This is a genomic window from Prolixibacter sp. DSM 2831 (genome assembly GCF_056493735.1).
Map to the genome: position 1 here is coordinate 807,400 of NZ_CM151379.1, position 461,373 is coordinate 1,268,772.

The window sequence follows — 461,373 nt, forward strand, 5'->3', positions numbered from 1 at the left end:
AAAGTATCCGGAATTCTGGTTACTGTTTTGCTGATGTCTCTTTTGTCGATGTTAAATGTCGTTCCGCCGGCATCGAGTACGAGAGTACACGTACCTGTTTACGACCTGATCTTTACTTATTTTGTGCCGATTTCCATCCCGATGATGTTGATGGGATCGAACATCATGCGTACCATTCGCGAAGGCGGTAAGTTATTGATTGCTTACATTATTGGAGCCATTGGCGTGGTGTTGGGGAGCTTTTTAGCTTTCTCGTTAATCCATTTGGGGCCGGACTCCGGAAAAATGGCCGGTGTCATCGCCTCTACGCTGATTGGCGGAAGTATGAACTTCGTTGCTACCGGAGAAGCTCTGCAAATCACGACCCATCCGCTTTTCTCTGCGACCATTGCTGTTGACAACTTTGCAGCCAGCCTGTTTATTCTTCTGCTTTTCATGCTTCCCGGGATTAAGTTCCTGGCGCGCTTTTTTGCCAAGCCCAAAGCTGAAAACAAGATAGAGGCAGTAGTACAGGAGCACGAAAAATCCCAGCCTATTACCATGGAACGCATGGGACTGACGCTGGTCATTGCAGTAGCCATTGCGGCATCAGGTGCCTGGTTAGGTGATTGGTTGCAATCGGTTTTTCACACGCAAATGGATTTGAGTATTCTCATCATTACGCTCATTTCGGTGCTGGTAGCGAATCTCTTTCCCAAACGTCTCAAACCGCTCGAAGATACTGCCTTTTCGGTAGGACTGTGGATGATGTATATCTTTCTGGCTGCCATTGGTGCGGCAACCAACATGGCTGACATTTTGCACATCGGTCCGGCAATACTCGGATTTTACCTCATTATTCTGTTCTTTCACCTCATCTTTCTGGTGGCACTGGCAAAAATTTTCAAGCTCGATATCTATGAAGTCATGATATCATCAGCTGCTAACGTGATGGGGCCGTCTGTAGCCGCACCGATGGCTGCTTCGCTCGGGCAGAAGAAATTGATTACACCGGGTATTCTGGTGGGAATTCTGGGTTATGTGATCGGGACCTTTATCGGGGTTTCCATTGCATTAGCTTTGAGCTAAATCCGGGAGCTTAGTAAACCTCGGGAACGAAAGTCTGGTCGGTAATAGGAGGACGTACGTAGTTGTCCTTCTCGATCCGAGGCGGCAGTTCCATTGGTTCCGGCGTTAAATCCTTATACGGAACTTTGCTCAACAGGTGATGAATGCAATTGAGTCGGGCCCGTCGTTTGTTATCAGCCGGAACTACATACCACGGGGCTTGTTTGATGTCGGTGTACCGGAACATTTCGTCTTTGGCGCGGGAATATTCCACCCACTTTTCGCGTGAAGCCAAATCCATAGGGCTGAGTTTCCAGCGCTTGGTCGGATCATCGAGCCGGGCCTGAAAACGCAGCTCCTGTTCTTCGTCAGAAACCGAAAACCAGTATTTGATAAGGATAATGCCGGAGCGAACCAGCATGCGCTCGAATTCGGGACAACTCCGCATAAATTCGTCGTATTCCTCGTCAGTACAAAAACCCATTACGTGCTCTACGCCGGCACGGTTGTACCAGCTACGGTCGAAGAGAACCATCTCGCCGCCTGCTGGCAGTTGCGTAACATAGCGCTGAAAGTACCATTGCGTTCGTTGTCGTTCTGTTGGTGTGCCCAATGCAACGACCCGACAGATCCGGGGATTAAGCGGCTCCATAATTCGTTTGATAACGCCACCTTTTCCTGCAGCATCGCGGCCTTCGAAAATAACCACCACTTTCAGTTGTTCCTGTTTTACCCATTCCTGTAATTTCACCAGCTCGATTTGCAGTTTGCGCAGCTCCTTGTTGTAAATCTTTTTTCCTAAACGGCGCTTGTCCTTTTTTTCAGGTTCGATGTGATCCGGTGATTTGTGGTGCTTCTTTTTGGTTTTCTCTTTACTCATCGTAGCGGGTTTTTATGGTTACGACAGGAATGGAAGGCTTGAATCTCTTTAAAATTAAGGCTTTCCTTCTGCTTTCGCAAAAAAGTTCTTTCCTGAAACGATTCAATGAGGGCAGAAAAAGCCTGGCTGCCTTTAAGGTAGCAGCCAGGTGATATTTTACTATTGGTTGTCAATCATGTCGTCGAGTACCTTTTCCAGGTAACTGTAACTCGGACGATCGATGGTATTCTGACTAAGATATTTGAATTGTACCACGCCGTTTTTATCGATAATGAATACGCAGGGAATTGCTTGCGGAGCGTTGCCACCGTCAAATTTTGGGTCGTATAGTCCAAGCGAATCAGTGAGTTTATGGTCGGCATCGGCGATGATGGTGATAGGCGTTTTCACGTCCTCAGCCTTAATAGTGTGGTCTTTCGGAAACATTTTACGGGCTGTATGCATCCAGCGTTTACGGCCCTCCGAAAGCTTGGTCGTGTCGGCAGGGTATTTCCATTGTTCCACGACTCTCATCTGTTGAGGAATGGTGGCAACCCACTGAGCAACGGTGTCTTTACTGTAAGGAAGCACAAAAGCCACTTTCAGATTGTGCTTTTCTTCCAACTGATTGAGTTTATCGAAGTCGATCATCTCCATGTAGTTGTACTGGCAGATGTTGCACCAGTGGTTGGGAACAACCAGGCCGCGGTTGAATATCAGCATCACATTCTTGCCTTTGTAATCGTTGAGGTCGAACTCGCCGCCCTGGTAAACCTGAGCCTTGAATTCAGGCATTTCCTGTCCAACGATTACCGCTTTCATCTGTCCGAAACTAAGGAGCGAGGTGCCCAGCAACAGGGCAATCAGTAACAAAGAAGTTTTTGTTTTCATATCGAAATTAGATTTGATGTTTCTGTATGAGTCGCAGCTAATGATGCTGATTAAAGTTAAGAGGTTTTTTTTAATGAATAATTAGCTGATGGGCGATGAAAGATTATTCAGGCTGGAAGTTTTAATTCGGAAAACAAAAAATGCCCCATCGCTGAGGCATTCTTCATTTCATATATAAAGTCTTCTTTTTATTTCTTTTCCGGTGTTAGCCGCAACATCAACACGCCATGGGCGGGGATGTCGGCTGTGATGTTTTTGCCGGTGTTGCCGATATCTTTGTGCTGCCACAGGTCGCGCAGGTCATATTTCGTGTTGTGAAATGTAACGTGGTGGTCTTTGTGGCTGATCCCGATTTTACCCCAATCGTAATTGACTTTCCAGGGTTCATCGGCACGGTTGAGGAAACAAACAGCCAGCTCATCGTTTTCGAGGAATTTCACCCAGATTTCCTGGTCGCCATAATCCATGAACCGGAATCCCTGTTCACCCAGCGCATCCTGGTCGACCTGAATCACTTCTTCGTTGGTGAGTATTTTCTGTGTTTCGTCGTCCATACTGCGGAGATCGTTACCGGCCATCAACGGTGCGGCCAGCATACACCACATGCTGAAGTGGGTTTTGTATTCGGTGTCGGTCATGCCGCCATTGCCTACTTCCAGCATATCGGGGTCGTTCCAGTGGCCGGGACCGGCATACTTCCACAGGTCGGCATTGAGGTCGATAATGTCCAGTACTCCTTTGCCGCCCCAGTTGAGGGTTCCTTTGAACGAATCGAAAATGTCGCCGGTGGTGCGCCACAGATTGCCAATGCCTTTGCCCCATTCCCACGGCTTGTTGGAACCCCACTCGCAAATGCTGAATACGATGGGACGGCCGGTAGCTTTCAATGCATCACTCATGGTTTTGTAAGCAGCTTCGGCATTTTGTCCTTCGTTGTAACACCAGTCGTATTTCAGGTAATCGACTCCCCAGGCTGCATACTGACGGGCATCCTGGAATTGGTATCCGCGGCTTCCCGGTCGTTTCTGGCAGGTCATCGAACCGGCGCAGGAGTAAATCCCGAATTTCAATCCCCTGGAATGAATGTAATCGGCCAGGGCTTTCATCCCGTCGGGGAACCGTTTGGGATCGGGAATGATGTTTCCGGCACTATCACGACCTACCTGCCAGCAGTCGTCAATCACAATGTACTGGTAACCGGCATCGGCCATGCCGCTGTTCACCATGGCGTCGGCCATCTCTTTAATGAGTTTCTCGCTAACGTTACAGCCAAACTTGTTCCAGCTGTTCCATCCCATCGGAGGAGTGGCTGCCAATGTTTCCGTTTTTTGAGCAAACAGCTGCATGCTGAAGAAAACCAGTAGAAGGAGCGTTGTTAGTTTTTTCATCGTTTATATGTGTTAGTTGATATTGTGTGATGAACGTTTGAGTGTTGTCTTGCCGGAGATATGTCAGGGCAGTTTCGTGTGATTTGATTTAGCTCTCCGAAAATAATGATAATGTCGGTAAATCGTTTGACTTTAGTAGGAAATTGTACGATTGACATTAAGATATTTTGCGGTTTAGGGATACAGGACGGATACTTTTTGTCCCCTTCATCACTGAAAATAAACGTATCTTCGGGGTGTGCTTTTGTATCAAGGGGAATAATGAGCCGTAAAGTTACTTGCTTTTTCATCGTCTTTCTTTTCCTGAATTTCTTCGGCCGTTCGATGGCCAGCGAGCGTCAGTTCGAAATCCGTACACTGACGAACTCCAACGGATTGTCGAACAGTTCGGTGAATGACATTTTTCAGGATTCGAACCATGTATTGTGGATTGGTACATGGGACGGTTTGGATCGTTATGACGGACATGCCATCCAAATCTTTCGGCCCGAGCCGGATAATCCCAACAGTTTAAGTAACCAGGTGATTTTGAAGATTGAGGAGGGTAAGGATGGTTATCTCTGGGTCTTGACGATGCACGGCATTAACCGGTTGAATCCGAATACCCGGCAAATCAAGCGATACTTTTTCGGTCGTGAAGACAAAGCACCTCTCACCGAGTCGGAGTTCCATCTGGCGGTTGACCAACAACGAAACATTTTCTTTGAAGCGAAGGAGTGGGGATTGGGGTATTACGCCAACGACTCCATTCGGCGGCTTTCATCGGGCGATTTGCCGGTACAGGCAGTGCGGGAGATTCGTTTTTCTCCGGTAAACACGCTGCTGATTCAATATGCTAATGGCGATTTGCTGGAGGTTCGTCTGCATCGGGGTGGTGATGGTGCTGTGACTGTCGTGGGGCTGAAAAGAATTGCTCAACATGTTCGCGATTTTTTGAATGAATCGAAGGACAAAATTCTGCTGTTGACAACCGATGGGCAGTTGGCGACCTATTCTTTCACGGACGGCAAAATTGAAACAACCGGTTTCCGCGGTATACAGAAGCTCATCGGGAAAACCCGCAGCGGTGTTTTGATTGCTGATTCGAAAAAGCATTTCATCCTGAAACCGGATGGAACGGTGGAGCAAAATTCGTGGCTCAGTCACATCAACAGCCGGAAATTGTCAACGGTTTTTGAAGGAAATGAAGGTGTGGTCTGGATTGGCACCGATGGAGATGGTATTTATAAGTTGTTTCCCCGGCACAAGTTGTTTCATTCGGTTACCCAGACACAAATTCCGGCTTTACGGGGCGGTAACGTACGGGCATTCTGCCTGGCTCCCGACAGTGCTTTGTGGGTTGGGACCAAGGGGCAGGGGCTGTTCCGCTTTCCGGCACATTTTTACTTAAACGGCTCTGAGGAGAAAATTCCTGAAGAAAATTATTATTCTGCCAATTCACCGCTTGACAATTCAGTCTTTTCGCTTTTTTGTGGTAGAGACAGTTTGATGTTTATCGGGACGGACGGTGACGGACTTTCGGTTTATGATTTCCGGTATCACCGCCTGATTGATTGGGCAGATATTGAAGGCACTGAAAACTGTACCGCTTTTCGTTCGGTGTATGCCATTTATCAGGATCAAAAGGGAGTTATTTGGCTGGGAACAAATGGCTATGGAATGCTACGGCTACGGCTGAAAAGGGACGAACGTAAGTTACAGGTGACCGATTTTAAGCAGTACGTAGCCAATGAGAACCTGGCCGGAAAACTGAGCAGTAACATTATTTTTTCCATCATACCTGAAAATGAGCACGCGTTATGGATTGGCACGAGGTTGGGCGGATTGAATCTGTTTAATAAGAAAACGGAATCATTCCGGGTTTTCAGAAAGACGCCGGGTGATTCACTAAGCCTGAGCAACGACGATATTCTTTGCCTGTACAAGGATGCCCAGAAACGGTTGTGGATTGGCACCAGTCTGGGACTGAATTACCTTGAAACCAACAAAATTACAGGTCATCCCGCTTTTCACAGCTTTACGACAAACGATGGGTTGCCCAATAATACCATTCATGGTATGGTTTGCGATCATGCCGGAAACTTGTGGGTGAGTACCAATCTGGGACTTTCTCAGTTCAACGTCGAAAATCACCGCTTTCGTAATTTCACTGAAGAGGACGGTTTGCAGAACAACGAGTTTGCCGATGGTGCATTCTTTCGGGATGACCAAACCGGATATATTTTTATGGGTGGTAACAGCGGCTTTAACTATTTCCGCTCATCCGAAATCGGCGAATACACTTATATCCCGAATATCGCGATTAGTGATATCAAAGGACAGAATGACGATAAACCCTATTATCATTCGTTTGTGGTGACGCCTCAGTTGAGAAATCCTCCTCATGTTAACCTGAAATATGATCAAAACTTCTTCGATATTACACTGGCAGCGCTAAGTTTTATCAACAGTGAAAAGTGCCAGTATTCATACTATCTGGAGAATTTTGACAAGCAGTGGAACAACATTCAGAACCGGCGTGTGATTTCGTTCACGAACGTTCCGCCAGGAAATTATACGCTGTGGCTGAAGTGGTCGAACAGTGACGGCATCTGGAGTCCGCCGGTTCATGCGGTCGATTTTCGTATCAAACCGATTTTCTGGGAGTCGGCCTGGGCTATTGGCATTTATGTGTTGCTGACTTTGTTCTTCCTGCTGTTTGTTCAGAATTACTGGAAGAAGCAGCAATTGCTGAAACAGAATATCGAGCTCCGGAAGCGGGAAGAGGCGCTGCACCAGAACAAGCTGACCTTCTTTACGAATATTGCTCACGAGCTGCAAACACCGTTGACATTGATTGTTGGACCGTCGCAAAAGCTGGCGGACGACCCCGGCATCGATCATGAAGGAAAGAAGTTCGTACACATGATTCAGCGGAATACGAACAGGCTGTTGTTCCTTATCCAGCAGTTGCTGGAATTTCGCAAAGCGGAGAATGGGCATCTGGAAATGCAGACCATGTATTTCAACTTGGTGAATTTGGTGGAGCAGATAGCCGAACTGTTCGATGACTGGGCCATTCGGAACAAAATTGATTACAAGATTGAATCGCCACCGGAAATTCCCGGCTGGTATGATCAGGATAAGATTGAAAAGATCATCTTCAACCTGTTGTCGAATGCCTTTAAGTATACACCGCGGGGCGGAAATATCAAGCTGAAGATGCAGATTGCTGAGTCGGACAAACAGGTACGCATCGAGGTGATGAACTCCGGGAAAGGAATTCCCAAGGAAAAAATTCCCCGCCTGTTTGAGCGCTTTTTCATTACCGATGAAGGAGTCTCTTCCGATCCGGATAAATTCAGAACCGGAATTGGTTTGGCTTATACCCGTAGTCTGGTAACAGCGATGAAGGGTACTATCGACGTAGAAAGTGTGGAAAATGAGCTGACGACTTTTTCAGTGATGCTGCCCTGTTGTCAACCCAAAAGTTCTGATGAGCAGGAACCGGTTGATGAAGTAGTTCTGTCAAGGCAGCTGCAGCATATTCTCACAGAGTCCAAAGCTTCAACTGACGAAGGACAGGAAAAGGTACGTACCCTCGAGACGCTGGAGAAGAAGCAAAAAACGATCTTGATTGTGGAGGATGAACCGGATATTCATCAGCTATTGGATGGCATGTTGAAGGATAAGTACCGGTTGCTGACTGCCTATAACGGTGTCGAAGCGTTGAAAGTGATGGAAACAGAGATGCCGGACCTGATTATCAGCGATGTGATGATGCCGGAGATGGACGGAACAGAGCTCTGCAAACAGCTGAAAACGGATCTGAAGACCTGCCATATTCCCATTATTCTTCTGACAGCGAAAAGTTCAACTGCACATCGGATTGAGGGCCTGGAGAGCGGTGCCAATTCGTACATCCCAAAGCCATTTCATCCCCAACACCTGGAAGTACGAATTGAGAAGCTGTTGGAAGAGCGAGATCGAATTGCCCGTTATTTTCAGCAAGGTAACGGATTGGAAAATCATATTCAGTTGTCGGTTGCGGAAGAAGACCAGCAGTTCATCGATAAAGTAATGGAAATTATTCGGCAGCACATCAACGACGAAAAATTACAGGCTACTTTTCTTGAAAATGAGATGGGCATGAGCAGCTCGCAGTTTTACCGGAAGTTGAAACAGGTTTCCGGTATGTCACCCGGCGATATGATTCGGTCGATGCGTTTGAAACATGCTGCACAACTTTTAAAAACTTCTTCGCAAACGGTAACCGAGGTTTTCTACCAGTCGGGATTTAACAACCGCTCCTATTTCTACCGCGAATTTCAAAAAATGTTTGGTATTCCACCTAAGCAATACCAATTGAAATATCGGAAATAGAAATTTCGTCCCTATTGCAATTTATTGTAAATCTGAATGTTTTCCTGATTGTATACACTTTTGAAGACATAGTGTACAGCATTTGCTTCGTTCCTGCTCCAACTTTGAGGTACCAATAATCCACACCTCGAATCAACCTGAAACAACTGTAAAATTAAACCAATGTTCCAAACAAAATCCAGGTCCGGTGTGACCGTGCTTTTCTTGTTGTTCCTATTGATGATTACAGCGACTGTCTCGGGACAAAACCTGAAATTGAAGGTTGAAGGTTCTCCTGAATCTGGTTATGGCGTCGCGTTGTACGATGGAGCTAAAAAGTTGCTGGCTGATTCAGGAGCTTTTACACTGCATCTGTCCAATCTGGATTTAACTTCCGATACCACGCTCTATAACTGGCGAGGTACTTCCTGGACCGGAAATGACAGTGTTGTCGAGCTGCAGAAGGAAACTTACATGAAAGCGCTCGATTCGAAACTGACTGTTAAAGTCACCTACCAAATTGTTAATCCGCACATCGTAAAGAAGACAGTTGAGCTTTTCCAGCCCAGCATGCTTTCCATGTATTATACCCTCCGGGAAAACAACGTTCCTGCGCAACAGCCGAAAAAATACGTGACATTCGAGCAGGACAATTTTCCGGGAGGATTCATTCACGAACTTTTTCCATCGGCCGGATTTGTCACCGCTGATAACATGACCGTCGGCTTTCTGACCGATGCAGGATATAAAAATCAGTTTACACGTACAACACGACGCCGGTTCAGTGGACGTGGTGGCGGTTTTGTCGGGATGCGCCAGCTTCCCGATCCAAGACTGTTTTCTACGGCTACACCTGAAGAGCGGGCTCAGGGGAAAGACTATGTACGTTTGACTTTTGGTGAGATGTTCAATCTGAATGCCGGAACCGAAACCGTCTTACCGCTTCCGCAGAAATATGTTCGGGAGGGTAAGCTTTCGGTTTCCCGGAAGGATAGTTTGATTGTACTGAATTGTCAGGCCGGTGGTAAGGCTGGTATCCAAACGATGACGCCGATTGCCGGACAAAAAGTGTATACTATCTCCTTCAAGGTGAAAGGTAATTTGCCGGTGGCGCTCAAACTCTACCGGATGAAAAATGGTCAGCAAGGACCAGAGCTCGAACACGGAGTTAAGTACATCGATGCATTTCCGTCGAAGACGGACGAGTGGACAGAATTCAAGGGAAGCATTCTGGTTCCGTACATCGAAGGCGACAGTGTTTCGATGTTTATCGGAAATACTTCCGGAAAAGCCGGAACGATGCAAATCAAGGATCTGGCGATTGCCGAAGATCATCCGGCCATTCAGCCCTATAACATTTTGCCACTAGGAAAAAAGGCAACGAAAACCACTTACATTTTTGTGGAGCCGTGGAAATCTCACCGCGATTTCATGATTGATTCACAATCGAGGCTAGCGGAAGGAAAAGGCTTCAAAGGCTCGTTGATTGAAAAGATGTTGTATGCGAATGCCAACATGCTGACCTGGATTACTTCCGTGCATGATTTTACTCCGTTCAGTGTGCCGAATATGAATTATTCGCCCGACATGTACAACCGGGATTCGTTCTGGACGACTGTGGCGACTCATAATAAAAAACTGAACCTGGCTATCTGGAATCAGTGGGCTAAAACGCAAACTCCCGATGGTGCTATCGGAACTATCATTACGCCCTACATGGGCTCGGTGGAAGCCAAGGACAATGAAGCGACTATCGAGTGGTTGGTTTGGGCGCTGGTGAATCAACGTCGGTACGGAGTTCAGCTTCCAAAAGATAAAATTGACAAAGCCGTGTCGTTTGTGCTCAACTCGTTTGATAAGAACCGTGATGGTATTTGTGAATCGCATTTCTCGATGAGCCAGATTGACGTGTGTGACTATGTGCCGAAAACTGATCGTTTGGCGGTGAACCAGGGAATGTTCGCGGTAGCATTGCACACGATTAAGGCTATGGGATATGATATTTCAGATGAATACCTGAACAAGGCGGAATCGGAATACCGGAAATTCTACGACCCAAAACGGAAACATTTGCTATTCGACCGGGAATATCCCGATTTGATCTCGCTGACGGATTTGGTGCCTGAGTTTTTATCGCTCTGGCTGTTCGATCACCCCATGTTAACGGATGAGATGGTGAACAACCAGTTGAACGAGATGCCGTATCTGAATAAAGTTCCCAATTCTCCGCATCCGGAGATGGGCACGACTGCACCCATTTTGGTGCGCCTCACACATGATGCAAAAGGTTATTCCTATATGACTTCCGATTATCAGCCTTTCGGCGAATTTGGAAAAGCAAATTATGCAGACCACTCCCGCGATGGTTTTTATTACAACGGCGGAAGCTGGATGCGGGCAGAGTACTGCGCCTATGTGGTAGGCTTGAAACATGGCTGGCCCAAGGCAAAGGAAATGATGGAAAACCGGGCTTGGGCGGAAATCAATCTGAACCCAAAATGGCCTTTTAGCAAGGAATTTATTCCAACCCATTGGAAAAATACCGATGAATGGTGGCTTTCAACAAGGGGACTCAGTTGGAACGTGTTCATCCTGATGGCTGACGAAGTCGCGGGACTACGCACTCCTGATATGGATCCCGACTATAAATAATTGGATGTAATTAATGATGCTCAATCAATTAAATTTTTAAAGCTAACTTCTATGAAAATCTTTTTTATCACAAGATTTAGAAGGGAAATACTTGGGCTTGTATTTCTTTTTATGACAGGGGCCGTGTTCGGCCAGGTCAACGTGACCGGTACGGTTACAGATGAAAGCGGAACGACGCTTCCCGGAGTAACTGTAGTGGTTTCAGGAACGACCAATGGTAGCATTACCGATATGAATGGTAAGTATACCCTTCAGGTCGAAAATACCAACGTATCCCTCGATTTCTCTTTTGTGGGATACCAGAAACAGACTGTTCCGCTTGACGGAAAGACTGTTCTCAATGTCACGATGAAAGAGGAGAAGAAGCAAATCGACGAAGTGGTTGTTGTTGGTTATTCTGCACAGAAGAAAGCCACTCTTACCGGTGCGGTTTCTCCTGTTAATGTCTCCGATATTGACAAACGGAAAGTGGGAGATCTGTCACAGGCATTGCAGGGACAAATTGCCGGTGTGCAAGTGACTTCCAGTACGGGTGCTCCTGGTGACAAAGTGAATATCCGTATCCGTGGTGAAGGAACCATCGGAAACAATAATCCACTCTATGTCATTGACGGTGTTCCTTCACGGGATATCAGTTTCCTCAATCCTTCGGATATTAAATCGATGACGGTATTGAAAGATGCTTCGGCCGCTGCTATTTATGGTGCACGTGCAGCTGGTGGTGTTATCGTGATCACAACCAAAGAAGGTGTCAAAGGAAAAAGTACTCTGGATGTAAGTTATTACACAGGAATTCAGAAGGTGGCTCACCTTCCCCATATGCTGAATGCAACGCAGTACATGAATGTAGTGGAAGAGGCCTGGAATAACGCTGGATATTCAGGAACCAATCCTTACACTGCCGATAAAGGACGCAGCGATTTTGCCAATACCAACTGGCTCGATGCACTGTTCGAACTGGGACATTCGCAGAATGCACAGGTGACAGCTACCGGTGGTAACCAGAAAGTGCAGTACCTGTTGTCTGCTAACTACTATGGGCAGGATGGAATCGTGGTGTACAACAACGATAAGTATCAACGTATCAACTTCCGTTCGAATATCAACGTTAATCTGACTGAACGGTTGAAAATGGGTAGTAACCTGTTACTTTCGTACGTTACACAGGATGCTTTGTCATCGAAAGGTGATGAGCCGGGAATCATTCGTCACGCGATGATTCGTCCTCCGATTATCCCAATTTACAAGGACCCGAGCGATCCTACCTGGTCAGCTCAGGATCCATTTACTGACCTGCCGTTCTACAAGAACAAGGATTCGTTTGAAAGCAATAAGTACGAATGGTCACAGAACCCTATTGCGTTGGCTTACTTCACCGACGATGTGCGGAGTTACTACAAAACATTTGGTAACCTGTATGCAGAGTATGCTTTCCTCGGTGATAAGTCGCTGAAATTCAAAACAAATTTAGGTACTGATCTGACCTTCTCTCACAATAAGCAGTTTAACCAAAACTTTGGTGACGACGATGGTAGTGGTAGCGCTCTCGATCAGGGATTGGGACGTGAAAACCGCCCGAGCACACTGAATGAAGACCGAGGTGAAGAAATTACTTTCACCTGGGACAATACGTTGAACTACGTGAAAGACCTGGGTAAGAATTCTATCAACGCATTGGTCGGTAGCGAGTTCATTACCAATCACTCATCTTCCATCAGTGGTTCACGTGCACGTTACGATTATACCGGTAAAAACTTCCGCTATCTCGATTTCGGAGGTTCGCAGTATGACGTATGGAACGGAGGTTCTGCAGCTGAATGGGCACTGTTCTCATTATTTGGATCGGCAACGTATTCATATGATAGCAAGTATATGGTAACCGCCAACTTCCGTGCTGATGCTTCTTCGCGCTTTGCGGAAAACAACCGTTGGGGTTATTTCCCGTCAGTTTCAGCCGGATGGAAATTGTCGAATGAGAATTTCATGAAGGATTTAACCTGGTTGTCGGATTTGAAACTGAGAGCCAGTGTTGGACAGTTGGGTAACCAGGAAATTGATAACTATGCTTATCTGACGCTGTTGAGAAAAAGTGGTGACAGCTACCTGATTTCGCGTTACGGAAACCCGGACCTGAAGTGGGAAACTACTACGCAGTACAACTACGGTTTGGATTTGGGACTTCTGTCCAACAAAATCTATTTCACCGCGGACTACTTCATCAAGAATACAACTGATATTTTGTTGCCGATTACATTGCCGTCAATTGCAGGTGATGTATCTCCAACCTACGTGAATGCAGGTGCTGTTACCAACAAAGGTTTTGAGTTTGCTTTGACACTTCGCAACAGCGAACATCAGTTCAAATACAACATTAACCTGAATATGGCGACCCTCAAAAATGAGGTAACCAAACTGCACCCGAACCTGCCGATGATTATCAACGCAGCCAGTAAAGGAGTAGCACGTACTGTTGTTGGTCAACCGCTGAATTCCTATTACGGTTACGTGATGGAGGGAATCTATCAGAACACACAGGAAATTCAGGATCAACTTTACGGAACAGCTAATCCTACTGCGCAGCCGGGTGATATCAGGTTCAAGGATTTGAATGGCGATGGTGTTATCAACGATAAAGACCGGACATTCATCGGAAATTCCATTCCGAAACTGACTTACGGAATGAACCTGACCGGTGAATACAAAGGCTTCGACTTGTCTCTGTTGTTCCAGGGGGTACATGGCGTTGATCGTTACAACGATGGTAAGAAGATTGTCGACTACGATACCCGTCCGTTCAACTACACGACCCGCGTATTGAGTGCATGGCACGGCGAAGGTACCAGCAATACCATTCCGCGTGTAAGCTTCACAGATAACGGTAGTAGCAAAATTTCCAGTGTATTCGTTGAGGATGCTTCTTATTTCCGTCTGAAAAACGTGGAACTGGGTTACACATTCAAACAGTTGATGCAGCGTTCGAAAACCTTCAAAAACCTGCGTGCTTACGTCTCTGCTCAGAATGTATTCACCATTACCGATTACACCGGTCTCGATCCGGAATCGACCGATTTGATTGACATGGGAACTTACCCGCAATCAAGAGCTTTCATTCTTGGTGTTGATGTGAAATTTTAATGTCCCAGCTAATAAAATTCAGTAAAATGAGAAAAATATATATGATACTGGTTGCATCAACTTTACTGTTGTTCACCGGTTGCGACAAATATCTCTACAAGGAACCCATCGGGTTGATAACACCCGACCAGGTAGATACCTCACCAACCGAAAGTGCGGTTGAATATTCAGTCTTTACTTCGTACCAATTGCTTTCCAGTACCCTGAATATTATTGGGCAATGGGGCTGGGATGACGGAACTGTTCTTCGCAACGATTTTATCCTGAGCGATATCGCTTCGGATGACATGCAGAAGAAATGGAATCCGGATGGTGACCAGGCCTGGATGGATCAAATTGATCATTTCAATTTTACTTCAGACAATGGTGGTTTTAACGGGCAGTGGGCTTATGATTATGACGGCATTTCCCGTGCCAATCGGGCTATCAGTTACCTGACCAATGATGAGTTGATGAGTAAACTGACTATGGACAGTAACCTGAAAAACCGTTTGCTGGGTGAGGTTTACTTCCTGAGAGCTTTCTACTACTTCGATTTGGTTAATAATTTCGGAGACGTTCCGCTGTTGCTGAAGCCGCTGGAAAGTTTCTCTGAAGCGTATGATGTAGCCGTTCGTACACCGAAAGCTCAGGTGATGGACCAAATTCGTGCTGACCTGGCTCAGGCTGTTACATTGCTGCCTAACAGCAAATATTCTGATGATAGTCAGCCATGGCGTGCGTCAAAAGGTGCTGCTATTGCCATGCAGGCAAAAGTAGAGCTGTATACCGAAAATTGGCAGAAAGTGCTGGATTACGTCAATCAGTTGGATGGCCTTGGTTTCTATTCGCTCGATGCTAATTACTTCGATAATTTCCAGGTAGAGAAAGAATTTACTGACAACGAGGTGATCTTTGCTTACGACCATGAAAGTAATACAGTTCCGAGATCAGGTAACGGTTTGTGTGCATTACTGGGATGGGGCTTTGTAGCACCTGAACAGAACTTTATTGATGAATTTGAGCCGAACGATCCGCGTCTGCTTTATACGGTCGACGTAGACAATCAGGCCGTTTACAAATTGATGGGTGAAACCAATACGGATAACAAAGGAAACGACGATTCGCCCAGTAACAAGATTTACATCAGGTATGCTGATGTAATGCTTTGGAAAGCGGAAGCTGATATCAATCTGGGGAACTACTCCGAAGCTATTGGCATCATCAATCAAGTCAGGGCGCGGGCACGGAATTCGGTTGCTATCGACGGAACTACACCTCCGGCAGGTACCTTGCCTGATCGCGATGTGAATTCAACTGATAAGGCTCAGATTATGGGTTGGTTGCGTCATGAACGTCGTGTGGAGCTTGGCTTTGAATCACAGCGTTTTAATGACTTGAAACGTTGGGGAATTGCCAAAGATGTACTGGATGCACAGGGTCAAAACTTCCAGGATAATAACTATCTCTATCCAATTCCACAGCGTGAAATTGATAAATCAGGTGGTACTATTACCCAGAACCCGGGTTATTAATGCTTAACAGATAATAGATAAAGGAAACAGGATGCCCCATAGTTTATGTCGGATATTCGGGGCATCCTTGTTTTCAAATTCCGCTAAGAAAAAGACAAAAAGCTAGTTATGGATATGGCAAAGAGATTCGCCGGGAACCCGATCTTACGCCCCGGCGATCTGAAACCGAGCAGTGAGGGGTTGAAAATTGAATGTTTGCTCAATCCGGGAGTGTTCCGGTACGATGGAAAGATATGGATGTTGCTTCGGGTAGCCGAACGTCCCGAGCAGAAAGAAGGATTCACGACTTTTCCTGTTTACAGTGAAGATGGTGAGTTACAGATTATGGAGTTCAAGAATGATGATCCGGATCTCGATTTGTCCGATCCCCGGGTTATCAGCTATCAGGGACAAGATTATCTGACAACGATTTCGCACTTGCGCCTAGTTTGCAGCGATGATGGCGTTCATTTTCATGAACCGGAAGGATATCCGTTGCTCACGGGAAAGGGAATTCATGAATCTTACGGAATTGAAGACTGCCGGGTATCACAAATTGGGGATACCTATCATTTGACTTACACTGCCGTTTCACATTTGGGCGTAGGAGTAGGGCTCCGGACAACCAAAGACTGGAAAGAATTCGAATATCACGGGATGATATTTCCCGCGCACAATAAGGACAGTGCCATCTTTGAGGAGAAGATCAACGGTCGTTATTATGCGTTTCATCGTCCGAGCAGTCCGGAATTAGGAGGAAATTATATCTGGTTAGCCAGTTCACCGGATGGTGATCACTGGGGAAATCATCAGTGTATTGCACAAACACGGAAAGGAAAGTGGGACAGTGTGCGCATTGGTGCCGGTGCCGCTCCGATTCGAACGGATGAAGGCTGGCTGGAAATCTACCATGGAGCCAACGAGGACAACCAGTATTGCCTGGGTGCTTTGTTGCTGGATATTGACGATCCGTCGAAAGTGCTGGCCCGTTCCGAAGAGCCTATCATGATGCCGGCAGAAGAATATGAAAAGACCGGATTTTTCGGCAATGTCATTTTTACCAACGGCCATCTAGTGGATGGTGATGAAATTACCATGTATTACGGTGCGGCCGATGAAGTGATTTGCGGTGCAAAATTTTCTGTCAAAGAGATTTTGGAGTCACTGCATTAGAAAACGAATGATCTCAACTGAGGAATTATGCTGAATAAACTGGTTAACGAATACCGCGTGTTTAATACCTATCCCAAGGGCATGCGGATATTACTGATTACGAATTTAATTTATTCGCTGGTACTGCCGATTATCGAGATGTTTATCGGTGCTTATATCATGCGAAATTCGCACGAAGCCAAGCTGGTGGTTATCTTTCAGTTGGCACTTTATTCCGGTATTCCGTTAACTTTTGCTATCAACGGATTTCTTCTCCGGAAGATAAAAATCGCCTGGCTATACTCGTTCGGAATGCTGCTGAGTGGCGTTTCGATGTCGGCCATGATGATGCTCCATGAGTTGGATGCGACCGGCATTGGTGTTGCCGGATTGATCATGGGACTATCCTACGGTTTTTTCTGGGCCAACCGCGATTTTCTGGCGCTGGAGACAACCGACGATAATAACCGTAACTACTATTACGGACTGGAATCATTTTTCTACACGCTGACGGGGGTGATAGTACCCTATGTAGTGGGCGTATTCATCGGAGCAACCGATAAGTATCATTGGTTCGGAGGAAATACCAACATGGCGTACCGAATCGTTACCGCGTCGGTTTTCCTGTTAACCATTATCTCTTCGATTGTGGTTCACCGGGGTAATTTTGTTAACCCAAAACAAGAACGTTTTCTATATTTCCGTTTTCATGTTCTCTGGCGGAAAATGCTGGGATTGGCATCGCTGAAAGGACTGGCGCAGGGATATATTGTTACGGCTCCGGCCATGTTAATCATGAAGCTGGTTGGAAACGAAGACGTACTTGGAACCGTTCAGGCTATTGGAGCCATTTTTTCTGCTATTGTCCTCTATCTCATCGGACGAATGGCGAAACCGAAGCACCGCATTTACATCTTTTCGTTTGGGTTGCTGTTATTTGCTACCGGAAGTTTCATTAATGCAGGACTTTATTCCTCGCTGGGCGTGATACTTTTCATGTTGTGTCTGGTAATGGCCCGTCCATTGTTGGATGTGGCATATTTCCCGATTCAGTTAAAGGTGATTGACACGGTAGCAGCTATTGAAAAGCGAAACCAATTTACGTATATTCTGAATCACGAGTTGGGATTGTATTTGGGACGTTTGATTGGATGTGGACTTTTCATTCTGATGGCAACCTACATCGGCGAAGATTTTGCGTTGAAATATGCGCTGGTGATTATCGGTTTGTTGCAGTTATTGTCCATTTTCGTTGCACAGAATATCATCAAATCAAAATACTAAACCATGAAGAAAATATCATTGTTGGCAGCCATTATTCTGATGTTGGCATCATGTGCTCCTAAGCCTGAGTTGCGTCATCAGGATAAGGTGCAGCAAAAAATGCTGGAGCGGATCGGTCAAATGCCCGATTTGCCTTCGCCTTATAAAATGCTTGACTGGAAAGCGAAAGCCCGGAAATTCGATCAGCTGGTTTTCGACTCAACACAACGGGGCGATTACTGGCCGCTTATCTGGACAGACAATTCGCAAAAGAATTTTCCGCAGAAAACATTCGGCCTTTATACCGCCATTGGCGACGTTCGTCAGGGACCGGATCATCATGACGGAATGTTCCACGAGTCGCTCACGACGATGGGAGCAGTTCTCGGAGCGACCCTGATGGGCATTGACAAATCCAACCAGGATGGCAAAGATTACGTGAACATGCTTCGGAATTATTTCAACAAAGATACTGGTTGGGATATTATGATGAACAATACCTGTCCCGACGTGGCTTTATTGGGGGGTGGTTATGGCCGTGATTGGTGGTACGATGTTTTTCCGAATGTCATCTACTACGGAATCATGAATTTCTATCCGAATGAGGAAAATGCAACTCCGCTGCTTCGGTCCATCGCTGATAAATTTTTGGCTGCCGATTCGGTGTTGAACGGAAACTATCATCATTCGTTTTTTAACTACGGGAAACTGGAACCGGAAGACAGCCAGATATGTCCTCAGCAGGATGCAGCAGCTGGACACGCATACGTATTATATGCGGCGTATAAGAAGTTCGGTGATAAGCGTTACCTCGAAGGCGCTAAATCGGCTTTAGATGCATTGCTCAGTCAAAAGGACAACACGTTCTACGAGATTTTGATGCCTTTCGGAGCTTATGTGGCAGCCCGTTTGAATGCCGAAGAAGGCACTCATTATGATTTCACCAAAATCATGAAATGGACCTTTAACGGAGATGCCAAATGCCGCAGAGGTTGGGGTGTTTTAGCTGATAACTGGAACGGTTTCGACGTTTCGGGACTGGTTGGCAGTACCTACGACAATGGCGGTTATGCCTTCCTGATGAATACCTTCGATGTGGCCTGGGCATTGGTTCCCATGGTGCGCTACGATCCGAGCTGGTCGAAAGTAGTCGGCAAGTGGATGCTGAATGCAGCGAATGCAGCTCATCTCTTTTATCCATATGAAATTCCGGATGAGCACCAGACGATTCCTCAGTTGAAGTCGGTCACCAAAGGAGTGATTGCTTACGAAGGCCTGACTAAAAAATCAGCTTACGAACAGTTTGCCGATATCAAAGCTCCGGTAGCGCAGGGTGACGGCCCCAATTGGGTGAAAGGCAAGAATCCCTGGGTGAGCCAGTTTAGCGTTTACGGAAGTGCTCAGGCAGGTGTTTTCGGTAGCATTATCGATACTACTAACGTGAAAGGAGTTCTTCAGCTCAACCTGCTGGCCTGCGATTTCTATCGCGACAAAGCATATCCTACTTACCTGTACAACAATCCTTACAAGGAGGCAGAAGCCATCAAAATCGATTGTGGTTCGGCTCCCGTTGATTTGTACAATGCCCTAACACATAGCTTCATTCGGAAGAATGTGACCGGAAAAACGGAGTTTACACTGGAACCGAATGACGTAGCCATGCTGGTTTTGGTTCCGGCAAACGGAACGCCACAATACGATGGCAACAAATTATTGGTGAACAATGTGGTGGTAGATTACGCCATTGCACAATAAGAAACAGCTTTTTTACTATAGTTTGGGTCAAATTGAAAACGCGCCGCAGGTTCTGCCTGTTTGGCGCGTTTTTGTTTTTTATGGTCTTCCTTTAGTGTGTGGCATCCTACCCCTGAGGTGGAATCTTCTACCCTTAGGGCGACCAACTTCCTACCTATTGGGTAGACTTTTCTATGTTGAAACAAGAACTTTCCTGTTTTAGGGTACGACATCCTACCCCTGAGATAGAATTTCCTACCCTTAGGGGGCCGACTTTCTGCCCTTGGGGTAGACTTTTCCATGTTGGAACGAGAGCTTTACTGTTTTAGGGTATGACATCCTATCCCTGAGATAGAATCTTCTATCTCAAAGGTTCAATTACGATTTCATCGATCCAGCCAGTTGCGGAAGAAGCGGGCCCGTTCCCGGCTGACAATGATTTTCTCTTCCGACTCGGGTTTGGTCTTCACGACGAGTTTTCCGTTGAACCAGTTGTTCACCCGGCTCACCGCATCGATGTTGATGATGAATTGCCGGTTGGCCCGGAAAAATTGTTCGGGGTCGAGTTGCTTCTCCAGTTTATCCAGCGGATGGTCGACCACATGATTTACTTCCTGAAAAGTGGTGGCCGTGGTGGTTTTTTGTGAACTGTAGAAAAAAGCAATATCATTAATATTGATCTTCACGAATCCGTCGGCAGTGGGAACGGCCATCCGGGTACGGTATTTCTTCTGTCCGCTAAGTAGCGCTTCCGCCAGTTCTTTGTAATCGGATCCCAACAGTTCGGTCGCTTTCACCTGTTTTTGCATAGCGTCCAGCTTCTCGATGCTTTTCTCCAGCATGGCTGGTTCAATCGGCTTCAGCAGGTAATCGACGCTGTTGACACGGAATGCCTGAATGGCGTATTCGTCGTACGAGGTGACGAAGATGACGAAGGATTGTGGCTGGACGGCATCAAATATCTCGAAACAGATGCCATCGGAAAGTTGAATGTCGGAGAAAATAAGATCGGGATTGGGATGTGTGTTTAACCAATCCACCGAATCACGTACGCTGTCCAAACAGGCAACAATATGCCAGTCGGGCCGGATGCTGCTGATCAAATCAGTCATCATTCGCTGCGTGGGTAATTCATCTTCAATAATCAGCACATTCATACCGTACAATTTTAATCGAGAAGCGGGATCTGCACTGCAAATTCCGTTTCTGTTTCAACGATTTTTATGGTTTTACCGGACAATAAACGGTAGCGGTCCGACAAGTTATTCAGGCCGGTACCCGAGCTGAATGTCGTTGTTTTTTCCTGCCGGTTGTTACGGACTTCCAGCGTCATCTTTTCAGCATCTGTTTTCAGCCAAATGTGAAGGGGCTCTTTTTCGGTTGCCCGGTTATGTTTGATGGCGTTTTCCACCAGAATCTGCAATGTTAGAGGAGGAATCCGCGATTTCAGCAGTTCCGGCTCCACCTGGTTGTCCAGTGAAATGGCTTCTCCTAACCGTATTTTATGCAGAAAGATGAATTTCTCGGTAAACTGAAGTTCCTTTTCCAGCGAAACGGTTTCATCGTCGCGGCGCTGCAATACATAACGGTACACATCAGCCATTTTCCGCGCAAACTCCTGCGCTTTATCCGGGTTATATTGAATCTCTGAAATCAGTACACTCAGGCTGTTAAACAGGAAGTGCGGGTTCATCTGGTTTTGAAGGACCCGGTATTCCGATTTCAGTTTTTCCTGTTTCAGTTTTTCATTCTCGATCAATGAATTCCGCCAGTTGGAGAAGAAGCTTCGCAGGAACAAAATACTATTGAAAATGAGTACGAAGATGGCACCAAAGACATAGGTCAGGATGATTCCACGAAAGTGCACTCCCGGATCGCAGGTGTCTTTGGGAATGGCCTGAAACAGGGCAATACCGACAATGGCGGTCCACAATAAGCTTAGTGAAACCTGCTTGAATACCCGCGGCACAATACGGAAGAACCAGGGCGTTTTCTTGTCCAAATACCGGTTGATTTGGATATTTCCTTCACTCAATAAGTTGAAGCCGATGATAGCCAGTATATACGGATATGAATCGTTAAGCGGATTTTGTGTGGGAGTTAAAATGAAATTGACAAACTGAAGGGTCAGGAGGGCCAACAGGGACACGATGCCCAGACGGACTAGTGTGAAGCGAAATTTGTTCGACATGATGCCTTCCTTTTTATCTCCTATCCCGAAATATAGCATAATTCTTTACATCTCTAAAATGATTGGATACGATTCCCCCCAGCTTATCAATTTCTCATCTCAGGTTACAAAAATCTATTCTTTCTTTTTTGCTGTATCATTCCCCGGCGCCAGTTTGCCAATGGTTTTCAGGTACTGTGTAACGCTCAGCTTTACACTCGATTTTGCATCGATATTATCGCTTAATGCTTTTTCCCACTGCGCTTGTCCTTCCAGGTAATTGGCCAGTGTTTCCATGCCCACCTCGTAATTATCCTTGCTCTCCTTCAGATTCTCTTTGGCCTGTTCCAGTGCTTTTTCAGTGAGATTCAAGCGTGTCAATGCATCTTTCAGGTTAAACCGGGCTTTGGCAATTTGGAGGGTCATCTTCTCGGTGACGTCCTGCAGATCGGTTTTTTGCATCTCTTGCTCTGCCTCTGCTGCCTTGATTTTGTTGCGTCCTTCACCCCAGTTGAAAATAGGGATCTTGAGCGAAGCCATGGCCGTGAAAGCGGTACCGGAATAGGTTGAACCGTTTATTTTCGGACCTTCCAGGTAATTATAGCCTGCCGATGCGCCCAACTGCGGGAGGAAATCAGCACGCGTCAGTCCGACCTGTTTTTGCTTCAATTCCACCTGCTTCTTGACGATTTGCCAGTCGGGGCGGTTTTGTGGATTCTCATCTTCCGGGTTGGTCGAGGGAATAACCCCAATGGTCAGACTGTCGGCTGCTGTCACTGATGTATTCAGCGGTAACCCGATGATGCGACACAGATTCATGCGCGCCAGTTCTCGCCCGTTCTCCGCTTTCTGAACCATCAATACTGCTTCGTTTCGTTTCACTTCTGCTTTCAGCAAATCGTTGCGCGAACTCATGCCGGTATCGTAACTGTTTTGCAAAATATTGACCAGTTCGTCTAGCATCTTTTTGTACTCTTTGGCTGCCTTCACTTTATCTTTCAGCGTAAGGTAAGTCCAGTAAGCCTGGTCACTTTCGTAGATGACGTTTGATTGCTGCAACCGGATATTGGCGTTGGCTATCTCTTCTGCCACTCCGGCCATTTCGTTGGCCTTGCGGATTTTTCCGCCCATGTAAATGGGTTGTTCGAGTTTCACTCCGGCCAATGCCACACCTTTGAGCCCGATTTCCAGGTTGACGTCGGGCATGAAGGCATACATGTTAAATACCGGATTTCCATCGGAACCGATGACCGGTTGCCCTGTGGACGGATTGACCATTACGTTGGGCTGTAACTGCCCGCTGGCATCCGGCTTGTAGGTCGGCAGGTAGCCTCCATCGATCGTGTAATCGATGGTCCTCGGCGTATAGAGAAACGTTCCGGTAGCCGATAATTTCGGGAAATAATTGGCCCGGTAAGCCTTCTTGTCATACGTGGCTTTCTCTTTCTGTGTGTTGGCCTTGCTAATCTGTTTGCTATACTCCAGCGCCATCTCGCGGCATTTGTCCCGGTTGAGGGATAGCTGGGCATGAGCAACCGTTGCAGATGCAAGGAATATGAGAATGAATATATGAATTCGTTGTATCATGGTTGATTACTTTTTAGATGCTCCCCGTTTGGGATGATGGATGTGAAAGAAAAGTGAATAAAGCACCGGTATAAAAATCAGTGTGATGAGCGTTCCGACCAGCAAGCCGGCCATGATGGTGACCGCCAGCGAGCCGAACATATCATCAGGTAGCAGCGGAATCATACCCAGAATGGTGGTTAAGGAGGCCATCATTACCGGACGAAGCCTGGAAGCCGATGAATCGATGATCGCCTGGTAGCGGTCTTTCCCCGATTCGATTTGCAGGCCTATCTCCTCAATGAGCACCACTCCGTTTTTAATCATCATACCAATTAATCCCAGTGCACCGACGATGGCGACAAAGCCGAACTCTTTTCCCGAAAGGAGCATACCAGAAACAATCCCAATGGTAGCCAACGGCAAACTGAGCAGGATGATGGCTGGTTTTTTGAAATCCCTGAACAGGGCAATCAGGATACCAATCATCAGGATAATCGCCATGGGCAAATGCATGAACAGATACTTCTGCGATTCGCTGCTGGCTTCATATTCGCCCTGCCATTCCAGATGGTAACCTTCGGGCAGTTTGATAGCTTCGATTTTGTTTTTGATATTCTGGCGCACCTCTTCCGGCGAATGCCCGGGTACGTTGTTACACTGCGCTTTGATAGCCCGCTCGCCATTGTGTCGTCGAACGACCGGTTCTTCCCATTGGGGAGAAATGCCTTTGGTCGCCTGATTGAGCGGCTTGCTACCCAGTGCTTTCTCCAGCAGGTCGGCTTTCGTCGTCTGACCGGTCAACAAGCCTCGTAGCTCTTGCGGACTGATATTTCCGGTTGTAGGAGTCAGACTCCAAACCGGGATATTGTCCAGTTTCTGAACCGGTTTCCCTTCAGCATTGGTGCTTTTCAGGTAGATGGGAAGCGTGTGTGTTCCTTCGTGATACTTTCCAACCGGCAAACCATCGGTGGCGGCCAGTAGTGCCAGGCTGACATCGCTTCGGGACAAACCAGCCTGACGAGCCAGTGGCTGATAATAGTCGACCTTCAGGTACGGTGTTTCCGGCTCCCAGTTGTTGGTCACCAGCGTAGCTGTTGGTTCTGCTTTCATGATGTCTTCTGCCTTCTTGGCCAGTTTTTTCAAAACGGCCGGGTCCGGACCGGTGAACAGTGCTTCGATCGGAAATTCCTTGTACATCAGGTTGTAGCGTTTCATGCGGACGTAAGCCTGAGGATAATGTGCTGTCAGATATTTCTGCAACGTATCCATCTTCTCTTTCAGCACATCAGGGCTGGTGAAATCGACGATGAGCTCTCCGTAATTCTGTGATGGTTGAGCAATCGAGCGGACCAGGTTATAACGGGCAGGTGTTCCACCCAGACTGGTAGTTACATGCGTTACTTCCGGCTGTTTCATCAGGTATTCTTCCATGCTTTTCAGGTCACTGTTCACCTGCTCGATACGGGTTCCACCATGAGCGCGATACTCGATGTACAACTGGTTGTAGCTCAAATCGGGGAAGAATCCCTGTTTCACGTACCGATATGAAAATCCGGTGATGACCAGCAAAACAACAGTTGCTCCAATGGTCAGTGCACGGTGATACAGGAGGAAGTTCAACGTCTTCCTGAAAAAGTCATAGATCTTACCTTCATGTGCACCTTTGCCGTTGCTTTTGATTTTCGACTTCTTGAACCGCTTATCAGCGATGATCGGAATATGTGTAAGTGCGAGAACCCAACTCAGCAACAGCGATACAGCCAGTACGATGAACAGGTCACGAACATATTCACCGGAGGTATCGGGCGACAGGAAGATGGGCAGAAACGCAATGATGGCAATCAACGTGGCTCCCAGCAAGGGCAATGCTGTTTTCTTCGCCGTATTTCGCAAGGCCTTCGACTTCTTAACACCGTTTTGTAGGTCTACGAGGATTCCATCAACTATCACAATAGCGTTGTCAACCAGCATTCCCATGGCAACAATCAGTGATGCCAGCGACACACGCTGCAACGTTCCGTTGAAGAAATTCAGGAACAGGAACGAACCCAGAATGGTAATGATAAGACCGCTACCGATGAGGATGCCGCTTCGCAGACCCATGGTAATCATTAGGATTACGATTACAATCAATACCGATTCGAGCAGATTGACCATGAAACCTTTGATGGCATCTTCTACCTTATCAGGCTGGAAGAAAACTTTGTGAAAGCTGATACCGGCCGGAATGCGTGATTGCTGCAGTTCGGCCAGCTTGGCATCGATTTTTTTTCCAAGACTGATGATATTTCCACCTTTCTCCATCGAAAAGGCGATTCCCAGCGCTTTCTGTCCGTCGTAACGCATCAGTTGCCGGTACGGTTCCTGGTACCCACGGGTCACCGTAGCCACATCTTTCAACCGGATTTGATCGGATTCGTGGCCTTGGATCAGCAGATTTTTAATATCGTCAATACTCTTGTACGTATCATTAACGGCAACCCGGAGGCGTTTGCTTCCGGCATTGAACTCGCCGGCGTAAACAGTTTTATTCTGGCTGTTCAGCGTGTTCAGAATCTCGGCGGGATGAACGCCCAGGTTGGCCATCCGGTTCTCTTTGAACTCTACATTGATACAAGGATTCCGTTCTCCGTAAATTTGTACCCGGCTGACACCCGGAATATCCTGTACCTCGCGTTTTACGAGATCGGCATAGTCCGACATTTTCTCATAGCTGTAGCCATCGGCAGTCATGGCGTAGAACATGCCATACACGTCGCCGAAATCATCAACAACGATGGATTGCTGCGCTTCACTAGGTAGAGAAGCCTGGGCATCGTGGACCTTACGGCGAAGGATATCCCATTTTTCTTCCAGCTCATTTGCTTTTGTCGTGCTTTTCAGCTCGACTTTTATCTCTGAATAGTTGTCCAGCGACCGGGAGTCGATACTTTTGATGTCTCCCATCGAGCGAATGGCTTTCTCCAGTTTATCGGTAACCTGAAGTTCTACTTCATGGGCCGATGCTCCCGGGTAAACGGTTACCACCAGGGCCTGCTTTACTTTGATTTCGGGGTCTTCCAGCTTGCTCATCTTGAAAAATGAGTAAGCCCCTCCGGCAATCAGGACGAAAAGCAGAAAATAAACCAGTGGCTTATTTTTGAATGCGCTTTCAGTCAAATTCATTATAACAGCCCTCCTACATTTGTTTTGCTAACCGGTGCCAGTGGTTTTACTTTCTGTCCCTCTTTCAGCGAATGCACGCCCGCTGTGACAATTAATTCACCCGCTTTTAATCCGGAAGAGATCTCCATCGTTCCATTGCTGCGAACAGACTGTGTGGTTACCTCGCGGGGTTCGATCTGATTTGTTTTCGGCGAATAAATCCAGACCATCGATTTTCCATTCCGGTCGAACACGGCGGTTACCGGAACGAATACCAAATCCTGGTTTCCTGTCAGGTAATTGATGGTTATATTGACATTCATTCCTGCCGCAACGTGAAGGTCTTTGGGCGGTTCCAAACGGAAGCGGGCCTGGTACAACTGGTTCATATTCGATTTGGGGACAATCTCCAGCAATTTCAGCGGAATGGGCTGATTGGGATATACATCCACCGTACAGGAGAAGCCGGCAAATTGATTCTGCCGGATATAGTCGGTTGCCGGAATATCTGCATCTACTTCAAAATGTGAGGTGTTGAGGAAGGAAACAATCGGGTAGCCGGCATCGACTGTTTCGTGGTTATCGTAGAATTTCTTTTGTACATATCCGTCGAAAGGAGCAACGAGCCGCGTGTCGTTCAATGCATTGCGATCGGCATTTAGCTTTGCTGTGATTTGTTTTAAGCCGGAAATCGCTTTATCGTAGTCGTTCGGCGTTACACTGTTGCGTTTGTACAACTCCTTCACCCGGTCGGCCTGCGCTTTAACCTGGTCGTACTTGGCCTGGCTGGCCGCCAGCTGAATTTTGTAATCGCGCGGATCGATTTGGGCAATCAGCTGACCTCTCTTCACAAACTGACCTTCCTGAACCGGAAAACGAAGAATCGGTCCGGCAACGCGGAAAGCCAGATTAACTTCTGTGGCCGGTTTAATTTTTCCGGGATATTGAACGGATTGTACTTGCTGGCCTTGCATTACCGTATCAATTTTTACCGTTTGCATGGTTGCTTGCTCTTTCTTTTTTTCCTGGCATGCGCTGAAAAACAGGATTATTGCCATCAATAAACCTGTTGTCAGAAATCCTTTCGCTGAGGTTCTCATTGTTATTTCACATTTTGATTTGGTGCAAAATTACGGTGAAGGGAAGAGTGAACGGGAGAAAAGGGACTGAACCGTCAATTTGGAGGAATGAACTGAAATATATTTTGCTGAAGCGTCAGATGGCGAAAAAGCAAATAAAAAATCCCTTGCCATGTTGAATGACAAGGGACTATGCGCTTATTTAATTCAAAGTTTAACGTTTCTTCCAGAAGGAAACTTCCACATCTTTCACTTCGTATTTCCGTTTGGAATAAGGCAATACAGACTGAAGATATTCGTCATCACCTGTTGGCTCGAAGTTTTCAGAGAGCAGCTGCGTTAAAGCATCGCGGGTCCAAACCGGTTCGCCGTCTTCGCGGTAGCCACCCAGCCAGTTGTTTTTGTCAGTCCGCTCTTCGTCCCAGTTATAGGAGGATGCGATGACCAGCAGACCACCGGCATTCAGCCTATCGTGTACCTGGCTCAGGAACCTGGCCGGATTGTACATTTCGTCCAGAATGTCGTTTACTAAAATCAGATCGTAACCTGTGTACAGGTCTTTCAGATTAGAAGCATCAGCCTGGTAAAAGGCAACTTTCCCGTTTAATGCTTCCATATCCAAATCCTTCAGATTGATTTGATGGTAGGAAACCAGCTCGCCTTCTTCCGGGAAGATATACTGCATATTCCCGTTTTCCTGAAGTTCGATAGCCAGACGGATATTCCTTGCCGTGAAATCCAAACCGGTTACTTCGTCGAATGTACGGGCCAATTCCCAGGTCGAGCGCCCGGTTTTGCACCCCAAATCGAGTGCCCGTCCGGTGTTACCCTGCATTTTTTTAATGCATCTTTCGGCAATGGCCTTATGGTAGTTCGGAAATCCGTGCAAGCCCGGACCGTATTGGGCATGGCTGTAACGGACGACTTCCGGATCGGTTTCGTAGACATCACGTTGAATGACGACCGGATTTTCCGATTCCACATAACGGAAACCCGCATGTTGATAGAAGTGCCTGCGGAAGGCATATCGTGCATCGCGGGTGGCTTCGTTCCCGGTGGAAATCCAGGCGCCGCCTTTGATGAGATTGTGTTTTAGATCGAACGTTGGCGTTGAAAAATCATCATAGAAAGGATGGACTTTGAATCCGCCAAAACCGGTGATGGGCGTTTCGGTCCACTGCCAGACGTTGCCGATTACATCGTAGAAGTCGCCGAATCCAAACTCATTAACGGGACAGGGACTTTGGTAGCGTTCCATGTTGATGTTGCCGGGCGCTTTGTCCCAGTATGGCTGGTCGGGGATTTGTGCCAAATCGTGCAAACGGTACCACTCTTCTTCAGTGGCCAATCGGATGGAACGGCCGGTTACTTCCGATTTCCAGTTGCAAAAGGCTTTCGCTTCAAGGTAGTTGACCTCTATCGGCCAGGACCATGGCATGTCGATTTCATTGTATACCAGCCGGAGTTTCCAGTCATTGCCGTCTTTTCTCCAGAATAAAGGATGTTCGGCTTCTTTGTAACTCTTCCAGGCCCAACCTTCTTCGGTCCAGTATTTTTCTTCGCGGTAGCCGCCTGCTTCTATGAACTCGAGAAACTCGCCGTTTGAACAGAGAAACTTCGATGCTTTGAACGGTTTCAGTTCGACTTGGTGCTGACCGTATTCGTTATCCCAGCCGTACAAGGGATGCCGGCGATCTTTCCCCATTTTTACCGTTCCGCCTTCTACCGGAAGCAGTGAATTGGCCGGAGCGTCACCATTTTCGGTACACAGATGCCAGCCTTCGATTGGTTGAAGGTATTTCAGCGGAAGCTGACGGATAAGTACCGATGAGGTCTCCAGATGAATGCGTGCGTGCTCGATGCCCATCATGATGACCCAAAACGGACTTTTCCAGTCGATGGGCATCGTGAGTGGGAGTTCCTTGATCACTTGTTCGACGCGGTTGCAAACCTGCTTCCGGTAAGCGCGAACTTCGTCAACCGGAGGCCAGTTGTAATGGTTCATATCCAAATCATCCCACGACATTTCATCGACGCCAACAGCAAACATCGATTCGAATTTTGGGTTAATGCGCTCGTCGATAATTTTAGAAAGAATGAGCTTATTGATGAAAAATACAGCCGTGTGACCAAAATAGAAGATCAACGGATGACGCAGCGGATCAGCCCGCTCGTACATGGCCGATTCATCAGCAAATACCTCGAAAAGGTGTTCATCAATGTCGAATGTCTGGTGAAAATAGGTCAATATCCGTTGCCGCATTTCTTCGGCAGTTCCTGTGTTGAGGATAGGTGTCCGGGTATCGAAAAGTTCTTTTCGGTTGACCGTTACTGTTTTCATGATTTATGGTTCGGTGGTTTCTGTGTTGATAACACGATAGTAGGGGGAAATTGTTTAGATTATCCTCATAAAAAATGTGAAAAAATAACGATTGACCAGATTTTCTGCAGGTTATTTCTCATCTCTCATCAAAAGAACATACGAACTTCTTTCTTCAATTCTGCCAAAGCGATGGACACCGGCTGATCATCCTGCTCCATGTACATCTGGAAAATTTTATTACTGAGCGAGATGGCCGGCTCATCCTTTTTCACTTCATCAGCAGCCTTATTGATCAGCATGACCAAAGACTCTTTAGCACCTCTCAACGCTTCCCATGCCGTAACCGATACATAGATTTGTTGTGAAAGATTGTGCTCGTATTCCTGCCTGATTTGTTTGAGTAACTCGTAATGGAACTGAACGGCCGAAATATCAGCGGATAAGGTGCGATTGAGAAGTGATTGTGGCGAAATTCTTTCCAGGAAAAGGGTCAACCGTTCGTAGGCCTGAAGCCTGACCGGCGTGACTTGTCCCTGGTTTTCGACCCTGAATTCAAATTCCCTTTGCCGCTGACTATTTTCCAGCATATCGCGGAATAAAAAATAGGCAGTGAGGAATACAACCAGGGCCGGTAATGTAATTTTTAGAATTTCATAAAAACTGTTGATATTGCCGTCCATTTTGAGAAAATTTTAAATTTTTCGTGACAAAAACTGTTAATCTGTTAAAATATGATGAACTTTTTTGTCAATTGTCCATTTATAAGAGTCGAGGTCCAGTAAAATTTTCTATTTTGTCCTCGGAAACTATAACAATTATAAAGAAATTTACCGAAAATTCACCGGAACATAGTTTGGCCGGTAAATGAACAAATTTTCTGATTCAGACTATTATGGAAAAAGTTGCCGACAGGATTGCACGTCTATCCGTTTCACAAACCCTGGCCATGGCCCAAAAAAGCCGTGAATTGAAAGAGCAGGGAATTGACGTAATTAGTTTGGGAGTGGGTGAACCCGATTTCGACACGCCCGAATTCATCAAGGAAGCTGCCAAGAAAGCAGTGGATGATAATTTTTCACATTATTCTCCGGTTCCCGGATACCCGGTATTGCGGAATGCCATCGTCAATAAGTTGAAACGCGACAACGGTCTGGATTACACCCCTGACCAGATTGTGGTTTCCAATGGTGCCAAGCATTCACTTGCCAATGTGCTGCAAGTGGTGGTTGAAGAGGGCGATGAGGTAATTGTACCGGCTCCTTACTGGGTTACTTACGTTGAGCTGGTTAAGCTTTCGGGAGGTAAAAACGTGGTGATTGAAACTTCGGTTGACTCCGGTTTTAAAATTACCCCGGAACAGCTCGAGGCGGCCATTACCCCAAAAACCCGGGCATTTCTGTTTAGTAGCCCGAGTAATCCTACCGGGAAATTGTATACCCGTGACGAGTTGAAAGCTTTCGCCGATATTTTTGCCAAACACCCCAATATCATCGTTATTTCCGACGAAATTTATGAATACATCACTTACGGCGGAAAGCATGAGTCCATCGCTCAGTTTGATGAAATCAAGGAGCAGGTAATCGTTGTGAACGGAGTTTCGAAAGCCTACGCGATGACTGGTTACCGGATTGGCTACATTGCTGCTCCGACCTGGATTGCGAAAGGATGTAATAAATTACAAGGACAATATACATCTGGCCCGAACTCAGTGGCTCAGATGGCTTCGGCTGCTGCCATTAACTCCGATAATGCTGAGGTGTATAAAATGGTGGCCCAGTTTCAGAAACGCCGTGACATGGTGATGGAGCTGATGGCGGAAATTCCGGGACTGAAAACCAGCAAGCCGGAAGGAGCTTTCTACGTATTTCCCGATGTGACTTACTACTTTGGTAAGAAGGTGGGAGATACTGAAATTAAGGATGCGACCGATTTGAGCATGTATTTGTTGAACGAAGCTCATGTTGGCGTGGTGACAGGTGCCGCTTTTGGTGACCCGAATTGTCTTCGGGTTTCATACGCTGCTTCGGAAGCGGAGTTGCGTGAGGCGATTTCCCGCATCAAAAATGCATTGAGTAAACTTGCGTAGAGATTGAATTACTATCATATAAAAAGAGGAGGGCTTTTGGCCTTCCTCTTTTTTATTGTGGGTTGCTATTTTTCGAATTCATAATCGCGTTCCACTTTGGCAATCCGGGTTTTAAAACTCTTATACCAATCGCTTCTTCCTTTTTCTCTGACTGCTGCGTGTTCAGCATTTTCTTTCCATCTTTTGATAGATTCCAAATCGCGCCAATAAGATACCGTGATACCTAATTCCTCGCGCGCACTTTCAACGCCCAAAAATCCGTCTTGCTGTCTGGCCAGTTCGACCATCCTTTCAGCGGCGGCAGCATAGCCGTTGTCTCCTTCTGTTCTTACCGAAGTGAAAATCACAGCATAATAGGTCGGTTCAGGTGTTTGGGCAATCATGATGATTTACTTGGTAGAGTCTTTCATCGGTGCTTCCTGGGTTACCGCCGGTTTTTCCTTTCCGCTTCTGATGAAATAATTGTATTGGAAGAAGATGGCAACAGCATAGGCGACGGTCAAAATGGCAAGTATAGCGTATCTTTTGCTTTTTCGCTGCCGCAGAAGAATGGTAAACAGAGCCAGTACTCCTCCAATTCCGGCCTGCCAGCCAAGCGATATTACCTGGAAATCCATCGGCATACTCCCATCGGGTAACGGATGAGGATTTAAGTCGCCGAAGAGGTTCACACCGAGGGCGAAAAGTCCTGTCGCTACCATCGTGAACCATCCGGCTAAATTGAGTTTTCCTTTCTTTTCTACATAGCCAAAAATGACCAGCCCAATTCCCAGAAAAATTCCCCACTGCGGGATGATGGTGTATAAGTAAAACGGATTATTACTCATGAGGTTTTTGATTGATTGTATTGGCGAAAAATAGGGAATTTTCAGCAGTTAAGTCAGCCATTTTAAGTTTTCTTAAACTAATTGCCAGGTAATAGGCAGATAGCAAAGGATTCGTTATTTTTACGTCTATTTTTATTTCTTTATGAATAACAAGTTAGAAGTTGATCCGCGTGCTCGCGGACTTATTTTTGATATCGACGGGACGATTTGCGATACGATGCCGGTGCATTATATTGCATGGAGAGACACCGCGAAAGAGTATGGCATTGATTTCACGATTCCGTTGTTTGAATCGGTAACAGGAATGCCGGCGCTGGAAACCTGCCAGCTGTTAAAGGAAAAATTCAATAAGGATTTTGACCCGGAAGAGTTTACCCGAATCAAGGAGTTGCGTTATGAGGAGAACATTCATAAAGTAAAGCCAGTAGAGCCGGTTGTTGAACTTATTCACGAATACCACGGAAAACTGCCCATGGCCTGCGGAACTGGTGGTTATAAAAGATTAGCCTGGATGGCGCTGGAAAAGGCTGGTGTAAAAGATTGTTTCGAACACCTGGTGTCAGCAGAAGACGTAAAGAAACATAAACCCGATCCCGAAACTTTTTTGATAGCAGCCAGTTTAATACGTATTAAACCAACCGATTGTCAGGTTTTCGAAGATGGAAAGCTGGGCTTGCAGGCAGCGGAAGCTGCCGGTATGATTACAACTGATGTTACCAAATACTATGAAGTTACCATTGGCCGTGAAGTATAACCGTTTTTTTCTATCGATGGTGCTGGCAGGAAGCCTGCTGCTCATCAATTCGTGTAGTACGCCGAGAAAGAGTGAGCCGAAAGTGAAAGCTACCTCGGTTGTTTTTTACAATGTGGAAAACTTGTTCGATACCATTAACAATCAAGGCGAACGTGATTTTGAGTTCAGTCCTGAATCTCCTAAAAAATGGAACACCGAGCGATATACCAAAAAGTTGAATGATATCGCCCACGTATTGATGGATGTGGATACGGTTGGAAAGCCGGGATTGATCGGAATGGCCGAAATTGAGAATCAATCGGTGTTGAATGATTTGGTCCGTACGAAGCGTATGGCGCCTGTTCATTATCAGATTATACATGAAGAGAGCCCGGATTACCGCGGTATCGACGTGGCGCTGCTTTATCGCCCCGATATCTTCAAAGAGATAACGCATACGGTCATTGGCATTCATTTTAAAGACGATCCGGATTATCATACGCGTGATATTCTCTACGCTAAGTTGCTTTCCGGTAAAAATGATACCATTCACGTATTTGTTAATCACTGGCCTTCGCGTCTGGGTGGTCTTGAAAAATCGCAGCCCAAAAGGGTGTTTGTCGCTTCGGTGCTCCGTGCCCAGGTAGATTCGATTACCCGATTGAATCCCGATGCGAAGATCATTATCATGGGTGATATGAATGACGAACCGGAAAACAAGAGTCTTTTCAAGGTATTGCAGGCGATTCCGGGTACGGACGGCACTTTGCACAGTTTGCTTTACCAGGCTTCGATGAAGGGAAAAGGAACCTATTACTTCCGTGGTAATTGGAACATGTTGGATAACCTGGTTGTGTCACATGATTTGCTGACGGCAAAAAGTGGTTGGACGACAGTTCCTGCATCAGGGAAGGTATTTCATGAAAAATGGATGGAATACCACAATAAAAATGGGGTGATGGCACCGAACCGCACATATGGCGGGCCCAACTATTACGGGGGAATCAGCGATCATTTCCCGGTCTATTTTATTCTGCATCGTTAGTATAAATAATACGATATTCAGAGAGTTCTCCCTCCTGCCGGAAGGAGAACTTTTTTGTATCTTACCGGTTCGGTCTAAACGAATAACCGTTTGCTATGAAGTTTAAAATTGTCTCAGAATATCAACCTACCGGTGATCAACCGGAAGCGATTAATCAATTAGCCCAGGGGATCAACGAGGGAGCCAAACACCAGACCTTGTTAGGGGTGACCGGCTCGGGGAAAACCTTCACGATGGCGAATGTAATTGAGAAGGTGGAGCGGCCGACACTCATTCTGAGTCATAACAAAACACTGGCAGCGCAGTTGTATGGCGAGATGAAGCAATTCTTCCCGGATAATGCGGTGGAATATTTTGTTTCGTACTATGATTACTACCAGCCCGAAGCTTATCTTCCGGTAACGGATACATATATTGAAAAGGATTTGTCGATTAACGACGAGATTGAGAAGTTGCGGTTAAGTGCGACTTCAGCCTTGCTTTCGGGGCGTCGCGATGTGATTGTCGTTTCATCGGTTTCGTGCCTGTACGGTATCGGTAACCCGGAAGATTTTCATCAGAACGTGTCGATGTTGAAGGTGGGGGATACCGTTAGCCGGAATGCTTTCCTGCGTCAGCTCGTCGATGCGATGTACTCGCGCAACGAGGTGAGTTTTAACCGGGGCACTTTCCGGGTGAAAGGTGATACGGTGGATGTTTATCCGGCTTACGCCGATTATGCTTACCGGATTGTTTTCTGGGGCGATGAGATTGAAGAGCTGATTTCGTTCGATCCGGAAACCGGACAGGCGATAGATGATCACGATAATATTATCATTTATCCGGCTACCATTTTCGTTACCACGAAAGAGCGGACGCAGTCAGCCATCCGGCAAATCCAGGATGATTTGGTGAAGCAGATCGAATTTTTCGAAAACGAAGGAAAACGGGCGGAAGCCAAACGGATTGATGACCGGGTGAATTATGACCTGGAGATGATTCGGGAGCTGGGATACTGTCCGGGCATTGAGAACTATTCCCGTTATTTTGATGGTAGAAAGGCGGGAACCCGTCCGTTCTGTTTGCTTGACTATTTTCCGGATGATTTTCTGATGGTAATCGATGAGAGTCACGTGACGATTCCGCAAATACGGGCGATGTACGGAGGCGACCGGGCACGAAAGGTAAATTTGGTGGAATATGGTTTTCGCCTGCCGGCAGCGATCGACAACCGGCCGTTGAAGTTTGAGGAGTTTGAGGATATTATCAACCAAATTGTCTACGTAAGCGCAACGCCTGCAGAATATGAGCTGGAGAAAAGCGAAGGCGTCGTTGTCGAACAGATTATTCGTCCAACCGGTTTGCTTGACCCGAAGATTGAAGTGCGTCCCAGCACCAATCAGATCGACGATTTGATGGAAGAAATTCATCAGCGTGTGCAGCGGAACGAGCGGATACTGGTGACAACACTGACCAAGCGAATGGCGGAAGAGCTCACCAGCTATTTCACCCGGATGGATATTCAAACCCGGTACATTCACTCTGATGTGGACACGTTGGAGCGTGTTCAGATTATGGAAGATCTTCGGAAGGGAGAATTCGATGTGTTGGTCGGGATTAACCTGCTTAGGGAGGGACTGGATTTACCTGAAGTATCCCTGGTTGCCATTCTCGATGCCGACAAAGAAGGGTTCCTGCGTTCGGAGCGTTCGCTTACGCAGACGGCTGGTCGTGCAGCCCGAAACCTGAATGGCCTGGTGATTATGTATGCTGATACCATCACTCGGTCAATGCAGCGAACCATCGATTCAACGAACCGTCGCCGTGCGAAGCAGATGGCCTACAACGAAGAGCACAATATTACTCCTCAACAAATTATTAAAGCTACCCGCGAGATTATCGGGTACGAGTACCGGAAAGAGAAAGAACCGGATACCTCGCCGAAAGCTTACTCGGGGCCGCCACCTGCTGATGTGGCTGCCGATCCGGTTGTGCAGTACATGACGGTGGATGCTTTGGAAAAAGCGATTGCCAATACAAAAAAGGAGATGGAAAAAGCGGCCAAAGAGCTTGATTTCATCGAAGCTGCTCAATTGCGCGATGAGATGTATCGTCTTCAGGGGTTGCTGAACGAACGCTCAGGCGAGAAAAGCAAGCGATAGAATTTCAGATTTGATTTAAAAAATTCAGCACTTTAAAATACAAAAAAACCCCGCTCTTCCGGCGGGGCTAATCTTATCTGTATAAGATTGTTGTCTTGAATGTGTTTTGGATTACTTTATCCAAGGTAAGTTTTTAACAACTTGCTGCGAGAGGTGTGTCTCAGGCGGCGGATTGCTTTCTCCTTGATCTGGCGAACACGTTCGCGTGTCAAACCGAAGCGCTCTCCGATTTCTTCGAGGGTCATTTCCTGACAGCCAATTCCAAAGAACATACGGATGATGTCGGCTTCCCTTTCGGTGAGAGTAGCCAGAGAACGGTCAATCTCCCTTGCCAGCGATTCGTCGATGAGTGAGCGGTCGGCGTTGGGCGAATCGTTGTTCACCAAGACGTCGAGCAGACTATTGTCTTCACCGTCAACGAACGGAGCGTCAACCGATACATGGCGGCCGGAGACACGCAGGGTGTCGGCTACCTTGTCGGCCGGAAGATCGAGCTCTTTTGCCAACTCCTCCGGAGAGGGTTTGCGCTGATGTTCCTGTTCAAACTTCGAGAATGCCTTATTGATTTTATTCAAAGAACCTACCTGGTTCAACGGCAGACGGACAATTCTCGATTGTTCGGCCAGAGCCTGAAGAATAGATTGACGAATCCACCACACCGCATACGAGATGAACTTAAAGCCTCGTGTTTCGTCAAATTTTTCGGCGGCTTTTATCAATCCCAGGTTGCCTTCATTAATCAAGTCAGGCAAACTTAATCCTTGGTTTTGATACTGTTTTGCCACGGAAACAACGAAACGAAGGTTGGCTCGTGTCAGTTTCTCGAGTGCTGCCTGGTCGCCTTTTTTAATACGTTGCGCCAGTTCGACTTCTTCTTCAACGGTAATAAGTTCTTCTTTACCAATTTCCTGAAGATACTTGTCGAGAGAAGCACTCTCGCGGTTTGTAATAGATTTTGTAATCTTAAGTTGTCTCATGCTCTCCGATTAAAAGTCCGCAAATTTACGAAAAGTTGAATTGTCTTACAAATAATTAGTCACTAGAATGAAGCGGACTCCAACAATTTAACTTATTCTACTCTAAAAACATAGTAGGCCCATTGTCCATTCGGATAAACTCCTTCGATCAGGATTGGACGACCTTCTTCTGTTTGATTCAGGGCACGTTTCACATCATCAACCGAAGAAACAGGCTTTTTGTTTATCTCTGTGATGATAAATCCTTCTTTTACACCTAAATCTTTCAGTTTTCCTTTGGTCAACTCATCCACCTGAATACCACTGTTTAGTTGCAGGCGTTTCATGTCCTGATCGGATACCGCTCCAAATTTTGCTCCAAGAACTGAAAAGGATTCCTTCAAAATGCTTGTGTCTCCTCGTGTGTTACGAAGGGTTACCTCGTATTGTTTCAGTTTACCGTCCCTTTTGATGGTTAATGTTACCTGATCGCCAGGACGACGTTTACCAAGCTGTTCCATCAATTCCGGGTTGGTATTCACGGTAGTATTGTCAATCTTCAGAATAACGTCACCGGGTTTTATTCCAGCGTGTTTTGCGGCGCCATCGTCTGTAACGCTATTAACGTAAATACCTTCAATTTTTTTGATGTCATGCTCTTTGGCCACCTGTGATGTTACTTTCTGGATGGTTACCCCCAACATTGCACGCTGAACTTCACCATATTGCTTCAGGTCGCTGACTACTTTTTTAGCGATGGCTGCAGGAACAGCAAAAGAATAGCCAGAATAAGAACCGGTGCGCGATGCAATAGCGGTATTGATACCTACCAGTTCGCCACGGGTGTTAACCAGGGCGCCTCCACTATTACCCGGATTTACGGCTGCATCGGTCTGAATAAACGATTCCAGCGGCATTTTACCTGCATTAATACCAATAGCACGTCCTTTGGCACTGACGATACCCGCAGTAACGGTTGAAGTCAGGTTAAACGGGTTTCCTACAGCCAGAACCCATTCGCCTAATTTCAATGCGTCCGAATTGCCCCACGTGAGGTAGGGAAGATTTTTTGCGTCGATTTTTACCAAAGCAATATCTGTGTTCGGATCGCGTCCAATGACCTTGGCCGGATACTTTTGATCGTCATTGAGGATTACCTGTATGTTCTCTGCACCATCGATTACATGGTTGTTGGTGACAATATAACCATCGGGACTAATAATTACTCCCGAACCTGACGCGCGCGTATACTGTGGTTGTTGTTGCTGATACTGTCCTCCCCGGTCGCCGAAAAAGAAATCGAAAAGCGGATTTCCACTACCGCCACCGTACGTCTGGTTTTTAATCATTGTTTGAATGTGTACAACTGCATGTACCGATTTTTCAGCGGCGAACGTTAAATCGGGTACGCCTCCCTGAGGAGCGCTGGGAAGACTGGTCAGCTGAACCGGTTGTGATGGTTCCTGAACGGTTACGACTTTAGTTTTGCCAACAGTGGCGGAATAAACTGCTACCGCGATAACTGCTCCGGCAAAAGCAATGAGTAGATTTGTTGTTACTTTCTTAAACTTATTCATACTCCGTATTTTTAGAGATTAACTATATTATCTGCAAATTTTGCCAGCAATTTGTGTACCATTGCAGAACAAATTTATTGAAACAAACAATTTAGTTGGTCGTTGTATCGTCCTGATTAACATATTTTAACTAACTTTTGGAGATGTTAGAAGTCATGGAGACAAAGTTTTACAAATACCAGGGAGCCGGAAACGACTTTGTGATCGTCGACAACCGCGATGAACACTTTGATGGAGACAATGTGGAGTTGATTGCTTCTATTTGTGATCGACGATTTGGTGTCGGAGCAGACGGGTTGATGTTGCTTCAGTCGCATCCCGAACATGATTTCGTTATGCGGTATTTCAATGCGGATGGACGTGAAGCCAGTATGTGTGGAAACGGAGGTCGCTGTATCGTGGCTTTTGCCCGGAAACTGGGCGTTATAGGCAATAAAACAACCTTTCTGGCCGTTGATGGTGTACACGAAGCGGTTATAGACGCGAATGGTCTGGTTAACCTGAAAATGCAGAATGTTCCTGAGGTCGAAAATGGTGGAGACTTTTTCTTTTTGAATACCGGTTCACCTCATTACGTTCGGTTTGCTGATGACATCGATTCGATTGATGTAGTGAACGAAGGAAGACAGGTGAGAAACTCAGAACGCTTTGCCGCGGAAGGAACTAATGTCAACTTTGTTCAGCTTCGTGATAACGGAATTAAAGTGTATACCTACGAACGTGGCGTAGAGGACGAAACCCTGGCTTGTGGAACGGGTATTACAGCATCGGCTTTGTGCGCAGCCATCAGAACAGGGAAAGAGGAAGGATATTTTCCGGTAGAAGCGAAAGGCGGACAACTGGAAGTTTCTTTCAAACGTTCAGGAAATCAATTTACCGAGATTTGGTTAAAAGGTCCCGCCACTTTTGTTTTTGATGGAACAATAGCAATCGATTAATCCTTTTATCCTAAATTTTCGATGAAAGAAAAAACGCGGGAACGTCTGAAGTTTTTTAAATCGGTGTCGATGCCCGGGTTCTTTGGACGTGCCTTTTTTATTACTTTCCTGGTTACTTTCCTATTGGTTTTCATCGTTTACAATTTCTCAGAATGGCATAATTTCCGGGTAAACCGGGAGCATCGGATTAATCAGATTTTTAATCAGGAAGAATCCAATCTCGAATCGCGAGTTGACGGCGAGATAAAATATATCACCTACCGCCGAAAAGAATACATCAATAATCTGAAATCTTCTCTTTCCCGAAGTGTGGAATCAGCTTCCAGTATGGCCGAATCGATGTGGAGTAAGTATAAAAATGTATATCCTGAGCATCGGGTTCGGGAAATGATTCTCACTTCATTGTCAGCTTATATTGGACCCGGGATGAAAGGAAAACTCTTCGTCAACACGCTTGATGGAAGAAGTGTGATTTTTCCCGGAAGGGGAGTGAGTCAAGGGATTCGTTTGAACGGCTTTCAGGATTCGTTGGGAAATTACGTGGTACGAAAAGAGTTGAACCTGCTTCGGAAGAAAGACAGCGGCTTTTTGGAATATTACAGTCCGAACAATCAAGAGCTGGAGAAAATTGCCTATATAAAGCGGGTTGATGATTTGGGCTGGTATATCGGGCATCGTGTATATCCCGTCGATTTTAAGTCTGAGATTCAGCAAAGTATTGTCCATAAGCTGACAGAGCAGTGGAAGAATACGGGCGATGTCATCTTCATCAATAAATTTGACGGAGAACCCGTCATTATGGATGGCGTTCCTTATGACGGTAATATGAATTTGTTGACGAATGCTCCTCAAAGCAAAACCACGGTTTTTCAGCAAGAGCTGAATTTGGTGAAGCAAAATCAGCAGGGTGGTTTTTTCCGTTGTCACTGGTATAATCACATTAGCAAAAGTTCCGACAGTATTATGGTTTATGTGCGTTCGGTTCCTGAATGGAATTGGATTGTCGGAGGTGTTGCTTATTTATCGGATGCCCGGAAGAAGGCAGAAATTGAAGGGCAACAATTAAAACGGAGATATTACAAAGCCATCATAACTACGCTGGTTGTACTTGCCCTTTTCTCACTTATCTTTTTCGTTTTCCTGAATTATTACTTCCGGCGTTTTTATACCGATATCAACTGGTTTATTACCTATTTCAGACATCCTAAAGGGCATTTTATTCCAACGGAAGAAATTCATTTTAAGGAAATCCGCTCTCTGGGTGAATCAGCCAATCAAATGATGGCTACTCGTTTGCAAATCGAAGATGAGTTGATTTTCAACCAAAAGGCGCTCAAACATCTTTTTAATGTCGCTCCGGTTGCGATGGTCGTGGTTGTTGATGAGGACCAGGTGGAGATGGCTAATCATGCATTCGAAGAGCTTTTTGAATATTCGCAGGCAGAAGTGGTGGGGATGTCGTTGAGTTCTCTAATCTGTAAGGATAATTCCGAAAGGATTTCGGTGAAGGATATTGGAACAGATGGTACTCATACCAGCGTTGAACGTGAGCTTGAACGGTATACCAGAACAGGTAAGAAGTTACTGGTCTCGGCCATTGTTACCTTGCTGAGCAGTAACGAAGGCAAGAACCAAATGCTTCATATTTACCGTAATATCACTGATGAACGAAACCGTGAAAGACAGCTGAAAAGTGCGCTGCATAAAGCAAAAGAAGCTGATCAATTGAAATCGGCCTTTTTGGCGAATATGTCGCATGAGATACGAACTCCCATGAATGCTATCTTCGGCTTTTCTGAGTTACTTGGAGATTCGGATATCACGTCTGCCGAACAGGAATTGTATATCAAATACATACAAAAGAGTGGTGATACGCTGTTACACCTGATTGATGATATTATCGATTTCTCGAAGATTGAGGCCGGACAACTGGCGTTAGCCAAAGCACCGTTTTCAGTGAACGAATCACTCATCGATTTGATTAGGTTGTACCAGAAAATGGTTGCTGAAGAGAAAGACGGTAAAGTGGAGATGAGTTTTCAGTCCAACCTTCCGGATTCGCTAAAATTAAACTCAGACGTTGTCAGGGTAAGACAGATTTTGAGTAATCTCCTTTCAAATGCCTTCAAGTTTACTTCGGAAGGGCACATTGCGGTGAAATACCTGTTGGAAGGTAATTTCGTAATTTTTCGGGTGGAAGACACCGGTATTGGCATCGAGAAGAAAAATCAACAGCTTATCTTCGAGCGTTTCCGTCAGGCTGAACCCGCCTATAACCGGAGTTTTGGCGGAGCAGGACTAGGCTTATCCATCTGCAAAGGATTGGTCGAACTGCTGGGAGGTGAAATGGGGGTTGAGTCGGAATTTGGAAAAGGTTCTGTTTTCTATTTTACCATCCCGTTAGATTGATGCCCGCTAATCCCTATTTTTTACCGGGAACATCGAACCATTTGCTTTCCAGTTCTTCCGGCTGGTAATTTTCGACATACTTCATTGCATCAGTGGCATCTTTCGCCACGTAATACATTTTCTTGTATTCCTCGCGTGCAAATATTTCGTCGTACGAGCGCTGAAATTGCTGAAGCAGCGCATCATAAAATCCGTTGGTATTGATAAATACAATGGGTTTGTTATGGTAGTGAAGCTGCTTGAGCGTAATTACCTCGAGAATCTCTTCCAGTGTTCCAAATCCTCCTGGAAGGGCAATGAATGCATCCGAACGTTTCCGCATCAGGTATTTGCGTTCCCGCATGTTCGGTGTCACAATCAATTCATCGTCGTGCTCCGAAGCCAGGTTCCGGTCGTGGATGGACTGCGGAATAATGCCCAAAGAAACAGCTCCTGCCTGGCGGGCCGCATCGGCGCAGGCGTGCATCAATCCAACATTCGAACCACCGTAAACAATGTTGTGGCGGTTGTCACCGATTAAAGTTCCCAGCAATTTGGCTTCTTCAAAATAGACATCAGCAATGGCATTGCTCGAAGAGCAGAAAACACAGATATTCACGACTCAGAAATTTTATTATAACACATTAAAAAAGGCTGGCCCGGGGCCAGCCTTCAGGCTTTATACATCGATATTCGCGTATGTTGCGTTGTCCTCGATGAACTTCTTCCGGGGCGGCACATCATCACCCATGAGCATGGAGAAGATGTGGTCGGCTTCGGCGGCATTCTCAATGGTTACCTGCCTTAGCGTACGCTGTTCCGGGTTCATGGTCGTTTCCCAAAGCTGTTCGGCGTTCATCTCACCCAAACCTTTGTATCGCTGAATGTGCAGGTTGCTTTCGCTTCCGCCTCCCCATTCGTTGATAAGGGCGATACGTTGTTGTTCAGTCCAGCAGTAGGTTTCTTTCTTGCCTTTGCGCACCAAATAAAGCGGTGGTGTGGCAATGTAAACATATCCGTTACGAATCAAATCCTGCATGTAGCGGAAAAAGAAAGTCATGATGAGCGTCGCGATGTGAGAACCGTCGACGTCGGCATCGGTCATGATTACTATCTTGTGATACCGCAGCTTATCGATGTTCAGTGCTTTCTGGTCTTCTTCGGTTCCTACCGTGATACCTAAGGCAGTGTAGATGTTGCGAATTTCTTCACTTTCGAAAACCTTGTGCGACATGGCTTTTTCCACGTTCAGGATTTTTCCCCTTAACGGGAGAATGGCCTGAAAGCGACGATCGCGGCCTTGTTTTGCAGTTCCGCCTGCCGAATCACCCTCGACGAGGAAAACTTCGCATTGTTCCGGATCTTTTTCCGAGCAATCGGCCAGTTTTCCCGGTAGACCACCACCTGATAATACCGTTTTTCGCTGAACCAGTTCCCTTGCTTTGCGGGCTGCATGACGTGCCTGAGCAGCAAGAATAACTTTGTTTACAATGGTTTTCGCATCTTTCGGATGCTCTTCCAGGTAGTACGAAAGCATTTCACTAACCGCCTGGTCAACCGATGCGCTGATTTCGGAGTTACCGAGTTTGGTTTTGGTCTGTCCCTCAAACTGTGGCTCAGCTACTTTTACCGAAACAACGGCCGTCAATCCTTCACGGAAGTCATCCCCACTGATGTCGAATTTCAACTTGGCCAGCATGCCGCTGGTTTCCGCATAATTCTTCAGGGTACGGGTTAAACCACGCCGGAAACCGGTGAGGTGTGTACCTCCTTCAATGGTGTTAATGTTATTAACGTATGAGTGAATGTTCTCGGTAAACGAAGAGTTGTAAGTCATCGCGATTTCTACCGGAACACCATTTTTCTCTGTTGTGATGTGAATCGTTTCGTCAATCAGTCGCTCACGGGTGCCGTCCAGGTAATCGACAAATTCGGACAATCCGGCTTCTGAAAAGAATTCTTCTCTTTTGAATTCACCGTTTTCGTCCTGTTCCCGTTTGTCAATAATAACCAGTCGGATACCACTGTTCAGGAACGCCAGTTCCCGCAGACGAGCCGAGAGAATGTCGTATTTATACGTGGTTGTACTGAAGATGGAATCATCTGGGCGGAAGGTAACGATGGTACCGCTTTTGTCCGTTTCACCAATAATTTTGGTTTCACTGATAGGAACGCCTCGCTGGTACTCCTGCTCCCAGATTTTTCCATCGCGGTGAATTTCCGCACGAAGGTGAGATGAAAGTGCGTTAACACACGAAACACCAACACCGTGCAAACCACCGGAAACCTTATATGAGTCTTTGTTAAACTTACCACCGGCGTGGAGAACGGTCATTACCACTTCCAGAGCCGATTTATTTTCCTTGGAGTGGCGCTCCGTCGGGATACCACGTCCGTCGTCTTTTACTGAGATGGAGTTATCTTCGTTGATGATAACTTCGATGTTCTTACAGTAGCCTGCTAGCGCTTCGTCGATGGAGTTGTCAACTACCTCGTATACCAAATGGTGCAAACCTTTAACGTTTACATCACCGATGTACATCGCGGGACGCTTACGTACAGCCTCTAAACCTTCCAGTACCTGAATACTGTCGGCTGAATAATCGGAGTTGTTGTTCAATCCGTTATTTTCAAATTCACTCATTCTATGAATTATTTAAATTCTCAATCTCGCCGGAATCCTTCGCATTCCAACCCCGACCTGATAACCAAAGAGCAAAAGTGGTTGCGGACAATACTTTAGCAACTGCCGGTGAAAAGACAGTTTAAGTTCCGCATTTTCAGGTCTTTTTTCATGGTAGGCAAATATAGCAAAATAATCCCGGTTAACCTGATATTTTGGACCCTCAAAACCGGGTTTTTATCAACAAATCAATGTGTGTTAAGTGTCAGATTATCAGATAAAAATAAACCCCGAAAAAGCTTCGGGGTAAAATGAGACTAAAATATCTTAATTTGCTTAAAATGACCAGCTTGCACCGACCATAAATCGCATGCCTTGCGAGGTGTAACCCAACCACCTGTCATAGTGTTGGTTGAATACGTTATCGAGGCGGCTGAAAAGCTTCAAACGGTAGGGCAGCTCGTATTCCGCACCGATATTCATATTCACAATTGGATCGAGTGAAACGATGTCCCGGTAGGGAGAAGGCCTTGCTGAACTGAGTGGATCGTAATGATATAGAACAATAGCCTTCCGGTTTCCGGTAATATTCACATCGATAAAACCGGTTAGCCGCTGGGTAAACCTTACGCCCGACGAAACCGTTGCATCGAAATTGGGCTTGTACGAAGCGACATCCAGACTGTCAAGCGAGTAGCTGTAATAGTTTGCTTTGATTTGCAGGTAGTAGTCGCTTCCGCTGAAATAGGAAATTTCGGCATTCAGATTGAGGATGCCGGCGTTATCATATTCAACATCAAAGTCATTCTTGTACAACCACTCGTTCGTGGAAATTGGGTACATTGGACTGAGTACCCTGGGGGCTGCATTCGTGACAAAGAAATGCATGTTGTGCGCCTTGCTGTATTTCACACCGGCTTTGTAACTGATTTGCGGGCTGATTTTTCCTTTGAAACCGCCGAAGACAATGTATTTGTAATCGGTGTTCCGGATATCGTGCCGTGGGTTAGCCCAAGGATTTTCTTTAGCTATCGCGGAATAGTTGTTGTTCTGCAGGTAGCCATCGGCGCCGGCATACAGCGTCATGATATTTTCCACGGGGGTTAGTTCCAAATCGAGTTTGGGATACACCTTGAAAATGGCATTCCGGTCATCGTCTGATACCGACCAGGTATTCAGACCGGCACGAATTTTCCATGCATCGCCGCACAGCAGCACTGATGGATTCAGCTTGAACCAGATGCTGTTGCGTTTGTTTGAGTTCGGATTATCGAAATTGTCAATGCTGTCGGTCGAATAGTAATCGAGGGACGACTGAAGCAGGCCGTGCAGGTTGCCGAAATCGTTGTCAAACTCAGCAATCATTCCGGCGTTATTCTCGGTTTGCCCGGTTTTTGCGTTGAAATTGGAATAATGCAAACCTGCGTTGTATTGCAACTCACTGCGGGAGTTCTCACTGCTTTTCAAGCCTACATTGACCCGCCAGTTTTGCAAGCGTTGTTTGTCGTTGAAATAGCCATAGCCATTATTCTTCACGTAGGCCGGAATGGAATCCGGGTAACCGTAAAACTTCACTACGTTCCGGTCGTAATTCAGGTTGACCGAAAACACCGATTTCCTGAAAAAGTACTTCCCGAAAACCTCCAGGTTATTGTGGCTGTATGGAGCATCGACTTTTTTGCCGGTACTATTTAATTTCACACTTCCCGCGGACGAGAGATGCCGGTAGTGAACTCCGAAAATGGAGTTCTTGCCTTTGGGCTGGTTGAAAAAGAATTCCCCGTAAGGCGTATTGTAAGTTCCCATACCCAGTTTCAGATAACCATGACCGTTTTCCGTTGATTCGTGTAGGTTGATGGTCGCTGCTGATACAGGAACCGTTTTGAATCCTGTGGTAATGGGTTCGGCGTCGATATGGTAGTCAAACTGCGGCGTAAAACGGGTTGTGTCGTCGATTTCCGGCATCGGACTGATTTTGTAGGCATCCGATACGCTCGGGCGATAAGCTTTCACCACTTCCACCTGTTTGTTGATGGTCGTATCCTGCTTTTGGGCCAAGGCCGTAGCGGTACTTCCCAGTCCCATAGCCAGGGTAAATAATATGCTGAGTGAAATATTCTGATGTTTCATGATGCTTTCAGATTATTGGTTGGAGCTAATGGAATCAGTTGTGGAAGTTGTCACAGAATCCTGCTGACTTTGTGCAGCGGATTGTGCTTTCTGTTTTGCTTCCAAATCTTTCAGATACAGTTCCGACTCCTTAATGATTCCATCGTCGGGCTCTCCGTAATTATCGATGATACTCTGGAGCGTATGTGTTGCCTGGAACAGGTCACCCTCTTTTTCATAAACATGAGCCAGCAGAATGAAGCTTTTGGCCAGCCAATATTGGTGCGGGGTGTTCTTGTCGATGAAACTCATCACCTCATCCTCGGCTGCTTTCAACTGGTTATGGTCGTAATAGTACTTACACACCTGGTATTTCGCTTCGGCACCTTCGGCCGTTTTGGTATCCTTCGATAACTTGCGGAATAGCGTATACGCTTTTGTTGGCTCGTTGAGCGCGAGGTAAGCCTTGGCTGCTTTGTATTCCGCTTCACGCGAAATTTCTTCCGGTACTTTTTCCGTATTCCGGATTTGCCAGCCTGCTTCGGTTACCGCTTGATAATTTTTCAGTTCGTAATTGCTTCGCAGTATTCCCGTGAGGGCAGTCAGATTGTCTTTCGAATTGTTGGACTGTTTTTCAAGGCGCGTGTACAGTGCAAGCGCTTTGTTGTAGTCTTTTTCCCGGTAGGCGATTTCGGATGCTTTTAATAATGCCGGTTCAGAGAAAATGTTATCACCACGACTCAGCACATAATCATAATCGACAGCAGCCTGCTGAAGGTTTTGTTGATTGTAGTACAGCTCGCCGCGGTAGAAATGTGCATTGATGGCAAACGCTCCGTCCGGGAAGCGACTGAGATAACTGGTCAGCGCATCCATCGCTTTGGGACTTTGCTTCATGTAGAGATTTTCAGCCGAAGTGTACAGCAACGAATCCTGTTCCGATTGAGAGGGTGTCGCTGTTTTTCCCAAACTTTGGGCATACGTGAAGTAATCTTCCACTTGGTTCATCTCCACATAATTGTTCCGGATTCCTGTCAATGCTGCTTTGGCTTCCGGTGTATTCGCGTATTTCTCAACTACCTGTTTGTAGTACGAAAGCGAGTTGTTGTAGTCGTTTTCGTTGAAACTGATGAGTCCCAATTGCAACAGCGCTTTCGGCTGATATGGGCTGTTTGGGTAATTGACCAGCAAATTCTTGAAGCTCTTCTTCGCGTTGTCATCGTTATGGGCCCGCTCCCAGGCACGACCGGTTTCGAAAATGGCATCATCGCGATAGCGCGAATCGGGGAACTGAACTTGCAACTTGTTCAGGTCGTTAATTTTTTGCTGTTGCTTATGCAGCAGACCATAGCAGAAAGCCGTTTGAAACAGTGCATAGTCTGCATCGTAGGTGTTCATGTGGTACGCCTTCTGATACTGAGCAATCGCATCCTGGAAACTGCGCTGAACATACGCGCAATCGCCTAACCGGTTGTATGCATCGGCCACCTGCTTCGGATCTTTGTCGTGCGGGAAGGTGAGAAACTTCCGGAACCAACTGGCAGCCTGGCCAAATTTCTCCTGGTCGAAATAGGCGTAACCGATGTTGTAGTTGGAAAGTGCATATTCCTTCTTCATTCGGTATGAACCGGCCGTCGTCTGGAAGCGACGGTAATCGAGAATAGCGGCTTCCTTATCGTTGAGGCGGTATTCCGCTTCCCCTTTCCAGTAATAAGACAGCGCTTTCAATTCGTCGTTGTATTGGCTGTATTGTAATGACTTATTGAATAATTCAATGGCCTGCTTTAGTTTTGTATCGCGGAAAAATTCCAGCGCGCGATAGTAGGCTACCCGCTGATACGCTTTCTTGATAGCCGGACTTTTCACTTTGATTTTATCCAGCGATGCCAGTGCATCCTTGTAGTTACGGGTCGTCATGAAAACCTTCACAAGGTAATCGTAAGCGACATCGTTCCGTTCGGAGTTGGGATATAGCGTAATGTATTTGTCGAATGCCTTGATGGCTTCGTTGAAGGGGGAGTAATCCAGCTCGTAGGTGATTTTGGCATACTGGAACAAGGCATCTTCCTTGAGTTTAGGATCGAAACTCATTTCGGATGCATTGGAGAAAGCCATCATCGCTTTTTGCTTTTGGCCATCTTTCAGGTAGGCACCTGCCAGATGATAATAAGCGTTCTGCGCAACAGCATCTTTATTGCGTGTGGCCCGTTCCAAATCAGAGATCGATTGCTTATAGTCGCCGGTTTCATATTCACAAATCCCGATAACGTAATAATCGTCTGCTGTCGGTTTATCCGTATTTTTCATGTAATCATCCAGATACGGAAGGGCTTTGCTGTATTGTTCTGTTTGAAAATAGGAGTTCCCGATGATTTTAGAAATGTCAATTTTTCGCTCGGGCGATGCAGCTTTCAACAATGGCGGAGCCATTTTGATCACCTCATCATATTTTTTCTGCATGAAATAGATTTGTGCCGTATAGAACGGTACAATTCCTGAGTATTGCGGATCGTCCTTCAGTTTCTGGAATTCTAACAGCGCCGTTTCGTAGTTTCCTTCGAGGTAGTTGATATGCGCCCAGTAGTATGCCGCTGCACGGGAAAACTTGCCCCGTTTGTTTTTCAAATCGTAGAAATAGGTTTTGGCCTTTTCGTTCTCTCCGTTGTCCAGATAGCAATACCCCAATTTGAATTTATATTCGTCGCTTTCTGCTTTTGGAAGCAGGTAGGCGTCCACTTTTTCGTAATCGCGCATGGCTTGCCGGTAGCGTTTGTTGCCAAACTCCACATTCGCCAGACGAAAATGCGCCATGGAGATTTGTGGCGAGTTGGGATATTTGTCTATGAAATCTTCCAGCTCTTCTTTTCCATTCCGGTTTCCCATCTCCAAAGCACAGACTGCTTTGTAGTAGGTTGCTTCTGCGTACATCCCCGATGACGGTTCGCTCTGTTTCATGATTTTATTGAACTCGTGGTAAGCCGAGCTAAATTTTCGTGTCTGGAAAAGTTCCAGCGCTGTCCGGTAAGTTTCGTCAATGCCGGTTGGACTGGTTACCGGCTGCGCATAAACTGCCATGGTAACGAGTAGTACCAACCCAAGCGTAAAGAACGATTTAGATATGAATTTCATGTGATTTTTTTTCTAATCTGATTTTACAGGGTGTAATCAGGTTAAACACTGTTTGTTTTGGTTTAAAGAAGAGAATCCACACAATTGTTCCGCAAAAAAACTTAGTTTTGTCTGAAGCGGCCTCATACAAAAATATAATTTTCAACTAAACTTTCGATTACTGGTGGAAGCAATCATTGAACTGAAAGGTGCAGATGTTTATCAACGTGAGAATCTGATTCTGAAAGATGTTAATCTTCAGGTAGAAAAGGGAGAGTTCCTGTATATCATCGGGAAAGTGGGAAGTGGTAAATCCAGTCTTCTGAAAACCTTCTATGTTGAATTGCCTCTGATTGAGGGCGAAGGAGAAATTGTAGGATACAAACTGCAAGCCATCAAGCGGAAAAATATTCCGCTACTGCGAAGAAAATTAGGAATCGTTTTTCAGGATTTTCAATTATTAATCGATCGAAGTGTTTATAAGAATCTGGAATTCGTACTGAAAGCAACTGGCTGGAAACAGGATCGGGCCATCAAGGACCGTATCCGGGAAGTATTGGAAATTGTTGATATGCCGCATTCCGGCTCGAAAATGCCGCACCAGTTGTCAGGTGGAGAGCAGCAACGTATCGTCATTGCGAGGGCTTTGCTGAATAATCCGGAGATTATTCTGGCCGATGAGCCTACCGGAAACCTGGACCCGGAAACGTCGGAGTCTCTTCTCAATGTTTTGAAGGCGATTAATAAAGAGGGAAAAACCGTTGTTATCGCCACGCACGACTACCCGTTAATCCGGAAATTTCCGGCCCGAAAAGTGGCCTGTGAAGATGGAGGTGTTCGTGAAGTGGGTGAAGAAGAGGAAATTATTGATTTCGAATCGTTACTCGACGACGAGTTGTCCTGATTCCTCCAGAAAGGGCGCGTAAATGGCTGCCAGTTTCTTTTCTTCGTTTTCCCAACATAGTTCGCGGGCTGCCAGCGAAGCATTTTCCTCCCATATTTTCCGGTACTCTTTGGCTGAGAACAGTTTGTTGATTTGTTGGGCAACTGCTTCGGGGGTCCGCTCTTCCAGTATTTCACCGACTTTGTAATTCTCGACTAAGTTTCGCATTTCCGGTAAATCGGATACAAGTACTGGAATTCCTGCATGAATATAATCGAACAACTTGTTGGGTAACGCAAAGTGATAGCTTAATCCCAAATCTTCTTCTAAAGAAATGCCCAAATCTGCTTGCGGTGTCAGGAAGTGGAGTTCAGAAAGGGATAATCTTCCGAGAAAAACGACTTTCCCCCCCAGGTCTTCCCGAATGACCAGTTCCTGTAGTTCATCCTTTTTATCCCCGTCGCCAGCCAGCAGCAGAATACTTTTGGGAATGTATTTCATCGCCTGAATCATCATCTCCAGGCCGCGCCCCATATTCAACGCTCCCTGGTAAAGAATGATTTGTTGATCACCGAAATCCATCTGGCGGTCGCCCGGGATGAAGGTCACTGGCGAGAATCGCGGCATATTCCGGATAACGGTAAATTCTTTGCGGTAAACCGAAGAAAGACACTCTGAAATAGATTCACTAACGGTATAAGCCGAATGCACATGGGAGAGTGAAAGCTTTTCGAGCTTTTGCCACATCCGTTTTACGAACGGGCGTTTGATAACTTCCGGCACTTCAGTGAACAATTCGTGGCTGTCGTAAATAACCGGCAACTTACGTAAGCTCGCTGCTGCTGTTATTCCCGGAAGCGTATCCAGATCATTCGCAACTAAAACATCATATTTTCCGAAAAGAACATGGAAAAAGAGCCGTAAATTGAAAGAGGCATAAAATACCGGACCTTTGTTGAAAAGTAACCGAAACCTTCGTGTCTGGTAAGGTCTCGACAGGGAACCGCTTTTTTTGAAGCGCCGTCCCAAAAGTGTTACTTCGAAGCCCATCTTTTGCAGCGATGAGGCAACTTTATGTACGCGGTGATCGCTTACGAGATCATTGGTTGCTGCCAGGAGTATTTTTCGCACAGTTGTCAAATTCTAGTTGTAAAGATACGCAGTTAAAAAGGAAACGTAAATATCCCTGCTTCTATTATCTTTGCCATCAAAAATTTAAGGTATGTTCATCCTCTACCATGATTATTCCTTGCTGACCAGGAACACATTTGGCATCGATGTTAAAGCTAAATCTTTTCTCTCATTTTCTGATGGTCAAGGCCTGATCCAGTTTTACCAATCGAATCCGGAATACCGTGATATGGAATATTTGATCGTGGGTGGAGGAAGCAATATGTTGTTTCTGCACGATGTGGAGGAGCTGGTTTTATCATCCGATGTTTCCGGTATCGAGATTTTGAAAGAAGATAAGGAATCTGTTTGGGTAGAGGCTGGCGCCGGCATCGATTGGGATGAGTTCGTTGCCTTTTGTGTGGGCAACCGTTGGGGAGGAGTTGAAAATCTTTCCCTGATTCCCGGAAAGGTGGGAGCGGCTCCTGTTCAGAATATTGGAGCGTACGGTGTTGAAGTTGGCTCTGTGATTCGTGAGGTTCGCGGTGTCGATTTGCAAACTTTGCAACCAAAAAGCTTTACCCGTGAAATGTGTCAGTTTTCTTATCGGAATAGCATATTCAAGCAGGAATGGAAGAGCCGTTTCGCGGTTACTTCTGTAGTGTTTGAGCTGAACAAAAAGCCGGAATTTAAGCTTGATTATGGCGATGTGGCAGCCGAAGTGGAGCGTCTGGGAAGCGTGTCTCACTCAACTATTCGACGGGCGGTTATCGCTATTCGGGAACGGAAATTACCCGACCCGGAAATTATTGGGAATGCCGGTAGTTTTTTCAAGAACCCGGTGGTCGAGGAAGAAACAGCCAATGCATTAAAAGCAAAATATCCTGAAATTCCGCTCTATCCGGCTGGTGTCGGGAAAGTGAAAATAGCCGCCGCCTGGCTGATTGAAAAGGCCGGCTGGAAAGGGAAACGCGTTGGGCAGGCGGGTGTGCACGACCGTCAGGCGCTGGTGCTGGTCAATCATGGTGGTGCCACCGGACAGGAAATCTTCGACCTGTCGGAGCAAATTCGGATGGACGTTGAAAATAAATTTGCGATTCAACTCGAACGCGAGGTGAACGTCATCGGATAAACTACTTTCCCGGATTACTTAAAGATGCGATTTTTGTTCAGCGCTCGTTGGTAACGGGCCGCATTCCGGTTGTGTTCCCGCAAGGTTCTCGAGAAATTGTGGTAACCCGAAAAATCTTCCTTCGCACAGAAATACAGATATTTACTTTTCTCGTAGTTCAGTACCGCCTCAATGCTTTTCGGATTTGGAAAATTAATGGGGCCGGGTGGTAATCCTTTGTATTTGTATGTATTGTAAGGCGAATCAATTTCGAGGTGTTGATTGAGAATGCGTTTGATGCTAAAATCGCCAACAGCAAATTTTACAGTTGGGTCGGCCTGCAACCGCCAGCCGCGTTTCAGCCGGTTAATGTAAACACCGGCAATTTTATGCATCTCATCCGGTTTCACGGTTTCTTCCTGGACGATGGACGCCAGCGTGGTAGCCTGAACGGGAGTCAACCCTGCCGCTTCGGCTTTCCTTTTTCGCTCGTCAGTCCAAAAACGATCATATTCCTGGTGCATACGCTCCACAAATTCCGCGGGTGTTGTTGTCCAGTACAATTCGTAGGTATTGGGAATAAACATGGCCGGGAAAGCAGCGTAAGTAAAGCCGTATTTCTTCGCTTCGGCGGTGTCGGTCAGCATTTTTAAAAAAGCAGTCGAATCCGCTTCCATGTAATGGGCCAGCCGGCCCGCCAAATCTTTCCGGAAACGAATGTTGTTGAATGTTACTTTGATGGGCGTTTGAGCTCCGGAGCGTAACACATCAATCAGTTTGTTGTTGCTCCAGTTCTTTTCAAGCTTGTAGGCGCCGGGTTTGATTAAGTCCGGATACTTTTTTTTATTCGCCACCCAATTGATGGATTTATAGTTGTTCAGGAAATCACCCGCCTTCAGCGAATCGATCACCTGGTCATAAGTTGCACCATCGGGGATGTATACAAAACCCGAATGTTTCACATTCTTCTCGAAAATGTATCCATACAACTGGAAAGCACGAATGCCAACCACAATAAAACCGATGGCTACCAATATAATGACCCATTTTCCCACTTTGGGGAAAACCATTAGCCTGTTTCTGCGCTCAATTCCCATACTTAGTCTTTCTTGGTCGTAAAAATAGTAAATTCAGTTTAACTCACCAGATGAAGCATCTCGCTCATCTATTTATGTTTTATTGACAATTATTCAACGGTTTACACCTAAATATTTTATATTTTCGTGCCTGAATTACAAAACCGAAAAATCGTTAACTGTTTGGAGGACAATTTTATGCATCAGGTAAAACTTGCAGATGAAATTTTTTATGTAGGAGTAAACGACCGAAAAACACATCTTTTTGAAAATTACTGGCCGCTGCCACACGGAATGGCTTACAACTCGTATTTGATTGTTGATGAGAAAGTAGCCTTGATGGATACGGTGGAGCGTGCGTTTATCGACGAGTATCTTTCGAATATTAAAAACATACTGGGCGACCGGAAAGTTGATTATTTGGTAATCAATCACATGGAGCCCGATCATTCCGGAGCAATTCGTAGCATTGTGGCCGAATATCCGGACATTACCCTAGTCGGGAATAAGAAGACCTTCCCGATGCTGGAAAACTTTTACCAGATTAAGGAAAACACGCTGGAAGTTGGCGATGGTGATGAACTTCCGTTAGGAAAAAATACACTCGAGTTTTACACCATTCCGATGGTACACTGGCCCGAAACGATGGTTAGTTTCGAAAAGACAAACGGTGTTCTTTTCTCGGCTGATGCTTTTGGAACCTTTGGTACGCTGGACGGCGGTATTTTCGATGATGAACTGAATCTCAGTTTCTACGAAGAGGAAATGATGCGCTACTTCACCAACATTGTTGGAAAGTATAGTCCGCATACGCAACGTGCCATGAAGAAACTGAGCGGTTTGGACATCAAAATGATTGCCGCTTTACACGGTCCGATTTGGCGTTCACATACCGACTTTGTGCTTTCGCGATACGATAAGTGGAGCCGTTACGAGACAGAAGAGGGAGTTGTGATTGTGTACGGAAGTATGTACGGGAATACCGAAAAAATGGCGGATGTGATTGCCCGGCAACTGGCCGAGCGCGGCGTGAAAAACATTCGTGTTTACGATGCTTCCAAAACGCATCAGTCATACATCATTAGCGATATTTTCAAATACAAAGGATTCATCGTTGGTAGCGCTGCCTACAACAACGAGATGTTCCCATCTGTGGAGGCGTTGGTTTCCAAAATTGAGCACATGGGCATCAAAGAGCACCTGCTGGGGGTTTTTGGTTCATTTTCATGGAACGGTGGCGGCGTCAAAAACCTCATGAAGTTTGCCGAAAACATCAAGTGGGATTTGGTTTACGATCCGGTGGAAGAGAAAGGCGCGCTGAAAGCTGATAAATTCCAGATGTGCATCGACCTGGCCAATGCCATGGCTGACAAGCTGAAAGAATAATCTTTATTCAGATATAAATGAAAAGGCTGTCTTCGAATTGAGGACAGCCTTTCTTTTGCTCTTCAGATGCGGCGCGTTAAAGCGTCACGCCCGACTTGAAAATGGCCATTTCGCGGAAACCACTTTTTTCATGATTCAGCTTTTCGCCACTGGCCACGTTGATGATATATTGTACAAAATCTTCCAGGAGTTCGTCCATTGGTTTCCCATTCACCAGCTCACCTGCATTGAAGTCGATCCAATGCTTCTTTTTCTCGTAAATGGGCGTGTTGGTCGAGATTTTCATAGTCGGAATAAAGCTTCCGAATGGAGTTCCGCGACCAGTCGTGAACAACACCATTTGGCATCCACTAAAACCAAGTGCCGATGTCGCCACTAAATCGTTTCCCGGCGCGGCTAACAGGTTGAGACCTTTCTTACTCAACGGTTCGCCGTATTTCAGCACGTCTACAATGGTTGCATTCCCACCTTTTTGGGTACACCCCAGCGATTTTTCTTCCAACGTGGTAATCCCGCCGGCTTTATTACCGGGAGAAGGATTTTCGTAAACCGGCTGGTTGTGCGATGTGAAATAATCTTTGAAATCGTTGATTAGGCTAACGGTTTTACCGAAGATGGCTTCGCTTTCAGCCCGTTCCATGAGTTGCTTCTCGGCGCCAAACATTTCGGGTACTTCCGTGAGAATAGTAGTTCCGCCGGAAGCGGTGAGGAAATCGGAGAAAGCGCCCAACAAGGGATTGGCCGTGATACCGGAAAAGCCATCGGAGCCGCCGCATTTCAGGCCGATGTTTAGTTCAGAAACGGGAACTTCTTCTCGTTGATCATGACGCATGATTTCATAGAGCTCCTTCAGGATTTTTACTCCTTCTTCGATTTCATCCTCGACTGCCTGTGCTTTTAGGAAACGAACACGCTTTTCATCGAAATCGCCCAGCGACTCGCGGAAGTCTTCCATCTGCAAATTTTCGCAACCCAGGCTGAGAATCAGCACACCACCAGCATTCGGGTGTTTAGCCATATTCCCTAACACCTTCCGTGTATTGGCATGGTCGTCGCCCAACTGCGAACAACCGTAGTTGTGCTTGAAAACCTGAACCGCATCGATATCATCCGGCTGTACTTCCGATTTGAAGATGTCCAGAATCTGCTGAGCCTGTCCATTCACGCATCCAACTGTCGGGATGATCCAGAGTTCATTCCGGATACCGGCTTTGCCGTTTTTCCGCAGGTAGCCTTTAAACGTGAGGGACGAATCGCCTTCTGCAACTCTTCTGAAATTGGGGGTGTATTCGTATTCCAGGTTTCCTGCCAGGTTGGTTTTCAGGTTATGTGAGTGAATATGTTCGCCGGCTTCAATCGTAGTCGTGGCATGGCCAATGGGGGCGCCGTATTTCAGAATCCATTCGTTGGGTTCAATTTTCCGGGCAGCGATTTTGTGACCGGCCGGAATTTCCTGCAAAGCAGTTATCAGTTGACCGTCAACTTCCAGCTGCTCACCGGCAATCAACGAATTCAGGCAGACAACAACATTGTCTTTGGGCGATATGCGAATAAATTTTTCCATCTCTTTTTTGGCTAAAGCCGGAATTGCTCCCGGCCTTTCATTCATCACAATAAAAATTCAGATGTACGCTTAAGCAACTTTCTTTTCGGGATTTTTCTTTCCCAAAACCGATTTCACTGCCTGCTTCATGCCAACTACCTCAATCAGGTAGAGGTAACCAGCTACTGCTTCGGTGAGGCCGGAGATCCGGTTCAGATCCTGTTTCCAGAGTTGTTGCAGATTGAGCACTTTGCTCGTTAGTTGATGCATTCCTTCCGGCGTACCGTCATACGCGTCCCATACTTCGCGGTAGAAATCCAGAATCCATTGGTCGTCGTTCAGCGTATAGGCAACACCATCGACACTGCCTTTATAATAAGCGATGGAGGCTGCCAGCGAGAAAACCAATTTTTGCGGCAAACGGCCCTCTTTTTCGAAGTAGTCGAGCAATGAAGGCAGGTTGCGGGTTTCCCATTTCGACATAGCGTTGAGGGCAATGCTCTTCCATTCGTGGCGGATATACGGATTATAGAAACGCTCCAGAATTTTGGTGGCAAACGCTTCCAGTTCAGTTCGGTTTCCCGGAATACCGGTGAGAATCTCCTCGTAAACCATTTCTTTCATGAACCGGCCGATTTCGAAATTCTCGATGCTTTCGCGAACGGTTGGCAGTCCATACAGTAACGACGTTGCGAAACTTCCGGTGTGACAGCCGTTCAGCACTCGTACTTTTTGTTCACGATAGCGGGTCATGTCTTTCACGAATTTCACCTCAAGACCAGCTTCCTGTGCCGGAAATTCTTTTTGCACCCATTCCGGTCCTTCAATGACCCATAGGTGAAAATATTCGGCTTCGGTTACCAGATTATCTTCGTAGCCCAGCTCTTGCTGAATTTCTTTGATGTTTTCCTTCGGAAATCCGGGAACGATGCGGTCGACCAGTGAATTGCAGAAAGCACATGAAGTTTCCACCCAGTCGATGAATTCGACTTCGAGCTTCCAGTTTTCGGCGTGTCGTAACACATATTTTTTTAGGAAATCGGCATTGCGGTCGATGAGCTCGCAGGCGATGATGATTAAGCCTTTTGATGGATCGCCTTCGAATGTTTTGAAACGCTGGTAGAGCAGTGCCGTCATTTTTCCCGGGAAGGATTTCTGTGGCTGCATGTCCAGCTGGTCGTTTTCATCGAATACAATGCCCGCCTCGGTTGTGTTGGAAATAACGAAGCGGAGTTCGGGATTATCAATCACTTCCCGGTAGGAATCGAAATCTGTATATGGGTTGATGCCCCGGTTGATGCAGTCAATTAACTCGGCTTCTTTCACCGGCTGGCCGTTTTTTATTCCTTTCAGGCAGACATGATACAGGCCATCCTGGGCGTTCAGCATGTCAACCATGCCACGCTCGATGGGTTGAACAACTGTAATTCCGGAGTTGAAACCGACGGTTTTGTTCATCCGGTTCACCATCCAATCGGTGAAGGAGCGAAGGAAATTGCCTTCTCCAAATTGTAAGATCCTTTCGGGATAAGCTGGAAGATTGGTTACATTACTGCGGTTCAGTGTCTTCATTTTCTTCTTGATTTATTGGTTTCGTGTCCGCACACGGAATGTCTTTTTAAAAAATCCGTGTTCGTACACGGATTCGGCCGCTAAAGTATGAATTTATGTTATTGGTTCGTCATTAAAATTTTTCGCTTGATTGTATCTTGCTGTATATTAATGCTGTGTAGGTGACAATTAATAATAAGTTAATCTAGTTGTGCCCGATATAGGGCTAATTCGTTAAGCGGAAGCATATTATTTCTAAATTAGGAGTAGAAATCAGACGAAATGGTTTATGTTTTGACAGGTGGTCCCGGATTTGGAAAAACCTTGTTGGCAGAAAAGCTGGCAGAAAGAGGCTACCGGATTGGCCACGAAACAGCGCGGGCATTGATTGAAGAAGAGCAAAAGCGCAATGGAGAGATATTACCCTGGCGGAATTCACGGGAATTCGAACGCCGGGTGATGGAAGCACGCATTCAGTTCATGGAAGAGATTCCCGAAGAGGAGATTGCTTTTGCCGACAGGGGATTGCCGGATCAGGCAGCTTTTTCGTATTACAAAGGAAAGCCGGTTTCTGAGGCGTTAGCGTTCGCGATTAAAAACCATCGGTATGCTACAACTGTTTTTATTACGCCTCCCTGGAAGGAGATTTATCAAACAGATACAGTTCGGAAAGAGACCTTCGACAAGGCTTGCCGCATTCACGAATGTGTTGTAAAAGCCTACCGGGAAAACGGTTATCGCCTGGTTGAACTTCCGAAAGTGGCGGTTGAGGAGCGGCTTCAATTTGTATTGAACTTTATTGCCACACGTTCTGAATGATGAGTTCCAGTTACTATTCGATATAACTTAACGACAAAAATACAACGTATGAAACGAACTGATCGCCGGGAATTTTTGAAGAAAACAGCTTTGAGTGCCGGAGCACTGGCAGCCATTCCGGGAATTATCGGGGCAACCGTCAAATCTGCAGATGCGCAGGTCGAAACTGAAATTTTATCGGAAGTCTTTCTGAAGAAGAATGATGTGATCGTCTTTCAAGGCGATTCGATTACGGATTTCTGGAGGGACAAAAAAGATCAACGCCCGAATGATCCCTTGGGATTTGGCCCGGGATATGTTTTCCTGGCCGCATCCACCCTGCTCGACCATTTTGCCGAAAAACACCTGACTATTTACAACCGCGGAATCAGCGGTAACAAAGTGTTTCAACTGGCCGACCGATGGGAAAAAGATTGCCTGGAACTGAATCCGAAGTTACTCTCGATTCTCATCGGTGTGAACGATTACTGGCATATGCACGACGGGAAATACGACGGTACCATCGAAACTTACGAGAATGATTACCGTGCCTTACTGAAGCGAACCAAAGCTGCTTTACCGGATGTAAAGCTGGTGATTGGTGAGCCTTTTGCTGTTCTGGGCGGTAGTGCCGTTGACGATAGCTGGTTTCCGGCTTTCGATGCCTACCGGAAAGTAGCCCGCAAACTGGCCAAAGAGTTCGACGCGATTTTTATTCCGTATCAATCGGTTTTCGATGAAGCAGCGAAGCGGGCGGGGACGAAGTACTGGACGGCTGACGGCGTTCATCCGTCGGTCGCTGGCTGTCATTTGATGGCTGCCGCGTGGTTGAAATCGGTATTTGGAATGGAATAAGGATGATATAGTATTTCCTGAAATAAAAAATCCCCGGCAAAACGACCGGGGATTTTCATTGGTAACAAGTGCAAGTTATTTTCCAAGGAATGTTTTTACTTGTTTGTATACGTTTTCACCGTTGAAGCCCAACTCTTCGTCGAGTACGGTGTAAGGTGCTGAGAATCCAAACGAGTTGAGTCCCCAAACAGCGCCGTCGTCTCCAACCAGTCCTTTCAGGGTAACCGGTAAACCAGCTGTCATACCGAATTTCGGTACGTTAACCGGAAGTACTTCTTCCTGGTAAGCTTTCTCCTGATTGCGGAAAAGACCTTCGGAAGGTACGGAAACCACACGAACTTCCAAACCATCGCGCTCACGCAGCAACGCAGCACCGTCGACCAGTGTAGCTACTTCAGAACCTGAAGCCAGCAGGATGACATCCGGGTTGGCGTCGTTCTCAACAATGTATGCACCTTTTTCAGCCTGCAGCGCATCGGTGTAACGGTCGCTGTTGGCCGGCAGGTCTTTGATATTTTGGCGAGATAAAATCAATGCGGTCGGCGTATCCGTATTCTCCAGAGCCATTTTCCATGCTACCGTTGTTTCGGTACCATCGGCGGGACGGAGAACCAGCATGGAGTTTTCGCCGTGGTGATTTTTTAACTGCTCGAGCAGACGAATTTGTGCTTCCTGCTCTACCGGCTGGTGAGTAGGACCGTCTTCGCCTACGCGGAATGCGTCGTGTGTCCAGACATATTTTACCGGAAGTTCCATCAGCGCAGCCAAACGAACGGCGGGCTTCATGTAATCAGAGAACACGAAGAAGGTTCCGCACACCGGAATCACACCACCGTGCAGTGCCAGACCGTTCATTACACAAGCCATGGTCAACTCTGATACACCTGCCTGCAGGAACGCTCCGGTGAAATCGTTCTTGGTAAACGGATGGGTCTTTTTCAGGAAGCCATCGGTTTTGTCGGAGTTCGACAAGTCAGCAGAAGCCACAATCATGTTTTCAACCTGATCCGCGAAAGCTGCCAAAACAGTACCTGATGCAGCACGGGTTGCGGTATTGGCTTTTTGTTCCAGTGCGGCAAAATCAAATTCAGGAATGTCACCGGAAAGGAAGTTTTCCAGTTTTTCAGCTAATTCCGGATTGGCTTTTTCCCATTTTTCTTTTTCTGCTTCGAACTCTTTTACCCATTGGCGCAATTCTTCCTGGCGCTTTTTGTAAAGCTCTTCTACTTCGGGGAAGATTTGGAATGGCTCCTTCGGATCGCCCCCCAGATTTTCGATGGTTTTGTCGAGAGAAGCACCCGCCTTGGAGAGCGGCTGTCCGTGAGTAGAAACTTTGCGCTCGAAACTATCGCCGCCATCGGTTACAGCACCTTTACCCATAATGGTTTTACCAATGATGAGCGTGGGCTTTTCTTTTTCTTCGGTGGCAATTTTCAACGCACCGCGGATGGCTTCAGTATCATTTCCTTCGATGGTTAATACTTTCCATCCCCAGGCTTCGTATTTTTTTGCTGTATCTTCAGTTGTTACTTCATCGGTTTCGGAAGAGAGCTGAATATCGTTCGAATCGTAGAACATAATCAGGTTGCTCAATCCGAGGAAACCGGCCAGACGACCTGCTCCCTGCGATACTTCTTCCTGAATACCACCATCAGAGATGAAAGAAAAAGTTTTATGTGACATCCATTCGCCAAACCTTGCGGAGAGGAATCGCTCGGCAATAGCAGCTCCAACGGCCATGGTGTGTCCTTGTCCCAGCGGTCCGGAAGTGTTTTCCACACCCCGCTCAGTATCCAATTCCGGGTGACCCGGAGTAACTGAACCCCACTGACGGAAGTTCTTCAGATCTTCCATGGAGAATTTTCCCGAAAGGGCCAGAACGGAATAAAGCATGGGAGACATGTGACCGGGATCGAGGAAGAAACGATCACGGAACGGCCAGCTCATGTCGTCCGGATTGTATTTTAAGAATTCAGAATACAAAATATTTGCATAATCAGCTCCGCCCATAGCACCGCCAGGGTGACCTGAATTTGCTTTGTCGACCATGGCGGCCGATAAAATCCGAATGTTGTCTGCTGCTTTATTGGTTAAATTGTTCTTCATCTGGTTGTGATTAAAATATTTTCGACGTAAAAATAGAAATTTTTGATTAGTAAAATGGCAACAATAGGTGTAAAATATACACTTTCATTATTTGCCTTATACAAACTGATTTTCATCTGAGTTTGTATAAAAAGAAACACCCCAGAACCAGTAAGGTTTGGAGTGTTTTTTTATCTAAACATTAAAGATTGTTATTTCTGTCCGGGAAGAACGCGAACCAGGAAGATGCCTTCAATCTCGCGAAGTTTGTCACTCACTTCAGGATCCAGCTCATTCCGGTCGATATCGATGATGTTGTAGGCAATGCCGTTGCGGTTGCGGTTCATCATATCGGCAATGTTCACGCCGTAACCTGCCAGCAATGTTGAGATCTGGCTCACCATATTCGGAACGTTCTTGTTGGCGATGAGAATGCGGGCGCCTCCGTTGCGGTTCATGGCTACATCGGGGAAGTTCACTGAGTTGCGGATGTTCCCGTTTTCGAGGTAGTCGCGAACTTCACGTACGGCCATTACTGCACAGTTGGTTTCTGATTCCTGTGTAGAAGCACCCAGATGAGGAATGGCAATCACATTCTTCATATTCAAAACTTCGTCATCCGGGAAGTCGGTTACATACCAGCCAACTTTTCCGCTCTCGAGTGCCGGTTTCAAATCGGCGTTGGAAACCAATCCGCCGCGGGCAAAGTTCAGGATACGTACGCCGTCCTTCATCATCGCAATTTTTTCTGCATCGATGAAGTTTTTGGTTTTGTCCATCAACGGAATCTGCAGTGTCACGTAATCGGCTTGCGCCAACAGCGCTTCAATGCTTTCGGCACGGGCGATATTCTGGTTCAGTTCCCAGGCATGCTCGACAGAGATATACGGGTCAAAACCTATCACATTCATGTCCAGCGCTTCGGCAGCATTGGCTACCATAACACCAATCGCTCCCAATCCGATGATTGCCAGTGTTTTTCCTTTGATTTCGTTGCCGGCGAAGTTCGATTTTCCTTTTTCGACCATGGGAGCGACATTATCGCCTTCTCCCTTCAAGGTCTTGGCCCACTCAATTCCACCGGCAATGTTCCGGGACGAAAGCAACATACCGGCAATTACCAGTTCTTTTACCGCGTTGGCGTTGGCACCCGGGGTATTGAATACAACAATGCCTTTGTCGGTGCATTTATCAATCGGGATGTTATTTACTCCGGCTCCGGCACGGGCAATGGCTTTCAGGGATGATGGAAGCTCCATATCGTGCATTTTGAAACTGCGGAGCACGATGCCTTCCGGTTCGGTTACTTCGCCGCCTACTTCGTAAGCGTCAGCCGGAAAGAGTTTTAACCCTTTTTCGTCAATCTTGTTCAGTGTCTGAATTTTGTACATGTTGCGTGGTGTTTTGTGGGACGTATTTTACTGTGGAATGACAAAGGTCATAAAAAGAATGGAATCATTTAAGTGATTATTCGGATAAATATCCATCCTTAAGAATTTTTTTACCTACACGAAGAAACTCAATCCAAGGCTGAGAATTAATCCCGAAACCGAGATGATGGTTTCCATCACCGTCCATGAGCGGAGCGTCTGTTTTTCGTCGATGCCGAAGTATTTTCCGACCAGCCAGAAACCGCTGTCATTTACATGGGAAAGGATGGTGGCTCCTGCTGCAATGGACAGCACAATGAGTGCGCGATGTGGGGCCGAAAGGTCGAAGACCTCCAGTACCGGCGCCATAATGCCGGCAGCTGTGATCATGGCAACAGTAGAACTTCCTTGCGTCACGCGGACGACTGCTGCCAGCAACCAGGCCAACAGCAACGGAGGAAGTGCCGAGTTGGCGATGGAATGGGCCAGCATTTTTCCAATGCCGGAGTCGATGAGCACCTGTTTGAATACGCCACCGGCTCCGGTGATCAGGATGATGATGCCGGCAGGACCCAGCGCTTTGGTACTGATGTCGAGCAACTCTTTTCCGGATACGCCTCGTTTGGTTCCCAGAAAATAGAGTGACAGTAATGTTGCCAGGGTTAAAGCGGTAAAAGGATGTCCCAGGAAACTGATGATGTCGGTTGTTGTGCTGGCGGCGATGATTTTTTTGCTGACCAAAACACCGGAAATGGTATTGACCAGAATGAGTAACAATGGAACGCCGATCAGCGCAGCAATAATGCCAAAGTTGGGTAGTTGGCTGGTATCAGTATGCTTCTCATCTTCTTCCAGAAAAGCAGGAGGGGAAGCAGTGATTCGTTTACTGATGAACTTACCGAACACCGGCCCGGCAATGATAGCGGTAGGTAATCCAACAATGAAGCCGAGCAGGATGACCCAGCCCAGGTTGGCACCAACAATTTCGGCTACAGCCACCGGTCCCGGAGTAGGAGGAATAAAGCTGTGCGTAACAGCCAGACCTGCCAAAAGCGGAATGCCGTAATACAACACCGGCCGGCCAGTATCCCGCGAAAGCGCGTACACGATGGGGACCAGAATGATGAACCCGACATCGAAGAAAACCGGGATAGCTACGATGAAGCCGGTGAGCACCATAGCCCACGAGGCCCGTTCGTATCCGAACTTCCCGACCAGGTAATGGGCCAGTGAACGGGCTCCCCCGCTGTGCTCCAGCAATGCTCCGAAAATGGCGCCAAGGCCGACAACAGTTGCTACAAAACCAAGTGTTCCGCCCATCCCGTTCTGGATGCTTTCCAGCACCTTGTCGGGTTTCATGCCGGTGGCCAGACCGACATACATGCTCGTAACGATGAGCGCGATGAAGGCATTGATTTTGAATCGGAGGACAAGTAACAACAGCAAGGCAACCGCCGAAATGACAATCGCCAGAAGCATCAACTGGCTCATAAATATTGGTTTATCGGGTTGTGAATCGACTTCTGTTATCGGCGCCTGGAAAAGCGGCTGAACAGAAATACTCCTAAAAATAGGAAATATATCAACCCGCCCACAATGGCGAAGATGAATCCCAATTCATAAAGCGACGGGAGTGCTGCCATGCGTACGAGGCAAAACAGGGCGAAAAAGAACCAGGTAAGCGAATGGAACCAGCGCAGCACGAAGTTCATAAACCGGTCGACCCGTGTTTTGGGCGGCAACGGTCGCGGTGCGAAACGCAAATAAAGGATGGCAATCGCCATACATCCTACAAAGAGCCAGGTCCATTCCATAATTACAAGTTTTTCCCCGCTAAGATATAATGGTTTTGGGAATTTTGATGGGTGATTGGGGGGCGTAGTTGGAATACTTTCACGGAAGATTATCTTATGTTTGGCGGTTGTGTTCTTTCTGCTCCGTGTATGCTTTTCTTATTTCATTCTTTAGTTCGCTATATTTCTTGGGATCGGTTAGTCTTCTTAGTGAATTCAACGTGATTGAACTTTGGCTTCTCTTATAATTGTCAATCCGAAAGGTTGGTAAGATGTAGAAATCCCATTGCTCCATTTTCAATGGATCTATCGTACTTTGTTCTTTATGTTTTAAGTGGCAGAATACATAAAGGTCGGCATGTCTTTTAGGAGCTTTTTGTTGCTGATTTGTTTTTGAGTCCCAAAATCGTGCAGGTTTGATCGAAAACGAAATCGTTGAAAACTTCCTTTGATACCAACTCTGGATATATGCAGCGGATTTGACTTCTATTTTAATTCCTTCTTCAGTCTTTAGATCGTAAGCGTCCCATTCTTCCCTCAAATTCTCAGGATTCAGTCCAATTGCTGTACCTACAATAAATTCAGAGAATCTGCCCCGAGTTGCATTGCTCAGAATATCGGAAACACTCCAACGCCAAAAGTCTAATAGGTTGTATTCTGTTTCTTGGTCGTTTTCTGTTATATACTCATTACCGGTTTTTGGACTAGCCTTTATTTGCTTGAGTTCATTCATTTTAAATCACAGATAACGTTTATTGTGAATTTATGGATTTCTACAGAAACTTCATTAATTAGTTAGCCCGTGTGGATTTTTGTTTCCGTTTAAATTCTTTTGTTCTCTTTATTTGCTCTTCAAGATTCCATTCAAAGTCGAACCGTTTCTTTAAAAATTCAGCGATGGGACCGAGGCCTATTGCTGCCCTTCGTTTATCGATATTCACGGGGTCGTATACCGGCCATACATTGAAGGTTTTTGTTTCCGGATAATATTTCATCTGCCCTCCATAGATTTGTAGCTCGCCTAGTGCTGTCGCAATCCTGTCTTCTGCTCTGGCCAGGAATCGTGGTTCCAGTTTATTATCTTTTACTGCTTGTGTCATCAGAGGAAGATATTCCAGCAGGACAGCATTATCTGAATGTTGAAGGACATTACAAATAGTCCAGTTACCGTATTCTCCAATCATTTCTTTGGTTGGCCAACCGTATTTATCGAGAATGTTTTTTACTATTTGCTCATTAACCTGGTGATTCCGTTTATAGATTGCCTGATACTTTTGAAACTGTTTTGAATCTGCACCATAAATTTTCATTAATGAATCCCTTAAATGGATGGGTGTCTGTTCTGTTTGCCAGACTGTATCCAGCACAGCTTTGAGATTTTCGGTCGTTTGAGTATTTTGTGCATCACTAATATTTGAGCAAGCCATTGTTAATCCTAAAATGGTAATGAATATTAATGGCATAAATCTTTGTGTCTTTCGGTTGATAATGAATGTCGGCCAGTGTTTGTTAGTTTTGTACCAGATTATTCAACTTCCTTCGCACATAGGTTGTCCCTCGAATAAAAAGGGAGTTTCTATTTAAAACCTGTTGCAAATTCATAAAACATTTCCGGCCACGACATTGATGCGGGAGTGAAACCATATTCAAAGCCCAGTCTGATGATGGTGAGCTTCTTCTGTGGACAGATATAAACATATTCGCCCTTGTTTCCCATTCCAAAAAAGTCATTGGCATTTTCCTGTCTGTCACGAAATTTACCCCACCACAGATAGTTGTAATACGTATTATTTTCCATAAGGTAATCATAATATCCTTCAGGTCTTTCTTGTGGTTGTGTTGCTTTTTGCATCCAGCTTTCAGGTATTACTTGTCTACCATTGCACTTACCTTTATTCAAAAAAAGCAAAGCGAATCGTGCATAATCGTGAGCATGGCAGTTGATACCGCTTTCCATTTTCTCAAAACCATGTTCATCAAGGCTCCAGCTGGCATTGCTTCCTCCCATTTTTTTCCATAGTCTTTCTTCTGCATATTTAGAAACCGACTTACCAGTCGTTCGTTCCAGTATCATACCCAGTAAAAGCGGGTTATAGTTATTGTAAAGCCAGTGTTTACCGGGTTGGTCCGAGATTCTGACATGTTCTAAGACCGCACTTCGTAAATCCGGAGATTGATAAGTAAACTCATCATCGGAAGGAAATCCATCGTGAGAATAGGCAAGTCCTGAACTCATACTTAACAAATCCTTGATGGTAATTTTTGAAAAACAGGTATCTTTCTCCATCAACTCAGGCAGATACTTGGTTATTTTATCATCTTCGCTTTTAATCAACCCATCTGAAATAGCCAATCCTACGAGTGTGCTGACAAATGATTTGGCAACCGAAAATGAGGTAAATATGGAATCTTTGTTAAAGCCATTAAAATATTTTTCATATAGAATGGTGTCATTTCGCAATACAATAAATGCTGTGGTCTGCGATCTTTCCAACAGGGTTTCGAAATCGTCATTTGTTTTTAAGTTCTTGAAATACGAGGTATTTTCAAACATCCGCTCGACCCTTTCAGGTTGCAGTTGGTAATGAAGCATCCTGGGATGTTCAGCCCCGTTAATATCCCTCTTCTTAAACAGTAAATAATCCATTACAGAAGCATCTCCTCCCTGGCACCTGCCCAACAAGGTGGTAACATCAATTTTCGATTTTTTATAGGCTAATCTGTCTTCAATATTTACACCTGACAAATTTGGGGGGTGTGTTTGATTGATTCCATGCAGAACGATGGTTTGAAACTTACCTATATCCTTGGTGGCCGGCCATTGAACCATTCGGTTGTTTTGTTTATCATTCCTGATAATTTGTATGGCCATTGTCACACTGTCCTTGTTCCATCTTACGGGCAGGTTCTCCAATGGAATTTTCATTTCAACCGTGTATCCATCTGGATTTATTTTAACGGCAGAAGTCCATTTTGTAGAAAAAGAAAATGACAAATCCCTTGTAGGCGGGTTTAAAGAACCATCCAATTCATTGCCGGCAGCATCGGCAAGAAAGGTATAGGCATTGATTCCATCATGATACGTATCGACACAAAAGGCAACCCAATCATTGCTCAACATGAATTGGTTGTCCTTGTCCAGACGTTTTGTATTCAATTCAGAAGTGCTGTTTACCTTGCATCTAAAGCCGGCATAAAGATTATCTGCATCATAGGCAAACCAGGCCTCTGTGTTATTGTATGGGCCATTTTCATCGTACAATTGGTTGGTAAACGGTGCTTTTTGCCAGACGGATTCGTTTAGTATGCCGTCAATATTTATTGTACTGTTTGTTTTATGCGGCGTTATTTTTGTGTTTAAATTTTGCGCATGAGCGAATAGTGTAATACCTAGTAAAAACAGGGTGAAGTATATTTTTTTACTAAAGTGATGCTTTTGAGAGTCATTTGTTTGGAGTGCCATCTTCCTGTTTTTTTATTATTTGAAAGTATTCGCTAAACCGTAGCAAAGGGTACTACTCTGGTTTTGCTTCCTTTAATAATTCTGTTTTTCGTTGAAGCAAAAGTAACAGCAATGTTCTGCATAAAAGTTCGGGATTATAATTGCGAACCCAAAGGTCTGAGTTTATATTTTTGATGGAAGAAATGCAGAACGGAGAGTTTGAGAATAGTAGCCGGCTGTGTGGCACTTTTATGCATCGTTTTTACTACCGCGCTTTTGAATAACTAGTTAATTCATTTGTATAAACACCATAGCCATCATTATTGACATGCTTGATATATGTTTTCAAAGCGGGGGCATACCACCACGTATCAGACATTTTCCCTTTATAGCCTCTGGAATTTGTTACCATGCCTTTGTATTCTATTTTGTAAGCCATGAATCTCCCGGCTGCAACAGTTACTTCTTCATATGAAACTACTTCAGCGTCCTGACTGGTTTTTCCTTTGGTACCTTCGTTATTTTCCCATTCTGATTCATATTTCCATTTTTTTCCTACATATAAGGGCCAGTCGCGAAAGGGCGTGCTGCTCTGCTTTTGGTTTAAAGTTGTTGAAATTTGTACGGTGTCATTGCCATTCCAGAAGCCTAGTTCTCCGTGATAGTCGACTACTTCTTTAAAATCTTCACCTTGTGCACGAACTACGCCATCTACTGAGCGGCTCCATTTCCAGCTCCATTTTTCTCCGATTTTATAATCTTTTAATGTGGGTTTGTTCGTTGTTGAAGTGGTACAACCAGTGAATATTAAAATTGCTGTCAACAGGAATAATACTTTTCTCATCCTAGTGATATTTTAATCGTTTATTTTTTCGCTTTGAGTCTTTCGATTTTTTCTTTATAGGACTCATCTCCACTTAATTCAAAAGCCTTATTCTCATATTTAATTGCATGAGCAAAGTCGCCTTGTTTTTCATAGTATTCGGCCATAGAATCATAAGCATTTGCACTTTGAGGATAATACTCGATTTCAAGTTCAAAATACATTTTCGCTTTTTCAGGATGTTGCATATCCCTATTCATATAACCTAACATATTCAAAAGTTCTTCCGGATAAGGTGGTACAGAATATCCAAAATGTTTTTTGAGCTTCTGTTCTCTGTGCGTTGTTATGCTCAAAAGCTCTTCTTTTGGCGTGTCAAATGAATTTATTTTATCCGTATGCTCCATTTGATACCATTTAAAAAGTGAAATTAAACCGTCCTTAATAGATGGAAAAGGAATGGTACCATGTATATCTCCGGGGTAAAATTTCCAATCAAAAGTCAATTCGTCTTTAGCATTTTGTTTTACCAATCTTGAAAAGGCAATATTCGAACGGGCGAACAAAGTGAAATCTGTTGTATCCTTCATTACATTGTCTATCGTTATTTGTGAGTTCTGCATGTCCAGTTGCCCGCTTAATGACATAAACAGAGCTTTGTTTTTATAACGATGAGTTGCAAGTATTCCGCGTGCCTCTTTCAACAGCTTCTGGTTATCCCAGTCAAGGCTTGGGTCTATGGCTATGTAATTAGAAAATACATCCGGATGTTTAATCAGCATGTATATCGTAAACAAACCTCCATACGAATGGCCAATTAATGTTCTGTAGTTGGTAACAGGATATTTGTTTTCAACATAGGGTATGAGTTCGTTTTCTATAAACTTATAGAAATTAGCAGCCTCTCCATTTTTTTCTTTAAATGGCATACCGTATTTGGTTGTTATTTTGGATGTCGTTAAATCTCTTGTCCTGTTTTTATGATTGGAAATTCCTACAATTACCATTTCAGGGGTATAGCCTCCACTATAATAACTTTGTACATCACAAACTGTTGGAAGGAAAACTTCACCATCTAAAACATAAACCACTGGGTATTTTTTCTTCTTATCAGGACTGTAGTCGGCAGGTAGTTGCACATAAATCTTTCTTGTCTCGTTTAGTATTTTAGAATGGAGACTATCCAAAACACCTACTTTTTGTAAAAAATGTTGCTTTTGATTTGCCTGTGCGTTTACAAATTGTTGAAAGAAAACAATGAGACCAATTGTCAATACTATTTTTAATCCTTTAGTCATTTTATCGTTTTTAATTATTATTTACATTTTTAATTGAGGGTAATAGGTTGTTATTCTTCACTCCATATCGGAATGTTTATTTTGCTGTCGGAACTAATTTTTAATAATAAGGGCTCTTGGGCGTCTTCAATCGATTCAGTGCTGACATCCTTACCTGTTCCGTAATTAATTTGGGCATATGGGTTTTTATTCCCGTTGACAATCACAACCAACCGACTTCCTTTTGACATCTTTTTACTGACAATCCGCGTGTTGTCAAAAGTGATGGTTGTCTCTTTATTGGGAGTCAGGAGCTCCCTTACCTCCCTGCTTTTGGCATAACTAGCCCTACCGATATAATAGCTCAGGTGAAAATATTTCCCTTCAGGAGTTAACTCATACAGAGTTACCGAGTAGTCAAAATCTTTTTTATTGCTTTCTATGGTTAATACTCCCGTAAAAGAACCATTAATGATTTTTTCCTTTTGGAACGGTTTACTGATAAAAACAAGACCATCATTTAAATTGATACTATCTGCTACAATAGGCCAGGGATAATAGTCCGCATTGTTCTGTTTTGTTCTGTCAGCTAAATCGACCGCCAGTTTTAGATATTCTTTTTTAGGTCTCTTGCTTAGCAAGGTGTAATGACCGTTTGATTGATGATTTCCCAGGTAAAAAGTATCCGTGTCATTACTCATGGCTGCAACTGACGGCTTATGCATCCATTTGTTGGCACCCATCACTTCAAAGTTCACCTTGTCTTTTAAGATAGCCGGCTTTTTCTTTCCCTTTAAGATGTAATCGAACCAGTCGAAGATCAGTTGATTCTGAATATCTATCTGCGCTGCTTTATCCAGCTGATAGCCGCGCAGATAGGAACCGGGCGTTGTTTGTGCTCCCCAATGATCCCAGGGGCCAATCACCAGATAGTCCTCTGCATTGGGGTTGTATTTTAAATGCTGGTTATAGTAATACATGGCACCCCGTTGCCCGTCATCATAATAACCAGTGATAGTCAGTATTGGAATATGAATATGGGCAAATTCATCTTTATAGGGAATCATGCTTTGCCAGTAACTATCATAGCTGGGGTGGCTGATCCACTCGTGAAATAAATGGTTGGGCGTTCCATCAATGGAATCCATTTTGTTATAAGGTGCACCCAATTGAAACCATTTGTTTTGAAGGTTATTCCACCTTTGAAAATCGGTATGATACAAATATCTATTTTCTGTAACATAGGAGATCCACTTGTAGGAAAAGTTGTAGAAGATATTATTCTCCATGGGTACGTCAATTCCCGGAGCAGCCGAAACACAAGGCACAATTGTTTTTAAAGCCGGAGGTACGCTGTCTTTCATGGATGCCCACTGAGCAAAACCATTGTAACTACCTCCGAACATTCCCACTTTACCATTATTCCAGGGCTGCTTACTAATCCAGTCAATCACGGCATAAACATCATTGTGTTCATGCCTGTAAGGCTCAATAGAGTCATTGCTCAGGCCCTTCCCCCTGGAAGTAGCCAAAACCCCGACATAACCTTTCGATGCCGGTAATATGGCTTGATTAATATTTGTTGAATCAGCATAAATAGTAAAAGTCAGGATGGCGGGAAGGGGGCCGGTTCCTCTTTTGCGAACAACCGTAACGGAAATCTGAGCGCTGTCGATGGGGGAAACGATCAACTTTTGTTCGATATAATATCTTCTGTTTTGTTCTCTTTTTATTTCCCCGAATACAATAGCCTCTGTACTATGAAACACGTGATAAAGGAAATAGGACCGCAACAGCGTTAAAGCTTCCTCCGGAGTAATTTCTGGCCCTGAAGCTTTGGCGTAGTTCTCCTTAAACCGGTTCGTGAAATAAGCCACCTGATCACTCGTCGTCAATACGATATTGACAGAAGAAAGCTGCTCATCACTACAGTTTTGCAAATAATCAGACAATACCTTTCGGTAAGCGGTTTCAAAAGGGATTTGCTTCTCTGATTGCTCCATTTTTGCCTTGGCAAATAGCTCATATGGAATCTTATCGGGGTGACTGTTTTGAACGGAAACACCTTTTCTGGTAGATTGAATGGTTTTGATGGCGCGATCATACATCCCCGCGAGGATTTCTATCTGGTAAAGGTCGTTTGGTTCGATTTTCAGGCCTTTGAGCTGGCTTTGCTGCAAATAATCTTTTGCCAGATTTTGCATTTCCGTAGCCAAAGATGCCGTGTCGGACAATGCTGCCTTTTCAAATTTTATGGACTGGCCCTTCAGCGTTATGCTAACGGTTACTAAAATCAACAGTATCAGTAGATTTTTCATCTTTTATAAACTATTCCAGTTTTTGAATCGGGCAGATTGACGACTGGATACCTCCAGCGTTTCTCCGGTAGTCAACTCAATATTCAATTTTTGTTTGAAGCCGGGAGTTATTCTTTCTATATATTCCGTATTCACAATCTGGCTACGATTAATCCTAAAGAATACATTCGGGTCCAGCTTTTCCTCGATCAGGTTGAGCGAACGCTTAATCATGGCCGTATCATTCCCAAAAAAGAAGCGCGCATAGTTATCCATCGACTGGATAAGCCGAATGTCTTTTAAGGGAACGAAATAACACTGCTCACCATCTTTTATGAATATCTTATAGTGCATCGGCAAAGGATTTTTTCTGGCCTCCATTTTTGAGAACTCTGCCTGAATCTTTTCAATGGTGACAGCAAACCGCTCGTCTCTCAATGGCTTAACCAAATAATCCAACGCATTCACTTCAAATGCCTTCACAGCGTATTGATCGTATGCCGTTGTGAATACTACTTTTGGAACTACCGCAAGCTCTTCCAGCAAATCGAATCCTGATTTTTCAGGCATATGAATGTCCAGGAATATCAGGTCCGGATGTTCTTTTTCTATTAAAGTGACGGCGTCATAAACATTGGATGCTTCCCCAACGACAATGTATTCAGGGTAATTTGACAGGGCTCTTTTCACTTCTTCCCTTGCCAGTCGTTCATCATCTATTATGATTGTCCTGTAGGTATTCATTTTTTTCGGATTGGTATGATTAAAGTAGCCCTCACACGGTCATTATCTATATTTTTCAATTCGAAACTGGCGCCTCCATCGTAATGCAGTTGCAATCTTTTAGTCAGGTTTTTAATTCCGATGCCTGCTTCCGAATTGTTGCCGGCAATTTGACCGGAATTCTGAACGACGATTTCAATGGTTTCTGTTGTTTTCTTTATGGATAGCTTAATGTCACCTCCACTAATTCGTTTATCAATACCGTGCTTTATACTGTTCTCTACCAGAAGCTGAATACTTAATGGAAGAATCAGGTAGTTTTCCAGTCCACTATCCATTTCTATTGACACGTTTAAACGCTCCTCGAACCGAATCTTTTCAAGATCGACAAAATCTTTTACCAATTCGAGCTCTTCTTTAATCGTGATAAACGGAGCGTCTTTTTCATACAATGAGGTGCGCAAAATATCGGAAAGCAAATCCACTGCTCTTCTGGCAATCTTCGGATTTTCAATGATCAGTGATTTTATGGAATTGAGGGAATTAAATAAGAAATGAGGATTGAGTTGTGTTGCCAGGTTATCGAGTTGTGCCTGTTTGGCAATGACCAAAAGCTCCGTATTTTGTTCGGCTGTTTCCAGTTTATTTTGATGGTAGTGATATAGATGATACGCCAGAATCCAGATAGCCATTAAGCGTAGACCTGTTATAAAAACAGGATTCCAATAACTTAAAGAATACCACAGGGTGTAATCTTTGTTTTCTACAAAAACCCAGTAAAGGTGCCATTTGAGATCTGCAAGCTCCATGTAGGCAACGGAAAATAGAATTATCGAAGGAATAACCCTGGCGACTAAACTGCCAAGACTAAGTGCACTCCATTTATATTTTTTGGCGATGTATCTGTAGAGGTGGGTGAGTAAGACACCAATGGCAATATCAAGCACATAATTGAGGAATGTGAAGAATACTCCATAATTGTCCCTGGTATATACGGTATAAGCCCAATATAAGGAGACTGTTCCCCAGCCTAAAAGCTGTAATTTCCAGTAGAGGCTGATGCTCTTGTTGTCTGATATGTGTTTTGCCCCATTCATTGATGAAGTAAAGGAAACGTGATTTAATCAATTAAAAAAGACAAAGTACATGAGCGTGAATTATCGGGGGCGAATCCTCTCATAGGTTCAGGTTGTCGATTACTCATAGCGTTTAGGAGAATGCCCAACCGAATAAAGCGCAAAAAGCTCAAATAAATCGAGGTGTCAGGTTTATTCGGATGAGATGCCATACCAAATTATCATAATGCACAACTAGAGTGTATCAACATCGTTGTTTTACACGCAGATTGGGATGTGCTTCATTTCCAAGGTAATCATTTCGGCCCAAATTACATATCCGGCTTCTTTGAGAACCACGTTTTATCTCAAAAACAGACTCCAGTGAATCAACCGGTGACATCCGGATTAGTTCATTGGAGTCTATTTAATTGGTCGTCGTTTTCTTTGACAGATAGTCTATCAAGGTGTCTCGTTTTTCTTTTTCCCTACAATCTTCTGACCACCTTTGTATATAATGAATGAATCTATGCTGCCACTGTCATTTTCTATAAACTCTATTTGAGCATCAATTACTTTAGGAAAGAATTTGGTTTCTGATTCTGGGTAAATTTGAAATTTCTGTCGCCCTGTGGCTTGTGTCATTAATTTTCCATCCTCTAAAGTCACATTGATATTGAATCCAGGTTGTATTTCGTAAACACCAATGAATCGCTTCAATATTTCCGGACTCAGGTGTATTTCATTATGTAATGGAATAGGTTTATCCGTTTTTATTCCCTTCGTTTTATTTATTCGATTGGAGAAGCTTGCTTCAACCTGGTTTCCTCTTTCCTGAAATTGAATTTCAGACAAACTATTTTCGAAGAAAAAAGTATTTCCCTTAATTGGATATAGTCTTTTTCTACTACTTCCGGTTCTTTGACTGTACAAATTATTATTATGTAGCGTTATAATTCTGGTTGTGCTGTCTTCAAAATCATATACTCCAACCAGTTTTTTAAGATATTCATTGTCAACTGATATTACATCTTTCTGGGTGGGATATGGTTTATTAATGGCAAGTGCTGCCATCCTGGTTGAAACCTGCCCGGGATCATGACAATCACAATTTGAAAAGACTGCAACAAATACATCTTCATTTGGAAGATAGATTGAGTTGGTAACATAGCCGAAAATCCCACCGCTATGCTCAATAGTTGGACTTCCATTAATATCATTCAGGCCCCACCCGTAGCCGTAATTTATTTTCTCCCCGTTGTTTAATTGATAGTTTGTAAACGCTAAATCTATTGATTCCTTTTTTACCAGTTTGTTGGAGCGAATTGCCCGGTTCCAAATAAAGAGATCTTCGACAGTTGACATCAGGGCGCCAGCAGCATACGGTTGTGTAAAGCTCAGGTAGTCGGCATTCTTATAGTCTCCCCGTTTTTGGTACCCATAAGCTCTGTTTTTAATGATTTTGGAATGACTGCCGTAGAAAGTATGACGCATTCCAAGTGGTTCGAAAATATTTGATTTGACAAATTGTTCATAGGTTTGCCCTGATGCCTTTTCAATAATGTAACCAAGAATAAAATAGGCTGAGTTGTTATATCTCCATTCTTCCCCCGGAGCAAAATCCATGGGCTCATTCTTGAAAAAATTAATGAATTCTTTTGGTGTAAAGTCTTTTCGCCAAACTGAAAACCAGTTCTTCATAGATGTATAGCTTTTTATTCCGGAGGTGTGCGTCAATAAGTGATGAATACTAATGTGGTAACCATGAGTAGGGTAGTCCTTGATGAATTTGGTTATATCATCATCCAAATTTAGTTTTCCCTGTTCCATCAACATTAATATGGAAACAGCGGTAAACTGTTTTGTTATTGACCCGATTTCATACACCATGTCGGGCTCCGTTTTAACACCTAATTCCAGATTGGCCATCCCAAAGGACTTGAGATAGATGACTTTCCCATTGATTGCTACTAATGCCGTTGTTCCAGGCGCGGATGGTGGGAACTCCTTTTCAAGCATTTCATCAAACTGTTTTTCGAGTTTTTGAGCATGAACTGTAGTTGACAATCCAAAGAGAAGGATAAGTATGTATAGTGTTTTTTTTAGGTAGTTCATTGTTTTTTTATTGTTTGCGGATAAGCAGGTCATTTTAATTACACTCCAAATTACATATCTGGCTTCTTTGAGGGCACCAGGTTTTGTCACAAAAACAGGCTCCAATGAATCAGCCGGTAACATTTGGCGTAGTCCATTGGAGTCTGGTTAATTGGTCGTAGTTTTCTTCTGTCTACTCCTTTTCAGCAACCGGCCAATCGATATTAAACCGTGCCTTTAGGTAGGGTTTCAAAGGACCTAATCCAATTTCGGCTCTGCGCTTGTCCACATTTTCAGGTTCCTTAATGGGATAAGGTACCCGTACCATCTGGTCGAATCTGACTTGCGTTCCATATAACTGTTCCTTGCCTTCCTCTACCAGCAACCGGTCGCGCATTTTGGCATATCGAAGCGGTTGTGCTTCTCCATTTTTGAAGGCCTTTTCCAGCATCGGAAAGTATTTAGCCCTGAGTTCATGACTGGCATGATTGATGATCAATGCTGCTCCTGCCGCGGCATACTCTGTTACCTCCGACGTTGTTGGCCAGCCATATTGGCTCAGTAGTTCCGGTAGTCGCTCCTCGTTTTCCTTTTTGTTTTTTTCTTCCATCGCGAGAACAGGAAAGATGGCCGGCGTACTAAAATATCCTCCATTCTTGATGTATTTCCTTCTTTCAATATTTCCCGCATACATCATCCCCTGGTCTTTGATGATCATCCGGAACAATTCCCGGGCAAATGGTTTGTTTTTGATGGGGCCATGTTTTGCTTCATACTTTTCAAATTGAGCATCTTCCACTTTTTTCCACCTCGGATCATCGATGATGCTTAGAAAGTCGGGGTTGTATAATGGTTCCAGCGTGGAGTCGTTTTGAAGTGCGATGTTCAGGAAATAGAAAGTGGTGTCTCTCATTTGGGAAGTCCATAGAAGTGCAGTGGTGGAAGCAATTTTATACGACACTTCAGCAGAAGGATGCTGTACCATGGTTTCGCCGTATTTCATTAAAGCGGGCATTAAAAGCCCTTCTCTCTTCAAGCTGTCTGCTGTGCTTGTGTTGTTTTGTCCAAATGCTGCCTGTAAAAGGAACAGCGTTAACGAAAGTGTGATTAGTTTTTTCATTGTCAATTGTATTTACGTTTTGCGACAATGATAGAGTGTTTGGGTAGTTGAAAAATTAAAAATCGCCGAATTGCAGGTTTAGCTGTGGATTCGACAATTTTACGACATGGAGTATGTTTCAGCTGTTTAAATTTTGTTTTTTCCCGACTGCTTTGTGAGGTGCCGTTTTCATTACAGAAACAACACACAACGAATCACCCGGAGGCATTCAGCTTATTCCATTGGCATGTGAAGATGTGTCATCAGGTATTCATCCCATCCCGTTTGCGTCTGGCGAGGCACTTTTCCCCACTTAGATGACTTCACCGGCGTCTGACGAAGCACTTTCAGTAACTTAGATGGCTTCACCGGCATCTGACGGAGCACTCTGAATGATTAAGAGTCGTTCACCAGATCCTGTTGTGACACTTTGAATGACTGGGATTGACTCAACAGATGGTGACGAAGCACCCTCAGTGACCGGGAGCACTTCTTTACGCGCTGATGAAATACTTCTCAAAACTCAGGGACTTCATTTGAATCTGATTTGGTCCCTGTTGGAATTCCAGTGCATCATCCGGAGCTGGTGAAGTGCTTCCCGAAACTGAGGAAGTTCAACTGACGATGGTTGAAACTCTATGTGTGGGCTGTAAGAGGCTGTCCAAAAAGTAAAATTGGACAGCCTTTGTTTTTGTTGTCGCTTTAAGGTTTGTATCTTAAAGGTGCTAATGACAACACGATCAAACGTACGATTTAAAAGTGTTACTTCCCAACAGTCCGTACTGTTTCCGGGTAACCTAAGCGATAAAATAGCGGCTAATCACCCGGTTCGTCTGGTTAATCAGGTTGTTGACCAGTTAAACATAGACGATATTTTATCGACGTATAAAGGCGGCGGAACAAGTTCGTATCATCCTCGGGTAATGATTAAGATACTGTTTTACAGTTATCTGAACAATATCTATTCCTGCCGGAAAATAGAACGGCAACTTCAGGAAAATATCCATTACATGTGGCTTTCGGGTGAAGCAACGCCTAATTTTAGGACCATTAATAACTTCCGCAGTCAGAAATTAAAAAATAAAATCCATCAGTTGTTTGCCTCCATGGTTCGGTTAATGAACGAAATGGGGTACGTTAGCCTTGATGTACAATACATCGACGGGACCAAAATCGAAGCAACCTCGAATCGCTACACTTTTGTTTGGCGTGGCTCAGTTGAAAAATACAAGGAGAAGCTTGAAGCCAAAATCGAGAAAGTACTAAAAGAGATTGAGGAAAGCATTGAAGTGGACTCTGCTGCTCCTGATGAAGATTCTCTGCCACAGACGATTGATTCCGAACTGTTGCAACAGAAGATTCGCCAGATAAATGAGCAACTCTCAAAACTAAACAGGAAACAGCAAAAACAGTTGAAACAATTGGAATCGGATGCCTTACCGAAGCTGAAAAAATACAAACAGCAACTGGAAACCCTGGGCCAAAGAAACAGCTACTCAAAAACGGATACCGATGCCACCTTCATGCGCATGAAAGAGGATCATATGAAAAACGGGCAGTTAAAGCCTGCTTACAATACTCAGATCAGCACGGAGAACCAGTTTATTACCCATTTTTCACTTCATCAGCGCGCCGGCGATACCAGCACTCTGATACCACACCTTGACCATTTTGAATCACTTTACAACAGGCGATCGTCCACGGTGGTTGCCGACTCAGGCTATGGCAGCGAAGAGAACTACCAACATCTGGAAAATCAGGGCATAAAAGCCTTTGTCAAGTACAACTACTTTCATAAAGAACAAAAAAGAAGTCAAAGGAATAATGCTTTTTTGCCAGCAAACCTGTATTACAATCAGCAAAAGGATTTTTATGTCTGCCCCATGGGACAACGCATGAACAGGGTGAGTAACAACAAGCGCAAAACACAGTTGGGATATCAATACCAGGTGAGTATCTACCAGGCACAAAATTGCACGGGATGCCCGCTTCGGGGGCTGTGCTATAAAGCCAGGGGGAACCGAAAGCTCGAAATCAACCACAATCTAACCCGATTACGCCGGTTGGCAAGAGAAAGGTTAACCAGTGAAGAAGGCCTTTACCACCGCAGCATGCGCCCCATCGAACCGGAAGCGGTGTTTGGGCAGCTGAAATCAAACAACAAATTTAACCGGTTTACCCTCAAAGGATTATCCAAGGTGGAAGTAGAGTTTGGGTTAATGGCCATTGGACACAACTTGAGGAAGTTAGTGGCCCTAACTGTGTCCAAACATCCGAAAAATTCCGTTCCTTATACAATTATTTTCGTTTTTGAAGCAATATCCTGCACAAAAGCAGACTTACAACAATGCCTACCAAAAATCAGGAAAATGTTCGGAACAATCAGGTTAGCTGCTTAAAAAATGAGGCCGCCCTTTTTGGACAGCCTCTTTAATCAGTATTGGTAAAATCTTACAATTGTAGCGGATTAATCCTTTATAGGGTGACCCGGAGCCCGATATGAAAGCTTCTTCCCGGTTCGTAGTAAAGACTTCCGGTTTCGGCACCGCTATTTTTGTAGGCCCGGCTCAGGTGCTCCACATAGTTTACATTGAAAATATTGGTCACGGAAGCGTTGATGCTGACCGCTTTTAACGGACTGTACGAGAAATCCCAGTCGAAAACCGAAAATCCGGGCGTCGTACTTTCAGCGAAGGTATTGGAAACCCGGTTCTGGTCGGCAGCAAACCGGCCGTGGATACGTGTTTGCACTTTTTTGTTTTCGAAGGCAATGAAACTGTTCACCGTGAACGGAGGTATTTCCGGAAGCGGCTCATTAAGCGTACTGTTCTGAGCATACGTATAGGCAGCTGAAAGCGAATAGGTAAAATTGTTCAGAAATTTTACTTCGGCCCCGGCTTCGAAACCGGTCATAAAAGCCTTATCGATATTGGTAAACACTTTCGTCCCGTAAGGCGGGTTGCAGGCCATAAACTTCTTGTGAATGGACGTGTCAAGCTTAGCACTAATGTAATTGGTCAGGTACGAATAAAAAACATCTCCGTACACCTTCAGGTTATCTGTGTTGTATTCGAGACGCACATCGCTTTGGTGGTTGGTTTCCGCCTTCAGGTTCGGATTGCCAAGGTATTCGTAGGCATCGGTTCCAATGCTGAGGTGGTTGATGAACACTTCGCTCAAATCGGGTGCCCGCTGCGCAATGGCAATGGCCCACTGCAGGCTCCAGTCACGGTTGATGTACCAGTTAAGCCGGCTGCTGACCGAAGGAAGTATTTTGGCTTCGGGCTGAATGTCGTTGTTGTATTGCACTTTGAAATCGTCGGCCGGATCGTTGATTTGGTAGGAAGTCCTGTCGGCACGTAAGCCGGTCGTCCATGAAACTTTTTTGCTGACTTCAAAACGGTTTTCTGCAAACAGACCGATATTGTCCCTTTTGCTGTCTTGCCAGATTTTATCGATGACATTCATTGGGGATGGCAGTGTGACTCCGGTACACGGATTGATGATCACCTTGCGGTTCCGGTTGCCTTGCTTGGCAATTTCTTTGAAGTCGGCCCCGGCGTAGAGCGTATTCCTGCTTCCGGTCGCCAGCTTTAATTCGGTTCTTCCGCCGTACACCTGTGCCTTAAGCGGCGATACGGCTTCCACCATTTTCCAGGAAGGGCGCCTCCGGGTCGACATCTGGTGGTCAACCAACGACGTATACAGTTTTACTTTGATGTTTTTAACAACGTTCGACACATCGGACAGGGCATAATCCAGCGAGCCGATGGTGCTTTTGTCGAAATCGGCGTCCATGGGCAAACCGGCATACAGCACATCACTGGCTTTGCCTTGCCGGAAGGTTAGTTGCAGCCGTTGTTTGGCGCTGAAGTTCCAGCCTGCCTTCAAGGTATAGTCCCATCGGCTAAACGACGAAGGGATCACGGTTCCGTTGCCGCTTTTGTAGTTTCCGTAGTCTTTGTACCCGGCATTCAGCAGGAAGTCGAACTTTTTCCCTGCATAGAGCGAATTGATATTTCCGTAGTAATTGTTGCCGTTCGACTGGTACCCAAGGTCGATTTTTGTATCAACCGGCTTATTGGGACGGTATACCGGTCGCTTGCTGACAATGTTTATCAGTCCCCCGAATGACTGGTATCTCATGTCGTAAGGTCCTTTTACTATTTCTATTTTCTCGATATCCTCGGGAGAGATTTGCGAAATCGCCGGGTCCATACGGTTAGGGCAGGCGTTCGCCGACTTCACACCGCCATCGAATTGCACATTCAGCTGGCTGTATTTGAAGCCCCGGAGAACCGGGTCCATCCCGTAATTTCCTTTTTTGATTATTCCAAATCCACTTTGGTTTCTGAAAATCGCGCCAACGTCATGGGGACTTTCAATCTGGATGGATTTTAAGTCGATATCGGTTCCCTTCAGGTTTTGCTGGGAGACGACGAGGACTTCTTCAATGGCAATGGTGTCAGGTTGGGTTTGAGCCTGGGTAGTTGCAATACCGATAAGCAGAAGTACTGCAACCAGGTACATTTTTTTCATAAGAATGACTGATGAATAATATTAGTTGAAAAATCAGGGTAACTTTGATGCCCTTTTAATGTTATTGGGAGGTAAAAAGTTCAAGGGGGGCGGGAAATTTATGATATTTGAAACCAATCTACTTTCTCTCATCTAATATCTTTCAAAAAAAATCCCGGAAAGAAAGCTCTTCCCGGGATGGACTTATCTGAAAATTGTTCGTTACACGTTGTAAGTCGATGAGGCGGTATCTCCACCGTGGCCGGTCCAGTTGGTATGGAAAAACTCGCCACGCGGTTTGTCAACCCGTTCGTATGTATGCGCTCCGAAGTAGTCGCGCTGTGCCTGCAGCAGGTTGGCGGGCAAACGCTCGCTGCGGAAACCGTCGAAATAGTTCAGGGCAGTGGTCATTGCAGGAGCCGGTACGCCGTTCATCACAGCGGTAGCTACCACACGACGCCATCCTTCCTGGGCGGCTTCAATTTTTCCTTTAAAGAAATCGTCAAGTAGAAGGTTCTCCAAATCGCCGTTCTTGTCGTAGGCTTTCTTGATATCACCGAGGAACTTCGAACGGATGATACATCCGCCACGCCACATCAGGGCAATGCCTCCGTAGTTGAGGTTCCAGTTGTGTTCATTGGCGGCCTCGCGCATTAGGTCATAACCCTGTGCGTAGGAGATGATTTTGGCTCCGTACAGCGCATCTTTCAAATCTTTCAGGAACTGCTCGCGGTCGCCTTCAAAGCTGGCTTTCGGTCCGCTCAGCGCTTTCGATGCGGTGACACGCAAATCTTTTTGCGCCGAAAGACAGCGGGCAAATACCGCTTCGCCAATCAATGTCAATGGAATGCCCAAATCGAGCGCTGAAATACCGGTCCATTTTCCGGTACCTTTTTGACCAGCGGTGTCGAGGATTTTTTCTACCAACGGGTCACCTTCTTCATCGCGGTAGCCGAGAATATCGCGGGTAATTTCGATGAGGTAGCTATCCAGGTCACCCTTGTTCCACTCAGCAAATACGTCGTGCATTTCGTCGTAATTCATACCGAGCAGGTCTTTCATGATCTGGTAGGCTTCGGTGATGATCTGCATGTCACCGTACTCGATACCGTTGTGTACCATTTTCACAAAGTGACCGGCACCGTTTTCACCGACCCAGTCGCAGCAGGGAGTTCCGTCTTCTACTTTGGCAGCGATGGACTGGAAAATATCTTTGACAAACGGCCATGCCTCCGGAGTTCCACCCGGCATCATTGACGGGCCATGCAGGGCGCCTTCTTCACCACCCGAAACACCGGTTCCGATGTAGCGAAGTCCTTTGCTTTCGACGTATTCGGTGCGACGCATGGTATCGGGGAAGTGTGAGTTTCCACCATCGATGATGATGTCGCCTTCCTCGAGGTGAGGGATAATTTTTTCGATGAGATCATCCACCGGTTGTCCGGCTTTCACTAGCATCATCACTTTGCGTGGACGTTCCAGGTTGGCCGTCAATTCTTCGATGGTGTGGCAGCCAATGAAATTTTTCCCGGCGCCGCGGCCGTTGATGAATTTATCTACTTTTTCGGTTGTACGGTTATATACAGCAACAGTAAAACCTTTGCTTTCCATGTTGAGCACGAGGTTCTCGCCCATTACTGCGAGGCCGATGAGGCCAATGTCTGCTTTTTCTTTCATGTGTTTTTATATTTTGAATACGATTAAAGTGCTTTTATTTATGTCGTTTTAAAACCGAACGTATTAAGTTGTTTCATTGTTTCCGGCGAACTGTTAAGAAGCGTTATCTGGTACACCGGGAATTCGCGACGGACCGGATAGTCGCCCCGTTGTTTCTCGAAGCTTTCCGGCGAAAGCCGTAACCGTTCATCATCCTCGCGAATGTCGTAAGTTTCCAGAACTGCTTTCTTCAAAACTTCTTCAGTGTTTTTTTCTATTTCGTTTATGGTGATTTCGGTCGATGCCGGAAGTTCCACATTCTGGCAGGTCCAGTTGTCGATGCCCAGTCCGAAAAACCGACTGATGGCCTGTACACTCATGGCAGTTCCATTGGCTTTCCCGTCTTTGGAATAGCCGGCGATGTGCGGGGTCGCAATGTCGACCATTGCCAGCAATTCGCGATCGATATCGGGCTCGTTTTCCCAGCAATCAATCACGGCACCGGCAATCCGATTGGTTTTCAACGCGTTTTTCAGCGCGCCGGTTTCGACCACTTCGCCGCGGCACGAGTTGATGACGAATGGGTCTTTTCCCGCTTTCGCGAAAAAGGTGTCATCGGCCAGGTGAAAGGTTTTGTCCTCACCGGTCATGTTCAGCGGAACATGCAGCGTGATGATATCACTTTGCTCCAGAATTTCGTCCAGTGAAACAAAGTCGCCTTTTCCTTCAGCCCGTTCGCGGGGAGGATCGTTCAGCAGGACCTTCATGCCGTAAGCCTCGGCAATGCGGGCCACTTTCGAACCTACGTTTCCTACACCGACAATGCCGATGGTTTTTCCGCTAAGCGAAAAGTTGTGTTTTTGGCTAAGAACTGCCAATGTGGAAGCAATGTATTGTTCCACGGAACCCGAGTTGCAACCCGGAGCATTGGTCCATTCAATGCCAGCCTCGCGGCAGTATTCGGTATCGATGTGGTCGAAACCGATGGTTGCCGTGGCAATAAATTTTACATTGGAGCCTTCCAGCAAATCCCGGTTGCATTTGGTGCGTGTCCGGGTGATGAGGGCATCGGCACCTTTTACTACTTCCGGAGTTGTTTTGCTTCCCGGTAGGTAAACTACATCGGCAAACGGTTCCAGTGCCCCTTTGATGTAGGGTATTTTGTCGTCAATAATAATTCTCATCGTTGCCTCACTTTCGTGTGAATAACAGGTTAATCGGGTTACGGGTTCGCTGGTTATTTTCCGGAATAAAAGTTACTGACCATTTCGTCCATTACTCGGCTGGTGCGTGCAGCGCTTTGGCCGTTCGACGGTGATTTTCCGCTACCGCGAAGCTCGTCGACGATAGTTTGCAGCAAATTTTGCTGAACGTGATCAGGGGCGGGGAAGGGAAATTCCTGTTTTCCGGATGCCGTCTCGAGAATAACCGGTGTAAATTCAAAGGTTGACAGCCGGATGTTTCCGGTACTGCCGATAATTTCGATTTCATCGAGATTCTTTTGCTCCGAAGTCGTGAAACACCAGGTTCCGGTTCCGGCTACGCCCGTTTCATGCAACCAGTTTCCCAATACCATATCTTCAGCAGGGTATGCTCCGGCTTGGTTGAAGGCTTGTCCACGCACATCGCGGATGGGACCAAACCAGTCGTCGAGAATATCAAGCTGATGAGCTGCTAAATCGAAGAACAGTCCGCCTCCGGCTTTTTCGGGAATCACCCGCCAGGGTAACCCATTGCTGTATTCGTCCTTGTTAAACGTACGGTAAAAGCGGATATTAACCAACCGTACATCGCCGATAGCTTTGGCGGCCAGCAATTCTTTCACTTTCAGAAATCCGGGTAACCGTCGACGATAATACGCTACAAACAGTGGCATGCCAGTTTCCTTCGAAACACGGTTCATCTCATCACATTCCTGGTGATTGAGTGCCATCGGTTTTTCCACGTAAACCGGTTTGCCGGCTTTCATGGCCTGGATAGCATATTTAGCATGCGTTTCGGGCGGAGTTGCCACATAAACGGCATTCACTTCCGGGTCGTTAATGAGTTGGTCCGCATCGCTGTACCATTTGGGCACATTATGTCGCTTCGCATAATCTTCCGCTTTTTCAGCCGAACGGCGCATCACCGCTACCAAACTCGAGTGCTCAATCTTTTGTAATGCCGGGCCGCTTTTAACTTCAGTTACTTTTCCGCAGCCAATGATTCCCCACCTAACTTCTTCCATGAATATTTTTGATTGGCAATTTGTAATTAATCCTTGAACCGGTCTTTGTATGCCCACAGGCCCAGTGCCGGGTTCGAGATATAAAAAATTTCTTCGCCGCCGGGTAATTGGTTCCATCCGTCTTTTAACTGATGCGGATCGTATACCTGCAGCATTTCATCCAAATCTTTGTACTGGAATCCAACACTTTCAATCTCTTCGCGGCTCAGATTTTCCTTGTTGTTTCCCGGGCAGTAGGTAATGGTGAAACGACCTTCCGAACTACCGTGAATGAGGTGTGCTGCGGCACTGAGGTTCTTTCGTAGCTCAGAGTTTTTCTCCACCATTTCCAGGGTGTGTGGAGTGCCGTGATAACCGTATTTCCGGATCAGTTTATCAATTTCCGGGTCTTCGCCGAATTCCTTCAGGGCTGGAGCCAGAACGACTAACTCGGCATCGTCGGCCAGCGCCATCCGGGTACGGTAAACCGCTTTATTGCCGAGCCAGGTGGATTTGAACTCAGAAGGATCGAGGTAAACAACCGCTTTTTTAATGGGTTTGTCGAGCATCTCAAAATTAACCTTCACCGAAAGGGCCGCTGCTTTGTCGAATACTTCAAAATCGTCTCCGATGAACAGGCCGCGAACCTTCAGTTTCCCATCTTTCGCCGCTTCCACAACCGTGAGCACATAAACGATGGGTAATTCTGCCGCGACCTTTTCGCTGGCGTAGTTGAACATCCGGCGGACGGGTGTATCGGCGCGCCCCATCATTTTTTCCATGCCGTAAACAGCTCCGAGGAAATGGCTCTTGTTGATTCCTTCTGCTCCTCCGGTTCCCACAAAGATGTTTTTGTTGTAGTTGGCCATGCCAACCACTTCGTGCGGGACAACCTGCCCGATGGAGAGAATCAAATCGTGGCCTCCGTCGCGCAGCAGTTTGTTCACCTGGACGGGCCAGGAGTACTCGAGCGCTCCTTTGGATACTTCCTTGATGTACTCACCGGGAACTTCCCCTAACGTGACGACATCGTTCCGCCAGTCATGTTCACGAAATAAATCAATTGGAACCTGGCCAAACATGTGGTGAATCTGTTTTTCTGTCATGGGACTATGCGTTCCCAAAGCTGGTAATATATCGGTCAGTTTTTCGCCGTAGTATTGCCAGGCATATTCAGTTAACTCGCCTGCATGCGACGGATAACGCGTGTAATCCGGAGGGATGGCCAGTACTTTGCTGACGTCCCCCAGTTTATCGAGAGCCATGAACAGTCCCTCTTGCAGGTCGACTGCACTCAACTCTTGTTCCGGCGATCCTGTTTCGTAGTAGATCATGTTTCTTAAAATTAAGGCTCAGGAAAAGGCAAAGGCGCAGAAAGACAGCCTTTGTCTCGACCTGAGAAAATTATTTTTCAAGGGAGTAGATCAAAGCATTAATTTCTTCGATTGTTTCCTTGTAACGTTTTATCAAATCTTCTGACATTTCAGAATTCAGATATTGCTGAGATTCGGCTACCAGAATTTGACTCATCGATTCGTAGGCACTTCCTCTGGCAATTTTGTAAAAACGGGTTTTGTCTTTCGGTTCATAACGACCATAACCTTCGGCCAAATTGTGAACAACCGAATTCTCGGCCCGTCTTAAATCATCTGTCAAAGCAAATCGCTCATCTGCCGGAAAACGCTTGATTATTTGGTAAACTTGGACCAGCAAGGCAAAGGCTTTCTGCCACACGGGCATATCTCTGAAATCGTTGTATTTCCTGTCTCTATAGCTCATCTCATATTTCGTAAAATCGATTTGCCATAATTCTTTTCTTTAGCCTTTGCCTTCGCCTGTGCCTTTTTTTATCTTATCTCTTAACTCTTGCATTTCCTTCCCAGATGCTCCAAACCATCTCTTCGTCGGCAGGCTGAGCGTAGTCTGTCAGGAACGTAGTTGCCAGCGCGCCGGTTGCCCAGCCAAACTGCGGCCATTTTTCAGCTTCCCAACCTTTCAGGATACCATATAAAAGACCGCCAACAAAACCATCACCACCGCCGATGCGGTCGAGTACGTTGATTTTACGGGGCTCGATGACTTGCCATTCAGCACCGGCGAGCATGACAGCTCCCCACAGGTGCTCGTTGGTACTGACCACTTGCCGTAATGTTGTGGCAAATACCGACGCATTGGGGAATGATTTCTTCACGTTTGTGATGAGGCCTTTGAAACCTTCAATCTCGGCTTCGATGCCTTTCCCTCCGGCTTCCGGACCTTTAATACCAAAACACAGTTGAAAATCTTCTTCATTCCCGATAAGGATATCGGCAACTGATGCTATTTCGGTAAAGTTCTTACGCAACTCTTCGGCGCGGCCTTTCCAGAATGAAGCACGGTAGTTCAAATCGAAGGAGATGCGAGTGCCATGCTTTTTTGCGGCGCGAGCAATCTCGAGACAAAACGTACTGGTTTCAGGCGAAAGGGCTGCTATCAGTCCCGATAGGTGTACGATTTGGACGCCTTCTTTACCGAAAATACGTTCCAAATCAAAATCTTTTACGTTGAGGGTCCGGCCTACTTCACCGGCACGGTCGTTTTGAACGCGTGGTCCGCGAGAACCGAAACCGCTGTCGGCAATATTGAACTGGTGACGGTAACCCCATGGATCGCCTTGCGGAACTTCAGGGCCTTCGTAATCCATGTGGCGGCTCTTCAGATTGCTTTTGATGAATTTCGCCACCGGACTTCCCTTCACGAAAGTGGTCAGCACTTTGACCGGCATTCCGAGATAGGAGGCAATGCTCGCCACGTTGGTTTCGGCACTGGTTGCCTGCATTTCGAAGAGGTTGCTGCTATGTACCGGTTGTCCGTTCACCGGCGTAATGCGCACGCCCATGCTGGTGGGTACCAACAGTGAATATTGACAATTTTGTTTGAGTTGAAGATCCATTTTACTATTTCTTTTTTTACTGATTTTCCTGAATAGTGGGCAATTCTTTTTAAACTCCGCTGTAGGCGTTGAAACCTCCGTCAACCGGGATGACAACGCCTGTAACAAATGACGAGAGGTTAGAAAGAAGGAGTAGCACGGTTCCCTGCAAGTCTTCCGGTTCACCGAATTTCCCCATCGGAGTATTGTCTACGATTTTCTGTCCTCGCCTGGAGTAATTGCCGGTTTTTTCGTCCAACACCAGGAAGCGGTTTTGCTCAGTGATAAAAAAGCCTGGAGCGACAGCGTTTACGCGTATACCGACTTTGGCCATGTGCACCGCCAGCCATTCAGTGAAATTATTAATCGAAGCTTTAGCTGCAGAATAGGCCGGTATCTTCGTTAATGGATGGTAGGCATTCATGGAAGAAACGTTCAGCACCACACCTGTTTTCTTCTCCAGCATGTCGCGGGTGAAAACCATGGTCGGTAACACCGTTCCTTTGAAATTGAGGTCGAAAACATTGTCGAATCCTTCCATTTCCAATCCGTAGAAAGTCGACTGAAGGTCGTCCAAATCAGACTCCTGCATTTGTTCTACGCCGGTCGTTGCTTTCGGCGAGTTTCCTCCTGCATTGTTGACGAGAATATCGATCGGGCCGAGTTGCTCTTTAATCGATTGATGAGCTTGTTCCAACTGGGCTTTGTCCAGCACGTCGCCTTTGATCCAGATGACTGTTCCTCCGGTTTCCCGGGAAATCTCTTCAGCAACCTGTTTCCCTTTTTCTTCACCACGTGAAACAATTGCAACTTTTGCCCCGACGGTTGCCAGGGCTGATACAATAGCTTTTCCAATAACTCCGGCTCCACCGGTTACAACACATACTTTCCCGTTAAGGTCGTCGAACGTAAAGTCTTTCATGGATCTAATGTCTTGTAGATTCAGTTTTTCTGTTTCAGATTATTTGGCACTGTAGTAATCCAGATTTTCCCGGGTGATAATATCGATGGATGTGAAGTGTTCTTTTTCCACCGGCTGTTTCCTGAGAACGTGATCGAACAACGCATTTAGCGCGTTGTAGCCCTGTTCCTCCGGATTCTGACAGATGAGAAAATCGATGGCATCTTTCTTCAGCATTTTCACGTTGGGCGGAATGAGGTCGTAGCCTAAAATTCGCGGATGAAGCCCCAGTTTTGAAAAATACTCAGCCACAATGTGAACCCGTGAATTGGTTACATAAACGCAGTCGATTTTTTCCGGAGCCAATCCTTTGGCAGCTATCTGCTGTTTCAGTTCGGCTTCACTTTCCTGAATTTCCATCTTAATGACTTTCTGCTGAATGGATTTCTCTTTGAAATAGTCAAAGAATCCTTGTTCGCGCTGATGGAGGTGGTTTTGATTATCCAGTTCACGACCGATATGAATCAACAGAAAAACGCGTTCTTCCGGCAGACCGTAATTTAATAGTTTAGCCGCCAGGTATCCGCTCTGGAAAGAGTTCTGCCCGATGTAACTCACGGGATGCGTCTCTTTCAGATTGGAATCGATATAAACATAAGGAATGTCTAATGCATCCAATGTTGAAGTGAATAATTTTGCCTCCCGGCTGATCCACGGAGCCAGTAAAACCCCGGCCGGCGGATTCTCCAGAATATCAACCGTCTTTTCATTGAATGAAGCGGAACCATCGGTATCAAACAGGTAAAGATCCAATTTTACACCAAATTGGGCCAGCTCTTCTGCTGCCCGGTCAATTCCGGAGAGCGGACGGGTCCAATAGGATTCTTTGGTTGGCGCTTTGGGGAGCAGCACAGCGAATGAGGTTTCTTTTTTGGAAGCTAATGAACTGGCCAAAAAATTGGGGCGGTAGTCCAGATCATTAATGATGGACAGTATTTTTTCTTTGGTCGCGGCCGAAACTTCACCACGGTTGTGTAACACCCGGTCAACTGTACCGATCGATACACCTGCTTTTTCCGCGATGTCTTTTATACGGATTATTTTTCGTTCCTGTTTGATAAGGCAAAATTTTTAAGGTTCAATGTTCAGTTCAACAAACAAATCTATGAAAAAAAAGATTTGTCGTGTACGATAACGGCAAAAAACTATTTTAAAACATAAAAGAGCGATCTATTGGGTTTTTAAGTTTTGTGTTCAGGAAAAAGTTACTACTTTCGTGAACGAACACGGAAAACGTGTGTGAGTAAATTCTGTTGAAAATAAGCTGATTATGAAACTTGGAAAATATAGCTTTGGTATCGGTGATCGGTTCGCCAGAGAAGGTGAGGCACAGCTTCGGGCCATCATGAAAGCTCAAAAAGCAGGCATCGATATCAGTCCGGTTTGGAACAAGTCCAACCGCGAACATACCATCGTTAATTCGAAACCGGAAGATACCCGGAACGAAGCTGATGCAGCTGTGGCAGCTTTGGGGTATCAGGGAGCCTATTTTGTCGATGCCGACCATATTGGCTTGGGAAACGTTGAGGGATTTCTTGAATCGTCCAACTTTTTCACACTGGATGTGGCTGCTTTTATTGGCAAGGCCTCTTCCGCTGATGATGTGGATGATTTTCTGGATGCCTGCGAAAAGTATAAAGGTGAATGGCAAATTCCCGGCATTGATTCTCCGTTCAAAGTGGACGAAGAGTTTTTGAGGGAAATGGCCGATCGTTTCCTTGCAGCCATCGCTGAAGCAGGAAATATTTACCGGTTCATCAAGGCACGGAAAAAGGATCACGACTTCATTACCGAAGTTTCGATGGATGAGGTGGAAGCTCCGCAGACACCTATCGAGATGTTCTTCATCCTGAAAATGATTGCTGAGGAGGGTATGCCTGTGCAAACGATTGCCCCGAAGTTCACCGGGCGTTTTAATAAAGGTGTCGATTATGTCGGCGATGTGAAGCAGTTTGCCCGCGAATTCGAAGAGGATATCCTGGTGATCGATTTTGCTGTGAAAGAGTTTGGTCTTCCGGAAATGTTGAAATTGAGCGTGCATTCTGGATCGGATAAGTTTTCCATTTATCCGGTGATGGCCGAAATTATTCGTAAACATGATAAAGGCCTTCACGTAAAAACGGCTGGTACTACCTGGCTCGAGGAGGTGATTGGTCTGGCGCTGGCTGGCGGTGAAGCACTGGAACTGGCCAAGAATATTTATAAAAAGGCGCTGGAGCGGAAAGACGAACTGTGTGCGCCGTATGCCGATGTAATTGATATTGACGATCAACTGCTGCCATCGGTTTCCGATGTTGATAGCTGGACGAGCGAGCAGTATGCGAATGCGTTACGTCATATTCCCGGTCATCCGGAATACAATCCCGGTTTCCGTCAGTTAATTCATGTTGGGTACAAGATTGCCGCTGAATATGGCGAAACGTATACTTCGCTGATTGAAAGGAATAAAGAGCTGGTTGGAAGTTGTGTGGAGGAAAACCTGTTTGACCGCCACCTGAAGAGACTGTTTAATTTGTAAAAGGATAGATAGATGAAACCTTTTTTGGGAGAAGATTTTTTGTTGGAAACCGATACGGCGCGTCAATTATACCACGAACATGCGGCTAAAATGCCCATCTTCGACTATCACTGTCACATCTCTCCGAAAGAAATTGCCGAGAACAAATCATTCCGTAACCTGACGGAGATTTGGCTTTACGGCGATCACTACAAATGGAGAGCGATGCGCACCAATGGCGTGGACGAACGCTATTGTACCGGTGATGCCACGGATGAGGAAAAGTTCATGAAGTGGGCGGAAACCGTGCCCTATACATTGCGAAACCCGTTGTATCACTGGACTCATCTGGAACTGAAAAAGCCTTTTGGAATCAATAAAATTCTGAATGAAAAAACGGCGAAGGAAATTTGGGAAGAGGCGAATGAAAAACTGAATACCCCCGACTTCTCCTGTCACGGTATTATCAGGAAAGCCAATGTGCATACCATTTGTACAACGGACGATCCGGTTGATTCGCTGGAATATCACCGGCAAATTAAAGAAGATGGTTTCGAAGTGAATGTGTTGCCGGCATGGCGCCCCGATAAGGCTATGGCTATCGAAAATACGGAAGCTTTTAATGCTTACATCAATCAACTTTCGGCTGTTGCCGGAATGCATATTTCAACCTTCGACCAACTGATGGAAGCGCTGGATAAGCGGCATGCTTTCTTCCATGAAAATGGCTGTCGTTTGTCTGATCATGGACTGGAAACGCTCTACGCTGAACCGTATACTAATGCAGAAATTGCTGCGATTTTCGGCAAAGTGCGTGGAGGTGGAAAAGTCAATCAGGAAGAGTTGCTGAAGTTCCGATCGGCCATGTTATATGAGTTCTCCGTAATGGACCACAAACGTGGTTGGACGCAGCAGTATCATCTGGGAGCAATGCGAAATAATAATCGTCGGTTGTTTGAGAAGTTGGGACCAGATACCGGCTTCGATTCCATTGGCGATTATTCGCAGGCTACTGCTATGTCGCGTTTCTTCGACCGTCTCGATTATGAAGAAAAACTGACACAGACGATTCTGTATAACCTGAACCCGCGCGATAACGAGGTGATAGCTACCATGCTCGGAAACTTTCAGGACGGTTCCGTACCCGGAAAATTCCAGTTTGGTTCGGGCTGGTGGTTCCTTGACCAAAAAGACGGCATGACCAAACAAATGAATGCCCTGTCGAATCTCGGATTGCTAAGCCGTTTCGTTGGTATGCTAACCGATTCCAGAAGCTTTTTGTCGTATAGCCGTCACGAATATTTCCGTCGCATTTTGTGCAACCTGCTGGGGAATGACGTCGAAAACGGTGAAATGCCGGCTGACATGGAACTGCTGGGACAGATGGTTGAGAACATCAGTTTCAACAACGCGGAGAATTATTTCCGCTTTTAGAAAGAAGAAACAAACCAAAGAATATTAACCAATACAAGAAAAAAAGTTGCTTAACGATGGATAAAAAAGTGGTCACTTTTGGTGAGATCATGTTGAGATTGGCTACTCCCGGATATCAGCGGTTTAGTCAGGCGAAGGAGTTTACGGCCACCTTTGGAGGGGGCGAGGCAAACGTAGCTGTTTCGCTGGCAAACTACGGTGTACCGGTTGATTTTGTCAGCCGGTTGCCAAAGAATGATATCGGGAAATCGTGCCTGATGGATTTGCAGAAATATGGTGTCGGTGTCGATAAGATGATTTGGGGCGGAGAGCGTCTGGGAATTTACTTCCTGGAAACAGGTGCCGTCAGCCGTGCGTCGAAGGTGGTTTATGACCGGGCACATTCGGCCATTTCCGAAATTCAACCGGGAATGATCGACTGGAAGGAAGTACTGAAAGATGCGCAATGGTTTCACTGGACCGGAATTACACCGGCTATTTCGCAGGGAGCTGCCGATGTGTTGGCCGAAGGAATTGCGAAAGCCAACGAAATGGGTGTAACCGTTTCGTGCGATTTGAACTACCGGAAAAATCTCTGGAAATACCGAAAAACAGCTGGAGAAGTGATGCCGGACTTAGTGGCAGGTACCGATGTTGTTCTCGGAAATGAAGAGGATGCCGAAATGGTTTTGGGTATCAAACCAGAAGGAGTAGACGTAACCGGAGGCCATGTTTCCGGGGCTGCTTACGAATCGGTATCCAAGCAAATCATGGCACAATTCCCGCGCGTGAAGAAAGTGATTACAACGCTTCGGGGCTCTGTCAGTGCTAACCACAATAGTTGGTCGGGCGTACTGTGGAACGGAAAAGAGCTTTTTGAAGCGCCTACCTATCAGATTACGCACATTGTCGACCGTGTTGGCGGCGGTGATTCGTTCATGGGCGGATTGATTTATGGTCTGCTGACGTGGCCGGAAGACGAGCAAAAAGCATTGAACTTCGCAGTAGCTGCTTCTTGCCTGAAGCATACGATTTATGGCGATTACAACCAGGTGACCGTCGAGGAAGTGATGAAGCTGATGTCGGGTGATGCTTCAGGTCGTGTATCCCGGTAGGAATTCGAAATACAAGGAAACTAAAAAATAGAAATGGCTAGATTTTCAAGGATTGAAGTGGCACTGAAGATGAAGGAAACTGGAATTATTCCGGTTTTCTTCCATTCGGATGCAGGCGTGTGTAAACATGTATTGAAGGCTTGTTATGATGGTGGCGTACGGGTTTTTGAATTTACCAACCGCGGTGATTTTGCACACGAAGTATTTGCAGAACTGAATCACTGGGCTGCTGCCGAGATGCCCGATATGATGCTGGGAGTAGGCTCGGTTGTGGATGCCGGTACGGCTTCGTTATACATCCAACTGGGAGCTAACTTTATTGTTTCTCCGATTCTGAACCCGGATATGGCGAAGGTTTGTAACCGCCGGAAAATTCTTTGGTCGCCGGGTTGCGGTTCGTTAACCGAAATTAATCAGGCCGAAGAGTACGGAGCTGAAATCTGTAAGATCTTCCCGGGTGCACAGGTGGGTGGCCCCTCGTTTGTGAAGGCGATAAAAGGCCCGTGCCCGTGGACAAGCCTGATGCCGACAGGCGGAGTCGAGCCAACGGAAGAAAGCCTGAAAGCCTGGTTTGGTGCCGGTGTCACTTGCGTGGGAATGGGATCGCAACTGATAACAAAAGAAATTATTCATAAAGGAAATTATTCGGATTTAACGAATAAGGTAAAGCAGGTATTTGAAATACTGGAAGAAATCAGAGGGTGAGGAACCAGCTTTTTTCTTTTTGAAAACCAAAAAACATGATAAAATCCAAACCGATAATATCCTTTCTGCTGCTGATGGGATTTTTCATTTTTTCGTCCTGCCAGCAACATCAGAAAGTGACGGTACTGAAACTGGGCCACAGCCTGGCGCCGACGAATTCGGTGCATAAAGCCATGGTGTACATGGGCAAGCGGCTGGAGAAGTTATCCGGTGGTACCATGAAACTCGAAATTTATCCTTCCAGTCAGCTGGGCGGTGAGAGTCAATGCCTGGAGTTGCTCCAAATCGGTTCGCTGGCGATGACAAAAGTTTCGGCTGCTGCACTCGAAGGTTTCGCTCCGGAATTTCAGGTACTCAGTCTTCCTTATATTTTTAAAGATAAAGCACACGCCTTCAAAGTGCTTGACGGACCCATCGGACAGGGAATGTTGAAGCAGGCCCAGAAATTCTGGTTGCGCGGACTTTGCTACTACGATGCCGGAAGCCGCTCCTTCTACACAAAAGACACTCCAATTAATTCTCCCGATGATTTGAAAGGGTTAAAAATCAGGGTAATGAAGAGTAAAACAGCTGTAGAGATGGTGAAATTGCTAGGCGGTTCTCCCACCCCGATTTCATTTGGAGAGTTGTATACAGCGTTGCAAGGTGGAGTGGTCGATGGTGCGGAAAATAATCCGCCGAGCTTCTACCTTTCTCATCATTACGAAGTTTGTAAATACTACTCGTTGGATGAGCATACCATGGTTCCCGATGTGTTGCTCATCAGTACCATTGTGTGGAACAAATTGACCCCGCAGCAGCAGAAATGGCTTCAGGAAGCAGCTAACGAATCGGTTCCCGTTCAGCGCAAGCTATGGGCGGAATCGGAAAAAGAGAGCCTGGCAGCCGTGAAGAAAGCCGGAGTGAAAATTATCCATCCTGATAAGCAGCCTTTCAGAGATAAGGTAAAAGGAATGTATGAGCAGTATAAAAACGATTCGACCTTGTATTCGCTGATCAAACGAATTCAGGCGGTTGATACGCTGAATCTTTCAGGAGACAAGGGTGGAAATTGATTTTTCCGGGCAACCGATAATTCATGACTAAACGTGTTTTAAATGAAACTCCGAAACATTGTAGATAAAATATTGGAGCGGGCAGTGGTCATTCTGATGGGTGCGCTGGTCCTCGATGTCCTCTGGCAGGTAGCTAGCCGCTATATCTTCCAGGACCCAAGCTCTTTTACTGATGAGTTGGCCGGATTCCTCCTGATTTGGGTAGGATTGCTGGGAGCTGCCTGGGCAGCAGGAATGAAGCAGCACCTCGCTATCGATTTGCTATCGCAGAAATTGTCACCTGAGCGTCGGAAATACCTCGATATTCTGGTCAATATTTTAGTGATGTTGTTCGCTCTTGCGGTGATGGTCGTTGGTGGAATATGGCTGGTATATACCCGGTTCTACCTGGGACAGATATCTGCCGCCATGCAGATTCCTCTCGGCTATGTATACCTTGTTGTTCCGCTAAGCGGCTTTCTCATCATGTATTATAGTATCGACGAGATTGCCCGGTTGACTAAAAATCCAAACGCTGAAAAGATTTGATTCATGGAAACATTAGGAATATTTGTTCTGGTTATTTCGTTCATCATTTTTCTGGCCATTGGTGTGCCCATTGCCTTCAGCATTGGATTGGCAGCCTTGCTTACGCTTCTTTTAAGTGTAGGAATGTTGCCGGCGTTTACTACGCTGGCTCAGCAGATGGCTACCGGACTTGATAGTTTTGCGCTACTTGCCATACCCTTTTTCATATTAGCTGGGCAACTCATGAACCGCGGTGGAATCGCCATCCGGTTGATCTCGTTTGCAAAAGTATTGGTTGGGCGGCTTCCCGGCGGACTGGCTTTTGTGAATGTACTTGCCAACATGCTTTTTGGTGCGATTTCCGGCTCTGCAGCTGCTTCGGCTTCGGCTATTGGTAGTATCATGGGACCTGAAATGGAGAAATCGGGTTATAACCGAAATTTTAGTGCGGCCATTAACATTACCAGTGCAACGACCGGGCTGAGCATCCCGCCGAGTAACATTTTGATTGTTTATTCGCTGGCGTCGGGAGGGGCCTCTATTGCGGCGCTTTTCCTTGCGGGATATATCCCCGGAATTCTTACCGGCCTATCGCTGATGATTGTTGGTGCTGTTTTCGCTGTTCGAAAAAAATATCCGCTTTGCGAGAAATATACATTTCGCCAGAGTGTGAAAATATTTATCCAGGCTATTCCCAGTTTATTGCTGCTATTAGTAGTGATTGGCGGAATTATCGCCGGAATTTTTACCGCAACGGAAGCTTCGGCTGTAGCTGTTTTGTACTGTTTCATTCTGGCGATGGCTTACAAAGAAATAAAGCTGAGCGATTTGCCCGGAATTCTTCTGAAGTCCGTAGGAACGACAGCCATTGTGCTTTTGCTGGTGGCGACATCCATGGGACTTTCGTGGGTAATGTCGTATCAGAATATCCCTCAGGGAGTGAGTGATGCATTGTTGAGCGTATCCGGCAATCCTGTTGTTGTTTTGCTGATCATCAACTTCATTCTGCTGTTCGTGGGTGTGTTCATGGATATGACGCCGGCAGTGCTGATTTTCACACCGATTTTCCTTCCGGTAGTTACCTCGCAGTTGGGAATGGACCCGATTCATTTTGGTATCATCATGGTGATGAACCTTTCGGTAGGACTCTGTACGCCGCCTGTGGGCTCGGTTCTGTTTATCGGCTGTAGTGTGGCGAACACGAAAATACAACATGTGATCAAACCACTGTTACCTATGTTCGTGGTGATGATCGTCACGTTATTGCTTGTTACTTATGTTCCGGAACTGAGCTTGTGGTTACCTCACGTTTTTGGATACTAGCAAACAGATGATAGATTGATTCATAGAAGTAGTGAGAGGAGTTCAGCAATGGGCTTCTCTTTTTTCTTTTCAGGAAGATGAATGTTTTTTCAGAGTTTTTGGGCCAGTTCTTTTAACCAGTTTTTCAGGCTTTCACCGATATCTTCCTGTTCCATGCCGAACAAGATATTGGTTTTTATAAATTCCAGTTTATCGCCAATGTCGAACAGTTTTCCTTTCAGTTTTACACCGTATATTTTTTCGTTCTGCAGAAGGGCCTGCATTGCATCAGTGATTTGAATCTCGTTGTTTTTCCCGGGAGGCGTTTTTTCCAGGTAACTGAAAATTTCCGGTGTGAAGACGTAACGGCTGGCAATAGACAGATTCGACGGAGCTTCGTGGATAGTTGGCTTTTCAACCAGTTTTTTGGCTTGAAGAATGTTGTCGTGCAAAAGAGTGCCGTCGAAAATGCCATAGCGGTTCACCATGTCTTTAGGGACTTCTTCGAGCCCAACCACCGAGCTGTTGTATTTTTCAGCTACTTCAATAAGTTGTCGGGTAACCGGAATTTCACTTCTGAAAATGGTATCGCCCAACAATACGGCAAACGGTTCGTTGCCAACATGATCACGTGCATGTAGGATAGCATCGCCTAAGCCATTCATCTCTTTTTGCCAAACAAAATGAATGTTCGCCATATCGGTAATGCGGCGAATGGTATCCAGTTCCCTGAACTTTCTCTTTTCTTTCAGCAGGTATTCCAGCTCAAAAGAGCGATCGAAATATTCTTCCACAGCTCGTTTTCCGCGACCGATAATCATCAGGATATCGGTGATTCCGGAGGCAACGGCTTCTTCCACCACATATTGAATGACCGGCGTGTCGACTATCGGAATCATTTCTTTGGGCTGCGCTTTGGTGATTGGGAGAAAGCGGGTTCCAAATCCGGCGGCGGGTATAACGGCTTTTCGTATCATGATTCTAATCGCTGTTTCCGGTTCATTTTACAAAAAATATCCGGAATAGTTCAGATTGTCACTGATATATTCCGGATAAGGTATTCCTTTAGAGTGTTCCGTTCCATTTCGCAACAGCCGCCATATTCATCGGATTGACGATGTTACGGGCTTCGGCTGTATAGAGAAACTCCAGTTCTTTCGCGAAGTATTCGGTAATTTTTCCACGAACCATTTTCATGGTGCTATTCATCAGGTGGTTTTGTTCGGTAAAGGCTTCGGGAAGTACGACAATGGTAGTTGGCAGCCATCGTTCTGGGAACATGCCCTCGTATTTTCCGCCTTTGCGGTAAGCATCGACTTCCTGTTTGAGAATTTCCAGCGATTTTTGATTGCCTTCTTCGGTTCCCGGGTCGGTTCCCAGTTTTTGCAATTTCCGGTTAATAGCGCCAATGTTAGGCACCAGCATTCCGGAAGTATACGGATTCTGGTTGTTGTAGAGCATGGCTTGATCAATGAATTCGGATTGATCAACCAGTGCTTCTTCAATGCCCTCCGGGCTGAACTTTTCGCCATCGTTTCCAATCAACAGGCTCTTGAAGCGTCCAAGAACGTACAAGAATCCGTCGGGGCCCATGTAGCCCATATCGCCTGTGTGCAGCCAGCCATCTTTCAATGTTTCGGCAGTCGCTTTCGGGTTTTTCCAGTAACCGACCATCACGTTGTCGCCTTTGATGACGATTTCACCCTTTTCGCCAGCTGGTAAATCTTTTCCGTCTTCGTCGCAAATTCTTATGTCAAGGTCTTTTACCAAGCGTCCCGATGAACCGAATTTGATGGCGTGGAGTGCGTTGGAAGAAATGACGGGCGATGCTTCGGAAAGTCCGTAACCCTGGCAAACCGGTACGCCAATGGCTGCGAAAAAGCGCTGCAACTCGATGTCGAGCAGGGCGCCTCCGCCCACGAAGAATTTGAGTTCGCCACCAAACGCTTCCCTGATTTTGGAGAACAGAATTTTATCGTAGAAAGCAACGGCAGGTTTCATCAATGCACGCCAACCTTTGCCCTTGTTCCAGCCATTGCCGTTATAAGCGTAGCCAACTTTTAGTCCTTGTTTGAAAAGTCTCTCCGCGGTTTTTCCTTTAGCCTGAATATTTTTCTCGATGTTTTTACGGAAATTCTTCGAAAGAGCCGGTACGCTCATCAAAATGTTTGGCTTCAGCTCTTTAATGTTGTTAGGAACATTGCGCAATGTTTCCATGGGCGAACGACCTATTTGTACGGAACCAATACTGGCACCATTTACCATGAAGCTGTATAAGCAGGCAGTATGGGCAAATGAGTGATCCCAAGGTAGAATTGCCAGTGTCCGGAAGCTTTCGTCTATTTCCATCAATGAGTTGGACTGGGCCACGTTGGCCGCGTAATTCAGGTGCGAAAGCATGATTCCCTTCGGGTCGGCTGTGGTTCCTGATGTATAGGAAATATTGGCTAGGTCATCGGGTTGGATACCTTGCCAGATGGTATCGAACGTAGCTTTCTTTTCGGGATCTGCCAGGAAGTTCTTTCCTTGCTCAACCAGGTCCGAAAAATTGAGGTCGTTCGTTCCCGGATTTTCCTTTCCGTCAATATAAATCACTTTTTTGAGCTCAGGTAATTCCTTGCGGATACTTTCAATCTTTTCAGCCTGTTGTCCGGATACGATGAGCATTTTTGCCCCGGAGTGTTCCAACCTGAATTTAAGTTCGTACGGTTCCAGTTTTACCGACAGGGGAACATTGATAGCCTCGCAGTATAAAATCCCCAATTCGCTAATTAACCACGCGTTGCGGCCTTCGGATAGTAACCCAACACGGTCACCCTTTTCCAGTCCGGCCGACAATAAACCAGCGCCAAACTGATGAACCTGTTCGTGAATTTCACGATAAGTGGATGGCTCGTATTGGTCTTTTGTTTTTTCCCAAAGAAGAGGATTGTCAGGAAATTTAGCGACGCTTTGTTCAAAAAGCTCAATAAGTGTCTTCATAGATGTCTCTTTTTCCGTCGGCGAATACCGTAGTTTAGGATTTTTGTTAAGCAAGATTCAAAACTATGGAAATTTCCGTTAATCAGAAAAATGTTTTAAAGCCTGAAAAAGGCATAAAAATACCCGAACAGAATCTATTCAGGTATTTATTGATGAGTGTGTTATCTATTTTAATCCGAAGCGGTAAACGGTTTTTGAGTGGAACTGCTCTCCGGGTTGCAATCTCGTCGAAGGAAAATCGGGGTGATTGGGAGAGTCGGGATAGTGCTGCGTTTCGAGCGCGACACCGGCGTAACGCCCCAATTGTTTGCCGTTACTCCCTGTCATTTCCGGAATGTAGTACCCCGTGTACAACTGAATTCCCGGCTCGGTGGTCAGAACTTCAATTGTTCGGCCTGATGAATCTTCTGAAAGGACCGCTGCCTTTTTCAACTTGTCTATATCATCACCCAAAACAAAATTCAAATCGTATCCGTCTTTCAGTTCGTTGATTTTCGCTCCCAATTCATGCTCTTCGGTAAAGTCGAATGGTGTTCCTGCTACTTCGTTAATTTTCCCGGTAGGAATAAGCGTTGCATCAGTTTCGGTATACCGGTCCGCGTAAAGTTTCAGATTGTGCTGCAGAATGTTTTCCCTGTTTCCCGTTAGGTTGAAGTAGGTGTGGTTGGTGAGGTTCACGACCGTTGTGTGGTCGGTTTCAGCTTTGTACTCGATGCTGAGCTCGTTTTTGTGGTTGAGCGTATAGGTAACGGTCACATCCAGGTTGCCCGGATAACCTTCTTCCATGTGGATGCTTCGGTATTTCAATTCAACGCCGATGAGGTCCGGTTTTTCGATTTTGTGGGGAGCCCACACTACTTTGTCGAAGCCGGTCAATCCGCCATGCAGGTGATTCGGGCCGTTGTTGACCGCTAGTTTGTACTCCTGCCCGTCAAGGGTGAATTTTCCGTTGGCGATGCGGTTGGCGTAACGGCCGGCGATGCAACCAAAATACGGACATCCGGCCAGGTATTCCTTGCTGACGTAATCTTCCAACTCCGAAAAGCCCAGCGCTATGTTATCGGTTTTGCCGGTTTTGTCGGGCGTTTCAATTGAGGTAATAATGCCACCGTAATTGGTGATTTTAACGATGACGCCATTATCATTCCTTAACTTGTATAGAAAGACTTTTTCTCCTTTGGCTGTTGTTCCAAATACTTCTCTTTTTAATTCCATAGATATTCCGGATTTTTTGAAATTCTATATAAAAATAAACATACCAGTAGGGACTGGTAGTATTTTTGCTGATTTTTTTCAACTTTGTAATTTATAAATTTATCAGTTTACTCCATGAATCAAGTGAAATTGAACTACATATTTCAGATTGACGAAACGGCTGGAATTCCCAAATACAGACAAATCATCAGTTCGGTTTACAAAGCGATTGAGCAAGGGAACCTGAAAAAAGGCGACAAGATTCCATCACTGAATGAGATTTGTCAGTCATTCGACTTATCGCGTGATACCGTGATGGTGGCATTGAATGAGTTGAAAGCGAGGGGAGTGGTTTCTTCCGTGCCCGGAAAAGGGTACTACATCGATAGCACTGTGCTTGATTATGAGAAACGGATATTTGTTCTGTTCGATGAGTTGAATGTCTTTAAGGAAGATTTGTACAACGCGTTTACCGGCCAGTTGGATAACAAGACCAGTGTCGATATTTATTTTCATCACTTCAATTTCAATTTGTTTGAAAAGTTGGTTACCGAAGCCGTTGGAAAATACAGCGCCTATGTAATTATGCCTGCTACTTTCGACAATACCAGCCAGGTGATCCGTCATCTCCCGAACGATAAGGTTTATATTCTCGACCGTGAAAAAGCCGATTTAGAAGACTATCCGGTCATTTTCCAGGATTTTGAGCAGGATGTTATCGATGCGCTGACTGACGGAAGAGACTTGCTGGAGAAGTACGACAAGCTGGTGATGCATTTCCCGGGAGGAAAAGAGCCGGAAGGACGAGTCGAGGGCTTCAAACGTTTCTGTGAAGAAAATGGGATTGAGCACGAGGTCATTTACTCGCTCAGCAGCCGGAAAGTGAAAAAAGGTGAAGCTTACTTCGTCATGTCGGACCGGAACCTGGTAAGAATGGTGAAAAAAGCTGCAGAGGAAAATCTAACGCTGGGTAAAGATTTAGGACTGGTTTCATTTAACGATACGGTTTTGAAAGAAGTCGTAGCCGGAGGAATTACTACCATCTCCACTGATTTTAAACTGATGGGAGAAACGTTGGCTGAACTCGTTGAACGAAAGACATCAGGAAAATTACGCAATCCGTCGGCTCTCATTCGGCGGAATTCTTTGTAAAATATTTCAGAAGGGAATCTCAGGTGAAAACATTTTGCCAATTGAGGAATATTGGATATTTTTACCAACCAGTACCTACCAGTATGAATTAAAGAAATCGAACTCGAATGAATATTGAAGAATTAAAGCAGCAGTTTGTCAATAAATACGGTGAAGGTGAAGTATCTGTGTATTTCTCGCCGGGGCGTGTCAATCTGATTGGAGAGCATACCGATTACAACGGCGGATTTGTGTTTCCCTGTGCACTTACGTTTGGTACTTATTGCCTTATCAGGAAAAACGACAAAAAAAGTTTCCACTTTGCTTCACTGAACGTGGAGAATGAAGCCGATATCACTTTTGATCAATTAACTGAACCAGTTGGAAACGAGTGGTTCAATTATCCGTTGGGCGTGATTGCCCAGTTTGTGAAAAAGGGAAAAACTCCTGATATCGGAGCTGACCTTCTTTTTTGGGGAAATGTGCCTAATGGTGCCGGACTTTCGTCGTCTGCGGCCCTGGAAATGGTAACCGGAGTGGCGATTAATGATATATACGGATACGCTGAGGAGCGGGTTGAGCTGGTGAAAATGGGACAGATGGCCGAGCACGAGTTTGCCGGTGTTCATTGTGGAATTATGGATCAGTTTGCTTCCGGAATGGCTCATAAAGATCATGCTCTTTTTCTGAATTGCGATACGCTGGACTACGAGCAGGTTCCGGTTAAACTGGATGGAGTAAAGATTGTCATCGGCAACACCAATAGCCCGCACAAGCTCGATTCAGGTATGTACAACCAGCGCGTGGCAGAATGCAAGGCTGCCGTAGAAGCGATTCAACCTTTCAAATCCATTAAACAACTCGGAGAATTGTCCTGGGAAGATTTTCTCGGACTTCAGGATAAAATCGAAGACAAAACGGTTCGTAAACGTGCCCGCCACGTAGTTTCCGAAATCAAGCGTACCCGCGATGCAGTGGATGCACTTAAAGCCGGAGAGCTGGAAAAGTTCGGACAGTTGATGAACGGCTCGCATGATTCACTCCGGGATGACTATGAAGTAACCGGAAATGAGTTGGATACTATGGTGGAAGAAGCCCGGAAAATTGATGGTGTGATTGGTTCCCGTATGACTGGCGGCGGATTTGGTGGCAGCACCGTTTCGCTGGTGAAAGATGAAGCAGTTGATATGTTCATCGAACAGGTGGGCCGGAATTATGAAGCTCGCACCGGGCTGAAGCCGGAATTCTACGTAGCCGAAGTTGGAGAGGGAAGTCACAAGGTTTGCTAATCGTAAAAGACCAAATTATGTCTGATTTTAATTTGACCGATCACCCGCACCGGCGATATAATGCGCTGACCGGTGAGTGGGTTTTGGTTTCACCGCATCGAGCGAAAAGGCCATGGCAGGGACAGGTTGAGAAGATTCAGGAAGAGACCCGCCCGCCATATGATCCAACCTGTTATTTGTGTGCGGGTAACGAGCGTGCCGGCGGTGAAAAAAATCCGGATTATCAATCCACTTATGTATTCCGAAACGATTTCAGTGCACTGCTGGAAGATACGTCGGAAGGACTCGTGGAAGAGGGAGAACTCTTCCGGGCCGAAAGTGAGCGTGGAGTCTGCAAAGTAATCTGTTTCAGTCCGCGGCACGATTTGACGATTCCCGAGATGGAGGTAGAAGAAATTGCCAAAGTGGTCGATGTTTGGCAAAATGAATATAAAGAACTGGGGGCAAAGGATTTTGTCAACTATGTGCAGATTTTTGAGAACAAGGGAAGTGTGATGGGATGTTCCAATCCGCATCCGCATGGACAAATCTGGTCGTCAAGTTCCATTCCGAATGAACCCGCTAAAGAACAGATGGCGCAGCTTCAGTATTACAATAATCACCGGAGAACACTGCTGGGCGATTACCTGAAAAGTGAACTGGAGAAGAAAGAGCGCATTCTGGTTGAGAATGAACATTTCGTTGCGTTGGTACCCTATTGGGCCGTGTGGCCGTTCGAAAGTATGATTATCAGCAGACGGGCTATTCAACATCTGGGACAGTTTACCGGTGAAGAGAAACTGGCTCTGGCCGATATATACAAACGCTTGACGGTGATGTACGATAACCTGTTTGAGGTTTCGTTTCCTTATTCGGCCGGTATTCATCAAAGTCCAACCGATGATGAACCGCATCCGGAATGGCATTTCCATATGCATTTTTACCCGCCGTTGTTACGTTCTGCTACCGTGAAGAAGTTTATGGTAGGCTATGAGATGCTGGCTACTCCGCAGCGCGATATCACGGCAGAAACGAGTGCAGAGCGTTTACGGTCGCTTTCAACCGTTCACTATAAACAGAGATAAGAAATCATAAATCGATACTAAATCCAATTCATATGTTTACATTTTGGGATTATATGGCTTTCATACTCTATGCTGTCGTTATTTTAGGTGTAGGGTTGTGGGTTTCGAGAGAAAAGAAAGGCCATAAAAAGAATGCTGAGGACTACTTCCTGGCGAGTAAAGGATTACCCTGGTGGGCCATTGGTGCATCGGTGATTGCGGCCAATATTTCGGCTGAGCAATTCATCGGTATGTCCGGTTCCGGTTTTGCCATCGGGCTGGGAATTGCCTCCTACGAGTGGATGGGCGCCGCTACGCTGATCATCGTCGGTAAATACTTCCTGCCTATCTTCCTCGACAAGGGAATTTACACCATGCCGCAGTTCCTCGAAGTTCGTTACGACGGACGCGTGCGACTGGCGTTGGCCATTTTCTGGTTGCTGGTGTATGTGTTCGTTAACCTTACTTCCGTGATGTATCTTGGAGCGTTGGCTTTGGAAACCATTATGGGAGTGCCGTTGATTTACGGTATTATTGCGTTGGCGCTCTTTGCTGCTCTTTATTCAATATATGGTGGATTGAAAGCCGTTGCCTGGACCGATGTGATCCAGGTCGTTTTTCTGGTTGCTGGTGGTTTAATTACTACCTGGCTGGCGCTGGATGCTGTGGCTGATAAATTTGGCGTGAATGGACCGCTCAATGGCTTTGTTGAATTGATGAAGCAGGCGCCTGAGAAATTCAATATGATTATTCACAAGGGCGAATTGTTGGTTCCCAACGGAACGAACGGTGGTACGCGTGATGCATTTCAGGACCTTCCCGGAATATCGGTATTGGTCGGTGGATTATGGGTGGCTAACCTGGCTTACTTCGGTTTTAACCAATACATCATTCAGCGTGGTTTGGCAGCCAAGAGTGTCGATGAAGCTCAGAAAGGAATGATCTTCGCTGGTTTCCTGAAGATTTTAACACCACTTATCGTGGTTCTTCCGGGTATTGCCGCTTTTGTGCTCACACGTAATACTGATGTAGTTATCGATCCTTCCGATAAAGCGTATCCGTGGTTGTTACATACGTTTATTCCCACCGGGGTGAAGGGATTGACCTTCGCTGCACTGGCAGCTGCGATTGTTTCGAGTCTGGCTTCGATGCTGAATTCTACTTCAACAATTTTCACGATGGATATTTACAAAAAACATATCCGGCCCGAAGCTTCGCAAACGCACCTGGTAACCATTGGTCGTCTGACTTCGTTCACGGCGCTGGTGATTGCCGTTTTCGTCGCACGTCCGCTGTTGGGTGGGCTCGACCAGGCGTTTCAGTTTATTCAGGATTTTACCGGAATGATCACGCCTGGCGTGTTGGCCATTTTCGGACTGGGAATGTTCTGGAAGAAAGCGCATGCCAACGGTGCTTTGGTTACCGCCATTCTGACCATCCCGTTGGGATTTGCATTCAAAGCTTTAATGCCGAATCTGCCATTTATGAACCGGATGGGAATCGTCTTCCTGATTTTGGCTGGTATTCTGATTCTGGTGAGTTTGCTTGAATCAAAAGCTGACGATCCGAATGGCTTGATCATGAAGAAAGATTATTTCAGAACATCCAAAGGATTTAATATCGGGGCAATCATTATTAGTCTCATTCTGATAGTCTTCTACACCGTTTGGTGGTAGTAAATCAAATGACAGAATAAATGTGAGCAGCCTCGTATTTCGGGGCTGCTTTTTTATTTCTGATACCAATAATTTTTAAATTTACTGCCCATGAAGGAAACAACTCCATTCTACGATATTATTGGTGATGTACACGGCCACGCCGAGTTGCTGAAGAAATTGCTCAAAAAGCTCAATTACGAGCTGAAAGACGGAGTTTGGCAGCACAAGAAACGTATGGCTGTTTTTGTGGGTGACTTCATTAACCGGGGGCCTCAAATTAGGGAAACCCTGGAAATTGTGAGGGGAATGGTGGAAGCCGGAACCGCGTATGCTATTCTGGGAAACCATGAGTACGCTGCCATTTTATATCACATCAAAGATTCGGGAGGAACCTACCTCGGCAGACACATTTCAGGTAACCGGAACCAAATCAGCAAGACCTTGAGCCAGTTTAAAAACGAAAAAGAGCTTTGGAAAGATTATCTCCGGTGGTTACGAACGCTGCCGCTTTTTCTCGATTTGGGTGAAATACGAGTGGCTCACGCCTATTGGAACGATGCAGAGATCGATTATCTGAAGGAAATCCTTCCTGCTGATAAACTGAAGAAGCGTTTTCTTCGCGAAATACATGAGAACGGACATCCTGCTTCTGAAGTGGTATATCACCTGTTAAAAGGGCTGGAATACCGCACACCGGCCGATTTGATTGTGAAAGACACCAGGGGAATGACGCGGAGAACCTTCCGGATGAACTGGTGGGAATCACCTTCCGGGAAAACATTCCGAAGCCTTTCGTTCGGAAACAAGTTTGTGTTGCCCGATTATTCGGTTCCGCAGGAAATCGTTCCGCGATTCGAACCTTATTCTGAGGACCAACCACCTGTATTTTTCGGGCACTACTGCCTTTCCGGATGTTGCGCTATTCCGCAGTCGAACTTATGCTGCGTGGATAGTTGCGTGGCAACGACCGGAAAATTGATGGCCTATCGCTGGAAAGGGGAGAAGACATTAACCGAGGAACATCTGATTTCCGTAAAGGATTGATGCTTCGCGTAAGCTGCTTTCCGTTATTCCCCTCAAAAGATTTTTGATTTTATATATCGACCTGTTAAAACACAAAAGCCCCGGAATAACTCCGAGGCTTTCGCGGTCTGGACGGGACTCGAACCCGCGACCCCATGCGTGACAGGCATGTATTCTAACCAACTGAACTACCAGACCAAAATGGTTCTTCAATATTTTATTGGCGGTCCGGACGGGACTCGAACCCGCGACCCCATGCGTGACAGGCATGTATTCTAACCAACTGAACTACCGGACCAAAATCGTTTTCCTTAATATTTTATTGGCGGTCTGGACGGGACTCGAACCCGCGACCCCATGCGTGACAGGCATGTATTCTAACCAACTGAACTACCAGACCATGTGTTTTTCAGGAGAACGTTCACAAAATATGAAAGAACCGGGCCTTGCGCCCTGCCTTATTTTTAAAGGCGATGCAAATATATAGCTTGTTTCTTTAACTGCAAATCTATACTCCAATTTTTTTACCAATTTTTCAGTAAACGAAACCGGAAACGCTTTCGTGAATATACTTAATCTTTTTCTTGTGAGAAGATGGAAAAATGAACACTTCCGTATTTGCGCAATTCGCTAAAACGGGGGTGTGAGCTAAAATTGTTTGTTTTTCCGTGCTCGAGGATGAAAATGCCGCCCGGATTTAACAAGTTGTGTTGAAAGATAAGCTCTGGCAAGGTTTCCAGATTGGGGAGGTCATACGGCGGATCGGCGAATACCAAATCGTATTTCCCTGCACTTTTTTCGATAAATCGGAAAACATCACCTTTAATCAGGTGAACTGCTTTCTCAACTCCCAGCTTTTTTATCGTTTCCTGAATAAAGGAACAGTGGCGGTAGTTTTTTTCCACACAAGTGACCTTTTCACATCCGCGCGAAACAAATTCCAACGTAATGCTTCCGGTTCCCCCGAACAGGTCGAGCACGGATATTTCGTCCAAATCTATCCGGTGAATCAGAATATTGAAAAGATTTTCCCTGGCAAAGTCAGTAGTGGGTCTTGCTTTGAAGCTGTTGCCCGGACTGAAATGCCTTCCTTTGAATTCTCCGCCGATTATTCGCATCGATATAAACTTAACAGGGGTGCGTAGTAGTGTTCGGGTATTTCGTTAAAGGTGTAGCTGTATTGGTACGTTGTATCGAGTTTGGCAAACGAAACCTTCCGGATGTATTTTTTCAGTAAATAATAGTGTGGTGCCATCCGGGAAATAGAGCCTGAAATTATCACATTTACCTTTTCAGGATTGAGTTTTAATTGCTCGAAGATGTACATCACATAGTACAGCACATCATTTTCGTCCCGGTAGGTAAAGTTGTTGTATAATTTGAGTTTTGGGCCTTCGATGGCAATCAAATCAAAATCGTGCCGGAAGAAATTTAAATGTACCTCCACCCGTTCTGTTTGCGATTTGTTGCGTTTTAATGCACTTTCAACAATCGGGTATATATGGTGCCGCAGCGTTGCTTTTGGAAACTTGGCGAGAAGGAATTCGCGGAAGTTGACCGGAATTTCATAAAGCGACCAGGCTTCAGCTTTGTTGAGATGCGTTTTCTCAATCGTGAAATTCTTTTCCAACGGATGGTTGAAAGCGAAAAACTTTTCGGTTGTTCCTCTTGAGTACATGGCTTCCGGTACCAGCGTCGATTTCCGCGTGGAGTAGATAATGTCGACGCTTTTGTATTCGAGGTTGAAAAGCTCCTCTTCTTCAATTACATCTCTCAGCCGGTTGAGCAACAGGCGAGGCCTTTTCAGGAAAACGGGGTGGTTCCGCAGCAGGACGTATTTCCCCTTCGGAACATCGAGTATACAAAAAGAAAATCCATCCAGACTAATCTGGATGGATAAATGATATAGTAAAGATTGGGTACTATCAAATGTTTTGTCAATAAAACGAATATCTCGCATTAGCTAAACATTATTCCCAGTTTCCTGCATTGTTATTTGCTTCGGTAAGTGAACCAACTTTCAAGCCGGGATATTTTCCGTCAACCCTGCTTTTCTCATTCAGATTAATAATTTCCTGTCCGTACTCATCTTCCAACTGACTTAGAATGATATTGTTGTGTGCACGAGCTTCGAATACAGCAACGTCAACACCCGAACCAGTTTTCACGCGGGTAGCACCCAGGAAAAATTTCTTGCCACCGGAGTAAGGAATGATCGGCAATTTGTTGATCGGATAATTCTTGCCGAAAACCGAGTCCAATACAGCAACTTTAATCGTGTCACGGATGATCTTACCTTCTCTCAATGCTTTCTCTTCTGTCCAGCCGGCATCAATCATCGAGTCAGTCACAGAACCAATTTTACGTACCAACGGTAACGAGTCAGTCTTTACAAAGGTGAGCAGTGTATCCCAACTACCAGTGAATTTCCCATTCACATCTTTGTAAGCCAGCTCTGCCTTACGAATATCTTTCAGTTTATTCACGACCGCATCGTAGCGTACTTTTTTCTCTTTCTGAAAATCGATCGGCCTACGAACGGTGTCGTATATCTCATATGTCAGCACGACTGCTGCGATGATAAGAACAACTTGTAGTAATATTTTCTTCATTTTTTTTCTGAATGAATTTGTTGGTTTGCCTGCAAATTTAAAAAAAAAAATAAATCTTGGGCTGCGGAACTCGCTTAATTTCTGTGATATGTTAAAAAACCACGTTAAGAATTCAATATACGAAGTATTGGGTTTTGAACCAACTGAAAGTCAGAAAGAAATGATTGACTTACTTGCTGGTTACATCACCTCACCCCACGCCGATTTGGTTTTCCTGTTGAAGGGATACGCGGGTACCGGGAAGACTTCAGTAGTGAGTTCTTTGGTGAAGGTTTTAGCAGGAATGAAGATTCGGACAGTTTTGCTTGCCCCTACCGGAAGGGCTGCCAAAGTACTGTCGCATTACGCTCAAACAACAGCATTAACGATTCACAAGAAAATTTATCGGCAAAAATCCACAGCCGATGGTACCGGCCGGTTTTCACTGGATCGAAATCTGCACAAAGACACCGTTTTTATTGTCGACGAAGCATCCATGATTTCGAACCTGGGGCAGGAGAGTTCCATCTTTGGTTCCGGGCATTTACTCGACGATTTGATTGAGTACGTTTATAGCGGAAAAAACTGCCGGCTAATCCTGGTCGGTGACGTAGCTCAGTTGCCTCCTGTTGGACTGGATATCAGTCCGGCGCTCTATCCACAAGAGCTCGAATATTACAACCTCGAAGTGCTGATGAGCGAACTTTCCGATGTGGTGAGACAGGAGGCTAATTCCGGCATCCTGCACAACGCTACGCAAATCAGAACGATGTTGGAAGAGGAAGCTTCGTTTGGCTACTGGCCGATTGAAACAGAAGAGTTTGATGATATTATCCGCTTGAGCGGGGAAGAGTTGATCGAGGAGATTTCTTCCTGTTACAGTAAATACGGTATGGAAGAGACCATGATTGTTACGCGCTCCAATAAGCGGGCTAACAAGTTTAATGAAGGCATTCGCCGAACGGTTCTCTACCGCGAAGAAGAACTCTCGACCGGCGATTTGTTAATGGTGGTGAAGAATAATTATTACTGGCCAAAGGAAATTGAAGAACTGGATTTTATTGCCAACGGCGACATTTCCGAGGTAATCCGGATACGGAAATATGAAGAGTTGTACGGTTTCCGCTTTGCGAACGTGACCTTACGGTTTATCGATTACAAAGACGTGGAGATCGATTGTAAGATCTTTTTGGATACGCTAATGCACGATGGTGCGTCATTCACATCGGCCGAAAATAAGCGCTTGTTCGAAGCCGTTTCAGAAGATTATCTCGATATTCGGAATAAACGGCAACGGTGGGAAAAAATTCGCGAGAATGAGTATTTTAATGCACTGCAGGTAAAGTTTGCTTATGCAGTGACCTGTCATAAAGCGCAGGGTGGCCAGTGGAAGGCTGTTTTTGTCGATCATGGCTACCTGACCGAGGAGATGATTGACCGTGAATACCTGCGTTGGATGTATACCGCTTTTACACGCCCAACCGAACGACTTTACCTGGTCAACTTCCGGAAAGAGTTTTTTGGAGAATAAAACAGCGGATTTTCTTCCTTGCATTCGTGTTTAAGGATTATTCGTGGGGAATTAACCCTGAACGAATATGTTTTGGGGTTTTTCTTAATAGAAGATTGCTGAGCAAACCTGTTTCGGCTTCATTCTATTTAGGAGGATGGTGAGCAAACCCGTTTAGGGTTATTGGGAGTTAAATTGAACGCCAAGCAAATTTGTTTAGCCATAATCTGAATAAATCCGGGCCCTTACAGATTGGTTTGGGGATTTCCGGTAGCAAAGGAGGTTCCAGGCGGAGTTGTTTTCCAGGAAAAGAAAAACGGGAACTTAAAAAAGCTCCCGTTCCTTGTTTTATTTCTTTTCGTCGAATTTCTTCAGAATATCTTTTACCGCAGCACGGTTGATGGTGAAGCCCATCATTTTCAGCTTCACATAATCCTGGCTGAAGAAGTAGTAGCCAAATTCCGGTGCGTTCGGGTCGTTGTTACGCGAGCCCGAGCTGGAATCTTTAATCAGGTACCAGTCTTTGCCATTGCCATTGAAATTGGCGAGGTAGCCCACGAGGTGCATACCGTGATCGTCGGTTGTACTTTCGTTGGCAAAGCGGAATTCACGGGCATCATCGTTGATGTATGCCGACGGAATATCGAAATCGGGGACGATCGCGCATTGTGTGTCACGCGAGAATCCTGCCTCAGAAACATCACCGCCAATACTCATGGTATAACCTTCGCGAATCGCGTCGTGGATGATTTTCATGAAGACATCGAGCGGAACATTGTAGTAATCCTTGTTGTGCCACCAGTTGTCCGGTACTTCATATTCTACTTTCTGCCAGTAAGGCTTTTGCTTGTACGAAAGAATTTCCACGAAATCATTCGGATCGAATTTCAGGTAGTCCTTCATGTATGCCATTGGGGTCATATCTTTTCCATCGACCATGAAATGCGTTGGAGGAACGCCCATGTAGTGGTTCATGATATCTTTGATGGTTGCCAGTACCTGGTCTTCGTTCCAGGCGTTGTTCTTTTTCACCGATTCGAGGTAACTCTTCATTTCGGCAAACATTTTGGCATGCGAATGAAATTTGTGACCGTCAATCAGGCCGGTGTAAGCCGATTCAGGCATCAAACCGTACTGTTTGGCCAAACGGGCATCGGCGTTTCCTTCCGAACCTTCGTCGAACAGAGAGTTGCCCCGTTTCTCGACATAGCGGCGGGCTTTTGCAACATATTCCCAATAAACCATGTACATCTCCGACAACTTCACTTTTTTGCCGGTCATGCGGTAAATTTCCGATTCGTAAAACGAAAGGGTAGAGAAATCCCAGCAGGTACCGGTGTTCCCTTGCGAAATAGGCGGATTGGCCCAGTAGCGTTTGTAAAGGTCTACTTTGTTGGGAAGCTTCATTCCCGATTGGTCCATCTGGAAACGATAGTAAGACGGTTTCTTAGCGAGTGAGTCGTTTACCGCGTTTACATCTTTCATGATGGTTTGGTAGTAGTACCCTTTCCCTTGCGGGATTTCAACCATTTTGCCTTTGTCGCGATCCTGGGCGAACAAATTGGCCGAGGCCAGCAAAACAGCTGCCAAAAGAATAATTCTTTTCATGCAAGTTTGTATTTGATTATCATTTTTCTGCAACAGGTCAGAATAAGCCGCTAAAAAGCGAAACATTATGACTTGTTCGACAGATCGTTATTTTTAAAGGTTCTAAAAATAGAGATTTCTGACGAAAGAAAATGCTCAGAGTATTTCAAATGTTGCTCCGTCTTCGGCTGGATAGCTCTCAGGGAAAATGCTTCTTGCATCATCGACGAGTGGCTGAATGTCTTTGTAGCGTGCGGAAAAGTGTCCCAGAATCAGTTTACTGGCGTTGGCTTGTTGGGCCATCTTAGCTGCTTCGCCGGCCGTGGAATGATACGTTTTGTGAGCCCAATCTTCCAGATCGTTGGCAAAAGTGGCTTCGTGGTAAAGCAAATCGACTCCGCTGATGGATTTCAGGGCAGGTTCGTGATAAATGGTGTCGGTGCAAAAGGCGTAGGAACGCGGTTTTTCGGCCGGTATGGTCAGCTCGGCATTCGGAATCACCCGGTCATCAGGAAGCACAAAATCGCTGCCTTCTTTAATCTTTACGCGCTCTTTCAGCGGAATATCAAATTCCTCCAGCTTATCCTTCCGGAGATGCGGAAGTTTCGGTTGTTCACTAAAGCGGAAACCGCAACAGGGAACCCGGTGTTTTAGCGGGAACGATTCGACTTTTATTTTTTTGTTCTCGAAAATTACCTGCGGGCGTTTGAAATTGAGCGGATGAAAGACAACGCGAAAGTCCATTTCGCTGCGGAAGAAAGCGGTATGACAGTCAAGAATTTCCTGTAAAGGTGAATGCGCATAAATGTGCAGGTCGTTTTTTCGTCCGAGCAACGACATGGTGGAAAGTAAACCGGGTAACCCGAAAATGTGATCGCCATGAAGGTGTGAAATGAAAATGTGGTTAAGCTTTCCGATTCTGGCTTTGTATTTCCGGAGCTGAATTTGAGTGCCTTCGCCGCAGTCGATCAAATAGGGCTGGTTGTTGAGGGAAACAACCTGGGAGGTGGGGAAGCGTTGGGAGGTCGGCAGCGCCGAACTGCTTCCGAGAATGGTAACCGTAAATGGGAGCATACATTGGTTTTGACCAAATATAAAAAGAAAGCCCGGCTTGTTCAAACCGGGCTTTTTCTTTATATCTGAAAAGACTTATGCATCTTTATTGAGCAGTTTACTGGCTTCCTTTTCATCGGTTGTGATGGTCAAAACCGTGTCGAGCATTGCCAGTTTTATCAGCTTGTCAACCATCGGTGTCAATCCGCACAAGACGAATTGTCCCGAAACATTCTCACAAAGCCGATTGCCTACTAACAGGGCGCTCAGACCCGAAGAGTCACAATATGTACACTCACTGATATCGAGGACGATGTTCTTTTGTCCATTTTCCGTTGCCAATACCAGTTCAGATTTCAAATCGGGTGCGATAAGACTATCGAGCCTTTCGTTGTGCACCTGAATGACGGCGTAGCCTTCTTTATTCTGCGTACCAAAGTTCATAGATGCAAGATAAGAAATTATGATGAATTACAATTTCTTATTCATTGTCTTTTTTTTCGTCTTTCTCCATCTTGGATTTCAGAGCAGCCAAATCGCTGATATCACCAAGAGTGGTTTTCTCCAGGTTATCCTTAACGGTTTTCATACCTTTTTGAGTCTGCTTGGTAGCAGTTCTCTTCTTGGCATTGTCTTCAGCTTTCTTCACATCTTCGTATACACGTGAGTGAGACAGGATGATGCGCTTAGCTGATTTGGAGAACTCGATTACTTTGAATTCCAGTTTTTCGTCGAGTTTCACCTGCGAACCGTCTTCTTTAACCAGGTGACGAGGAGTAGCGAAACCTTCAACACCGTAAGGCAGTGAAATTACCGCTCCTTTATCGAAGATGTCGATAACGGTACCTTCGTGGATAGAATCAACCGTAAAGATGGTTTCGAATACATCCCATGGGTTTTCTTCCAGTTGCTTGTGACCAAGGCTCAAACGACGATTGTCTTTGTCGATGTCGAGAACGACTACTTCGATGTCAGCACCGATAGAAGTGAATTCTGACGGATGTTTGATTTTCTTGGTCCAGCTCAGGTCGCTGATATGGATCAGGCCGTCAACACCTTCTTCGATTTCAACAAATACACCGAAATTGGTGAAGTTGCGAACGCGTGCGGTGTGTTTCGAACCAACGGAATATTTCTCGTCGATTTTCTCCCATGGATCCGGTTTCAGCTGCTTGATACCGAGAGACATTTTGCGATCTTCACGGTCAAGAGTCAAAATCATGGCTTCTACTTCGTCACCTACTTTCAGGAAGTCCTGAGCAGAACGCAGGTGCTGTGACCAGCTCATTTCTGATACGTGAATCAGACCTTCAACGCCGGCAGCGATTTCAACAAATGCTCCGTAATCAGCCAGAACAACTACTTTACCTTTTACGATGTCGCCCACTTTCAGCTCGGCGCTCAGGTTATCCCACGGATGTGGAGTCAGCTGTTTCAGACCAAGTGCAATACGTTTCTTGTCATCATCGAAGTCGAGAATAACCACGTTGATTTTCTGATCGAGCTGTACGATTTCGCTCGGATGCGAAACACGGCCCCAACTCAGGTCGGTAATGTGAATCAAACCGTCTACGCCACCCAGGTCGATGAATACACCGTAAGAGGTAATGTTTTTGACAGTTCCTTCGAGAACCTGACCTTTTTCGAGTTTCGAGATAATTTCTTTCTTCTGCTGCTCGAGTTCAGCTTCGATAAGTGCTTTGTGTGAAACAACCACGTTACGGAATTCCTGGTTGATTTTAACCACTTTGAATTCCATGGTTTTTCCAACATAAATGTCGTAGTCACGGATGGGCTTCACGTCGATTTGCGAACCAGGAAGGAAGGCTTCGATACCGAATACGTCGACAATCATACCACCTTTGGTGCGGCACTTGATGTAACCGGTGATTACTTCGTCTTTTTCCAATGCGGCATTTACGCGATCCCAGCTGCGCAGTGCGCGGGCTTTTTTGTGAGAGAGGACTAACTGACCTTTTTGATCTTCGAGGCTTTCAACATATACCTCTACAGTGTCGCCCACTTTCAGGTCAGGGTTGTAGCGGAATTCGTTCAGTGAAACGATACCATCCGATTTGTAGCCGATGTCAACAACGACTTCACGTTTGTTCAGTGAAATTACTTTTCCGTCAACAACTTCTTTTTCTTGCAATACAGAAAGAGTATCGTTGTACAGAGCGGTCATTTCATCTTTTTTCTCGCCAGTGGCTTCCAGGGAAGTACCTTCAAAGGCATCCCAGTCAAAATCTTCGTCAGCCTCTTTCGAGGTAACTTTTTTTGCTTCCACCTTCTCGGCTTTAGCTTCTTCAGCAGCTTGGTTTACTGCTTCTGTTTGTTCGAGATTTTCTTTGTTTTCGCTCATGTAATGTTAAGCTTGTAACTTTTTATAAATTAGACATTATTTTGAATGCGCCGCAAAATTAGAACATAAACCCAACAAATCAAATCTTTGGGTTTCTTTTTTGCTGAAAGTCGGAGGTTTGCAGAGATATTTAAGAGATTGTCGTGCGGTAGTCTTCCTTTCGTGTCCTGGTCATGCGTCGCTTTACGTAATGTATCTTTATTTTGTAACTTTGCTACTCCGCGACTGCCTTGGGTAAATCCCTTTATTGCATGCAACAAGGTGGTAGTCGCGATGGTTTACTAAAACAGTTGGTTTTGTGAAAAAAATTCTGGTAACCGGAGGAGCCGGATTTCTCGGTTCGCACTTGTGCAGCAGGCTGCTCGATGAAGGCAACGAGGTGATTTGTCTCGATAACTACTTCACCGGCTCAAAACGAAATGTACTTCCCTTGCTCGATAATCCTTACTTCGAACTGGTTCGCCACGATGTGACGATGCCTTATTTTATCGAGGTGGATGAGATTTACAACCTGGCTTGTCCGGCTTCGCCGATTCATTACCAGGTCAATCCCATTAAAACCATCAAAACTTCGGTGATGGGGGCGATCAATATGTGTGGCTTGGCCAAACGCATTAAAGCGAAAATTCTGCAGGCTTCCACGAGCGAAGTGTATGGCGATCCACAAATTCATCCGCAAACAGAAGATTACTGGGGGCATGTCAATCCCATCGGACCGCGCTCATGTTACGACGAGGGAAAGCGTTGTGCCGAGTCGTTGATGATGAACTACAACTTGCAAAATGATGTTCGCATCAAAATCATCCGTATTTTCAATACTTATGGCCCGCATATGAATCCGCTCGACGGGCGGGTAGTCTCCAATTTTGTCGTTCAGGCGTTGACAGGAAAAGATATAACCGTTTACGGCGATGGACTTCAAACAAGGAGTTTCCAGTATGTAGACGACCTGATTGAAGCAATGATTCGGATGATGAATACACCTGATGATTTCATGGGCCCGGTGAATGTTGGGAATCCCAACGAGTTTTCGATGCTGGAACTGGCGAACGAAGTTTTGGATATTACCGGCTCATCTTCCAAAATTGTTCATCTTCCCACCCCGCAGGATGATCCCGAGCAACGTCAACCCGATATTTCTTTGGCGAAAGAGAAACTGAATGGCTGGGAACCAAAAGTTCAGCTCAGGGAAGGATTGGAGAAAACGGTAGCTTATTTTGATAATATGCTTCAACGTGGAGAATTGAAGCTTTGATTATTTATACTGAAATGACATGTTTCAGAATACTCTTCCTGTGAACTTTTTCAAATACTTGTACCTTTAGCCTGATGAAACCATTGTTTGTGAAGTAAACGACGGCATTTAGTTCTCGCCGAAAAAAGCCGGCGAATTTTTTTTGACCAAAAATTAGAAGGTATATGAAGGGAATTATCCTCGCAGGCGGTTCTGGCACACGTCTGTATCCAATTACGAAAAGTATTTCGAAACAGTTGTTGCCCATCTACGACAAGCCGATGGTGTATTATCCGTTATCGGTGCTGATGCTGGCGGGCATCCGGGAGGTGCTGATCATTACTACTCCGTCCGACAAAAATTATTTCCAGAACCTGTTGGAAGACGGTAGTCAGTTGGGTTTGCAGATTTCGTATGCCGAACAGCCATCGCCCGATGGACTGGCGCAGGCCTTTATAATTGGTGAGGAATTTATCGGGAACGATGATGTTTGCCTGATTCTGGGTGACAATATTTTTCACGGTTACGGTTTTAGTCAAATGCTGGAAGATGCTGCAGCATATCGGGCCGGAGCCGTCGTTTTTGGTTATTACGTGAACGATCCGGAAAGGTACGGCGTGGTGGAATTTGCCGAGAATGGCAAAGTTCTCAGTCTGGAGGAAAAACCGGCAGAACCCAAATCGAATTATGCGGTAACCGGCTTGTATTTCTATCCGAATGATGTGGTGAAAAAAGCAAAAACATTGAAACCATCGGCGCGGGGTGAGTTGGAAATTACCGATCTGAACCGTCTCTATCTCGACGAGGGTAAATTGCGCGTCAAGTTGTTGGGGCGCGGCATGGCCTGGCTCGATACCGGAACCCACGAGAGTTTGATTGAGGCGTCGAATTTCATTGCTACCATCGAGCACCGCCAGGGATTGAAAGTGGCCTGCCTTGAAGAGATTGCCTATAACAAAGGCTGGATTGGCCGGGAGCAATTGCTCGCGCTGGCTGAACCATTGAAGAAAAATCAATATGGTCAGTACTTAATACAGTTAGCTAATCAAAAGAAAGCAACTTTTTAGACGAATATGGAGATAGAAAAGACTGATCTGCCGGGAGTGCTGATTGTTCACCCGAGAATTTTCCGCGACGAGCGTGGTTATTTCTACGAAAGTTACAATGAGCAGAAGTATAAAGAGGCGGGAATCGATACGGTTTTTGTTCAGGATAATGAATCGCGTTCGGTACGGGGCGTGGTTCGTGGGTTGCATTATCAGTTGATGCCGCATGCACAAGCGAAACTGGTTCGCGTGCTCGAGGGAACCGTTTTCGATGTGGCGGTGGATATCCGGAAAGGGTCGCCTACTTTCGGAAAATGGTTTGGTGTAGAGCTTTCCGCTGAAAACAAAAAACAGTTGTATATCCCGGAAGGATTTGCTCACGGATTTTCGGTGTTGAGCGAAACTGCGGTGCTGGCCTATAAATGCAACGAGCTTTATCACCCCGAGTCGGAAAGAGGAATTGCACTGGACGATCCGGAGCTCCAAATTGACTGGAAAATCCCTCCTGAGGAGTTTATCGTTTCGGATAAAGACAAAAAAAGTCCGCGTTTCCACGATGCAGAAATGAATTTTATCTTTGCTGAAAATCAAATCTGAAATATAATAGCCAATCGTTCCGAAAGATTTGTGCAGAGCGGATTGTAAAACGTTTCGCTGTGACGGTTTTCTGTCGGAAAAGAAGTAATTATCGTTATGAAGATTCTTATAACAGGGGCCTCCGGTCAGTTGGGAAGTGAGTTCAAGGAGTTGGATAAGGAAACGCCGCAACATCAGTTTCTGTTTACTGATGTAGATGAACTGGATATTACCAATCCGGATGCTTTAGCAGAATATTTTTCCAAAGAAAATCCGGGGCTGGTGGTAAACTGTGCGGCCTACACTGCTGTTGATAAAGCAGAGGACGAACCGGAGAAAGCGGGTCTCATTAACCGCGATGCTGTTCGAAATCTGGCGTATGCCTGTCACGCGTCAGGTTCGCGTTTCATTCATATTTCAACCGATTACGTTTTCGACGGAAAAAATTTCCGACCTTACGTAGAGAATGACCCGGTGAACCCGGTTTCGGTTTACGGTCGGACAAAGATGGAAGGTGAAGGGGAACTGCTGCTGGCCGGAATCAAAGGTATTGTGATTCGGACCTCGTGGTTGTATTCATCGTTTGGAAACAATTTCGTGAAAACGATGATCAAACTGGGCAAAGAGCGGGACGAACTGAATGTGGTTTTCGATCAGATTGGAACGCCTACATACGCCCGCGACCTGGCAAAAGCAGTCATCGCGATAGCAGATAAGTTGATGAATGATCCCGCTGATTTTAAACGCGGCATTTATCATTTCTCCAACGAAGGAGTGGCTAGCTGGTACGATTTCACGTTGGCAATTCACGAATTGCACGGAGGAATCGATTGTCAAGTCTTCCCGGTAGGTTCGGAAGAATTCCCGACCAAAGCACCGCGTCCTCATTATTCTGTTCTGAACAAAACGAAAATAAAATCAACCTTCGGCCTGTCAATTCCCCATTGGCGGGAGAGCCTGAAGGAGTGTATAACAAAACTTAAATAATATCCGGATGAAGCAAAATGACGTTCTGGAGATGGTCAAAGCCAAAGCAAATGAATGGCTGACCGGTAATTACGACGAAGAGACCAAAGCGGAAATAAAGCGCTTGCTCGAAAATGACGATACCACCGAGTTAATCGATGCTTTTTACAAAGACCTTGAGTTTGGTACCGGCGGATTACGCGGTGTCATGGGGGCTGGTTCGAACCGAATGAACATTTATACGGTGGGAGCTGCTACTCAGGGATTGAGTAATTATTTGAAAATCGCTTTCGCGGATTTGGAGCAAATTAAAGTGGCGATTGGCCACGATTGCCGCAATAACAGTCGCCTGTTTGCTGAAACAGCGGCAAAGATTTTCTCGGCGAACGGTTTCAAAGTCTATCTCTTCGAAGATTTGCGTCCGACTCCGGAACTTTCGTTTGCTATTCGTGAACTGGGTTGCCAGAGCGGAATTATTTTGACCGCTTCGCACAACCCGAAAGAATACAACGGCTACAAAGCGTACTGGAACGATGGTTCGCAGGTTGTTGCTCCGCATGACGTCAATATCATTAAGGAAGTGGAGAAAGTGAAAGTCGACGACATTCGTTTCGACGGAAGCGAAGAGAACATTACCATCATGGGTGCTGACATCGATGAGAAATTCCTCAGCAAAGTGGTGACTGTTTCGCTTTCGCCTGATGCGGTGGAAAGGCAGAAAGATTTGAAGATTGTTTATACACCCATCCACGGAACCGGTGTGAAACTGGTGCCCATGGCACTTAATCGCATGGGCTTTACCAACGTAATCCATATTCCGGAGCAGGATGTCGTGAGCGGCGATTTCCCAACGGTGGTTTCACCTAATCCGGAAGAGCCGGCTGCCATGAAACTGGCAATGGAGAAAGCGGCTGAAGTGGACGCTGACATCGTGATGGCTACCGACCCGGATGCCGACCGCATTGGAGTGGCCGTGAAAAACGATAAGGGTGAGTTTTTCATCGTGAACGGTAACCAAACCGTTTTGCTCTTCCTTTATTACATCATCACCAAAAGGAAAGAAAAGGGAGACCTTGTCGGGAATGAGTTCGTGGTAAAAACCATTGTAACGTCCGAACTGGTGGCCGAAATCGCTCGTCGTAACGATGTGGAGTATTACGATTGCTACACCGGTTTCAAATACATTGCCGACGTCATTCGTGAAAACGAAGGAGTGAAGAAATACATAGGTGGAGGAGAAGAAAGTTTCGGTTTCCTTCCGGCCGACTTTGTTCGTGATAAAGATGCGGTTTCGTCGTGTGCCTTGATGGCCGAAGTGGCTGCCTGGGCAAAAGACAGCGGCAAATCGCTTTACGAACTGTTGCAGGATATTTACCTGGAGTATGGTTTCTCGAAAGAGCGCATGAAATATGTAGTGCGCAAAGGAAAAGCCGGTGCTGAGGAAATCCAGCAGATGATGGTCAACTTCCGTGAAAATCCGCCGAAAGAACTGGCTGGTTCCAAAGTGGCTGTTGTGAAAGATTATAGTACCCTGAAGGTGAAAAATATGCTGGATGGTTCAGAAACTGATATCGACCAGAAAGAGACCTCGAACGTACTGCAGTTCTTCACCGAAGATGGTTCGAAAGTTTCGGTTCGTCCTTCCGGTACCGAGCCAAAAATTAAGTTTTACATTGAAGTAAAAGGAAAACTGGAGTCGCGCGAGCAATTCGATCAACTGGATGCCGAAGCGAATGAAAAAGTCGATAAAGTGATGGCCGACATGGGCTTGTAATCATTGAATCGAATAGAAAAATAAAAACGGCCTTCCAGTGACGGGAGGCCGCTTTTCTTATGGGGAAAATGAATTTACTCTTTTATCCAAGCCCGTTCGGATCGCATCAGCAACATCGCCAGAAAATACGCAAAAGCACCGGTTACCAAAGCCACCCGGTATCCGTAATTAAAGGCTACCAACATGATGGCTGTTGAACCCAATACTGATGCGGCGCCATTGACCGCAAAGCCCCAGTCGACCAACGAACCCACGCGCAATGTCCCTTTCGGGAAAGGCATTCCCATGAAAAACCCTAGTGGCAGTATTAACACCATTGTGACTATTATTCTACCTGAAATCGGGAGAAGAACCAGTTTATCAGTCAGGAATCCGAATAAAAGGACGTCTAAAACAATCCAGACAATAATCCCCAGAAATGGGGTGGTTGACGCGAATCGTGATGAGAAGAAACTGCCGATTCCCGATGCCAGCAATAACGAGAAAAGAATGGTCATAAAGGCGTAAGAGCTGGAGCCGATAAACAGTGTGTATTTCTGGATTAGAATCACTTCGACTGTCATAAACGCTATCCCGATAAGGAAAAAATAAAGCCAACCGCGTACATTCAGTTTTTCGCCCTTTTTCAGGAATGGAATCAGGTTAATTGGGATAATGAGCAAGCCGATGACCAACAGAATGATGGTAATGAGTAGCTTCGCCAGTGGAAATCCTTTGAACTCCCAGGGTTGGACAGTTTCCAATTCCGAGACATGGAAATTCTTCCACATGCCCATTTGCGCCGCAAACGGACGGTTATCGCTTGATGGCGACAGGTCGGTGGCGCTGTTTTCCTGGGCGGACCTCCAGCCGTTTTCCACAATTTGGTTGATGAGATTGTTTTTGATGGAATCGGGACTCGGATAAACAATCCGGAACTGCGGATAATTCTCAGCCGAGAGATCATACAGCGCATTTTCCCATGTGGCTTTCTCCATCGGTTGTTTACTCATCAGCATCACCATTCTGCCCCTTCCGGGAAAATCGTAAACCGCCAGGTGATTGGCCGGATTGGGAACATTCAGCTTCTTCATCGCGTCGATGGCGTCGTTCACCAAACGGGGAATGTAAAACTGATGGTCGAGCAGCATGATGCCGCTGTCGCTCATGGCGCGGTAGTAATCTTCGAAAGCTTCGCGGGTGAACAGGTAATTCTCGGCCAGGGCAAACGAACCGGAAGCCAGTGCGGCAAAGGTATTGGTGCTTCCGGAATAGATAATATCGAACTTATTCCGGAATTGTCTCACATACGCGCGCCCATCTTCAGTGACCACTTTAACCCGTTTGTTGTGATACATATTTCCTGTAAAATCTTTCAGAAAACCATCGGTCATCATGTAGTTCAGGTAAGGAACTACTTCGACGGCGTGAATTTCTGTCGCACCTTCGTACAGCGCATTTAATACATCGGCGCCGCCGCCAGCACCCAGCGACAAGAATGTGCACGAGTCGGTTCTGCCAATCAGGTATTTCAGCGGATAACCCGACACTTGTTTTAGAGAATCCGGCTTATCGACAACGCCATCGAACTGAAAGGTTGGAGCATGCGCTGCATTGTCGATGATGCAGTAGTAAAAATCGTCGCCGGCCTTTGCCACTTTGATGTTCGCCATAGCATCCCAATGCGAGAAAATGACCGGGAAACGCTCTTTTCGTTCCTTGTGAATCAAGGTTTCTGCTTGCGGGAGGAGAAAGAGAACAATCAGCGAGAGTACGGCCGGAACGGTTCGCCACCATTTGGGAGCTTGTATGAGTGCGGCCAATAAAACCGGAAGGCATATCAGCAGTGTCGTTCGCTGTGTCTGGATGGTGTTCATTAACACAACTGCGATAACCACTCCAAGACCGGCACCGATCAGATCGGCCATGTACAGCGTTGATATTTTCTTGTTTTCAAGTTTGAAGAGTAGCGTTAACGCCATTCCTCCCCAGAAAAAGGAAGAACTGAGAATGACGATGGTCAGAATAAATTTGAGCAGCATCCAGCCACTTGAAAACAGGTGGGTGAAATTTAAATCGAGGCGCAAAACCAGTGCGGGGCCAATCAATGCGAGTATTCCCGAAAGGGTAAGATAAAGCCAGATAAGCGAAGGATTGTTTAATTTCCGGAAAAACCGAATGCTTAAACCACCGAGTCCCAGGCCGAGGATGGCCAGCGAGAGAATAAGAAAAGCGAACGTGTAAAAGAATTCGGCGGAGAAGATGCGTGTCCATAAAATCTCCAGTGCAATAAATGTTACCGACATGAGCAAAATACTCAGCCCGTGTTTCCAAATACCGGATGGGTGGGACGGTGAAGATTGATCTGTATGCATGTTCAAAGGTTTGTGGGTTTGATAGTTGATTGATTTTTTGGTTATTTAATAGTATCCTGAAAAAGGATTTCATTACATGCCGGGACGAAAAAGTATACATGTTGAGGCACTTATTTAGAAAGCTAGTTCGCAATCGATTTGCGCGATATTTTTTTACTTTTACGTTAAACAAATTCTATTTCAAGCGCAAGAACCTAATCAAAATGCATCTTTCCGTATGGCGGAGAGAGCAAACTCGTTAATAAACTAAATAATCAACTCATGAAAACAACTAACCTGATAGCGCTGACGGTGGGTATATTCTGTGTGTCGCAGGTAATGGCCCAGGAGCCGATGAAAATGAAACCGGAAATGACTGAATTCTGGGACCCGGAAGTAACCGTCGTAACTCCGGGCGACCAACCTTCCGATGCTCCTTCCGACGCTACTGTTTTGTTTGACGGAACGCCCGGTAGTTTGGCTGCCAATTGGGTGGGACAGGATGGTAACGCTCCGAAATGGAACGTGGCTGATGGTTGTGTGACGGTGGTTCGTGGAACCGGCGTTATTCAGACCAAAGAGAAATTTGGTGACGTTCAGTTGCACATCGAATGGCGAACACCGGCGGAGGTTGTCGGTAAAAGCCAGGGCCGTGGGAACTCGGGCATCTTTCTGCAGGAGCGCTATGAACTTCAGGTGCTCGATAATTATAACAATCGCACCTATCGCAACGGACAGGCAGGTTCCATCTACAAGCAATATGCGCCGTTGGTGAACGTTTGCAAAAAGCCGGGCGAGTGGCAAACTTATGATATCATTTACACGGCTCCGCGCTTTAAGGAGGATGGAACCTTATTTACGCCGGCACGTTTTACCGTTTTGCAAAACGGCGTGTTGGTGCAGAACAATGTTCAGTTGCTTGGGCCGACCGAATATATTGGCATTCCGCAATACAAAGCACACGGAAATGGTTCTCTGATTTTACAGGATCATGGCAACCCGGTGAGCTACCGGAATATCTGGATACGAAAATTATAAACATCAATATTGTTTAACCTCAATTAATTATTTCTATGGAATTGATAGAAAACAAGGGCATTACTTTGTCTGAGGATGCTCTTCGTCAGATTAGCCAGACGGCAAAATGGGCACAGTTTCTGGCTATCATTGGCTTTGTCGTTACGGCTTTGATTGTCGTAGCCGGATTGTTTATGGGTTCGTTTATGTCCATCTTCCGGGAGATGGGAGGAGGAACGGCACCGATGCCGCACATGCCTTTTATGGCGCTTTCGATCGTGTACGTAATCATGGGAGGAATTTATTTTATTCCCAGCTGGTTCCTGTACAAGTTTTCGACGGAAACCCGCAAAGCGTTGCTCGGAAACGATGACGAAATTCTGACGCAGGCGTTTGCGAATCTTCGACGAACCTTCAAATTTCTCGGTATCATGACCATCGTAATTATTGGCCTGTATGTGTTGGTCATTATTGCAGTGACGATTGGTGCTGCTGTAGGAGCTGCTTTTTAATTGAGTTATTTTACATAGATTTTTAGGAAAGGTCTTTCGGTTGTCGCCGGAAGGCCTTTTTTCTTTTTATACACTTTCGTGAAGATGTGAAAATGGCCGGTATTCAGGCTGAAGTAATTTCAAAATGGCAGACCGTGTGAAGAAATTGCAAAGATTTTTTCGGGTGCACCCCCTCTTTTTCAGCATCAGTAAAATATCCATATCTTTGCGGCAAAATTCACAACCCTCTTAATTCCACACCATGCAGGAGAAAATTCTGATTCTCGACTTTGGTTCCCAGTACACTCAGCTGATCGGGCGGCGTGTTCGCGAACTGAACGTCTATTGTGAAATTCATCCCTTTAACCATTTTCCGGAAATCGATGAGTCAGTGAAAGGTGTCATCCTTTCGGGAAGCCCGTTCTCTGTTCGCGATGAGCAGGCACCGCGCATCGATTTGGACGAGATAAAAGGAAAGATGCCGCTTCTCGGCGTTTGCTACGGCGCACAGTACATGGCGCATTTCTTTGGTGGCGAAGTCGCTCCTTCGGACAGTCGTGAGTATGGCCGGGCCAACCTGAAATACATCGACCAGAGCAACGAACTGTTCAAAGGCATTAACCTCGATACGCAGGTTTGGATGTCGCATGGCGATACCATTGTTCGGATGCCGGAAAACTATCAGGTGATTGCTTCTACTTCGGATGTGGAGAATGCCGCTTACAAAATCGAAGGCGAAACCACGTACGCGATTCAGTTCCATCCGGAAGTCTATCATACCACCGAAGGCCGCGAATTGCTAAAGAACTATGTGGTCGATATCTGCGGTTGCAAACAGGACTGGACACCTGCATCGTTCATCGAAACGACCGTGAAGGAGTTGCGCGACCAGCTCGGCAATGACAAAGTGGTGCTGGGATTATCCGGTGGTGTCGATTCGAGTGTGGCCGGTGTGCTTTTGAACAAAGCCATCGGGAAGAATCTCACCTGCATTTTCGTGGACAACGGGTTGTTGCGGAAAAATGAATTTGAAGATGTGCTGGAATCCTACAAGGATATGGGCCTGAATGTGATTGGTGTGGATGCGAAGGAAAAGTTCTGGAACGATCTGAAGGGCGTAACCGATCCGGAGCAGAAGCGCAAAATCATTGGCCGCGATTTCATCGAAGTGTTCGACGTGGAAGCACACAAGATACAGGATGTGAAGTGGCTGGCTCAGGGTACCATTTACCCCGACGTTATTGAGTCGGTTTCCGTGAACGGACCTTCGGCAACCATCAAATCACACCATAATGTGGGCGGACTACCCGAGAAGATGCACCTGAAAGTGGTCGAGCCGCTGAAGTTGCTTTTCAAAGACGAAGTACGACGCGTAGGAAAGGCGCTCGATATCAAAGCTTCGTTGCTGGGACGTCATCCGTTCCCGGGACCGGGATTGGGTATTCGAATCCTCAGCGATATTACTCCTGAGAAAGTGCGTATCCTGCAGGAAGCCGATGCCATTTTCATCAATACCATGAAAGAGTGGGGACTGTACGACGACGTATGGCAGGCTGGCGTGATGCTGCTGCCGGTGCAATCGGTTGGTGTGATGGGCGATGAACGGACGTACGAAAATGTGGTGGCTCTCCGTGCGGTAGCTTCTACTGATGGTATGACGGCCGACTGGGTGCACCTTCCGTACGATTTTCTCGCCAAAGTTTCCAACGACATCATTAACAAAGTGCGTGGCATTAACCGCGTGGTTTACGACATCAGTTCCAAACCGCCGGCCACCATCGAATGGGAATAATCACCTTGTGAATATATTGTCAGCGGGCTGTCCACTTCGGATGGCCCGTTTTTATATTTCATAATAATTTCCATTCACCACACAGAATCGACCGTTCACATACCAGATCCGTACGTTCATCAAAAAAAAGCTGAAAATGAGGGGGGGTAGATATTTATTGTGTAGTTTTAACTTTATAGGACAGTAATTATTTCTAACCAGACTTTTTAGAATATTAATCTCTAACCTTTCCTCTTATGAAAAAAAATGTCAGTTTCTTTTTGTTTTTTGCCGTCTTCTTGATTGGGTGTAACAAAAATGATGAATCCAATAATCATGGTGTTGTGCTCGAGGCAGTCGTCGAGTTTAGTCTGCTTGATGCAAACAACGATGATTTGTTGAATGCATCTACTCCTGGGTATTATCCTTTTGAAAAAATGAAGCTTTATTTTGTAGAAGATGGTAAAAAAATTGAAGTATATGATCCGGAAATGAATGATCCGAGACGACTTGCTATATACAAGTCACTTACCCCATATCATTTAATTGTTTATACATCGGATGATGATACAAAAGGAATAATCAGTGAAAATGATAGTATTAAAACGGGGATATCCGTTGCTTATTTGCAACTAAACGACGAGGTCACTGATACCATTAAGACAGAATGGAAAAGGGGTCCCGGTTATTTCGTGAATACAAAAGTTTGGTATAATGGGGTCTTGCAACAACATCCTGATACTCCGTTTGAAGTTGTCAAACAATAAATCAAATAGAGACTTGAGGATGTCTGTCAATAGGATACAAATTTTCATTTAATTGTTTGTCAGTGTTTCAGCGGGCTGTTCATTTCTGATAGCCCGTTTTTTGTTTCATTGTTTTTCCTTCGTTACACAAAATCGGCCGTTCACATACCAGATCCGTGCATTCATCAAAAAATCGGGTGCGTTCATCAAAAAAATCGGGTGAATAAAAATTTTCAAATTATATTCAGTATACGGTTTTCAGACGGACAGATTTTTTAGCCGGATGACCATTTGTGAAGAGATGTGGGAGAGATGAACCGTACCAGCGTTCATTTACAGACAACTTTTCCAAAGTTCAAAACTTTGGAAAAGCTGATCCACGCTGAATCGGCCCTTTCAGAATAAAAATCGCTAAAAAGTCAGCCATTACAGGGCATTCAGTAATCTGATTTTGTTTCCGGCACTGCGTCGGGGCCCATCTGCCACTCGCAGAAGCTTCCCGATTCGCATCGGCAGCCATCTGCGGTTCGCAGCTCATTCCCGCATCGGAGAAAAGACCATCGGCAGCTCGCAGAAACCTCTCGCCGGTTGTCGGGAACAATCTTCCGTTCGCAGAAGCTCCCCGCATCGTGTCGGCGCCTATCTGCCGTCTGCAGAAGCGTCCCTGTTCGTATCGCGAACCATCTGCCACCGGAAGAAATGCCATTTTCGAGCGAATGAAATATCAACTATTTCAAACCATCTATAATCAATTACTAATCTAAACGCAAATTTATGGAAGTACACGAATTTGTAACGTTGCATGTTAGCGGCATGAGGATTAACGACCTCTTTTCGCTCAACAAATCAACCATCGATTACGCCAGGCCCGTTGTCGAACTATTGGGTGGCATCCCGGCAGCCGTACTGGCCCAACTCGAGAGCGATAACCAGGCGATGGGCGCACAAATGAACAAGTCGGGTCAAAACCAGAAAAGCCGTTCGCTGGCAGAGCTGGACACTGACCGTGACGACCGGTTCGCCGAAATCAAACGGAATATCACTACCGACCTGAAGGGAAGGGACGCGGTGAAGAAGGCGGCTGCCGAAAATCTGAAGCAATTCTTTAAGCCTTACTGGAACGTGGAAAAACGGGCGATGAACACCGAAACGGGGATATTTTCGGAAATGCTGCAGAAATACAAGGATAATGAAGGCCTCAAAGTCGATGCAGCTACCATTGGCATAGCGGACATGCTGACCGGCCTGGAAACGGCAAATGTTGAGTTCAACACCCTCTACCAGGCCCGCAACAGCGAGGAAGCCAGTGAAGAACCTTCGGCCAGCAGTTTTAAGCGAGCAGCCATCCAGCGCTACAACCATTTTTGCACGGCTATGGAGCTGCAGGTGAATTATGCGCCGGCCGAAGCCGTTGTCACTTTGTTTGGAAAGATGAACGAACTGCGTAAAACTTACGCAGCATTAAACGGCCGAAGAACGAAAGAAGAAGAGACCACCGAAGAAGCAACCGGGACAGAATGAGGAATGAATTCCGTTGATTGCGGGGATTGAAAAGGGACAAAAGGATGTCATCCCTCCGAGGGATGACATCCTTCAATCATTACGCTAAACTGAAACCAGCGAGGAAAGATCTTAGGATATTCTTTTTCCGGCAACGCCGGATAGATATTCTTCACTCCCCCAACAAATTGGGGGTAGGGAGATCCACTCTTTCAATCAACCCCGGATTGGGTTGAATATTTTATTTTTTAGAGATTAGTCAATGGCTTTCATTTGACACCCGTTGAAATTTATGTGCTCAGATATTCAACTCCTGGCGGAGTTGTTTTTCTTATGGGTGAGTCCATCCTCCGGTTTCACTGGAGGTGATGAATATGTATCCCTGACGGGATGTGTTATGCCAACCACAGAATCTGAAACCATCCTTCTACAACGAGAACTGCAGCGAGAAGAATATCCCCAGGTTCGTCACATCCGGGTTGTGGTAATTCAACCGCCAAACGGCATCCACGCGCAGGAGTTTTAAGATATTCTCAATCCCGACAGATGTTTCCATGTACGGTTTTTTACCCAGACCGGTCATGCCGGGGAGTAGCTGCATTTCGTTTTGGGTGTCACTGTTGAGACGACCTTCCAGCATTTTTAATCCGGCTACTGTACGCCACTTTAACTTCCGCATCAGCGGAATTTTATTCAGGAAGAATCCGTTAAAATGCTGCTCCAGCGACAAACTGGCCCACTGGTCGCTGGCAAACTCCTGGTAGTTCATAAGGTTGTAGGCATAAATGTCGTACGCGTACGTTTCGTTTCCTTCATGAATTTTCAGCAAAGGGAAAGGTACGGTTCCCCATGTTTTCCCGGCACGCAGAAGGTAAGTGGTGTACCCGAACGGACTGATGGGAAGCTTATCGTACATATCGAAATAAGCTTTGTAATAGTTGTAATTGCCGCCTAATTCTTTCCGGCCAACGGTCAGATTCAGGTTGAAAATCGGATTTTTCGTATCGAGATAAATCTTCTCAAAATCATCCTGCATGTAATGCTGGCCCGGCGCATATCGCGTTTTCAGCGTAAGCTCTCCGTATTCGATATGGTCAATGGTGTTTCCGTTCGGAGCAATAAACGGAACATACGGCCCCGTGTACATCTTGTTGTAGCTGTATTGCAGCTGGTTTTTCCAGCCGCCAAGCCACTCTTTGGTTACCCTGAAATTGAATTGGTTCATCATGTTTAGCTGCGTGGTAGGCGTTTTGCTCAACAGCGAGGTCATGATGTTGTCCTCCATAAACGCGTTGCTGCTTTTTCCCAACAACTGGTAGTCGTGCTCATACTGGGCATTCAGCGAAAGCTCTGGATCTTTTTTGAAGAAATATTCAGCGCCGCCGCCGTATTTAAAATCTTTATCTTTCAGACCGTAAGCTCCGAAACCGTTGAAACGCCAGTTCTTGCTGAAATCGATGGTGGTTCGTCCCCCTAACCGGAAGCGCTGGCCTTCCACCTGGTTGTAGCTGTACATATAATAGTACGGGCCGAGTTCCACGGTACCCAAATCTTTGTACCCGTAGTAAAACATGTGAATGTAGTCGGCAACGGTTTTAAACAGCGGCACATTTTTAATGGAGTCAACCATCGAATAGATTTGCGATTCGCTTTTGCTGAGTTTCTCGGGGCGGTTATCAGTCCAGAAAGTCGAATCTTTCTCCAGTGCATCGCTGGCCACGCTGATTTCCCGTTTCATTTTTTTCAAATCCTGCGGCGGTGGGGTAAACTGCAACGAATCGTACAGAGTGGTTTTGCGCCCCATGATGCCAATCATTTTGGCCTCCTTATTCTTCTGCAGGTTGATATCGGCAAAAATCATATCCTTCCGGGGAAGCCACCGGCCGTCGCTGTAGCGGAAATCCTTATCAATATCCAGCGTGTTCACGAAGTTGATGTTCGCTTTTTTCGATAGTTTCCAGGCCACTTTGGTAATGGCATAGGTCGAATCGGCTACCCAGAATTTTCCCGTAAAGGTCGGACTCTGAATCTGCTTGGGCTTGAACGATACTTCATACACTTTGTGCCCCTGTACCTCGGTACTGTCGAGCAGGTAATACTCGTAAAACAGCAAGCCGTGATTATTGAGAGGCGATACCAACCCGATGTCAGACACATGCAGGTAGTTGGCATAAATGTCGAAGTCCTGGTACATCTTGCCGGTGAATTCGGTAATCATGCTGGTCGTCATTCCCGAAGCCTTGGTAGCAATCACTCGTTCGTGGTCGGCGTTATCACGCTGGTGATAATAGTCCGAAAAGGTCTCGGTCATAAACACCGGCAGGTACGTTTTGCCATCCGATTTCAGGGTGTCGATGTGGGCGAATACAAAGGCAAACTGATCCCAAAGCTTGGAGTCTTTCTTTGGCTTCTTCACATTCTTCAGGTCGATTTCCATCTTGGTGTACACCTTGCACTGGTAATCGGGAAATTTCTTCGGGTCGTTAATATCCTTCCGGGTGATAATTTTTCGCAACAATGGATGTGCTGGGTTTTCCGGAGGTTTGACGTCTACCTGATCGATGTTGTAGGTTTCGCTCACCAGCTGAATGTTGACGACCTGGCTGCCCGGCTTAAGGTTGATCTCCTGCATTTTGTAGCCCACAGCCGATACCTGTATCACCGAAAGGGAAAGTTTGGACGAAAGCCGGTAATGCCCGGTGGTGTCCGAGATGGCGCCTATGGTGGTGCCTTTAAACACGATGTTGGCGTACGGTACCGGTTCGTTGGTGCCGGCATCGGTAATGGTTCCGCTCACAACGGTGGTTTGCGCCTGAATAGTTCCGGTGAGGAATAATAGGAGCAGGAGGATTGACAGCCTGCTGTATATTGCTTTTTTGTCGCGTATCGTCACGATTTACAATCTCTTGTGTAAAATCCGGTTACCCGGAATCTATAAAACGATGATTTGAATGTTAACGTCCTGGTTGCTTCATTCTACCCGAATCGTTATCCAGATAATCCGCATTAAAACGCATCTGTGGTAGAAGAAGTTTATCCTAGACGCAATTTGCGGATACTTTTCGGTTGGATTGCTCTTTTTAGCGGTAATTTTACGTTAAGTTTAATACGCTTTTGTCAGAACGAAACAGCTGTGAGATTTGTTATTTCTGAAGTTGCTACCCCTCCCTGAGTGATGATTTCTTCTTAAACTCTGGAAAATGTGGAATCAGTTCATCAGATTTTTTCTGCTGTTTGGCGTGTCCTTCGGAGTAATCGCCGGCATTATAGCGTATCTGATCACGTACAGTGAGTTGGTGAAGCACTTTGCCGAAAAAGATTATCCCCGAAAACTGGCTTTCCGAGCAGCATTGGCTGCCCTGGCTTTCTTCTTTCTCATTGGAGTTATTTTGGGCTACTTTGTTATGACGCGATGAGGATACTTATTGGATGAAAATAAATTTTTATGATAACGATTGATATTCCCGGAAACCGGAAAATGCGGGTAAAATATTTGGTGCTCGATTACAATGGCACCCTGGCGATTGATGGAAAACTGATGGCGGGCCTCGAACCGTTGTTGAAGCTATTGAGTGACCAACTCGAAATTTACGTGCTGACAGCCGATACGTTCGGAACTGTTGAGAAGGAACTGGCTGGTATCAATTGCCAGGTTTCAGTTATTAAACCCGAAGAGCAGGATAAGCAGAAGGAGCAATTTGTGACGAGCTTGGGAAAAGAAAATGTGGTGGCCATAGGGAATGGCCTGAACGATGCGCTGATGCTGACGAGTGCCGAATTGGGGATTGTTTTGCTGCAGGCCGAAGGAGCTGCGGTAAAGACACTGCTGAGCGCGGATGTAGTTTGCCGGCACATTACTGATGCGCTGGAATTGTTGACCAACCCGCTTCGGTTGAAAGCGACGTTGCGGAATTAGTCGGTTGTATTTTGTCTGATTAAAAAGCAAGTAGCTGATAGTTTGCCAGTGCGAATAGTTGTTAATGAAAATGTTTTGGCATTCTTTTGACGCTCAATACCTCTCACTTTTTCGTTTTATATTCCTGAAAGGATATATGCCTGATAAAAACTATTTTTGGGGTTGAAATTTGAAAACCATGCAAGACTTAACAAGACTTTTTGATATCCTCGATCTTTACCGGGGAGAGTACAGCCGGAAGGAAGTGGCTTTCGCCCGGAAAGAGAATGGAAAATGGCAGCCCTGGTCGGCCGCCGACTACGTGCGTCGCTCGGATGCTGTTGCCTGTGCACTGCTTAACCTGGGGTTGGAGAAAGGCGATAAGGTTGCTACGATTTCCGGTAACCGACCGGAGTGGAACGTGCTCGATATGGGAGCAGCGCAGGCTGGAATCGTCCATGTCCCGGTTTATCCAACGCTCAGCCTCGACGAACAAAAATATATTCTCCGCCATGCCGGTGTGAAGTACCTGTTTGTCGGCGACCGAAGCATCCAGTCGAAACTCGATGAATTGCAGTCGGCTACTCCTTCACTGGAAGGAACCTATTCCTTTAACGAAGTTGAAAATGCCCGTTCGTGGAATGGATTTGTGGCTAAAGGCGAAGAGCTGCTTCCGGAGATGAAAGAAAAGGTAGAGGAGATAAAAAGCAGCATCGATGAAAATGATTTACTGACGTTGATTTATACTTCCGGAACAACCGGAACGCCCAAAGGAGTAATGCTTTCGCACAAAAATCTGATGAGTAACTCCAAGGCGACAGCTTACAAGTTGGGGCATGGACCGCGTGCCATGGGACAGTCTCATGTAGCGCTTTCGTTTTTGCCGCTTTGCCATGTGTACGAGCGCATGATGAACTATAATTTCCAAATCAACGGTTTGTCGGTATACTACGCCGAAAGTTTGGCAACGATTGCCCGCGATATCAAAGAAATTCGTCCGCATGTCTTTAACACGGTTCCGCGTCTGCTGGAGAAAGTACACGAACGTGTGATGGAAGTGGGTAAGGATTTGACTGGCGTGAAGAAGTGGATTTTCGACGAAGCGATAAAATTCACCCGAAAATTCTATGTCGGCATCAAATTCAATCCGATTGATCAATTAAAATTTAATTTCTTCGATAAGGTTATCTACTCCAAATGGCGTGAGGCTTTGGGCGGACGCATCAACTATATGGTGTCGGGCGGTTCAGCATTGCAAATCAACCTGCACCAGTTTTTCTGGATGGCCAACATGCGTGTGTACGAAGGTTATGGTCTGACTGAAACTTCGCCGGTGATTTTTGTGAACGACCCGATGGACGATTCGCGTGTCAAGTTGGGAACGGTTGGTCCGGCACTGGATAACGGAACGGAAACAAAAATAGCGGAAGATGGCGAAATCCTGGCTAAGGGGCCCGGATTGATGATGGGATATTACAAGGAAGAAGAGATGACCCGCGAAGTGATTGATGAAGATGGTTGGTTCCATACCGGCGATATTGGTGTGCTCGACGAAGGTAAATTCCTGCGTATCACCGACCGGAAGAAGGAGATCTTCAAACTGAAATCGGGTAAATATGTGGCTCCGCAAGCCGTCGAAAATATCCTGAAAGGCTCGCATTTCATCGAGCAGGTGATGGTGGTTGGTGAAAACCAGAAATTTGCCAGTGCGATTATTGTTCCTGCTTTCGAGGCATTGGAAAAGTTTGCCGCTGAGAAAAAACTGGAATTAGCCAATCGGCAGGAGATGATTCAGCATCCCGAAATTGATGCGCTGTTGCGGAAAGAAGTTCGTCAGGCGAATAAAAAACTGGGAAACAACGAGCAGGTTAAACGCTTCAAGTTGGTGGCTGATACCTGGTCGCAGGGGACGGGCGAACTCTCGCAGACGTTGAAATTGAAGCGCAAGGTGTTGCATCAAAAATACGATGCGCTTATCCGGGAGATTTTTTCGATTGAAGATTAAAACTTTACTAATCCGAAAACAGTTTATTAACCAATAGCATGTTGGTGAGAAATATCCTCGCCAAAAGGTTATTTAATGTTAACTGGAAAGCCTGTTTGAAAGAATCAGGTTATTTTCGGGGGAAATTGTGTTATTTTTGTGAAAACCGATGGCTGTCAGATTAAGTTGTAGCCCGTTGAAAATTTGATGACTATGAGATATTTGAAATTATCCCTAATACTTTTTGTGTTCACGGCTCTGCTGGTTCCTTCTCCGGTGCAGGCGCAGGAAAACGATGTGCAGTCGCAGGCCATTAAATTTGGGCGGGTACTTCGTCTGATTCAGACATTTTATGTTGATACAACCAACCTGAAATCGCTCACCGAAGATGCCATCAGGAAAGTGCTTTCCGATTTGGACCCACACTCGGTTTACATTTCTGCAAAAGAGGTGGAGGAGATGAACGAGCCGTTGCAGGGAAATTTCGAAGGGATTGGCATTTCATTCAATATTCACCAGGATACCCTGATGGTGTTAACAACGATTCCGGGAGGGCCTTCGGAAAAAGTTGGCCTTCGTCCCGGTGACCGCATTGTAACGGTCGATGGTAAGAATATTGCCGGCATCGGGTTGACGAATCAGAATGTATTCGATATGCTTCGCGGTGACAAGGGGACGAAAGTGAATCTTCAGATAAAGAGAAAAGGAGAGAAAAATCTGTTGGATTTCACCATTGTTCGCGACAAAATTCCGATTCACAGTCTCGATGCAGCGTATATGCTGAATAAAAATATAGCTTACGTCAAGCTGAACCGTTTTGCAGCTACCACGCCTGACGAGTTTCTGGAGGCGATGGATAAGCTTCAAAATAAAAACAAAGTAGAAGGCTTGGTTCTTGATCTTCGTGGTAACGGAGGAGGTTACCTTCGCGCGGCTATTGATTTGGCCGACCAGTTCCTGCCCAATCACCGGTTGGTTGTTTATACAAAAGGAATCCATTCACCTAAGCGGGAATATTTTGCTACCGGAAGTGGCGATTTTGAAAATGGCAAGGTGGTTATCCTGGTTGACGAAGGTTCGGCTTCGGCCAGTGAGATTGTCACAGGTGCTATTCAGGATTGGGACCGTGGCGTGGTGATTGGTCGCCGGACATTTGGAAAAGGATTGGTTCAGCAGCCTTTCATGCTGAGCGATGGTTCGATGATTCGTCTGACAACAGCTCACTATTATACGCCTTCCGGCAGAAATATTCAGAAACCTTATTCGAAAGGAATTAAGGAATACCGGAACGATTATCTGGAACGGTTCGAGCATGGTGAATTCTTCAGTCGCGACAGCATCAATTTGCCCGATTCACTACTGACGCATACCTTGGTTACCAAGCGGAAAGTGTACGGCGGAGGTGGTATTATGCCGGATATTTTCATCCCGATGGATACCTCTGTGAACTATCGCTATTACAACGAGCTGGTTCGCAAGAATGTATTGTTCCCGTTTGTGGTAGGATACATGGACAAAAATCGCGGAGAACTGCTGAAACACTACAAAACGTTCGAGGCATTTAATAAGGATTACTTGGTAAGCGATGCGATGTATCAGAAGCTGGAGGCGAAAGGAGATGAGGACGGAATTAAGCCGGAGAAAGAAAACCCGGAAGTTTCGGAAAATCTGCTGAAGCAACAGATCAAGGCGCTAATTGCCCGTGATTTGTATGACAATGGCACTTATTTCCAGATTATGAATGAGGATGATAAAGCCATAAAGAAAGCTGTTGAGGTGCTTTCTGACAGCAAATTATACGATAAATATCTCGGACGGTAAGTCGTCAGAGTGAGAAGACAATAACAGTCCGGCCATTTCAGCCGGACTTCTTTTATGTGCAGCAATGACTGAAATTTTATCCTGGTTACAGGAGCATTGGGTTGAGGTTAGCGGAACTATTTCCGGACTGGCTTATCTCTATTTTTCTATTCGACAAAGCATTTGGACCTGGCCACTGGGGTTGCTCTCTTCAGCACTCTACGTGTATGTTTTTTTCGTGTCTAAGTTTTACGCCGACATGGGGCTACAGTTTTACTACGTCATCATTAGTATTTACGGATGGTACGCGTGGCTTCACGGGAACGGCAATAGCAACAATCAGGGTGAGCTGAAGGTTTCCCGGACCTCATTTGTACTTTGGGTAAAACTGTTCATTGTCAACTTGCTGTTGTATGTCGGAATTGCATATATCCTGATCGATTTCACCGATTCTCCGGTTCCTTACTGGGATTCATTTACGACAGCCCTGAGCATTGTTGCTACCTGGATGTTGGCCCGTAAAAAAATTGAGCATTGGTTGCTTTGGGTGGTTATCGATGCTGTTTCGTTGGGATTGTATATTTACAAAGGTTTGTATGCCACAACCGTTTTATTCTTCGTTTATACCGTCATGGCCGTAGTTGGTTTTATTGAGTGGCGAAAAGATTTAGCAAACAACCGGTAATTTATGGCAGAGAAAATAAAACATATCGTCATAACAGGTCCTGAATCTACCGGAAAAACAGAGTTGGCCCGGGGATTGGCAGAGCATTTTCAAACAACCTGGGTTCCGGAGTATGCCCGGAGCTATGTGGAAAATCTGGGGCGTCCTTATACTCGCAAGGACGTCGAGACCATTGCCCGACATCAGCTTTTACAGGAAAAAGAATTTCAGGCGCAAGCCCAAAATGGATTCCTGTTTTTTGATACCTGGTTGATTATTACGAAAATTTGGTTTGAAGTGGTGTACGGTGAATGTCCGGACTGGGTAAAGGAGCACATCAGTCAATCCCAGATTGATCTGTTTTTGGTTTGCGATACCGATTTGCCTTGGATTCCGGATTCCGTTCGTGAAAATGGTGGGGAAAAGCGCGATGAACTAATGGAAATGTATTGCCGCGAAATAGAGTCTTTTGGATTTCCTTATGCAATTGTTTCAGGTAGCGGTAAGGCTCGTTTGAACAATGCCCTGAAGTTTATTCACGAAAAATTATGAAACCATAACCGGTCACTTTTGTTAGCATCACATACAAAATATCGGTAACTTTAAATAGGGGTAACATTTTTTGAGACTGACTTAACAGGTCTCACTTGTTTACCTTTTAGTTTTGCCTGTATCGTCAGATGGCGTTTTTCGGACATGTACTTCGTTGTCGAAACCCTCGCCGTTGGCGCTGAAAATAACCCACATGAAGATTGCACAAAACATTACGGAATTGATTGGCCAAACTCCTTTGGTCCGGTTAAACAAGTTGACAAAGGGCATAGAAGCCGAAGTTTTGGTGAAACTGGAGTTATTTAACCCCGGAGGCTCGGTAAAGGATCGGTTGGGACTGGCCCTAATTCAGGCAGCTGAGCGGGATGGCTTAATCAACGAAAATACAACCATCATTGAACCGACAAGCGGAAACACCGGTGTTGGATTGGCCATGGTTTGTGCATCGAAAGGTTATGCATTGAAGATTGTCATGCCTGAAACAGCAACGGTAGAACGCCGTATGATTATCGAGGCATATGGAGCAGAAGTTATCCTGACTCCCGGAAAGGAAGGGATGAAGGGTTCTATTGCCAAGGCCGAACAATTGCAAGCTGAAATCCCGGATAGTTTCATTCCCATGCAGTTTACCAATCCGGCCAATCCCGAGATGCACCGGAAAACGACTGCCTATGAAATATGGAACGATACTGACGGTACGGTGGATATTTTTATTGCAGGGGCCGGAACAGGAGGAACCATAACGGGAGTTTCGGAGGAACTGAAAAAACTGAACCCGGAAATCCGAACCATGGTTGTCGAACCGGAAGATTCCGCCATATTATCCGGAAAAGAGCCAGGAGGACATAAAATTCAGGGGATTGGCCCAGGATTTATTCCGGAAGTGTTGAATACCTCGAGTTACGATGAAGTCTGTTGCGTTTCGAATGACCACGCTTACGAAACAGCCAGAAGACTAAGTAAGGAAGAAGGAATTTTTTGTGGAATTTCATCGGGCGCGAATGTTTATGCAGCAATCGAAATTGCCAGGCGTCCGGAAAACAAGAACAAGCGAATTGTAACCATTATTTGCGATACAGGAGAACGATATTTAAGCACCCCATTATTCAGTAGTCATCATGAGAAAGATTAATCAGAAAGATATAGACAACCGTTTGACAAAAGCCATCAGGGAGTTGTCGGATCCCAAATCGTATGATTTGGTATGTCACGAACATCGCTTGGGAGAGCCCATGCCGTCGATTGATAAACTGGCAAAAATGGTCGATAAAATCAGACAGATCATTTTCCCGGGATATTTTGGCGACATCAACTTAAACCTCGGGACTATTGAGTATTATATCGGGGTGATGATTGATGAAGTATTTGAACTGATTTCGGAGCAAATTCTTGCCGGGTTATGTTTCTCATGTAGTAGTGACAGCGAACGTCCGGAGATGCTACAGTTGGAGAAAGACGCTTCGCAAATTGCTACCAAATTCATTGAAGGTTTGCCAGAGATCAGGCGGATTATGACCACTGATGTGAATGCTGCCTACTTGGGCGACCCGGCTGCTAACGGAATCGGAGAAGTTATTTTCTGTTATCCGGCCACCCGGGCTATTTCCAATTACCGCATCGCTCATCATTTGCTGAAACTGGGAGTACCGCTCATTCCGCGTATTATCACGGAGATGGCTCACTCTGAAACCGGGATCGATATTCATCCCCGCGCTGAGATTGGAGAATATTTCAGTATTGACCACGGAACAGGTGTCGTCATCGGTTCAACCAGTGTGATTGGTAAAAATGTGAAACTTTACCAGGGGGTTACGCTTGGCGCGAAAAGCTTTCCGCTTGACGAAAATGGCAATCCGATTAAGGGAATTCCTCGTCATCCGGTTGTGGAAGACAATGTGGTGGTTTATTCCAACGCGACTGTTCTCGGCCGAATTACCATTGGACACGATTCTGTAATTGGCGGTAACGTGTGGGTTACTAATAGTTTGCCTCCTCACTCCAAGGTTGTTCAGGTAAAAAGCCGACAAGCTGAATTTGTGGATGGGAGCGGAATTTAGGCTTGTGGTTTGATTTATCCGCGATTCGGTTAACTTTGCCGGGCAAATTAATGGATAAATGACTGCATTGATGGAAAAGTTTCAGATGGTTGCCAAAACGTTCGCCGGTTTAGAAGGCGTTTTGGCCAGTGAGCTCGAAATACTGGGGGCTGAAAATATTAACGAGGGAAGACGTGCCGTTACCTTCGAAGGCACAAAAGAAACTCTTTACAAAGCCAACTTCTGTCTGAGAACAGCGCTCCGTATTTTAAAACCCGTTGCAGAATTCCATGTGAACGATCGGGACGATTTGTACGCTGGTGCAAAAGAGATCGACTGGTCCCAATTTATCGAGCTTGGAAAAACCATCGCCGTCGATAGTGTTGTCAGCTCTGAGCTTTTTATCAACTCCATGTTTGTTTCTCTGAAGGTGAAAGATGCGATTGTCGATCAGTTCAGAGAAAAGACCCGCAAACGTCCTTCTGTCAATACAGAGGATCCGGATATTCGTATCAATGTTCATCTAACCGGAAATAAATGTACGGTTTCTCTTGACAGTTCGGGCGAATCGCTCCATAAGCGTGGTTACCGTGTGGCGCAAACAGAAGCGCCGATTAATGAAGTCTTGGGTGCCGGAATGATTTTGTTATCCGGATGGGATGGAAAAAAGAACTTCCTCGATCCGATGTGCGGCTCGGGAACACTTTTGATTGAAGCAGCTATGATTGCTTTAGGAATTCCTCCGGGGATGTATCGTAAATCGTTTAGTTTTGAGCGTTGGCTGGATTTCGATGAGGAGTTGTTCGAGGAAATCTACAATGCCGACTATGAAAAAGATTTTGATGGGCAAATCGTAGGTTCTGATATTTCTACCCGTAATGTGGCGATTGCACGTGCGAATATTAAAAATGCGGGATTGTCGAAATACATCGAAGTAGATACGATGGATTTTGCGCAGCTTCAACCGCCATTCGAAAATGGAATTATTGTTACCAATCCGCCTTACGGAGAACGCTTGAAGCCATTTTCATTGCGTGCGCTCTATCAGATGATAGGCGATAGCCTTAAAAATAATTTTCCGGGCTTTGAAGCCTGGATGATTTCCAGCTCGAAAGATGGCTTGAAAAGTGTTGGTTTACGCCCTGCAGAAAAGATGACGCTCTATAACGGTGCTTTAGAATGTAGCTACCGGTGTTATCAGCTTTACCAAGGCTCTAAAAAGTCTTCAAAAAGAGACTAGACTAACGTGTAATTTAATTTCTTCCAAGTTCTTCAAACTGCTTTGGACATTGAATTCTATTGCCAGGATATTACAAGAACTGTAAAGAACGCTTTGAAAATGATAAATACACTAGTTCAATGTATCCATCGCGGCAATACCATTAATATCTTTTCAATTTAATTACAGTTTAACTATTTCAGCTTATTGCAAAACTGTTCCAGCTGGGCTAATTGCAGTTCCATACTGTCCGCCCTTTACAGTTAGTAATTCTTCGCTGGAGAGAATTTCGAAGGTTGAGATAGATTTCATAACAGAGTGATTAATTGGTTAAACAACAACTTCTAGATAAAATTAAAATACTGTTCAAATCTGTTTATTGCAGAACTGTACCGGCTGGTGGGATAGCAATTCCATCCTGACCACCTTTCACGGTTGACAATTCTTCTACAGACAAAACTTCCAAATTGAGAGAATTCATAACAAATGCTTTTAATGGTTAAACATGTTCCTTATTTATTTCCTTGCACTTGTTAATACCGTAAAAGCGAAAAAGGTTACCCCCTAAATCAGGAAAAAAACAAATAAAAAAGCAACATCCCTGTATGTGACTTTTTTTTAGTGTGTTGTGGCTGGTCTTTTTTGGGCGAATAGATGACGTGTTTGTTATAATTCGCAGATCAAACCTCATAGATCTGGAAGGATATGCCAAATACTGTCCAGACTGCAGTTGACAACGCCATAGATTGGAAGTGTAGTTGTAGAGATAGAATAGACTTGTAGGAAATTACAGAATAAAAAAAATCCCATTTGATCAATGGAACTTAATAAGCATCAGAAGAATTTAGGGTTTGTGGGTTGGATTACAGCGAGTTAATTGGGTACTCTTTTTGGACTGCTCTCTGAGCAAATTTGAACTGAAAGACTTTATTTTCCATATACGAAATAATATAACGCTTATTGAGTAAATGTAGATTGACAATCTATTCAGAAACTTATTTAACGAGAGTCGAATGGTAATTATAAAATGCTAGAATAGGCACATAAGTTGAATGACTAAATCTGAAAAATCACTAATTCTGATATTGAATTCTGTTGCCAGGATATTACAAGAACTGTAAAGAACGCTTTGAAAATGATAAATACACTAGTTCAATGTATCCATCGAGGCAATACCATTAATATCTTTTCAGTTTAATTACAGTTTGGCTATTTCAGCTTATTGCAAAACTGTTCCAGCTGGGCTAATTGCAGTTCCATACTGTCCGCCCTTTACAGTTAGTAATTCTTCGCTGGAGAGAATTTCGAAGGTTGAGATAGATTTCATAACAGAGTGATTAATTGGTTAAACAACAACTTCTAGATAAAATTAAAATACTGTTCAAATCTGTTTATTGCAGAACTGTACCGGCTGGTGGGATAGCAATTCCATCCTGACCACCTTTCACGGTTGACAATTCTTCTACAGACAAAACTTCCAAATTGAGAGAATTCATAACAAATGCTTTTAATGGTTAAACATGTTCCTTATTTATTTCCTTGCACTTGTTAATACCGTAAAAGCGAAAAAGGTTACCCCCTAAATCAGGAAAATTTTAAATAGAAGTATTTGTTTTACTTCTAAGTTTCGAATAATCAATGTTGTAGGTGATGTGTGGTTTTCGATAATAAAAACTATTTTTGTGTATTACTTTAGTTTGAGGACTTATGAGGCTTTGTAGTTTGTATTGTCTTATCAGTAAAAGGCTCCTTCTATTTGGTGTTTTAATACTACTGATAAATCCTGCTTTGGGAGAAAATGATTCGTCGAGAGTCGAGAATCATTATCGCTTGGCAGTGAGGGCTTTTGGTGCGGCGAATTATGAAGATGCATTAAGGGAATTTCAAATGGCAATTAGTGACAGAGAGGAACAATTTGGAAGATCGTCGATAGAAGTTGCCAATGTATATTCTAATATAGGGATTATTCAGAAGCAAATCGGGCGTGACAAGGATGCTGTTGATAATTACTCTCGAGCCGAAAAAATATATCTAAAAGCAGGCAAAGCTGCGTTACCTAATCTTGCCACTCTTTATATTAATTTAGGCTTCTTATACATTCAAAATGGTGACTTTAACACTGCTTTGACCTATCTGGAAAACTCGAAAAATATTTTCGAAAAAGCTGGACAATTAGACACTCCTGCATACCAAACTTTATTAGTGAATTTGAGTACTGCTTATACGCAGCTTAAGCGATATGAGGATGCTTTTAGGATAGTTGATGAGCTTAAGCAGAAGAGCAGTAATGTATATTCACTTCTCAGCTATTATGAGTCTGCTGGATATATTAATACAAAAATGGAGAATTATACAGATGCTCTTCAAAATCTGTTCTCAGCATATAAGTATGGTCGAAAAAATATTGGTAAAAACTTTTATCATGAAGAAGTTATTTTGACAAATATTGGTTTATGTTATTTGAATCTTAGTGAGTATAATAATGCTCTACAATACTTCAGTCGCTCATTGAAATTGTCAAGGGAAAAGTTTGGAGATAAGGGGGGAGTGTCTTCAATTATTTTAAATAATATAGGTGTCGTCTATATCCGCAAGTCAGCAAAAGCAAGTGATCTGAGTCGGTTCTTGGTGGAAAAGAGAACTATGCTTTTGAAAGCCTTGGAGTATTTTCAAAAGGCTTTGATAGCGATATCTCCTGACTTTGATGAACAAGACTGGGCAGAAAATCCTAATACTCAGAATTCGTTCAGCAACAGCCAAATGTTGGAAATATTGAAACACAAGGCAGATGCATTGCGCCAGTTGGCTGATGTCGAGTCGAATTCGGGTGAGCAGGAGACGGCAATGAAGTATCTCAAGAATTCATTGAGTACATATGAGCAAGCTATAGAGGTAATTCACCTTTTAAGGAATGGGTATTTAAATCAGGATAGTAAATTGGCGCTGGCGGAGAATGAGCAGTCGACGTATTTTGAGACCGTGGACGTAGCCACCAAGCTTTATGAGAAGACGGGGGAACGGCATTACCTGGAACAGGCGTTCGAAGTTTCGGAAAGAGGCAAATCCGCGACATTTTTATCAGTATTGCGGGATTTGAAAGCGCAGAAATTTGGAGGAATCCCGGATTCGTTGCGTAACCAGGAAGAAACGCTGAAGAGTGAGATTGCTGCTTACAAGGCCTTTATTTTCAATGAGAATAACAAGGATAAGCCTGACTCTGCAAAGCTGGGGCGTTGGCAGTCGAAGGTTTATGAATTGGAGCAAAACTACTCGGACCTGATTCATCTGTTCGAACAGAATTACCCGAACTACTACAACCTGAAGTATTCGGATGATGTGGTGACTGTAGATAAGCTTCAGAATTACCTGAAACACCGTGATGCGTTGATTGAGTATGCAGTGAATGAGCCTGAAAAAGGGAAGCCGGGAGAGTTGATAACCTTTTTTGTCACCAGTCAGAAATGTGAGATAAAGCGACAAGTACTCAATGATGACTACAACAAAGACATTAATACCTTCCTCGGTTTTCTTCGAAATCCGGACGTATTAAATACGAACAGAAAAACGTATGGCGCTTATGTTCGTTCTGCCTACAGTTTGTACAAATTGTTAGTGCAGCCTTTCGCGTCTGAACTGCAGGGCTACCGGCTGATTTTTATCCCGGATAATAAATTGGCTTACCTTCCCTTTGACGGTATGATTAGTTCCATGCCGGATACTACACATATGGATTTCCGTAAATTGCATTACCTCATCAAGGATTTCCCGATTTCTTATTCATACTCAGCAACGTTATTGTACCAGTATTTTAAAAGCGATGCCACGGCACCTCATAATTTAATTGCTTTTGCACCGGACTATACCAAAGGAGCCACAGTGGATATTAATGCCATTCGTGATGGGGTAAGGGAAAACTTGTCGCCGCTACCCGGAGCTAAAGAGGAGGTAAAAGGAATAACGAAGTTGATTTCGGGTGATGTTTTTGATAATTCAAAAGCTACGGAGAGCAATTTCAAAAAAGATGCAGGCAACTATGATATTCTACACCTGGCGATGCACACGGTTTTGAACGACAGTCTGCCGATGTATTCCAAGCTGGTATTTTCACCGGAAAGCGACACGATAAATGATGGATGGCTGAATACTTATGAGGTGTACAATATGAAACTGAAGGCCCGGCTGGCGGTTCTGAGTGCCTGTAATACAGGTTCCGGAAAACTGAGAAAAGGTGAGGGGGTTGTCAGTTTGGCCCGCGGATTTTTGTATGCCGGCTGCCCCAGTATTGTGATGACATTATGGAATGTAGAGGATGTTTCGAGTGCCAAGTTGATGATAAACTTTTATAAGTACTTGTTGAAAGGTTACTCGAAAGATGAGGCGTTGCGCAAAGCGAAGCTCGATCATTTGGCCAATGCCGATCCGTTGAAAGCGCATCCTTATTATTGGTTGGGTTATGTCCTGGTTGGCGATCAAACACCACTATTCAGTACCAAAGTTCCCTATTTCATCGGATTAATCATTATTCTTTTGTTTGTGGTGATTGGAGAACGATTCTGGGTAGAGCGGAGAAGAAAAAGAAGAATGAAAAGATAAAAAAGCCCCGTTTGTAGCGGGGCTTTCTGTTGCTATAGATTTTGCAGGAAATAATCGCTAACCTTTCTCATCAAATGGACGCGGTCAATGCCATGGACATTGTGCTCTGACGTAGGATAAACAAAGAAATCGACCTGTTTTTGTTGTTTAATACACTCCCGCAGAAATTTCATGCTTTGTTGCATAACGACCGTTTGGTCTTCTGCTCCGTGAATCAACATCAGCTTCCCTTTCAATGAAGATACGTGGTTCAACATGTTGCATTCTTTGTATCCTTCAGGATTTTCCTGGGGAGTATCCATGTAGCGCTCTCCGTACATTACCTCATACATTTTCCAATCGACTACCGGACCACCGGCAACGCCAACTTTGAAAACTTCTGGATGGCGCAGCATCAGGTTCAGGGTCATAAATCCGCCGAAACTCCAGCCATGCACGCCAATTCTGTTTTTGTCGACATAGGGAAGTGATTCCAGGTAGTCGATGCCTTTCATTTGATCGGCAGTTTCATTAATTCCCAGGTGACGATGAATAATGTTTTCGAAGGCCGCTCCACGATTCTCCGAACCTCTGTTGTCGACGGTAAAAGCGATGTAACCCTTTTGTGCCATATAATATTGCCAGAACCGGGCGTTGTTGTGCCAGGTATTTCTGACGAGCTGCGCATGGGGGCCACCGTATACATATACAATGACAGGGTATTTTTTTGTTGAATCGAAATCAGCTGGTAAGATCATCCGGCAATAAAGGTCCGTTTTTCCATCAGCTGCTTTGATCGTGAAAATGGTATTCTTCCCAAATTTGAAATCTTTCAGCGTATTTGCAGCTGTTAAAAGATTACTGATGACTTTACCTTTGTTGGTAATCAGGTTGGTTACCCTTGGAACATTTTTACTTTGATACGTATCGAGCAGGTATTTTCCATCTTTGCTCAACAAGGCCTGATGTGTTCCGTCGGCCTTGTCCAGCCGGGTTATTTTCCCATTACTGATTTGAACTTTGTAAATATTTCGGTCAATCGGGCTCTCTTTGGTGGATACGAAATACATGTATTTTTCAGCCGGATCAAATCCCAGAATATCGGTTACTTCCCAGGGACCTTTGGTGATTTGTTTCAGCATCTTTCCAGTGGTGTCGTAGAGGTAAACGTGGAAAAAACCGTCCTTCCGAGACCAGCGGTAAAAGTGGTTGGGATTTGTTTTTGAGAAAACAATGGGGTGAAGCGGTTCAACATAGGTTTTGCTGGTTTCTTCATACAATGTTTTCACAAAATCGCCGGTTGTAGCGTCGTACTGGTTTAGCTTCATGTCATCCTGATCCCGGTTCAATTCAGCAATGTAAATATACTTTTCGGCAGGTCCCCAGGCAATGTTCGTCAGGTAGTGGTCCAGCGGTTTACCGGTTTTCAGGAACACGGTCTTCTGAGTCTTACAATTATATACACCGAGGGTTACATGGTGGCTTTTCATTCCCGCCATCGGGTATTTCACCGATTTTAACTCCGCTTCCCGGGTCATAAAATCAACAATGGGGTAATCGCGAACCATTGTTTCATCTTTGTGGTAGAAAGCCAGCAAATCGCCTTTCGGAGACCAGAAGGTGCCTTTCGTAATACCAAATTCACGACGGTGAACGTATTGGCCATTAACTATTCCGGAATTCTGGTCATCAGTGATGGCAGTCATTCCGTTTTCATCGGCCACCCACAGGTTATTATCTACCGTGAACGCCACCTTTTGTGCTTTCGCATTGAAGTCGGCGAATTTTCCCTCCGGCTTGATCGTAATTGTTTTGGTAATGCGTTGGGGGGTGAGCTGGTAAAGATTGAAATGATTACCATTTCTGAAAAGTATTTCGTTCTGATTTATCCAGCTGATTGCGGGGAAACGTTTCAGCGTATCCTGACTCGCAGCCCTTAAAGCATTGTTAATTTGGATTGTTGAGGTATATTCAACCTCTTTTCCTTTTATATTTTTTCCAATTAACTTATGTTTTTCAACATAAGAATATGTATCCTTACTATTCTTTACCCAGGCCAGTTGGTGAAGTCGTTCCGGATTGTATTGACCGTACCGACCAATAATGGCATCTTTCAGCGTCAATTGCCGGGTTTGCGCAAAGGCTGTGGCGCCTATAAACATAAAGGCCACAAGAAGTTTTAAAGTTTTCTGCATCAGAGATATGTTTTTATATGAAATATGATGAATAAAAAATTTTCATTTTGGCACATAAAAATAGAGAAAGTTCCGTTTTTACTTTGAGCTGACCCTGATTTGTCGGTTTGTAGATTGAATTTTTTTCTCTAAAATTGTTGTAAGCATGAAGTGAGAAAACTAAATCTTCCTATTTTTTGTCGTCTCTTTTGGCTTATTTTTCAAGGGAAACGAAAAAAAAATGAAAAAAAATTGAGTTTACCGGGTTACCTTTTGAGTTGAAAACGTATTAACTAGTGAAAATGATAAATTACACGAACGAAGAACTCCTGAATGGGATTCTGAGGAACGACAATGTAATCCTGCAATACATTTACAAGAACTTTTACTACAAGGTTAACTTCTACGTAAAGAAGAACAGTGGTAATGATGAAGATGCCAGTGATATTTTTCAAGAGGCCATCATTGTCATATACCGTAAGCTTAAAGCCAATGATCTGGTTTTAAACAATGCTTCTTTCGAAACGTACCTCTACTCGGTATGCAAAATCCTCTGGCTTAAGCAACTTAGTAAGAAGAAAGCTGAAAGGGATATGGTGCTTGATAACGCCGGCCTATCAGATGAGGAATACGACTATAACATCGTAGAAGTAGCTGACAAGAACGAACGGTACCGGTTGTATCAGAAGCATTTCCAAATGCTCGGATCCGACTGTCAAAAGCTGTTACAGCTATTCTTTGATAAAATACCGTTACGTCAAATCTCACAAATGATGGGATATAAGAGTGAGAAGTACGCCAAAAAGCGCAAGTTTAAGTGCAAGGAGTACTTGATCACCAGTATCAAGCAGGATTTGAATTATAAAAAACTGATTGAAGATGATACCTGAAGTAAATAAATATGAGTTGGTCGAGATGTACCTGGGTGGTGAATTGACGGGAGACCAACTCAATGCGTTCCGGACGCGTCTGGTCGACGATCCAGAACTGGCTGAGATCCTCAAGCTGAGCCAGGAGATCGAAGAGGCGATGAGCGAAAAAGACGTGATGGAACTGAGAGGTAATCTGCAAGAAATAACTGACTCCTTCGATTTAGACGAAAACTTCTCCCCGGAAATTTCAGAAGCCTACTTCGGACTGGCTGAAGAAATCGAAGATATTTCTGACCTCGACCTGGATGACGAGGAACTTAACTCCTACAGTAACTCACTCCAGAAACTGCATTTGCAGAATCACAAGAAAGCCTCCAAAGAAACTGTTCATCAAGTTTACAAAGACGAAGCCGAACCGGTTAGTGATAACGAATCCGGCGAATTCACGGAAGCAGACGAATTGCTGTTCCAGGAAATCGAGGATGCCGTTATGGAAAAAGATATTATGGAGCTGAGGGCTAATATCGAAACGATAGCCAAACATATGCCCGCTCATAACCGCACGGTGGAAGAAATTGAAGAATACGTTTCCGGAGATCTATCCGATAAGGAGATGGAAGCCATCGAGCTGGATGCCGAAAGTAACATGGATCTGGCTAACGATATCCAACTGTTCCACGAAGTCAACGAAGCGATTGGCGAAGAAGATGTCATGGAGCTGCGTGCCGCACTGAACATTATCAGTGAAAACGAAAGTTCACATGCTCGTCAATACGAAGAAATCGAAAGCTTCCTGTCTGACGAAATGGATGAAGCAGGTGTTGCCTCGTTCGAGGACGAGATGGCCATGAATCCGGATTTGGCAGCGGATGTCAAACTCTTCCGCGAAGTGGATGAAGCTGTCGGCGAGAAAGATGTCATGGAGCTGCGTGCTTCGCTGCAGAATATCAGGAAAGCAGAAGAAAACGAGAAGAATCGAGAGGTGCGGGGTATTCGGCCGCCCAAAACACAACGAATATTGTGGTACACGGTCGCGGCATCTATCGTACTCATTCTCGGAATCGCGAGCTTTGTAAGGAATCAGTCGTATTCCAACCAGGAAATATACCGCGATTACTACCAAACGTATAAAGTGGGAATTTTCCGGTCGGCTGACAACTCAGCAGATAATCTGATGACCGATGCGTTGAAGCAGTTTAATGAATCGAACTACGATCAGGCATTGAACTTATTCCATCAGGTACTCACGAAGAATGAAAATAATCCGGCAGCCAACTTCTACGTAGGTGTTGCTTACCAGGAAGAGAAAGAATACGCGAAAGCTATCCAATCTTACACAAAAGTTGTGAAGCATAACGATAACCTTTTCACCGAACAGGCTCAGTGGTATATCGGACTATGTTACCTGCAACGAGAAGAAAAGGATAAAGCGCTGAAGGTATTCAAGGAAATCGCATCCAGCGATGGATACTATGCCTCGAAAGCGACGGATATTATCAAGAAACTTGATTAAGAAGAAATAATCACAGAGTCGGGAGGTCTTCTCCTCCCACTCTTCCGAAAGGAATTATCATCGAAAACAATCAGTGTAAAAAATATTACAACAGGGTTTTAAATTAGGTTTTTTAGAATTTTGGTTAAACAACACAACAACTACTTTTATTTCTTAGGTTAAACAACAAAGCGTTCTTTTTTAATCTTTTAAGGTTATTCAAATTATGTTCCTTAGTAAACGTAAGTTTACAATCCTTGTATCCATAATTTGCTCATGTTTCCTACCGTTCCTTGCAAGTCGATAATGCATGTCGATTATGGATACTTTCCTTTGCACATTACAACTATCTATTAAATATTGAGGAGATTAATTAACAGGTTTAGCCCGGTTCCCAGCCGGGCTTTTTTTTATGTTCTGAGGTGAGGACGTTTCCAACCGATTAATGGTAAGGCAGAATTTCGGGACGACGACCAAGGAAATCATTGAATTCAGCTTTGGGTTGGCCCAGAGCCCTAAAGGTCCACGGATGGATGTCGGGCGGAGTAACGGGGAACCAGGTCAGGCGAAATTCGAAAGTATTAATGACCAAAGACTCGTTCCGAATGCGGAATCCTAAACCGATGCCAGCATAAAAATCCTGGTTCAGAATGAATTTCGTGTTGTCGCCAATGAAGCCTAAATCGGAAAAGCAGTAAGGGGCAAACCGAAATCCATAAAATTGCGAACGAAGAAAAGTTACTGCTTCCATGTTGACCGTTAGTTTTTGCGTTCCCCTGACATAGTCGGTCTTGAACCCGCGAATTCCCCACTCATTATTCAATGTGAGGTATTCCTGATTAAAATGATTTAATCCGATGACATACCGCATATTGATAAATTGCCGGAGCCGATGCCCGTTGATGTTGTATAGACGGGAAAAGAAATTTCCTTCACCCATAATCGTTGTTTGCTCAAGACTGCTGTGATGGAAAAAGCTTCCGGCTCCAACACCAAAGCGCAAATAGCTGTAATCCGGTAGGACCATTCCTTTTGAATAGTAAAGATGGAGGTAACTTCGATTGTAAAACTCACCGAAGTCGTATCCCGACGTAAGTTCGAAATAATCACCATACGGAATATCCTCAGTGATACCGTAGCCATAAACCAGGTTGTTTCTTTGCAGGAATCGTTTGCTATAGGCTACCGAACCCAAAATTATATGATGATCATGAAACAGTTGATTACGTGCCCTTGAAACCATGGGCCGCTCGAAAAACTTTTGGTTGAAAAGTCGTCCGGCTACGATGAAATGGCCTGCTGCCTGCGTGTCAGTTTTACGTTTGAATGAGTGACCGTACCAGGCATCCATATTTAAAAAGCTGACAGTAGTATCCAATCTCATGATCCGGTCATCTGTTAAATAGTCGAAGCGGAATACCCGATTGAATGAAATTCCGCCGGCGTTCCTGGTTTTTGTCGTTAGAAAACGCTTTTCCAGCATGGCTGAAATGGCATTCTTCCGATAGGTATCTTCTATCCGGAATGCTCCGTTGATGAATTTCCCTCCAATGTTGTTGACGCCATAGAAGCCATGAAAGCCGACAGTCGGATATTCATGGGAATGATAAACGGTTCCGATCGAGAACTCATGACCGAGGCCAAACATGTTTTGATTAAACAAATCAAATCTCGCAGATTTACTACCGTTAATATCCAGAAGAAATCCCCAGGAGAAATTGTCCTTGGTTACAATGAGCACGTCGACTATCTGGGAATTCAATTGATCCGGAATCAGAATAATGGATACATCTTTAATGTAAGGAAGATCACGAATAAGTTTTTCGTCTTCTGCCATTGTTCTTGGATCAACAATATCGCCTGTTTTAAAGAGTAGGTTTTTTCGCAGTACCCAGTCGCGGGTTTTCACATGAATGCCATTTCCAACTTTTGCCAACCAGTTGTCAAGAACAATGGAGGTGTCTTGTATCGACGGACCAAACACATCGAGCTGTTGAATGCGAATGTGCCCAATTCGTTTTCCTGCAAAAGGTTTAAAGTATTGTTCGCTGTTTACTTCGACCTGTGCTTTGGCGCTCTGTGGCGATGCAATCATCCATCCGTAAAGATACCTGGCCCAGAAACTTCTTTCGGACCGCACCCTGAGGGAATCATAAAATGCTTTTGTTTCGGTAGAACGGGCCAGGCTGTCGCGGATGAGTGTATCTGATTTCTCAGATTGAACTTCTGTCGACTTGACAATGTCTTTTCTGGTTTTTACGGGGAGTGGCTTAATCAGTGTGTCAGCCGATACTTTTAATTGCTCAAAACGCCGGTGTAAATTTTTCTCTGGGACCGAATCTCTGTAGTATTTTTTGTCCTTTTTATTAATTATTAACGATTCTGATCGCTTTTGATTTGTTGTAGTTAGTGCATGTGTATTTGAAAAAGGTACAGAGGCAGTTACGATTTGGATAGCTGTCGATGAAATGATGATGACCGCTGTTCCAAACCGGAAGATTTGCTTTCGACAATATTTGGCATAACGTGTAATCAATTTTTATGGGGCTGATAGGTTAACAGGCGTTATCTAATCTACAACACTCCTCTGAATCCCTTGTTTTAAGTGCTGTTAAATATTGTTAAACCAAGTTACGTTATGTTTTTCAGGTATCGAAATTTTATAATTTCGGATTTGCAAGTTTTAAATACTGCATCAAGTTATGGATATTATCGTTGAAAAGGTGACCAAATTATATGGTGCGCAAAAGGCGGTTGACAACATCTCTTTTAAGGTGAATACCGGAGAAGTGCTTGGTTTTTTGGGCCCCAATGGTGCCGGAAAGACGACGACCATGAAAGCGATTACCTGTTTTCTGGCGCCCAGCGAAGGAGATATTACCGTTGGCGGATTGTCGGTTAGAGAAAACCCGGAGAAGGTGAAAAGCCTGATTGGTTATTTGCCCGAGAACAATCCGCTTTACCAGGAAATGCAGGTGATCGATTATCTCGCATTTGTTGCCGAACTGCAGGGCGTGCCGAAGGAACAAATTCCGGGACGCATTCGTGAGATGATTAGAGTTTGTGGTTTGAGCGGCGAGAAATCCAAGAACATCCGTGAGCTGTCGAAAGGATATAAACAGCGGGTTGGTTTGGCTCAGGCGTTGATTCACGATCCGGAGGTACTCGTTCTGGACGAACCGACAACCGGTCTCGATCCCAACCAGATTGCCGAAATTCGCGACCTGATCCGAAAAATCGGAAAGGAAAAAACGGTCATCCTCAGTTCTCATATTCTGGCCGAAGTGGAAGCTACTTGCGACCGGATTCTGATTATCAGCAACGGTCGTATCGTGGCAAATGGTACTCCGGCCGAATTGCGGATGCGGGCTCACGGCGACGAAATACTGAAGGTGAAGATTGGTGGCGGAGAAGCGGAGGATATTTTTATTGCTTTGGAAGATCTGGAAACGGTTCGCTCCATTGCGATCATGGACAATTCCCCCGGGTATTTCGAAGTTCATAGTCACGAAAATGAAAACTCGGCGCGGCCTATTTTCGAGATGTGTGCCGAAAACAATTGGTACATCGAAGAGATGACACCGGTAGAAACCCGGTTGGAAGATATTTTCCGCGAAGTAACCATGAATTAGTTGACTTGAAAAGCAAGATTCATTCAAAAAATGGTACAATGAGTAAAACATGGACCATTGTCAGGAGAGAGCTACAGTCGTTTTTTGATTCCCTTACGGCTTACATTATGCTGGTGGCATTCCTCGGATTCAGCGGATTCTTTACCTGGATTTCAGGGAATGACATCTTTTTTGTTGGACAAGCCAGTTTGCAATCGTTCTTCAGCATTGCTTACTGGACACTTTTTCTGTTTATTCCGGCACTTACCATGAGGCAACTGGCCGAGGAGAATAAAACCGGAACCCTGGAGATGTTGTTGACGAAACCCATTTCCGATTGGCAGATTGTTTTTGGAAAATTCCTTTCCACTCTCATATTGATTGTCATCGCTCTGTTTTTAACCTTCCCGTATTATTTCACGGTGTGGAGTTTAGGTCCCATCGATCACGGAGCGGTTATCCTGGGATATGTTGGATTGATTTTGATGAGTTCGGCCTACATTAGCATCGGCTTGTTTGCCAGTAGCGTAACGAACAACCAGATTGTTGCTTTTCTGCTGGCGCTGATTATCGGCATCTTCTTTCACGTCATATTTGGAGTTCTCGCTTCATCGCTTACAGGTGCTGCGGGCTCTGTGTTCGATTATCTCAGTATGTCGACTCATTTTAGTGCCATCTCCCGCGGCGTAATCGATTCGAGAGACATCATCTATTTCCTTTCCATTGTCGTTATGGGGCTGATGGGCTCCGAGGCATCTTTGGCAAAGCGTAATCTGAATTGAAAAAGCGTATCATGAAGAGCAAAAAACTACTATTACCATATTTTCTTCTGTTGGGTGGTGTGCTGATTCTTTTGAATGTTTTGGCCAACCGTTTTTTCTTTCGGATTGACTTTACCGACGATCAGCGCTACACATTGAGTGATGCCACGCACCAAATCATTAACCACCTTGATGATCCGGTTACGGTTACGGCTTATTTTTCGCAGGATTTGCCACCTGATGTCAGCCGTGTGCGGACAGATTTTAAGAACCTTCTTCAGGAATTCCATAGTGTTTCGCACGGAAAAGTGAATTATGAATTTGTTGCTCCAAACGATAATTCCGATACAGAGCAACAAGCAGTTGATGCGGGTATTCAACCTGTGGTTATCAATGTGCGGGAAAAAGATCAGGCTGTTCAGAAGAAGGCATACCTCGGGGCTGTGATTCATTACGAAGACAAAACCCAGGTGATACCATTTTTGCAGCCGGGCTCCGGAATGGAGTATGCTTTGGCAGCGGCTATTCGTAAACTTACCGTGAAAAACAAACCGGAGATTGGTTTGATTCAGGGAAACGGTGAACCGGCCAAATACGAATTCCCGCAGGTAATGCAGGAACTCAATGTGTTGTACAATGTCCGGAATGTGACGTTGAATGATTCAGTTTACCTGGGAAAATATAAAACATTGATTCTCGATGGTCCTAAAGACAGTATTCCTCCGGAGCAACTGAAGCTGTTGAATAACTATCTGGCCCAGGGAGGAAACCTGTTGGTGGCTTTTGACCGGGTAGATGGTCAGTTGGAACGTTCGAGAGGCGTGGCAATAAATACCGGACTCGAAACCTGGTTGGCGAACAAAGGCATTCAGGTGGAATCCAGTTTTGTGACGGATGCCAGTTGTTCAACGATTTCGCTTCGTCAGCAATCGGGGTTGTTTAGTTTCTCCACACAGTTGCAATTCCCGTACTTGCCAATCATCACCACCTTTGCCAATCATCCGGTAACGAAAGGGTTGGAAGCAGTGTCTCTGCAATTCGCCAGTCCGATGAAATATACCGGCGATTCAACTTTGACGTTTATTCCTTTGGCGAAAACATCCCGCATGTCGGGCAAACAACACACGCCGGTTTATTTCGATATTGAACATCACTGGACCGACAAAGACTTTCCTTTATCCAACGAGGTTGTCGCTGGCTTACTCGAGGGAAAAATCACAGGACCAGCCAATGCCCGAATGATTGTCATTACGGACGGCGATTTTGCAGTGAATGGTTCAGGACAGTCAGCCCGACAGCTGCCGGGTGATAACATCAACTTCTTCGTGAATGCTGTCGATTGGCTTTCGGATGATACCGGATTGATTGATTTGCGTACCAAGGGAATTTCATCGCGGCCATTGGCGAAGATTCAGGATGGCAAGAAATCCTTCCTGAAATACTTCAACTTCCTGTTGCCCATTTTGCTCATCATTATTTACGGAGTATTCCGCGCCCAGCGGAAACGATGGATACGTATCAAAAGAATGGAGGATGACTATGTTTAGGAGAATCGGAATACGCTCATTGGCCGTAGCGTTTGCCGTGCTTTTGGTGGCAGTTTTGGTGGTGAAAATAGACGATAGCCGGAAAGGCGACCGGACCTTCAACAGCCAACTTACCAGTTTTTCGACGAATAAAGTGACAGCAATAGAATTGACTCCGAAGCAGGGAGCTGAGAAAATGTTGCGCTTCGAAAAGCATAATAACCACTGGAATATTATCCTTGGCGGGAAGATTGTTAGCGCTGACAATAATGTCGTTGTCCGGATGCTGTCAGCCATTAGCGATTTGAAAGCAAGAAGTTTGGTCTCTTCATCCGAAAAGAAATTTAGTGACTTTGGCGTTGCAGATTCGTCGGGAACACACGTTGTGGTATACGAAGGGAAAGAAAAGCTGGCCGACCTGGTTCTGGGTAAATTCGTCTATTCAAAACCACACAATCTGACCACGTATGTCCGGTTAATGCCCGGAAAAAATGTGTATGCAGTCGCAGGGTATTTGCCCATGCTTTTCAACCGGAAGGTGGACGAATACCGGGATCATCGCATTGTGCATATGGTCACCAGCGACATGACAAAGCTCGCTTTCTCGTATGCCGACGGTAATTCGTTTACGTTGGTGAATAACGATGGCAAATGGAAGGTGAACGGCGTCACCGCTGACTCAGCTAAAGTTGCAGGATACTTGCAAAAGCTGGGCAATTTGAAGGGTACCGCTTTCGCGGAGAAAAGTGAAGTGAATTCAGCGCCGGTAGGAACGCTCGATATCACCCGGAAGGATGAACAACCTATTGTTACGGTTACTGCATATGAGGATGGGAAAGAGCAGCTGGTCAAATCATCCCAGAATCCATCGTCAGTTTTTAAAGACCCGAAAGCGTACAATACCGTTTTCGTTCCGGAGAATTACTTTAAACCTTAATATATTTTTTATTGATTGAACCTTTATACACTTTAATGCAAGGGAAGAGAGAGTTTAACCACTCTCTTTTCTTTTTCCCGGAAACGGTTTTTACTAACTTGCTGACCAAAACTTACCTGCCTTGGTTATGAAAAGATTATTTCCATTTTCGCTTTTATTGCTTGTGATGGCTGTGGGAATCGTTCCGGCAAAAGCATCGAAAGCTTCCAGTAAAGATGATTCCGTGACATGCCGTGAAGTGGTGGAGCAAATCAAACAGCATGTTACCTGTCCCTGGAACGAAGGGAAAACGGTCGATACCTTTAAAGCCGGCAATCCCGATAACAAGGTGACCGGTATTGTAACGACCATGTTTGCCACGATGGATGTGCTGCGTGAAGCGGTGAAGCAAAACTGCAATTTCATTATTTCCCACGAACCACTCTTCTATAATCACCTCGATGAAACCGATTTCCAGAAAGATGATCCGGTTTATCTCGAAAAGCTGAAATACATCAACGATCATCATTTGGTGGTTTGGCGTTTTCACGATCACTGGCACCGCACCAGCCCCGATGGAATTTATGTGGGAATGGTACGAAAACTTGAATGGGCCAAATACCGGAAAGGAGACAGTTATATGGTTTTCGAATTTCCGGAAACGACACTGAAGGATTTGGCAGAGCAGCTGAAACAAAAATTCCCGCAAGGAGTTATTCGTGTTGTGGGAGATCCCGGGATGAAACTTACCGGCGTGGGATTGGCAGTAGGTGCTCCCGGTGCAGACCGGCAACGACAATTACTTAACCGCGACGATGTTCAGGTGGTAATTACCGGCGAAGCGCGGGAGTGGGAAACGCCCGAATATGCGCTCGATGCTACACAGCAGGGACGAAGCAAAGCTTTCATCATGATGGGACATGTGCTTTCCGAACAGGCGGGAATGGATTATTGTGCCGAGTGGCTTGGTGGCTTTATTTCGGGACTTCCCATTAAGTTTATACCGAATAAACAACCTTACTGGACCCCTCAATAATTTTACAGAGATAGGATGGCAGAGCAATTGGCGGTGATATTTGACATGGATGGCGTGCTGGTCGACAGCGAGCCGTGGCACTACAAAGTGGAAGAGTTGATTTATGCTGAATTGGGCATCGAGGTGCCGGATAAAGTACATCAACTTTACCTGGGCACGGCAGCCGATTTGATGTGGTCGGACCTGAAGAAGCGTTATGGCCTGAAACAATCGCTTGAAGAGTTGGTGCAATACGATGAGGAATTTCGGGTGGGATTTTTCAAAGGCCTTGGGAATTTGCAGCCTAACCCGGGCGTAACGAAATTACTGTCAGGATTGAGCGATGCCAACATTCCGATGGCCGTGGCTACTTCCTCGGTTCCCGGTATTGTCGACATTATCCTGGAACAGTGTGGAATCCGTTCCTACTTCGATGCGGTAGTTACCACGGTTCAGGCCGGGAAAAGTAAACCGGCTCCGGATGTGTATTTTTATGCCGCGAAAAAATTAGAGCATGAACCGGCCAATTGTCTGGTCTTCGAAGACTCGATGAATGGCATACGAGCAGCTGTTGATGCCGGCATGACTTGCATTGCTTTCCAACCTGAAGGTGCAGTACAACACGATATTTCAGCCGCCCATCATTTTATTACCGATTTCTGCCATGTTTCTCCGGAAACTATCCGCCGGTGGATGACCGATAAACAATTTTCATGAGTAAACGCGAATTAAAACAATACCTGAAAGAACTGACCAAGGAACAACTCGAAGAGCAAATCCTCGATTTATACGGACGATTTAAAGAGGTGAAAACCTTTTACGATTTTGCATTCAATCCGCAGGAAGACAAAATGCTGGAAGAGGCGAAGTGGCAAATCTCCAAAGAATATTTCCCGGTTAACCGGAGAAAACCGAAGATGCGGCGTTCGGTGGCGCAGAAGCATATCCGGAATTTCATCCGGTTGGGAGTTGATGCGCCCGTGGTTGCCGACCTGATGCTGTACAACGTAGAAGTGGCTCAGACATTTTGTGGTGAGCGTCCCGTTACCCAGGAGGCGTTTTATCGCGCGATGCTCAAAGCTTTCGAAGAGGCATTGCAGTTTATCGAAGAGCATGGACTCATCCCTCAGTTGGCGCAACGCATCCATCGTATCGTCGATGAAGCCGTTGAGCAACGCTGGATGAATCGTGCTGCGTTTGAGAAGACGGCGGCATTATATACAATGCACAATGGGTAATGAAAAATGGACAATTTGGGTTGACAGCCCGAAGTTATTCATGAACGAATTGCTGAGCCAATTGGTGGTCTTTTTTTAATATCAGCAATTTTGATTAACTCGTCTTTACGTCCCGAAGGGGCAGGTTAATTCAGACCAACGGCAACGCCTTGGGAAAACAGAATCACACCAATCTCATTGATCGCCCTGAAAGGGCAGATTAACCATTCCGGAAATATTCATAATCAATTGTTCGATTTCATTGCGGTCGAAACAACATTCCCGTTTCAATCATGAGCACCGCGCGACCTCAAATCTAATATGACGCCTCCAAAACCCAAGGCGTTGCCATTGGGCTGAATTAAATTGGGCTTTCAGCCCGAAAAATTATTCGTTCTAAAAAAGAGGCGCGATATCCGCACCTCTTTTGTCCCTTTTCAATCCCCGCAATCAACGGGAATCATTCCTCATTCTGTCCCGGTTACTTCTTCGGTGGTCTCTTCTTCTTTTGTTTTGCGGCCGTTTAATGCTGCGTAAGTTTTACGCAGTTCGTTCATCTTTCCAAACAGGGTGACAACGGCATCGGTCGGCGCATAATTCACCTGCAGCTCCATAGCCAGGCAAAAATGGTTGTAGCGCTGGATAGCTACTCGCTTAAAACTGCTGGCCGAGGGTTCTTCACTGGCTTCCTCGCTGTTGCGGGCCTGGTAGAGGGTGTTGAACTCAACATTTGCCGTTTCCAGGCCGGTCAGCATGTCCGCTATGCCAATGGTAGCTGCATCGGCTTTGAGGCCTTCATCACCTTTGTATTTCTGCAGCATTTCCGAAAATATCCCCGTTTCGGTGTTCATGGCCCGTTTTTCCACGTTCCAGTAAGGCTTGAAAAATTGCTTCAGATTTTCGGCTGCCGTCTTTTTCACCGCATCCCGTCCTTTCAGGTTGGTAGTGATGTTCCTTTTAATTTCGGCAAACCGGTCGTCCCGGTCTGTGTCCAGTTCAGCCAGCGAACGGCTTTTTTGGTTTTGACCCGACTTGTTCATTTGTGCGCCCATCGCCTGGTTATCACTTTCGAGTTGGGCCAGCACAGCTGCCGGGATGCCACCCAATGGTTCGACAACGGGCCTGGCGTAATCGATGGTTGATTTGTTGAGCGAAAAGAGGTCGTTAATCCTCATACTGCTAACATGCAACGTTACAAATTCGTATACTTCCATAAATTTTCGTTTAGGTTAGTAATTGATTATAGATGGTCTGAAATAATTGACGTTTCATTCGTTCGAAAATGGCGTTTCTTCCGGTGGCAGATGGTTCGCGACACGAAGCGGGACACTTCTGCAAATGGCAGATGGCTGCCAACCCGATGCGTGGGGCTTCTGCGAACGGAAGATGGTTCCCAACAACCGGTGAGAGCTTTCTGCGAACCGCAGATGGTCCTTTCTTCAATGCGGGAATGATCTGCGAACCGCAGATGGCTGCCGACACGAAGCGGGAAGCTTCTGCGAATGGCAGATGGGCCCCGACGCAGTGCCGGAAGCAAAATCAGATTGCTGAATACCCTGCAATAACTAGTGCTTTGGCAATTTTGACTTCCGGAACGCCGATTCAGCGTGGATTAACTTTTCCAAAGCTTAAAACCTTGGGAAAGATTTCTGAAAAGCAGAACCGATAGTGTGTATACAAGCTATGTTTTGGTCATGATGGTTAGGTTTTGGGTTAAACATTTATTTTTTTATTGGCAGAATAAGACATTTGAGGCCAACCTATCGTTTAGCTGTCTCAAATATCCTCTACACTTATTTGGCTTGTTATGGTCGAAAATGAAATGATGGCGATAAAATTCAACTCATATCCGGGAGCCTGTCTTTATCAAATCGTTGTATGAATTTATAAAAAAATGACGAGAGGTTGCTTATGTTTAGGAGCAGATCGCTTAATGCTGGAACGTTGTTAAGCCGGCTAATTCAAAGGATTCGGAAGTGTTTGTTGGAGCCGGCATATCTATTTAGAATCGGAATAACATAAAAATGACTATATTAGAAATCCACAACACACTAACAAAGATGTATTTGTTCAAATTCTTTGCTCCATGTTAGAACTTGCCTCTTACTTTTCGTCGCGGAAGCTCCATACCCGCTTGAGAAAAAAGACAACTACCCCCGGAAGATATCATTTGGTGATTGCATTGTCTTTTTTAGGTATCACTTATCATTCTGCTAAAGCCCAGACTTTCGATTACGAGCACAACATTGCCATTTATAATCCCTTTCAGCAACCCAACATTGTTCAGGGTGACACCAAAGGGAAATTGGAATATTACGGTTCGGGCGATGTGGACAACAATGGTGTGATTGATAAGAACGATGCACAGGCCATTTACGACGGTGTAAAAAATGATATGGCCGATGTGAACGGAGACCAGGTGATCGATTCCACCGATGCTAAAATGATTGAAGAGTATGTTGACGGAACGAGAAGCTACCTTCCGGGACACTGGAATGAATTGTGGCATATTCAAGGAGTTGATAGTGCCGGAGTAAGCAAAGGCTATTTAGCAAGAAAAGATTGGTTTGAAAGAATGGTTGCTGTTGATAAGACGGATACGAATAAATATGTTTTAAATTCATTCGATTGTACAGAGTTTTCCAATCAAACTTTTATTGATTTTACAGGATTAAAGAATTTCAAAAATTATCCAGACTATCAAAAATTCATTGACCATGGAGTAACAAATGGGAGATTCAACATACCAATATTTACGTTGTACACCTACCCAGATCCAGACAAAGTTCCTTCCAATTTTGATGTTTCTGGTTCTACGCACCAAATAGATGCAGCATTTGTTGGTTCCAAATACTCTACAGAAAAAATTGATCCTGAAGTATTTTCACAATATTATCCAATCGAGCCGCAAAATGATAAACCTGTTGTCGCAGGGGATGCAAATATGAATGATAATAAACCCGTAATCGTCAAAGCTATTGCATATATGCCCTCTTCAGATGGTACAAACTGGGCATTTAAGGATCAACAATTAGTTCAATTTGATCTTTCCAACGGAGTTGCAACTGTTTCAGCAGGATCATTAAACCCTGTTTTCTTATTGGAAAACCCTGAAAAAATGAATCCCCAAGTAGTTTTGGGAAACACTTCCGATACCGTTCAGGTAAATTATGCAGCCAACATGAATGTCGATGATTCTGTCAAGGTCAGTGCCCAGGCGAATACCGATTTGTACCAGGACCGAGTCAAGTTGGATGAGTGGGGCAGCGATACGACTTCCACGTCGCCATATCCCAACATTGAGTTTAATTTTACGATGCATTATCAGGCATGGGTGAATGTGGGAATGCAGCCTCCATTTTCAGCTGAGAAAACAGTAGCGATAAAGGTAAGGGACACGGAAGCACCCCAGGGAGAGTTCAGCCAGACTTCGGCGCAGGCCGAACCGGGCATTACCCCGGAAGAACTCGCCAAAGAATACATCACCAATGTGAGTGACAATTCAGGGCTTGCAGTCGATACCCTGCTTACCGCCGATACAACCAATGCCTGGACCGATGCCGACTATTACACCCACACCAATGTGAGAGCAAAATTGGTGGACCCGTTCGGGAACGAGAAAGACCTGGGCACTTTTGAAGCACAGGTGAGGGAGTATGCCACGGATGTGGCTGATATCAGTGCAAACGAGAACTCACTGCGGATGGAAATCATCGGCAACCCGGTAACAGCGGCAACCCGCCTTCAGGTTTTCAGCCACGACTATTTGAGCAAAGGAGAAATCGCTATCTACAGTAGCCAGGGAAAAATGGTGAACACCATCGAAGTGGACAATTTGCCTGCCGGCGGAGAACGAACCGTTTCCTATAATGGCTGGAGTACGTTGCAACCGGGCATCTATTTGCTCACCTTCACCGGTAATGGGCATCGGGTAAAAGAGAAGGTGCAGGTGCGGTAAGGTTTTCCTTATTTATCTATCGGTTTTACGTCCCGAAGGGACAGGTTATTTCAGCCCAATGGCAACGCTCCACGACGTTTGTCGGGACAGGCTTGGGGAAAAATAAACCATGCCAAACCAATTTATCGCCCTGTAAGGGCAGGTCAAAAGTTCCGGAAATATCCATAATCAATTGCCGGTTCCATTGCGGTCGAAACATTATTATCATTTCATTCATGACCACTAGGCGACCGCATCTAATAACATCAATATGCCAACCCGGGGCGTTGCCGCCGGGCTAAAGTAAGCCGGGCTTTCAGCCCGCAAATGATTTTCCCGCAAGATTATAGCGTCTAAGGATGTCATCCCTCAAAGGGATGACATCCTTGCAGACCCGCAAGGTTAATAGCATCAAAAAAAGGACAATGCCATCGCACTGTCCTTTTTTATTTTGATGAATACTTAATTCATTATTTCCAGCCGCCGCCTAACGCACGGTAAAGTGAGATAACGGCATAGAGTTGTTGCAGATGGTCGTTGACATCGCTGAGTTGTGCTGACAACAGGCTTTGCTGTGCATTCAGCACTTCGGTGTAGGTAGCCGAACCGTAGTTCAATAACTGTTCGGTGTACGAAACCGATTTCTGCAATGCTTCGAGCTGACGCTGGCGCAACACAATTTTCTGTCCCGAAGTCTGGTATGAGAAAAGTGCGTTGTTCACTTCCTGTCCGGCATTCAGCAGGGTATTCCGCAAGTTAAGCAATGCTTCGGCCCGCTGAGCTTTGGCTACTTTCAGGCGGGTGACGTTGGCTCTTTTGTTGAACAGCGGCTCGGTGAGTCCTCCTACCACGTTGGCGGCAAAGGAGGCCGGGTCAAGCAGCTTGTCAAGTGCAGTAGCAGCAAAGCCGGTTGATGCCGTCAATGTCAACGACGGGTAGAAATAGGCCCGTGCGTTGTTGGTCATCTCGTAAGCGCTCATCACGTTATACTCGGCCTGCATCACATCGGGACGGTTGTCGAGCAGTTGCGAAGGAACGCCGGTCCGCATCATCGGTTTGTTGGGCAATGCCAGCAACGAGTCGCGCTGAATCGTTCCGGGCGTTCGTCCCAACAGCATGCACATGGCATTTTCGGTTTCCCTGATTTGTTGTTTCAAATCGGGGATGGTGACTTCGGCCGCGTAACGGGCTGCTTCGCTCTGCACAATCGCAGCGCCGGTAACAACGCCGCTTTCCTTCAGTGCCTTCATTGTTTCCACCAGGTCCTTGTTGTTTTTCACCGTTTGACGGGTAATCGCCAACTTGGCGTCGAGAGAAACCAGGTTGTAGTAGGCATTGGCAATGTTGGCAATCAAACGGGTCTGCACCGCTTTTCTTCCGGCATCGCTTGCCAGCAGATCGGCGTAAGCTGCCCGTTTCGAACTGCGGAGTTTTCCCCAAATGTCGACTTCCCAACTGGCTTCGGCGCCAAGCTGATAATAATTCACATCGTACGGACCGTTCGGGTAGATGGATTTGGGCTGCCGGGTGTAATTGTCACTGGCTTTCGCCGAAACAGAAGGGAAGAGGGAAGCCTTGCTTTGTGAAAAGTAAGCTTCGGCTTCGTTCATTTTCTGAATCGCAATTTGCAAATCCGGGTTATTGGTCAGCCCTTCCTGAATATATTTCTGCAACAGCGTATCGGTAAACAGCTCTTGCCAGGGTGTATCGGCCATGGTCACCGAGTCGGTCGGTTCGATGCCGAAAATGCCCTTCGTGTCTACACTGTCCCGGTTGAAATGTCGCGACGTGTTACATGACGCTAACATAACCGCCAGGCCGATAGTCAGTAATATGATTTTATATGATGATTTTCTCATTTCGTTATTTTGTTTTCAGGCATTGATTATTCGAGGCTGTTGAGGCCTGATATTTCACCTTCCTTCGGTTTTTTAATTTTCTCTTCAATTGTCTGGAAGATAACATACATGGCCGGGATAACGAGGATACCAATGAAAGTTCCTACCAGCATACCTCCGACAGCACCTACACCAATCGAGCGGTTTCCATTCGCACCAACTCCACCTCCAACGATAAGCGGCATCAGACCGAAAATCAAGGCGAAGGAAGTCATCAGAATCGGGCGGAGACGAGCAGTCGCTCCATCAATTGCCGATTGCAGAATCGTTTCTCCGCGGTGTCGTCGTTGCAGGGCGAACTCCACAATCAGGATGGCATTCTTGGCAAGCAATCCAATCAGCATGATGAGTGATATCTGCAGGTAGATGTTGTTGTTAACTCCCATAAAGTGGGCAAATATGAAAGCGCCGGCCACTCCAACCGGCAGCGAAAGCAGAATGGAAAGTGGTGTGATGAAACTTTCGTACTGTGCTGCCAGTAGGAAATAAACGAAAATGACACTTAGCAGGAAGATCAAAAGCGATTGGTTCCCCGATGCAATTTCTTCCCGGGTTAATCCTGAGAACTCATAACTGTATCCAGGAGGCAACGTTTTTGCCGCTACCTGTTTCACTGCTTCGATGGCATCTCCCGAACTGTATCCAAACTGCGGAGCACTATTGACCGCAATGGATGTGTACATGTTAAACCGGTTGATGTTCTCCGGACCATACACTCGTTTCAGAGAAATAAACTCGGTAATGGGAGCCATCTCGCCTGAACCGGTCCTGACGTACATGTTATTCAGATCATCGGGATTTCCACGATACTTCGGACTGGCCTGAACCATGATACGGTACTGTTTCCCGAACCGGTTAAAATCCGAAGCATAAAATCCGCCGATGTATCCCTGCAATGCTGCCAGTATGGTGCTGACATCGATGCCGGACTGTTTGGCCCGAACGGCATTCACATCGACCTGGTACTGCGGAAAATTGGTGTTAAACGAGGTCATCGCGTATTGAATTTCCGGGCGCTGATTCAGGGCTCCAAGGAAACGCTGTGAAACCTGTTCAAACTTTTTGATGTCGCCACCAGTCCTGTCTTCCAACTGGAACTCGACTCCTCCCGAAATACTAAATCCGGGCACCATCGGTGGCGTGAAAATGATAATCTGGGCGTCCTTGATCTGCGAGGTGGCTCCGTAAAGCCTTCCAATCACACTGTTCACGTCGTGCCCTTTTCCTTTTCTTTCATCAAAAGGTTTCAGGTCGCAGAATATCATACCGTATGAACTTCCCTGACCACTGATGAGCGAACGTCCAACGACCATGGCCCGTCCGTTGATTTCGGGTGTGTGAGCCAGAATGTTGTCGACTTTCTCCATCACTTTCTTGGTTTCTTCCAGCGAAGTGGCAGGAGGAAGGCTCACATTAAGCATCATAATACCCACATCTTCCTTGGGAACAAATCCGGTCGGCGTTGTTCTTAGCAGGAAGTACAAACCAATCGTAAATACCAGAATAATCGAAGCCGGAATCCATTTGCGGCGCAGGAAATAGTTAGTTACCCGCTGGTATTTCTTGGTCATCACATCGAAAGACGTGTTGAAAGCGCCATAGAATCGCTGCATGAAACCTTTCTTGTGTTTCGTATTTTCATCTTCCGGTTTCAGAAATACAGCACAAAGCGCGGGACTCAAGGTCAAGGCATTTACTGCCGAAAGAACAATCGCAACAGCCAGCGTAATTCCGAATTGCTTGTAGAAAACACCCGTTGTTCCTTTGATAAAAGTAACCGGGATAAATACGGCTGCCATCACCAAAGTAATGGAGATAATAGCTGTGGATATTTCGCTCATAGCGGAAATCGCAGCTTCCTGTGAATTCTTCGCCCCTTGCTCGAGTTTGGCGTGAACCGCCTCCACGATCACAATGGCGTCATCCACCACAATTCCAATGGCCAGTACCAAAGCAAACAAGGTTAGCAGGTTGATGGTAAAGCCAAACAAGTTGAGAAAGAAAAAGGTACCGATAATGGCTACCGGAACCGCTATCGCCGGAATAAGTGTCGCCCTGAAATTCTGCAGGAAAACAAACACGACTATAAATACCAGGATGAAAGCTTCCAGCAAAGTGTGCAACACTTTACTGATGGAATTATCCAAAAATCGGTTGGCATCAATAATGATATGGTATTTCACTCCTTCCGGGAAGGACTTTGATGCTTCCTGCAATACTTTCTTCGCATTGATAATGGTTTCGCGAGCGTTGGAACCGGGCGACTGGAAAATAGCCATCGCGATTCCCGGTTTATTCATCACCGAAGTGGTTGTTGAATAGTTCAACGCTCCCAATTCCACTTTGGCCACGTCTTTCAGACGAAGTACATTTCCATCTTTATCGGCTTTGATGACGATATTCTCAAATTGCGATGCCTTGCTGAATTTTCCTTTGTATTTCAGCACATATTCGAATGACTGTCCGTTTTGCTCACCGAATCTACCGGGCGCAGCTTCCAGACTTTGCTGGTTCAGGGCAGCGATTACATCCGAAGGCATCAAATCGTATGCTTTCATTACATCCGGCTTCAGCCAGATACGCATGGAGTAATCTTTCGAGCTGAAAACGAGTGCTTCACCTACTCCGTTGACACGCTGTATCTGCGGAAGCACGTTGATTTTACTGTAGTTCTGCAGAAAGGTCTCGTCGTATTTACTGTCATCGCTGTAAAGCGAAAAGACCATTAGCATGCTGTTTTGCCGCTTTGCCGTAATGACACCGGCTCGTGTAACTTCCGAAGGCAACAGACTGGTAGCCCTCGCCACACGGTTCTGGACGTTGATGGCGGCCAAATCGGGATCGACTCCCTGTTTGAAATAAACCTGGATTGTTGCCGAACCATTGTTGCTGGCGGTTGAGGTCATGTAGGTCATGTTCTCAACCCCGTTGATCTGTTCTTCCAGCGGTGTGATAACACTTTTCAACACCGTTTCGGCATCGGCACCGGTGTAGTGCGCGGATACCTGAACGGTGGGCGGAGCAATATCAGGGTATTGTTCAATGGGAAGACTGAACATACTCAGTACTCCCAGTATGACAATTATGATGGATATGACCGATGACAGAACCGGTCTTTCAATGAATCTTTTGAACATAGTTTGTTAAGCATTTATTTATTAACCTGTTCGGCCGAAGATTGAGCTTGTTTGTTGTCCGAGCCGCTATCGGTTACTAATTTCGGTTTAATGGGCATGTTGTTCCGCAAAGAGGCAATTCCTTCGACCACGATTTCATCGCCGGGTTTCAAACCACTGGTGACTACATAATTGGTTTTCAGGTTGCCAACCAGTATATCAATTTCGGTTGGATGCACCTTGTTATCCTTGCCTACAGTGTAGATGAAATGTTTGCCCTGCAGTTCGTAGGTGGCATTTTGCGGAACGATAATCACCGAATCAACATGCTGCGGGATGCGTACGGAACCGCTTCCGCCACTACGGAGAATTCCTTCCTTGTTCGGAAATGTAGCCCTGATGTTCACGGCGCCAGTCTGCGGGTCGACCAAACCACTGGCTGTTTGTATCCGGCCTTTTTCTTTGTAAACCGAATTGTCAGCCAAAATCAGGGAAACATCTGGCAGGTGACTCAATTTCGCCTGCATATTTTTCCCTTTCAATCCTTTCACCATCGTGAGAAACTCTTTCTCGTTCATCGAGAAATAAGCATACATCTCCGTTGTATTCGATATCGTAGTGAGCGGTTGGCTGATAGTGCTGCTGACCAAACTTCCGACGCGATAGGGGAAGTTCCCGATAAAACCGTCAGTCGGACTGGTGATGGTAGCATACTGAAGATTGGCCTGTGCATTGGCCAGGTTGGCTTTCGCTTGAGCCAGTTGTGCCTCTTTTGCTTTTAATGTCGACTCGGATGATTCCAGGTCGAATTTGCTGACGATCCCTTTTTCGACCAATGGTTTGGTTTTATCCAGGTTAATCTTCGCAGCAACAATATCGGCTTCGGCCACTTTTACCTGAGCCTGTGCCGATCGGACGGTTGCCCGGATGTCGTTGTCGTTGATACGGAAAAGAACTTGTCCCTTTTTGACAAAAGAGCCTTCATCTACCAGGATATTCTGAATGTATCCGGCAATTTTTGGGCGAATTTCAACTGTTTGAATTCCTTGTAAATTAGTGGGATATTCCTCGTAAAGAGTGGTCGATTGCGGTTCAACTTTCATCACTTTATATTCTCCGACTCGACCGGCCATTCCCGCTTGCCCTCTCTTTTGTGAGTTTGAGCATGAAACGGCGGTTGCCAGTATCGCAATGAAAATGAGGATTTTGAATAGGTTATTTTTTTTCATCTTGCTTTTTTGTGTGTCTGTTGTTTTTTGGAATATGACGATTAGCATTGGCAATTGCTGTCGTTCGGTTCACTGTTTTCCTGTATTTTCTCCAGCACATGTCTGAAGACGGATAGCTCATCCTCGCTGATTCCCACGAGAAGTTCGTCAAGTACGTTCTGTACAAGATTTTGGGCTTGCTCCAACGTTTTGAATCCTTCGTCGGTCAGAATCAGCGTTTTTTTACGTTTGTCCTGTTCATTTTGGGTTCTTTTTATATAGTTTTTGTCGATTAATACATTGATTTGTCGGAGTATAATAGATTTGTCTTTGTGCATTTGGTTGGCCAGGTCCTGTTGTGTGAATTCTTTCCCCGAATTCAGTGAACTCAGAATGGCAAACTGTTCAAATGTGATATCAACATCTTTTTTCTTGAACCTGGCAAACAACTTGTTTTTATATAGTCGTGTGACTTGACCAAGCAGTTGGCAGATAGGTTTTTCTGTTTTCATATAATTCCGACTGGATTGATATGCAAAAGTACGCCGAAGTAGTTGACGACATCAACCAAATAACGTTATCTGTATATTAAATGAGGATGCTTTTGTCTTAAATTGGTGTTGGAAAAAGAGATACCACGTGTTGACGTTGCTGTTTGTACAGGTGGTTCCAGATTGCACTTGGCGGTTTCTGTAGTTTCTTTTCCGATAAGGGAAAGGTTTCCAGACAAGCCTCGTCCTTGATATCGCCGTCAGGCGAAAAGCGGGCTGGCCGGTCAAAGAGTTTCCCGCCAGGGAAAGATGTTCATCACCTTCGGCGAAGCCGGAGGATTGGTTCCCCGAATCCAGAGCAACTCCAACGGAGTTGAATAAAAAAGACGGAGTTGCCACATAGTTTCCTGAAGCATGCCCGGCAACGGAAAAGTACCCCCAAAGTAGATTTTAAGTACAGATAGAGTAGGGATAGAGTACTAAACAGTCTTCATTTGCGCACCGGTTGAAGTGGATTGTCCCGGGTTTTACATCCTGTCGTTTCCTGAAGCCGTTTTCCCCACCTCCATTCACCTTGCAACATCTTTTAAGTATTTTTTCGAGATGAAAGAGTTCAGTTGCTCAGGCACTTGAGATTTTATGTCAAAAAAGAAGGAAAAAAGGTTTGGAGTAATAAGAAAAAATACGCTTTCTTTGCATCCGCTTTCCGAAAGGGAGGCAGCGTTCAGAAGGTGATGAAAAGAGATGTTTCGGACCGCGTGAAAGGTTTATTCACTGTTTGGGAGTCCCCCCGACGCATCGGGGGTGATGGCGAGATAATCCTGGCAGTAAAGACCGGGGTTCGGCAGGCAAGACATCACTGAAAAAAATCTTGAAAAAGTATTTGGAAAGTCAGGATAAAAGGTTTTATCTTTGCCGCCACGTTTTTGAAAAACGGGCGTTGATTTTTGGGTACTGAAGCCTTAAGAAAAAAGGCAAAAAAGATTTGGAGATAACGCGAAAAGATTTCTATCTTTGCAACGCTTTTTTCGGCCCGTCCGACGGCAACTGAGGGTTGGGCAGTAAGGAGTGAAGATTTAAGAAGAAGAAAGTTCATTGAAAATATTGAAAAGGAAAGAAGATAAGCACCAGAAGTTCAATTTTCTTTTAGAGGAAAAACTGATCGTGCCAGGCAAATAGACATTTAAACTTTTTGATTACAACGAAGAGTTTGATCCTGGCTCAGGATGAACGCTAGCGGGAGGCTTAACACATGCAAGTCGAACGGTAAGGCCCCTTCGGGGGTACACGAGTGGCGCACGGGTGAGTAACGCGTATGCAACCTGCCCTGTACAGGGGGATAGCCCGGAGAAATCCGGATTAATACCCCATAGTTTCCGTGAATCGCATGGTTTACGGATTAAAGTTTCGGCGGTACAGGATGGGCATGCGTGGCATTAGCTAGTTGGTAAGGTAACGGCTTACCAAGGCGACGATGCCTAGGGGTTCTGAGAGGATGATCCCCCACACTGGGACTGAGACACGGCCCAGACTCCTACGGGAGGCAGCAGTGAGGAATATTGGTCAATGGGCGAGAGCCTGAACCAGCCATCCCGCGTGCAGGATGACGGCCCTACGGGTTGTAAACTGCTTTTCTGCAAGAAGAATGGTCACTACGTGTAGTGATTTGACGGTATTGCAGGAATAAGCATCGGCTAACTCCGTGCCAGCAGCCGCGGTAATACGGAGGATGCAAGCGTTATCCGGATTCATTGGGTTTAAAGGGTGCGTAGGCGGCTATATAAGTCAGTGGTGAAATGCTGCAGCTCAACTGTAGAACTGCCATTGAAACTGTATAGCTTGAGTGCGCCTGAGGTAGGCGGAATGAGTAGTGTAGCGGTGAAATGCTTAGATATTACTCAGAACACCGATTGCGAAGGCAGCTTACTAAAGCGTAACTGACGCTGATGCACGAAAGCGTGGGGAGCGAACAGGATTAGATACCCTGGTAGTCCACGCCGTAAACGATGATAACTCGCTGTTGGCGATACACAGTCAGCGGCTTAGCGAAAGCATTAAGTTATCCACCTGGGGAGTACGATCGCAAGGTTGAAACTCAAAGGAATTGACGGGGGCCCGCACAAGCGGAGGAACATGTGGTTTAATTCGATGATACGCGAGGAACCTTACCTGGGCTTAAATGTAGAGTGACCGTTGCCGAAAGGTGACTTCCCTTCGGGGCGCTTTACAAGGTGCTGCATGGTTGTCGTCAGCTCGTGCCGTGAGGTGTCGGGTTAAGTCCCATAACGAGCGCAACCCTTATCGTCAGTTGCTAGCAGGTAATGCTGAGGACTCTGGCGAGACTGCCACCGTAAGGTGAGAGGAAGGTGGGGATGACGTCAAATCAGCACGGCCCTTATGTCCAGGGCTACACACGTGTTACAATGGTCGGTACAAAGGGCAGCTACCTGGTAACAGGATGCTAATCCCAAAAGCCGGTCTCAGTTCGGATTGGAGTCTGCAACCCGACTCCATGAAGCTGGATTCGCTAGTAATCGCGCATCAGCCATGGCGCGGTGAATACGTTCCCGGGCCTTGTACACACCGCCCGTCAAACCATGGAAGTTGGGGGTACCTGAAGTCTGCAACCGTAAGGAGCGGCCTAGGGTAAAACCAATGACTGGGGTTAAGTCGTAACAAGGTAGCCGTACCGGAAGGTGTGGCTGGAACACCTCCTTTCTGGAGCCGACACGAGAGGTTTCTGAGAGGAAATTAGAGCAGAAGGGTGTTTACTTCTTCCTTTTTAAAAGATACTGTAAAACACAAGAGCAATTGAATCCCGATACTTCGGGGGAGAATTGAAGTTGAGAATTCAATGCAAAGCGGTTCTCACTATTCAATGCACGGGGTCTGATAGAAGCAGAGGCAGAGCAGGAAACGGACATTATCAATTATCCATTTTCAATTCTCAATTCTGCAGACAGTCCCGTAGCTCAGCTGGTTAGAGCGCTACACTGATAATGTAGAGGTCCCCAGTTCAAGTCTGGGCGGGACTACACAGGCAATGAAAAATGAGCAGTGAACAATTAGCAATATTGTTCATTACACATTGTTCATTACTAATTGCACAGACGGGGGATTAGCTCAGTTGGCTAGAGCGCTTGATTTGCATTCAAGAGGTCATCGGTTCGACTCCGATATTCTCCACAAAGGGTGTAAACACCAGGAAAAGTTCATCAGAAAACATATTGGAACACGAAGGATTAGGCTGGCGCCTGAAAGAGGAAAGGGTTCGATTCCCTGTAATCCACATATCCTGAAAGGGATGAAGTTCATTGACATGCTGGAAGAAAAACAACAGAGTTACAAGAGAAACGCCGAAGGATAAAACCTTCGAACAAGGCGAGAGAAAGTACGAAAGGGCGTACGGGGGATGCCTTGGCTCTCAGAGGCGACGAAGGACGTGATAAGCTGCGAAAAGTCGCGGGGAGGTGCAAATAACCGTTAATCCGCGAATATCCGAATGGGGCAACCCACCATATGTAAGTATGGTATCCTGTTATGCAGGAAGCTAACCCGGAGAACTGAAACATCTAAGTACCCGGAGGAAAAGAAAACAAAAGTGATTCCCCTAGTAGTGGCGATCGAACGGGGATAAGCCCAAACCGGAAGTGTTTCGGCACTTTCGGGGTTGTAGGACTGCGCTATACGAAGTAAGACGAAACGGAAGTGTTCTGGAAAGTCACACTACAGAAGGTGAAAGTCCTGTACGTGTAAGGCTTGCGGAGTTAGCAGTATCCTGAGTAGGGCGGGACACGCGAAATCCTGTCTGAATTTGCCAGGACCATCTGGTAAGGCTAAATACTACTGAGAGACCGATAGTGAACCAGTACCGTGAGGGAAAGGTGAAAAGCACCCCGAACAGGGGAGTGAAAAAGTACCTGAAACCGTACGCCTACAAGCGGTCGGAGCCCTTTAGGGGGTGACGGCGTGCCTTTTGCATAATGAGCCTACGAGTTACTCCTCACTGGCAAGGTTAAGTGGTTCAGCCACGGAGCCGAAGCGAAAGCGAGTCTGAACAGGGCGGTATAGTCAGTGGGGGTAGACGCGAAACCATGTGATCTACCCATGACCAGGTTGAAGTCCCGGTAACACGGGATGGAGGACCGAACCAGGGGACGTTGAAAAGTCCTTGGATGAGTTGTGGGTAGGGGTGAAAGGCCAATCAAACTTGGAAATAGCTCGTACTCCCCGAAATGCATTTAGGTGCAGCCTTGGTTATGAGTCTTGCAGAGGTAGAGCTACTGATTGGATGCGAGGGCTTCACCGCCTATCAACTCCAGACAAACTCCGAATGCTGCAAGATGCTCACCAGGAGTGAGGGCGCGGGTGCTAAGGTCCGTGTCCGAGAGGGAAAGAACCCGGACCATCAGCTAAGGTCCCCAAGTGTATGTTAAGTTGAACAAACGAGGTCTGATTGCTTAGACAGCTAGGATGTTGGCTTGGAAGCAGCCATTCATTTAAAGAGTGCGTAACAGCTCACTAGTCGAGCGGTCGGGCGTGGATAATAATCGGGCATTAAACATACCACCGAAGCTATGGATTGTAAATTTATTTACAGTGGTAGGGGAGCATTCCGGTCGGCGCTGAAGGTGTACTGCGAGGTATGCTGGAGCGTCCGGAAAAGCAAATGTAGGCATAAGTAACGATAAGGCAGGTGAGAAACCTGCCCGCCGATAGACTAAGGTTTCCTGATCAACGCTAATCGGATCAGGGTTAGTCGGGACCTAAGGCAAAGCCGAACGGCGAAGTCGATGGCGAATCGGTTAATATTCCGATACTTCTCTTGACTGCGATGGGGTGACGAAGTGATGAAAGACCCGCGTACTGACGGAATAGTACGTTGAAGGGCGTAGGTGATGATACTCATAGGCAAATCCGTGAGTAGAGCCGAAACCCGACAGTACCGAGAGCCTTCGGGCAATCGGATAGTGGTCCTAAGGGCTTCCGAGAAAAACCTCTAAGCTTCAGGTCAGGAGAACCCGTACCGTAAACCGACACAGGTAGTCAAGGAGAGAATCCTGAGGCGCTCGAGTGATTCGTGGCTAAGGAACTAGGCAAAATGGCCCCGTAACTTAGGGAGAAGGGGCGCTGGCGCGAGCCAGCCGCAGTGAAAAGACCCAGGCGACTGTTTATCAAAAACACAGGGCTATGCTAAATCGCAAGATGATGTATATGGCCTGACACCTGCCCGGTGCCGGAAGGTTAAGAGGGGATGTTATACTTTCGGGTAGAAGCATTGAATCGAAGCCCCGGTAAACGGCGGCCGTAACTATAACGGTCCTAAGGTAGCGAAATTCCTTGTCGGGTAAGTTCCGACCTGCACGAATGGTGCAACGATCTGGGTACTGTCTCGGCCACGAGCTCGGTGAAATTGTAGTAGCGGTGAAGATGCCGCTTACCCGCAACGGGACGGAAAGACCCCGTGAACCTTTACTGCAACTTCACATTGGTTCTGGGTAAGTGATGTGTAGGATAGGACGGAGACATTGAAGCGGGTTCGCCAGGATTCGTGGAGTCATCCTTGAAATACGTCCCTTTGCTTGCCTGGGGCCTAATCCAGAAATGGAGACAGTGTGTGGTGGGTAGTTTGACTGGGGTGGTCGCCTCCAAAAGAGTAACGGAGGCTTCTAAAGGTGCGCTCATGGCGATTGGTAACCGCCAGCAGAGCATAATGGTATAAGCGCGCTTGACTGTGAGACTCACAAGTCGATCAGGTAGGAAACTAGAGCATAGTGATCCGGTGGTTCCGTATGGAAGGGCCATCGCTCAAAGGATAAAAGGTACTCCGGGGATAACAGGCTGATCGCTCCCAAGAGCTCATATCGACGGAGCGGTTTGGCACCTCGATGTCGGCTCGTCACATCCTGGGGCTGGAGAAGGTCCCAAGGGTTGGGCTGTTCGCCCATTAAAGTGGCACGCGAGCTGGGTTCAGAACGTCGTGAGACAGTTCGGTCCCTATCTGTTGTGGGCGTAGGAGACTTGAGAGAGCCTGACGTTAGTACGAGAGGACCGCGTTGGACATACCTCTGGTTTACCAGTTGTTCCGCCAGGAGCACCGCTGGGTAGCCATGTGTGGAAGAGATAAGCGCTGAAAGCATCTAAGCGCGAAGCTCGCCTCAAGATGAGGTCTCCTTAGAGGGTCGTTGGAGACTACGACGTTGATAGGTCGCAGGTGTAAAGACGGTGACGTCAAAGCCGAGCGATACTAATTGCCCGAAACTTTCCTTGCCGGTTTTATAAATTGGTGTTTTTGTTGTAATGAAATTGTTTTCTTCCAGGGTTCATGTCAGTAATAGTAAGTTTTAAGTCGAAAGATTTAAGTTTTAAGAAAAGGGAGAACGCCGAAAAGCGAAGTCCGGCCCGACATCAAAGAGCATCTTAACACTTAACACCTAAAACTTAATCACTATTACAAAAAATATTGTATAGCTGAAAAGCAAAGCTGAAAACTTTAGGTGGCTACAGCGACGGGGTTCCACCTCTTCCCATTCCGAACAGAGAAGTTAAGCCCGTCAGCGCCGATGGTACTGCAGAGATGTGGGAGAGTAGGTCGCCGCTTATTTTACTTAAAGCCCGGTTCCTTTATTGGAGTCGGGCTTTTTTATATCCGAAAGACAATAGACTTCAGATATTAGACACCAGATAAGAGACAAAAGACACCGGTCTTGATATTTAAGATATTGTACACTCTGAAGGGATTGATTAGTGAGTTCCGGTCCGACCGGGAATGGATTGGAGTGATTGTGTGTGTGAAGGTAGCCAAACGGCTGCCTTTTTTTGTTTATGAAGAAGTACTTTATCCATCCTATATCGACTCCATATCGCTTTAGCGAGGTAATCTGCAAAGTATTCTTTTGACTTTTTCCGCGGAAGCGTAAAAAAGAGTTAACGTTTTTGGGGATTTTATTCATCTTCTTCTTTTCAATTTATCCTATACTCATCCTTTACTGCTCTTGGGCTCATATTTTTACTGCTTCTCTGTATAGAATGAAACCAAACTATTTTCTAACTCTTTTCTGGTTAGTGAACTACATTGTCAGAGCGCAGATTGTGGGAGTTTTGTAAAATAAATTTATACGAATCATCGTTTTCCCTTTACCTGTATGCGGATTATCTCATGGCAGGCTGATTAATTTCGTTTTGAATTAGAAAGGTTGTTATATCAACACTTTAAATATTAGGAAAATATTGGAGGGGAGACATTATAAAACTGTACACTCATTTTCGGTAACCAGAGTTATTGTTGGGATTCTTTTACTCATTGTTTCGGGATGCCATTCCAAAGATGGAAGTGAACAAAATAGGCAGCAACCCAAGAGTGAGTTGCGTGCGCTTGTTACGAAATATGACAAGTATCTGACTAGTGCTTACGACTCATCACGGGTGATTTTGCCCGAGCTATTGGGTAAAATTGACTCGGTGTCAAAAGTGACTCCAGATTCTGTGGTGTCGGTAATGGCACATGTAGCAGGGCAGGAAGCTGTGAAAGGTAATATCCACCTGGCGGATAGTTTGTCGAATCTGGCAGGAACTTATGCTCTGCAGCTGAATGATTCTTCCCTGTTGGCAGTAGTTCTGAATGCGAAAGGCAAGATCATGCAGATAAAAGGTCGCCGGGACTCTGCATTTTACTACTACAGTAAGTCATTACATATTGCACAGCTAAGGCATGATGCGATTGCAGCATTACCTGCTATGATTAACTTAGGAAATGCGATGATTGACCGGCATAATTCCGAGACGGGCATTAATTACCTTAAAGAGGCTCTGGAGATTGCCAGGAAGAGGAATAATAAGAAATACATGGCGGTATTGTATAATAACCTCGGAAAGGCATTTGATATTCGGGGAAATTATTCGATGGCGCTACAGTATTATCGTGCTGCTCTTGATACCCTCGAGAGATTGAAAAGTAAAGAATACTACCTGGAACCACTAAATAATCTGGCCAACATTTATCTCTATCTGGGTAACGATTCATTGGCTATGGAGTATTACCAAAAGGTAGGAAAGTTAGCGGATTCGCTTAATTACCAGAATATGCAGGCTACTGCACTTATCAATATTGGTAATTTGTATTATGAGAATAATGAAAATGCAAAAGCATTAAAATACACCAAGGCGGCAAATGCACTCCTTGCCGGACAATATGAGTCTTATCTGCATTCCATTATATACCTGAACCTGGGCTTAATACATCGAAACCTTGGAAATGCCAAAGTTTCCTACAAAGAAATTAGTAAGTCAATTGAGCTGGCTCGCAAATTTCATATTTATGATGTCCTTGGTGAGGGATGTATGCAAATGGCCCGGTACTACGAAAATCACAATCAATTTCATCTGGCTGCCCAATATGCGAATGAAGCATACCAACTCGCTGTTAGTAATAATATGTTGAACCTCTTGCCCGAAACCAGCAAGCTGATTGCTGATAATTATCGGGCGGCAGGTAATACAGGCAAGGCGTTGAAATTCTATGATTTATATAGTAAGTATAACGCTCAGTACCAGGACACCATCAATAATAAAACAACCCGCAATTTTGCTTTCCTTTATGAATTGCAGAAAAAGGAGACGGCCAATAAAATCCTGATGCAGCGTCAGCAGCTCGACAAACAGGTGCTGGCTAACGTCCGTTTGAAGCTGGAACAACAGCGAATACTGATTTTTCTATCGATCATTACCATCATCAGTGTGTTGCTGATATCCATTCTCTTGTTCTATCGTTCCCGGTTGAAGTCGAGACTGAACAACGCACTGATTTCAAATAATAACGAAATAACGGAGCAAAATAAGTTACTCGAAAAGGAGAATGCCTTCAAGAATAAACTCATCTCAATTATTTCGCATGATATTAAAAGTCCGATGATGTCGCTCTACAATATCCTGGAGTTGCTTTCCGTTGATGAATTGTCGGAAGAGGAAAAGCGCGAGCTGATCCGGGATAACATGCAGCTGACAGACAGGGCGCTGAATATGGTAGAAGATCTCCTGTCGTGGACACGGCAGCAGCTGAATACAACAACTGTGTATTACACGACGATTAATGTGTATGATTTGGGTAACGAAATCATCACGTTTTTTCAACCTGATGCCCGGGAAATGAATATCAACCTGGTGAATGCCTGTTCACCGGAGACAACTGTATATAGTGATTACCAGATGTTGAAGATGGTCATTCGTAATCTGTTTTCCAATGCCTTGAAATTTACCCCATCGGGCGGTTATATTGAGATGGGAGTTTCGAAAACCAATGGCCATGTTATTTTGTATGTCACCGATACAGGCGTTGGAATAAAACCGGAAGACCAATCGAAGATTTTCAGTGAAGAAAAGTATTTTACCACCAATGGTGTCCGGGGTGAACGTGGAAACGGACTGGGCTTGAAACTTTGCCGGAATTTTGTGGAAAAAAGCGGTGGTAAAATATGGCTGGAGAGCAAGCTGGGCAAAGGTTCTACTTTCTTTATCGAAATCAAACGAAGCAGTAATTCTCCTTCTGTTCCGAAATAATTGTCAGCTTTGGCAGTATCGAAATCATATCAATATTTTGTAATTTAAGACTGGGTTGGTTACCTTTGCGAAATTTTTCAAAGCAATAGCGTGCATTAACACACAACAATCCAATCGATATGGCCCAGTATTATAACGAAGTATCCCGGACATTTAACGAGTACCTCCTGATTCCCGGACTTACAACGAAAGAGTGTACTCCCAATAATGTTTCGCTGAACGCTCCACTGGTCAAGTACCGGAAAGGAGAAACGCCCTCTCTCCAACTGAATATCCCGTTTGTTTCAGCCATTATGCAGTCGGTTTCCGACCATAATCTGGCAATTGCACTGGCGCGAAATGGAGGTTTGTCCTTCATTTTTGGTTCTCAGCCGATTGATACGCAGGCTGAAATGGTGAGAAGAGTGAAAAAATTCAAAGCTGGTTTCGTGATAAGTGACTCAAACCTCACTCCCGAACATACACTGGCTGATGTTATTGCATTGAAGAGAAAAACCGGTCACTCTACGGTAGGAATTACCAACGATGGAACTCCGAACGGTGTTCTGATGGGGGTAGTAACCAGTCGCGATTATCGCGTTTCCAGAGACAGTCTCGACAAACCAGTAAAAGAGTTTATGACTCCGTTTTCAGATTTATTTGTCGGTAAATTGGGGATTTCGCTGAACGAAGCCAATGATATTATCTGGGAGAACAAGTTGAATAGTCTCCCGATTATCGATGAAAATCAAAAGCTGCAGTACTTCGTATTCCGCAAGGATTATGACGATCACAAGGACAATCCCAACGAATTGTCAGACAGCAGCAAAAAGTTGATGGTCGGTGCCGGTATAAACACACGCGATTATAAAGAACGGGTTCCTGCACTGCTCGAAGCTGGTGTGGATGTGATGTGTATCGATTCATCCGACGGTTTCTCTGAATGGCAGGGCGAAACGCTTCAGTATATTAAGAAGACTTACGGCGACGACGTAAAAGTGGGAGCCGGAAACGTCGTCGATAAAGAAGGTTTCCGCTATTTGGTAGAGGCTGGCGCTGATTTCGTGAAAGTCGGAATCGGCGGTGGCTCGATTTGTATTACCCGCGAAACGAAAGGAATTGGCCGTGGACAGGCAACGGCACTGATTGAAGTTGCTGAAGCTCGCGATGAATATTTCCGGGAAACCGGTATTTACGTCCCGATTAGTAGTGACGGCGGCATTGTGCACGATTATCACATGGTGCTGGCATTGGCCATGGGAGCTGACTTCCTGATGATGGGGCGCTATTTCGCCCGCTTCGACGAAAGTCCGACCCGGAAGTTGAAAATAGGTAGCAACTACATGAAGGAATACTGGGGCGAAGGTTCGAACCGTGCCCGCAACTGGCAGCGTTACGACATGGGCGGCAGCGAAAACCTGAAGTTCGAGGAAGGCGTTGATAGCTACGTGCCGTATGCCGGAAAACTGAAGGACAACCTGGATATTACCCTGGGAAAAATCAAATCGACCATGTGCAGCTGCGGTGTTTTGTCGGTGAAAGAGTTGCAGGAGAATGGTAAGATAACGTTGGTTTCATCGACCAGTATTGTGGAAGGTGGAGCGCACGATGTGGTTTTGAAAGACCAGTCGTAATAACTTAGCGATATACTAAAAAACGCCGGTCAGAAGTTTGTTGCTTCCAACCGGCGTTTTTTTATTTTGTTCCGCTTAGCGGAAAATTATCTCATTCGTTTTCCCGTTTTTCGAGCAATACCACATTTTCCACGTGGTGTGTATGAGGAAACATATCGACGGGCTGAACTTTTACCACTTTATATCCCTCATCGAGCAAGTTCAGGTCGCGTGCCTGCGTGGCGGGGTTGCAGCTTACATAAACAATTTTTTTCGGTGCAGCCTGAAGAATTACTTTTATTACATCGTCGTGCATGCCGGCGCGAGGCGGATCGGTGATGATGAGAGCCGGCTGTCCATTTTGCTCAACGAATTCCGGCGTTAAAATGGCTTTCATATCTCCGGCAAAAAAGGACGTATTCTGAATGTCATTTAGTTCCGAATTCACTTTCGCATCTTCGATGGCTTCCGGCACATATTCGATTCCAACTACTTTCTTCGCTTTTCCGGCGACGAAATTGGCTATGGTTCCGGTTCCGGTATACAGGTCGTAAACCACTTCGTCTCCCGAAAGGGAAGCATAGTCGCGGGCAATTTTGTACAGTTCATATGCCTGCTCCGAATTGGTTTGGTAGAACGATTTCGGCCCTATTTTGAACCGTAAACCTTCCATCTCTTCGAAAATGTGATCACGTCCCGAATAGCAGATAATCTCCTGGTCGGTGATCGTATCGTTGGCTTTCTCGTTAATCACGTACATCAGCGACGTGATTTCAGGGAACTTTGTTTTCACATGTTTCAGCAAAGCAACTCGTTTTTCTTCACTTTCGTGGAAGAATGAAACAATGACCATCAACTCGCCGGTACTGGCCGTCCGGATAATCAGGTTACGCAAAAAGCCTTCCTGGTTTCGGATATCGAAAAAGGAGAGGTCGTTCTGCAAAGCATACGCTCTGATTTCATTCCGGATGGCGTTGGAAGATTCAGTCTGAAGCCAGCATTTTTCAATGTCCAGCACTTTATCGAACATTCCGGGAATATGAAATCCCAAAGCGTTCATGTTCTCAAAGGTTTTCTGCGTATCAATCTCTTCCTGCGTAAGCCAGCGTTTGTTAGAGAACGTAAATTCGAGCTTGTTTCGGTAGAAAGTCGTTTTTTCGGAACCTTTGATGGGCGTAATTTCGGGCAATTCAACATGTCCGATGCGCGTCAGCTGATCGGTGACCTGTTTTTCTTTATAGAAAAGTTGTTTATCGTAAGGTAAGAACTGCCATTTGCAACCGCCACAGGTCCCAAAATGCTGACAAAACGCTTCGGTGCGTTCGTCGGAATATTCGTGAATATTGACCACACGCGCTTCCATGAAACGGCGCCTTTTTTTGAAAACCTGTAAATCGACAACGTCGCCCGGTACCACGTGCGTGGTGAAAATGACGACATCATCCACTTTCGCAACTGCTTTTCCTTCAGCTCCTACATCCGCAATGGTTACCTTTTCGTAAAGCGGTAACGGCTTTCTTCTTCTGCCCAAAATCTTCGGTTTTAAATTTTCCCAAAGATATAAATTCATCGGGTACTGTGAGCGCTTATTGTAATCGACCAAAAGGTTTGATTTTGAGTGGGTAATTTCTTGCAGGGAGAGAACAAAAACCGTGGTTGATAATCCGAACCAACCAATGGGAGCCCTGTAAATTCTGTTATCTTTGTCCCAATTTTAGAAGAAGCAGTGTTTTTATGATTTCAGTCGAAGATTTACACCTCGAATTTGGTGGATTTGAATTATTCAAGCAGATAAGTTTTATCGTGAATCCGCGGGACCGGATTGGTCTGGTTGGACGAAATGGTGCCGGTAAATCGACACTGCTGAAAATTTTCTCCGGGCAAATGCAACCCAGCTCCGGCAGGGTGGTAAAACCGGGAGATTTTCGCATTGGCTATTTACCGCAGCACATGGTGACAGCCGATGGAAAAACGGTGATGGAAGAAGCGGTTACGGCCTTCGACGAGATTGTAGGACTGGAAAAACGCATAGAGCATCTGAATCATCAGTTGGCTACCCGCGAAGATTATGAGTCGGAGGGCTACCACAAAATCATAGAGGAAGTTACCGAAGCGAATGACCGTTTTCAACTGCTGGGAGGTGGTAATTTTCATGCCGATATTGAGCAAACGCTGGTTGGTCTCGGATTTAAACGTTCGGATTTCAATCGGCAAACGACTGAGTTTTCCGGAGGTTGGCGAATGCGTATCGAGCTCGCGAAAATTTTGCTGGCCAAGCCGAATGTTTTTCTGCTCGATGAGCCGACCAACCACCTGGATATCGAATCAATTCAGTGGCTGGAGAACTTCCTGAAAGATTACGCCGGAGCGGTGGTACTGGTTTCGCACGACCGTGCATTTCTCGATAATGTGACCAACCGGACGGTGGAAATTTCGCTGGGTAATGTGTATGATTACAAAGTTAGTTACTCGAAATATGTTGAGTTGCGCAAAGAGCGCCGCGAACAGCAGATGGCGGCTTATCGCAATCAGCAAAAAATGATTCAGGATACGGAGGAGTTCATTGAACGTTTTCGCTATAAGGCGACGAAAGCAGTTCAGGTGCAATCCCGTATTAAGCAGCTGGAAAAGATCGACCGCATCGAGATCGATGAAGAGGACGTTCGTTCGCTGAATATCAAGTTTCCGCCGTCGCCGCGTTCCGGTAACGTCGTTTTCGAGGCAAAACAAATGAGCAAAAGTTACGGTGATAACCTGGTGCTGAAAGACATTGATTTGACCATCGAGCGGGGCAATCGTGTGGCTTTTGTCGGGAAAAATGGTGAAGGGAAAACCACGCTGGCGCGGATCATTATGCAAGAACTGGAGTTCAATGGTCATGCTAAGTTGGGGCATAATGTGAAAATCGGATACTTTGCCCAAAATCAGGCTTCGTTGTTGGATGAGAATGCAACGGCATTCGATATCATCGACAGGATTGCTGTAGGTGATGTCCGGACAAAAATTCGGGATATTCTTGGTGCGTTCATGTTCAGCGGCGAAGATGTCGATAAGAAAGTAAAGGTGCTCTCGGGTGGTGAACGCTCTCGCTTAGCGATGATTCGTTTGTTGTTGGAACCGGTGAACTTCCTGGTACTCGATGAGCCGACGAACCATCTGGATATGCACTCGAAAGATATTCTGAAACAAGCGCTTCAGGATTACGATGGAACCTTGTTACTCGTTTCGCATGACCGTGAATTTCTTGATGGTCTGGTGGATGTGGTTTACGAGTTTCGTGATAAGAAAGTGAAGCAGCATCTGGGCGGTATTTATGAATTCCTCCGTCGGAAGAAGATGGACTCACTGAAAGAACTGGAGCGAAAAAATAATAATCAATCAACTCAGCAGGTCGTCGAAAAAGAAGAGAAGAAAAACGATGGCCCGGAGCTTAGTTACGAAGAGCGGAAGGATGTTAACCGGACCATTTCGCGGCTGGAGAAACAATTGAGTGAAGCAGAGGAGAAGATTACCTCGCTGGAAACTGAGATTGAGGAGATGGACGGGCGGTTAGCCAATCCTGATAGTGAAGATATGGAGCAATTACTCTCAACTTATTCCCGGAAAAAGGAAGATCTGGATAAAGAGATGGAGAACTGGGAGGAAACAACTGAAGAACTGGAAGAATGGAACGCAAAAAAAACGTGGTAAGACATCATCGTGCCCCAATCGATAAAAGCACTTACGTGTTTGGCACACGCGCTGTTATCGAGGCGATTAAATCGGGCAAAGAAATAGAGAAAATCCTGGTAAGAAAGGGGCTTTCCAACGAGTTATCACGTGAGTTGTTCTCTCTTGTCCGGGAGATGGACATTCCGGTTCAGAATGTTCCGATTGAACGTATCGACCGGATTACCCGGAAGAACCATCAGGGAGTACTCGCCTTTCTTTCTCCGATTACCTACCAGAAAATTGAAAATATTATTCCCGGAATTTACGAAAAAGGCGAAGTTCCGCTGATATTGGTACTCGACAAGATCTCGGATGTTCGGAATTTTGGAGCCATTGCCCGATCGGCCGAGGTGGCCGGAGCCCATGCCATCGTTGTTCCCGAAAAAGGTGCTGCGCAGGTAAATGCAGATGCGCTGAAAACATCCGCTGGTGCTTTGAATATGATTCCGGTTTGCCGGGTGAAAAGTCTTCGCGAAGCCATTGTGTTTCTTCAGGAAAGCGGTTTACACATTCTGGCTGCGACCGAAAAGGGTGACAAAAATTATTTCGAAACTTCAATGCAGGAGCCGACGGCTATTGTTATGGGAGCGGAAGATAAAGGCATTGAACCTGAATTATTGAAGTTCGCTGATGAGTGGGTTAAAATTCCGCAATTCGGGCAGATTGCTTCGCTGAACGTTTCGGTAGCGGCATCGGTGTTAATTTTCGAAGCTGTTCGTCAGCGTATGCAGGCAAGTTCCTAATCCTTGTAAATGGGAACCTGTCGGTTGAACGTTTCTTCCAGCGAGATAAAGGTTTCTGTACTGGTAATCCCTGAAATCCGCTGGATTTTATCGTTTAGAATTTCTTTCAAATGCTCGTTGTTCCGGGCATAAACCTTCGCAAAAATCGCGTACTGACCTGTGGTATAATGACACTCAACAATTTCGCGAATCGACATTAATTCCCGGGCAACTTTATGGTATAACTCTCCTTTGTCCAGGAAAATTCCAATATACGTACAGGTGTGGTAATCTACTTTCTTCGGATCGATATTGTAACCTGACCCGGTGATGACCTGCATCTCGATCATTCGATTGACCCGTTGGTGCACAGCTGCACGGGAAATTCCACATTCAGCGGCAACATCCTTAAAAGGTATACGGGCGTTCTGGCTAATGATATCCAGTATTTTCAGATCGATTTCGTCGAGATGGTGTTTATGTGTCATGGTCGCTAATTTTTCCTTTTTCAAAAATAAGATAAATGTTTATAAATCTTCAATAAACAATTCAACTTTGTCGTCAATTCTAACAATTCTTAACTTTTTGTCAGAGAAAACAGATTTTTGATTTCGGTTGAAGTGTGGTGCTACCTTGAGGCGGCATTAACTTGATTTCTTGTGGGAGCGTAAAAGACACAAAGTAAAGAGTAACATTATTGTATGGATTTGGATTCAATATGAATTAAGCTCTTCTGAAAACCAGACCATTATTGTTTTACCAAATATTTTGCGAGGCAGGTAAAAATATCTTAATTCGTGAAAATATTATTTAGTTAAACATATCGATGTATCGAATACTAATCATCCTACTACTTGCCGGTTTTACTACTTCTTGCCATGATTCATGGCATCGTGACCTGAGCAAACAAGAGAGACAGCTCGTTCGTAAGGCCCTTCGGAAAGCGGACGATAACAAAAATGAGTTAAAAATCGCGCTGAAAGACGCGAGTCATAATGAAAAGCAGGCGATGGCTTTTCTGATTGGTTATATGCCTGAGCGTGATTTGAAATGTCTTTCCGCTGAGTTTTTGATAAAGAACGTGGACAAAGCTTTTCAAGCCCGTGATAAATTCAAATGGTGCGCTGCATTACCCGATTCCATTTTTTATAACGACGTTCTGCCCTACGCTGTTCTTTCAGAAAAGCGCCAGTGTTGGCGGGAGGATTTTTACAACTGGTTTGAACCGTTGGTAAAAAAAGCTCCGGATGTCCGGGCGGCGATTGACAGCGTTAACCGACACATCAAAGACGTGCTGAAGGTGGAGTACAATACCAAACGGAAAAAAGTTGACCAGGCACCGTATGAATCCATTCAGCAAGGAATGGCAACCTGCACCGGTCTTTCCATTTTGCTTGTGGACGCTTTTCGCGCGGTTGGAATTCCCGCCCGCATTGCCGGAACGCCCATGTGGACCAATATGCGGGGCAATCACACCTGGGTAGAAGTTTGGATTGACGGGAAATGGTACTTCACCGAGTACTATATGGACGCACTAAACAAAAGCTGGTTTCTGGCTGATGCCGGGAAAGCAGATCCCGAACAACCGGAGCATCGCATTTATGCTACATCTTATAAGCCTACCGGGATGGTGTATCCGTTGGTTTGGGATGAGCAGGCGACTTATGTACATGGCGTTGATGTGACCCAACGTTACATCGACCTGTACCGCAAAGAAATGGCCAATAAACAATTGGAAAAAGACGAGTTGTGGGTAGGGGTTGTGTTGTTGAAGGACCCGAAAGCGCCAGAAGACGACAGTAATAACCGGGTGCATGAAAAAATAACTGTTACACACGATGGGGAGCAAGTCGATTTTGAATTCTCTCCGTCGCCAACTGATGATATGAATCGACTTTTGCCCTTTTGTTTGAAGAAAGAAACAACTTACCAGTTTGAATACATGGGGAAAGACAGCACATTGAAGAAAAAGACCCTGACAACAGGGACAAGTGACCAGGAAATGCTGCGCTTATATATGTAAGAAAAAAAATATGTTGCAACGGATAAAAAAAGAGAAGTCAGTTTTGGCTTCTCTTTTTCTTTGCAGAAGAAATGTTTTTCAGAATTTCATCTTCGAATCGTAACTGTTCTTTCTGACTTTTGACCAAATCAGGTCGTCATCATCAAGAGGCGTTCTTTCCTGTCCTTTGTAGCCAATTCCTATAATGGAGAGAACTTCCATATCAGCCGGAATATCAAAATGGCGCCTCAAATACTGAGTTGCGCTAATCTCCTCGTCATGCGAGCGGTTGCGGACCTGCACCCAGCACGAACCCAGCCCAAGGGACTCAGCTTCTACTTGAATGAGTGTCGACGCGATGGAGCAGTCTTCAACCCAAACATCACTCTTTCCGGGTGCACCCAAAATGATGATCGCTAATGGAGCATTGGCCAGAAAAGATGAACCATGAGGCTTGGTATAGGCCATGGCTTTTAGTTGGTCGGCGTCGTCGACAAGCAGAAATTCCCAGGGACGATTATTTTTCGAAGACGGTGCCAGTAAACCGGCGGTGATGAGTTGTTTAACTTTTTCAACTTCAACCGGTTTGTCGAGAAATTTTCTCGTACTGCGACGGTGGTAAAGTAGGTCGAGCATAGACGTTTTATTTTCAACAAAATTATAACCTTTCTGACAATTGTGGATGCGGTCCGAACATAAAAAAAGCCTTCCGGTTACCGGAAGGCTTTACATCGTTTAATCCTGTGTGAATACTTACTGTAAAATGTGCTTGTAATTGTTGTTTACCAACTCAGGCAGGTATGCTGCAATGAGACTGAGCGCTGTTTGATCGTCTACAGGTTCTGAACTGATAATGCGTTGCTGTTTAACGGCTGCCAGGTTAATAACGTTGTCGCGAATAGCGCTGGGTACATGAGCCTCAGAATTTTTAATCAGGCGTGCTCCAAAACCTTTCTTTGAAGATACATAACGTACCTCGAGGAATTTACCACGAACGATGTATTGAGTTACACCTTTCTCAACCGATTTTACAATTTTAATACTGTTAGCTGAATTGGAATATTCCAGGTTCCATACATCGGTATGGCTGGTTCCCATATTTTCAACAGCTGTGATTTTGAAATCATTCAAATCATTGCTGTTTTCATTACCAATGGCAAATGTTGTATTGCTGAAGAGTGATATAACCAATGCCATGATTGTAATTGCGAAATATTGCTTCAAGTTTTTCATGACTTAGAATTTTTAGTGTGTGTTTAACTGGTTTTAAATTGTAATTGATGATGCAAATCAACTACTTTTTTTGAATTCCGCAATCGCTTTTTGAAAGGGAAAATACCATTGGTGAGTGTTGCAAAAATGTGTCTACTTTATCTTTTAAATTAGGCGATTCAGGTTTTCGATTTCTTGGAAGTGTTCAATGGATTTTTGATTTCGGTTATATTCGGTTTTATTCATTTAAGTAACAAAATGAAAGTTGTATGTTGTACAGCATAAAAGTAAACTTAAATTCATGTAATGGTCAAGAAATCAATATATGAACATGTATTACAACTATGCTAAAACGGAGAATTGACTTCACGAAAATTGAAATAGAAACGCTTTTGGTTATGAATTAAAAGTGAAAGTGGTGTTTTTGGTGGTTTTTTGACTAATCAGACATCGATTGAAAGAATCTTATTTCATTGGGCATAAAAAAATCCTTCATTTTAAAACGAAGGATTTCTCATTTATGATGGATTGTATTTGTTTAATTGTGTCGTGCCATTCGGGTATAAAGCTGGTCGAAGAACCAAAGGGCAATAATACTGAGTGCTCCAACACCGACAGCCGGCGATATTCGGTTCAGTTTCTCAAAGAAGTCGGCGATAAATGTCCAAATATATTCCAGGTTGACGCCGGCAACGGTTTGTGAATCGACAGTTGAATCGGCAACGCCCATGGCATTTTTCAACATGAAAAGCACAATGATCAGCAGGAAGAAGAAAATTCCAACAATCCACCAGGCTTTTCGACTAATGATCGGTTTGTAAGCCGTGGGATTTTTTGACCACTCCGTCATAATTTCCTGCATGACCTTCCGATTGAAATCTCCGGGGGCTTTCTCCTCCGGCATTTCATGGAACCACTCCTGTAATTTGTCGTTGGTGCTCATAATATCGAAATTATCTCGTCCTTCAAAATACCCTTCAATAACTCAAAAAGTTTCTTTCGTCCCCGGTGAAGTTTCACCTTCACATTCGACTCGGTCAGATTGGTGACCTCGGTTATTTCGGTAACCGAGAGCTCGTCGAAGTAAAACATCACCAGTAGACTGCGATCTTCTGGAGCCATTTTATTCAGTGCTGCCTGAAGATATTGTTGTCTTTCTTCTGAACTTAAACGACTCAGAGCCGTTTCGGTTTCTTCTACTTCCCCGTCAGTGATTCGAACGTCTTCGAGACTGACATCTCTTTTATTTTGTGATGAACGAAGTCTTGAAATGGCATTGTTATAAACAATCCGGTAAAACCACGTTTTGAATGCAGCGCCACCTTTAAACGACGGCAAAGCACGATAGGCTTTTATAAATGCGTCCTGCGCCGCTTCCTCTGCCTCTTCTCTGTTGAGTAATATCTTCAGAGAAACATGAAAAGCTAAGTCTTTGTACTTTTCAACCAGGTGAGAAAACGAACCGGGATCGCCATTTAAAATTTCCCGGATGTAATATTCGTCTTTGTTGGTTACCATTTCTGACCTATTAGACGATGCCCAATGTAGATTCGTTACACGTTACTGAATAAATTTACAATAAAGACTCCAAAAATGTAACTGACGTTGCGTAATATCTTTCTTAAGAATGGATTTCAGATGTCAAAAAAAATGAATAGAATGTGTAACCTGTTGAAAAACCCCGGCGTCAAAAGGGCAGAATGTTGAATTAAAAATCATGTGTTATGGCACCATTTGTTGTATCGATATTAGTTCCGATTGGCTTTTTTGCCATGTTATTCGGAATTCTTTACGTGTACTATTCTACACGTAATCGTGAGCGTCTGGCGATGATTGAAAAAGGAGCTGATGCTTCCTTGTTTCAAAATCCCGATCGAGTTTCCAATATATTTAAGTGGGGAATGTTTATGGTCGGTATCGCAGTTGGAATCATTTTGGCATCGGCTTTATCTTCTGCGAATGTTTTAGCTGAAGAAGTTGCTTATCCTTCTATGATCTTCCTTTTTGGAGGCTTGTCACTTATCGTTGTTCATTTGATTGAACGGAAAAGAGAAACGAAAGAGTAAGAAGAGATGATAGCTGGTTGATGGACAAAAAAGGGCTGCAGTAATTTGCAGCCCTTTTTTATTGCTATCGGAATACGATTATTTTGTGTACGTATCGATGACCCGGGTGATGGCCCTTTTACAAACAGGACAAAAACCTGGTGCTTCGTTGGATTTCATCCGGCAGTCTTCGTACGGACTGTAAACTCCTTTACTCATATAACCTCCGCCTTCGAAAGCACCTACTTTGTTTTTGTATTCCGGAGTGCGTGGTGTCGGAATTGGTGTGGAAGGAGCAACCATGTCTTTCCATTTCTTTCCAAAGTCGACCAGAGTCGTCAAATTGGGTTCCCATGGCTCCACTTTCAGATTGTAATAATCTTCGTATGCTACTGTCGAAGTGTAATATTCATCGCCAAGTCCGGCAAATCCGTGCCCGAATTCATGTACAAATACCAGTTTCGACAAGTTGTGGTCGGCTGTACAAACGTTGATGAAATTGTAAAATCCACCTCCGCCGTACTTAACCGAGTTGACCAGCACGATTACCTGGTCATAAGGAACACATGCAGCGGCATCACTGACTGATTTCATGTCGGTCGTGGTCAGATAGCGTGGCACATCGAATGTGTAGAAGGTTGTATTGAAAGCGGTGTTTTTGTATACATGCTGGCCGGGAATATCGGTCCCGGAGTCAACCGATGGCGTTTCCACCGCATAAACGTTGAATTTATTTTTGTTTTCAGAAAACGGCGATACGGTGAAAAGGTAATTGGTCATGCGGGTGGCATCGCGGACAAACTTGTCCATCTGGTCGGCTGTGTAACCTTCGGCTAAAATGGCAATGTCGACATGATTTTCCGGTTTACCGGAATTCACAATATCAACCACTTTTTCTTTCGCCGGTGCTTCATTGATGATGAAATAGTTTTTCGGGTCGATATCGGTCTGAAAAACCGAAACAAATTTGCCGTCCCAGTTTCGTTGGTCAATTTCAAGACTGACTTCATTTTTGGGAAAGGGAAAACGAAGCACCTGGTAAAACGAACGCTCTTGTTTTTTTGCTTCCGCTGTAGTTTGCCATTCCTGGAAAAGGGGCGCAAAGCCGCGGCTGAAAATCAATTTGCCGCTTTTTTTATCGAATACTCTGTAACGATAAGCTCCCAGGTTCAACGTATCAACCAAATAATCATGGGAACCACTCCAGAACTTTTCCCGTTTAGTGGTAGCAGGGAAAACATGAACGGTTTTGTCGTTTCCGGCAAGTAAATAGTCAAAGCGAAGTGCTCCATCCACAAAATATTGTCCGAATCGGGGAGAGGACATAGCAGAAAAGGGCAATAATATGAAAAGTATGTTTACAAGGATGTTTTTCATGAAGGTATCTTTAGTTATTTTTGTTTTCGTGGACGGTAAATTAATCAACCTTTTTTATTTAAAAGCATAAAAATGTCAACATATTATAATTGGATCAAGAACCTCTTTCTCGATGTTTCTCAAAATGAGCAGATGGCTGTGTTTTTTTCGGCACTTGTCGTTCTTCTCAGTATCGCAGCTCTTTCTGGTATTTTCCATTTGATTTTGCGTGCTGCATTGCGCGGTATTTTTTCCAAAATTGTGAAACGCACCCGTTTCGAGTGGGACGATATTTTGTTTAAGAACCGGGTCTTTAATGTGCTGGCACATATTGCTCCGGTTATGATTATCGGTTGGGCCTCCAACTTTGCCGGGAGTGATATTCATTGGATGGATGAAATATTAAATGGCTTGGCGAGAATTTATCTGATTGTTGTCATCATTGCCTTGCTGAATAGATTGTTAACAGCATCTCTCGATATATACCAGACGTATCCTTTCTCGAAAGAACGCCCTATCAAGGGATATGTGCAGTTGATGAAGCTGCTGCTCTACTTTGTTGGCGCTATCTTTTTGATTTCTGTTTTGATCTCGAAAAGTCCGGGAAACCTTTTTACCGGTTTGGGGGCCATGGCTGCCGTGCTAATGTTTGTATTTAAAGATCCTATTCTTGGTTTCGTTGCCAGTATTCAACTGGCTGCTAATAAAATGGTGAAGCCCGGAGATTGGGTTTCACTCCCCTCGTACAATGCCGATGGAACCGTGGAAGATATTTCCCTCACATCGGTGAAAGTTCAAAACTGGGACAAAACCATTACAACCATTCCAACCTATGCGTTGGTTTCGGGCTCGATGACCAACTGGATTGGGATGGAGGAATCAGGCGGACGCCGTATCAAGCGGTCCATTAATATTGATATGACGACGGTGCGTTTTGCTGACACTAAGTTGCTGGAACATCTTCGCCAATTCTCGCTTATCAGGGAATATGTAGAAAAGAAAGAAGAGGAGGTAAAAGAATATAACCGGGCGAAACAGCTCGATGAGCGTGATTATGTTTCCGGCAGGCGACAAACCAATCTGGGAATTTTCCGCAAGTATCTCGAGGCTTATTTGCATGCCCATCCTGGCGTACATGATGAGATGACCTTTCTGATTCGTCACTTGCAACCAACTGAAAAAGGAATTCCTGTCGAGATTTATGTGTTCAGCAAGGATCAGCGGTGGGCAAACTACGAAGAACTGCAGGCCGATATCTTCGATCATATTCTGGCTGTGCTACCTGAATTCGGGTTGCGTGTTTTTCAGAATCCTTCCGGTGAAGATTTTCGCATTTTGAAGCACATCAGTAATAATGATGCCTGAATTTCGTATGTTTGCATTCCCCAATAGTGAAGGGATACAGCGCCATCGGTGATGTTTATATTGTTTTAATACAATGTTTTGTGAGGTGGAGAGTTTCCCGTTTTTCACTATAGAATTATGGAATCATTTATGCTGATGTTTTATAACATTGAACCTTTTAAAGTATAAAAAAAATAGCCATTTTTGTGACAAATTGAAAGTATGGTAAAAAAGTATAATGCAGAAAATGAAGAGGAGTTTCAGGAGCAAATCATCCAAATCGATGATTTAGACAGGAAAATATTGAAGCTCATCACCACCAATGCCCGTATTCCTTTTTTGGAAGTGGCCCGCGAATGTGGTGTTTCCGGCGCTGCGATTCATCAACGTGTTCAGCGCCTGTTGAATTTAGGTGTGGTTACCGGTTCTGAATTTATTGTGAGTCCGCAAAAGCTTGGATACAATACCTGCGCTTATATGGGGATTTATCTCGAAAAAGCCAGCTACGACAGAAAAGTCGTGAAGCAATTGCGCGAAATATCAGAAATTGTTGAGTGCCATCATACTACTGGCCAGTACGCAATTTTTATTAAAATACAGACCAAAACGAATAAGCATCTGAAAAAGATTATCGATACCGACCTTCAGGGCATTGATGGAATTTCCCGGACGGAGACCTTTATCTCTTTAGAACAGGAATTCAAGCGGCAAATTCCAATAAAATAAAAAAACTCCCGGCTCATCAACCGGGAGTTTTTTTAGAATGGTAAATCGCCGCCATCGTCATCCGTTTCCGGCGGGATATCGTTCTCATTAAATGGTGGCGGATTAAATCCTTCCGGTTCCCCGCTCGCCTTATCGATGCGATAAGCATTCACATTATGGAACCATCTTCCGTTATATTCTCTCGACTCTACACTAAAGGACACTTCTACCTCCATATTGCTGTTGAAGCCCTCCAGCAGGTTGATTTTGTCGTTGAATAAGGTAAAGCAAATCTTTTTCGGGTACTGCTCGTCAGTTTCAATGACAAATTCCTGTTTCCGCCATTCTCCTCTGGCGCTGGTTCCGGTTACAACTGGAAGCAACTGTTCAATCCGTCCCTTTACTTTAAAACTCATAATCTGGTTTCTCTTTTAAGTAACGTTTGTCTGTCGGTTGATAAAAAGCAAGACCCGGAAGAGCATGTGCTGTTCCGAGTCCTGATTATGTTCGTTTTCCGGGGTTGGTGTCAACCCATGAAAATCGGATTATTTTTCAATTCCCAAAAGGTGAACTTCAAAAATCAGGGTCGAGTTAGGACCGATGTCTTTACCTGCACCACGCTTGCCATAAGCCAAATCAGCAGGGATGTAAAGCATCCATTCTGAACCAACGGGCATCATTTCCAGTGCTTCAGTCCATCCTTTGATTACGCGGTCAACCTGGAAAGTAACTGGTTTGCCACGTTGGATTGAGCTGTCGAATACTTTACCGTCGATGGTTTTTCCGGTATAATCAACTTTTACTTTCTGTCCGGCTTTCGGTACAGGACCGTTGCCTTGCTTGATGATTTTGTACTGGAGACCGCTATCGGTAGTTTTTACACTATCGTTTTTAGCGTTTTCTTCCAGGAATTTCTGACCAGCTTCCAGGTTTTTCTGGGCCAGTGCGTCCTGAATTTTTGAGAAGAAAGACTGAATAACTGTACGTCCTTTTTCAGAAGGAATTTTCAGGTCTTTTTCCATCAACATATCTTCAAATCCAGCCAGCATGATACTTGAATCAAGTTTTACACCGCCCGGAGTGTTTTTCAGGTTATTCTTAATGTTGTTTCCCAGATCAACACCAATGGCGTAGCTGGCAGAGTCGGCAGCTGTTTTGAGCGTAACATTACGGCTCGGCTGCTGATTGCAAGATGCCATCACCAATACTGCAGCAACAAGGATAAGTGCAATTTTGAAAATTTTCATAGTTGTGTAAATGTTAAAATTTTAGTGCAAAGACTTTATAATTAAGTTTATTCTTATTTCACAATTTCCAGTAGTTCTACTTCGAAAATCAGGGTCGCGTTAGGACCAATTACGCCACCAGCGCCGTTCTCTCCGTATGCTAGATGTGGCGGAATAAACAATTTCCATTTGGAACCTACGGGCATCAGCTGGAGGGCTTCCTGCCATCCCTGGATAACTCCGTTAACCGGGAATGTTGCCGGTTCGCCTCGCTGAACAGAACTGTCAAACACGCTGCCGTCAATCAGGGTTCCGTGGTAGTGACATTTTACGTTATCAGTAGCTGAAGGCAATTCGCCGTCGCCTTGTGTCATCACTTCAAACTGCATCCCGCTCGGGAGTTCTTCAACGTGTTGTTTCTTTTTATTTTCTTCTAAATATGCTTTTCCGGCGGTCAGGTTTGCATCTTTTTCTTTGTCCTGAACCCGGCTGATATATTCCTGGATAATCTGATTGGCTTCGTCGGCGCTTATCTGTGGCATCTTTCCTTCATACGCATCTTTGATAGCCATATCAAAGGCTTCGGTATCAATTGTTTTGATTCCTGAGCCAATGAGGTTGCTAGCGACGCTTAAGCCAATGGAATAACTAAATTTTTCTACTTGTGAGTTCAACTCCTTTTTTGACATAATAATATTGAGCTTTTTATGTCTTGCGAAGATATACTTTTTCAATGAGGAGACCTTTGGCTAGCTGTTAAAAAAACCAAAAGAAAATCATGGTTTTCTACCTCTTAGCATTTCTCTTTTTCCCGGTGGGCCGGGAATTCTTTCCACCTGAAAACCTGCCGACTGCATCGTTCTCCTGACTGCTCCTTTGGCGCTGTAGGTTACCAGAATTCCGTCTTTAGTCATGTGAGCGAAGATAGCCGCAAATATTTCGGGCGACCAAAGTTTGGGTTGTTTATCCGGGGCAAAAGCGTCGAAGTAAACCAAATCAAACTGTGGCAGTGCCTGAAAATTGAAGCTGGTTAAATCTCCTTCTATTTTTTGTAGCTGAAAAGTACCGTTTATGTCATTCAGTTTTTCCCACTGACAATTATGAAGTTGCTCGAATAACTTGTTTTCTTCCTTATCTGCGTTAGGCTCAGGATTTAGTTTTTCCCATTCTTCTTCCTGTAAAGGGAATTTCTCTATGGTATAGTATTTTATATTTCGCTGTTGACGCTTGCTTTCCACAGCCGTGAGAAAAGCATTCAGGCCGGTACCAAAACCTACTTCAAAAATGGTTAGGTTCTTTCCGGAATGCATATTCAACCCGGCATCGATAAAAACATGCATCGATTCCTGTTTGGCTCCGTGAATGGAATGGTAATGCTCGTCCATATCCGGAACGTAGAGCGTATGAGAGCCATCTTCGGTTTTCAGTATCTTCCGTTCCATTGCTTATTTCGTTTTGATGCCGAGAAATTGTTGCCTGATACGATTCGGAATCAGTCGGATAAACTGTAATGGTCGGCCCTGAGCAGCCAGATTGTCGGGGTGTTTGGTGACCACACGGTAGAACCAGATAAACAGGATGGTCCCTTTCAGGATGGAGGTGATGGAGAGGCTCCACCAGACACCGAGTAACCCCAGTGAAGTTCCCAGTGCCAATGCCAGCGCTATGGGAATTCGCATTCCGGTTAACGTTATTCCAATAATCGAAGGCGGCATGGTACGTCCGATTCCGTTGAACGCTCCGGATGTAGCAATCTCCATACACATGAATATCTGCGAGTAACCCAGAATTTCCAGGTATTTGCCGCCCATCTGGATGGCATCGTGTTCGGGAATGAATATACCAAACACCTGTTTTCCGAATCCTACGAAAAGAAGGCCGACAATCAATCCTACGACACTGCTGAAACCTACCGTGATGAGGAATCCTTTATAGATGCGTTCCCACTTGGCAGCGCCAAAGTTCTGTCCTACAAAAGCTCCCAGTGCAGTGGCAAACCCACTGGCGGTCATCCAGCTCAGGGCTTCGATTTGTGCACCAACACTTTGTACGGCAATCGGAAGTGCTCCCCAGCGCCCAACAATTCGGGCCAGAATCATGGCGAAAATGGCGAACAAAATACTTTGCATGGCTACTGGCAGACCCAGTTTAAAAATCTTCCTCATATAGGGGATGTTCAAACCGGTAATGATGCTGGCCTTTTTCAAAGGCGATTTTCCTCTTCTTATTCTGATAATAAACAACAGCAAGACCAGTCCCTGCGATGCAACGGTGGCATAAGCGGCACCATTAGAACCCATCTGAGGAATGGGACCAAGGCCGAAAATCAACAATGGATCGACCACAATATTCAACAGTAATCCAATCGAATTAATCCGGAAAGGAAGTTTTGAGTTGCCGGCTCCGGTGAATACGCCCGAGAAGGTCGGGTTGGAGTAATAGAGCAACGAACCAGCCGAAATAATCCGGAGATAAGAAACAGCATTGTGGTTAACAGTGGTGTTGGTCAGCTTGAAAAAGCCGATTAGCCCGGGAGCAAAAAGGTAAGTTAGAATTCCGTAAAGAATAGCCAGGACCAAAGCTCCGGTAAGTGATTGTTGTGCAAAGGTGATGGCTCTTTTCTTGTCGCCAGCCCCCAGCGATTGCGAAACCCCGACTTCAGCTCCGGTCCGGGTAATCAGCATGAGCGATATTCCAAGCCAGGTAAAAAAAGTAGCTGCGCCAACAGCGGCAACTGCATTACTTCCTACCCGCCCCAGCCAGATCATGTCAATCATGCTGTAAGCCATCTGAATAAAAGATGTTCCCATAATGGGAACCGATAGCTTGATTATCTGTTGTGGTATATGTCCGTATGTCAGATCAGTAGACTGCTTCAAAACTGAGAATCTTTTATGATTAATCGCGGGCGAATTTAGTCTGAAAAAATTAATTTTAGGCAATCTTGCCGGATATTGCTCCGACATAAAGCGAGAACGCTATGTTGATACGTATTTATGATGAGAATCCAAATCAGAGAGATATTCTGAAGGTGGTCGAGGTTTTGCGAAACGGTGGGGTCATCGTTTATCCAACCGATACAATTTATGGTATTGGTTGTGATATTACGCAGCCCAAAGCTGTTGAGCGGGTAGCCCGGCTGAAAAATCTGAAACCGGAAAAGGCCGATTTCTCCTTTATTTGTCATGATCTGAGCCATATATCCGATTTTAGCAAGCCCATTTCCAATCCGGTTTTTAAGTTGATGAAGAAGAATCTTCCGGGTCCGTTTACTTTTATTATTCAGGCGAATAGCCAAGTACCGAAAATGTTTAAAAACCGGAAGAAGAGTGTCGGCGTCAGGGTGCCGGATAACAATATCATTCGCGAAATCGTTCGTGAGTTGGGGAATCCGGTTATGTCGACTTCGGTTCGCGACGAGGATGAAATTCTGGAATATACGACTGACCCGGAACTGATTGAAGAGAAATTCGGCGATTTGGTCGATTTGGTGATCGACGGTGGATATGGTGACAATACTCCTTCTACGGTAGTGGATTGTACCGGTGATGTTCCGGAAATTATCCGTCAGGGAAAAGGAGAGTTGATCGAGTAATCTTTTTTTCTTAGTTCTTCCAGAAAGAGGGAGTGAACAGAATCAGGATGGTGAACAACTCCAGTCGTCCTAATAACATCAGGAAGGAGAGGAACCATTTTCCGAAAGCGGGAACGTGATAGAAATTCTCAGCTGGCCCTACGTTGCCCAATCCCGGGCCAATATTGCCGAGGCTGGTGGCGACAGCTCCAATCGCTGAGCTCAGATCGGGTTCGATAAACGTGTAAACAACGACACTTCCGAAAAAGACCAGCACGTAAATCATGAAGAAGGCCAGAACATTCAGCATAATCTGATCGGAAACGGTCCGTTGATTAAACCGAACAGGAATCACCGCATTGGGATGAATGAGCCGTCGTAGTTCGTACCAGCTGTTTTTCAAAAGCAGCACAATACGTACAATTTTGATACTACCTCCTGTTGAGCCCGCGGAACCTCCGAAGAAGAAAAGCGAAAAGAGAAAGACGGTCATAATTGCCGGCCATTTCAGGTAATCGGCTGTAGCATAACCTGTGGTTGTGATGATTGAAACTACCTGGAAAAGAGATTCCCGGAAGGAATGCTCGAACCCGGTATTGGTATTTCGCATCAAACCCAGCGTGATGATGGCCGTAAAAAAAAGGATGAAAAATCCATACCAGCGAAACTCTTCATTCGCCCAGGCTTTCTTCAATTTCCCGTTAAGGGCAAGATAGGACAATGCAAAGTTGGTTCCCGCCAGGAACATAAATATGATGATAACATACTGAATGTAAGGCGAAGTAAAATAGGCAACGCTGGCCTGTTTGGTCGAATATCCTCCTGTGGCCATCGTGGTAAATGAGTGGCAAACCGCATCGAATAGCGGCATTTTTCCGATGTACAACAGGATAGTTTCCAGAGCGGTGAAGAGTACGTAGATTCCCCACAAACGTTTAGCTGTTTGCTTAATCCGCGGATGTAATTTGTCTGGAGTCGGTCCGGGAACTTCCGCCACAAACAGCTGCATTCCTCCAATTCCTAAAGCAGGAAGAATGGCCAGAGAAAGAACGATAATTCCCATACCGCCGAGCCACTGTGTCATGCTGCGCCAGAACAATATTCCGTGTGGAAGCGCTTCGATATCCGTCAGGATGGATGAACCTGTCGTGGTAAATCCCGACATGGTTTCGAAAAAAGCGTTGGTGAACGAAGGAATAAAACCTCCGATCATAAACGGGAGGCTTCCGAACAGGGAAAATACAATCCAGGTTAACGTGACGATGATATAGCCATCGCGCTTGGCAATATGATTCGAACTTTTTCTTCCTAACAGGAAAAGAATACCGCCGGAAACGGCTGTAATTCCGATAGCATAGAGAAAAGAGGTTACATCAGGGCCACCGTAACCAATTGCCACCAGGAGTGCAACAATCATGGCTGCTGCTTCTACAACGAGAAGCAGTCCCATTATTTTTACGATTACCTTGAAGTTAAACACCGAATCTTTACTCTTTAGGCTGGTTTGGAATTACTTAAAAAATTTCGAAAGTTTCTTCAATGCTGAAGGAAGGGTGAAAACAACCACTTTGTCACCTTCCACGAATTTGGTATCGCCGTTGGCAATGTATCCCTGCTCTTGCCTGATGTATCCACCGATGGTTGCATTTTCCGGGAAACTCAGTTCGTGGATGGCTTTCCGGGTCACCAGCGAATCTTTTTTCACAATGAACTCGAGAACTTCCGCATCCGATGCCGTCAGACATTTTACATGCGACACTTCTGCATTTAATGTAAAGCGATAAATATAGGATGCCGCCAGCAGCTTTTTGTTAATCACACCGCCAATACCAATGCGCTCGGCAAAATCGATGTAATCGATGTTTTCCACTTCGGCAATCGTGCGCTTAACACCGACTTTCTTCGCGAGCTGGCAGGAAAGAATATTTGTTTCGGAATTTCCGGTTACGGCAATAAAGGCATCCATCTGGTCGATTCCTTCGGTCTTTAGCAAGTCCATATCGCGACCATCGCCATGTATAACCAGCGCTTTGTTCGCTTTTTCGGCTACTTTCAGGCTGCGGGCCTTATCCTGCTCGATGAGCTTTACATTGAAATGCTCACCCAGTCGCATAGCGGTTTTCATACCGATCCGGCTTCCGCCGAGAATCATCACATTTTTTACCTCGAATTTTTTCTTTCCGGCTTTTTCAAGAATGGATGGAACCGTGGTTGGATTGGATACAAAGAAAACGATGTCTCCAACCAGAATCTTATCTTCTCCGTGAGGGATAATGGTTTCTGATTCACGCGTGATGGCTACTGCGCGGAACTCTTCTTTATCCTGAGCTAACTCGCGAAGTGTTTTGCCTACAATCTTGTTATTGGTGCGAATTTTAACACCGAACAGAATCAATTTGCCGCCCGAAAATTCATGAATCAGGCGTGTACTGGTCTGCTTCAGATAGGTGACAATTTCTTTTGCCGCCAGATGTTCCGGGTAAATCAATTCGTCGATTCCCAGACTGGTGAAGTATTCTCTATTTTGAGGAAACAGAAATTCCTGGTTGTCAATACGGGCGACCGTTTTTCCGGCCCCAAGGTGTTTGGCCAACTGACAGGCCACAATGTTACGCTCTTCGTAGGGCGTTACCGCAATGAACAAGTCGGCATGCTGAACGCCGGTTTCCTTGAGATCGCTAACCGATATTGCTGCTCCAATCACCGTCAGTACATCGAGCATGGAGGAAATATTGTTCAGTTTTTCCTCGTTGTCGTCCAGCAGGACAATATCGTGATCTTCTTTAGATAACATTTTAGCGAGGTGTGTTCCCACCTCACCGGCACCGGCAATTACAATTTTCATAATTCTCCCAGCCAAATTTTAAATGCACCGCAAAGTAAATTATTAATGAGTTATATATCCAATTTTGATGCCACTTTTTTTGTTTTTATCTGAAATCAAGATGTTTGCGATTAACGCACCTTTATCGGGAAGCGAGTATATGTTTTTCGGAAGCATATCACTTTTTTCTTCTTTTTCCGATCTTTTATCAGAAAATAGAGGGGTGTTCGTAACAAATTGCGCAACAGGGGATTCTTTTGCCTTGAATTTGGTAATGTCCTGTCGATAGATTTTGTGCAGATAAATCAGGTCGGTTGGTGGCATAAACTCAGTTATTTCTGCTTTTTCAGGGCTCCAAATCTTCATGCCGGCAAAGTTTATCATGTTGTTTTTCTTTTTCAGAAATGGAAATTGCTGTGCACTTTTTCCTGATAAAGGAATAATGACCGACGATTTTATACCATGCAATTGCTCGAAGGGTTTCATGTAAATGGCCATTTTTTGTCGGGTTGTTGCTGTGTCTTCCGAAGAAATCCAGACGATGTTTTTGCCGTGAACAGCGGCAATCAGTGTTTTTCGGGGAACGTGGAAGAAAACGATTTCGCGTTGGTTTAAAATTCGATACTTGTTAATCGTCGTTATTCCTGCCAGGATGATGAATGAGACCAGTATCAGCTGGAGGAAAATTTTTTGTTTCCTGATAATAAACAGCGTGAGAAAGATGATGACAAGAAAAGAAGTGAGCAACATCGGGGCAGTGAATGAAATGTTGGGAATAACTGCTCCGGGAAGTGTATTGACTGTCCAGACAGAAGCGAGCAGGGCTTTAACTAATATGTGTAGTAACAGGGCAATTGCTTTGCCGATGAACGGAATGAATGAGAGAGTAAGCAAAAGAAATGCGGCGTAAATAATTAATGTGGTTAATGGAATGGCGAAAAGATTGGTCAACCAGAAATAAACCGGAAATTGATGGAAATAATAGATGGAAAGCGGTGAAACGCCAATCTGAGCTGCCAGCGAAACAGTTAACAACCCCCAGACTTTATCGAGCCACCAGTTGCTTACGTAGATGGTGTGGTAAATCAGTGGTTGAAAAAATACGATGGAGAGAACAGCTGCATACGACAATTGGAAGCCCACCTCGAAAAGTAACATGGGATTGACGAGCAATAAAAAAAATGCTGATGCGGTCAACGTGTTGTAAATATTGTTTTGCCGGTTGATGTTTTCCCCGATGGCAATGAATGAAAACATGGTGGCCGCTCGCTGAACAGAAGGAGACAAACCGGTAATGAAAGCGTAAATCCAGATAACTGCAAGCAAAACGAACAGTCGGACTAAGCGCCCCTTCCGATATGCTTTCAGGAATTTGAGCAGAAAACTGAATACGAAGTAGATAATTCCTACGTGCAGCCCCGACACAGCCAGAATATGAATTGCGCCTGAGTTGGCGAACTCTTCTTTTATTTCCGGATCGATATTTTCGCGATCGCCCAATACCAACGCCGATAAAATGCTCATTTCGTTTCCGGAAAAGCCATATCGCTCAAATATGTTCAGAAGATGTTCCCTGACGACCAACGCTCTCTGCCGGAGGTTTAATCCAACTTTCTCCTTAGTGATGAAATAGTCTTTCGCCCGGAGGTAAAGCCGGTGCGTAATATGATGTCTGAGCAGGTAAGCCCGGTAATCGAATTCGCCGGGATTGCCTGGTGGTTTGATAGCTGATGGTTGGCGATGAAAGGCGATTACCTCGCCAGGAATTAGGTTAGCCGCTGTCGAATCTTTTTCCAGGTAGGTTAATATGTTTTGCTTCTCGGGAAGGAGTTGCAAAATGGTTTTGAATGAGTTCGCTTTTTCTTCAGGGAAACCGGCAACAACGGCAAAATGGCTTGTTTTGTCTGGTATCGATTTTGGCTGATATTGCCGTTGCTGGTACCAGTACCATCCGAAAATGAACAGGAAAAAATAGAGGAGAGCGCCGAACAACGGAGCTGTCCGGTAGCCCGCTCGACGAAATGCTATCAGTAAGAAAAAAAGAATAGAAAGCCCGGCGAGACCTGTAAATAATTGGAGGCCTTCAATGGAATAGCCCGCCAGAATTCCGGCGACGAATGGAAGGAGAAAACGGAAGAAGGGAACTCGACGAAGATGGTCAGTCAGGCTGGTCATAAAAATGAGATTACCGTAATCACATGATTTAAATTACGATAATCTCACTAAAATACCTTGAATATCAGAAGCGAATTTACCTGAATCAGATTTTTGGAAGCTTTATCCGGTACGAGGGCTGCACTTTCCCTTTGGTAATCGCCGTCAGTTTACTTTTCAGCAAGCGCTTCTTCAGAGGAGTAGCGTAGTCAACAAACAGGATTCCATCGAGGTGATCGTACTCGTGTTGCAAAACTCTGGCGGCAAATCCTTCGAACACTTCGTCATGCTCCACCCAATTCTCATCGAAATATTTCATGCGGATACGGCCTTTCCGTTTCACCTCTTCCCGGATAAACGGAATGCTCAGACAACCTTCTTCCATGAGCACTTCTTCACCGTCTTTTTCGATGATATGAGGATTGATGAATGCTTTTTTGAAGTCTTTCAACTCCGGCTCCTCTTCAGCCATGGGCGTGGCATCAACCACAAAAACACGGATAGACAAACCAACCTGAGGTGCGGCAAGTCCTACTCCCTCCGCATTATACATGGTTTCGAACATGTTATCGATAAGTTCCTGCAGACCTTCGTAGTCTTTGTCAATGTCCGGAGTCACTTTTCGTAAAACCGGGTCGCCGAAAACGGTTACAGGTAAAATCATGCTGTTTATTTTTTGTATTTATTTTCTTCCAAATAAGATTGTAATATGATGGTGGCACTTACGGCATCCACCATTGCTTTGTCCTGGCGCGACTTTTTCCGCAAGCCGGCATCAATCATGCTCTGAAACGCGATTTTCGATGTAAAGCGCTCATCAATTTGCTTAACAGGCATGTCGGGATAGAGTTTGCTGAATTTTTTTAGAAACGGATTGATGTACCGTATTGATTCAGATGGTTCGTTGTTTAATTGTACCGGGTACCCGATAACGAGCAATTCAACATCTTCCTTTTTTAAATATTCACTCAGAAAATCCCAGATTTCGTGTGTTGCTACTGTCGTGAGCCTGCTGGCGATTAACTGAAGCGGATCGGTTACCGCTACTCCAACTCGCTTTCTGCCGTAATCGAGGGCCAGAATCCTTCCCATGTTGTTTTTGATTTTCAGGGGGCAAAGATACACGATTATTTGATTTTTTCTCATTTCAGTATAAAGGGATTACGAATGTTGCCGGAAACTTTTGTGAAAGGATTCAATATCCAATAAGATTAAAATGAAATGCAGATGTAAAAAATAATATTGTCGTAATTTGTTTGTATACAGTGCTTTTTGGTTTCGGGTGTAATCTTTACTCTTTTCTTTTTTTAACAATTTACCTGGTTTTGGCACGGGCTTTGATTTTGCTTGAGCAAAGAATGAGGTATACCATTACGACGACGTCGGGAAATATTGAAGTTTAACTTTAAAAACCCGAAAGCTATGAAAACGACACAATTCCATAAAATAAGCGCTACTGTATTTTTGATGGCTGTTTTATCAGTCGCTGCCGTAAATCCTGCATTTGCACAGAGGCGCACCCGGAAATATCAGCCTGAGAGGCGTGAACATTCCAAAGGGAAATACGAAAACAGAGATCATGGTTCAAGTGACAGGGAAAGAAACAACCGGAACGAGAGAAATGATGATCGGTTTAAGAAAAATAATCACAACCGGGATCGCGACCACGAACGAAACTACGCGTACCATACGCCACGTTACAATCGTGATAACGACCGGAACTGGAACAGAAATAAACACTGGAACAATAACCGACACTGGAATAAAAATAAGCGCTGGGATAATGACCGGCGTTGGCACAGGGAACATCCGGTATACGTAAATCACCGTCATTACAGAATCCCCCGTTACAACGGAAGAGTAAGGGTTTATGCCAGGGCACCCTGGGGACGTCGTCATCCGATGGTAATCAGGCATAAGTATGGAGATATCTACTGTTTCGGTGGAAACTTCTACACTTATTACCCCAAATACGGATATGTGCAAATCCAGTTACCTCGCGATATGGTATTTGCAACGATACCTAGAGGAGCAGTAAGGGTAAGAGTGAATGGTCACTTGATGTTCCGGTTGGGAGATGTGTATTTTGAACTGGGTTCACGTGGATACCGCATTGCCAATTACCATGGATATCCCGAAATGTATGGATATGTCGACCGTTATTAATCAATCAGAATAGCTTGCAAAAAGCAGCAAAAAAGAAGGGTGCCCGTTGGGACACCCTTTTCTTTTATTTTGAAAATCAATATTCGATTATGCTTTATCCTTGTTTCAGGTTGGCCTGAGCTGCTGCCAAACGTGCAATCGGAACACGGTAAGGAGAACAACTTACATAGTCGAGGCCTACACCGTTGCAGAACTCAACAGAGCTTGGTTCACCACCGTGCTCACCGCAGATACCTACTTTCAGTTTCGGGTTGGTTTCGCGACCGCGTTTGGTTGCCAAATCAACTAACTGTCCAACACCTTCTTGGTCGAGTACCTGGAACGGATCGTTTTTCAGGATACCTTTCTTGATGTAAATCGGCAGGAATTTACCGGCGTCATCACGAGAGTAACCGAAGGTCATCTGGGTGAGGTCGTTGGTTCCGAATGAGAAGAATTCGGCAACGTCAGCAATCTCATCAGCAGTGAGAGCTGCGCGCGGAACTTCAATCATGGTACCCACTTTGTAATCGATGCGAGCACCTTTTTCTTCGAATACTTTCTCTGCAACCTCGTTGATGATGTCGGCCTGCAGTTTCAGCTCCTTGATGGTACCTACCAGCGGAACCATAATTTCCGGACGAGCATCAACACCTTTTGCTTTCAGGTTCAATGCTGCTTCGATGATAGCGCGTGCCTGCATTTCGGTAATTTCCGGGTAGGTATTACCCAAACGGCAACCACGGTGTCCGAGCATCGGGTTGAACTCTTCCAGATCGGCTACTTTGGAACGGATGACATCGATGGCAACTCCCATCTCGCTCGCCAGTTCTTTCTGTGTAGCCTGCTGATGAGGTACAAATTCGTGAAGCGGCGGATCAAGCAAACGAACGGTGACGCCGTAGCCTGCCATCGCTTCAAAGATACCTTCGAAATCTTCCCGCTGATAAGGAAGCAGTTTGTCCAACGCTTTGCGGCGGCCTTCCTCATCGGAGGCCAGGATCATCTCACGCATCGCCTTGATGCGCTCTCCTTCGAAGAACATGTGTTCGGTACGGCAAAGTCCGATACCCTGCGCTCCAAAGTCGCGGGCGACCTGTGCGTCTTTCGGTGTGTCAGCGTTCGTGCGGACATGCATCCGGGTGAACTTGTCTGACAAATCCATGATGTGACCAAAATCTCCGCTCAGATCCGGGTTCTGGGTAATCACTTTACCGTCGTAAACTTCACCGGTCGTTCCGTTCAGTGAGATCCAGTCACCCTCGTTGTATGTTTTTCCGTCCGCAACAAACGAACGGGTCTTGTAGTCAATTTTGATACCACCGGTACCTGAAACACAGCATTTCCCCATGCCTCGGGCAACAACCGCTGCGTGAGACGTCATTCCTCCGCGGGCCGTAAGAATACCACGGGCAACATTCATCCCTTCCAGGTCTTCAGGAGACGTTTCGATACGTACAAGAATGGAGTTCTCGTATTTCTCGGCTTCGTCGGCGAAGAAAACAACCTGACCGGTCGCTGCACCCGGTGATGCCGGAAGTCCTTTGGCAATCACGGACGCCTGCTTAAGCGCTTTCTTGTCAAATACCGGGTGGAGGAGCTCGTCGAGTTTGTTGGGCTCCATGCGAAGAATGGCAGTCTTTTCGTCGATCTTGCCCTCTTTCAGCATGTCCATGGCAATTTTCACCATCGCAGCACCGGTGCGTTTTCCGTTACGGGTCTGAAGCAACCAGAGTTTACCTTCCTGGATGGTGAACTCCAGGTCCTGCATATCGTGGTAGTGCTCTTCCAGCTTGCGCTGCGTGTCATCCAGCTCTTTGTACGCCGCTGGCATCGCTTCCTCCAGTGAGGGGAATTTGCTGGCACGTTCTTCTTCACCGACACCTGCCAGTTTCGCCCAGCGCAGAGAACCTTCCTTGGTAATTTGCTGCGGAGTGCGGATACCGGCAACAACATCTTCACCCTGTGCATTGATCAGGTACTCTCCGTTGAACAGGTTTTCGCCGGTTGCAGCATCACGCGTGAATGCAACCCCCGTCGCCGAGTTGTCACCCATGTTTCCAAATACCATGGCCTGCACATTCACTGCGGTTCCCCACTCTTCAGGGATGTTATTGAGACGGCGATAGAGGATCGCACGGTCATTCATCCAACTGTCAAATACAGCGGTGATCGCTCCCCAGAGCTGCTCCCACGGATCCGTCGGGAATTCTTTCCCTGTTTCGTTTTTAATCGCTTCTTTATACCGAAGAACCAAAACTTTCAAATCGTCAACGGTGAACTCAGTATCCTGCTCGATACCCTTCTCCTCTTTCATCGCTTCGATGATCTCTTCGAACGGATCGATATCTTCTTTGTTCTTCGGCTTCAAATCCATGACAACGTCGCCATACATCTGAATGAATCGACGGTATGAATCCCATGCAAAACGAGTGTTTCCGGTTTTTTTCGACATCCCTTCCACAGCCATGTCGTTCAGACCGAGGTTCAGGATGGTGTCCATCATCCCCGGCATGGATGCACGCGCTCCCGAACGAACGGAAACCAGACACGGATTCTCTTTGTCCCCGAATTGGGTTCCGGTCAACTGCTCGATGTGAGCCACCGCCTCTTTCACTTCATCATTGATGAGCTTCAGGGCCGCATCACGACCCTCTTTGGTGTAAGCGGTACATACATCGGTTGTAATGGTAAAGCCCGGAGGAACAGGTACTCCAATCAGGTTCATTTCCGCCAGGTTGGCTCCTTTACCTCCTAACAGATTACGCATGTCGGCACGACCCTCCGCCTGGCCATTACCGAATTTGTATACATTCTTAGCCATAAAGTGTTGAATATTAATTCGAATTATCTATGATGAATTTGTTGCAAAACTAATCTTTATTTTCAATGGTAGATTATATCTAAACGTAAAACTATGTTCTTGGGTTGAACGAAATTCGGATCAGATTGGGGAACAGATCGTAAATAATATAATCTGTATACTGATAAGTTCATTCAAAATCTGGAAGTTAACATTCTTATTGGGGCATTAAAGGTAGCCAATAAATTTTGAACGACTTAATTCATAAACCGGCATTCTGCTGTGTTTTAAAACATGACTGTTATGGCTAATTAAAAAGAAAGTTGCCCGTCGGGGATTGACAGGCAACTGTTCATAAAAGACCAAGACAGATATGAGGAGGGATAATTACAGGTCACTTTTAATAACAGAACATAAAATTAAGAAATTTGTTTCAAACAACCGTTTTCAAATTTCTCTTTTTTTAGTTGTTCTGTTTCTTGCTATAAATATATGAAATTATGATGTTCAATGCATCTACCGGATGAAAATTTATCGCGAATTTCCAATGTAATATTCCTGCAGTTTTATTTAATTGTCAGTATTTCAGCGTTTAATACGCTTTTGAATAGTGGCAATTTGTTGGACAATCATTTAGTTCAGAATGACTAAAAACAGATTCTACCACCCTAAATTGCCGTCTTTCTCCCAAATTGCCTCAGGTGAAAGATTATTTTTTTCGATGTCTTTGAAGTGTTTGTAGGTTCCAACTTTAAGTTCAACGGTGGCATTTTCATCACAAATAATGATACCACGCGGATGAAGTTGCAAAGCGGTGATGGTCCACATATGATTGACTCCACCTTCAATTGCCTGGTGTAAAGCGCGGGCTTTGTTGTGTCCGGTGACCAGAACAAGCACTTCTTTTGCGTCCATTACGGTTCCTACACCAACAGTCAATGCTGATTTAGGTACTTTGTCAATGTCATTGTCGAAAAAGCGGGAGTTGGCGACCAGTGTATCGTAATTCAGTTCTTTGTCTCGGGTCCGTGATGCCAAACTGGATCCCGGTTCATTAAAGGCTATATGTCCGTCAGCTCCTACACCGCCCATGAATAAATCAATGCCGCCAACCGATTTGATTTTTTCTTCGTAGCGGGCGCATTCGGCTTTTATATCTTCCGCATTTCCATTGAGAATATTGACATTTTTCTCTTGAATATCGATATGCTTGAAGAAGTTGGTCCACATAAAAGAATGGTAACTTTCGGGATGTTCTTCCGGAAGCCCAACATATTCATCCATGTTAAATGTGACGACATGCTGGAAAGAAACCTTTCCTGACTGATGCAACTTAATTAGTTCGCGGTAAGTGTTCAGTGGTGTGCTGCCCGTAGGGAGTCCCAACACAAAAGGTTTTTCTTCTGTAGGATTGGCCAGGTTGATTTTGCGAACAATGTAATTGGCAGCCCAGCGTGCTACATCATCAGGTGCCGGTTGAATGATTAGTCTCATAACAGATTGTTTCTTGAATCAGCTAACAAAATTAGGTGCAATTATTGGAAAAAGTGCTAATTAAATTTGCAAAAGCGGAACAAGCAAGATTTTTATAAAGAGTTTTACCAGAAAGCATTAATTTAACCAAAAAATTAGTCTTATGAATGTACTCGCTAAGATTCTAATCAATACCATCGCGGTACTGGTGGTTGCTTATATCCTCCCGGGAATTGAAATTAACAGTTTTTTCGATGGTCTGGTTGTGGCAGTTGTTCTGGCTCTATTGAACCTGCTGGTGAAACCTGTATTGGTTATCCTAACTCTTCCCCTGACAATTGTGACGCTCGGGATATTTTTGTTGATCCTGAATGGCCTAATTGTTATGCTGGCCGGCGCTTTGGTTGACGGATTTTACGTTTCCGGATTGTTCTGGGCCATCATTTTTAGTTTGTTGGTATCATTGGTTAATACCATACTCGGAGCGAAAGATCTGCGCAAGTAACCGGATTATTCTTACTTTCGGGGCTTCAGACTAAAATCATTGTGATATAAAGGCAGGAGGTGGGAAAGACCTGCCGTGTATTGATTGGATTGAGCATATAGATGCACTACATCGGAGAAATAGCTGGCATTGCCACTGCCATGTTCTGGACAGTCACTTCTATAGCTTTCCAGGTAGCTACACGGAAAGTTGGCTCGTTAAATGTGAATATTATACGCCTTTTTATGGCGTTTATTTTTTATGTGCTGTATATGCGCATGAGCCGTGGCCTTTGGCTTCCAACAGATGCTTCGCCTGAGGCGTGGAAGTGGTTGGGCATATCCGGTCTTATCGGTTTTGTTCTGGGAGATTTCTTCCTGTTTCAATCCTATGCTTTTGTTAGTGCCCGCATTTCTATGTTGATGATGTCACTGGCACCACCTGTGGCTGCTCTGCTAGGTTACATAATTTTGGGCGAACGGTTTACCTTACTGAATACCGTTGGCTTGCTCCTGGTGCTCACCGGAATTGCCATGGTGATTCTCAATCGTGGTGATAAAAGCGAAAATAATCGTCGGTTCAAATATCCGGTAAAGGGAATATTGCTGGCTTTTGGCGGAGCAGTGGGGCAGGGCTCCGGTGCTGTCCTGTCCAAATTTGGTATGGCTAGCTACGATGCATTTTCTGCCTCACAAATCCGGGTGATTGCTGGTGTATTGGGGTTTTCACTCATTTTCACGATAACACGGAGATGGAAGGGCGTTTTTTCGACAATTAAGAATGTCAATGCCATGAAGCCCATTTTAATTGGCGCTTTTTTCGGGCCTTTCATTGGAGTCGGACTCAGTATGGTCGCTCTTCAGCATACCTCGGCCGGAATTGCTTCTACCTTGATGGCTACCGTTCCGGTTTTTATTCTTTTACCGTCAGTGCTTTTTTTCGGAGAGAAACTTACCTGGCGGGAAGTGTTAGGTGCGTTTATTACCGTTGGTGGTATCGCCGTTTTCTTCATTCGCTAGACTTTTCCAATCCTTTTTCTGATTTTTTTAATTGGCTGAACAGTTCTGTTTACAGACCTTTTGTTGTTTTTTCTTTCTCGCTTTCAATTTTTTATTATTAAAAAACTTGACAAATCTATTTTTTTGTTTTTAAATTTGACCGTACGTTCAGTCAAAAAATGACCGTACGGTCAGTCATAAAAAATGCTATGCCACGTACGCCCGAACAATATGAACAGATGCGTCAGGAGAAGAGGCGCAAAATTATGGATGTGGCCCTGGAATTGTTTGCCAGCGAAGGATACCATGCCACTTCGGTTGCCAAAATTGCTGAGAAAGCAGACATCTCGAAAGGTTTACTGTACAACTATTTCGAAAGTAAGGACGATTTGCTGAAAGAGATTGCCCAGGTTGGCTTTCAGGAAATATATGAGAATCTGGACATCAATCACGACGGAGTTCTTACCGAAGATGAGTTCGTATATTTTATCGATCGGCTTATTGAAAGCATCAATAACAACAGGGAGTTTTGGCTATTTTATATTCACATTCTGATGCAACCGCATGTGGTTGAGTTTGTCGAAAATCAGCTGAAAGAAAGCTCCCAACCTGTTGTTCAAATATTATTGAGTTACCTGGAGGAAGAAGGTTATGAGGAACCGATTGAAGAGTTGTTCTTTCTGTCATCAACCCTAAAGGGAGCTGCTCTTCAATTGTTGTTTAGTCCGATAGATTTTGATATCACTCCGGTACGAAACAGAATCATCAAGCTTTACGCGAAGAATGCTCAAGTTCATCATAAAATTTGATCGCAAACGATGATGTGTTTTTCCGGTAAGGAAGCGAATGCATCTTCAGAATAAAAAACGGAATCATGAAAACAAAAAAGGTAATCGTATTTCTTCTGACTATGGCAGTGGGAAGCTTAACTGTACAAGCGCAGGATGCTAAAGAGATAGTCCAGAAAGCCAACGATCTTCTTCGTGGTCAGTCAAATGAATCGGTGATGACCATGAAGATTATCCGGCCCAAATGGGAACGAACGCTAAAGTTCAAAGGCTGGTCGAAAGGAAATGAATACTCGCTTATTTATGTTCTCGAACCGGCGAAGGAAAAAGGTCAGGTTTTCCTGAAAAGAGATAAGGAAATTTGGAACTGGGTGCCTTCCATTGAGCGGATGATTAAGATTCCGCCGAGCATGATGATGCAATCGTGGATGGGGTCAGACCTGACGAACGACGACCTGGTGAAAGAGTCGTCGATTGTGGAAGACTATAACCAGAAGATCATCGGAGAAGAAAAAATCAACGGATATGATTGCTACAAAATTGAGTTGACGCCGAAAGAAGACGCTGCCGTTGTGTGGGGAAAAATTATTACCTGGATCAGCAAAGAGCACTATTACACACTGAAAAACGAGTACTACGATGAAGACGGTTACCTGGTGAATGTGGAGACCTTGTCGAAGATTAAAAAGATGGGTGATCGCACACTGCCTACTTACTATGAGATCGTTCCGGTTGATAAGAAAGGGCATAAAACGACCATGGAATTCAACGAGGTAAAATTCAATGTTCCCATTAAGGACAGTTTTTTCAGTATTCAGAATATGAAGCGGGTTCACTAAAAAAGCTGCCGGGAATTATTTAATCAGGTAAAATACCAACGCATGAAAACAGATATAAAACTGGCCTGGCGCAATCTGTGGCGCAATAAGCGGAGGACCATCATCACCATCGCATCGATATTTTTCGGGGTGATTCTTTCCACTTACATGACCTCGATGCAGGAAGGTTCGTATGAAAAAATGGTTGAGAATGCTGTGCGGTTTTATTCCGGTCATATCCAGATACAAAATGAAGACTTCTGGGAGAATAAAACGATCAATAATACGTTCGAAGAGACCGATTCGCTGAAAGCCAAAATTGCTTCGATTCCCGGAATACAGTTGGTGGTTCCACGCTTGGAGTCGTTTGCTTTGGCTTCCAGTAAGCAGCTGACCAAAGGAGCTATGGTGCTTGGAGTCGATCCGCAGAAAGAGGACCAACTGACTGAAATCAGCAAGAAGATGGTTCGGGGCAAATATTTGAAAAAAGGAAGTGACGGAATTCTGATGGGAGAAACGCTGGCCAAATATCTCCAGGTTGACGTCGGCGATACGCTGGTCTTACTGGGGCAAGGTTATCACGGAATTAATGCCGCCGGACTTTTTCCTATCCGGGGAATATTCAAGCACCCGTCGCCAACACTCGACCGCCAGTTGATTTACATGGATTTAGGAACAGCTCAGAACTTCTATTCTGCTGACCATTTGCTGACTTCGCTGGCTATGTTGGTGAATGAAGCCGACGAAGTCCCGCATATCGTGAAGGAGCTAAAAGCAAAGATTCACAGTCCGTACCGAATCATGAGCTGGGATGAAATGCAACCGGAATTGGTACAGCAAATCAACGGAGACCGTGATAGTGGAGCTATCATGAAAATTATCCTGTTCCTCGTTATCGGATTCGGTATTCTGGGAACCATTATCATGATGGTTGCTGAACGAAGGCGTGAATTTGGTGTCATGGTGTCGGTGGGAATGCAAAAAACACGTCTCGCCTGGATGCTGATTTACGAGACATTCATCATCGGGTTGCTGGGAATTCTAAGCGGTTCGCTCGCTGCGTTACCCATTCTGTACTACCAGTATTTCCACCCGATTAAACTAGGTGGACAAGCCGGCCAGATGATGGTCGATATGGGATTTGAGCCCTATATGTATTTCTCGCTGGCACCGAAAGTATTCACATTCCAGGTATTAATCATTTTCATCATCATTGTGGTGATCTCGATTTATCCTTTTGTTAGTGCTTTAATGCTGAAAGAAAACAAAGCCTTACGGGCCTGATTGATTAACCGAAAAAATTACTGTCATGATTATACATGTAGCATGGAAAAATATCTGGCGGAATCCAACACGGAGCCTGGTGGTCATTCTGGCAATGGTGGTTGGAATGTTTGCCGGTATCTTCATGGTCAGCTTCGCCAAGGGAATGATGAAGGAGCGACTCAATCGCGGTATTGAAACCGAGGTGAGCCATATTCAGATTCATCATCCCAAATTTCGCGAGGCTGATGAACTAAAATACCAGATCAAAGATGTCTTTCAGAAAACAAAAGACATTGAAAAAATTGAAGGTGTCAATGGTGTTAGCCCGCGAATTGTCATTCAGGCAATGGTTGCATCTGCAGAAACCGGTTCCGGCGTGAAATTGATCGGAACCGATCCCGATAGGGAAAAAACAGTTTCGAACTTGTACACTTATATCAAAAAGGGAAAATGGTTCGAAGGAATCTCTCGTAATCCTGTGGTTATCGGACAAAAACTGGCTGACAAGCTGAATGTACATGTCCGCTCCAAAATTGTTCTCACTTTCCAGGATGATGAAGGAAACATTACAAGCGGCGCTTTTCGGATTGCCGGTATTTACCAAACGGTAAATACCAGTTTCGATGAGACACACGTTTATGTTCGCTTCAACGATTTGGATCAACTGGCGGCACTGCCTCAGGGAGTCGCCCAGGAAATAGCCGTCCATCTTTCCAGTCAGAAATATCTGAATCAGGTAAAGAATAAGTTGAGCGATATGTATCCTAATCTGGAAGTGCTGACGTGGAAGAAGCTGAATCCTGAATTTGGTTACATCAACGATGTGTACGATTACTATTTGTATGTGTTTATCATCATCATTTTGCTGGCGCTTGGCTTTGGTATTGTGAATACCATTTTGATGGCGATTCTGGAAAGAGTGAAAGAGCTGGGAATGCTAATGGCAATTGGGATGAAGAAAGGCCGGGTGTTCCGAATGATCATGTGGGAATCGGTGATGATGAGTATCATTGGTGGAACGCTCGGTATCGGTATCGGCCTGTTGGTCACTATCTGGACCAATCATACCGGTATCAGTTTCGACAGTTACAAAACTGGTTTTGAAGCGCTCGGTTACGGAACAACGGTCCATCCCATTATCGACTGGGGCATTACAATTAATGTAATGGTATTGGTTTTTGTGACCGGAATTGTGGCGGCCATTTATCCGGCACTCAAAGCATTAAAACTGAATCCGGCGGAAGCCTTACGAACAGAATAATCTCCAAAAACAATATTTAATACGTCAAGCCATGTCAATTATTAAAATAAAAGATCTGCATAAAGTTTACGATGGGACTCAGGTTGAGGTGCATGCGGTAAACGGAGTTACCCTGAATATTGAAGAAGGCGAATTTTCAGCTTTGGTCGGACCTTCCGGTTCAGGCAAAACCACACTTATGAATATGTTGGGTGGACTCGATCGTCCTACTTCAGGTCAGGTTTTGATTAATGGAACCGACTTAAGTCAACTGAAAGATTCGGAATTGATCGATTTCCGGCTTCATCACATTGGCTTTGTGTTCCAGTCGTATAACCTGATTCCGGTGTTAACGGCTCTGGAAAACGTCGAGTTCATTATGCATTTGCAGGGAGTCCCCAGTGTTGAACGACATGCGCGTGCTAAGGAACTGCTGGAAGCGGTAGGGTTGGGAGACCGTTTGAATAGTCGTCCCGGACAGCTTTCCGGCGGACAGCAGCAACGTGTCGCTGTAGCCCGGGCACTTGCTTCTAAGCCCCGCTATGTGCTGGCCGATGAACCGACGGCTAATCTTGACTCTCATTCTACCGAGAATCTGCTGGATATAATGGAAGAGTTGAACCACAAAGAGAATATCACCTTTGTGTTTTCAACGCACGATGCCCGCGTAGTGAAAAAGGCGCACCGCGTAATTGTCCTCGAAGATGGTAAAGTGATTTCGGACGAAGTGAGGGAAAAAGTGGGAGCAAGCAATTCGAACGAGTAAATGGCCAACATTTTAAAAGGGTAGATGAAATGTTGTTAAGGAGATTTTTTAAATATCTGGTATTAATCGCGCTGGTTGGCATTATTGGAAAGGTGTCAGCTCAGGACAGTAAACTTGCCTTCAACGGATACATAAAGGATATGCAAACCTTTTATAATCTGAAGACACCGGTTACACTTGGCCCGAATCAGACGTTCGATAATATTACCTACAACTTGCTGCACAACCGGTTGAATTTTAAGTGGTACACCAATTCGTGGCTAACCACCACTTTTGAGTTTCGGAGCCGGCTGTTTTCCGGAAAGTTTATCAACGATTATCCGGAATATGCGAGCATGATTGAGAGGGACAACGGATGGATGGACTTATCGTGGAACTGGGCAACTGGAAAAGGCTGGTTTGTGAACACAACGATTGACCGGGTTTATTTCGATATGAATTTTAATAAGTGGAATGTTCGTGTCGGGCGACAGCGTATTAATTGGGGAATCAACCTGGTTTGGAACCCCAATGATGTGTTCAATGCTTTTGATTATTTTGATTTCGATTATGAAGAACGGCCTGGAACTGACGCGGTGAAAATTACCCGTTACACTGGTGTGATGTCATCGGCGGAGTTGGTGTACAAAGGAGGTCGCAACAGCGATCAAATGGCACTGGCGGGGCGTTACCGTTTCAATCTACATAACTACGATTTTCAGATCATCGGTGGCTGGGTTGGTACGGACTGGATTGTCGGAACCGGTTGGGCCGGCGATATTCACGGAGCTGGTTTTCGGGGTGAAATCACACATTTTGAACCGTTGCCCGACAAGAAGGATGTCTCGTTCGCATCGACAGTAGCTTCCGTATCGGCTGATTATACGTTTACCAACAGTCTCTATATTCACAGCAGTGTTCTGTATAACAGCCATGGCACGAACGGACCGGCCGGTGGAATGAATTACCTGATGAATGCCAACCTTTCGGCCAAGATGTTGTCGCTGGCTAAATGGTCACTTTTTGGACAGGTCAGTTATCCGGTAACTCCGCTCATCAATGCCGATTTTTCTTCGATTGTTAATCCGGGCGATGGCTCATTCTATCTTGGACCTGGCGTGACGCTTTCCATTACTGATAACCTGGATTTCTTTGTTATGGGACAGCTGTTTGAGGGCAATTCAGGAACAGAGTTTGGCGATTATGGAAAGGCATGGTTTGCCCGTTTGAAATGGAGTTTTTGACCTTCTAATTATAAGTCAATCATGGAAGTTGGAGGGAAAATATCTTCGTGGTATTTCCCTCTTTTATGTTATATAATCGTCGCCGGAAAAAAATAAGTTGGAGGCTTTCCTATCAAAAATATGTTAGTTAATTTTAGAGAGACCAAAATCCACGTTTCATGATGCAATTATTTACTTTCATTTCTACTTAAATAGCAAAGCATCCCCTTTGTTGTAATCCTGGAATTTCTGAACAATCTTTAAATAAAATAATCTAAAACATAATTATTATGGCCGGAACGGAACTTTTCGGTGCGGAGGAGAAAAAAGAGGTTATGGATGTGCTGGAGACAGGCATTCTCTTTCGCTATAATCACGATGACCAACGGAAAAATATCTGGAAAGCAAAAACATTTGAGCAGGAGTTCGCCAAATATCTGGGGAGCAAGCACGCCCATTTCTGTTCCAGCGGGACCGCGGCTGATGCCATCTCGCTGGCAGTAAGCGGCATTGGTGTTGGCGACGAGGTAATTGTGCCTCCTTACACGTTTGTTGCGCCTATCGAAGCGGTTTTGATGGCCGGTGGTGTTCCTGTATTCGCTGATATTGACGAGACTTTGTGTTTGAGTCCTGAGGCTATTGAGAAGGCTATTACGCCAAAGACGAAAGCTGTATTGCTCATCCAGGTTTTTGGTTCAATGGGGCGCATGGACGAAATCGTTGAGGTGTGTAAAAAACATAACCTGAAACTGATTGAAGATGCGGCTCCTGCGCTCGGCGGAAGCTATAAAGGCAAAATGCTCGGAACATTTGGTGATGTTTCTGCGTTTTCATTTGACTTTTATAAGATCATCACAGCCGGTGAAGGTGGGGCCGTGGCCATGAATAGCGACGAGTTGTTTGAGAAAGCACACATGTATGCCGATCATGGACACGATCACATCGGAAATAACCGGGGCGCAGAACAGCACCCGATACTTGGATTTAATTTCCGTGGCTCGGAGCTGCACGCAGCAGTTGCTTTGGCACAATTGCGTAAATTGCCATACATTATTGAGCAGCAGCGGAAAAATCAGGCTGCATTGAAGAAAGTACTCGGTGAATTCGACGAAATTAAATTCAGAGAGGTGCCGGATCCGGAAGGCGATTCAGCTACTTTCCTGAGCTTTTTCCTGCCGGATGCAGTAAAAGCTCGCGCTGTATTCGACGCGATTCAGGCGCAGGGAATTGGTTCTGCTTACTGGTACCAGAATAACTTCCATTATCACAGACAATGGGAGCATCTGAAAAAGCTGAAATCGATTTATCCGCTGCCGTTGACTGCTGTGGATAATGTGCCGGATTATGAGAATCTTTCATTGCCTGCAACGGATGCCATTATGGAACGTCTGGTAATGATTCAGATTATGGTGAACTGGAGTGATGAAAAAGTAAAAGAGTTGCAAGCGAAACTAAGAACTGCACTGCAAAGCGCACTAAACAAATAATGGATGCTCAGGAATTATAAAGCTGTAGGCCGTGTACTTTATGGCCGCAATGCATTTGCTCAGTTAGATGACATCTTTGAACCGCTTCGTGTTGACGCGGGTTCGTATGTTCTTTTTCTGCTCGACGAGTATTTTGAAGGAAAAGACCTGGTGAAAAGAATTCCAATGAAAAATGTGGATTTGATTCGCTTTATGGATGTGACTGATGAGCCAAAAACGAAAGTGGTAGATGCTTTGGTTGAAGAGGTGATGAATGAGAAGGGAATAGCGCCTGTTTCGGTTGTTGGAATTGGTGGCGGAAGCGTGATGGATTATGCCAAAGCTACCCGTCTCATGTTTACCAACCCCGGTTCATCTTCCCGTTACCAGGGATTGGACCTGATTAAAAACAAAGGTGTTCATTGTACGGTAGTACCGACCATCTCAGGAACCGGAGCCGAAGTTTCGATGACGACTGTTTTGACTGGTCCGGAAAAGAAGCTGGGAATAAAAGGCGATTTTACTCCGGCTGACCAGGTCGTGCTTGATCCGGATTTGATTAGTTCAGTTCCTGATCCACAGCATTTCTATACCGCGATGGATTGTTACATTCATAATGTGGAAGCATTGAATGGAAACAGAAAAACGGTGATGGGAGCTTCTCTTGGCCGTGAGTCGTTGCAACTATGTCAGGAGATTTTCCTTTCGGGAAATAGCCGCACACCGGAAAACGATGAAAAACTGATGGTCGCCTCTTATTTGGGTGGACTCTCGCTAACTTATTCCGAAGTGGGTGCTTGCCATGCTATTTCGTACGGTCTGGCTACCGTAACCGGAATTCACCACGGCATAGGAAACTGTATTGTTTTCAACCAGCTGGATGAGTTTTATCCGGAAGAAGTGAAAGAATTCCGCAAGATGATGGAGATTAACAAAGTCGATCTGCCGAAAGGTGTTTTAAAAGATTATTCTTCGGAAGATATCGAAAAGATGGTGGATGTGGCTCTGACATTGACTTTCATGTGGGCGCACGTGGCTGGTCCCGATTGGGAAAAAGTAATTACCCGCGAAAAACTCAGGGATTTATACATGAAAATGTAAATTTGGTACCATGGATAAGAAAATAGTACACGTTGGTGATATTGCCTGTGGCTCCGATAAATTGTTTCTAATTGCCGGACCATGCGTGGTGGAAGACGTCAAAACAATGATGGTCACAGCTGAATTTCTGGTTGACCTGTCACAGAAACTGAATATTCCGCTCGTATTCAAATCGTCTTTTCAGAAAGACAACCGGAGTTCGCTCGAATTTTATTCGGGCCCGGGAATGGAGCGTGGCCTCGAAATTCTTCGGAAAATAAAGGAACAGTTCCAGGTGCCTATCATTACCGATGTGCATTATCCGGAGCAGATAAAAATGGCGGCCGACGTGGTCGATATCATTCAGATTCCGGCCTATCTCTGCATGCAGAGTACAATGGTTGTTGAGGCTGCCAAGACCGGGAAGGTGATTAACATCAAGCACGGACAATTTCTGGCACCTGAGAACATGATCAAACCGGTTGAAAAGGCGGTGAGTTCAGGAAATGATCAGATTTTGCTGACGGAACGTGGGTATACTTTTGGCTACAACGATTTGGTTGTTGACCCAAGGAGTTTCTATCATCTTCGTCAAACTGGTTACCCGGTTATTTTCGACGTGACGCACTCGATTCGGAAGTATGGAATTCCAAGTGCCGATCCGGCAGGTGGTTCAAGGGAATTTATTCCTACCTTGGCACGGGCTGGTGTGGCTGCAGGTATCGATGGTCTCTTCCTCGAAACCCATCCTGATCCCTCGAGAGCGTTATGTGACGCTGCCAGTCAGATGTGTATCGATGATGTGGAATCGTTCCTGAAGCCGCTCATCGAGTTCCATGACCTGGAAGTAAAATATCGTGATTAATTAAACAAATAAACTCGCAAAGAATGGAATTTTTCCTTGACTCAGCCAACTTCGAAGAAATTGAAGAAGCGCTCAAGCTTGGATTCATCGATGGCGTTACAACCACCCCGACTTTTATGCACCTGAATGGCCTGACAGATGTTGACGGCGCCATCGTGAAATTGTCGAAAATGGTTCCGGTATTGATGATCGAAGCGCTTGGCGAAAAGGCCGAAGATATTGTTGCAGAGGCACACAGACAATTAGCCCTGGGGCTCGATAAAAAGAAAACTGTTTTTAAGATTCCGGTTTCGATGGAAGGAATCCGCGCTTGCAAAATGTTGCGCGACGAAGATATCATGGTAAACATTCACCTTGTTTATAATATTCAACAAGCGTTGCTGGCACTTACTGCCGGCGCTAATTACGTATGTGTTTTGGTTGGCCGGATGCAGGACCAGGGACATAATGCGTTGGAGCTGGTTGGGGATATCGTCGAAACCATTAATCATTATGGATATGATTCGAAGCTGATGTTTTCATCAGTGCGTCATGCTGAGCACATCCGCAATGCAATGTTGCTGGGAGCTCATAACATTACCATCCCGTGGAAGGTTATGAAGAAACTGGCTGATAACAATTTCACGAAAGTGGGAACAGACCAGTTTGTTGCCGATACCCGAATGATTACCATGCAGGTGAAAGAGGTGATTTCTGATCATAATCCGGTGATTGAGAAGTCTGCAATGGTGATGGAAGCCTTAATCAAAATGAGTGAGTCCGGTTTGGGTGCCGTTTCGGTAGTCGACAAAGACGGCAAACTGGAAGGTATTTTTACCGATGGTGATTTGCGTCGCCAGCTTCGCGATAATGGGCAGGATATCCTGCACGAGCAGATCGAAAAGCACATGACGGCAAATCCACTTTCCATCGATTCAAAGGCCATGCTGAAAGAAGCAGCTGGTCTGATCGAGGAAAGCCAGGTAGATAACCTTGTAGTTGTACAGGACGGCAAACCGGTCGGAATGCTCGATGTACAGGATTTAGTTAAGCTTGATTTACTGAAGTAATATAACTTACAAATGAGGGAAAAGCAGTTACCGGTTTTCGGAGCTGCTTTTCTTGTTTGTATCCAAATGGTTTCGATATGAATTTTCTGCAGCTGGTAACCCAACGCCAAAGCGATCGTTCTTACACCGATAAGCCCGTCGAACCGGAGAAGCTGGAACGGATTCTGGAGTGTGCCCGGTTGGCTCCATCGGCCTGCAATGCGCAACCCTGGCATTTAATTGTGGTTGATGATGAAGACAAACGGCATAAAATTGCTGAAGCCGCATCGAGTCGCGCATTGGGAATGAACCATTTTTCATGGCAGGCACCGGTTTCAATCGTTATCGTAGAAGAGAAGCCAAACTTTACTTCCAAAGCCGGTGGGTGGATAAAAAAGAAGCATTTCCCGCTGATGGATATCGGAATTGTTGCAGAACATATTTGTCTGGCCGCAGCCGCGGAAGGAATGGGAAGCTGCATGATTGGCTGGTTTAATGAAGCCAAAGTTCGTAATACACTGGGAGTTCCGGACAGTAAACGTATTCCGTTAATCATAACTTTAGGATATACAGATAAACCTCTTCGGAAAAAGCTGAGAAAAAATGCGGAGGAGATTATTACCAGAAATCACTATTAATCATTAAATTGACATAAGAGGATGATTTGTTATTAAACATATGCAGATATTCTTCTAATTATATACAGTATATTGCATAAGTCATAAACCTTTTAGGTTTCATGAGTGTTTTCTATCAAAAATGGATGAATAATGAACTTCCGTATTCAATCGACAAAGCTTAGCGACTGGTTAAGCGATTTTGCCAAGCAGACCGGTGGTGAAATAAAAGGAAACAAGGTTATTATCCCTCAATCGATGGGTGAAGGCTTCTTTGAACTGGTGGAATTTACTCCTTCGTTCTACGCGGCCATTACTGAGTTGAAACTGAAGGAACCTGTCCCTTCCATTTTATTAAAGGTCCCGTCTTTTATGGAAGGATACTTTCAGATTCATCTTTTCAATCAAAAGGATCAGTCGACACTGTTTTACAACGATCATAGACTCGGACCAAATATGGTTGCTACCAACGGGGTTTTCTTCGGATCGGCAGAGCAGAGCAGGTTGCTGGGCTTCGAGGTTGGAAAAACTACTTCAGTAGTCACCTTGCTTTTTTCTTCACCTTCGGTGCGGGAGTTCTTTCCGGACATTGATAATGAATACCTGGAAGGTGTTTTCTATTCAGGACGCCCGTTCCTTTTGCAACATCCGATTACACCCGATTTGCAAAAAATAGCGGCCAAACTTATTTCTCCATCGGTGAATTCTTCGGTAAGGGGAATATTCCTTCACGGAAAATCTCTCGAGTTTATCAGCTTGTTGCTGGATAGCCTGGAGGAAAAATACCAGGGGAAATTTGAATTTACAGCCAAGCCCGACGATATTACCCGCATACTTCAGGTAAGGGAACAAATCCTTTCTGATTTGAATGCACATCCCGGTATTCCGGAGTTGGCATCCATTGCTGTGATGAGTGAGAGCAAACTACACAAAACCTTTAAGCAGGTATTCGGAAAATCGGTGTATCAATACCGGTTGGAAGCGCGGATGGAAGTAGCCCGTCTGCAATTAATTTCTCGTGAATACTCGGTGAAGGAAGTTGGATATTCGTTGGGATATTCAAATATCAGCCAGTTTATTAAAGCATTTAAGAAAGCTTACGGAAAAACGCCGAAAAGCTATTTGAAAGAATATTCGCTGGAAAGCGGAGAATAAAAAACAAAAAAGAGGATGGTCAAATGGTCATCCTCTTTTTTTACAGCCCTAATCGTTTTAAATATCTCTAAGAATATTGCTGTAAAGTTACGTGTCAGTCTGGTTAAAAGGACTGAACGTCTGTTAATAAAAAGAAAATCTACCTCACAGGCGGTAGGGAAGAAATGCTCTTTCCAGTTCGTCCATCTTCATCGAAGCATCTTTCATCATCAGGTTAATGTTTTCGTGCGAATCAAAATCCTGGTGGGTTTCACTGATTGGATAATCTGGTGCGTGTGACGGAATTTGCTCTTCCTGTACCTTGATTTCATTTAAAACATCGATTAAATCATTGCGCAGACTGTGAAATGCCAATTCCAGCTCCAATAGATTTTGCTCGTGTTTCCACTCAGGTGATGCCGCCTTCAACTCCTTAATCCGGGATTGGTATAAACGGATTTTGTTCCGTAAAAATGCAATCCGGTTTTTCCACATTTTGTAGTCAAAATCGATATCCGGTATCGATATGGTTCCGGCATGTGTCATGTGAATAATTTTAAGTTAATAATTGAATTTGTAAATAGTCGTAATATGATAGACACAGGCGTTGAGAAAAGCGAAGGATTCCCACTCAATTGCCGTTGGATGGCGCGAAATTGCAATCTGAAACAGATTTCCGGTCGCTCATGTATTCCTGAATAAATCAGGTAAGCAAATCATTAAAATACAGGATAAAAGTTTGGTCGTTGGCTTGTTGTTTGCAAACAGTTGATGATACTTCCTTTTTTATTTTCTCTTCACCATGCCTTGCAACTTTCTAAATTACAGAATAATCCGAAATAAATCAAGTTGTGGCATATTGATTAACAGTTGTTTAATGTTCGAGTGGGGATTTCTTAAAATGAAGGAGCAAAAAAGAAGCCGGCATTTATGTGCCGGCTTAATACGTTTATGATGAGTAGAATATTACTTTCTGACATTGATGATGCTGCCTCTCGCTGCGTTAGGAGGCATGATTCCGAGGAAATCAGCCAATGTTGGAACCACATCCATGATATTCGTGCGTTGGTTGAGTGTCCCGTGTTTTACATGTCCGCCCCAAAATATCAGAGGAACCTGGCTATTTTCGGTGTAATCGATGCGGCGGTATTTTTCTTTGGGTTGCCAACCTTCCTCAAACCGAAGCAGTACATCTCCTGAGCGTTTGGGATTGTAGCTATTTTGGAATGGAGCGAACGCACTTCCCAGCAGGTTGACCGATTCAAGGTCGGATGCTGCGCGGCAACTGGCCACTCCCTGAAATTGGTTTAAGAAAGTAGCTGCGTCTTTTTGCATAGTCGCTAAATCAATATTTCGCTCGCTAATGAGATCACGATCGAAGTAAACTTGCTGGTTCATGTAGGTCTCCACATAGTTGCCTTGCCCGTATTTTATGTTGAGGTAGGCTTTCAGCAGTGCTACGGCTCCTTCCGGATTGAAGGTTCCGGCCTGCATATGAAATTCTTCTTTTAGGTAAGAAGAAGGATAAGATGCGCTGGATGTTCCGGTCAAAAACACAACGACATTGTCCTTACCAACTGTTCTGTCAAGGTAATTCAGTAGGTGCGCAATATTCTGATCCATTCTCAGGTACGTATCTTCCATTTCAACAGAAGCCGGACCAAATGAATTCCGTTCGTAGTCCATCGAAGAGAACGTTACGGTTAGCATATCGGGGACACTGTCCTGTCCAAGTCCTTCGTTGGCAATGAGTGAAGTGGCAAAGTCCGAGACCAATAAATTTCCAAAAGGTGTAGTTTTCAGCACACGGTAATCACCTGAACGTTTTTGAATTTTGGAAAGATCGTAGGGGAATGTATTCCATTTATCGTAATAACCGGGTTCGAGAATGTAATCGTCCTGAATACTTTCGGTGTAATTTGAAATGGGGTACAAGGTCTCCCATTTCCGACTGAGATAATCGTCAGCCAGTTTTTGACTATTGAAGTTGAAAGCCCAGTCGGGGAAATTCTCTACATAGTACGAACTGGAAATCATATTGCCACTCTCCCTGTCGAACCAGTAAGCTCCGTCGCCTGAATGACCCGCCGAAAAAATAGCAGCCGGGGCATTCAACGCCACGCTGTAGACTTTGGCTTTCCCGTTAGTCATTATTTTCAGGGCATCACCAATGGTTGGTGTCATTAGCTTCATCGCCGAACGGTCGCCTTGCGCACTGTTCGAACCAACCGTGGTGTAATAATCGTCGTGTGTACAGTTGATTACTTTCTTCTTCAATCGGTCGATCCACTGGTCGTTCACAATGCCGTTGAACGATGGAGCGGCGCCGGTAAAAAGTGTGGCCATCCCAACCGATGGACGCTGAATAAGATTATCGATGTGATTGTTCCGGCAAACAAATCCCTGGTTGACCAGTCGTCGAAAACCGTCGGTCCGGAACTTATCCCAATAACGGTCGATGTAATCGGGCCGGATGTCTTCTACTACAATTCCCACCACCAGTTTGGGACGATAGGTTTTTCCGTTTGCGTGCGATTGTGCATGCAATAGGACGGGACTTAATATTCCCAGGAGAAAAATTGCGAAACGTTTGGTGTACATTAGAATATGCTTCGAAAATAATCAATGAAATTCAGGTAAACTCACATGCATTTACCATTCCGAAAATGGATTTTTGGCAAGATAGGAATTAAAATAATGCGGATCACCGGTTACTTCTTCACCAATCCACGGAGGGAGTACAAAATCTTCATCTTCCGATTCGAGTTCTATCTCAGCCATAATCAGACCTTCGTTGGCTCCAATAAACTCGTCCACTTCCCATATTTTTCCTTCAAAAGGGATTTTACTCCTGAATTTCTCCACCGGCTGGGTAACACTCAGGTTCATCAGCTCACGGGCATCACTAACCGGAATTTCGTATTCAAATTCGGGACGAGTAAAGCTCTCCACTTTTCCTTTGATGGTCAGATAGCCACGGTTGCCGGCAATCCGAATCCGGATAGTTCTTTCCGGATCGATGGTTAAGTATCCCTGAATATAGTGGACGGGAGGTGCCATAATGCGCCAGTCTTCGTTTGTGACGAGAAATTTCCGCTCAGTTTCTTGTGCCATGTATTTATTTGATTTTGCCCAAAGGTAGAAATTATTTCAGGTGTAAACTCATTTTGAAACAGGCAGCAGAGACGAATCACGGGAACTTAATTCTTTCTTCATCTTCACGAAAGGTGGTTAACCTGTATTTAACTATAATGAGGTTAAAATGCATTGGGTGTGCCGTTTTTTTCCCTTATTTTTATAAAAACATTTTGCCATGGAACTCATTGTAACCGATCATGACGAGAAAACCTGGGGTATGATGTGCCACTTTGCCTCATTTCTGGGTTTTGTTGTACCACTGGGTAATATTCTTGGACCGCTGCTGGTTTACCTGATGAAAAAGGACATTTACCGTTTTGTGGAAGAACAGGGAAAAGAGTCGATGAATTTCCAAATATCGATGACGATTTACCTGCTGATTTGCATTCCGCTGGTATTTGCCATTATTGGCATTATTATTTTACCGGCACTGCTTATTTTTTGGATAACCGTGGTAATTGTAGCCGCAGTGAGAAATTCTGAAGGTAGGAGTTACCGGTATCCGATGACCATTCGGTTTATTCAGTAATCAATTTTTAGCGAAATATGATTAAAGAGGTGTGCGTGGAGAGTCTGGCTGAAGCCCTGAATGCGGTTCATGCCGGAGCGACTCGTATTGAGCTGTGCGAAAATCTGACAGTAGGAGGAACAACTCCGTCGTATGGAACGATAAAGAAATGCAAAGAGGTGCTGCCGGTTCCTTTTATGGTCATGATTCGTCCACGTGGAGGCGATTTTGTTTACACGGATGATGAGTTTGATTTGATGAAGGAGGATATTGAAGTTTGTAAAGAGTTGAAAGCACCGGGAGTCGTTTTTGGCTTGCTCACCACCTCCGGGCAGATTGATATTCCGCGAACGCGTGAATTGATTGAATTAGCTCGTCCGATGCAGGTAACGTTTCACAAGGCAATTGACGTGGTAGAAGATATTCCCGGGGCAACCCGGCAATTGAAAGAGTTAGGTGTGAACCGGATACTTTCTTCCGGGGGAAAGCCAACTGCACTTGAAGGAGCCGTGATGCTAAAGCAGATGCTGGAAATTGGCGGCGATAATATGCACATTATTGTGGCAGGAAAAGTAACCAACGAAAATCTAGAGCAGGTAAAAAGCCTGGTGCCATCCGGTGAATTTCACGGTAGGAAATTGGTTGGAGATATTGCCTTATAAATAAGTGGTAAACTACCGTGAATCTTAGTGGTTTCAATATTTTCTTTAATTTTGCAGTTTCTCAGTGAAACGATAAGCATAGTAAAGAAAATCATAAACAACTCATGGCACAGAAACCATCTATCCCCAAAGGAACGCGCGATTTTTCACCGGAAGAAATGGTGAAAAGAAATTACATTTTCGATACCATCAAACAGGTGTTTCGTTTGTATGGTTTTCAGTCCATCGAAACTCCGGCCATGGAGAACCTTTCTACTTTGATGGGCAAGTACGGGGAAGAAGGGGATAAACTTCTTTTTAAAATATTGAATTCCGGCGATTTTCTGTCGAAAGTTGACGATAGCGAACTGGCTGGAAAAGATTCCATAAAAGTTACCAATCAGATTTCGGAAAAGGGGTTGCGGTATGATTTGACCGTTCCGTTTGCCCGTTACGTAGTGCAGCACCGCAACGAGATTACCTTCCCGTTTAAACGTTTCCAGATTCAGCCGGTTTGGCGTGCCGATCGTCCTCAGAAAGGCCGCTATCGCGAGTTCTTTCAGTGCGACGTGGACGTGATTGGCTCCGATTCATTGCTGAATGAAGTAGAGTTGATTCAGATTGTCGATGAGGTTTTCCGCAGGTTAAACATCAATGTGGTGTTGAAGCTGAATAACCGGAAAATCCTTTCCGGAATAGCCGAAACCATTGGCGAGAAGGAACGGATTGTCGATATTACCGTAGCAATCGATAAATTGGATAAAATCGGTCTGGAGAAAGTAAATGCTGAATTGGAAGAGAAAGGTGTTTCGGGCGACGCTATTGCCAAACTGCAGCCTATTCTGAAATTAAGCGGAACCAATGAGGAAAAGCTTGACCAGATTGAGCAGGTAATAAATGGTTCAGAAACTGGACTCAAAGGAATTGAGGAGGTTCGTACGATTTTCAATTACCTGAAACAGCTTAGTCTGGGAACCGAGGTGGAGCTTGATTTAACGCTTGCCCGTGGTTTGAATTATTATACCGGAGCTATTTTCGAGGTAAAAGCCAAAGACATGGAGATTGGTTCCATCACTGGCGGCGGCCGTTATGATGACTTGACCGGTATTTTCGGTTTGCCCGATGTGTCCGGTGTGGGGATTTCATTCGGTGCCGATCGTATTTATGATGTGATGACCCAGCTCGATCTTTTCCCGAAAGACCGTGTAACCAGCACCAAACTCATGTTTGTTAATTTTGGTTCGGAAGAAGAGAAATATTGTTTGCCGATGTTGGCCAAACTGCGTGCTGCTGGTGTAAATGCGGAGATTTATCCGGAAGCTGCCAAGATGAAGAAGCAGATGAATTACGCCAACAAGAAAGGAATTGCCTTTGTAGCGATGGCTGGTGAAAATGAGATTGCAGACGGCCTTTTCACTCTGAAAAACATGGAAACAGGTAATCAGCAACAATTTGATTCTCGTCAGTTACTCGAAACCCTGACAAAATAGGTTTTTTATTTTCGTTGAGGTTCTTATTTTTCTGGCGTCATGAAAAGAAGCCGGGAAAATAAATCCTATCGAAAGGTTAAAACGGTGGGAGGCGATATTCGCTTCCCGTGAATCCGGATGAAACGTTAGCAAAATGGCGTATTCCACCTCTTGGGATGCGACGAATTTATGTTGAACAATTTATCCGGAATTTTTATGTCTGAAAATATTCATTACATCTCTCCGGCAAAACTGACGTTTGAAGATGTTGAGGAGTTGCTGGAAAATCATAAAACACTCGCCCTTTCCGAGGAATCGAAAAAGCTGATCATCGATTGCAAAGCCTGGCTGGATAAAAAGCTGGCTGGTAGTGAGGAGCCTATCTATGGAATCAATACGGGCTTTGGCGCCCTGTGCGATCGCGAAATCTCCAAAGACGATTTGAGTAAACTCCAGGAAAACCTGGTTTTATCGCACGCCTGTAATGTGGGACCGGAAATTCCACACGAAGTAGTAAAGCTAATGCTGTTCCTGAAAGCGCATGCTCTGTCTTACGGAAAATCGGGAGTGCAGTTGAAAACGGTTCAGCGCATCATTGAAATGTTTAACCACGATGTGATTCCGGTGGTTTGCGAACAAGGATCGCTGGGTGCATCGGGTGATTTGGCGCCGTTAGCCATGTTGTTCCTTCCATTGCTGGGGAAAGGCGAGGTGTATTATCGCGGCGAACGGATGGAAGCCTCCTATGTGTTGGAAACGTTGGGTTGGGAGCCGATTCGCCTCGAAGCGAAAGAAGGCCTTGCTCTTTTAAACGGAACGCAGTTTATGCTGGCGCATGGCATCTTCACCTTGCTGAAAGCTTTCCGCATTGCCAAATATTCGGATATCATCGGGGCATTGTCGCTTGATGCGTTCAATGGCCTTATCGGACCTTTTGAAGAGCGTATTCAACGAATCCGGCCACACCATGGTCAGATTGAAACAGCACGTAATTTCCGGTCCATCCTTTCGGGAAGTGAGCTAATAAACCGACCCAAAAAGCACGTTCAGGATCCTTATTCTTTCCGCTGCATTCCGCAGGTTCATGGCGCAGTGAAAGATGCCGTCGACTATGTGGCAAACGTAATCGAAGTGGAGATGAATTCGGTGACCGATAACCCAACCATTTTCCCGGATGACGATATGATTGTGTCTGGCGGTAATTTCCATGGAGAACCGTTGGCGCTTTCGCTTGACTTCTTGTCGATAGCATTGTCGGAGCTTGGTAGTATTTCAGAAAGAAGAACCTACCGCTTGATTTCCGGCGAACGTGATTTGCCTGAATTTCTGGTGGCGAATCCGGGATTGAACTCCGGTTTTATGATTCCGCAGTACGCGGCGGCTTCTATTGTAAGCCAGAGCAAACAGTTGTGCACACCAGCATCTGTTGATTCCATTCCTTCTTCCAACGAGCAGGAAGACCATGTGAGTATGGGAGGAAACGCGGCAACCAAGGTATTGAAGGTGGCAGATAATACATTGAAGATTCTTTCAATTGAGCTTTACAATGCTTCGCAGGCGCTGGAGTTTCGACGCCCAATGAAAACCTCTCCTTATCTGGAAGATTTCTTGAAACAGTACCGCACCCGCGTTGACTTTGTAGAAGAAGACACGCTGATGTATGAGGGCATCAATCAAACCATCGACTTTTTGGATAAAGGCAGATTCGCCTGATAAAATAAAAAAGCCGGAGTTTATCGCTCCGGCTTTTCTTTTAGTCCTTATCGTGTTTTCGTCGATATTCTCGCATCAGGTAACTCATAAATTTCCGCTCGGCGAAATAAAGTGTTACGACCTTCTTGGCAGGAAGTACTTTGAGTAGTTTGTCGTTATACTCCTTCATCATCTGTCCTTCACGAAGATGGATCTCGGCGTATTTTTCGGCCATTTGACGAAATTGGGCTTCGGTCATATTTACTGAATCGGTGTGGAACTTGTTTTCCAAATTCCTCTTTTCGTCCCAAATCTTTGCCCGTTCATCTTCCAGCATGTTGTAAACCGGCCAGAAATTTTGTGCCTCTTCGGGGGTCAATGACAGTTGTTCTGTGAGGAAGGCGATTTTCTGGTTTTTAATGGCATCCCATCCGGGAAAATCTTTTTTTGAGTGATGTTGAGCAAAAAGCGAAGGTCCGGTCAGGAACAATATGGCGATTAGTATCAGCTTTTTCATTATTCCGGTATTTTATTGATTGTAGTTTCGAATGATTTCCCAATCAGAGTAATTCATAACAATGTAATCTTCAATTTGCTGCGGAGTCAACGAGTCAGCAGCCATCGAATTGTCCACTTCATTCAGTGTGCTCAGGATCTGAAGATCGTCAGAGCTGGAAAACACCTGGTAATTCATCAATGTTTCAAAATAGTTGTCATCGTTTGTAACCGTCTGAACGGTATTGCCCGGATGTTTGATGAGGTAATTATTCCAGATTTGTGGAAGAAAATTTTCCAGCGGAACATACAACAGAAAGAAAACCAGCGCGAAACTGGCGGCCAGCCCTACAACCGGCTTGAAAATGTTTAACCACCGTTGCCGCGTGACCGGTTTTTCTTCAGCCTGAATACGACTGTTCAACCGTTCGGAGAAGGTATCGAAATAAGCCTCGGGCGTACCAAACGGATTTTCCCTTTTTATCTGGGACAGTGGCGACTCCTTATATTCTTTTTTCTCCTTCATCGGATTTCTCAGCTTTCAGAATTTTAGACACGATTCGTTATCAAAGGTTTAATTCAATCAAATTAATTGTGTTCAATGTATGCTTCAATTTTTTTCACCGCATGATGGTAAGAAGCTTTCAGTGCTCCCACCGATGTTTCCAGAATTTCTGCCATCTCATGGTATTTCATCTCGTCGAAATATTTCATGTTGAAAACCAACCGCTGTTTATCGGGTAGCGTCAGGATGGCTTTCTGTAATTTCATTTGCGCCTGGTCCCCCTCAAAATATTCGTCGGCCTCCAGTGTCGACAACAGGAATTCGCTTCCTTCATCCAGTAAATGATGGGATTTTCGTTTTCGCTCGTTGATAAAACTCAACGCTTCGTTGGTGGCAATGCGGTACAACCAGGTAAACAGGCTGGAATCGGCCCGAAAATTCTCAACACTCTTCCAGACTTTCAAAAACACATTCTGCAGGACGTCATCTGTATCATCGTGATTTACAACGATCTTCCGGACGTGCCAATACAAACGCTCCTGGTATGATTTTACCAGGATGTGAAAGGCCATAGCTCGTCTGGTTTCGTCCTTTAGTTCGCTTATTAAATCACTTTCGTCGATGTCCATGCAGATGCGGAATTCCCTTCTTATTCAACAAAAAATAAGACTGAGAATAAAGATAAAGGTTTAAACGGCGGCTAAACCCTGAATGAGAAACTTTGTTCTGCCAGCATTTCATAAACCTTTTTATCGAACCTGAAAAGTCTGGCTGCGCGGTGTGCTACGCCGGTTTGCATCTTCCCGGTATCGACCACGAGATGCATTTTCTGTATTTTCTTGCGGAAATTCCTGGTATCGAGTTCGATTCCCAGAACCGTTTCGTACAGTTGTTGCAGTTGTGTGAGTGTGAACATCTCGGGAAGAAGATGGAACCCAACCGGCCTGATTTGTACCTCTTCGCGCAGGCGCTTGAGCGCTTTTTCAATCATAGCATTGTGGTCGAAAATCAGTTCCGGAACCTCATCAATATCATACCATTCCAACGATTTTAATAAACTGGAACCGCGAATGCTGTAATGTTCGGGATTAATCAGGGCATAATAAACAACCGAAACAACCCGGAGAAAGGAGACACGCTCGGTTTCCCCGAAGGCGCCCAATTGCTTCAAGTAAATATCTTTTATCCCTGTCGCTGTTTCCAGAATATCCCGGGCAAAATCGTTGATGGAACGATCAACCGGAACGTGGCCGCCGGGCAAACCGATGGGCTTTTCGTAAGGAAACTTTCCGTCAGGCTCTGTTTCTGCATAGGGTGCAAAAGTATCGGGACTTTTATTTGGTGAATCAAGTTGTTCCTTGTCGTATTCCAGCAACAGCACTTTCAGTTTCTTCTCGTGGAAGCCAAAGATCACGCAGTCAATCGAGAGCGAAGGGATGATGTTCATATTCTCACTTTTCTACAAAAGTAGAAATCCTGATTAAAATCCCACGAATTTCCTTTTAAATGATGTTGTTAAATAGGTTTATGCCTGTTATTCAGGAAAACAGAACGAAAACTGGCCTGATGATTATCCCGATGAAATAGTCGCTGAACCAGTGAAGAATGATCATTTTCTTCTCGCAGAAAATAGTAACTTTGCCCACCGAAAATTTTAAACGTAAGGAGAATAAGATGGCATTGCAATGTGGAATCGTTGGCCTGCCCAACGTTGGAAAATCAACCTTGTTTAACTGTTTATCGAATGCCCGGGCGCAGTCGGCTAATTTTCCGTTCTGTACCATTGAACCCAACGTGGGCGTAATTACTGTTCCCGATAGGCGGTTGATTGAGCTGGAGAAGATTGACAAACCGAAACGGGTTGTTCCTACTACCGTTGAAATTGTTGACATAGCTGGTTTGGTGAAGGGCGCGAGCAAGGGTGAAGGATTGGGTAACCAGTTTCTGGCCAACATTCGCGAGGTGGATGCCATTATTCACGTTTTGCGCTGTTTCGAAAACGAAAATATTACCCACGTCGACGGAACAATTGACCCGGTTCGCGATAAGGAGGTAATTGACACCGAGCTTCAGCTGAAGGATTTGGAAACCGTGGAGAACCGGATTGCCCGTTTGCAGAAGCAGGCGCGCGTTGGTATGGACAAAGCAGCGATGAAGGCTTTGGCTGTAGCCGAGAAGCTGAAAGCTGCCCTGGAGTCTGGAACGTCGGTGCGCGCGGTTGACCTGACCGAGGATGAGAAAGAGTTGATACACGATTTCTTCCTTCTTACGGATAAACCGGTGTTGTATGTTTGCAATGTCGATGAAGCATCAGCAGCTTCAGGCAACGCTTTCACCGAAAAGGTAAAAGAAAATATTGCTGGTGAAAATGCTGAAATGCTGATTATCGCTGCGGCTACCGAAGCCGATATTGCAGAGCTGGAAACTTACGAAGAGAAACAACTTTTCCTGGAAGATTTGGGACTGGATGAACCGGGTGTGAACAAACTGATTCATTCGGCATACCAGTTGTTGAATCTGGAAACCTACTTCACGACCGGTGCGGACGAATCGAGAGCCTGGACCTTTAAGAAAGGAACCAAAGCTCCGGGTGCAGCCGGCATTATTCACACCGATTTCGAAAAAGGATTTATCCGTGCCGAGGTAATTAAGTACGATGATTACGTGACTCTAGGATCGGAAGCCGCTTGCCGTGACGCAGGAAAGATTTCGGTCGAAGGGAAGGAGTATGTTGTACAGGACGGAGATATCATGCATTTCCGCTTTAACGTTTAGCATTCAAGTCAATCATTATAGAAAAGAGCCGGGTACATTTGTATCCGGCTTTCTTATTTGGTTGCATTCTATATAAGCCGGACGATTCAGTTTTACTGACCTTCTTTCTTTACAACGAGAAAGATATGTTTAATAACCTACTGTTCAGGAGCATTTTTGCTTCAATTATTCCCACTAATGTATTAAATTACTGATATGTGGAATTAATCTATCAGGAGGTGCCAACATGAGTACAGTAACATTCAATTTCAGTGTAACGCTGGATGAAAATGAATTCATCAAAGTTGAAGATCATCTTTTTACTACGCGTGAATCGCTCAAACGGGAAGAGCCTAAAGTTGATCTGATTAATCCTCGTTGCCTGTCTATTTTGAAGGAATTCGAAGGCCGGCTGACGATGGCTGTCGTTCAGGAGTGGCTTTTGCTCTCCAGGGCGCTTGATCAAACTTGCAGTTATCACAGTAAATGGGATGATCACAAATTGCTCGAAGAGTTGATTTCCGGTAGAGAACATCCGGTTTCCTGGTATATTGAGAATTGCCAGGAAGTCTGACTTTACCGCAACCGAAATGAGGAAAAGATTTCTGAGGTAGGATTTAGTGTGTTAAATTAATCCCGTATCCTGGATGAAAATGAGCGGGGCACGTTGAAAGATGCGTGCCCCGCTTAGCTTTTTATGGTAGTTACACAGCAAAGCTGAATCCTTCGCCGATTAGCCGATCGTATTTTTCTTTATCGAACTGGTATAAGAAGGCGCCTTTGCGGGAACTGCTTTTATCCTTTTCCTCCAGTTTCTGAAGGAGGTCCATCGACAATATTTTCTTCCGGAAGTTTCGTTTGTCCAGCTCAACACCTAAAATCGCTTCGTATAATTTCTGCAGTTGCGGAATGGTAAACTTGTCAGGCAAAAGCTCGAAACCAATAGGCTGCGTCTTGCATCTCCTGCGTAATCGCGCCAGCGCGTGGTTGACCATTTCCCGGTGATCGAAAACCAATTCAGGAATTTCGTCTATTTTAAACCACTGCGCATTGTGTTTTTCTAACTGTTCCGAATCTTGGTGGTCGGTTTTCATCAACGCGTAGTATGCCATCGAAATGACGCGTCCTACAGAATCTCGTTTTGGTTTGCTGTAGAGACGAAGCTGTTCCAGATACAAATCGCTCAGCCCGGTCAGCTGATGCAAAACCCGGTCGGCAGCCTGTTCCATATCTTCATCTTCTTTCAGGAAACCGCCCATCAGCGACCATTGTCCTTCGCAGGGCTTAAAGCCTCGTTTGATGAGCAGTAGCTTCAATCCTTCTTCGTCGAATCCGAAAATAATAACGTCGAGGGCTAACAAGAAAGGTGTTTGTTGGGAATAATATTCCACCATCGTTAAATGAATTTCACGTGTCAGACGGACACTTTTGTTGATACCACAAGTTTATCCTTATTTTCTGAAATATGAAAAGATAAATCTCTGGTTTCTGAATGTAACATTTTGGTATCCATTCATACTAACATGAAAAACCAATTGACTTATGAAACAGAAATCGTCCTTTTCACGTCGAAGCTTCTTCAGGCTGCTGTCAGCCGGAGGTGCCGGCTCGGTTTTGATGGCCGGGATAACGAAAAGTGTCATGGCTTCCGCCGAAAACGAAAAACCAGAAACCAATATCAATAAGGCGCTGGAATATTCGCGCAATAAAAATTCCATGCCGGGAAAATATCCGGCTCGGGTTGTGAAAGTGGTTCATCCGAATAGTGTGGTCGATAATCAACCAGTTGAATCGGAAGCATATCGCATGATTGCAGACGGACTCCTCAAACTGACAGGAGAAAAGAAACTGCACAAAGCCTGGCGGAAATTTGTGAAACCGGGAGAGAAGATTGGTTTAAAAGTGAATCCCGTTGCCGGGAAATTGCTGACGACTAGTCATGCGGTTGTTCAGGCAGTGGTGAAGCAGTTGGAAGAATCAGGCATCTCGCGGTCGGACATTGTCATTTGGGACAGAAGAGAAATGCAGTTGCACGAGACGGGTTTTACGGAAGAGAATTATCCGGGGATTAATATTCGTGGGACGGAACAGCAAGATAAAGACGGGGGATTTTTCGACAAGGACGGTATCCTTTACGGAGAAAAGAATATCGACAAAGACTGGTACTACTGGGCTGATGTCAATGGCGAGTACGACGAGTACACCTTGCCTTACATGGTAAATGGAGGAAAGGAATCGTACTTCACAAAAATTATTACCCAGGAGGTGGACAAAATCATCAACATCCCGATTTTGAAAAATGCCGGAACGACAGTCACCTGTTGCATGAAAAATCTGGCCTACGGAAGTATCAGCAATACCGGAAGGTTGCACAAGCAGCTTTGGTCGGAGACTACAGCACAGGTTTGTGCATTTCCGCCTTTGCGAGATAAAGTGGTGCTGAACATTGTGGATGGTCTGAAAGGTTGTTTCGACGGTGGACCCGCTGCTAACCCGCAGTTTCTGACCAACTACAAAACGATTCTGCTTGGCAGCGACCCGGTGGCCGTTGACCGCATTGCTTACGACGTGGTTTTGAAGAAAAGAATGGAAGAAGGCGTTCAGAAAAAAGAATCTCCTAACGGAACAAAGTTCATGGAACTGGCTTCCGGTTACGGTTTGGGAGAAGCGAATCCATCGAAAATAACATTGGAAAATATCGAAATAAAAGCATAATGTTCAAGAGTATCTATTACCTGGTTTTCTTTCTGTTTGTCATGATATCGCAGGCGCTTGCAGCCGATAAGGTGGCGTTGAATGATGATGAGTTTCCCGGTTTAAAAGTAACCGAGACCAAAATATACGACGGTGGTTCCCTGTGGGGATACATGGATGGCGGCGCCGATCTCTATCTCGAATATGGCTTTCAGAAGCTCACTTCACAAACGGTGACATGTAACGATGTCACTTTTCAGGTTGACATTTTTGAGATGAATAATCCACTGTCGGCTTTTGGCATCTATTCAGTCAACCGTTTTCGCTGCAAATTGGGAAGTGACACGCTGGTTTCGAACGATTGCCTGAATGCTTATCAATATCAAATCGTTGCAGGAAGGTATTACATCAATATTATCAATCAGGTGGGAAGTTCCAAAGCCATTGAAACGTCATTGCAGATAGGGCAGGTGTTTGAGCAAAAGCTGAAAGGACAACCGGAAGTTACTTTTCCAAATGAGATAAAGAAAAATCTGTCAGCTGACAACCGGATGAAACTGAAATTGATGATGGGGCGTCTTGGCGTACAAAACGGTTATTCCTCCTGGTCTGACTTTTTATCCGATTGGGATGATTATCAACTGTGGATGTTGCCGGTTCAGGACAAAACTATGTTGGTTTTGAGGTGGAATTCCGGTGTTATGCCGCCCAAATTCAAGGCCTTGATTGAAGCTGGCAATGAATCCGGTTTGCCGGAAAGTATTGCAAATGAGAATTATAGACTGGAGGGAGACCAGCTGATTGTCTGGGAAGAATAAGATTTTCGTTATTATATAATTGGTTTTTGATTTGAAAGGCCATCCTTCTATGGGTGGCTTTTTTATTTTTCAATAGAAATGTTTGCTATTGGCAATAAAAGTGACGATTTGACAGTATTTTGTTGTGTCAGGACAATGTGGCGATCGTAGATTGACTTTGTTAATTTTCTTGAAGTGAGTTTCTTATGTGTTGTGTTCGTCTGTGAGGTAGTGGTTTGGTATGCCATTTGATATCGAGGTATCAAGATATTTAAAAATATTGTTTACTCATTAATTAGTTGAAATCATGTTACAAACCAACTTGAAGCACATTATGACCGCCGATGAGCATCAGAAGTTCATCGAAGAGAATGATAATGTAATGATTTGCTGTGGTCGTATGGGCCCCATGTGTGTTCCGGTATACGGAATTATGGAAGAGCTGGAAGATGACTATACTCATGTAACTTTTGCTGATATGGAATTTGATAATCCTGAATCAGCTGTCATTCGTAATGCTCCCGAATGCCGCGGTTTTATGGGACTTCCGTTCACTGTATATTACAAAAACGGTAAACTCGTAAAAGCTACCAGCAGCATTCAGTCCATGGATCAGGTTACTGCTATTCTTAACGAACAGTTTGGCGAGCCGAAATAAAACGACAAAGCTGGCCTGCTGTCAGAGTAGATTTGCAGCAGGTTCAGCTTTCTTCCGGTTCAACCGGGAAACACTTTAAGATTGGAATCAGATGAAAGACGATACCATTTATGATGTCATTATTCTGGGGGCAGGAGCTGCCGGTTTAGCTGCCGGAATTTATACATCGCGGGCTAAACTCAGTACACTTATTCTCAATGAGGGTACGCCAGGCGGGCAGTTGGTGCTGACGCACGAAATTGCCAATTATCCCGGAGTTGAATCCACCAGCGGATATCAACTGGGAAATATAATGAAGAAGCAGGCCAAGTCGTTTGGCTGCAAAATAAAATCGAACCTGCACATCACCGCAGTCGATCTGAAGAGCGAAACCAAAACCGTTGAAGTCAACGGAAAAGATACATACGCTGCCCATACAGTTATTCTGGCACCGGGCGGTCGTCCACGCATGCTGAATGTTCCGGGTGAGGAAGAATTCAAGGGGAGAGGTATTTCCTACTGTGCCACCTGCGATGGCGATTTCTTTCAGGACAAGGAGATTATTGTAGTTGGTGGTGGTAATTCAGCACTGGAAGAAGCTGTTTCATTGACGAAATATGCATCGAAAGTGACCATCGTTCACCAGTTCGATCACTTCCAGGGATTTGAACACGCCATCCGTGATGCCCGCGAAAATGAAAAAATTGAGTTCGAGATGGAATCCATGATTCAGGAATTCATCGGAAACGAAAACCTGGAAGCGGCCAGGGTGAAGAATATGCGGACAGGTGAGGAGAAGATTATCAACGTGGAAGGAACATTTATTTTCATTGGTTACGTTCCGAATACCGCCTTCTTCAAAGATGTGGTTGAGCTGAATGAATACGGCGAACTGTTGACAGATGACCGTATGAAAACTAATATTCCCGGGGTGTTTGGTGCCGGCGACAGCATTAAAAAGCCTTACCGCCAAGTGACAACAGCTGTCGCCGACGGAACGATAGCAGCTCTCTCAGCTGCAGAATACGTCAACGAAATAAAGCGAAAGCAGAAAGATTTATCGGAAGCATAATAAGCTCGAAAAAAAATAAACCCGTATACTTTTATTGGACAAGATTGTCCCAATAGTATACGGGTAATTTTTTATTATTTCTCCAGTTTTCCGGCTGCCGCCTGATCGACGAACCAATATAGTTCCCCTGCCGGATGAATGTGGTATGCAGGCAGCAGGCGCCCCTTGTCCGAATCGGAAAATATCTCCTGCAAACGGTCTGCCTTATTCTCTCCTGTCACCAGGAAGGCAGTTTTCTCAGCACTGTTCAGCACTTTTCCTGTTAAGGTGATTCTTTTTTGTCCCGAAGAAGGATGTGTCGCCACTTCGCAAACATCGAGCGAATGAAGCAATTCCATTTGATTCGGGAAGATGGAAGCCGTGTGTCCGTCGTCACCCAATCCCAAAATAATCAAATCGAAAGCCGGCCAGGTTTCCTTTTCAGGAACCAGCGATTCAATTTCGTCGCCGTAGCGGACTGATTCGGTTGGAGGGTCTTCTTCTCCCCGTATCCGGTGAATATTTCCTTCCGGAATATTGATTTGAGAAAGTAGCAACTCGTTGGTCATTTTGTAGTTGCTTTCGTCATCGTCAGCCGGAACCATCCGCTCATCGCCCCACCAAAAATGCACTTTGCTCCATTCGATGGTATCTTTGTAGTTGTCAGCTAAATACTTGAACAACAGTTTGGGCGTACTTCCGCCCGAAAGGGCAATGTGAAAAAACGGACTTTTACTTTCTTTAATCCACTGAGCCAGGTTTTTGGCAAAAGCTTCGGTTACGCTGGCTGCATCGTCGTATATTTTTAATTCAGGTTCCATTGATCCTGTTTGATGATTTTACAATTCGCAATAAGTTCCGTCGTCGGAAAGGTTTTTACATGGATAACGCCAGGTGTCTTCGCCTTCAATCAGGTCGTCGGCTTCCTGTGGTCCCCACGAACCGGCCGGATATCCATAAATCGGAAGGGATGGATTTTCTTCCCATGCATTGAGAATGGGCTGTACAAATCTCCATGCTGCTTCTACTGCATCGCCGCGCAGATATAGCGTTTGGTCACCCATCATGCAATCGAGTAAAAGACGCTCGTAAGCGGTTGGCAATTCTACATCCGATAAATCGCTGTAATGGAAATCCATATTCACCGGTTGTACCCGGAAGCCGGCTCCCGGTTCCTTCAATCCGAACTTGAGCAGAATGCCTTCGTCAGGCTGTATGCGAATGATCAACTGGTTGGTGACATGAGCTGTGACTCCATCTTCCTGAAAAAGGTGATGTGGGGTGGGACGGAATTTAATGACAACTTCCGTTACACGCGTTGGTAATTTTTTCCCGGTACGGAGATAAAAAGGAACGCCGGCCCAGCGCCAGTTGTCGATGTAAAATTTCATTGCCAGGAAGGTCTCTGTCCGCGATTCAGGATCGACTCCCTTCTCGTCTCGGTAGCCTTTGACTTGCTCATTCTTGATACGCGACTCCACATATTGGCCGCGAATTACATTGTTGCGGATTTCTTCTGGTTCAACAGGTCTGAGAGACTGAAAAACTTTTAGTGTCTCATTACGAATGGCATCTGCTTCGGCCACCACCGGAGGTTCCATTCCGACCATTCCGACCAATTGGAGAAGGTGATTTTGCACCATGTCGCGCATGGCTCCGGATTGGTCGTAGTAACCGCCCCTTCCTTCCACACCAAGACTTTCAGCGGAGGAAATTTCCACGCGTTCGATGAAATTCCGGTTCCAAATCGGCTCGAAAATTCCGTTGGAGAAGCGGGCCACTAACATGTTCTGGACAGTTTCTTTACCCAGATAGTGGTCGATACGGTAAATCTGCTTTTCGTCAAAATAGTTGAGGAGCTCCTTGTTCAGCTTTTGTGCTGTTTCCAGGTTATTTCCGAAAGGTTTTTCCACAATCAACCGGGTGTAACCATCTTCCTGCTGATTTAATCCGACGGATGCCAGATTGGCCGGGATTACTCCGTACAACTTAGGCGGAGTGGAGAGGTAGAAAATATAATTGCCGGGAATATCCAGCTTTTTTTTCAGCTCTTCCAACCGGTCCTTCAGTTTACCGTACTCATCGGCATCAGCGGTTCCCAGTGGTTGATAATAGAGTTTTTCGAGGAACTCATCGCATTTGCACTGGTCATCGTCCTTCGGCAGGAAATCGGTAACGCTTTCGCGGAATTCCTCATCAGTCATTTCAGTACGACTGGCGCCCAGAATGGCAAACTTTTCCGGCAATCTTTTACCGTTATGCAACTTGCATATAGCTGGAATCAGTTTTCTTTTGGTTAAATCGCCTGATGCGCCAAATATGACTAGAATATGTGATTCGGGTGTATTCATTGCTTATATCTTTTTTGCAGATGCTAAATTTACTCACCTATATAAAACAGATCCCCCTCCATTTGTTTAGTTGGGAAGGATAAGCTTCTGTTAAAAGTCGTAAATCACAGTTCTTAATCAGGACGTTGGGATAGCGCAAATCTGCTGAAAGCATTTTGCATCAGCGAATTCATTTAGGGTGTTTCATTCGTCTATTTCCGGATTATTCGTAAAGTCCCCAAACCATTAGGTTGTCTTCAACGAAGCGATAGTTCAGGTCGATGTGATCGGTGCCGAATAAGCCTTTGAACAGTCCGGTAAACGAACCGTTTGATCCGGTCATTTCGAAAGCGGGAATCTGGATTTGTGTTGAGAATTCAACGCCCTGGTGAGGAATCATCTTGAATATGGCCTCCTTCGCACACCAGTGCATAAATAACTTGATGTTTGAATAACCATCATTTGTCAGACAGTTTTGCAGCTCTTCAGCTGAAAGAAAGCGGGGAGCTACTCTGTCAATGGAGCGTGAAACATTCTCGATATCGAGGCCGGGTTGCATTTCTTCGTGCAACAGGACCGCAGCGTATTCCGACGAGTGGGAAATGCTGATGTGGTATGGTGTGTCTTCCAATACCGGTTTTCCGTCGGTCAGATGACGGATTTCAAATGGCTCGTCGAGCATTTGCTGAAGAAGAGCCCGGGTTGCCAGCCATTCACGCTGTCTGCGCAGGTTGGTAAAGGATTTGAATTCCTGTTCTTCTGCAGGAGTTAACGTGACAATTTGCCTTAATTCCTCCGGCGTTTCGGTTATTTCCCAGAGGCCAAGTAAGGCATCATCGATATTTTCGTTCGTAAAGAGAGGCATTATTTAACGTCTTTCCATTTGGTTGATTCGACCAGTTGAACAACATCCTGTTCCAGGAAGTTAATGACAGGCTGTAAGCTGTCCACATTAGGAATTTCCCGAATATATAGTGCTCCGCGAATGAAGTGACGTGTACTGTCAGTTAGGTAGAATTGCATGGGCGAAGCTACGTTTCCCTTGATGTTGTAAAGCGTTCCGTAGACTTTATTCGCCCGGTTGATGTAAATTTTTTCGTCGATAGCACTGGCTTTTTGTGCATGCTTGTAGGCCAGCATTCTCGATTCTTCGGTGTATTTTGCCAGATTTCCGTGTACGGCTTTATAACTGATATGGATGGAAGCTTTATTGGACGGAACATCGATGTTAATCCAATACGGCTTTGCCTGGTAATCAGAGTCTCTTGAAATGCTGGAATAATCCGGAATTTTAAAAGTGTAGGGCAAGTTCTCATTCATCTGATGATAAGCCTTTTTCGGAAATGCGATACGAAAATAACCTATTGGTTTTGGTGTGTATTCGTGTTTGCATGAAATCATGCTCATCGTCATAATCACCAGTATAATGATGATTGGTAAATGCATCCTGTGAATTCGTCTTCCCATATCAGATATTTTCTCCCTTCTCATTTTCACGCGTGATGAATACCCGTATGCTCTTGATGCGGCGTGCGTCTGATTCTTCAATCTGAAACAGAAAATCGTCGCACTCAATTTTTTCATTTTTAGCCGGTATTTCTCCCTGAAGTTCCAGTATCAATCCGGCAAGTGTATCTGCGTCACCTTTTTTTTCGTCGAAAATCGTTTCCGGAACATCGAATACTTTGTAGAAATCATTGAGCATCGTTTTTCCATCGAAAAGATACTCATTCTCACCAATACGCGTATAGTATTCCTCGTCTTCGTCAAACTCGTCGGCAATATCACCTACAATTTCTTCCAGTACATCTTCAAGCGTCACCAGTCCCGACGTGCCTCCATATTCGTCGACGACAATGGCCATGTGAACTTTGTTCTTCTGGAATTCTTCCAGCAGCTCATCAATTTTTTTCGACTCCGGGACATAAAATGGCGGGCGCAAAAGCGACTGCCAGCGGAACGTATTGCCCTTGTTGAGGTGAGCCAGCAAATCTTTGATGTATAAGATCCCCCGGATATTGTCAAATGTTTCGGAATAGACCGGAATCCGGCTGTAGCCCGAATCGTTTATGACTTTCAGTACCTCGGTGTAGTCGTCGCGAATGTTGAGCGTGATTAAATCGACGCGGGAGCGCATGATATCGGTTACACTCTTGTTCCCAAACTTGACGATCCCTTCCAGAATTTCCTTGTCTTCGGTAAACTCCATTTCATCTGTCAGCTCAAGAGCTTTCGAAATTTCATCGATAGAAAGGTATTTCCGGTGTTTGGTTGCCCGTTTGTTAACAAAGGCTGTGGTGGTAATCAGGATATGATTCAGTGGCCGGGTCACCTTTTCCAGTCCGTTTAGCATGGGAGCCATCCGCACTGCAAACGAACGCGGATATTGTGTTGCATATACCTTGGGAATAATCTCACCAAAGAGAAGCAATAAGAAGGTGATGACAACGGCCTGAAAAATAAATCCCAGCGTGGGAGCTGCGGAAAAATCTATCAGCAAATTGGTGATGTGTGCCGATAAAATAACGATTCCGATGTTAACAAAATTATTCCCTACCAGGATAGTGGCCAGCAATTGTTCAGGGATAGTGAGCAGGCGGAGAACAAGAGCATTCGAACGGCTCTTGTTCTCTTCAAGCTCATGTTTATCTTTGGGACCCAGAGAGAAAAAAGCCACTTCGGATCCTGAAATCAATGCAGAAATAATTAGTAATAAAAGCAACACCAGGAGCCCAATCAGTGTCTCGATCGTAAATGGATAAAAGTGAATGCCTTCCCAGTGGGCTCCCGACGGAGGAACTACGTCTGTTTCCAAACTATAAATATTTTAGTATCAAAATGGTAAATCGTCTTCTTCAGTTTCTCCCGGAGAATTGTCGAAGGAGCCGTTGTTTCCGTTTGGCTCACTCACGGTAGCCGAAGAACGATCAGGTGCTGAGTCATTCTGGAAATCATCTTTCCGGCCCAGCATTTGCAAAGTATCGGCATAAATCTCCGTCATGTACTTTTTCGTTCCGTCCTGCTCATATGAGCGCGTCCGAATCTTTCCTTCGATGTACAGCTGTTTTCCTTTCTGTACATACTTTTCGCATACCTCGGCAAGACCTCGCCATGCTACAACGTTATGCCACTCTGTGTTTGTGATTCTCTCACCATTTTTGTTGGTGTAGGTTTCAGAGGTGGCTAATGGAAAATTGGCAACGGATACGTTGTTGTCCAGGTGCCTGATTTCGGGGTCTTTCCCGACGTTTCCGACTAAGATAACTTTGTTGATAGACATATTTAAAGCAATTTTAATGAATAAAATTAAATTTACGAAAACCGATTTTCTTTTCAAAAAACCGATTCTCTGCCTCTGAAACGTATAAGCTTTACTGTGATTGAGTTACATGGATTCTATCAGCCAGGTAATTTTCAATTAGTTTCGGTACGGCAAAATTAAAAATATCTTTCAAAAAAACGGGGTTTGCCGGATAATCAACTTTGCCTTTTATTAGTTGTATTTCATAAAAGAAGGCGTGGATTTTTCGGTGACTTAGCAGATGAATAATCTCGTCGGAAATGGAGCGAACCTCAATTTGTGCGTCATTGAAAATTTTCTTCCATTCTTCCGATTGCAGAATTTGTTCCGGCAATAGTACGTCATACGACTCAATCAGCGGAAGCTGGTACATGTTCTTCCAGATATCCTGTTCGTTTCGTTTTTCCAACCAGGTCGATTTTTCATCCCTGATAAGTAAATAGTGCATGTATCGATCTCTGATTTTGGTCTTTTTTTCTTTCACCGGATGAGCTTCCACGCTATTATTAATATATGCCTGGCACATTTCGGCTAGTGGGCAGCTGGCACAATCTGGTTTTTGCGGAGTACATTGCATGGCTCCAAAATCCATGATGGCCTGGTTGAATGTGGCCGGCTCTTTTTTCGGAACCAAATCGTTTGCCAATTCGGCGAAGAGCTTTTTCCCTTTGGTAGAATTGATGGGAGTGTCGATGGCGTAAACCCGCGACAAAACGCGTAGTACATTACCATCCACTGCAGCATGTGGCAGGTTAAAAGCAATGGACGCAATGGCTCCTGCGGTGTATTCACCAACTCCTTTTAATTGTAATAGCTCTTTGTAGGTGTTTGGAAAGCGACCATTGAACTGTTTCATTACCTGCCGGGCAGCTGCAAGCATGTTGCGTGCTCGGGAGTAATAACCCAGTCCCTGCCAAAGTTTTAATACATCATGTTCGTCAGCGGAAGCTAATTTAGAAACGTCAGGATATTGTTCAATAAAGCGATGAAAATACGCCGTCCCCTGGCTGATTCTTGTCTGTTGAAGAATAATTTCAGAGACCCAAATCGTATACGGATCACGCGTTTCGCGCCACGGAAGCTCACGCCCATTGCTTTTGTACCAGTCAATCAGATATTTGGCGAATTTGCTCATATATTGTTAAATAAACTAAATTTTACTTCAATGGGACAAAAATAATTGATTTGTATTTCTTTAATCATCCGAAAAAGTCTATCTTTGTTCACCAAAATTTTAAGAAAGAAGTGTATAATTAAATTAATAGCAATGACAAAGGCAGATATCGTAAACGAGATTTCGAAGAACACTGGTATCGAAAAAGTTACTGTACAGAAAACTGTTGAAGCATTCATGGAAACCGTTTCTGGTTCGTTGGTTGATGGAAAAAATGTTTATCTGCGTGGCTTCGGTAGCTTTATCGTTAAAAAGCGCGCTGAGAAAACTGCCCGCAACATCTCAAAAAATACAACTATTATTATTCCTGAACACTTCATTCCGGCTTTCAAACCTGCTAAGTCGTTCGTGAATAAGGTAAAGAATAACGTAAAATAATTTTTAAAGCCTAAAATTATGCCTAGCGGTAAAAAAAGGAAAAGACATAAGATGGCGACCCACAAGCGGAAAAAACGCTTGCGGAAAAATCGTCATAAAAAGAAGAAGTAAATAAGCTTTCGATAATGGCTTAACTATCGGTAAACCTAAAGTGCAAAAGCGCTTTAGGTTTATTGTGTTTAAGCTAAATTTGAAATTATTATTGTTTGTAAAATGAGTTAAGGCCGTGAGTAATGAACTAATTATTGATGTATCACCCTCACACGTAGAAATTGCCTTACTCGAAAACAAAAGACTGGTTGAACTCAACAGCGAGGACAGCAACGCCAAGTTCGCGGTAGGAGACATCTACCTCGGGAAAGTCAAAAAGATTATGCCCGGCTTGAATGCTGCCTTTGTTGATGTAGGCTACGAAAAAGATGCGTTCCTTCATTATTTGGATCTGGGACCTCAATTCCAGACACTGAACAAGTTCCTGAAGCTTGCCGGTTCGAAGAAAAGCAAGTTCGTGCCCGTATCCAAAATCCATCCGGATCCGGACATTAACAAAGAGGGAAAAATTACCGAGGTGGTGAAACAAGGCCAGAGTATTCTGGTCCAGATTGCCAAAGAGCCCATCTCTACCAAAGGCCCCCGGTTAACCTCTGAAATTTCTGTCGCTGGCCGTAACATGGTGTTAATGCCATTCAGCGACAAAGTTTCTGTTTCGCAGAAAATTAGATCGACCGAAGAGAAAAATCGGCTGAAAAAATTAATTCAAAGCATTCGCCCCAAACGGTATGGGGTAATTATTCGAACAGCTGCTGAAGGAAAACGTGTTGCAGAATTGGACCAGGAACTGAAGCGATTGGTGGCGAAATTTGAAAATGCCATGGCTAAGCTGAGCCGGCATAATGCACCGTCGTTGGTTCTGGGCGAACTCGACCGTACCATTGCGATGATTCGCGATGTGTATACGCCAGACTTTGGTAGTATCATGGTTAATGACCAGGAAGCTGCCATTGAAATTAAAGATTACCTGGGGACGATTGCCCCGGAAAAGAAAAAGATTGTAAAACATTACAGCGGTCGGGCTCCCATTTTCGAACACTTTGGAATTGATAAGCAGATCAAAGCATCTTTTGGTAAAACCGTTTCGTTTAAGAGCGGTGCCTACCTGATTATTGAGCATACCGAAGCATTCCATGTTATTGATGTCAATAGCGGGAATCGCTCGAAAAGCGGAAATCAGGAGACAAATGCCCTGGAGGTTAACCTGGCAGCAGCTGATGAGATTGCACGACAACTCAGGCTGCGCGATATGGGTGGCATTATTGTGATCGATTTTATCGATATGCACAGTAATGAAAACCGTCAGAAAGTTTTCGATAAGATGAAGGAGGCGATGGGTGCTGACCGAACGAAGCACAATATCCTTCCTTTGAGCAAGTTCTGTCTGATGCAGATCACCAGACAGAGGGTGCGGCCCGAAATGAATATTGACACTGCTGAGGTGTGTCCGGTGTGTAAAGGAACCGGAAAAGTAACACCGACCGTTCTGTTTACAGACGAGATTGAGCAGCGGGTTAAGTTTATTTTCGGTGAGCTGGCAAAGAAAAGATTGACAATTCAACTGCATCCGTTTGTGGCTGCCTTTTTAACGAAGGGATTTCCTTCCCGAAGGCTCCGGTGGATGTTTGAATTCCGAAAGCGGGTAGTAATCGACGAGGTTGCCTCGCTTAATTTCCTCGAGTCAAAGTATCTCGATGAGAATCAAGAGGAAATTATCTTCTAATAAAAAAATTGAAAACGGCTCGATCATTAATCACATGATTGAGCCGTTTTTTTTTTATATTTTTGAACTTATTGAAAAATTTAAATACATAAATAAAAGAACTACAACCTGATGAAACGATATATTCTGTTTGCATTATTCCTGGTAGTAAGCTCTTTGCCCGCGTTCTCTCAAATTCTGGAACCGGTAAAATGGACTTATGAGCAAAAGCAGGTGTCCGACAGCGTGTATGATTTGACGTTCAAGGCATCGATCGACCAGGGATGGCATCTCTATTCTACCGACCTTCCTCCCGGCGGACCGGTTAAGACCTCAATTAATATCAAACCGAACGACGGCTTTGAATTAGATGGAAAACTGGAAGCCAAGAGTCCGATGATCAAAAAGTTTGATCAGACTTTTCAGATGGAGCTTGAGTACTATGCGCACGAAGCTGTGTTTGTGCAACGTGTCAAGATTTTAACCGACAAGCCTTTGGAAATAAAGGGTTCGGTTGAGTTTATGAGTTGTAACGACGAAACCTGTTTGCCACCAACCGATAAGGATTTTTCTTTTTCATTTAACGGAGGTAAGAAGGAGGCGGTAGCTGCTCCTGCGGAAGAAAAGACAACTCCTGTTGAGCCAATTGAGCCTGTGGGCACGAAGCATCACGGACTGGGATGGTTTTTCCTTTTCAGCTTTCTTGCCGGTTTGGCTGCCATTTTAACTCCCTGTGTATTCCCGATGATTCCGATGACGGTCTCGTTCTTTATGCACAGCAGCGAGTCGAAAGTGAGGGCGAAGATGCAGGCGTTGGTATACGGATTTTCCATTATCCTGATTTATACGTTGATCGGAACCATTGTAGCTGTAACGTTAGGCCCGGGTTTTGCCAACTGGCTTAGTACGCACTGGTTACCCAATATTCTCTTCTTTACTATTTTCCTGGTTTTTGCGTTTTCATTCTTTGGCGCATTCGAAATCGTGCTGCCCAGTAGTTGGGTGAACCGAAGCGACCGGAAAGCAGATAAAGGAGGATTTGGCGGCTCATTCTTCATGGCACTCACATTGGTGTTGGTTTCTTTCTCCTGTACAGGTCCTATCGTAGGCGCTATTTTGGTTGAGTCGGCCGGAGGAATGATTCTGAAACCCGTCATTGGCATGTTCGGTTTTGCGATGGCTTTTGCCCTGCCGTTTACGTTGTTTGCCTTCTTCCCGCAATGGCTGAGTAATTTGCCAAAATCGGGTGGCTGGCTGAACTCGGTGAAAGTGGTTCTAGGGTTCCTGGAACTGGCACTTGGACTGAAGTTCCTGAGTATTGCCGATCAAACTTATCACTGGGGAATCCTCGACCGGGAAGTTTACCTGGCGTTCTGGATTGTGATTTTCGCCATGTTGGGATTCTATCTTTTAGGAAAATTGAAGTTTGCGCACGACAGTGAAGTGACGCATGTAACCGTGCCCCGGTTATTGTTGTCGATTGTCACCTTTTCATTCGTGGTATACCTGGTTCCCGGTATGTTTGGGGCTCCGTTGAAAGCAATTTCAGGTTACCTGCCACCGATGGCCACGCACGATTTCGATTTGCATAAAATCATCAGGGACGAAGTAAAGCTGGTGAACAGTACTAGTGGAACGTACGGCTTCAAAGACGGAGATTCGTCAACGCTGTGCGAAAAACCAAAATATTCCGACTTCCTTGAATTGCCGCATGGCCTGCAGGGATATTTCGATTACGACCAGGGAATGGCTTGTGCGAAAAAACAGCATAAACCTGTATTTATAGATTTCACCGGACACGGATGTGTCAACTGCCGTGAGATGGAAGCAAATGTTTGGTCGGATCCACGCGTGCTGGAGCGACTCGAGAATGATTATGTCATCATAGCCCTGTATGTGGACGATAAAACCAAATTGCCTGAAAAAGACTGGGTCAAGTCGACCTACGACGGCAAGATTAAAAAGACGTTGGGAAAGAAATATGCTGATTTCCAGATTTCCCATTTTGGCGTGAATGCACAGCCTTATTATGTATTACTCGATAATAACGGAAAGATGCTGACACAGCCAACGGCCCGGGACTTGAATCCCGACCACTTTGTTGATTTCCTGGATAAGGGATTGGCCGAGTATAAGAAGCGAAACGACGAATAAGATACAGTTAAACCCTCCGAAAACCGGAGGGTTTTTCTTTTTTTAGGTCGGTTTATTTTAACTTTACTGAGTTTGTTAAAACGCATGTGTTATGGAACGTCCTAATATTATTTTCTGGAATGTTGATACGCAGGTCGATTTTATGGAGCCCGATGGAAAGCTTTATGTGCAGGGCGCAGAAGAGATTCGGCCGCTTCTTGAAAAAATTACCCGGTTTGCCGGCGAGCACAACTTACGGGTAGTGAACACTGCCGATTATCACCTGGTTAATTCGGCTGAACTTTCCAATCATCCGGATTTTGTGAACACGTTTCCTCCGCATTGCATGGCGGAAAGTAAAGGGGCCATGTACATTCCCGAAACCGACCCGGAACGGCCGATTATTATCGATTGGAACCAGGAATTAATATTGGATTCCCGTTTCGACAATCCGGAGCGTTTCAGGAATATATTGATCCGGAAAGATGCTTTCGATGTGTTTGCCGGAAATCCTTACACCGAAAAAGTACTCGACATTATTCAACCTGACCGTGTATTTGTGTATGGAGTGACTACCAATGTGTGTGTTGACCAGGCAGTGACTGGTTTGGCGGAAAGAGGCAAGGAGGTATTTGTTTTCTCTGATGCGATTAAGGAACTTCCGAATATTCCTTTACCGTTCGAGAAATGGAAGAAGCTGGGAGTGACTATGATTCCATTTAACGACGTGGAAAAATATATGGGCTAGTTGGTTATTTCGAGACTATCGAAAACAAGTCATAAAAAAAGAGGCTGTCCAAAAAGGGCGGCCTCATTTTTTAAGCAGCTAACCTGATTGTTCCGAACATTTTGCTGATTTTTGGTAGGCATTGTTGTATGTCTGCTTTTGTGCAGGATATTGCTTCAAAAACGAAAATAATTGTATAAGGAACGGAATTTTTCGGATGTTTGGACATAGTTAGGGCCACTAACTTCCTCAAGTTGTGTCCAATGGCCATTAACCCAAACTCTACTTCTACCTTGGATAATCCTTTGAGGGTAAACCGGTTAAATTTGTTGTTTGATTTCAGCTGCCCAAACACCGCTTCCGGTTCGATGGGGCGCATACTGCGGTGGTAAAGGCCTTCTTCGCTGGTTAACCTTTCTCTTGCCAACCGGCGTAATCGGGTTAGATTGTGGTTGATTTCGAGCTTTCGGTTCCCCCTGGCTTTATAGCACAGCCCCCGAAGCGGGCATCCCGTGCAATTTTGTGCCTGGTAGATACTCACCTGGTATTCATATCCCAACTGTGTTTTGCGACTGTTACTCCCCACCTTACTGATGCGTTGTCCCATGGGGCAGACATAAAAATCCTTTTGCTGATTGTAATACAGGTTTGCTGGCAAAAAAGCATTATTCCTTTGACTTCTTTTTTGTTCTTTATGAAAGTAGTTGTACTTGACAAAGGCTTTTATGCCCTGATCTTCCAGATGTTGGTAATTCTCTTCGCTGCCATAGCCTGAGTCGGCAACCACCGTGGACGATCGCCTGTTGTAAAGTGATTCAAAATGGTCAAGGTGTGGTATCAGAGTGCTGGTATCGCCGGCGCGCTGATGAAGTGAAAAATGGGTAATAAACTGGTTCTCCGTGCTGATTTGAGTATTGTAAGCAGGCTTTAACTGCCCGTTTTTCATATGATCCTCTTTCATGCGCATGAAGGTGGCATCGGTATCCGTTTTTGAGTAGCTGTTTCTTTGGCCCAGGGTTTCCAGTTGCTGTTTGTATTTTTTCAGCTTCGGTAAGGCATCCGATTCCAATTGTTTCAACTGTTTTTGCTGTTTCCTGTTTAGTTTTGAGAGTTGCTCATTTATCTGGCGAATCTTCTGTTGCAACAGTTCGGAATCAATCGTCTGTGGCAGAGAATCTTCATCAGGAGCAGCAGAGTCCACTTCAATGCTTTCCTCAATCTCTTTTAGTACTTTCTCGATTTTGGCTTCAAGCTTCTCCTTGTATTTTTCAACTGAGCCACGCCAAACAAAAGTGTAGCGATTCGAGGTTGCTTCGATTTTGGTCCCGTCGATGTATTGTACATCAAGGCTAACGTACCCCATTTCGTTCATTAACCGAACCATGGAGGCAAACAACTGATGGATTTTATTTTTTAATTTCTGACTGCGGAAGTTATTAATGGTCCTAAAATTAGGCGTTGCTTCACCCGAAAGCCACATGTAATGGATATTTTCCTGAAGTTGCCGTTCTATTTTCCGGCAGGAATAGATATTGTTCAGATAACTGTAAAATAGTATCTTAATCATTACCCGAGGATGATACGAACTTGTTCCGCCGCCTTTATACGTCGATAAAATATCGTCTATGTTTAACTGGTCAACAACCTGATTAACCAGACGAACCGGGTGATTAGCCGCTATTTTATCGCTTAGGTTACCCGGAAACAGTACTGACTGTTGGGAAGTAACACTTTTAAATCGTACGTTTGATCGTGTTGTCATTAGCACCTTTAAGATACAAACCTTAAAGGGACAACAAAAACAAAGGCTGTCCAATTTTACTTTTTGGACAGCCTCTTTTTCTTTTGCAAAATAATTTTTTCAGGAAATCGGATATTCATTCGAAATATCAGTCAAGACTTCACAACCGGTTTCGGTTACGAGTATCGTATGTTCAAATTGTGCCGACAGCTGGTCATCGATGGTACGGGCAGTCCAGCCGTCATGTTTGTCGAGTTTTACACGTGGGCGTCCCAGGTTAATCATGGGCTCAATGGTAAAGGTCATACCCGGACGCAGCTTCGGTCCACTGTTTTTTCTCGATGAGTGGTCAACCTGCGGATCTTCGTGGAACTCCACGCCAACACCGTGGCCACAGAATTCGTACACTACGCTAAAACCCTGCGATGTTGCATAGCGGGAAATCACATAACCAATATTTCCAAGATAGTTGCCCGGACGAACCTGCTGAATCCCCAAATCTAGACAGTGCTTGGTTACATCAATCAGCTTCAATGCTTTCTCCCTCACTTCGCCTACGGTATACATTCTGCTGGTGTCACCATAGTAACCGTCGAGTATCGTTGTTACATCGATATTCAAAATATCACCGTCTTTCAATACCGTATCAGGAGAAGGGATGCCGTGGCAAACTACTTCATTCAGTGAGATACAGCTTGATTTCGGGTAACCGTTATAATTTAAGGTGGCAGGAATAGCGCCGTGGTCAAGTATAAACTGATGAATCAGGTTATCGAGGTGTTCGGTTGAAACTCCTGCTTTAACATGTGGTTCAATAAATTCCAGCGTTTCCGCTGCCAGTTTCGAGCTTTTGCGTATGCCGTCAATTTGTTCCTGGGTTTTGATGCGAATGCTCATATTAATTATGTTCGATAAATTTGCGCAAAATTGGATAAATTCATAATCAATTCAAAATAACAGAAGGTACCTGCCTTTTGTTTTGAATAATATTTTTCCTGTGAAAATCAGTAAGGTTAGGATTGCAGCCAGCGGGTGATTCGTTCTATTTTCTCTGGAAGGGGAGTGTAACCATCGAGCCAGTGGATGTCGAAACCTTCGCGTTCCATCTTCCGGAACCAGGTCATTTGTCGCTTCGAAAATTGATGAATGGCCGTATTCAGGCTGCGAAACATTTCGTCGTACGAAATTTCGCCAGTGACATATTGTGTCAGGAATTTATATTCCAAACCATAGTAGGTTAGCGATTCCGGCGAAAGCCCACTGGCCAGCAGTTTCTCTACCTCCTCAATCATTCTGTTTTCCAGCCGGTCCTTTAATCGTTGCGTGATGCGGCGGCGCCTGGAGTCACGGTCGAACTTGACGCCAACAATCAGGCTGTTGATTTCGGGGAAGGACAAATCGATTTCGGGATGTTTCTGGTAATATTCCTCAATCTCGATGGCCCGGACAGCCCGTTTTTTGTTCTCGATGTCGCTGGTGTTGTGCAGTTCTTTGTATCCGGAAAGTATTTCGGTCAGCTCTTCCAAAGACATGGCCTGCAATTCTTGTCGACGAGTTTCATTTACCGGGACCTGGATAAGCTTATAGCCTTTCAGTACGGCTTCGATGTACAAACCGGTTCCACCGCACAAAACAGGAAACTTTTCGCGTTTCTGCATCTTCGCGAAGACGTCCAGAAAGTCCCGCTGGTATTCGAAAACATTGTACTGGTATCCGGCGTCTGCAATATCAATCAGGTGGTAGGGCACCAATTCTCCATCAATAATGTAATCCGAAAGGTCCTTCCCGGTACCAATATCCATTCCCCGGTATACCTGCCGGGAATCGGCAGAGATGACTTCTCCATTCAGCGATTTGGCCAGATGGGTTGCTACGGCTGTCTTTCCCGAAGCTGTTGCTCCGAGTATAGTTACCATATTGTATTTTAATACTGCCATTGTATTGTGGAGGTGCCCGATTTAATGATGAAATATTTTGAGAATGTCAAAATAAGTTATTTTTGTAGAATTAAAGGAAGGATTAATGGAATTTAAAAAACTGGCTTCCGGAATTTACGAGCGTAGTAAGGCGCTAATTCTGCAACCAAAGGACGAATGGAAAAACATCCTCGAAGAGAATGTGACCATGAACCTGGTTGTCCGGAATTTTTTGCTGCCGTTGCTCTTGTTGTCCACAGTGGCTTCGTTGCTGGGGCGTATTATACAAAAAGTAAATATCGGGCTGGACGGTAACCTGTTGATGGCGGATGGCTTGCGTGAGTTCTTTGGCTTTTTGCTTTCGGTATATGCCAGTACATATTTGGTCAACGAGTTGGTCAAAAGTTTTGGAGGTACCAAGAATTTGCGGCGTTCGGCTAACCTGGTTATATACTCGTCAGCACCATCGTTGATTATATCGATGGTAACCGGACTGATTCCTGCCTTGTATCCGCTGGGCGTACTGGGTTTGTATTCTTTTTACATTTTTTATGTCGGAATACCTGTTTTATTTGAAGATATACCGGAACAAAAACACATTGGATTTTTTATCACATCGGTATTGTTGATGATTCTTGTCTTTGCCTTCATCCGATATTTCCTGACAACCTTCCTGATGGCATTTGCCTAAACATTAGGCGGTATTTTTGCATTATACTATCAAAGGAGAACGATGGCATTACAACAAAAAATAAATATCAAGAACCGCAGGGCTAGTTTCGAGTACGAGTTTATCGACAAATTCGTAGCAGGACTGGTTTTGTTAGGTACTGAAATAAAATCGATACGGCTGGGGAAAGCAGGTCTTTCAGACGCGTATTGTTACTTTTCGAGGGGCGAGTTGTATGTGAAGAACCTTCATATTGCCGAATATGCCTGGGGAACCCACTATAATCATGAAACGAGGCGTGAGCGTAAGCTGTTGCTGAATAAGAAAGAGTTGCGTAAACTGGAGCGGAAGACCAAAGAGTCGGGTTTGACGATTATTCCCATCCGCTTGTTTATTAACGACCGCGGTCTGGCGAAGCTGGAAATTGCCCTTGCAAAAGGTAAGAAACTGCACGATAAACGCGAGACGTTGAAACGAAAAGATGCGAAACGCGAAATGGATCGCATGAAGAAGATGTAAATCGTTTTTTGAACGAAATAATATCCCTGTTGGTGTCGACCTTCAGGGATTTTTTATTTTTCTCAGTTCGGTAAAGCTATTTCCACAGCGTCTGGTGCAATCAGCGATTCACCTTTGTAGCGAAGCAATAATTGTGCTACCGCCAGCGTATCTTTCTCGCAATAGCGGGCAATTCGTTCCAAATCACCTTCTTCATAGTAGACTGCAGCTACCTGACTTCCATCAATGTCATCTTTGGGAGTCGGGATATCGAAAACGGCGCACAACAGGTTGAGTGACGTGTAATGCTTGTAGTCTCCAAACTTCCAAAGTTGCATGGTGTCTATTAACGTATCCCGGATTTCCCAGGGCTTGGCGCCGGCAATGTCGAGTATTTTCGGAAGCTTTAGTCCATGAATGAGCATGCGGCGGGCAATCCACGGAAAATCAAATTCCTGTCCGTTGTGAGCACAAAGCTTGTGCGTTGGTGTAGCTGTAAATTTCTCCAGCATTTCGGCGAAATCAATCAGTAACTGCTTTTCATCGTCACCGTAAAACGATTTTACGCGGTAGACCCGTTGTTTGCCTTTCCGGTAGATGGTTCCGGCCGAGATGCAGATGATTTTTCCGAATTCGGCATAAATACCGGCGCGTTGGAACAGATCTTCCGGCGAATCATCTTCCGAACCAATGTTGGCCGCCTTTTTGGTCCATTGTTCTTGCAGCCGTTCGGGCATTTTGTCCAGCGACTGGGTCAACGGAACGGTTTCAATGTCGAGATAAAGTACGTGTTCAGGTTTGAGGTGATCGAGCATAGGTGTTGGTTTTAGGCGTTGTCGTTCAAATGTTTTTCGATGTATTGAGTGATAATGTCGATAGCTACGGTGTTCTGCCCGCCCTGCGGTACAATGATGTCGGCGTAGCGTTTGGTGGGTTCGATAAACTGCAGGTGACTGGGGCGAACGGTTTTCTCGTAACGCTCAAGTACCTGTGCCACGTTTCTTCCCCGCTCAATGATATCGCGCTGGATGACGCGTGAAAGGCGCAAGTCGGCTTCGCAATCCACAAAAATCCGGATGTTCATTAAGTCGCGCAGCTCTTTCGGGGCCAGACAAAGAATTCCTTCTACGATGATTACCTTTTTGGGTTTGACTGGAATGGTTTCCTCGGCACGCGTACAGGTGAGGTAGGAATAGATGGGCTGTGCAACCGTGTTCCCCGTTTTGAGTTGCCGAATATGTTCGGCGAGCAGCTCAAACTCGATGGCATCGGGATGGTCGAAATTTATTTTCTGTCGCTCCTCCAGCGGAATGTCACTGTTGTCGCGGTAGTAGGCATCCTGTGCCAGAACCTCCACATCGCCTTCCGGAAGGCTTTCAATAATTTTTTTTACCACGGTGGTTTTTCCCGAGCCGGTTCCTCCGGCAATTCCAATAACAAGCATGTTCGCGTTTTAAGTGTTCCGTAATTAGTACCAATCAGTCCTTTGCCTGATCCAATCAAATATATCAATCTTCGTTAAATCTGCGGGATCATTTTCGGTGCCTTTTTAAAAAAACTGGCGGTAAAATTATAAAGTATTAATTTCGCAAAAGAAATTTGGAACAACAATAAAAATCATTCCCATTATGATTAACCATACCGTGCTGTTCAAAATGGAAGATTTTGATTCGTCATCGGCTAAAAAAGAGGCGATTGAAAAATTGACTGCAGCTCTTCTCAACTTAAAGAACGAAATTTCCGAATTGAAACACATCGAAGTAAATCAGCACTACACGTTGGATGCGCCGTCCTTCGACATTTGTCTGGTTACTCATTTCGACAGTATCGACGATTTGGATGTGTACCGCGTTCACCCGGAACATTTGAAGGTTATTGATCTGGTGAAAGAACTGACGACCGAACGGGCTGCCGTCGATTTCAATTTCTGATTTTATTCCTTTCGGGAAGGAAATCAACTTTAGACTCTTTCTATATTTAATCTAAATCGTTAACAACCAAAAGTGTAAGACGTGCAAGAATTATATCCATTTAAGTTTCAGCCAATATATAAAGACAAGATTTGGGGTGGGCAAAAGTTGAAACAACTTCTGAACAAGGAATTTTCGCCGTTACCCAATTGCGGGGAATCGTGGGAAATATCGGGCGTTCAGAACGAAATTTCGGTTGTTGCCAACGGTTTCCTGACGGGAAATAATCTGCAGGAACTCATCGAGGTGTACATGGGTGAGCTGGTTGGTGAGAAAGTGTATGAGAAGTTCGGTATGGAATTTCCGTTGCTCATCAAATTCATCGATGCCAATGATGACCTTTCTATTCAGGTGCATCCGAACGACGAAATGTCGAAAGAACGGCACAACGCTTTCGGTAAAACCGAGATGTGGTACGTCGTTCAGGCAGATGAGGGCGCAGAGTTGATTGCCGGTTTCAACCAGGAAGTCGATCAGAAAAAGTACCTCGGGCATCTGGAGAAAAATACCCTGATGGAGATTCTCAATACTGAGAAAGTGAAAGCAGGTGATGTGTTCTTCATGCCGGCCGGACGTGTACATGCCATCGGAAAAGGGATTGTAGTTGCCGAAATTCAGCAAACATCGGATGTGACTTACCGCATTTATGATTACAACCGGAAAGACGACAAGGGAAATACCCGTGAACTTCATACCGAATTCGCGCTGGATGCCATCGATTACACGTTTGAAAAAGAGTACGGCACACATTATCATTCGCACAAGAATCAGTCTTCCGAGTTGGTGAGTTGCCCGTATTTTACCACGAATTTGCTCGAGTTAACACATTCGGTGGAGCGCGATTACAACGAGCTCGATTCTTTCGTTATCTACATGTGTCTGGAAGGTAATTACGCTATCAGCTGGGGAGAAGAGAAGGCGATGGAAGTCTCGAAAGGAGAAACGATTCTGGTCCCGGCCTCGGTAGAGAATTTCATTCTGGTGCCGAAAGATGGGCAGGAAGTGAAATTACTGGAAGTTTATATTAAGTAAAATATATCGAAGGGGAATGGCTGGCAACGTTCCCCTTTTTTAATCACGAATGACTTATGCAGATTAATAGCGCCAAATTTGTTATCAGCAATACCGACCCCGCGAAATGTCCGAAAAGCGATCGGCCCGAGTATGCGTTTATTGGACGCTCGAATGTAGGGAAGTCGTCGCTGATTAACATGCTGACCAATCATAAGAAGCTGGCCAAAACATCCGGACAGCCGGGGAAGACCCAGCTGATCAATCACTTTCTGATTAACAACGAATGGTACCTGGTCGATTTACCCGGCTATGGTTACGCCAAAGTGATGCGTAATCAGCGCAATAAGTGGATGAATTTTATCCGTGAATACATGCTTTCGCGGAAAAACCTTTATTGTGTGATGGTGCTGATTGATATCCGTCTGGAGCCGCAGGAAATCGACCTGGACTTTATGAACTGGCTGGGAGTAAGCGGAATTCCATTTGCCATGGTTTTTACCAAAGCCGACAAATTGGGAAAAACGCAGGTCGATAAAAACCTGGCAGCTTATCGGCGCGAGATGCTGAAAAGCTGGGAAGAATTGCCTCCGCACTTTGTCACTTCGGCAACTTCGGAAACAGGAAGAGATGAGGTGCTGGACTTCATTCAGCAGATTAATGATGGCAGCTACGAATAAGTAAGCAACGTTTGCCGGATACATTCGGCTTGCTATATTTTTGATAAAAAGTGATTTTACCCATTTAGTAGTTGAGGCATTATTGTTACATTTGCGCACCTGAACTACATGCAACTTCAAACTTGAAAATCAGAGGAAATGGCTGGAAATGCTCCCATCAAAATCTTTTCAGGAACCCAAACCCGTTATTTAGCAGAAAAAATATCCAGTAGTGCCGATCTGCACTTGGGGCGATCGTCTTGCCCGGTTTTTTCGGACGGCGAATTTGAGCCGTGCTACGAAGAGACCATTCGCGGTTCTCACTGTTTCATTGTCCAGTCGACTTTCCCGCCGGCTGATAACATTCTGGAACTGTTGCTGATGATTGACGCTGCCAAACGGGCTTCGGCTTACAAAATTATTGCGGTGATTCCTTACTTCGGATACGCCCGTCAGGACAGGAAAGACAAACCGCGCGTTTCGATTGGTGCCAAACTAATGGCCGACATGCTTTCAGCCGCCGGAATCGACCGGTTGATTACCATGGATTTGCATGCCGATCAGATTCAGGGATTCTTCGATGTGCCGGTTGATCACCTGACTGCTTCAACCTTGTTTATTCCGCATATCCGGAAAATGAACCTGGAGAACCTGGTGGTAGCTTCGCCGGATGTGGGGGGAACCAAACGGGCTAACACGTATGCCAAATTGTTGGGAACTGACATGGTGATCTGTCATAAATCGCGCAGCCAGGCGAATGTGGTTGGTAACATGACTGTTATTGGCGACGTGAAGGGGAAAGATGTGGTGATTATCGATGACATGATAGATACTGCCGGAACCATTGCCAAGGCTGCTAATCTGATGAAAGAAAAGGGAGCTAACAGCGTACGTGCGTTCGCTACACATGCTGTTCTTTCTGGTCCGGCATACGAACGAATTGATGAATCGGATCTCGACGAGATTTATTTTACCGACTCCATCCCGTTAAGGAAAAAGTCGGAAAAGATTAAAATTATTTCGTGCTCCGGTCTGATTGCTGACGTTATTCAGAAGGTTTACAAGAACGAATCAATCAGTACTTCGTTCATTTAATGATATTTGACAGAAGTAATCCGTTGAAAGACTTTGCCGGAGAATGTGTGTGAAAATTCTCCTTGCGTGAAGATTTCACCGGATTATTTGCTATATTTGCGCCCGATTTTGCAGCATACCTTTACTGGTGTGATGCGGATGCCTTCCTGAAAAAGGAGGGAGATCTGAGTAAGCACTTAAAAAATTAAATTAATTTATTTACGATGAAAACGTTTGAAGTAAAAGGTACTGCCCGTACAGCAGTAGGAAAAAAAGAGACGAAAAAACTGCGCGCCGAAGGTAAAGTTCCTTGCGTACTTTATGGTGGTGAAGAGCCTGTGCATTTCGAGGCTGAAGCAGGTGAATTCCGTAACGTAATCTATACACCCAATGTTTATCTGATTAACATTGAAATCGGTGGAAAAAAATACCAGGCTATCATGCAGGACATTCAGTTCCACCCGGTAACTGACGAGATTTTGCACATCGACTTCCTTCGCATTACCGAAGATAAGCCGGTTAAAATCAACATTCCTGTTCAGCTCACTGGTTTTGCAAAAGGTATCCAGAAAGGTGGACGTCTGAAAACCAACCTCCGCGTATTGCGCGTAAAAGGTTTGGCAAAAGACTTGCCAGATACCATCGACATCGATGTAACAGCACTGGGATTGGGCGAAAGTATTCGCGTAGGTGATGTTCAGGCTGAAGGTCTGGAAATCCTGAACAACAAATCAGTTCCGGTAGCCAGCGTAGTAATTACCCGTGCAGCACGTGCGGCAATGACTGCAGCTGCCAAAGGCGGAAACTAATAAAGCAATTGTGTTTTGAAGTACCTGATAGTAGGTTTAGGAAATATCGGGGAAGAATATCAAAATACCCGACACAATATCGGATTTAAAATATTGGATGCTCTTGCCGGAGCGTCCAATATTTCTTTTAGCGATAAGCGTTATGGCGCTGTCGCTGAAATGAAACATGCCGGGCGTACCTTCATTCTCCTGAAACCTTCCACGTATATGAACTTAAGTGGAAGAGCTGTGCACTACTGGATGCAGAAGGAGAAAATCCCGGTCGACAAGGTTCTGATTCTGGTGGATGACCTGGCGTTGCCGCTGGGTAAAATCCGTCTGCGGGCCAAAGGGAGCGATGCCGGACACAATGGTTTGAAGAACATTAACCAGGTGTTGGGCCGGCAGGATTACGCCCGTTTGCGGTTTGGTATCGGTGACGATTTCCCGAAAGGATACCAAATTGACCATGTACTGGGCAAGTGGTCGCCGGAAGAGGAAGACGTCCTTCCTGAACGAATCGAGCTTTGTATTGATATCATCAAGGCTTTTGGAACCATTGGCGTACACCGGGCCATGAGCCAGTTCAACAACAAATGACCTTTGTTGTTGACATCTCCGTTTTTTAATTTTGCATCATGGAAGATCAGGTTCGTGTAGATAAATGGCTATGGGCTGTGCGGGTTTTTAAAACCCGGAGTATTGCTACGGATGCCTGCAAGAAAGGACGGGTAACCATTGATGGACAATCGGTGAAACCTTCGCGGACGTTAAAACCGGGCGAAGTGATCGAAGTGCGGAAAAATCCGGTGAGGTATTCGTACAAAGTGAAACAGCTTATCCAGAAGCGGGTGGGAGCCAAACTGGTTCCGGAATACATGGAAGACGTTACGCCGGCCTCGGAACTGGAAATTCTGGAAATGCAGAAGAATATGAGTTGGTTCGAGCGTGAGCGGGGAACCGGACGCCCAACCAAAAAAGAGCGCCGCGATATTGATCGGTTCAAAGGAGACTGGTAATCTCTGCATCTTTTCATCGCTTTTCAATTTCAAATCAACACTAAAATTTTTGTTCGATGTTAATTGCTCGTCAAAAACGGAAAGAGAATATTGTTGAGTACATCCTCTACATGTGGCAGTTGGAAGATTTGATTAGGGCCAACCAGTTTGATATGGATCGCATCCGCCAAAACATTGTGGACAAGTTTGACAGTAAGGACGGAGAACGGGAAGAGATAGCCCGTTGGTATGAAAACCTGGTCCTGATGATGGAGAGGGAGAATATCAAGGAGAAAGGCCATCTGCAAATCAATAAGAACCAGGTGAATGATTTGTATGAATTTCATTTGCTGGTGACAAAAAGCGGGCAGCTTCCGCAGTACGATATGCTGTACCGTCAGGCGAAACCGTTTATCGATGAGTTTTCGGCGAAAGCGGGAGGAGCAGGAGAAAATGATATCGAAACCAGCCTGAATGCGTTGTACGGTGTGTTGTTGTTAAAACTGAAGGGTGAAGAAGTATCTCCGGGTACGTTGGCTTCGGTGAAGATGTTCAGCCAATTCCTGGCGCATTTGGCGCAATATTACAAACAATACGAAAGCGGAAAACTGGAGTTGTAGCCATTACGACTTTCAGTCGAGAAAACGATGTGCAATTTCCGGTGATGGAATTTCGCAGGCGTCTTTCTTGCCAAACCAACGATACCGGTTTCGGGCTATCCAGTGATAAACTCCATCCCGAAAGGAAACCGGCAAAATATTAAAGATTACCAACCAGTTCCAGGGTGCTTTTAGGTGATGTGCAATCCGCAAAGCAGCTGTCGAAGCGGTGAAAACCTGTTTTTTTTCGATAAGAACAACGCTGTCCGCATCTTCGGGGAGAGCATATTGGTGGCGAACTTCAGAGGCAAATTTCCCTTGCAACGGAGCAAAGCGGTAACGCTGACTCTTCTCATATTTCAGAATAAACTGAACCGATGCATTGCATAGGTTACATACGCCGTCGAAAAGGATGACGGGTCCTGTTCCTTCCTTATTTCTATCTCCGGAATTCATTGACGCGATTGATAGTCTTTGACGATTCCTTCCGTCAACCAATCCGCCAGCGCCTGTCGATTATCGGGGTAGATGATTCGCTGCTGATCGCGTGTGTGATTGATGTTCCCCATTTCGATGTAAACCGCCGTGGGATTGGTTCGCGTTAGCATGTAAAGTCGCCGGCTCGAAACCGTGCCGTTGTATCCACGATTCGGTTGATTTTCCTTATAATTTACTTTCATGGAATGGCGCATTGCCTCGGCCAGTTGCTCGCCGCTCTTGCTTTTCTCGAAGTGGTAGAAGAAGAGGTCGATGTTCCGGTGCCGGTTCCGCGCATCCACATGGATGATGATGCATCGTTTGTATTTGGATGACGGGTCTCGCTTGTATAGCTCATTCACGGTGGCTGCCCGTTGACGAAGTCGTTGGTTTTGGTCGAGCGGTATCTTTTGGTGCGGGTAACAATATTCATCCGAGCGATTCTCTAAATAGTATTCGTCGCGGATTCCGTCTTTCGGGTCACGAATAATGAAATATACTTTGGCGCCGTGTTGAATCAGTGCTCTGCCCAGTCGTAGTGTCACGTCGTAGGCATATTCGTCTTCGGTTAACCGGTGCTTACCAATTTTTCCCATCGCTCCCGGGTCTGGACCTCCATGGCCACTTACGAGGTAAAATACAGCGCCTTCCAGTTTCCGGTCCTGAATTCGCACCTTCTCGTGCTCTTTTCCGAACAGTGGCTCTTCAGCATACAATGTGGCTACCGGAAGCAGATAGCTTCGTCCCTCATATAAAGTATTGTTCGGCCCCAGTTTCGACTTATTCAGCTCAATGAATTTATTCAGATATTCGCCGGCAGGCAAGCCGTTTCGCTCCAGCAAATTATAGATACCATCACCTCTTTTCGCTTTTACTTCCGGATGGTCTGAATTTTGTGCAAAGCTATTCCCAAACCAAAACAGAATAAAAATGGTGTGGATGGTAACACGGATGAGAATGGAGGGAGATTCGGGAATTTTTTTGTGCATCAGGTTGGTGCCTTTTTTAATCCTACTTCACTTTTTTGCTAAAATAACCTCAGTTTCAGACAAAATCAATACTTCTGACGAGGTATTTACCAATTAACCTTGTTCCGTCATAAATAGTTTAGGGAATGTTTTGTTATTTTCAACCTTTACAAAAATGAATAGACCTTTGTTTCCACTGATGAAAATTGAAAGAATGCGGAAGTTTTTCCTGTTGCTGGTATTGACATCGGCCCTGGCAGCGTGTCAGCAGCATACGGCAACTGTTGGCCAGGTACAGTATCAAAATATCAAACTGGATTCCACGCTGAACGTAACGGCCGACCCCAAAATTGAAGCTCAGATTAAACCTTATCGAGATAGTCTTCAGGCGCAAATGTCCCAAAAGCTTTGTGTTGCTCCGGAGGCGTTGCTTGCCGGACGACCGGAAAGTTTGCTCGGAAATTTTGTGTCCGATTTGGTATTGACTGAAGGAAAAGCAATCTGTCAAAAGAAATATCCGGATGTCCATCCTGCGGTGAGCTTCATGAATCGCGGTGGTTTTCGGGCACCCATCCCGAAAGGAGAAGTGACGGTAAAAAATATCTTTGAACTGATGCCTTTCGAAAATGAAGTGGTTTTGCTGAAGTTGAAAGGCAGTGATCTGCGTCGTTTAATGAATCACATGGCTTCGCGGGGCGGAGAAGGCGTTGCCGGAATGCGTTTCGGTATCCGGAAAGACAAAGCCATCAAATGTCGTGTAGGCGGAGAGCCGCTGGATAACGACAAAATCTACTGGATGGTGACAAGTGATTACCTGGCTGATGGCGGTGATGGTAGCAAAACGTTGTCGAAGAATTTGCAACGGATAAATACCGGTGTCAAGCTACGTGATATGATTATCGATCATATGCGGAAACTGGGAGACGAAGGAAAGAAGGCAACAGCAAAACTCGACGGGAGGATTTATCATGCAAAATAGGAGAACGTTTATCAAGAGCCTGGCGGCCGGCTCTGTCGGTGTGGGCTTGTTGGGAAAAGCTGCTGTTTCGCTGGCTGCTAAGAGTGATGACTACACCAAATTGAGCATTCTGCATACCAATGATTGGCACTCGCATATCGATCCGTTTCCGGCCGATGCGCCCCGTCATGCAAACGAAGGGGGAATGGCTCGTCGTAGTGCGTTGATCAATCAAATACGAAAAGAAGAAAAGAATATTCTGCTGCTTGATGCCGGCGATGTTTTCCAGGGAACTCCCTATTTCAACTTCTATAAAGGAAAGTTGGAGTTCGAACTGATGAGCGAAGTCGGTTATGATGCAGCCACCATTGGAAACCACGAGTTCGACAATGGTTTGGAAGGAATCGAAAAGCAATTGCCGCATGCGAAATTTCCGTTTATCTGCTCCAACTACGATTTCTCCGATACCATCCTCGCCGGGAAAACGATTCAGAACAAAGTTTTCGAACGGGGAGGAATCCGGATTGGAGTTTATGGACTGGGCGTTGAACTGGACGGTCTCGTGGCTCCCGATAACTTCGGGAAAACCCGTTATCTCGATCCGTTGAAGGTGGCTTTGGAACAGGAGAAATACCTGCGTGGAGAACGGGGCGTGGACATGGTCATCTGTCTTTCGCACCTGGGGTACAAATACCGCGACGATAAGGTAAGCGACCAGGCGATTGCCGATAATACCTACGCTACCGATCTGATTATCGGCGGACATACGCACACATTCCTTGAACATCCGGAAATGCATACCAACAAAGCCGGTAAACAGATTTTGGTGAACCAGGTAGGATGGGCAGGTTTGCTGCTTGGACGAATCGATTTTTACGTAACGCGCAAAGGAGACGCCAAATCGGAATATACAGCAATTCCAATTAAGTAGATACAACAAAGACTTTCAAAGGATATTCCCCGGCCGGAAATGGTTGGGGATTTTTGTGTTGCGAAACGGAAGAGATGATGGTGTTCGTTTTGAAAAAGACATAAAAAAACCGCATTAACCCCTAGTTGTGTAAAACCCCGATGAAACAGGATTTGAGTGCCTGGCTGATCAGACTTCCAACGGCAGTAAAACTGCCTCCACCCGAAAGTGGAGTAAGGCCTGTCTTAACAGTCATAAGCTTACTCGGTACTATTAATAACGTTGAGTTTACCAATATACAGGAATTAATGCGGAAACATTATTTCGTTTTCAATGAACGTTCTTTAGTATCACTACATCGAAAGTACACCGCATCTCCCAATTTTCCAAGCGTTCGGGGGCTTTTTTATGCTCCGGGTCCTTATTCAGAATCAAATTTCGCTGATTTTGAAATCATTGGGATAACCTGTTTTGCAATATTTAACGTTTATGTTAATATGTATGCTGTAATGTGCATAAAATCAATATGCTGTGATGTGATGTTAAGTTAAAGTGCAGGGAGCTGTCATTTTTTGCAAAAATTATTTTGAGCAAGTGAAAATCATTTCTACATTTGCAGCACCCAAAATCAACGGAGAGGTGGGTGAGTGGCTGAAACCAGCAGTTTGCTAAACTGCCGTACGGGTAACCGTACCGGGGGTTCGAATCCCCCTCTCTCCGCCACATCAGCGGATTCCTCCGGGAGTCTTTTTTTACGATTCGGGGTGTAGCGCAGTCCGGTTAGCGCACCTGCTTTGGGAGCAGGGGGTCCCAGGTTCGAATCCTGGTACCCCGACGAATCAAGATTCATTCTGAGTTAAAAGCCTGTTAATCGTATGATTAGCAGGCTTTTTTATTTTTGTCATATCAATTCAAAGCAGAACGTGGTCGTTGGATTAATCTTTGTTTCTCAGATTGAAGATTGCTATTTCAAGCAGACGGAAATGATGCCCCAATGAAATCAGAGTAAGTTGCTCCCCATACATGGATATCAACAGTGGTTTCAGCATGTCCCCAGATTTTCTTGATGGTGAAGTTTTACTTTATTGGTTTGGATGACACCTCAATTTGTTATCTGTTTCGCAGTGGGCAGGCAATCGGGATTTCTCGCTCTTTCCGCTCTCTCGTCTCCGGCGACATCCTTTTTCCGAATTCATATCGTTACCAGTGCTAGAAGAGTAAAAACATCGGTGTCAGAATTCATTGCTTTACCCATCAATCCGATAGCTCCTCCCGAAATCTATTAAATATCCCCGGGGTACTTGTAAGGTATAGGGCGAAAGTGTGTTATGTGGGTTTTTAAAGGTGGGGCATGTCCAGAAATTAAAATAATAAAGCCCAAATTAAAAATATTGCTGTCCTCCGATGATTAATATTGTTGGAATGTCAACTAATCCAAATCAATCTATGAAAAAGGTTTTCGATATTTTCATGTTCCAACTTTTAAACATTGACCTGGCAAGGTGCATTCTTCCAGACGAATTTGTCACCTTCACGATCCATTAAGACAATCTGTAACCGGATGATTTTCATAAAGAGATAGCGTGGGGGGTAAATTTCAACGCGTTCTATAGTGGTTCAATGAATAAGATTGTGGCAAAATTGTGACGTCGCGATATATTTCATCGGGAAATAAAACGTTCATAGAAGTGGTATTTCTGTAGGGTTATTTTAAATCAATATACGGTTTGTTCTATGATTTGGGTATAAGGTGGTTAGAGGTGTTTATAAAGAGAAGATGTCCGAAAACATCTCGCGAAATAGTTAAAATAGAAGGAAATCACTTTTTTTGATAAGCTTTTTTCCAGAAGTATTTAGCTGAATGAAATGATTTAGGGTTTTCCAATGAAATTAAAATTCAACATATCTGCTATTTTCCTTACGATTGTTTTGGGCTTTACTTTCCTTTCAGGGCAGGCGGCAAATCGAGTTCAATTTTATAATCTTAATGATGAATATGGGCTTTCTATCAGGGAAGCAGACCAGGTTTTAAGAGATGATAACGGTTTTATCTGGATTTCGTCGAAAATGGGAATTGTCAGATACACCCAGGACGACATCCGAACGTATCAGCTACCTTATGACACCGAGGATATCATTAACGTTCATTTGATCTATAAGAATGGTGATTTATACGTGTACACAAACAACGGGCAGATTCTGAGATACAATAGTATTCAAGATAAGTTCGAGATGATAATAAATATTTCCAAGGTTTTACGGAATCCTTTTTTGATTGTTGAACGCGCGTTTGTCGATAATGACGGCCGGGTCTGGCTGGCTTCCTCGGTCGGATTGTTTTGCTATGACCGAAAAAGCGGATTGAAATCCGTGGTGCCGAACAATAATATTCAGGATATGGAGTGGTTTGATGACACTCACTTTTTTTATGTAATAAATAACCTGATAAAACTTTTCGATACCTCCAACTTTACGAGTCAGGCATATTATGAGTTTCCTGAAAAGACTGACTATTCTGTTTCCCGGCTATATTATGACAATAAATTAAAAAGTCTTTGGATCGGCACAATATCGAACGGTCTTTTTATACTGAAGAAGGAGAACGGTATATTTAAATTCACAGAGATACAGGATATCCCCAACCAGCCGGTTTTGGCTATTGAAGCCAATTCCGACTCAACAATGATGGTTGGTATCGACGGTCAGGGAATTTGGAAGATTAACAAAGCCACTCATCATATCATTAGTGTCTATAAAGAAAATTCCGACGATCCTCGCTCGTTAAAAGGGAATGGCGTCTATGATATTTATTGCGATGCCAATAAGCGTGTCTGGGTTTGTACATACAGTGGCGGCGTATCCTATTTTGACCAGGCAAATCCATATGTGACCCAAATAAAACACATTATCAATAATCCGAATTCACTGGTAAACAATGATGTGAATAGTGTATGGGAAGATGATTATGGCAAAATATGGTTTGCAACCAATAATGGTTTGAGCAGTTGGGATGTCGCTGGCAACCGATGGAAAACATATTATCATAACAAGAAGGAGCAAGCTCAGGTCTTTTTGTCTGTTTACGGCGATAAACAGGGTAAAATATGGGCCGGAACCTATTCTTCCGGTGTATATGTTATCGATTGCAAGACAGGTAAGGAGTTGGAGCATTATTCGTCGGCTGATTTAGGTGATGACTTTAATTGCAATTTCGTTTTTGACATTTACGAGGATACCCAAAAAAAACTTTGGATTGGAGGCGTGCAATCCGACCTAATCTGTTACGAGCCAGGTAAGAATAAATTCCAATCCTATCCTATGTTCACTTATGTTATTCGCGAATATAAGCCGAACAAGTTGCTGTTGGGAACCACCTATGGATTAGTGCAGTTTAACCCGTTGACCGGTGATAATGAGAATTTAGTCGAGGGCTACGTGGTTCGTGATATCTATGTTAATAAAGAGACGGTTTGGCTATGTACGAGTGGTGATGGCCTGATACGGTACAATATGCGGTCAAAAAAAATAAAACATTTTACGATTGAATCGGGGCTGCCGTCGAATTTTGTAAATGGCATCATGAAGTCGGATGGTTATTTATGGCTAGGTACTGAAAAAGGGATGTGTCGTTTAAATCCTGAAAATAATAACATAGCAACCTTTAATTCAATACTCCCACTTTCGCATGCTTCCTTTAACACTGATTCACACAGCCGGTTAGCAAACGGGAAGATGGTGTGGGGAACGAACAGGGGGGCCGTCATATTTGATCCCAAAGCCGTTAAGATTATCAAACCACAGGGGCGCATTTTTTACCAGGATCTGACTATATCGGGACAGTCTATACGCGATTCGGCAACCTACCATCTAAAACGCCCATTGGATAGTCTGCAGGAAATCAGGTTAAAATACTACCAGAACACTGTTAGTTTGGAGCTGATTCCTATTGGGGTTAATTCGCCCGGGTCGAAGTTCTCATGGAAGGTAGAAGGATTGGATAAAGAGTGGAGTAAACCTTCCAAAAACAGGATTCTGTCTTATTCGAATATTCAGAGTGGAACTTATTCCCTTCGTATTCGGATGTATGATGGTTCGTTATCGCATATTGTTGACGAACGCCAAATTGTGTTGCATATCATACCACCGTTTTGGGATACATTCTGGTTTCGCCTCTCTTTGTTTTTGTTTATTGCAGGATTAGGTGTCTTTCTGTTTTACTATTATATCAATCAATTAAAGAAAAAGCATTCAGAAGAGAAGATTCGTTTTTTTGCAAATACAGCTCACGAATTGCGAACTTCACTGACATTGATCAAAGGGCCGGTTGAGGAGTTGCATAAGGAGACGAATTTATCGGACAAAGGAGCTAATTACCTTCACCTGGCGACCGAGCAGACCCAACGTCTGTTGAGTGTGGTCACTCAATTAATGGACTTCCAAAAGGTAGATGTCGGTAAAGAGAAAATAATGCTATCGATGGTAAACATTGTTAAAACGGTTGAAAACCGCGTAATGATGTTTAAATCATATGCTGAAAGCAAGCATCTGGAGATTGTTTTTTCATCGAATTGTTCTGAATTCGTCACGGCTGTTGACGAATCCATTATAGAAAAAGTGATTGATAATTTGATTTCCAATGCGATAAAGTATTCGTATCCAAACAAACAAGTGCGTGTTGTCCTGGAATGTTCTTCAAGTAAATGGGAACTGGAGGTCATCGATCAGGGCATCGGAATCAGTAAAAAGGCACAACGACAATTGTTTAAAGAGTATTATCGTGATGACAATGCTGTTAACTCCAAAATTGTCGGTTCGGGGATCGGCTTACTGTTGGTGAGAAACTATATTGCCTTGCACGATGGAAAGGTAAGCTTTGAGAGCCAACTGAATGCTGGTTCGACATTCCGGATTTCTGTACCCTGTAAAAAGGTCGATGAGTCAGAACCCGCACAAAGTCAGGTGTCAAAGGTAAATATATCTCCAATTCAATCGAAGAATGTAAATGCGTTGACAATCAAGGAAGATGATTCGTCGTCGCGGCCTGCCATGAAAGTTTTGGTTGTGGAGGATAACGATTATCTGCGTGAGTTTCTTAAATCAACTCTGGAATCTCAGTTTACCATTCTTCTTGCCGGAGATGGACAAAAGGCATGGGAATTTATCAAAAAGGAAAAACCTGATCTGGTGGTTTCCGATATCATGATGCCCCGGATGGATGGCTTTGAATTGTGTCGTAAAATTAAATCCACTTACGAAACTGCTCATACGCCTGTTATTCTGTTGACATCACTTGATGGAAAAGCCCAACAAATGAAGGGAATTGGACTGGGGGCTGATGATTATCTGACCAAACCCTTTGATGTTACGTTGCTTCAGCAGCGCATTAAATCCATTATAAAGAACCGGGCAGTCATTCGGGAAAAGGCATTGAAAATTATCAAACTGAATGAGGACGAAACGATTTTGGAGAACGAGTTGAATGATGGTTTCATGAAGCGCCTGGTGCAAGTCGTAAGGGAGAACATGGCCAATGCTGAGTTTTCAAAAGACGATTTTGCGTTGGCGATGAACGTGAGCCGTTCCTTGTTGTATAAAAAGGTTAAGTCGTTGACCAATCAATCACCCACTGATTTTATCAAATCCGTACGACTGGATCATGCATTGGATTTGTTAAAAACCAGGAAATATAGCATAACTGAGATTAGTGAGCTGTGTGGGTTTTCAAGCGTTAGCTATTTCAGTACCGTATTTCGAAAACACTATGGAAAATCTCCGACACAAATCGGCTGAACAAATGAAAAAGGGATTTTTTGAATCCCTTTTTTTATGCTCGTGAAAATTTTTCAATTCCTGATACCAATCGATGAACACTGTATTCATCCATCCCGCTATGATTTTACATTCTCTTAGGTTTCTGGTAAGGTGCAGATATATAGATTTTTACATAACGACTTCGTCTTTGTGTTCAAAATTGAAAATCAAATATCCAAAATCAAAAACCATCCTTTGTTGGTGAATTTATTTTTGAACGTGTTGAAATAGGGTTTTGTTTTGAATCACCATCTTTTTTTTGGCCGATTTAAAGCAAACGAATAACTAACTACAGATCTAAACCAATTCTAACGAATGAATAAGAAAACTGCTCTCTCTGTTTTTCATGTGCTATACTTGCTGGCATTTCTTTCGATATCTGGTTCTTCATGTCAGACCCAATCAAAAGATGGTGTGCCAAAATTCGCAACGGATAGTCTTGTTGCTCATTTTGATTATTTTACATACAAAGGAGACGATGATTTTTACAAAGAAAATCCGTTACCCGGAGATGATTACTATTACAATCCCATACTACCGGGCTGGTATTCAGATCCGAGCATTTGTACAAACGGCAATGATTACTTCCTGGTAACATCCAATTTCTCGTATTACCCGGGTGTCCCCATTTTTCACAGCACAGACATGCTGAACTGGAAGCAAATAGGCAGCATTTTGGACACTCCTTCCAAGCTGCCTTTGGATGGCCAACGCGTGAGTGAAGGTATTTTTGCTCCCGCCATCAGCTATAATCCAAACAACAAGACGTACTATATGATAACGACCAACATTCGTCGTGGAAACTTTTTTGTGAAAACAAAAGATCCTTTTGGCGAATGGTCTGAACCTGTTTGGTTGCCAGATATTCATGGAATTGACCCTTCTTTCTTTTTTGATGATAATGGGAAAGCGTATATCGTTAACAATGATGAGCCGGATGGTGGTTCGACTTACAGCGGTCATCGCGCCATAAGGATTCGTCAGTTTGATGTGGCGACGGATAAAACATTTGGCCCCAGCATCATGCTGGTAAATGGAGGCGTCAACCTCGCCGAGAAACCCATTTGGATTGAAGGGCCACATATGTACAAAATCAATGGTAAATATTATTTAATGTGTGCCGAAGGGGGGACATCCGTGAATCACTCCGAGGTGATTTTCAATGGTAATTCTCCGATGGGGAAATTTATCCCGTGGCCCGAAAACCCCATATTAACTCAACGCGATTTGGATCCCCGTCGACCATTGCCCATCACCTGTGCCGGCCACGCCGATTTGGTGCAAAAAGACAATGGCCAGTGGTGGTCGGTATTCCTTGCCTGTCGACCTATCAATGATAAGTTTGAAAATCTTGGACGCGAGACATTTATGATGCCTGTTCGCTGGAGTATTGATGGATTCCCTTATATAACCAAGGGAGACGAAGTTATTCCACGCATTATACGGATGGACGGTGTGAAACGGGATTCAACTACAACCTTTGGCAATTTTGAGAAGAATGATGATTTCAACTCGGAAAAGCTTGGCCAGGAGTGGATGACCTTACGCGGACCGGCTGAAGATCTCTACTCTTTAACTGCCAATCCCGGATTCCTTACATTGAAATGTGCCGACGTAACATCAAGTGAGCTTAAAACACCAGCTTTTGTTACACGCCGCTTGCAGCATCATCAGTTTGAAAGTACCACGAGCGTTTACTTCAAACCCTACTCGAAGTCTGAATCGGCTGGCCTATTGTTGTTTAAGGATGAGGGACATCAGTACTTTCTGGCCCTTGGACGACTAAAAGATAATAGCGAGACCATTAGTTTACGAAAAATTAAGCGCGGTGGAGAAGTTGAAATATTGGCGTCCCATCCGCTGAAACTGGGCGAGGGAGCAACCAAATTGAAGGTTGTTTCCGACGGGACGCACTTTAATTTCTACTATGCCCCGGCCGGTAGCTCATGGAAGCTCCTGGCCAGCAACATTGATGCATACTACCTATCCACCGCTAACGCTCATGGATTTACCGGAACAACCATCGGCCTGTATGCAACCAATAAATTCGATTAAACCGAATACTGTATGAAATGTGGGATAGTCCTGTTTTTATTGAAGTTATTAATTCAACTATAAACAAATCTTACCTATGAAAAGAATGAAAATCAATGAAAAGTTAAAACGTTATGTTCATTTCGGGGCTCTTCGAAGCAAAATTCCCTTTTGGTACATACTGTTTTCAAGTAAGACAAATTGCGCGGTATGAAGCGTCGAATGATTTTACCAACTTAACTGAGAATGTAATGAAACAAACGATTAATTTCTTATCTCTTAGAATTTTCTTATCGAGAAATATAAGGAGTAACTTGCTTAAATGTGTGCTATTTTTGTTGGTTAGTTTTACCTCCTTATCCGGATTTGCGCAAGACAGCAGAACCATCCGGGGAACAGTTGTAGATGAACAGGGAAATCCGGTGATTGGTGCAACTGTAGCTCTGAAAGGTACTACAATCGGGACCGCTACAGATATTGACGGAAATTTTACCTTAAAGATTCCGGCCAATAAGGATATGATATTCGTATCCTTTATTGGAATGAAAAAGAAGGAGATCAATGTTGCCGGTAAGAGCAATGTAAAAGTTATGCTCGAAGCTGAAACTACACAATTGAACGAAATGGTTGTTGTAGGTTATGGTCAGCAGAAGAAAGAGAGTGTCGTGGGGGCGATTGCCCAGACGACCGGTGAAGTACTGAAACGCTCCGCGGGCGTACCGGATATTGGTTCGGCTTTAACGGGAAATCTTCCCGGAGTAATTACCATCTCCAGTTCCGGAATGCCGGGTGAAGAAGATCCTAAAATCCTGATTCGCGCGGCAAGCTCGTGGAACAATAGTGCACCCCTTGTATTGGTTGATGGAGTAGAACGTCCGTTGGGCGACGTTGACATCAGCTCGGTCGAGTCGGTCTCGGTCCTCAAAGATGCTTCTGCAACGGCCGTTTTTGGTGTGAAAGGGGCAAACGGAGTCATTCTTATCACGACCAAACGTGGTAAGATGGGGTCGGCCAAAATCGATGTTTCCGTTAACTCCACCCTCAAGGCTCCTTCCAAATTACCGAATAAACTCGATTCTTATGGCGCGTTAATGGCGCGAAATATAGCGATTGAGCACGAGCTGGGTGTATATCCTGATTCGTGGGGATATGTTACGCCGCAAGATATTATCAATAAATACCGTAATCCTGCGAATCTGGCAGAAGCCGAACGGTATCCCAATGTCGACTGGCAAGAGGCCCTTTTCAAGAAATTTGCCATGTCGTACAATGCAAACGTGAATGTTTCCGGTGGTACGCGTGTGGTAAAGTACTTTGCCTCCGCTGATTTTCTGCATGAAGGCGACCTGTTCCATGTATATGATAACGGTCGTAACTACCAGTCGGGATATGGGTTTAACCGTCTGAATGTACGCAGTAACCTGGATTTCCAGTTGACCAAATCAACTATTTTCCGGGTTAACCTTGCCGGTTCGAACGGCGCCAGAAAGAGCCCATGGGGACAGACAAGTTCCTCTGATTGGGCTGTGGCTCAGCAATGGGCCGGTGCCTATAACATTGCACCGGATGTATTCCTTCCCAAATATTCGGATGGTTCCTGGGGATTCTACCCAAACATTTCAAATGTTACCAATTCTGCAGCGAATCTGGCCCTTGCCGGGGTAATGACAACCACCACGACCCGCATCAATACCGATTTCATATTGGATCAGGAACTGGATTTTGTGACCAAGGGATTGAAATTTAAAGGAATGATTTCCTGGGATAACGCTTTTGTTGAATTTAACCGGGGAATCAATGACTTGTATAACGATGCACAGCAAAAATGGATTGATCCCAAAACTGGTGTTGCAGTCTACAAAAAGGAATACGAAAACAATAACAAATTCGATTTCATGCAGGGCGTTCTCTGGAACATCTCCGGCGGAGAAGTCCGGGACAGAGACACCCAACGAAATCTGGATTATCAGTTACAGTTGAATTGGGACCGCACTTTCGGAAGACATAACCTGACCGCTATGGGCCTGTTCAGTCGTAAGCAGAGAGCGATTGGTAGTGTCATTCCCTCGTACCGGGAGGACTGGGCGTTCCGTACAACGTATGATTTTGCATCCAAATATTTCCTCGAATATAACGGAGCTTACAACGGTTCCGAGAAATTTAGCAGAAAGTACCGGTTTGCATTCTTTAACTCGGGTGCACTCGGATGGATGATTTCTGAAGAACCCTTTATGAAGTCCATCCGGTTCCTGGATATGTTAAAACTGAGGGGATCGTATGGTGAGATTGGTGACGACAGCGGTGATCGTTGGTTGTATCTGACCCAATGGGCCTACGGGGGCCATTCCTCTCTGGACCTGAATCATGGAGAAAGTCCTTATACCTGGTATCGGGAGTCTGCTGTCGGGAACCCCGATGTAAGATGGGAGACAGTGAAGAAGCTGAATGTTGGTGCCGATTATGCCTTCCTCGACGGTTTGTTTGCCGGTAGTATTGAGTTTTTCCAGGATAAACGTATGAATATCCTGATCAACGGTAACGACCGCGCCGTTCCATCCTATTTTGGTACGACTCCTCCAACAGCCAACCTGGGTAGAGTTCGGACTCAGGGATATGAAATTCAGTTGCGGATCAATAAAGTCCTGAATAACAATTTGCGTCTCTGGGCCAACCTGAGCATGACGCATGCGAAAAACAAGATTCTGGAAAGGGATGATCCGGCACTGTATGATAGTTATCGCAAGCAGGCTGGCTACGCCATCAACCAGACAAGGGCTTACGTTGACGCAGGATACATCAATACCTACGATCAGCTGTATGGTAGTCCGGCCCATGATACCAACGATTCCTATAAACTGCCCGGTGATTATTACATCATCGATTTTAACGGAGACGGAGTTATCGATAGCAAAGACCTGATTCCTTACGGGTTTTCCGACGCCCCTCAAAACACGTACAATGCTACGGTTGGTTTTGAATGGAAAGGATTCAGTGGTTTTGTTCAGGTATATGGCGTCAATAATGTTACCCGTAATGTGCCGCTGGTGAGCTTTGGCAGTAAACTGAACACGGTTTATGATATGGGTACCTGGTGGTCAAGGGCGACACCGAATGCGGATGTCACCGTACCGCGTTGGTTGTCTACACCTAGCTATAATGACGGCACACAATATTTGTTCGACGGTTCTTATGTCCGTTTGAAGAATGCAGAATTAGCTTATACCCTCAACTCGGGATGGGTAAAGAAAATTGGTTTCAGAATGTTGAAGGTATACATCAATGGAAACAATCTTTGGGTATGGTCAAGAATGCCTGATGATCGTGAATCCAATTTTGCCGGGGCCGGTTCCCAGGGTGCTTATCCTACCGTAAGACGTTACAATTTAGGTATCAGATTTACATTATAATGATGAAAGCGATGAAAAAGATATATAAGACTCTTATAGGAGGCAGTTTGCTGTCCTTGTTGATTTTAGCGCTCTTTTCCTGCGAGAATTACCTGGATAAGGCACCGGAATCAATTGTGTCAGAAGACATGGCCTTTAGTAACTTCACGAATTTCCAGGGATATATTGAGGAGATATACAACTGTATCCCGGATAAGGAGAAGAAATACTGGACAACTTCCTGGAACTGGGGGGATGATGAATTGTTTAACCTGGAAGGGAACTTTCACATGACTCACCAGGTCGATATTGGTAATTTCTGGGCATGGCAGGGGTCTGCCAGCACCTGGCTGGATGATGACAACCCCGATCCGACTTCCACGGATAAGTTCAGACACGGATTGTGGGCACATGCCTGGTATTGCATCCGGAAGGCCAATATGGGGATTGCTAACCTTGATAAACTGACTACTGCTACTCAAGAAGAAAAAGACTTGATTGCCGGTCAGTTATACTTTTTTAGGGCATGGTGGCACTTCGAAATGATGCAATACTTTGGCGGCTTGCCATATATCGACCAGGTATTGCCTTCGGGCGAGAAATTGACATTACCTCGCTTGACGTATCAGGAATGTGCTGACAAGGCAGCGGCTGATTTTGCGAAGGCAGCTGAATTATTGCCTATTGATTGGGATAAAACAAACGTTGGTAAAAGAACCCTGGGGAAAAACCAGTTGCGCATCAACAAAATCATGGCGCTGGGTTATCTGGGTAAGAACTATTTGTGGGCAGGAAGCCCTTTAATGAAAAATGGTGCTCAAACAGGAGGCGCCAATACCTACAATTACGACGAAGAGTACTGCCGAAAGGCTGCCGAAGCATTTGGGCAATTGTTGAACCTGGTCGAGAGTGGCCAGACACAGTATTCGTTAGCCGAATTTAAGTATAAGGACATTTATAATCACGTAAGAGCAGCCGGGGCAACCTCCTGTTACAGCGATATCTTCTATACCATGGGGCAGAACTGGTTGATGCCTGGTTCAACCGAAGCCATCTTCCGTGGTCCGTCAACCGATTATAACGGTAGTAACTGGAACACGACCAAAACATTTGGTCCGAAAGTGAAGGGGCTGGTAGAGCATGACAATATTATTCACCATCCAACGGCGAACTATGTGAATTTATACGGGATGGAGAATGGATTGCCACTGGATGATCCAGACTCAGGATTTGATCCGACACACCCGTTTAAAAACCGCGATCCACGCTTCTATCACGATATTGTTTTTGATGGTTTTAAGTACGTAAACGCTGCCATGCCTGCAGATATGGAATATTTGCGGTATGCAGGACTTGCCACAGGCGGTACCATGAGAAATCCTGCTGACGGTAGCCGTACAGGTTATTTTATTCAGAAGCTCGTTCCCCACCAGGCAAACAAATACGACGGTGCGTATAACTGGAGTGGAAACCTTCACACCTATTTGCCTTATATGCGCCTGGGTGATATTTACACCATGTACGCCGAAGCCTGCGCTGCATTTGGTGGAGCATCCGGTCAGGCTACTGACTTCTCAAAAACCGCTGAAGAAGCTATTAATACACTCCGCGATCGGGTTGGTGCCGGTCATGTCAATGCAAAGTATACAAGCGATCCGCATAAGTTCATGGATGAAGTACGCAGAGAACGTGCTGTGGAATTGTCGTTCGAAGGATTCAGGTTCTGCGACCTACAGCGCTGGTTATTATTGACTGAGTATCCTTACAATGTAAAAACCGCTCAGGAATTTGACCGGGTAGAAGATGTTCAGTTTTTCGAAAATAATGATCCTCGCGACGCTGAAGTTGCCAATTTTAGGGAAGTACCCATTTTAACACGTCAGTTTGGAACAAAGAACTACTGGTTCCCGCTGAAAATTTCCGATACCTCCCTGTACCCAGAGTTTCCACAGAACCCTGGTTGGTAAATCAGCTTGAGTTTAATCTTTGTGAAATTATAAATGAATAAACAATGAAACATATACAAATAAGGTTCATTTATTTTGCACTGTTTGCGATCTTACCATTTTTGACGGAGGCGCAAACCACTGCAAAGAATGAAACTGACTCACTAAATACTTCGAAAGAGACGCTTGTGCAGGTGGCTTATCGCAAGGTTGCGAAAAGTGATCTTCTGGGAGGTGTTTCCGTACTTAATTATGAAAAACTGACCCAAAAGAACTATAACACCTATAGTTTAGACAACTTGCAGGGGTATGTCAGTGGATGGAATGGAAATTCGATGTGGGGGATGGGAGATTATCTTGTTCTGGTGGATGGCGTTCCCCGCGATGCGAACAATGTCTTACCGACAGAAATTAAGCAGATCACATTCCTGAAAGGCGCTTCGGCTGTCGTACTCTACGGTAGCCGTGCTGCCAAGGGGGTGATTTATATCTCCACAAAACGAGGTAAAGAGGAACCCCTGAAGGTGAATGTAAGAGCGAATACAGGTTTTCATGTCTCAAAGAGTTATCCGAAATACCTGGGATCGGCTCAATACATGACGCTCTATAACGAAGCGCTTACCAATGACGGTTTGTCCCCTCTGTATAGTGATGAGGATATCTATCATTATGCATCAGGAAGCAACCCTTATCGTTACCCGAGTGTCGATCTTTATTCTTCCGACTATCTGAAAAAAGCCTATAATCGGTCTGATGTGACAACTGAAATCACCGGGGGAAATGAAAGAGCCCGTTTCTATACCAATATTGGGTACTATTACCAAGGTGATGTTTTCAAGTTTGGCGAGGCGAAGAATAACAATACGAATCGTCTGAATATTCGTGGAAACGTAGATCTGGAGATTAGTGATGAAATTTCGGCATATGTCGATGCCAATGCAACCTTTTATAATTCACGAAGCGCCAATGGCGACTACTGGTCGTCTGCAGCCAGCCTGCGGCCGAACCGGGTTGCTCCGTTAATTCCATTGAGCTATGTCGATCCCAATGACCTCGCGTCCCTGGCCTTGCTTCAAAGTAGTCACAACATCATCGACGGGAAGTATTTCCTGGGAGGTACCCAGGCTGATATGACCAATGTAATCGCTGATTATTATGCAGCCGGTTACAGTAAATGGACCAGCCGGCAGTTTCAATTCGACACCGGAATCAATTTCGATTTAGGAAACGTGTTGAAAGGACTGGCGTTCCATACGCAATTTGCAGTGGATTACAATACCTCGTTCACTTCATCGTACAATAATACGTATGCCGTTTACGAGCCTGATTGGTACAACTATAACGGAACAGATGTGATTGCCGGTCTGACCCAGTACAATAATGATGAAAAGTCGGGGGTTCAGAATATTAGTGGTAGTAGTGACAGACAAACCATCGATTTTTCCGGATACTTCACCTACAATACGTCAATCAACACTGCACATCATATTTCAGCGATATTAGTTGCATCAGGATTTCAACAAACGCAATCCACCGTATATCATAAGGTCAGCAATGCAAACCTGGGATTGCAGGTGAGCTACGATTACAGGAGCAAATATTTTGTCGATTTTGGAGCCGCTGAAATTCATTCCGCCAAGTTAGCACCCGGTCATCGGAATGCTTTTTCACCGTCGCTCACCCTGGGATGGAAACTAAGCAACGAAGACTTTTTGTCCGGCTCATCAGCCATTGATAACTTAGAGATCAGTGCTTCAGCAAGTATTCTGAATTCGGATTTAGACATTGCCGATTTTTATATGTACGAGGCCAACTATACACAGGCCAACGGAGCCTGGTGGGGATGGTATGACGGAGCAAGTGAACGATCAACGAATTCGAAACGGGGAGGTAATGAAAATCTGACTTTCATTAAGCGGAAAGAGTTGTCAGCGACCATCAAAGGGTCATTCTGGAAGCGACTGATTACTGCAGATGCTTCTTTCTTTGTCAATTCAACAGAAGGGCTGATTATCGAACCAACCACTATCTTCCCAAACTACTTTTCTACCTATTATCCCGAAGCTTCATTCATTCCTTACGTGAACTATAATAATGATGAGCGAATCGGCTTCGATTTCAATGTTAACTTCAACAAGCGAATTGGTCAGGTTGACTTTACGCTCGGAGTAGCCGGTACTTACTACAACACGAAAGCTACCCGGCGTGATGAGAACAATGAATTCGCCTACCAGAATCGTCAGGGACAGCCCATTGATGGTATTTGGGGATTGCGCAGTGCCGGCCTGTTCCAAAGCCAGGATGAGATCGATAATGCACCGGAACAAAAGTTTGGTGGTACAGTAAAGCCCGGCGATATTAAATACATCGATCAGAACGGGGATAACGTGATTGACGACAAAGACGTTGTTTACCTGGGACGTGGCGGATGGTACGGTGCTCCCTTTACAATGGGTGTGAACCTGACAGCCAAATGGAAGAATATAACATTGTTTGCCCTTGGAACCGGCGGTTACGGAGGTAATGCATTGAAGAACAATTCTTATTATTGGGTGTACGGCGACCGCAAATATTCAGAAGTCGTTCTTGATCGTTGGACAGAAGCGACAAAGACTACTGCCAAATACCCAAGGCTGACAACTGAAAGTGGGAGCAATAACTTCCGTACATCTGACTTCTGGTTATACAAAAACAATCGTTTTGACCTGGCCAAAGTTCAGATTACGTATGATTTGCCCAAGGAGCGGTTGCAGAATTCCCTCTTCAAGGATATCTCAATCTATCTGAGTGGTGCTAATTTATTGACAGTCTCTAAGGAGCGTAAGGTGTTGGAGATGAGTGTGACAAGTGCTCCTCGGACACGATTCTACAATATGGGCGTTAAAGCCGTATTCTAATGAATAAGTAAAAAATAGAATGAAGTTATGAAAAGTTCAATTATATTTTTGGTTCTTGTACTCTTCCTGAGCTCTTGCGATGACCTCTTCGATCCGGCAATTGAAAATATCCGGGGACTGGATGCGATGTATAAAGAGCCGACTTATGCACAAGGTGTATTGGCGAATGCATACATTCTCCTTCCGTATTCATCGACGCCTAATAGCGATGTCGCGACAGACGATGCAGTCTCAAACGATAACAGCAACAATTATCTGATGATGGCCACCGGCTCGTGGACGGCTGCCAATAATCCTATGTCGCAGTGGCAGGATCGTAGAAATGCAATTCAATATCTGAACTTGTTTCTCTCCAATGCCGATCAGGTGGAATGGAGTAAAGATGAAGTGGTCCGGACCATGTATAACGACAGGTTGAAAGGTGAAGCTTATGGGTTGCGCGCTGTACAGATGTATTATTTGTTGTTGGCCCATGGAGGTTGGACAGAAGATGGGCGGTTGCTGGGATTCCCGATTGTGACCCAGCCTGAAGACGCCACGTCTGATTTTAATCAAAACAGGAATACCTTCCAGGAGTGTGTTGACCAGATTTTCGCCGATGCAAAAAAAGCGATCGAGCTTCTTCCCTTAGACTACGGAAACGTAGCTGATGACCAGGTTCCGCAAAAATACAAAGACCTGGGAGTAACCAATGCAAGTGACTATAACCGGGTCAATGGAAATCTTATGAGAGGCCGAATTACCGGACGTATTGTCGAAGCAGTGCGCGCTCAGGTAGCGTTATTGGCTGCCAGCCCGGCATACAGTGCGGGAACAAACGTGACCTGGGAAGATGCAGCAAACTATGCCGCCACTGTTCTTGACCGGATCGGTGATGTTGGTGGAATGGATCCGAACGGCGATACCTGGTATGCCAACATCAGTGAGATTGAAGCACTGGCTTCAGGAGTCACTCCGGCTGAAATCATCTGGAGAAGCGATGTCGGTCAAAGTAATACCCTGGAAACAGATAATTTCCCTCCCTCGTTGTATGGAAGCGGTCGTATCAATCCAACACAGAACCTGGTGAATGCGTTCCCGATGGAAAATGGTTATCCTATTTCGGATCAGTCCAGTAATTACGATCCGGCTAATCCTTACGCAAACAGGGATCCTCGTTTGTCGAATTATGTTGTTTTCAATGAAAGCACACAGGGGCCAAACAATGATGTTATTGTAACCGGAACGTACGGTGACAACAACGATGCAATTAACCGGGAAAATGGCTTGTCTACCCGTACCGGTTATTACCTGCGTAAGTTACTTCGTTATGATTGTAATCCGGATCCGCAGTATAACACCGAACAGAAGCATTATACAGCGCGTATCCGCTATACGGAAATTTTCCTGGATTATGCCGAAGCCGCTAACGAAGCCTGGGGACCCACTGGGACAGGAAGCCACACTTTTTCAGCGTATGACGTTGTAAAAGCAATTCGTGCACGTGCTGGGGTCGGTACGGCTAATAACGATGCTTATCTTGAGTCGGTGAAAGGCGATCAGGACAAAATGAGAGAGTTGATTCGAAACGAGCGACGTTTGGAGCTCTGTTTCGAAAACCATCGTTTCTGGGACCTGCGCCGCTGGAAAGTGCCAAACCTGAACGAAACCGCAACAGGAATCCAAATTGACAATTCGAATGGAACGTTGATATATAAACCCATCGATGTTGAGGGGCGAGATTACAAGGATTATATGTACTACGGTCCGATCCCTTACGGCGAAATTCAGAAATGGAGTAACCTGGAACAGAATGCCGGTTGGTAACTTCTTGATTATTTAAATGAAAAATATTCGAAAATATGAAACGGTTTAATTTTATAACAATATTGTTCGCCGGATTATTTGCGTTATTCATGACCTCGTGTCATAATCAGGAAGCGATATTTCCGGATTACAACTACACCACTGTATATTTTGCATACCAGTATCCGGTACGTACGATTGTCCTGGGTGACGATATCTTCGACAATACCCTGGATAACGAGCATAAATGCGAGATTTATGCGACCATGGGAGGTGTCTACTCAAACAGTAAAGACATCAGCATCGATGTTAGTGTTGACAATAATCTGTGCACAAACTTGTTTTTCGATGGTGACTTTGCTTCTCCCATACAGGCAATGCCCTCTGATTATTATCAGTTGGGAGCAAATCAGATACAACTCAAGCAATCGCTTCAGGGAGGTGTACAAATTCAATTGAAAGACGCATTCTTTGCTGATTCCAAGTCACTGGAAAATACCTATGTTATTCCTTTACGTATGACCGGTGTTCAGAATGCCGATTCCATTCTCTCGGGTGTTCCCAAAGTGGATGGCGCTTTAAGGGGCAATCTTTCCGATTGGGATGTTCAACCGAAAGATTTCGTACTCTATTGTGTGAAATTTATCAACCCATGGGAAGCCATCTATCTGCGACGCGGAGTGGATCAGATCACGCAGGGAGGCGAAACGACAACCGTTGTTCGTCACGCCGACTATGTTGAGAATGATCAGGTTGTGACGATGAAAACAGCATCGTTGCATACTGTTAAATACCCCGTTACCGTTGTCAATGCCAGTAACACCAATGAAACGTGTACATTGCTGCTTACCTTCGATGACAACAATAACTGTACGGTTTCTACTGAGACAACCGGATTCACTGCCAGCGGAAGTGGCTCGTTTGTTAAGAACGGCGATAAGAATAGCTGGGGAGATAAGGATCGCAATGTGATTTATCTCGATTATACCATCGATATGTCAGGGAAGTCATATGCAACCAAAGATACGCTTGTTGTTCGCGACCGGGGTGTTGAAATGGAAACATTTTCCCCTTCATATAAAGCTAACTAATCGTTTAAAATTAGATGACTATGAAACATTTACATAAATTTTACATAGCTGTAACGGCATTGCTCATGTTGGCATCTTGTGCAGATAAAGGCATGCTTGACTATTCGGTTAAGAAGCCGGAAAGCATTGCGAAGTTGGAATATCTGAACGATTATGATGTGTTGAAAAGCTATGTTGACCGGACAGCGGACCCAAACTTCAAGCTGGGAGCCGGTGTGTCGATTGATGCGTTCAATAAAACGGGAGTAGAATATAGCCTGATTACCTCCAATTTCGATGAGATGACCGCTGGTTACGGCATGAAGCATGGAGCCATCGTTCAGGATGATGGAACCCTGAATCTGGCAAAAGTCGACGATTTTGTAGCTACGGCAAAAAGCGCCGGCGTTACCATTTATGGGCATACATTGTGTTGGCATGCCAATCAAAATGCGAAATACCTCAATAGTGCAATTGCTCCGATTGTTATCCCCGGCACGGGTGGACCCACCTGGGATGTAATTTCCAGTAACGACTTCGAAACCGATGATGCATCGAACTACATGGGAAATTCGAACGCCGTAATGAGTTTTACAGCGAACGGAGAAGGAGCAAATGGAACCGGCCGGGCATTGAAAATTACCAATTCAGAGGTTCGCGCCAACGATTGGGAAAGTCAGTTCTTTTTCACATTTTCTCCGCAAGTGCAGGAAGGAGAGAAGTACAGACTGACAATGGATGTTCGTTCCGATGTCCCCGCCTCCTTTGCAACTCAGGCACAAACAGCCCCGTACGAATATTTGTTTTGGGACTTTTTTGGCACAGTTAGCTCTACAACCGAATGGACTACCTATACCAAGGAGATCACGGTTACAAAAGATATGATAGGAGCCGGCGCCATTGCCTTTAACCTTGGGAATACAGCTACCAGCTATTATTTTGATAACATCAAGCTGGAGAAATACAACGAAAATGGTGGCGGTGGTCCCACCCTGGAACCCAGTGTGATTGTCGGCGGCGATTTTGAGAATGGTGCCGACGGCTGGGGCGGCTGGGGCAATGGCTCCACACGTGCGCTTTCGGCGGAAGGTGAAGGATATGGCGGTACGGGGTATGCGTATACTTTCACCAATCCTACTGTAGCTGATTTTTGGAGCGCCCAGGTCGCTTACGACCTGTCACCGGCATTGCAGAATGGCTCGACCTACCAGCTGAATTTCAAAGTCCGGTCCAGTACTGCCGGAACCATTCGCGCCGAGGTGCAATCATCATCCGATTATTCAAGCGATGGCTTTGGTACATTTGCGATTTCACCGGATTGGAAAGAGTATACACTGGAGACGACCGTATCGAAAGATGACCGTAACCGGTTCTTATTCGACTTTGGTGATTTTGCAGGAACGGTATATGTCGATGACGTAACCCTTCGCCGTGTTAATCCGGATGGTGGCGGTGAACAGATTATTGAAAAAACGCCACAGGAAAAGAGAGACACCCTTAATGCGGCACTGGAAACATGGATATCCGGCATTATGGGAGCCACAAAAGGCTACGTAAAAGCCTGGGATGTGGTCAACGAACCGATGGACGATGGCAACCCGTATCAATTGAAAACCGGTATTGGCAAGGAACTGGCAGCTGACCAATTCTACTGGCAGGATTACCTCGGTAAAGATTATGCCGTTACTGCGTTCAAGCTGGCCCGTAAATATGGAAATCCTGACGATAAGTTGTTTATCAATGACTATAATCTGGAATACAATCTTGATAAATGTAAAGGACTGATTCAATACGTCGAATACATCGAAAGCAAAGGTGTTAAAGTTGACGGCATTGGCACTCAGATGCATATAACTATTAATTCCGATACGGCTAAGATTGCCCAGATGTTTGATCTGCTCGCGAAAACAGGTAAACTGATAAAAATATCTGAGTTGGATATTGGCCTTGGAGGCGTTAAAACGGCCGATGCTACTGAAGAGGAATATCAGGCACAGGCTGATATGTATAAGTATGTTGTTCAGAAATATTTTGAAATCATTCCTGCACAACAGCGTTATGGTATCACGGTGTGGAGTCCCAAGGATAGTCCCGATGACTCTTCCTGGAGGACCGGAGAACCGATTGGTTTGTGGACGCTGTCGTACGATCGCAAACCAGCTTATGGTGCTTTTGCTGACGGACTTTCCGGAAACTAACTTTCATCATTAATATACACAGTTAAAAGAGAGAGCTGCCTTTTGGGGGTGAGCTCTCTCTTTTCTTTTTTCATTCGGGCGTACCCTTCGTTTATTCCATTGATAAGGAGCGTCAATGTAAAGACAGGGAGTCCTTCAACTTATGCAGTCAGGGTATCGTAGGTCAACATCCGGAAGCCAATGGTGAAGGTTTTATGGCTGAAATTTGAAATCAAATATTCAAAATTGAAAAAAGGATTCTTCCGATGAAGGTATTTTTGAGTACAATGAAAATCAAATTCCTTGCTGATTAGTGCATACTGCAGCTACGGCCCCAAAAACCAAACTGACTAACCTTTAACCATATAAGATTTTTGATGCTTACGAAGTCCAGGTCCCATAATTCCTTAAAAATTATCTCTTTGTCGGAGTGTTTGTTCCTGATGGCTTGCCATGCTTTGCAACAGTCGGGCCATTCTCTTCGCCAGAAGGTGAGCCCCCTGCTGGCTGGCATTTCAACCGGATAAACCGAACGAAGACTTCACTTCGTGTTGAAAAACCGGGCCTGCACTGGCTGCATCTTCGTGTCCTGGATTCAGGCATCGTAGTTCAGAAAATCATGGTTGATACGGGTGGACTAAAATCAAGCTTTCTGGGAGCACCGGAGAGTAAACTGGTAAAACAATAAAATCATTATTTATTAATTCAAACTGTATGAACTCGACCGCACAGAAAGTTTCTGTCCTTGAAAAAATTGGCTATAGTTTAGGGGATCTGGCCGCTAACCTGATCTTTCAAACGCTGATGACCTTTTTGGCATTCTTCTATACCGACGTGTATCAAATTCCGGCAGCAACGGCTTCGGCTATCATCTTTTCAGGTGGAATGTTAGGTGCTTTTTTTAACCCCATTATGGGGATAATAGCTGATCGTACCGAGACACGCTGGGGGAAATTTCGTCCATGGATTTTATGGACTGCGGTGCCTTTTGGCGTCATTGCGATGCTTGCCTTCAGTACGCCGGACTTTAGCCCGGGAGGAAAGGTGGTCTATGCCTTGGTTACTTATATTCTTCTCGTTATCATCTATTCTGCCAATAACCTGCCTTATGCATCGCTTAGTGGTGTTATTACGGGCGATATGGCCGAACGAAATAGTATTTCATCGTTCCGCTTCGTAGCGGTCATGATCGCACAGTTTATTGTTCAGGCTTTGTTGCTGCCCCTGGTACTTATCCTGGGCGACGGGAACAAAATCAAAGGGTTTGAAAATGTAATGACTTTGTTTGCGATTACCGGAGTCGTTTTCTTTATCATAACCTTTTTAACGACCAAGGAACGAATTATCCCGAAGCCCGATCAGAAGTCGAGCGTGAAAGAGGATTTGAGCGATTTATTCAAAAACCGGCCGTGGATCATTATGCTGATACTGACTATTTTCGTTTTTATCACGCTTGCGTTGAAAAGCGGTATGTATGTCTACTACTTTGAAAATTATTTGAGCGAACCCGCGCTGGCAACGTTTCTCGATAACATCGGGTTTAATCATCTTATCGACGGACTTAACAGCCTTCTGAAATCGGCTGGACTGGTCGGATTTCAGTGGCCCAAAGACCCGGCGACTTCCGGGTTTAGCCTGTTTAATGCCAGCGGAATCATTTTCATGATTGTTGGTATTTCCCTGTCGAAAAAATTGGCCGATAAATATGGAAAACGGGATGTGTTTGGTTTCGGTCTGTTCCTTTCGGCCATGTGCTTGCTCGCTTTCATATTCTATTCTCCCACATCTGTTACGCTTGTGTTTGTTAGCCAGGTCTTGCACGGATTCTTCTATGGACTAACCATTCCACTGTTGTGGGCGATGATTGCCGATGTAGCTGACTATTCAGAATGGAAAAATAACCGACGCGCCACTGCCATCATCTTCTCGGCGATGATCTTTGGACTGAAAGCCGGGCTTAGTATCGGAGGATCTCTGGTTGCTGGTATTCTCGATATTTTCGGATACCAGGTTGGAGCCGCGGAACAGTCGTCGCAGACAATTTTGGGAATCAAACTGTCGGTCAGTATTTTCCCCACGATCACCTTTTTAGTCGGTGTGGTTTGCCTGTTCTTCTACGAGATCAACAAACAGAAAGAGGTTCAAATCGAACAGGAATTGATTAATCGGAGAAAAAACTAGTAACACTAAATAACTAAAATTTAAATGATGGAAAAAAAGTATATTAAAATTGGTAGACACTGGATAGTAGTATTGGCTACACTGCTGACTTTTGTTGCTTGCCACTCAACTTCCAAAAATCAGAATAGTAATGACGCCGTTACCTTGAAAGATGCTTTCACGGGTAAGTTTTACATAGGGACCGCTTTAAATGCACGACAGATAATGGGCCTTGATTCACAGGCAATCCGTGTTGTAAAAAAGCAATTTAATTCCATTGTTGCTGAAAATTGCATGAAAAGTGCATTGATACATCCCGAGGAGAACCAATTCAATTTTACACTGGCCGACAAGTTTGTCGAGTTTGGAGAAAAGCATCACATGTTTATCGTGGGGCATACATTAATCTGGCACTCCCAGGCTCCGCGATGGTTTTTTGTGGATGATCAAGGCAATGACGTCTCAAGGGATGTATTGATTGCCCGCATGAAAAAACACATTTCAACCGTCGTCGGACGATACAAAGGCCGGGTCAAAGGCTGGGATGTCGTAAACGAGGCTGTACTTGATGATGGTTCTTTAAGAAAAAGCAAGTTTTACCAAATTATTGGTCCCGATTTTATCAAGCTTGCCTTCGAATTTGCCCATGAAGCGGATCCCAATGCCGAACTATACTATAACGATTATTCGATGGCCAATCCGCAAAAAAGAGAAGGAGTCATCCGGATGGTAAAAGAACTTCAAAGCGAGGGCGTCCGGATTGATGGCATTGGCATGCAAGGGCATATTGGATTAACACATCCTGATATTGATGAGTTTGAAAAAAGCCTCGAAGCCTTTGCCAGTCTGGGTGTGAAAATAAATATCTCCGAATTGGATCTCTCTGTTCTACCTAACCCGGACTTCCATACAGGCGCGAATGTGTCTGACAATTTCAAGTATGATAAGAAATTGAATCCTTATGCAGAAGCACTTCCCGACAGTGTAGCCCAGGCATTCAACCAGCGCTATCTCGACTTCTTCAAACTCTTTTTGAAGCATCAGGATGTAATCGAACGGGTTACGCTTTGGGGAGTAAACGACGGACAATCGTGGAAGAACAACTGGCCGGTCAGAGGTCGCACCGATTATCCGCTGTTATTCGATCGGAATAATCAGCCCAAGCCTGTAGTAAAAGAAATTATTGATGCGGCGATGAATTATCCGAAAGTCGATTAAACTTATATAGCAATGAAAAAAGCAAGATACCTGGTTGAACACATGTATACCGCGGACCCGGCTGTACACGTTTTTAATGGCAAACTGTATATCTACCCTTCGCACGATATCGATGCGGGCATTCCCGAGAATGATAATGGCGACCATTTTGATATGCGTGACTATCACGTCTTTTCAATGGATGCCATCGATGGGGAAGTGACCGATCATGGCGTCGCACTGGATGTGAAAGACATCCGGTGGGCCGGAAGACAACTGTGGGATTGTGATGCCGCTTTTAAGAATGAGAAATATTATTTGTACTTTCCGTTGAAGGACAAGACTGATATTTTCCGAATCGGCGTCGCTGTGAGTGAGAAACCTGAAGGACCTTTCGTTCCGCTTGAAAATCCAATCAGAGGGAGTTATTCAATTGACCCCTGTGTTTTTTGTGACGACAATGGTACTCATTACATGTACTTTGGCGGCTTGTGGGGCGGACAATTGCAGCGCTACCGCGATAATAAAGCCATTGAATGCGGACAGCTTCCCGATGATAAGCAGTCCGCGTTACCTTCGCGGGTGGTGAAACTTGATGACAATATGCTGGAATTTGCTGAAGAGCCGAAAGCTGTGGTTATACTTGACGAAAACGGAGAGTCTCTGAAGGCAGGTGATAACGAACGCCGGTTCTTCGAGGCATCGTGGATGCACAAATACAAAGGGAAATACTACTTCTCGTATTCAACGGGGGACACCCACAAGCTCTGTTATGCTGTGGGAGACAACCCCTACGGTCCCTTTACTTACCAGGGAGTCATTCTCACCCCCGTTGTCGGCTGGACGACCCACCATTCGATCGTGGAGTTTAAGGATAAATGGTATCTGTTTTACCATGATAGTGTGCCTTCGGGTGGAAGAACATGGTTAAGGAGCATGAAGGTAATCGAGTTGGAATATACCGATGAAGGACTGATTAAAACAGTTGATGGTACCCTGTAACAGACAACTGAAAACAATGACTCAATCACGTATTAAAAAATCCAACGTATGAAAACCTTTATGGTATTTACATTTTTAGCTTCCTTAGCCAAATCCGGGCTATGGATAAGCATCGGAATTTTGGTTAAGGATCACCTTGAAACACTGTTGTCTCTATTGATACGCAAACCGGTTCCGGACAATCTGATTGAAAACAATCATCTCGAAGCATTCAAAACGGTGACAAAATGGATCGGGATATTTATCATTTTGGTTGGTATTGGTTTGGCGTTATCTGCAGTCACGACACTAATCATGGGATTCAGGATGCCGACGCATAGTTTCAATTTTAAGTTCTAGGTTCTTAATATGTCACCAGGAAGTATAACGCCCTGAGACAATTGGCCTGCTGCCATCTGCTGCGTGGAGTATCCACGCGGTAGATGGAGTGTGGCAGCCATATCTGCTGCCGGAAAAGCCGACGGGGCACCGCTTCCTCAAACCATCCTGTCCGGCAATGATGTTCATTGCATGGATACGCGTGATGCGTTGATATTTGCTGAATGATAGGGTTTTAATGTATCCCTCGTGCCTTTAACGAAAGGCTTCAACGCCAGCCAGACCTGTTGAACACAAGCTGCTATAATATTCACTGTTTTTAATGAATGCAGAATCCTCTTATTATCTTTTATATCCTGTAAAACATTACGAACCTATGAAAGCACTTATCATTTTCCTTTTCTGTTTGGGGTGCAGCATGACGGGGTTCTCACAAACAATCGTGATTAAAGACCTGGGCTCGCTCTCTGACCAACTGACATACAAGCGTAGCCGTAACAACAACGCTGAAAATGCAAATTACAGCAACATTGAAGGATCACCTTTTCTAAACCAGGATTTTGTCCTGGGAGATATCGTAAAGAACGATAGTATTCGCTATGAGAATATCCCACTTCGGTATAACATCTATACCGATAAAATGGAATTCCTGAATAATAGGAAACAGATCATGGAAATTGATAATGCTGAGCCCATTTACACGTTTAGCGTTGGAAAACATTCTTTCATCATCCACGATTATCTCAACTATGGCGAAAAAACACGAGGTATTTTAGAACTACTGGTTAACGGGCAGATTCAACTGTACAAAAAGTACAATGTGGTCTATAAACCGGCCGAAAAAGCGATTGGGTACAAGGACCCCGAACCGCGCAGATTTATCAGGAAGGATGACGAATACCTGATAGCCGCAAAAAACCAGTTACCGGAACCGGTTGGGAATAAGAAATCACTACTGAATAAACTAAAACAGTTCAAACCGGATATTGAAAAATACGCAAAGGAGAACAGGCTTAAACCGAAAAAAGAAGCGGATCTTATCAAACTGGTCCGATACTGCAATGAATCGTTCAAAGCAAACAGGTGATTCATTCAGAATCTGATTGGCTTCTTGAATAACCTCCGGATTGTTCCTATGGTAAACTCCCGGGCAGCCTGAAAATACAGTCCATGCCCGGGAGCGAAAAGAAGAAAGGTTTATCCACTGATTTATTGCAATTCAAAAACAGTTGGCCAAAAAGGTACAGCCATTAACGAATTATCGTTTCCGGACGACAAGCACATCCCCTTTTTGAGTTGCGACGTCATATTCGTAGACTTTTTTTACCCCTGTTTCAGGCAATTCAACGCTGGTATGGATCAGTGGTGTTTTTTGTGCAGGATTTTTGAAAATCAAGTTTGAATTGTCCCCTTTGGCTTTCTTCACTCCTTTGCCTTTTAACGGAACATATGAGCGCAGGCGGCAATTACCTCCTTCGGTTGAACGGATGGTTGCACGGACCAGTTCACCGTTTTCCCATTTCAAGTCGACTGTGAAACCGCCGCGGGCCCTGAGCCCTGTCACGCTACCTTCCTGCCATGCTGTTGGAAGCGCCGGTAACAGCTGAACAGCACCATCCTGGCTTTGTAACAGCATCTCGGCAATACCTGAAGTACAGCCGAAGTTCCCGTCAATCTGGAAAGGGGGATGGGCATCGAACAGGTTGGGGTAGGTGCCTCCGCCTTCCATTCCTCTCGAATGGTTCACCGGTTTAAGCTGGTCCGTGATTAATTTATAGGCATGGTTTCCATCGAGCAGCCGCGCCCAGAGGTTTACTTTCCATCCCATCGACCATCCGGTCGATTTGTCGCCTCGAGCCAGTAGTGATGTTCTGGCAGCAGAAAACAATTTTGGGGTACGGTACGGCGAAATTTGATTCGACGGGTATAAGCCGTACAAATGCGATACATGGCGGTGATGATCATTCGGACTATCCCAGTCGTGCAACCACTCCTGTAACTGCCCCCAGCGCCCGATTTGCATAGGAGGAAGACGTTTGATCGCATCCTGAAGCCGGGCAACAAAGGCATCGTCGGTATGCAGGATTTTTGCGGCCATGATGGTTTTGGTAAACAGATCGAATGCCAGTTGATTATCCATAGTAGCGCCGGCAGTTAAAGAAGTGTTGTGTCCCGGCGGAATATGCTCCGGCGAAATGGAGGGACAAACAACCAGCCAGTGATGTTCCGGCTCTTCCACCATGAAATCGAGCAGAAACTTTGCCGCTCCTTTCACTACCGGGTAGATGGACTTCAGGTATTCTTTATCGCCACCGAAGGCGTATTTGTAGAACAGATGCTGTGAAAGCCATACGCCGCCCATGGGCCACATTCCCCAGTTGGCTCCGTCTATGGGGCCGGTAATGCGCCAGATATCGGTATTATGATGGGCTGTCCAACCACCGGCTCCGTACATATCTTCAGCGGTTTTTATTCCGGTTTGCGAAAGTTCGCGGACCATCTGAATCAAGGGCTCGTTCATCTCCGTCAGGTTTGTGACTTCCGACGGCCAGTAGTTCATTTCGGTATTGATGTTGATGGTGTATTTGCTGTCCCATGGTGGGTAAAGCTGGTTGTTCCATATTCCCTGCAGGTTCGCCGGCTGTCCTCCCGGTCGCGAAGAAGAGATGAGCAGGTAGCGGCCAAACTGGAAGTACAGAGCGACCAGTTGCGGATCATTATCGCCGGCAAATTGCGCAAGGCGAACATCGGTGGGATTTTTCACCGAATCCGTAACGCCCAGGTAGAGTTTTACCCGTTGAAAATATTTCCGGTAGTCGGCAGTGCCGGCTTTCTGAATCTGCTCGTAGCTTTTTTTCAGCGCCTGCTGAAGATAGGAACTTGCCAGTGCATCGGCATTGCCACTGATGTCTTTATAGCTTTTAAAATTGGTGGCAATGGAGATGTAGATGGTTGCCGCATTGGCATTGGAAACATTTACGACGGTATCGTTGGCGGATACTGTACCGCCCCGGGGTACCACTTTTACCCGGGCGACGAACCGGACAGCGCCTTTGACCGTTTCGTGGTCGCTGGTTGTACCCGACAGCACGAGTTGATCGTTCCCCTGCGTCGAAAGGTTGAGCATTTTCGTCGCTCCCGGACGGTCCATTGTTGCGGAAAAGCTGACGGCGCCCGGTTTATCGGCCGAAATACGGGCAACAATTACCTGGTCGGGATACGAGGAAAGTACATGCGTAGTATAATGTACGCCGTTCACGTTATACCGACTGGTCGCCACGGCTTTGTCGATGTTGAGTTCACGGTAGTAGTCCGAGTAATTTTCGTGTCCCGGAAAGGAAAGACGGAGGTTTCCTACCGTTTGGTAGGGCATGCCCTGAGACTTTTTGCTGATAAAATCCTGGTTAACCAGCGTCTCTGCTTCTTTGTATTTTCCTTCAAAAATTAATTTGCGGACTTCGGGTAACGCCTCTTTGGCCTTAGGGTTATCGTTCCGGTTGGGTTGACCGGCCCACACGGAACTCTCGTTCAGTTGAATGGTTTCGTGATTTGGGTTGCCAAAGACCATGGCTCCAAGGCGGCCATTCCCGACAGGCAAAGCTTCGACCCATTGTTTGGCAGGGTGCAAATACCAAAGCTTCAAAAGTGAGTCATTCTGAGCGTAGGCACCGGCTACACACCCCATCACGAGCCAGAATAAAAGGATTCTCTTCACTGTTATTATTTTTTAATTTCCACTTTTATCTGGGTAAACGAATGGGGAAGAAATGAGTAGGTCAACCCGGTTTTGTTTGTTTTGATTTCCTTCGTTACCGGAATATATTGTGATTGTTTATCGAACGAGAACGGTGTCTCGAGCGACTGACTGTCGATGATGCCGGCCACTGCTTTCCCTGTCATTTCGCTGGAGGTGGGCAGTATGTCGGCGGTAATTGCCTTGTCCTTGTTCCGGTTAACCACGTTGATGTAAAGGGTTTTGGTCGCCGGAGAGTAGACCGAAGTAACGTCGAGATACGGAATGCCTTTGTATTTTTCGGTATTGAAGGTATCGCAGGCCACATAGGTATCGACCGAATTGCCCAGGCAATTGTTGGAAAATGCCTTGAAAATGTAGAACAGCGGCGTTTTGTAGGTTCCTTTTTCGCGGTCGCTTCCCAGCAGTGAGGTAAACATGGTAAAGTTGGCCATCTTCACCACATCGGCGTGACGAACAAAGGAATTCAGGCATTGTGCCACGGACAGTACCGACCGGAAATTACTCCCGAACGCACCATATTCATCTACTGAAAGATAGATCGGATTGGTAAAGTCTTTCTTTGTTTTGGCAGTTTGAATCTCATCGGCGGTTATGCGAATCTTTTCGTCAAAATCCATTGCACTTTGCCCCATGTAGGTGTAATAGTCGGGCGACTTTTCCCAGTAACGGTGAATGGACAGGTAATTAATCATATCGCCAAGACCTTCCAGTACCTTCCGGTTCCAGTCGATCCATTTGCCGGTACTTTCGTAGTACGACGAGCCGGAAGCAACAAACCGGATGGAATGGTCGATGGACTTCATTGCCTTGGCGGCTTCCCTTGCTGTTTTAACGTAATCATCGGCCGTTTTGTGGCCCAGTTCCCACGGAGCGCCGTCTACTTCGTTACCAAGGTCCCAAATCTTGATGTTGTAAGGTTCTTTATGCCCGTATTTGATGCGTAAATCAGAATAGTAGGTACCCTTCGGGTAGTTACAGTATTCCAGCCAATGGCATGCGTTTTGGATGTCGCCAAGGCCGAGGTTGACACACACAACGTTGTCGCTTCCGATGGACTTATTTAACTCCACCCATTCGTCGGTTCCTACGTGGTTGTTATCGGTTCCGCCCCATGCCATATTCACGCGAACGGGGCGCTGGCTTTTCGGCCCGATACCGTCTTCCCAGTTATAGGCCATCACGTAGTTCCCGCCAGGCCAGCGCATGTTTGTTATCTTAAGTTCTTTCGCGGCGTCGATGTAATCCTTCCGAAAACCGTCTTTATCGGCAAGAGGAGAGGAGGGATCGTACAAATTCCCGTAAAGGGTATTGAAGCTTACCGTATCGGGTAATCCCATCCTTGCTCCGTTAAAGTGGATAGGCTCCATAAATACACCGTAGATGTTCGGATCAATCGTTCCGATAGTCCGGTCAACATCGATTCTAATCTTAGCTGTTTGGGCGCTCAGGAAAAGTGGAAGTGCGAGGCCCAAAAGTGTGAGTGCTTTTTTCATGACGGATGTTTTATTGATTTAGTTTTTTTCTTACCGCTTAAATTGAACCCAGTCAATTTCGACCGGTGAGCTGGATTGTTGTACAACAACCAGGTTGTGAATTCCTTTTTGATAGTTCGAAAGGGGCACATCGGTAGTGGCCCATCGGTTCCCTTTGGGGATTTTTACTTCAGACAACAGAGGGCCGTCAGGTTGGTCCAACCGGATCTGTATTTTTCCTCCCTGTTGGGACAGGGCTCTCACCTGAACGGACTTGAGTTTTTTATTCCCGAAGTCGACGGCATTGTACCGGACCCAGGCGCCCTGGGTATCGAGCAGGGTCTTCCAGCCTTTAAAGGTATCGAGCGAATCGAGGAACGCAACGGATACGCCCTTTCCGCTGATGTGACTGTACCGGTCAATCTGGATTTCCCGGGTTGCCGGGGTTGTTCCCACTCCGCGTAACGTTGGTGTTACTTTTTGTATGGTTCCGTCAGGATTGAAGAACAGGCTGTCAATACAAACTGACCTGTTCTTGTCGAAGTTGGGCGACAAGGCATCCTGATGATAGAAAAGATACCACTGATTCTTATATTGAATCATTGATTGATGGTTGGTCCAGCAATGCATTGGCGATTCATCCATGACGACACCGGTCACTTTGAACGGTCCCATAGGATTATCACCAATGGCGTATTCCAACCGTTCAATTTTATGGTCTACATGCGGATAAGTCAGGTAGTAAATTCCCTTTCGTTCGAATAAATAAGGGCCCTCTTTCAATCCTTTTTGAGGAAGGTTTTCAATCTTTTGAGGTTCTGAGGCCAGTTCCAGCATGTTGTCTTTCAGTTTGGCCACATAAATATTTCCCATGGCCCAGTAGAGATAGGCTTGCCCGTCTTTATCGATAAATACGTTCGGATCAATTCCATGGACCCCTCCGATTGGCTTTGCCTGCGGAGCATACGGGCCTTCCGGTTTGTCGGCTATAGCCACGCCTATTCCGAAGTTCTTTCTGCCGTTTGGGCCGACCGTTTTAGTGTTGGCCGGGAAATAGAAGTAATACTTCCCGTTTCGTTCGATGCAATCGGGCGCCCACATGCTGTAGGACGTTGAGTCGACCCAGGGGACATTGTATTGGCTCACGACGATACCATGATCCGTCCAATCAGTCAGGTTGGAGGATGAAAACACATGATAGTCTTCCATGCAGAACCATTTTTCTCTCAACCCTTTCCCGGGGGGCGTCGGAATATCGTGCGACGGGAACACATACACTTTTCCGTTAAACACCCGGGCCGAAGGATCCGCAGAAAACTGGTCCCGAACGATGGGATTCTGGGCAGTTGCTTGATTCTGAACGAACAGTGTCAGCAACACGATGGTTGCAATTAAAATGTTACTTCTCAGCATTTTGTGGTTTTTTTAGTTCGATTATTTGTTAACAATAAACTTGACGACCGATGAATGTTCATTCCCTGCCACTTGCAGCAGGTAAATACCGTTATCAACATTCAGGTCAATTTCAGCAGAAACGGTTGCGGGGGGATACCGCTTATTCCAAATGGTCCCACCGTTGAGATTGAACATCTTAAGTGTACGGAACGGGCTGGCAGATTCAACATGTACAATCGACCGAACCGGATTGGGGTACAGCCTGATTGCCTGGTCTGATTTTGTAAAGCGGTCAACGTTCGTGCTTGTTTCACAGTTCGTGGCGTCTTCACCCATTCCTGTCGGCTGTTGGCCGGTATCGGTGATGTAAAACTTATCGATGCCGGTGCCGTCTTCCCGATAGAAAACGCGCAACGTGTGCTCTCCTGCATTCAGGCTATAAAACACGGTATTGTCGTTCGATTGATCATGAACATCGTCCCATCTCCACGTTTTTCCCCCTTGAATGCCATTCCAGTTCACCCAGTCCCCGTCATCGATGCGGATCCAAAACGAGTCGTCGTCGGCTGAGGGAGCCAGAACCCGTCCCCAGACTTTGTAGCGGCCATCTTCGGGGACAGAAAAGGGGTACACCAAAATGTTGTTGTTGTCAGAAGCCGGTGCATTCTTGGCTTCAATGCCCGGTTTGACCATCAGGTATTTTCCATTGGAGCAGCTCGAATCTGCATGGACGTCCCAATTGGAACCTACTTCGGTACATTCAGCCTCCAGCCACACATTTCCGGTATTCAAGCTTTTTACCGATACTTTCACCGTGTCGGTAGCAATGGCACCGTCGTCATCAGTGACGGTAAGAAGCAATGTATGATCGCCGACATTCAGTGTAAGGTTTGGATTGGCTTCCCAGGCAATTTGCTTTTCGTTTTCCGACCACGAATAGTTGATGATATGGCCGTCGGAATCAGTGCTCCCGGCGCCCTGCAGGGCAAAATCAACATAGCCATTCCCCAGGCTATCCGTAACGGTGGTATCCCTACCCGCTGAAGCTACCGGAGGTATGTTTCCATATTTGCCTCCCGGTGCGGAATCTGTCGTAAAGGTGGTGACACTGTACGCTGCAACCGTAGCGGAGAACGAATTCCCGGAAACCACCAATTGGCCGTCATTCGTCACCTTTTGAGAGGCTGACGATGTAAACTGCGTCAGTGTTCCTACATTGCCGTTCATCAGATTGAAATCCAGATTGACACTGTGAGCGTTTCGGTTGATCACTACCGCCACAAACGAAGTATCTGTTTTGAAGGCCGTGACATCCACCAGGTTTGCCTGGCTGTCATCAACGTCGACTCTGAGTGCCCCCGGACGAACGAACTTGCTGAATTGGGAAATGACATAGCCTTTATCGCTGATATTCCCGTCCTCGGTGATCAATCCGAAGAAACGTCGGATGTACCAATAAACATAAGTATTGAAGTTTGCTTTCATACAATCGCTGATTTCTTTTCCAAAGGTCAGCGCGAGGTTCCAGTCATTCGTTTCATTTTGACGGTTGCCCAACAGATGCTCCGTCATCCAAACCTCTTTCCCTTTTTCGCGGGCAAGCGGATAGTCGGCCAATCCACCTCCGTAGATGTGCCCGCCTACAATATCAAGGTTTTTCACTGCATTGGTGTCGTTTAAAATGGGATCGGTGAAGGAGCGCCGGAATTGAAACGATTCCGGCGCAATTAGTTTATTGTCAATGTTCTGACCATATCCGGCAATAAAGTCAACCATTTCTGAAGCGGTCCACCGGGTCCATTCACCATAATCCGGTTCATTCTGAACCGAAATGGCGTAGAGCGGAGCCCCGTTGGTATCCATGAACGTATTGAACGCATTTAAATGGTCGGCCAATTGCCCGTATTTTGCCGGATCAACGTGGCCGGGACTCGTATTGGGATCGAGTAAATCATTGGGGGCATTCCAGGGAGTCGCAAAAACAATGGCCCCTTTTTGAATGGCAAATTTTGCCGTCGGCAGTTCGAGCGCAAACTTGTTAGGATCGGGATCAACATGAATGCGAAGAATCGTGAGTCCCATTTCACCGGGGTTATTGCCAAATGCTTTTTCCCGGTTATCAGGGTTTAGGTCGCCGATCCATACCGTATGATTCATGCCTCCAAACCCCCTGATGACCTGGTGCGTTTTTGCCAGATCAATCGTGACTGTTTGGGCAATTGTTGCATGCAGCGGTAGTAGCCAAATGAACAGTATGTTTAATATAAATTTCCGTTTTGTAGACATTGTTACAGCTCTTGTTTCCATTCAAAATCGATATTCCCTGTTGCACGAAAGAACAGGGCAAATGACGTTCTGTCGTTTGATGGCATTTTATTCCCTTACCCCTCCGTCGTATGCGATTGCTCGATTGGGAGGTAAAACGTCTAATCTGAATGCCCGTTTCTACTCGTTTCAGTCTAATTCACAATTAATACACCGCCATTGCCCGGAATGGTCAGCTCGATTTGTTGGTTCTTTTTCATCTTAACCGACGTCACTTTTCCATTCAACTGAGCATCGTCCGAGTAGAGCCTGATTTCATCGCCCGCCGGGATCATCGGTAGTTTGGCCTTTAGCTTGACCGTTTCTTTTTCGGCATTTACTCCAGCGATGTACCATTTATCTCCGTGGCGACGGGCCAGTAATACATATTTCCCGGGATAGCCGTCGATAAACCGAACCTCATCCCATTGCGTCGGTACTTCTTTCATAAAATCAATCGCCCATTTCGGGGCGTCCGTCAGATTGTTGGGGGCCAGGGCGAAGTGTTGCACACCGCTTTGAAACAATACGGCCGTTGCCAGCTCAAAAACATCCGATGTGACGCGATGGGTTCCCCTGTTGGGACTATTAGTTGAATTGTAGTATTTATTCAATGTACTTCCTCCGAAATCCATGCTGCCAATGGTGTTGCGAATAAAGGGGTGAAGGCATGCATTGAATGCCTCGTCATCGCAACTTCTTTGGGAAAAATGAAGGTTTTCGCTGGCCCGCACCGCCTCGCTCGAGGCATAGTTTGGAAACATGCGTTCCCATCCCCGGGGAATCGTGCAGCCGTGAAAGATCACCATTAACCCATAATCATTCGCATCCGTCAGGATATCTTCATACAATTTCATGGTCACCTGTTTGTCGCCGCCAAAAAAGTCGACCTTAATGCCGCGAATGCCGATGCTTTTCATCCAGGCCATTTCTTTCCGGCGGGACGTCGCGTTGTCCATGATCCCGCGGGGACTTTGTGGCGCATCGTTCCAATAACCGTTGGAGTTGTACCACAAAAACAGACTGACCTTTTTACCTGCGGCGTACCTCGCTAATTCAGCAATGGAATCGCGACCGATCTGCGTGTCCCACAGGGCATCGACAAGGACCGATTGATATCCCATGGCTGCGCTGAAATCGATGTAACGCTTCTGTTCCGGGAACACGGTACTTCCGTCCATCCCGATGATCCAGCTCCAGCTTCCTTTGCCATAGTGATACTTTTGCGATGCTTCATATTTCGGTTCGACCACATCGAACGGAATGGTGGTTTCGACAATCGGAGCCAGGGTTTCACCAACCGTGATTGTTCTCCACGGTGTTTGGCCCGGCAACGGGATCCCCGGAGCTACCGTTCCGTTCCCGTTGTTTTCACCTTTCTGGGGAAATCCAATGGTATACAATCCCTGGTCGTGTCCGATGAGCCTGCTGGCACAATAACGACTGTCTACCCCGGTTTCAGAGATCAAAACCCAACCGTTGTGATTGATTTTGAACAGGCAGGGAAATGTATACCCTTCTCCCCAACCGTTTTTCCCTGTTGGGGCATCGGCAGTGTACGTAGTTTCATAACTCGGCGAAGTACGGGCAAATCCTCCCATCGGCTTGCTTTGCGGGCAAAGGAAGGTGGTTGTACCTTTGGGGAAAACAAAACCCGTGGCTTCTTTATCAACCACACAGGCAAGTCGTTTACCCTGCGGATAGATGTTGTACCTGAAGGCAACATCGTGATTGCTCACCCGAAAAACGACATCGAACGCAGGCTTCCCATCTTTTGCAAAAGAGAACACTCCTTCGTTGGCCTGATAGTGAACCTTTCGTTGTTTGATGTTGGGCAGCTCATAATGCTCGTCAATGAGCCGTCGCCGAACGTCCGTTTCTAACTTCAACCCACTGGTGAAATCACCCACATTTGTTCTTAAGCCAAGGGGCGATTCGCCCAGGAAGTCCTTCCCGTTTAGCATCACGCTATAAACAGGGTTCCCGTTTTTTATGGAAACAGCCACCGTTAAATTCCCGTCAGGACTGCTCACTTGCTTCTCTTCGGCGTTAGTCCGACCTAATACCAGGACAATGAAGGCGAAGACTAAAATCCAGTTTTTTATCATCTAAAGCGTATTTTATCGTATTTTGATTGAATGCTTGATCTCCTTGCCATTTAAGCCATTGTTATTCCTGCCGGCTGATCATATCATTCAGTGCCGTTGAAAGCAAAATGTAGTCGGCACAAATACCTACTGTTACTTCATTTTCACCCCAGAAGAAAGGCCAGTCTTCTTTGTTTTCCGGAAAGTCAGGTTTCAGGAACAAGATCCCCGGAACGACTCCACCGGCAATGAAGCTGAAGTCAGCACGGTTATTCCCGTAGGTGATCTTTTTTGAAACTGTGCCCACAGACGAAACAAAGGAGATGTTGGAATAGGGGTGACAACCGAAAATATAGTTCAACCCTTTGTAAACATACTCGGGACTGATGATATCAGGGAAAAGTTGATGGGCATAGTAGTTTGTTGTTGCCCAGTTGATGATGCGGCCATTTCCGCCCCATCCGCCTTTGGCCAGTGGCACACCATACGGATTCTCCACGCTCAGGCTATCGCACTCCTTCTTGTACCGAATCACATAATCCCGCAGCTTCTCCTGGTACGTTTTGTCCATGTATGGATAGGCCTGCAGGGCTGCTGTCAATCCCATTGAAACTGACCGGTCGAGTACCGGCCAGATCGCATCTTTGAATTCTTTCGCATAACCCGGCTCCTTCGTTGTAATGTACAGCTGGAGCGCTGCGGATAGCTTCATGCTCCCTGCGAACCGGGCAAGCCGGGAAGTGTCCTTTTGTAAGCGGTTTTCATCCTCGTTCCACAACTGTTTGGCATAAAACAGACATTGATCAGCCAGGGTGTCGTTGTACCCTTTCAAAGCCCGGTTGGCTGCTGCCAGGGCTGCTGCCGTGTAATAATCGAGGAATGGGTTCCGGGTGGTGAATGCCCAACGGTCGTCCAGTGTCCCGCTTGATTTTCCGTCTGACTGATACGGTTTCAGCTCCGGATTGTAGGGAAGGTTATCGGTTTCGGTGGAGGCATCTCCCAAATGATGGTACTGGTGGAGGTGGGGCACAACGATTCCCCGTACCGGGTGACCAATGTTTTTCACCTGGGCCACCATATTCAGCGTTCCTTGCTCAATCTGCTGCAGGATGTCAGCCTTTCCATCAGGGCGGTGAATGTCAACGTAACGGGTTGTGCGGTCAACATAGGTTTCGTCGCGCTCCGGCTTAAACCTTTCCCAGGCATCCACCAGGCTTAACACGGCATGACAATGCGAACCGGTTTGGATGTCAAAATCGCCGGCATCGAACCAACCTCCAATGGCCATACCCGGGATACGCTCGAGCGGTTTGTATTTTGTATCGGTCGTATCGCCCATCCGGTATCCGTCAAAGTGCACATGATTCGTAGGCGCCTGCAGGCAATCATCTAAATACGGTACGCCATGCCACACCCGGTAGGCTTCGTTCACTTCCATGTGATCCATCTGTACCGGAAACCAAACATCCAGCGTCGGGTGCCAAATATCGTGATAGACATTGGAGGCGATGGAAAATGTATTTGTTTTCTGATTGCCGTACCGGATGAAATAAACCCCCGGATCCTTCACCGAACTGAAATCGAACTTCAGGTAGTTATAGCGCGTGTAGCGCCCCCAATCGGTTACGTCGGCTTTCAGTTTTTCAACGTATTGCCCGTCCGGAGTGACCTGGTAAAGGGAGGCTGTTTTCAATGGCATATCGTGTTTGTCCAGTTCAATCACGGCAACCTTCTCCTGGTTCGGTTGGTAACCGACTTGCGAGAATGCGATTACCGGCTTTCTTTTCCAGTTCGCAACGGAATGAGGTTCCATATACCATGTCAGAACTTTACCGGTTTTGTGGGCGGGAAGCTTGCTTTCAACAGTAAACCATCCGTTTTGGGCCAGGTTTCGTCCGTCAAACAACATCAGGTCAGCATCCTGTGCCTGAATTTTAACCATGCGTTCGGGATCTTCGGGGGCGAGCACGATGGTCTTTCCGGTCGCCAACGGGGCGGGAACAATAAATTCATTCCTGCCCCGATCATCAAATGTTGAATGGCCGGCAAACTGCGGGATTTTTTTACTGATGGGCTCGGTTTTCGTTGAACCCGAAGGGTACAACGGGAAATCCCCCGGTTTTCCATCCATCATATAACTCTTGCCAAAATAGGACGCCGGGAGAAACTCCATATGGAAGCCCGCATTGCCTATCAACTTCTCAGGGAGTGGTTTATCAAGGAAGACACTGATCATTACACCTTTTCCTTTGCCCGTAACTTTGACTCTCGAGTCGAAATCGAATTGGTCATAGCGCATGGTCACTTCGATGCTGTTGTCTTTAGCGTCAACCTTTCGATCGATCATTCGGGGGACTAAATCCCACTGTTCAGGTGTATTCTGTAACCGTACCGCGCCTCCTGTTGCCGTTCTTACCCCGTGATGGATCAGCTCAATCCCAGCCGTCTTTTCGTCAAAAAACATCCCGTTGTACTGGCTGCTGAACACCAGTACATTGACGCCTGTTTCTTCAAAATATCCCTGTTTATTCAGCTTTAATTCCTGGGCAAAAAGTTCATTGGACACCCACAGGAAACAGGCCAGCGAAAAGACCGCGATTGCTGCTTTTTTGAGAATGTCTCTTTTCATGCTTTGAGCGTGCGATCGCTCTGTTCGGGTTTCGTTCGTTCCGGGCATGATTTTCATCGTTTAGATTTATCAATTGGTTTATACTGGATTAATTTTTGGCGGAAATCTGTTCCCTGATGTGGAAATAATCAAAATCGACATACCCGCCGGAATTCCGGGTGGCATAGTTGAACAGGCCGAACCGGTACCCCATGAACTGCGGAATGGTGTATTGCATTTGAAGTTGTGCTCCGATTGATTTCCACGATTTGCCATCGAGGCTATAGAAAAAATGCGCTTTGTCGGTACGGTTTCTGAAATCGCACTCCGCTTTCAGGTAGACCACTTTCCGGTTCAACGGGATGGATGCCATTTCGATCGGCTCTCCTGATTCGGCACTTACCATCACTATCGATTTTCCGCCTTTCTTGCATTTCACTCCTACCAGTCCGTATTTTTTCTGCAAAAGAGCAAGCCCGGCAAAATCGCCTTCTTTCATGTTCGACACATCAATAGATGTAGCCCCGGAGCATACCGGTCCGATCGTGCGTTGAGTCAGGGTATTTCGGGCCATTAGGAAACTGGTATCAACACGGCCGGTAGTCAGGCGCAGGTAACCTTTTCGTTGGGTTACCGACCATAATTTATTGTCGGGGTTATGGTTCCATTGCCAAACCAAGGGCAACGCAGCTTCACCTTTGCTCCGGCTAAAATCATCGGAGTTAACAATTCCCGGAATTAAGCTTTTATTGGGCGGCAATCCCGGCAGGACATCGGGCACTTTACCGTCGACGCCCAACACCGGCCAGCCATTTTCCCATTTTACGGGAACCAGATACGGAATACGTCCAACGGAGCCATGATCCTGGAACAGATAGGCAAACCATCTTCCATCCGGTGTATCAATCAGGCCACCCTGAGCTACTCCTTTGTCCTGCAATCCCAGTTTCCCCTCATAAGGCCCCGTAATTTTCTCGGCCCGGTGAATAACGACCGTACGCATTCCACCGCGCGGCCAGGTAATATTAAACAAGTAGTATTTACCATTCACTTTGAACAGCTGGGAACCCTCGGCACCAAGCATGATGTTCGAACCGGCAGGTGCGCTTGCATTCTCGATGAGCACCCGATCCGAGCCTTCTTTCACACCTGAAAGGTCCTTTTTCAATTCAACCAGGTGAAGTTTTCCGGCACCGTAAATCATGTAAATGCGGCCATCATCATCAAAAAACAACGAGTTATCGTGGAAGCTGGGTCGGAAGGAAGATTCCTTCCACGGACCTTTTTCTATGTCCTTTGTTGAATAGATGTAGGTCTTCCCGGTGGTTTGAGAGAAGGTGGAAACGTAGTACGTTCCGTTGTGGTAACGCAGGCTGCTGGCCCAGGAACCCCTTCCGTATGAACTTTTTCCATTCACCAGGTTCAGTGCATCCACATTGGCCAGCGTATCGTAAGCATAACTCACCATTTGCCAGTTGACAAGGTCTTTCGATTTCATGATCGGCACTCCCGGACTCATGTGCATCGTCGTGCTACTCATGTAATAGGTATCACCCACCCGAATCATTGACTCGTCCGGAACATCGGCATATAGGATGGGGTTATGCGCTGATTTTTCCTGAGCCAATGTTTTTAGCGAAAAACCAGTAAGCAGGATGATTATGAAAATGAAACTTAATTTTTTCATGGTAACGTATTTTGACTTACTTAAAAACCAGTTTTGGTAATGGATTGATGACGAATTTATTTTACAGGTTTTACCCCTTTCTTTGTCTGTATCACTTTCTTTATCGTTCCGTCCGGATTGTAATACATATAGTCGACACATATCGAACGTCGGTAACTTCCTCCCGTCGGAAGTGCCCCGTTGTGATAAAAGAAGTAGGTCTTGCCGTGATAGTCGATGATGCCGGGATGGGTTGTGAAGCTGTTTTCGACATTTCCTTCGATGATTCCCCGGTAGGTCCACGGCCCTTCCGGACTTTTCGCCGTGCAGTACTCAATCATCTCCGGTTTGGTTCCGGCACCGGCATAAACCAAATAGTACAAGCCTTTTCGCTTATAAACCCAGGGGCCTTCGATGTAGTGTTTGGGCTTAAACGTATGGATGGGACCGTCAGCTTCAATCATATTATCTTTGAGTTTAATCCACTTGCAACTCCCATTTCCCCAGAATAGATAAGCCTGCCCATCGTCGTCGATAAATACCGTTGGGTCGATATCATCCCAGCCATATTTCATGTCGGTTGTCATTTCGTTCGTAATGAGCGCTTTCCCAATCGCATCCTTAAACGGGCCGGTCGGCCTGTCGGAAACAGCTACGCCAATAGCTGCCCCTCCGTTACTGTTTTTGTCCTTTTTGTGAAAAGTCGCCACATACCAATAGAATTTGCCATTGCGATAGATACATTGTGCAGCGTAGGCATCTCCTGTAGCCCAGGAAAAGTTTTTCGGCGATAAGCAGGCGCCATAATCTTTCCAGTGAACCATATCTGTAGACGAGAAAACATGCCAGTCGGGCATGTGATAATTGGTTGCCGTTACAGATGCGGTATCGTGTCCGGTATACAGGAAAACCGTATCATGGTAAACCATCGGAGCCGGATCGGCTGTAAACAATTTGGTGATGATAGGATTCTGTGCTCGCCCGCTTTCAACTGCCATCATCGCAATTAAAATCAGGATGTACGTTTTTATCTGTCTTTTCATCTCGAACAATATTTTGATTTAGTTCATCTTTATTTCAATTCTTTTTCCGGTATATTTCACCCTTTTCGGAGTTTTCTCAATACCTGTACCGATGCCTTTCGATGTACTCACCAATACGAGGTTGAAGTAGCGTTCCATCAGGCATCCCGGATAATCTCCCCGGCGCTTTCCAATGGTAAGCGTTTGCCGTTGGTCGTTCCATGTGAATGGAATCAATGTGTAGCTGCCTTTTTCGTAGTCGTAACTATCTCCTTCGTCTTCGTATAGAGTGAACCGGCCATCGGCGCCTTTGTAGATGCGTACCTCAATTGTATCAGCAGATTTTTGTCCGGTATACTGCTGGAATTTTCCCATTGGAACAATGGAACCGGCTCTGACGAACAACGGAATTTGGTCCAACGGAGCGGCTGCATGGATTGTCTTTCCGCCGGCTAATTGTCGTCCGGTCCAGAAATTGTACCAGGAAGTTCCCCGGGGCAAATAGACTGGCCAATCGTGCATACCGGATTGGGTCACGGGAGCTACGAGGAATGCCCTGCCAAACATGTATTCCACCTGCTGTTGCATAGCGGTAGTATCTCCATTGAAATCCATCACCAAAGGCCGCATCATGGTTGAACCATTATGGGTAATTTGCCATGCGTTGGAGTAGATGTAAGGCATTAGCCGATAGCGTAGTTCAAGCATTTTATGCATATCATCCTCAACTCGTTGACCGTACTTCCAGGCTTCGGTTTCTGACTGGTAGCCATGAATACGGAAAATCGGGTTAAAAGCTCCCCACTGGTACCAGCGGATGAGCAATTCATGGTATTTTTTATCGGTATATTGAGCATTACCTGTACGGAAAAATCCTCCAATATCGGTCGTCCAGTACGGCATTCCTGTCAGTGAATAGTCGAGACCCGCCACAATTTGTCTTCTAAAAGAATCCCACGTGCCGCCAATATCTCCCGACCAGTTGATGGTCCCGTAGCGTTGCTGACCGGCAAAAGCCGAACGGGTTAAAATGCAAACTCTTTTGGCGGATGTTGTATGGCGTTGTCCTTCATATACTGCCTGGCTTACGAACAGTGGATAGGTAAGCCGGTAAAAATCACCCAATCCAAACCAGGTATGCGTACCCGCCAACGCATCGTTTTCGGGCTCCGTTGCATCCATCCACCATGAATCGACTCCGTGGTCAAATAAATTTGTTTTGAGCGTATTCCAGTATGCTTCCCTGGTTTCGGGATTGAAATAGTCCAACCATTTCGTGCCAGGAATGAATAGTTTTTGGGCTACGTACTTTTCTCCCAGTTCTGAATTCTTATCGGGATTTGACCAGATAGAAATGCAGAAATGAGCATTTAGTTCGTGTAGTTCTTTGATAAACCCGGAAGGATTCGGATAATTTGTTTTGTCCAGGATGGGAACTCCCCAGCCATTTTTGCCCCAATACTGCCAATCCTGAACAATCACGTCCATGGGCAACTTTTTTTTTCGAAACTTCTGAACGGTTTCAACCAGCTGCTTACTCGACGAATAACGTTCCCGGCACTGCCAGAAGCCGTAAGCCCAGAGGGGAAGCATGGGAACATTTCCCGATAAATTGCGGTAGCGCCGGACAACTTCGTCGGCATTTTTCCCGTAGAAGACTACGTAGTCCAACGATTTTGCATTGGGCGAACGGAATGTTGTTTCATCGTTTACCGGTTTCCACGATAATGTTGGAGTATTGGACGACTTGCAGATCACTTTCACCTGATGTTTCCCGGCTTTCAGCGGAATGATTGCGCTGATTGCCGGGGGAAGCCATAGATTCGACTCATCAATGCAGATGGAATCGTCTACGGTTAAAAAATAGCGACTATCCATTTTCCCAAGGTCGAGCATTAGGGTATATTTCCCGTTTGCCGGAACAGTAAACTGTCCGGAATAGAGCGATTGCTGCCGCGAAATTTTCTGTGTTCCCGAAGTTGTTGTTACATCTACTTCCTGATTACCTCCTGTTGCTTCATTTTTCTTTGTCAATGGTACCTTATTATCGGCCGGATTGAAATACGTCAGTCCGTACTGATGCCAGAGAATTCCGTATCCTCTGCTCGAATAAAGAAAGGGAATGGATATTTGTGAATTGACCTGTATCAACTTTCGACTGACATTCCGCAAGTTGAGATGTCCATCCTGGAATTGTCCCAAACCAAACAAGTATTCGTTTTTGGGCAAATCGAAACTTTGTTCAGCAACAAAACATGGCTCACCCATTATGGTATTGGACTTTAGTTTCCGACTCCCCGGAGTTTCGCTCAGAAATACTTTTCCGTTTTTATCGGTAAACCTGATTGCTCCGCTTGCCTTGTCAAATATTACGCTTACCGCTTTGGTACTTAACCGAAGATTTGAATCACTTTCCGAAAACCTGAACTTTGGAACGGGAAGTTTATTGATAAGGATGAGTTCCCGCTTTTCTTTCATCGAGTCTTTCTCAAACCGGATTCTGATAGCATAATCTGATAACGGAATAATATCCAGCACTCCCTTATCGAGTTGTATGGAAAGGCGGTCATTCTGCAGCGTATATGTTTTATATACCTTTCCGAATGCAATCGAAGGTATCAGGCAAATCAGCAAGAGGAGTTTTCGTTTCATCGTTTATCCATAAATTTGTTCGTTGGTGACATTGTCATGTTCCCCCGAATTTTCCGACAGGAGCGTTTCTCTGTCCGGTTGGTTGATTCCGATTGGTTGCACAGATGCTGTACGTCCCCTGCCCAATATCATGGGTGGGCCCGAAACCATTGCTTTTCTTCATCCGTCAAAGATTGAAGAGGGGGATTTCGATCTTTGACGGATGATTCAATATCCCACGATTCTTATCCTTAGGAGTGGGTTTTTCATGATTGCTAAATGCCGGACCTGGCTGTATAAATTAGTGCAACCGCCATCTATTTCGCCCAGGCTTCACCTTCCGGTGTTCTTCTCCATTTGAAATAGTCATCCAAAACCTGTAAAGATTCTGCACTGGGCACAGGCCCCACATGCGGTGTCTGACTGAAATACATCACTTCCGGGTTGGCATTGCTAAAAGCAGGCCATTGGGGCAGTCCTTCACCGTTTGGATCACCGTATTTGGCAAAGTTGGTCCAATAGGTTGCCATGGCATCTGAGATTTTCACATCTGTCGCAGAGGTATGCGGGCTATTTGGATCGATATGATTGAATACATAGGCCACTTCCTGCCCATGCGGCGAACCATGCCCCGCCCATGGAGAATCTTTGGGGTAGTCGGGGTGCTGGTCGAAGTAATAATAGAAAACTTTTGATTTACCGGTTTTCGATTGAAGCCGAGCCCAACTCCAGGTCTGCCATCCAAATGCGGCATCACGCATCAGGTCGCGTGCTGTTTTCGGTACTGTATTTGTTCCGGCCGGATAGGCTTTGATTAATACATCTGCAAATTTGCCATAACGTTTTTTTACATCTGCAATGTAATCTTCCGGAGTCTTGTAATGAGAAAAACTTGCACCTTCATCGGAGTTGTAGCCGATTAGAACCGGAACATCGTTATATTTTCCTTCTTCGTACAGATTGTGCTGGTCGCCGGGAATGACATAACCATCTACAATTGGCCAGCCTCCGGCCATTGCCCATCCTGAAGGGATAAATTTTTCTGCATCCATCTTACGAAGTTCGGCAATGGACGAAGCACCAAGTTTATGCATGTAAGCTTCGCCATCTGCTTCCGCTTGTTTGAGCGTTTTCATGTTTTCGCCGGGATACGTTGTCGGTCGTGTTGGGCCAAATGATCCGCCGCTTTCCGAAATTGCTCCTTCGAACAATCCTTTGGCTAACGGTGAGGCACACAGCATGCTCACGGAAATTCCGCCTGCAGACTCACCGAAAATGGTCACCCTGTTTGGGTCGCCACCGAATGCGGCAATATTTTTCTTAATCCATTTTAATCCGGCTATCTGGTCGAGTAAACCATAATTTCCTGAAACGTGATTTGGACTTTCAGCACTCAATTCGGGATGAGCCAAAAATCCAAGTTGACCGACCCGATAGGCTATGCTTACCAGCACGACACCTTTTTTTGCCAGTTTCGCTCCGTCATATCCAGGTTCTGACGTGGAGCCAAAGCTAAAGCCTCCACCATAAATCCAAACGAGTACCGGAATCTTGTCGTTGGCTGATTTGGCCGGAGTCCATACGTTCAAATACAGACAATCTTCGCTTTTACCCGAAGGTGGATTTCCTCCCTGCATTGGGGCCGGGGCAAATTTAGTTGCCTCTCTCACACCTTTCCATTTTGCAGCGGGTTGAGGTGCTTTCCAGCGCAAGTCGCCCACAGGAGGTGCTGCAAAGGGAATCCCCTTGAAAATCGTCAGACTATCGGTGACTGTTCCCTGCAAAACTCCCTGTTCCACTCTAACTTGCCCAGGGGGAAGAGAGGTGTTGCATCCCCACGTAAGAATCATGACTGATACAAGAAAAAAAGTTATTCGTTTCATTGGTATCTTGGTCTTTATTTGAATAATAATGGTGCAAAATTATTGAGATCTCTGCGCCAGGTAAGCCATTCGTGTGAAGTACCCTGCGATTGGTAGAAATGGTATTTTATGCCTTGCTTTTCAAGCATATTTCGAAATGCGCCGACTGAGGCAGGAAAGGGTTTGGGTTCTTTGGTCCCCAAGCCCAGCCAAAACACTTTTATTTGCCTGTTAATCGCATTCCCATCGTTGAATTTTTCGTTCAGAAAAGTAGCCGGATCAATTTCATCGGAGCTTGGGTAATTGGAAGTCCCGCTAAAACCACCGTAGTAAGCAAACTTATCCAGGTTGTTCATGATAATCCGCATCGTTTGATTGGCTCCCATCGATAAACCGGCAATAGCGCGGTGCTCGCGGTCAGCAATCGTTCGGTACCGGGAATCAATCATCGGAATGATTTCGTTGATCATTACTTCTTCAAAAACGGAAGGTGGGTGAGTGCCAGCATTTGTTTCAGAGTTATCCTGAGGTTTATAAGCATAGCCATTGTCCATGACGATGATCATGGGCACCGCTTTTTTGGCTGCAATCAGGTTATCCAAAATCAGGTTTGCCCTTCCCTGCGCCGACCAGCCTGTCTCATCTTCAAAGCTTCCATGTTGAAGGTAGAGCACCGGATAACGGGTTTCTGTATCTTTCTGATAGCCTGCCGGAGTGTACACAAAGCAACGTCTCCATGTTCCGGTGATTTTCGAGAAATAAAGATTTTCGCTCACCAAACCGTGAGGAACATCTTTTAAGGCATAGAAGTCCTGATCCTCCGCTGGAATTTCGATTCCGCTTCCCCAACGGCCGGCTCCATAAAAGTATAGGGTGCCCGGATCAGGAACCGAAGCGCCGTCGACGGTAAGTTGGTAATAATGAAATCCGGGATCCTGAGGAGCCGACTCGCCGGTCCAGACACCTTTGTCGTTCTTTACCAGATCGTACTTCACACCGCCAATATCAAGCTGAACTTTGTGTGCCTCGGGTGCCGACAGTTGAACCCGTACCCGTCCCTCGGAATTAACCATCGGATATTGCTTCCCCGGTTGATTGACTGTTGACGGTTTGAAATTTTCGACAACCGTTTGATTGGTTTGTGCAAAGCAAATTACACTTAAAAAGGTAGCTGCCAGTGCAAAAAATATTGATTTTCGTTTCATCGCGACTTCAGGTTATCTCTTATTTCGTGAAAAGCAGTGGCGCCAATTCATGTAGGCTGCGCCGCCATGTCAGAAATTCGTGTGCCGTACCTTCCAACACGTAAGAAACAGCATTGAATCCAGCCTCTTTAAGTGCAGTAACCGCATTCTTTACACCGTCCGGACGCTCTTTGCTACCACAACTTATAAAGATGAGTTTAACCTTTGATTTGTCTTTGATTTCCTCCGGCTTGTATAAACCGCCACTCAGCAGGGCATAATAGGAAAACACTTCAGGCTTGTTCAGCGTGATCATGTGTGTTTCCATGCCACCCATCGAGAGTCCGGCCATTGCCCGATGAGCCTGGTCGGCTTTTGTCCTGAAATGCGTATCAACGTAAGGGATCAACTCCTCAGTCAAAACTGTCTGGAATGGTTTGATATCAAAGTTTCGGAGTCCCCCGAACTTGATTTCGTTGGTCATTCCATAAGTCGTTACAATGATGAAAGGCTTGATTTTACCTTCAGCAATCAGGTTGTCCATAATCAAATTAGCGTGCCCCTGATTGAACCATGCTGTTTCGTCCTCGCCCCAGCCGTGTTGCAGGTACAAAACCGGATACCGTTGATTCACATTTTTATCGTAACTGGGAGGAGTGTAGACAAATGCTCTCCGAACCGAATTGGTACTTTTTGAAGGAAAAAGAATTTGCTGAACATTCCCGTGAGGCACATCTTTCAGTGCGTAAAAATCCTGATCATGAGCTGGTATCTCGATGCCACTTTCCCAACGGGTTGAACCATAAAAATTACATGCTCCGGGGTCGTTGAAAACACCGCCATCAATTGTTACATGGTAATAGTGAAAACCTTCGTCCATTGGTCCGGCAGTGGTCCCCATCCAGGAACCATCTTCAGCTTTTGCAAGGGGAGTTCCGCCTTTGGTTCCGCCAAGGCCCAGACTTACTACAACACTTTGAGCTTGCGGAGCCTCAATGCGAAACCGGGCATAGCCTTGTGAATTAACCATCGGATATTTTTTCCCCGGTTGATTGAGACTTGAGGGCTTGAAATCTTCTTTGATCGCTGACTGGTCGGTTTGTGCTACGCACAGTGAGCCAGATAATGTAAGTAGGAATGCAAGAATTGTCAGATGAGTTTTCATTGTTTTGTCGTTATGGTTATGATTCGTTAAACTGATATTTCACGATTATAGGACGGTAATGTTGGTCTTTTTTAAATCGTTTGAATCCGAACTGGTTCCGTAAAATACTTCATATTCACCAGAGGTTACCTTCATTCGACGTGTATTCCAATCATAGAATTCGAACGATGAAGGTGGAAGCATAATGGTTGCCTGCTCTGTTTTGCCAGTAGTAACACGGACTCGTTTAAACCCCTTCAGTGTTTTTATGGGGCCATCAATGTCATTGACCTTATGTACATACACCTGCACGATTTCAGTACCGTCTCTTTCACCTGTGTTGGTCACCGGGATCGTCATTCGAATAGATTCGTCCCGATTAATCTTTGTCTTATCAAGTTTGGCTGTACCAATATCAAATGTTGTGTAGCTCAATCCATAACCGAATGGGAACAGGGCATCGTTCATGTAACGATACGTGCGGCCCTGCATCGAATAGTCTTCAAAATCTTTGAGCTGATCGGAACTTTTATAGAATGTGATCGGTAGTTTCCCCGATGGATTGTAATCGCCAAAAAGCACGTCTGCAACTGCTTGTCCGCCCGATTCACCGCCATACCATGCCTGCAAAATAGCATCGCAACTTTCAGTTTCAGGAGTTAAAGCGATAGCAGAACCCGAGCAATTCACAAAAATCACCTGCTTACCTGCTTCTTTCAACGCTTTTAAACAATTGCGCTGTACGGCCGGAAGATCTATATTGGTGCGGTCACCTCCTTTGAATCCGGGATACGAAACCGGCATTTCTTCGCCTTCCAACTTACCGGAAAGACCACCAACAAAGACCACCTCATCAATGCCTTTCAGTTTCTTAATCAGGTCGGTATAATCCACGTCCACTTCTTTTCCAAAATTGAATTCGATGTTTGCCTGCCAGTTATTCAGCTGTGCGTAGCGAATTTCAATAGAATATTTTTTACCAGCTTCAACCTTAAAAGGGACTCTTGATGAAAGTGTTCTCCAGTTATCATATTTTTTCAGGGATTTTCCATTAACCAATAATTCAAAATGCCCGGTTGCGCCTCCTTTAAACACGATTTCCTCGGTAGTTTTGGGTACAAATTCGGTTTGATAGATAGCCGAAAAACCTTCCAGTTTCACACCCGATGCAAATTCGTGTTGCCCGGCAGTTGTCATCTTTATCGGATTGACAATCTGCTGCGTGATGACAGCATCTCCTTTGCGGTCGGGATTATTCCAATAGGTTGCTTTAAATCCGGGTTTGCCGTCAAACGAACATTGAGCGAAATAACTTTGGGTTACTTTATCTTCGACCAGGTCACACCCCTTATCATATAGAATCTTTCCAGCCGGAAGTTTTGTTTTTATCCCGTCCAGAATTGAGATGGTGCGTACGGGTGTACCGTTGTAATTGCCCCACAACATTGGTTTGTCGTCGGCATTGGGTCCAATCACGGCTATTTTCTTTCCCGATTTTGACAGTGGTAGGACATGATTTTTATTTTGAAGCAGCGTCATGGTTTCACGTGCCATCTCAAGGGCAAGCTCCTGATGTTCTTTTTCATTCAAAACCGATGGCGGGATTTGTGCCCAGGGAACGATTGAATCGGGATCCATTTCTCCCAGGTCGAACCGTCCTTCCAGCACACGCATCAAACTTTTGTTGATGTCTTCTTCCCTGATCAAACCTCTCTCAACTGCATCTGTCAATTTCTTAAAAGGATAATTTTGCCAGACACATTCCACATCGGTCCCGGCTAATACGGCCTTTGATGCCGCGTGAACTGCGTCGGAAGAAACTTTGTGTGACGTAAAAAAATCGGTGATGGCACCACAGTCTGATACAACCAAATATTTATATCCCCAGTCATCACGAAGAATCCGTTGTAACAAGCGGGTGCTTCCACAGCACGGTTCGTCATCCAGACGCTGATAAGCGCACATTACCTGCCGCACGTCTGCTTTTTGTACCAGTGCTTTAAATGCCGGCAGATAGGTTTCGTATAGCTCCCGCGGACTAACACTATTCAGGTTGAGTTCGTGGCGGCTCCATTCCGGACCTGAATGAACAGCAAAGTGTTTGGCACAAGCCAGTAATTTACGGTATTTAGCATTCTCCGGACCCTGTAATCCTCTGACCACCTGTATGCCCATCCGCGAAGTCAGGTAGGGGTCTTCGCCATACGTTTCCTGACCACGTCCCCAACGAGGGTCACGGAAGATATTTACATTTGGCGTCCACACCGAAAGGCTGAGAAAGCGCTTATTTTCATTTCCCGCCTTGATCCATTGGTTGTATTTGGCACGGGCTTCGTCTGAAACGGCGTTGTAAATTTTATACAGCAACGCATCGTCGAAGGAAGCAGCCATACCGATTGGTTCAGGAAAAACCGTAACATTATCATTGTTGGCATATCCGTGTAACGCTTCGCTCCACCAGTTGAACCGTTTGATCCCTAATCGGGGTACCGGATCTGACTGGTCACACATCAGCGTCACCTTCTCGTCGAGGGTTAATCTTGAAATTAAATCTTCAGCTCTTTCTTTGGAAGTTAATTGAGGATTTTGAAAGGGATACTGTTGTGCCCGGACGGTCGTTGATGCCCAGAGGCAAACAACTAAAATCAAGTATTTTTTCACGATTGCTTTAATTAGGTTCATTTGGACTTAAAGTTAATAATTGAGTCTCTGTTGCGTTTTTAATTTTAGATACGCTGTTTTAAAATTGGGATATATGGTGTGCTTAAGGCTATGGCAGTATGGATATTCCTGATCACTACGAGATAAAATGTGACGAAAAGAATAACCGGAACCTGTTTCCAATGCACGTTTAACTCATCCGTTGTTCCGGGAGTGCGGCTCCTGAACAACGGATGAGCATTTATTCTGATTTTTCCTGTCGTGGGATGATTTATTTCGTTCTTCGAACGCTACCTAATCCCCCGATATCGGTAACCGTTACGTTCCCAGATCGGGCAGACTAAAGTTTTACCGATAATTTCTTTCCGGTATAGGTCACGGTTTTGCCGGCACCGTTGTTGGGCGAAACCAGAATGATTCGAAATTTTCGTTGCCCGAGCATTCCCGGGAAAGTCCCTTTCCGGCTGTTGATGGTTAAAATTTTTCGTGCATTATTCCAGTTGAAGGTAATGGTCGAATAAATTCCTTTTTCATAATCATAATTGTCGTTTTCATCTTCATATAAGGTGAATTGACCATTAGCGCCGGGATAAACACGTATTTCCAGATCGTCCCATTTTTTCTGGGTAGCATACTGTATTTTGGGCCCGAATGGGATGATGCTTCCGGCTTTGATGTACAAAGGAATCTCGTCAATCTCTGTTTTCTGATTAATTTCCTGACCGCCTTTGTGCTTCTCATTTGTCCAGAAGTCATACCATACAGTTCCGGCAGGTAAATAAACCTTTTTCGATTTTGACTGAGTAAAATCAATGGCAGTCGCTTTGGGCTTATTTTCCGTATTATTATTCTTGTTCCACCTGGAGTTTGGATCCGTTTTGACTATCGTTTCGGGTGTGTATTGGGCATGGACAATCGGGGCTACCAATATTGATTTCCCAAACATGTACTCATTATTCATATTCCTGACTTTTGGATCGTTAAAATCCATCATCAGGGCCCGCATCATAGTCGACTGGTTGTGTGTGACCTGCCACGCATCAGCGTATATATAAGGCAGAAGGGAATAACGCAGATTTATGGCTTTTGCTATTGCATCGTAAACAGGCTCTCCCTTTTTCCCAAATTGATAAATTTCCCTGGGAATATCGGTTCCGTGCGAACGCATCATTGGTGTGAATGCTCCAAACTGCAGCCATCGAACGTAGAGCTCCTGGAATAATGGATTTTTTGCTCCCTTACTGCCATTCCAGCTTCGGTTATAGGCACCGGCAAAGAAACCGCCGATATCGCAATTCCAGTAAGGAATACCACTTAAGGAGAAGTTCAGCCCGGCAGGAATTTGATTGCGCAATGATTGCCATGACGAGCTAACATCGCCTGACCAGGTATTGGCAGCATAACGCTGCTGACCGGCAAATGCCGACCGGGTAAGGATGAACACGCGTTTGGCAGAAGTGACAGCGCGCTGGTGCTTATAAACCCCGCCGACTGTCATCAATGGATAGGCATTCCGAACTTTACGGAACGGGCCCAAATAGGTTTTTTCATCCAGGTCGGAAGGTTTGAATTCCAGGTGATCCGGTTCGGTGGAATCCATCCACCATCCGTCGATTCCCAGAGAGAAAATACCTTTGTTCGAATACTTCCAGTAAATGTCGCGTGCTTTGGGATTATATGCATCATAAACTCTGACGCCTGACGGATAGTCCATATTGGGCGGCCACTTTTGAACGCCCGATTCAGGCCAGGTTTTAAAGCTTAAAAGTGCACCTATTTTGTTTAAATCCCGGTAAGGTTTGGTCATTGGGCCAAACGACGACCAAATGGAGATAATCATGTGTGCGTTCATACTGTGCACATCATCCACCATTTTTTGTGGATTGTAGTACTCCGTATTCAGGAACTCCATGGCATTCCACAGGTAATTGTTGCCCCAATACTGCCAGTCCTGTATAATTCCATCCAACGGGACGCCTAACTCACGGTATTTCCTGACTACTCCAATCAGTTCGTCCTGGCTTTTGTACCGTTCCTTACTTTGCCAATAGCCAAATGTCCACAAAGGGAACATAGGAGCTTGCCCGGTCAGGTCACGCATACGTGCGATTGCTCCGTCGGGACTATTGCCGTACATAAAATAGTAGTCAACACAATTACCTACGTCTGATTTGAAGAATGTCCTTTCCTGGTTGTCAGAAAAGGTGGTTGGAGAGTAGTTATCCCAAAACATTCCATAGCCTTTGTCCGACACGAAAAAGGGGACATAATCGTCAGTATTTCCCTGTATCATGTGTAGTTTCAGGTTTCGCTGAACCAGTCTTCCTTGCTGCTGCTGCCCCAGCCCATAAATGTCTTCGTTCTTATCCAGAACAAATGCCTGGTATACATTGTATGTTTTTTCCCCGGCATCGTTGTAGTTGGTGAATTTAACGCCCGACTTTTCTTCCTTTAGCAGCGGTTTCCCTGATGAAGTAGAAAATTCAACCTGTCCGCTGGATAAATTCAGACTGATCTGGAGCTTCTTACTTTTAAGTAAGAGGTTGCCACCTGACTGCCTGACCCGAAAATCTGTTTTTTGTGGCTTTTCAATAACCGAAAGGCTTTTTTTTGTAAAGGTTGTTCCTGCCGGCCATTTTAATATCCGTACCGTTGAAGGAGAATAAAACTGGATTTCAATCCCTACAGAGTCAACCACCGTTTGGATCCCGGTATCTGTTTTCTGATAGGATTGTCCTTTGGCAGTCATGCTCATAGCAAGAACCAGGGACATCAATATGCCAGTGCGTAATAACTTCATTTTATCAATTTTTAATTCAGTTTATTGTGCCTTGAACTTCCACCAGTCGAAGTTGAATAAATTGTCTTGAGCACCTTTGAAAACAAAGAAGAGATCATGAACCCCCTTTACTTTTTTCACCTTGCAGGATTGGAGCGACCATTCCTGCCATCCGCCGGTATCTTTGACAGGACACACACCCAATAACGTACCGGTTTCACTATCAAGATGAATTTCAATTTTACCTCCTTTGGAAGCAGACGCGACGCCGGCTTCGAATGACTTAGCGCCTTTTTGAAAATCGACACCCTGTACCTTAATGTAATCGCCACTATCGACGTCTGTTACGTAAACTCCCACCTTGCTGTTCTGCCTTGTTTTCAGACCGTGACTCCAGGCAATGGTTTCGGCTTCCACTCTTTGATACGGATCTACCGTTCCTAATCTTTTGGGACCTGTTGCTGACCAATACGGTAGTTTTTGGATGGTCCCGTCATCGTTGTAGGTCATTTGATCGACCGACACGGAACGACGCTCGAAATGTTTTTGGGTGGTCTCTTTGAGTAGATCATAATTCAGGCCGAAACAATACGAATTTCCTTTGTAGTCAATAATTCCGGGATGGTTTCCCCGGGACTTCGGTGTCACGTCCATGATCATCCCTTTATATTCCCAGGGACCTGTGGGCGAATCACTCATTGCATAGCCAATGGCTTCCGGACAACAGGTGGAGGCGTAGGCCAGGTAGTAATGTCCGCTTCGCTTCCAAACCCACGGACCTTCCTGATAATTTTGAGGCTTGGATGCTACCTTGACGATTTCGCCGGAGTAGGAAATCATATCTTTATTTAGTTTCACGTAGTAAAGATCAGGGTTTCCCCAATATAAATAAGCCTGTCCATCGTCGTCAATCAAAACGGTCGGATCAATATCATTCCAGATGTGGTCATCGTTGATCAACCTCGTTCCCAGCGGATCTTTAAAGGGGCCGTACGGACTGTCGGAAACCAAAACACCAATTCCACCGCCGTGCATCGGGCAATAGAGGTAGAACTTTCCGTTCCGCGCTACACATTGCGGAGCCCAGGCACCATTATCCTGCCTGGCCCAGCTAAAATTCTTCAATGAGGCTACAATTCCGTGGTCGGTCCAGTTTACCATATCCGTAGAGGTATAGAGCAACCAGTTGAGCATCTTGAAACCGGTCGCATCGTCTTCATCATGAGTTGTATAAAGGAATACGGTGTCGTTATAGACCATGGGAGCCGGGTCGGCGGTATATTTGGTTTGGATAATGGGGTTCTGTGCCGTAGCGGTAAAAGTGATTGTCAGCAAGGCTGACAATGTCGTAAGTATTCGGGATGAAATTTTCATTGTTGTCGATTAAGCTGTTTTTATTTTTAAAGTTATCGGGCGTTGTGTGAATGTAGTTGCCACCAGTCGAAGTTGAATAAATTGCCTTGAGCACCTTTGAATACAAAAAATAGATCATGTACTCCTTTCACATTTTTTACACCACAGGATTGAATATCCCAGTGTTGCCATCCGCCGGTGTTTTTGACAGGGCATGCACCCAATAGGGCACCGGTTACACTATCGAGGTGAATTTCAATTTTGCCTCCTGTGGAAGCAGATGCGACGCTGGCTTCGAACGACCCGGCTCCCTTGCCAAAATCGACACTGCGTACTTTAATATAGTCACCATTGTCGATATCGGTTACATAAATGCCGGTAATACTGTCTGAAGCTGTTTCTACACCTTCTTCCCATGCGATTGTTTCGGCTTGCTGGCGGATATACGGATTCAGGTTGGCAACTCCTTTCACGACTCCCGCTTTTGTCGCGGCAATTCTCGGAATGGTGCCATCCGGATTGTATTTAAATTCTTCAACACAAACAGAACGGTCGAAACCACCGCCACCGGGTAAGGCTCCATCATGATAAAAGAGGAACGATTTCCCTTTATAGTCAATAATTCCGGGATGATTGGTGAAAGCACCACCTTTGCCAATGACCGGCATAATTGTATCCTGGTATACCCATGGCCCGGTCGGGCCTGTACTGGTAGAGTAGGCCAAATGTTCAGGTACGCCACCGGCCGGATATATCAGATAATACAAGCCATTTCGTTTGTAGAACCATGGTCCTTCCTCATAGGTCGTAAATCGTTTGCCGGTGCTGTTTACTGTTCTTTTTATTTTGGAAACAAACCAATCTTTTTTGTCCGAGGGAATTGGCCTGATACCGACCTTTTGATCGTACGAACTCATATCACTGTTAAGCTTTACATACCAAAGCTTTGAATTTCCCCAGGTTAAATAGGGTTGTTTGGCGTCGTTAAAGACAACTGTCGGGTTAATGTTCCCTTTACCGCAATGTTCCGAAATCAAGGGTTTACCAAGGACATCCGTGAACGGGCCGATGGCTTTATCACCGACGGCCACGCCAATAACTTTTTTATTTGTTCGCTTATCGATTGCGCTTACATACCAATAGTACTTGTTGCCGGAAGTGTTTTTAACGGTATGCGATGCCAGCCCATTAATTGATTTAGCCCACTTAAAAGTTTTTTCAGCGTTGATAATCCTGAGTTTAAAACTCTTTGCAGTGAGCGGAACTTTCACAATTCCCACATTCTTGTCATACGAAATCATGTCTTTATTGAGCTTGACATAGTAAAGCTGCGGATTTCCCCAGTACAGATAGGCTTGTCCATCATCGTCGATATACACGGTAGGATCAATATCTCCCCAGCCGGTGGTCACAAGCAGTTTGCCAAGTGCATCAACAAAGGGGCCTGTTGGCCTGTCGGATACAGCAACGCCAATAGCCATGCCTTTACCATTGGCCTGATTCATGGGTACATACCAATAAAATTTACCATTTCGTTCGATACACTGTCCTGCCCAGGCATCCTTTTTAGCCCATTTGAACGTTTTGAGTGACAATGGTGAACCATGGTCTGTCCAGTTAACCATGTCGGTGGTGGAATAAACATGCCAGTTCTTCATGGTGAACCAGTTGGAGCCATCTTCGTCATGCCCCGTATATAAGTATACTGTATCGTTATAGACCATTGGTGCCGGATCGGCTGTATAAATGGTCTGAATGATTGGGTTTTGAGCATGTCCTGCAAAAGGCGTTATCAATAAGGACAGTAATATTATAGATATGATTTTTGAAAAATTCTTCATTCCAATGTTTTTATCACTTTAACCAGTTTTCGCACTTCGCGATGTACAACGTTTAGCTATTTTTTATTATTGACGTTATAGCCCAATATCGAAAGCATCTTCTCTCCGTAGCGTTTTCCTAAAATCCGGTACCCTTCGGCGGTAAAATGCAAGTGGTCAGATATGCCCGGACATCCATCGGACGAAATGATATATGAGTTCGGAATCGTTTCGGGGAGCTTGTCGATAATGGCGTTCATACTTGCGCAAGCGCCACCTTCTCCTTTGCTCACTAGCTCACCGGCCAAAAGGGGAACCGATTTGGCATTCAGGTTTAGATCTGTGATTAGGTTATCGTAAATCCCTTTTACTTTATTGGGCCATTCCTTGTCTCCGGTGTTTGACTCTCCCTGGTGCAGGAGTATTCCCTTAACTACCCCCGATTTCTGAGCGATTTTAGCCATTTCTACAAGACGGGCGTAAGGATTTCCGTCGTATTGGTTGATCATATTGATCATCCAGTCCGGCGCTGTTTTGATATATGCCTTGTAGTGGTTTTTTTCGAAAAGTTCGATTTTACAGCCTCCGACAGCAACATTGATTACGCCGACTTTAATATTTTTCGGAAGATGGGCAACCAAAGTCCGACCGAAATAGTCTGCAGGAGTTAAGCCCGTATTGCATCGGCACAAAGGAGGAACAGCTGTATACCAATGGCCCATTTCTCTTCCCAGCTTTGGACAATTTACGGCTTCCAAAACCTGGAACCTACTGTCTACCGTGGTGTCCTGAGGTTCAAATTTGGCATGGCCTTCCATGTTCGATTGCCCGAAACACAAAAAAATATAGAAATTAGGATCCTGTGAAAAAGCGTTCATACTGAACAGAAGTAATCCAACAACTGCGAATAGTTTTATTTTCATGATGTTTATTTAGCTTATTTTATGTTCGTTATTATTTAATCGGTTGTTATCAGGTGCATTTCAGAAAAAGCGGTAAGGAGCATCAAGTAGTTAACGTTGTATTTTAAAAGTGTTTGAACGTTAAAATTGCCGACGCAATTGAAGGGAGCGACCGCCCCTTTTGCTTCTTTTATTGGTGCTTTTAGTGAATGCGATGGCGGCTTATTAATCATCAATTAAGTTCGAATCCTTCATCCATTGAAATAGAGGGACCATCCAACCTTCCTGTCTGAAAATAAAGCCATGGCCGCCTTTTTGGTAAATATGCAATTCCGCAGGAACGTGGAGATGTCTCAATTTCTCGAAATAGATGATGCTGTTGTCCACGTCAACTAAGGTATCGTCGCCTGCATGGGTTATATATGCCGGTGGAGTATTTTCATTGACATGCAATTCGTTTGAGAATTCGTCAATCGTAGCCTGGGTGGGATTCTTACCCAGTAGCATGATCCTCGAACCGAAGTGTGTCAAACTATCCTCCATGCTTATGACCGGGTAAGCCAAAATTTGAAAATCGGGACGAAGGCTTGTATGATGATTGTTTTCAATGAGTGCCTTCTTATAATGGGTTGCTTCAGTTGAAGCCAGATGTCCGCCGGCCGAAAAGCCCATGATTCCAATCTTATTTGGAGCAATTCCCCATTTGGCTGCATTTTCCCTGACTACTTTAATGGCTTGTTGCGCATCCTGCAGAGGGCCAATTGTTTTATTCCTCATGGTCGAATCATCGGGAAGCCGGTATTTAAGCACAAAAGCAGCAACTCCGTGCGCCGCAAATTTCTTTGCCGTCGATACGCCTTCTCCCTGGTAAACCAACACACTGTATCCACCGCCCGGGCAAATCACAACGGCCGTTCCGGAAGCATTTTCTTTTTCAGGAAGATATATTTCAAGAGTGGGGTGGGTCACTCCTCTGTACATTCCTGAGGTATATACTTCTTTTATGTCGTTGACCTTTGCGTTCGGGATAGTGTCGGGATATAATTTGATGATCTTTTGTGCATTTACTAATGTGGGAAACAAAAGCAAAAGCAGCAGACAGCTGATTCCTAAATTCAGCGGATAAATTGGTTTGTTTCGTATTTTTTTCATCTTCATTGAAATAGCGAGTGAACAGTTGTTTTGGCCATTGTGTGGGGACCGGGTTCATAGGCATATGCTCGTCCTCCCGTCTTGCATCAGGTCAAATTGTCAACGTATCTCGTTCGGGTAAATTTTTTGTTTTCCCCTATATCGTTAATCATTTTCTGAAAAAACGGCGGGAGAAACCGGCTTAAAAAGCAGTTGTGAGAACATGTACAGGTTATCCTTCCATACGCTGAAATCATGATGTCCGCCCGGGACGACGTGATAAATGTGGGGAACATGATGCGCAACGAGATAGTCGTGAGTCCGTTTGCTGAACGTGATCAGGTTATCCTGGTCGCCACAGGAAATCCATAGCAATTTGAGCTGTTTTTTTGCTTTTTCCGGACTGGGCACCAGTACTTCCGGTTTTTTGGTGTTCGGGGCAGAAGAAAAACCACCTACCCATGCAAATTTATCGAGATGCCCCAGTCCAAAATTCAATGATTGTCCGCCGCCCATCGACAGTCCCGCAAGTGCACGATGTTCGCGATCGTTCATGGCCGGATAGTTCTTTTCAATGTAAGGAATCAGGTCACTGAGTAAATCCTTTTCAAACGTTGCAAAAGCTTCAACTTTGTCTTTGTCGAAGATGTTTCCAACAGGCCTGTCATCCTTCATGGCCCGACCGTTGGGCATCACCACAATCATGGGTTCCACCTTTTTCTCGGCATACAGATTGTCAAGTATATTTTGCATATGCCCGTTCTTCTGCCAAGCGTATTCATCTCCGCCTATCCCGTGTAAGAGGTAAAGAACCGGGTATTTCTTCTTTTTTGAATATCCCGGTGGAGTATAAACCAAGGCTTTGCGGTTTGTTTCCACGGTTGACGAATGGTAGACGATGGTATCGATTTTTCCGTGAGGGATGTCGGATTTCACCACGTCGAAACCTTGCGGTGCCTGTTTCACAAGATTTTGCGAAACCGCTGTCATACTGGTAAGCAGCATGGCAGAGAGAATAAAAATTAGTCTTTTCATAGGTTATCGTAAATATTGATTTAGTGTTTTGTAATTGTCTCTTCAGGTTGTTGATATTGCAGCGGCTTGGAATGTGCCCGCTATGACTGAATATTGATGTTGAAAAATTACAAATTGCTCTGTTGTTAAGGTTTCAAATCCGGATAATCTTTTTGAAAAAATAGATAAACTGTGTTCTCTCCAGTGTTTTTTTTGGGTACAAACGTATTGCCTTCAAATGCAGGTTCTGATTATTGTTAAGAGGGAAACCGTCAGAGGAAATCTTGAGGTCTTTGCGAATGTTTCGTTTTTCGTATCAGCAAACCAGAACATTAAAAATACCTCAAATCAAAAGTCAGATACTCAAAATTCAAATGCAGATTGAGGAGTGATATATACATTGCAGTATTGGTTGAAGAATCATTTTTGACCGATAAACCGTTTACTGAATCTGTTTCTATTGTCGGGCAGATTCGTTAGTTAATAATAAATCTCTTTAACTACATTCCTGATGACTAGACTGCTTTCTTACATCTATTTGGGACTGATCTCTTTGTGCTGTTTTTCGCTTTCGGGTTGTTCCTCTGGCGCAAAATCAAAAACAGCTCATTTCTCGAAAGATGGTTTTGTAGCCCATTTTGATTATTTCAATTATCGTGGGGACGATGATTTTTACAAAAAAAATCCTTTGCCGGGCGACGATTACTTCTACAATCCGATTTTGCCCGGATGGTATTCGGACCCCAGCATTTGTAAAAATGGCGATGATTATTTTCTTGTAACATCCACTTTTTCATATTTCCCCGGTGTACCGATTTTTCATAGCAAAGACTTGGTCAACTGGAAGCAAATTGGGAACGTTCTGGACAGGCCTTCTCAATTAAAGCTCAATGGACAACGAGTAAGCCAGGGAATTTTTGCTCCGGCTATAAGTTATAACCCCCATAACCAGACTTACTATATGATAACCACCAATGTTGGAGGTGGAAATTTCTTTGTGAAAACAAAAGATCCGTTTGGTGAATGGTCCGATCCAGTATGGTTACCTGACGTGCATGGAATTGATCCTTCTTTCTTTTTTGATGATGATGGTAAAGCATACATTGTCAATAATGACGAGCCGGTTGGCGGATCGAAATACGAAGGACATCGGGCCATCCGTATTCAACAATTTGATGTAGAAAAGGAGAAGACGCTCGGTCCAAGGATTATGTTGGTTAATGGTGGGGTGGACCTCGCTGAAAAGCCAATATGGATCGAAGGTCCGCACATGTATAAGATCAATGGTAAGTATTACCTGATGTGTGCGGAGGGAGGTACATCGGTCAACCATTCGGAGGTAATATTCAGAGGCGATACACCCATGGGAAAATTCACTCCCTGGGACAAAAATCCAATACTGACTCAGAAAAATCTGGACCCGAATCGGCCTGTCCCAATTACATGTGCAGGTCATGCAGATTTGGTACAGAAAGAAAACGGGGAATGGTGGGCTGTTTTTTTGGCGTGTCGTCCCATCGGGAACAAGTTTGAAAACCTGGGACGTGAGACCTTCTTGTTGCCTGTAAAATGGAGTGATGATGGTTTTCCTTACATAACAAGGGGGAATGAGGTCGTTTCAAGAATTGTTCGTATGGACGGTGTAAAAAGAGATTCACTTTGCACATTTGGGAATTTCGAAAAGAACGATGATTTTAACTCCCTAAAGCTGGATGATGAGTGGATGACACTGCGGGAGCCAATCGATTCCCTTCGCTCTTTAACTGACAATCCAGGATATTTAAGTCTTAAGTGTGCGGATGTTTCCTCTACAGAGCTGAAAGCTCCCGCTTATGTTTGTCGAAGAATACAACATCACAAATTTGTATGCACGACAAAATTGTATTTCGAGCCAGATAATGAAAAAGAAACCGCCGGCCTTTTACTCCTGAAAGATGAAAAGCATCAATATTTTCTTTCATTAGGAAAACTGGATGGAGGCAGAAAAATAAGTCTTGAGAAGATAACGGATTCAGGAGACTTCACTTTAGCAAGTAACCGGATTGCCGGAGGAGCGACCCCAATTCGATTGAAAGTCGTGTCAAAAGGAAAGACTTATGACTTTTACTATGCATTAGGCGATGACGCCTGGCAAAGCCTGTGCAAGGATATCGATGCCTACTATTTGTCGACTGCAAATTCATTTGGATTTACGGGAACAACCATTGGAATGTATGCTACAAGTAAGTAGGAATTCATGAAGAATGATTTGGTGTATAAGTAATAGGATTCAGCTAGAAAAAAATAGCTCCGTTTATTAGTATCGACATTTTTTCATAGATGTAGCAGCTGGTGGACTCTGATTTGGAACAGAATAGAGTCCATCTTTTTTATATTCAGTATATTTCAAATGATGATGTGAGTCTTGATAGTTAAGGCACTGATTGTTAGTGGTTTGAGTGACTGCCGTTTCGGATAACAATTTTCGGGAGTAAGTGTGTATTTGTTCGCCTTTTATGTATATAGTGTACCTGTTTTCCCATTTAATGGCGGAAAAAAAAAGCACACGGCTTGACATCTCGGTGGATGGCAGTTCGCTTTTGATGCTGAAAGTGAGGTTAGGGAATATTTCGAAGAGTGGGAAAACAAATGCCATAAGATCTAGTGGTCGTAAGGTGTTGTTGGTCAGTTTTGTGATGGTGTGTTTTTCTTGTGAAGGTTTGTCTGGTTACATATTGGGGACTTTGCTTATATTTTTGTCACTTCTCTTTTCTATCGATTGGTTACAGATATTCCCCTTTATGCCTTTTTCTGATGCCCGGCGAAATAAAAGAGTTAGCGTTAAACTTATTGTTTGAAATTTATATTGGTTTTATATCTGTGAAAATGTATTTTGCACAGTAACGCTTCTTTTCACGGAAGTGAAACCCATCATTCAATCACTAAAGCAAATGGATATGCATACCAAAAGAAGTTTTCTAACCATCACACTACTCTTCCTGGCTGTTGGCGTTTTTGCCCAGTTAACCGGCAAGCATCCCCGCGTGACGACTCAAAACGGGGTATTGGAAGGTGTCAACGAGTCGGGCGTCGACGTATTTAAAGGAATTCCATTTGCTGCTCCACCGGTAGGAAAATTGCGTTGGAGGGAACCGCAGCCAGCGAAAAACTGGCAGGGTGTTCGCAAAGCAGACCATTTTGGCCCTAACCCCATGCAATTGCCGGTGTTTGGTGATATGAATTTTGGTACCGATTCGATGAGCGAGGATTGCCTCTACCTGAATGTATGGACGCCTTCCAAAACCGGGAAAGAAGGCCTTCCCGTGCTGGTTTATTTTTATGGCGGCGGACTGATTGCCGGTGCGGGCAGTGAGCCCCGTTATGGTGGTGAACGGATGGCCCGAAGGGGCATGATTACCATTACTGCCAATTACCGGCTCGGCATCTTCGGATTCTTCTCTTATCCCGGCCTGACGAAGGAGTCGCCCAATCATGCATCGGGAAACTACGGTTTTCTCGATCAGGTAGCCGCGTTGAAATGGGTGAAAGAAAATATCAAGGCATTTGGCGGCGATCCCAATCGCATCACCATTGCCGGTGAATCGGCCGGCTCGATTTCGGTGAGTGCGCTGATGTGTTCCCCGTTGTCGAAAAACCTGTTTGAGCAGGCCATTGGCTCCAGTGGTTCACTCATGGGAGCCCTGTCGCCCGAACCGTTGAAGCAGGCAGAGAAAGCAGGTGAAGAATATGCTGAAAAGGAGGGATACCAGTCGCTAGCCGACCTGAGGGCTATCCCGGCTAAGAAATTGCTGCACATGAAAGCGCCCCGCTTTGCCACCGTCATCGACGGCTATTTCCTGCCTGAACAACCGGTGAAAATATTTTCGGAAGGGAAACAGGCCCATATCCCGTTGTTGGTGGGCTGGAACTCCGAGGAGATGGCGCCGGGCTTTTTGCTGCGTGGGAAAAAGCCGACACTGGAAAATCTGAAAGAAGCGCTCAAAGGACGGTTTGGCGATCAAACCGACGAAGTGCTGCAGAAGTATCATATTACCGACGACGCCTCTGTGATGGGGCAGGGAGGCATCGATTTGGCTTCCGACCTGTTCATTGCATTCAGTACCTGGAAATGGAGTGAGATGCAGGCCAAAACCGGCGGCGAACAGGTGTACCGTTACCACTTCTGTCATCCCCGGCCCGAAATGGTAGCCGCGATGGCAGGAAAAACAGCCGGACTGGCCGGTGGTGTCCAGGATAATAAAGATAAAAGCGCACCCAAACCACCGAGACCCACGGGTGCGGTCCATTCGGCCGATATCGAATACGCGATGGGGAATCTGCCCACCAACCGGGTGTACGATTGGCAGCCAGGCGACTACATTGTTTCGGATATCTTCCAGATGTATTACGCCAACTTCGTGAAAACCGGTAACCCGAACGGCCTGGGTGTCCCCGAATGGGAGGCGGTGAACAACCAGCCGGTGGCCCCGGTCATGCAAATCAATGTGGATACCTATCAGAAAAAAGATCCGGAGCTGGAAGCCCGCTACCGGTTCATGGATAAGCTGTTCTTCCCCAAAGGACAATAACCGATAGTACCATTTCAAATGAAGAAGGAGTTAGAGCAATGCTTTAGCTCCTTTTTCGCTTCACTGAATTTTGTAAGCAACCGATTTTCCCTACTTTTAATAGCAATTGATATTCTTGGTATAACTAAATGAGCAGGCTATGGAAATAAATTGGACGGAGGAATTAGAACCGCTATTTCAGCAATACGGGAAACGTCAACATCCACTGGATTATAAAAGCCGCTACCAATTGGTGGTGATGGTTGTTTTATCCGCTCAGGATTCGGATAAACACATCAACGAGGTGGCGCCCGGATTCTTTGAGGAGTACCCGGATATGGAGGCACTTTCGAGGGCTGAGCCAGCCGATTTACAACAACACATTGGCTCGGTCCGGAATTTTGGCAACAAATCGAAGTGGCTCATCAAAATGGCAGGAATGATTGGAGCAGATGAGCATATTCCCCGAACCCTGGACGAGTTGGTCAAGCTACCGGGAATCGGACGAAAATCGGCCAATGTAATTATTCGGGAATCGGGAGATTCGGCTGAAGGCATTATCGTCGATTTACATGTGGTACGCGTAGCTCCGCGATTAGGAATTGCTATGCAGGAAGAAAAGCCCAAGCCGGAAAAGATCGAGAAGCAATTGATGGCAGCCATCCCGCAGGAGCGATGGAACGAAGCAGGGATGTCGATCTCTTTCCTCGGACGTGAGATTTGCCGTCCGAGCAATCCCAGGTGCGAGCAGTGTGTTATGAATTCCGTTTGCCGGTATTACAGAGAAGCGAGACGGTAAAACTACTGATACGTAGCGTTATTGGAAGAGACTGTTGAGTTTTGCTGTGGAATTCGTGTTTTTTTTTACACTTTTTCTACAAATTTGTTTTCTCAGATTTTTACGGAAATAAAGGTGGTGGGATCTGAACTCTACCGGTGATGGCATGGTTTTGCGGTGGATTACGGATGAGATAGAAGAGAACCGGTAGGGGGACGTCACATTGCGAAAGAGCTGGTTAAAGCGGGCAGCGAATTAATTAAACCAATTTGAATAATAACTTATATTGATAACTCCTATGAAGACAAAAGCAATTGCCTTGCTCGTCCTGTTTCATTTTTTCCATGCAGGATTAATGGCTCAGGAAAAGAAACCTAATGAAGCAAACTTTGAGTGGTACGACATGTCGTTGCCGATGGAAGACCGAATCGATGCCCTGATTTCGGCGATGACCGTTGATGAGAAAATTAGTCAGTTGATGAATGCCAACGCCCCGATACCGCGACTGGGCGTTAAGGAATACGACTGGTGGAACGAATGCTTACATGGCGTGGCGCGCAACGGAAGAGCGACGGTATTCCCGCAGGCCATTGCTTTAGGGGCAACCTTCGATACCAAACTGGCTTTCCAGGTAGCAACTGCCATTTCCGACGAAGCCCGGGCAAAGTTTAACATCGCCCAGAAAATGGGGAATTATAATCGGTATGCCGGTCTGACCTTCTGGACGCCGAATGTGAATATCTTTCGTGACCCGCGTTGGGGCCGGGGGCAGGAAACGTATGGCGAAGATCCTTTTCTGACTTCCCGCATCGGAGTGGCATTCGTTGAAGGATTGCAGGGAAATAATCCCAACTACCTGAAAGCTGCCGCCTGTGCGAAGCATTTTGCCGTACACTCCGGACCGGAGGCGTTTAGACATCAGTTCAACGCGGTGGTTTCTCCCAAAGACTTATGGGAAACTTATCTGCCGGCTTTTGAAGCCCTTGTGAAAGAGGCAAAGGTTGAGGCCGTCATGGGAGCATACAACCGAACAGATGGAGAAGCCAGCTGTGCGAGTCCCTTTCTGTTACAGGATATTCTCACCAAACAGTGGGGTTTTAAAGGGCACATTGTTTCCGATTGCGGAGCGATTCAGGATATCTGGAAAGACCATCATCTTGCAAAGACGCCTGAAGAAGCTTCATCAATGGCCATTAAAGCTGGCCTGGATTTGAATTGCGGGAGAACATTTGAGAGCCTGAAAAAAGCACTGGATGAAAAGCTGGTGACAGAAAAAGATATTGACAAAGCCTTGCACGATTTGTTGAGAACCAAATTTCGCCTGGGTTTTTTTGACGACAACCGGGATAATCCATATGCGCATATTTCGCCGGATGTTATTGGCTCCAGCGAGCATCGAAAACTGGCGCTCGAGGAAGCAGAAAAATCAATCGTCCTGGTGAAGAATAAAAACCATGTTCTTCCATTAAAAAAGGATCTGAAAAGTGTTTTTGTCACCGGCCCGCAAGCGGCTAACGAGGAGGTCCTGTTGGGGAATTACTATGGCGTTAACAACAATACCGTCAACATTCTGGACGGAATTGTCAGCCAATTGAGCCTGGGAACAACCATCAATTACCGTTATGGTCAACTTCCTTACCAGAAAAATGTAAATCCGATGGATTACGTGACCGGAGGAGCTGCTGCGGCCGATGTTTGCATTGCTGTGATGGGGATTAACGGATTAGTGGAAGGCGAAGAGGGAGCTGCCATTGCTTCAGAGCATAAAGGCGACCGGAAGGACATCAGGCTTCCGCAAAGCCAGATCGACTTTCTCAAGAAAATTAAAGCGAAGGGGAAAGGTAACCCATTGGTTGTCGTGATTACAGGTGGTTCGCCAATCGCTATTCCCGAAATTTATGATATTGCCGATGCCGTTTTATATGTCTGGTACCCGGGTGAAGAAGGCGGAACCGCAGTTGGTAATATTCTTTTTGGCGATGCTGTTCCTTCCGGACGGTTACCGTTCACAGTACCTAAATCGGTTAACGATCTTCCTCCTTACGAGGATTATTCGATGAAGGGGCGTACGTACAAATACATGGAGAAGGAACCTCTTTTCCCGTTTGGCTTTGGACTCTCCTATTCCAAATTCGAATATAGTAAAATGAATATCGACGCAGGATCGGATGGCAAGATAACCGCCAAAGTAACGATTTCGAACACCGGTAAATTTGATGCCGAGGAGGTGGCTCAGATGTATACCAGTTCCCCGTTAGCCGGAAAAGGCGATCCCTTTTATTCTCTGGTCGCTTTTCAACGCGTATCTGTGCCTGCAGGCCAGTCGAAAGTTGTTCAGTTTGAATTGCCCGAAAAAGCTTTCACGGAGGTTAATGAAGCGGGAAAACGGGTGCTTCGAAAAGGCAACTACAAGCTTTGGATTGGCGGATCGCTTCCCGGGAAACGGAGTACAGCGTTAGGGGCATCGAAATGCCAGGAGATGTCTGTTGATGTTGCCCAACTTTTGAAATAAGATACGATATACCGGTTAGCGAATTTTCCCTGGCGGAGATGAGCTACCCGGAATGAATTGAAAGATTTCGATATGATAAAAAGAGCCGGAAATTTTCCCGGCTCTTTTTGTTTTGAATCATCAATATCTTGTTGCTCTTTGCCTAATCGTCGTCATCGTCTTTCACAGGAACCACGAATGCACTGTGGCGCGGGGCCGGCATGACGGCGTTTTCGCCTTTAATCGCTTTCCAGATGACTTCGTTCAAAGCGATATCCGGAGCTGCGTCTTCGTGCGAAAAGTCGAAGGTGGCCGATAGCTTGCTACTGGCGTTCACGGCTACATTGCGTTTGTTCAGGTCGATGTTGGCCGGCTTATGTTCGTAGGGCGTAAAATCGGGATGATTGGTGAAACACTTGTAGAGCGGGGTTGCGGCCGCATCGTACTGGCTCATGGGCGGCAGGCCCAGAATCAGTTCAATGGTGCGCAATACACCCGAAGTGGAATACATGTCGTGAATCACGGCGTTGCGTTTCACATACGGGCCGGCCACAAATACCGGCGAGCGGTGTGCGTCCACATGGTCGGGCCCGTTCTGCGCATCGTCTTCCAAAACAAAAACCACCGATTCTTTCCAAATTGGACTGTGGGAAAGATGTTCCAGGAAACGGCCCAGTGCCAAATCGTTATCAGCGACGGCAGCCCGTGGCGCAATACTTCCCAGATGTTGTCCGCTGGTATGGTCGTTCGACAGCCGGATGGTGTTGAAATGCGGAACGGCATGGCGGGTAACCAACGAATCAAAGTCGTGCATCCAGGCATCTACCCGAACCTGGTCTTTAATATTCAGGTCGAAGCCGGGTGACTTTGGACAAATATGGCCTTTCAGTGCTTTCAGCGATGTTTTGCCCATGTTGCAGAACTCGCCGTAACTGCGGTAACTCACTCCGGCCCGCTGGCAGTAGTTCCAGATATAACCGTCGCGTGGGTAGCTGGCTTTCATTTGCCCTTCGTAGCCGTAGGTGCCACCCCGATTGCCATAATAAGTTGGCCAGGTTTTCTCTACCACGTCAGTGGCGTAGGCGGCCGTGCTCCAGTTGTGACCGTCGGCGCTCACTTCGGCATCGGTGTAGAAGTTATCCAGCAACACAAAATCGTTGGTAATGGCGTGATGGTTAGGTGTTACCCTTTTTCCAAAAATACAAAGTGAATCAACGCCGTTACCTTTCTTCACATCGCCCATTACCTGGTCGTAGGTGCGATTTTCCTTGATGATGTAGAAGACGTATTTGATGGGAGAGACGTCACCTTTCTTGCGGGGAATGGGATTTCCCTTTTCGCCGGGCGCGTCTTTTACCTTCTTCTCGTTGAACGGCGTGTTGGCGTAAACCTGGCGGGTGTACTTCTTTAGCAGTGCTTCATCCGGATTGTCAATAAAAGAGAGAGCTCCTTTGAACAAGCCGGCAATGTACTGCACATGTTTCTTCGCCGAAATCCCCTGCTGATAACCGCTGTCATCTTTTTTCGATACGGGTTGCGGTCCGTCCGGGTTGGCCATCGAAGAGAAGCCTTTTCCGTTGGTCACCAAAATTTTGTTGCCCAGTGTTTTTACATTTGTGGGGTACCATCCTACCGGGATGAAGCCTTTACTCTTGCTATCTCCCGGTTCGGAGACATCAAACACGGCTAAACAATTGTTGTCCGCATTGGCAATGTACAAGGTCTTTTCGTCCTTCGACAAAGCCAGCCCATCGGTGGTTGAGCCGGTTAAACGGGTTGGATAAAGCGCTGCTGAAAGCGTTTCGATGACCTTGTTTTTGCCGGTGTTAATAACCGAAACCGTGTTATCATTCGCGTTAGCTACATACAGAATTGTACCTTTTTTATTCAGGACTAATTCATTGGGATGACTGCCCGTTTTGATTTCGCCGGTAATCTTCTTTTTAGCCGTGTTGTACACAACGACATGATTCTTACCCCACAACGATACATACAATTTCTTCTGGTCGGGAGACAACACACAGCTGTACGCTATTCCCGGCAACGGAACACTATCGATTATCTTTTTCGTTTTCAGGTCGATGGTGTAAATGCGGTTATCCTCTTTGGTCACCGTGTACAGCACCCGGTCGTTTTTGCTAACCGCTATCCCGGTAGGACAAATTTTGCCTTTGGGCCAGGGTTTTGCCAGTCGAATGGTATCGGGGACACTAAGTTGATTGTTGTTTAGATGAAAATCCAGGATGATGTTGTCGTATCCTCCGGATGCATACAGGTGCTTTTCATTATGACTGAAAGCCAATCCGTACCACGATTTTCCAACCACTTTTGTGTAGAGCAACTTCTCGTGCTTCGGGTCGATCAGCTGTACCGTTTGCGTGCTTTCGCCATTATTGGTTACAGCCGCGTATTTCCCTGATGGGCTGACTTGCAAGTTAAGCGGCAAATCGCCCAGAGTTAAAGCTGTTCCGGCAGGACTTAATTTCCAGCCGTTGGGCAACAAAACCTGTTGGGCGTTCCCGGTGGGGCCCGGCGTTTGCGCCGAGCTCGGTTTTCCCTGGAATAATGAAATAATAATGGAAGCCAGGATGACTCCTGCTTTGTAAAAGTGATTCATCTATTGAAATTATTTTTAACTACCTGAAAGATTAAAGACAATTCGTGCACGTACCATTAAACCTGCCTGAGAAGGGAGTTCCCGGATGGCTGCCGGATTCGTCTCATTGCTACGGGACGCGTACATGACGGGACCACCAGAGAGGGAAAAAGAAAAACGGGATGCACTGGGCACCAGGTTGAGCGATGGTCCGACCAGTATTTTGGCACCGCCTTCGGCTTCTTCCGGGTCCCAAAGACCCTCTAAATCTTCTCCTACGGCTTCGACTCCTCCGTACAAACTGCCCAGTAACTGATATTGGACGCCCAGGCTTGTCAGGATGTCAATTTTATCACGGTTGCTGGAAAATGCCTTTCCCAGTAATACATTTCCTCCAATGTTCCAGCGGGACGCCTCCCAGGAAGCAGTTATCCGGCTTAAGGCAGATGTGACACTGCTGAAATCGCGCTGCAGTCCCAGACCGATTCCAAGCCGTAATCCACTGACTTTTTTACCTCCGATAACGTCGCGGATGACTTCCACCTGTTGTGAACTGACGACGTCCTGGTTTGCCTGAAACCCCAGTGCGGCGTTCACGTTTAAGGTGAACCGATGGCCTAAATAGCCCTTCAAGGCGAACTGCTGTCCAACGCCGTCGTAACCAAATAGTTCTTCGGAGCGTTTGCCGTAGCTGCTGGAGTAATTCAGGCTCCAGGAGTGATCGTCGGGAGTAAGTGTTGAAACCGAGAAGAGAAAAGGTTCCGGGGTCCGGTTGGACGGCTCAACATACAGATTGTTGTCTTCAACGGTTTGTGCCACGGCTGAGAAACTCAGCATTCCGGATAGGGCCAGGAGCAGGAGTTTTTTGTTCATACGACTGTTCATTTTGCCTTAGACTTGGTAAGCATATTATTGAATCATGTTTTGTAAACGCTGGAAAGCAAAGAGGGTTTCCACTTTTTGCACATTATGCGGAACAAATATGCATTAATTAAAATCATTCCATATAAAGGAACATGAAACCTTTCAATTACACGTAAAATTTGAGTTAAAACCAGATGTCAAAAATGTTTTTTTAACGAAGTCAGCAGTACGAACCCAATGGTATTTTGAGCAGAGTTTATTTCTAATCTTTTGAGGCTCGAGTCATTTTACATCTCTTCCTGTTCGAATTCTTCGATCTGTTTCAAAAAGCCAAGTGCCTCATCTACTTGATTCCCGCTTCCCTGTAACAGCCAGTTCAGCCATTTTTTGTTGATGTTTTTGGGCCTGATGGCTCTGTGTATTACCAATGATAATACTTCCAGGATGACAGTAGCAATCCCGAAAGAGACGAGCATGCGGTAGTTCATCACTTCCACCATATCAAATTGAAAGAGCGCTTTCACCACAAACAAGCCAATGAACGGGCTGAACGGAAGTATCCATGCTCCGATTCGTAAATTAGTCACCACCGAGAATTTAATCTTCGAGATATCCTTCTGAAGTTTCACAATGGGAGCATTGTAATCGACCGAAAGAATCTGCTGCAGTTGCCTGACGGATGAAACGACCAACATAACTGAGAACAGGGCCACAACAGCGCCTGAGAACATGAAGTACCAGGTTCCCCAATTCGCTACCGCGAAATAGAGGGCATACGATGCGGCAAAGAGGAAAAAAATCAGCGTACTGATGGGAAGGAAAAGCAAACTTCTCAGGGATGATTTGGCTTTGTCCATTTTAACTTCCCGTAAGAGTGTTGCATTGAGTTTTCGGGTACTGTCTAGCAATGCTTCATTCTGTTTCCAGAGTTCGTGTATATTTACGTTTTCCATGATGTTATTGATTAAATTTTTTCTTGAGTTGTTTTTTGATCCGGTTGATTTTTGTGCCCACGTTACTGACCAAAATTCCCATCGCTTCCGAGATTTCGGTGTGGCTGTTGTCATCCAGATACATAATCAGAATCGCCTTGTTCAACGGGTCGAGTTCGTCAATTAGTTCCCGAAGCCGTTTGAGATTTTCATCGATTTCAGGTTCTTCGTCTTCTTCCACGCTGACCAGTTTGTCCGGTATTGGTACCACATATTTTTGCCGGCTTTTTAGTTTCCGATAGTGTGAGATAGAAACGTTGAAAGCAACTTTGTACATCCAGGTGGTTACTTTCACCCGGTGATCGAATTTCTCGTATCCTTTGATGATTTGAAAGATGATTTCCTGGAGCAGATCCTCCTGTTCGTGAGCATCGGAGCAATAGCTGTTAGCGACTTTGTAGATAAGTCTCCTGTGTTCCTCTATGAGATGAACTATCTCGGTATGATTTCCTGTATTCCTGTTTTTCATCTCATTCGGTTTTTAACGGCTCCATCCCGCGTTCTTTAATGATTCCTGCGGTTTGCCATCGGTTAAATTAGTTTTCCATCTAAACATCTTGTTTTCTTTTTAGGTTTTGTTTACCTCATTTATCGCCTGACTTTCAAAAAATCACACTGCATAGGAATTTTTTTTGCGAGGCCGGTACGATAGATTGACTACCCATTTCGTTTGGTTTCATTGAATGAGAAACAAATGGGTTATCATTTGGATGGTCATTCACCCCAAGGAATTATTCAGGAAGCTATTGCAAACCTTGAAACTTGAGGAACAGGTTTGCTTGTTAGAGGAAATGATGGCTTTTCCGTTAAATGGGAATGCACATTTTAGGAAAAAGAAAGATGATTTGCAGGGACTGTTTTTGAAGCGGGTGAAGTTTAACCTTTTCTCCAGTTGTATTCTGCCTTTCTCAGTCGGTCCATAATGGCTTTGCCTATGCCGGTTTCGGCTACCGGTTCGGCGACTATGATCTCGATTTCGCTATCGTCTTCGAAGGTATGCATCGCATCGAACATGTTCACAGCGTACTCTTTCAAATCATTGTTTTCCGATACCCGGATGATTTTCCGGTAGCCGTTTTCGTATTTTCCGGTAAACGACAGTAAACCGGCTTTGCTTTTGTCGATATCCACCGGAATATTTTTGTCGGCCACAATCATTTTTTTCACCGGGCTGTAATGCGATTTCACCATTCCCGGGGCAACGATCGACTCTGTCTTTTCGGAATCGTCGAATGACAAAACTTCTTCGATGTCCTCTTTGGTGATGATTCCGTTGCGCAAAATCCGGAACCCTTTTTCGGTGAGCTCGATGATGGTAGACTCGATACCAACCGTGGTTTTCCCGCCGTCCAGAATGTAGTCGACGTCGGGCAATTGCTTTCTCACATGGTTGGCTGTGGTAGGACTGATGCGGCCAAATTTGTTGGCGCTCGGAGCGGCAATCGGGCGACCGGATGTTCTGATGAGTTCACGGGCAATTTCGTTAGCGGGCATGCGAATACCCACGGTAGGCAGTCCTGAAGTAACGATGTCGGGAACCAGTTTGCTTTTGGGAAGCACCAGGGTTAACGAGCCGGGCCAGAATTTTTCTGCCAGCAGGTAAACACGGTCGTCCACCTCAGCGGTCAGCTTTTTCAGGTCGTCCAGATCGGCAATGTGGATGATGAGCGGGTCGAACGATGGACGTTCCTTCAAGGCGAAAATCTTGGCCACAGCCATCGGGTCAAGCGCATTGGCTCCCAAACCATAAACGGTTTCGGTGGGGAAGGCTACCAGTTTCCCTTCCTGAATCAATCGAGCCGCCAGTTCCATGTTATTTTGTCGATCCATGCTTCTTCTTACCAATTTCGAAATGTTGCCATTATTACAACACTGCCTTCGCAAAGGTTCATTAATCCGGCTGCAAAAATAGCATAAGAAAGAGTATCGGAAAAATATTCCGGCGCTTTACACTGCTGCCATGCGATAAATGGTCTTTTTCACTCCTCGTCTGTCGTCACCCGCTTCTCCACGTTGGGTAGGCGGTAGCTTCGGTAAGCGCCCAGCAGCCCCAGCAACGAGAGGAATAAAACCACGCCTTCCACCGAAAGCAACGATACCAAAGCGCTCAAGCTTCCCACCAACAGGAGAATGATACCAATCAGCGTATTGCTAATCGACACATAGTTAATGCGGTCGTTACCGGTGGCCATGTCGATGACGTAGGTTTTTCGTCCCAGCCGGACGCCCTGGTGGGCAATTCCTAAAATGAAAAAAGCAGCCGGGTAAATCCAGTGGTAACTTCTAACCGAGTCGGTGTACCGGGCGATGAAGAAAGTGGCAATACCCAATCCCGATGCAATCAGTATGGCTGCCGACATCACGTTCTTGCTCGAGCGGTCGGCATATTTTCCCCAAATGGGCGAACTGACGATGGAGGCAACTCCTTTGGCCATGATGAACAGGCCCAGTAGGTAGGCTTCTTTGCCTACGTATCGCTGTGCCAGTATCACGTAAAACGGGGCCGACAGAGCCGAGCACAACAACAAAGTGCGGGCAATGATGAAATTGCGGAAATGTTTGTCGGTTTTCAGCAGGCTTAATTGGGAAATCGCGCTATTCTCTTCGTCATCTTCCGGTGCTACTTCTGACGGAAATTCTTTGATGCGCGAATAAATCACGGCAGCCACCAGCCACGTTGCGGCGGCGAAAAAGATAATATCGCTGTAAAACGAGAGGGTGGGATGGTGATGCGATTGATAAAGAATGTACAGACCGGTCGCCAAAACCAAAACACCCGATGCCGAAACGGAGTATCCCTTCAGTTTGCCCCGCCGGGTTTTGGGAATGGTCTTCCCGGTGATGGCCTTCGACGACAGAGAACTGAGGCTTCTGGACAAACTGAAAAATACCAGGGCAACAATGATGAGCCATCCCGCCGTGCGCCCCTCAAAGTTCAGTACGATGAAACCAATGGATGCAATCGCCAGGAACTGAAGCAGCGAACCCAGCACCCAAATCCATTTCCTCACCGCCCGTTTGTTAACGTATTTGGCAAACAGCACCTGCGGAACCATGGCGCCCGATTCCCGGATGGGCACAATGAAGCTAATCAGGTAAACCGGCGCGCTCACATAGCTCATCAACCACGTTAAAACCGTTTTGGGATTGCTTAGCGTATCGCCGAGTTTGGTAAAAATCTGACTGAAGATGGTCAGGAAGAAATTCCGTGGAACGTACCGGCAGGCATCCTCCGAAATTTCAGTGCAAACCCGTTCATTATCGTTTTCCTGAGTAAGATAGCGATATAGTTTTTCAATCATTTAAATTTCCCTTGTTCTATTAAGTGAATAGCTGACTTACCAATATTTTAACACGTTTCAAGGTATATGGTTTTGTGCTGGCAGTGTCAGAAGACTATTCAACTAAAAAAAGGGGAGTGTTTTGCGCGTTCTTGTCTTTATCAAAATCTTGATGATATGATTCTATCAACCTCTCCAACGAAGTAGCATCAAGTTCGATAACCAGATGTATTTTCAGTGTTGACAAATTTAGACAATTGCATTTGTAAAAATGCTGCTATTAAAGTAAACGGACATTTTCAATCGGGTTAAGAACTTCAAACTATCAAAAACTCAATCACTATTGTATGTTATTTGTCAACGCGAACAGAAATAGGATTTGATTTAATCGTATGAATTTTTTCTATTTTCTCAAATGTCGAAAAATCCAGACCGGAGGAATTTCTTGCGAAAAAAGTACCTTTCATTAGTTCTTCATTATCCTTCCCCAAATAAAGACAAGTAACTGTCGATGCGTCTTTATATTCGAGAGTTATGGGAGAAGGAGTATCCTTATACAGCGTTTCCCGGTATGGCTTTGCAGTCGTTTCCATTTTAAGTAATATGGTTAGAAACGGTCTGGACCAATGCGCACCAACGACCTTTGTTCCGGAAGGCTCATAATAGCGAGCAGGGTCTTTATGTATTGTTTCAAACCTGATTGTTCCTTTTTCTGCAATTGCATTTATTTTCTCACCATATTCATTTCGAATTGGTTTAATACGGTCCTCCAGTTTCTTTATTTCCATTCCAATCTTCAGGTAATTATTTTCATTAACGACCTTTTGGAGCGCTTCAATTTTGTCATTTATGGCTTGAATTTTATCCATGGCTTCATGGGCCAGGGAAATGATTGTTTCCCTGTCTGTGAGTCCTTCACAGCTGAAGGAACATGGTGCTTCTTTTACAAATGATTTGAAACCCCGGTTGGCAGAAGTTGAAGACCTGACGTAATCTCGTCTGGCGTCATTCAGTGTTTTGTTACAATCTATGATATTGTCATCAGCATCCAGAACAAAATAGATGTTGTTTTCATCTTTTTTGAGGGAGTTTAAACATTGGTTTAGTTTCTCTTCGCATAGTTGTTTGCTAGCCGGAGCACCAGAACAGTCACTGCAATTTTGGAGATAGAAATATTTGGTTGGTTCTGTAACCTTAATATCTTTTTTATCTGAAACATCTTCACCTTCGACAGTCGCATAGGCCGAAATATAATGTTCTGATACAGATGATTCTTTCGCATATACTTCATAATATATCCGATCTTCTTCTTCCAGATTATCCTTACTTATAAAGTCATTTTGGGCCAGGTCATGTTTTTTTATTTCCAAACCATCATTTCCGTAAACAGTTATTTCATTTTTCTGGATGTCAAAATTGGTTTCGATATGGAAGATTAAAGGTTGAATACTTTGCTCTCCAAAAATTCCAACCACGAGGTCATTCCGATGTCCTATGATCTCTAATTTTGGAGTTGGCCAGTGTCTTTCTTTGATGCGCATCGCGGCATCGTATGACATTTTTAATCCAGCTACAATGACTGCTGATGCAGCGATATATGGTAACAATGGGACTAAGACGGGAGCTGAACTGGCCAAAGTGGTTGTCGCACTGGCAAGTGTTCCTTCCAAACCTATTAGTCCAACAGTTGTATTTAATTCATTTAAAAGAAACCGATTGTCAGGGTCAAGCTTACTAATGCCAGCGGACAAACCAGTTTCACTGGCCACCGCCAATGCCGCTTTTCCTAAATTGGGAGCGGCTACTGCCGATAAAACAGCGGATAGGGCGGTCGCAGCATTTGCCACTCCACCTGATAAATTAGGCTCAGTATATTGGAATCCCGAGCCAGGATGTGGGCCGTGTTTATTATCCCTTTCAAAAGGTATTTCCTCCGATTTTTGTATCGGGGCAATATTTAAATTGACTGTTTTCTTTTCAATTAAATTACCGTCTGTATCTTTCACAAGTAATTTTGACTCTCCCGTTGCAGCTGAATGTATTTTGATGACCAGATTATCAGTTACGATCCACTTAGGAAGACCGTTTTCGTCAAATTCCATAATCAAACCGTATGAATCTTTATTTTCTTTAAATACAAGCGATTTTACTGTTTTATAATCTTCTCTCAAATCGAATCCCATAATGTTCCCGTTTTGGTGTAATGCCAGCAGGTCCATATCCGGATCTTCAGTTCTAAGTAGTGCAAAGTCATCATAAATCCCGGTTTTATTGATTGGTGGTGATTTTGTCGTCAGTTGCGACTGCGGAGTTGATTGCAAAGTATGTGATACTGCCACAGCAGTTTCCTGGTATGGTTTGTCTTTTGTAAGTTCCCGAATTCTCTTCTGCAGCGGGTCGAGAAGTTTTTTAGCCTTCTTTTTGGACATAGGCAGCAGGTTGTCCGCCCATCCCTGCTCACTTTCGTATTGCCTTCCCAAAATTCCAACGGTCAACGCTCCTTCCGAATATTCAACTTCAAACCGTAACCGGTTTTTAATCATCAGGGCCTTGTAGTAATAATAGTTTGTTTGACCTCTCCCGGTATATTTGTTTACAGACGGGCGTGGAAGTTTAACATCCTTGAATGCCTGAATGACTGCCGGCCAAACAGCTTCTTCGGAAATGTTTTCAATCGTGAATGATTTGTATTCCTGTGCATTTAATGTAGCCGCAGAAATTAGAAACGCAATGAAAAGGAGCTTTTTCATAAAGGCTTTGAAAACTAAGGAATCCTGACCTCCATTGAATTGAAGATCAGGATATTGATTAAATTAATCTTCTTCTTGATAAGTGTAGGGTAAAGGGATACTGTAAATACTCATTCTGTGCACTTTCCCTGAGTTACTCAGTACTCGAATGTCAAACTGAGGTAACGTGTTCATTTCCCAACTGAAATGTTCGCAGATTAGCGTTCGGTTTTCATTGGGTTTTATTACCGCTTCAAGACTCGCCTTGGGAATCCATTTTACATTTCCTCGGTCCCCGGTTAAGTTGTGATTAACCCTTTCTTTAAAACCGTGTAGTGGGATTCTGACCTTAGCGTCCTCGGTATTTTTGTTATGTACCAGAAATTCAAGGATTAGATGCTGATTTTCATCTTTACTTGTCTTCATTAATTTAAAGTCCAGTCCTTCGACGGTCAATACAGGATTGAACGCCAGAATTAGTTTTGACGTTCGAACGGCCTCTTTCATTAAGGCTTCATCTTTACTTATTTCAGTGATTCGATCAGCAACTGCCTGTACGTACTTTTTGTAGTTCTTTTTAGACAAGTTGCCAACTGATTCTGACCAACCTTCGGAGGATTTGTACTGACGATCAGCAATTTTAACTGTTAGAGTAGGAGCCTCATATTTAAAGTAGAGATGAGCGTGGTTTTGAACCGCAATGCTTTTCCATTCAAACCAATTGGATAATAGAACTCCTTCCTTCATGTTTAGTTGGCCAATCGGAATTTGGTTGTCATTCATGGCCATTTCGGCGATTTGCCATACAGATTCAGGTTGAAGACCGTCAATATTAATTTCAGGATCATTACCAAAAATCTGGGCATTGGCTTGGACGAACCAAAATGATATGACGATTGTAAGAAATACTTTGAGTAGTTTCATGGTTCTGATTTTTGCGTTAACTCATTACAAGTAAATGCCATTTTCCATCAATTTTCTTCAGATCATAACTTTGGTTATCTTCTTCATCATTTCCATAGATGATTTTAAAATCAACTGTGCCTGAGTTACCATCATCAGCTACTGTTTCGTTGATGATTTCAAGTTTTTTGAAGCCATCTCGCTTGGCTACATTTTCTTCACCGGCCATTAACATCGCTTTTACCTTTTGCTTTTCAGCATCCGAGAGTTTTGTTCCATCTTTAAGTGCAAAAAGCTCTGCAGCTTTGTCGTAATTTTTGTCCACTACATGCGAGTAAAACTTTTCGACTGTTTTGGCAGGTGAGTTACTGCTGCTACCTCCTCCTCCACATGATGGCAGGATGAGAGAAACGATAAAAATTGCTACGATAAAAATTCCATTCTTTTTCATGATTTTGGTTTTAATGATTAATTATTTGGGTAAAATTTGGGTTTTCAATCAGGGTTCCGGGAAATATTAATTGCTTCTTTCCTAAAATGAAATTGAATTCGGTCGTATGAATCTTTTTTAGGTTGAGATATGTTTGGTTGAATGCCTTAATGACTAATTCTGTACAATAGAGTTTGTCGTCTGTGGTAAGGTCGTAATTGTTATCGAAGAGCAATCGGTTAGTGTAAAATTGGAGTGCGTGTCGGGCAGCTGATTCGTTCACTGCTTTCGGAAATTTTGAGCGGTAAATGGCGAAAGAAGATGCTTTCTTCGGAGAGAGGAATTCGGCGAGCTTTTCTTTTTTAATAAAATCCGGTCCTTTTTTGTTTTCTCCAGGTACGGCATGAATCACATACCAATCCTTATTTTCGTTAATTAAGATGCCAACATGTGAAAATCGACTTTTCCGGTCAGTGGCAATAACAACATAGCTTTCAGGTGAGATTCCACGACGGAAGACCAAATCCCCGCTCTGTAGTTTTGACTCGAAGTTGAAATGAACGGAGGCCATAGGTTGCCTGAAAGTTCCAAAACAACTTATCAACAGCAGGATCAAGAAGAAAAAAGGTAAGAGTTTCAATATGTTTGTTTGGTTACCACGCATCAAATTTTATGCTTAGTAGGCTTCTAACAGATATGACTGTTGTTAATGTGTTGATTAAGGTTGGTTTAGTGTGGTGGATGAAGTTTATTGAAATGAATAGAATTGGTGAGACAACCTATTCAAGAAAGAAAAATAAGCGCTGGAGCATTTAGGGTCGCAATATTTCAAAGTTGCACAGCGCTTATTTTTCATACAAGTTACAATGTAAGCGGCATATAGTCAATATGTAAAAGCAAAAATAATGAACGAACGGTTGGAAAAGTTTACTTTTTGTTATTCGTTGGTTCTTATCAATTCAATCTTATGAAAAGATTAGGCTCGAAATTAAGTCGCTGTGCAATGGCAAAAAGATTGAGAAAGGAGAAATAGAATGACTAATTAACTACAATCTTTTGGTTTGCAACTCCTTGTTCTGTTACTAACCTGCAGAAATAGACTCCATTTGTAAGTATTTTTATCGCCAAAGGGATTTTGTGTGTTCCAATGTTCAGGTTCTCATCAAGCAAGGTGGAAATTTTACGTCCTTGTATATCAAAAATCGAAAGATTAATATGTCCTTGCTTTATCACAGCAAATTCCAGAATCGACTTCTCCGTTAACGGGTTGGGATAAACCTTTAAATCAATAGTATTATCTTTCAATACTGAAATTCCAGTAGGCGTTGTTAATGAGATGTTGAATTGTTTGTTTAATAAAGAAAATGTTCTATCGGTTAGCTCAAAAATGAAGGAATCTGATGACTCGCTGCCACCATTGCTGACATATTTGATTTTACTGGTTTGTATATCTTCCTCTGAAAATTTGTAAATCTTAACTCCTGGATTATCAATTTTCTCAATAATTCCATATAAAGGAGGAGTTTTAATTTTGTAGATTAATTCGTCGTCAGGAACTTCAGCATCGGTTGCATGTAAATATTCGTCAGAAATTATTCCCGAATTTCCACGCTCAACATTCAATGTGCTGTTTTTAAGAATTACGGGCTCGTTATAGTCTCTGATAGAGTGCAAATAATTGAGTCTTTCAATATATCCTTGCTCAATTTCTTCATAACTGTTATTAAATACTTCGAAATCTAATCCTGATTGAAAAAATTCCTTTATTTTCAGATAACCTTGCGTATCACGCAGGAAGCGAATAAATTCAGTTCCGAAAAAATAGCAATCAGCACCCCATTCCAATCCCGGTTCGCCAGCATGAGCATTTGTTATTAGTTCTTCAAGGGTTGGTTCCCTGTTAAACTTGTTTTTATAGAAGCTAAAAACATATTCTACCTTCCATAAATCATCGTATGATTTTAACTCCTCATTTCCTCCTGTAGCCATGCCTCCCGAGAGATTTGCCATTCCTTCTTGATAAAATCCAACAGGCATTTCGGGATAAATAATGCTATTATATACATGGCCGAATTCATGTGCCAGAAGCCAATCATAACCATCATAGGGACCACCCCAAAAATTATGTGGAGATATATCTAATCCACCAGCACCTCCATTCCAGTTGTCATAACCGGTCATATCCATACCTGTTTTTTCATCATAGTAAATAACAAGGTTAAACTTCCTGTTGACCTCTATCTGAAATGAATCGATATAAAATTGCCGGGGCCGTTCCAACCAAACAAAGAAGCTGTCAATAAACATGGTGTCGCGCGAAGAGCAATAGATATCAAAATGTTCGTTTGATGCATAATTTTTTATCCGAACAACATCGGTTGTGTCATAAAAATAGATCAAATGTTTATTCCATCTTTCAATATGCGAACTGTAAGGTGCCGTTCCATAATAATCCAATAAACCAACGATTTGTCCTTCGACATACGAAACAATAATGTCTTTTTCGTATGTGCCGCTAAAAATATTCATTATATCAAGGTCTTCATGGGTAAAATCATAAGGGTGTTCTTCCCTGGCTTTTATTATCGAATCTAACCTGGGGCGAAATCCTTGTTCATACAGCCCAAATCCTTCTGTATAATAAGCTGGCAGTTCATCATATCCATTCTGATCACGAAATAGCTGGTACTTTTTGGCATATCCGGCAAAAGTGTTGATTGCCAAGCCTTCCATGCTTTCATAATATTCTTGTTTTTCGGTAGTATTAAGGGGAGAAAGATAGATGGTCTTCGTTTCCCGGTCGAAAAAACCTGATTTGGTTTCAGGTGTTGTTTCGCTTACAAAAGGTATATTGGCTTTTTCTGTGTAGTATATTTTTGTTTTAATGTTTTTGTCGATAAAATCTTCTTTCCCTTCTATGTTCCAAATTCCGCAGTATTTCTGAAAATAATTTTCCAATTCATCATTTATTTCCAACCAATAATCTGTTTCGTCTGCAATACTTGTGTAGAATTCGAAATGTTCGGTAGTTCCAACTTTTTCATAAACAGCAGGCTCAAATTCCTTCATTGAAAAATTATCGATCAAAACATACTCTGAATTGTCTGTGGTTGATTGGTAACGGATGGCAAAAACCAAAGTGTTTCCTGGGTTTTCGATTTCTATTCGTGCACTGTTCCAGGTCCATTCATTTTTCCAAAAACTATTGTCAAGTTCAGTCCAATCAGTTGCGGAAACATCACCTGAAAAGGAAGTAGTGAAATAAAATTCCGGTTTCATTCCATCTCCATGAAACCAATATTTAAATTCGATGGCAATATTAGAAATACCTTCGGTATTAATAACTTTAGAAACCAGCCAGTCGTTATTAGCCTGTGCCGGATTCGTTGTGATATAGAACCGTGCACATTTCCCGCCATCAATTCCATCATCGCCACTCAAATGCCACTGCTCGTCTCCAGTTATGGAGTAGGTTGTCCAGTTGGCATAGTCATTACTGAAATCGTCAAAGAAGGGGATTTCTGCATCCACCGAAGTTGATTGCAATGTTGTAAATTGGACTATTTCACCTGTTGCAATCCCTTCGCTATTTGTTGCGAAAGCACGGTAATAATAAGTGGTTTCAGGAGAGAGCCCGGTGAGTTCAAAAGAAAGTTCTCCGGTTGTGCCACCCACTGTTTCAACATGGTCTGCCGCCCCTGGATTTGTATTGGTTGAACTCCAGTAAAATCCGCGTTGAGTAATGGTTGATCCGCCATCAGTGCTAACCTTACCATTTAATATCGAGCTATCTATTGTGATCATAGAAGCTTGCAAAGTAGACACTTCAGGTTTGGTTGTGGCTTCCTCGAAAAAGCTTTTTAAATAAGCAATGTACGCAGCATCCATTTCATCGTAAGAAACATCGAAAACATTCCAATCTTCATCCTTTTCAAAAAATTCTTTTATGGTGGTATAATCGGTGTAGTTTTGAATCATAAAATACCAGAATGCTTGCCCGTAAGTGTAAACTGACATATATCCGTCTGTATCAGGCATAATGTCGGCCAATTGGGGTTCCCTGCCATTTTCATCTTCAAAGCGGTTAAACCCTTGTTCAAAATACCAACCGTAGTTTTCGAGATATTCCGCATTCTCTCCTTCATAGGCCATTATTTCAGCCATTCCTTCTGAATTAAAAGGAGCAATATCGAACAAGTGGGTTACGAAATTAAAATGAAAAGCATGGAAAAATTCGTGCGGAATTAGTGATCTTAAAGCCTCATCAATACCACCACCAAATGCCGATGGTGAAAGAAAATCTAGCAAATCGCCTGACCATCCACTTCCGCCGTTGTAGTTGTCGGAGTAAACCAAGCAGTACATACCTGCTTCTTCCGAAGGATAGATGATACAACTAAACTTGTGTTTGATATCCAAATCAAAAACATTGGTATAATGTGCATATTTTTCCTCCAGTTTAGATGCTATTTGGCTCATGAAAGGTCTGTCCTGTTCTGTATAATACAAATCGAAATGTTCGGTCTGATCTCTTAACTGGATGCAATCATCGTCATTTAACTCGTAGAAATATTTAAAATGTCGTTGATATAATGTCTCATAACCATCATAGTCAATACGCTGAATGCCCACTCTTGATAATGCTTGTGATTCAATATAAAACACCAGGAGATCTTTACGATAGGTCGTATCGAAACCATCAGTACTTTTGATATCGGCCAGACTTGGATACCCCCCATAATCGCTAATTGCTTGCAATATAGCTTCTTTGTTCGGTCGGTAGCCACAATAATACTGGGCAAAAGCTTCTGAGAAATAAGATGGTAAGTAATTATCGCCTTCTACCAGTAAACGTTTTTTTAGCATGAGCTGACTCAGCACATTTTTGCATACCGTGCCCAATGAGCCATTATACACCGGATCATTTAGAGGAGGTACAGCAACATATAGCTCGTTGGGTGTTTTATAACCGCCAAATTTCCAATCGGGGAAATCAATCCCAATGGCATCGTCTATTCCTCTTTGTGTAGTTAAGTATATTTTAATGGGCACATCGCTTTCATAAATAGCCTGTCTTCCTGGTCGATCCCAGTAGGAACAGAGTTCAGCATACCAATCTTCGACCTGTGAACTTATCTCGTTCCATTGCTGAGTATCATCTGAAGTTGTTGAATAAAACTCAAAATGGTCTGTACTTCCCACCAATTGGTAGGTTGGAGGGGGGACATATATATTAACTCTGAAATTATCCAGCAAAAAAAGGATTCCTTGATTGGCAGGAGCTTGGTATTGGAAAGAAAAATAAACTGTATTTCCCGGATTGTCAATAACAATGTCATTGATGCTATGCCAAGAGTTCTCGTTTTCCCCTTGGGAATAGTCAAGCTCAGTCCAGTTTGATAGAGAAATATCTCCATTATAGTTTGTGGTGTAATAAAGTTTGGGTCTTTGACCTTCGCCGGAAAACCAGGTGTCAAAATTGATCTGAAGTTGGTTGCTTCCTTCACTGTTGATCGGGTTTGTAATCAACCAATCATTTTGATCTGTGTCACAAACTTCAAAACGCATACAATGTCCAGGATTACCATCCCAGGCTATTACGTGCCAGTATTGCCACCCTTCGAGGTTTTCTGTTGTCCATTTAGTGATATCTGTGCCATCTTCTTCTTCAAAATCATCGAAAAATAGAGTTGTTTGTGCCGTGCTAAGAATTGAAATACAGATTAACATTCCAACAAGCGGGATAAGTCGAAATTTTTTCATAGTAGGGTAGGTTTTGGTTTTTAGAAGTTACAATATAAAACTCGTAAAATCAATGCTTTGCTGCAGTGTTGTTGGTTGGGTGTGGTAGGCGGGATGATTCAATAATAGTAATAAGTTACGTTTTTGGATATAATTGTGCATCTCTTCATCTGTAGTTTTTTGAGTGCTGATTAGTGTTCTTAACGCGATGAAAACGGTTGGTTAGTAGACTGTGTTTTTGAATTATTTTACAGTAAAATACGGTTGTTAGATATGTAAGTGTAATCTTAAACTGAAAAGTGGTGGCAGTAAATCATTGCATCCAAACCAGAACTACGTATGTTTGTTGAAGTCATATCATCGGGAAGGAAGGAAAAATGGAAGACAACGAGTATTTTGCCCATCTGTACGAAATTGCCAGGAACCTGAACAAGGAGTTCTCGTTACATTCCGCTTTGCGAAAGGCATTGGAAAAGATTGTGGATTTGCTGCACCTCGAAACCGGCTGGATTTGGCTGGTTCAGGAAGGCACCCACTCAGTTTACCTGGCCGCTTCGTACAACCTGCCTCCGGCGCTCAGTCGTTATCCGGAGCGGCTTTCCGGCAATTGTTATTGTATCGATTGTTACCTGGCAGATGGCATTTCAGAGGCCCGAAATATCAGTGAAATTACCTGTACGCGACTGAAGGATATCACTGCCGGAACGCGGGGGTTGAAATTTCATGCCACCATTCCCATCACCATCGAAGGACAAAAGGTTGGCCTGATTAACCTGGTGAGTAAGCAAACCCAGGAACTGGATGAAAAGAAGCTGTCGGTTTTGAATACCATTGCGGAGCTGATTAGTATCGCGGTTCAGCGGACGCGCCGGCAGGAAGAGCAGCAGAACCGGCCGTCGGCAGTCATGGAAGTACTCAACCGGGTGATTGAACCGGGAATGGACGAGCTGGTACAATCTCTTCAGCAGACTAAAAGCGCAGATAAGAATGTGCAATCGTCATTGGAAAAAGCACAGGAATTGCACCGACAACTGCTTCTTATTCGCGAAGAGGTTGGCGAAGAAACCATTGAAAAGGTTGCTGACAATGCTTTCCATTATCCCACGTCGCCGTTAACCAACCGGGAACTGGAGGTATTGGTGCTGGTAAAAAAAGGAATGACCAACAAGCAAATTGCCGACCAGCTGTTTATTTCGGAACGCACCGTTAAATACCACATTTCATCGATTCTGTCCAAACTGTTTGCACAAACTCGTACAGAGGCAGTTGAGACAGCTATTCAGCGTGGATTGCTCTGATTTTTAGTCTCCAAAGCAATATTAGTAGTCACTGACCTGTCCGATGGTACAGGTTCACTTCTGTCCTTTAGTCTGTTTCCGGGCTATCAGGTTTGCTTCATCTTTGTGGTGTCGTTCATCATTGGTATCTGCGACACAACATCAATCAATAGAAATTCATTTTATAAAACAGACACAAAGATGAAAATAGCCATACTGTTGGGAGCTATTCGCCCCGGACGCCAGTCACACAAAGCAGCATACTATCTGGACAAATTATTGAAAGAACAGGACATGGAAACGGATGTGATCGACTTGCTGAAAACCCCGCTTCCTGTTTTTGGCAGTCTCGATGATAGTCCGGCTGCCGGGAAGGTCGTCGAAAGTATCCGTCTGCGACTGGAAGAGGCCGATGCCCTGATTTTTGTAACCCCCGAATACCAGGGAAGCTTCTCCGGTGCACTGAAGAATACGCTGGACTATTACTGGGCCGAGTTCAAAAGAAAGCCGATTGGCGTCGTGTCGACATCGACGGGTAAGATGGGCGGAATTAACGCTTCGACCCAACTGCAGCACGTTATTCTGAGCCTGGGTGCTTTTCCCCTTCCGGGTAAACTATTAATTGCCGGAATCCATGAGGCATTCGATGATAATTATGAGCCACAGAATGATTTGATTGTTGAACAGGTCAATCAATTTGTATCGGATTTCCTATGGTTTGCCGAAGCACTTCATCAAAAGAAAGTGGCAGAGGAAGTAGCTGTTTAGTACGTAAGAAACTGACAAGGAAACCCCGCGTATACACCCTTAAAGGGAATATAATCTGGATGGATACAGGGCTTCTTTCCAAAGTCAATGAAGAAATCATTTCAAGGATCTTCTACCTTCTAAAGTCCGGACCATCGTCCGGATTTTTTCGTATAAAAAGATACCCCTGATTCCAGGCAGGAACCAGGGGCAATCCAGGTACTTATTATTTCGGCTAAGAATAAACTATTCTGCTACCAGACCGCGGTTTTTCAGCATCGGTCCGATTTCCGGATCGCGGCCGCGGAAGTCTTTGTACATCTTCTCGTAATCTTCGGTGTTACCACGAGACAGAATCATATCGCGGAAACGCTGACCATTGGCGCGGGTCATTCCTCCATGCTCTTCAAACCATGCATAAGCATCGTCGTCCAGCATTTCGGTCCATAGGTACGCATAGTAACCAGCTGCATAACCATTTCCCCAGATATGGAGGAAGTAGGTAGAGCGATAACGCGGCGGAACCTGTTCCAGGTTCAGGTGTGTTTTCTGCAATGCATTAGTCTCAAACTGGTCTACATTTTTGATGGAATCGCCTGCCGGGATGGTGTGCCATTGCATATCCAGTTCGGCGGCAGCCAGCAATTCGGTCAAAGCATAACCCTGGTTGAAAGTAGCTGATTTTTTGATTTTGTCAACCAGTTCTTTCGGCATCGGTTTGCCGGTTTTGTAATTGATAGCGTAGTGCTTGAACACTTTCGGGTACATTGCCCAGTGCTCGTTAAACTGCGACGGGAATTCCACAAAGTCGCGGGCAACTGCTGTTCCCGAAAGACTCGGATATTCCTGGTCGGCAAAGAAACCGTGCAGGGCGTGACCGAACTCATGGAACATGGTGGTTACGTCGTCGAAGCTCAGCAATGCCGGTTGTCCGGGAGCCGGTTTGGTGAAGTTGCAAACGTTGTAAATCACCGGCTTGGTTCCTAATAGTTTTGACTGTCCGATGATGTTATCCATCCAGGCACCGCCCGATTTGTTGTCGCGTTTGAAGTAATCGCAGTAGAACAAACCGATGGTGGTGCTGTCTTTGTCAATTACGTCGAATACACGAACATCCTTCTGGTACACCGGAATGTCATGGCGCTCTTTGAAGGTCAGTCCGTACAGTTCGTGAGCGGCATAGAACACACCATTTTCCAGTACGTTGTTCAGCTCAAAATAAGGTTTGATCTGATTTTCATCGAGATCATATTTTGCTTTCCGCACTTTTTCTGCATAGAAATTCCAGTCCCAAGGTTGTAGTTTGAAACCGCCTTTGTCCTTGTCGATGACTTTCTGGATTTCGGCTGCTTCGCGTTTGGCTTTCGCGGTAGCTGCGGGAACCAGTTTGCCGAGGAATTTTTCTACAGCTTCCGGTGTTTTGGCCATCTGGTCCTGCAGTTTCCAGGCAGCAAAGTTTTTATAACCGAGCAATTGAGCCTGGTCAGCGCGAATTTCCGCTAAGCGGGAAATGATGGCGCGGGTATCGTTTTTATCGCCTTTTTCGGCGCGGGTCCACGAGTGTTCGAACAGTTCGTGACGAACTTTGCGGTTGGTCAACGACTGAAGATCCGGTTGTTGCGTGGTGTTCTGCAGCGGAATCAGGTATTTGCCGTCCTGCTTGTCGGCTTTGGCATCCTGTGCGGCCGTCTGAATTTCGGCATCCGACAGGCCAGCTAGTTTATCCTTGTTGTCTACTACCAGGGCTCCCGCTTTAGCAGCTGCCATCAGTCTGTTGGTAAACTGGGCGCTGAGCGTCGCTTCTTCTTCGTTCAGTTTTTTCAACTTCGCTTTATCGGCGTCCGAAAGATTCGCTCCGGCCAGTTGGAATTGCTGATAGTAATACTCTACCAGCTTTTTCGATTCCGGATCGAGATTCAACGTGTCACGCTCGTTGTAAATCGTTTTTACGCGTTCGAAGAGCTTGCTGTTGAGGTAAATGGCATCGTGGTGAGCTGCCAGCTTGGGCGCCTCTTCTTCGCCAATTTTTTGAATGGTAGGATTGGTATTGGCACCTGCCAACAGATTAAATACGCCATAAACACGGTTCAATAGCTGACCGGTTTTTTCCATGGCTACCAGGGTGTTTTCAAAAGTCGGAGCTTCCGGATTATTGGCAATTTTCTCAATGGCAGCCAGTTGTTCTTTCATGCCTTCCTCCATGGCAGGCTGAAAATCGCTGTCTTTGATTTTGGTGAAATCCGGGGCGCCGTAGGGCAAGGTGCTGGGTTTCATAAAGGGGTTGTTCTTCAAATCGGTGGTTTTAGAATTGGCTGATTTGCCGTTGTTGCCATTGCTGCAGGAGGTTATCACAACCGCCAGCGCAATCAGCAAAAAAGAAAGATGTCGTTTCATTCTGTCTGTTTTAAAATTTGAATGAATAAATGCGTCTGTATTGGCTCCCATCTAACGGGGTGTGTTAGACAGAGTCGTTCTAAATAACCAACGAAAATATAAAAATATGTTGGGAACCACTGCAATAATGCCTTTCAAAATAATGTTCTTGACAACATAGTACAACTTAACTAAGTGTTTGTTAAGTTACTTCAGTAATGAAGAACAAAGTGTATATTTAGAGATTATATTACTCAAGTGTAATTGGACAGATTTAATAATAAGTACGTAATGAAGCAAGTGCGAATTATACTTAGGAATTTAAATTACTGGTTTTTCTCTTCGTTTATTGCTGTCTTGGGATGGCTCTTTGCCTATAAATTTTATTTGGTAAACATGCCTTCGACTTGGGATGGTGCATATGCGTTTGGAGAAGTGATGTATAGTCTGGGGTCGTCTTATTCCATTGGATATCTCATTTATTTTATTTCAGTTGAAACGCCTCAATTGATGAAAAGGTATCGCCTTAATACTTTGCTGGAGGGACTTGAATTCAATATTCGCGGCATTATTGATGCGATTGTTATTCAATTTATATTTCATCCAACTGAAAAAAGTAGTTTTGTTGAATTTAGTTATGAAGAACGCAGGCAAAGAATTGAAGCAGTCATTAATGCACGACTTCAGGCAATAGCCACAAATACCCAAACTGGAGAAATTGATATTGATTCAAAAGAGGCAATTCAGCTTCTAGATCGAATTGCAGAAAGTATTAAATCATCTTATGATGCTGGATTTAATGAATTATCTGAATTTTCTTATTATCTACATTTGTTGCCGATTGAAATACTTGATTTGTTAAGGGATATAAAGACAAATAAACTTTTCGAATTATCGAATATGGTCCGGGGCTTGTTTGATGCTAATAATCAAGAGTATCATTGGGATTTCGAGACTTTTTGTGTTGATGTAAATCAGCTATTCGAAGATTTAATGAAGTTTCATAAGCAACTATTGATAGAGATCAAAAAGTTTCAAATTTGATGATTTTGCTTTATTTGAGCATGGATTATTTGATCTTCGTTTGAGGTTCGACACTATTGGTAATGTAACCACCTTTCATTGTTTTTTTAATTTTGCAGAATGAGGAAGTTACTGTTGTTACTGATTCTTTTCGCAGTTAGCTGTCAACTTAGCATGGCCAGCGAGATTGATTCGTTGTTGCATCAATTGGATTTAACCATGAAGCAGCGGAAGCAATACGAGCAGGTAAAACTGCAGAAGATAAAGAACATCAAAAGCTTACTCAATGAACCGGGATTGAGTTCGTCTCAGCGGTATTATATCAACAACCGCATTCTCGATGAGTATATCCCGTTCAACTTCGACTCGGCCCTCCACTACATCGATTTGAATTTTCAGCTGGCCCGTGACCTGGATAACAGGACGATGCTGAATGAAACCCGCATTAATCTTTCCGGAATTCTGGCTTCATCGGGTAGGTATAAAGAGGCGCTGGATATTTTGCACGAAGTAGATAGAAAGCACCTTTCGGAAAAACTATTACCGAATTACTACCACGATTTCATGCACGTGTATTCCGACCTGAACGTATATAACCAGGTGAAGGAAAATGCAGGCAAATACTACAAGCTCTATAAAGCCTACCGTGATTCGGTGGTGAAGCTGCTCGACCCAAACTCGGAAGCTTACCTGGCCATCGAGGAAAAGCAGTACCGGGATGCCGGTGAATATGACTCGTGTCGCTGGGTGAACAGCAAGCGTTTAGCGATGACGCAAATGGGAACCCGCGAGTATTCGATGATTACGTTCGATCGTTCCTTGTCCTATCAGCTACAGAATAATACGGAACAACGCGAAAAATACCTGATTTTATCTGCGATGTCCGACATCCGGGCGGCGGTAAAAGACAATGCATCGATGGCAGCGCTTTCGACAATCCTCTACCATCAAAATAAAATTGACCGGGCTTACGAGTACATCAAGTTCTCGTTCGAAGATGCGGCTTATTTCAACTCGAGGCTTCGGTACATGCAGATATCGAACATTCTACCCGTGGTGACAGCAGCTTATCAAAAGAAAAGCGACAAGCAGAAGGCACATCTGCGCAACCTGCTTATTATCATTAGCCTGCTGTTGGTGGTGTTGTTGCTCTCCATATTGTTTATTTACAGCCAGGTGAAAAAGCTTGCCCGAGCGCGTAAAGAGCTGCAGAAAGTAAACCTGAAACTCCGGGATTTGAACGGCCATCTTTCCGAAGCGAACACTCAGCTGAATGAGTTGAACAGCCAACTTTCGGAGTCGAACCATGTGAAGGAACAATACATCGGCAGCTTCTTCAGCATTTGCTCCGATTACATCGATAAGCTCGATGGCTTCCGCCGGAATGTGAACAAGCAAATTGCCGACCGGGAAGTGTCGGAACTGTTCGAGCGAACCAAATCGAAGCGGTTAATCGAAGACGAAATCCGGGAGTTTTACGACAATTTCGATCATACCTTCCTGCAGATTTATCCCACTTTCGTGGAAGAATTCAACGCCTTGTTGAAAGAGAATGAGCAAATTAACGTGAAGAAGGGCGAAATGCTAAATACCGAATTGCGCATTTTCGCTTTGATTCGGCTGGGAATTTCCGATAGTGCTGCCATTGCCAAGCTTTTACGTTATTCGGTAAACACCATCTATAATTACCGGGTGAAAGTGAAAAACCGGGCTGTCGTTCCCCGCGACGACTTTGAAGATTACGTGATGAAAATCGGAGAATTTTCACGCGAATAGCAGACCGAAATTTCCCCCTTTTTATCGTCTGAGAGGTAAACTTGTACTCATTTCGGGTTTAAACCATCCACTTTTTTTGAATCTCCGGAAAAATTCAAGTGCCATAAAATGAGATAATAATCCTTTTTGGTGTCCCACTTTTATCTACATTTTCCCTACCGTCATTCGTTAATCCCTCCCAATCTCATTCTATTTACCATTGCTATAAAACCTGAAAATCGGGCGGAGCTTTTTGATATTCCGTCAGACAACCAATTGGGCACAATTGCTAACTAAAAATTACAATCGCTATGAAGAAGACGTTAAACACATCTGTCTGTAGAATCATCCTGTTTTGTCCTTTCGTTACGGGTCTAACATAGGCCTACCAAAGAGGGATAAAAACTCCGATAAACTTTTCGAGTTGAATACAGCTATTCCGGCGTAAATCTAAGGTCGGTAACGAGAAAGAATTGCATCTGAATGTCTGGCTGCGTCTGGAAGCGGGCGGGCGAAAGTTATGTGTTATCGCATAATGCACGCGGATAGCCTGATAATGCAATGGAAGGTAAACAAATAATCCTATGAAAAAAGAAAAAACAATGACGTTCTTGAAAATTCGTCTCTGGCATAAATCTGTTTTATGCCTTCTGGCAGGATTGCTCCTGTCGGTAAGTTCGTATGCACAGCAACGAACGATTACAGGAACTGTGACGGACAAATCAGGGGAGCCCATTCCCTCGGTGACCGTTATGGTGAAAGGAACATCGACCGGTACTATCACCAATTTTGATGGAAAGTATTCCCTTTCGGGAGACATTCCTGCTGATGGAGTGCTCACTTTCAGTTTTATTGGTATGAAGACCAAAGACGTGAGCATTGGCAACCGCGCAACCATTGATGTGACCATGGAAGAGAATGTGACGGGCCTCGATGAAGTGGTGGTGGTTGGTTATGGTACTCAGCAGAAAAAAGATGTAACCGGTTCGGTTGCCATGGTCGATTCCAAACAGATGGATTCGCGTCCCAATACTCAAATGGGGGCACTCATCGAAGGTAAAGCGGCCGGTGTGCAGGTACTTTCCAGTTCTGGAAAACCCTCCCAGGGATTTAGTATTCGCATTCGCGGAACGAACTCCATTACCGCCGGAAGTGAGCCGCTTTACGTGGTCGACGGTGTACCGACAACCGATACCCGTTCCATCAATCCGGCCGACATTCAGAGTATTTCTATCCTGAAAGATGCTTCTTCGGCAGCTATTTATGGTGCTCAGGGAGCCAACGGGGTTGTGTTGATTACAACCTATAAAGGAACTTCCGAACGCCCGACCGTGAAACTGGATGTGTACAATGGTTTCTCCCAGGTATGGAGAACCCTGCCGGTATTGAACGGTGAGCAGTATCGCGACCTGATGACCGAGATGGGCAAAAACACCGACTGGTCGTTGTATACTCACAATACCGACTGGCAGAAAGAGATTTTCCAGAACGGGCGTTCACAGAATTATCAGTTATCCGTTTCCGGGAAAAGCAATAAAACGTCCTACTACATGTCAGGCGGCTGGGTTGAACAGGTTGGTGCTGTCCGCAGTGCGCAGATGAACCGCTACAACTTTAAAATCAACCTTGATCAGGAAGTGAATAAGTGGCTGACCGTGGGAACCCGCATGGCTTACTCGGTTTATTCGGATGTGGACGTGAATGACAACCAGGGTGTCGATAAAGGCGGTGTTCTGCTGGGTGCATTGACAACCCCTCCCGTTATTGGCATTTATAATCCGGATGGGACGTTTACAAGCAACCCGTTTCAGAACTGGGAAAACCCGATTGCCAGCACCGACGGTTCGAACCGAAAATACAAGAGCCAGCGGATACTGGGTAATGTGTATGCTAAAATCGATTTCCTGAAAGATTTCAGTTTCAAATCGAATCTGGGTATCGATGATCGCAATGATATTTATGATTATTTCCTCGATCCGTTCCTGACCAGCTATGGCCGTGCTTTGAACGGACAGGGAATTAACAATACCAATAAAACCAGCTACTACATTTGGGATAACACTTTGACTTTCAATAAAACGTTAGGCTCACACAAAATTGAAGCATTAGCAGGTAGTGTTATCCAGGAGTCTTACTGGGAAAACGCCCATATCGAAACCCGCAACTTTTCCGGCAACGGTGTTCAGACAACCAATGGTGGTTCTGAAATGATTGCGGCTTCTTCCGATAAGGCTAAAAAGCGGAATACTTCCTTCCTGGGACGTATCAACTACAGTTTTAAAGATAAGTACCTGCTGACGGTTAACTTCCGCGCCGATGCGTCCAGTGTTTTCGGTCCGGATAACCGTTGGGGATATTTCCCGTCATCATCCATCGGATGGCGTATTTCGCAGGAACCGTTTATGCAGGACCTGAGCTTCCTCAACGATCTGAAATTGCGCGCCGGTTGGGGTGTTGTTGGTAACGACCAGATTACAAACTATGCCTGGTTTGGACGCGTAGGAAGTGGAGCTAATTATCCGATTGGTGGTTCTACACTGCCAGGAACATATCCTTCTTCGGTAGAAAACCGGAACTTGAAATGGGAGCAGTCGGAACAGACCAACGTAGGTCTTGATTTGTCTGTTTTCCGCGGACGCATCCAGTTTTCAGCTGATGCTTATATCCGGAACACCAGCGACCTGTTGCTGAATGCACCGTTGCCACGCAGTACCGGTTTCGATTCGGCTATCCAGAATGTTGGTAAGTTGCAGAATAAAGGTCTGGAATTTAACCTGACAACCGTCAACGTGAAAAAAGCCATCAACTGGTCGACGAACTTCAACATTTCATTCAACAGGAACAAGGTGGTTGACTTGGTTGGACAAGAGATTTATGCCGGAACCATCACCAACCGCGGCGATGCCAGCCTGGTGAAAGAAGGCCTGCCGCTCGGAACACTCTTCGGATATGTGTGGGGCGGTGTTGACCCGCAGACCGGTAATGCTTATTACATCGCTAAAGATGGCTCCAGTACTTTCACGCCTTCGGCTGACGATCGTGTGGTGATTGGTGATGCCAATCCTAAATTCATTTACGGTATGACCAACAACGTCAGCTATAAATCACTGTCTTTGTCCGTATTCCTGCAAGGTTCGCAAGGAAACGATATGTTGAATGCTTCCCGTATGGAAATTGAAGGCATGACCGGACCGCAGAACCAGTCGACGGCTGTACTGCGCCGCTGGAGACAACCCGGTGACCAGACTGATATTCCGAAAGCAAGCTGGGGGAGCTATGATAACTCACGTATTTCCAGCCGTTTTATCGAAGATGGTTCTTACCTCCGTTTGAAAACAGTTACCCTGAGCTACCAACTGCCGAAAGCATGGACGGACAAAGTGAAGATGCAGAACGTGAAGGTGTATGCCACCGGGGAAAACCTCTGGACATTGACTGACTACTCCGGATTTGACCCGGAGGTGAACGCCTTCGGAACTTCCAATACGGCAAAAGGCATCGATTACGGTACTTACCCACAGACCCGGAACATCATCTTTGGTTTAAATATAACTTTCTAAAAAAGATAGAGATATGAATTTTCATTCATTCAAAAAATATATCCTCAGCGCAGCGATCCTCTTTTCGGCGGCTGCCTGTGACAACTATCTCGATTTGACTCCCATCTCGGAAGAGACGACCAGTAGTGCATATTCTACGGCCAATCAAATCGAGGCAGCACTGACCGGTTCATACGAGACTTTTCAATCATCATCGTATTACATCTGGGACCAAATTTTACTCGAAGATGTGAGGACCGATAACGACTATGCGGGTGGTGATAACCCGGAGATTTTTGCCATCGACCTGTTCAATATCACGCCGACCAACAGCCGTCTGTTGTCATGGTGGTCAGAGTTGTACAACGGGATTCTGAAAGCCAATACCGTGCTTGACCGGCTTCAGGATGTTACTGATCCGAAGTTGACGGATGAGCGCAGACAACAAATCAAAGGCGAAGCTTTATTCCTGAGAGCATTGCACTACTATAACCTGGCCAAAAACTGGGGAGGTGTGCCACTGGTACTCGAGTCGACGACAACGACCGATCCGGGTAAAGTTCAGTTGCCTCGCGCTACAGAGGCAGAAGTGTATGCTCAGATTCTGAAAGATCTGGATGAAGCAGGCAAACTTTTACCGGATACGTATGGAAGTGATGCGACAGTCAACAAAGCCCGCGCAACTGCCGGTGCCGCCTATGCGCTTGCCGCGAAAGCCTGTATGCAGGAACCCTCGCATGATTATGCAAAAGCATTGGAATACATTGCCAAAGTAGAAGCCAGCTCAGCCAATTATCGTTTGCTGGACAACTACGCCGACCTCTTCGATGGTAATCATTACAACAATGCTGAGTCAATTCTGGAAGTGCAATTTACCGGAGGAAGTGAAGGAAACTGGGCTCCTCAGTTGATGTTGCCGCCGTCACTGACGGGTGACAACTGGCGGAAGTTTGTCGTTCCATCACACAACCTGATTGACGCTTACGATGCGGAAGGTGATGTGGTGCGAAAAAATGCCAGCGTTATTTTCGAAAATGTGAACGACTGGATTGACGAATACTGGGGAAATGCCAAAGGCAGCAGTATTCCATTCGCTTACAAAATGAAAAATGCCATGGGATGGGCCAGTACCGATCGGTTGTACATTCTTCGTTATGGTGATGTTGTTCTGATGAAAGCCGAAGCACTGAATGAAACCGGTGACCTGTCAGGAGCCGCAGCTGAGGTGAATAAAATCCGAGCACGGGTAAATCTGGCACCGCTGACAGCCGAACAAACTGCCACGAAAGATGCATTGCGTACGGCTATTCTGAACGAGCGCCGTTTGGAACTTGCTCAGGAAGGACAGCGTTGGGATGACCTGAAACGCCATAACCTGGTGGTTTCGACTATGAAGAACCTGCAGGAAATTGACCTGAGGACTGGTCAGCCTACACAGTATAATGTAACGGAAGCCAAAACGCTGCTCCCGATTCCGCAGCAGGAACTTGACAGGAACCCGCAGTTGGAGCAGAATCCGTTGTAATATAGGATGATATTGAAATTTATGTTACATGAAAGGACATGGAAAGGTGGTTGCCTGTTGTACTATCCATTCTGGAGGACAACGATTTTAAGGGCATTTATGGTGACGCCCGGACCATGTCTCTTTCAAACAACAAATGAAAAAAATGAAGACAAGATATAGTTTATTGCTCACGGTCATCGCGCTGTTGTTTGCCGGTTGGTCGTGCACTGAAAAAGATAATCTTGCGCCGGAAGGAAACTGGGAGTTAAGTGATCCTGCTATTGTTTCTCCAGCGGCGAATTCATCCATTGTTTTGGATGAGAACAAACCTGATTCAACTATCGTCTTTACCTGGACCGGAGCCTCTTCCACGGCTGGTTTTGGCGTCTATTATTCTGTCGTAATCGATACTGCCGGTTCAACCAGTTTCGATACCCCGATTCTTTCGGTGAAAGCGGCTAACACGGGTACCGCACTTACTGCATCTATTTCGGCCAGTCAGCTGAATGAAGCGATGTCGCTGGCCGGTTTTCCGGCGGATGCCGAATCGAAGGTGACCTGGGCCGTCGTCGCCAGTTGCTTGAGCAAAAGCACTTACTCATCGGGCGATTTGCTGGTGACCCGTTTCCAACATGAAATTATTCCTACTTCTCTGTATGTTTCAGGAGAAGCTACTGAGACCGGCACAGATTTGTCGAAAGCAATTCCAATGCGCCGCCTGAAGGATGCCAATGGAAATGGACTGAACCGTTACGAAGCCTATACTCATTTGGATAAAGGAAAAGCCTTTAAATTCTTCAGCGCTACGAGTCTGCCGGCTCATCAATATGGTGGTTCTGACGGAAACCTGGTGAAATCAGGTACCGCGATTGTTGCTCCCGATTCAGCCGTTTACCGTATCTCGGTTGATTTGGATAACAACACCTATTCATTACTGAAGATTGATAAATGGAGCATTGTTGGTGGTATCATCGACGGCGGTTGGGGAGGTGACGAGCCTCTGCAATACCAGGGCGGCGGTGTCTGGAAAGGCAGCATCAACCTGGTTGACAAAGGTGGATTTGTATTCCGCGCCAACGGCGACTGGGGCTACCTGTTGAAACACATTGTCGGTACCGACAATTCGCTCATTATGGAGTCAGAAGGAAATGAGCTGGGTATTTCCTTCGAGGATGACCAGTCAACGTTGTCGGGGCAGTGCATCTTCACGCTCGACTTGTCCAACGATCCGTATACCTACACCATTGAGCGTGATCCGAATGCTGCTGGTCCGGTTGCGACACCAGATCACCTTTACCTGTTCGCTGATGGAACAATGATGAAGGAGTTGACCAAAGATGGTGATACCTTTACTTCGGGTACTTATCTGGCATTGCAAAGTAGCGTAACGTATACCCTGAACAGTGCATCCGATGGTTCGGGAACCAGTTACGCGTTGAGCGGAAATGTGGGAGCTTCTGATAATCCTACTGCCGACAAAGTTGCCGGAACATCTGACTTGTCGGAAGGTGCCGGTGGTATGACGGTTGAACAAGACCAGGCTTACATGCTGAACATTGATTTCTCTTCAGCGAAAGCGAGCTGGTACTATTACAATCTGAAGTTGTTCCACTGGTCGAACTGGGATACGCGCGATGAATTTGTGATGACTTACGTTCATCCTTATACCTTTACGGTAACGGCAGACTTGAAAGCAGGTTACCTGATGAAGTTCAACTCGCCATGGGATGTGCAGTTCGGTGCCGATGATCCGTCGGCTCTTAGTGGTACAATGACTAATAACGGTGGAGATAATTTTGATAACCTGACAGCTGATGGTAACTATACAGCAACGATTGTTGTGAGTGATGACTATCAAACAGGAACTTACCAGTTTGTCAAAAACTAAACTGAAATAAAGCCAGGTGGTTTCGGCCACCTGGTTACTTAACGAATTGAATGATGGTTGGAAAGAGAAAATTAACGGTTGGATTGGCTGCACTGCTGACTTTAAGTGTGATGGGATGGCGGTGTAACGACAAAAAAGAGGCAACTCCTGCACCTCCACCTCCTTCGGTGCCGGTAGATGTATCTTTCTATCTGACTAAACCTGATAAATCGGTGCTGTTTACACCACAGGAAAACAGTGTAACCGAGGCGACAAACAGTAATTTGCCGGTGATTGAGATTGATCCCTCAACAACATTTCAGACAATGGATGGCTTTGGTTTCGCACTGACCGGTGGAAGCGCGATGCATCTTTACAACATGTCGGCTGCCAAACGACATGCTTTGCTGACAGAGTTGTTTGATGACAACGACAATAATATCGGTATCAGCTACCTTCGTATCAGCATCGGAGCTTCCGATTTGGATGCTTCTGTATTTTCATACGACGATTTACCTTCCGGTGAAACGGATGTCAACATGGACCATTTTTCGTTGGCTCCCGACCGGCAATATTTGATTCCGGTTCTGAAAGAAATTCTGACAATCAATCCAAATATCAAAATACTGGGTTCGCCCTGGTCTCCACCACTCTGGATGAAGACTAACAACAATTCCGTCGGCGGAAGTCTGAAACCAGAATTTTACGATGCATACGCAAAATACTTTGTGAAGTACATCGAGGGAATGGCGAAGGAAGGAATCACCATCGATGCCATTACCATTCAGAACGAACCGTTGCATGATGGAAACAATCCGAGCATGTACATGCCGGCCTCGGAGCAGGCGGCGTTTATCAAAACCAGCCTCGGGCCTGCTTTTCAGACGGCAGGAATTCAGACGAAAATTATTGTTTACGATCATAACTGCGACCGAACCGATTACCCGGCGGAGATATACAACGATGCCGATGCTTCGAAATATGTCGATGGTGCAGCGTTCCATCTTTATGCCGGTTCTATCAACAGTCTGGCTGCTTTGCATAACAGCTATCCTGACAAGAACCTTTATTTTACCGAGCAGTGGATTGGCGCTCCGGGCGACTTCCCGAGCGATTTGAAATGGCACACCCGCGAATTGATTATCGGCGCCAGCAGGAACTGGTGCAAAACCGTTCTGGAATGGAACCTTGCAGCGAATTCAAGCCTGGAACCACACACCGATGGAGGTTGTTCGCAGTGTTTGGGAGCCCTAACTATCGATGGTGATAATGTAAAACGGAATTCGGCATACTACATCATCGCTCATGCGTCCAAATTTGTTCGTCCGGGCTCAAAACGTATCTCGAGCAATCAACCTGATAACCTGCCTAATGTGGCTTTCGTAACACCCGACGGTTCAACCGTCCTGATTGTTTTGAACGATGCTTCGGTTACCCAGGCATTTAATATGAAACTCGGAGACGAAACAGTGAGCAGTACACTTGCGGGAGGCGCTGTAGGAACGTATATTTGGTAGTCCTAATATAAATATAATCCGATGAAGTATTCCCTATTATTAGTTAGCGCCTTTCTGGCCTGGTCGTGTGCTCAGCCGGTGCAGGAAAAGAAAGAGACTGCCGCTCCCGGTTTTTCAACCAGCGGAAAGAAGATTGAGGTATTTACCACAGCGAAAGATACCAACTTACGTCTGGCTCACACCGGTGAGTTAGCGTTTCAGAAAGCCGTTCAACCCAAAGAAACGGAAATTTCCATCTTCGTTAATCCGAAGAAATCGTTCCAGTCATTCCTGGGAATTGGTGGCGCCATTACCGACGCATCAGCAGAAGTATTTGCTAAACTTCCTGCTGATAAGCAAAAGGAATTGCTGGCAGCCTATTACGGAAAAAGTGGCATCGATTATTCGTTGATGCGGACGAACATTGGTAGTTGCGACTTTAGTAGTGAAAGTTACACTTACGTTGAAGATGGGGATAAAGACCTGAAAACATTCTCGGTAGCTCACGATATGAAGTATCGTATTCCGATGATTAAAAGAGCGATTGCCGAGGCTGGCGGTCATATGGTTTTGTTTGCCAGTCCGTGGAGTCCGCCGGCTTTCATGAAAAGCAACAAGAGTTTGCTGCACGGCGGAAAATTGCTTCCGGAGTATGATCAGGCATGGGCCAATTACTATGTGAAGTTTATTCAGGCATACCAGAAACAAGGAATTCCGATTTGGGGAATCACCATTCAAAATGAGCCGATGGCTGTGCAGACGTGGGAGTCATGTGTATATACAGCTGCAGAGGAACGCGATTTTCTGAAAAACTTCCTCGGTCCAACCATGGAAAAAGCTGGATTCGGTGACAAAAAAATCATTGTCTGGGACCACAACCGTGATTTAATGGTCGACCGCGCCAACACCATTTTCGGTGATCCGGATGCGGCTAAATATGCCTGGGGAATGGGAATGCACTGGTACGAAACCTGGACCGGCGCGAAACCCAAATGGGACAATGAGCAAGTAGTGAAGGAATCTTATCCGGATAAGAACCTGCTGTTCACCGAAGGGTGTAATGAAGCGTTTACCCGTGAAGGATACCAGCGATGGTCGAATGCCGAACGCTACGGGAGCAATATGATTCACGATTTCAATAACGGAACGGTAGGCTGGACTGACTGGAATATTTTGCTTGATCAGAATGGCGGCCCGAACCATGTGGGGAATTTCTGTTTTGCACCCGTACATGCCGATACCCGAACCGGCGAACTGATTTTCACGCCGGCTTATTACTATATCGGTCATTTCTCCAAATTCATTCATCCGGGAGCGAAGCGCATCAGTACCGCTTCCAGCCGGAGTACACTGCTCAGTACTTCTTTCCTGAATAAAGACGGAAAGATGGCCACGGTGGTGATGAATGGTTCTGACAGCCCGGTTACTTACAACCTGATTGTCGGACAAGCGGAAACACAACTGGAAATACCGGCGCACGCCATTCAAACGCTGGTGTACTAAGTATACGTAGACAAACAGGATTTCATAGGTTTGCAAGTCAGCTGACGACGGATATCGAAGTATCTGTTGTCAGCTTTTTTTATTTCCACTGAAGAATAATTTGTTACCTAAAACATAGATTTTAACGGGAGAGAACTGATTTATAGAAGATTATTTTCCAATTGGTGTAGGGTAAAATTCGTCTCATGCGGTACACTGAAAAAATGTAGCATTTGCTGAGAATAACTCACTGTTAAATAGTTGTTTGCCGACGACGGAGCTGAGACTCTGCAAATGCTGCATCTTTTGAATTATTTGTAGTCGAACTTAAAATCAGTTGTGATGAAAAAAACGAGTTTCTTTATTGCATTCCTTGCAATAGCCGCACTAATTATCGTAACCTCTTGTAGTGAAAACCCCTCTGTATCTGCCGATGAAGTTCAGGCTTCTGAGGTAAAAGCACTCTCTTTAATAATTGATGATGATGGCAATTTAGCTGGTGACCTGACTGATGAGGAAGTTGCCAGTCTGCAATTCATGATAGAAGAAGAAAAAATGGCTCGGGACGTTTATCTTGAAATGAACGATCTTTATGGACTTAAAGTATTTGCCAATATTTCAAATAGTGAACAACGGCACATGGATGCAGTCCAGTACTTGATTGATGGATATGGCGTAGAAAATCCGGCCTCCGATGAGCGTGGCGTTTTTGCCAACGAAGACCTGCAAACTCTTTATAATACATTAACTGAGCAGGGAAGTGCTGGAATTGAAGAAGCACTGAAAGTCGGTGCATTAATCGAAGAGACGGATATTGTCGATTTGAATAACTGGCTGGAAAAGGTCGAAAATGCTAACGTAGAAACAGTATATGCCAATTTGCTGAAAGGGTCAGCCAATCACCTGCGCGCATTCGTCCGTAATCTGGCTTCTTTGGGAATTACTTACGAGCCACAGGTTCTGGATGTCGATACGTATAATGGTATTATTGGGCAATAATATTTTATCGCTCGTTCGAATTCCGATTGTTAATGCTTTGAGCATTTCGTTATCATACTAAGAGTTAGTAGCTTTTTTCATAGGTTTGGGAATTAATAGCTGACTATTGACGATATTTGATATCATATCAGTAGTCAGCTATTTTTTTGCTTAATCAGCTCGGAATATGAGTTTTTATGTTTTGATTTCTATATGTTTTTCAATACAATTTGAATAGTTTAGCACTTTAATTATTAAATTCAGGAGAAACCGAACCTTCTCCTGTCGTCTAACTGACCAATACTGATATTCCGATATGCGATATGGAGAGGTGGAATCGTATTTAACCTAACTCACGTCCCATGTCGAAGCGAAGAAAAAAACGGCCATCAGCGCAACAACAAAGACAGGAAAAAGCCGAACAGCGCAAAAAGTTTTACCGGAAAGTCAGGCATTTTTTCACTCTTATTGAAAAGGAACATCTATTCCGACAGATTTCCGAACGTGAATTGCAACACCTCTGGAAGTTGCGAATGCGTGCGCCAAAAATAAAACCGGAAGCCGGTTGTTCTTTATCGGCAAAACATGCTAAAATGATGACCGAAGCTTTGTATTATTACCTGGATGATTATAAGGTGGATATTCCAGATACTGATTATCAAATTAGCGCGTATGACTATCTGACTACAGGCCTGACTATTTATGCTTTCATCTTGCGAGAGCCAAATCCGAATTTCCCGAAAGGTGATGAATTTTATGAGGAAATGCGACCAATTACGGAAAATCTGTTTGGTGACGAGCTGGAGTTGATGATAAAAAAACTAAAAACAATTCTGGGAATGATCTATGACGGAATTGATATCGATCATTATCCGGTTCAGTTCGAATGGAGAGGAGGGCAAAGTGCCCATCGGGGAGTGTTTGCTGCATTTATCGTTAATAAGGTTGTAAATCCAGTCATTCATATCAAAACAGACGGTTCACGGCGACCTGCTTACCAGGTGGGTTTTGCTCTCGAACAATTTGTCCCGCTGAAACTTAAGGCTGAAGTACTACATCTCGAAACCGCGGAATATCCCGAACTATTAAATGTTTATATACAAAGTCATGCACTTCGCCGTTTGAGCGAGCGGGTGGATTTGTTAGCCCCGGGAGAGCTTCGCTGGTGTATGTATGACTCTCTCGCAGAACCAACGGTTATTCCATATCGCCATCATTCCTATTTGATTGAGTATCGTGTACTGGGATATAAAATCGGTTATCTGGTTGCCGACTTAATGAAAAGGAAGATAATTATTCGGACTTTTCTTCTGGTTACGCAGTGCGGTACACCGGAAGAACAAAAATTGTGTTCGAATACCGGTTTGTCCAAAGAAGATATTGCTTATCTGAACTTATGTAAGTTGAGTTCATTTGTCAATTCCGATATTTATGAAAATCAAACATTAAAAGTAATGTTTGAAGAGGCTGGCTGCGGTCCTGTACTCGAATTTGCCAAAGACAAAGCTAGAAAACCAGCTAAAAAGATTCCCCGGGCTGAACAGATTTTGAACTACATGAAAGCAGAACCGCCAATGTTGGAATTTGAGCTAAAAAGACATTATGCTCTCCGTAAAGAAGGAAAGTCATACGTTGCTATTTTATAGTTTTTGTGGTGTAAACTGGTTCAAATCGTATATACCGAGTTTCTTTTCGAGATCGGCTACTTTTTCCACTACACTTTCGAAGCCGTCCTGCCCGAACAATTCATGTTCTTTCTTTTCAAAATCTTCCCCCAACGAGTAAAATTCGTTTTTAGAGATAATCTTCCGTAAGGCAGGGAAAAGCACCGTGTCTTCCCGGGCTTCGTGCGGGCGGTACATCGTATTGAATGATTGCAGTAACTCAATCATCTGTTTGGTATTGTCTTCATTCGAAAGGGAATTCATGTTCGCCAGTTGGATGATTTGGGCGGTTACGTCGCGACCAGCTTTGTGCTGTTTACGCAGCGTTGCAACTAAATCAGTCAGGAAGTTGGCCTTTTCGAAACGAGGGAACAGGTAGTTTTCCTCCAGCTTTTCGTGGTAATCCTCGATAAAATCCCGAATGATTTGGGCTGAGTTGTTGAGGACCGATACATCGAACGATTCGCCAGTGGACAAGTGTATTCGGCAGGTATCGTAGATAAGTAGAATCCGGTTCAGTGCGCCGTGTTCACGCATCAGATCTTCCGGCGGAGCCACATCTTCGCCTTCTTCCTCTTCGCAACCCGGCAGGAGCCCCAAACCAGCTATTCCGGCTAGTGAGCCTAACAGCAGACCGTTTTTCATGAATTGGCGTCGTTCTTCATTCGGCTTTCCGAAAGGATGATTGGATGGTCGGTTGAATTTTTTCATGATTTCTGTTTTAATCGTTTTGATAATCGGTAATCGATCGAAATTTTGCCACTTCCGTAGAGAAGCAGATAAATAAGCAGCACCGTCATGGCAAAGTCAGTGCGGTATTCATGAGCAAAGGTCCAGAATCCCTCGTGCATCAGAATAGGCCATTTGGTAGCGACAAAGGCTGTTAGCATGATGATAAGTAGTGGAATGGAGGCGCGTCGGGTAAGGAATCCTGGAAGGATGAGCAGAGCGGAGGCAATCTCGAAGACAGCTGTGAAGTAAGCCCAGAATTCTGCATGGCTAAAACCAATTCTCACAAAACGGCCGGTTCCCAGGGCATCTGGGAAAAGAAACTTCTGGATTCCTTCTGATAGAAAAATAAGTCCGACAGTTAACCTGATGAGAAGTGCGCTGTTGTTGTGAACGGTTACGAGGAGCCGGTTAAGAAGGTTATTCTTTTCTGACATAGCAACATGGATGTTTTTCAACGACTGGTCAAATCGTTATATACGCAAGTTGCTTCAGGTGCGATTCATTGTCAGTGGTATAACAGGTTGGCAGGAGATCTGTTCAGATGTTAGTGTAGTTATATATCAAGAGGACTGCGCACAGTGAATTGATTGTTGTTGAGTACTTGCTTGTATACCATGGTATTCCGAATGTCTTTGTGTCCCAGCAATCGTTGAACCGTTTCGATGCAGTAACCGTCTTCTAAAAGGTGAGTGGCAAAGCTATGCCGGAAAGTATAGCAGGAAACATGTTTGGAAATCCCGGTATGGCGTACCGCTTCTTTTACGGCTTTTTGCAGGTAATTTTCATGAATGTGATGCTGTAACAGCTTTTCTGTTCCGTTTTCGGCGTTCGGTTTTCCGGAAGGAAAAAGGTATTGCCAGTCCCATTCCATCGCTACTTCCGGATGAGTGTTGCGGATGTTTTCCGGAAGGTTGGTGCCTGCAAAGCCGGGGATTAATTTGTTTTCTTCGAATTGGATACTGATCTTCTGAATTTGCCTGGATAATCGTGGAATGAGTAACGAGGGTAACAAGGTCTTTCGTTCTACCTTGTTGTTTTCGTCCCGGACAATGATTTCTTCTTTCTCTATATTGATATCACGAATACGCAAGCGCAGACATTCGTTCAATTTCAGTCCACTGCCGTAAATCAACGATGCCATCAACCGGAACTCTCCCTGCAGGTCGTTCAGAATCTCCTGCACCTCTTCACGAGTCAGAATCGTTGGTAGTTTTTTCTTGATTTTGAAATGTTTCGAATGGAAATCATCGAAGGGAATATTCAACACTTTGGTATACAGAAAAACAAGTGCATTGAGTGCCTGGTTGCGGGTCGAGGGGGAAACACTGCGCTTTTGGGTTAGGTAGTCCAGATATTCTGTTACTTCGGGGGCACCCATCTCTTTAGGGTGTTGCTTGTTATTGAAGATGATGAAGCGGTATATCCAGGCCAGATAACTCTTTTCGGTGCTGCTGCTGAAATGGTTTTCGCGGATGATATCCCTGACTTCATCTAAAAACTCAGTGTGCTCCATGGGATAACCATTTTGTGCATATTACTACAAATCTAAGCTATTATCCAACAAAAAGCTACCTTCTGACGATATATCTCATACTATGCTTTTTCATTAGCCTATTGATTGCCGCTGTTTAGTGTTGTATATTTAATGGGTTCGTTAACAGAGGAATACGAACTAAGATAAGGAGGCGATTTATGTCGAAGCTGGTTGAGCATTTTAAAAAAGGTACGTTCGAAGAACAATACTGGATACCGGCACATAACGAACGAAGAGAGTCATCTCTTTTCCGAAAGAATAAAAAATTTATACGTGATGAATGCGGCGCACCCTGTTGGGTATGTGGAAAGAAGGAAGACCGGGAAGTTCATCACGTTTTTGAATGGGCCTTCTGGAATGCGCTTTCCCCCAGAAAAGTAACCAATATTCTCAACGCTATAGAATTTTACGACGAAGATTACATCGCTTCGGCTGACGACCCCAAAAAACTACATCAGTACTTAACAGAACTCTCAAAAACCAAAAAATTTCTTGACACTCCCGACGATGCGCGTAACCTGGTGGTTTTATGCCGGGAGCACCACCGGTTGAAATATACCGGCATCCATACCATCTCGTTCCCATTATGGCTGGCTATTGCCGGAGTTCCCTCGGAAGGCGGAATTCTGACCCGCGAACAAGTCACGACCGCAGTAGCCCGCGTTTCGAAAATTGATGAAGAGCTGGCATCGTATGCCGCGAACAATTACACACCTCACCGGCTGTAAAGTCTGCAGGTTTTGTCTTAGGTGCTTTGCTTCCGGAAGGTTGATAAGGGAATGTTTAACCAAAAGAAAGGAGTATGGATCATGCGTATCATGATGATTGTCCGGGTGCCGCACTCAAAATTTAATGCTGCAGTCGGAGATGGAAGCGTTGAGTCGAAAATGAAAACCATCCTGGACGAAACAAAACCGGAAGCAGCTTATTTCACTGAATTGGAAGGTCTACGGGCTGTAGTTATTCTGGCTAACCTGGAAAAAGCTTCGATGGTTCCTGCGCTGGCAGAGCCCTGGTTTCTGGCATTTGAAGCCAAAGTGGAATTTCATGTGGTGATGAGCCCCGAAGAATTGGGACAAGCTGGTTTGGATAAGATAGGCTCTCGTTGGGCTTAGAAGCATACTCGTTCATGCCCGAATCTATATGCGATAAAAGATTTTTATTTCAACAAGTAACCAAAATAGAAGCATTATGAAAAAAAGGACACTGCTAATTAGTTTAATGGTCGTTTTTATGTTCGGCCTTACAGCAAATGATTTGTTTGCCCAGTCGAAGAATTTGGCTAAGGTATATTATGTCAAAGTAAAAGATGGTGAAAGTGGATCTTTTCAAACGGCTCTGAAGCAACATGCTCAATGGCGGATGGACAATGGTGATCCCTGGAACTGGAATATTTATCAGGTGGTAAATGGCAAGAACATGGGAGATTTCATTATCCGTTCAGGCGGTCATAGCTGGGCTGATTTCGATAGCTACGAGGATTTTAATGCTAAGGGATCCGCTGAGTTTGTAAAGAATGTAAGCCCGTACATAGCCAAAATTACGAGCGAAATATCAGCCAATGATACGTCGCTTGTGAATTGGTATCCCAATGGCGACGAGGTGAATCTTATTCAGGTATACGCCTATAAGTTGAACCCCGGGCATGGAATGGATTTCTATAATGCCATTAAAGCGTATGGTGACGCGATTAAAAAGGAGGGGAGAAAGGACTATTATGGTGTCATCTGGAATGTTAACGGAGGTTCAGCATTGGTCGTTGATCTCGTTTTTCCCTATAAAAACTGGGCAGAAATGGAAGGACCGAAAGAGAAGTGGAGAGATTTTACCAAACGCGTTTTGGGAGAAGAGAAAGCAAAAATGGTGCGTGAAAAACTCATGAATAGTTATTCAGATGTTTATGGCTATGTGGTTCAGTGGCGGAAAGATTTGTCGGTGAAGGCAAAAGGTATGTAGAAAATAGAATTTCAGAACTCAGATGTGTAATTGAATCGATGAAAACAGGGCAGTGATTTTGCATGCTGCCCTGTTTTATTTTTATACAAACATCTCTTCAAAGAAGTCAGCCATGGCTTTCCAGGCTCTTTTGCTTGATGTGGGTTGATAGAATAAACCTCTTTCGGGTGCGTTGGCTTTTGGATTGGTGAACGCGTGCCCGGTATGTCCAAAGGCGTGCATCTGCCAGTCGGCCTTCCTTTCGGTCATTTCATTGGCAAACTCAACGAACATTTCGGGTTTTTGCCATTGGATCTTCCCAGCCGTGCAGCACGAGGATCGAAGCTTTTATTGGATTTTCTTCCGGAAGACCGGGTTTATCAAACATGCCGTGGAAGCTCACAACGCCTTTTACATCGGCTCCCGACCGGGCCAGGTCGAGTACACATTTTCCGCCGAAGCAAAATCCGATAGCGCCTGTTTTTGTTACATCTACTTCCGGATGGTTCCGCAGCGTTTTCAGCGAAAGCTCCATCCGTTTCAGCAGCAAGGCGCGATCGTTGTTGAACTCGGCCATTAGCTTTGCGGCTTCTTCCGGATTGGAAGCCCGGCGCCCTTTTCCGTAAATATCGATAGCCATTCCTACGTAGCCCAGTTCAGCCAGTTCAACCGATTTTCCGGTTTCGAAATCGGATTGACCGCCAAAGGCATGAGCAATGAGGATGCCCGGTTTTTTCCCGTTAAGGGAATCGTCCCAACTAATTTTCCCTTCGAAGGTCTGGGCTGCATCGTGGTAAGTAATTGTTTCCGTTTTTATCATGGCGCTATTAATCTTATTTAATGAACTGTTACAGCTCATAACGATAGTTTCCGCCGGTAGGTTTCCGCTGAATTGTTAATTCTCATTAAATGATATCCGGAGACTTGGTGGTTTTGACCTTAGTTTTTTGTGTCGTCTTTTTTCACTTTTACATTGAAATCCGGAGCTTGATAATTGTCAGGCAGATGATTTTCCGGAATGGTGGTCCGGTTTCCATCACGCTGTGCCCGGTAGTGTGGAGACATGATTTCTATTCCCCGTTCGTTGCAGATGTCCTGGATATTCTGATGAAGGCCGGAATAAATGATAGCCTGCGAACTGGCTTCTTTGGTATAAGCATTTAATTGGTACGAAACGTAGAAATCGTCGAGGCTGGTTTGCAGTACGAATGGTTTTGGCTCTTGCAAGATCATATCTGTTTTTAAGGCGGCGTCAATCAATGCCTGGTGCATTTTCTCCCAGGAAACATCGTAGCCAATGGTTACCGTGGTGTGAATAATCAATCCCACATTTTGGGCATACGAACTGTAATTGGTTGTATTCCCGGTAAGGATAGAGGAATTCGGAATGGTAATTTCTTCGTTTTTGATGGTTTTAACACGCGTAACCAGCAGCGTTTTTTCAACGACATCGCCCGATATGTCGCCAATTTTTATCCGGTCGCCAATTTTAAACGGGCGCATGTAGGTAATCACCAAACCGGCAATCATATTGGCAATGGCCGACGATGAACCCAGTGAGAACAGAATTCCAATGAAAACTGAAACACCTTTAAAGATGGGTGAATCGGAGCCGGGCAGATAGGGAAAGATGAGTACAAACGTAAACGCATACAGCAGAAATCGGACGATGCCGTAAGTAGGCATAGCCCAATCAGCGTGAAATCCTGAAAGTTTTAGCTTTTCTGATTCGATCTCGGAAAAAATGTATTTCACAAACCGAATGAAATACTTCATGACAAAATAGATGGCCAGGATGCTGAACAGATTGGGCAGATAATCCCATATGGCGATAAATACCCGTTTAAATGGAGACCAAATCAATTGAAAAAGAGCATCGGCCCAGCCCCGGGTAAAGGGGAAAATGCTGAACATTAAGGGGAACGCGATATACAATAGCAAGGCAATAACAAACCACCGGAAAATCTTAACAACAAAGAGAATAACCTTAAACTCCTGCTCGCTTGAAAGAAACGTGTAATCTTTGTACGAAAGATCTTTCAGGTATTTGTCTTTATTCCTTTTAACAGCGAATATTAATTTCTGGTGAAAACGGCCGGTTAACCAGATTAGAAACCATAGCGAGGCCAATATCAGAATAACCAGGCCAATCCGGATGAGCAGTTTAGACAAGCTGTTCTCTTTCTTTGCGGCAGCGATGGAATTCCGGATAATGGAAGCGTAGTTACTGGCTAAAATCTCTGCGGGACGGTTGTTCCATAACGCATCAGTTTCGGAAACGCTCATAATGATGGTTTCGCCATAAACGATATCAATCGTATTTTCTGATTTTACCGTGATAATGGAATCAACTTTCAGAAAATCGTTGTTGTATAAATTTTTGATTTTCCCCGAAATATTGACGGCCCGCTCGTGTGGTGTTGAAGCTCCGATTTTAGCATAAATGTAAAACAGGGTATCATTCATGACTCCTGTTACCGGCTGCCCTTTAATGTATTGCCTGAGCGAATCAATTCTGGCCTTTTTCTGCATTTCCTGCAATTGATTCCGGTCTGATATCTCTTTCAATTGCTGAAGCAGTTCTTCCTTTTTCAGATTATCGGTGGTCTTTAGTGAATTGAGTTGATTTTGCAGTTCGGCGCTTTTCAGCGAGTCGGCCACCCGTTGTTGCTCAATCTCATTTAGCTTTTTCTGATAGCTCAACATCAACGCATGGTTGAGCGAATCCTGCTTTCGTAAGCTGTCTGTCTGCGCAAAACTGCTGAGGGAAAAGAATAACGCCAGGTTAAAAACGATGATTCTTCGAATGAGGCCCATGTTTTGGTTTTTTAAGTAACGAAACACTAAGTTATTAAACTGTTCCTTTACAAATCAATGTTTTTGACGGTTGTCATCAAAATATTAACGTCAAAACAGATGGGATGTTCCGTTTGAGAACCAATCGTGTTGTAATATGTGTTGATATCCGGAGTTTTGTTTTGGGCTTGTCTTTTTCAGGAAGGCAAAAAAAAGACCAGCGAAAGTGAATTCACTGGCCTTTGTCCCTAAAAGGGTATAGTTGATAGTTAGGCAATTGGTTCTTACCCGTTATTTTGTCAGTTGTTCCAGCATATCCTTGATGTTGCCCGGGGTCGACATGATTTTGGTAAAGGTTCCCATGGTCAGGTCAGGAAATGCAATCGCAATTCGGTACCGGCCGTGAAGCATCAGCACCTGGTTGCCGTCCACCAGCACTTCGTAAGGCAGAAAAGCGGTATGTTTTGGGTCGCTGATGTCGATGGTCGGAAGAAAGTCGCTTTCGCCGTCTTCTCCCGAAAGGGCAAATCCGTACAGGGTTAAATCCTTGCCGGGAATGGTGACCTTGTAAACTTCTTTCACATTCGGCACGCCTTTGTCGACTGATGAGTTGACTTTGTTTAAAGCAGTTTGGTAATTATCAAATTCACCCAGTTCTACCGTGTCGTCAAAGCGGGGCATCCCGATCATGTAGTGGTACTTGTGCAGGTCTTTTATCGACAATCCTTTTTCCGAGCCGAATGGTTTTCCCACGAAAGTGCCGGTTGCTTTCATGGCGCTTTCCAGGTGAGCCGTTAATGCAGCGTAATCAGACGCTACTTTGTCGTAATCATCGCGGAAGTAGGCGTTTCCCCAATATTTCGGGTTGGTATAGGTGACCAGCGTCTTGCCGTCTTCTTTCGTAATGGCTACGCGTAGTGTGGAAGCAAAGCCGGTGAGGCCGCCAACAGTTTCCACCGCTTTTTGTAACTCCGGCGAGGTAACAACCAGCAGCCAGCGGTTGGCATCGGCAGCCGGTTCGTATTGTCCCACAACCTGAATGCCGTTTTGTTCCAGGTTTGATGCCACTTTCCCTTTGAGGTCAGCTACGCTTTCAGTCGATTCCACCCCGAGGATGTAGGGTTTCAGGTTTTGAGCCACGGCCCATTGGAAAGACAAGAAGGTCAGCAGGATAATTCCCGTAATTCTCATGATAGGTTTGATTTAAAGGTTATGATTTTAGTTATCCATGTAAAAATATATTTAACCTTTTAAATAGTTATGTGATTTCATCATTACCCGCATGTGTTTGATAGCATAAGCTTATGGAAGAGTAGTAAAGTAGGAGTCCAATGCAGAATTTTTGCCTGTAGGGCATTAGGTATTGTAAGACGAAGCTGGTAAGGGGATTTGTTACTTCGGAGGAGTTACACAAAGAAAGAGTATTATTCTTTCCGGAAATTAGCAGTGTAATTTCGTTCGGTACCGTGAATTTTGTCTAACGTGAATCCGGCACTTTCACAGATTGCTTTAATTTCGGTCGTGCTCATTTTGTCGGGGTCACCGGCGAGTTCTGATATGGAGAGGATGCCGCCCTTTCTCAATATCCGGAGGAATTCTTTGAGGTAAGCCTTCTGGTTTTCGACTTCGCCAATAACGGTCACCATAAAGATTCGGTCGAAATGGTTGTCCGGGAAGGGGAACGTTTGGCCGTCGCACAGCGAATAGGACACGTTGTTGAAGCCTCTTTTGTCGACGCGCTTTTTAGCGTAATCGAGCATCTCCTGCTGAATGTCGGCGAGTACCAGTTCGCCGTCGGGAATGGCTTTCGCCACTTTCACACTAAAATAGCCCGGTCCGGGACCTACTTCCAGTACTTTGGACGATGGATTCAGTTCGAGACGTCTGATAAGTTGCCTGGGAGAAAGAAACATGTTTCGCAAGGGAATCAGCAGGGTAAACGCCATTTCGTGAGGAAACACGCCTTTGCCAGCCAGCCTTCCGGCAATGTCTTTTTTCTCTTTCTTGCTCATGACTCTAATATTCCGAAATTCCCGAACCGAAAGTTACAAAATTTTGTGTGCAACAATTAGATGTTGCACAAAGAGAGATTCCGGAAAAAAGGGGAATGAAGAGATGTTAACTACTTATCTTTTCACAAATGTGAGTAGTTCCAGGGGAAAAGTAAAACAATTCTTATTGGAGAAATCAATCGTGAGCCGACTACCGCTAATGGTATATTTGTGTTTGGTGGGTGGTACCGCAATGAAAGATTCTCCAACGTACTGAATTTCTATTGAATCTTTTTCGAGCTGGTAACGATAGGGTTCGTGGATATTTTTGTTCGATTTATAGAAAGTATCATCATCCGTGAAATCGAGAATGTCGTCTGTGCTGGTCGATACCCACACACCCAGAATTTGTTTCTCCGGGGGGAGGTCATCGTCTTTTTTGCACCCCGATTGTGCAGCGATGAATAAAAGTAATCCGAGCAGAATGGTTCTTCCAATCATGGTTTTGCATTTTAATTCGTTTAGGTACCTGTAAGATGAGATGGTGCTTTAATTCGTTGCGGGAAATGTTTCGTTTTCAGTTTTTAAGAAGATCAAATGTTCGTTCTGAGTCAAATTCCTGGATTTTTCTTTCTACATGCCTTGATGTTTTGAAAAAATATCAAGACTTTATTTTTAAACGTCTTGACATTTAAGGGGAAACATCAAGAGATTTTGGTAAAAACATCAAGAGATTTTATAATAATGTCTTGAGAAAAATAAAAAAGGTCTAGACTTTTTCTTGAAAGATAAAGACAAAATAAAAAAAGCTCAAGACCTTTTTGTTGTATGGTCCTGAGCTTTTGGATAAAACTAATATTCAACTATCTGAAATAGCTGACTTTATTCTGTTCCATCGTGTATCTTAACGTATTCGGCTCCACCCAGTTCTTTTTTGAACAGTTTACCGGGGCGGAAAATTACCTTGGAGCCATCTATTAAGCTGGCATTGAATTCTTCTTCACTTTCGGCGGGCTGGCTTTTGGCCGAAAGTCCCATGGTGCCGAAATCACCCAGATCGACTGTATAGCCGTCGGTTAGGGTTGTGGGGACAATTTGCAGGAAACCTTCGATAACCGATAATACATCCATTTCGTTGAGGGAAGAGCGGTCGGCAATTTCTTTCGCAATAAAGCGATGATTTCTGCGTCCTTTGCTGTTGATCGACGCATAATACTTGGGATCAGCGGCAACATCTCGCGGATTTTTCCGCGGTATCACCTTGTAATTGATACTCATTTGGTTAAAAATTTAAGTTAGTAAAATAGGAGTCTATCCTGGTATTTGTCTCTTCAAGTTAGCATAATAACTATTTAGAGTCAATTTAAATTCTTAACGGTATGGATATTATGATCGAGTGAATAATGAACGAAGAGGTTTTATGGTCATTAATCGTTTTTTAGCTTTTCAAGGTGTCACCCGGATATACCTGATGGGTGACTGGCTGGGATCAGCGCTGTCTGTCCCAAGTCCAAATGTATTATTGTCAATAAATTTCACTTTGTAGTCTTGCGTGGTATCCAGCCCGTATAGTGAAAACAATTGGCTGGCAATTTTCTTTTCGGTCAGAACAAACTCAAAATTGGATGAGCGACCAATGCCGGTTACCCATGTATCTCCCACGTTGACAAACAAGTCGACATATTTGTTGTCATTTAGTTCTACTACTTTGCCCACGAAATTACCATTTTTATCCTCGGTGATTTTTATTTTAATTCCGTCGAACATGGTTCTCCCCTTGAGTTGCCACGTTCCCTTAAAATTGTCGATTGGGGTTTTATGAAGAAGATTTGAATCGCAACTAAAGAACAGAAAGCTAACGAGAATAATCGTGATCGCTTTCAAAGCTATTGTTTGAGGCTTTTGCTTGAGCATGAGTAACAAAGTATCAAGAATGAAAAATCAAATTTGCTTTCCCAATTTATGAAAAATTAGGTTTGGGGTACTTGAACCGGAAAATGTTTATGGGGGCTATTGTTTTCCGGAGCGAATCCCCATTTCCTGGTACACTGGGAAGATGCCTTCCTGGATTTTGGGAAGTTGGCGGGCAAACAGAAGGGCTCCCAAAACGACAGCCACACCGCCAATCGTTAACGTCAGCGGGGCACCGACGGCTTTGGCTACAGCGCCGGCAAATAAACTACCGAAAGGCGCAGTACCCATAAAAGCCATGGCATAAAAACTCATCACGCGGCCGCGCTTGCTATCGTCGACCACGGTTTGAATCACCGTATTGCTGGAGGCCATAGTGAGCATCATCCCGAGGCCGGTGATGACCATCAGTGGCATCGACAACCAGAAAAACCGGGACTGTGAAAAGGCAATCAATCCCAGGCCAAAAACGGCAGCGGCGACCGGAATAATGCGCTCCAGCCCGGCGGCATTCTTACGCGAGGCCAGGTACATGGCCCCGGTGATGGCTCCCAGGCCGGTAGCGCCCATCAGGAAACCAAACGTATGCGAGTCGCCGTGAAGAACCTCCTTGGCAAAAACCGGCATTAGCACATTGTAGGGCATGCCCATCAGGCTGACCAGTGCCAGTAGCAGGATGATGGATTTGATGGGTGCAAAGCCAAACGTGTAGTGATATCCTTCCTTCAGTTCTTCAATGACACGTGTCGTCTTTTTCCTGATTTCACGCGGAGTGACCCTCATCTTCAGCAACGAAGCGATGACCACCAGGTAACTCAACCCGTTGATGAGGAAGCAAACACCTTCTCCGGTAACGGCAATCAGCACGCCCGCAATGGAGGGTCCCAGTAACCGGGCACCGTTCACCATGGAGGAGTTCAGGGCAATGGCGTTGCCTAAATCCTGCTTCTTCTCCACCATCTCTATAACGAAGGACTGCCGGGCCGGCACATCAAAAGCATTGATGAGGCCAAGCAAAATGCTGAGGGCAATAATATGCCAAACCTGGATGATGCCGAGAAAGAAAAGCAGCGCCAGGGTGAGTGCCTGTAACATGGCCAGTACCTGTGTCGCAATAAGAATGTGATAGCGGTTACGGCGGTCGGTAATAACGCCGGCATAGGAGGCCAGCAGGAAAGTAGGGATTTGGCCGGCAAAGCCGACAACACCTAATAGAACTACTGAGCCGGTCAGGTGATACACCAACCATGGCATGGCGATGCGCTGAATCCAGGTACCGATGAGTGAGATGCTCTGTCCCCCGAAGAAAAGCCGGTAGTTGCGGTATTGCAGCGAACGAAAGGTATTCTTTAGTCCCTTCAGGGTTTTCGACCAATGTCTGTTTCCGGGTGTATGCATAGAAAAGAAGTTCCATTCTCCCGGTTGGTTTTTCTTCGGTAAAACACAAAATGTTTAAGCCGGGGGAATGAAACCTCAAAATTAGTCATTCCCGCTTCATGTTGTCCTCTGTGGTCGTGCATTTCATATTATGCTTTTGTTAATTGGAGGTTCACGATGCCTCGTAGTCAATTGAAAGTTTTTTACATAAAGTTACATTGCGAGTAAAGGTGTCTATTGGTCTGTTTTTTAGTTGATAACATAATTAATTATTCTTGAGGACGGAAAGTGTCCATTGGAATTCCTGCTTTCGACTGTTTTTTTTGCTTGAGATGTCGTATTTTTGGTTCAGAAGTTTCTGGTAGGATGTATTGTAGGAGCAAACAAAGTTTTGCCGGAAGCTTTGGATTAAGGAAATAAACGTACCTAATTACCCAAATGTTCTGTTATCACTAGTTTGGTAAACTCTCCCGACATGGGGTAGGTACAAGGCAATTTAGGAGTAAATATTGAACATATGAGAAATTCATTTGCTTTCCGGCAGGCAATCCACCGACCATTTTTCTGGCTGTTGTTAACCTTGTTGGTTGCGTCCGCGACCAGTTGTCAGAAACAAACCACTCAACCCGTCGATGTCGGCACGCCTCAGGCCCTTTATGGACAATTATTTTACGACGTACAAAAGTCCGACATCTTCCCCGACAGCAAAACTTTCGTCGATTGTGTTCCGAAGGAATCTCCGGCGGAGATTCGAAAAGCCTATGAAACGGTTGCTGATAAGGACGATACCAAAGTGCTGAAGCAGTTCGTGGAGAAGCATTTTATTATCCCGACCTATCATCCAATCAGTAGCCCCGACACATTGCCTATCCGTGAACATATCCGGAATCTGTGGTCGGTATTGCTGCGGCAACCCGATGTGGCGCATTCCGGAACACTTATTCCGTTGCCTAACATGTATGTAGTGCCTGGCGGTCGTTTCCGCGAGGTGTACTATTGGGATAGCTATTTTACGATGTTGGGACTGGCAACCGATGGTCGGGTTGATATCATTAACTCGATGATTGATAACTTTGCTTACCTGATTGATACCATTGGATTTATCCCAAACGGTAACCGGACATATTATCTCACCCGTTCGCAGCCATCTTTCTTTGCGTTGATGGTAAGCCTGTTGGCTAGATTGAAGAAGGATGACTCAGTGTACGTGCACTATTTGCCTTACATGGTTGAAGAGTATCGGTTTTGGATGCACGGAGCCAATAATGTTAGCGATGCCCAGTCCGCTTGTGGGCATGTCGTTCGGATGGATGACGGAACTTTGTTGAACCGGTATTATGACAAAGGGGACTTCCCTCGTTCAGAAGCTTATCGCGAGGATGAGAAGACGGTAAAAAAGGCGTTGGCTCTTAATCCATCACTGGATACATTGAAAATGTACCGCGATATTCGATCGGCTGCTGAATCGGGATGGGACTTCTCGAGCCGTTGGCTGAAGGAAGCTCCTGACGGTAGTTTCCCGCTGTATACCATGCATACTACGGACATTGTTCCGGTCGATCTGAATGCGTTGATGTACAACATGGAAAAGACCATTGCTCACGCTTACAAGCTGAAGGGCGATTCGACTTCCTTTGCCCGGTATGAGCAAAAAGCACAGAATAGGCTGGAGGCATTGAACCAGTATTGCTGGAATGCTGATAAAGGATACTATTTCGACTACGATTATACCACGGGAAAACAGACAGGCATTGTTTCGCTGGCCGCTGTTTACCCGCTTTTCTTCCACATGGCTTCCGCCGAACAAGCTGCCGGAGTAAAGAAAATGGTTGAGGACGAGTTGCTGAAGGCAGGTGGTGTGGCCACGACACCCTATAATACCGGTCAGCAATGGGATTCACCCAATGGCTGGGCGCCACTGCAGTGGATGACCATTCAGGGACTTCGCAATTATGATTTTAACGCATTGGCGAACGAAATCAAACAACGCTGGATGAAGGTGAATGAGGAGGTTTATCACAAGTATCACCGCATGGAAGAGAAATACAATGTGGTCAATCCGGAAGTGCCCGGTGGTGGTGGCGAATATCCCAATCAGGACGGTTTTGGATGGACGAACGGAGTGTACCAGCGACTGGCTGCTGAGAAGTGACCTTTTTTTATATGTTGCTCGTTATCCCAAATTAGCTGTTCCGTTGAACAGAATAGATAAGGAATGATTTTTTTCGACAACATAAAGATTTTAATTAACTTACCAACTTTAACCTGCTAACCTGGACGCTTGTTTCATGATGATGAAAAACGTAACCCCGGAAGCTGACCTGATGCAAAACGACAGCGATATTGCTGATAAGGCCTTTGATGATTTTCTGGCAATTATTTCGAGAGGCGGTTCTTTCTCGATGTCTTTGTTATCTTTTCTTCAGAATTTGGCAAACGCCCGGGCTATATCGGTTTTGTCCCGTTCCGGGGGAAAAGAATTCGACATTGTTTTTTCTAATCTTTCCGTTATCGCACCAGATAACAACTTCCCCGATTGGTTCCCGGTCATACATCAATGGAGCAACCATCGAAAGCCCCGGATAATCTCTTCGAAGGAAGAGACTAATTCGGATGGAAAAACAGTTCCTGTGGATTCACTTCCGGTATTTAGTCTTCCGTTATTGGTGGGAAACAGGTTAAATGGGATGATACTGTTCTGGGGGATTCAGAATGAGGCGACTATCGATGATGACAGTTTTCAGCAATTGGCTAAGATGGCTCCGGTATTGACGCTGTTGGTTGAACAGACAGTTGAAAGGTTATCTAATGAAGCCGAAAACCATCAGGTTACTGAAGAAGGAGTTCTGCTGCCGGATAATTTTAGCTTACACTCTTCTCTTCTTGGACATGTTCCCGGTTTGATATACCGTTGCAGGAATGATGTAGACTGGACGATGGAATATGTGAGCCGTGGGTGTGTGAAACTCACCGGATATCAACCGGAAGAATTCATTAATAACCGGGTTATATCGTATGGTGAATTGGTTGTCGAAGAATATCGGGAGTCGCTGTGGAATGATTGGCAGCAGGCTATCGAAGGTAGGAGTGTTTACCAGGGCGAGTATCAGATTCGCGCAGCCGATGGAAGTATTAAGTGGGTATGGGAACAGGGAAGCGGAGTATACAATGGCGATGGCGAGTTGATTGCTCTTGAGGGCATCGTGATGGATATCACGGAACGAAAAGAGGCAGAGAATAAATTGAAAGAGAGCCGGGAGTATAATCGAAATCTTTTTAACCTTACTTCGATTGGACTGGTATTGGCATCGCTGGAAGGCAAACTGGTTGACATGAATCCTGCAATGCTCGAAATTATCGGATATAGTCGTAGAGAAGCGCTAAAGTTGTCCTATTGGGATTTGATACCTCAACCCTATCGGGAAAGAGAAAAAGAGCTGTTGAACAGTTTATCACACCAGGAACATTTTGGGCCACACGAAAGGAAGTATATTCACCGCGACGGCCGTTGCATACCGGTAAAATTAAAAGGGCAGATTCTGGTAGAGAAGGGTGTAAAGTATATATGGACAAGTGTAGAGGACATAACCGAACAAAAACATGCTGAACGAGCACTCAAGGAGAGTGAATCGCTGTTGAAAGAAGCGCAGCGTATTGGCAGGATGGGACACTATGTTTTAGATATAGGTTCCGGAACCTGGACCAGTTCAGAAACGTTGGACAGGTTGTTCGGTATCGAGTCAGCAGATGATAAAACAATAGGGACCTGGCTTGGGCTGATCCTTCCGGAATACCGGAAAAACGTGGAGAACTACTTCCAAAATGAAGTGATTGAACAAGGGAAACCGTTCGACAAGGTTTATCCTGTTCGCAGGAAAAATGATCAGGAAGTAAGGTGGTTACACGGAATCGGTGTGCTGGAACCGGGTGAGGATGGTAAGCCCGAAAAAATGTTTGGCGTTATTCAGGATATAACGGAAGATAAAAGGGCTGAGGAGGCCCTTGTGGAGAGTAAGCAGAAGTATAAATACCTGTTTCAGAACAATCCGCATCCTATGTGGATTTATGACCTCGAAACTTACCGATTCCTGGAAGTCAACAACGCAGCAGTAAAGCATTACGGATATTCCAGGACGGAGTTTTTGTCGATGACGATAAAGGACATCCGCCCGGAAGAAGAAGTTCCACAGCTGATGATTGATTTGGGAAGGCATGAGGATGACTTCGACTGGGCCGGAGAATGGCGGCACAAAAAGAAAAATGGCGAATTTATTAATGTTGCTATTAGTTCCCATCGATTGACTTTTAACGATCGCCGTGCACGGCTCGTTTTGGCAACCGACGTGACCGAACGAAATAAAGCCTTGAAAGCTCTGCACGAAAGTGAAGAGCGCTACCGAACCTTGTTCAGCAACAACCATGCGGTGATGTTTTTGATAGACAAGGAAAATGGCAACATCGTCGATGCCAATCATGCGGCAGTCGAGTTCTATGGATGGACATACGAAGAGCTCACTTCGATGAATATTGCGGATATCAATACACTTTCCCCCAACGAAATAAGAGACCGGTTGCATCAGGTCGATTATTCAACGCATAATCACTACGAGTTTAAGCATCGGAAAGCGGATCATTCCACCTGTGATGTGGAGGTATTTAGCGGCCCTATTATTCTTCGTGGTAAACCCATGGTGCACGCCATTGTGCACGATGTTACGCCCCGCAAAAAGGCTGAGGAGATGTTGATGACCTTAAGTGTTGCGGTCGAGCAGAGTCCGGCTTCCTTTGTGATTACCGGTGCCGATGGTCTGATACAGTATGTCAATCCTCGTTTTTCGGCCTTAACCGGATATTCGTTAGAAGATGTTAAGGGCCGAAGTCCGAGAATTATGAATCCGGGGCACCTTCCGGAAGAAGATTTCCATGCAATGCTCTCTTCTTTAAGACAGGGGAAGGAGTGGAAAGGTGAGTTTTTGAACCGTAAAAAGAACGGCAGCTTTTATTGGGAAAACGTAACAATATCGCCCATTACCAACGATGCCGGTGAAATTACTCAGTACATCGTTATCATGGAAGATGTGACCGATAAGAAGCGGGCTGAGAACGAGCTGAAGAAAAGTGAGGCATCGCTGAGAGAGGCACAGGAAATTGCCCGGATGGGGGACTGGGAGTACGATTTGGTTAACGAGACCTTACATGTGTCGGAAAACTGCAACAGCATATTTGGAATGGATTCGAGAGAAGACGGGGTATCCTACCGTGAATTTCTTGATCGATTATTGCCGGATGATCACTATCTGGTAAAGAAGACTTTTGAGCGATTGAAGATTGAGAAGCAGATGATTGAGGAAGAGGTGCGAATCGTTCTTCCGGGAGGCCAATACCGGTGGTTAAATAATCGTATCGTTCCGTTGTTCGAAAACGGCGTACTTACCCGCCTTAAAGGTGTTGTGACCGATATTACCGAGTACAAGCAAATGGAAAAAGCGTTGGTGAAAGCAAAGGAGCAGGCAGAGGAAGGAGATAAGCTGAAATCGGCTTTCCTGGCTAATATTAGCCACGAAATCAGAACGCCGATGAACGCTATTGTTGGTTTTACCAATTTGCTGGAGGAGCATATCGACTCGGAAGAACGTGGACAGTTTGTTCGTATTATTAATTCAAACGCTGATCATCTGCTGAATATTATAGACGATGTGATGGCTGTTTCCCGCCTGGATACGGAAGCAATTCCGTTGAAAGAAACAGATTTTTGCCCATCCGAGCTGCTGGAAGATTTGCATCTTTCGTTCCGTCGCGAAGTGAGGAGTAAGCCCATAGCTCTGCTTAAAAGACTTCCCAATACGGCCGGACAAGATCGTTTGACTGCTGACCGTGAGAAAATCCGACAGGTCATGTCAAGCTTCCTCTCCAACGCCATCAAATATACCCGGGAAGGAACGATTGAAATAGGCTACGCCATCGAGGAACGCGAGGCACGCTTTTTTGTTCGAGATACGGGAATGGGGATTCGAAAAGAAGATCAGGAAAAGATTTTCGAACGTTTTTACCGGACCGTGAGTGCCCAGAAACAAGCAATTGCGGGAACCGGTTTGGGCCTTAGCATAGCCGAAAGCCTTGTACAATTGATGGGCGGACAAATTGGTGTGGAATCGGTTCCGGAAAAAGGTTCGGTTTTTTACTTCACAATTCCTTTGGCAGGAAACAGTCGGATGTAAAAGTGCCCGGAGGGAGATTCCGGGCTGCTTTTGTACGGGAAAATGGATTACTGTTATTTGATAAATAAATAGGAGGGACTGTGTGTGTTGCTTCGTCTCAATTCAGTCGGTTAGTCAGTTGTTTCATATTCATGTGTGTTGGTGCGATAATATTCTCTGATCAGTAAATTGTTTTCGGGCTCGTTATCTTTGAGCATCCGGATATATTCTTCGAATATCTGCTTCACGATAGTCCGGGTTTGGTCGGGGTAGAAAACCGGAATGGGCTTGCCATTCGTTAACCATTCACCAATCTTCGGCAGGTTCTTTTCTTTTAGAGTTTTGATAACCGGTACACCCATCTGTTTCAGCGCAGCTGCATTGCATTGCTGTTCATACTGACCTTTCATCGGAACCACCATCAATTTCTTGCCCAGGAATAAAGCTTCTGCCGGAGTTTCAAAACCGGCTCCGCAAAGTACGCCTATCGATTCAGCCATGCTTTTCAGAAATGCCTCGTTCGAAACAGGGTGAATCGTGATGTTATCCTTCTGATAAGTCGACCGGGTATGCTTGGAAAAAATTTCCCAGCGGGTATCGCCAAATGCTGAAAGTTTTTTTATCAGCTTCTTATCGTCGAATGCCGGAAGATACACCGTATAGTGTCCATTGTTGTCGGGCTCAGTGTTCCGGACTTGCTTCCGGATAACGGGAGTGAAGATATTTTCGTCGTACGAAGCAAAGTGAAAACTCAGCTGGAAATCGGTCGGAGCATAGTTTTCCAGGAGGAAAGTAGCTACCGGATCTTTCTTCTTCGGACGGGGCACTTTTTTGCTCAGCAACGAAGCCTGGTGACTAAGGGAAATGCACGGCACTTTTTTTCGGCGACAAGCCCATGCCGAAACTGGTTCGAAATCGTTAATGACCAGGTCATAGTTTTCTACCGGAAGGGTATTAATTTCCTTCATCAGGCTGGAAATGTCGGCATCGCGATAAGTGCTCAGGATATCGATTCCTCCGTTTTTACCGAAGACAAAGCCCAGTCCTTTTTTCCGGTATTTAACCGGGTAGTCCAACTCAACTTCAGCCTGCGTTCCGCTGACCAGGATGTCGAGCTGAGCGTATTCTTCGATTACCGGAATAATGTCCCGTGCCCGGCTTAAATGGCCGTTGCCGGTTCCTTGTATGGCGTATAGAACTTTCACGCTTCCGCTTGAAATTCGTTCAACAAAATCTGGAAAAGTTCTTTCGGATCGAAGTCGACCAGTTGTTCCCGCTCATTCGGAGTAAAGCCGTCTTCTTCAACAAAGTCGTCACGGAAACTGAAAATCTTCCACTCGCCATCGTTGTACTCCAGGCTGGTGAGGTTTTCAATCCAATCGCCGGAATTCAGGTAAGTGATATTTCCTTGCGGGAATTCCAGTTCTTTGATTTCGGGGTGGTGAATGTGGCCGCAGACGATGTTTTTGTACCCTTTCCGTGCGCCTAACGATGCAGCCGTGTCTTCGAAGGAATTGATGTATTTAACAGCGCCTTTTACCGAGTTCTTCACCTTTTTTGAGAACGAAACGGGTTCAAATCCCAATTGACGGTTAATCCAGTTGACTTTCGTATTCAGCCAAATCAGGGTATCGTATCCGATTGCTCCGAGTTTGGCCAGCCATTTGGAATACTGCATCACCACATCGAAAACATCTCCGTGGAAAAACCAGCTGCGGTTTCCATCCAGGTCGAGCTCCAGTTGGTTGACAATTTTCAGCTTGCCAATTTTCAGTCCGCTGAAACGACGAAACATCTCGTCGTGGTTCCCGGTAATGTAATACACGGTGGTTCGCTTGGACGCCATTCCCAGCAGGTGCTTAATTACTTTCAAATGTGATTTTGGGAAATAGCGTTTCCTGAACTGCCATATGTCGATGATGTCACCGTTCAGAATTAAGGTTTTGGGACGAATGCTTTTAAGGTATTTCAGCAATTCGACAGCGTGGCTTCCACCGGTTCCAAGGTGAATGTCAGACAGAACCACCAGGTCAACTTTTCTTCGTTTAGTCATACGTTTTAATCAAAATTCGCATATGGCAATTAAGTCATGTTCAGCGATTTGGTTGTTAAGACGATATGACCGTATGGTGAATAAAACGAAAGGTTATTGTTAGCGGAATACTACCTGTCATATCATTGTAGTATGGAGTTAATTTCTGCATAACACTGATGCTTTTTACTTTTCTGCTGGAGTGTAATCAAGATTAGGAATGTCACAGATTCCTTGTTTTTTAATCTTTCGTCAGGTATTTTACGTTTAATAAATGGGCGACGTTGTTTTTGCTACTTACTGAATAAAATAACTATTAACGTGAAGATATTACTGACGGGTGCTACAGGGTATATTGGGAAAAGGCTTCTCCCGGTTTTGTTGGAACAGGGACATGAAGTGGTTTGCTGTGTACGCGACAAGCAAAGGTTCGCAGCGAATAACCTGCCTTCGGAGCAACTTGCTGTTTTGGAAATTGATTTTCTGAGTATTCAATCAGTAGAGCAATTCCCTACCGGGATTGATGTGGCTTATTACTTAATACATTCCATGTCCTCGTCCATCGATTCATTTGATGTGCTGGAAGCTCAAACGGCAATGAATTTTCGGAAATTCGCAGAAGAAGCCGGTGTTCGACAGGTCATTTATCTTGGCGGTATCAGTAACGATAAAAAGCTTTCGAAACATTTGCAATCGAGGCAAAAAGTCGGAGATATCCTGGCGGGAGGCGACTATCATACAACCATTTTACAAGCAGGAATTATTGTGGGGTCGGGAAGTGCCTCGTTTGAGATTATGCGCGATTTGGTTGAGAAACTTCCTTTCATGTTAACGCCGCGGTGGGTACTGACCAAATCTCAGCCTATTGCTATTCGCGACGTTATTTATTACCTGACGCATGTTTTACTGGACGAACGCTTTTTCGATCAACGTTTCGACATCGGAGGTCCGGAAATTCTTACCTACCGGGAAATGATGATTCAGTTTGCCAGGGCACGAGGACTGAAACGATACATTGTTACCGTTCCGGTTATGACGCCCCGTTTGTCATCCTATTGGCTCTATTTTGTCACGGCTACATCATACAAATTGGCCGTTAATCTGGTCGACAGCATGAAAGTGGAAGTTGTGTGTAAGGATAATCGATTGTCAGAAATGCTCGGGCATCAACCTATCGCCTTTCGAGAAGCCGTGAACCTGGCTTACGACCGGATTGAGCAGAACATGGTGATTTCGAGTTGGAAGGATGCTTTTGCCAGCGGCCGTCTGAAGGGGAACCTGTCAGGGCACATTGAGGTACCTCGTTTTGGTTGTTTTAAAGATGTAAAAAGAAAAAAAGTAGATGTATCAGAAAAAGCAGCGCTTGAAAACATTTGGTCAATAGGCGGCGAGCGGGGCTGGTATTATGGCAACTGGCTTTGGAGATTACGCGGACTGCTCGATAAGCTGGTTGGAGGTGTCGGTTTACGACGTGGGCGGAGACTTCCTAATGAGATAAAAAACGGCGATGCGCTGGATTTTTGGCGGGTTTTGTATGCCGATAAAGAGGAGGGAAGATTATTGCTCTTTGCTGAAATGAAACTGCCCGGCGAGGCTTGGCTGGAATTTAAGATGGTTCGCGGAAACGAACATACCTGGCTTTATCAGGTGGCCACTTTTCGTCCGAGAGGATTGTTTGGACGTTTATACTGGTATTTGAGTAAACCTTTTCACTTTTTTATTTTCCGGGGAATGATTCGTCGAATTGTTCGTTTTCGCCCTGAATCAGCTGAATAGAGTTGAGCTCATTCTGAGTCGTTCCAAAATTTTGGACATAAAAAAAAGGATAGACGGGCATCTATCCTTTCCAACCTAACTAAATCAATAAAACTAACTAAATCCAAACCTATGAATAAAAAATCTATTACAAAGATATGCTGAAAAACATGTTTTTGTGTTAAGCCACTTTTAAAAATATTTTAAAAAGATTTGAAGTAATCTTACAATTCAGGAATCATCACTTTGCCAACTCGTGTTTTTGCGACACAATGTGGCTTGATGTTGTTAATGAAAAAAAGGATAGATGAGATCTATCCTTTTCCAACCTAACTAAACTAACTAATCCATAAAACTAACTAATTCCAAACCTATGCTTGAAAAATCGCTGCGAATATATGCTGAAAAACATATTTCTGTGTTAAGCATCTCTTAAAAATTAGAGACAAAGCTGAAATATTTTCTCCAGGAAGGAAGGTTGCTTTGCTGGCAACGCATGGCTTCTTGGAAAAGGTGAAGAGCATTTTTTGATCTGAATTGTAATGTCGGGATCGCCGGAAAGTTTAGGCAAAAGAAAAAGGATAGACGGGCATCTATCCTTTCCAACCTAACTAAACCAATAAAACTAACTAAATCCAAACCTATGAATAAAAAATCTACTACAAAGATATGCTGAAAAGCATGTTTTTGTGTTAAGTCACTTTTAAAAGAAGATTAAATCGATAATAAGTCATACCAATTATCTCTTCCATCCAATTCAATATTTCAAGTTGTTTTTAAATCTTCCATTTTTCACAGGTGGGTGTCGGCAGAAAAATTTGGGCAAAAGAAAAAGGATAGACGGGCATCTATCCTTTCCAACCTAACTAAACCAATAAAACTAACTAAATCCAAACCTATGAATAAAAATCTATTACAAATATATGCTGAAAAACATGTTTCTGTGTTAAGCTACTTTTAAAAGAATATGAAAAAGATGATCGTTTTGGTACGCCACTTTTTTGGCTTTCTCCCTCATCCTTTTCCGACATAGGAAAAAGAGAAGGGGAGTTTTGTAATTAGTTAGTTTGTAATGTTTTTGGACATAAAAAAAGGATAGACGGGCATCTATCCTTTTCCAACCTAACTAAAACTAACTAAACCAATAAAAACTAACTAAATCCAAACCTATGAATAAAAATCACATGACAAATGTATGTTCTAAAACACCAAATTTCATTAAGGCAATGTTAAAAATAATTCGCAAACGATTGCGAGGTTGAGGTTTTGCGAAAAAAGTGATGCGCATAAAAAAGGAACGAAATATTTCGTTCCTTCTTCTTTAGGTATGAATCGACTTTATTATTCTGATTGACTGTTGTCGGAAGATGAACTGCTGTTTTCATCTCTGGCAATCGAATCGCGCATAGCGGTGTCGGCATTGATGTTCTTATATTTCATGTAGTCCATAATGCCGAGGTTTCCGTTTTTGAAGGCTTCTGAAATAGCCAGCGGTACCTGAACCTCTGCCTCGATAACCTTGGCGCGGGCCTCCTGAGCTTTGGCGCGCATCTCCTGTTCGAGTGCAACGGCCATGGCCCGGCGTTCCTCAGCTTTCGCCTGTGCAATATTTTTATCAGCTTCAGCCTGGTCCATCTGCAGAACAGCGCCGATGTTTTTACCGATGTCAATATCAGCAATATCGATTGACAGAATCTCAAAAGCAGTACCGGCGTCAAGTCCTTTTTCCAACACGACACGTGAAATGGAATCCGGATTTTCCAGCACCTCTTTGTGTGAGAAGGATGAACCGATGGACGATACAATACCTTCGCCAACACGTGCGAGAACGGTTTCTTCGCCAGCTCCACCTACCAACTGTTTGATGGCAGCACGTACGGTTACACGGGCTTTACAGATAAGCTGAATACCGTCTTTTGATACAGCTGTTACCGGCGGAGTATCGATGACTTTCGGGTTAACCGACATTTGAACAGCTTCGAATACGTCACGACCTGCCAGGTCGATAGCGGTGGCCATATTAAACGGTAGATCGATGTTGGCTTTTTCAGCAGAAACCAGTGCATGTACAACGCTGGCAACATGTCCGCCGGCGAGGTAGTGAGCTTCGAGTAAATCACGTTTGATTCCTCCCAAACCTGCTTTATGCGCTTCAATCATCGCCCGGGTAATCACACCCGGAGGAACTTTACGGAAGCGCATCAGGAATAGTTGCATCAAAGAAATTCTTACCCCTGATACGATGGCTGAAAACCAAAGTCCAATCGGTATAAAATAAAGGAAGATAATCAGCAGGACGACTATCCCGACAATTATTCCCACAGTACCTGGAATCATAACTCTTCTTTTTTTATAGGTTTAACGATTATTTGATTCTTTAAAACTTTTACAATTTCAACTTCGGTGCCGGCATCCAACATGGGACCGATTGATTTCCCCTCCATTACCTGTCCGTCAAATTCCACTTTCCCGATAGGACCGAGCCGTGTAACGGTAACTCCTTTGTCGCCTGCATGGAAACGGGTATCTTCAATCAAATTGGTTTTGCCGATAATGGTCGACTTCAAAGACATTTTGTCCCCGAGTCTTCCTTTCAGAATCCTGAACATCAATATCGGAACGACGATGATGATGAAAAGCAGTGTCCCTATTCCGGCGGCTACGCCATAGGTGTCAAACGCCAGGTAGATACTGTAACCGAATAGCACCATACCTCCAATTCCTGCGATAGTGATTCCGGGAATAACAGCAAATTCGAGAAGTAATAAAACGATTCCCAGAAAGATGAGGAGCAGTATGATCAGAATAGTCATTAGAGTATGAAAGTAGGTGAATAATTAATTGATTGCTTATTTTATTGTTGCCTTTAGGCTTCTTCCGGACAGGGCCTGACGCATAGGCCTGAGATATTCCATGGAGCCTTGCTTTATGTCGCACTTGCCTTTAAAATGAACGAGATAAGTGCATTGCGTAGCTTGTTGCGTGCTGTGGTTACAAATATCCATCAACGCATCAATCACGTAATCGAACGAATGGAAATCATCGTTATGAAGAAACAACGAATATCTTTTTTCCTTCTCGACCTCTTCTGTTGCACTATGTTGTTTTTTCTTCTGTGTTCCCATGTGAAATTGTTGTTTTACATGCTGAACCTTGCGTAGGTTACTTTCCATTAAAATTAGTAACAATTTCCAAATTTCACGGAAAGAAAGGACATTGGTTAATAAAAACATTTATTTACCCTTCTGAATTTTCAGCGCATCACTCACCTTAATCCTTTCCCCGTTCTTATACGCAACAACAAATGCATCACTGGCACCTTCCTGCCGAAGTTGTTTTTTCAGGTTGACGGCATCATGGTAATCGTTTAGTTTTCCTACGGTATATACAACGATTCCTTTATCATCGGTGTAGTGGTCAATTTTCCTGAATTTTGAAAGCTTGTCGTACAGTCGCTGAATATAAGCCGGTAATCCTTTGCTGAAGGAACCGATTTGAACCCGGTATTCAATTTGATCAGCGGGCGGTGTAACAGCTGGCTTTTTGACAACCGGTTTAGGCTTTGCTGCTGGAGCCGGCTGTTCGGCGGCTAATGCTTCCTGCCGCTCTTTTACGTGTTGTTCCTGCTTCTTCTGAAGTACGTCTGCAAATTGCTGAATTTCATTATCGGGTTGGCCATCCCAGTATTGTTGCTCGGCTTGCCGGGCCTGACGGAAGTAATCTTCTCTTTCCCTCATTAATTTGTAGGAAAGCTGCTCGGCCTCGAGAATTTTTTGTGCCAGCGCGGCATTATCTTTCGGGTCCTGACCTTCGTATTCTTTACGCAAATGGTGGGTTGCTGCTGCCAACGAGTCTTGCCGGATACTGGCAATCCAACCTTTGGCGAAAATCGATTTTCCTTTCTGGGTGCGGAAATCCTTCAGCTCATGGTATTTGATACGGCTGTTCACCTGGAAATTGAACCAGGCGTTATCCAATCCTGCAGGTGGCGAGAATGTTTTTTTCTGTAGCGCAAACGGAGGAGGTGTCATCTCTTTCGAGGAATCTTCTCCTGAGTTGATCTTCTCGGTAGCAAACAAATGCGGGTATTTTTCTTTTTGCTCTGCTGTTACTTCCGATACCGGTACGTTGTTGGAGCTGTCAATATTTTCGGGCTTTACCGATTGTGCATTGTCCGAAAAGAGTTCAGGATGGTGTTTTTTCTGCTCTGCTGTGAGTGCGATGAATGATTCGTAAGACGGCTTTTCCTGATTTGCCACCGGCTTTACCGTATCTTTTTGCGGTTTTTTCTCGGCTGTGGCAGCTTTGAACGGATTGATTTTTCGACTACACAGATCCATGTATTCTCTTAATCCCAGCCGCTTCAAATCTTTATTTCGGCCATAATCGGCAAAACGCTGATAGTATTTTGTGGCCAAATCCCAGTCGGACTCGGCATGGAAACATTTTCCCAAATAGAAATAAACATCAGACGGCACCCGCCCGAGAGAAGCCGTTAACAGTGCTTTCCATGCATCGGGGCCATAATGCTCAGTTTCTACCATGGAAACCCCATAGCAGTAATTGAGTTCTTCATCTTCAGGATACATCTTCACCAACTCTTTGTAGAGCGGAAGTGCTTCCTGATAATTCTGATCGTGGAAATAATCAGCGGCCTTAGCCTCTAAATCTCTTTCCCGTTGCGCTGATACATTCAACGGCAACATGGAGAGTAAAGTGAGTACAAAGAAAACGTTTAAAATCCGGTGCTTTGGTTTCATGTTTTTTTCTCTTTGGGAGTGAAAAGCTCTTTTCGATTGATGTCCGTGAGTTAAAAATACAAATTTTGGGTTATTTTCCGCTAACTCGGTCATCAATTTGAACACCACTTTTAATAATCTGTTTTATGTGGTGATCCTATTTTAAAGTATATTTGTATTAATCAGCCCAAATTTATGACGATGAAAGAACTAAACGAAGGAGATAAAGCTCCTGATTTTAAAGGTAAAAACCAAGAAGGTGAAACTATTTCGCTCAATGATTTCAAAGGGAAGAAGTTAATTCTGTATTTTTACCCGAAAGATAATACGCCGGGATGCACTGCTGAAGCCTGTGACCTGAATGATAACTACGATTACTGGATTTCAAAAGGATATGAAGTGGTAGGAGTCAGTCCCGACTCCGAACAATCGCACCGGAAATTTATCGATAAGTTTGGATTGAAATTCAATTTAATTTCCGATCCGGACAAAGAACTTCTGCAGGCCTATGGTGCCTGGGGCGAGAAGAAAATGTACGGCAAGACTTACATGGGAGTTTTGCGTACCACATTTGTTATTAATGAAGAAGGGATTATTGAGAAAATCTTCCGGAAAGTGAAAACCAAGGAACACACAAAACAAATAGCCGGAGAACTCAACCTCTGAAACTAAATTACGCTTAATTATATGGCTAAAGAAGAACAGCAGAATGTAAACAAAGAAAAGCTGAAAGCACTTCAGCTGACAATGGACAAAATTGAGAAGAGTTACGGGAAGGGCTCTATTATGCGCATGGGAGACCGCGCTCATGAAGATGTCCCGGCCATTCCTTCGGGCTCTGTCTCGCTTGATGTGGCATTAGGTGTTGGCGGTTATCCCAAAGGTCGCGTTATTGAAATTTACGGACCGGAATCATCCGGTAAAACCACGCTGGCAATTCATGCCATTGCTGAAACGCAAAAGCAAGGCGGCATCGCAGCTATCATCGATGCGGAACACGCGTTTGACCCGTTTTATGCCCGTAAGCTAGGTGTCGATATCGATGAGTTGTTGATTTCGCAACCCGACAACGGTGAGCAGGCACTGGAAATTGCTGATAACCTGATTCGTTCGGGAGCCGTTGATTTGGTAGTGATTGACTCGGTAGCTGCGTTAACTCCGAAAGCGGAAATTGAAGGTGAAATGGGTGATGCACGTGTTGGTTTGCAGGCTCGTCTGATGTCGCAGGCTTTGCGTAAACTGACGGGTAACATCAGCCGTACCAAAACCTGCTGTATCTTCATTAACCAGTTGCGTGAGAAAATTGGCGTGATGTTCGGTAACCCGGAAACAACCACCGGTGGTAATGCGCTGAAGTTCTATGCTTCCGTTCGTCTGGATATCCGTCGTATCGGACAGATTAAAGATGGGGAAGAGGTGCAGGGAAACCATACACGTGTGAAAGTGGTGAAAAACAAAGTGGCACCGCCTTTCCGCAAAGCGGAATTCGACATCATGTACGGTGAAGGTATTTCAAAGACAGGTGAAATTATCGACCTGGGAGTCGATATGAACATCATTAAGAAGAGCGGTTCGTGGTTCAGTTACGGCGAAACAAAACTCGGACAAGGTCGCGAAAGCGTGAAAAACCTGCTGAAGGACAATCCGGAGTTGGCCGAAGAATTAGAAACAAAAATTCTGGAAGCCATTACTTCGTCGGTCGAGCAATAAATTTTTCTTAAGAAATACATGTGATTCTGGACCGGGGAAATCCCGGTCCAGATTTTTTTTAACCTTTGTGCAAGTGAATAGCTGATAATTCATAATATTTTGCCCATGAAGATTTTGAAATTCGGAGGAACATCAGTCGGTTCGTATGAAAATGTAAGAAGGATCGGCGAGATTGTAAAAGGACAAAATACCCCTGTCATCGTGGTGGTATCGGCACTTGGCGGCATTACAGATACGTTGCTGCTGACAGCCCGAACAACAGCCGAAGGTGGAGAATTTACAACAGGTTTATCAGCGATTCGAACGCGGCACGAAGAGATGGCCGGACAACTTTTTGCAGGCGAGCAATTAAATAGGGTGCTGGCGAAACTGCATCCTTATTTTGAAGAGCTGGAAAAAATCTTCCAGGGAGTTTCACTGATTTATGAATTAACTCCGAAAACCCTCGATAAAATTGTCGGTTTTGGCGAGCGAATGTCGTCATTGCTGATTAGTGAATTTCTGGATGGAGAGTTGATCGATAGTGCTGCTGTTATTAAAACGAATGAAAACTTTGGCCGGGCTTACGTCGATTTGGACAAAACCTACCGATTAATTGCTGAAAAATGCAGTAGCCTCAAAGGTGTGGCGGTAGCACCCGGTTTTATCTCGTCCTCGTCAAATGGCGTAATGACAACCCTCGGTCGTGGTGGTTCCGACTACACGGCAGCTTTGTTTGCCGCGGCGCTTGACGCGGAAAAGCTAGAAATCTGGACCGACGTGGATGGCTTTATGACTGCCGATCCGCGCGTCATCAGTAAAGCATATCCGATTCCTTCGCTAACCTATTCGGAGGCAATGGAATTGTCGCACTTTGGAGCGAAGGTGATTTACCCGCCAACCATTTTGCCGGTGTATAAAAAAGGTATTCCGGTTCAGATAAAAAATACGATGGCGCCCGAAGCAGAAGGAACACTGATTGGATTGGAAGAAACAGATTGGAAGGATCGTCCTATTAAGGGAATTTCTTCCATGTCAGGCATTACCCTCATAACCGTTCAGGGACTGGGTATGATTGGCGTAACCGGAATATCTTCCCGCATTTTTGGTGTGCTGGCGCAGAAAGAGATCAACGTGATTCTTATTTCACAGGCTTCTTCTGAGAACTCCATCAGTTTTGCAGTAGATTCTGGCTGTGCTGAAGTGGCGAAGGAAGGCATCGAAAATGAATTTGCTGCAGAGATTGCTTCCGGACGTATCAATAAAATCACGGTAGAAGAAAATCTCTCCATCGTGGCGATTGTCGGTGAGCACATGAAGCATTCGGCTGGAATTGCTGGAAAGTTGTTTCATACTATCGGGAAAAACGGAATCAATGTGGTCGCGATTGCCCAGGGAGCTTCCGAACAGAATATTTCCTGGGTCGTGAAGCACTCCGATTTGCGGAAAACGCTGAACGTGGTGCACGAGTCGTTCTTCCTGTCACCCTACATCGAGCTGAATATTTTCCTTGTCGGAATCGGAACGGTTGGGCGAGACTTGCTGAAGCAGATTGAGCGACAGCAACCCCGTTTGATGCGGGAGCATCGATTGAAAATTAAACTGGCCGGCGTAGCGAATTCACGCAAAATGTATTTCGACCGCGACGGTATCCAGGTAAGCGAAGTAGACAACCTGTTAAAATCTTCGGAAGAGAAGTCGAATATGTCGGCTTTTTGCCAGAAGATGATTGATTTGAATATGTTCAACTCGGTGTTTGTTGACTGTACGGCGAATGCGGAAATTGCTGAACACTACTTCCATATCATCGATAACTTCATTTCCGTGGTGGCCGCTAACAAAGTCGCAGCATCATCGTCGTTTGCACGTTATAAAAAACTGAAAGATACCGCCAGCAAAAAAGGCGTGAAGTTCCTGTTCGAAACCAACGTGGGCGCTGGCCTACCATTGATTTCAACGATTAACGATCTGCAGCGTTCGGGTGACCGGATTCAACGCATCGAAGCGGTGCTCTCGGGAACACTGAACTTCATTTTCAATACGCTGAGCGAAGAAATTCCGTTGAGCCAGGCTATCCGGATGGCGAAGGAACAAGGTTTTGCCGAACCCGATCCGCGTATCGATTTGAGTGGTATCGATGTGGTGCGAAAACTGGTTATTCTGGCCCGCGAATCCGGTTACGAAATAGAGAAAGAGGATGTGAAGATGGAGTCGTTTATTCCGCAGAAATACTTCGACGGTACATTGGATGAATTCTGGAATACCATCAATGAGATGGATGAAGAATTTGAGCAACGCCGGAAAGAATTGGTCGCTAATAACCAACGTTGGCGCTTTGTTGGTAAATTCGAGAATGGTCAGGCTGAAGTTGCTTTGCGCGTGGTCAATTCAGACCATCCGTTTTTCGATCTGGAAGGAAGTAACAACATTGTGTTGTTGACCAGCGAACGGTACAACGAATTCCCGATGCAAATCAAAGGATACGGGGCTGGTGCTGCGGTTACGGCGGCCGGTGTATTTGCTGATTTGATCAAGGTGTCGAATATATAATGAATGTGGAACTGAAAATAGATTAGAAAGAGAATGAAATATATCGTAATCCTTGGAGACGGGATGGCTGATTTGCCGGATCCTTCCAAAAATAATCTCACTCCGCTGATGGCCGCAAAGACTCCGCATTTGGATAAGCTGGCGGAAATGGGGAAAAGCGGATTATTCAAAACCATCCCCGAGTCGTTGCATCCGGGAAGCGAGGTGGCAAACATGGCAGTGCTCGGCTATGATGTGGAAGCCGTTTTTGAAGGTCGTGGCGTATTGGAAGCTGCCAGCATGGGAGTCGAACTTCAGCCGGATGATTTGGCCATGCGCTGCAACCTGGTGTGCGTGGAAGGTGATATTCTGAAAAATCACTCAGCCGGACACATTGGAACCGAAGAAGGGGCTGAGTTGATTGATTACCTGAACGAAAAACTGGGAACCAATAGGGTTCGTTTTTATCCGGGCGTTTCTTACCGTCATTTGCTCGTCATTAAAGGCGGAAACAAAATGGTGAAATGTGTGCCTCCGCACGATGTGCCGGAAAAGCCTTTTGCTGGCTTACTGCCCGAAGCGTTATCGCCGGAAGGAAAAGAAACCGCAGAGCTGATTCGTCAGTTAATTCTGGATTCTCAAAAAATATTAGCCGACCATCCGGTGAACCGGAAAAGGAGGGAAGCCGGGAAAGATCCGGCAACATCGGTATGGCCCTGGTCGCCCGGTTACAAACCGAAAATGCAAACCCTGCAGGAATTGTACGGTCTTGGGCCAGGAGCTGTGATTTCGGCTGTTGATCTCATTCAGGGAATTGGCGTATATGCCGGAATGGATGTCATCAAAGTGGAAGGTGCTACCGGTTTGTATGATACAAATTACGAAGGCAAGGCACAGGCTACCATCGATGCTTTGCGTGATCACGATTTTGTCTATCTTCATATCGAAGCGAGTGATGAGGCTGGACACGAAGGTGACTATGATTTGAAAGTGAAAACCATCGAATACCTCGATAATCGCGTGGTTCGTTTCCTGTTGGAAGAGGCAGAGAAGATGGACGAGCCGGTGGCGATGGCATTGCTGCCCGATCATCCGACTCCATGGAAAATCAGGACACACACCCGCGACGCCATTCCATTCGTGATTTACCGCCCGGGGGAAACACCCGATGAGGTGACCGAGTATTCGGAGCAAGCTGCGGCCAAAGGCAGTTATGGCACGGTGAAAGGCAACCAGTTTATGAAGAAATTTCTTGGAATCGAATAGCTCATGGAATATTACAGTACAGAGAAAAAGGCACCGAAAGTAGATTTGCGTACGGCCGTAACCGAAGGTCTCGCACCCGATCGGGGATTGTACATGCCCGAGCACATTGTTCCGTTGCCGGAATGGTTTTTCAAAGAAATGGAATCGTTCACTTTCCGTGAAATTGCTTTCGAAGTGGCGAAACGTTTCTTTGGTGAAGATATTCCGGAAGCCGATTTGCAGGAGATTGTTTTCGATACGCTCTCGTTCGATGCACCGCTGGTGCATGTGCGCGATTCCATTTATTCGCTCGAACTTTTCCATGGTCCAACGTTGGCTTTTAAAGATGTTGGGGCGCGGTTTATGGCACGTTTGCTGGGCTATTTCCTGGCAAAGCAAAACGGACGAGTGAACGTGCTGGTTGCGACTTCCGGTGATACCGGCAGCGCTGTAGCCAATGGATTTTTCAACGTACCCGGAATTCATGTTTACGTGCTGTACCCGAAAGGGAAAGTGAGCGAAATTCAGGAGAAGCAGTTTACTACGCTGGGACATAACATTACCGCGCTGGAGATTGATGGTACATTCGATGATTGCCAGCGATTGGTGAAATCGGCTTTCATGGATGATGAGCTGAAGAAGCAACTGACGCTTACTTCGGCTAACTCCATCAACGTAGCCCGCTTTCTGCCGCAGGCGTTCTATTATTTTAATGCGTGGGCCCGTCTTCCCGAAAAGGATAAGAAAGTAGTCTTCTCGGTGCCCAGCGGTAACTTTGGTAACCTAACGGCCGGACTATTTGCCAAACGCATGGGACTTCCGGTCCACCGTTTTATTGCAGCCAACAACCGCAACGATGTGGTGTTCGAATACCTGAAAACCGGGGAATTCAAACCACGTCCGTCAGTGGCTACGATTGCTAACGCCATGGATGTGGGCGATCCAAGTAACTTTGCCCGCATTCTCGATTTATATAACCACGATGTGGATGCTATTCGGGCCGATATCTCAGGAACCCGGTATACCGACGAAGAAATTCGCAAAACGTTAGGGCGCATTTATCAGGAGACCGGTTATTTGCTCGACCCGCACGGAACCACCGGTTATCAGGCGCTGGAAGATAATTTGCAACCCGATGAGGCCGGCATCTTCCTGGAAACAGCTCACCCGGCTAAATTTACAGAAACAGTGGAAGGTGTCATCGGACAAGGAAATGTCCCGATGCCCGAACGCCTGGAGAACTTTCTGCGCAACGAACGTGTGATTGATTCGTTAGGCGCTTCGTTCGAAACATTCAAAGCCTTTTTGCTGGAACACGCGGAATAGAAATTTCCTATATCCGAAATATCAAAAGGTCGTTGTTTTGAGGCAATGACCTTTTTTGTTAAAAAACATCGGATAGTAAGCTTTGCAACGCAACCTTTGACACGATTTTTGTATCATGTTTATACAATTTGAGCTAAATAAAGAGAGAAAAGTATGAATATGAGAAAGGTTTTAACACTGCTGCTAGGCGCATCGTTTCTGGCTGTGTTTGTTACATCCTGTGATTTGGATGACGACGGAAAATACTCTGTAGGCGACTTCATCGTCAGCCTGGGCGTTGTTCAGAAAGAGAATCCGAGTGATAATTCATACGTGATTCAGCTGGACAACGGCGATTCCTTTGTTCCGATGGCTACATCGGTTCCCTATTTCAATGTTTACAATAATCAGCGGGTGTGGGTGAATTTCAATCCGTTGGATGACAAAAGCAATAGCGATGGTTCGCTTACCTATTACGGAAAAGTAAACGATATAAGAGAAATTCTCTACAAAAACATTTCGAATGCTTCCAAGGTTTCCGCTGATAGTATGGGCTACGATCCGGTCAATGTGAAAGACATCTGGATGTCACAGGATAGTATTCTCAATCTGGAGATTTCCTTCTACACGGCGGGTTCAACGCACTATATTAACCTGGTGAACGATGAAACTGGAAACGGGGTAGACCAGCCGTATATGCTCGATTTGAAGCATAATGCCCGTGGTGACGAGCAGGCGTACCGTACTTCAGGAATCGTCAGTTTCAAGCTGGGAACGCTAAAAGCAGCCGGCAACGATTCAATTAATTTCATTGTCCGTTATACCAACTACGACGGTCAGACCGTTCAGGAGCCCGTTATGACGTACCATTACGGCAGCTGACCGAGTTGATTAATTGTTGTTCATAAACAGAAAAAGCAAAAACCCGCTGTGTAACATAGCGGGTTTTGTTTTGCCCGTTCTTGACCAAATAATAATTCCGGTTAAATTTGTGTCAAATCAGAAAATTGTTGTACAATGAAAAAACTGGCTCTTTTCTCACTTCCGCTATTAATGGTCGGCCTGATGGCCTGTACCACCAAAACGCCGAAAGTGGAGAAAAAGAATTTTGTGCCTGAGGTTCCCAAGCTGACCTCCGACATTATGACTCCCGAAGTGCTCTGGTCTTTTGGCCGTATGAGCGAAGCGGAAGTTTCACCCGATGGAAAATCGGTTGTGTATGCTGTAACCTATTTCAATATCCCGGAAAATAAATCGTACCGCGATTTGTATTCGGTTTCCACCGATGGAGGTACACCGGTGCAGTTGACCGATACGCCGGAGAAGGAATATAATCCGCAATGGCGCCCTGACGGCAAGAAGATTGGTTACCTCTCTTCCAAATCGGGTAGCACGCAGTTGTGGGAAATGAACCCTGACGGTTCTGCCAAGCATCAGGTTTCGCACATCGATGGCGGCATCATCGGATTCAAGTATGCACCTACCCAGGACCGGATTCTTTACATCAAAGCAGTGAAGCTCGACAAGAGTGTGCACGATCTCTTCCCTGACCTTCCGAAAGCAAATGCCCGACTGGAAACGGACCTGATGTATGTACACTGGGACCAATGGCATGATTATACCTACCAGCATGTTTTCGTGACTGACTACAATGAGAATAACGTCGTAGCCGGAACCGATATCATGAAAGGTGAGCGCTTTGACACCCCGATGAAACCATTTGGTGGCATCGAGCAGATTAATTTCTCGCCCGACGGGAAGAAGATTGCTTACACCTGCAAGAAGAAAGTTGGCCGCGCTTATGCGCTTTCGACCAATTCCGATATCTATATCTATGATATTGCCAATGGCGAAACCATCAACTATACCAAAGGTATGATGGGCTACGACATCAATCCTGTTTTCTCGCCCGACGGCAAAAAGCTGGCGTGGGAAAGCATGGAGCATGATGGTTACGAATCGGATAAAAATCGCCTCTTTATTGCAGATCTGGCAACCGGCGATAAGATGGACTATTCGAAAAATTTCGATCAGAATGTCCACGGCTTGCTGTGGTCTGCCGACAGTAAGACGATTTATTTCATTTCCGATATTCACGCTACCGACGAAATGTATTCGCTGGACGTAGCAGCTGACAGCATTCACCGGATTACAGACGGAGTACACAACTATCAGAGTGTGATGCTCGCCGGCGATAAACTGGTTGGCCAGCGCGTTTCCATGTCGCATCCGGCGGACCTGTACAGTGTGAACCCGGCCGATGGAAAAGCGATGCAGATTACCGATATCAACAAAAAATACCTCGACCAGCTCACTTTCGGTAAGGTGGAAAAACGTTGGGTAAAAACGGTTGATAACAAGAAAGAACTGGTGTGGGTAATTTATCCGCCGCATTTCGATCCGAACAAGAAATATCCGGCGTTGCTCTATTGCGAAGGTGGACCGCAGAGTACGGTTAGTCAGTTCTGGTCGTACCGCTGGAACTTCCAGATGATGGCTGCCAACGATTACATCATCGTTGCTCCGAACCGTCGCGGACTGCCTGGTTTCGGTACCAAGTGGAATGAAGAAATTTCCGGCGACTACGGTGGACTGGCCATGGACGATTACATGTCGGCTATCAAAGATGTCGCTAAAGAACCTTACGTGGATAATAACCGTCTGGGTGCTGTAGGTGCAAGTTTCGGTGGTTATTCGGTTTACTACCTGGCTGGACACAATAACGGCTATTTCAAAGCCTTTATCTCGCACGACGGTATCTTCAACATGGAAGCGATGTACACCACTACCGAAGAGATGTGGTTTGTGAACTGGGATTTGGGCGGTTCCTACTGGGATTTCAAAAACCCGGTAGCGATGAAGTCATACGCCAAGTTCTCCCCGCATAAGTATGTTCAGAACTGGGATGCCCCGATTCTGGTGATTCACGGTGGGCATGATTACCGGATTCCTTATACACAAGGTGAAGCGGCATTCAATGCAGCTCGTCTGCGCGGATTGCCTGCTGAGTTCCTGTACTTCCCGAATGAAAGTCACTGGGTATTGCAGGCACAGGATGGTATTCTGTGGCAGCGGGTCTTCTTCAACTGGCTCGATAAATACCTGAAATAAGGATTTTTCCTGATAAGATATGAAAGGCTGCCTCGGTTGAGGTGGCCTTTTTTGTGTATCGAATCCAATGACACGTACTAATTTTTTTTGATTTGCACGGCTTGATGTGTTTTTGTAACTTCATACGTGTGATTTAAAATGAAAGGTGGCGTGTTATGAATGCGAAACTCACATTAACGATTGAAGAGAAAATAATTGAGAGGGCTAAAAAATATGCCAGGGAAAATGGGCGGAGTTTGTCCGGAATTATCGAGAATTATTTGAAGATTATCACAGAAGAAAAGAATCGAGAACATGGTGAGATATCTCCATTGGTCAAATCATTAAGAGGATCATTTAAAGCACCGGAAGATTTTGATGAGAAGAAGGAATTGACAGATGGTCTTTCTAAAAAATATCTGTAAACAATGAAGAATGTATTGATTGATACAGATGTTATCCTGGATTTCTTCTTTGATCGAAAGCCATTCTCAGATGATGCAACAATTATATTATCATTATGTGAGTCAAAGAATATTAGAGGATTCATTACGCCGGTTATTTGCAGCAATCTTTACTATCTTTTAAGAAGGACTGCCAGGCATGAAAAAGTAATTGAGAAATTGAGTCAATTGGTATCTATAGTTGATATTCTTCAAATGGATAAAGAAGTTGTGATAGCTTCTCTGAATTCAAAATTTAAGGACTTTGAAGATGCGCTGCAGCATTATTCTGCATTGAGGTCTGGCGAGGTCGATGTCATAATCACACGTAACGTAAAAGATTTCGTTAAGAGCAATATTGGAGTGCTTACACCAGATAGTTTTCTGAAGTCATTTAATCCCGATGAGTGACGTTTTTAGTCAGGGTAATTAGACAACCAATATAAAAGAAAGCTGCCCCGAAATTTATCGAGGCAGCTTTCTTTTATCGAATTCGTATGAATTTTCGTCTTAAACGATTCCGGAGAATCCCATGAAGGCCATCGCCAGAATACCAGCTGTAATCAGTGCGATAGGCGTTCCTTTCAAACCTTTCGGTACATTCATCAGGTCGAGATGCTCTCGCAATCCCGCGAAAATCACCAGTGCCAGTCCAAAGCCGATAGCGGTAGAGATGGCATAAACCACGCCTTCCATCAGGTTAAAGTCTTTCTGAATCGTCAGAATGGCCACACCCAGAATCGCACAGTTAGTGGTAATCAAAGGAAGGAAAACTCCCAGTGCCTGGTAAAGTGCCGGACTTACCTTTTTCAGGATGATTTCGACCAGCTGAACCAGTGCAGCAATCACCAGGATAAACGAAATGGTTTGCAGGTATTCTACGTGCAACGGATTAAGAATATTGTACTGAATCAAATAGGTCACGATAGTTGCCAGTGTCATCACGAAGGCAACGGCTCCGGCCATACCGATGGCGGTTGATGTCTTTTTCGAAACACCGAGGAAAGGACAGACTCCAAGAAACTGTGCCAGTACGATGTTGTTGACAAAAATGGCCGATATGATAATGATAATGTATTGCATAACTTATCAGGCTTTTTTGATTTTATTGATGAGGGCAATCAGGTAACCCAGCGCGATGAATGCTCCGGGAGCCAGTACGAAAAGCAGGCTACCGTAATGCTCCGGATAAATCGTCAATCCGAAAATTTTACCGCTTCCTAGGAATTCACGAACAGCGCCCAGCAAAGTCAGCGCGAAGGTAAAACCAAGTCCCATGCCCAATCCATCGACGATGGACGACCATACGGTGTTTTTGGAAGCAAACGCTTCGGCACGTCCCAGTACGATGCAGTTCACTACGATAAGCGGAATGAACAATCCCAGGCTTTCGTACAGTGAAGGCAGGTAAGCCTGCATGGTCAGTTGAACGATGGTTACGAAAGTCGCGATGATGACGATGAAGCTCGGAATACGAACTTTGTCCGGAATACCACTTTTCACTAATGATACCACGAAGTTGGCCATCACCAGCACAAAGGTGGTGGCTAATCCCATGCCCATCCCGTTGATAGCAGATGAGGTGACACCCAGCGTGGGACACATTCCCAGCAGGAGTACAAATACCGGATTCTCTTTCAGGAATCCTTTGGTGAAGTTTTTCATCTGATTCATGAGTTACCTCCTTCCGTTTGAGCTTCGTTTTTGGTTGTTGAGCCGCTCATTCCATCCGATTCATTTTTCCAGGTGTTGTACGCCCGGCGTACAGCATCCAGGAATGCGCGCGATGAAATGGTAGCCGCTGTAATCGCGTCGATATCTCCACCGTCTTTCGACACATGGAAATTTACCTTACCGGGATTTTTCCCGATGATATCTTGTTTCGGTTTATCCTTGTTCCGGAACCATTCGCCCATCTTGGAACCCAGTCCCGGTGTTTCCTGGTGTTGCAATACTTCGTAACCGGAAATAGTGCCGTCAGGCTTGAAACCGACCATGATGGTGAAGTGGCCTGAGAAACCTTTGTTGGTATACGATTTAACGGCGGTTCCAACTTCTTTTCCCTGTGCATCGTATGCCGGGAATAATTCCAGACTATCGGGCCCGTCTTTCGGAAGTACCATCAGACTTTTGCCAAGCTTGTCGAATTTCGGAAGTACCGAGGCAATGGCTTTTTCCTGTGCCTTTATGTTGGCTTTTTTGATGGCATCGCGGGTCAGTTCGTTTACCAAACCAAGCGATGCCGAGGCGATGAAGGTAACAGCGAACAGCGTTACCAGCATATTGATGAAACTCGAATCTCTTTTGGCCATCATGCAACCCTCCCGAATCTAGTAGGTTTGACATAGGCATTGATCAGCGGAGTGAATGCGTTCATGATCAAAATCGCGAACGAAATACCTTCCGGATATGCCCCGAAGTTTCGGATGAGTACGGTGATGATCCCGATACCGGCTCCGAAAATCAATTGTCCCAGATGTGTCATTGGTGAGCTGACCATGTCAGTTGCCATGAAGATGGCTCCAAGCATGGCACCACCGGTGAACAGGTGGAACATCGGGTCCATGAAACGATCCGGATTGGCTAACCATAAAATTCCTTCGAAAATAAAGATAGTTCCCAAAACGGCAACCGGTGTGTGCCAGCTGATGATTTTCTTCCAGAGCATGTAAACACCACCCAAGAGCAATGCTACAGCGGAAATTTCACCCAGCGAACCACTCATGTTTCCCCAGAAGAGGTCGAAATGGCTTGGAAGCTGAGATGTGATTTGGGGAATGGTTTCGCCATTCTTCAATCCTTCTTTTAGCAGCCCGAGCGGTGTTGCACCGGAAAAGCCGTCAGCGACAACTTTGTTGGCTGTCCATGTGGTCATTTGAACAGGGAAGGAGATAAGCAGGAAAACACGTCCCACCAATGCCGGGTTGAACGGGTTTTGTCCCAGTCCGCCAAACGACATTTTTCCAACGCCAATGGCGACCAATGCTCCCATGACAATGAGCCACACCGGCAATCCGACCGGTACGTTAAAGGCCAGCAGAATCCCGGTTACGATGGCGGAACCATCATCGACCGTGGGCTTGACCTTCATGATATACTTTTGAATTACATATTCGAAGAATACACTCGCCGCTACGGCAATGAGTGTCACCTTTACGCTGTTCCAGCCGAAAAACATTACCGACATGGCGAAGGCCGGTAACATGGCCAGTACCACTCCGTACATGATTTTCCGTATGGACTCGTCACCCTGTACGTGCGGGGAAGGTGATACGGTTAGCAGTTTATTCATCGGTATTTTAACGTTTGTTTTGTCTGATTAATATTCGATTAGTTCTGTGATTTCCGTGCCCGGATGAGTTTACCCACTGTTCCTTTTCCCAGTCGGATGTAATCCAGCAACGGGCGGTTAGACGGACAAGTGAACGAACAGGAGCCGCACTCGATGCAATCCATCACATGACGGTCTTCACTGCGTTCCCACAATTTCTTCTCAGACATGGTCATCAACAGGTAAGGCTCGAGTCCCATGGGGCAAACATTCACACACTTCCCGCACCGGATACAAGGTTCTACCTCGTTCCGCTTCGCTTCTTCGTCACGGATGAGGAGAATACCCGAGGTTCCTTTTGTTACCGGAACTTCCAGGGTAGTAACGGCGCGTCCCATCATCGGGCCACCGCTAATCACTTTGCCTGTATCTTCGGGCATACCACCGGCTGCTTCTACCAGGTCGGTAACCGGTGTTCCGATGCGCACCATCAGGTTCGACGGTTCTTTGACCGATTTTCCGGTTACGGTAACCACTCGCTCGACCAGCGGTTTATTTTTCATCACCGCTTCGTAAACGGCGAAAGCTGTACCGACGTTGTTCACCACCGCACCAACGGCAATCGGCAGTGCCCCTGACGGAACCTCCTTGCCGGTAACGGCCTTGATCAACTGTTTTTCACCACCCTGTGGATACTTCACTTTCAACGGTTGAACCGAGATTCCCGATTCGTTGGCAGTGAGCTCCTGCATGCGGGTAATCGCGTCGGGTTTATTGTTTTCGATACCAATTACCGCTTTATTCACGCCCAGCGATTTCATCAGGAGCTTGGTGCCGACAATAATTTCAGCGCCTTTTTCCAGCATCAGGCGATGGTCGGAAGTGAGGTAAGGTTCACACTCCACACCATTGATAAGCAGTACCTCGGCAGTCATTCCCGGAGGCGGGCTCAGTTTCACGTGTGTTGGGAAGGTGGCTCCACCTAAACCGACGATTCCGGCTGCCAGAACTTTCGCGTTGATTTCCTTGGCGTCCAGATGAGTTTCTTTAATCAGGTTATCGGAAGTATCGATACCTTGTTCCCATTCATCACCTGCAACATCGATGATGACTGCTTTTTTCTTGTATCCGGACGAATCCATCACGTCATCAATCTTCTTCACTTTCCCGGAAACGGATGAATGGATATTGGTGGATACAAATCCCGAACTTTGCGCGATTACCGTACCGACTTTGACTTCGTCGCCGCGTTTAACCACTACGGTGGCGGGAGCACCGATATGTTGAGCAACGGGAATACTGACGGTTTTCGGGAGGGGAAGCTTTTCGATGGCTTTGCCGGCAGACAATTTATTCTCGGCCGGGTGAACACCTCCCATTTTGAATGTCTTTAACACGTTGACCTCCAGTTTATCGTTAATTATTCGTTTAGTTTTTAGGCTTTATCTGTTGAATCGGGACCAGCTGATGTCGGCTCGGCTACCTTCTCGGGTTTGATTTTCCTTGGCGGGAAATTCTCTTCGATGATGGAGCCGGTAGGACAAACGGTCACACACTTGCGGCAAAGCTTACACTTATCCGAATCGATGAAGGCCAGGTTGTTTTCCATGGTAATGGCATCGAACGGACACTCTTTGAAACATTTGCTACAACCGATACAGGCAACGTCGCAGGCTTTTTTTGCGGCAGCGCCTTTATCCTCATTGCGGCAGGCCACGTAAATCTTGCGGTCTTTCGGCATCTTCTTGCGAAGCTCGAACAAGTCTTTCGGACAGGCATCGACGCAGGCACCACATGCGGTACATTTTTCGTCGTCTACTTCCGGCAAACCGGTTTCAGGATTCATGTGCAAGGCATCGAAATCGCAGACATCCACACAATCACCGTAACCCAGGCAGCCAAAAGCACATGCGGTTTCGCCACTGTAAAGTGAAGAAGCGGCTGAACAGGATTTGGCTCCGTCGAATTGATTGGTTTTCGGACGATGGTCGCATGTTCCGTTACAACGAAGTACAGCTACCTTGGGAGCTTTCTGTACTGCTTCCAAGCCGAGAATATTGGCAACTTCGTTCATGCATTCGTTTCCACCAACCGGGCAAAACAAGCTGCTCAACTCGTTTTCTTCCACACAGGCTTCGGCGAAAGCACGACAACCGGCATATCCACAACCACCACAATTGGCGCTTGGAAGCGCTTCCTCGATCTGGTCGATACGCGGATCTTCGTGAACCATGAATTTTTGTGATACGTAATACAGGATGATCGCAGCAATGATCCCGATGGCGCTGAGAACAACGACAGTATAAATCAGTGTAATGCTCATTTTATCTGAGGTTTAGTTCAGTTTTCGAATACTAAAATTCAGTTTTTGTTTGATTTTTTCTTGCAGAAGATATAAAATACCGTAATAAGGCACCAAAACACCCAAAGAAGCTGCTGCTGCCAGCGATTCATTGCCGGTAGTCTGAAGCAAAACGATGAGTGTGATCAAAAGTATAATAAGGGGCAGGATATATGCTACAAAAAGTGCCCGGAACCCCTGTGATTCGCTGGCAATAACTTCGACAAATTCTCCCCTTGTATAGGTGCCTTTCCAGCTCTCAATCTCCACTTCCTTTTCTTTGACATCGGACATGTTGCACGAACCATTTACCGAACATGACACACATGCTGACTGGGAAACGATTCCAACTACTATCCGATGGTCATCCACAAACTTTACAACTCCCCGATGGAAGATATTTCCCTTGTTTTCCATTTTTCCTAAACGGTAGAAAATTTTCCCGCAAATGTAACGAGCTTTTTTATCTATCAGATTATTGAGTATATATCTTTAAACACCTATTGGTAATTTAGCATTGTTTTAAATAAAATATATACAATTCGATATATAGATAATTCGAAATAAGGAGAGAATGAATTATGTTGATATTCAGGTTTTAGGAAAATTTTGAAAAAAGCAAGCTTGCTAAGTATTGCTATTCTCTGATGACGGAAGGCGGAAACGGAAGATGGTTCCTTTGTTTTCGGCGCTCTCTACTTCGATGGCGCTATTGTTTTTTTCCAGGAATTCTTTACACAGGATCAATCCAATCCCGGTTCCCGATTCATTTTCGGTTCCTTTAGTATAAAATTTATGCCCCACCTGGAATAATTTCTTCTGGTTGGATTCTGATATTCCTATCCCAAAGTCTTGAATACTAATTAATACATGGTGGTGAGTCTTTTTGGCGCTGATGATGACTTCTCCTCCGCGATGCGAAAATTTAATAGCATTGGATACCAGGTTCCGGATGACTGTAGCGATCATTTTCGGGTCGGCATAGGCATACATGTCATCTTCAAGGTTGGTTACCAGTGTTATATCTTTCTTTTCGGCCTGACCGGCTGGCAGAATCAGGACGGCTTCAACCAGTTCTTTTACGTCGAACTCCTCAGCCTGAACGGCGAGAGTTCCGCTCTGTGCATGCCACCAGTCGAGTACATCGTCAATCAAATCGACCATGCTGCGCGACGAATGACGAATGACTTTGGCGAAACTCCGGCGTTGTTCTTCCGAGAAAGCTTCATCTTTGCTTTGCAAAACTTCGGCAAAACCCATGATGGACGAAAGTGGATTCTTCAAGTCGTGTGCCAACAGGCTGATAAATTTATCTTTGGTCGCATTGGCTTTGCGCAATTCCTCTTCCGAAAGTTTCAGTTTTATCTCATAAAGTCTGCGGTGAGTCAGGGTTTTAGCAACTGATCGTGCCAGGAAAAGCAATAGAACGAACACTGCTAAAAAGAGCGCTCCCAATCGTCCGTAAATTCTTCTTTCTCCTTCTTTTATTCTTGATTCAGGCACATGCGAAATGACTTTAAAAAGATAATCCTGTGATTCTCCAAATATCGGGAGGCTGTCGAGCGGAAGGTTCAACGCCCGGTAAACTTCTTTGATTCGCGTTAGCGGATGTAAAGTCTGGAAAGTGAAAAGACCTTCGTCGTTTCGGAATTGACCGTTTTTATCGGCCCATATTTTCTTGTGAGCCTCTGGAAAATCCTCCCGGAAAGTCTTGCGCGAATTTCCGTCATTAATAAACGACCAGGTTCTGGTTGGGTCGGGGTGAAGCAGGTAATAGCCCGAACGATTAACCAAAAGAGAATTTCCCTGCCGGCTTCCGTCGCCTTCAATATATTTACGTAATGCATAGCCTGCATTCAGATTGAGAACAAGAATACCTTTCACTGTGCCGTCTTTGTCAGGAATGGGCGTCGCAATCCGGATGATGGGTTTCAGCGGAAGTTCAATTTTGCCGTTTTCCGCGTTGACATCAAGTGGAGAGAGGTAGACTTCGTAAGGCTTCAGACGAATAGTGTGGAGAAAAAACTCCTGATTGACCTTGCTTTGCAAAGCATCCTTCGGCATCAGGTATGGCTTCCCGTCTTTATCCATTTTCACCCTGAGACGTTCCATGCCATTTTTATCGATGAACCGAATCTGATCGTAAAACGATTTTTGCATCATCAGGTTACTGAACTCATGTGCAAGCGCTTTTCGGTCCTGCAGATTCGGTTGGTTGACATACTCGTTCATGTGCTCTTCGTGCGAGAGAAACATGATATCGGTTACCACGAAGGCAATGTCGTCAAGTAAACTGCGGTATTGAACGGCAATCTTATTTTTTTCCTGTAGCTGAATATTACCGATGAATTCGTCAATGCGAATGCGTAAGTAGGGTAGGAAGAATAGCGCGGCAAAACCGCCGAAAAGTAAGGCGTAGGTGAAAAAATACCGGTAAAATATACTTCGTTGGTTGTTATTTTTTAGCGTTTTATTCATCGGTTGAAAAAAGCGAATCAGGTAAACTTCAAGTTATGGAATCTTATCAACTTATCGAGCTCCAATTTAAGTGGTTTTTTCGTAATGCTATCAATTGTTTGCGCATCAGGTTATTTTCCGGTTTGGCCAACGTGGGATCATCATCCAAAATATCAGTCGCAATGTCGCGTGCATACTGCAGTATCTGACCATCTTTGGCGATATTCGCAATCTTCATATCGAACGCCATCCCCGACTGTTGCGTTCCTTCGATATCCCCCGGTCCGCGCAGCTTCATATCGACTTCGGCAATTTCGAAACCATCGTTGGTAGCCACCATCGTTTCGATACGCTTCCGGCTTTCAGCTCCCAGCTTATATTTCGACATTAGGATACAAAAAGATTGTTCCGCACCGCGTCCCACGCGACCTCGTAACTGGTGAAGCTGCGACAGTCCAAAGCGTTCTGTACTTTCAATCACCATCACGGATGCATTAGGAACGTCTACGCCTACTTCGATAACGGTAGTAGCCACCATGATGTTTGTTTCTCCATTTTTGAAACGCATCATTTCGGCATCTTTGTCTGCCGGGCGCATTTTGCCGTGTACCATGCTAACATGGTATTTGGGCTCGGGAAAAGCTGTTTTGATGTGTTTATATCCTTCTTCCAGGTTTTTGAAGTCCATCTTTTCCGACTCGGAAATGAGCGGGTATACCATGTAAATCTGGCGACCAATTTCAATTTCCTTCCGCATAAAATCATACACCTTCTTGCGGTTGTTCTCGAAGAAGTGCATGGTTTTGATGGGTTTCCTTCCGGGAGGCAATTCGTCAATGACGGAAACGTCCAAATCGCCGTAAACGGTCATGGCGAGCGTCCGCGGAATCGGTGTTGCAGTCATAACCAACACGTGAGGCGGAACATAATTCTTCCGCCACAAGCGGGCACGTTGGGCTACACCAAACCGGTGTTGTTCGTCGATAATGACCATCCCTAGGTTTTTGAACTTCACTTTTTCTTCGAGCAGTGCATGCGTGCCAATCAGAATGTGAAGTTCGCCGTTTTCGAGTTGCTCATGAATCTCTTTTCGTTCCGATTTTTTGGTGGAACCAGTGAGCAACCGAACATTTACCGACATGTTGCCCAGAAATTTCTTGATGGAGGCGTAGTGTTGGTTGGCCAGAATCTCAGTTGGAGCCATCATGCTCGACTGAAAACCATTATCGAGCGCCATCAGCATCGTCATCAATCCCACCATGGTTTTACCACTTCCCACATCTCCCTGTAACAGCCGGTTCATCTGTTTGCCGGAACCCACATCTTTCCGAATCTCCTTGATGACCCTTTTTTGCGCTCTGGTCAGTTCGAAAGGGAGGTGATTATGGAAAAATTCGTTGAAGTAATCGCCGATGGTGGTAAACGGATGACCTCTGAATTTTTGTTGCCTGTCGGCTTTCAGATGGAGTATTTTCAGCTGAATGTAAAATAGCTCTTCGAATTTTAGACGGTATTCCGCTTTGCGTAATGTATTGGGATTTTGCGGAAAATGAATATTTCCGATGGCTTCAGGCAATGACATCAGGTTGTACTTTTCCACCAGCCAGGCTGGGAGGGTTTCCCGTAATTTTCCTTTGGCCAGCGGAAAAAGATTCTGCTGAAGCTTCAAAATTACTTTCGAGTTCAGAAAACTCTTCTTCAGTTTGTCCGTCGTGTTGTAAAATGCCTGAATATAGCCTTGAGCATGCTTGCTTTGTTGGTTATCGACTTCCTCCAGTTCGGGATGAACAATGTTGTACTGGCCGTTGAATTCAGTCGGTTTGCCAAAAACGACATACTGTTTGGTCGTGCTTAGTGACGAACGAACGTATTTGATGCCTTTGAACCAGACCAGTTCCAACACTCCGGTGCCATCGGTAAAATAGGCAACGAGCCTCTGACTGCGCCCTTCCCCGACGACTTCGGTGCCGGTAATCCGGCCCTTTACCTGTATGTATGGCAGTTTGGTATCGATTTCCCGGATGTTGTAAAAACGGGTCCGGTCGACATATTTGAAAGGAAAGTAATAAAGCAAATCCCGAAAAGTAAAAATCTTCAGTTCACTGTTCAGCAAACTGGCACGCCTGGGACCTACTCCCGGCAGGAATTTGATATCTTGGTCAAGAAATTCAGGCATGAAGCAAATATAACAATAAATTATACTTGGATTCCTGCGCGGGAATGAAGGAAAAACCTGACTTTTGCGAGAAAGAAATGCACCCTTTCAATAACCGTTTATGTCCTTATTTCGCTTAAAACGACAAATTTCATATTGGCTCAATGCTCGTCACCGTCGCGGACACGGAATTCACTCTCCATATCTTTTCGGATTGCTGACAAACGTGATTGAAAACGATGGAAATTATTACGCCTATGAGACGATTGAAGGCGTATGGGCATCGTTGATGCGGTCGAATGTGAAAGTTCCCGGAAGTACGTCGACGTATGAGGATGTCCCGGAAAAGCTGAAGTTGCTGGTCAGAAGGTTTGACCTGTTGCCGAAGTACGGAAAGATGTTGTTTCGGCTGATCAACGAATTTCAGCCAAAGCATATCGTTTGCATTGGTCCGGTTACCGGAATGACGTCTTTGTATCTGGCGAAAGCAGATAGTCGGATTTCAGTGAATCATTATGATGGGAAAAAGGAATTACTGCCCGTGACAAAGTATCTGCTCGATACCGCCGGCGTTGAAAATGTGAAGATACACGACGGTTTGCCTGATTTTTATGCTTTGGATATGAAAGACGCTTTCGTTGTTTTGAGTTATCCGGAAGAATCCGTTCGGTGTCACGAAGTTATTCAGAATATTGTCAGAAATCCGGGCGAAAAGCCCAAGGCAATCGTGGTTAACGGCATTCATGAGTCTCAGGAAATGGAGGAGATTTGGAGTGAACTGACAACGAACCAATTTGTGCGTGTCTCCCTCGATTTTTTTATCTTAGGTTTGGCCATTTGCCTTCCGGATTTGCAAAAGGAAAATTTTGTGATAAGATATTAACAAGGCATTGGATGTACCGTTGCAATTCCGTTAACTTTGTATAAAGTTGAAATATTCTGTTAAATGGAAAAAGTCATTCAACTCAATAACATCGTTAAGAACTACTATGTCGGAACACAGGTGGTTCATGCTTTACGTTCAGTATCACTGTCGATTGACAAGGGCGATTATGTGACCATCATGGGAGCGTCCGGCTCGGGAAAATCCACTTTGATGAATATTATCGGCTGTCTGGATACACCCACTTCCGGTTCTTACCATTTGAGTGACATCGATGTGGGGGCGTTGGATGACGATCGGTTGGCGGAGATACGCAACGATGAGATTGGTTTTGTATTTCAAACCTTCAATTTGTTGCCCCGCTATTCTGCCCTCGAAAATGTAATGTTGCCTTTGGTTTATGCCGGTATTGGCCGGAAAAAACGAGAAAAACAGGCGATGGAGCAGTTGATTCAGGTGGGGCTGGAAGATCGCGTGGAGCACAAGCCGAATGAGTTGTCGGGTGGTCAGCGACAACGCGTAGCTGTAGCCCGCGCTTTGGTGAATCATCCATCCATTTTGCTGGCGGATGAGCCGACCGGTAACCTCGATTCGAAGATTTCGGAGGAGATAATGAAACTCTTTGCCGAAATTCATAAACTGGGGAATACCATTATTCTGGTTACCCACGAAGAGGATATTGCCCGGCACGCGCATCGCATTATCAAACTAAAGGATGGTGAGGTTGAAGCCGATTACCGTAACAGTAACCCGATTTATTAACGCTAAATCTTTTTCAAATGAGTGTATATACCCGCACCGGAGATGACGGAACTACCGGACTGATAGGTGGCTCGCGTGTTCCCAAGTCTGATTTACGGCTCGAAGCATATGGAACGGTGGATGAACTGAACTCATGGATTGGTTTGATTCGTTCGCAGGATATCATGCAATCCGATAAAGAAGAACTTATTCAGATTCAGAATAAATTATTCGTAATAGGGGCCCGGTTAGCCACCGATACCGATCGCGTCGATAACAAGGAGCATCTTCCGTGTTGCGACGATGATGTTAAACAGTTGGAAAAAGAGATGGATAAGATTCTGGCTGAGCTTCCGGCGTTGACTCATTTTATTCTTCCGGGAGGAAATAACCCGGTTTCGTACTGTCACCTGGCACGCACCGTTTGCCGCAGAGCTGAACGAAATGTTTATAAATTGTCGCAAAATGTCGACATACCGCACGAAATAATTAAATATTTGAACCGTTTGTCAGATTACCTGTTTGTCTTATCCCGGAAGGTATCGTATGATACAGGGGCGGATGAAATTGCCTGGAAAGCCTAAAAAAAGATTGAAAATTAGGCATTAAGTTTTAAAAAAAAATGCTTATAATCGCAGAAAAAGCAAAATATAATATAATTAAATAATATTATGTACTGGACATTGGAACTAGCTTCAAAATTAGAGGATGCTCCCTGGCCTGCGAGCAAGGATGAGTTGATCGACTATGCTATCCGATCAGGAGCACCTTTAGAGGTCATCGAGAATTTACAGGAAATTGAGGATGAGGGCGAAGTATATGAATCCATAGAAGATATATGGCCTGATTATCCAAGCAAGGATGATTTCTTCTTCAATGAAGATGAATATTAAATAGGTTTTTATTTAGTCACGTGTCCTTAAAAGAGATTTGGGCGCAGATTCAATCTTGTTTTGTTTCTGCGCTTTTTCTTTTGGCTCCAATGCTTTCTTCTCAGGTGTTTTCTTCACTTTGGCCTGCTCTTTTTTAGGGAAAATGTCGTACCTGTTTTTGGGTCTCTCTTCCGGTCGCCAGTTGAATCCCTGCAGCATCGTTTCACTAGTATTCACATCGTCTAACGGAAGCATTTTAGCATCGGGACGGGTGATGAAGGTGATATTGTTAATGTGCCCGTCGGTCAGATAAATATTGATATTGCTGCTTTCAACACGGTTCAGACCGATGTATTTGTCTTTATCCTTGGCGAAATAAATTGAGCGACCATTCCCGTTGACTTCCACTTTGTACAGGTTGTTATTTCGGATATAGCCTATCATATCCTTCCCGCTGATTTGGTTGAATTTGGCCGAATCTTCTTCGGAAATGATGAAGGCATTGTTCTCCATGTTCACGATATCCGGCGATTTCTCATGCGTGGTCATTTTTACCACGTCAGCTGTCATTTGGTTATTTTGAGACCACAATACCGGATCGTGATACATTTCGATGGTTGAATCCTTCATCCTGTAGGCTAGTGAATCACATTTGCCCTGCAGGTCGGCACGGTAAAAACGGACACCAAAGTAAGCCAGGAATATCTTCTTGTCGTCTTTTTTAGTTAATGATGTATCGGGAACCGAACGCAGCGTGTCGGCATGCATGAACAGCGTATCCTTTTTGGAATACTGCATGAATAACGCCGAATCGGTCACCATCGCTTTGTCGCTGATTTCGTTGTAAATGGCATGCTTGCCAGTGATGACGGTGTGGTTCTTCAGGTCGGTAAGCTTCACCTTGTGAAAAGCCCTTCCGTCGCCGGTCGTTTTGTTGTAGTATAACGTATCACCTTCCAAAATCTGGTCGTTTCGTTCGAGACGCGAATCTTTGTACAACTCCGAAATATTCGTCTGTGTATCGTACCAACCACTTCTGGAGAAGAGCTTTCCTTTTTCTTTGGTTCCTTCTATGGTTGTGGGGCCGACAATGATGACACGTTCTTTTTCGCTTTGGTACTCCAGCGTGTCAGCATTCATCACAAAATCCTTGTTGGTCACCTTCACCGAGTCTTTGAAGAAAAACAGATCGCGGTCGGCATAATAGCGACCAACCCAGCTGGTTAGAACGTTGGCTGTATCGACGATTTTTCCACCGTGATTATAATACCCGATATTCGTATTCATGTTGAAATCGAGCGAGTCGGTGGTCAGGGTGATGGTTTTGTTGACGAGTTTCACATCCCGGCGGACTTTAGCCATTTTGGTGTCGCCGTTGTAATTGATGTATTGTCCGTATAAGTTGAGTGTGTCGCCCTGGATGATGTGAACATTTCCAAAGGCATCTACCATGTTTTTGCTATTGTATGAATAGGCACTGTCACACATCATGACAATTCCCTGGTGATGCAGTCGCACATGTCCGATTAACCGCTGTGCATCGGCGACGATGTTTTCATTGTACATCAAGCTATCGGCATGATCCAGTTCTATTCGTCTCTTTTTCTTCTGCGGCTGTGACTGAGGCGTGTAGGATTGCAGTGAAAACAGGGCAATAACTGTTAACAAAAAGAGGAAGGCATTTTTATATGTTGCCGGTAGCTTCATTCGTGGTTTTTCAAATTAGTGGCAGATGTGGTTATTTCATGAGTTGTGCGATGATGTCATCCACACCAATTCCTTCGGCTTCCGCCTTGTAGTTTTTGATAATCCGGTGGCGTAGAATGGCCGTCGCGACCGCTTTTACGTCCTCGATATCGGGTGAATATTTGCCGTGCAGCGCAGCGTGGGTTTTAGCTCCCGTTACAAGATATTGTGATGCTCTAGGTCCGGCACCCCACTTCAGGTATTCGTTGGTAATTGCCGGCGCATGCTCGGTTCCCGGACGGGTTTTAGCCGCCAGCGTTACAGCATATCGTAGCACGTTGTCGTTGATGGGCACACGTTTAATCAATTCCTGAAAATGAAGAATCTCTTCAGCCGAAATAACGTTTTTTGCTTCATTCTTAAAATCGGAAGTGGTGTTCTTCACGATAGTCATTTCATCTTCGTGAGCCGGATAATCGAGCCAGATGGAGAACATAAACCGGTCGAGCTGTGCTTCGGGAAGGGGATAGGTTCCTTCCTGCTCAATCGGATTCTGTGTGGCCAGCACGAAGAAAGGTTCTTCCAACTTGTAGCTGGTTCCGGCTGATGTCACCGATTTTTCCTGCATGGCTTCCAACAGAGCTGCCTGCGTTTTCGGTGGTGTCCGGTTAATTTCGTCGGCAAGAATGATGTTCGCGAAAAGTGGGCCTTTTACGAATTTGAATGCCCGGTCTTTATCCAGGATTTCAGTACCGATAATATCGGATGGCATTAAGTCGGGTGTAAACTGGATGCGTTTGTAGTGCAATCCAAGCACCCGGGCAATGGTGTTTACCAAAAGCGTTTTCGCCAGTCCGGGAACACCAATCAGCAGACAATGCCCTTTACTGAAAATGGAAATCAGGACTTCTCTGATAATCTCGTCCTGACCATAGATAACTTTTTGTATTTCGCTAAGAAGCTCATGGTGCTTTACACGTAAAGCATCGACGGCTTCTGTATCATTCTTAAACATCATGTTCCAGGTGATTATTTAACCCAGTTCTTGAACTTGAAGTTGCAATTGACATACGAGTCGTCGATACGAACGTACGTTTTGGCTACCCGGTCGGCAATCCAGTTCTGATATACCTGTTCCTTTTTCTTTTGCAGACACATATCACTCAGCATCTGGTAATCTTCGGCCAGGTTTGCTTTGTGCGGTTTGCTTTTGTCCAGCAGCTTAACGATGGTGTAAACCTGCCGCTGACGTTTGGGATCCTGCATGAGGAAGGGATCGGAAATCTCGCCGATTTTCATTTTCGTGATCACCTTACTAACAGCCGGATCTAACTGACTTACTTCGAATTTGGATGAACCGGTATTCGGGTTAATTACGAGCCCACTATTGTTTCGGGTATCTTTATCGAACGAGTAGAGGTAAGCAGCGCGCTCCCACGAAATGCTATCACGGCGAATGTAGTCGGCGATGCTGTCGATATGCTCTTTGGCATGATCCAGTTCTTTCGGGCTCACCTTCGGTTTAATAATGATGTGGCGAACGTTCACTTTTTCACCTTTCCGATCGATGAGCTGGATGATGTGGTAACCCATTTCACTCTTCACAACTTTCGATACTTTACCCGGTTTCAGGTTGAAAGCAACGGCTGCAAACGCCGGGTCGAGCTGGCCACGTCCTAGGTAGCCCAATTCACCACCGTTACGTGCCGAAGGTCCTTCGGAATAAAGTACAGCCAGTGTGGCAAAGTTTTCTCCGTTTTCCACCCTTTTTTTCAGGTCACGAAGCTGAGTTTTTACCCGGAGGTCTTCCTTTTCACTGATTTTGGGGAGAACGGTAATTTCAGCATACTGAAGCTGTTCTTTCACCATTGGAATTTCATCCGGTTTCATGTTTTTATAGAAACGACGAACTTCGGAAGGCGTTACAGATACATTCTCAGTGATTTTCGAGTGCATCTGTTGCGTCATCAATTGTTCCCGGATGGCGTCTTCCATATCAGCCTTGATTTGAATGATGGGCTTATGGAAATACTCTTCCACGGCTTTTTCCGAACCAATATGCTCGATGAAGTACTGCATACGGCGGTCCATCTCCTGGTTGATCTGGTTATCCGTTACCGTAATGGTTGTATCGAGTTGTGCTTCTGCCAACAGCAATTTTTGTTCGAGCAGGTTCTCCAGAATCTCACACTTCATGTCTCCGGTCGAGGTGGCACCCTGCGCCTGCATCTGCAGATACTGTGTTTCGATATCCGATTTCAGAATGATGTTTCCTCCAACAACAGCAACTATCTGGTCGATAACTTTGTCCTGAGCAAAGGTTTGAGCCGAACCTGCGAATAAAAACAGAACTGGCAGTAAAATTTTCAATGTATGTTTCAGCATATCGTAATGATTATCATTTCTTGTGTTTATTTCTAATCTTTTTTATTTGCCACATAAAATTCGCGTGATTGGGAAACGTTATTTTAATAAGTGCTTCCGGGAATCATGTTCATTTCATGATGGTGAAAAGATTGTCTTCTTCCCCTTTTTCGTAAATTTTTTTCTCTAGCTCCTTTATTAGCTCCATTTTTCGGCTGTTCAAAATTAAGTTTTCTATCCGATCCTTCACAAAGTTGAACGGAGCTTTTTCCCCTTTTACGCGAAAATCTTTAATAGCAACGTAATAAGCACTGACCGAATCGGTGGTTTCAATGAAATTATTCCGTCGTAAAAAGCGGTCCGTATTCATAATTTCCATCGGTAACCGCGACTCGATGCGGCTGAATTCCATCCACTTGTCGGAGAAGTTGTCGTATTTAGTAGCATATTGAAAACTAAACACTTCCAAGGCCGAGATGTCTTCCGATTTATTGGACAACATCCACTTTTTTATTTCTCTGGAATGGTCTACTTCCTTGGGAACTTCCATGTAAATTCCCTGAATCAGATCCTGGTTGAGGTTGAATTTCTCAGGGTTATGGTCGTAAAAATCCCGAATGTCTTTTTCTGTTACCACGGTGTCGAGTCGTTGGCGAACCCATTCTTCCTGGTATTTATGGATTAACAGCGAAGCACGGTATTCCTGCAGTTCGTGTTCCACATTTTTCTGTTCCGGGGTCAGGTTTTCTTCCGCCTTTTGCAGAATCAATTCCTGATGAATCCATCGTTGAATGTAGTCGCTCGCCAGCCGGGTACTGTCTGTGCTGTTGATATCTTTCGGCAGGGCACTGGCTAAATCTTCCCGGTAAAGGTATTTATCACCAACTTTCGCAATCGCATTTTTTCCGTTTCCCTTGTTTCCTTTCTGACAGGCTGTAAAAAGAATCACTATGCCTGCCAGTGCTAAAAATATGTTCCTCATTTTTCTGCCGTGTGCTTCAAAATTCTGTTTATTGCCTGCTGTTTCACTTTCACCGGATATTTCTGCCGCAGCTGTTTTACCCATTGTTTTTCAAGGTAATCCTGGTAGTCTGCCAGGCAGGTTCCCCTCACGTCTTTTAGCGGTTCATACCCCTTTGGGTGCGCTTTGCCCTGCAATACAGCTAATCCGGCTTGTGCCTCTGTTATTGTGTCCTTATCATTGAAGATGTAAAAATCGACAGCGGGGTTGTCTCCCTCTCTAAATTTTCCCGTTCGGTGAGAAAATCCTTCAAGGTTTTTATGTTTTTGGATGATGATTGTACTGTCTTTGCCCGCTTCTACCATTTTATCAACCTCAGTCGCAATTTTATGCGAGGGACAAAGATAAACAGTCCCGCCGAAATACCTTTCCGTTCGGTAATTTTCACGATGATTTGCATAAAATTCCTTCAGTCCTGTTGTGTCCTTTGCTGCTTTCTGCCAGACTTTTTGGTCGGTAATATCGAATAGCAGAAGGCCATCGTGGTACTCTTTTACCAATAACCGGAAATCCGGGTATTTCTTTTCAAGCTGCGAATCTTCGTACTTCAGAAAACTTTGGTCTTTAAAATGGTCGTAATAACTATCGATTTGTTCTTTCGTCAGTGGCTTGTGGCTGTGCTCTTTTTGTTGGATGAAATCGATGAATTCAGCTCGGCTAAAAGGTTTTTTGTTGATGCTGAACATTGGTTTGTTTGTCGTCGATTCGGCTTTCGCCTGAAGTGAGTCTTTGGTACTTCCTTTTAGCGAAGAAAGCCATTCCTGTGTAGTCTGATTTTCGTTGAGCGTGTATTCCGATTTCAATTTACTGATGAAAGCTGCTTTGGCTTCCTGATTCCTTTCCGGAGATTTTTTCAGGTTTGCTACAATCTTCGGGCGTAATTCATCGAAGGTGGGGACCGGTTTGACCGCTAATCTTTTAACAATGTGCCAGCCATATGGCGAGCGAACGGGTTTCGAGTAGTCGCCATCTTTCTTCAGAGCAAAGGCTGTTTCCGCAATTTCGGGAATCATTCGTCCGGAACGGAACCAGGGCAGTACGCCACCATTTGCACCACTCTTTTTATCGTCGGAGTATTTTTTTGCCAGTTGAGCAAAATCGGCGCCGTTTTGCAGCATTCGGTAAACACTATCGGCTTTCGCATGGATTTGCGCCTCCGCTTCCGGGCTGGTTCCCGGACGGACAAAAAACATGATGTGAGCCGCGTGCATTTCGCCTGGTGATGGTCGTTTGTCTTCTACTTTTATAAGGTGATAACCAAAACGGGTACGAATGATAGGAGAGATTTGTCCCACCGGGGTTTCATAGGCTGCTTTTTCGAATGGATATACCATCATGAAGCCACTGAAATAACCCAACTCACCTTTGTTGTTTCTGGCCGATGGATCTTGTGAATAGTTGAGGGCTAACTTGGCAAAATCGTCTCCATTCACGGCTCGTTGACGCAAATCGTTGATCTGATTCCATGCTTTCAGTGTATCGGCGGGGGAGGCATTGCGCGGAATCCGTATCAGGATATGCGAAGCTTTTACCTCGGTCGTCATCCGGTGGTACATTGTCCGTACCAACTGTTCATCGATGGTGGAATCGGTAAGGTAAGGAGCGGCCGATTCTTCCCGGTAACGGGCCAGTTCGCTTTTGAAGGAACTGAGCGTATCCATTCCGAGCGCTTCCGCTGCCCGAACTTTTAGTTTAAAATCGATGAAAAGCTGTAAATATTCTTGTGGCGTTTTCTGGAGGGAATCCGGCAGACTCAAATTATTTTTCCGGTACATCCGGAGAAATTCATCGCTGTAAATTTTATCTCCGCCGATGGTCATGATGACCTGTTTCTCTTTGGCGTTAGCCTGAATTCCGGTTAACGTTAGCAGGAGAAGGAGCAGTACACTGCAAATGGATTTGAACATGAACTTAAGGGCTATTTAGCTAAAAATGAAAAAGTATGTCGTTTTTTGTGTTGTCGGAAAAGACATTAATTGTTATCCCGTGAATAATTAGGTGCTTCGCGGGTGATGGAAACATCATGCGGATGACTTTCGGTAACGCCTGCATTGGTGATTCGGGTGAATTTTGCTTCGTGCAACTTGTGAATGTTATGTGCTCCGCAGTATCCCATTCCGGCCCGCAGGCCACCAACCATCTGAAAAAGTACCTCGTACAATGTGCCTTTGTATGGAACCCGGGCAACAATGCCTTCCGGAACCAGTTTTTTTATGTCATCTTCAACATCCTGGAAATAGCGGTCTTTAGAGCCTTCCTGCATGGCTTCGATGGAGCCCATTCCCCGGTAGGATTTAAATTTCCGTCCCTGGTAAATGATGGTTTCGCCGGGCGACTCTTCCACACCGGCAAATAAAGAACCGGCCATCACACTGTGCGCACCGGCAGCCAGTGCTTTCACGATATCGCCGGAATAGCGTAGTCCGCCGTCGGCAATAATCGGAACGCCACTGTTTTTAATGGCTTTGGCCACACTGTAAATAGCAGAAAGCTGGGGAATACCCACGCCGGCCACGATGCGGGTGGTACAAATGGAACCTGGCCCGATACCCACTTTAACGGCATCCGCACCTGCGAAAACAAGCTCTGATGCGGCTTCGGCTGTTCCAATATTTCCAACTACGAATTCCTTTTCGGGATATTTATTTTTGGCCTTTTTCAGCATTTCCAACACGCCACGTGAATGACCATGTGCAGTGTCAATTACAATGGCATCTACCTGCGCTTCCACAAGCGCGTCGATCCGTTCGATGGTATCGCGTGCTACACCAACAGCAGCGGCTACGCGCAAGCGGCCCTTCTCATCTTTACAAGCCCGCGGCTTATCTTTCGCTTTGGTAATGTCCTTGTAGGTGACAAGTCCAATGAGTTTGTTGTGCTTATCGACAACGGGCAGTTTTTCGATTTTGTATTGTTGCAAAATATCGGCAGCCTTTTCCAGGTTAGTCGATACATCGGTGGTAATCAGATTTTCGACTGTCATCACTTCCGCTATGGGGCGCTGTAAATCGCGCTCAAACCGGAGGTCGCGGTTGGTCACAATTCCCACCAGTAAACCGGCAGCATCTACCACGGGAATTCCTCCAATCTTGAATGTTTCCATGATCGAAAGAGCATCACCCACTTTCTTCTCTTTCGAGATGGTAATCGGATCGTAAATCATCCCGTTTTCTGCCCGTTTCACAATCGTCACCTGCTTTGCCTGCGCTTCGATGCTCATATTTTTGTGAATCACTCCGATGCCTCCTTCGCGGGCAATCGCGATAGCCAGTTTCGAATCCGTCACGGTGTCCATGGCCGCCGAAACAATGGGCGTATTTAGCCGGATATTCCGGGTAAAATTGGAAGAGATATCCACGTCTCTGGGGAGCACTTCTGAGTAGGCAGGTACGAGCAGCACATCATCAAAGGTGAGGCCTTCATGAACAACTTTATCGGACAGAAACGACATGGGTAAAGCTTTTAGGTGAATGATGGGCTAAAATAAGAAAAATGTGTGAAATGTACTTCATCCGATATGTAGGTTTAGACCAGAAATCAACAGTGATATGAAAGAAAATGAATTGCTCTGTTTTTGATGAGGGTATTTCCTAAATTTGTGCAACTGATCATATGAGCGATTTTCACGAAATATTAAAGAAATACTGGGGCTACGACGATTTTCGTCCGTTGCAGGAGGAGATCATCCAATCGGTTGCCTCGGGGAAAGATAGTTTGGGCTTGATGCCTACCGGAGGAGGAAAGTCTATTACGTTCCAGGTTTTCTCGATGGCAAACGAAGGCTTGTGCCTGGTGGTAACGCCATTGATTGCGCTCATGAAGGACCAGGTGGAGAATCTGAAAAAGCGCCGTATCAAAGCATTGGCCGTTTACTCGGGAATGACGTCGATGGAGATTGATGTAACCCTGAAGAATGCGGTTTACGGCGATTATAAGTTTCTGTATGTTTCGCCCGAACGGCTAGTCAGTTCCTCGTTTCAGAATTACCTGCACCGGATGAACCTGAATCTGATTACGGTGGACGAAGCGCATTGTATCTCGCAATGGGGTTACGATTTTCGTCCTTCCTATCTGAATATTGCTTCTTTGCGTGAGCATTTTCCGGAAGTTCCGATATTGGCGCTGACGGCGACGGCTACTCCCGATGTGGTCGATGATATTCAGGATAAGCTGAAATTCAAAGAGAAGAATGTCCTGCAAAAGAGTTTCTACCGTGAAAACCTGGTGTACATGGTTCGGCAAAAGGAAGACAAACTAGGCTATTTGGTAGAAACGGTGAAAAAAGCCAAAGGCAGCGGTGTGGTTTACGTCCGTAGTCGGAAGAAAACACGGGAGATTACCGAATTGCTGAGAAGAGAGCGTGTCTCTGCCGATTTTTACCATGCCGGTCTGGCACCCGAAATTCGCGCCCGAAAGCAGGATGAGTGGATGAGCGGAAAGTCGCGGGTTATTGTTGCGACCAATGCATTCGGTATGGGAATCGATAAGCCGGATGTCCGTTTTGTGATTCACGTCGATTTGCCCGATTCGCTGGAGGCTTACTTTCAGGAAGCTGGTCGCGCGGGGCGCGACGGGAAAAAGGCCGCAGCTGTCTTGCTGTTTAATGCGACCGACAAACGGCGATTGCACAAGCAAGTGACCGACAGTTTCCCGGAAATGGACATGATTCGCCGGGTGTACAAGGCGCTGGGAAATTTTTTTAGCGTAGCTGTTGGGACGGGAAAAGGACGCGTGTTCGATTTTAACCTGGCTGACTTTTCGCATAATTTCAATCTCCAGCCACTGGCAGTTTTTCATTGCCTGAAAATTTTGCAGCGCGAAGGTTACATCGAGTTTACCGATGAACTGGAACATTCGTCGCGTATCTTTTTCCGGGTAACCCGAGATGAATTATACAAGTTTCAGGTCGCCAATGCTTCGTTCGACGCGTTTATCAAGTTGCTGCTTCGATCTTATACCGGTGTTTTTAGTGAATTCACGGTAGTAAATGAGCAAGTTCTGGCGCAACGGGCCAAAACGACGGTCGATGTGGTGAAGGAATACCTGAGCCGGCTGAATATATTGAAGGTGGTTCACTATATTCCGCGACGAAAAAGTGCGCTGATTATTTTCACGAAAGAGCGGATTGAAGAAAAACGCATCAAAATCAGTCCGGAGAATTATGCCATTCGCAAACAACGCTTCCTCGACCGGATGGATGCCGTCATTCATTATGCGGCGCAGGAAGAGCAGTGCCGGAGCGTGGTTTTGCTCAATTATTTCGGACAAACCGATGGGCAACCATGCGGCGAATGCGATGTTTGCCGGCGGGAGCATCAGGCGGGCGTAACCCGCTCAGAGTTCGAACATATTTCCCAGAAGGTAAACGAATTGCTACTTGAACAGCCGCTGGCTATTCAGGAATTGGTGCGCGAAGTGGACGGGAAGGAGAAACAGGTGTTAGGCGTAACACGCTGGATGCTCGACAATGGAAGCATAATAAATGGTTCCGATGGGCGTTTACATTGTAGAGAATCCTGATTGAAGCTTAAGGCAAACTCCTAAGGTCTCTCGCTTTTTTATATTACCTTTGTGCCTGATTTAGCATAAACATCTGTCATCAATTAATGGAAGGAGAAACTTCACATATTGTCTATTCAGTCAACGTAATCGAGTTTGTGACGGTAGCCAACGAATATTGTGCTACACTGGAAACAATGGACGATCTGAACCGGAAAGATTTCGTGCATAAAATGCAGAAGATTTTTCCGTTGTTATACCTGAAAGCTTCTCTGCTTCCGGAAGTAGAGGAAATGCTGGAGGATGAGCCTGAAAAGTTTGTTGCTGAAGAAGATTACAACTATTTGCATCGGAAATTGCAGGTGAAGCTTGCCGAACATGACGGCTACCTGGAGGTTTTCGATCCGTTGATGCAATATAGCGAAGGTCCTGTTGAAGGAAGTCTGGCGGAAAATATGGCGGACATTTACCAGGATTTGAAGGATTTCATTCTTTCTTATCGCATTGGCACCGTCGAAGTGATGAACGATGCGTTGTTGGAGTGTCGTAATAATTTTGCGGAGTACTGGGGCCAGCGACTGGTGAACGGTCTCCGGGCATTGCACAATCTCACTTTTGGCGATGTGGATCTGTCTGAAGATGCAAAGAAGAAAGAGGCTGAAAAGAAAGATGACGAGGAACAAATTGATAGTCCCGACTGGATTCTGAAACAACAATTCAAGAATTTCAGAGGGGAGTAGGAAGATTTTTAATTATGAAGGAAGAAACAACTGTTTTACATAAGTGTATCTCGAAAGATGAACTGAACGAATTGCCTTTGAGTCATTTCGAGGGAGAGATTCAGCTTGTCGAGACACTGGAACAGGTGGACGAAGCGGTTGGCTATCTGGAGCAGCAGCTCATCCTCGGTTTTGACACAGAAACGCGTCCTTCCTTCAAAAAAGGGCAAACCAATCCGGTGGCTCTTCTTCAGCTTTCTACTTCTGACAAAGCATTTTTATTCCGGATTAATAAAATCGGTTTGCCGGAAAGGCTGGCCGATATTCTGGCTAATCCGAAGATTGTAAAAAGTGGAGCGGCCATTCGTGATGATATCAAGATTTTGAAGAATGTCAACCATTTTCGCCCGGGAGGATTTGTCGAGTTGCAGGAGTACGTCAAGGATTTCGGCATCGAGAACTTCAGCCTGAAGAAGCTGGCTGGCATTGTGTTGGGATTCCGTATTTCTAAATCACAGCGTTTGACTAACTGGGAAGCTCCGGTTTTAACGGTGCCACAGCAAATTTATGCGGCAACTGATGCCTGGGTTTCGTATGAAATATATGTTCGCCTGCTCGAAATGGAAGGTCAGATGGCTATCTGATCCCGACAGGACGATACCTTATTCATTCCCGGTATCGTTAATTAACCATCAATAAAGCAAATGCAAGGTTTTTCAAAAATCATTCTGAAAAAGGGTAAGGATGAATCGTTGCTTCGGTTTCATCCGTGGATTTTTTCAGGTGCTATTCAAAAAGTAAAAGGTCCGGTGGAAGAGGGCGATGTGGTGGCTGTTTACAATCACGAGCGTCGTTTTCTTGGATTTGGACATTACCAGATTGGTTCCATTATGGTGCGCGTTTTCTCTTTCGAGGAAGAAGTTCCTGATTTGGCTTTCTGGACTGAAAAAATTGCATCGGCGTGGAAACTCCGTCAGGAGATCGGATTAACGGAACGGGACGATACGAATGTATTCAGGCTCATTCATGGCGAAGGCGACGGTATACCTGGGCTCATCGTTGATTATTATAACGGCACGGTGGTTTACCAGGCGCACTCGGTGGGGATGTGGCTCAACCGTTCGTTGATTGCTGAAGCTATTCGGAACGTTCTGGGTGAGCGGGTAACAGCTATTTATGATAAAAGTGCCAAAACATTGCCGTACAAAGCTGATGTAGAACCGGAAGATGGTTACCTGTGGGGCGAATCGATCACCCGGGAAGTGATGGAGTACGGCAATAAATTTGAAGTGGACTGGGAAACCGGGCAAAAAACCGGATTCTTTGTCGACCAAAGAGAAAACCGGAAATTGCTAGCCGATTATGCGAAAGACCGTGATGTACTGAACATGTTTTGCTATTCCGGAGGTTTCTCGTTTTATGCCATGAACGGTGGCGCGCGACTCGTCCACTCAGTAGACGCTTCGGCGAAAGCCATTGAATTGACCAACCGAAATGTGGAACTGAACTTTCCGGGCGACAAACGGCATGAGGCTTTTACGGCCGACGCATTTGATTTCATGCGCGACATCAAAGACAAGTACGACCTGATTGTACTCGATCCGCCAGCTTTTGCGAAGCATCAGCGAGTGGTGAGACAGGCTTTGCAGGGATACAAGAAACTGAATGCACGGGCTTTTTCGCAGATTCGTTCGGGTGGAATTGTCTTCACCTTCTCCTGCTCGCAGGCGGTAAGCAAGGACCAGTTCCGGCAGGCAGTTTTTTCGGGGGCGGCTATCGCGAAACGGAAGGTACGCATCCTGCATCAACTGACGCAACCGGCTGATCATCCAATCGATATTTATCATCCGGAAGGAGAATATTTGAAGGGATTAGTGCTTTATGTCGAATAGTTTATAGCTTAGCGGGAAAATGAATTGTTTCGGAATAAAATGTCCGGAACAGATATCCAACTCATTTAAAAAAAGTAAAAACAGTAAACCCAATAACATTGAAATTCACCGAATTTGATTTTGAACCGGAAGTAATGGACGGACTCGAATCCATGGGATTTGAGGACTGCACGCCTGTGCAGGAATTGGCCATGCCGGTTATTTTTCAGGAAAAGGACCTGATTGCCTGTGCCCAAACAGGAACTGGGAAAACAGCAGCTTACTTGCTGCCGGTACTCAACCGCGTTTCCCGCGAAGGCAGCAAAGGAATCGATACACTCATCATTGCCCCGACCCGGGAGCTGGTGTTGCAAATCGATCAGCAAATAGAAGGCTTTTCCTACTTCTGCCCGGTTTCTTCGATTGCCGTATACGGCGGTGGCGAAGCGAACGCTTTCGAGCGGCAGAGAGTAGCACTCCGAAAAGGCGCCGACATTATTGTAGCCACACCAGGACGTTTGCTGGCACACATGAATTTGCGTTATGGCGACTTCTCTACAGTTCGTCACCTCATTCTGGATGAAGCTGACCGGATGCTCGACATGGGGTTCTTCGACGATATCATGCGAATCGTACGCGAATTGCCGGTAGAAAGACAAACCTTGCTTTTCTCGGCTACCATGCCACCTAAAATCCGTAAACTGGCCAATAGCATTCTTCGCAACCCGGAGGAGGTCAACATAGCGATTTCCAAACCGGCGGAAAATATTCTGCAGGTGGCTTATATGGCTTACGAACCTCAGAAATTGCAGCTGGTCAGCAGCCTGTTAAAGGATAAAGAGGATTTCGAGAGCATCATCATTTTTACTTCCCGGAAGGCAAATGTAACGCAGATTGTGCGGGAGCTGAAGAAGATGAAATTTCGTACAGACGGCATTAGTTCCGATTTGGATCAGGGCGAAAGAGAAGAAGTACTGCGCAACTTCCGGAATAAGAAGACACAAATTCTGGTGGCTACCGATATTCTTTCGCGCGGAATCGATATCGAAGGCATCGACCTGGTGCTGAACTTCGATGTGCCCAACGATGCCGAGGATTATGTGCACCGTATTGGCCGGACGGCACGTGCGCAGCGCTCCGGTGTTGCCATTACTTTCATTACTGAAAAAGATCAGCACGATTTCAAGAAGATTGAAAACCTGATTGAACGGGAAGTGACCAAAGTGCCGGTTCCTCCAGAATTGGGCGAATCACCCGAATACAATCCGAGGGAGTTTAAAGGGAAAGGCCGTGGAAAGCCATACCGTAAAGGTGGAAAAGGTGGCGGACAGCGCTCCGGCGGCAAAGGGCGAAAGCCCGGAAAGCCAAGTTCTGGTAAAAAGAATTAACAGACCGTCTGTTATTCAGGAAATGTAAAACTGACAAAGCCACGGGCTGGCCAGATTTCCAAAATATTACTCAACTCCAGGGTATAAGGCTCGAATTCCGGATTATCGGAGTGGAATTCGAGCAAATGCTTTTCCTTCCCCGGGTAAAGCCTTTTGAAAACAATGCCGTCGTCGCGGGTGACCACCACATAAAGGTTTCCCGGACGAATGAGCGACCAGTCCTGCAAATATTCACAAATGATGTATGAGCCCGGTAGCACCGGAAGCATACTTTCTCCTTCAATCTGGAAAACCCGGTACGTACGCTCAGCCGACAGTTCGGGGAAAGGCATGGCGAAATGAGAAAGTCCGGCTATAAACGTCGTGTCCGAAAGCCCGCGCACATAACCGGCGACTGCTTTAACCGGAACCAACGATACTTTCTCCTGTTGACTCTGCTCGTTCACCATAATTGGCAGTACGCGAATCTTTGAGCCGTTCAGATTTTCCGGAATGGACTCTGCCTGACTTTTCAAATCGGTGCGGAGCAATTCATCCAGTGGGTAGTTAAAAGCTTCAGCCAGTTTTTGCAGTGTAGTGAGCCTTGGTAACGAATTTCCTTTTTCGACGGAGCGAATGGTGGAAACACTTAGCTTTACCTGGCTGGCCAGCTGGCGTTGCGACATCAATTTCCGGGTACGGAGGTATTGTATATTGTTGGCTAAACAGTGCATGGTCTCAAAATTACAAGGCCGGCAAAAATAACGTATGCCACCTGAAATACCAATAAAATAGACGGTTTTAAAGAAGCAGACAGAAGAATTGGAATACAAAATTCAATTTCCCTGTTAACTTTGTATAGACGAAATCCCGTGATGGAACCGGCCAGAAAAATTATCCATATTGACATGGACGCTTTCTATGCGTCAGTGGAGCAGCGCGATAACCCAGAACTGCGTGGTAAACCTGTTGCGGTTGGTGGAAGCCGGCAGCGCGGAGTGGTCGCTGCGGCCAGTTACGAAGCGAGGAAGTACGGTGTCAGGTCGGCCATGCCCTCGGTAACGGCGGCCCGAAAATGTCCTAACCTGATTTTCGTGAAACCTCATTTTGATATCTACCGCCAGGTTTCAGAGCACATCCAATCTATTTTTCACGAATACACCGACCTTGTGGAGCCGCTTTCGCTCGATGAGGCGTTTCTGGATGTTACTTTTCACAAGAAAGGAAAACCGTCGGCGACGTTGATTGCCCGTGAAATCAAGCAGCGAATTAAAGAAGAAGTGAATCTGACAGCTTCTGCGGGCGTTTCCTGCAACAAATTCCTGGCAAAGATTGCTTCCGACTACCGGAAACCTGATGGCTTGTTCGTCATTCCGCCAGAAGAGGCTGAAGCATTTGTGGAAAAACTGGAAATCGACAAGTTTTTCGGTGTAGGCAAAGTAACAGCCGCCCGGTTTCACGAAATGGGTATTCACTTTGGCCGCGACCTGAAGAAACTTGACCGGACTGAGCTTATTCGAGCCTTTGGCAAAGCCGGAAGCTATTACTACGATATTGCCCGGGGTATTGACAATCGTCCGGTAAACCCGAACCGGGAACGAAAATCCATCGGCGGCGAGAGGACCTTTGACCGTGATTTGTATGATGCGAAAGAGTTGCAACACGAACTGGAAATCATTGCCGAAATTGTCTGGAACCGGGTGAAGAAGAAGCAGGCGATGGGAAAAACCATCACGTTAAAAGTGAAATATGCCGACTTCGAGCAGATTACCCGGAGCCATACCTTCAGTGGAAACGTTGTTGGTATGGAACAGCTCTACCGCACAGGCGTTGATTTGTTGCCGTATTACGAAGCGGCACAAAAAGGAGTTCGTCTTTTGGGCTTGACCATGTCGAATTTAACCCTTCCGGGCGAAGGAATTCCTGTTCAGCTTACGCTGGAGTTTTAATAGGCGCCGAAAATAATCGGGAAAAAGAAAACGACGAATCCTGCCCACAGCAGATAGACCGGCAAATAAGAGGTGATCGCTTTTTCCACAACCTGGACTTTTTTGCCCTGAAAAATGACCTGTCCCAATCGCCGTCCGATAAATATCAAGTGGACAAACAGCAGAATATTGATGGCGATAACCGAAAAGCGGTTGGGCGTAATCCCGTATTCGCTGATGCGGTGCACAATGGCAACTAAAGCCATCAGGTTCGCAATGCCGGCCATAACGGTCAGTCCAAACAACATGTAAAGATTGAAACGGCTGGCTTTCTGCTTGGTTTCCGATATCGAGAAAGCAATGATGGCCGCAACGGCGAGCAACATCAGGTTGAAGAGCAACAGAAATTCACGGTCGCTGAATAAATTCGGGCCGGCCCATGGAAGCGCAACCAGATAGGCGAGCAATGAGAGAAAAACCAATGGTGTGAAAATCCGGGCAATGACCGGGGCGAGTTTATTCGTGATAGTCGGGTGGTGCCGGATAACCCACAAACTAACCACGGGTGCGGAAACCAATCCGGCAGGAACGATATTGAATAGATAGAATGTTTTAATGTTGAGATGAATTACATCGAAGAGGCCCAGTGTTAACCCCGTCATGATGCCGCCGGCAATCAGGAGTAAGCCGGTCAGTATGATGATATCGCCGTTGGCACGGATGAAAACAGCGCGACGCGACAAATCCCTCCGGTTGAAATTGATATAAACCCAGCCAAAGATGCCCCAAAGAAGTACAGGGGAATGGATATAGATCAACCTACTGATGTCGTTGTTAAAATAGCCCGGCAGCAGATTGATGTAGATCGCGGGAACAATCAACAAAACGATAACCTGGCCAAAGCGACTTTTGCTCCATCTTTTCCGGTCGAAGAAAATGTAAATGGTCATAGCTGCAAAGACGATGAACGGCGCATTGGGCGGATAAAAATCCTCGGCCTTCCATCCGGCTATGTCGGGGAGACGGATGAGGAAAATGGCAAAAACACTGCAAAGAACCAGTAACCAAAGACTATTCCGGTACCGTTCCTTTTCGGCGGGTGTTTCCGTTTTCTGGTATTCAAGTCGGGCCATCCAAAAGTCAAAGCCCGGCTTATCGGTGAGGTAAGGAGATAGTTCCCGGAAGGCTGCCTCAAACCGTTTGGGATTTGACTGGTAAAGCTCTTCCAGCTTTTCAGGATTATTCAGATTATTATAAATGGAACTCTTCACAAAATAGCTTTTTACTGGTTAGTTGTAGATTCATGTTTCAGGCATGGTTGGAGTGTCCGCAGAGTAAATTTACATCATTCATCATGGCAAGTCAACCATGGTATGTAAAGAGAAGACATTTATATCCGGCATTTTGTTTTACTCGGTAATTTCAATATGGTTTCCATCCGGATCGAGAATGACGCTTTCGTAGTAACCGTCTCCGGTTACGCGGGGTTCTCCAGCAACAACATATCCTTCGTGGCGTAACTTTTCAGTGAGTTGGTCAACAGCTGCCCTGCTGCCTGCCGAAAAGGCCAGGTGTGTGATGCCGGTCAGATCGGTGCTGCCCGAGTTCTGACTCATTCCCGGCCGGTGCATCAGCTCCATTCGCGGACCTTCATCAAACGAAAGAAAATACGATCGAAACTGTTTGGCCGGGTTGTGGTATTGTTTTCCGGCTTTCGCCGAGAAATAAGTCTCATAGAACGTTTTCATCTCTTCCAGATGGAGCGTCCAGATAGCAATGTGTTCAATCTTCATCTATTCTTTTCGGTTATGAAAAAAGTGGGAAAATAAGTTTGGGAATGAAAATAATCAATCCGGTGACAAAGGCTGCAATCGCTGCCAGGGTGACGGCTGCTGCCGACATATCTTTGATATCTTTTATTCGTGCATGATACTCCGGCGATACGAAGTCGCAAAGTCGTTCCAGTACGCTGTTAAAGACTTCGGCCGCAAGCACCAGTCCGCTCACGATGATAATGCTAAGCCATTCGACAGGGGAGAGTCCTGTCCACCAGCCGGCCAGCAGCACCACAACGAAAGCGACCAGATGTATGCGGAAATGAACCTCTTTCCCGGCAAGGAGACGCAATCCTCTCCCGGCATGGCCAAAGGCCCGTTTTCTGCGGACAAAAAAGTTATCGTTTGATTCTTCCATTTTCAATTAACGGCGGGCTATATCGGTCATGTACTGGTTCACTACTTCGCGGGCTTTTTCTTCATCTTCGCTGGAAACCACCAGTCGGATCGAACTTGTTCCTCCGGGACTCGTGTACCAGGGCACTAAATTCCCCTGTATTTCATCCTGAACAAATACTTCAATCTCCGCATTTTCCAACAGGCTTTTCACCAGACCGGATTCCCAACTGGTTCCGGCAAACACTTCAACGGCTTTTATATCATTCATGGTCATGGATACTTTGATGATGACTAAAGTTAGCAGTTAATTCATAAAACTCAATTCCAGCAACAGGAAATTGAAGACAACCAACAGCCTCATAAGAAGATTTCATGTTAAAAAATCTAAAAAACAGGATAACCTGCAGAATGTATAAATCTTATCACAGATTGTGTAACAGCTAGCTTGCGGGTTGGTTTTACCTTTGAAATCAAAAGGGAAGGAGGTTCCGATGAAAACGGAAATCGATCAAAAGCTACACAACAGGAACTAGCAATGGTATACAATACACAGGTAACCGAAGTTGAATCATAAAAATCAGAAGTCATGTTTTTCAAAATATTTCTCATATCAATTGTACTGGTAGCCATCGTGATGTTAGCGTTGGGAGTGAAAATGCTTTTCGATCCGAAAGCAACATTCGAAGCCCATTCCTGCTCGATGGATCCCAACGATAGCTCGGAAGGATGCGCAGCCTGCCAGGTGAAAGAAATTACCGATTGCAACGAAAATAAATCGGCACAAACTGTTTCCGGGTGATGGCCCGATGTAAAGAATCAGATGTTGAAATAAAAAATTAGAGGAGAATTTAAGATGAAGAAAATTGCGGTACTGATTGTCGCTGTACTCCTGGCAACAGGGTTAACAGCTGAAGCACAATCAAACATGAATCAGGGAAGCATGCGTAACATGCATAACCAATCCGGCATGATGATGCAGGGAAACTACGGAATGATGTCCGGCGGAATGATGGGCCAGGGCATGATGAATGGTAACTATTCTCACATGATGATGATGGGCGGAACTTTGCCCATGTGGCGGTACGAACGCGTGGTGGCTATGCTGCCTCATATGCAGTCACAATTGGCGCTTACTTCCGACCAGACCGAGAAACTGATTGACCTGCAAACAGCTTATCAGAAAAAAGAGGTCGACATGCAGGCTTTACGACAAAAACGGCAACTGAAACTGCAGTCATTGCTGCAAAATAATGCTTCACCCGAAGTAGTGCGTAAACAGCTGCAAAGTTGCACCGATGCAGGAATTAATATCGGAATAGATGCCTATAAAACTGTGCAGCAGATGGAGTCAGTTCTGAACGATTCACAGCAGAAGGAATTTCAGGGTTGGATGATGAATTCCATGCAGAATGGCAACATGTACAACAACAGAATGAGAAGAGGAATGATGAACAATTAATGAGTTGAGGCGTATTATTAAATAGAAATGCCCTTATTCGGAATGAGTGAAGTCGTAAATCGGCTTCACCCGTTCCGAAAATTTTTGCGTTGTCATCAATCTCCTCCGGACGGTGCATTCGTTCAGTTATCGATTTTGTTAACCTAAAAAAGCAACTATGGATCATCAACACGAACATCATACCGATCATCAGCATGGTGAACATCATCATGAAGAACATCATCATCAACACCAGGAACATCACCATCAACACGAAAATTCGGAGCACAAGCATCATGACCATTCTCATCACGATCATGCGGGGCACCACGCGCACATGATTGTCGATTTCAGGCGAAGGTTCTGGATTTCGCTTATCGTGACCATCCCTATCCTGGTGCTGTCGCCCATGATTCAAAACCTGTTGGGCTATCGGCTCAACCTAGGCTTCAGCAATTACCTGCTGTTTGTCCTGTCCACCTTCATCTATTTCTACGGTGGCTGGCCGTTCCTGAAAGGACTCGTATCGGAGCTGAAAAAGAAGTTGCCGGGCATGATGACCCTCATCGCGGTAGCGGTAACCGTTGCCTGGGGATACAGTTCGGCCACTACATTTGGTGTGAAAGGGCAGACCTTTTTCTGGGAGTTGGCTACGTTAATCGATATCATGTTGCTGGGCCACTGGATCGAGATGAAATCCGTAGTGGGAGCGTCCCGCTCGTTGCAGATGCTTGTCGAGATGATGCCTTCGGAAGCTCACCGTTTGTCGAACGGTGAAACCGAAGATGTAAAGGTCGACCAACTCAATAAAGATGATGTGGTGCTGGTACGTCCGGGTGAGAAAATTCCCGTGGACGGCGAAGTGAGCAAAGGCGAGAGTCACGTGAACGAAGCGATGGTAACCGGCGAATCGAAACCGGTGAAAAAATCGACCGGCGACGAGGTGATTGGCGGTACGGTTAACGGAAATGGTTCGCTGGAGGTGACGGTGAAGCAGGTGGGCGAGGATGCCTATTTGAACAAGGTCATCAACATGGTGCGGGATGCGCAGGCCGAGAAGTCGCGCACGCAACACCTGGCCGACCGGATTGCCTTTTGGCTGACGCTGATTGCACTGACCATCGGGTTCGGAACACTGGCGACCTGGCTGGCTCTGGGAAAATCGTTTGTCTTTGCGCTGGAGCGGATGGCCACCGTGATGGTGATTACTTGTCCGCACGCATTGGGACTGGCAGTACCGCTGGTCGTCGCTATTTCAACCGCTGTGTCGGCCCGGCGCGGACTGCTCATCCGGAACCGGACGGCTTTCGAGAATGCCCGGAAGGTTTCCTTGCTGGCATTCGATAAAACGGGTACGCTCACCAAAGGGAATTTCGGGGTCACCCGGTATGGCGCTTTCGCGGAAAAATTTTCAGACGAAGAAGTGCTGAAGCTGGCCGGTGCCCTTGAATCACAATCGGAACACCCGTTGGCTGCCGGAATTATGCAGAAGGTGAAAGACGAAGGCGTCGATGTTCCCGGGGCGAAAGAGTTCGATTCCTTAACGGGAAAAGGAATTCAGGCGTCCGTCGACGGGAAGAACGTGAAGGTGGTAAGCCCGGATTACGTGAAGGAGCAAAACATTGAACTGCCGGACGAGGCGTTTAAAAATAACCAGGAAACGGTTGTGTTCGTACTGGTCGACGAAGAGCTGGCCGGTTTCATTGCCATGGCTGACGAAATACGGGAAGAATCCTACGAGGCGGTTAAGCAGCTGAAGAAAGCAGGTCTGAAACTGGTCATGATGACCGGTGATAATGAACAAGTAGCCAAAAGTGTGGCGGACGAGCTGGGCCTCGACGATTATTTCGCTGGCGTGCTGCCCGATCAGAAGCTGGAAAAAGTGAAGGAATATCAGAAAAACGGCGAGTTTGTAGCCATGACGGGTGACGGTATCAACGATGCGCCGGCCCTGGCAACTGCCGATGTAGGGATTGCCGTGGGCTCAGGGACCGACATCGCTGCCGAAACCGCCGATATTATCCTGGTCAACAGCAATCCGCTCGACATTTCGGCGTTGATTCTTTTTGGTAAAGAGACCTATAAGAAGATGATTCAGAACTTCATCTGGGCAACCGCTTACAACGTGGTGGCCATCCCGCTGGCAGCCGGCGTGCTGTATGGTGCGGGAATCCTGATTAGCCCGGCGGTGGGAGCCGTCTTCATGAGTCTGAGTACCGTCATCGTAGCCATCAATGCTCAGCTGCTGAAGCGAAAAATGGTAGCCGGTACAGGCGGGTAACCGGAAGAAATGCCCGGGCACCCGTCAGAAATGCTGAAGTAACAGGTAGAAATGCCCGGTCATCCGACAAAACGGGGCCGTACCTGGATTGAAAAGGTCGGTACCTGGGTTGAGGGGGGCAGGACTGGGGAGAAAAGGCTCCGTACCGGAATAGAAAGGGGCTGTACCTGGGGAAAAAGGCACGGGAGCTGGGGAGAAATGGTCCGGACCGGGACAGAAATGGTCTGGACCAAGCTAGAAAAGCTCGGTAAGAGGGTCGAAAGGGTTCGGACCGGAATAGAAGGGCCCGGTAGCTGGGAGAAGAAGGTCAGTTTGGCCGGGAACGTGGGCCGCAGCAAAACATACCTGCTCATAAAAAGTCGTGAAAGCAAAACTTCATTTTGTTAACTTTGTTTACGGTGGTATAATCACAATCACTGATGCAGATAAATTTGAAGAATGCTCGCTGGCGGCGCGAATTACCGCAAATGACCATCACCCTCATTCGCGAAAACCGTCGTATTATCTTTCAGGCCATTCTGGCTTTTCTGTTTATTGGTCTCGCCGTTTATTTCGTGAAGCACGAACGGTCGGAGCTGGTGCAAATCCGCGAAACGCTGGAAAACGCCTCCCGGCTGAAGGTGCTGGCAGGGGTTGTTCTGGCAGCTATTTATATCGGCGTACAGGGGCTCATGTACTTTTACAGTTTCCGCAGTGTGAACCAGCGTATCACCTTGCGCAGCGCCATGATTTTGTTCCTGAAACGCAATTTCGTGAGCGTTTTCCTGCCGGCAGGCGGAATCTCTTCGCTGGCATTCTTCACCCGCGACATTGAAGAGCAGCAGGTGACCAAATCGCAAATTCACTTTGCCTCTTCCATCTACGCGTTCGTGGGCATTCTGTCGGTGGTGATTGTGGCGGTTCCGGCCATCCTCATTTCTGCCGTTCAACACACCGTCTCATCCGACGAGGTGTACGCCCTGGGTGGTTCCATCTTATTGATTCTGTTATTTGTCTGGGCTTTCCGCTCCATTGTCCGGAGAGGGAAACTGTATCAGTGGATTGTCAAACTGAGTCCGTCATTCGAAGCCCAGATAAACGAAATATTGGCCGTGGCCGTTAACCGGAAAGGCTTTCTGGCCACCGTTATCGTCTCGGTAGTGATCGAATTTATCGGGATTGCTCATCTGCTTATCGCGATGTGGGCACTGGGATTGCCCATTTCTATCGAAGCAGCGGTGATGGGCTACATCATCTCGGTTCTGTTCCTGATCGCTTCGCCTTTCCTGCGTGGATTAGGTGCCATCGAGCTTTCGCTGAGTTTTATCCTCGTCCGCTATGGCTACTCGCTGACGGATGCTGTTGCGGCCACGTTCCTCTACCGCTTTTTCGAATTCTGGTTAATGTTACTGGCGGGCGCTTTTAGTTTTCTCTTTGTCAGGAATAACCTGATACTGCGAGTACTGCCGGTTCTTCTGACGTTTGCGGTCGGAATCGTCAACATCATCTCAGCCCTGACGCCGGCCATTCACAGCCGGGTCCAGATGTTGCATAATTTCCTGCCATTGTCGGCTATGCACATCTCCAACGACGCGGTGTTCGCGGTGGGATTGCTGTTACTCGTGGTTTCTGCTTTCCTGCTAAAGGGCTCGAAAACGGCCTGGTACATGGCTCTGGGATTGACTGTTGTATCCATCCTGGGAAACCTGTTCAAAGCCATCGACTACGAAGAGGCCACGCTTTCGCTCTTCCTGCTGATTGCCTTGGTTATTACTCGTCGACAGTATTATGTGCAGAACAGCGCCCGGCTGGGGCGAATTGGACTGGCGGCATCGCTTCTCACCATGCTGGCGGTGATGATTTACGGCGTGGTAGGCTTCTACTTCCTCGATAAAACCCGCTTCAATATCGACTTTAGTTTCTTCCAGTCGGTGAAATATACCATTCAAAACTTCTTTTTGTACCGCAGCGACATTTTGCATCCGACTAGCGCTTATTCAAGAGCTTTTCTGCGTTCGATCAATATTTCCGGCTTCCTTTCCATGGCGTTTTTGCTCTACTCACTCATCCGCCCTTACGTGATTGAGGTGGAAATTGATGAAACGGAGCTGGAGAAAGCGAAAAAACTGGTGCAGAAATACGGGCGGTCGCCGCTCGATTATTTCAAGACCTATTCCGATAAGCTGCTCTACATAGCTGAAGGTGCCGAAGGATTTGTGTCCTATCGGGTGGCCGGGAATTATGCCGTAGTGCTTGAAAATCCGGTTTGCGCCAACGATGAGGATATGGCAGTTATCATTCTCGAGTTCGAAAAATTTTGCAAAGGCAACGGGATGAAGAGCATTTATTACCGCATACCGGAAGAGAGTTTGCCGGTGTATGAATCGCTGGAGCTAAAATCCCTGAACTTCGGTCAGGAGGCCATCCTGGAAATGGAAACTTTTAACACGGACGGGAAAGAGAAGAAGTCGTTGCGAAACTCGAACAATAAGCTGCGTGATGCCGGTTACACGTTCAAAGTGCACCGTCCTCCGGTAAAGGACGGGACACTGCAGAAAATTCATGCAGTATCGAACGAATGGCTCGACGACCGCGGTTATGGCGAAATGGTTTTCTCGCAGGGCATTTTCGATTTCGACGAGTTGAAGCAGCAAACCATCCTGACCATCGAAAGTCCGGAGGAAAAGGTGATTGCCTTTGCCAACATCATGCCTGATTATGTGGAAGGCGAGGCCACCTACGATTTAATCCGGAAAACGAAAGATGCCCCCAACGGCACCATCGAGTTTTTGATGGTGGAGATGTTTTTCTTCCTGAAAAAGGAAGGATTCAAAGCGGTGAACATGGGCTTTGCCCCGATGGCGGGTATCGACGCCGGGCGCAACTTCCCCGAGAAGTCCATCCGCTTTGCGTACGAAAAGCTTCGTTCGTTTGCCCATTACAAAGGGCTGAAGAGTTTCAAAGATAAATTTTCACCCCGCTGGGTCAACAAGTACATCATCTACAACAACGATTACGACCTGTTCAGTTTGCCGGGCGTACTGCGGAAAGTCATCAAGCCTTAAGCGAGCTCGTCGATCTTCCCGGCCAGTTCGTGGTCCTTCAGCGTCACATGACCTTCGCTGTGCGTGGTCAGCGTAATTTTCACCTTTTTGTAGCTGTGAATAAAAATATCGGGGTGGTGCTGCATCGCTTCAGCAGGTTCTTTTACCCGGTTGACGAAATCGACCGCTTCCACAAAGTTGTTGAAGGTGAATTCTTTTTCCAGTTGATTGTTTTTTTCTTCCCACTTCATAAGCTTTTTATTTGTCCAACGAATCAGGCCGCCGGATTGTTTCCTGATGTTCCGGTGTACCCCGTTTTCTACTATCATATTATCCTTCACGGGACTTTGGCAGATCATGATATTCCGTCCCGAAGGGACAGTTTAATTCAGCCCAATGGCACCGCCCCCGACGTTCGTCGGGACAGGCTTGGGGTAAAAAGTACCACGAAATGGGCATCGCCCTGTAAGGGCAGGTTAACATGAAATTTATCTTTTTTGAAATGCTCTGCTCCATTGCGGTCGAAACAATATCCCCTTTTCAATCATCACTGTCACGCGACCACTCCTCTATATTGCATCACGTTTTCCCGGGGCGTTGCCACCGGGCTGAAGTAACCTGGCCTTTCAGGTCGTACAAAAAAGGATGTCATCCCTGCTGAGGGATGACATCCTTCGCGACCCGCATCTGCTCCAAAGCAAACCAATGTCAGGGTTTCCAACCACCTACAGGGGAGAATAAAAAAAAAGCCGCCGGACATTTGCCCGGCGACTAAACCAAAAATGTAACTACAAGCATGAGTAACAAAAATGCTAACCAATAAAACAATTATTCTTCTTCCACCGACGACTTCCGGGTGCTGTTGGCCCGGGCGGTGATCATGGTATTTGCTGTTAACTCGTTTACTTGCTCGATGAGGGTGGCCAGTTCGTCCGATTTGTTGAACTGTTGCTGCACTTCCATCCACGACAAGTTCATTTCGATTTGTTGTTGCAGAACCTTCCGCAACCGGTACGCCGAAGTGGTATCATCGGCGGCCTCTGCGGTCAGTTTCTGTTGGTACATTGCCTCAAATGCATCGGCTGCCGTCATCAAACGTTCCAACCAGGCCGTTGCTTCAACTGCGGTCAGCAATGCAGCATTTCCCTCCTGCTGCAGTTCGGCTATCAGGTTCCCCAGCCGCGACGATTCGTTCTGGTATCCTAAACTGTGCATCGACCAGCCCAGCCGTTTGAAAATACTCAGTAGGGTATCGGCGGCAGCAGCATACCCCTCCAAACTGGCATACGAGCAGGCCACCAGGTAATGGCGCAACGCCAGGTAGGCCCGGTCGCGCACCTCGTCGGCTGCAGCTAACTTAACGGTATATTCACTCTTCCGCTCCTTGCGGAGAACTAATTCGTACCGTTGAAAGATGCTATCCAGCGAACTAATAATGAGTGATAAATCCAGTGTTTCTGAAGTGGCATTCTTCTGCAATGTTAAAAAACGATCGGTAAATGTATAAACATCATCCTGGGTGAGTTGATAAAACGCAGGTCTTTCCATAAGTATTGATTTTATTAGTGGTTTGTTAATTAGTCTTCATTTGGTATGGCGGTAACAGCTATCAATTTCCGGTGTACCCTGCCAAACCGCGTTGAACTGCATGGCGCTACCCAGACGCCCCGTGTGATTCAAATGAATTCCATGGCTGAGGCCAGACGCTTCGTTTAATTCAGATAAACAACCTGGCTGGAGCCAGCTACATCGTGTGACGCAAATGAACCGCCTGGCCCGCGCCAGATAGTCCGAAAATCTTAAACGAAGAGGCTGGCCGGCGACAGATACTCCGATTAATTTTGATGAACAGGCTGGCTCGCGCCAGGCACACCAAAAAATTTGGACGGACGGGCTGGCTGGAGCCAGATGCTCCGTTTAGCAAAAACGAATAGCCTGGCTGAAGCCAGATTCCTCAGTTAACGTGCTAACATGTCATCGGTAGCCACAGCGAATTGTTCAGCAGTGTGTGAGTATAACAAGCTTATTTGGTCAATGAACGCCGTGACGGTTTTTCCATCTCTCGTCTCATTCCCCACTAAATTTTTGCTAATAAATCTGTCTGTCGAAAACCGTGAATTGAATATAATTTGAAAATTTTAGCCTACCCAATTTTATTGACGAAAGGCCCGGTTTTTTTGATGAACGGTCGGATCTGGTATGTGAACGTATGGATCTGGTATGCGAACGGAAATTTGGGAGCCCCAAAAACAGGACTCACTAAAGAACCTGAGAATGAGTTCTGGGGAGATTTTTTTACCTTGAGGAACCAAAGGGACCTACGAAATGGAAACAGACCGGAATATCGTGAAACAAGAACCGGGTAATACGACCGGAATTTTCACTCACGTGAGCCCAAAATCTCTTGCAAAAATAAAAAGTCCGCTGGACGTATTTTCACAAGATAAAAAGTAGATTTATAATGAATTACACGAAAGATACATATAAGGGATATATATACAATTGTTATATAGACATACGTTGTATGCAAGGATAAGTGACCGAGTTACATAGAGATAACCTGATTATAAAATTGAAAAAACAGAATGATTATATTGGCTCATTGATTGAAGGTTGGTGCAAGAAAAAATTAGTTTTTGCCCACCCGCTTCTGCCCTTCGGGACAGTTTGGTTTCTAATATTGATTAGATTGTACAGTTCGCTGCTGGACAAATTAAAAATTTAGATTATTTATGGAATATTTATATTATCGCCTTTGGCAATTATTAATAGGGAAATCTGAAGAAGATATGCCTCCTTTTGGTTCTATGATGATTTTTTGGATGCTAATTGTTTTTAACCTTAGGACAATAGAGTTGTTAATACATCATTTTTTTGATTTTGGTTATACTCCAAAAGATAAAAATGGTATTATATTGTACTCACTTATTCCAATTTCTATTGTTTTAATATTTAATATCTTTTATTTATTCAGGAGAAGGAATAAGATAAAACTGAAATACGAAAATGAGAGTAAGTTGAAAAAGGTGGTTGGAAATATTGTTTTATTCACATATGGGATCTTGTCAATTATAATATTTTTTATTGTGGGTAATGTCTATCCGATAAAATAGGATGTTTTATGATTGATTGCTCTGTTGATAAAATTGCCGTATACGGAGGAGATAAAACAGGTAACCTAGTTTGGACTTGTCTGTCAGCCACCGCTTTTTTGCCGAACCTAAAAACTATTTTTTCGGAAACAGCAGTACTTCGATTGAGTAGATTAATGATTGTAAAAAATTGATAATTAATTGATAATGAATAAAGCCCAGCATACAACACATGGTATAGTGCATGCGGGTTTCGGCGGGTTTCGAGTGTTTGTAGCTCGTAAAAAAAAGTCGGTGTATACTGATAGGAAATCGCCTCGCAATCCCGCACGACACCATACCATCAACCGTAAAGCATTTTAAAAAGCCAACAGAATGGAAAATACAAACTTCGAACGACTCAGTATTTCATTGACATTTTTAGTACTACTCATAGGTTTCATGATTTATACAATAAGACTGTTGATTGCTCCTATCGAAATGACAATTGGAGTATTTAATACGGTTACAGTTTGGATATTAATTTCAGTCATTCCAATTCTAATTCCACTTCTATTTGAAAACAAAATTATGAAAGTGTTGACTTTAATTTTTGGGGGATTAATAATGATAGTAAATATGGCACTCCCGCTGACTATAATTATTGGAAACAAAATGAGTGAACCTATTATTTGGGGAATTTTAATGATTATTATTTGTGGCTTTGCAGGTTTGACTGGAATATTCAAGACTATGAAGTGGATTAAACATTGATTCATTACATCTTAAAAAAGAACATAATTGACTTGAACTTAGAAATAAATAAAAAAACGCTTTACAACACAGTACATATTGCAAGGCGGGGTTCGGTGGTACGCCAACTGCGCCCCGACAACATGTACCAACCGTTATGCAGTCGAAACGACCCGGTATCGCTTCCCGCTTGAACAATGTTTCAGTTACATTCTTTTTTGCGAAACGCACACTGCTTTGTCCTATTCCCGGATGGCTTTGCGCCTTCCTGCTGAAAAAAAAAGCTTCCCGTTAACAGGAAGCCTTTTTAGCCTATATCCAACTATTTTGAATCGACTTATTTCTTCATCTCGTAGTCGAGAATTTTGTCCAACCGTCTTGCATGGCGTTCTTCTTCCGTGAAATCGGTCGCCAGCCAGAGTTTGATGACTTCTTTGATTTCGTCCATTGTCAGAAAACGGGCTCCCAGTGAGAGTACGTTGGCGTTGTTGTGTACGCGCGACAAGGTGATGATGTCGGTTGAACCGCCGTAATAAAGCGCTGCCCGTACGCCTTTTACTTTGTTGGCCGCCAGTGCTTCGCCCTGACCGGAACCACCCAGTACGATGCCTTTGTTTTCCAATGGTTTTTCGGCGACTTTCTCGGCTGCCGGAATAATGAAATCGGGATAATCATCCTGTGCGTCATAGGTATGTGGACCCACATCTTCAAAATCAAGGTTCATCTCTTTCAGGAACTCGCCGATCTGTTTTTTCAGCTCGAATCCTGCGTGGTCAGATGCCAGGTAAATCATTTGTGTGTGTTTTTAATTTTTAGCTGAGCAAATTTAGGAATTTTTTCAAGGTGGCGGCGATTGTTTTGTCAGCGGCCCGGCTTTATGACGATAGGTTAACAATACCTCAAATACCAACTCAGTTTTCCGCCTCTTTTAATTTCCCGACTACATATTTAACCGCCTCTTCCGGTTGGGTAGGCGTAAAGCCGAAACGTTGCTCGAATTTTGTACTGTCGAAAACATAGTCGCGATCGTTCTGGTAGTTCATCTCTTTCAGCTCCCGCATGATGGGCATGAAAAGGCCGATGATTCCCAGCATCCAACCGGGAACGACGGTAAACTTAGGCTCAGCGTTCATCGCCTTGGCAAAAAGCCCGATCCAGTCTTTTCCGGTTAACCGGGAATGGTCGGTGGGCAAATGCCAGACCTGATTCCAGACATCGGGGGCATTGCCGAGCATCGCGGTCGCTTTGGCTGCATCGGGAACGAATGTATATTGATGCACTTTGTTGGCATCGGCCAGCCACTGCGCCTTTTTGCCTTTGGCCAGGTTTTTATACACCATCTCGACCGGAACGCTGTTGGTCAATCCAAGGAAATCGGCCGAACGCGCGATGAGGGCGGTGAGTTCACCGGAGGCCATCTCATCTTGTAATTGCTGGGCAATCTGGCGGCGAATCTCCCCTTTTTTACTAGTAGGCCGGACGCGTGTCTCTTCGGTCATGAATCCAATTGCATCGCGATCGTACATGTAAACGTTGTCGAAGAAAACCAGTTTGGCGTTGTGTTTCTTGCAGGCGGCAATCACGTCGGTCATCACTTGCGGCCATACTTTACGCCACACCTTAATGTCGTACGGAAATCCAACTACCAGGTAAACAACGTCGGAGCCTTTCACTGCTTCATCGATGCTTTCGGCCTTGGTCAAATCAGCTGGAAATAGTTCATCATTGGCATTTACCTTAACAGGATTTCGGCTCACTAACCGGATTTTGTCGGTGTAAACCAAAAGTTCTTTTGCGAGGTCAATACCAATGGCACCTCCCGCTCCTAAGATGGTCTGCATGGTCATTCGTTTTTTAGGTTACAATCTGTCGTTCAGACTAAAGCTGTAAAGCTTTCCGATTAAAACCGAAAAATAAAAAATATGTTCAATGTTATCTATCCATACGGATTTTGTATGGCTTATGATTCAAGTAGCTCCTGAAATTTTGCCAAAAACTGTCCAACGTGATAGCCGTCCATCAATCCATGGTGTACGGATATTGATACCGGCATCATCAGTTTTCCTTCTTTTTCGCCGTACTGACCAAACGAAATTTTAGGGACTGAATCTTGCCGGGCATTGTGGCGGGCGTGGGTTAATGCCGTAAAATTGATCCACGGTATCGACGAATAGTGAATGACATCGGTGCGACTGGTCTGCTCATCAAAGCAAAGTCCTTCCAGTTGTTGAACCCGTTTAATTTCGGGTAAGGCTTCGGCAACAAAGGCTTTCATATCTTCCCGGTAAGGCATAAAGGTAAAACCGAATGTGTGGTCGTCGCGGGCAACGGTTGAGGAGGCATGGACTTCATCAAGAATAACCACCTCGCCATCAATAATCCGGTAGCGGAAAGGCTCTGTCAGGTTGGCGGCCTGAAGCGATTGATAGAGGTACCAGACGAAAAACGGAATGCCGTGCTCTTTCGCTTTCCGGTAGGCAACGGTGCAATCGACTTCGCTAACGATGCTGAAGAAGGGTTCATCGAACTGACTGAAAAAGGCGAAATGTTCGCGCCGGTTCCAGGTGGAGAGATCAATTTTATTCATGGCTTAAAAGTTCCGGGATTTCACTGAGTTCTTCAATTTCACGGTAGTATTTTGTATCCAGGTTGTGCCGGGTAACCTCCTCGTGTTGCCAGGTCGTGTGATAGGGCACGTGAATACCAAATCCGCCGAGCTTGACGACAGGAATGATATCGGAAGGCAGGGAATTGCCTACCATCAAAAACTCTTTCGGTTCTATATCGAGATGATGAAGCAACTTTTCGTAGTCATCTTCTTTTTTGTTGCTCATGATTTCGATGTGGTGAAAAAACGGATTTAAGCCGGATTTGAAAAGCTTTCGCTCCTGGTCGAGCAAATCGCCTTTGGTGGCCAATACGAGTTTGTATCGGTTTTGAAGCGAGGCAAGAACGGACTGAACGCCGTCGAGCAGTTCGATTGGCTTATTGAGCAGTGTTTTTCCTAAATGGATGATATCTTGCAGAACGGCTGGTTCCAATCGGTTTTCCGATATTTTCAGAGCTGTTTCCATCATCGAAAGGGTAAACCCTTTGGCTCCGTAACCATAAAGCGGGAGGTTGTCCATTTCGGTTTGGAAGAGGACTTTTCGAATCTCTTCTTCCGGAAGGTAAGCCGTTAATAAGTTGCAAAATTGTGTTTCTGTTTCCTGGTAATACGGTTCATTCACCCAAAGGGTGTCGTCGCCGTCAAAGGCAATCACTTTAATGTTTTTCATTTCTAAGTTTCATTCCTGCCGGGATTTTAATAACAGTCCCGCGGTTTTCAATTTATACCGTTTTTACTCGGTTTTTGTTTGGTAATCTTCCGGCGAAAATGGCATTTGGTAAATCCGGCTCAATCCGTTTTCGAACTGATAAAACTCGTCTTCAAGCGCTTCCAGCGTTTGTGGCCGGTCGAAATATTTCCGGACGTTGCTGCTTTCGCTGGTGAAGTAAAAAGTTTGTGTCGGGACATCAACAAACGGACAATAATCGAGCTGTTCGCTGTTAATCTCTGGCCCCATGTTTTGTGCAGGCTGCCATTTTCCGTCGCTTCCGCGGAAAGCGATGTACAGATCGCCGCCGCCGTTGCCATCTTTCCGTCCGAACGATGAAAAAATCAGGTAGGATTCGTCGGGTGCCACAAAGGCATTGAATTCATAACCATCGGTATTTACTTCTGCCGGTAGAGCAACGGGCTGAGAAAAACCATTTTTGCTGAAACGACTAACGAAAATGTCTTCTTTGTTGGTGTTTTTGTTGGGTGTGGTCGTGAAATAGACATCGCCCTTGTTGGTTACCGAAGGGTAAAATTCGTTTCCATCGGAGTTGAGCGGTGCACCCGGATTGATTGGTGCCGACCATTCAGCATCCGGACTTTTTCGTTCGACATACCATATATCCCAGTCCTTAGGCTCGTTGATGGTGTCATTCAGTGGGCGTTGAGAGGCGAAAAAGAGCTTTAATCCATCGGGTGAAATGGCTGGCTCCAAATCGTTGTACTGACCTGAGAACGGAGCAACGACGGGTTCGCTCCACTCGTCACCATTTCTTTTAATGACAACGATGGCGTAGAATTCTTTCCGGAAGGAAGAAACAGAGAAATAGATTTCGGAGCCGTCGGGAGATATGGCTACATCGCGCACATTGGGAAAACGATTCATTAATTCCGGCATAAAAGGAACGATTTCCTGCGATGAGTCCTGCGTGTGTCCCGTGATACTAATTCCAGTCAACAGGACGAGGAGAAGAAGCATTTTTTTCATCGATGCAGTTTGTTTAGTGGTTTGAATGCAATAGACCATTTTGTAATGGCCTTAGGTTAATTAACTTTATGCTTCCATAAAGATAATGCTTCCGAAAACCATTTTTCCGGGTTCGAACCGGAATTCTTTTGGGAGGAACGCCACGACTTTTTATCTTTAATCGCCTTTTGGGTGAAAAGTGCAACCAACAACCTGATTTCCTTTTGTCCGGACCTTCGTCCTGACTTCTTAGCCATTGCGGCTGAACCGTTGACTTTAGTTATACGTTCTGAGTTTAGCTTAAATTGAAACTTCATATTACGTTGCAGCGCATGCAAATTGAGCTGATTCATTTTGTGTGCACGATGCAGTGCAAAAAAAATTAAAACGTTATTATGTTCATACGAAGAATCCATAACACGGACTTGAGTGTTACTGCCGTTGGGCTGGGAACATGGGCCATGGGCAACGATTTTTTCGGCCATGTCGATGACAGTGAATCGATTTATGCGCTTCGGGCCGGAATAGATGCGGGAATTAATTTGATTGATACCGCTCCCGCGTATGGAGCCGGTCACGCAGAAGAAGTGGTTGGAAAAGCCATCAAAGGCTATCGCGACCAGGTGGTTGTCGCGACTAAATGCGGAATCGTTCGGACGAAAGATGATTTCGTCAAGAATCTGAAGCCGGAATCGGTGATGAAAGAGATCGATGATTCGCTTCGTCGCCTGAATACCGACTACATCGATTTGTACCAACTTCACTGGCCTGATCCCGATACCCCGATTGAAGATACGCTGGAGGCG

General features: G+C 45.2%; 358 protein-coding genes, 7 tRNA genes, 3 rRNA genes and 3 pseudogenes (2 of these 371 cut by a window edge). 185 read left to right on the top strand and 186 right to left on the bottom strand.

Annotated features, from left to right (window positions below; translation table 11 throughout):
- Positions 1-1,068, top strand: the 3' portion of a protein-coding gene (locus tag AC060N_RS03160; RefSeq protein ID WP_479525845.1) for a DUF819 family protein. 99 nt of this gene lie to the left of the window's left edge; only the last 1,068 of its 1,167 coding nucleotides appear in the window; the start codon falls outside the window, past its left edge; the stop codon is at positions 1,066-1,068.
- 10 nt (positions 1,069-1,078) lie between these two features.
- Here the strand turns inward: AC060N_RS03160 and ppk2 are convergent, their stop codons facing one another.
- The 3 genes from ppk2 to AC060N_RS03175 form a co-directional block, all read right to left on the bottom strand.
- On the bottom strand, positions 1,079-1,927 hold the full coding sequence (gene ppk2, locus AC060N_RS03165) for a polyphosphate kinase 2 (RefSeq protein WP_479525846.1): 849 nt from the start codon (positions 1,925-1,927) through the stop codon (positions 1,079-1,081).
- A gap of 159 nt (positions 1,928-2,086) precedes the next feature.
- Positions 2,087-2,797: a redoxin domain-containing protein gene (locus AC060N_RS03170; RefSeq protein WP_479525847.1), complete on the bottom strand. Its 711-nt coding sequence runs from the start codon at positions 2,795-2,797 to the stop codon at positions 2,087-2,089.
- A gap of 188 nt (positions 2,798-2,985) precedes the next feature.
- Positions 2,986-4,185 carry a glycoside hydrolase family 27 protein gene (locus tag AC060N_RS03175; RefSeq protein WP_479525848.1) on the bottom strand — a complete coding sequence of 400 codons (1,200 nt, stop codon included), beginning with the start codon at positions 4,183-4,185 and terminating at the stop codon, positions 2,986-2,988.
- 261 nt (positions 4,186-4,446) lie between these two features.
- Here AC060N_RS03175 and AC060N_RS03180 point away from each other — a divergent pair, with 261 nt between their 5' ends.
- The 7 genes from AC060N_RS03180 (at position 4,447) to AC060N_RS03210 (ending at position 19,976) form a co-directional block, all read left to right on the top strand.
- A complete protein-coding gene (locus AC060N_RS03180; RefSeq protein WP_479525849.1) occupies positions 4,447-8,547 on the top strand; it encodes a hybrid sensor histidine kinase/response regulator transcription factor in 4,101 nt (1,366 codons plus the stop codon).
- 162 nt (positions 8,548-8,709) lie between these two features.
- Positions 8,710-11,178 carry a hypothetical protein gene (locus AC060N_RS03185; RefSeq protein WP_479525850.1) on the top strand — a complete coding sequence of 823 codons (2,469 nt, stop codon included), beginning with the start codon at positions 8,710-8,712 and terminating at the stop codon, positions 11,176-11,178.
- Positions 11,179-11,289: 111 nt separating this feature from the next.
- Positions 11,290-14,313 carry a SusC/RagA family TonB-linked outer membrane protein gene (locus tag AC060N_RS03190; RefSeq protein ID WP_479525851.1) on the top strand — a complete coding sequence of 1,008 codons (3,024 nt, stop codon included), beginning with the start codon at positions 11,290-11,292 and terminating at the stop codon, positions 14,311-14,313.
- A gap of 26 nt (positions 14,314-14,339) precedes the next feature.
- Positions 14,340-15,827: a RagB/SusD family nutrient uptake outer membrane protein gene (locus tag AC060N_RS03195; protein ID WP_479525852.1), complete on the top strand. Its 1,488-nt coding sequence runs from the start codon at positions 14,340-14,342 to the stop codon at positions 15,825-15,827.
- A 114-nt stretch (positions 15,828-15,941) separates the two neighbouring features.
- Positions 15,942-16,979 (top strand): glycoside hydrolase family 130 protein, encoded by a 1,038-nt coding sequence (locus AC060N_RS03200; protein ID WP_479525853.1) that lies wholly within the window; start codon positions 15,942-15,944, stop codon positions 16,977-16,979.
- A 27-nt stretch (positions 16,980-17,006) separates the two neighbouring features.
- Positions 17,007-18,242 (top strand): MFS transporter, encoded by a 1,236-nt coding sequence (locus AC060N_RS03205; protein WP_479525854.1) that lies wholly within the window; start codon positions 17,007-17,009, stop codon positions 18,240-18,242.
- A 3-nt stretch (positions 18,243-18,245) separates the two neighbouring features.
- A complete protein-coding gene (locus AC060N_RS03210; RefSeq protein ID WP_479525855.1) occupies positions 18,246-19,976 on the top strand; it encodes a hypothetical protein in 1,731 nt (576 codons plus the stop codon).
- A 365-nt stretch (positions 19,977-20,341) separates the two neighbouring features.
- Here the strand turns inward: AC060N_RS03210 and AC060N_RS03215 are convergent, their stop codons facing one another.
- The 7 genes from AC060N_RS03215 to AC060N_RS03245 form a co-directional block, all read right to left on the bottom strand.
- Positions 20,342-21,112, bottom strand: a complete 771-nt coding sequence (locus AC060N_RS03215) for a LytR/AlgR family response regulator transcription factor (protein WP_479525856.1) — start codon at positions 21,110-21,112, stop codon at positions 20,342-20,344.
- An 11-nt stretch (positions 21,113-21,123) separates the two neighbouring features.
- The gene (locus tag AC060N_RS03220; protein ID WP_479525857.1) at positions 21,124-22,146 is read right to left on the bottom strand and encodes a sensor histidine kinase; all 1,023 of its coding nucleotides are present in this window, start codon (positions 22,144-22,146) and stop codon (positions 21,124-21,126) included.
- 114 nt (positions 22,147-22,260) lie between these two features.
- Positions 22,261-23,712: a TolC family protein gene (locus AC060N_RS03225; RefSeq protein WP_479525858.1), complete on the bottom strand. Its 1,452-nt coding sequence runs from the start codon at positions 23,710-23,712 to the stop codon at positions 22,261-22,263.
- 6 nt (positions 23,713-23,718) lie between these two features.
- Positions 23,719-26,859, bottom strand: a complete 3,141-nt coding sequence (locus AC060N_RS03230) for an efflux RND transporter permease subunit (protein WP_479525859.1) — start codon at positions 26,857-26,859, stop codon at positions 23,719-23,721.
- The gene (locus AC060N_RS03235) at positions 26,859-27,938 is read right to left on the bottom strand and encodes an efflux RND transporter periplasmic adaptor subunit (RefSeq protein WP_479525860.1); all 1,080 of its coding nucleotides are present in this window, start codon (positions 27,936-27,938) and stop codon (positions 26,859-26,861) included. The genes AC060N_RS03230 and AC060N_RS03235 overlap by 1 nt, the downstream gene beginning before the upstream one ends.
- Positions 27,939-28,131: 193 nt before the next feature.
- The gene (ovoA, locus tag AC060N_RS03240) at positions 28,132-30,258 is read right to left on the bottom strand and encodes a 5-histidylcysteine sulfoxide synthase (RefSeq protein ID WP_479525861.1); all 2,127 of its coding nucleotides are present in this window, start codon (positions 30,256-30,258) and stop codon (positions 28,132-28,134) included.
- 128 nt (positions 30,259-30,386) lie between these two features.
- Complete coding sequence (locus AC060N_RS03245; protein ID WP_479525862.1) at positions 30,387-30,920, bottom strand: DUF7935 family protein; 534 nt, start codon at positions 30,918-30,920, stop codon at positions 30,387-30,389.
- A gap of 212 nt (positions 30,921-31,132) precedes the next feature.
- On the opposite strand from AC060N_RS03245, the gene AC060N_RS03250 reads away from it, so the two are divergent.
- On the top strand, positions 31,133-32,326 hold the full coding sequence (locus AC060N_RS03250; RefSeq protein ID WP_479525863.1) for a pyridoxal phosphate-dependent aminotransferase: 1,194 nt from the start codon (positions 31,133-31,135) through the stop codon (positions 32,324-32,326).
- A 65-nt stretch (positions 32,327-32,391) separates the two neighbouring features.
- On the opposite strand, the gene AC060N_RS03255 is transcribed toward AC060N_RS03250, so the two are convergent.
- Both AC060N_RS03255 and AC060N_RS03260 read right to left on the bottom strand, forming a co-directional pair.
- Entirely contained in the window at positions 32,392-32,709 is a 318-nt protein-coding gene (locus AC060N_RS03255; RefSeq protein ID WP_479525864.1) for an antibiotic biosynthesis monooxygenase family protein, read from the bottom strand.
- A gap of 6 nt (positions 32,710-32,715) precedes the next feature.
- Positions 32,716-33,153, bottom strand: a complete 438-nt coding sequence (locus AC060N_RS03260) for a hypothetical protein (protein WP_479525865.1) — start codon at positions 33,151-33,153, stop codon at positions 32,716-32,718.
- A gap of 142 nt (positions 33,154-33,295) precedes the next feature.
- Here AC060N_RS03260 and AC060N_RS03265 point away from each other — a divergent pair, with 142 nt between their 5' ends.
- From AC060N_RS03265 to uvrB, 3 genes are all read left to right on the top strand, one after another.
- Positions 33,296-33,907: an HAD family hydrolase gene (locus AC060N_RS03265; RefSeq protein ID WP_479525866.1), complete on the top strand. Its 612-nt coding sequence runs from the start codon at positions 33,296-33,298 to the stop codon at positions 33,905-33,907.
- Entirely contained in the window at positions 33,879-34,931 is a 1,053-nt protein-coding gene (locus tag AC060N_RS03270; RefSeq protein WP_463233037.1) for an endonuclease/exonuclease/phosphatase family protein, read from the top strand. The genes AC060N_RS03265 and AC060N_RS03270 overlap by 29 nt, the downstream gene beginning before the upstream one ends.
- A 95-nt stretch (positions 34,932-35,026) precedes the next feature.
- Complete coding sequence (uvrB, locus tag AC060N_RS03275) at positions 35,027-37,072, top strand: excinuclease ABC subunit UvrB (RefSeq protein ID WP_479525867.1); 2,046 nt, start codon at positions 35,027-35,029, stop codon at positions 37,070-37,072.
- A 116-nt stretch (positions 37,073-37,188) separates the two neighbouring features.
- Here uvrB and AC060N_RS03280 read toward each other — a convergent pair whose 3' ends face one another.
- On the bottom strand, positions 37,189-38,049 hold the full coding sequence (locus AC060N_RS03280; protein ID WP_106542986.1) for a sigma-70 family RNA polymerase sigma factor: 861 nt from the start codon (positions 38,047-38,049) through the stop codon (positions 37,189-37,191).
- Positions 38,050-38,141: 92 nt separating this feature from the next.
- Positions 38,142-39,605 carry a Do family serine endopeptidase gene (locus tag AC060N_RS03285; RefSeq protein WP_479525868.1) on the bottom strand — a complete coding sequence of 488 codons (1,464 nt, stop codon included), beginning with the start codon at positions 39,603-39,605 and terminating at the stop codon, positions 38,142-38,144.
- Between the two features lie 155 nt (positions 39,606-39,760).
- Here AC060N_RS03285 and dapF point away from each other — a divergent pair, with 155 nt between their 5' ends.
- Together dapF and AC060N_RS03295 are read left to right on the top strand one after the other, a co-directional pair.
- Complete coding sequence (gene dapF, locus AC060N_RS03290) at positions 39,761-40,543, top strand: diaminopimelate epimerase (protein ID WP_479525869.1); 783 nt, start codon at positions 39,761-39,763, stop codon at positions 40,541-40,543.
- A 21-nt stretch (positions 40,544-40,564) separates the two neighbouring features.
- Positions 40,565-42,952 carry a cache domain-containing protein gene (locus AC060N_RS03295; RefSeq protein ID WP_479525870.1) on the top strand — a complete coding sequence of 796 codons (2,388 nt, stop codon included), beginning with the start codon at positions 40,565-40,567 and terminating at the stop codon, positions 42,950-42,952.
- A gap of 13 nt (positions 42,953-42,965) precedes the next feature.
- Here the strand turns inward: AC060N_RS03295 and AC060N_RS03300 are convergent, their stop codons facing one another.
- From AC060N_RS03300 to AC060N_RS03315, 4 genes are all read right to left on the bottom strand, one after another.
- Complete coding sequence (locus tag AC060N_RS03300; RefSeq protein ID WP_479525871.1) at positions 42,966-43,550, bottom strand: LOG family protein; 585 nt, start codon at positions 43,548-43,550, stop codon at positions 42,966-42,968.
- Positions 43,551-43,610: 60 nt separating this feature from the next.
- Positions 43,611-45,575 (bottom strand): DNA topoisomerase (ATP-hydrolyzing) subunit B, encoded by a 1,965-nt coding sequence (gyrB, locus tag AC060N_RS03305; protein WP_106542991.1) that lies wholly within the window; start codon positions 45,573-45,575, stop codon positions 43,611-43,613.
- Positions 45,576-45,890: 315 nt separating this feature from the next.
- Positions 45,891-47,684, bottom strand: coding sequence for a TonB-dependent receptor (locus AC060N_RS03310; protein WP_479525872.1), 1,794 nt, complete (start codon positions 47,682-47,684; stop codon positions 45,891-45,893).
- A 12-nt stretch (positions 47,685-47,696) separates the two neighbouring features.
- On the bottom strand, positions 47,697-50,792 hold the full coding sequence (locus AC060N_RS03315) for a tetratricopeptide repeat protein (RefSeq protein ID WP_479525873.1): 3,096 nt from the start codon (positions 50,790-50,792) through the stop codon (positions 47,697-47,699).
- A 163-nt stretch (positions 50,793-50,955) separates the two neighbouring features.
- On the opposite strand from AC060N_RS03315, the gene AC060N_RS03320 reads away from it, so the two are divergent.
- On the top strand, positions 50,956-51,675 hold the full coding sequence (locus tag AC060N_RS03320) for a cell division ATP-binding protein FtsE (RefSeq protein WP_479525874.1): 720 nt from the start codon (positions 50,956-50,958) through the stop codon (positions 51,673-51,675).
- On the opposite strand, the gene AC060N_RS03325 is transcribed toward AC060N_RS03320, so the two are convergent.
- Complete coding sequence (locus tag AC060N_RS03325; protein WP_479525875.1) at positions 51,652-52,785, bottom strand: glycosyltransferase family 4 protein; 1,134 nt, start codon at positions 52,783-52,785, stop codon at positions 51,652-51,654. The genes AC060N_RS03320 and AC060N_RS03325 overlap by 24 nt on opposite strands.
- 91 nt (positions 52,786-52,876) lie before the next feature.
- Between AC060N_RS03325 and murB the strand changes: the two genes are divergently transcribed.
- Entirely contained in the window at positions 52,877-53,896 is a 1,020-nt protein-coding gene (gene murB, locus AC060N_RS03330; protein ID WP_479525876.1) for a UDP-N-acetylmuramate dehydrogenase, read from the top strand.
- Between the two features lie 14 nt (positions 53,897-53,910).
- Here the strand turns inward: murB and mltG are convergent, their stop codons facing one another.
- Complete coding sequence (gene mltG, locus AC060N_RS03335; RefSeq protein WP_479525877.1) at positions 53,911-54,972, bottom strand: endolytic transglycosylase MltG; 1,062 nt, start codon at positions 54,970-54,972, stop codon at positions 53,911-53,913.
- A 162-nt stretch (positions 54,973-55,134) separates the two neighbouring features.
- On the opposite strand from mltG, the gene AC060N_RS03340 reads away from it, so the two are divergent.
- Positions 55,135-56,337 carry an FprA family A-type flavoprotein gene (locus AC060N_RS03340; protein WP_479525878.1) on the top strand — a complete coding sequence of 401 codons (1,203 nt, stop codon included), beginning with the start codon at positions 55,135-55,137 and terminating at the stop codon, positions 56,335-56,337.
- A 76-nt stretch (positions 56,338-56,413) separates the two neighbouring features.
- Here the strand turns inward: AC060N_RS03340 and AC060N_RS03345 are convergent, their stop codons facing one another.
- Together AC060N_RS03345 and AC060N_RS03350 are read right to left on the bottom strand one after the other, a co-directional pair.
- On the bottom strand, positions 56,414-57,946 hold the full coding sequence (locus AC060N_RS03345; protein WP_479525879.1) for a UxaA family hydrolase: 1,533 nt from the start codon (positions 57,944-57,946) through the stop codon (positions 56,414-56,416).
- Between the two features lie 24 nt (positions 57,947-57,970).
- On the bottom strand, positions 57,971-59,452 hold the full coding sequence (locus AC060N_RS03350; RefSeq protein WP_479525880.1) for a tagaturonate reductase: 1,482 nt from the start codon (positions 59,450-59,452) through the stop codon (positions 57,971-57,973).
- Between the two features lie 261 nt (positions 59,453-59,713).
- On the opposite strand from AC060N_RS03350, the gene AC060N_RS03355 reads away from it, so the two are divergent.
- Together AC060N_RS03355 and AC060N_RS03360 are read left to right on the top strand one after the other, a co-directional pair.
- Positions 59,714-60,250, top strand: a complete 537-nt coding sequence (locus AC060N_RS03355) for an AAA family ATPase (protein WP_479525881.1) — start codon at positions 59,714-59,716, stop codon at positions 60,248-60,250.
- A gap of 48 nt (positions 60,251-60,298) precedes the next feature.
- On the top strand, positions 60,299-61,084 hold the full coding sequence (locus tag AC060N_RS03360; protein WP_479525882.1) for an SGNH/GDSL hydrolase family protein: 786 nt from the start codon (positions 60,299-60,301) through the stop codon (positions 61,082-61,084).
- 75 nt (positions 61,085-61,159) lie between these two features.
- Here AC060N_RS03360 and AC060N_RS03365 read toward each other — a convergent pair whose 3' ends face one another.
- The 15 genes from AC060N_RS03365 to AC060N_RS03435 form a co-directional block, all read right to left on the bottom strand.
- On the bottom strand, positions 61,160-63,190 hold the full coding sequence (locus tag AC060N_RS03365; protein ID WP_479525883.1) for a transketolase family protein: 2,031 nt from the start codon (positions 63,188-63,190) through the stop codon (positions 61,160-61,162).
- A gap of 191 nt (positions 63,191-63,381) precedes the next feature.
- Complete coding sequence (locus AC060N_RS03370; RefSeq protein ID WP_479525884.1) at positions 63,382-64,560, bottom strand: phosphoglycerate dehydrogenase; 1,179 nt, start codon at positions 64,558-64,560, stop codon at positions 63,382-63,384.
- 114 nt (positions 64,561-64,674) lie between these two features.
- On the bottom strand, positions 64,675-66,030 hold the full coding sequence (locus AC060N_RS03375) for a GntT/GntP/DsdX family permease (RefSeq protein ID WP_479525885.1): 1,356 nt from the start codon (positions 66,028-66,030) through the stop codon (positions 64,675-64,677).
- Between the two features lie 35 nt (positions 66,031-66,065).
- On the bottom strand, positions 66,066-66,353 hold the full coding sequence (locus tag AC060N_RS03380) for a hypothetical protein (RefSeq protein WP_153637721.1): 288 nt from the start codon (positions 66,351-66,353) through the stop codon (positions 66,066-66,068).
- A 94-nt stretch (positions 66,354-66,447) separates the two neighbouring features.
- Entirely contained in the window at positions 66,448-67,065 is a 618-nt protein-coding gene (locus AC060N_RS03385; protein WP_479525886.1) for a hypothetical protein, read from the bottom strand.
- Positions 67,066-67,123: 58 nt separating this feature from the next.
- Complete coding sequence (locus AC060N_RS03390) at positions 67,124-67,795, bottom strand: DUF6624 domain-containing protein (protein WP_479525887.1); 672 nt, start codon at positions 67,793-67,795, stop codon at positions 67,124-67,126.
- Positions 67,796-67,908: 113 nt separating this feature from the next.
- On the bottom strand, positions 67,909-69,795 hold the full coding sequence (locus tag AC060N_RS03395) for a serine hydrolase (RefSeq protein WP_479525888.1): 1,887 nt from the start codon (positions 69,793-69,795) through the stop codon (positions 67,909-67,911).
- Positions 69,796-70,039: 244 nt separating this feature from the next.
- Positions 70,040-70,618 (bottom strand): hypothetical protein, encoded by a 579-nt coding sequence (locus tag AC060N_RS03400; protein WP_479525889.1) that lies wholly within the window; start codon positions 70,616-70,618, stop codon positions 70,040-70,042.
- A 20-nt stretch (positions 70,619-70,638) separates the two neighbouring features.
- Positions 70,639-71,895: an alpha/beta hydrolase-fold protein gene (locus AC060N_RS03405; protein ID WP_479525890.1), complete on the bottom strand. Its 1,257-nt coding sequence runs from the start codon at positions 71,893-71,895 to the stop codon at positions 70,639-70,641.
- 50 nt (positions 71,896-71,945) lie between these two features.
- Positions 71,946-74,192, bottom strand: a complete 2,247-nt coding sequence (locus tag AC060N_RS03410) for a CocE/NonD family hydrolase (RefSeq protein WP_479525891.1) — start codon at positions 74,190-74,192, stop codon at positions 71,946-71,948.
- Positions 74,193-74,195: 3 nt separating this feature from the next.
- Positions 74,196-74,915 (bottom strand): LytR/AlgR family response regulator transcription factor, encoded by a 720-nt coding sequence (locus tag AC060N_RS03415; RefSeq protein WP_479525892.1) that lies wholly within the window; start codon positions 74,913-74,915, stop codon positions 74,196-74,198.
- Positions 74,912-75,991: a sensor histidine kinase gene (locus AC060N_RS03420; protein WP_479525893.1), complete on the bottom strand. Its 1,080-nt coding sequence runs from the start codon at positions 75,989-75,991 to the stop codon at positions 74,912-74,914. Before AC060N_RS03420 ends, AC060N_RS03415 begins: the two co-directional genes overlap by 4 nt.
- Before the next feature lie 420 nt (positions 75,992-76,411).
- Complete coding sequence (locus AC060N_RS03425; protein WP_479525894.1) at positions 76,412-78,187, bottom strand: serine hydrolase; 1,776 nt, start codon at positions 78,185-78,187, stop codon at positions 76,412-76,414.
- Positions 78,188-78,236: 49 nt separating this feature from the next.
- Complete coding sequence (locus AC060N_RS03430; protein ID WP_479525895.1) at positions 78,237-79,163, bottom strand: DUF6624 domain-containing protein; 927 nt, start codon at positions 79,161-79,163, stop codon at positions 78,237-78,239.
- A 213-nt stretch (positions 79,164-79,376) separates the two neighbouring features.
- A complete protein-coding gene (locus tag AC060N_RS03435; RefSeq protein WP_479525896.1) occupies positions 79,377-79,529 on the bottom strand; it encodes a hypothetical protein in 153 nt (50 codons plus the stop codon).
- Between the two features lie 341 nt (positions 79,530-79,870).
- Here AC060N_RS03435 and AC060N_RS03440 point away from each other — a divergent pair.
- Positions 79,871-81,391 (top strand): annotated as a pseudogene (locus AC060N_RS03440) (IS1182 family transposase); the annotation flags it as partial.
- 226 nt (positions 81,392-81,617) lie between these two features.
- On the opposite strand, the gene AC060N_RS03445 reads toward AC060N_RS03440, so the two are convergent.
- The 9 genes from AC060N_RS03445 to AC060N_RS03485 all read right to left on the bottom strand — a co-directional run bounded on the left by AC060N_RS03445 (position 81,618) and on the right by AC060N_RS03485 (position 92,453).
- Entirely contained in the window at positions 81,618-83,681 is a 2,064-nt protein-coding gene (locus AC060N_RS03445) for a TonB-dependent receptor domain-containing protein (protein ID WP_479525897.1), read from the bottom strand.
- Positions 83,682-83,882: 201 nt separating this feature from the next.
- Entirely contained in the window at positions 83,883-85,337 is a 1,455-nt protein-coding gene (gnd, locus tag AC060N_RS03450; protein WP_479525898.1) for a decarboxylating NADP(+)-dependent phosphogluconate dehydrogenase, read from the bottom strand.
- 38 nt (positions 85,338-85,375) lie between these two features.
- The gene (gene pdxB / locus AC060N_RS03455) at positions 85,376-86,500 is read right to left on the bottom strand and encodes a 4-phosphoerythronate dehydrogenase PdxB (RefSeq protein WP_479525899.1); all 1,125 of its coding nucleotides are present in this window, start codon (positions 86,498-86,500) and stop codon (positions 85,376-85,378) included.
- Positions 86,501-86,553: 53 nt separating this feature from the next.
- Positions 86,554-87,543: a Gfo/Idh/MocA family protein gene (locus AC060N_RS03460; protein ID WP_479525900.1), complete on the bottom strand. Its 990-nt coding sequence runs from the start codon at positions 87,541-87,543 to the stop codon at positions 86,554-86,556.
- A gap of 26 nt (positions 87,544-87,569) precedes the next feature.
- A complete protein-coding gene (locus AC060N_RS03465) occupies positions 87,570-88,856 on the bottom strand; it encodes a nickel-dependent putative hexonate epimerase (protein ID WP_479525901.1) in 1,287 nt (428 codons plus the stop codon).
- Between the two features lie 70 nt (positions 88,857-88,926).
- Positions 88,927-89,301: a four helix bundle protein gene (locus AC060N_RS03470; RefSeq protein WP_479525902.1), complete on the bottom strand. Its 375-nt coding sequence runs from the start codon at positions 89,299-89,301 to the stop codon at positions 88,927-88,929.
- 73 nt (positions 89,302-89,374) lie between these two features.
- Positions 89,375-90,454 carry a sugar kinase gene (locus AC060N_RS03475; protein ID WP_479525903.1) on the bottom strand — a complete coding sequence of 360 codons (1,080 nt, stop codon included), beginning with the start codon at positions 90,452-90,454 and terminating at the stop codon, positions 89,375-89,377.
- A gap of 49 nt (positions 90,455-90,503) precedes the next feature.
- Positions 90,504-91,355, bottom strand: coding sequence for an SDR family oxidoreductase (locus tag AC060N_RS03480; protein WP_479525904.1), 852 nt, complete (start codon positions 91,353-91,355; stop codon positions 90,504-90,506).
- Between the two features lie 39 nt (positions 91,356-91,394).
- Entirely contained in the window at positions 91,395-92,453 is a 1,059-nt protein-coding gene (locus tag AC060N_RS03485; RefSeq protein ID WP_308788911.1) for a LacI family DNA-binding transcriptional regulator, read from the bottom strand.
- 211 nt (positions 92,454-92,664) lie between these two features.
- Between AC060N_RS03485 and AC060N_RS03490 the strand changes: the two genes are divergently transcribed.
- From AC060N_RS03490 to AC060N_RS03520, 7 genes are read left to right on the top strand one after another with little or no spacing between them, the layout of a single operon-like run.
- Positions 92,665-93,912 carry a tagaturonate epimerase family protein gene (locus tag AC060N_RS03490; RefSeq protein WP_479525905.1) on the top strand — a complete coding sequence of 416 codons (1,248 nt, stop codon included), beginning with the start codon at positions 92,665-92,667 and terminating at the stop codon, positions 93,910-93,912.
- 12 nt (positions 93,913-93,924) lie between these two features.
- Complete coding sequence (gene uxaC, locus AC060N_RS03495) at positions 93,925-95,325, top strand: glucuronate isomerase (RefSeq protein WP_479525906.1); 1,401 nt, start codon at positions 93,925-93,927, stop codon at positions 95,323-95,325.
- 56 nt (positions 95,326-95,381) lie between these two features.
- Complete coding sequence (locus tag AC060N_RS03500) at positions 95,382-96,419, top strand: PfkB family carbohydrate kinase (RefSeq protein ID WP_479525907.1); 1,038 nt, start codon at positions 95,382-95,384, stop codon at positions 96,417-96,419.
- 33 nt (positions 96,420-96,452) lie between these two features.
- Positions 96,453-97,124: a bifunctional 4-hydroxy-2-oxoglutarate aldolase/2-dehydro-3-deoxy-phosphogluconate aldolase gene (locus AC060N_RS03505; protein ID WP_153637735.1), complete on the top strand. Its 672-nt coding sequence runs from the start codon at positions 96,453-96,455 to the stop codon at positions 97,122-97,124.
- Positions 97,125-97,159: 35 nt separating this feature from the next.
- A complete protein-coding gene (locus tag AC060N_RS03510) occupies positions 97,160-98,179 on the top strand; it encodes a TRAP transporter substrate-binding protein (protein WP_479525908.1) in 1,020 nt (339 codons plus the stop codon).
- Positions 98,180-98,221: 42 nt separating this feature from the next.
- Positions 98,222-98,707, top strand: a complete 486-nt coding sequence (locus AC060N_RS03515; protein ID WP_479525909.1) for a TRAP transporter small permease — start codon at positions 98,222-98,224, stop codon at positions 98,705-98,707.
- Positions 98,708-98,710: 3 nt separating this feature from the next.
- Positions 98,711-100,009, top strand: a complete 1,299-nt coding sequence (locus AC060N_RS03520) for a TRAP transporter large permease (protein WP_479525910.1) — start codon at positions 98,711-98,713, stop codon at positions 100,007-100,009.
- 89 nt (positions 100,010-100,098) lie between these two features.
- Here the strand turns inward: AC060N_RS03520 and galU are convergent, their stop codons facing one another.
- The 3 genes from galU to AC060N_RS03535 form a co-directional block, all read right to left on the bottom strand.
- Positions 100,099-100,965 carry a UTP--glucose-1-phosphate uridylyltransferase GalU gene (gene galU, locus AC060N_RS03525; RefSeq protein ID WP_479525911.1) on the bottom strand — a complete coding sequence of 289 codons (867 nt, stop codon included), beginning with the start codon at positions 100,963-100,965 and terminating at the stop codon, positions 100,099-100,101.
- An 88-nt stretch (positions 100,966-101,053) separates the two neighbouring features.
- Positions 101,054-102,970 carry an AMP-dependent synthetase/ligase gene (locus tag AC060N_RS03530; RefSeq protein ID WP_479525912.1) on the bottom strand — a complete coding sequence of 639 codons (1,917 nt, stop codon included), beginning with the start codon at positions 102,968-102,970 and terminating at the stop codon, positions 101,054-101,056.
- Positions 102,971-103,135: 165 nt separating this feature from the next.
- Positions 103,136-104,185 carry an aldose epimerase family protein gene (locus AC060N_RS03535; protein ID WP_479525913.1) on the bottom strand — a complete coding sequence of 350 codons (1,050 nt, stop codon included), beginning with the start codon at positions 104,183-104,185 and terminating at the stop codon, positions 103,136-103,138.
- Between the two features lie 114 nt (positions 104,186-104,299).
- Here AC060N_RS03535 and AC060N_RS03540 point away from each other — a divergent pair, with 114 nt between their 5' ends.
- The 5 genes from AC060N_RS03540 (at position 104,300) to AC060N_RS03560 (ending at position 110,329) form a co-directional block, all read left to right on the top strand.
- Positions 104,300-105,316, top strand: coding sequence for a GntR family transcriptional regulator (locus AC060N_RS03540; RefSeq protein ID WP_479525914.1), 1,017 nt, complete (start codon positions 104,300-104,302; stop codon positions 105,314-105,316).
- Between the two features lie 107 nt (positions 105,317-105,423).
- Positions 105,424-106,584, top strand: coding sequence for a galactokinase (locus AC060N_RS03545; protein WP_479525915.1), 1,161 nt, complete (start codon positions 105,424-105,426; stop codon positions 106,582-106,584).
- A 17-nt stretch (positions 106,585-106,601) separates the two neighbouring features.
- Positions 106,602-107,648: a UDP-glucose--hexose-1-phosphate uridylyltransferase gene (locus AC060N_RS03550; RefSeq protein WP_479525916.1), complete on the top strand. Its 1,047-nt coding sequence runs from the start codon at positions 106,602-106,604 to the stop codon at positions 107,646-107,648.
- Positions 107,649-107,680: 32 nt separating this feature from the next.
- Positions 107,681-109,303 (top strand): sodium/sugar symporter, encoded by a 1,623-nt coding sequence (locus AC060N_RS03555; protein ID WP_479525917.1) that lies wholly within the window; start codon positions 107,681-107,683, stop codon positions 109,301-109,303.
- Positions 109,304-109,393: 90 nt separating this feature from the next.
- Positions 109,394-110,329, top strand: a complete 936-nt coding sequence (locus AC060N_RS03560; protein WP_479525918.1) for a metallophosphoesterase — start codon at positions 109,394-109,396, stop codon at positions 110,327-110,329.
- 103 nt (positions 110,330-110,432) lie between these two features.
- On the opposite strand, the gene AC060N_RS03565 is transcribed toward AC060N_RS03560, so the two are convergent.
- The 6 genes from AC060N_RS03565 to AC060N_RS03590 all read right to left on the bottom strand — a co-directional run bounded on the left by AC060N_RS03565 (position 110,433) and on the right by AC060N_RS03590 (position 112,920).
- Positions 110,433-110,506 (bottom strand) — tRNA-Asp (locus AC060N_RS03565).
- A 23-nt stretch (positions 110,507-110,529) separates the two neighbouring features.
- Positions 110,530-110,606, bottom strand: a tRNA-Asp gene (locus tag AC060N_RS03570).
- Positions 110,607-110,631: 25 nt separating this feature from the next.
- Positions 110,632-110,708 (bottom strand) — tRNA-Asp (locus AC060N_RS03575).
- Between the two features lie 172 nt (positions 110,709-110,880).
- Positions 110,881-111,426: an RsmD family RNA methyltransferase gene (locus tag AC060N_RS03580; protein ID WP_479525919.1), complete on the bottom strand. Its 546-nt coding sequence runs from the start codon at positions 111,424-111,426 to the stop codon at positions 110,881-110,883.
- On the bottom strand, positions 111,417-112,268 hold the full coding sequence (locus tag AC060N_RS03585) for a DUF3822 family protein (protein ID WP_479525920.1): 852 nt from the start codon (positions 112,266-112,268) through the stop codon (positions 111,417-111,419). The genes AC060N_RS03580 and AC060N_RS03585 overlap by 10 nt, the downstream gene beginning before the upstream one ends.
- Before the next feature lie 10 nt (positions 112,269-112,278).
- Entirely contained in the window at positions 112,279-112,920 is a 642-nt protein-coding gene (locus AC060N_RS03590; RefSeq protein ID WP_479525921.1) for a hypothetical protein, read from the bottom strand.
- Between the two features lie 88 nt (positions 112,921-113,008).
- On the opposite strand from AC060N_RS03590, the gene AC060N_RS03595 reads away from it, so the two are divergent.
- Positions 113,009-114,430, top strand: coding sequence for an ATP-dependent DNA helicase (locus AC060N_RS03595; protein ID WP_479525922.1), 1,422 nt, complete (start codon positions 113,009-113,011; stop codon positions 114,428-114,430).
- Positions 114,431-114,757: 327 nt separating this feature from the next.
- Here AC060N_RS03595 and AC060N_RS03600 read toward each other — a convergent pair whose 3' ends face one another.
- The 4 genes from AC060N_RS03600 to rpsA all read right to left on the bottom strand — a co-directional run bounded on the left by AC060N_RS03600 (position 114,758) and on the right by rpsA (position 119,411).
- Complete coding sequence (locus AC060N_RS03600; RefSeq protein WP_479525923.1) at positions 114,758-116,017, bottom strand: C1 family peptidase; 1,260 nt, start codon at positions 116,015-116,017, stop codon at positions 114,758-114,760.
- 135 nt (positions 116,018-116,152) lie between these two features.
- Positions 116,153-117,070: a ribonuclease Z gene (locus AC060N_RS03605; protein WP_479525924.1), complete on the bottom strand. Its 918-nt coding sequence runs from the start codon at positions 117,068-117,070 to the stop codon at positions 116,153-116,155.
- Positions 117,071-117,145: 75 nt separating this feature from the next.
- Entirely contained in the window at positions 117,146-117,493 is a 348-nt protein-coding gene (locus tag AC060N_RS03610) for an STAS domain-containing protein (RefSeq protein WP_106543039.1), read from the bottom strand.
- 37 nt (positions 117,494-117,530) lie between these two features.
- Positions 117,531-119,411: a 30S ribosomal protein S1 gene (gene rpsA / locus AC060N_RS03615; protein WP_106543040.1), complete on the bottom strand. Its 1,881-nt coding sequence runs from the start codon at positions 119,409-119,411 to the stop codon at positions 117,531-117,533.
- A 298-nt stretch (positions 119,412-119,709) separates the two neighbouring features.
- Here rpsA and AC060N_RS03620 point away from each other — a divergent pair, with 298 nt between their 5' ends.
- The 5 genes from AC060N_RS03620 (at position 119,710) to AC060N_RS03640 (ending at position 125,007) form a co-directional block, all read left to right on the top strand.
- Positions 119,710-120,666 carry a UDP-glucuronic acid decarboxylase family protein gene (locus AC060N_RS03620; RefSeq protein WP_479525925.1) on the top strand — a complete coding sequence of 319 codons (957 nt, stop codon included), beginning with the start codon at positions 119,710-119,712 and terminating at the stop codon, positions 120,664-120,666.
- Positions 120,667-120,830: 164 nt separating this feature from the next.
- Positions 120,831-121,712: a glucose-1-phosphate thymidylyltransferase RfbA gene (gene rfbA / locus AC060N_RS03625; RefSeq protein ID WP_463238054.1), complete on the top strand. Its 882-nt coding sequence runs from the start codon at positions 120,831-120,833 to the stop codon at positions 121,710-121,712.
- A 6-nt stretch (positions 121,713-121,718) separates the two neighbouring features.
- Positions 121,719-122,288: a dTDP-4-dehydrorhamnose 3,5-epimerase gene (gene rfbC, locus AC060N_RS03630; RefSeq protein ID WP_479525926.1), complete on the top strand. Its 570-nt coding sequence runs from the start codon at positions 121,719-121,721 to the stop codon at positions 122,286-122,288.
- 96 nt (positions 122,289-122,384) lie between these two features.
- Positions 122,385-123,254, top strand: a complete 870-nt coding sequence (rfbD, locus tag AC060N_RS03635) for a dTDP-4-dehydrorhamnose reductase (protein ID WP_106543044.1) — start codon at positions 122,385-122,387, stop codon at positions 123,252-123,254.
- A 7-nt stretch (positions 123,255-123,261) separates the two neighbouring features.
- Entirely contained in the window at positions 123,262-125,007 is a 1,746-nt protein-coding gene (locus AC060N_RS03640; protein WP_479525927.1) for a phospho-sugar mutase, read from the top strand.
- A 74-nt stretch (positions 125,008-125,081) separates the two neighbouring features.
- Here AC060N_RS03640 and AC060N_RS03645 read toward each other — a convergent pair whose 3' ends face one another.
- Positions 125,082-127,361 (bottom strand): spermine/spermidine synthase domain-containing protein, encoded by a 2,280-nt coding sequence (locus AC060N_RS03645; protein WP_479525928.1) that lies wholly within the window; start codon positions 127,359-127,361, stop codon positions 125,082-125,084.
- A 261-nt stretch (positions 127,362-127,622) separates the two neighbouring features.
- On the opposite strand from AC060N_RS03645, the gene AC060N_RS03650 reads away from it, so the two are divergent.
- The 4 genes from AC060N_RS03650 (at position 127,623) to AC060N_RS03665 (ending at position 131,386) form a co-directional block, all read left to right on the top strand.
- The gene (locus tag AC060N_RS03650; RefSeq protein ID WP_479525929.1) at positions 127,623-128,378 is read left to right on the top strand and encodes a 3-keto-disaccharide hydrolase; all 756 of its coding nucleotides are present in this window, start codon (positions 127,623-127,625) and stop codon (positions 128,376-128,378) included.
- A gap of 35 nt (positions 128,379-128,413) precedes the next feature.
- Positions 128,414-128,869, top strand: coding sequence for a DUF5362 family protein (locus tag AC060N_RS03655; protein WP_479525930.1), 456 nt, complete (start codon positions 128,414-128,416; stop codon positions 128,867-128,869).
- A 241-nt stretch (positions 128,870-129,110) separates the two neighbouring features.
- Positions 129,111-130,640 (top strand): glutamine-hydrolyzing GMP synthase, encoded by a 1,530-nt coding sequence (gene guaA, locus AC060N_RS03660; protein ID WP_479525931.1) that lies wholly within the window; start codon positions 129,111-129,113, stop codon positions 130,638-130,640.
- 236 nt (positions 130,641-130,876) lie between these two features.
- A complete protein-coding gene (locus AC060N_RS03665) occupies positions 130,877-131,386 on the top strand; it encodes a hypothetical protein (RefSeq protein ID WP_479525932.1) in 510 nt (169 codons plus the stop codon).
- Between the two features lie 334 nt (positions 131,387-131,720).
- Here AC060N_RS03665 and AC060N_RS03670 read toward each other — a convergent pair whose 3' ends face one another.
- Positions 131,721-132,071 carry a hypothetical protein gene (locus AC060N_RS03670; RefSeq protein ID WP_479525933.1) on the bottom strand — a complete coding sequence of 117 codons (351 nt, stop codon included), beginning with the start codon at positions 132,069-132,071 and terminating at the stop codon, positions 131,721-131,723.
- Between the two features lie 68 nt (positions 132,072-132,139).
- Between AC060N_RS03670 and AC060N_RS03675 the strand changes: the two genes are divergently transcribed.
- Positions 132,140-132,886, top strand: a complete 747-nt coding sequence (locus AC060N_RS03675) for a DUF6261 family protein (RefSeq protein WP_479525934.1) — start codon at positions 132,140-132,142, stop codon at positions 132,884-132,886.
- A gap of 406 nt (positions 132,887-133,292) precedes the next feature.
- Here AC060N_RS03675 and AC060N_RS03680 read toward each other — a convergent pair whose 3' ends face one another.
- The gene (locus AC060N_RS03680; RefSeq protein WP_479525935.1) at positions 133,293-135,758 is read right to left on the bottom strand and encodes a DUF5686 and carboxypeptidase-like regulatory domain-containing protein; all 2,466 of its coding nucleotides are present in this window, start codon (positions 135,756-135,758) and stop codon (positions 133,293-133,295) included.
- A 307-nt stretch (positions 135,759-136,065) separates the two neighbouring features.
- Here AC060N_RS03680 and AC060N_RS03685 point away from each other — a divergent pair, with 307 nt between their 5' ends.
- The 11 genes and pseudogenes from AC060N_RS03685 (at position 136,066) to AC060N_RS03735 (ending at position 149,608) form a co-directional block, all read left to right on the top strand.
- Complete coding sequence (locus tag AC060N_RS03685) at positions 136,066-136,281, top strand: hypothetical protein (protein ID WP_479525936.1); 216 nt, start codon at positions 136,066-136,068, stop codon at positions 136,279-136,281.
- A 29-nt stretch (positions 136,282-136,310) separates the two neighbouring features.
- Complete coding sequence (locus AC060N_RS03690) at positions 136,311-136,781, top strand: HAD family hydrolase (protein ID WP_479525937.1); 471 nt, start codon at positions 136,311-136,313, stop codon at positions 136,779-136,781.
- A gap of 178 nt (positions 136,782-136,959) precedes the next feature.
- Complete coding sequence (locus AC060N_RS03695) at positions 136,960-138,765, top strand: AMP-dependent synthetase/ligase (protein WP_479525938.1); 1,806 nt, start codon at positions 136,960-136,962, stop codon at positions 138,763-138,765.
- 192 nt (positions 138,766-138,957) lie between these two features.
- Positions 138,958-140,565, top strand: coding sequence for a S41 family peptidase (locus tag AC060N_RS03700; protein WP_479525939.1), 1,608 nt, complete (start codon positions 138,958-138,960; stop codon positions 140,563-140,565).
- 64 nt (positions 140,566-140,629) lie between these two features.
- Positions 140,630-141,229: a nicotinamide riboside transporter PnuC gene (pnuC, locus tag AC060N_RS03705; protein WP_479525940.1), complete on the top strand. Its 600-nt coding sequence runs from the start codon at positions 140,630-140,632 to the stop codon at positions 141,227-141,229.
- Between the two features lie 3 nt (positions 141,230-141,232).
- A complete protein-coding gene (locus AC060N_RS03710) occupies positions 141,233-141,760 on the top strand; it encodes an AAA family ATPase (RefSeq protein WP_479525941.1) in 528 nt (175 codons plus the stop codon).
- Positions 141,761-141,953: 193 nt separating this feature from the next.
- Positions 141,954-142,892 (top strand): cysteine synthase A, encoded by a 939-nt coding sequence (gene cysK / locus AC060N_RS03715; protein WP_479525942.1) that lies wholly within the window; start codon positions 141,954-141,956, stop codon positions 142,890-142,892.
- Complete coding sequence (locus AC060N_RS03720; RefSeq protein WP_153637770.1) at positions 142,879-143,817, top strand: serine O-acetyltransferase; 939 nt, start codon at positions 142,879-142,881, stop codon at positions 143,815-143,817. Before cysK ends, AC060N_RS03720 begins: the two co-directional genes overlap by 14 nt.
- 70 nt (positions 143,818-143,887) lie before the next feature.
- Positions 143,888-145,036: a THUMP domain-containing class I SAM-dependent RNA methyltransferase gene (locus AC060N_RS03725; RefSeq protein ID WP_479525943.1), complete on the top strand. Its 1,149-nt coding sequence runs from the start codon at positions 143,888-143,890 to the stop codon at positions 145,034-145,036.
- 1,686 nt (positions 145,037-146,722) lie between these two features.
- Positions 146,723-147,529: pseudogene (locus AC060N_RS03730) on the top strand (tetratricopeptide repeat protein); the annotation flags it as partial.
- 129 nt (positions 147,530-147,658) lie between these two features.
- Entirely contained in the window at positions 147,659-149,608 is a 1,950-nt protein-coding gene (locus tag AC060N_RS03735) for a CHAT domain-containing protein (RefSeq protein WP_479526986.1), read from the top strand.
- A 32-nt stretch (positions 149,609-149,640) separates the two neighbouring features.
- Here the strand turns inward: AC060N_RS03735 and AC060N_RS03740 are convergent, their stop codons facing one another.
- Positions 149,641-151,782 (bottom strand): S9 family peptidase, encoded by a 2,142-nt coding sequence (locus AC060N_RS03740; protein WP_479525944.1) that lies wholly within the window; start codon positions 151,780-151,782, stop codon positions 149,641-149,643.
- 281 nt (positions 151,783-152,063) lie between these two features.
- Here AC060N_RS03740 and AC060N_RS03745 point away from each other — a divergent pair, with 281 nt between their 5' ends.
- A complete protein-coding gene (locus tag AC060N_RS03745) occupies positions 152,064-152,651 on the top strand; it encodes an RNA polymerase sigma factor (protein WP_106543064.1) in 588 nt (195 codons plus the stop codon).
- Positions 152,641-154,146: a tetratricopeptide repeat protein gene (locus tag AC060N_RS03750; protein WP_479525945.1), complete on the top strand. Its 1,506-nt coding sequence runs from the start codon at positions 152,641-152,643 to the stop codon at positions 154,144-154,146. The genes AC060N_RS03745 and AC060N_RS03750 overlap by 11 nt, the downstream gene beginning before the upstream one ends.
- Positions 154,147-154,567: 421 nt before the next feature.
- Here the strand turns inward: AC060N_RS03750 and AC060N_RS03755 are convergent, their stop codons facing one another.
- Positions 154,568-156,661 carry a BamA/TamA family outer membrane protein gene (locus AC060N_RS03755; protein WP_479525946.1) on the bottom strand — a complete coding sequence of 698 codons (2,094 nt, stop codon included), beginning with the start codon at positions 156,659-156,661 and terminating at the stop codon, positions 154,568-154,570.
- 166 nt (positions 156,662-156,827) lie between these two features.
- Between AC060N_RS03755 and AC060N_RS03760 the strand changes: the two genes are divergently transcribed.
- The 7 genes from AC060N_RS03760 to AC060N_RS03790 all read left to right on the top strand — a co-directional run bounded on the left by AC060N_RS03760 (position 156,828) and on the right by AC060N_RS03790 (position 163,192).
- Positions 156,828-157,757, top strand: coding sequence for an ATP-binding cassette domain-containing protein (locus AC060N_RS03760; protein ID WP_479525947.1), 930 nt, complete (start codon positions 156,828-156,830; stop codon positions 157,755-157,757).
- 38 nt (positions 157,758-157,795) lie between these two features.
- A complete protein-coding gene (locus AC060N_RS03765; protein WP_463231161.1) occupies positions 157,796-158,518 on the top strand; it encodes an ABC transporter permease subunit in 723 nt (240 codons plus the stop codon).
- Between the two features lie 11 nt (positions 158,519-158,529).
- Positions 158,530-160,044 (top strand): GldG family protein, encoded by a 1,515-nt coding sequence (locus tag AC060N_RS03770; protein WP_479525948.1) that lies wholly within the window; start codon positions 158,530-158,532, stop codon positions 160,042-160,044.
- On the top strand, positions 160,037-160,960 hold the full coding sequence (locus tag AC060N_RS03775; protein WP_479525949.1) for a DUF4340 domain-containing protein: 924 nt from the start codon (positions 160,037-160,039) through the stop codon (positions 160,958-160,960). The genes AC060N_RS03770 and AC060N_RS03775 overlap by 8 nt, the downstream gene beginning before the upstream one ends.
- A gap of 127 nt (positions 160,961-161,087) precedes the next feature.
- Positions 161,088-161,975 carry a Nif3-like dinuclear metal center hexameric protein gene (locus AC060N_RS03780; protein WP_479525950.1) on the top strand — a complete coding sequence of 296 codons (888 nt, stop codon included), beginning with the start codon at positions 161,088-161,090 and terminating at the stop codon, positions 161,973-161,975.
- A 15-nt stretch (positions 161,976-161,990) separates the two neighbouring features.
- A complete protein-coding gene (locus AC060N_RS03785; RefSeq protein WP_479525951.1) occupies positions 161,991-162,671 on the top strand; it encodes an HAD family hydrolase in 681 nt (226 codons plus the stop codon).
- Positions 162,668-163,192 (top strand): DUF6155 family protein, encoded by a 525-nt coding sequence (locus tag AC060N_RS03790; RefSeq protein WP_153637786.1) that lies wholly within the window; start codon positions 162,668-162,670, stop codon positions 163,190-163,192. The genes AC060N_RS03785 and AC060N_RS03790 overlap by 4 nt, the downstream gene beginning before the upstream one ends.
- A gap of 446 nt (positions 163,193-163,638) precedes the next feature.
- Here the strand turns inward: AC060N_RS03790 and AC060N_RS03795 are convergent, their stop codons facing one another.
- Positions 163,639-164,385 carry a DUF6261 family protein gene (locus AC060N_RS03795; protein WP_479525952.1) on the bottom strand — a complete coding sequence of 249 codons (747 nt, stop codon included), beginning with the start codon at positions 164,383-164,385 and terminating at the stop codon, positions 163,639-163,641.
- Positions 164,386-164,453: 68 nt separating this feature from the next.
- On the opposite strand from AC060N_RS03795, the gene AC060N_RS03800 reads away from it, so the two are divergent.
- Both AC060N_RS03800 and AC060N_RS03805 read left to right on the top strand, forming a co-directional pair.
- Positions 164,454-164,840 (top strand): hypothetical protein, encoded by a 387-nt coding sequence (locus tag AC060N_RS03800; protein ID WP_479525953.1) that lies wholly within the window; start codon positions 164,454-164,456, stop codon positions 164,838-164,840.
- Between the two features lie 417 nt (positions 164,841-165,257).
- Positions 165,258-167,129, top strand: a complete 1,872-nt coding sequence (locus tag AC060N_RS03805) for a hypothetical protein (protein WP_479525954.1) — start codon at positions 165,258-165,260, stop codon at positions 167,127-167,129.
- Between the two features lie 449 nt (positions 167,130-167,578).
- On the opposite strand, the gene AC060N_RS03810 is transcribed toward AC060N_RS03805, so the two are convergent.
- The 4 genes from AC060N_RS03810 to AC060N_RS03825 are packed head-to-tail and all read right to left on the bottom strand — an operon-like array spanning position 167,579 to position 173,842.
- Positions 167,579-168,967, bottom strand: a complete 1,389-nt coding sequence (locus tag AC060N_RS03810; protein WP_479525955.1) for an efflux transporter outer membrane subunit — start codon at positions 168,965-168,967, stop codon at positions 167,579-167,581.
- Between the two features lie 26 nt (positions 168,968-168,993).
- A complete protein-coding gene (locus AC060N_RS03815; RefSeq protein WP_479525956.1) occupies positions 168,994-172,143 on the bottom strand; it encodes an efflux RND transporter permease subunit in 3,150 nt (1,049 codons plus the stop codon).
- Between the two features lie 14 nt (positions 172,144-172,157).
- Positions 172,158-173,351 (bottom strand): efflux RND transporter periplasmic adaptor subunit, encoded by a 1,194-nt coding sequence (locus AC060N_RS03820; protein ID WP_479525957.1) that lies wholly within the window; start codon positions 173,349-173,351, stop codon positions 172,158-172,160.
- A 41-nt stretch (positions 173,352-173,392) separates the two neighbouring features.
- Positions 173,393-173,842, bottom strand: coding sequence for a MarR family winged helix-turn-helix transcriptional regulator (locus tag AC060N_RS03825; RefSeq protein WP_106543077.1), 450 nt, complete (start codon positions 173,840-173,842; stop codon positions 173,393-173,395).
- A gap of 1,177 nt (positions 173,843-175,019) precedes the next feature.
- Between AC060N_RS03825 and AC060N_RS03830 the strand changes: the two genes are divergently transcribed.
- The 8 genes from AC060N_RS03830 (at position 175,020) to AC060N_RS03865 (ending at position 184,989) form a co-directional block, all read left to right on the top strand.
- Positions 175,020-176,539 (top strand): 16S ribosomal RNA (locus tag AC060N_RS03830).
- 243 nt (positions 176,540-176,782) lie between these two features.
- A tRNA-Ile gene (locus AC060N_RS03835) sits at positions 176,783-176,856 on the top strand.
- A gap of 77 nt (positions 176,857-176,933) precedes the next feature.
- A tRNA-Ala gene (locus AC060N_RS03840) sits at positions 176,934-177,007 on the top strand.
- Positions 177,008-177,206: 199 nt separating this feature from the next.
- Positions 177,207-180,091 (top strand): 23S ribosomal RNA (locus tag AC060N_RS03845).
- A 223-nt stretch (positions 180,092-180,314) separates the two neighbouring features.
- A 5S ribosomal RNA gene (gene rrf, locus AC060N_RS03850) occupies positions 180,315-180,425 on the top strand.
- The 16S, 23S and 5S rRNA genes sit together here with 2 tRNA genes alongside, the layout of an rRNA operon.
- Before the next feature lie 103 nt (positions 180,426-180,528).
- Complete coding sequence (locus tag AC060N_RS03855; protein ID WP_479525958.1) at positions 180,529-180,693, top strand: hypothetical protein; 165 nt, start codon at positions 180,529-180,531, stop codon at positions 180,691-180,693.
- A 493-nt stretch (positions 180,694-181,186) separates the two neighbouring features.
- Positions 181,187-183,376, top strand: a complete 2,190-nt coding sequence (locus AC060N_RS03860; protein ID WP_479525959.1) for a tetratricopeptide repeat-containing sensor histidine kinase — start codon at positions 181,187-181,189, stop codon at positions 183,374-183,376.
- 119 nt (positions 183,377-183,495) lie between these two features.
- Positions 183,496-184,989: an IMP dehydrogenase gene (locus tag AC060N_RS03865; RefSeq protein ID WP_479525960.1), complete on the top strand. Its 1,494-nt coding sequence runs from the start codon at positions 183,496-183,498 to the stop codon at positions 184,987-184,989.
- Positions 184,990-185,080: 91 nt separating this feature from the next.
- Here the strand turns inward: AC060N_RS03865 and rlmD are convergent, their stop codons facing one another.
- Positions 185,081-186,499: a 23S rRNA (uracil(1939)-C(5))-methyltransferase RlmD gene (rlmD, locus tag AC060N_RS03870; protein WP_479525961.1), complete on the bottom strand. Its 1,419-nt coding sequence runs from the start codon at positions 186,497-186,499 to the stop codon at positions 185,081-185,083.
- Positions 186,500-186,702: 203 nt separating this feature from the next.
- Here rlmD and AC060N_RS03875 point away from each other — a divergent pair, with 203 nt between their 5' ends.
- Complete coding sequence (locus AC060N_RS03875; protein WP_479525962.1) at positions 186,703-188,658, top strand: ABC-F family ATP-binding cassette domain-containing protein; 1,956 nt, start codon at positions 186,703-186,705, stop codon at positions 188,656-188,658.
- Positions 188,634-189,422 carry a 23S rRNA (guanosine(2251)-2'-O)-methyltransferase RlmB gene (gene rlmB, locus AC060N_RS03880; protein WP_106542467.1) on the top strand — a complete coding sequence of 263 codons (789 nt, stop codon included), beginning with the start codon at positions 188,634-188,636 and terminating at the stop codon, positions 189,420-189,422. Before AC060N_RS03875 ends, rlmB begins: the two co-directional genes overlap by 25 nt.
- Here the strand turns inward: rlmB and AC060N_RS03885 are convergent.
- Complete coding sequence (locus AC060N_RS03885; protein ID WP_106542466.1) at positions 189,419-189,889, bottom strand: Lrp/AsnC family transcriptional regulator; 471 nt, start codon at positions 189,887-189,889, stop codon at positions 189,419-189,421. The two genes, rlmB and AC060N_RS03885, sit on opposite strands and share 4 nt — an antisense overlap.
- A gap of 338 nt (positions 189,890-190,227) precedes the next feature.
- Here AC060N_RS03885 and AC060N_RS03890 point away from each other — a divergent pair, with 338 nt between their 5' ends.
- Entirely contained in the window at positions 190,228-191,424 is a 1,197-nt protein-coding gene (locus AC060N_RS03890) for a transglutaminase-like domain-containing protein (protein ID WP_479525963.1), read from the top strand.
- A 78-nt stretch (positions 191,425-191,502) separates the two neighbouring features.
- Here AC060N_RS03890 and AC060N_RS03895 read toward each other — a convergent pair whose 3' ends face one another.
- The 4 genes from AC060N_RS03895 to AC060N_RS03910 all read right to left on the bottom strand — a co-directional run bounded on the left by AC060N_RS03895 (position 191,503) and on the right by AC060N_RS03910 (position 194,133).
- Complete coding sequence (locus tag AC060N_RS03895; RefSeq protein WP_479525964.1) at positions 191,503-192,039, bottom strand: nitroreductase family protein; 537 nt, start codon at positions 192,037-192,039, stop codon at positions 191,503-191,505.
- Between the two features lie 117 nt (positions 192,040-192,156).
- The gene (locus AC060N_RS03900; protein WP_463230638.1) at positions 192,157-192,636 is read right to left on the bottom strand and encodes a hypothetical protein; all 480 of its coding nucleotides are present in this window, start codon (positions 192,634-192,636) and stop codon (positions 192,157-192,159) included.
- A gap of 517 nt (positions 192,637-193,153) precedes the next feature.
- The gene (locus AC060N_RS03905) at positions 193,154-193,558 is read right to left on the bottom strand and encodes a hypothetical protein (protein WP_479525965.1); all 405 of its coding nucleotides are present in this window, start codon (positions 193,556-193,558) and stop codon (positions 193,154-193,156) included.
- Complete coding sequence (locus AC060N_RS03910) at positions 193,555-194,133, bottom strand: RNA polymerase sigma factor (RefSeq protein ID WP_479525966.1); 579 nt, start codon at positions 194,131-194,133, stop codon at positions 193,555-193,557. Before AC060N_RS03910 ends, AC060N_RS03905 begins: the two co-directional genes overlap by 4 nt.
- 206 nt (positions 194,134-194,339) lie before the next feature.
- On the opposite strand from AC060N_RS03910, the gene AC060N_RS03915 reads away from it, so the two are divergent.
- Complete coding sequence (locus AC060N_RS03915) at positions 194,340-194,681, top strand: DUF6249 domain-containing protein (protein ID WP_106542460.1); 342 nt, start codon at positions 194,340-194,342, stop codon at positions 194,679-194,681.
- A 78-nt stretch (positions 194,682-194,759) separates the two neighbouring features.
- Here the strand turns inward: AC060N_RS03915 and AC060N_RS03920 are convergent, their stop codons facing one another.
- Positions 194,760-196,037 carry a M64 family metallopeptidase gene (locus AC060N_RS03920; protein ID WP_479525967.1) on the bottom strand — a complete coding sequence of 426 codons (1,278 nt, stop codon included), beginning with the start codon at positions 196,035-196,037 and terminating at the stop codon, positions 194,760-194,762.
- A 72-nt stretch (positions 196,038-196,109) separates the two neighbouring features.
- On the opposite strand from AC060N_RS03920, the gene AC060N_RS03925 reads away from it, so the two are divergent.
- Both AC060N_RS03925 and AC060N_RS03930 read left to right on the top strand, forming a co-directional pair.
- Complete coding sequence (locus tag AC060N_RS03925) at positions 196,110-197,381, top strand: mechanosensitive ion channel family protein (RefSeq protein WP_479525968.1); 1,272 nt, start codon at positions 196,110-196,112, stop codon at positions 197,379-197,381.
- Positions 197,382-197,582: 201 nt separating this feature from the next.
- On the top strand, positions 197,583-198,086 hold the full coding sequence (locus tag AC060N_RS03930; protein ID WP_106542457.1) for an Lrp/AsnC ligand binding domain-containing protein: 504 nt from the start codon (positions 197,583-197,585) through the stop codon (positions 198,084-198,086).
- A gap of 32 nt (positions 198,087-198,118) precedes the next feature.
- Here AC060N_RS03930 and AC060N_RS03935 read toward each other — a convergent pair whose 3' ends face one another.
- The 5 genes from AC060N_RS03935 to AC060N_RS03955 form a co-directional block, all read right to left on the bottom strand.
- Positions 198,119-198,481, bottom strand: a complete 363-nt coding sequence (locus tag AC060N_RS03935) for a DUF3127 domain-containing protein (protein WP_153637804.1) — start codon at positions 198,479-198,481, stop codon at positions 198,119-198,121.
- Between the two features lie 129 nt (positions 198,482-198,610).
- Positions 198,611-199,312: an FKBP-type peptidyl-prolyl cis-trans isomerase gene (locus tag AC060N_RS03940; RefSeq protein WP_479525969.1), complete on the bottom strand. Its 702-nt coding sequence runs from the start codon at positions 199,310-199,312 to the stop codon at positions 198,611-198,613.
- Positions 199,313-199,365: 53 nt separating this feature from the next.
- The gene (locus tag AC060N_RS03945; protein ID WP_106542455.1) at positions 199,366-199,980 is read right to left on the bottom strand and encodes a BamJ family beta-barrel-assembly machinery protein; all 615 of its coding nucleotides are present in this window, start codon (positions 199,978-199,980) and stop codon (positions 199,366-199,368) included.
- Positions 199,981-200,067: 87 nt separating this feature from the next.
- The gene (mnmC2, locus tag AC060N_RS03950; RefSeq protein WP_479525970.1) at positions 200,068-200,733 is read right to left on the bottom strand and encodes a tRNA (5-methylaminomethyl-2-thiouridine)(34)-methyltransferase MnmC2; all 666 of its coding nucleotides are present in this window, start codon (positions 200,731-200,733) and stop codon (positions 200,068-200,070) included.
- A 3-nt stretch (positions 200,734-200,736) separates the two neighbouring features.
- Entirely contained in the window at positions 200,737-202,170 is a 1,434-nt protein-coding gene (locus AC060N_RS03955; protein ID WP_479525971.1) for an MATE family efflux transporter, read from the bottom strand.
- Positions 202,171-202,271: 101 nt separating this feature from the next.
- Between AC060N_RS03955 and AC060N_RS03960 the strand changes: the two genes are divergently transcribed.
- A complete protein-coding gene (locus AC060N_RS03960) occupies positions 202,272-202,886 on the top strand; it encodes an L-threonylcarbamoyladenylate synthase (RefSeq protein ID WP_479525972.1) in 615 nt (204 codons plus the stop codon).
- 10 nt (positions 202,887-202,896) lie between these two features.
- On the opposite strand, the gene AC060N_RS03965 is transcribed toward AC060N_RS03960, so the two are convergent.
- From AC060N_RS03965 to ruvX, 5 genes are all read right to left on the bottom strand, one after another.
- Entirely contained in the window at positions 202,897-204,315 is a 1,419-nt protein-coding gene (locus AC060N_RS03965; RefSeq protein ID WP_479525973.1) for a TrkH family potassium uptake protein, read from the bottom strand.
- Between the two features lie 60 nt (positions 204,316-204,375).
- Positions 204,376-205,710 carry a Trk system potassium transporter TrkA gene (trkA, locus tag AC060N_RS03970; protein WP_479525974.1) on the bottom strand — a complete coding sequence of 445 codons (1,335 nt, stop codon included), beginning with the start codon at positions 205,708-205,710 and terminating at the stop codon, positions 204,376-204,378.
- A 42-nt stretch (positions 205,711-205,752) separates the two neighbouring features.
- On the bottom strand, positions 205,753-207,864 hold the full coding sequence (locus tag AC060N_RS03975; protein WP_479525975.1) for a ComEC/Rec2 family competence protein: 2,112 nt from the start codon (positions 207,862-207,864) through the stop codon (positions 205,753-205,755).
- An 85-nt stretch (positions 207,865-207,949) separates the two neighbouring features.
- Complete coding sequence (def, locus tag AC060N_RS03980) at positions 207,950-208,507, bottom strand: peptide deformylase (protein WP_153637811.1); 558 nt, start codon at positions 208,505-208,507, stop codon at positions 207,950-207,952.
- A 5-nt stretch (positions 208,508-208,512) separates the two neighbouring features.
- A complete protein-coding gene (gene ruvX / locus AC060N_RS03985; protein WP_463230648.1) occupies positions 208,513-208,935 on the bottom strand; it encodes a Holliday junction resolvase RuvX in 423 nt (140 codons plus the stop codon).
- A 330-nt stretch (positions 208,936-209,265) separates the two neighbouring features.
- On the opposite strand from ruvX, the gene AC060N_RS03990 reads away from it, so the two are divergent.
- Positions 209,266-210,009, top strand: coding sequence for a hypothetical protein (locus AC060N_RS03990; protein ID WP_479525976.1), 744 nt, complete (start codon positions 209,266-209,268; stop codon positions 210,007-210,009).
- 94 nt (positions 210,010-210,103) lie between these two features.
- Here AC060N_RS03990 and ppdK read toward each other — a convergent pair whose 3' ends face one another.
- Both ppdK and nagB read right to left on the bottom strand, forming a co-directional pair.
- Positions 210,104-212,812 carry a pyruvate, phosphate dikinase gene (gene ppdK, locus AC060N_RS03995; protein WP_479525977.1) on the bottom strand — a complete coding sequence of 903 codons (2,709 nt, stop codon included), beginning with the start codon at positions 212,810-212,812 and terminating at the stop codon, positions 210,104-210,106.
- A 639-nt stretch (positions 212,813-213,451) separates the two neighbouring features.
- Positions 213,452-214,285 (bottom strand): glucosamine-6-phosphate deaminase, encoded by an 834-nt coding sequence (nagB, locus tag AC060N_RS04000; RefSeq protein ID WP_479525978.1) that lies wholly within the window; start codon positions 214,283-214,285, stop codon positions 213,452-213,454.
- Positions 214,286-214,427: 142 nt separating this feature from the next.
- On the opposite strand from nagB, the gene AC060N_RS04005 reads away from it, so the two are divergent.
- The 14 genes from AC060N_RS04005 to AC060N_RS04070 all read left to right on the top strand — a co-directional run bounded on the left by AC060N_RS04005 (position 214,428) and on the right by AC060N_RS04070 (position 228,037).
- A complete protein-coding gene (locus AC060N_RS04005; protein WP_106542443.1) occupies positions 214,428-214,769 on the top strand; it encodes a phage holin family protein in 342 nt (113 codons plus the stop codon).
- Positions 214,770-214,870: 101 nt separating this feature from the next.
- Positions 214,871-215,767: a DMT family transporter gene (locus AC060N_RS04010; RefSeq protein WP_479525979.1), complete on the top strand. Its 897-nt coding sequence runs from the start codon at positions 214,871-214,873 to the stop codon at positions 215,765-215,767.
- 158 nt (positions 215,768-215,925) lie between these two features.
- Positions 215,926-216,555: a TetR/AcrR family transcriptional regulator gene (locus AC060N_RS04015; RefSeq protein WP_479525980.1), complete on the top strand. Its 630-nt coding sequence runs from the start codon at positions 215,926-215,928 to the stop codon at positions 216,553-216,555.
- Between the two features lie 65 nt (positions 216,556-216,620).
- On the top strand, positions 216,621-217,373 hold the full coding sequence (locus tag AC060N_RS04020; RefSeq protein ID WP_479525981.1) for an outer membrane lipoprotein-sorting protein: 753 nt from the start codon (positions 216,621-216,623) through the stop codon (positions 217,371-217,373).
- Positions 217,374-217,415: 42 nt separating this feature from the next.
- Positions 217,416-218,636, top strand: a complete 1,221-nt coding sequence (locus tag AC060N_RS04025; protein WP_479525982.1) for an ABC transporter permease — start codon at positions 217,416-217,418, stop codon at positions 218,634-218,636.
- A gap of 25 nt (positions 218,637-218,661) precedes the next feature.
- Entirely contained in the window at positions 218,662-219,879 is a 1,218-nt protein-coding gene (locus AC060N_RS04030) for an ABC transporter permease (protein ID WP_479525983.1), read from the top strand.
- A 31-nt stretch (positions 219,880-219,910) separates the two neighbouring features.
- Positions 219,911-220,624, top strand: coding sequence for an ABC transporter ATP-binding protein (locus tag AC060N_RS04035; RefSeq protein WP_479525984.1), 714 nt, complete (start codon positions 219,911-219,913; stop codon positions 220,622-220,624).
- 29 nt (positions 220,625-220,653) lie between these two features.
- On the top strand, positions 220,654-221,847 hold the full coding sequence (locus AC060N_RS04040) for a hypothetical protein (RefSeq protein WP_479525985.1): 1,194 nt from the start codon (positions 220,654-220,656) through the stop codon (positions 221,845-221,847).
- A gap of 269 nt (positions 221,848-222,116) precedes the next feature.
- Positions 222,117-223,313, top strand: a complete 1,197-nt coding sequence (locus tag AC060N_RS04045) for a DegT/DnrJ/EryC1/StrS family aminotransferase (protein WP_479525986.1) — start codon at positions 222,117-222,119, stop codon at positions 223,311-223,313.
- Positions 223,314-223,316: 3 nt separating this feature from the next.
- Complete coding sequence (locus AC060N_RS04050; RefSeq protein ID WP_479525987.1) at positions 223,317-224,393, top strand: iron-containing alcohol dehydrogenase family protein; 1,077 nt, start codon at positions 223,317-223,319, stop codon at positions 224,391-224,393.
- Positions 224,394-224,403: 10 nt separating this feature from the next.
- Positions 224,404-225,237, top strand: a complete 834-nt coding sequence (kdsA, locus tag AC060N_RS04055; protein ID WP_153637824.1) for a 3-deoxy-8-phosphooctulonate synthase — start codon at positions 224,404-224,406, stop codon at positions 225,235-225,237.
- A 23-nt stretch (positions 225,238-225,260) separates the two neighbouring features.
- The gene (locus tag AC060N_RS04060) at positions 225,261-226,286 is read left to right on the top strand and encodes a transaldolase family protein (RefSeq protein ID WP_106542432.1); all 1,026 of its coding nucleotides are present in this window, start codon (positions 225,261-225,263) and stop codon (positions 226,284-226,286) included.
- Positions 226,287-226,363: 77 nt separating this feature from the next.
- Entirely contained in the window at positions 226,364-226,903 is a 540-nt protein-coding gene (locus AC060N_RS04065; protein ID WP_106542431.1) for a nitroreductase family protein, read from the top strand.
- 132 nt (positions 226,904-227,035) lie between these two features.
- Positions 227,036-228,037, top strand: a complete 1,002-nt coding sequence (locus tag AC060N_RS04070; protein WP_106542430.1) for a helix-turn-helix domain-containing protein — start codon at positions 227,036-227,038, stop codon at positions 228,035-228,037.
- A gap of 144 nt (positions 228,038-228,181) precedes the next feature.
- Here AC060N_RS04070 and AC060N_RS04075 read toward each other — a convergent pair whose 3' ends face one another.
- The 3 genes from AC060N_RS04075 to AC060N_RS04085 all read right to left on the bottom strand — a co-directional run bounded on the left by AC060N_RS04075 (position 228,182) and on the right by AC060N_RS04085 (position 231,130).
- A complete protein-coding gene (locus tag AC060N_RS04075) occupies positions 228,182-228,562 on the bottom strand; it encodes a hypothetical protein (RefSeq protein ID WP_106542429.1) in 381 nt (126 codons plus the stop codon).
- A 420-nt stretch (positions 228,563-228,982) separates the two neighbouring features.
- Positions 228,983-230,617: an alkaline phosphatase family protein gene (locus tag AC060N_RS04080; protein ID WP_479525988.1), complete on the bottom strand. Its 1,635-nt coding sequence runs from the start codon at positions 230,615-230,617 to the stop codon at positions 228,983-228,985.
- 51 nt (positions 230,618-230,668) lie between these two features.
- Positions 230,669-231,130, bottom strand: a complete 462-nt coding sequence (locus AC060N_RS04085; protein ID WP_463230658.1) for a CYTH domain-containing protein — start codon at positions 231,128-231,130, stop codon at positions 230,669-230,671.
- Between the two features lie 199 nt (positions 231,131-231,329).
- On the opposite strand from AC060N_RS04085, the gene AC060N_RS04090 reads away from it, so the two are divergent.
- From AC060N_RS04090 to hutH, 4 genes are all read left to right on the top strand, one after another.
- Positions 231,330-231,683, top strand: a complete 354-nt coding sequence (locus AC060N_RS04090) for a DUF4870 domain-containing protein (protein ID WP_479525989.1) — start codon at positions 231,330-231,332, stop codon at positions 231,681-231,683.
- 17 nt (positions 231,684-231,700) lie between these two features.
- Positions 231,701-232,324, top strand: a complete 624-nt coding sequence (locus AC060N_RS04095) for a copper homeostasis protein CutC (RefSeq protein ID WP_479525990.1) — start codon at positions 231,701-231,703, stop codon at positions 232,322-232,324.
- A gap of 104 nt (positions 232,325-232,428) precedes the next feature.
- The gene (gene hisS, locus AC060N_RS04100) at positions 232,429-233,793 is read left to right on the top strand and encodes a histidine--tRNA ligase (protein WP_479525991.1); all 1,365 of its coding nucleotides are present in this window, start codon (positions 232,429-232,431) and stop codon (positions 233,791-233,793) included.
- A gap of 195 nt (positions 233,794-233,988) precedes the next feature.
- Positions 233,989-235,485, top strand: coding sequence for a histidine ammonia-lyase (gene hutH, locus AC060N_RS04105; protein ID WP_479525992.1), 1,497 nt, complete (start codon positions 233,989-233,991; stop codon positions 235,483-235,485).
- 40 nt (positions 235,486-235,525) lie between these two features.
- On the opposite strand, the gene AC060N_RS04110 is transcribed toward hutH, so the two are convergent.
- The 4 genes from AC060N_RS04110 to AC060N_RS04125 form a co-directional block, all read right to left on the bottom strand.
- On the bottom strand, positions 235,526-235,981 hold the full coding sequence (locus AC060N_RS04110; RefSeq protein ID WP_479525993.1) for a hypothetical protein: 456 nt from the start codon (positions 235,979-235,981) through the stop codon (positions 235,526-235,528).
- A gap of 12 nt (positions 235,982-235,993) precedes the next feature.
- A complete protein-coding gene (locus AC060N_RS04115) occupies positions 235,994-236,485 on the bottom strand; it encodes a hypothetical protein (RefSeq protein WP_479525994.1) in 492 nt (163 codons plus the stop codon).
- Positions 236,486-236,547: 62 nt separating this feature from the next.
- Positions 236,548-237,093 carry an RNA polymerase sigma factor gene (locus tag AC060N_RS04120; RefSeq protein WP_479525995.1) on the bottom strand — a complete coding sequence of 182 codons (546 nt, stop codon included), beginning with the start codon at positions 237,091-237,093 and terminating at the stop codon, positions 236,548-236,550.
- Positions 237,094-237,164: 71 nt separating this feature from the next.
- Positions 237,165-237,911, bottom strand: coding sequence for an NUDIX hydrolase (locus AC060N_RS04125; protein ID WP_106542420.1), 747 nt, complete (start codon positions 237,909-237,911; stop codon positions 237,165-237,167).
- A gap of 158 nt (positions 237,912-238,069) precedes the next feature.
- On the opposite strand from AC060N_RS04125, the gene ychF reads away from it, so the two are divergent.
- Positions 238,070-239,239 (top strand): redox-regulated ATPase YchF, encoded by a 1,170-nt coding sequence (ychF, locus tag AC060N_RS04130; RefSeq protein WP_479525996.1) that lies wholly within the window; start codon positions 238,070-238,072, stop codon positions 239,237-239,239.
- 226 nt (positions 239,240-239,465) lie between these two features.
- Positions 239,466-239,792 (top strand): hypothetical protein, encoded by a 327-nt coding sequence (locus tag AC060N_RS04135; RefSeq protein ID WP_153637839.1) that lies wholly within the window; start codon positions 239,466-239,468, stop codon positions 239,790-239,792.
- 130 nt (positions 239,793-239,922) lie between these two features.
- On the opposite strand, the gene AC060N_RS04140 is transcribed toward AC060N_RS04135, so the two are convergent.
- The gene (locus AC060N_RS04140) at positions 239,923-240,612 is read right to left on the bottom strand and encodes an NUDIX hydrolase (RefSeq protein ID WP_479525997.1); all 690 of its coding nucleotides are present in this window, start codon (positions 240,610-240,612) and stop codon (positions 239,923-239,925) included.
- 148 nt (positions 240,613-240,760) lie between these two features.
- On the opposite strand from AC060N_RS04140, the gene AC060N_RS04145 reads away from it, so the two are divergent.
- The 4 genes from AC060N_RS04145 to trxB all read left to right on the top strand — a co-directional run bounded on the left by AC060N_RS04145 (position 240,761) and on the right by trxB (position 244,418).
- Positions 240,761-241,933: a DUF362 domain-containing protein gene (locus AC060N_RS04145; RefSeq protein WP_479525998.1), complete on the top strand. Its 1,173-nt coding sequence runs from the start codon at positions 240,761-240,763 to the stop codon at positions 241,931-241,933.
- Positions 241,933-242,730, top strand: coding sequence for a DUF6599 family protein (locus AC060N_RS04150; RefSeq protein WP_479525999.1), 798 nt, complete (start codon positions 241,933-241,935; stop codon positions 242,728-242,730). The genes AC060N_RS04145 and AC060N_RS04150 overlap by 1 nt, the downstream gene beginning before the upstream one ends.
- A 286-nt stretch (positions 242,731-243,016) precedes the next feature.
- On the top strand, positions 243,017-243,367 hold the full coding sequence (locus AC060N_RS04155; protein ID WP_106542415.1) for a YbbN family protein: 351 nt from the start codon (positions 243,017-243,019) through the stop codon (positions 243,365-243,367).
- 91 nt (positions 243,368-243,458) lie between these two features.
- The gene (trxB, locus tag AC060N_RS04160; RefSeq protein WP_463230662.1) at positions 243,459-244,418 is read left to right on the top strand and encodes a thioredoxin-disulfide reductase; all 960 of its coding nucleotides are present in this window, start codon (positions 243,459-243,461) and stop codon (positions 244,416-244,418) included.
- 74 nt (positions 244,419-244,492) lie between these two features.
- Here trxB and pgl read toward each other — a convergent pair whose 3' ends face one another.
- The 7 genes from pgl to mutY form a co-directional block, all read right to left on the bottom strand.
- Positions 244,493-245,218 (bottom strand): 6-phosphogluconolactonase, encoded by a 726-nt coding sequence (pgl, locus tag AC060N_RS04165; protein ID WP_479526000.1) that lies wholly within the window; start codon positions 245,216-245,218, stop codon positions 244,493-244,495.
- 18 nt (positions 245,219-245,236) lie between these two features.
- Positions 245,237-246,748, bottom strand: coding sequence for a glucose-6-phosphate dehydrogenase (gene zwf / locus AC060N_RS04170; protein ID WP_479526001.1), 1,512 nt, complete (start codon positions 246,746-246,748; stop codon positions 245,237-245,239).
- Positions 246,749-246,950: 202 nt separating this feature from the next.
- Positions 246,951-247,592, bottom strand: a complete 642-nt coding sequence (locus AC060N_RS04175; protein ID WP_106542411.1) for a 4'-phosphopantetheinyl transferase family protein — start codon at positions 247,590-247,592, stop codon at positions 246,951-246,953.
- Positions 247,592-248,194, bottom strand: coding sequence for a gliding motility lipoprotein GldD (gene gldD / locus AC060N_RS04180; RefSeq protein WP_463230665.1), 603 nt, complete (start codon positions 248,192-248,194; stop codon positions 247,592-247,594). Before gldD ends, AC060N_RS04175 begins: the two co-directional genes overlap by 1 nt.
- 1 nt (position 248,195) lies before the next feature.
- Positions 248,196-249,542: a gliding motility-associated protein GldE gene (gldE, locus tag AC060N_RS04185; protein WP_479526002.1), complete on the bottom strand. Its 1,347-nt coding sequence runs from the start codon at positions 249,540-249,542 to the stop codon at positions 248,196-248,198.
- Positions 249,543-249,560: 18 nt separating this feature from the next.
- Positions 249,561-250,007: a single-stranded DNA-binding protein gene (locus tag AC060N_RS04190; protein ID WP_479526003.1), complete on the bottom strand. Its 447-nt coding sequence runs from the start codon at positions 250,005-250,007 to the stop codon at positions 249,561-249,563.
- A gap of 91 nt (positions 250,008-250,098) precedes the next feature.
- Complete coding sequence (mutY, locus tag AC060N_RS04195; RefSeq protein ID WP_479526004.1) at positions 250,099-251,163, bottom strand: A/G-specific adenine glycosylase; 1,065 nt, start codon at positions 251,161-251,163, stop codon at positions 250,099-250,101.
- Positions 251,164-251,295: 132 nt separating this feature from the next.
- Between mutY and AC060N_RS04200 the strand changes: the two genes are divergently transcribed.
- The 4 genes from AC060N_RS04200 (at position 251,296) to AC060N_RS04215 (ending at position 256,214) form a co-directional block, all read left to right on the top strand.
- A complete protein-coding gene (locus tag AC060N_RS04200) occupies positions 251,296-251,580 on the top strand; it encodes an HU family DNA-binding protein (RefSeq protein WP_025864131.1) in 285 nt (94 codons plus the stop codon).
- 226 nt (positions 251,581-251,806) lie between these two features.
- Complete coding sequence (locus AC060N_RS04205; protein ID WP_463230947.1) at positions 251,807-253,354, top strand: Rne/Rng family ribonuclease; 1,548 nt, start codon at positions 251,807-251,809, stop codon at positions 253,352-253,354.
- Between the two features lie 111 nt (positions 253,355-253,465).
- The gene (locus tag AC060N_RS04210; RefSeq protein WP_479526005.1) at positions 253,466-255,487 is read left to right on the top strand and encodes a protein-disulfide reductase DsbD family protein; all 2,022 of its coding nucleotides are present in this window, start codon (positions 253,466-253,468) and stop codon (positions 255,485-255,487) included.
- Positions 255,488-255,578: 91 nt separating this feature from the next.
- Complete coding sequence (locus AC060N_RS04215) at positions 255,579-256,214, top strand: cysteine hydrolase family protein (RefSeq protein ID WP_479526006.1); 636 nt, start codon at positions 255,579-255,581, stop codon at positions 256,212-256,214.
- 220 nt (positions 256,215-256,434) lie between these two features.
- Here AC060N_RS04215 and AC060N_RS04220 read toward each other — a convergent pair.
- The 3 genes and pseudogenes from AC060N_RS04220 to miaA form a co-directional block, all read right to left on the bottom strand.
- Positions 256,435-257,955 (bottom strand): annotated as a pseudogene (locus AC060N_RS04220) (IS1182 family transposase); the annotation flags it as partial.
- A 99-nt stretch (positions 257,956-258,054) separates the two neighbouring features.
- Positions 258,055-258,831 carry a type I methionyl aminopeptidase gene (gene map, locus AC060N_RS04225; RefSeq protein ID WP_479526007.1) on the bottom strand — a complete coding sequence of 259 codons (777 nt, stop codon included), beginning with the start codon at positions 258,829-258,831 and terminating at the stop codon, positions 258,055-258,057.
- Between the two features lie 116 nt (positions 258,832-258,947).
- The gene (miaA, locus tag AC060N_RS04230) at positions 258,948-259,850 is read right to left on the bottom strand and encodes a tRNA (adenosine(37)-N6)-dimethylallyltransferase MiaA (protein WP_479526008.1); all 903 of its coding nucleotides are present in this window, start codon (positions 259,848-259,850) and stop codon (positions 258,948-258,950) included.
- 106 nt (positions 259,851-259,956) lie between these two features.
- Between miaA and AC060N_RS04235 the strand changes: the two genes are divergently transcribed.
- Both AC060N_RS04235 and smpB read left to right on the top strand, forming a co-directional pair.
- Entirely contained in the window at positions 259,957-260,541 is a 585-nt protein-coding gene (locus AC060N_RS04235; protein ID WP_479526009.1) for a Yip1 family protein, read from the top strand.
- Positions 260,542-260,583: 42 nt separating this feature from the next.
- Positions 260,584-261,039, top strand: coding sequence for an SsrA-binding protein SmpB (gene smpB, locus AC060N_RS04240; protein WP_153637855.1), 456 nt, complete (start codon positions 260,584-260,586; stop codon positions 261,037-261,039).
- Positions 261,040-261,101: 62 nt separating this feature from the next.
- Here the strand turns inward: smpB and AC060N_RS04245 are convergent, their stop codons facing one another.
- Both AC060N_RS04245 and udk read right to left on the bottom strand, forming a co-directional pair.
- A complete protein-coding gene (locus tag AC060N_RS04245; protein ID WP_479526010.1) occupies positions 261,102-261,833 on the bottom strand; it encodes a 3'-5' exonuclease in 732 nt (243 codons plus the stop codon).
- 11 nt (positions 261,834-261,844) lie between these two features.
- Entirely contained in the window at positions 261,845-262,462 is a 618-nt protein-coding gene (gene udk / locus AC060N_RS04250; RefSeq protein ID WP_106542399.1) for a uridine kinase, read from the bottom strand.
- 184 nt (positions 262,463-262,646) lie between these two features.
- On the opposite strand from udk, the gene AC060N_RS04255 reads away from it, so the two are divergent.
- The 8 genes from AC060N_RS04255 to AC060N_RS04290 all read left to right on the top strand — a co-directional run bounded on the left by AC060N_RS04255 (position 262,647) and on the right by AC060N_RS04290 (position 268,138).
- Positions 262,647-262,949, top strand: a complete 303-nt coding sequence (locus tag AC060N_RS04255) for a Dabb family protein (RefSeq protein ID WP_479526011.1) — start codon at positions 262,647-262,649, stop codon at positions 262,947-262,949.
- An 81-nt stretch (positions 262,950-263,030) separates the two neighbouring features.
- Complete coding sequence (locus AC060N_RS04260) at positions 263,031-264,020, top strand: type I phosphomannose isomerase catalytic subunit (protein WP_479526012.1); 990 nt, start codon at positions 263,031-263,033, stop codon at positions 264,018-264,020.
- Between the two features lie 56 nt (positions 264,021-264,076).
- A complete protein-coding gene (gene yihA, locus AC060N_RS04265; RefSeq protein ID WP_153637859.1) occupies positions 264,077-264,679 on the top strand; it encodes a ribosome biogenesis GTP-binding protein YihA/YsxC in 603 nt (200 codons plus the stop codon).
- 138 nt (positions 264,680-264,817) lie between these two features.
- Complete coding sequence (locus tag AC060N_RS04270) at positions 264,818-265,753, top strand: ribose-phosphate pyrophosphokinase (RefSeq protein WP_106542395.1); 936 nt, start codon at positions 264,818-264,820, stop codon at positions 265,751-265,753.
- A 203-nt stretch (positions 265,754-265,956) separates the two neighbouring features.
- Entirely contained in the window at positions 265,957-266,541 is a 585-nt protein-coding gene (locus AC060N_RS04275) for a 50S ribosomal protein L25/general stress protein Ctc (RefSeq protein ID WP_479526013.1), read from the top strand.
- A gap of 15 nt (positions 266,542-266,556) precedes the next feature.
- Positions 266,557-267,120, top strand: a complete 564-nt coding sequence (gene pth / locus AC060N_RS04280; RefSeq protein WP_153637861.1) for an aminoacyl-tRNA hydrolase — start codon at positions 266,557-266,559, stop codon at positions 267,118-267,120.
- A gap of 38 nt (positions 267,121-267,158) precedes the next feature.
- A complete protein-coding gene (locus AC060N_RS04285; RefSeq protein ID WP_153637862.1) occupies positions 267,159-267,539 on the top strand; it encodes an RNA-binding S4 domain-containing protein in 381 nt (126 codons plus the stop codon).
- A gap of 56 nt (positions 267,540-267,595) precedes the next feature.
- Complete coding sequence (locus AC060N_RS04290; protein WP_479526014.1) at positions 267,596-268,138, top strand: DUF4924 family protein; 543 nt, start codon at positions 267,596-267,598, stop codon at positions 268,136-268,138.
- 12 nt (positions 268,139-268,150) lie between these two features.
- Here AC060N_RS04290 and AC060N_RS04295 read toward each other — a convergent pair whose 3' ends face one another.
- The gene (locus tag AC060N_RS04295) at positions 268,151-268,573 is read right to left on the bottom strand and encodes a thiol-disulfide oxidoreductase DCC family protein (protein ID WP_479526015.1); all 423 of its coding nucleotides are present in this window, start codon (positions 268,571-268,573) and stop codon (positions 268,151-268,153) included.
- Positions 268,570-269,583, bottom strand: coding sequence for an N-acetylmuramoyl-L-alanine amidase family protein (locus tag AC060N_RS04300; protein WP_463230938.1), 1,014 nt, complete (start codon positions 269,581-269,583; stop codon positions 268,570-268,572). The genes AC060N_RS04295 and AC060N_RS04300 overlap by 4 nt, the downstream gene beginning before the upstream one ends.
- Positions 269,584-269,737: 154 nt before the next feature.
- On the opposite strand from AC060N_RS04300, the gene AC060N_RS04305 reads away from it, so the two are divergent.
- The 19 genes from AC060N_RS04305 to AC060N_RS04395 all read left to right on the top strand — a co-directional run bounded on the left by AC060N_RS04305 (position 269,738) and on the right by AC060N_RS04395 (position 298,300).
- A complete protein-coding gene (locus AC060N_RS04305; RefSeq protein ID WP_106542388.1) occupies positions 269,738-270,541 on the top strand; it encodes a 5'-nucleotidase C-terminal domain-containing protein in 804 nt (267 codons plus the stop codon).
- On the top strand, positions 270,531-271,451 hold the full coding sequence (locus tag AC060N_RS04310; RefSeq protein WP_479526016.1) for a bifunctional metallophosphatase/5'-nucleotidase: 921 nt from the start codon (positions 270,531-270,533) through the stop codon (positions 271,449-271,451). The genes AC060N_RS04305 and AC060N_RS04310 overlap by 11 nt, the downstream gene beginning before the upstream one ends.
- A gap of 612 nt (positions 271,452-272,063) precedes the next feature.
- Positions 272,064-272,153 (top strand) — tRNA-Ser (locus tag AC060N_RS04315).
- A gap of 37 nt (positions 272,154-272,190) precedes the next feature.
- A tRNA-Pro gene (locus AC060N_RS04320) sits at positions 272,191-272,265 on the top strand.
- A 1,049-nt stretch (positions 272,266-273,314) separates the two neighbouring features.
- The gene (locus tag AC060N_RS04325) at positions 273,315-277,220 is read left to right on the top strand and encodes a hybrid sensor histidine kinase/response regulator transcription factor (RefSeq protein ID WP_479526017.1); all 3,906 of its coding nucleotides are present in this window, start codon (positions 273,315-273,317) and stop codon (positions 277,218-277,220) included.
- 336 nt (positions 277,221-277,556) lie between these two features.
- Complete coding sequence (locus AC060N_RS04330; protein WP_479526018.1) at positions 277,557-279,296, top strand: glycoside hydrolase family 43 protein; 1,740 nt, start codon at positions 277,557-277,559, stop codon at positions 279,294-279,296.
- A 317-nt stretch (positions 279,297-279,613) separates the two neighbouring features.
- Positions 279,614-282,682: a SusC/RagA family TonB-linked outer membrane protein gene (locus AC060N_RS04335; protein ID WP_246814590.1), complete on the top strand. Its 3,069-nt coding sequence runs from the start codon at positions 279,614-279,616 to the stop codon at positions 282,680-282,682.
- A gap of 11 nt (positions 282,683-282,693) precedes the next feature.
- Positions 282,694-284,628, top strand: coding sequence for a RagB/SusD family nutrient uptake outer membrane protein (locus AC060N_RS04340; RefSeq protein ID WP_106542482.1), 1,935 nt, complete (start codon positions 282,694-282,696; stop codon positions 284,626-284,628).
- Positions 284,629-284,672: 44 nt separating this feature from the next.
- Positions 284,673-287,504, top strand: a complete 2,832-nt coding sequence (locus AC060N_RS04345; RefSeq protein WP_106542352.1) for a SusC/RagA family TonB-linked outer membrane protein — start codon at positions 284,673-284,675, stop codon at positions 287,502-287,504.
- A 27-nt stretch (positions 287,505-287,531) separates the two neighbouring features.
- Positions 287,532-289,310, top strand: a complete 1,779-nt coding sequence (locus AC060N_RS04350; protein ID WP_479526019.1) for a RagB/SusD family nutrient uptake outer membrane protein — start codon at positions 287,532-287,534, stop codon at positions 289,308-289,310.
- 89 nt (positions 289,311-289,399) lie between these two features.
- Positions 289,400-290,380: a DUF5627 domain-containing protein gene (locus AC060N_RS04355; RefSeq protein ID WP_479526020.1), complete on the top strand. Its 981-nt coding sequence runs from the start codon at positions 289,400-289,402 to the stop codon at positions 290,378-290,380.
- A 20-nt stretch (positions 290,381-290,400) separates the two neighbouring features.
- On the top strand, positions 290,401-292,557 hold the full coding sequence (locus AC060N_RS04360) for an endo-1,4-beta-xylanase (RefSeq protein ID WP_479526021.1): 2,157 nt from the start codon (positions 290,401-290,403) through the stop codon (positions 292,555-292,557).
- Between the two features lie 409 nt (positions 292,558-292,966).
- Positions 292,967-293,224, top strand: a complete 258-nt coding sequence (locus tag AC060N_RS04365) for a hypothetical protein (protein ID WP_479526022.1) — start codon at positions 292,967-292,969, stop codon at positions 293,222-293,224.
- A 26-nt stretch (positions 293,225-293,250) separates the two neighbouring features.
- A complete protein-coding gene (locus tag AC060N_RS04370; protein ID WP_463234039.1) occupies positions 293,251-294,717 on the top strand; it encodes an MFS transporter in 1,467 nt (488 codons plus the stop codon).
- Between the two features lie 24 nt (positions 294,718-294,741).
- Complete coding sequence (locus AC060N_RS04375; RefSeq protein ID WP_479526023.1) at positions 294,742-295,914, top strand: endo-1,4-beta-xylanase; 1,173 nt, start codon at positions 294,742-294,744, stop codon at positions 295,912-295,914.
- A 12-nt stretch (positions 295,915-295,926) separates the two neighbouring features.
- Positions 295,927-296,895 (top strand): glycoside hydrolase family 43 protein, encoded by a 969-nt coding sequence (locus tag AC060N_RS04380; RefSeq protein WP_479526024.1) that lies wholly within the window; start codon positions 295,927-295,929, stop codon positions 296,893-296,895.
- Positions 296,896-296,943: 48 nt separating this feature from the next.
- Positions 296,944-297,234, top strand: a complete 291-nt coding sequence (locus AC060N_RS04385; RefSeq protein ID WP_479526025.1) for a hypothetical protein — start codon at positions 296,944-296,946, stop codon at positions 297,232-297,234.
- 63 nt (positions 297,235-297,297) lie between these two features.
- Positions 297,298-297,441 (top strand): hypothetical protein, encoded by a 144-nt coding sequence (locus tag AC060N_RS04390; protein WP_479526026.1) that lies wholly within the window; start codon positions 297,298-297,300, stop codon positions 297,439-297,441.
- 148 nt (positions 297,442-297,589) lie between these two features.
- Positions 297,590-298,300 (top strand): hypothetical protein, encoded by a 711-nt coding sequence (locus tag AC060N_RS04395; protein WP_479526027.1) that lies wholly within the window; start codon positions 297,590-297,592, stop codon positions 298,298-298,300.
- A 171-nt stretch (positions 298,301-298,471) separates the two neighbouring features.
- Here AC060N_RS04395 and AC060N_RS04400 read toward each other — a convergent pair whose 3' ends face one another.
- The 19 genes from AC060N_RS04400 to AC060N_RS04490 all read right to left on the bottom strand — a co-directional run bounded on the left by AC060N_RS04400 (position 298,472) and on the right by AC060N_RS04490 (position 332,026).
- Positions 298,472-300,928, bottom strand: a complete 2,457-nt coding sequence (locus AC060N_RS04400) for a glycoside hydrolase family 95 protein (RefSeq protein WP_479526028.1) — start codon at positions 300,926-300,928, stop codon at positions 298,472-298,474.
- A gap of 5 nt (positions 300,929-300,933) precedes the next feature.
- Entirely contained in the window at positions 300,934-302,463 is a 1,530-nt protein-coding gene (locus tag AC060N_RS04405; RefSeq protein WP_479526029.1) for an alpha-L-arabinofuranosidase C-terminal domain-containing protein, read from the bottom strand.
- A gap of 30 nt (positions 302,464-302,493) precedes the next feature.
- On the bottom strand, positions 302,494-303,855 hold the full coding sequence (locus AC060N_RS04410) for a family 43 glycosylhydrolase (protein WP_479526030.1): 1,362 nt from the start codon (positions 303,853-303,855) through the stop codon (positions 302,494-302,496).
- A 21-nt stretch (positions 303,856-303,876) separates the two neighbouring features.
- The gene (locus AC060N_RS04415) at positions 303,877-306,123 is read right to left on the bottom strand and encodes a T9SS type A sorting domain-containing protein (RefSeq protein WP_479526031.1); all 2,247 of its coding nucleotides are present in this window, start codon (positions 306,121-306,123) and stop codon (positions 303,877-303,879) included.
- A gap of 173 nt (positions 306,124-306,296) precedes the next feature.
- Entirely contained in the window at positions 306,297-308,249 is a 1,953-nt protein-coding gene (locus AC060N_RS04420) for a glycoside hydrolase family 97 protein (RefSeq protein WP_479526032.1), read from the bottom strand.
- A gap of 61 nt (positions 308,250-308,310) precedes the next feature.
- The gene (locus AC060N_RS04425; protein WP_479526033.1) at positions 308,311-310,905 is read right to left on the bottom strand and encodes a glycoside hydrolase family 9 protein; all 2,595 of its coding nucleotides are present in this window, start codon (positions 310,903-310,905) and stop codon (positions 308,311-308,313) included.
- A 40-nt stretch (positions 310,906-310,945) separates the two neighbouring features.
- On the bottom strand, positions 310,946-312,523 hold the full coding sequence (locus tag AC060N_RS04430) for a glycoside hydrolase family 43 protein (RefSeq protein WP_479526034.1): 1,578 nt from the start codon (positions 312,521-312,523) through the stop codon (positions 310,946-310,948).
- A gap of 56 nt (positions 312,524-312,579) precedes the next feature.
- Positions 312,580-313,545 carry a glycoside hydrolase family 43 protein gene (locus AC060N_RS04435; protein ID WP_479526035.1) on the bottom strand — a complete coding sequence of 322 codons (966 nt, stop codon included), beginning with the start codon at positions 313,543-313,545 and terminating at the stop codon, positions 312,580-312,582.
- Positions 313,546-313,563: 18 nt separating this feature from the next.
- On the bottom strand, positions 313,564-316,176 hold the full coding sequence (locus AC060N_RS04440; protein WP_479526036.1) for a glycoside hydrolase family 31 protein: 2,613 nt from the start codon (positions 316,174-316,176) through the stop codon (positions 313,564-313,566).
- A gap of 296 nt (positions 316,177-316,472) precedes the next feature.
- Positions 316,473-318,038: a carboxylesterase/lipase family protein gene (locus AC060N_RS04445; RefSeq protein WP_479526037.1), complete on the bottom strand. Its 1,566-nt coding sequence runs from the start codon at positions 318,036-318,038 to the stop codon at positions 316,473-316,475.
- Between the two features lie 14 nt (positions 318,039-318,052).
- Positions 318,053-319,222, bottom strand: a complete 1,170-nt coding sequence (locus tag AC060N_RS04450; RefSeq protein ID WP_479526038.1) for an alpha/beta hydrolase-fold protein — start codon at positions 319,220-319,222, stop codon at positions 318,053-318,055.
- Positions 319,223-319,241: 19 nt separating this feature from the next.
- On the bottom strand, positions 319,242-320,366 hold the full coding sequence (locus AC060N_RS04455; protein WP_479526039.1) for an alpha/beta hydrolase-fold protein: 1,125 nt from the start codon (positions 320,364-320,366) through the stop codon (positions 319,242-319,244).
- A gap of 45 nt (positions 320,367-320,411) precedes the next feature.
- Complete coding sequence (gene xyl3A / locus AC060N_RS04460; protein WP_479526040.1) at positions 320,412-323,006, bottom strand: xylan 1,4-beta-xylosidase; 2,595 nt, start codon at positions 323,004-323,006, stop codon at positions 320,412-320,414.
- Between the two features lie 340 nt (positions 323,007-323,346).
- Positions 323,347-325,806, bottom strand: a complete 2,460-nt coding sequence (locus tag AC060N_RS04465; protein ID WP_479526041.1) for a glycoside hydrolase family 31 protein — start codon at positions 325,804-325,806, stop codon at positions 323,347-323,349.
- 21 nt (positions 325,807-325,827) lie between these two features.
- The gene (locus AC060N_RS04470; RefSeq protein ID WP_479526042.1) at positions 325,828-327,159 is read right to left on the bottom strand and encodes a glycoside hydrolase family 43 protein; all 1,332 of its coding nucleotides are present in this window, start codon (positions 327,157-327,159) and stop codon (positions 325,828-325,830) included.
- Between the two features lie 32 nt (positions 327,160-327,191).
- Complete coding sequence (locus tag AC060N_RS04475) at positions 327,192-328,979, bottom strand: family 43 glycosylhydrolase (RefSeq protein ID WP_479526043.1); 1,788 nt, start codon at positions 328,977-328,979, stop codon at positions 327,192-327,194.
- A 56-nt stretch (positions 328,980-329,035) separates the two neighbouring features.
- Complete coding sequence (locus AC060N_RS04480) at positions 329,036-329,881, bottom strand: sialate O-acetylesterase (RefSeq protein ID WP_479526044.1); 846 nt, start codon at positions 329,879-329,881, stop codon at positions 329,036-329,038.
- Between the two features lie 204 nt (positions 329,882-330,085).
- Entirely contained in the window at positions 330,086-331,012 is a 927-nt protein-coding gene (locus tag AC060N_RS04485; protein WP_153637962.1) for an alpha/beta hydrolase, read from the bottom strand.
- A gap of 144 nt (positions 331,013-331,156) precedes the next feature.
- Positions 331,157-332,026: an alpha/beta hydrolase gene (locus AC060N_RS04490; RefSeq protein ID WP_479526045.1), complete on the bottom strand. Its 870-nt coding sequence runs from the start codon at positions 332,024-332,026 to the stop codon at positions 331,157-331,159.
- Between the two features lie 490 nt (positions 332,027-332,516).
- Between AC060N_RS04490 and AC060N_RS04495 the strand changes: the two genes are divergently transcribed.
- From AC060N_RS04495 to AC060N_RS04510, 4 genes are all read left to right on the top strand, one after another.
- Complete coding sequence (locus AC060N_RS04495; protein WP_479526046.1) at positions 332,517-334,235, top strand: glycoside hydrolase family 43 protein; 1,719 nt, start codon at positions 332,517-332,519, stop codon at positions 334,233-334,235.
- Positions 334,236-334,941: 706 nt separating this feature from the next.
- Positions 334,942-336,573 (top strand): carboxylesterase/lipase family protein, encoded by a 1,632-nt coding sequence (locus AC060N_RS04500; RefSeq protein WP_479526047.1) that lies wholly within the window; start codon positions 334,942-334,944, stop codon positions 336,571-336,573.
- Between the two features lie 139 nt (positions 336,574-336,712).
- Positions 336,713-337,351, top strand: coding sequence for an endonuclease III domain-containing protein (locus tag AC060N_RS04505; RefSeq protein WP_479526048.1), 639 nt, complete (start codon positions 336,713-336,715; stop codon positions 337,349-337,351).
- Between the two features lie 277 nt (positions 337,352-337,628).
- On the top strand, positions 337,629-339,842 hold the full coding sequence (locus tag AC060N_RS04510) for a glycoside hydrolase family 3 C-terminal domain-containing protein (protein ID WP_479526049.1): 2,214 nt from the start codon (positions 337,629-337,631) through the stop codon (positions 339,840-339,842).
- Positions 339,843-339,984: 142 nt separating this feature from the next.
- Here AC060N_RS04510 and AC060N_RS04515 read toward each other — a convergent pair whose 3' ends face one another.
- The 11 genes from AC060N_RS04515 to AC060N_RS04565 all read right to left on the bottom strand — a co-directional run bounded on the left by AC060N_RS04515 (position 339,985) and on the right by AC060N_RS04565 (position 357,379).
- A complete protein-coding gene (locus AC060N_RS04515) occupies positions 339,985-342,438 on the bottom strand; it encodes a beta-propeller fold lactonase family protein (RefSeq protein ID WP_479526050.1) in 2,454 nt (817 codons plus the stop codon).
- A gap of 15 nt (positions 342,439-342,453) precedes the next feature.
- Entirely contained in the window at positions 342,454-343,290 is an 837-nt protein-coding gene (locus tag AC060N_RS04520) for a hypothetical protein (protein WP_479526051.1), read from the bottom strand.
- Positions 343,291-343,568: 278 nt separating this feature from the next.
- Positions 343,569-344,234, bottom strand: coding sequence for a hypothetical protein (locus AC060N_RS04525; protein WP_479526052.1), 666 nt, complete (start codon positions 344,232-344,234; stop codon positions 343,569-343,571).
- Positions 344,235-344,238: 4 nt separating this feature from the next.
- Positions 344,239-344,742 (bottom strand): RNA polymerase sigma factor, encoded by a 504-nt coding sequence (locus AC060N_RS04530; RefSeq protein ID WP_479526053.1) that lies wholly within the window; start codon positions 344,740-344,742, stop codon positions 344,239-344,241.
- 407 nt (positions 344,743-345,149) lie between these two features.
- Complete coding sequence (locus tag AC060N_RS04535) at positions 345,150-346,103, bottom strand: L-threonylcarbamoyladenylate synthase (RefSeq protein ID WP_479526054.1); 954 nt, start codon at positions 346,101-346,103, stop codon at positions 345,150-345,152.
- A 149-nt stretch (positions 346,104-346,252) separates the two neighbouring features.
- Positions 346,253-347,575: an MFS transporter gene (locus AC060N_RS04540; protein ID WP_479526055.1), complete on the bottom strand. Its 1,323-nt coding sequence runs from the start codon at positions 347,573-347,575 to the stop codon at positions 346,253-346,255.
- A gap of 329 nt (positions 347,576-347,904) precedes the next feature.
- Positions 347,905-350,304 (bottom strand): hypothetical protein, encoded by a 2,400-nt coding sequence (locus AC060N_RS04545; protein WP_479526056.1) that lies wholly within the window; start codon positions 350,302-350,304, stop codon positions 347,905-347,907.
- Positions 350,305-350,367: 63 nt separating this feature from the next.
- Complete coding sequence (locus AC060N_RS04550) at positions 350,368-351,207, bottom strand: hypothetical protein (RefSeq protein WP_479526057.1); 840 nt, start codon at positions 351,205-351,207, stop codon at positions 350,368-350,370.
- Positions 351,208-351,223: 16 nt separating this feature from the next.
- Positions 351,224-351,637, bottom strand: coding sequence for a DUF4878 domain-containing protein (locus tag AC060N_RS04555; protein WP_479526058.1), 414 nt, complete (start codon positions 351,635-351,637; stop codon positions 351,224-351,226).
- 10 nt (positions 351,638-351,647) lie between these two features.
- Positions 351,648-352,187: a YiiX/YebB-like N1pC/P60 family cysteine hydrolase gene (locus tag AC060N_RS04560; RefSeq protein WP_479526059.1), complete on the bottom strand. Its 540-nt coding sequence runs from the start codon at positions 352,185-352,187 to the stop codon at positions 351,648-351,650.
- A gap of 467 nt (positions 352,188-352,654) precedes the next feature.
- Positions 352,655-357,379, bottom strand: coding sequence for a cadherin-like domain-containing protein (locus tag AC060N_RS04565; protein WP_479526060.1), 4,725 nt, complete (start codon positions 357,377-357,379; stop codon positions 352,655-352,657).
- Between the two features lie 356 nt (positions 357,380-357,735).
- Here AC060N_RS04565 and AC060N_RS04570 point away from each other — a divergent pair, with 356 nt between their 5' ends.
- Complete coding sequence (locus AC060N_RS04570; protein WP_479526061.1) at positions 357,736-358,656, top strand: LuxR C-terminal-related transcriptional regulator; 921 nt, start codon at positions 357,736-357,738, stop codon at positions 358,654-358,656.
- Positions 358,657-358,836: 180 nt separating this feature from the next.
- Complete coding sequence (locus AC060N_RS04575; protein WP_479526062.1) at positions 358,837-359,403, top strand: NADPH-dependent FMN reductase; 567 nt, start codon at positions 358,837-358,839, stop codon at positions 359,401-359,403.
- A gap of 225 nt (positions 359,404-359,628) precedes the next feature.
- On the opposite strand, the gene dcp is transcribed toward AC060N_RS04575, so the two are convergent.
- The gene (gene dcp, locus AC060N_RS04580; protein WP_479526063.1) at positions 359,629-361,776 is read right to left on the bottom strand and encodes a peptidyl-dipeptidase Dcp; all 2,148 of its coding nucleotides are present in this window, start codon (positions 361,774-361,776) and stop codon (positions 359,629-359,631) included.
- A gap of 270 nt (positions 361,777-362,046) precedes the next feature.
- On the opposite strand from dcp, the gene AC060N_RS04585 reads away from it, so the two are divergent.
- The 9 genes from AC060N_RS04585 to AC060N_RS04625 all read left to right on the top strand — a co-directional run bounded on the left by AC060N_RS04585 (position 362,047) and on the right by AC060N_RS04625 (position 377,048).
- The gene (locus tag AC060N_RS04585) at positions 362,047-362,799 is read left to right on the top strand and encodes a hypothetical protein (protein ID WP_479526064.1); all 753 of its coding nucleotides are present in this window, start codon (positions 362,047-362,049) and stop codon (positions 362,797-362,799) included.
- A 99-nt stretch (positions 362,800-362,898) separates the two neighbouring features.
- Entirely contained in the window at positions 362,899-364,554 is a 1,656-nt protein-coding gene (locus AC060N_RS04590) for a DUF6377 domain-containing protein (protein WP_479526065.1), read from the top strand.
- A gap of 563 nt (positions 364,555-365,117) precedes the next feature.
- Positions 365,118-368,093: a SusC/RagA family TonB-linked outer membrane protein gene (locus AC060N_RS04595; RefSeq protein ID WP_479526066.1), complete on the top strand. Its 2,976-nt coding sequence runs from the start codon at positions 365,118-365,120 to the stop codon at positions 368,091-368,093.
- A 13-nt stretch (positions 368,094-368,106) separates the two neighbouring features.
- A complete protein-coding gene (locus AC060N_RS04600) occupies positions 368,107-369,597 on the top strand; it encodes a RagB/SusD family nutrient uptake outer membrane protein (protein WP_479526067.1) in 1,491 nt (496 codons plus the stop codon).
- A gap of 145 nt (positions 369,598-369,742) precedes the next feature.
- Positions 369,743-371,467 carry a SusE domain-containing protein gene (locus tag AC060N_RS04605; RefSeq protein ID WP_479526068.1) on the top strand — a complete coding sequence of 575 codons (1,725 nt, stop codon included), beginning with the start codon at positions 369,743-369,745 and terminating at the stop codon, positions 371,465-371,467.
- 50 nt (positions 371,468-371,517) lie between these two features.
- A complete protein-coding gene (locus AC060N_RS04610) occupies positions 371,518-372,963 on the top strand; it encodes a glycoside hydrolase family 30 protein (protein ID WP_479526069.1) in 1,446 nt (481 codons plus the stop codon).
- Positions 372,964-372,984: 21 nt separating this feature from the next.
- Positions 372,985-374,445, top strand: a complete 1,461-nt coding sequence (locus AC060N_RS04615; RefSeq protein ID WP_479526070.1) for a glycoside hydrolase family 30 protein — start codon at positions 372,985-372,987, stop codon at positions 374,443-374,445.
- Between the two features lie 321 nt (positions 374,446-374,766).
- Positions 374,767-375,423 carry a DUF2202 domain-containing protein gene (locus AC060N_RS04620; RefSeq protein WP_479526071.1) on the top strand — a complete coding sequence of 219 codons (657 nt, stop codon included), beginning with the start codon at positions 374,767-374,769 and terminating at the stop codon, positions 375,421-375,423.
- 587 nt (positions 375,424-376,010) lie between these two features.
- Positions 376,011-377,048 (top strand): hypothetical protein, encoded by a 1,038-nt coding sequence (locus AC060N_RS04625; RefSeq protein WP_479526072.1) that lies wholly within the window; start codon positions 376,011-376,013, stop codon positions 377,046-377,048.
- On the opposite strand, the gene AC060N_RS04630 is transcribed toward AC060N_RS04625, so the two are convergent.
- The 3 genes from AC060N_RS04630 to AC060N_RS04640 form a co-directional block, all read right to left on the bottom strand.
- Positions 377,043-377,777 (bottom strand): hemerythrin domain-containing protein, encoded by a 735-nt coding sequence (locus AC060N_RS04630; RefSeq protein WP_479526073.1) that lies wholly within the window; start codon positions 377,775-377,777, stop codon positions 377,043-377,045. The two genes, AC060N_RS04625 and AC060N_RS04630, sit on opposite strands and share 6 nt — an antisense overlap.
- The gene (locus tag AC060N_RS04635; protein WP_479526074.1) at positions 377,774-378,232 is read right to left on the bottom strand and encodes a DoxX family protein; all 459 of its coding nucleotides are present in this window, start codon (positions 378,230-378,232) and stop codon (positions 377,774-377,776) included. Before AC060N_RS04635 ends, AC060N_RS04630 begins: the two co-directional genes overlap by 4 nt.
- Positions 378,233-378,351: 119 nt before the next feature.
- The gene (locus AC060N_RS04640; RefSeq protein WP_479526075.1) at positions 378,352-379,311 is read right to left on the bottom strand and encodes an integron integrase; all 960 of its coding nucleotides are present in this window, start codon (positions 379,309-379,311) and stop codon (positions 378,352-378,354) included.
- Positions 379,312-379,490: 179 nt separating this feature from the next.
- Here AC060N_RS04640 and AC060N_RS04645 point away from each other — a divergent pair, with 179 nt between their 5' ends.
- The 3 genes from AC060N_RS04645 (at position 379,491) to AC060N_RS04655 (ending at position 381,288) form a co-directional block, all read left to right on the top strand.
- Positions 379,491-380,060: a hypothetical protein gene (locus AC060N_RS04645; RefSeq protein WP_463230491.1), complete on the top strand. Its 570-nt coding sequence runs from the start codon at positions 379,491-379,493 to the stop codon at positions 380,058-380,060.
- A gap of 51 nt (positions 380,061-380,111) precedes the next feature.
- Positions 380,112-380,447: a hypothetical protein gene (locus AC060N_RS04650; protein ID WP_463230489.1), complete on the top strand. Its 336-nt coding sequence runs from the start codon at positions 380,112-380,114 to the stop codon at positions 380,445-380,447.
- A gap of 76 nt (positions 380,448-380,523) precedes the next feature.
- Positions 380,524-381,288: a hypothetical protein gene (locus AC060N_RS04655; protein ID WP_479526076.1), complete on the top strand. Its 765-nt coding sequence runs from the start codon at positions 380,524-380,526 to the stop codon at positions 381,286-381,288.
- A gap of 81 nt (positions 381,289-381,369) precedes the next feature.
- On the opposite strand, the gene AC060N_RS04660 is transcribed toward AC060N_RS04655, so the two are convergent.
- From AC060N_RS04660 to AC060N_RS04700, 9 genes are all read right to left on the bottom strand, one after another.
- The gene (locus tag AC060N_RS04660) at positions 381,370-381,561 is read right to left on the bottom strand and encodes a dienelactone hydrolase family protein (protein ID WP_479526077.1); all 192 of its coding nucleotides are present in this window, start codon (positions 381,559-381,561) and stop codon (positions 381,370-381,372) included.
- Positions 381,551-382,087 carry a dienelactone hydrolase family protein gene (locus AC060N_RS04665; RefSeq protein WP_479526078.1) on the bottom strand — a complete coding sequence of 179 codons (537 nt, stop codon included), beginning with the start codon at positions 382,085-382,087 and terminating at the stop codon, positions 381,551-381,553. Before AC060N_RS04665 ends, AC060N_RS04660 begins: the two co-directional genes overlap by 11 nt.
- 119 nt (positions 382,088-382,206) lie before the next feature.
- Positions 382,207-384,084 carry a mechanosensitive ion channel domain-containing protein gene (locus AC060N_RS04670; RefSeq protein WP_479526079.1) on the bottom strand — a complete coding sequence of 626 codons (1,878 nt, stop codon included), beginning with the start codon at positions 384,082-384,084 and terminating at the stop codon, positions 382,207-382,209.
- Between the two features lie 270 nt (positions 384,085-384,354).
- The gene (locus AC060N_RS04675; RefSeq protein ID WP_479526080.1) at positions 384,355-385,254 is read right to left on the bottom strand and encodes a hypothetical protein; all 900 of its coding nucleotides are present in this window, start codon (positions 385,252-385,254) and stop codon (positions 384,355-384,357) included.
- Positions 385,255-385,487: 233 nt separating this feature from the next.
- Positions 385,488-386,075, bottom strand: a complete 588-nt coding sequence (locus tag AC060N_RS04680; RefSeq protein WP_479526081.1) for a class I SAM-dependent methyltransferase — start codon at positions 386,073-386,075, stop codon at positions 385,488-385,490.
- 114 nt (positions 386,076-386,189) lie between these two features.
- A complete protein-coding gene (locus AC060N_RS04685; protein WP_479526082.1) occupies positions 386,190-386,555 on the bottom strand; it encodes a hypothetical protein in 366 nt (121 codons plus the stop codon).
- A gap of 381 nt (positions 386,556-386,936) precedes the next feature.
- Positions 386,937-387,332: an HU family DNA-binding protein gene (locus AC060N_RS04690; RefSeq protein WP_479526083.1), complete on the bottom strand. Its 396-nt coding sequence runs from the start codon at positions 387,330-387,332 to the stop codon at positions 386,937-386,939.
- A 168-nt stretch (positions 387,333-387,500) separates the two neighbouring features.
- Entirely contained in the window at positions 387,501-387,968 is a 468-nt protein-coding gene (locus AC060N_RS04695) for a hypothetical protein (RefSeq protein ID WP_479526084.1), read from the bottom strand.
- Between the two features lie 96 nt (positions 387,969-388,064).
- Positions 388,065-389,363: an MFS transporter gene (locus tag AC060N_RS04700; protein WP_479526085.1), complete on the bottom strand. Its 1,299-nt coding sequence runs from the start codon at positions 389,361-389,363 to the stop codon at positions 388,065-388,067.
- A 496-nt stretch (positions 389,364-389,859) separates the two neighbouring features.
- On the opposite strand from AC060N_RS04700, the gene treF reads away from it, so the two are divergent.
- Positions 389,860-391,494: an alpha,alpha-trehalase TreF gene (gene treF, locus AC060N_RS04705; RefSeq protein WP_479526086.1), complete on the top strand. Its 1,635-nt coding sequence runs from the start codon at positions 389,860-389,862 to the stop codon at positions 391,492-391,494.
- Between the two features lie 136 nt (positions 391,495-391,630).
- Positions 391,631-395,560 (top strand): PAS domain S-box protein, encoded by a 3,930-nt coding sequence (locus AC060N_RS04710; RefSeq protein ID WP_479526087.1) that lies wholly within the window; start codon positions 391,631-391,633, stop codon positions 395,558-395,560.
- 110 nt (positions 395,561-395,670) lie between these two features.
- On the opposite strand, the gene AC060N_RS04715 is transcribed toward AC060N_RS04710, so the two are convergent.
- Complete coding sequence (locus AC060N_RS04715; RefSeq protein WP_479526088.1) at positions 395,671-396,744, bottom strand: glycosyltransferase family protein; 1,074 nt, start codon at positions 396,742-396,744, stop codon at positions 395,671-395,673.
- Positions 396,741-397,592: a UDP-2,3-diacylglucosamine diphosphatase gene (locus AC060N_RS04720; RefSeq protein WP_479526089.1), complete on the bottom strand. Its 852-nt coding sequence runs from the start codon at positions 397,590-397,592 to the stop codon at positions 396,741-396,743. Before AC060N_RS04720 ends, AC060N_RS04715 begins: the two co-directional genes overlap by 4 nt.
- A gap of 300 nt (positions 397,593-397,892) precedes the next feature.
- Here AC060N_RS04720 and AC060N_RS04725 point away from each other — a divergent pair, with 300 nt between their 5' ends.
- A complete protein-coding gene (locus AC060N_RS04725; RefSeq protein WP_479526090.1) occupies positions 397,893-399,347 on the top strand; it encodes an SDR family oxidoreductase in 1,455 nt (484 codons plus the stop codon).
- Between the two features lie 1,320 nt (positions 399,348-400,667).
- Here the strand turns inward: AC060N_RS04725 and floA are convergent.
- The 4 genes from floA to AC060N_RS04745 all read right to left on the bottom strand — a co-directional run bounded on the left by floA (position 400,668) and on the right by AC060N_RS04745 (position 404,086).
- Entirely contained in the window at positions 400,668-401,663 is a 996-nt protein-coding gene (floA, locus tag AC060N_RS04730; RefSeq protein WP_106542297.1) for a flotillin-like protein FloA, read from the bottom strand.
- The gene (locus AC060N_RS04735) at positions 401,660-402,139 is read right to left on the bottom strand and encodes an NfeD family protein (RefSeq protein WP_479526091.1); all 480 of its coding nucleotides are present in this window, start codon (positions 402,137-402,139) and stop codon (positions 401,660-401,662) included. The genes floA and AC060N_RS04735 overlap by 4 nt, the downstream gene beginning before the upstream one ends.
- A gap of 36 nt (positions 402,140-402,175) precedes the next feature.
- Positions 402,176-402,451 (bottom strand): ATP-dependent Clp protease adaptor ClpS, encoded by a 276-nt coding sequence (locus tag AC060N_RS04740; protein WP_479526092.1) that lies wholly within the window; start codon positions 402,449-402,451, stop codon positions 402,176-402,178.
- Positions 402,452-402,559: 108 nt separating this feature from the next.
- Entirely contained in the window at positions 402,560-404,086 is a 1,527-nt protein-coding gene (locus tag AC060N_RS04745; protein WP_479526093.1) for an SPOR domain-containing protein, read from the bottom strand.
- 180 nt (positions 404,087-404,266) lie between these two features.
- Between AC060N_RS04745 and bcp the strand changes: the two genes are divergently transcribed.
- From bcp to AC060N_RS04790, 9 genes are all read left to right on the top strand, one after another.
- Positions 404,267-404,731: a thioredoxin-dependent thiol peroxidase gene (gene bcp, locus AC060N_RS04750; RefSeq protein ID WP_106542294.1), complete on the top strand. Its 465-nt coding sequence runs from the start codon at positions 404,267-404,269 to the stop codon at positions 404,729-404,731.
- A gap of 21 nt (positions 404,732-404,752) precedes the next feature.
- Entirely contained in the window at positions 404,753-405,775 is a 1,023-nt protein-coding gene (gene recA, locus AC060N_RS04755; RefSeq protein ID WP_479526094.1) for a recombinase RecA, read from the top strand.
- 105 nt (positions 405,776-405,880) lie between these two features.
- Entirely contained in the window at positions 405,881-408,304 is a 2,424-nt protein-coding gene (gene thrA / locus AC060N_RS04760; RefSeq protein ID WP_479526095.1) for a bifunctional aspartate kinase/homoserine dehydrogenase I, read from the top strand.
- A gap of 33 nt (positions 408,305-408,337) precedes the next feature.
- On the top strand, positions 408,338-409,549 hold the full coding sequence (locus tag AC060N_RS04765) for a cofactor-independent phosphoglycerate mutase (RefSeq protein WP_479526096.1): 1,212 nt from the start codon (positions 408,338-408,340) through the stop codon (positions 409,547-409,549).
- Between the two features lie 3 nt (positions 409,550-409,552).
- The gene (gene thrC / locus AC060N_RS04770; RefSeq protein WP_479526097.1) at positions 409,553-410,854 is read left to right on the top strand and encodes a threonine synthase; all 1,302 of its coding nucleotides are present in this window, start codon (positions 409,553-409,555) and stop codon (positions 410,852-410,854) included.
- Between the two features lie 159 nt (positions 410,855-411,013).
- Entirely contained in the window at positions 411,014-411,715 is a 702-nt protein-coding gene (locus AC060N_RS04775; protein WP_479526098.1) for a NigD1/NigD2 family lipoprotein, read from the top strand.
- Between the two features lie 135 nt (positions 411,716-411,850).
- Entirely contained in the window at positions 411,851-413,944 is a 2,094-nt protein-coding gene (gene dpp5 / locus AC060N_RS04780) for a dipeptidyl-peptidase Dpp5 (protein ID WP_479526099.1), read from the top strand.
- Between the two features lie 155 nt (positions 413,945-414,099).
- Positions 414,100-414,348 (top strand): DUF6364 family protein, encoded by a 249-nt coding sequence (locus AC060N_RS04785; RefSeq protein WP_479526100.1) that lies wholly within the window; start codon positions 414,100-414,102, stop codon positions 414,346-414,348.
- A 3-nt stretch (positions 414,349-414,351) separates the two neighbouring features.
- Positions 414,352-414,777: a type II toxin-antitoxin system VapC family toxin gene (locus AC060N_RS04790; RefSeq protein ID WP_479526101.1), complete on the top strand. Its 426-nt coding sequence runs from the start codon at positions 414,352-414,354 to the stop codon at positions 414,775-414,777.
- Positions 414,778-414,876: 99 nt separating this feature from the next.
- Here the strand turns inward: AC060N_RS04790 and rsxA are convergent, their stop codons facing one another.
- The 9 genes from rsxA to recG all read right to left on the bottom strand — a co-directional run bounded on the left by rsxA (position 414,877) and on the right by recG (position 424,611).
- Positions 414,877-415,449: an electron transport complex subunit RsxA gene (gene rsxA / locus AC060N_RS04795; RefSeq protein ID WP_479526102.1), complete on the bottom strand. Its 573-nt coding sequence runs from the start codon at positions 415,447-415,449 to the stop codon at positions 414,877-414,879.
- A gap of 6 nt (positions 415,450-415,455) precedes the next feature.
- Positions 415,456-416,040 (bottom strand): electron transport complex subunit RsxE, encoded by a 585-nt coding sequence (gene rsxE, locus AC060N_RS04800; RefSeq protein WP_463234670.1) that lies wholly within the window; start codon positions 416,038-416,040, stop codon positions 415,456-415,458.
- A complete protein-coding gene (locus tag AC060N_RS04805; protein WP_479526103.1) occupies positions 416,037-416,681 on the bottom strand; it encodes an RnfABCDGE type electron transport complex subunit G in 645 nt (214 codons plus the stop codon). Before AC060N_RS04805 ends, rsxE begins: the two co-directional genes overlap by 4 nt.
- Positions 416,678-417,658, bottom strand: a complete 981-nt coding sequence (locus AC060N_RS04810; RefSeq protein WP_479526104.1) for an RnfABCDGE type electron transport complex subunit D — start codon at positions 417,656-417,658, stop codon at positions 416,678-416,680. The genes AC060N_RS04805 and AC060N_RS04810 overlap by 4 nt, the downstream gene beginning before the upstream one ends.
- Positions 417,659-417,696: 38 nt before the next feature.
- Entirely contained in the window at positions 417,697-419,016 is a 1,320-nt protein-coding gene (gene rsxC, locus AC060N_RS04815) for an electron transport complex subunit RsxC (RefSeq protein ID WP_479526105.1), read from the bottom strand.
- 56 nt (positions 419,017-419,072) lie between these two features.
- Positions 419,073-419,960, bottom strand: a complete 888-nt coding sequence (locus AC060N_RS04820) for a Fe-S cluster domain-containing protein (protein ID WP_153638024.1) — start codon at positions 419,958-419,960, stop codon at positions 419,073-419,075.
- Positions 419,961-419,972: 12 nt separating this feature from the next.
- Positions 419,973-420,395: a SoxR reducing system RseC family protein gene (locus AC060N_RS04825; protein ID WP_479526106.1), complete on the bottom strand. Its 423-nt coding sequence runs from the start codon at positions 420,393-420,395 to the stop codon at positions 419,973-419,975.
- 210 nt (positions 420,396-420,605) lie between these two features.
- Positions 420,606-422,456, bottom strand: coding sequence for a sensor histidine kinase (locus AC060N_RS04830; RefSeq protein WP_479526107.1), 1,851 nt, complete (start codon positions 422,454-422,456; stop codon positions 420,606-420,608).
- Between the two features lie 46 nt (positions 422,457-422,502).
- On the bottom strand, positions 422,503-424,611 hold the full coding sequence (recG, locus tag AC060N_RS04835) for an ATP-dependent DNA helicase RecG (RefSeq protein ID WP_479526108.1): 2,109 nt from the start codon (positions 424,609-424,611) through the stop codon (positions 422,503-422,505).
- 100 nt (positions 424,612-424,711) lie between these two features.
- Between recG and AC060N_RS04840 the strand changes: the two genes are divergently transcribed.
- From AC060N_RS04840 to AC060N_RS04855, 4 genes are all read left to right on the top strand, one after another.
- Positions 424,712-425,473, top strand: a complete 762-nt coding sequence (locus AC060N_RS04840) for a hypothetical protein (RefSeq protein WP_479526109.1) — start codon at positions 424,712-424,714, stop codon at positions 425,471-425,473.
- 63 nt (positions 425,474-425,536) lie between these two features.
- Entirely contained in the window at positions 425,537-426,235 is a 699-nt protein-coding gene (locus tag AC060N_RS04845) for an ABC transporter ATP-binding protein (protein ID WP_153638029.1), read from the top strand.
- 17 nt (positions 426,236-426,252) lie between these two features.
- Positions 426,253-426,798, top strand: coding sequence for a cob(I)yrinic acid a,c-diamide adenosyltransferase (locus tag AC060N_RS04850; RefSeq protein WP_463230403.1), 546 nt, complete (start codon positions 426,253-426,255; stop codon positions 426,796-426,798).
- 87 nt (positions 426,799-426,885) lie between these two features.
- A complete protein-coding gene (locus tag AC060N_RS04855) occupies positions 426,886-427,107 on the top strand; it encodes a DUF2795 domain-containing protein (protein ID WP_073170646.1) in 222 nt (73 codons plus the stop codon).
- 12 nt (positions 427,108-427,119) lie between these two features.
- Here the strand turns inward: AC060N_RS04855 and AC060N_RS04860 are convergent, their stop codons facing one another.
- From AC060N_RS04860 to guaB, 6 genes are all read right to left on the bottom strand, one after another.
- Positions 427,120-428,793, bottom strand: coding sequence for an OstA-like protein (locus AC060N_RS04860; protein WP_479526110.1), 1,674 nt, complete (start codon positions 428,791-428,793; stop codon positions 427,120-427,122).
- Between the two features lie 31 nt (positions 428,794-428,824).
- Positions 428,825-429,790, bottom strand: coding sequence for an AAA family ATPase (locus AC060N_RS04865; RefSeq protein ID WP_479526111.1), 966 nt, complete (start codon positions 429,788-429,790; stop codon positions 428,825-428,827).
- Between the two features lie 11 nt (positions 429,791-429,801).
- A complete protein-coding gene (locus AC060N_RS04870; protein ID WP_479526112.1) occupies positions 429,802-431,157 on the bottom strand; it encodes a peptidylprolyl isomerase in 1,356 nt (451 codons plus the stop codon).
- 109 nt (positions 431,158-431,266) lie between these two features.
- On the bottom strand, positions 431,267-432,118 hold the full coding sequence (locus AC060N_RS04875) for a hypothetical protein (RefSeq protein ID WP_479526113.1): 852 nt from the start codon (positions 432,116-432,118) through the stop codon (positions 431,267-431,269).
- On the bottom strand, positions 432,115-434,064 hold the full coding sequence (locus AC060N_RS04880) for a peptidylprolyl isomerase (protein ID WP_479526114.1): 1,950 nt from the start codon (positions 434,062-434,064) through the stop codon (positions 432,115-432,117). Before AC060N_RS04880 ends, AC060N_RS04875 begins: the two co-directional genes overlap by 4 nt.
- A 65-nt stretch (positions 434,065-434,129) precedes the next feature.
- Positions 434,130-435,608, bottom strand: a complete 1,479-nt coding sequence (gene guaB / locus AC060N_RS04885; RefSeq protein WP_153638036.1) for an IMP dehydrogenase — start codon at positions 435,606-435,608, stop codon at positions 434,130-434,132.
- Between the two features lie 161 nt (positions 435,609-435,769).
- Here guaB and AC060N_RS04890 point away from each other — a divergent pair, with 161 nt between their 5' ends.
- The 5 genes from AC060N_RS04890 (at position 435,770) to AC060N_RS04910 (ending at position 441,634) form a co-directional block, all read left to right on the top strand.
- A complete protein-coding gene (locus tag AC060N_RS04890) occupies positions 435,770-437,677 on the top strand; it encodes a RecQ family ATP-dependent DNA helicase (RefSeq protein WP_479526115.1) in 1,908 nt (635 codons plus the stop codon).
- A gap of 86 nt (positions 437,678-437,763) precedes the next feature.
- Complete coding sequence (locus AC060N_RS04895) at positions 437,764-438,396, top strand: DUF5063 domain-containing protein (RefSeq protein WP_479526116.1); 633 nt, start codon at positions 437,764-437,766, stop codon at positions 438,394-438,396.
- A 14-nt stretch (positions 438,397-438,410) separates the two neighbouring features.
- Entirely contained in the window at positions 438,411-439,019 is a 609-nt protein-coding gene (locus AC060N_RS04900; RefSeq protein ID WP_479526117.1) for a 3'-5' exonuclease, read from the top strand.
- 60 nt (positions 439,020-439,079) lie between these two features.
- Positions 439,080-440,267, top strand: coding sequence for a class I SAM-dependent rRNA methyltransferase (locus AC060N_RS04905; protein ID WP_479526118.1), 1,188 nt, complete (start codon positions 439,080-439,082; stop codon positions 440,265-440,267).
- Positions 440,268-440,365: 98 nt separating this feature from the next.
- Complete coding sequence (locus tag AC060N_RS04910) at positions 440,366-441,634, top strand: DEAD/DEAH box helicase (protein ID WP_479526119.1); 1,269 nt, start codon at positions 440,366-440,368, stop codon at positions 441,632-441,634.
- An 11-nt stretch (positions 441,635-441,645) separates the two neighbouring features.
- On the opposite strand, the gene AC060N_RS04915 is transcribed toward AC060N_RS04910, so the two are convergent.
- Entirely contained in the window at positions 441,646-442,347 is a 702-nt protein-coding gene (locus tag AC060N_RS04915; protein WP_479526120.1) for an XRE family transcriptional regulator, read from the bottom strand.
- 141 nt (positions 442,348-442,488) lie between these two features.
- Here AC060N_RS04915 and dinB point away from each other — a divergent pair, with 141 nt between their 5' ends.
- Positions 442,489-443,562, top strand: coding sequence for a DNA polymerase IV (gene dinB, locus AC060N_RS04920; RefSeq protein WP_479526121.1), 1,074 nt, complete (start codon positions 442,489-442,491; stop codon positions 443,560-443,562).
- Here the strand turns inward: dinB and AC060N_RS04925 are convergent.
- From AC060N_RS04925 to AC060N_RS04940, 4 genes are all read right to left on the bottom strand, one after another.
- Entirely contained in the window at positions 443,559-444,812 is a 1,254-nt protein-coding gene (locus tag AC060N_RS04925) for a DUF4153 domain-containing protein (protein ID WP_479526122.1), read from the bottom strand. The genes dinB and AC060N_RS04925 overlap by 4 nt on opposite strands.
- 138 nt (positions 444,813-444,950) lie before the next feature.
- On the bottom strand, positions 444,951-445,334 hold the full coding sequence (locus AC060N_RS04930; protein ID WP_153638045.1) for a VOC family protein: 384 nt from the start codon (positions 445,332-445,334) through the stop codon (positions 444,951-444,953).
- 13 nt (positions 445,335-445,347) lie between these two features.
- The gene (locus AC060N_RS04935; protein WP_479526123.1) at positions 445,348-445,734 is read right to left on the bottom strand and encodes a diacylglycerol kinase; all 387 of its coding nucleotides are present in this window, start codon (positions 445,732-445,734) and stop codon (positions 445,348-445,350) included.
- Positions 445,735-445,740: 6 nt separating this feature from the next.
- Positions 445,741-445,983, bottom strand: a complete 243-nt coding sequence (locus AC060N_RS04940) for a DUF2007-related protein (RefSeq protein ID WP_463230375.1) — start codon at positions 445,981-445,983, stop codon at positions 445,741-445,743.
- A gap of 318 nt (positions 445,984-446,301) precedes the next feature.
- Here AC060N_RS04940 and AC060N_RS04945 point away from each other — a divergent pair, with 318 nt between their 5' ends.
- From AC060N_RS04945 to AC060N_RS04960, 4 genes are all read left to right on the top strand, one after another.
- A complete protein-coding gene (locus AC060N_RS04945; RefSeq protein ID WP_106542259.1) occupies positions 446,302-446,514 on the top strand; it encodes a hypothetical protein in 213 nt (70 codons plus the stop codon).
- A 54-nt stretch (positions 446,515-446,568) separates the two neighbouring features.
- Entirely contained in the window at positions 446,569-447,174 is a 606-nt protein-coding gene (locus AC060N_RS04950; RefSeq protein WP_479526124.1) for a hypothetical protein, read from the top strand.
- Between the two features lie 157 nt (positions 447,175-447,331).
- A complete protein-coding gene (locus AC060N_RS04955; RefSeq protein ID WP_479526125.1) occupies positions 447,332-449,434 on the top strand; it encodes a copper-translocating P-type ATPase in 2,103 nt (700 codons plus the stop codon).
- 419 nt (positions 449,435-449,853) lie between these two features.
- Positions 449,854-452,478 carry a phosphatidylglycerol lysyltransferase domain-containing protein gene (locus AC060N_RS04960; RefSeq protein WP_479526126.1) on the top strand — a complete coding sequence of 875 codons (2,625 nt, stop codon included), beginning with the start codon at positions 449,854-449,856 and terminating at the stop codon, positions 452,476-452,478.
- On the opposite strand, the gene AC060N_RS04965 is transcribed toward AC060N_RS04960, so the two are convergent.
- Positions 452,475-452,708, bottom strand: coding sequence for a 4a-hydroxytetrahydrobiopterin dehydratase (locus AC060N_RS04965; protein ID WP_106542255.1), 234 nt, complete (start codon positions 452,706-452,708; stop codon positions 452,475-452,477). The two genes, AC060N_RS04960 and AC060N_RS04965, sit on opposite strands and share 4 nt — an antisense overlap.
- A gap of 577 nt (positions 452,709-453,285) precedes the next feature.
- On the bottom strand, positions 453,286-454,005 hold the full coding sequence (locus tag AC060N_RS04970) for a DUF6261 family protein (RefSeq protein ID WP_479526127.1): 720 nt from the start codon (positions 454,003-454,005) through the stop codon (positions 453,286-453,288).
- 1,184 nt (positions 454,006-455,189) lie between these two features.
- On the opposite strand from AC060N_RS04970, the gene AC060N_RS04975 reads away from it, so the two are divergent.
- Positions 455,190-455,570 carry a hypothetical protein gene (locus tag AC060N_RS04975; protein WP_479526128.1) on the top strand — a complete coding sequence of 127 codons (381 nt, stop codon included), beginning with the start codon at positions 455,190-455,192 and terminating at the stop codon, positions 455,568-455,570.
- Positions 455,571-455,924: 354 nt separating this feature from the next.
- On the top strand, positions 455,925-456,302 hold the full coding sequence (locus AC060N_RS04980) for a hypothetical protein (RefSeq protein WP_479526129.1): 378 nt from the start codon (positions 455,925-455,927) through the stop codon (positions 456,300-456,302).
- Positions 456,303-456,618: 316 nt separating this feature from the next.
- On the opposite strand, the gene AC060N_RS04985 is transcribed toward AC060N_RS04980, so the two are convergent.
- The 5 genes from AC060N_RS04985 to AC060N_RS05005 all read right to left on the bottom strand — a co-directional run bounded on the left by AC060N_RS04985 (position 456,619) and on the right by AC060N_RS05005 (position 460,588).
- Positions 456,619-457,074, bottom strand: a complete 456-nt coding sequence (locus tag AC060N_RS04985) for an RpiB/LacA/LacB family sugar-phosphate isomerase (protein ID WP_106542248.1) — start codon at positions 457,072-457,074, stop codon at positions 456,619-456,621.
- Between the two features lie 118 nt (positions 457,075-457,192).
- The gene (locus tag AC060N_RS04990) at positions 457,193-458,122 is read right to left on the bottom strand and encodes an NAD-dependent epimerase/dehydratase family protein (RefSeq protein WP_479526130.1); all 930 of its coding nucleotides are present in this window, start codon (positions 458,120-458,122) and stop codon (positions 457,193-457,195) included.
- A 119-nt stretch (positions 458,123-458,241) separates the two neighbouring features.
- Positions 458,242-458,868 carry a CatA-like O-acetyltransferase gene (locus AC060N_RS04995; RefSeq protein ID WP_479526131.1) on the bottom strand — a complete coding sequence of 209 codons (627 nt, stop codon included), beginning with the start codon at positions 458,866-458,868 and terminating at the stop codon, positions 458,242-458,244.
- Positions 458,861-459,559: an HAD family hydrolase gene (locus AC060N_RS05000; protein WP_479526132.1), complete on the bottom strand. Its 699-nt coding sequence runs from the start codon at positions 459,557-459,559 to the stop codon at positions 458,861-458,863. The genes AC060N_RS04995 and AC060N_RS05000 overlap by 8 nt, the downstream gene beginning before the upstream one ends.
- A 63-nt stretch (positions 459,560-459,622) precedes the next feature.
- Positions 459,623-460,588: a TolB family protein gene (locus AC060N_RS05005; protein ID WP_479526133.1), complete on the bottom strand. Its 966-nt coding sequence runs from the start codon at positions 460,586-460,588 to the stop codon at positions 459,623-459,625.
- Positions 460,589-460,962: 374 nt separating this feature from the next.
- Between AC060N_RS05005 and AC060N_RS05010 the strand changes: the two genes are divergently transcribed.
- Positions 460,963-461,373, top strand: partial view of an aldo/keto reductase gene (locus AC060N_RS05010; protein ID WP_479526134.1) — the 5' end (the start) only. It continues 531 nt past the right edge of the window; 411 of the gene's 942 nt are visible here — the first part of the coding sequence; it begins with the start codon at positions 460,963-460,965; its stop codon lies beyond the right edge, outside the window.

Coding starts and splice junctions, on each gene's coding strand:
- ppk2 (WP_479525846.1), bottom strand. CDS start 1,927: ATGAGTAAAGAGAAAACCAAAAAGAAGCACCACAAATCACCGGATCAC.
- AC060N_RS03170 (WP_479525847.1), bottom strand. CDS start 2,797: ATGAAAACAAAAACTTCTTTGTTACTGATTGCCCTGTTGCTGGGCACC.
- AC060N_RS03175 (WP_479525848.1), bottom strand. CDS start 4,185: ATGAAAAAACTAACAACGCTCCTTCTACTGGTTTTCTTCAGCATGCAG.
- AC060N_RS03180 (WP_479525849.1), top strand. CDS start 4,447: ATGAGCCGTAAAGTTACTTGCTTTTTCATCGTCTTTCTTTTCCTGAAT.
- AC060N_RS03185 (WP_479525850.1), top strand. CDS start 8,710: ATGTTCCAAACAAAATCCAGGTCCGGTGTGACCGTGCTTTTCTTGTTG.
- AC060N_RS03190 (WP_479525851.1), top strand. CDS start 11,290: ATGACAGGGGCCGTGTTCGGCCAGGTCAACGTGACCGGTACGGTTACA.
- AC060N_RS03195 (WP_479525852.1), top strand. CDS start 14,340: ATGAGAAAAATATATATGATACTGGTTGCATCAACTTTACTGTTGTTC.
- AC060N_RS03200 (WP_479525853.1), top strand. CDS start 15,942: ATGGCAAAGAGATTCGCCGGGAACCCGATCTTACGCCCCGGCGATCTG.
- AC060N_RS03205 (WP_479525854.1), top strand. CDS start 17,007: ATGCTGAATAAACTGGTTAACGAATACCGCGTGTTTAATACCTATCCC.
- AC060N_RS03210 (WP_479525855.1), top strand. CDS start 18,246: ATGAAGAAAATATCATTGTTGGCAGCCATTATTCTGATGTTGGCATCA.
- AC060N_RS03215 (WP_479525856.1), bottom strand. CDS start 21,112: ATGAATGTGCTGATTATTGAAGATGAATTACCCACGCAGCGAATGATG.
- AC060N_RS03220 (WP_479525857.1), bottom strand. CDS start 22,146: ATGTCGAACAAATTTCGCTTCACACTAGTCCGTCTGGGCATCGTGTCC.
- AC060N_RS03225 (WP_479525858.1), bottom strand. CDS start 23,712: ATGATACAACGAATTCATATATTCATTCTCATATTCCTTGCATCTGCA.
- AC060N_RS03230 (WP_479525859.1), bottom strand. CDS start 26,859: ATGAATTTGACTGAAAGCGCATTCAAAAATAAGCCACTGGTTTATTTT.
- AC060N_RS03235 (WP_479525860.1), bottom strand. CDS start 27,938: ATGAGAACCTCAGCGAAAGGATTTCTGACAACAGGTTTATTGATGGCA.
- ovoA (WP_479525861.1), bottom strand. CDS start 30,258: ATGAAAACAGTAACGGTCAACCGAAAAGAACTTTTCGATACCCGGACA.
- AC060N_RS03245 (WP_479525862.1), bottom strand. CDS start 30,920: ATGGACGGCAATATCAACAGTTTTTATGAAATTCTAAAAATTACATTA.
- AC060N_RS03250 (WP_479525863.1), top strand. CDS start 31,133: ATGGAAAAAGTTGCCGACAGGATTGCACGTCTATCCGTTTCACAAACC.
- AC060N_RS03255 (WP_479525864.1), bottom strand. CDS start 32,709: ATGATTGCCCAAACACCTGAACCGACCTATTATGCTGTGATTTTCACT.
- AC060N_RS03260 (WP_479525865.1), bottom strand. CDS start 33,153: ATGAGTAATAATCCGTTTTACTTATACACCATCATCCCGCAGTGGGGA.
- AC060N_RS03265 (WP_479525866.1), top strand. CDS start 33,296: ATGAATAACAAGTTAGAAGTTGATCCGCGTGCTCGCGGACTTATTTTT.
- AC060N_RS03270 (WP_463233037.1), top strand. CDS start 33,879: ATGAAGTTACCATTGGCCGTGAAGTATAACCGTTTTTTTCTATCGATG.
- uvrB (WP_479525867.1), top strand. CDS start 35,027: ATGAAGTTTAAAATTGTCTCAGAATATCAACCTACCGGTGATCAACCG.
- AC060N_RS03280 (WP_106542986.1), bottom strand. CDS start 38,049: ATGAGACAACTTAAGATTACAAAATCTATTACAAACCGCGAGAGTGCT.
- AC060N_RS03285 (WP_479525868.1), bottom strand. CDS start 39,605: ATGAATAAGTTTAAGAAAGTAACAACAAATCTACTCATTGCTTTTGCC.
- dapF (WP_479525869.1), top strand. CDS start 39,761: ATGGAGACAAAGTTTTACAAATACCAGGGAGCCGGAAACGACTTTGTG.
- AC060N_RS03295 (WP_479525870.1), top strand. CDS start 40,565: ATGAAAGAAAAAACGCGGGAACGTCTGAAGTTTTTTAAATCGGTGTCG.
- gyrB (WP_106542991.1), bottom strand. CDS start 45,575: ATGAGTGAATTTGAAAATAACGGATTGAACAACAACTCCGATTATTCA.
- AC060N_RS03310 (WP_479525872.1), bottom strand. CDS start 47,684: ATGAAACATCAGAATATTTCACTCAGCATATTATTTACCCTGGCTATG.
- AC060N_RS03315 (WP_479525873.1), bottom strand. CDS start 50,792: ATGAAATTCATATCTAAATCGTTCTTTACGCTTGGGTTGGTACTACTC.
- murB (WP_479525876.1), top strand. CDS start 52,877: ATGTTCATCCTCTACCATGATTATTCCTTGCTGACCAGGAACACATTT.
- mltG (WP_479525877.1), bottom strand. CDS start 54,972: ATGGGAATTGAGCGCAGAAACAGGCTAATGGTTTTCCCCAAAGTGGGA.
- AC060N_RS03345 (WP_479525879.1), bottom strand. CDS start 57,946: ATGAATGAAAGGCCGGGAGCAATTCCGGCTTTAGCCAAAAAAGAGATG.
- AC060N_RS03350 (WP_479525880.1), bottom strand. CDS start 59,452: ATGAAGACACTGAACCGCAGTAATGTAACCAATCTTCCAGCTTATCCC.
- AC060N_RS03355 (WP_479525881.1), top strand. CDS start 59,714: ATGGTTTATGTTTTGACAGGTGGTCCCGGATTTGGAAAAACCTTGTTG.
- AC060N_RS03360 (WP_479525882.1), top strand. CDS start 60,299: ATGAAACGAACTGATCGCCGGGAATTTTTGAAGAAAACAGCTTTGAGT.
- AC060N_RS03365 (WP_479525883.1), bottom strand. CDS start 63,190: ATGAAGAACAATTTAACCAATAAAGCAGCAGACAACATTCGGATTTTA.
- AC060N_RS03370 (WP_479525884.1), bottom strand. CDS start 64,560: ATGTACAAAATTCAGACACTGAACAAGATTGACGAAAAAGGGTTAAAA.
- AC060N_RS03375 (WP_479525885.1), bottom strand. CDS start 66,030: ATGAGCCAGTTGATGCTTCTGGCGATTGTCATTTCGGCGGTTGCCTTG.
- AC060N_RS03380 (WP_153637721.1), bottom strand. CDS start 66,353: ATGGAATGGACCTGGCTCTTTGTAGGATGTATGGCGATTGCCATCCTT.
- AC060N_RS03385 (WP_479525886.1), bottom strand. CDS start 67,065: ATGAATGAACTCAAGCAAATAAAGGCTAGTCCAAAAACCGGTAATGAG.
- AC060N_RS03390 (WP_479525887.1), bottom strand. CDS start 67,795: ATGCCATTAATATTCATTACCATTTTAGGATTAACAATGGCTTGCTCA.
- AC060N_RS03395 (WP_479525888.1), bottom strand. CDS start 69,795: ATGGCACTCCAAACAAATGACTCTCAAAAGCATCACTTTAGTAAAAAA.
- AC060N_RS03400 (WP_479525889.1), bottom strand. CDS start 70,618: ATGAGAAAAGTATTATTCCTGTTGACAGCAATTTTAATATTCACTGGT.
- AC060N_RS03405 (WP_479525890.1), bottom strand. CDS start 71,895: ATGACTAAAGGATTAAAAATAGTATTGACAATTGGTCTCATTGTTTTC.
- AC060N_RS03410 (WP_479525891.1), bottom strand. CDS start 74,192: ATGAAAAATCTACTGATACTGTTGATTTTAGTAACCGTTAGCATAACG.
- AC060N_RS03415 (WP_479525892.1), bottom strand. CDS start 74,915: ATGAATACCTACAGGACAATCATAATAGATGATGAACGACTGGCAAGG.
- AC060N_RS03420 (WP_479525893.1), bottom strand. CDS start 75,991: ATGAATGGGGCAAAACACATATCAGACAACAAGAGCATCAGCCTCTAC.
- AC060N_RS03425 (WP_479525894.1), bottom strand. CDS start 78,187: ATGTTACCGGCTGATTCATTGGAGCCTGTTTTTGTGACAAAACCTGGT.
- AC060N_RS03430 (WP_479525895.1), bottom strand. CDS start 79,163: ATGAAAAAACTAATCACACTTTCGTTAACGCTGTTCCTTTTACAGGCA.
- AC060N_RS03445 (WP_479525897.1), bottom strand. CDS start 83,681: ATGAAAAAAATGTACCTGGTTGCAGTACTTCTGCTTATCGGTATTGCA.
- gnd (WP_479525898.1), bottom strand. CDS start 85,337: ATGAAAGAAAAAGCAGACATTGGCCTCATCGGCCTCGCAGTAATGGGC.
- pdxB (WP_479525899.1), bottom strand. CDS start 86,500: ATGAGAATTATTATTGACGACAAAATACCCTACATCAAAGGGGCACTG.
- AC060N_RS03460 (WP_479525900.1), bottom strand. CDS start 87,543: ATGGAAGAAGTTAGGTGGGGAATCATTGGCTGCGGAAAAGTAACTGAA.
- AC060N_RS03465 (WP_479525901.1), bottom strand. CDS start 88,856: ATGATCTACTACGAAACAGGATCGCCGGAACAAGAGTTGAGTGCAGTC.
- AC060N_RS03470 (WP_479525902.1), bottom strand. CDS start 89,301: ATGAGCTATAGAGACAGGAAATACAACGATTTCAGAGATATGCCCGTG.
- AC060N_RS03475 (WP_479525903.1), bottom strand. CDS start 90,454: ATGGATCTTCAACTCAAACAAAATTGTCAATATTCACTGTTGGTACCC.
- AC060N_RS03480 (WP_479525904.1), bottom strand. CDS start 91,355: ATGAAAGACTTTACGTTCGACGACCTTAACGGGAAAGTATGTGTTGTA.
- AC060N_RS03490 (WP_479525905.1), top strand. CDS start 92,665: ATGAAACTTGGAAAATATAGCTTTGGTATCGGTGATCGGTTCGCCAGA.
- uxaC (WP_479525906.1), top strand. CDS start 93,925: ATGAAACCTTTTTTGGGAGAAGATTTTTTGTTGGAAACCGATACGGCG.
- AC060N_RS03500 (WP_479525907.1), top strand. CDS start 95,382: ATGGATAAAAAAGTGGTCACTTTTGGTGAGATCATGTTGAGATTGGCT.
- AC060N_RS03505 (WP_153637735.1), top strand. CDS start 96,453: ATGGCTAGATTTTCAAGGATTGAAGTGGCACTGAAGATGAAGGAAACT.
- AC060N_RS03510 (WP_479525908.1), top strand. CDS start 97,160: ATGATAAAATCCAAACCGATAATATCCTTTCTGCTGCTGATGGGATTT.
- AC060N_RS03515 (WP_479525909.1), top strand. CDS start 98,222: ATGAAACTCCGAAACATTGTAGATAAAATATTGGAGCGGGCAGTGGTC.
- AC060N_RS03520 (WP_479525910.1), top strand. CDS start 98,711: ATGGAAACATTAGGAATATTTGTTCTGGTTATTTCGTTCATCATTTTT.
- galU (WP_479525911.1), bottom strand. CDS start 100,965: ATGATACGAAAAGCCGTTATACCCGCCGCCGGATTTGGAACCCGCTTT.
- AC060N_RS03530 (WP_479525912.1), bottom strand. CDS start 102,970: ATGAAGACACTTATTGAGCTTTTTGAACAAAGCGTCGCTAAATTTCCT.
- AC060N_RS03535 (WP_479525913.1), bottom strand. CDS start 104,185: ATGGAATTAAAAAGAGAAGTATTTGGAACAACAGCCAAAGGAGAAAAA.
- AC060N_RS03540 (WP_479525914.1), top strand. CDS start 104,300: ATGAATCAAGTGAAATTGAACTACATATTTCAGATTGACGAAACGGCT.
- AC060N_RS03545 (WP_479525915.1), top strand. CDS start 105,424: ATGAATATTGAAGAATTAAAGCAGCAGTTTGTCAATAAATACGGTGAA.
- AC060N_RS03550 (WP_479525916.1), top strand. CDS start 106,602: ATGTCTGATTTTAATTTGACCGATCACCCGCACCGGCGATATAATGCG.
- AC060N_RS03555 (WP_479525917.1), top strand. CDS start 107,681: ATGTTTACATTTTGGGATTATATGGCTTTCATACTCTATGCTGTCGTT.
- AC060N_RS03560 (WP_479525918.1), top strand. CDS start 109,394: ATGAAGGAAACAACTCCATTCTACGATATTATTGGTGATGTACACGGC.
- AC060N_RS03580 (WP_479525919.1), bottom strand. CDS start 111,426: ATGCGAATAATCGGCGGAGAATTCAAAGGAAGGCATTTCAGTCCGGGC.
- AC060N_RS03585 (WP_479525920.1), bottom strand. CDS start 112,268: ATGCGAGATATTCGTTTTATTGACAAAACATTTGATAGTACCCAATCT.
- AC060N_RS03590 (WP_479525921.1), bottom strand. CDS start 112,920: ATGAAGAAAATATTACTACAAGTTGTTCTTATCATCGCAGCAGTCGTG.
- AC060N_RS03595 (WP_479525922.1), top strand. CDS start 113,009: ATGTTAAAAAACCACGTTAAGAATTCAATATACGAAGTATTGGGTTTT.
- AC060N_RS03600 (WP_479525923.1), bottom strand. CDS start 116,017: ATGAAAAGAATTATTCTTTTGGCAGCTGTTTTGCTGGCCTCGGCCAAT.
- AC060N_RS03605 (WP_479525924.1), bottom strand. CDS start 117,070: ATGCTCCCATTTACGGTTACCATTCTCGGAAGCAGTTCGGCGCTGCCG.
- AC060N_RS03610 (WP_106543039.1), bottom strand. CDS start 117,493: ATGAACTTTGGTACGCAGAATAAAGAAGGCTACGCCGTCATTCAGGTG.
- rpsA (WP_106543040.1), bottom strand. CDS start 119,411: ATGAGCGAAAACAAAGAAAATCTCGAACAAACAGAAGCAGTAAACCAA.
- rfbA (WP_463238054.1), top strand. CDS start 120,831: ATGAAGGGAATTATCCTCGCAGGCGGTTCTGGCACACGTCTGTATCCA.
- rfbC (WP_479525926.1), top strand. CDS start 121,719: ATGGAGATAGAAAAGACTGATCTGCCGGGAGTGCTGATTGTTCACCCG.
- rfbD (WP_106543044.1), top strand. CDS start 122,385: ATGAAGATTCTTATAACAGGGGCCTCCGGTCAGTTGGGAAGTGAGTTC.
- AC060N_RS03640 (WP_479525927.1), top strand. CDS start 123,262: ATGAAGCAAAATGACGTTCTGGAGATGGTCAAAGCCAAAGCAAATGAA.
- AC060N_RS03645 (WP_479525928.1), bottom strand. CDS start 127,361: ATGCATACAGATCAATCTTCACCGTCCCACCCATCCGGTATTTGGAAA.
- AC060N_RS03650 (WP_479525929.1), top strand. CDS start 127,623: ATGAAAACAACTAACCTGATAGCGCTGACGGTGGGTATATTCTGTGTG.
- AC060N_RS03655 (WP_479525930.1), top strand. CDS start 128,414: ATGGAATTGATAGAAAACAAGGGCATTACTTTGTCTGAGGATGCTCTT.
- guaA (WP_479525931.1), top strand. CDS start 129,111: ATGCAGGAGAAAATTCTGATTCTCGACTTTGGTTCCCAGTACACTCAG.
- AC060N_RS03665 (WP_479525932.1), top strand. CDS start 130,877: ATGAAAAAAAATGTCAGTTTCTTTTTGTTTTTTGCCGTCTTCTTGATT.
- AC060N_RS03670 (WP_479525933.1), bottom strand. CDS start 132,071: ATGGCATTTCTTCCGGTGGCAGATGGTTCGCGATACGAACAGGGACGC.
- AC060N_RS03675 (WP_479525934.1), top strand. CDS start 132,140: ATGGAAGTACACGAATTTGTAACGTTGCATGTTAGCGGCATGAGGATT.
- AC060N_RS03685 (WP_479525936.1), top strand. CDS start 136,066: ATGTGGAATCAGTTCATCAGATTTTTTCTGCTGTTTGGCGTGTCCTTC.
- AC060N_RS03690 (WP_479525937.1), top strand. CDS start 136,311: ATGATAACGATTGATATTCCCGGAAACCGGAAAATGCGGGTAAAATAT.
- AC060N_RS03695 (WP_479525938.1), top strand. CDS start 136,960: ATGCAAGACTTAACAAGACTTTTTGATATCCTCGATCTTTACCGGGGA.
- AC060N_RS03700 (WP_479525939.1), top strand. CDS start 138,958: ATGAGATATTTGAAATTATCCCTAATACTTTTTGTGTTCACGGCTCTG.
- pnuC (WP_479525940.1), top strand. CDS start 140,630: ATGACTGAAATTTTATCCTGGTTACAGGAGCATTGGGTTGAGGTTAGC.
- AC060N_RS03710 (WP_479525941.1), top strand. CDS start 141,233: ATGGCAGAGAAAATAAAACATATCGTCATAACAGGTCCTGAATCTACC.
- cysK (WP_479525942.1), top strand. CDS start 141,954: ATGAAGATTGCACAAAACATTACGGAATTGATTGGCCAAACTCCTTTG.
- AC060N_RS03720 (WP_153637770.1), top strand. CDS start 142,879: ATGAGAAAGATTAATCAGAAAGATATAGACAACCGTTTGACAAAAGCC.
- AC060N_RS03725 (WP_479525943.1), top strand. CDS start 143,888: ATGGAAAAGTTTCAGATGGTTGCCAAAACGTTCGCCGGTTTAGAAGGC.
- AC060N_RS03735 (WP_479526986.1), top strand. CDS start 147,659: ATGCTTTTGAAAGCCTTGGAGTATTTTCAAAAGGCTTTGATAGCGATA.
- AC060N_RS03740 (WP_479525944.1), bottom strand. CDS start 151,782: ATGCAGAAAACTTTAAAACTTCTTGTGGCCTTTATGTTTATAGGCGCC.
- AC060N_RS03745 (WP_106543064.1), top strand. CDS start 152,064: ATGATAAATTACACGAACGAAGAACTCCTGAATGGGATTCTGAGGAAC.
- AC060N_RS03750 (WP_479525945.1), top strand. CDS start 152,641: ATGATACCTGAAGTAAATAAATATGAGTTGGTCGAGATGTACCTGGGT.
- AC060N_RS03760 (WP_479525947.1), top strand. CDS start 156,828: ATGGATATTATCGTTGAAAAGGTGACCAAATTATATGGTGCGCAAAAG.
- AC060N_RS03765 (WP_463231161.1), top strand. CDS start 157,796: ATGAGTAAAACATGGACCATTGTCAGGAGAGAGCTACAGTCGTTTTTT.
- AC060N_RS03770 (WP_479525948.1), top strand. CDS start 158,530: ATGAAGAGCAAAAAACTACTATTACCATATTTTCTTCTGTTGGGTGGT.
- AC060N_RS03775 (WP_479525949.1), top strand. CDS start 160,037: ATGTTTAGGAGAATCGGAATACGCTCATTGGCCGTAGCGTTTGCCGTG.
- AC060N_RS03780 (WP_479525950.1), top strand. CDS start 161,088: ATGAAAAGATTATTTCCATTTTCGCTTTTATTGCTTGTGATGGCTGTG.
- AC060N_RS03785 (WP_479525951.1), top strand. CDS start 161,991: ATGGCAGAGCAATTGGCGGTGATATTTGACATGGATGGCGTGCTGGTC.
- AC060N_RS03790 (WP_153637786.1), top strand. CDS start 162,668: ATGAGTAAACGCGAATTAAAACAATACCTGAAAGAACTGACCAAGGAA.
- AC060N_RS03795 (WP_479525952.1), bottom strand. CDS start 164,385: ATGGAAGTATACGAATTTGTAACGTTGCATGTTAGCAGTATGAGGATT.
- AC060N_RS03800 (WP_479525953.1), top strand. CDS start 164,454: ATGGCGTTTCTTCCGGTGGCAGATGGTTCGCGACACGAAGCGGGACAC.
- AC060N_RS03805 (WP_479525954.1), top strand. CDS start 165,258: ATGTTAGAACTTGCCTCTTACTTTTCGTCGCGGAAGCTCCATACCCGC.
- AC060N_RS03810 (WP_479525955.1), bottom strand. CDS start 168,967: ATGAGAAAATCATCATATAAAATCATATTACTGACTATCGGCCTGGCG.
- AC060N_RS03815 (WP_479525956.1), bottom strand. CDS start 172,143: ATGTTCAAAAGATTCATTGAAAGACCGGTTCTGTCATCGGTCATATCC.
- AC060N_RS03820 (WP_479525957.1), bottom strand. CDS start 173,351: ATGAAAAAAAATAACCTATTCAAAATCCTCATTTTCATTGCGATACTG.
- AC060N_RS03825 (WP_106543077.1), bottom strand. CDS start 173,842: ATGAAAACAGAAAAACCTATCTGCCAACTGCTTGGTCAAGTCACACGA.
- AC060N_RS03865 (WP_479525960.1), top strand. CDS start 183,496: ATGGCCCAGTATTATAACGAAGTATCCCGGACATTTAACGAGTACCTC.
- AC060N_RS03875 (WP_479525962.1), top strand. CDS start 186,703: ATGATTTCAGTCGAAGATTTACACCTCGAATTTGGTGGATTTGAATTA.
- rlmB (WP_106542467.1), top strand. CDS start 188,634: ATGGAACGCAAAAAAAACGTGGTAAGACATCATCGTGCCCCAATCGAT.
- AC060N_RS03885 (WP_106542466.1), bottom strand. CDS start 189,889: ATGACACATAAACACCATCTCGACGAAATCGATCTGAAAATACTGGAT.
- AC060N_RS03890 (WP_479525963.1), top strand. CDS start 190,228: ATGTATCGAATACTAATCATCCTACTACTTGCCGGTTTTACTACTTCT.
- AC060N_RS03895 (WP_479525964.1), bottom strand. CDS start 192,039: ATGCTCGACCTACTTTACCACCGTCGCAGTACGAGAAAATTTCTCGAC.
- AC060N_RS03900 (WP_463230638.1), bottom strand. CDS start 192,636: ATGAAAAACTTGAAGCAATATTTCGCAATTACAATCATGGCATTGGTT.
- AC060N_RS03905 (WP_479525965.1), bottom strand. CDS start 193,558: ATGAGCACCAACGACAAATTACAGGAGTGGTTCCATGAAATGCCGGAG.
- AC060N_RS03910 (WP_479525966.1), bottom strand. CDS start 194,133: ATGGTAACCAACAAAGACGAATATTACATCCGGGAAATTTTAAATGGC.
- AC060N_RS03915 (WP_106542460.1), top strand. CDS start 194,340: ATGGCACCATTTGTTGTATCGATATTAGTTCCGATTGGCTTTTTTGCC.
- AC060N_RS03920 (WP_479525967.1), bottom strand. CDS start 196,037: ATGAAAAACATCCTTGTAAACATACTTTTCATATTATTGCCCTTTTCT.
- AC060N_RS03925 (WP_479525968.1), top strand. CDS start 196,110: ATGTCAACATATTATAATTGGATCAAGAACCTCTTTCTCGATGTTTCT.
- AC060N_RS03930 (WP_106542457.1), top strand. CDS start 197,583: ATGGTAAAAAAGTATAATGCAGAAAATGAAGAGGAGTTTCAGGAGCAA.
- AC060N_RS03935 (WP_153637804.1), bottom strand. CDS start 198,481: ATGAGTTTTAAAGTAAAGGGACGGATTGAACAGTTGCTTCCAGTTGTA.
- AC060N_RS03940 (WP_479525969.1), bottom strand. CDS start 199,312: ATGAAAATTTTCAAAATTGCACTTATCCTTGTTGCTGCAGTATTGGTG.
- AC060N_RS03945 (WP_106542455.1), bottom strand. CDS start 199,980: ATGTCAAAAAAGGAGTTGAACTCACAAGTAGAAAAATTTAGTTATTCC.
- mnmC2 (WP_479525970.1), bottom strand. CDS start 200,733: ATGGAACGGAAGATACTGAAAACCGAAGATGGCTCTCATACGCTCTAC.
- AC060N_RS03960 (WP_479525972.1), top strand. CDS start 202,272: ATGTTGATACGTATTTATGATGAGAATCCAAATCAGAGAGATATTCTG.
- AC060N_RS03965 (WP_479525973.1), bottom strand. CDS start 204,315: ATGGGACTGCTTCTCGTTGTAGAAGCAGCAGCCATGATTGTTGCACTC.
- trkA (WP_479525974.1), bottom strand. CDS start 205,710: ATGAAAATTGTAATTGCCGGTGCCGGTGAGGTGGGAACACACCTCGCT.
- AC060N_RS03975 (WP_479525975.1), bottom strand. CDS start 207,864: ATGACCAGCCTGACTGACCATCTTCGTCGAGTTCCCTTCTTCCGTTTT.
- def (WP_153637811.1), bottom strand. CDS start 208,507: ATGATTTTACCTGTAACCGTTTTCGGCGACCCGGTTTTACGAAAAGTG.
- ruvX (WP_463230648.1), bottom strand. CDS start 208,935: ATGGGAAGGATTCTGGCCCTCGATTACGGCAGAAAGCGAGTTGGAGTA.
- AC060N_RS03990 (WP_479525976.1), top strand. CDS start 209,266: ATGAAAACGACACAATTCCATAAAATAAGCGCTACTGTATTTTTGATG.
- ppdK (WP_479525977.1), bottom strand. CDS start 212,812: ATGGCTAAGAATGTATACAAATTCGGTAATGGCCAGGCGGAGGGTCGT.
- nagB (WP_479525978.1), bottom strand. CDS start 214,285: ATGAGACTAATCATTCAACCGGCACCTGATGATGTAGCACGCTGGGCT.
- AC060N_RS04005 (WP_106542443.1), top strand. CDS start 214,428: ATGAATGTACTCGCTAAGATTCTAATCAATACCATCGCGGTACTGGTG.
- AC060N_RS04010 (WP_479525979.1), top strand. CDS start 214,871: ATGCACTACATCGGAGAAATAGCTGGCATTGCCACTGCCATGTTCTGG.
- AC060N_RS04015 (WP_479525980.1), top strand. CDS start 215,926: ATGACCGTACGGTCAGTCATAAAAAATGCTATGCCACGTACGCCCGAA.
- AC060N_RS04020 (WP_479525981.1), top strand. CDS start 216,621: ATGAAAACAAAAAAGGTAATCGTATTTCTTCTGACTATGGCAGTGGGA.
- AC060N_RS04025 (WP_479525982.1), top strand. CDS start 217,416: ATGAAAACAGATATAAAACTGGCCTGGCGCAATCTGTGGCGCAATAAG.
- AC060N_RS04030 (WP_479525983.1), top strand. CDS start 218,662: ATGATTATACATGTAGCATGGAAAAATATCTGGCGGAATCCAACACGG.
- AC060N_RS04035 (WP_479525984.1), top strand. CDS start 219,911: ATGTCAATTATTAAAATAAAAGATCTGCATAAAGTTTACGATGGGACT.
- AC060N_RS04040 (WP_479525985.1), top strand. CDS start 220,654: ATGTTGTTAAGGAGATTTTTTAAATATCTGGTATTAATCGCGCTGGTT.
- AC060N_RS04045 (WP_479525986.1), top strand. CDS start 222,117: ATGGCCGGAACGGAACTTTTCGGTGCGGAGGAGAAAAAAGAGGTTATG.
- AC060N_RS04050 (WP_479525987.1), top strand. CDS start 223,317: ATGCTCAGGAATTATAAAGCTGTAGGCCGTGTACTTTATGGCCGCAAT.
- kdsA (WP_153637824.1), top strand. CDS start 224,404: ATGGATAAGAAAATAGTACACGTTGGTGATATTGCCTGTGGCTCCGAT.
- AC060N_RS04060 (WP_106542432.1), top strand. CDS start 225,261: ATGGAATTTTTCCTTGACTCAGCCAACTTCGAAGAAATTGAAGAAGCG.
- AC060N_RS04065 (WP_106542431.1), top strand. CDS start 226,364: ATGAATTTTCTGCAGCTGGTAACCCAACGCCAAAGCGATCGTTCTTAC.
- AC060N_RS04070 (WP_106542430.1), top strand. CDS start 227,036: ATGAACTTCCGTATTCAATCGACAAAGCTTAGCGACTGGTTAAGCGAT.
- AC060N_RS04075 (WP_106542429.1), bottom strand. CDS start 228,562: ATGACACATGCCGGAACCATATCGATACCGGATATCGATTTTGACTAC.
- AC060N_RS04080 (WP_479525988.1), bottom strand. CDS start 230,617: ATGTACACCAAACGTTTCGCAATTTTTCTCCTGGGAATATTAAGTCCC.
- AC060N_RS04085 (WP_463230658.1), bottom strand. CDS start 231,130: ATGGCACAAGAAACTGAGCGGAAATTTCTCGTCACAAACGAAGACTGG.
- AC060N_RS04090 (WP_479525989.1), top strand. CDS start 231,330: ATGGAACTCATTGTAACCGATCATGACGAGAAAACCTGGGGTATGATG.
- AC060N_RS04095 (WP_479525990.1), top strand. CDS start 231,701: ATGATTAAAGAGGTGTGCGTGGAGAGTCTGGCTGAAGCCCTGAATGCG.
- hisS (WP_479525991.1), top strand. CDS start 232,429: ATGGCACAGAAACCATCTATCCCCAAAGGAACGCGCGATTTTTCACCG.
- hutH (WP_479525992.1), top strand. CDS start 233,989: ATGTCTGAAAATATTCATTACATCTCTCCGGCAAAACTGACGTTTGAA.
- AC060N_RS04110 (WP_479525993.1), bottom strand. CDS start 235,981: ATGAAAAAGCTGATACTAATCGCCATATTGTTCCTGACCGGACCTTCG.
- AC060N_RS04115 (WP_479525994.1), bottom strand. CDS start 236,485: ATGAAGGAGAAAAAAGAATATAAGGAGTCGCCACTGTCCCAGATAAAA.
- AC060N_RS04120 (WP_479525995.1), bottom strand. CDS start 237,093: ATGGACATCGACGAAAGTGATTTAATAAGCGAACTAAAGGACGAAACC.
- AC060N_RS04125 (WP_106542420.1), bottom strand. CDS start 237,911: ATGAACATCATCCCTTCGCTCTCGATTGACTGCGTGATCTTTGGCTTC.
- ychF (WP_479525996.1), top strand. CDS start 238,070: ATGATCATTTTCTTCTCGCAGAAAATAGTAACTTTGCCCACCGAAAAT.
- AC060N_RS04135 (WP_153637839.1), top strand. CDS start 239,466: ATGAGTACAGTAACATTCAATTTCAGTGTAACGCTGGATGAAAATGAA.
- AC060N_RS04140 (WP_479525997.1), bottom strand. CDS start 240,612: ATGGTGGAATATTATTCCCAACAAACACCTTTCTTGTTAGCCCTCGAC.
- AC060N_RS04145 (WP_479525998.1), top strand. CDS start 240,761: ATGAAACAGAAATCGTCCTTTTCACGTCGAAGCTTCTTCAGGCTGCTG.
- AC060N_RS04150 (WP_479525999.1), top strand. CDS start 241,933: ATGTTCAAGAGTATCTATTACCTGGTTTTCTTTCTGTTTGTCATGATA.
- AC060N_RS04155 (WP_106542415.1), top strand. CDS start 243,017: ATGTTACAAACCAACTTGAAGCACATTATGACCGCCGATGAGCATCAG.
- trxB (WP_463230662.1), top strand. CDS start 243,459: ATGAAAGACGATACCATTTATGATGTCATTATTCTGGGGGCAGGAGCT.
- pgl (WP_479526000.1), bottom strand. CDS start 245,218: ATGGAACCTGAATTAAAAATATACGACGATGCAGCCAGCGTAACCGAA.
- zwf (WP_479526001.1), bottom strand. CDS start 246,748: ATGAATACACCCGAATCACATATTCTAGTCATATTTGGCGCATCAGGC.
- AC060N_RS04175 (WP_106542411.1), bottom strand. CDS start 247,592: ATGCCTCTCTTTACGAACGAAAATATCGATGATGCCTTACTTGGCCTC.
- gldD (WP_463230665.1), bottom strand. CDS start 248,194: ATGGGAAGACGAATTCACAGGATGCATTTACCAATCATCATTATACTG.
- AC060N_RS04190 (WP_479526003.1), bottom strand. CDS start 250,007: ATGTCTATCAACAAAGTTATCTTAGTCGGAAACGTCGGGAAAGACCCC.
- mutY (WP_479526004.1), bottom strand. CDS start 251,163: ATGAGCAAATTCGCCAAATATCTGATTGACTGGTACAAAAGCAATGGG.
- AC060N_RS04200 (WP_025864131.1), top strand. CDS start 251,296: ATGACAAAGGCAGATATCGTAAACGAGATTTCGAAGAACACTGGTATC.
- AC060N_RS04210 (WP_479526005.1), top strand. CDS start 253,466: ATGAAACGATATATTCTGTTTGCATTATTCCTGGTAGTAAGCTCTTTG.
- AC060N_RS04215 (WP_479526006.1), top strand. CDS start 255,579: ATGGAACGTCCTAATATTATTTTCTGGAATGTTGATACGCAGGTCGAT.
- map (WP_479526007.1), bottom strand. CDS start 258,831: ATGAGCATTCGCATCAAAACCCAGGAACAAATTGACGGCATACGCAAA.
- miaA (WP_479526008.1), bottom strand. CDS start 259,850: ATGGTAACTATACTCGGAGCAACAGCTTCGGGAAAGACAGCCGTAGCA.
- AC060N_RS04235 (WP_479526009.1), top strand. CDS start 259,957: ATGGAATTTAAAAAACTGGCTTCCGGAATTTACGAGCGTAGTAAGGCG.
- smpB (WP_153637855.1), top strand. CDS start 260,584: ATGGCATTACAACAAAAAATAAATATCAAGAACCGCAGGGCTAGTTTC.
- AC060N_RS04245 (WP_479526010.1), bottom strand. CDS start 261,833: ATGCTCGATCACCTCAAACCTGAACACGTACTTTATCTCGACATTGAA.
- udk (WP_106542399.1), bottom strand. CDS start 262,462: ATGCTTGTTATTGGAATTGCCGGAGGAACCGGCTCGGGAAAAACCACC.
- AC060N_RS04255 (WP_479526011.1), top strand. CDS start 262,647: ATGATTAACCATACCGTGCTGTTCAAAATGGAAGATTTTGATTCGTCA.
- yihA (WP_153637859.1), top strand. CDS start 264,077: ATGCAGATTAATAGCGCCAAATTTGTTATCAGCAATACCGACCCCGCG.
- AC060N_RS04270 (WP_106542395.1), top strand. CDS start 264,818: ATGGCTGGAAATGCTCCCATCAAAATCTTTTCAGGAACCCAAACCCGT.
- AC060N_RS04275 (WP_479526013.1), top strand. CDS start 265,957: ATGAAAACGTTTGAAGTAAAAGGTACTGCCCGTACAGCAGTAGGAAAA.
- AC060N_RS04285 (WP_153637862.1), top strand. CDS start 267,159: ATGGAAGATCAGGTTCGTGTAGATAAATGGCTATGGGCTGTGCGGGTT.
- AC060N_RS04290 (WP_479526014.1), top strand. CDS start 267,596: ATGTTAATTGCTCGTCAAAAACGGAAAGAGAATATTGTTGAGTACATC.
- AC060N_RS04295 (WP_479526015.1), bottom strand. CDS start 268,573: ATGAATTCCGGAGATAGAAATAAGGAAGGAACAGGACCCGTCATCCTT.
- AC060N_RS04300 (WP_463230938.1), bottom strand. CDS start 269,583: ATGCACAAAAAAATTCCCGAATCTCCCTCCATTCTCATCCGTGTTACC.
- AC060N_RS04305 (WP_106542388.1), top strand. CDS start 269,738: ATGAATAGACCTTTGTTTCCACTGATGAAAATTGAAAGAATGCGGAAG.
- AC060N_RS04310 (WP_479526016.1), top strand. CDS start 270,531: ATGCAAAATAGGAGAACGTTTATCAAGAGCCTGGCGGCCGGCTCTGTC.
- AC060N_RS04325 (WP_479526017.1), top strand. CDS start 273,315: ATGAAATTAAAATTCAACATATCTGCTATTTTCCTTACGATTGTTTTG.
- AC060N_RS04330 (WP_479526018.1), top strand. CDS start 277,557: ATGAATAAGAAAACTGCTCTCTCTGTTTTTCATGTGCTATACTTGCTG.
- AC060N_RS04340 (WP_106542482.1), top strand. CDS start 282,694: ATGAAAAAGATATATAAGACTCTTATAGGAGGCAGTTTGCTGTCCTTG.
- AC060N_RS04345 (WP_106542352.1), top strand. CDS start 284,673: ATGAAACATATACAAATAAGGTTCATTTATTTTGCACTGTTTGCGATC.
- AC060N_RS04350 (WP_479526019.1), top strand. CDS start 287,532: ATGAAAAGTTCAATTATATTTTTGGTTCTTGTACTCTTCCTGAGCTCT.
- AC060N_RS04355 (WP_479526020.1), top strand. CDS start 289,400: ATGACCTCGTGTCATAATCAGGAAGCGATATTTCCGGATTACAACTAC.
- AC060N_RS04360 (WP_479526021.1), top strand. CDS start 290,401: ATGAAACATTTACATAAATTTTACATAGCTGTAACGGCATTGCTCATG.
- AC060N_RS04370 (WP_463234039.1), top strand. CDS start 293,251: ATGAACTCGACCGCACAGAAAGTTTCTGTCCTTGAAAAAATTGGCTAT.
- AC060N_RS04375 (WP_479526023.1), top strand. CDS start 294,742: ATGATGGAAAAAAAGTATATTAAAATTGGTAGACACTGGATAGTAGTA.
- AC060N_RS04380 (WP_479526024.1), top strand. CDS start 295,927: ATGAAAAAAGCAAGATACCTGGTTGAACACATGTATACCGCGGACCCG.
- AC060N_RS04385 (WP_479526025.1), top strand. CDS start 296,944: ATGAAAACCTTTATGGTATTTACATTTTTAGCTTCCTTAGCCAAATCC.
- AC060N_RS04395 (WP_479526027.1), top strand. CDS start 297,590: ATGAAAGCACTTATCATTTTCCTTTTCTGTTTGGGGTGCAGCATGACG.
- AC060N_RS04405 (WP_479526029.1), bottom strand. CDS start 302,463: ATGAAAAAAGCACTCACACTTTTGGGCCTCGCACTTCCACTTTTCCTG.
- AC060N_RS04410 (WP_479526030.1), bottom strand. CDS start 303,855: ATGCTGAGAAGTAACATTTTAATTGCAACCATCGTGTTGCTGACACTG.
- AC060N_RS04415 (WP_479526031.1), bottom strand. CDS start 306,123: ATGTCTACAAAACGGAAATTTATATTAAACATACTGTTCATTTGGCTA.
- AC060N_RS04420 (WP_479526032.1), bottom strand. CDS start 308,249: ATGATAAAAAACTGGATTTTAGTCTTCGCCTTCATTGTCCTGGTATTA.
- AC060N_RS04425 (WP_479526033.1), bottom strand. CDS start 310,905: ATGCCCGGAACGAACGAAACCCGAACAGAGCGATCGCACGCTCAAAGC.
- AC060N_RS04430 (WP_479526034.1), bottom strand. CDS start 312,523: ATGAAAAAATTAAGTTTCATTTTCATAATCATCCTGCTTACTGGTTTT.
- AC060N_RS04435 (WP_479526035.1), bottom strand. CDS start 313,545: ATGAAAAGACAGATAAAAACGTACATCCTGATTTTAATTGCGATGATG.
- AC060N_RS04440 (WP_479526036.1), bottom strand. CDS start 316,176: ATGAAACGAAAACTCCTCTTGCTGATTTGCCTGATACCTTCGATTGCA.
- AC060N_RS04445 (WP_479526037.1), bottom strand. CDS start 318,038: ATGAAACGAATAACTTTTTTTCTTGTATCAGTCATGATTCTTACGTGG.
- AC060N_RS04450 (WP_479526038.1), bottom strand. CDS start 319,222: ATGAAACGAAAATCAATATTTTTTGCACTGGCAGCTACCTTTTTAAGT.
- AC060N_RS04455 (WP_479526039.1), bottom strand. CDS start 320,366: ATGAAAACTCATCTGACAATTCTTGCATTCCTACTTACATTATCTGGC.
- AC060N_RS04465 (WP_479526041.1), bottom strand. CDS start 325,806: ATGAAGTTATTACGCACTGGCATATTGATGTCCCTGGTTCTTGCTATG.
- AC060N_RS04470 (WP_479526042.1), bottom strand. CDS start 327,159: ATGAAAATTTCATCCCGAATACTTACGACATTGTCAGCCTTGCTGACA.
- AC060N_RS04475 (WP_479526043.1), bottom strand. CDS start 328,979: ATGAAGAATTTTTCAAAAATCATATCTATAATATTACTGTCCTTATTG.
- AC060N_RS04480 (WP_479526044.1), bottom strand. CDS start 329,881: ATGAAAATAAAACTATTCGCAGTTGTTGGATTACTTCTGTTCAGTATG.
- AC060N_RS04485 (WP_153637962.1), bottom strand. CDS start 331,012: ATGAAAAAAATACGAAACAAACCAATTTATCCGCTGAATTTAGGAATC.
- AC060N_RS04490 (WP_479526045.1), bottom strand. CDS start 332,026: ATGAAAAGACTAATTTTTATTCTCTCTGCCATGCTGCTTACCAGTATG.
- AC060N_RS04495 (WP_479526046.1), top strand. CDS start 332,517: ATGACTAGACTGCTTTCTTACATCTATTTGGGACTGATCTCTTTGTGC.
- AC060N_RS04500 (WP_479526047.1), top strand. CDS start 334,942: ATGCATACCAAAAGAAGTTTTCTAACCATCACACTACTCTTCCTGGCT.
- AC060N_RS04505 (WP_479526048.1), top strand. CDS start 336,713: ATGGAAATAAATTGGACGGAGGAATTAGAACCGCTATTTCAGCAATAC.
- AC060N_RS04510 (WP_479526049.1), top strand. CDS start 337,629: ATGAAGACAAAAGCAATTGCCTTGCTCGTCCTGTTTCATTTTTTCCAT.
- AC060N_RS04515 (WP_479526050.1), bottom strand. CDS start 342,438: ATGAATCACTTTTACAAAGCAGGAGTCATCCTGGCTTCCATTATTATT.
- AC060N_RS04520 (WP_479526051.1), bottom strand. CDS start 343,290: ATGAACAAAAAACTCCTGCTCCTGGCCCTATCCGGAATGCTGAGTTTC.
- AC060N_RS04525 (WP_479526052.1), bottom strand. CDS start 344,234: ATGGAAAACGTAAATATACACGAACTCTGGAAACAGAATGAAGCATTG.
- AC060N_RS04530 (WP_479526053.1), bottom strand. CDS start 344,742: ATGAAAAACAGGAATACAGGAAATCATACCGAGATAGTTCATCTCATA.
- AC060N_RS04535 (WP_479526054.1), bottom strand. CDS start 346,103: ATGGATCGACAAAATAACATGGAACTGGCGGCTCGATTGATTCAGGAA.
- AC060N_RS04540 (WP_479526055.1), bottom strand. CDS start 347,575: ATGATTGAAAAACTATATCGCTATCTTACTCAGGAAAACGATAATGAA.
- AC060N_RS04545 (WP_479526056.1), bottom strand. CDS start 350,304: ATGAAAAAGCTCCTTTTCATTGCGTTTCTAATTTCTGCGGCTACATTA.
- AC060N_RS04550 (WP_479526057.1), bottom strand. CDS start 351,207: ATGAAACTACTCAAAGTATTTCTTACAATCGTCATATCATTTTGGTTC.
- AC060N_RS04555 (WP_479526058.1), bottom strand. CDS start 351,637: ATGAAAAAGAATGGAATTTTTATCGTAGCAATTTTTATCGTTTCTCTC.
- AC060N_RS04560 (WP_479526059.1), bottom strand. CDS start 352,187: ATGGCCTCCGTTCATTTCAACTTCGAGTCAAAACTACAGAGCGGGGAT.
- AC060N_RS04565 (WP_479526060.1), bottom strand. CDS start 357,379: ATGAAAAAATTTCGACTTATCCCGCTTGTTGGAATGTTAATCTGTATT.
- AC060N_RS04570 (WP_479526061.1), top strand. CDS start 357,736: ATGGAAGACAACGAGTATTTTGCCCATCTGTACGAAATTGCCAGGAAC.
- AC060N_RS04575 (WP_479526062.1), top strand. CDS start 358,837: ATGAAAATAGCCATACTGTTGGGAGCTATTCGCCCCGGACGCCAGTCA.
- dcp (WP_479526063.1), bottom strand. CDS start 361,776: ATGAAACGACATCTTTCTTTTTTGCTGATTGCGCTGGCGGTTGTGATA.
- AC060N_RS04585 (WP_479526064.1), top strand. CDS start 362,047: ATGAAGCAAGTGCGAATTATACTTAGGAATTTAAATTACTGGTTTTTC.
- AC060N_RS04590 (WP_479526065.1), top strand. CDS start 362,899: ATGAGGAAGTTACTGTTGTTACTGATTCTTTTCGCAGTTAGCTGTCAA.
- AC060N_RS04595 (WP_479526066.1), top strand. CDS start 365,118: ATGAAAAAAGAAAAAACAATGACGTTCTTGAAAATTCGTCTCTGGCAT.
- AC060N_RS04600 (WP_479526067.1), top strand. CDS start 368,107: ATGAATTTTCATTCATTCAAAAAATATATCCTCAGCGCAGCGATCCTC.
- AC060N_RS04605 (WP_479526068.1), top strand. CDS start 369,743: ATGAAGACAAGATATAGTTTATTGCTCACGGTCATCGCGCTGTTGTTT.
- AC060N_RS04610 (WP_479526069.1), top strand. CDS start 371,518: ATGATGGTTGGAAAGAGAAAATTAACGGTTGGATTGGCTGCACTGCTG.
- AC060N_RS04615 (WP_479526070.1), top strand. CDS start 372,985: ATGAAGTATTCCCTATTATTAGTTAGCGCCTTTCTGGCCTGGTCGTGT.
- AC060N_RS04620 (WP_479526071.1), top strand. CDS start 374,767: ATGAAAAAAACGAGTTTCTTTATTGCATTCCTTGCAATAGCCGCACTA.
- AC060N_RS04630 (WP_479526073.1), bottom strand. CDS start 377,777: ATGAAAAAATTCAACCGACCATCCAATCATCCTTTCGGAAAGCCGAAT.
- AC060N_RS04635 (WP_479526074.1), bottom strand. CDS start 378,232: ATGTCAGAAAAGAATAACCTTCTTAACCGGCTCCTCGTAACCGTTCAC.
- AC060N_RS04640 (WP_479526075.1), bottom strand. CDS start 379,311: ATGGAGCACACTGAGTTTTTAGATGAAGTCAGGGATATCATCCGCGAA.
- AC060N_RS04645 (WP_463230491.1), top strand. CDS start 379,491: ATGTCGAAGCTGGTTGAGCATTTTAAAAAAGGTACGTTCGAAGAACAA.
- AC060N_RS04650 (WP_463230489.1), top strand. CDS start 380,112: ATGTTTAACCAAAAGAAAGGAGTATGGATCATGCGTATCATGATGATT.
- AC060N_RS04655 (WP_479526076.1), top strand. CDS start 380,524: ATGAAAAAAAGGACACTGCTAATTAGTTTAATGGTCGTTTTTATGTTC.
- AC060N_RS04660 (WP_479526077.1), bottom strand. CDS start 381,561: ATGTTCGTTGAGTTTGCCAATGAAATGACCGAAAGGAAGGCCGACTGG.
- AC060N_RS04665 (WP_479526078.1), bottom strand. CDS start 382,087: ATGATAAAAACGGAAACAATTACTTACCACGATGCAGCCCAGACCTTC.
- AC060N_RS04670 (WP_479526079.1), bottom strand. CDS start 384,084: ATGGGCCTCATTCGAAGAATCATCGTTTTTAACCTGGCGTTATTCTTT.
- AC060N_RS04675 (WP_479526080.1), bottom strand. CDS start 385,254: ATGAGAATTACGGGAATTATCCTGCTGACCTTCTTGTCTTTCCAATGG.
- AC060N_RS04680 (WP_479526081.1), bottom strand. CDS start 386,075: ATGAGCAAGAAAGAGAAAAAAGACATTGCCGGAAGGCTGGCTGGCAAA.
- AC060N_RS04685 (WP_479526082.1), bottom strand. CDS start 386,555: ATGATTGGAAGAACCATTCTGCTCGGATTACTTTTATTCATCGCTGCA.
- AC060N_RS04690 (WP_479526083.1), bottom strand. CDS start 387,332: ATGAGTATCAATTACAAGGTGATACCGCGGAAAAATCCGCGAGATGTT.
- AC060N_RS04695 (WP_479526084.1), bottom strand. CDS start 387,968: ATGCTCAAGCAAAAGCCTCAAACAATAGCTTTGAAAGCGATCACGATT.
- AC060N_RS04700 (WP_479526085.1), bottom strand. CDS start 389,363: ATGCATACACCCGGAAACAGACATTGGTCGAAAACCCTGAAGGGACTA.
- treF (WP_479526086.1), top strand. CDS start 389,860: ATGAGAAATTCATTTGCTTTCCGGCAGGCAATCCACCGACCATTTTTC.
- AC060N_RS04710 (WP_479526087.1), top strand. CDS start 391,631: ATGATGATGAAAAACGTAACCCCGGAAGCTGACCTGATGCAAAACGAC.
- AC060N_RS04720 (WP_479526089.1), bottom strand. CDS start 397,592: ATGACTAAACGAAGAAAAGTTGACCTGGTGGTTCTGTCTGACATTCAC.
- floA (WP_106542297.1), bottom strand. CDS start 401,663: ATGATTCCAGGTACTGTGGGAATAATTGTCGGGATAGTCGTCCTGCTG.
- AC060N_RS04735 (WP_479526091.1), bottom strand. CDS start 402,139: ATGACTATTCTGATCATACTGCTCCTCATCTTTCTGGGAATCGTTTTA.
- AC060N_RS04740 (WP_479526092.1), bottom strand. CDS start 402,451: ATGGGAACACAGAAGAAAAAACAACATAGTGCAACAGAAGAGGTCGAG.
- AC060N_RS04745 (WP_479526093.1), bottom strand. CDS start 404,086: ATGAAACCAAAGCACCGGATTTTAAACGTTTTCTTTGTACTCACTTTA.
- bcp (WP_106542294.1), top strand. CDS start 404,267: ATGAAAGAACTAAACGAAGGAGATAAAGCTCCTGATTTTAAAGGTAAA.
- recA (WP_479526094.1), top strand. CDS start 404,753: ATGGCTAAAGAAGAACAGCAGAATGTAAACAAAGAAAAGCTGAAAGCA.
- thrA (WP_479526095.1), top strand. CDS start 405,881: ATGAAGATTTTGAAATTCGGAGGAACATCAGTCGGTTCGTATGAAAAT.
- AC060N_RS04765 (WP_479526096.1), top strand. CDS start 408,338: ATGAAATATATCGTAATCCTTGGAGACGGGATGGCTGATTTGCCGGAT.
- thrC (WP_479526097.1), top strand. CDS start 409,553: ATGGAATATTACAGTACAGAGAAAAAGGCACCGAAAGTAGATTTGCGT.
- AC060N_RS04775 (WP_479526098.1), top strand. CDS start 411,014: ATGAGAAAGGTTTTAACACTGCTGCTAGGCGCATCGTTTCTGGCTGTG.
- dpp5 (WP_479526099.1), top strand. CDS start 411,851: ATGAAAAAACTGGCTCTTTTCTCACTTCCGCTATTAATGGTCGGCCTG.
- AC060N_RS04785 (WP_479526100.1), top strand. CDS start 414,100: ATGAATGCGAAACTCACATTAACGATTGAAGAGAAAATAATTGAGAGG.
- AC060N_RS04790 (WP_479526101.1), top strand. CDS start 414,352: ATGAAGAATGTATTGATTGATACAGATGTTATCCTGGATTTCTTCTTT.
- rsxA (WP_479526102.1), bottom strand. CDS start 415,449: ATGCAATACATTATCATTATCATATCGGCCATTTTTGTCAACAACATC.
- rsxE (WP_463234670.1), bottom strand. CDS start 416,040: ATGAATCAGATGAAAAACTTCACCAAAGGATTCCTGAAAGAGAATCCG.
- AC060N_RS04805 (WP_479526103.1), bottom strand. CDS start 416,681: ATGATGGCCAAAAGAGATTCGAGTTTCATCAATATGCTGGTAACGCTG.
- AC060N_RS04810 (WP_479526104.1), bottom strand. CDS start 417,658: ATGAATAAACTGCTAACCGTATCACCTTCCCCGCACGTACAGGGTGAC.
- rsxC (WP_479526105.1), bottom strand. CDS start 419,016: ATGGGAGGTGTTCACCCGGCCGAGAATAAATTGTCTGCCGGCAAAGCC.
- AC060N_RS04820 (WP_153638024.1), bottom strand. CDS start 419,960: ATGAGCATTACACTGATTTATACTGTCGTTGTTCTCAGCGCCATCGGG.
- AC060N_RS04825 (WP_479526106.1), bottom strand. CDS start 420,395: ATGGAAAACAAGGGAAATATCTTCCATCGGGGAGTTGTAAAGTTTGTG.
- AC060N_RS04830 (WP_479526107.1), bottom strand. CDS start 422,456: ATGAATAAAACGCTAAAAAATAACAACCAACGAAGTATATTTTACCGG.
- recG (WP_479526108.1), bottom strand. CDS start 424,611: ATGCCTGAATTTCTTGACCAAGATATCAAATTCCTGCCGGGAGTAGGT.
- AC060N_RS04840 (WP_479526109.1), top strand. CDS start 424,712: ATGTCCTTATTTCGCTTAAAACGACAAATTTCATATTGGCTCAATGCT.
- AC060N_RS04845 (WP_153638029.1), top strand. CDS start 425,537: ATGGAAAAAGTCATTCAACTCAATAACATCGTTAAGAACTACTATGTC.
- AC060N_RS04850 (WP_463230403.1), top strand. CDS start 426,253: ATGAGTGTATATACCCGCACCGGAGATGACGGAACTACCGGACTGATA.
- AC060N_RS04855 (WP_073170646.1), top strand. CDS start 426,886: ATGTACTGGACATTGGAACTAGCTTCAAAATTAGAGGATGCTCCCTGG.
- AC060N_RS04860 (WP_479526110.1), bottom strand. CDS start 428,793: ATGAAGCTACCGGCAACATATAAAAATGCCTTCCTCTTTTTGTTAACA.
- AC060N_RS04865 (WP_479526111.1), bottom strand. CDS start 429,790: ATGATGTTTAAGAATGATACAGAAGCCGTCGATGCTTTACGTGTAAAG.
- AC060N_RS04870 (WP_479526112.1), bottom strand. CDS start 431,157: ATGCTGAAACATACATTGAAAATTTTACTGCCAGTTCTGTTTTTATTC.
- AC060N_RS04875 (WP_479526113.1), bottom strand. CDS start 432,118: ATGAGGAACATATTTTTAGCACTGGCAGGCATAGTGATTCTTTTTACA.
- AC060N_RS04880 (WP_479526114.1), bottom strand. CDS start 434,064: ATGTTCAAATCCATTTGCAGTGTACTGCTCCTTCTCCTGCTAACGTTA.
- guaB (WP_153638036.1), bottom strand. CDS start 435,608: ATGTCGTTTCTGTCCGATAAAGTTGTTCATGAAGGCCTCACCTTTGAT.
- AC060N_RS04890 (WP_479526115.1), top strand. CDS start 435,770: ATGAGCGATTTTCACGAAATATTAAAGAAATACTGGGGCTACGACGAT.
- AC060N_RS04895 (WP_479526116.1), top strand. CDS start 437,764: ATGGAAGGAGAAACTTCACATATTGTCTATTCAGTCAACGTAATCGAG.
- AC060N_RS04900 (WP_479526117.1), top strand. CDS start 438,411: ATGAAGGAAGAAACAACTGTTTTACATAAGTGTATCTCGAAAGATGAA.
- AC060N_RS04905 (WP_479526118.1), top strand. CDS start 439,080: ATGCAAGGTTTTTCAAAAATCATTCTGAAAAAGGGTAAGGATGAATCG.
- AC060N_RS04915 (WP_479526120.1), bottom strand. CDS start 442,347: ATGCACTGTTTAGCCAACAATATACAATACCTCCGTACCCGGAAATTG.
- dinB (WP_479526121.1), top strand. CDS start 442,489: ATGGAACCGGCCAGAAAAATTATCCATATTGACATGGACGCTTTCTAT.
- AC060N_RS04930 (WP_153638045.1), bottom strand. CDS start 445,334: ATGAAGATTGAACACATTGCTATCTGGACGCTCCATCTGGAAGAGATG.
- AC060N_RS04935 (WP_479526123.1), bottom strand. CDS start 445,734: ATGGAAGAATCAAACGATAACTTTTTTGTCCGCAGAAAACGGGCCTTT.
- AC060N_RS04940 (WP_463230375.1), bottom strand. CDS start 445,983: ATGAATGATATAAAAGCCGTTGAAGTGTTTGCCGGAACCAGTTGGGAA.
- AC060N_RS04945 (WP_106542259.1), top strand. CDS start 446,302: ATGTTTTTCAAAATATTTCTCATATCAATTGTACTGGTAGCCATCGTG.
- AC060N_RS04950 (WP_479526124.1), top strand. CDS start 446,569: ATGAAGAAAATTGCGGTACTGATTGTCGCTGTACTCCTGGCAACAGGG.
- AC060N_RS04955 (WP_479526125.1), top strand. CDS start 447,332: ATGGATCATCAACACGAACATCATACCGATCATCAGCATGGTGAACAT.
- AC060N_RS04960 (WP_479526126.1), top strand. CDS start 449,854: ATGCAGATAAATTTGAAGAATGCTCGCTGGCGGCGCGAATTACCGCAA.
- AC060N_RS04965 (WP_106542255.1), bottom strand. CDS start 452,708: ATGAAGTGGGAAGAAAAAAACAATCAACTGGAAAAAGAATTCACCTTC.
- AC060N_RS04970 (WP_479526127.1), bottom strand. CDS start 454,005: ATGGAAAGACCTGCGTTTTATCAACTCACCCAGGATGATGTTTATACA.
- AC060N_RS04975 (WP_479526128.1), top strand. CDS start 455,190: ATGGAATATTTATATTATCGCCTTTGGCAATTATTAATAGGGAAATCT.
- AC060N_RS04980 (WP_479526129.1), top strand. CDS start 455,925: ATGGAAAATACAAACTTCGAACGACTCAGTATTTCATTGACATTTTTA.
- AC060N_RS04985 (WP_106542248.1), bottom strand. CDS start 457,074: ATGATTTACCTGGCATCTGACCACGCAGGATTCGAGCTGAAAAAACAG.
- AC060N_RS04990 (WP_479526130.1), bottom strand. CDS start 458,122: ATGCAGACCATCTTAGGAGCGGGAGGTGCCATTGGTATTGACCTCGCA.
- AC060N_RS04995 (WP_479526131.1), bottom strand. CDS start 458,868: ATGAATAAAATTGATCTCTCCACCTGGAACCGGCGCGAACATTTCGCC.
- AC060N_RS05000 (WP_479526132.1), bottom strand. CDS start 459,559: ATGAAAAACATTAAAGTGATTGCCTTTGACGGCGACGACACCCTTTGG.
- AC060N_RS05005 (WP_479526133.1), bottom strand. CDS start 460,588: ATGAAAAAAATGCTTCTTCTCCTCGTCCTGTTGACTGGAATTAGTATC.